We start from the raw sequence: 461,373 nt of genomic DNA on the forward strand, positions 1-461,373 counted from the left end.
AAATTATGGATCAGCAGATGGATGCAATGAGAAATGGGGATTTTACTGAGGATGAGATAAGTTCAACAAAGGAATTAATTGTGAATCAGTTACTGGAAACACTGGATCATCCTCAGGGTATTATTGAAATGTTGTATCAACAGGTTGTTGCAAACCATACATTAACACCTGATGAATTAATAGCGAATATTAAAAAGGTTAGTAAACAGGATATTTTAAATGTAACGAAACATATTGAAGAAGACACCACATATTTGCTTACAAATAAGGGAGAGGAGTAAACAAATTGACCAAAAAAAATTATGAAGCTATAAATGAAACATTAATAACAGAACAGCTTTCCAATGGTTTAAACGTTTTTTTGTTACCTAAACAAGAACTTTCCAAAACGTTTGCAATATTTTCGACGAATTATGGATCTATTGACCATTCCTTTGTTCCAAGAAATAAACAGAATGCTGTTACTGTTCCAGAAGGAGTTGCTCACTTCCTGGAGCACAAATTATTTGAAAAAGAAGATCATGATGTATTTGCAGAATTCAGTAAACAAGGTGCTTCCGCAAATGCTTTTACTTCCTTTACCAAAACAGCATATTTATTTACAGCAACTAATTTTATTGAGCAAAATGTGAAGACATTACTCGATTTTGTACAAGCACCTTATTTCTCTGATCAATCGGTTGAAAAGGAAAAGGGTATTATTGGACAAGAAATTACGATGTATGATGATCAACCGGATTGGCGTGTTTTTATGGGCACTATACAAAATTTGTTTCATCACCATCCGGTTAAAGTCGATATTGCGGGGACAATTGAATCAATTGCTTCTATTACAAAAGAGGATCTTTATGAATGCTACGAAACATTCTATCATCCTGATAACATGACGTTGTTTATAGCTGGTAATTTTGATGAGAAAAAGATGATGGAACTTGTAAAAGAAAATCAATCAGTAAAAGAATTTCCTCCTTCAGATGAAATAAAACGAATAATGCCAGATGAACCAAATGATGTATATAAAAAGGAAACCACGATTAACATGCCGGTTTCTATCCCAAAGTGTTCTGTTGGAATTAAAGGCCTGGTAAATGAAACTGACAGTGATGCTTTTTTATTGAACGATCTTGTTGAAAGCATGATTTTAGATTTTTATTTTTCAGAGGGTGGATCATTCTATCAGAAATTGTATAAGGAAGGTATAATTGATAATAGTTTCTATTTTGAAACGAACATTGAAAAAGGATTTGGTTATGCAATAATAGGAGGTAATACCTCGAAACCAGAAAAATTCAGTAACCTCATTCAAGAAATGTTACTGAGTATAAAAGATAAAACGATAAGTGAAGCTGAATTTGAACGGATGAGAAAAAAACAAATTGGACAATTGCTACGTGCGATGAACTCGATTGAGTTTATTGCAAAAAAGTACATTCATTATCATATAATGGGAATTGATTTCTTAGAGATAATTCCAAGGTTACAATCACTAACCTATGATGAAGTATCTTTATTTTTAAAGGACTGGATACAGGATGAGCAACTAACTACATTTATAATTAAAGCAGAATAGGGAGATACAATGGGGAAAAACGTATTAATTATTGGAGCAAGTGGGGATATTGGACTGGCCATTGCCAAACAATTGGCAAGTGATGGATTTCATCTGCTTCTCCATTTCAATAAACATAATAATGGGTTTAAAAGCTTAAGGGAAAATATAAATGATGAATGCATTTTGACTGAGATCAAGGCGGACCTTAGTCATGTGGATGGAATCAGGTTTTTACTAAGCCAATTGGTATTCCCGGTAGATGCAATTATTATTGCAAGTGGAAGAGCACACCATTCACTTTTTCAAGATAGTGTAGAAGACGAAATGGACGAAATGCTAACGTTGCATGTAAAAGCTCCTTGGATGATTGTCAATCATCTATTACCACCTATGATTCAAAAGAAAAAAGGGACAATTATTTTCATCACATCAATTTGGGGGGACGTTGGTGCGAGTAATGAAGTAATGTATTCATCAGTAAAAGGGGCACAAAATAGTTTTGTTAAAGCGTTAGCGAAGGAAGTAGCAATGAGTGATATATCCGTTAATGCAATAAGCCCTGGATTCATTGATACAAAAATGAATCATCATCTATCTGAGGAAGAAAAGCAGGCAATTGTGAGTCATATACCGATGAATAGAGCTGGTTCCCCCGATGAAATTGCACATACCGTTCGATTTCTAATGGATGAAAAATCAAAATATATTCAAGGTGAAATTATTAATATTAACGGGGCATGGTAAACAGTCCAGTCCATAGGCGCTAACCAGGCGCTTCTGCTTTTCTCTTAACTTACATGTATAAAGTATTTATATTTTCAAATACTATCTATGTAAAATAAGTTTAAAGGAGGATGTTTGATGTCTGTTTTAGATAATTTTGATACATGGAAAGCATTTTTGTCGAACCGTTTGCAACAAGCTCAGTCAGAAGGGATGAGCCAACAGGCGGTTAATAACGTAGCATATGAAGTTGGCGATTATTTGTCAAAGAGCGTGGATGCTAAAAATAATGAAGAGGCTGTTTTAAGAGAGTTATGGAACGCTGCTTCTAAAGAAGAAAAGCAAGCATTAGCAAGTACAATGGTTAAACTTGTTCAAAATCAAGGGAATACACAATAATATTCCATGCTATATTAGATGTAAGAAGCTGATGCGATGTTTCAGCTTCTTTTTTTATAGGGAATAATATACCATTTACAAATATTCTTCTTTTCACTGGACTGAAAATCATTTATTATATTGTATAGATAGATTGCATTTACATGATGAATTAGGTAACATTAAATCAGCATGTAGTAAAAGGAGCTTATTATGGAAAAAACAGAATGGTACCTTGAATATGAAATTCAATATAACCGTCCTGGTTTATTAGGTGATATATCTTCTTTATTAGGGATGCTTTCCATTAATATTATTTCAATTAATGGGGTGGAAAACTCAAGGAGAGGCATGCTTTTGTTATCTAAAAAGGATGAACAAATTACTCGGTTAAGATCGATTTTAGAAACAACGGATACGATCAAAATTACCAAGCTTCGTAAACCAAAATTACGAGATAAATTAGCTGTGAGACACGGTAGATATATTCACAGTGATGTAGATGATAAAAAAACATTTCGATTTGTACGTAATGAATTAGGACTATTAGTTGATTTTATGGCGGAGTTATATAAAAAGGAAGGTCACAAATTGATTGGGATTCGTGGAATGCCGCGAGTTGGAAAAACGGAATCGATTGTTGCTGCAAGCGTTTGTGCGAATAAGCGCTGGTTATTTGTGTCGAGTACATTATTAAAGCAAACGATTCGAAGCCAATTAATTAGAGATGAATACAATAGTGACAATATTTATATCATTGATGGAATTGTATCAACACGCCGTGCTAACGAAAAGCATTGGCAATTAATCAGAGAAATAATGGCACTACCGGCTATTAAGGTAGTGGAGCACCCAGATATGTTTGTGAAGTCAACAGAATATGAATTGGATGACTTTGATTACATTATTGAACTGCGAAGCAATGAGGATGAAGAGATTACATACGAACCTATAGAAAAAGAACATACATCAAATGAAAGTGGTTTTTCGATGTTTGATTTTTAAATTGGATGGTGTTACTTATGGAAATTGGAACTAAATTAAAGGAAGCACGTGTAGCACAAAATTTATCCCTTGAGAGCGTTCAAGAAACAACGAAAATTCAAAAACGATATCTAGTTGCTATTGAAGAGGGCAATTTTAATGTGTTACCCGGAAAATTCTACGCCCGTGCTTTTATTAAAGAATATGCTACAGCTGTTGGCCTGGATCCAAATGAACTTTTGATTGAATATAAAGAAGAAATCCCGGCAACGGAAGAAGAAAATACAGAACAATACACACGAATCCAGCGCTCAAGAAGGGATACAAATTCAGCAAGAAGTCCGATGCTGTTCTCCCTGTTTCCAACAATTATTGTTATTTTACTTATAGTAGGCATATTTTTTGCGGCTTGGTATTTTATATCAAATTCATCATCAGATAATCCTACTGACCCTGTAGAAAAAACCGATGATACTGAAATTATTTTTGATGATCCTGGAGATGCAAAGGACGATCAAACATCGGGCGAAGAAAATAAATCAACAGATGATACGACAACAAACGAAGAACAACAAGATGCAACTACCGAAGACACTACTGAATCAGAAAAAGTTGAACCTACTTTAGATTTAGTTGAAAAAGGTTCCGGTGCAAGTCCGTCAACTTTTGATCTAAACAATGCCAGTGAAGAAGTGATAATCGAGTTGGAATCTGACGGGAAATCCTACTTACAAATAGAAAATGATGATGATAAACAGTATTATGCTGGACCTTTTACCGCTGAAAATTCTCCACATGAAATAAATGTTTCAGGCGATAAACGGATCTATTTTAATGTGGGTTATGCACCAGATTTACAAATTACAATAGATGGGGTTAAATTAGAATACCCAGTTGAACCATCAGACAAAATGCATCAAAAAATTTGGATCAACATAAACCCTAGTGAAGAATAAAAATGCGTTTAAAACCCTTCCCTACATTATTAGGAAGGGTTTTAAGGCTTATAATCACAGCATTTTCAGGAGGAAAAAAGATGAATATACCAAATAAGATTACGCTATCCCGAATATTTTTGATTCCCGTTTTTATTGTATTATTATCTGTTCCCTTTGAATGGGGACAATTAGAAATTGGCGAAGCGGTACTGCCTGTATCACACTTAGTTGCTGCTTTATTATTTATCTTTGCCTCGGCAACAGATTGGGTAGATGGATATTATGCGAGAAAGTATAATCTCGTCACTAATTTAGGGAAATTTTTAGACCCCCTTGCGGATAAGCTACTAGTATCAGCCGCTCTGATATTGCTTGTTGAATTAGGTCTGGCACCTGCCTGGGTCGTTATATTAATTATCAGTAGAGAATTTGCTGTTACGGGTCTACGTCTAGTTGCTGCAGGAGAAGGTATTGTTCTGGCGGCTAGTCAAATGGGTAAATTAAAAACATGGATTCAAATTGTTGCTATCTCAGCGCTGCTTCTTCACAATTTTCCATTTTCATTTATAGGCTTTCGATTTGACATTGTTGCCTTGTATGCAGCATTAATTATTACCGTAGTATCTGGTTATGATTATTTTGCTAAAAACTGGAATGTTATGAAGGATTCGAAGTGATGAAACAAATTAATGCAGAAATCGTTGCTGTAGGAACGGAACTTTTACTTGGCCAAATTCCAAATACAAATGCACAATGGATCTCACAAAAACTCGCCTTATATGGAATAAATGTACATTTTCATAGTGTGGTAGGTGATAATTTAACACGTGTACACGATCAATTTTCCCAAGCTGCAAATCGCGCAAATGTCATCATTGTTACGGGTGGTTTAGGACCTACAGAAGATGATTTGACCAGGGAAGCTTTTCAACAATTATCAGGTTTAAATATAATGGAGCATAAACCTTCAATGGATAATATCTCTCAATATTTTGATAAACAACAAAAAACAATGACTCCAAATAATAAAAAACAGGCACGAGTCTTTGAAGGTGCAACCGTTCTTGAAAATAAAGTTGGTATGGCACCTGGCATGATTCTAACCCATGATAATAAAGTATGGGTTTTTCTACCGGGTGTCCCAAAAGAAATGAAGCAATTATTTTCAGATGATGTATTACCATATATCCAAGGTTTGTCTGGGGAAACCACAGTCATAGAATCTACCATGCTACAATTTATCGGTATAGGCGAAGCTCAACTAGAATATGAGTTAAAAGATATTATAGCGGCACAAACTAACCCGACGATAGCACCACTTGCTCAAATTGAGGGCGTTGCTATTCGTTTGACAGCAAAAGCCAATACGATAAATCAAGCACGTGAGTTAATAGCTGAAACACAACTCAAAATTGTTGATAAGGTTGGACCTTATTTATATGGGATTGATGACGAGACAATTGAACAAAAAATTTCCCAATTATTAAAAGAACAGGGTAAGACAGTAGCTGCTGCAGAAAGTTTAACTGGTGGATTGTTTACCGATAGGTTGATAGGTGTAGAAGGTGCATCACGTGTATGCCCCGGTGGGATCGTTTGTTATGATACTACCGTTAAAGAAAAACTTTTACATGTACCAGCGCATATTACGAAGAATAGTGGTGTAATTAGTGAGGAATGTGCAGATTCTTTAGCAACTAATATACGCTCGTTACTAGGAACCTCCATAGGAATCAGTTTTACCGGTGTTGCTGGGCCGGAAATAGTCGAAGGTCACCCGGTTGGGACTGTATATATTGGGATTGATGACGGGTCAGGCAATAAACAAATAGAGAAATTTCTTTTCCACGGTGATCGTCAATCAATCAGGAAAAAAGCAGTTTGGAAAGGCTATGAACTTTTATTTAATAACCTAAAATAAAAGTTTCATTATCAATTAATAGTGGAAAAACGTATTTTAGTATATCTTTCTATAGTCAAATATTAATTATATAAAATTTAACAACTTAAAAAAGGGAACATTTATTCGATTTTAGTCTTGGCAAATAAAATAAAAACATGTATGATAGATATAGTTAGTTAAAGGAGGTTGTTTCGTTGAGCGATAAAAAACAAGCATTAGATATGGCTTTAAAAAACATAGAAAAACAATTTGGTAAAGGTTCCATTATGAAGTTAGGTGAAACAGCTGAACAAAAAATTGCGACTATTCCAAGTGGATCATTAGCGTTAGATGTAGCATTAGGAATTGGTGGGTACCCACGTGGCCGTGTTGTGGAAATATATGGACCAGAATCATCTGGTAAGACAACTGTAGCCTTACATGCAATAGCAGAGGCCCAAAGTAAAGGTGGACAGGCAGCGTTTATAGATGCTGAGCATGCCCTTGACCCAAGTTATGCAAGAGCATTAGGGGTTGATATTGATGAATTACTTTTATCACAACCGGACACGGGAGAACAAGCACTAGAGATCGCGGAAGCGCTTGTTCGAAGTGGTGCAGTTGATATTATCGTTGTTGACTCTGTTGCAGCGCTAGTTCCAAAGGCAGAAATTGAAGGAGAAATGGGAGACGCACATGTTGGGTTACAAGCGCGTCTTATGTCACAAGCGCTAAGAAAGCTTTCAGGTGCTATCAATAAATCAAGAACTACTGCCGTTTTTATAAACCAAATCAGGGAAAAAGTCGGTATTATGTTTGGTAATCCAGAAACAACTCCTGGTGGACGTGCACTTAAATTCTATTCCTCAGTTAGACTAGAGGTTCGTCGTGCGGAAACTTTAAAGAAAGGCAACGATATATTTGGTAATAAAGCCCGAATTAAAGTGGTAAAAAATAAGGTTGCTCCACCATTTAAAGTCGCTGAAGTAGATATCATGTATGGCGAAGGGATCTCTAGAGAAGGAGAACTCGTAGATATAGGTTCAGACTTAGATATCATTAATAAGAGTGGCTCATGGTATTCCTATAATGAAGAGCGCATTGGCCAAGGACGAGAAAACGCTAAACAATTCTTAAAAGAAAATACAAATGTAATGGCAGATATTAAAGAAAAGATACGTAATCATTATAATTTAGATGCCACACCAGAGGAACCTGCTGAAGCAGGGCAGGAAAAATTGGATGTATAACAACCATTTCATTATGTAACATATCTAGTAAACCCTCATTCTACTTCCAAAGAATGCGGGTTTACTTTTTATCTATTATAAGGTCATTTTATCTGCTTTTGAAGAGGTAATCTTGATATTCTATGCATCTTTGATGAAACTATATTTTTTAATTTTTACGATTCCTTGACAATGGTAAATTTGACAATTAAAATTAAGATGTATAATTATTTTAATAGCGTTATACAAATATTGATATTTTTAGCGAAATTTGGTACATGCCGACAATAATGAATTGTACAACTTTATAGCAATAGGAGGTGAAACCGTGGACATTATTACATTAATCATCTCCATTTTGCTTACCCTAATCGTCGGTATTGTTGTTGGTTATCTGATTCGTAAATCTATAGCTGAAGCTAAAATTTCCAGTGCAGAAAAGTTAGCCAAGCAAATAGTTGATGAAGCACATCGAAATGCAGATGCTTCGAAAAAAGAAGCACTTCTTGAGGCGAAAGATGAAAATCACAAACTTCGCCAGGAAACAGAACAAGATTTGCGTGACAGACGAAATGAAGCGCAAAAACAAGAAACTCGTCTAATGCAAAAAGAAGAAAATCTGGACAGAAAAAGTGAAACGCTTGATAAGCGTGAGCTCTCGTTAGAGAAAAAAGAAAATTCACTAACAGAAAAACAACAACAAATTGAAGAAATGGAAAGCAAAGTGGAAGCTATGATACAAATGCAGCAAACGGAGCTTGAACGCATTTCAGGATATACAACTGACCAGGCTAAGCAGATTATATTAGAACGTATTGAACAAGAAGTAACACACGAATCGGCATTAATGATAAAAGAGGCTGAAAATCGTGCAAAAGAAGAAGCTGATAAGAAAGCAAAAAGCATTCTTTCTTTGGCGTTACAGCGTTGTGCAGCAGATCACGTAGCAGAAACTACTGTATCTGTGGTTAATCTTCCTAATGATGAAATGAAAGGGCGGATAATTGGACGTGAAGGTCGTAATATACGTACATTAGAAACCTTAACTGGTATTGACTTAATCATTGATGATACACCAGAAGCAGTTATTTTATCTGGTTTTGATCCAATTCGAAGAGAAACTGCTCGTATGGCATTAGAAAAACTTGTACAAGATGGTCGTATTCACCCTGCTCGAATCGAAGAAATGGTTGATAAGGCTCGTCGTGAAGTTGATGAATATATACGGGAAATTGGAGAAGAAACAACGTTCGAAATTGGAGTACATGGACTACATCCAGATCTTGTTAAAATACTCGGCCGTCTAAAATATCGTACTAGCTATGGACAGAATGTTTTGAAGCATTCTACAGAGGTTGCTTATCTATCTGGATTGCTAGCTGCAGAGTTAGGTGAAGATGAGAAATTAGCACGTAGAGCGGGTCTCCTTCATGACATCGGTAAGGCGATTGATCATGAAGTTGAGGGAAGCCACGTAGAAATCGGGAAAGAACTTGGCATAAAATACAAAGAGCATGAAGTTGTTATTAATGCAATAGCTTCCCATCACGGTGACGAAGAAGCTACTTCTGTCATTTCTGTATTAGTGGCAGCAGCAGATGCACTATCAGCTGCACGTCCAGGTGCAAGAAGTGAAACACTAGAAAATTACATCAAGCGATTAGAAAAACTAGAAGAAATTTCTGAGTCATTTACAGGTGTCGAAAAGTCATTTGCAATTCAAGCAGGTCGAGAGATTCGAATCATTGTTAAGCCAGATGAAATTAATGACATTGAATCAGTTCGGGTTGCTAGAGATATTCGGAAGCAGATTGAAAATGAGCTCGATTATCCTGGACATATTAAAGTAACTGTTATTAGAGAAACTCGAACAGTTGAGTATGCGAAGTAAAAGCGGACATAGAGCCGCTTTTATTTTTTTTACATAAGGGAAATATATAATTGTAAGGAATAAGAGTTAAAAAGAATGTTATAAAACACTAATCTTACTTTAAGAGATAGGATGATACATATAATGAAAATATTATTTATTGGTGATGTTGTAGGCTCTCCAGGTCGAGATATGGTAAAGGAGTATTTACCAAAATTAAAAGAGAAGTATCGGCCAAATATGACAATTATTAATGGGGAAAACGCTGCAGCAGGAAAAGGAATTACAGAAAAAATTTATAAAGAATTTCTAGAATGTGGAGCTCAGGTTGTGACAATGGGTAATCATACTTGGGATAAAAAAGAAATTTTTGAATTTATCGATAGTGCAAAGAACATGATTCGCCCAGCTAACTTTCCAGAGGGGACACCTGGTAATGGAATTGTTTATACAAATATAAACGGAAAAGAAATAGCTGTTATTAATATGCAAGGGCGTACTTTTCTCCCACCGCTTGATGATCCATTCCGTAAAGTGGATGAATTAATTGAAGAAGCGAAAAAGCGTACATCCATCATATTCCTGGATTTTCATGCAGAAGCAACCAGTGAAAAACAAGCAATGGGATGGTATGTAGATGGGCGAGTAAGTGTTGTTGTAGGTACGCATACGCATACACAAACTGCTGATGAACGTATTTTACCACAAGGAACCGGATATATAACTGATGTAGGAATGACAGGCCCCTATGATGGAATTTTAGGGGTAGAAAAGGATGCTGTAATAAAGCGCTTTTTAACAAACCTACCTGTACGTTTTGAAACGGATAAAAAGGGAAGAACTCAATTAAATGGATTTTTAGTGACAATAGATGAAAAAAGTGGAAAGGCTTCCCGTGTAGAACGTATTTTGATAAATGATGATCATCCTTTCTTTGGTTGACTATTTGAATGTTTAGAATCTTTAATGCATAATAGGGTAATAAGCTATCATCTCCAAGAATATAGTAGTAATAGAACTACATTAGCCAATAAGGGAGGTACTAGTAATGGATGTATTAAAAGTTTCAGCAAAATCAAGTCCAAATTCAGTAGCGGGGGCACTTGCAAATGTACTACGGGAACGTGGCTCAGCAGAAATGCAGGCAATTGGCGCTGGTGCGTTGAACCAGGCCGTTAAAGCTGTAGCAATTGCTCGAGGTTTTGTAGCACCTAGTGGGGTCGATTTGATATGTATCCCAGCATTCACAGATATTATGATTGATAATGAAGAAAGAACAGCAATAAAACTTATAGTAGAACCTCGATAAAATACAATTATCCTATCGTTATAGTGCTATACATGCAAATGTGTAGTGCTATTTTTTATGGCGAAAATAGGAACTTTTTTCATATAGAATGGATTTTATTTGCTCAGAGGCCCTGCTCTATTGTTTAATTTGTATATAGGCTTTATACTGTAATAATGAAAATCTATACACCTGTGTGTATGTTAAGCAGATAATAAAGTATAACTACTTTATTACTGCATAAGTGCAACTAAGGCTTTCGCCATTAAAGCTTGGCGATAAGTCAAGTTTTCTAATAATGAAAGGAGCTATATATATGAACGAGCAACAACGAAAAGAAATGTCCCAAATCAAGCAAAGTGATGCCGCGGACAGAAAATCCGGCCAGGACAAACCTTTGCATGAGAAAACAAGTGATGATTTTGCAAAATACTTTGAGACTACCTATGAACCTCCAAACCTGAATAAAGCTCGAAAGCGTGGACGTGATAAAGTAAATGTTCATTATGACTTTGGTATACCCGAAGACATTGAAAATATTGGAGTAGGAAAGAAATTTTTGATCCGTACATATGGCTGTCAAATGAATGAACATGATACAGAGGTTATGGCTGGTATTTTAACAGAATTAGGTTATGAATCAACCAATAATACTGAGGATGCCGATATTATCCTGTTAAACACATGTGCTATTCGAGAAAACGCTGAAAATAAAGTGTTTGGTGAGATAGGTCATTTAAAACCACTAAAATTAGAAAAACCAGACTTAATTTTAGGTGTATGTGGATGTATGTCTCAAGAGGAATCGGTAGTTAATCGTATTTTGAAAAAGCACCCACAAGTCGATCTCATTTTTGGTACACATAATATTCACCGCTTACCTCAATTAATTAAGGAATCATTCTTCGGTAAGGCAAAGGTTGTTGAAGTGTGGTCTAAAGAAGGAGATATTATTGAAAACCTTCCTAAAGTTCGTAAGGGTAAGATAAAAGCTTGGGTAAATATCATGTACGGTTGCGATAAGTTTTGCACGTACTGTATTGTACCAATGACTAGAGGTAAAGAACGAAGCCGTAGACCGGAAGATATCATACAAGAAGTACGCCATTTGGCTGCGCAGGGTTACCAGGAAATAACCTTATTAGGTCAAAATGTTAATGCATATGGGAAAGACTTTGAAGATATAGCGTACGGTTTCGGCGAATTGATGGATGATATACACAAAGTCGACATTCCTAGAGTTAGATTTACTACTTCACATCCAAGAGATTTTGATGATTATCTAATCGAGGTCATAGCCCAAGGTGGCAACCTTCTTGACCATATCCATTTACCTGTTCAATCAGGAAGTAGTGACGTATTAAAATTAATGAATCGTAAGTATACGAGAGAACAATATTTAGAGTTAGTAGGAAAAATCCGTAAAGCAATACCAAATGCCACGTTAACTACTGATATAATTGTTGGTTTCCCTAACGAAACAGAAGAACAATTTGAGGAAACGATGACTTTGATGGAAGAAGTAGGGTTTGAAGCTGCTTATACGTATATTTATTCACCGCGAGATGGCACTCCAGCTGCGAAAAAGAAAGATAATGTGCCGATGGATGTGAAAAAGCAACGGTTGTATCGTTTAAATGACTTAGTAAACAAGCAATCTGCCGAGTCAATGAAACGTTTAGAAAATCAGGTAGTAAAAGTCCTTGTAGAAGGTGAAAGCAAAAAAAACGCAGAAGTTTTAGCAGGATACACGGAAAAGAATAAACTTGTAAACTTTAAAGGACCAGATTCTTCAATTGGAAAAATTGTTGAAGTTAAAATAACAGAAGCAAAGACCTGGTCATTAAATGGTATTATGGTAGAAAATACAGTTGAGGTGAATTAAATGGCTGACTATACACGTAAACAAATATTAGATGAGGCAAAAAATTTAGCACAAATGCTTGCCAATACAGATGAAATTGATCGTTTTAAGGAAGTTGAAGCGAAAATTAATGAGAACCAAAAGGTACAAAAACTAATAACGAAAATAAAAGCATTACAGAAACAAGCTGTTAATTTCCAGGCATATGAAAAAAAGGAAGCTTTAAAACGAGTGGAAGAAGAAATCGATCGCTTGCAGGCAGAAATAGATGATATTCCTATCGTACAAGAATTTAAAGAAACGCAAATTATTGTAAATGATGTTCTGCAGCTTGTATCAGGAACAATTGCTCGCGAGGTAACAAATGATGTAATTCGTTCTACAGGTGGCGATTTATTATCGGGTGAAACTGGTTCAAAATCGAATAATGGCTCATCCTGCAGTCACTAATTAAGTGTCCAAGTAAGAAATAATTATTATTTCTTACTTGGATTTTTTGCCTTCATAAACCAGTCTAGGCAACCTTTCCAAGGGAATAATTTTCATCTCCTTTTGTTTTCATGGTTTTGCTATGCACTTTAGGTATTTGTCTTGCATAAAATGACTATGAAAAAAGAGGAGGTAAACGGAATTATGACATTTCTTGATCAAGAATATAGAGAAATCATTACCAAAGCCGTTTGTGGGAAGGGTCGTAGGTTTGTTGAAACAACACATTCAGTAGCAGCATCCCATAAACCATCCAGTATTTTAGGGTGTTGGGTAATTAACCATTTGTATAATGCTAAGAAGAAATCAAAAGATACTGTTGAGGTGAATGGTAGCTACGATATCAATATTTGGTATTCATATAATGATAATACCAAGACAGAAGTGGTTACAGAAAGAATTACGTACAGTGACAATATTAAACTATCTGTAAAAGATGATCATTGTATAAATGATGATTATGATGTCGTTGCAAAGGTCCTTCAACAACCGAATTGCCTTGAATGTAAAATTACAAATCAAGGTAATAAAATTGCAGTTGAGATTGAAAGAGAATTTTTAGTTCAAATAATAGGGGATACAAAAGTATACGTAAAAGTAAATCCAAGTGGCTTTCACCAAAATGACGATGATGACGATTGGGATTATGACGTTAGCGAGGAAGAACTTGATGGGATCAATCCTGATTTTTTAAACAGCAAAGATAAAGAATAAATAAATTACGAGGGAAATTTCTCTCGTAATTTTTTTTGGCCAAAATACGTCAGGTTGTTACAGCAACCATCACTAAACAAATGAATGTGCGTAAAGTTCCACGCACTTTCACATTCCTATCTATTTGTACGCCACTAAACAGTCGCCTTCGCCTTTCTTGATCCAGCTACGGCTCCTAGCGGCTAGCAAATAGATAGTCCTGATGAATGTGCGTAAAGTTCCACGCACTTTCACATTCCTATCTATTTGTACGCCACTAAACAGTCGCCTTCGCCTTTCTATATATGCTATAATCGGGGGAGAATATTTTGGTTTTTGGAGGAATAGGCATGTCGAAACATACACCAATGATGGAGCAATACTTAGGTATAAAAGCTGACTATAAGGATGCTTTTTTATTTTTTCGCCTTGGCGATTTTTATGAAATGTTTTTTGATGATGCAGTGGTGGCTGCCAGAGAACTTGAAATCACCTTAACGAAACGTGATGCAGCGAAGGATGAACCAATTCCTATGTGTGGGGTACCATACCACGCCGCCGCAAATTACATAAAGAATTTAATTGAAAAAGGTTATAAAGTCGCTATTTGTGAGCAGGTAGAAGATCCTAAACATGCAAAAGGTGTGGTGAAACGTGAGGTTGTTCAACTAATCACTCCAGGAACCGTAATGGAATCGACTATGTTAAGTGAAAGCGAAAATAACTATATTGCTAGTCTTTCTTATTTTAATGATGGATCATATGTGATTGTTTATAACGATTTATCAACAGGTGAAAATAGCATTGCACTTGTGTCAAATGGGTGGGATGCTGTTATCCATGAGCTTTACAATCAGCCAATAAAAGAAATTGTAGTATCGTCCAAACTTCCTGATGATCATAAACAACAGCTCAAGGAAAAACTAAACGTCACGTTGTCCTATCAAGATGAAATATCGTTTAATGGAGAATATAGAAGTTTATTTGACCATTTACATGATGAACGTTTAGTTAAGGCATTCAGCAGATTGTTAAATTATGTTCAACATACACAAAAGCGATCCCTTGATCATCTACAACCGGCACAAGTCATTGAGCTACAACAATTCTTAAAGCTTGATATGTACTCTAAAAGAAATTTAGAATTAACGGAAACTATAATAAAAAAAGGTAAACATGGTAGTTTACTTTGGGTTCTTGATCAAACAGTTACCTCGATGGGATCAAGGTTATTGAAAAAATGGATTGAACGTCCATTATTAAATAAAAAACAAATAGAAGAACGACTAGATGTAGTAGAAACATTTTATAATGGATTTATGGAACGCGATGCACTTAGGGAAGGTTTAAAATCAGTGTATGATCTTGAGCGTTTAGCGGGGCGTATTGCATTTGGAAATGTAAATGGCCGTGATTTAATTCAATTGAAGCAATCTTTAGCTAAAATTCCAGAGTTAGTAACGATTTTAAATCAATTTAGATCCAAACAGATTGATCAGATACTAAAGGAAATACATTCTCCAAATCAATTAGTAAACCTTCTGGAAAATAGTTTAGTTGAAAATCCTCCAGTTTCCATCAAGGATGGGTCATTAATCAGGGATGGTTATAACGAAAAATTGGACAAGTACCGTGATGCATCTAAGAATGGTAAACAATGGATTAAGGAACTTGAGCAGAAAGAAAAGCAGGAAACAAAAATAAAATCCTTAAAAATCGGTTACAATCGAGTTTTTGGCTATTATATAGAGGTCACAAAAGCAAATCTTCACCTCTTACCTGAGGGAAGATATGAACGGAAGCAAACATTAACAAATGCAGAAAGGTATGTAACACCAGAATTAAAGGAAAAAGAACAACTAATTCTAGAAGCTGAAGAAAAAAGCGTTGAATTAGAGTATGAACTATTTATTGCTATTCGTGATCAATTAAAAACGTATATACCTGAATTGCAAAAACTGGCCGAAGTAGTTAGTAAAGTAGATGTGTTGCAGTCATTTGCTACTGTAAGTGAAAGCAACAATTATAAACGTCCAAGTTTTGTCAAAAATAATCTTTCTATCACAAATGGTCGACATCCAGTGGTTGAAAAAGTGATGAAGAATGGTGAATTTGTTCCAAATGATGTTTTTATGGATCAAGATTCAGATGTTCTATTAATTACAGGGCCAAATATGTCCGGGAAAAGTACCTATATGCGCCAACTTGCGCTAACGGTACTAATGGGGCAAATCGGATGTTATGTACCATGTGAGCGGGCTGAGTTAACGATTTTCGATCAAATATTTACTCGTATCGGTGCAGCGGATGATTTAGTTTCTGGTCAAAGTACGTTTATGGTGGAAATGCTGGAGGCAAATCATGCAATCTCAAACGCTACCAAAAATAGTTTGATTCTTTTAGATGAAATTGGACGAGGAACCAGCACGTATGATGGGATGGCATTAGCCCAGGCTATCGTAGAGTATATTCATGACCATATTCATGCCAAAACGCTTTTTTCAACGCATTACCATGAGTTAACAACTCTAGAACAATCACTATCTAGGTTGAAAAATATTCATGTTCGGGCAGAAGAATATGAAGGAAACGTTGTCTTTCTGCACCAAATAAAAGAAGGTGCGGCAGATGAAAGCTATGGCATTCATGTTGCGAAACTGGCTGAACTTCCCGATCAATTGATTAATCGAGCAACATCTATCTTACATGACTTTGAAACTAAAGATGAAAAAGTGAGTAAAGTACAAGAGGACAGCGCCAGTCAGTTATCTTTTTTTGCTGCTGCGGAACCAGAAGTTAAAGCAAATAGATCACACGAGTCAATAATAGTCGATCTAAAAAAAATCAATCTTTTTGATATGACTCCACTTGATGCGATGAATGAGTTAAATCGGTTGCAGAAGAAGCTACGAAAATAGGGGTAGAAAGGTATTGTTTTGATGAAAATATTCCAAATGTCTGATGCGCTTGCAAATAAAATAGCAGCTGGTGAAGTTGTGGAACGACCAGCATCTGTCGTAAAGGAACTTGTGGAAAATAGTATAGATGCTAATAGTACATGGGTGAAAATTGAAATTGAAGAAGCAGGTCTAAAGAAAATTAAAGTAACAGATAATGGGAACGGTATGTCTGAACCTGATTGTGTTAAATCATTCTTACGTCATGCTACTAGTAAAATTAAAAATGAAGACGATTTGTTCCATGTTAAAACACTTGGATTCAGGGGTGAGGCACTTGCTAGTATTGCTGCGGTTAGTAAATTAAAGGTAAAAACCTCTGAAGGTGAACAATCAGGTACATGTATCGAACTTGAAGGCGGAAAAATCATTAATCAAACTAAAAGCGATGCGCGCAAGGGGACGGAAATTCTTGTTGAAGAATTATTTTTTAATACACCTGCAAGACTAAAATATATGAAAACAATCCATACCGAGCTAGGTCATATTACAGACTTAATGAATCGAATTTCATTATCACATCCAAGTGTTCGGTTTGAGTTAACGCATAATGGGAGACAATTATTTAAGACGACAGGAACAGGGGATTTGCTTCAGGTTATATCACAGGTATATGGAATGAATGTGGCAAAGAAAATGGTCCCCGTTGAAGAGAAAACATTGGACTTTCAAATTAATGGATTCATTGCCAAACCTGAAGTAACTAGAGCCGCTCGAAGTTATATTTCTACCATAATAAATGGAAGGTTCATTAAAAGTATTCCGTTATCTCAAGCAATCATAAGGGGATATCATACACTGCTTCCAATTGGAAGAATGCCTGTTGTAGTTTTGTCGATCACGATGGATCCAATTTTAGTGGATGTAAACGTACATCCTACGAAACTAGAAGTTAGGTTTAGTAAAGAAAAAGAGTTATTTCAGATGATTGAACAAATGATTCGGCAAACATTTCGCCAAACATCACTAATTCCTGAGATGGAACAACCTGAACCAAAAAGGCAACAATCTTTTCAGCCATCGATAGAATTTGATAAACCAAAACAAGTGAAATCTGAACCGAATTTCCAACCAACAGCAAATCAGGAACAACAACCTGATCCGGACCTTATTAGTGACGCACAGTCAGGTTTTCAAATTAACGAAAAAGAGCTTCCTCCTTTTGATAAAGAGGTAATAGAAACCAATAAACAAACACAACCCAAAGCGGATCGAGTACCAATTATGTACCCAATTGGACAATTGCATGGTACTTATTTATTGGCGCAAAATGAGAATGGTTTATTTATGATTGATCAACATGCAGCTCAAGAACGGGTGAAATATGAGTTTTTCAGGGATAAACTTGGGAAATCAGAAAATACCCTTCAGGAATTATTATTACCGATGACATTTGAATTTTCTAAGCAGGAATCCATCTTTATCGATCAATATGAAGAAGAGTTTCAAAAAGTTGGATTGTTTTTCGAGGAATTTGGTAACCAGACGTATATCATTCGATCACATCCTGTTTGGTTCCCGAATGGCTATGAGGAAGAGGTTATTCGCGAAATGGTTGATCAAATAATGGCTGATGAAAAAGTAAATATCGAATCAATTCGTGAAGAAGCGGCTATTATGATGTCTTGTAAGGGGTCAATCAAAGCTAATCATTATTTGAATGAGAAAGACATGTTTCACTTATTAGAGGATTTACGAAAAACTACCGATCCTTTTACATGTCCTCATGGTCGGCCAATAATTGTGCATTTTTCTTCCTATGAACTGGAGAAGATGTTTAAGAGGGTCATGTAATTAGGAGGATATTATGAAGCAGAAAGTTATAGCAATTGTGGGACCTACAGCTGTAGGGAAAACGAAATTAAGTATAGAAATAGCAAAACAATTTAACGGAGAAATCATTAGCGGAGACTCCATGCAAGTATATAGAGGGATGGATATTGGAACTGCTAAAATCACAGAGGAAGAAAAAGAAGCCATTCCTCATTATATGATTGACATAAAAGAACCAAGTGAAACTTTTTCTGTAGCCGATTTCCAACAAACTGTTAAAGGTCATATTGAAAAAATTTCAGCATCTGATCATTTACCGATCATCGTTGGAGGTAGCGGACTATATATTCAATCAGCATTATATAATTATAATTTTGCCAATGATGCTAGGGATCCTGAACGAACAACACAACTAGAAAAAGAATTGGAGGAATTAGGTTCCTCTCAATTACATAACCGTTTAAAAGAGATTGATCCAGAACAAGCTTCGAAAGTACATCCTAATAACCATAGACGTCTTATTCGTGCAATTGAAATTTATGAAACAACTGGCAAAACAATGTCAGCTTACCAGGCTGAACAAAAAGAGTCCGATTATGATCCAATTTTCATTGGGTTAGAAATGGATCGCGGGATGTTATATTCCCGGATAAACAATAGGATTGACAAAATGATGCAAGATGGATTACTTTACGAAGTACATCAGCTTTATTCTAAGGGATTTGGAAATCACCAATCTATGCGGGGAATCGGTTATAAAGAGTTTATCCCTTATTTTAAAGGGGAATATCCACTTGAAGAAGCCATCGAGTTATTAAAACGCAATTCACGACGCTTTGCTAAACGTCAGTACACGTGGTTTAAAAATAAGATGGATGTTACATGGTACACTGTAACACCCGAAACAATTGATGAAAAATTTCGAACTATTTTATCGGATTTAGCAGGAATGTTGAGATAAAAGTAGAAGTAAATATATATAGATAGAAAAGGAGGAAACGGGATGGCACAATCGGTAAACATACAAGAACAATATTTAAACCAATTACGTAAAGATCATATTTCTGTTACTGTATTTTTATTAAATGGATTTCAATTAAGAGGAGTCGTTAAAGCATTTGATAACTTTACTGTCTTATTAGAGTCAGATGGTAAGCAACAACTTATATTCAAACATGCGATTTCAACTTTTGCACCTATTAAAAATATATCGCTAGATAAAGAATAAAAGCGGAAAGGGACACTCGATTAATTTGAGCGTCCCTTTTTATATTGCAAGGAAAGTTTATACTAAAGTCTGTCTAGCTCCAGCGCCTAGCCCCTCGAGTTTTTAAGTCAAATCTCTTTGTGATAAAAATCATCACTAAGAGATTGGGTGTTTTTGCCCATCCCCTCGAAAGGGGGGAATAGTAAAAGCAGCAATCCATTTTGAATTGCTGCCAAACGGTTAAAGACTTGATTCGTATTCTTTTACTCTTCTATAAAATGTGTTGCTTTTCATACCTACTCTTTTCATGGCCTCTACAGCCGTTATTTTATTTTGTTTCCATTCAGGATAGACGGATTTAAATGTTTCATTTATCTCCATCTTTTTTCTACCAAATTTAACCCCATTCTGAATAGCAGTCCGAATCCCTTCTTCCTGCCTTTCCTTTATTCTTTTGCGTTCATCTTCTGCCATGTAACTTAGTAATTGTAGGATTAAATCAGAGATTAAGGATTCAATACCGTTTAAATCCTTATATTTCGTGGTATCAAGAAGGGGCATATCTAATACCGTAATATCAATTTTTCTTTCCTTAATCAATTCCTGCCATTCGTCCAATATCATTTGCTTATTTCGCCCTAGCCTATCTAGTGACTTAATATATAAAATGTCTCCGTCCCTAAACATTCGCTTCATCAATTGATATTCTGGCCTTTTAAAGTCCTTCCCACTAGCTTTTTCTATAAATATGTACTCTTCTGCAATACCAATTTCTTTGGCGGTAGAAATTTGCCGTTCTAAAGACTGATCCTTGCTACTAACTCTTGCATAGAAAAAATGTCTCATAGGTATCCCCTACACTTTCTGTAAATTGATGATTATTCTGTTTCGATGTATTCAGTCTATCTATTCCATAATATATCTATTATATTTCTCTTTCAAAACGTATACAAGGTTACTGCAATATTTCAAATCTAATTATGTTATACTTACGACATACAAAAGTCGCGGCAAACAGGCTATTTCAAAAGGTTTACTTTTTGAAAGGGCTTGTTAGACAACAAAATATCAATCTAGTTACATGAAAGGGCAGATATGGATATTGAAAAAAACAGAACCGAACAAAAACGTTTGAGAATTCTAGGTGAGGTAGAAATAAAAGCTATTTTTGGTAGACCGCGCTTCACATATGAAGATCGGTGTCATTATTTTTCTCTTTCACAGCCTGAGGAAGAATTGCTATATATGTTGCGTTCTCTCAAGTCAAAGGCTTATTTTGTTTTGCAACTTGGCTATTTTAAGGCCAAAAACCTGTTTTTTACATTTGATCTCCGTGAAGTCGAGGAGGACCTTCAGCATGTTCTGAGGTACTATTTCAATAACAATAAAATGGAGGATCTAAGTTCAATTGATAAGTTTACTAGATTAAAACAACAGCGTTTGATTCTTGAACTATTCAGTTATCGTAATTGTGATACAGAAGAACGACAACAGATGGAGAAAAAGGCTCGTAAGGCTGTCACGTTTTGTAGTAAACCGATCTTCATCTTTCGTGAAATCATGAATGATTTATCCGAGCAACGCATCGTTGCGCCAGGTTACAGCTTTATGCAAGAAACGGTAGGGAAGGCCATAACATCCGAACAAAACCGCCTAATCCAAATGATGCATCATCATTTAGAACAGCCTGATATCGAATCCTTGAAACAACTGTTAAAAGATTCTCAAGGGTTGTATGAAATTACACAGCTTAAACGGGAACCAAAAGATTTTAGTGTTAAAGAAATAAAACGTGAGATGGATCGAGGTAAACAAATTCAGCCTTTATATCGACTTGCCCATACATTGTTACCAAAGTTAGGTATTTCTAATGAAAGCATCAAATATTATGCCTCATTGGTTGGCTATTACTCCGTCTACAAGCTTAAAAGACTAGATGAATGGGTCGTTTACGTTTATTTATTATGTTTTGTCTACCACCGCTATCAACGAATGAACGACAATCTGATCAATACGTTCATTTACAATGTCAGGCACTACATAGATGAATCGAAATCTGTAGCTAAAGACCAGGTGTATGAGAGCTACACAGAAACCAACCAAAACATGAAAAGGGCTGGGCAGGTACTAAAAATATTTACCGACGATACCATTGCAACGAATACACCTTTTCAGGATATCCAGGATCGGGCATTTGCTATTCTGGAACGCCAAAAGCTTGAAGGTCTAGCTGATCAGATTGTCACAAATACGAAGTTGGATGATACAGCCCTCCAATGGGAACACATAGATAAGTTAGCTGGGCAATTCAAACGGCGTTTACGACCTTTGTTTCTTATGGTTGATTTCGCAGCACCTTCGATGAATGATCCGCTGATTGAAGCCATCCATTTTATGAAGCTGGCTTTTAGTAAGAATAAATCATTAGGACAATATCCCTCTGATGATTTACCCAATCAATTCATATCAGACAGTATAAAGCACTACATCTATAAACAGGAGTTATTGGTGGATCGCTATGAATTTTTAATCTATCGCCTTTTACGTAATCGCTTAGAGGCAGGTGATATTTTTTGTCGTGAGAGTATTCGATTTCGTAGCTTTGAGGATGACCTAATAGATGACCATCAATGGCAACAGAAAGAAAAATTGATGGCCGATGTCGGCCTATGCGACGTCAGTCTGCCTATCCGCGATCATTTGGCGGATCTTGTGCAGAGACTTGAAGCTCGCATTATAGAGGTTAACCAACGTATTGCATCAGGAGATAATGACCATTTACAAATCAAAAAACATGGTTCACACAGCCGTTGGACACTCCCGTATGCCCGGGAAACCGAGTCCGCCAACCATTCATTTTTCGATGTGTTAAAGCAAATTGATATTGGAAGTATTTTACATTACGCTAATCAACATTGTCAATTTATTGAGGCGTTTGAGCACATTTTGGGGCGTTATGCTAAACAGAACAAGGAAAGCAAAACCCTTGTCGCTTGCCTGATTGCCTGGGGAACCAACATGGGTCTAGGTAGGATGGGAGAAATATCCGATATCGACTATCCCTTGCTTTCAACCACATCAGATAACTTTATTCGTCTGGAGACCCTAAAGGAAGCCAATGATCGTGTCAGTAATGCAATAGCCAAGCTTCCCATTTTTCAACATTACGATATTGATGACGTCATACATTCCAGTAGCGATGGGCAGAAATTTGAAACGGGAATCAATACGATTAATTCGCGCCATTCACCCAAATACTTTGGACTTAAAAAAGGGATTGTTTCTTATACAATGGTAGCTAACCATATTCCTGTTAATGCCCGGATAATCGGCGCAAATGAGCATGAAAGTCATTACGTGTTCGATATTTTATACAACAATACAACCGATATTCAACCTAATGTGCATTCCACCGATACCCATGGGACCAATGAAGTTAATTTTTCCATCCTTCACCTTTTCGGTTACCAGTTTGCACCACGTTATCGGGATATATATGATAAAGTCAGCAAATCCCTATATGGATTCAAACACCCAAGCCAATACGGGGAAGAATTGATCAAGCCAGTCCGAAAAATCAACACCAATCTTATTGAGGAAGAGTGGGAAAATATTCAGCGTATTGTATTATCACTTGCTCTCAAAACAACAACACAGAGCATTATCATAGGAAAGCTCAGTGCTTATGCACGTAAAAACAAAACCAAACGTGCTTTGTGGGAGTATGATAACATCATAAAGAGTTTATATTTTCTGGATTATATTGATTCTCCACCACTGCGTCAAAATGTGCATCGAACACTAAATCGAGGCGAAAGTTATCATAAATTACGTAGGGCGGTATCCCACTCCAATTTTGGTAAACTACGTTTCAAAACTGAACAAGATCAACACATATGGGGTGAGTGTAGCCGTCTGCTTGCCAATTGCATTATTTATTACAATGCCAGCATTTTATCTAAGATGCTGATTCACAGAGAAAAAGAGGGGCAAGATTCAGATGTACTGAAACGGATTTCCCCCGTTGCATGGCAGCATATCAATCTCTACGGCCATTATGAATTTAATAAAAGCCAAGAGTCTATTAACATAGATGCCATCATTCGGGAACTAGCCCAATTAAAGTTATCCCCGGATGAATAAACGATGCGTAACCGGGCAATTTCAATACTCCAAAAGGAAGGGAAGAATACACATGTCACCGGAACCCAATTGGCAACCCATACGTCATTTACCGATGATTGCAAAGATGATCGATGGACAACTCGAGCATGCACAAGAACAATACCTCAATTTATTAGAAGCTCGGTCAACACCGCATGTGTTAGATGACGACACGGTACACAGTGTCATCCAATCCTATACAGAACAGCTTGAATCTGTACCCATCTATGAAAAGCAACTTGAAAGATGGCAAACGGAAGCGACACCCGATCAACAGCGTGAAATTCAACTTTTGCAAAAGCAAGTCAGAAAGTGGAAACAGGTTATAACCGATATTTTGGATTTGGCGGATGAACTAAAAGAGGGAACCAGTGAAAAGGTCATGTCAAAAAGTGACTTGGAACTCGGTATACAAAGCTTTAAAAAAACAGATCGTTGATAGAGGATACAATCAAATTAAACTCGCTTTGTAAAAAAAATATCGGAGCATGCTGCCGATATTCAAGAATCGATCCATTTTGTTGAAGATCACTATGAAATTTTGAGGAGGAAAACAAAATTTTGTATGTTGGAAAATATTCAAACCACCAAAACTAGTAGAATTATTGAAATCTAGTTTATTGTAAACTTAAATCGATAAGTGGTAATAAAAACGACACCTTCTAAACGAGAAAGTGTCGCTTTTTCACATACCTCTATAGAGTTTATTAAAGGTTAGTCATGCCATTCTACTTGGATTTTATCTACAACGGTAGAAGATTTCGTAAATTTTAAATACAATTCTTCATTACCAGCTTCAGTATTTACGCCAGACCATGGAACACAGACATCTCCTGAACCAATTGTTGTTTTATCAACAAAATCATTTTTAGAAAGGTTATCATGTTCCCAAAGCTCTATACCATAACTATAAGCTTGATCATAAAAACATACCATTACACCACCACCAGAAACAGATTGAGGTTCAGTAGTAGTGAGGTTATCTACGTACCAAATGTCTGTTGCAATGTGCTGCCAACCTGGAGCATCAGATAGTAATGGTATCTGATCATCTGATGTCATTTCTAGGTTCATTTCTGGTAGTACTATTTCTTTAACAACTTCAGTTCGTTGTGATGTTTCTTTTTCCGACGCCAGAGAAAGTGTAGGAAGTGCAAGCATAAATATTAATGTTAGCGCTATCAATGTCATGAATTTCTTCAACCCAACCGCCCCCTTGCTATGATTTGTTATTCGTTTCTATAAAGGTATGTCTGTATATATATTCGACGAAAATAATTAAACTCCTTTTTAAGAGTAATCAAATAAATCTATGAATTTATCTTAATAAATATGGTATCATTAGAATTAATACATTGCATTATTGAGTAATTTAATTCATAGTTATTAATGTGGAGGTGGAAAGGTTGGAAATTAATAAAGAGGTTTTAAAAGGGCATATTGATATGTTAATCCTTTCTCTTTTATTAAAAAAGGATATGTATGGATATGAGTTAGCTAAATTAGTTCGAAAAAAAAGCGATAATCAATTTGAATTAAAGGAGGGTACCCTCTATTTATCTTTAAAGCGTTTAGAAAAAAATAAATGGATTAAATCTTATTGGGGTGACGAACAAGGCCCTGGTGGAAGACGTAAATATTACAAATTAACTACATTGGGTGAGACCGGTTTTGATGAGAAACGTTTAGAATGGAAGTTTGTTAAAAAAATAATTGACTTGTTTATTGAAGGAGGCGAAAATAAGTGAATAAAATTGAATCATTTATAGAAAAGGCTTATCAAGGCGCAAATGGAAGTGATAAAAAGATAAGAGAGTTAAAATTAGAATTAAAAAATCATTTGTTAGAGACAGTTTTTGAATTGAAGTCAGAAGGTAAATCTGAAGATGAGGCAATAGACATTGCTATTGATCGTTTTGGTGGGGAGGAACAAATTCGATCAATTTTTCCTGAGTTATTTCGTGTAAAAAAAATGTTTGCGAAAAAAATACTTTATATTGGATTAGTGTTTCTTATGTTAGCGGTTATCACTTTAGGAGTAAGGTTTTTTAGTAATATAAATAACGCTAATTTAACAGAAGAACTTACAGTCGAGTTACATCATAAATTAGGAACAAAAAATATTGAAATAGCCGATACGAAAGAATATATTGAATCAATTGTTGAAGATAGTATGTACATTAATGGTATAGAATTAAAATATAAAGGTTCAACTCCTCCTACTACTTATGAATATAAACAGGATGTTTGGATACCCGATATTTTGCAAACAGATTTTCAAATTAATTTTGATAAATGGTATGTCGATATAGATACAATTCGAATGGATTCAATCGCTTACGGAATTTTCTTTTTAGCTTTTCTAAATTATTGGGTGTTATTTGCAATTTGGGCAATCGTTAACGCATATCATCAAAAAAGATTAAATTTCGGCTGGATTCTTATTTTTTCTGTGTTAAATGTTGTAGGCTATATGATATTTAGATTGGTTGGTGAAAGTAAAAATCGATTTGAATATATTTAAGTGCTTGTAGTGCTTATGTATGCGTTAGCTTATGAACTTGATTTGACTATATCACAATACGATCGGGCGCTTTTCTTGAATTGAAGGGAGCGCCCTTTTCTCATTCTGCATTGGGGAGAATATACCTTATTCCACCTTTCCGAGGGGATGGGCAAAAACACCCAGATTCGTCTTAAACTTGTCGGGGCTGACCAAGGCGCTTGCGCTTTTCTTAATTGTCTATCTCCATCTCATTCGCTTCTCTAATTGGGCGTTTGTCACAACTTTTTCAATTCGTGCGTATACTAAATTGACTAAGGGGTGATGATTTGGAATCGCAAAAGATGCAAAATAAAAATGGGCAAATTAATATTGTTTTATATGATAAAGAAGGCGTGAAGGTTGAACCTGACCAACGTCAACGTATATCCTATAATGAAAGTAGCCCGTTTTATCGTATTGACCAAGAATTCTCATCATTCGTAGGAATGGACTATCTAAAGCATTCTATAAAAGAAATATATGCCATGATTACTATTAATGAAAAACGTAAACAAGTGGGCCTTAATTCCTCTAATCAAGTGCTTCATATGTTATTTAAAGGTAATCCTGGTACTGGGAAAACAACAATTGCCAGGAAATTAGCTTCTGTTTATTATGATATGAATATACTTTCAAAAGGGCATTTTATCGAAGCAGAACGAGCAGATTTAGTTGGCGAGTATATTGGGCAAACAGCTCAAAAGACACGTGCTATCATACAAAAAGCGGCCGGAGGCATATTATTCATTGATGAAGCGTATTCCCTTGCACGTGGTGGGGAGAAGGATTTTGGTAAGGAAGCAATTGACACTTTAGTGAAACACATGGAGGATGACCATGATGATTTTGTGTTAATTTTGGCAGGTTATCCATATGAAATGGAGCGGTTTTTATTATTAAATCCAGGTTTAAAGTCCAGATTTCCTTTCATCCTTGATTTCCAGGATTATGCTGTTGATCAACTACTGCAAATCGCCAAAAAAATGTTGCAAGAGCGAGAATATCAATTAACAAATGAGGCCGAATGGAAGTTGAGGGAACAGATTATATTAGAAAAAAATCATTCTCCACATAATTTTTCCAATGCGCGTTTTGTCAGAAATGTTATTGAACAATCCATTCGAAAACAGGCTATGCGTATACTGAAACAGAATAAAATTTCTACGGATACATTGATAACCCTAACTAGGCAGGACCTGGTCTTTGATAAATTGTCTAGTTATTAGGTAAGCTAAGTAAACCTTATCATACAAATTGTGATAAGGTTTTCACTTTGCTATGATATATTTATGAATGAAGAAAGAGGTCTGATAATAATGCAGGAACAAATATTAGTTGTAGCAGTTAAGCATCAAGATCAAACAGATGAGCATTTCGAATCTTCTTTGGAAGAATTATCCTCATTATGCAATACAGCAGGGGGTATAGTTAAGAAAATTGTTACGCAAAACAGAAATCGTATACATCCTGCAACCTATATTGGTGAAGGAAAAATTGAAGAGATAACTCAGTTTATCGAAGAATTTGAAATTGACATTGTTATTTCAAATGATGAACTATCTGCGGGACAAACGAGAAATTTATCCGATCGTTTTGGTGTTCGTTTGCTTGATCGAAGTCAGTTAATACTTGATATTTTTGCTATGCGTGCGAAAACCAAAGAGGGTAAACTTCAAGTAGAGCTTGCGCAACTTCAATACTTATTACCTAGACTTCATGGACAAGGAACCCAATTATCACGCTTGGGTGCAGGAATCGGAACAAGGGGACCAGGAGAAACCAAATTAGAAACAGACCAGCGCCACATAAGACGCAGAATTTATGATATTAAACGTAGATTTAAAGTAGTAGAAAGCCAGCGCGCGCAATACCGCAAACGAAGAAAAACAAATCAAGCATTTCAAATCGCAATTGTTGGTTATACAAACGCTGGGAAATCAACATTGTTTAACAAAATTACAAAAGAACAATCTCTCGAAGAAGATCAATTGTTTGCGACACTTGACCCTTTGACGAGACACTTTCAGTTCCCTTCCGGATTTCAAGCATTGGTTACAGATACGGTTGGATTTTTACAGGATCTTCCTACATCACTTATCGCTGCATTCAAGTCGACATTAGAAGAAGTGACGGAAGCAGATTTTATTATACATGTAGTAGATGGTTCACATCCCGACAAGGAACAACACCAGGAAACCGTTCTTAAGCTACTCCGAGATTTAGATGCAACGTCCATACCAATTCTAACGGTATATAATAAAAAGGATAAAATGAACGAAGAATTTATCCCTAATAATCATCCATATATCGTAATAAGTGCATTCGATAAAGCAGACATTACTAGACTATTTACAAAAATTGAATCGCTATTAGAATTAGAATGGGATTGGTATTCAACAGTTTTGGAACCTGATGAAGGGAAAATGATCAACAGGCTAGAACATGAAACCATAATGAGAGGAAGAGAATTTGACGAGGAATTAGATAAATATAAAATAAATGGCTACATTAGGCAAAACCATCCAATACAAAACATATTAAAGGAGCAATAATCGATTCATGATAGAAAAATTAGCAAAAGAAGCCGAATCAGATTGTAAAGAACAACACGAAAAAGTATCTTCCATCGTAGAAAATAATCAGAAGCGTGTGCTGGATGCATTTAAAGGCAATCGTGTAAGTGATAGTCATTTTAACGCAACAACTGGTTATGGGTATGATGACTACGGGAGAGAAGTAATTGAAAAAGTTTATGCGGATATATTTGGTGGAGAGGATGCCCTGGTCCGCCCGCAGTTGGTTTCGGGGACACATGCCATTTCGACAACTTTATTTGGGATACTACGCCCATCTGATGAACTTATGTATATTACCGGTAAACCATATGACACATTAGAAGGTGTTATAGGAAAACACGAAAATGATAATGGATCGTTAAAAAATTATAAAATTACTTATAAACAAATTGACTTGTTAAATGGTGGTAAAATAGATTTTGACCAGGTAAAGAAGTCAATATCAAACCATACAAAAATTATTGGTATACAGCGTTCTAAGGGATATGCGGACAGGCCATCTTTTACAATTAAAGAAATTGAAGAGATGGTCCATTTCGTTAAAAACATTGATGAATCTATCATTGTATTTGTTGATAACTGTTATGGAGAATTTGTTGAAGAAATTGAGCCGCTTCACGTTGGGGCAGATATTATTGCGGGGTCTTTAATAAAAAATCCCGGGGGTGGAATTGTACGAGCAGGCGGATATATCGTTGGAAAAGAAGATCTTGTGGAAAAGTGCGCACATCGATTAACCGCTCCAGGACTTGGTAAAGAAACAGGAGCTACATTAAACATGTTACAAGAAATGTTCCAGGGATTGTTTTTAGCTCCACATGTTGTTGGCGAAGCATTGAAGGGTGCTATTTTTACAGCTAGACTACTCGAGCTTGCAGGGTTTTCATCAAATCCCCATTATCAAGCAAACCGAACTGACCTGATACAGTCCGTAACATTTCAGACCGCTGAGCAAATGATAGATTTTTGTCAAAAAATTCAACAAAACTCTCCTGTAAACTCGTTTGTTACGCCATATCCAAGTGAAATGCCTGGATATGATAGTGAGGTAATCATGGCAGCGGGGACGTTTATTCAAGGTGCAAGTTTGGAATTAACAGCTGACGGACCAATACGTGAACCCTACACCGCATTTGTTCAAGGCGGTTTGACGTATGAACATGTAAAGATTGCATTAAAGGAATCTATAAAAACTCTCATAAGTTAGGGTTAAAATTTGTCTAAATAGGGTAAAAGAAAAAGGGTTACGGTTGTGACTCTTTTTTTATTGTGAGGAAAGCTTACATTGATTTGACAAATAACCTTACATAGTATATAGTTAGATTATTAAGAAAGAAGGAGGGTGTCCTATGAATGATCAGGATCGCCGTTCGATGCCCTTATTTGCAATAGGGATTGTTATAAAGTTAACAGAATTAACTGCCAGACAAATTAGGAATTACGAGGATAATGACTTGATTCAACCGGAAAGAACAACTGGAAATCAACGATTATTTTCATTTAATGATGTAGACCGTCTCCTGGAAATAAAGAACCTTCTAGATAAAGGCGTAAATTTGGCAGGTGTTAAATTAATGCTGGATCCATCTACGAATGCTGAAATTACAGAAGATAAGCCAACTGAAATAACAGATCGCGAATTAAGAAAAATGCTTAAACATGAATTGCATGAAGCAGGGCGATTTGGTAAATCAAGTTTACGACAAGGTGAGTTATCCAGATTTTTTCATTAAAATACATGCATTTAATCCAAGGAGGATGAACGATGAGTTCAGAAATGACGAAGGAAAATATTTATAAGATTATTGAGGAAGAAAATGTAAGATTTATCCGTTTGCAATTTACGGATATGCTGGGAACAATTAAAAATGTCGAAATTCCATTAAGCCAACTAGAAAAAGCATTTGAAAATAAAATGATGTTTGATGGTTCTTCTATTGAAGGTTTCGTTCGAATTGAAGAATCGGATATGTACTTATATCCTGATTTAAGTACATTTGTTGTGTACCCATGGACATCAGATAAAGGGAAAGTTGCACGTTTTATTTGTGATATTTATAATCCAGATGGCACACCATTTGAAGGTTGTCCAAGATACAATTTAAAACGCAACCTAAAAAAGATGGAGAAGTTAGGTTTTACTGCATTTAATATCGGAACTGAACCTGAATTTTTCTTATTTAAACTAGATGAAAAAGGTGAACCTTCTTTAGAATTAAACGATAGAGGTGGTTATTTCGACCTTGCACCTACAGATTTAGGTGAAAATTGCCGACGTGATATCGTACTTGAGCTAGAAGAAATGGGATTTGAAATTGAAGCATCTCACCATGAAGTAGCCCCAGGACAACACGAAATAGACTTTAAATATTCAGATGCGGTTAAACACGCTGACGATATTCAAACATTTAAATTAGTTGTTAAAACTATCGCTAGAAAACATAATTTACATGCTACCTTTATGCCAAAACCATTATTTGGCGTCAATGGATCTGGAATGCATGTAAACATGTCCTTATTTAAAGGAAGCGAAAACATGTTCTATGATGAAAAGGGAGATATGGAGCTAAGTGATTTGACGTTCCAATTTACAGCAGGAATCATCAAGCATGCAACGAATTTCACCGCTATTACAAATCCAACGGTAAATTCATATAAACGTCTAGTCCCTGGTTATGAAGCACCATGTTATGTAGCGTGGTCAGGTCAAAACCGTAGTCCATTAGTACGTATTCCATACTCAAGGGGATTAAGTACACGAATAGAAGCTCGTAGTGTGGATCCTGCCGCAAACCCTTATATGGCAATGGCAGTTCTTCTTGCAGCTGGATTAGATGGAATTGAAAATAAACTAACTCCACCTAACCCAGTTGATCGTAATATCTATGCTATGGATAAAGCTGAGCGCATTAAAAATGGAGTGAAAGATCTTCCAGCAACGTTAATGGATGCTCTTAAAGAACTTGAAGAAGATGAAGTTATTAAAGAAGCGCTTGGAGATCATTTATATGAGCACTTTATAGAAGCGAAGGAAATTGAATGGGATATGTTCCGCACGACTGTTCACCCTTGGGAGAGAGAACAATATTTAACTAGCTATTAACGTTGATTTAAAAGGTTAATATCGTGGGTGAGATATAAAATGAGTATCGAAAAGTAATGTTCATCCACGAAATACCTACAGAAAATATATAAAATTAATTTACTTTAAAATATCGTCCATGTAAGATTTTGGGCGGTATTTTTTTGTTCCATTTTCTTTGATCGTGAGAGTATATACATCGGCAATATCGTATGCTGTAACGTAGAATACTGGGAAACTGTGTCAATTTAAATAAAGATGATTTTGCCCATCATATTAACCAGCTAATTGCAACAGATCCAAATGCTTCTTTTGTCTTCGTAATGTGATAGGTTATAGAAAGTTTGTCAGCCTGAAGGAAGAAGGTATGATGTAATGGATAGACATGTTGCACATAAAAGCAAGAAGCAAGGTCGCGAAGGTTGTCAGATAAATTCGGTAAAGATTTATATTGATGAATACAATTATTTTCAAACCATTTATGTTTATCTTCGTCAAAATAGAAATAAAAAAAATGATTCCGCCCAGGACATACGGTGATAAGCAGGGCCTTGCGTTTTGTTCCGGGAAAGGAAAGTATAAATGAAACTCTGTCCAGCTCCAGTGCCCAGCGCCTATTGGGCTTCCTTCACCTCCGTACGATAAGTCAACATCGGTTCGCTTTAGCTCACCGTGCTTCCTTTATCTCCTTCGGTTCAGTCCAGTCCATACGCCGCTTAACGGGCGCTTGCGCTTTTCGTACGATAGTTCGTTTTACTGCCGGCTTTAGGTAGTATATAATGGGTTGTCAAAGAAGAAGAAAAGATGTGAAGTGACTATGAATAAAAAAAAGAACAGCGTATATAAAGAATCGGGAAAAAAGCAACGCTATCGATCTGAAAAACAGTACGGGAAACAGCACTCAGCGAAGGGGAGTCGAACGGACGGCAAATCCAAAGGCAAGCATACGGCAAACGATGTGCGACAGCGTAGCCGGAAAACCATAACCGCAAAGGTGACCTGTTCAGGCCTGACCAATGACGGTAAGGGCATTGCCCAGTGGGAAGGGAAGCAGCTGGAAGTAGCGCATCTGATGCCTGGTGAAACGGCTGAGGTGAACGTATCAACAAGGGGACGATATGTTAACACGGAGCTGAAGCGGGTGATCAACCCGTCTAAAGACCGGGTCAAGCCATCATGCCCGTATTTCTACGAGTGCGGAGGATGTCAGCTGCAACATATGAACGAGCAGGCGCAAATGCGTTTCAAGCAGGAAACCATAGATACACTCATGAAGCCGTTCGGAAATCCGGAAGCCATTTTGATCATGGACCATCCGTATGATTACAGGAACAAGAGCCATACGACATTCGGTCTGAATAAGCAGCGGCAGGTCATTGGTGGGCTGTACGCCCAGAACACCCATCGGATCATACCGATGGAGCGGTGTCAAATTCATGATCCGAACGCGGACGAGATTGGGCAGACCATCAAGGGCATGATGAAGTCCTTTAAAATGCAGCCGTACAACGAAGACACCGGACGGGGCTTCCTGCGGCACGTGCTGATAAAGGTCGGCAAGGTCAGCGGTGAAATCATGGTGGTGCTGGTAGTAGCATCACCTGTGTTCAAGGGCAGTAATAATTTTGTGAAAGCACTAAGAAAGGCACACCCAGAAATTTCGACCATCCTGCTGAACGTGAATAACCGGGACACCAGCATGGTTCTGGGCAATCAGGAAAAAGTGCTGTTTGGTAAGGGGACTATAACAGATACCCTCTGCGGACTGAAGTTCGATATCTCTGCTAAATCCTTCTATCAGATTAATCCGGTCCAGACGGAAAAGTTGTATGCAAAGGCTATTGAAATGGCAGAGCTGACTGGAAATGAAACCGTGGTGGATGCGTACTGCGGGATTGGTACGATCGGTCTGATTGCCAGCCAGAAAGCCGGAAAGGTCATTGGTGTGGAGCTGAATAAAGATGCAGTTCGCGACGCTATCCACAATTCAAAGCGCAACGGCGTGAAAAATGCCCGATTCTATCAGGGGGACGCCGGGGAGTTCATGGTGAAGATGGCAGCACGTGGAGAGAAAGCCGATGTGGTGATTATGGATCCACCACGGAGCGGGAGTGACGAAGCTTTCTTGTCCAGTGTGGTAAAGCTGCAGCCGAAGCGGGTAGTGTATGTGTCCTGTAATCCGGTGACGCAGGCACGGGATTTGAAGTACTTGGTGAAGAATGGCTATGCGGTTGAAGGTATTCAGCCGGTGGATATGTTTCCGCAGACGGTTCATGTAGAAGCAGTCACAAAATTAGTGCTAAAAGTGTAGCCCAACATTAGAAACGTGCTATTAACAACATTAACTTGTGAAATCTCCCTTTTTTGATAATAAAAACGTGTGAAAAGGCGTGAGAAAAGGTGAGTCGTAAGTTATTAATTTTACTGAACAAAAAGTGTCTAACGAACAAAAGCGCAAGCGCCCGTTTAGCGACGTATGGATTGGACTGAACCGTATGAGATTAGATGAACTTGACTTATCGCCAGTAATGGCGAAAGTCAAAGTGAATCTTATGCTGTGATGAAGTGAAAAGGAAACACGGTAAGCGTAAGCGAACCGATGTTGACTTATCGTAAGGAGGTAAAGGTAATCCACTAGTCGCTGGGCGCTGGAGCTGGACGTGGCCCTACATGGTGACCAAAATAATCAATGTTAATATTTTATACATTCTTTACGTGTAAAAAATACCCTTGGTACTTAAAAGCAACTATGATCCACTTTTAGAGAAAAAGTGTAAGGGGTTCCGATTCAGGTTATGTTTGGAGGGGAATTTAAAATGAAAAAGTTTGGACTTTATATTTTCACTCCTATTATTTCTTTTTTTTCAGGCTATTACTTTTATGCTTTATCAATAAACTTTCTTTTAGGTGGGTCAATAGATGGCGATGTTGACGCTGTTCTGTTTTGGGGAGGCCAAGCCTACTTTTTGTGTGGGGTTCCTTTTTATTTTTTAATCATTTACTATATTGATAAGACATTCTCTCGTTATAAGATTCTTCTTTACCCACTCGGATGTGTGATAGGATTTTTAATCCCTGTATTGGCTATAATGATGACTTGGGGATACGAGGGATTATTTTCGCCAGATATAGTGTCTTTTTATTATTTTTTCATAGGAGCAGGATTGATTTTTGGATTATTTAACTGGGGGTTTAAAAGGGTACTCGACTAAGTAAGTTAACCTTAAGGTTCCAACACCACTTTTTTAGGGTCAAATAATCCCTCTAGAGATTGGGGAATCATAAACAGACATGAAAATACTTACTAAATTGTTGTGTAAGGGTTACTCCCAAATGTCGGCCATGTACTTTTTGTACTGGTCGATTTTTTTGCACACATTGAACAAATAAAAAACTAGAGTTATACAATTTAACCCTAGATAAAGAAGATAGTTGAAATTTAATTTAGCAGGTTAATCACAGATATTCCTAAAGGTGTCCTTTTATTTTTGTTTCTTCTTAATTAATGAAGCCAGCCAAATTGTTTGCAATAAAGAAGTAGTCATACCTACAGTCATCATAATCGTGTCAATTTGTTTCTTCTTCTTAAACATTATAATCATTCCTTTATTAGTTTATAGATAGTATTCCGACTTATTTCGTTACTATTCATAATGTCTGGGAATTAAAGGAACCTGCTAATATAAGAAAAACACCGTAATTCGCTCCGTTTTAATAGCGAATTACGGTGTTTTTCCAAACATCTTATTTAGTTGGGAGGAATGATTGTTCGCACGGTTAATTCGCAGTTAGTTCGTCAACCTTTCTTTTTAGCTCTTCTAGGATTCTATCTGCTTCAGCTTGGATTGCGTCAGCGTGCGCATTCATTCTATCTGTTTGCACCTGATCAAGCTTCTGTTTCATATATGCCTGAGCCTCATCTAGCACTCTTAGGCGTTCAGTTTCTACAAACATCACCATGTCGTGGTGTACCTGCGTTCCTATTTCTTCAATCCGTTCCTGGTACTCCTTTTCAATTTGAGCCTCCATCTGTCCTTGCTGGTTTTCAAGCATTTTTGCATAATAGTTCGTTGCTGCAAAAGTCATGCTACCCCCGATAAGAAATGCAATTACTGTTAACGCAATAACCTTTTTTTTCATTAGTTGTTAACCTCCTTCTATCGGTCTTCACTAATATATTTAGGGCAAATTTTTGGTATTAATATAATTTATTATATTAACTTTCCTATAATTTAGTACCAAAAAAACCTTGAGCAGTTAATTCTGCACCAAGGTTTTTTAAGTGATTAATGAATATTTCGATATAAACCTACTACTTTACCTAAAATGGTTACATTTTGATAGATTAAGGCTTCCATTGTTGCATTTTCGGGTTGTAAACGAATGTGATCTTTTTCTTTAAAGAATCGTTTCACAGTGGCTTCATTTTCATCCGTCATAGCAACGACTATTTCTCCATTTTGAGCGACATTTTGTTGTTTTACGATTACCATGTCTCCATCCAGTATGCCAGCCTCTATCATGCTTTCCCCCTGTATAATTAGTACAAAAATATTATCGTCAGGTGATGATGAAGAGCTAGGTAATGGAATAAATTCCTCGATATTTTCAACTGCGGTTATTGGTATACCAGCGGTTACTTTACCTATAACAGGTGCATATCGAACTGCCTCTCTTGGAACATTGCTTTCTAATGATAGATCCATTACTTCAATTGCCCTTGGTTTTGTTGGGTCTCTTCTAATATACCCTTTACTTTCTAATCTTGATAAGTGCCCGTGAACGGTTGAACTAGATGCAAGACCTACTGCTTCTGCTATTTCTCTTACGGATGGCGGATAACCTTTTTTGTTTACTTCATCTTTAATATATTCAAGAATTGTTTCTTGTCTTTTGGATAGTTTTGTCATCTATCTAACACCTCACGCATAGGATTTATTATTGATAGTTTACCACTATTATCTTAAAAAAGCAAACATCCGTTCGAAAAATAGTTGACAAGACCATATGTTCGATGTATGATTCTAATCAAAGGCGAACAAAGGTTCTTAAAATAGAAAGGGTTGATTTTCATGTTTGATAAAATAACTAAAACTGATGCATTTTATTTAGTAGCTTTTGCATTAACATTAGGATTTTTATACTTTTCTATGATTACGAGTGCTTAATTCAAAAATCAATAAAATTAATTCCTGGAGCGTATGAATAGTGAACACTATAATATATTGTCGAGTAAGTACCGATAAAAAAACACAAGAAACTTCTTTAGTAAGACAGGAAAAGGAAATGATACAGTTAGCCCAGATGCATGGAATGAACGTGGTAGATATAATAAAGGAGCAGGCTAGTGGCTATGAAATAGAACGGGATGGAGTCTTTCAAATGCTAGAACATTTCGCTAATCGAAAAGCGGAATGTTTAATAATACAAGATGAAACACGTCTGGGTCGGGGTAATACTAAGATTGCACTTTTCCATCAACTAAAAAAGCTGCATGTATCTGTCTATACAGCGATTCACAACGGAGAATTAGAGTTATCGGAATCTGACTCAATGGTTTTGCAAATAGTGGGCATTGTAGAAGAATACCAACGTAAAATCCATAACATTAAGATAAAAAGAGGGATGAATAAAGCGATTGAGGAAGGTTATAATCCCGTGGAAAATTTATCGAATCGTAATAAGGCTACTGGTAGACAACGCACGGATTTTCCTATCGAGGAAGTTGTCAGGCTACGTGAAAACAAATTAACATTTGAGGAGATCACAAGAACTTTAAATGGTTTAGGATATAATGTGTCAAAAGCAACCGTGAATCGAAGGTATCGAGAATTTCATAATGCTTGAATTAATGAACATGGAACGGTAATATAAAAAAGCAGGAACTAGTATAAGGTTCCTGCTTTTTTATATGTTAAGGAGGTAAGTAACATGATTTCTAAAGAAAAATTAGAACGGATTAATATACTTGCAAAAAAGGCTAAAGCCGATGGGTTAACTGAAGAAGAAAAGAAAGAACAAAAAACCTTGCGCAGGGAATATCTTGATAATGTTCGTTCATCTTTTAAAAATCAGTTTAAAACAATGACAGTAAAGGACCCAGAAGGAAATGATGTAACCCCGAAAAAAGTAAAAGATCTACAAAAGAAGGACAAGGACAACTAATTTTGGCAATAGTTGATAAAATGGTACTTGTTACAACTTGTTTTTCATTATAGAATTGAATAGGATTAATACTAGATTTGACATGGAAGGGGAATTTACTACATGACAACTAATGTAGAACAACTATCAATAAATACCATTCGTACCCTATCGATTGACGCTATTGAAAATGCAAATTCAGGTCATCCGGGTTTACCAATGGGTGCTGCTCCAATGGCATACACATTATGGACAGACTTTATGAACCAAAATCCTAAAAACTCAAAATGGTTTAATCGTGATCGTTTTGTCTTATCAGCAGGACACGGATCTATGCTGTTATACGGATTACTTCACCTAGCTGGATATGATGTAACAATGGATGACCTAAAAGACTTTAGACAATGGGATTCTAGAACTCCAGGTCACCCAGAGGTTCATCATACAGATGGAGTTGAAGCAACAACTGGGCCATTAGGACAGGGTCTTGCTATGTCAGTTGGTATGGCGATGGCAGAATCGCATCTTTCTGCTACTTTTAATAAAGATGATTTATCCATTATCGATCATCACACATTCGCACTAATTAGTGATGGTGACTTAATGGAAGGTATATCCCATGAAACAGCGTCACTTGCTGGCCACCTTGGTTTAGGTAAATTAATTGCATTATATGATTCAAATGACATTTCATTAGATGGTGACTTAGATCAGTCATTTTCTGATAATACAGAACAGCGCTTTAAAGCATATGGCTGGCAGGTAATTCGTGTCGAAGATGGAAATGATGTAAGCGCACTTCGAGATGCAATCAAAGAAGCAAAGGAAAATACGGATCAACCAACATTGATAGAAGTTAAAACAGTAATTGGTTTTGGTTCTCCTAACAAATCAGCTTCTTCTGCTTCACACGGGGCTCCACTTGGTTCTGATGAGGTTGTACTTACAAAAGAAGCTTATAAGTGGACACATGATGATTTCCATGTTCCTGAAGAGGTTTATGCTGATTTTAATGAAAAAATCGGTAAGAATGGGGAAGAAGCTGAAGATAACTGGAATCAATTGTTTGCAAGCTATAAGGAAAAGTACCCTGAAGATGCAAAAAAATTGGAACTAGCAATTAATGGCGAACTACCAGTTGATTGGGATAAGGAATTACCTATTTATGAACCTGAAAAAGATAAGTTAGCAACCCGTGCATCGTCGGGTGAAGTGCTTAATGCTATTTCTAACTCAGTTCCAAATTTATTTGGAGGTAGTGCTGATTTAGCTGGTTCAAATAAAACAACTGTAAACAATCAAACTGATTTTTCTCGTGAAAATTATGCTGGTAAAAATATCTGGTTTGGTGTAAGAGAATTTGCAATGGCTGCTGCACTAAATGGTATGGCACTTCATGGAGGACTTAAAGTTTATGCAGGTACATTCTTTGTCTTTAGTGACTATTTACGTCCAGCTGTACGTTTATCAGCAATCATGAATGTTCCAGTAACTTATGTGTTTACGCATGATTCTATTGCAGTAGGGGAAGACGGACCTACACACGAACCGATTGAACATTTACCTGCATTCCGTGCAATGCCTGGACTATCACTAATTCGTCCTGCTGATGGTAATGAAACACAAGCTGCATGGCGTTTGGCGTTAGAATCGACAAACAAACCAACTGCTCTAGTGTTAACTAGACAAGGATTGCCAACATTGGAAGGCACAAAGGAACATGCATACGAAGGTGTTAGAAAAGGTGCTTATGTAGTAAGCAAAGGAGAAAAAGAAACACCAGATGCATTATTACTTGCAACAGGTTCAGAAGTTCAATTAGCAGTATCAGCACAAAAAGAACTTAAAGAAAAAGATATCCATGTTAATGTTGTAAGCATGCCTTCATGGGATCGTTTTAACGAGCAGGATAAAGCTTACCAAAACGAAGTAATTCCACCACACGTGAAAAGTCGTCTTGCTATTGAAATGGCATCACCATTCGGCTGGGAACGTTATGTAGGGGATCAAGGAGCAGTGCTTGGGATTGATACCTTTGGAGCGTCAGCTAAGGGTGATAAGGTTATTGAGGAATTCGGATTTACAATTGATAACGTAATAAAACATGTAGAGAAATTAATAAAATAAAGAAATGAGAGCCTCAACATAATGTTGAGGTTTTTGTTTTTATTCGACAAAACTAGTGGTAATATGTAACTCGTTTTGACATTCTTTTGAAAATAGAATACGTATAATAATAATAATAAAGGGAGTGATATTGTTGAATACGTATTCTATTTATCCTATTAAAAAAGAATTTGCACGACGTTATTATTATAGAAGCGATATTCTCTATCGTTTTTTAAAACAATACCACGAAAATAATAAAAATCAGGTGATAAATGATCAATTTAAAGAAATTACCTGTTTTTTTTCTACAAAAGAGTTGAATACTAAAATTAAATCATTGTATAATAACAAGGCTATAGTGAAAGATGGTAATAATTCAGTAGAAATAGAACAAGATAACCACTATATCTCTTTACATATTAGTGAAAAACAGATTGACTTTCGTTGTGATATGCTTCAAGATGCAGAAGTGTTGTTATTTCCTATTTTAAAATTATTCCATCCTTCCTTATTTGTATTGGATAATAATTATAATAACTATGGTTGGATTTCTCCAGTAACAAAGTTGAAGGATCATTTGAGTGAGCAAGTATTGTATTCTACTCTTTGATTTACTATACTGTATGAGAGACAACACGAAGGGGGAAGACTTGAATGGATACGATTTGGGTCGTATTAATTGGTATATTGGCTCTTATTGTTGGAGTAGCTCTTGGTTTCTTCATTGCAAGAAAATATATGATGAATTACTTAAAGAAAAACCCACCAATTAATGAACAAATGCTGCGGACAATGATGATGCAGATGGGTCAAAAACCATCACAGAAAAAGATCAATCAAATGATGCGTTCAATGAACAACCAGCAGAATAAGTAATATGTTCTAACACCTTAATGCACGGTATTGCATCATACCCCTTAATACATGGTAGTATTAAGGGGTATTTAAAATAGTTGTTTTATTGTCAAATTCCGCATGATAATTACTGTTCTCTTTCTGTTAAACTATATGAAGCGAATGGTTTTTAGGAGGATTACTATGTCAGAAATTAATATATTCCTTGCATTTGGAGCGGGATTTTTATCGTTTATTTCACCATGTGTCTTGCCACTATACCCAGCATTCTTATCCTATATAACAGGTATGAGTGTTAACGAAGTAAAAGAAGATAATGTTATGTTAAATCGTAAGAGCTTGTTACATACTATATTTTTCTTGCTTGGGTTTTCCTGCGTTTTCATCATGTTTGGTTTTACCACTTCTTTTTTGTCTGAATTTTTAGCTGCAAACAAAGATATAATTCGACAAATTGGAGCCATTTTAATAGTGTTTTTCGGTTTAGTAATTGTGGGTGTATTTAATTTTGAATTCCTAATGAAGGATAGAAAAATAACGTTTAAAAATAGACCTACCGGGTTTTTTGGCTCTTTTATTATTGGAATGGCTTTCTCTTTAGGATGGACACCATGTATAGGACCAATTTTAACAATCGTATTTTCGTTAGCCGCAACAAACCCTGATCTTGGAATGGTCATGATGATAAGTTATATTCTTGGTTTTTCATTACCGTTTTTGATCCTATCCTTCTTTATAGGAAAATTATCTTGGATTAAACGTAACAGTGTAAAAATCACAAAAATCGGTGGGTATATTATGATTTTTATGGGTATTGCTTTATTTTTTGACTGGATGACCAAACTTACTTCCTTTCTAGCAGGAGTGTTTGGCTTTACTGGGTTTTAATGGATTTATTTCAACATTTGTATTACTATATAAATTAAAGGAGTATTTTGATGTATAAACCGAATGATCTCATACTTCGAACAACCACATCACTTATAGCTTTTATCCTATTTGGATTTGCGATTTACTTATTATTGGCGGGGCACAATGCACCAGGTGGCGGATTCGTAGGTGGATTAGTAACCTCAGGGGCAATTTTATTAATGTATATGTCATATGGAATAGAAGTGGTGGATAAAGTATTACCAATCAATTTCCGTACATTAATTCCAGTAGGTTTGCTTATAGCTTTGTCAACGGGAATTGGATCGTTTGTATTTGATGTTCCATTTTTATCACAAACATATGGTTATTTCACTATTCCTATTTTTGGTGAAATTGAACTTGCAACAGCTATGATATTTGATTTAGGGGTTTTTGTAACTGTTTTAGGTGTTACAGTGACGATCATTTTGTCTATTGCAAATGATCAATAACTATTATTGGGGGAAATAATAGATGACAAAGGTTCTAGTGGTTGATGATGCGAAATTTATGCGAGTTACACTTTCAACAATGCTAAAAAATGAGCATTATGAAATTGTTGGCGAAGCTGAAAATGGAGAAGAAGCTATTAATCTTTATAAAGAGTTAAAGCCAGAAATTGTTACAATGGATATTACTATGCCTGTAATGAACGGTATTGAAGCTATTAAAGCAATTAAAGAATTCGACCCTCAGGCGCTAATTGTTGTTTGTTCTGCGATGGGACAACAAAAAGTGGTGGTTGAGGCCATCGAAATTGGTGCAAGTGATTTTATTATTAAACCATTCGATGAAAGTCGTGTTATTGACACAATTGGGCGAGTTTTACATAAGCATGAATCGAAAATTAACATAAACAGCTGAAGATAGTGAAAGAGATGGTTATCATGTTTTGGATTATTTTAAGTACAATAGGTGCTGCCTGTATGGCGACTTTAATGATTATTTTACGTTTAAAGTCTGCCAAAAAACCAGCTTCTGTTAAGAAAATTATATTACCTCCATTATTTATGAGTACAGGAGCATTTATGTTTATTTTTCCAGTATTCCGAATTGAATGGAGTCAAGTTTTCGAAGCGCTGGTTGTTGGAGTGGTTTTTTCCATTATCTTAATCATCGGTTCAAAATTTGAAATTAAGCAAAATAATATTTACTTAATACCATCTAAGTCTTTTGGATTTATTTTGTTTGGACTATTGATACTACGAATTATTTTGAAATTAGTATTTAGTGGATCCATTTCGTTATATGAAACCAGTGGTATGTTCTTCTTATTAGCTTTTGGAATGATTATATCCTGGAGAATTGCAATGCTAATTAAGTATAAAAAGTTAGAAAAACATTTAAAGTATTCTGAAGCACGATAAAACGAGCTACTAGAAAAATCTAGACAGCTCGTTTTTTGATTTGGCTTATTTTATTCAAAAAAAGCTTCATAAGGTGTGACGTCGATTTCTTTTTCAGCAAGTTTTTTCCGTAAAAATTTATGATCTCGTTTTGGTGTTGCTACAATATAGCCTTCAATTAAAACATCTTCTGTTATTTTACTTCTTCTCTTTTTAAGTGCAACCTCACCAATCTTGCTTGCTATTTTGTGTCTAGCTATATCGCGGAATAACTCTGGAACAGGTGAAACCAATTCTTCTAGGAGTGCTTTTTCCTTCTTTCCCCACATATGACGCGTTTCATCCATGTAATATTCTTCCCAGTCCATATTAGACTTTCCATCCTCCTTTGGTAGTTTTTTTAAGAATTTACGGAACATAAAAAAGCCACCAATTCCCATCAGTCCAATTAATAAAAAGCCCCACAATATAATTAAAGATTCGACAAGAACTGACATATAATCACCTATTTCTATTTTTTCTTCGTTTAAATTACACAAAAGATTTATTTTTTACGTTAAGTATAGTAAAATAACTAATAATTACTAATTTTTTTTCAACAATTTTTTCCAATTACATATATACATATACTATCATTATAAAAGTACAAAGGGTTTCTTACAAGTGACATATTTTAAATAATAAAGTCATATAAGTAATTATATACAATATTTATGTTGGAATCTGTAACTAGGGGTGAAGCGATGAAATTTAATTCTTTTATGGAGCACACGGATGAGAATGATAGAGATAATTCTTGCTCTGATAAGACGAAGATTAAACAAGGAATCTATTCGGATATGAGTGAACTTCCACCGTATATAATTACCTGGATTGAAAATAACAGTAACGAGTTAATCACTATTTGGGATAAAGCCGGAAAGATTATGTTTATATCCAAATCTGTCGTACGCATTTTAGGGTATACAATTAGCGATTTAGAAGAAATATCCTGGTACGATTTAATCTCTCCAGAAGATGTGACACATATTATGAAATATTATACTGACGCTAATAAAGACCATAATAGTCACAAGTTTAATATAAACATTCGGAACAAACATGGAAAATATATTTGGACGGAATGTGCGGTATCTAAATTATTGGACAGTACAAATGACAATTACTTTTATATCGCCATGCTTAAAGATATCTCAGATAAAAAAGAGGCTGAGGAAATGATGATCCGTTCAGAGAAAATGTCTGTTGCTGGGCAATTGGCAGCTGGCATAGCACATGAAATTAGGAATCCACTAACTTCGTTAAAGGGATTCATGCAACTCTTACAAGCGGGTGTAAACCGAAAAGAAGAATATTATAAAATCATGATAGATGAAATCGAGAAAATGGAAACCATCACTTCAGAACTTCTATTTATTTCGAAACCTTTAACAAATAATAAAAGGGAAGAAACTGTGGAAGTAATGGTTCATGAAATTGTAGCATTATTATTACCACAAGCCCGTTTAAAAAATGTCGACATTAGATGGAGCAGGCAAGATAAACATCGTGTTTTCTGTGATCGATCCCAAATCAAACAGGTTTTAATTAATATAATGAAAAATGCAATTGAGGCAATGGACAATAAAGGTACGATTGAAATTATTATATCAGCAAAAGATTCAAAACTTGAAATTGCAATCATAGATGATGGTCCGGGAATTCCGGAAGAAATTATTCATAAATTAGGAGAACCTTTTTTCACAACAAAGAAGAGCGGAACAGGACTTGGTTTAATGATTACAAACCAAATTTTAGAAAAGCATGATGGAAAATTAGAAATAGAACAAAATGCAAACAAAGGAAGTACATTTAAAATCATTCTTCCTAAACCCAATGAATGAAAATGTCATTGGGTATAATTTACATATACATTATTATATTTAATGTATAACTATTAGTTATCACTTTACATAAAATTTTAATATACACGAAATGGCATATAAAATTTGTTTTATATGCTTTTTTCATTTAAGATAATAAAGTGAGTTTATTAGATTTGTCCTGGATTTGACTGTGAGAATAATATAAATCTTCGACAAAAAGAGTGAGAGGAGTAATACATAATGACACAAAATGCATTTCAAGCCAAAAAACAATTTGAGTTAAATGGTAAGACGTATAACTACTATCAATTAAAAGCTTTAGAAGAAGCCGGCATTGGTAATATTGCAAGACTACCATTTTCAATCCGAGTTCTATTAGAATCTATTGTCCGTCAACATGATGGTCATGTCATTAAAGATGAGCATGTAAAAGGATTAACTAAATGGGGAACGAAAGAAGGCGAAGGGGTAGATGTACCTTTTAAACCTTCACGTGTAATTTTACAAGACTTCACTGGAGTACCTGCTGTTGTAGACCTTGCTTCATTACGTAAAGCAATGGTAGACATGGGTGGGGAACCTGACAAGATTAACCCTGAGGTACCAGTAGATCTAGTAATTGACCATTCCGTACAAGTAGATCAATACGGTACACCTAATGCATTACAAGCTAATATGGAATTAGAATTTGAACGCAATGGTGAGCGTTATGAATTTTTAAACTGGGCACAAAAAGCATTTGACAATTATCGCGCTGTTCCACCAGCAACTGGAATTGTTCACCAAGTAAACCTTGAGTATATTGCAAATGTAGTTCATCAATTAGAAAATGAGGATGGAAGCTATAATGCATTTCCTGATACATTATTTGGAACAGACTCACACACCACCATGATTAATGGACTAGGTGTACTTGGTTGGGGTGTTGGAGGAATTGAAGCAGAGGCTGGAATGCTAGGTCAGGCTTCTATTTTACCAGTTCCAGAGGTAATTGGTGTTAAATTTACAGGTAGCTTCCCAAATGGTACTACTGCAACTGATTTAGCTTTGAAAGTAACCCAAGTTCTTCGCGAAAAAGCAGTAGTTGGAAAATTTGTAGAGTATTTCGGTCCTGGTCTTAAGGACATGCCACTTGCTGACCGTGCTACAATCTCTAACATGGCACCTGAATATGGTGCTACATGTGGATTTTTCCCAGTTGACGAGGAATCATTAAATTATTTACGATTGACTGGACGTAAAGAAGATCATATAGATTTGGTTGAAAAATATTGTAAAGAAAACAGCCTATGGTATTCATCAGATCAAGCTGATCCTGAATATACAGAGCTTGTAGAAATCAATTTATCTGAGCTTGAGCCAAACTTATCTGGTCCAAAGCGCCCACAAGATTTAATTGCACTTTCAGATATGAAAAAAGAATTTAATAAAGCTATTACAGCTCCGGCTGGAAACCAAGGATTTGGTTTAAATAAATCAGAGTTTGATAAAGAAGCTACAGTTGAGTATGCTGATGGATCAAAATCTGTTATGAAAACTGGTGCACTTGCTATTGCAGCAATTACATCTTGTACGAACACATCTAACCCATATGTAATGTTAGGTGCGGGACTAATTGCTAAAAAAGCCGTGGAAAAAGGACTTACTGTTCCAGATTATGTTAAAACATCTCTTGCACCAGGATCAAAAGTAGTTACACGCTACTTAGATGATTCCGGATTAACACCATATCTTGATCAATTAGGATTTAACCTCGTTGGCTATGGTTGTACAACTTGTATCGGTAACTCTGGTCCACTTAAAGAAGAAATTGAAACTGCAATTGCAGATAACGATCTAACTGTTTCTTCCGTGTTATCAGGTAACCGAAACTTTGAAGGACGAATTCATCCACTTGTAAAAGCTAACTATCTTGCATCACCACCATTGGTTGTTGCATACGCATTAGCTGGTACTGTTGATATTGATCTAGTAAAAGAACCATTAGGTAAAGATAGCGCGGGCAATGATATCTACATGAACGATATTTGGCCAACAATGGAAGAAATTAAAGAGCAAGTAGAACAAACTGTTAAACCAGAAATATTCCGTAAAGAATATGAAAATGTCTTTGCTTCAAACAAGAAGTGGAATGAAATTGAAACAACAGATGAACCATTGTATAAATGGAATGATGAATCAACATACATTCAAAATCCTCCATATTTTGAAGGATTGTCAAAAGATGCTGGTTCCGTTAAACCGTTAAACAAGCTTCGTGCTATTGGTTTATTCGGTGATTCAGTAACGACTGACCACATTTCTCCTGCAGGGGCAATAGCTAAAGATATGCCAGCAGGTAAATATCTACAAGATAAAAATGTGTCACCACGTAATTTTAACTCTTATGGGTCACGTCGTGGTAATCATGAAGTAATGATGCGTGGAACGTTTGCAAATATTCGTATTCGTAACTTACTTGCACCTGGAACTGAAGGCGGCTATACAACTTTCTGGCCGACAGAAGAAGTTATGCCTATCTATGATGCTGCAATGAAGTATCAAGAAGCTGGTACTGGCTTAATCGTTATGGGTGGTAAAGATTATGGTATGGGTAGCTCACGTGACTGGGCTGCTAAGGGTACTAACCTGCTTGGAATTAAAACTGTAATTGCTGAAAGCTATGAGCGTATCCATCGTTCAAACTTAGTAATGATGGGTGTATTACCATTACAATTCCAAAAAGGCGAAAGTGCTGATAAATTAGGATTAACTGGTAAAGAGTCATTTAATGTAGAAATTGACGAATCAGTTAAACCACATGATTTAGTGAAAGTAACTGCTGTGGATGAACAAGGCAAAACTACTGAATTTGAAGTAATGGCGCGCTTTGATAGTGATGTGGAAGTTGATTACTATCGTCACGGTGGAATTTTACAAATGGTTCTACGTAATAAAATGGAAGCTTAAATTATAGTAAATGAAAAATTCTACACCATAATAAATGGTGTAGAATTTTTTTGTTGAACGTTACATGAACTTTATTGCTATTTACTTTACATTTAAACTTTTCAACTCTACTATTAGTGTTGAGTATATATCTGTTTTTAGATAGAGGAGAGTATGCATGATTAAAAAGGTATTAGCAACTGCAGTATTAATGCTTTTAATAGGTCTTCTAATCATAAATGTCACGGATAAATCTAACGATGATGAAGGTGCAAATGTAGTTGATGTAACCGGAAACACAAATGTTGATGGTGTCGCAATCAGTTCACCAGGAAAGTCTGGATTAGAAGTAGGCAAGCAGGCTCCAGATTTTGAGTTAACAACGTTGTCGGGCAAAACTGTACGGTTATCTGATTTACGAGGGAAAAAGGTATTTATAAATTTTTGGGCCACTTGGTGTCCACCATGTAAAAAAGAAATGCCCGAAATGCAAGAATTCTATGAAAAATATTCTGATGAGGTTGAAATTCTTGCAATAAATGCAACTGGGCAGGAGAACAGTATGAAATCTGTACGAAATTTTATTAATGACTTTAATTATACCTATCCAATATTATTAGATAAAAAATTGAAAGTTGTTGAAAGTTATATGGCATATGGCCTTCCTACCACATACTTTATTGGTACTGATGGTGTTGTCCAACAACCAAGGAAAGTTGGACCGATGACATACGATTTTATGGAAGAAATGTTAAAAAAGTTACAATAGGTATATAAATTTTCAATTATTTGGGAATACTTCTTTAAAAAGGAGTGGATTTCTATTTCTTTAAAAAGAAGGCTTTCCTATAATGAGTTAGTAAATGAAAATCGAAAGGAAATTATGGAAGACGAGTCAGTTCTGGAAAAAATCGAGTCAAAGTTTGAACTGAAATACCAGCAATTACATGATAAAGAAGGTTGATTAAAAAGCATTTCCATCGGAAATGCTTTTTAAATTCATTTATTTTATGAAAATTAGATGGTTATGCTAAACTGTAAATGGTACAGATTGGTAGTAGGGGGAATAAATTTTGAGTATTGTAAAAACAGATATAGACGTAAGGTATCAGGAAACGGATCAAATGGGAGTTGTATACCATGCAAATTATTTAGTATGGTTTGAAATTGGTCGTACTAAATTTATCGAGTCTTTAGGATTTAACTATGCTGAGATGGAAAAGAGTAATGTTGTATCACCTGTTGTGGATGCACAGATTTCGTTTAAAAAACCAATTCGGTATGGTGAAATGGCAACAGTCGAAACATGGCTTGATCAATATGATGGCTTAAGAACGGTATATGGGTATCGAATATTAAATGGAGAAAACAACATCGCTATAACTGGAACTACAAAGCATGTCATTGTAAAAAAAGACAATTTCCGCCCATTATCACTGAAACGTGCATTTCCAGATTGGCACAATGCATATAAAAAGGTAATTGAAGGTGAATAGGAATGGCTTTTGGGCTTAAACGTGAAGAATTGAACCAATGGAAAAGCAATGTGAAAAGTGGAGAAATCTCTTTTTTAACCCATTACTGGCAGGATAAGCGATTCCCAGGTTGCTACACAGTTACAAAAGTAGGGTGTAGTGACTTAGATAAGTTAATTGAGTGGGGAAAAGTGTATCAATTACAATCAAATTGGATTCATTTAGATAAAGACTTCCCGCATTTTGATCTATTTGGAGAAAAACAAAAAGAAATATTATTCAAGGAAAATCAATTGGAGCAACTAGAAAAATTCAGCCTATGAAAAAGGCAGTTCACATTGAACTGCCTTTACTTTTTTTTTCTCTTTTTTCAGGAACTAAATCTACACCACCGGCATGGAAGGGGTGACACTTTAATATACGCTTAATTGTTAAGTAACCACCTTTAATTGCTCCAAATCGTTTAACAGACTCTAATCCATATTCGGAACAAGTAGGGTAAAATCTACATGTAGGTGGTTTAATGGGACTAATTACTTTTCGATAAAATTGAATGAGCGTAATAAAAATTAACTTCATAATGTTCGATCCCTCTACTGTGAGATATAATCCACCTTATCTATCGTAACAGATGCAACAGCATCATGCATGTGAATGGATTCTTCATTACGACATGCTACTTTAAACTTGGTTACAAAAGGCATTTCAAATAAATCAGCAGCCACAAGTCTTACCATATCCTCAACAAATCTAGGATTTTCATACGCTTGTTCAGTAATTATTTTTTCATCTGTTCGTTTTAATACTGGATGTAACCGTGCGCTTGCATTACTCTCTGCTGCCTCTAACAGCATCTCTTTCCAATCTATTAGATCTTCGTTAAAATCATCTACAATTGTAATATCCATGGAAACAGAACCACGCTGGTTATGTGCACTATATTCACTAATTTCTTTAGAACAAGGACATAATGTTGTGATTAATGCTGAAAGTGATGCACGAATAGAGAAGCCTTTATTGATATCATAGGTAACTGTTAGGCTTACATTTACATGATTCATTCCTGGTATATTTGACTGTGGACCAGTACGTTCATAAAACCAAGGGAATGCAAGTTGAACCTCCGCATCATCCTGTTTAAGGCGTGACGCAAGCTCTTTTGTAAATACTTTAAGTGTGGATAAATTAGCAACAAACCCGTTTTGATGATAGGCACTCAATTGTTCCATAAAACGACTCATGTTCGTTCCTTTACTAGTCTTTTTAATAGACGAGGTAAATGTAAAGGTTCCTATAGTCGATTGTGTTAAAGGTGTAATATTGCTCTCAACAGTTATCGGATGTTTTACATTAGCAATACCTACTTGATCTAAGTCAAATAAAAAATCCTTTTTTGTATTTTGTAAATCAACCATGTTCTCTTTTTCCACTGGTTTTGTTCTTGGACCCGGGGATACAGAACCAAATAGTTGATGTCGTTTATCTTTGTTTGGTAAGTTTACGTTAAGGGATGTTTGTGTATTATTCATGACAGTGTCCCCTTTCCTGCTAAGATTAGTAGTTAAAATTATACGCAATTATATATTTTTATTCAATATTTTGGTTCGTTAGATTACATTGATAAACGAAACGTCGCTTGTGCTTTTTGAGCTTACATCCAAGTAATTTTAGGTTCTGTACCATTTCGAATCCGCTTTATATTGTCTTTATGTCGATAGGATACGAAAATAGCTAATACACAGGATACGATAATTAATCCAATATCTTCTTGTAATAAAACTGCAGCAACCACTGTTACTATACCAGTTATGATTGATGATAAGGAAACATATTTAGAAATATATAAGGTCAGTAAAAAAGCAATTACTATACTTAAAAATAAAAATGGACTAACACCTAAAATAATTCCACCAGATGTTGCTACCGCTTTGCCTCCTTTAAATTTAGCGAAAAGTGGATATGTATGGCCAACAACAGCAAAGAGACCGATTACTAATCGATAAATATCTACATCAACCAGTAGTGGGATTAGCGTTGCGATTGTTCCTTTTAAAATATCTGTTAATGTTACAATTATACCTGCCTTTATACCTAGTACACGGAATGTATTTGTAGCACCTAAATTTCCACTTCCGTGTTCACGTATATCAATCTTAAATCCAACTTTACCAACGATAAGCGCAGATGGAATTGATCCTAATAGATATGCAATGATTGCAAATAAAACGTATTCCATGTACTGTCCTTCTTTCTATTATAATCTCATAATAATAAACTTATCTTTATTTTATCATGAAGTTATAGGCGAAAGAACCTAAAAAAACGATATATACCCTTTAATTTCTGGAAGGGATTTGAATTAACGTTTCTAAAATAGTGATTAGGGGTAAATACCTACGTGATTTTTATTATTCTACTTTACTTAGAAATAGATGTAGCCACCCGTGACTAAACGGGAATAAATTAACAAAAGGACGAGATACATGATCGAATTTAAGAATGTTCGAAAGGTATATCCTGACGGTACCGAAGCATTAAAGGACTTTTCTTTAAAAGTGGAAAACGGGGAACTTATGACTCTGATTGGACCTAGTGGTTGTGGGAAAACAACTACAATGAAAATGATTAATCGTTTAATAGAACCTACATCAGGATCTATATACATAAATGACAAAGAAATTAGCGATTACAATATTCATGAATTACGCTGGAATATTGGATATGTTTTACAAGACATAGCGCTCTTTCCGCATATGTCAATTGCAGAAAATATTGCAGTAGTACCTGAAATGAAAAAGTGGAGGAGGAAAAAAATCCGTGATCGAGGGATCGAATTATTGGAAATGGTCGGGCTCGATCCATCAACCTATCAACGAAGGATGCCAAGCGAACTGTCGGGGGGTCAACAACAACGTATTGGTGTAATACGAGCGCTCGCGGCTGATCCAGATATTATTCTGATGGATGAACCTTTTAGTGCGTTAGATCCGATTAGTCGAGAACAGCTGCAAAAAGACATTCGAGTACTCCAAAAGGAAATCAAAAAAACGATTGTTTTTGTAACACATGATATGGATGAGGCAATGGCAATAGGGGATAAAGTATGTTTAATGAAGGAAGGGCAGGTTGTTCAAGTCGACACGCCACAACAATTAATATTGAATCCAAAAACACAGTTTGTACGCGACTTTATTGGCGAAAGAAAATCTCCATGGCAAACTGCGGTTGATGTTATTGCGGATCAATCACAATCACATGTCATATTCCTGTCCGATTATGAACAAGGATTATACAATCAATCTGGAATGTATGCCATAAAAGACGAGCACAACATGTATGTGGGTGCCGTGAATGACGGAAATAAAGTTGACATAAAAACAATAGATAATGATATACCTTTATTTCAAGCAACAGAAGTCATTCAATCCGATGAACAAGTTATTCTACCAGTATTAAAAGAGCAGAAACTAGTAGGTATATTAACAAATAAGGACATAATTGCATTTTTAAGGAGTAAAACCAAAGTGGAAAACGGGGTGGTTCAGTAATGAATGAATTCATCGATGTTTTCCAGAAAAGACAGGACGTTTTGCTTGAAACGATATGGGAACATTTGCAGATTTCCTTAATCGCATTGATTATCGCGATTATTATTGCAGTTCCGTTGGGCTTATTATTGACACGATACACAAAAGTTGCTGAGCCAATTATTGGCGTTACAGCAGTCTTGCAAACCATACCGAGTCTTGCGGTATTGGCGTTTCTAATTCCGTTTTTCGGTATCGGAACTACTCCAGCAATTATTGCGTTAACGGCTTATGGCTTGCTACCTATTTTGCGAAACACATATACAGGAATTAAGGAAGTAAATCCTTCGTTAAAAGAAGCTGCTACTGGTATGGGAATGAATTCATTTAAACGTCTTACAAAAGTAGAACTTCCAATTGCAATGCCTGTTATTATGGCGGGTATCCGAACATCTATGGTTTTAATTGTTGGAACGACGACAATTGCCGCTTTAATTGGAGCTGGTGGATTAGGTGAATTGATATTACTTGGAATAGACAGAGGTGCTGATATTAATCTAATTTTATTAGGCGCTATTCCGGCTGCATTATTAGCAATTATGTTGGATATTATTCTTCGTGGCTTTGAATTTATATCAAAACGGTCAGGATTTAAATCCTTTGTTGCAATGTTGATTATCGCTGTTTTAGTTGTTGCAACCCCATTCATGTTCAATGACGGTAAAAAAGCTGATATAGTTATTGGTGCAAAACTGGGATCTGAACCAGCAATTTTAATTAACATGTACAAATTATTAATAGAAGACGCGACTGATCTAGATGTGGAATTAAAAGCAGGTTTAGGAAAGACTGCATTTGTATTCTCTGCACTTCAGGAAGGAAGTATTGATATATATCCTGAATTTACGGGAACTGCAATCGTAACGCATTTAGGTGAAAAAGCTCAGAGTAATGACCCTAAGAAAGTATATCAACAAGCAAAAAATGGCATGAATGAAAAATATGATATGGCATTTTTAGAACCAATGAAATTCAACAACACATATGCTGTAACAACAACAAAAGAATTAGCCGAAAAATATGATCTTGAATCGATTGGAGACTTGAATAAAGTCGAGGATCAATTCACAGCCGGATTTACATTAGAATTCAAAGATCGATATGATGGTTATGTTGGAATGCAGGAAGTGTACAATCTAAATTTTGCTAATGTCGTAACCATGGAGCCAGGTATTCGCCAAGAAGCGCTATCAAATGGAGAAGTGGATGTTATAGATGCTTATGCAACAGACAGTTATATGGTCAAATTTGACTTAGTAGTGTTGGATGATCCAAAAAATTTATTCCCGCCATATCAGGGTGCTCCACTTCTAAGACAGGAAACATTAATGAAGTATCCTGAGTTAGAAGAAATATTAAATCAACTTGGTGGCAAAATAACAGATAATCAGATGCGTCAGATGAACTATCAAGTTGATTATGAACGTAAGTCCCCAGAATCAATAGCAAGAAACTATTTGACTGAGCAGGGACTACTTGATTAAATAAAAGGAGTGTTCAAAATGGCAATCGAAAATCCGTCAAATGAAAAGGTTAAACAGGTGTTGCAAGAATCAAAAAACTTAGCCGTGGTGGGTTTATCAGACAATCCCAATAGAACTTCCTATCAAGTTTCAAAAATTATGCAGGATAAAGGATATCATATAATTCCTGTCAATCCGATGGTAGATGAGGTATTGGGTCAAAAATCATATGCATCATTGAAAGATGTTGATGAGCCTATTGATATTATTAATGTGTTTAGAAGGTCAGAATACTTACCTGCCATTGCTGAAGAAGCAGCCGGAACAAAGGCAAACGTATTTTGGGCACAATTAGGTATTGAAAATGAAGAAGCATATGCATATCTGAAAGACCGGGACTTTACAGTGATCATGGACACTTGTATCAAAGTAGCGCATTCGATGTTAATTAAATAGAGTTTCCAGCTTTATCTCTTATCATCGGAGATAAAGCTGTTTTTGTGTTTAAAATGTGTACGGTTTTCATTATAGTAGGATTAATGCTATTATTTATCTTCTATACAAGCAGAAATTAATTGTAGTATACTTATAAACAGAATCTGCACAGCAGGTATATACATTTACAATAACAAACATTTGTTCTATTCTTATAGAAGACACTGAAGTATGGAAATTGATTGAGAGCTAGAAAGGAGTAGATGGTAATTGGTTAAACAACCGTTAAGTTATACCGATGACTCTATTCAGGTACTTGAGGGGCTTGACGCAGTCCGGAAAAGACCTGGTATGTATATAGGGAGTACTGATAATCGTGGATTACACCATTTAGTGCATGAAATAGTCGATAATGCTGTTGATGAGGCACTAGCTGGCTATGGGAATACAATAAAAGTCAAAATACATAAGGATAATAGTATTTCGGTCGAGGACAGTGGTAGAGGAATACCAGCTGGAATGCATAAATCTGGTCGACCTACAATTGAAGTAATATTTACTGTTCTACACGCAGGAGGTAAATTTGGACAAGGCGGTTATAAGACTAGCGGTGGGCTACATGGAGTTGGTGCTTCTGTAGTTAATGCTTTATCTGAATGGTTAGAGGTTACAAGCTACCGTGATGGACAAGTATATTTCCAGCGATTCGAAAATGGTGGCAAACCTGCTGGAACCATGGAAAACAAAGGATCTACTAGAAAGAAAGGATCCATAATCCACTTCAAGCCCGATCCCACAATATTTTCTTCTACAGTCTATAATTTTGAAACATTATCCGAAAGGCTTAGAGAAGCGGCATTTTTGTTAAAAGGATTAAAGATTGAATTAGTTGACGAGCGGGATAACACAAGTGAAGTATATGAATATCCCGATGGACTGGAGTCGTTTGTAGCTTACTTAAACGAGGAAAAAGATACTTTACATCCAGTTGTTTCGTTTGAGGGAGAACAGCAAGATATAGAAGTAGACTTCGCCTTTCAATTTAATGATGGATACTCAGAAAGTATGCTTTCCTTTGTTAACCATGTTCGGACGAAAGACGGAGGAACTCACGAATCCGGTGCTAGAACAGCCGTAACGCGAACGTTTAATGAGTATGCTCGTAAATCTGGAGTGTTAAAAGATAAAGATAAAAATCTAGAGGGTACGGATATACGAGAAGGCTTTACCGCGATCGTATCTGTACGAATTCCAGAAGAAAAATTACAATTTGAAGGGCAAACGAAAGGGAAATTAGGAACTTCTGAGGCAAGATCTGTAGTTGATGCTGTTGTATCAGAAAAGTTGTCCTATTTTCTTGAAGAAAATCCTGATAGTGCAAGTCTGCTAACTAAGAAGGCAGTCAAAGCAAAAGAAGCTAGAGAAGCTGCCAGGAAAGCGCGTGAAGATGCTCGTACTGGAAAGAAAAAACGTCGTAAGGATTCTTTGTTAAGCGGAAAGCTAACTCCCGCACAATCAAAAAACCCTAAAAAAAATGAACTCTACTTAGTTGAGGGAGACTCTGCCGGGGGATCAGCAAAACAAGGCCGTGACCGCAAATTTCAAGCGGTTCTGCCACTGCGGGGAAAAGTAATCAATACGGAGAAAGCAAAATTAGAAGATGTCTTTAAAAATGAAGAGATTTCAACAATCATCCATACCATTGGTGCGGGTGTTGGCGGTGATTTTGATTTAGAAGATGTTCAATACGATAAAATTATTATCATGACTGATGCGGACACTGATGGTGCGCACATCCAGGTCCTATTGCTAACATTCTTTTATCGTTATATGAAATCTTTAATTAATGCTGGAAAAATTTATATTGCATTACCACCATTATACAAAGTTTCAAAAGGTAAAGGAAAAAACGAAAAAATTGTGTATGCATGGGAAGACCATGAACTAAAAGATATATTGAGTCAATTTAAAAACGGCTACACAATCCAACGTTATAAAGGTCTTGGTGAAATGAATGCCTCACAGTTATGGGAAACTACAATGGATCCTGAAACCAGAACCTTAATTCGCGTGACATTAGAAGATCTTGCGAGGGCTGAAAGACGTATTACCACGTTAATGGGCGATAAGGTAGCACCTAGAAGAGAATGGATCGAGGGACATGTTAAATTCGGCATGGATGATGATGAAAACATATTAGAAAACGATAAAATTCATACGTAATTAAGGGGGGGACTTTTTTGTCACAACCAGAAAAATATTTAGACCTTCCACTCGAAGAAGTTATTGGCGATCGTTTTGGGAGATACAGTAAATATATTATACAAGAGAGAGCATTGCCGGATGCACGTGATGGACTAAAGCCAGTACAACGTCGTATTTTGTATGCAATGTATGAAGATAAAAATACACATGATAATCATTTTCGTAAATCTGCTAAAACAGTCGGAACGGTAATAGGTAACTACCATCCACATGGAGATTCCTCCGTTTATGAAGCCATGGTTCGGTTAAGTCAAGATTGGAAGGTACGAAATGGATTGATCGAAATGCATGGTAACAATGGTAGTCTTGATGGGGATCCACCTGCAGCAATGCGTTACACGGAGGCAAGACTTTCTAGTATTTCTTCCGAATTGCTTCGTGACATTGATAAACATACAGTGGATTTCATACCAAACTTTGATGATACAAACGACGAACCATTAGTATTACCAGCAAAGTTTCCTAATCTTTTGGTTAATGGATCAACTGGAATATCAGCTGGATATGCTACGGATATTCCTCCACACAATTTAGCTGAAGTTATCGATGCAGTGGTCATGAGAATTGATAATCCTTCTGTAACTGTACAGGATTTGATGACAGTAATGAAGGGACCAGATTTCCCTACTGGCGGGATTATTCAAGGTGTAGATGGAATTGTAAAAGGATATGAAACTGGAAAAGGAAAAGTAATTGTACGCGGTAAAGCTAATGTAGAACAAATTCGTGGCAATCGCGAACAAATCGTTATTGATGAAATTCCATTTGAAGTAAACAAAGCAAACATGGTTAAAAAAATTGACGAGTTACGAATTGATCGGAAGGTAGAAGGTATTTCCGAAGTCCGTGATGAAACAGACCGCACTGGACTTAGAATAGTTATTGAGCTAAAAAAGGATGCAAACAGTGAAGGAGTACTTCATTACCTATATAAAAACACTGATTTACAGGTAACCTATCACTTCAATATGGTAGCTATTAAGGATAAAACACCGAAACTATTGTCATTACCACAAATGCTTGATGCTTATATTTTTCATCAGAAGGAAGTAGTGACAAGACAAACAACATATGAATTAAAAAAAGCAAATGAACGCTCTCATATTTTAGAGGGCTTAATAAAAGCGATATCTATTTTAGATGAATTAATCGCAACCATCAGGTCATCTAAAAATAAGGCGGATGCTAAAAAAAGAATCATAGAAGCATATGATTTTACTGAACCACAGGCAGAAGCAATTGTTATGTTGCAATTATACAGATTGACAAATACAGATATCACATCACTTGAAAAAGAAGCGGAGGAACTTAGGAAGAGAATTGCTGAGTTGGAATCCATTCTTGCTAGTGAAAAAAAGTTACTTCAAAACATTAAAAGCGACTTGAAAAAAATAAAAAAATCGTATGCAGATAAAAGAAGAACAACTATAGAGAACGATATTGAGGAACTAAAGATCAACATCGAGGTCATGGTTGCAAGTGAAGATGTATTGGTTTCTACTACTCGGGATGGTTATATTAAGCGTACAAGCCTACGATCTTATGCAGCCTCCAATGGGGAAGATTTAGCAATAAAGGACGAGGATCATCTTGTAGGTTTATTTGAATTAAACACAACAGATAAGATATTACTGTTTACAAATAAGGGTAAATATTTATACCTGCCAATTCATCAATTGCCAGATATAAGATGGAAAGATATCGGCCAACATATTTCAAACATGGTAACATTAGAAAAAGATGAAACCATTATAAATTGCATACCAGTTAGAGAGTTCAAAAAAGACCAATTTATCATTTTCTTTACAAAAAATGGGATGGTAAAACGCAGTGAATGGGCACTTTATGATGCTCAACGTCACTCAAAAGCACTAGTTGCCTTGAATCTGAAAAAAGATGATGAAGTTGTTCACGTTCATTTGACTAGTGGTCATTCAGATGTATTTGTTGCTACAAACACCGGATATGGCTTATGGTACCATGAATCCGAGATAACTCCAGTTGGTCAACGGGCATCCGGGGTAAAAGCAATACAATTAAAAGAAAAAGAACATGTTGTTAATGGTCAAGTTTTTGATGATTTAGCAGAGCCGTCATTAGTTGTCGTAACACAACGAGGGGCATGTAAACGTATGAGATTAAGTGAGTTCACGAAAACCAGTCGAGCTAAACGCGGACTAACAATGTTACGTGAGTTAAAGAAAAAGCCCCATAGAATACAAGGGTTCTTTGTGATTAACGAACAGGATACCATTGCATTTAAAACGGATAAAGGGGAATTGCAAAATGTTTTCCCATTAGATTTATCGTTAAGTGATCGTTCAAGTAATGGATCATTTGTAATTGATACAGATAATCAAGGTGAGGTAATCGAAGTTTGGAGAGAAGCTAATTACGTAAAACCGTTTGATGAGTAAATATAGTTAGTTAATTGGAGTAGAGACAGCTTTCGATGAAAGCTGTCTCTACTTCTCTTTTCAAGCGTATTAATTTATCCCTTTATATATTCTGAAAAATATGATAAGGTTAAATTGGTAATTATGTGAAGGAGGGTTTATAACGGAACTACGTCAAAAGATAGTTCAAGCATCCTTACTTTTGTTTGAGAAACAAGGCTTTCATGGTGTAACGGTTAATCAAATTGTCGAAGATGTTGGAACGTCAAAAGGTGGATTTTATCATCACTTTAAATCTAAGGATGAATTGCTATTTGTAATTCATGATACATTTATTACATATGTACTAGAAAAAGCTATAATTGCCAACAAAACGTATGACTCACCAACAAAAAAGTTACAAGCAATTATTAAAGATTTTGTTAAAGTTTTTGATCTTTATAAGCCACATATTTCTGTTTTTTATCAAGAAACGATATATTTGAAACCTCAATATGAAATTTTAATTAAGAAAAAACGTGATCAATTTAAACAAATTATTACAAGAGCAATTTCTGAAGGAAAAGATGTAAAAGAATTTCGTAGTAATCTACCAGTGGAAATTACTACCATGGCAATATTAGGTATGGTAAACTGGACATACAAATGGTATAAACAAGACGGAACCAAATCAATAGATGAGATTGGTGACATATATGTAGATCTTATTCTGCATTCCGTTTTACAGGTTGAAACTTTGCATAATGCATCGTATAACGATGTACTTATAGAAAAGTCTTTTTTTACAACATGAAAGTAATCGCTTTCATTTTTTAATTACCTACACAGACCAACCAGTCGGTCTCAGTGATAGATTACTAGGGGGAAAATAAATGAATTTCGAATTAACAAAAGAACAACTAATGATTAAAAAAATGGTTCGTGACTTTGCAGAAGATGTGATAAGACCAAGAGCTATCGACATTGATGTAAACGCTGAATTTCCTGAGGATATTTTTAAACAAATTGGGGAACTAGGGTTATTAGGTATCCCATTTCCAGAAGAGTACGGGGGATCTGGTGGAGATACCGTATCCTATGCAATAGCAGTTGAAGAGATTGGCCGCGTTTGCGGAAGCACAGGTTTAAGTTATGCTGCAGCGGTTTCCCTGGGTGCAAGTCCAATCTATTACTTTGGAACAGAAGAACAAAAGAAAAAATACTTGACTCCTTTGGCGGAAGGTAAATCATTAGGTTCATTTGGATTGACTGAGCCTAACGCTGGGTCTGATGCAGGCGGAACAAAGACAACAGCAGTATTGGATGGCGATGAATACGTAATTAATGGTGAAAAGTGCTTTATTACTAATGCAAGCTATGCGGCTACTATTATTGCAACTGCTGTTACCGGAAAAGATGATCGCGGTAAAAACATAATTAGTGCGATTATTGTCCCTACTGATTCAGATGGGGTAACCATTACAGATAATTATGAAAAAATGGGCGTGCGAGGATCAAATACAGCTGAAATTGTGTTCGACAATGTACGTGTACCTAAAGAAAACTTACTAGGGGATCCGGATAAAGGCTTTAAGCAATTTCTGCATACATTAGACGGTGGTCGTATTTCAATTGCAGCTTTATCATTAGGAATTGCACAAGGTTCGCTAGACAAATCATTATCGTATGCAAAAGAACGTAAACAATTTGGCAAATCTATTTCAGATTTCCAAGCCATTCAGTTTAAACTTGCTGATATGTCAATGGAAATAGAATTAGCACGTAATATCATTCATAAGTCTGCATGGTTAAAAGATCAAGGAAAAGCCTTTACCAGAGAATCAGCATACGCAAAACTTTTTGCAAGTGAAACTGCAACTAGAGCAGCTAACCATGCAATTCAGATTCATGGTGGTTATGGTTACATGCGTGAATACGAAGTAGAACGTTATCTGCGCGATGCGAAACTTATGGAAATTGGTGAAGGTACTTCTGAAATACAACGTTTAGTAATTGCGCGACAATTAGGTCTTTAATAAACAGTTGAAAGGGGTAAATTCGTGACTTTATTAGATCTAACCGTAGGAGAATTATTAGAGAAACAAGTTAAATTGTATCCACACCAAGAAGCTGTTGTATACCCAGAGTTAAATCTGCGCAAAACCTATAAAGAATTTGATGACATGGTTAATCAAGCTGCAAAAGGTTTTATGTCACTAGGTATTCAAAAGGGTGAAAATGTAGCTATTTGGGCTGATAACAAACCCGAATGGATTACATCGCAATTTGCTACAGGTAAAATGGGAGCAGTTTTAGTAACTGTTAACACAAGCTATCAAGCAAAGGAATTAGAATATTTATTGAAGCAGTCTGAGTCAACTACTCTTATAATGGCTGAATCATACAAAGGGACATCCTATCTGGATATTTTAAAGCAGATTTGTCCTGAACTTGACCATTCTGGGAAAGGTGAAGTTAATTCACCAGTACTTCCAAATTTAAAAAATGTCATCGTTCTAAGTGATGATACATTTGATTTTGGATATAACTGGAATGAAATTATACAAATGGGTGATCAGGTATCAGATGATGAATTGTTAAAAAGACATAAATCCTTACATCATCATGATGCTATAAACATGCAGTACACTTCCGGAACAACCGGATTTCCAAAGGGTGTTATGCTGACTCATCACAATATCGTAAACAATGGTAACCAAATTGCCGATTGCATGAGGTTAACAAATGAGGATCGTTTATGTATCCCAGTTCCATTTTTTCATTGTTTCGGATGTGTATTAGGTATTTTAGCCGCTGTATCAAAGGGTGCTACGATGGTTCTTTTGGAGCAATTCGAGGCTGAAAAAGTCATGAAAGCTGTCTCGGATGAAAAATGTACTGGATTACATGGGGTACCTACCATGTTTATTGCAGAGCTTAATCATCCTAAGTTTGATTCGTTTGACTTTACCCACCTGCGGACTGGAATTATGGCTGGTTCCACTTGCCCTATGGAAGTGATGACCAATGTTATGGAAAAGATGGGGGCAAAAGAAATTACAATTGCCTATGGGCAAACAGAATCTTCTCCAGTAATAACACAAACAAAAACAGATGATCCAATTGAACTGAAAGTTAGTACAGTAGGAAAACCCCACCCAAATGTTGAAGTTAAAGTGATTATTCCTGGTACTGATGAGGAACAAAAAATTGGCCTAACAGGTGAGTTGTGTACAAGAGGTTACCACGTAATGAAGGGTTATTATAATAACGAAGAGGCAACCCAATCAGCGATTGATCCAGATGGTTGGCTGCATACTGGAGATTTAGCTGTTATGCATGAAAATGGTTACCTTGAAATCACCGGTAGAATGAAGGATATGATAATCCGTGGTGGTGAAAATATTTACCCGCGTGAAATTGAAGAATTCCTTTATCAACACCCTGATGTACTAGATGTTCAAGTAATTGGGCTACCTGATAAAAAGTATGGGGAAGAGATTATGGCATGGGTTATTTTAAAAGATAATAGCAAGACATCTGTTGAGGACATCCGAACGTTTTGTAACGGAAACATATCTCATCATAAAATTCCTAAATATATCGAATTCGTTGATGAGTATCCAATGACCGCTAGTGGTAAAATTCAGAAATTCAAATTAAAAGAACTAGCTATACAACACCTGGAATAAGATGCAAATGCGTGTACAAATGTACAAATAGGGGGAGAGACGATGATTAAAAAAATTCTAATCGCTAATCGTGGAGAAATTGCTGATCGTATTATCCGAACGTGCAAAAAAATGGACATTCAAACTGTTGCAGTTTACTCAGAAGCAGATCAAAAGGCTCCATTTGTTGAAATGGCCGATGAAAGTTTCCTAATAGGTCCACCGCGGGTGAATGAAAGTTATCTAAATGTGGACAAAATTATTAGTATTGCTAAGAAATCAAAAGTAGACGCTATTCATCCAGGATATGGCTTTCTTAGTGAAAGTGGGCAATTTGTTGAGAAATGTGATGACGCAGGAATTACTTTCATTGGACCGAAAAGTGATGTAATGGAAATGATGGGAAGTAAAATCGAAGCTAGAAATGCAATGAAAGCCGCAGGAGTACCTGTAGTTCCTGGAACAGATGGTGTGGTAGCATCTGCGGACGATGCTCAAGTTATAGCTAAAGACATTGGATATCCAATTATGCTTAAGGCCTCTGCCGGTGGTGGCGGGATTGGCATGCAGGTTGTACAATCTGACGAGGAATTATCAAAGGCGTTTGAAAGTAATTCGAAGCGTGCACAAACATTTTTCGGTGACGGTTCCATGTTTATGGAAAAGAAGCTTGAAAATGCCCGGCATATTGAAATTCAATTATTAGCAGATCAGCATGGTAATGCGGTTCATTTATTTGAACGTGATTGCTCAATTCAGAGAAGAAACCAAAAGGTTGTAGAAGAAGCTCCTTCTCCTTTTATCTCAGATGAAACACGTGAAAAGATGGGAAAAGCCGCTACAGATGCTGTAAAATCAATCGGCTATACAAATGCAGGTACAATTGAATTTTTGGTTGATATGGATGAAAACTTTTATTTCCTTGAAATGAATACACGTATTCAAGTCGAGCATCCTGTTACAGAAGAAATTACTGGTTTAGACATTGTAAAAGAACAAATCAATGTAGCGAATGGAAAGGCGTTGACATTCAAGCAAGATGATTTATCTATCGATGGTCATGCTATTGAAGTTAGGATATATGCCGAAGACCCAGTAACATTTTTCCCATCACCAGGACACATTTCAACACTAAATGCCCCAACTGGGGAAGGTGTACGTAATGAACTAGCTGTTACAAGTAACTACGATGTTACACCATATTACGACCCAATGATTGGAAAGCTAATTGTAAAGGCTGATACAAGGGAACTAGCGATTTCAGCAATGAAACATGCTTTATCTGATTATCAGATTGATGGAATCAAGACAAACATTCCAATGCTAAAAGAAATTATGAATATGGAAGCATTTATCGAAGCAAAAACAACAACAGCTTTTGTTAATGATCATTATTTACCAATGATGAAAGCAAAGACAAACTAAGGAGGAATTAAAATGGAAGAAGTAAAAGCATCAATGGCAGGAAGCGTATGGAAGATAACGGTAGCAGAGGGTGACAAGGTAACAGATGGTCAAGACGTCGTTATTTTGGAATCAATGAAAATGGAAATACCAATTGCGAGTGAAAGCGATGGAACAGTAAAAGAAATTAAAGTTTCAGAAGGCGATTTTGTCAATGAAGGAGATACTATTGCAGTAATTGAATAGTAAGGTGCAAGCATTTTTAAAATAAATGTAAAAGTTAGGAGGGTTGTATTGAACTTTCCAAAAGGTGTATCCATAAATGAGGTTGGCCCGAGAGACGGCTTACAAAACGAATCGGAAATGGTACCAACTGATGCAAAAATCGAATGGATTAACATGCTATCAGATTCTGGAACATCCTATATCGAGATTTCGTCGTTTGTGCATCCAGACTGGATACCACAGTTGAAGGATGCAACAGAGGTAGCAAGAAAAATTAAACGTAAACCAGGTGTTACATATGCAGCATTAGTCCCGAATAATAAGGGACTAGAGCGTGCATTAGAAGTCAACATCGATGAAGTCTGTTTATTTTTATCAGCAAGTGATACGCATAACAAAAAGAATATAAATAAAACGATTGAAGAAACGTATCCAATTTTAGAAAGTGTTTCCACTGAATCCAAAAAAGCAAATAAAGCGATTAGAGGATATGTTTCAACGGTTTTTGGTTGCCCATATGAAGGCGATATTGATACAAATAAGGTTATAGCGGTTTGTGATAGGCTTTTCACAATGGGTGTTGATGAAATATCGATAGGTGACACAATTGGTGTAGCTGATCCAGCACAGGTTGCTAGAGTACTAGAACAATTATTACGCTATTTTCCAAAAGATAAATTGGCAATGCATTTTCACAATACAAGAGGAACTGCTCTAGCAAATGTCCTTGCAGCAATGGAATATGGAATTACTAAATTTGATAGTGCAGTTGGAGGACTTGGTGGTTGTCCATATGCCAAGGGTGCTTCAGGGAATCTAGCTACAGATGATCTTCTGTATATGCTTCATCGAATGGGGATAAAAACCGGAATTGATGAAAATAAAATCATCAATGCAGCGTTATATATAGAAAAGTATGTTAAAAATCTATCAAGTCACCAAATGAAAATTTTAAAAAGCGAGCGCTAAGGAAGGAGCTTACTTATGTCTGAACTTATAAATTTTAATAAATTAGATGATCATATCGCCCTTCTAACGCTTAATCGTTCAGATGCCGCTAATGCGATGTCAAAAGCATTACTAGATGAGTTAAATAAATATATTGTAGAAATAGAACAGGATTCTTCTATCCGTTGCACCATTATTACAGGGGATGGCGAAAAAGCATTTTGCGCCGGTGCCGACCTTAAGGAACGGAAAGGTATGACAGAGGATCAGGTAATTCAAGCAGTTCGTTATATTGGTGCATCAGTATCGAATGTAGCAAAAATGAAGATGCCGGTAATTGCTGCCATTAATGGTGTAGCTTTTGGTGGAGGTCTAGAACTGGCGCTTGCCTGTGATATACGAATTGCAGTAAATACTACGAAACTTGGACTAACAGAAACGTCACTTGCAATTATTCCTGGTGCTGGTGGTACACAACGACTAACGCGTTTAATCGGACTTGGGCAGGCAAAACGTCTGATTTTTACAGGTAAACCTGTTTCTACTGATGAGGCAATAAATATTGGCTTGGTTGAACAGTTAACTGATCAGGAAAATCTATTAAATGATGCGATTGAGGTTGCTAACCAAATAGCAAAAAACGGTCCAATCGCCCTAAAGCAGGCTAAGACTGCAATTGATAAAGGTATACAAGCAGATATAGAGACTGGATTATCAATTGAACATTTATGCTATAAAGAAACCATTCCAACTGATGATCGATTAGAAGGGTTAAAAGCGTTTAAAGAAAAAAGAAAGCCTATATATAAAGGTGAATAAGAGCAGGAGGTTGCACATGTCATTTGTAGATGATTTACAAAAACGAGTGGAAAAAATCGAAAAAGGTGGTCTGGAAAAGTATCATCAAAAAAATGAAGAAAAAGGCAAATTATTTGTTCGTAAACGCTTAGAACTTTTATTTGATGAAGATATGGATGTAGAGGACGCTTTTTTCGCTAATTGTATGGATGATTCTTTACCATCTGATGGGGTAGTAACAGGAATTGGTCGTATCAATGGTCAGGCAGTTTGTGTAATGGCCAACGATTCTACTGTTAAAGCAGGATCTTGGGGAAAAAGAACGGTAGAAAAAATTATTCGTATTCAAGAAACAGCTATGAAATTAGAATTACCTATGTTTTATTTAGTGGATTCGGCTGGCGCTAGAATTACCGATCAAATCGAGATGTTCCCTGGAAGAAGAGGAGCAGGAAAAATATTTCATAATCAGATCAAACTTTCTGGTCGCGTACCACAGGTTTGTCTATTATTTGGTCCATCAGCCGCAGGAGGGGCATACATACCCGCATTTTGCGATATCGTAGTAATGGTTGATGGAAATGCTTCGATGTACTTAGGATCACCTCGTATGGCTGAAAAAGTTATTGGTGAAAAGGTTACGCTAGAGGAAATGGGTGGAGCTAAAATGCACACATCTGTTTCTGGATGTGGAGATGTTTTAGCAAAGACTGAAGAAGAAGCAATCACATATGCTCGTAATTATATCGGATATTTCCCGGCGAGCTTTAAAGACAAACCAAAAGTAATGGATAAAAAAGAAGTAAAAGAATTTGAGAAATCAATTACAGAATTAATTCCAGAAAATCAAAATGCACCATTCAATATGCATGATTTTATTAATCGTATTATTGACGAAGATAGTTTTTGTGAAGTGAAGAAGAAATTTGCGCCAGAACTAATCACTGGTCTTGCACGAATTAATGGTAAATCTGTTGGAATAATTGCGAATCAGCCTCGAATGAAAGGTGGCGTATTATTCCCTGATTCTGCAGATAAAGCAGCAAAGTTTATTCAGCTTTGTGACGCGTTTAATATTTCATTATTGTTCCTAATGGATATCCCCGGGTTTATGATTGGAACAAAGGTTGAACGGGCAGGTATTATACGTCATGGTGCAAAAATGCTAGCATCCATGAGTGAAGCAACTGTTCCTAAAATTTCGGTTGTGGTTAGAAAAGCATATGGGGCGGGTCTATACGCAATGGCTGGACCAGCATTTGAACCTGATTGCTGTCTTGCATTACCAACTGCTCAGATTGCAGTAATGGGACCAGAAGCAGCGGTAAATGCAGTCTATGCAAATAAAATTGCTGAATTACCTGAAGAAGATAGACCAGCATTTATTAAAGAAAAACAAGATGAGTATAAAGACAACATTGATATTTATCGTTTAGCATCTGAATTAGTTGTGGATGCAGTAATCGAACCAGATAAACTGAGAGGTGAGCTGGTTACACGATTCGATATGTACGAATCAAAAAACGTTACTTTTACTGAAAGAAAACATGGAGTATATCCAGTATAATTAACGAAATGAACCTTGATAGCATATATATGTTATCAGGGTTTTCTTATGTTTTAATGTATAGAGTTAATTATAATTTTATTATGTAAACAAGTGATTTGAAACAACTTAATTCATATTTTATTACTTTAATGATATTCTGAATAAATGTTATAGAAAGGAAGTGGGCATACATATGGATACTCGTTTATTTCGTGATACGATGGGCAAATTCGCTACTGGCATCACGATTGTAAGCACTGATTATAAAGGCGAAATGATGGGAATGACTGTTAATGCATTTATGTCCGTATCATTGGATCCTAAACTTATTGCTATATCAATAGATGAAAATGCAAGAATGTATAATAAATTACAAGAAACAAAACAATTTGGTCTAAGCATTTTACGCGAAGAGCAAAAAGAACTATCCATGATTTTTGCAAAACAAATGGAAAAGGATCGCGATATTCCATTTGTAATTCAGGATGGTGTACCAGTAATAGATGGTTCAATAGCGACTTTATCCTGTCAGGTTATGGACACAGCTAAAGCAGGGGATCACATGATATTTATCGCAGAAGTAACAGATATAAACTCAAATGAGGGAGACCCCATTTTATTTTATGGTGGTAACTATCGAAATATAAAACCAGAGTAAAAAAGGAATTCAGCAATTTTATATCGAATTAATAAATATGTTCCTATTGTAAAAAGGATGTGATGACTTTATGAATATCAAGGATTTTATGATAGCTGATGCAATTACTGCGACTAAAACCATGTCGATAAAGGGATTATTGGAATTACTCGTTAAGAACAGAATCGGCGGCGTACCTGTAGTTGATAAAGACAATAATTTACAAGGAATGGTTAGTGATGGTGATGTCATCCGATATCTCCAACCAAAAGGAAGAACCGTTTATGACATGTATGCATTGGTTCTAGTAAGTGAAAAGGAAAATATAATGCATAAGCTGGATTACGCTATTCATCATGAAGTTGAAAAAGTAATGTCTAATAAAGATATTTTCACCGTTCATCCTGACGATAAACTTGAAAATGCACTGGCAATATTTTCTAAACACCACTTTAAAAAGATACCTGTTGTAGATGATGATTATAAAGTAGTTGGGGTTGTAAGTAGAGGAGATGTTATTCGCTATATCTCAACAACCTTAATTTCAAAATCTGACGGAGATTAAACGAAAAACTATTTGCCAATTTAAAGGTAAATAGTTTTTTGTCAGTTTTTCTAGAAAAAGCAGCACATAATCCGTATAATGGTTGTATAAAGAATTGTTTGTCTAGAAGGGAATTGTAAGACATTGCCATTATTAAAAGATCAACATAAACCTATTACAAGGGATCAGCTTGTATCCCTATATACATTGTTAGTTAAACATGGTGATAGCAAACAAGCTCAAAATTTGCTTGATCTATATGAAAAGTTGAATAAAACGGAATTAGTTATCAGCTTTGCTGGTCACTTTTCTGCTGGGAAATCATCCATCATTAACGAATTGTTAGGGAAATCACTTCTACCACAAAGTCCGATACCTACAAGTGCTAATTTAGTGAAAATATGTTCAGGTGAGGGATACGCAAGAGTTTATTTCCATCACGAAAAAGCGGTTGAATACAGTGAACCTTACGATATCGATTTAATTAAAGCCTATTGTCAGGATAAAGATACAATAAAGAAGATTGAAATAAGCTCGTCTGAAGCTATTTTACCTCCTAACTCGGCATTAATGGATACACCTGGGATAGACGCAGCAGATGATGCTGATCGACTTATGACAGAGGGATCACTACACCTTGTAGATGCTATGTTTTACGTGATGGATTATAATCATGTGCAATCCGAAGTGAACCTAGAATTCTTACAGGCCATACAAGAAAAAAATATCCCTTTCTTTTTAATTATCAATCAAGTTGATAAGCATAACGACAGTGAACTAGCGTTTTCGACATACAAGGACAAAATTAAACAAACGTTTGATCAATGGGATATATACCCGGAAGAAACCTTTTATACATCCCTATTAGATCAATCAATTAAACACAGTCAGCTTGATCTACTAAAAGAATTCCTCACTACCTTAGTGACAACAAAAAAAGATGATTATTATTCAATTGAACGGTCTATAACACAAATTAGTGAGGATCATAAGCGATTTGTGGAAGATCAGTACAATGAAGAAATAGAGATGATAAAAGCCGAAACTGATGATTATGAATCAAATACAGCACGAATAGAAGAAATAAATAGTATGGTTGCCCACCTGAAGGATAGGTCAACTCAATTTGATAAGGAATTTCATCAAAATATAAATACTACCTTGAATAATGCTTATATAATGCCTGCTACATTACGTGATCAAGCATTAGCTTACTTGGAATCACAGCAATCAGATTTCAAAGTGGGATTGTTCGGTTCTAAGAAAAAAACGGAAGAAGAAAAGGCAACACGGCTTCACAATTTTCTAAAACCATTACAAGAAAATATAGAAAAATCGATTCAATGGAAGCTCCGTGATAAAATTATTCAGCAAATGAAAAGTTATAACATTACAGATCCTGGTTTAATCCAAAAAGTTCAAGACCTTTCCATTGAATATACAAGTGTTGACCTGGAATCCTTGATTAAGACTGGTGCAAGAGTAAACGGAGAATCTGTTTTAAATTATACAAAAGATGTAAGTAGCAATATTAAGGAGAAGTTTAAAAAAGAAACGATTGACATAAAAGACGAAACTTTAGTCCATATAAACAAGCAAAGTTCAGAGAATATCTGTTCCTACCAGAATGAATTAACAAAATTGGAAAAAGCGGAAAACGCCACTAATCAAATCATGGACCTAGTAGACCAACGTGATCAAAAAGTAAATAGGTTATACGATACTTTGCTAAGCTCAGATCCTTCCGATGATGATTGGAAAATAATTAATCAAAGTCTTATAGAACGGAATGATATAAGTAGGGAAAATGCACCTCAGCTAAATGAAAACACAAATGAACAGGTAGATTATATTCAACGTAACGAACCGGATAAGGAAGAAACATCTTATACCGTTGATGACGTATTACAAGGAATTAATCAAACAATCGATGTAGTAGATACTGTTCCGGGATTTGATCAAATTATAATGGATTTGAAAAATAAGCAGGAAAAATTAGCCGAGCGTTCCTTTACCATAACCCTGTTTGGGGCATTTAGTGCTGGAAAATCTTCCTTTGCGAATGCATTAATTGGTGAATCTGTATTACCAGTTTCACCGAATCCTACTACTGCAGCAATTAACCGAATTGCACCTGTTACAAAGGATAATAAACACGGTACAGTAGTAGTTACAATGAAAGATGAAACAACAATTATTCAGGATACTCTCGCTCTATTAAAAAGCTTTTCGCCTAACAGTGATAGTATGGAAAGCTTGTATAAATGGCTAATAAATACAGATATTCGCTCATTAACCAAAACCCAACAACACTATTTACAAGCAATTATCAATGGTTTCGAAATAATGAAAGATTATATTGGTGGCCAAATTCTAACAAATGTTGATGACTTCCCCGTCTACGTCACGGATGAGACAAAAGCTTGTTTTGTAGAATCGATTGATTTGTATTATGAATGCTCTATAACGAAACAAGGTATAACACTAGTAGACACACCTGGAGCTGATTCAGTTAATGCTAGACATACAAATGTAGCATTTGACTATATCAAACATGCGGATGCGATATTATATGTAACATACTATAATCACGCACTGTCCCGTGCAGATAAAGATTTCCTTATGCAATTAGGCCGTGTAAAAGAATCCTTCGAGCTAGATAAGATGTTCTTCATCATTAATGCTGCCGACCTGGCAAAAGATGATAATGAACTTTCATTGGTGCAAAACTATGTGAACGAACAATTGTTGCAATTAGGAATACGGTTTCCTAAATTGTTTCCAATTTCAAGCCGGGCTACACTTGCAGATAAACTAGCGAAAAAGACGTTAAACGACAAAATGTATCATTTTGAGGAACAATTTTACCAGTTTATTAATCATGATTTAACAAAGCTTAGCGTTGAGTCCGCACTATGGGATATGAAACGTGCCTACAATGCTATTTCAGGTTATGTAGCATCTATTAAGATGTCAGAACAAGAAAAGATGCAACAAAGAGATAGCTTACATGACAAGAAGAAGGAAGCTTTTCGGGTGATTAACGAGTTAGATAAAGATTCGTACACGAAGGCAATCTCACAAAAAATAGATAAACAGCTGTTTTATGTATTAGAACGTTTATCAATTCGTTTTCACGATATGTTTAAAGAAATGTTTAATCCAACTACAATTCAGGACTCAGGAAAAGCAGGTAGAGACCAGATTGAAAAGAGTATGCAGGAACTGCTAGACTATGTTGGATATGAACTATTACAAGAACTACGTGCTGTATCATTACGAATTGAGGCTCAAATACGTGATCAAGTTAATGAAATCGGAAAAATACTAGGGGATAATGTAAATACAATCGATAACAATTTTGCCTTACCTAATGACATTGAATTTGACCTGCCCTCGCCAGATTTTAATCAAGCATTTGTAGAGCTGAATATTTCGATATTTTCCAAAGCATTATCTGCTTACAAAGGCACTAAATCCTTTTTTGAAAAAAATGAAAAGGAACAAATGAAAGAAGCAATTTATGCAATTCTTCACCCATATGCGGGAGAATATATTGAGTCCAACAAAATAATAATGGATGATGGATATGTCGAACAATGGAATCAGATAATGAGGCAAACAAAAAAAGTGTATATGCAAAGTATTGAATCGTATATCGATGGATTACTTCGTATATTATCAGATACGGACAATCAAGAAGAACTAGCTAATAAAGAAAATAAGCTTGCATCCATTATGAAAAATTATGATAATAGGTAACAAAAGGGAGGATTACGATGGGTAAACCAACAATTTTACTTGTAGACGGCATGGCTTTATTATTCAGAGGTTTTTTTGCGACCTCATTTCGTGGCAATTTTATGCGTAACAGTGAAGGTATTCCTACAAATGGCATGTATCAATATTTAAAGTATATGCTGAATGCAATTGAAACGTTTAATCCAACACATGTAGTATGCTGTTGGGATATGGGCAGTAAAACGTTCCGTACTGAAATGCTGCCTGCTTACAAAGCAAATCGGTCAGAACCGCCAGAGGAATTAATTCCACAATTTGACCGTATCAAAGAAATCATGGACATCTTTACTATTCCAAATGTAGGACTCGTTAATTATGAGGCAGATGATTGCATCGGTACGCTAGCAAGAGAATATTCCGAAGCAAATGAGGTCATGATTTTAACCGGGGATCACGATATGTTACAACTTGTAGATCCAGGAATTCAGGTTGCAATCATGAAAAAGGGACAAGGTAATTACGACGTATTTACACATGAGAATTTCTTAGAGAAAAAAGGCATTGTGCCCAAACAAGTAATTGACATGAAAGCATTAATGGGAGATTCTGCGGATAATTATCCTGGAGTAAAGGGAATTGGTGAAAAAACAGCACTTAAGCTTGTCCAGGAATATGAAACCATTGATAATATGCTTGAAAATATAGATCAATTACCAAAAGGTGTACAAGCCAAAATAAAAGCAAATATGGACATGTTACATCTATCAAGGGAATTAGCGGAGATAAAGTGTGATGTACCAGTCAGCTGCGCATTAGATGAAGCGCTTTGGGATTGTGATAAAGTTTTAATAGGAGATAGACTTAAAGAATTAAACTTTACAAATTTAGCTAAATTAGTATAGTTAGGAAGTTAAAAGATGGGGAATTAACCTCATCTTTTTCTTATGTGTAAGGAAAGTATAAAATGTGACATTGAATATTTTGGTCACTATGTAGGGCCACGTCCAGCTCCAGCGCCCAGCGACTATTGGATTTCCTTTACCTCCTTACGATAAGTCAACATCGGTTGTTAGAAGGAAGGAGGTTCGATTAAAACCGCCACTTTGCGTGGCAACATCGAACTACCCACGTTGCGTGGGCACAATCCATACGTCGCTAAACAGGCGCTTGCGCTTTTGTTCTGGATTCTTATCATTGGCTGCTAGGTTTTGATGAAATAAGCGTTTTATACATATAGGGGGTATGTATATTTTGGGTACCTAGAGGGGGTATAATGCATACCCCCTCTAAAATCATTTCATGAGTATGGGGGTATATTTAAATTTAAATTATTTGGATAAAAAACCCTTTGTTTCCTGCGATTTTTCACTATAATAAGGGTAGTGATAGTAATAAACGCGGGGTGGAATAATGCCGAAGTTATTTGTATATGGAACGTTATGCAACGGGGATCGAAATCATTTCTATTTAACTACAACAGACCGACGATGCTAGTTATGTTTATGGTGAGCTTTATGAAGTTACACAAGAACAATTGGAAAATATTGATCAATTAGAGGGATATGTTGAAAGTGACCCAGAAAATTTATACGATCGTGAATATGTCAGTGTTTTCAATGATAAAGGGCTGGAACTTGAAGCCTTAGCTTATTTTGGTGGGGAAAGTTTATTAGCTTCAGATGATTGGATTGAAACCGGTGATTGGAATGTCCATACCTACCTAAAACAAAAAATCATTCTTTATTTTGCTTATGGATCCTGTATGGATAATGAACGATTCATACTACGAGGTGTAGACCACCATTTTAATAATGCTGTAGGCTGTGGCTTACTAGATGAATATGAGTTACAATTCTCCAGAAGTTCTAATGATGGCGGAAAAGCGGATATAGTAGAAAACGGTCATGAAAAAGTCGAAGGAAAGGTTTATCAAGTACCACTAGAAGCTATTTCTTACTTATATAAACGTGAAGGGGTTTTCGTTAATGCTTATCGTCCTACTATCATTAATGTTTTCATAAATGGTGAGAACATGCGTGCAATAACATTTATTGGAACCCAAAAAGAAACAGAAACTGCACCAACTGTTAACTATGCAACAGAAATTATTCGTGGTAGTAAAGAATTTTTAAGTGATTCATATGTAGATAAACTTCGGAAAAAAATAAACTTGCTACTTAAACAATAGGATATAACATCATAAAATAACGCTCAGGGTCCCTGAGCGTTTTGCATTACTGGTTTACTGGCTGGTAAATTGAAGCTATTGTTTGAGTTGCATTTTGCGGTGCAGCCATTAGTGGATAATACCCTTTTTTAGTCATGTATTGCCACATTTCATATGCATGGCGACTGCTGTTCAGGAAAGCGTTCTCTAAGAATGTTCGTAAATCCGGATTGGCACACTCGGTAACTGCTGCTGCATAATTTTTTGCTGATCCTTTTTGATTCAGCAAATAAGCTGTTGCGATTTCACGATCACTTTGTTGACCTGTATTGGTTCTTGGTGTTACGGATGAAAATTCACTAACAGGTGCCTGTGTATAGGAATTTAATCCAGGTTTTAGTTCAGCAGGTTGAAACTTAGAGATATCGGGAGTGGTTTGGCTTTGTACAAATTCAACCTTTAAATTATAGTCTTGAACATGTAAAGGGAAATGTTTTTGAAGTAACTCCTTAAGTTCGGGATCTCGGGCTTTACTAATGGAATCTGTCATGCAAGTAACGGTGTTATAACAACCAGCTATTAGTTCACTCAATTCATTTAATTCATGTGCTGCTAATTGCATAGATATTAATCCTCCTCTGTTTTGAAAACATACGAACGTTCTTTTCGTTACATTCTTTTATCAAAGAGTTGTCGTTGCTCATTTTTGTCAACTAGATCTATCTCACTAATAAAATCTTTTCGTTCGCTTGCAAATTCCACATTATCCAGCTTTTCATTTTGATTGTTTTGCTTTCGCTTTTTTCGCTCCATTCTTTGCTTTCCCATATAAAAACACCTCTTTTTTGTTTTATTTTTTTCATCTATATAGCTATTTTGTCCTTTTTAATAAAAATATCCATAAAAATTTCCCTCGAAAAGTGAAAGAAAATTGAAACTTTTTGATACTTTAAGCGTATTACATAGTAGATCGGACTTTATATAGTGGAGGAGAGCTTAAATGACCATTCTAGGATGGATTTTTTGGGGTGTTATCTTATTTCTCATATTGCTGGCAGTGGTTCTACGTCGTTTTGGGGTAAAACGACCAGATGAAAAGAGTGAAACACAACTCCGAGCAGAAGAACATGCAAGAAGCTTATCAAACCTAAACCATTTTGACGGTGGCAATTCATAGTAAACAACACGTAAACCATAACATGGTGTGAATATGTTATGGTTTATTCGTGGTTAATAATAGCAAATAAGGAATACTAACGTTATGTATAATGAAAGGTAGTGAACAGCTTGGTATTTTCACAAGATGATCTAGATAAATGGCAACAAACCTATCCTTTATTAAATAAAATTATGAATTTAGACGCCGTTTTATGGCTAAATCCAAGTATGAAACTTATGAAGGATTTACCTGGAATCCCTATTGATAAAAATGATATAGAAGGTGCTGAACAGTTATGGCAGCGATTTGCTCCATTTTTAGCAAAGGAATTTCCTGAAACAAAAGAAACGAATGGTATCATCGAATCACCGCTAAGAAAGATAGATAAAATGAAAAAAGAATTAGAAAAGGATCATTTTTCATTTTCAGGTGGTGATTTATACTTGAAATGCGATAATGAGCTGCCGATTGCTGGATCGATAAAATCACGAGGTGGTATATATGAGGTTCTGCATTATGCTGAAAATCTTGCAATTGAAGCAGGATTAGTAACCATAAATGACAATTATGAGGTATTTTCAAGTGAAAAATTTAAACAATTTTTTAACCAATTTTCAATTGGCGTTGGTTCTACCGGGAATTTGGGATTAAGTATCGGTATTGTAAGTGCAAATCTTGGTTTTGATGTCTATGTTTATATGTCGGCTGATGCAAAACAATGGAAAAAAGACTTACTTCAAACAAAAGGTGCAAATGTACTTGAGTTCGCAGGTGATTTCAGCGAGGCGATAAAAGCTGGACGAGAAAAAACCATTGCAGATCCTAAAGGATATTTTGTTGATGATGAGGATTCTAAACACTTGTTTTTAGGATATAGTGTCGCAGCGCTCCGTCTGCAAAAACAGTTGGATGATCAGAAAATCCGCGTAGATTCTGAGCACCCTTTGTTTGTCTATTTACCATGTGGAGTAGGTGGATCACCAGGAGGGGTTACATTTGGTTTGAAACAAGTATTTGGCGATCATGTACATTGTTTTTTCGTAGAACCAACCCATTCGCCATCTGTATTAATTGGACTATTGACTGGCAAGATGGAAAAAGTAAGTGTTCAGGATTTTGGTTTGGATAATCGAACAGAAGCTGATGGTTTAGCGGTTGGACGACCATCGAAGTTCGCCACTTCAATTAGCAATCATTTAATAAGTGGGATTTATACAATAGAAGACGATTTATTATATAAATTACTTGCTACGCTTGCGGATAGTGAGAATATTTATCTAGAACCTTCAGCAACAGCTGGTCTGTGGGGTCCAAATAGGGTGTTACATTCCGATTATACAATACAAAAGAATTTAAAAGCTGAAAACGCAACACATATCGCTTGGGCAACTGGCGGAGCGCTTGTACCAGAAGAGGACATGAAGCAATTTTATGAAAAAGGAAAGAAATTAACCAGATAATATACAGAGCTAAATGATTTCAAGGATCATTTAGCTTTTTTCAATTTACCAATATTTTGTAAAATGATAGTATTAAAAGTAATAAAGTACTAAATAAATTAATGGGTGAAGATATGAAAACAATATACATTATAGTAAGCACATTACTTACTTGTGCTCTATTAGCTTTTATCGGACATAACTTTGAAGTAAATTACGTTATTAAAACCGGCTTTAAAATGGGCTTTTTTCTACTTAATATTTGGGTTTTCATTATGTTATTTAAAAGCTTTCATTTCAAAGACCCAATAAACATACATAAAATGGCAAAAAAAGAATGGATGCGATTACTTGTGCTAGGGATCGTATCAGCAAGTATTGTTTTGATTGCCTATATATTTTTACAGCCGTTCCTGGACATGAATAAAATTAAAGCGGACTTGGTAGATAGATTGGGGATTACACCAGTAGGATTCATATTTGTAGGACTCTATGTATCTTTCGGTAATTCATTTCTAGAAGAATATTTTTTTAGAGGCTATATCTTTTTCAATTTGCCAAGAAAATGGGGGTACATGTACAGCCCACTTATATTTTCTGCATATCATATTCCAATGATCATGTTATGGTTTAGTCCTATATTAATTTTTGTGTGCTTTATAGGTTTATGGGTTATTGGTCTAGTATTTCACAAGGTAAATGAAAAAAATAAAACAATCTGGGCATCTTGGATTATACATATATGTGCTGACATTATGATCATTTTAATTGGCTGCACGTTATTTTACTAAATTAAATCAAAAGGAGGCAAAGGAATTTGAATCTTGTAAAAAAATTAATTCATTTATTCGAAGCTGAACGAAATGAAGAACAAGCAATTCCAATGAAAAAATATATGAAGGGCCAGTTTCCTTTTTTGGGCATAAAAACACCTGCAAGAAGTCAGTTAATGAAGCGGTTTAATAAAGAAACTGGTATTTTAAAAGAGCCCTTGCAACAAGAATTTATAGTATCTCTATGGGAAAAAGAAGAACGTGAGTACCAATATGCCGCTCTTGACTACATAGGGAGATCGTTGAAAAAGTTTGAGAAAGACGATCTTGTCCTGATGGAAAAGTTGATAACATCCAAATCATGGTGGGATACAATCGATATGCTTGCGCAAAAACCAGTAGGAAATATAGCAGCAGAATTTCCAGAAGTAATCCCTGAAACAATAGACGGCTGGGCATTTGGAGATGAAATGTGGCTACAAAGATCTGCAATCCTTTTCCAATTAAAATATAAAGATCAAACTGATGAAAAATTACTATATACGTACATAAGTCAAAATGCAGACAGTAAAGAATTCTTTATACAAAAAGCAATCGGCTGGGCTTTAAGGGAATACTCTAAAACAAATCCAGAGTCAGTTAAACAGTTTATTGAGAAAAGCAAGCTTGCGAAATTAAGCGTTCGGGAAGGCAGCAAATATTTGAATAAGATTGCATCAAAATAATAGATAAGAAAAGCGCAAGCGCCTTGGTCAGCCCCGACAAGTTTAAGACGAATCTCTTAGTGATGATTTTTATCACAAAGAGATTTGACTTAAAACCTCAGGCGGGCTAGGGAGCTTGCGCTAGACAGATTAACGCCAAAGCTTTATACTTTCTTTCCTTGTGAAAAATACCCGTTTTTCTTTTAAAAAAGAGAGCGGGTATTTTTATAACAAGTGGCTATGATAGATAATAGTAGACTTTGAATGATTGGGGCTAGGAATAATAATGAATATTATGTATTTGGCTTGGGAATTAATTGCAGGTTTTATTCTACTATTTGTGCTTGTAAAGTTGCTTGGAAAGAAACTGATAAACCAAATTACACCTTTCACATTTATCGCAGCAATTGTATTAGGTGAATTGTTAGGAAATGCTTTATATGATGAAAAAATAGGTGTAAGGTATATCATTTTTTCGATGACTCTATGGGCACTGTTGCTGTTTGCTGTAGAGGTCTTAGGGCAAAAGTTTTTAAAGTTACGTAAAGCTTTTGAAGGGAAGCCATCCGTATTAATACGAAACGGTATAGTGAATAGAGATCAGTTAAAGAAAAATCGAATGAACATTAACCAACTGCAAAGCCTTCTGCGACAATCTGAAACTTTTTCGATACGCGATGTAGCGTATTGTTATTTAGAAGCAAATGGTTCTATTAGTTTACTGAAAAAATCCTCTAAACAAAAGTTGCAACAAGAGGACATAAATCTACCGGCACAATCTGTGTACGTTCCAGTTACACTCATAAGAGACGGAGAATTATTGCGCGATGAATTAGTTGATATCGATCAGAATGAAGAATGGTTAGTGAATCAGCTACAAATGCAAGGTGTTGATGACTATCGAAATGTCTTTCTCGCGGAATGGTTGGAAGGTGACGGGCTGTTTCTTCAGACTTTTGAACAAGTATCTCGGTGATAAGCAGGGCGCAAGTGTTTATGCTGCTTTTTTATCATCACCATTTCCTTCGTTCATTTCCTTTAAATTTTTATGTTTAACGTCCCAGTAATAAACTCGAGGAAATCCCCAATAAATCCAATAATCATGTGCTAAAGAAGCTCCCACAAACAAAATCATTTGCCAATCTAAATGCCTCATAACAAAAACCTCCAGTCGTTACTAGTTATATTGACTAGAAGACTTGTCTAAGAACTAAATATCTTTTTTTGTATGGAAAAGTTCAGATCAAATGGGTAATGGTTTATGGTTACTGGGAAACAATAAGATTAAGATAATTGCTTTTCCAGGGAGGACAGAAAATGCCAGAACTACCAGAAATGGAAACCTACAAAACACTACTTAATCAAAAGATCGGCGGGAATACAATAACAGACGTATTCATAAATCGAACAAAATCAATTAATGTAGAGCCAGAAGATTTTATTAGGATAGTTAAAAATCAAAAAATCGAAACTATCGAAAGAAGGGCAAAGTATTTACTCTTTCATCTTAAAAATGGCTATATTTTAGTACTGCATCTTATGTTAGGTAGCTGGATGTATTATGGAAAAGAGGAAGAAAAGCCAGATCGTACCATCCAGATACAGTTATCATTTGGTAAACTACACCTCTATTTTATTGGCCTAAGGTTAGGATATCTTCATCTTTATTCGCGTGATAAGGTGGAGCAAAAGTTAACCGAATTAGGCCCAGAGCCACTTGATGTAAATTTTTCACTCGATTCTTTTCTAGACCTTATCAACAGTAGAAGGGGTAGAATTAAAACAACCCTGGTGAATCAAAAATTCTTATCAGGGATCGGAAATCGTTATTCTGATGAAATCGCTTGGCATGCACAACTATTGCCGGAACGTAAGATGAATGAACTTAAGGGAAACGAGAAAGTTCAATTTTACAATTCCATACGGATCGTGCTTCAAGAAGCAATCAAATATGGTGGTTACATGGATCAACCCTTATTCAAAGGAGATACCAAAACTGGTGGCTATGATAACAGGACATATGTGTATGGACGTGAAGACGAAGCGTGTAAGAGTTGTGGTGGATCGATTATTAAAGAAAAAATCTCATCACGAAAAACGTTTTACTGCAAGCAATGCCAGACTTAACTTTTGAAGGTGAAGGTGATTTCATGAAACTCGGTAGTCATGTTTCCATAAGGAAAGGCTATTTAGGTGCTGCAAAACAAGCAGCATCCATGAACGCATCTGCATTCCAGTATTTCCCCAAGAACCCTAGAAGTTTATCTGTCAAAGAATTTAGTAAAGAAGATGCACACTTATGTAAGAAGTTTTCTGAGGAGCATGCCCTTGAGTCTATAACCCACACTCCATACCCTACAAATTTAACATCAACGAATGAGAATAAAAAGAATAAGGTTATCCAATCTTTATTAAATGATTTAGAGATTACCGAAGCGTGCGGCTCTATCGGTGCGGTAGTACATTTTGGAAAACTAATTAGCCACGATGAGCCCCTTGCCAGTTATCAACTCATGATTGAAATACTGAATGATGTTCTACGTCAGTGGAATGGAAATTCTAAAATATTACTTGAAAACAATGCGGGAATACCTGGTTCAATCGGAACCACATTGGAAGAGCTTGCCCAAGTCCGTAATTTATGTGAACAACCTGGAAAGATAGGTTTCTGTCTCGACACATGCCATGCTTTTGCTAGCGGACTATGGAATGGTGAAAATTGGAATGAAATCTTAGAAAAAGGAATGGAACTTGGATACTTTGATCATTTAGACGTAATCCATTTTAATAACTCAAAATATGAGACCGGATCAGGAAAGGATCGTCATGCTAATATTTTGGGACCGGGATACATAACAGAAGCACAATTTCACCAGCTAATAAAAACCCCACAATTAGAAGATATCCCATTTATCTTGGAAACACCAAAGGATGAGATATCACATAAAGAAGAAATAAAGTTATTGCTAGAAAAATGGGGTGGATAGATATGTTTTAAAAATGACGAATGACACAATTATACTGAATATCTAAGTCAATGACACAAAAATATTTAAGATGTTAGTGTTGAATTTTAATATATAACCTTTAACTATTGCTTTAGAGGCTAATATTCCATATCTTCATACCTGTTGTCTTGTTAACATCAAAACTATTTCTTTATAAGCTAACAAAAAACTAAGAGTACAACCAATGTGAATTGTGTTAGCAATGTCTGAACGAAGCAATCTGATTCTACATTTCAACTTGCATACACATAAAAATACTGAATGAATTGGAATAGTTGGAACGCCGTATGCGATGAAAGTCGCACGTACGGCGTGGGCAGAGGGAAAAGGGGACGATAATTTCAAATCCTTACCTATCTGCATAATAAGACATATGGAGCTAACGATGCAAGTTTGTTTCAAGGGAACTCCTGTTATTGAATTGTATGGACCAACACATAGGCTAGTCAACCTGGGCTTTATATTCTCTTGAAATAAGCTTGTTAGATTATCTTACATAAAAATAGTGTTGCATTGAAAAGTCTTGTATAATCATGGAAAGAGCAAACGTGAGGTGAAATATGACAGGTGAATCTTCCTATAAAGACAGAAAAGTAATAACAATAGGAATAGTCAGTGAATTAACTGGACTAACAATAAGACAAATTAGGTATTATGAGGAGAGAAAGCTAGTTTTTCCAGAAAGATCAGAACGGGGTAATCGGAAATTTTCCTTTAATGATGTAGAGCAACTAATCAATATTGCTGACAAACGAGAAGAAGGAGTGCAGACTTTTGAGATTCGTCAGGACATGTTGAAAGCGAAAAGAAAGAAAGGTGACACCCAATTAAGAGACGAAATGCTGCGTGGGCAAATTAATGCCCAGTTTGGAACAAAGAAAAGATAGATAGATCCTTCCTTCCCAAAATTTTTTCGACCCTTTCATCTTGTAGCCAAGAATTGTATAGGCTGCATATTTTTTCGTCTCATGTTCATTTCGAATCGCTTCGATTTCACCAATAGAACAACCACCCGATGATATTTATTTTATTCCATCAAAAAAATAAACTGTGAAGTAAGAGCCATATATTCTCTCACTTACACAGTTAGTTTATACTCCTTTTGTAGCAGTCATTTGCTTTTATCGAAATGTTTTCTGTTTAAATTTTCCAATCTGAACATTTACCCTAGAACATAAAATTTCTTAAGCACTGGATTTATCATGCGATTGAGGGATATTCTCTGGGTACCCGTAACCACCGTGTTCACTTAAATCAAGACCAACAATTTCTTCTTCTTTCGATACACGCAGGCCACCCATGACTTTATCCATCACTTTAAGGATGATAAACGCTACTACGAACGCATAAAGGCCGCTGGTGACGACACCCAATGTTTGAACGCCCAATTGTGTAAATCCGCCGCCATAAAATAAACCGGCCTGTCCAACGGTGGCTAATTGAGGTGTTGCAAATAGACCATTTGACAATGTTCCCCATACACCTACCACACCATGAACAGATAAGGCAAAGATAGGGTCATCAATTTTAGCTTTATCAAAGAATCTTATACTAAAGAAAACAATTAGTCCACCAACTAAACCAATTAAGATTGCTGCCCAGGGTTCTACAAAAGCACATGAAGCGGTAATGGCAACGAGCCCTGCTAGAGTACCATTTAACGTAGTAGGAACATCTACCTTTCCTGTTACAGTCCATACCACAAGTACCGCACCAATCGCACCCGCACCTGCAGCCAGTTGTGTATTAAGAGCAACATAGCCAAAAAATGCATCAGCAACCCCAAACGTACTTCCGGCATTAAATCCAAACCAGCCTATCCAAAGAATAAGCACACCTAAAGCACCGAATACCTGATTGTGACCTGTTACTTCATTGGAAGTACCATCTTTATTATATTTGCCAATACGCGGTTTTAATATTATCGTCGCAGCTAATGCAGCCATAGCCCCTGTAAGGTGTACAACGGTAGAACCTGCAAAGTCTTGTTTTCCGTGGTCAGCTAACCATCCGCCACCCCAGATCCAGTGGGCAACCACTGGATAAATCAGAATTGAAAATAACACTGCGAAAATAACATAAGCGGATAGCTTTGCCCTTTCAGCAAAACCACCGAATGCAATAGTCATAGCAATTGCAGCAAACGCTAATTGGAAAAAGAAGTCAGTAGATCCGGCTAAACCTTTTCCCATTGTTGTTGCATCACCATAAAAGAAATTTGACAAACCTATGAATGCATTTCCTTCACCATAAATCAGTCCGTAACCGAATGCCCAAAAGATTATAGAAACAATACCCACTGTAAATACGGTTTTACTTGCAATATGGCCGGCATTTTTCATTCGTACCGAGCCAGCCTCAAGTAAAATAAACCCGCCCTGCATCAGTAAAACTAAAATTGTACAAATGACAACCCACACATTATTCATTAGAAAAATTGTATCCATATAAACCAAGTCCCTCCGTGTAATGTTAAGTAAACCTTTTGCTAAATATAAAGTTACCAAACTTAAAATTTTCAGGCAACTACCTTGTGAGATAACCTAACACGGTATTTTGAAAAAGGAAATGGCAATTAATCCTGATAGAAACTTGGTATTGAAAATTTGCGTTCAACTTTTATAAAAGGGTTTATTCCTTCCCAATAAATATATCTATAAAAAAAGAACCGGAAAACATCTGGCTCTGTGAATAAAATAATTTGCCTAATATATAATTGGTGTAATATTGGTAGTGAGGTGATTAAAATGTATAAGGATAAGAAACAACGTAATTATGCAAAAGTGCAGGAAAAAGTAAAAGAACTTCCGTGGTACGTTGGTGAGTACATAGATAAAAAGCGACGAAAATTGTCATCCGCATCACTATTAAACTATTGCCACGATTTCAATATTTTCTTTGACTGGTTATTGGCCGAAGGTTACTCTAAAGGTTCACGTAAGGAAGTCCCACTTGACGTACTAGAAAAGCTAACCGTTCAACAACTGGAAGATTTCTTATCTTTTTTAGAGTTTAAACTTGAGAATTCACCAATAACCATCAATAGAAAATTGTCTGCTTTAAAATCGTTGTACTGCTATTAGGATCGGGACTTAGACTAGCTGAAATTACTGGTCTGGATTTGGATGATATCGACTGGAAAAAGAACACAGTTCGAGTTATAAGAAAAGGAAATAAAGAACAGTATGTTTATGTTAGTGATCAAGCCACATTTGATTTAAAAGAATATATCACTATTCGTAAAGAAAAGTACGAGGTTAATAAAAGCATCAAAGCCTTATTTATTGTCTCTATTAATAAAAGTAGCTTAATTCAGTATTTTTGTGTCACTCGTCAAAAAAAGAAGTTATAACGACTTTATTTTAATTTATTTCTTCTAGTTTACATAATCTTTCTTATAGGAAGTCATATAAAAATACAAATTTACTGTCTCATAACTAAGTATACTTGTGATATTGAGATAATCAAAAAAATCTCATGCTACAACTTATAACTCATAGCATGAGATTTTTCATCTAATTTCCAATATATTTCGCTGCTGGTCTGAAAATCGTATTGTTTTTTGTTTGTTCAATTACATGTGCAGACCATCCAACAACTCGGCTGGAGCTAAATATAGCTGTAAATAATTCTGGATCTATATTCAACGATTTCATAATTGCAGCTGCATAATATTCTACATTTGTGTATAACTTTTGATTTGGTTTGTATTCTTTCAAAATATTAATCGTTTGTATTTCCGTTTCTAATGCTAATTCGATCCATTCAGGTATATTCTTTAGCTTTAAAATTATTGCTTTTAAGGCTTCTGCACGCGGATCAACTGTTTTGTAAACACGATGCCCAAATCCCATTATCCTCTCTTTATTTTCAAGTTTCTTGTGAATTATTTCACATATATTTTCTTTTGTTCCAATTTCATAAAGTAAATCAATAACACCAGATGGTGCACCACCATATAATGGTCCTTTCATGGTACCGATTGCGCTTGTAATTGCTGATATAGGATCACTTTGAGTAGATATGGTGACTCGTGCTGCAAATGTTGATGCATTTAATCCATGTTCCATTGTCATGATTAGATATGCTTCAAGCATTTTCACATGTGTAGCATTTACATCACCTGTAAGCATATACATGAAATTTTCTACATGATTTAGATTATTATTAGGTTTCATGAAAACTAACTTTCGTGATTGTCTATAACGATACGCGATAATCGTAGGCATTACTGCGATTAGTTGAATAGCATTTTCAAGATTATTGCCTTGTTGTGGTGTAACGGAAGATATGGCTGTTCTCAATACATCCATCATTGTTTGCTCCGTGGGTAATTGATCTATGATATGTTGAACAGTAATTGGTAAATCACGATATTTTTTCAATTTAGCTCGAAATTCTTCTAACTCTTCGTGAGATGGAATTATACCATGCAATAAAAAGAATGCAGTTTCCTCAAAAGTATAATTTTGAACAACTGACTGAATCTCCATGCCACGATAAGTTAAGATGCCATTTTCTCCATCAATCTTACATAATTCAGTTTCAACAGCAACTACACCTTTTAAACCTGGTTGATACATAACAAACTCCCCTTCCCTATCTAATTCAAGTATAAATGACATAAATGATGATTAAAATTTAATTATATTTAGTATAATAATAAGTAAATTTTATTAATGGGGTGCGACAATGGATACGAACACGTTGCGAACATTTATATTAGCTGCGGAACATGAAAATTTCAGGGTAGTTGCAGAAAAAATGGATATCACCCAACCTGCAGTAACCTTTCAAATACGGCAACTTGAAAAAGAACTAGGAGATAAATTATTTATTAAAAATGGAAGGAATATAGCTTTATCTGAACTTGGTAGATTGTTTTATTTGGAAGCAAAGGAACTTGTTGCACAGTACGAAAAAAGTATAAAGAAAGTTATTCGGTATCAACAGGGCTATCATAAAACAATACGTATAGCAATTTCGCCTTTGCTGGCGGATACTATTCTTCCAAGCATTTTACGGGAATATACGAGAAATTATCCGTCCGTTGAAATGTCTATTCAAGTGCTGGAATCAAACCAAATATCTACAGTGATTGAAAAAGGAGAAGTTGATATAGGGCTCTCCTGTTTAAAGGGTTCTAGTATGATAAATTCAACCAAGTTCCATGAGGAATCAGTAAGTCTTGTTTGTAGTCATGATGGATATGATTCAGAATCAGGTCCAATTATTGACGCACAAGAGCTATTAGAGAATAAAATTATTTTTTCGGATAATCACCCAGTATACTGGAATGAATTTAAAGAACAGCTTAAGGTTAAGTTAACATCCTATAAATTCATGCGTGTAAATCAGTCTCATATAACCAAACGATTTGTATTAGAAGGTATTGGAGTAAGTTTCTTACCCAAATCAATTATTAATCGTGAATTAATAGAAGGCAGATTACTTGAAGTTCCAGTTCCTTTTTTGAAATTACCGCAAGCTAGTATGTATATCCTTTATAAATATGAACATCAAATTGAAAATGATTTTGTAAAGTTTGTATCGAATTACCATTTTGGGTGATCAACTAAAAGTTCACTTAAAAAGAATGCACCATGGATTTTCCATTAATCGGTGATTTACATAAATTACACTTTTTAGTAAATAATAAACCTATCTTGTACTGTCAAGGAGGTTATTTTATGAAGGAAGAAAAGAAAATTTATCTAACATCTGCCGAAATTGCTTCTCTTTGGACTGCGTATATGAATGATAGTATGTCTAAAACTGTTTTAAGTTTTATGCTAAAACATATTAAAGATCCAAACATAAAACCAATTATCCAAACCGCCCATGATATTTCATCCAATCATCTGGAACAATTACATGTTATTTTCGAAAATGAAGACTACGCTGTTCCAAATGGTTTTACCGAACAAGACGTAAACATGAACGCACCATGGCTTTTTTCTGATTCATTTTGTTTAACGTATGTAAATCACATGACAAAAGTGGGAATGTTAGGATACAGTGGGTTTGTCGCTATGAGTTCTAAAGAAGAAATACGAAATTATTTTATACAAGGTTTATCAGAAACAGTTAATCTTTTTAATCAATCGAGCGAAGTCGCCCTTTCAAAAGGAATAAATTCTAGACATCCTTATATTGAAGTACCTAAAGAAACCGATTATGTGGACAGCAAAAAATATATGGCTGGATTGAATCCATTTAGCGAAAAACGACCATTAAACGCTATTGAAATCTCTCATTTGTATATGAATGTACTTACAAACGAAATGGGAGCAAAATTGTGTCTATGTTTTGCTCAAACCTCTCCACTCAAAGAAGTACAGGAGCATATGATACGGGCAAAAGAAATCTCACAAAAACATATTAAAATTTTTGTTTCTACACTGATGAAGGACGATATTCAAACACCACATAGTCCTGATGTAAGTATAAGCGACTCAACGACGCAAACATTCTCAGATAAGTTATTAATGTTTCATATCTCGCTCATCAGTTCATCAGGAGTAGGAAACTATGCCACTTCCTCGTCGGCTAGTCAGCGAAACGATTTAGCGGTTAATTATGAACGGTTATCGTTAGAAGTTGCTAAACTTGCAAAAAGCGGGGCTGATATCATGATTAAACACAATTGGCTTGAACAACCACCAGGAACAAAAGATCGAGAAAAGTTAGCCAGAGAAAAAAGCTGATCGACTAAGGTCAGCTTTTTTCTATCCTTTATAATCCTATATAATGGCTTAAAAACGTTTATTCCGTATCAACTTTATTTAATGGCCTTTCAGCTGGCCCTTCTACAACTTGGCCAGTATCTACTGAATCACGCCAATATGGCTCAGGGAATTGAGGCATTTTTGTATGTTCTGTCATATCATTATTCTCCTTCATTCACACAAGTATATATAGGTTTAGCACTCTACTCTCCTATTATTCATCGCGTAAAGAAAGGAATCATTATTTTGAGCTATCATCATGGCACGGGATATCAAATGCGCTAGTAGCATTTCTAACAGCATTCATCACTGCATGTTCAACAACCTGACATGCTAACATACTTAAGACATTTAAGTCTGTTGTAACTTGATTTGTTGTCAAAGTAAAAAGCGTATCACCATCTACTAAGGTATGGGATGGTCTAATTGTTCTGGCATATCCATCGTGTGCAATCATTGCAATTTTATTTGCTTGGGATTTCGTTAATTTGGCGTTTGTCATAATAGAACCAATTGTCGTATTACCTGAAAAACGATTAGTGGAATTACATTCTAGCTGTGCAAGCAATTGCTCATCACTTTTCAGAAAAATTCCTTTAGATCGATTGTAAACTCCAGCGAGTATTTGGTTCTTTGTAGGATCAATAACATCACCAAAAGCATTTACAGCAACTGTGGCGCCTATCTGTAAATCGCCAATTTCCAAAGCATAACTTCCAATCCCTCCACGCATTACATAATCATAACCTAAACATTTCCCCACAATCGCCCCTGTTCCCGCCCCGACACTTCCTTGACGAAATGGTTCATTGGAATATGCATTAACACATGCCTCATATCCCATTTTGAGATCAGGTCGTATCGCAGGATCTCCTGGATATAAATCAAACAAAATTGCTCCAGATACGATAGGAACCTTTGTCACTTGGACGTCAAAGCCAATACTTTTCCCTTCTAAAAATTGCATCATACCAGTGCCGACATCAAGTCCAAACGCACTCCCGCCTGACAGAAAAATTCCATGTACTTCTTCCACAAGATTATCTGATTTTAGGGCATCAGTTTCACGTGTTCCAGGAGCTCCACCACGAACTTCAACACCACCAACTGCACCATTCTCACAAATAATAACGCTACAACCCGTTAACGCATGATCATTTTGTGCGTGCCCAAATCGAAATCCTTCTAGTTCTTGGATATGAATTTCTTTCATCTTTTAACATCCCTTCTGCGTTTTAATTAATAAATGACAGGTAATATGACATATACAGGCCTAAATCAAGGAGTGATCAAATGGTAAAAAGCATCATAGTAAGTGGGATTGTTCAAGGTGTGGGATTTCGCTACGCAACAAAACAGAGTGCCGATGTTCTAAACCTTAAGGGCTGGGTTAAAAATAATGCAGATGGCACGGTGCAAATACATGTTGATGGAGAAAGTGACCAAATTCAAAAGTTTATTATAGCGATCAAAAATAACCCCACGCAATTTGCCCAAGTTAACCATATTCATGTTACAGAACTTGATAATAAAGAAACTTATCAGGATTTTACAATAAAATAGTATATAAATATAGCCGCTATTATCAAATAGCGGCTTCATTATTATCGGTCTTCAAAAAATTTACGGTTCATTTCAATGTATTCATTTTCTTCTTCCGGAGTTTCATCCTCCATATATATAGCCTCAACAGGGCAAACAGCTTCACATGCTCCACAATCAATACAAATATCTGGATCTATGAAAAACATATCTTTTCCTTCTTCTATACAATCAACAGGGCAAACTTCGACACATTCGCCTGCTTTTTCATCTTTGCAAGGTGATGTAATAACAAAAGCCATCACTATTTCCTCCTCTATGGTAATAAATTCTTTTTTATAGGAATAAACATATCAATGCAACTAATAAAGGGTGCAATATAGTTGTGATGATTATGTACGTATGATAATTGCATTCCTCTTTATCATATAGTCATTATTTTACAGAACAACTTGTATTCTTTCAAGTTATATTCGTAATTGGAAGGAGAAAATACTGATGCAAATTATGATTCGTCAAAGCGACACACTATGGTATTATAGTCAATTATTCGATGTTCCACTTGTGTTAATAGAACAGTCAAATCGTGGATTAAATCCCCAGAATATGTCTATTGGTCAACAAATACAAATTCCTGGATTTATCTTAAATCAACACACGATAGAAGCAAATGATACGTTTTGGCAACTTTCTTCCCAATATAATGTTCCTATGGATGCCTTATTACTCGTAAATCAAACAATCAATCCAACAAAACTCGTAATAGGATCGACTGTTTCTATTCCTTATCGTGTGCGCGATCTTTTGGTACAAGATGTTACGAACTACACATATGAAAAAATGGTTAATGATATTGAAAGGTTATCTTCTGTATATCCGTTTCTTGTCGAGCAGAATATTGGAAACTCTGTAATGGGAAAAAATTTAATAGAATTGCGTGTAGGAATTGGACCAAAACGTGTTCATGCAAACGGTTCTTTCCATGCAAATGAGTGGATCACAACTCCAATTATTATGAAGTTTGCTAATGAATATCTATTGGCATTAACTAATAGCAACACCATTCGTGGAATGAATATGCTGCCGTTTTTTATGGAGACCTTTTTTTCCATCGTTCCTATGGTAAATCCGGATGGTGTGAACTTAGTATTAAACGGGGTCCCCGAAGAACCTTTTTTTGCGGAACAAGTGTTAGAAATAAATAACCAGAGTCGGGATTTTTCAGGATGGAAAGCAAATATAAACGGTGTTGATCTAAATAACCAATACCCTGCACTATGGGAAATCGAAGCGAATAGAAAACCCTCCAGTCCAGCACCTAGAGATTATCCAGGACCATATCCATTGTCAGAGCCAGAGTCTACTGCATTGGCTGAATTAACAAACGCACGCAATTTTGCACGGGTTAACGCGTTTCATACACAAGGGGAAGTAATTTATTGGGGTTTTGAAGGACTAGAACCTCCTATTTCTGAAGTGATTGTAAACGAATATGCACGTGTTAGTGGGTATGAGCCAATTCAATATGTAGATAGTTATGCAGGTTATAAGGACTGGTTTATCCAAGAATACCAGAGGCCTGGTTTCACCATTGAGCTAGGTAGTGGCACAAATCCACTACCAATCAGTCAGTTTGATGAAATATATGAGGAAAGTTTAGGAATCTTTCTAGCTAATTTATATCTATAAAACAATGGTATTAATCCCATAAACAAGTAATAGAATGCTTGTCTCCACTCGATTCTATTAAATATACGTCGGGATTATTTAAGTTTTTCCATTCATCAAATCCGATTGTCTGATCAAATCTTTTTAACATTAACGAGATTAGATTACCGTGGCTTACTAGGATTACATTATTCATGTTTTCATTTTGATTTACAGATTCAAAAACAGCATTACCTCTTGTAATAGCGTCATTAGCAGATTCGCCCCCGGGTAATTTAAAATCTAATTCGTTGAATGACTGTTCTAAAACTTCCATCCAATCATCAACTGGTTCATTGCTTAAAATCCGTTCTTGTAATCGATCATCAATTTCTACTTTTAGGCTATTTGATTCCGCAAAAGGTTTGATACTTTCAATCGCACGTAAATAAGGACTAGAAATTATGCCATCAATAGCTACATTTTGTCTATCAAAAAAACGTGAAAGCAATACTGCTTGTCGCATCCCTACAGTAGTCAATGGCGAATCTTTATGTTGTCCTTCCGCCAGACAATGGCGTACTAGAAAAATTTTTTTCAATGCGATTCAGCCCCTTAATAAAAATATTTTAGCTTTATAAACACAAATTATTGAAAATAGTAAGTAAATTATATCATTAATAGAATAAATATTATATAACTTTATCAAAATAATTGTCGATTATATTTGAAAAACTTCACTTATTCCAACGTTCTGATGAAGAAAACCTTAGTTTCCATATAATTTATACCTTTATGTGAAAATAACAGGGATATCCCCTGTTATTTTGTTTCGGTAAAATAATTTTTAAAAAAGCCACCAATACGATTGCTGTTATCGATAATAAAATAAAACTCATCTGTTTCGTTTTTTACATCGTAAACTTTTCCCGGTGTTAATTTATTATGAACGATGAACTTTTTTGCATCTGCATGAACACATTTAATTTGTTTAATAGTATTTCGATCTTCCCAGTTTTTGTGAATCATAACGTACCCCCAAAATTGTTTTGTTTACATAATATTTTACAGTTATTTTCTAGTTAAATAGATGTAAATAATTCTCGTAGCCTTCTTCATTCATTTTTGCTTTTGGAATAAAACGCATAGCAGCTGAATTCATGCAATATCGTAATCCACCTTTATCTTTTGGTCCATCATTAAACACATGACCGAGATGTGAATCAGAGGTTTTACTTCGAACTTCCGTACGTCGCATACCTAGAGTTGTGTCCGATTTCTCATCTAGTTGATAGTTGTCAACGGGCTTAGTAAAGCTTGGCCAACCACAGCCAGCATCAAATTGTTCTTTTGACGTGAATAAAACTTCACCAGAAATTATATCAACATATATGCCATCCGCTTCATTATCCCAATATTCATTTTGAAACGGTCTTTCTGTTCCATTCTCTTGTGTTACTTTATATTGAATTGGTGATAATTGCTCTTTTAATTTAGTTTTATCTTTCTTTGGCGCCCAATTGCTTTTAATAAAATCAGCTCTTCCTGATCCTTTTTTGTATAACCGATAATGAAATGAATTTTTCTTATAATAATCTTGATGATTTTCTTCTGCCCTATAAAATGGTTCAGCAGGTAAAATCTTAGTTACAATTGGTTTTGAAAATCTTCCACCAGATTCTAGCTTTTGTTTAGATTCTTCCGCAATAAGACGTTGGTTTTCGTTATGATAAAAAATAGCGGTTTGGTAGGACTCTCCACGGTCATTGAATTGACCACCTATATCAGTTGGATCAATCTGTTGCCAGAAAGTTTCTACAATGCGTTCATATGGCATTACCGAAGAATCGAATGTGATCTGAACCGCTTCCACATGTCCAGTAGAATTGGAGCATACTTCCTCATACGTAGGATTTTCCGTCCTACCTCCTGTATAACCAGAAACAACCTCTTTAATACCTGGACGTTCATCAAACGGTTCTACCATACACCAAAAGCACCCACCTGCAAATGTGGCTAGTTCATTTTTTGAAGTCATGACCTATTCCTCCAATCCTAATATAACTCTCTCTATTTTTTCCTTTTTTATAAAAAAAATCAAGTGTTCGGCTTATATTTTTAAATATATAATTTCGGTTTCGATTGATTAGCTCGATTAGCTCGATTTGATTTATTTTCATGCTTTGTTTCTTTAACAGATTCGTCAGATTGTACTGGTCGTCGTTCCTTTGTATTAGTATGTGTGTCATCTTCAGTTTCATCCGATTCATTTAATGCCTTCATCATTTTAATCATCGCTGGTAAGTTTTTCACCATTGGACCGTATTCTTTGATCATAGGAGCTGCTGATTCTACCATATTCATCACTTGCTGAACATTAGCGAGTGTTTTTGTTAATCCTCCATTGCTAGGATTTAAAAATGATGCAATAGATGCAGGGATGGATGAAGTTGATCTTGGAGCTGGATACATATTAGATGATCGATTAGGCCGCATGCTAAATGGATCATTCACTCGTCTTTGTGGTACTGGTGGACGATTATTTGTAGGAAACACTTTACATACCTCATTTCTATATGATTTGTCTAGATAGTTTACGTAAAATGCTTAAATTGGTGTAGGCTGTTCATGCATAACAAAAGCCTTTGTCTCATTATAAGACAAAGGCCCTTCTTAGTTGACTTATATTTAATTGAAATATAGAAATATTCCTATAAGTATTTCCCGGGAAAGCGCAGGATATAACATTTATTTTGGATATGGCTGCAGTTTTTGACGAATTTTATCATTTATTCTATTACCTTGTTGCAATTTATATTTGCCCGAATTGAAATCCGAATTTTGATCCACTGTGTGATGGTGATATTTGCAGCTTGGCATGAATTTCACTTTTTAGATGTGGTACATGTGAAATAATTCCCAGTAAACGATTGCTTTGTTGTAAATCTTTTAAACAGTCAATTGCCTGCTGCAGGGATTCCTCGTCTAATGTACCAAAACCTTCATCAATAAATAATGTGTCTAACTGTACACCGCCCGCATGCGTCTGTACAACATCGGCTAAACCTAATGCTAAGCTTAGGGCAGCCTTAAAGCCTTCTCCACCGGATAACGTCTTTACTGATCGTTGTTGTCCGGTATGGTGATCCAATACTTCCAAGTCTAATCCGCTCTGAGCCCCTCTTTTTGCAACTTGCCCACTTCTAATTAATTGGTAACGATGATTACTCATACGATCCAGTCTCAGGTTTGCCTGTAAAATAATTTCATCTAGGAATGAAGCTAATACATACCGTTCAAACGAGAGTCTTAATGAATTATTACCTTGAGCTAGATCAGCCAAATCACCGATTGTATAAAAATCATTTTCCAGTTTCTGTTGATCGCCAAGTTGGGTTGAAACAGCTTTATGAATTTGTTCATCATTATTTATTTTAATACGTAGTAGTTGGAGTTTTTCACTGATCTGATCCAATTCCTTTTGCTTAAGATGCAATTCGTTTTCTAGTTTTTCAATCTCTGGCCGGGTTTTATCTTGTATTTCATGCATAAGTGTCTTTAACGTATAGGCGATTTCCTCACATCTTTTTTCGTATCTTTGAACTGTTTCTTCTAAGTTGAGTATCTCCCCTTCTGTAAGACTTGCGAATTGATACTGTTCGATTGAAGTAAAACCACATGATTCGACCTGCCGTTTAAAAAGATTTTCTTGTTTAATGAAATTTTCATTTGCTCTTATTGCTGTTTTTTGTCTTTCTTCTAAAATGGTTTTCTCCTTTTGTATAGACTCACGAGTATCCTGATAATCTTTTTTCAATTTCTCCCATGCATTTACCCACTTATTGTATTCTTGCTCTTTTTTAGAAATTTCCATTTGGAACTTCGTTGGATCTGTTACATGATCGGGTATGTTATTTTTTAATTCTTCAATCTTTGATTCATATTTAAGTAGTTTATCATGTGTGTTTTGGTGGTCTTTAGAAAATTGATCAAACGTTTGTTTAACTTTTTCTCTCCTCACTTTAAGTGCTGATTTATTAGTCTTTATCGCCTGGAATTCTTCAATTTGTTTATATAATGCATCGCGTTTTTCATGGAATTGTTTATCCTTCTTCTTCCAATCGTTAAACGTTAAAGCAATATTATCTTTATCAAAATCAAATACTTTTTCTCTTATTTCTTCTTCTAGTTTATCAACTAAAAGTCGTTGACTCTGCCCTTCTGACTTGCTTTCTATATATGTTTTTTGAAAATCTTCTACTGCTCGTTCATGTTGATCGAGCTTCTGTTCAGTTGCTTTCATTAAAGTTGTATCTACCGAATGTTCATGAGTTGTAGCCTTGGATGGATGCTCATGCGACCCACATACTGGACATGGCTTATCATAATCTAATTGCCCTGCTAGAACGACTGCGTACTCTTTCTTTTGTGCTTCGTCTAATTTCCGATATTCTTCTTTAAGGCTACTCAATTCCTTCTGTTTCTGTTGAAAAGTAGTTTCTATCTGTTTATAGTTGGTACGCAATTTTAACAATTTCTTATTTTCATTATCAAATCTAGTAAGCTGTTTAATAATAAAAGTTGCTTTCTCGCATTTTTCTTTCACATCATAGTATTGCTTCGTTACTTCCTGTTCATTTTGAAGAATTGCATCAGTTTTTTCGATATCACGATCAATATTCTCTATATTCTTTTGTGTATTGGTCAACTGTTTGTTTAATTCATTTCGCTCTTTTGTTATTTCCATTGTTTCTTTGTGTAGTTTCACGTACAGATTAACATATTCTAGTTGCTGCTTTTCCTTACTGATTGTTTCTTTGAACTGATCGCGCACGTCTTCTTGTTGTAGCTGATGATTGTACGATTCAGAGATTGCCTCATACTTACTTTGTAATGCAGCTACGAGATCTTGTTGCTTTTGTAGCCCATTTTGTTCATCCGTCCATTCTTTTTTACGTGCCTTCATTTGTTCTTCAAATGGAGAAACTTTAGAAGCACTTGTTGCTGCTTTTAACTTTTCTTTCGTTTCTTTTATTGAAGCTTCACTTTGTTTCAATTCCTTTTGTTCCTGCTCCAGCTTTTCTTTTTGTACAAACTTTTCTTCCAACATTTTTGCATCCTGCAGTGCTTGTTGCATTTGTTGAACAACTTGTTGTTGCTTAACTCTTTTCTTATCTTCATTCGCATCTAATTTGTGGGTCTCAGCAATTTCATTTGTTAATTTTTCCAGAATAAATGGAATGGTATCTGCATCTTCAGGAACAGTATTCGTCCATTCAATTTTACTTAGTTCTTGTTGAATTGCTTGTTCAATAAAAGCTATCTTATCCTTTAATGTTCGAGCTTCTGTTTTCAACTGATCAGCCATTCGTTCATAAAAATACGTATGGAAAATTTTTTGTAGTACTGCTTCACGTTCTTTACTGTTTTCCGAAATTAATTTCCGAAATTCACCTTGTGGTATAAGAATCATTTTACGAAACTGTTCATAATCAAATCCTAATTTACTTTCTAATGTTTCGTTTACCTCTTTTATACGAGAATAAAGCAATGTTTTTTCCCCATCTTTTATTTCATATAAAATTGCCTTAGGAGGGTCATCTGTATATCCATCACCACGTTCTTTTTTCTTATACTGTTTTGGACTACGCGCAACGATATATTCTTTTTGATTCAGGGCAAAATGAAATTGTACTTCGGTTTGATCATCCATTGTTGCAAAATGACTCCGTAATGAATCCTGGTCGCGATCAGATCCGCTTGCACGTCCATATAAGGCATAACAAATAGCATCAAAAATAGTAGTCTTTCCAGATCCAGTTGGACCTGTGATGAGAAAAATAGATTCACCACCTAATTCATTAAAATCTATTGTTTGTTGATCCCAATATGGTCCGAACGCTTTTACACTTAATGAAATTGCACGCATTCTATTCACCCCTTTCGTCAGTAATGAGTTGATCTACGACTTTTTCAACATGCCGCATACTTGTATCAGAAATTGGTTCACCTTTTATCTCTTCGTAAAATTGAGCAAATAATTCTGTATGTGATTTCGTTTGTTGTTGTCTAATTTTTTGAAGGTCTATTAAACTCTTTGATGATGTTAGGGATGTACGCTCTAACCGTAGTATATTCGGATAAATTTTGCGCAGTTTATTCATTGGATCAATTATTTGCCCGTTATCTAGCAAGCTAATGTGTAAATAATCCTCATTATTTTCCAGTGGTTGATTGATTAGATCATCAAAATAACCTTCAACCACCTGCATATCATGTCTCGCTTTTAATGGAATGTAAGTCAAGTCACATTCTCCATCGTTCTTCATATCCACCATCGTTATCGATTTTTTATGGGTTGCTTCTGAAAAGGTATATTTAAGGATGGATCCACTGTACCGAATGACATCACTTTTTATACGTTGTGCCTGATGTAAATGCCCTAAAGCTACATAAGAAAATTCTTGAAATAAGCTGGCATCAACATATGGACTTCCACCGATCATAGATAAGCGTTCCTCCGATTCTGATTCCATTCCTCCTGCAATGAAGGCGTGTCCTATAAAAATATGTCGTTCATTCATGTCATATTTTGTTTTTATTTTATTGATGATTGCTGTCATCGCAGTATGGTGCGAATGAATCGAATCATCTTCAAATAATCCCCTTACCTCAGCGGGTTCTACATAAGGAATTAAGTGGAAATGAACAGGTCCATGTTCATCTTGAATTACTATTGATTCTAAATCTATATCAAGCTTTGATTTTATATAAAGCTGCTGGGAACGAAATAACTGTGTACCGAATTCTAAGCGGTCCGGGCTATCGTGATTACCGGCAATAGCCAAAACAGGAATTTTCAAATCTACAATTAATGTTGTCAATACTCTATTTAGTAATTCTACCGCTTCCTTTGGTGGTACGGCCCGATCATATAAATCACCTGCGATAATAATAACATCTGGCTGCTCATTACGTATCACTGCGATTAATTCGTTTAAGATATAATCCTGTTCATCTGTCATATGTACACTATTTACGATTTTCCCCAAATGCCAATCTGCTGTATGTAATATTTTCATGAATATTCCCCCTCGCTTCTTCTATTTTATCATAATTTGATCTATTTCTTGATTAAAGAACGTTTGTTCGATTATACTAGAGGTGAGGTGATTCTTACAATGTCAAATGATCGAGGTACAATTAAATGGACATCATTAATGCTTCCAGAGCATGTAGAACTATTAAAGCAAATGTGGCAGGAGGATAAAAGAGAACGTCAGCCAATTATGGATCCCCAAGAAATAGAATTAATTAATCAGCAAGTAGTTGAGTCGTACGAGAACCAAATCGTAATCCTACTCACCTATTATCAAAATGGCCGAAGACATGACGCTATTGGTCGTATCAGTAAATTACATCCTCAAACAAAAAAAATAAGTTTAAAAACTGCGGACTCATGTTTAGAGATTTCTTTTTCCTCCATTTTATCCATCAGCGTTCGTTAAAAAAAGCTCTGGTATGCGATATACCAGAGCAATCTTACTTTTCTTTTATCAAATATACATCCCAAAGTTCATCAAACACTTGTAATGCATTTGTGAAGGGACTGTTCCATTCTAAATAATTGCTAATTTCATCATAATCCGTTGAATGTTTCGGAAAACTACTATCGTAAAAAACGAAATCTGCTAAACGGCTTTGATCAGTGGGTTTCTTTTTCCCTCGATATGTCAAAATAAAATGATAAAATGAACGCATCCATGCACCTCACTTACTCAATTGTGTCTTTTTCCATAAACTCCTGATGTTTTTTCAACTTTTTTCTATAAACAGCTTTTGAACAATAAATACTAATTTCATACAAAAGAATTAGTGGAATAGCTACTATTGTTTGTAGTATAAAATCTGGTGGTGTCACAATGGTTCCAATAATAACTAAAACGAAATATGCGTATTTCCTTACCTTTCTCATATAATCCGGTGTAATTACACCCAAACTAGTTAAAAACATAGCTATGATTGGTATTTCGAATAGTATAGCAAATGGAAGAGTTACATGCAGCATAAATTTAAAGTACTTATCTACGGTGAAAAGCTCGTTAAACATTCCATCATTTAATGATAGAAGAAATGGTAAAATGAGCTCAACAAAAAGAAAGTAACCAAACGCTAAACCAATTAGAAACAAAATAAAAATGGCTGGTATGTATGCTAAAGATGCTTTTTGTTCATTAGGTGTTAATCCAGGTTTAATAAATAACCAAATTTGCAAGCATAGAATAGGTATGGTAACTATTAGAGCAACAAGACCTGCCATCGTAAAATAAATCCATATGATATCACCAGGACTAGTTACATTCAATGTAAAATCGAGATCATTAACAAAAAAGCCATAAATCTCTTTTACATAAATAAACCCTACGATAAAAAACCCCACAAAAAAAATTGCCGTAACAATTAATCTATTTCTAAGTTCAGATAAATGTCCTGTGACATTCATTTCTTTTTCAAGCTGATTTTCTTGTTCTTCTGACATTATTTCACTCTCCTAGAGCTTAAGCACAAAAGAAGATGTAAGGCAATTCCCCTACACCTTCCAACATTAGTTTGATGATTTGTCATTTTTGTCTTTTTTATCGGATTCATCGTCACTCATAATATCTTTTGTTGCATTTTTAAATTCTTTTAATGAACTACCAAATGATTTTCCTATCTCTGGTAATTTAGAAGGACCAAAAATGACTAAAGCGATTACGAGGATAATAATTAATCCAGGTACACCAATGTTACTTAACATATAAAATCACTCCGAAAGATATTATTTACTTTCTTCACCCTTAACAATAGCTTTTACCTCTTTTATATCATCTGCAGCATCACCTGTTAAATCACGTGCAGAATTTTTAAATTCACGTAATGTTTGACCGGCAGCTTTTCCAATTTCCGGCAATTTTTTCGGGCCAAAAACAACTAGCGCTACAATAAGAATTAAGATCAATCCTGGTACTCCAATACTTGATAACATGTATAACACCTTCTTTACTAGATAATCTCATTATACTTCAATAAAAAATTCATAGTTATAAATTTAAAAAATATCACACAAAGTTCAAAATCAACTATTCTACATTATTCGCTTATAGTTTAACATGGTTATCGTTCAGATAACAAGCTATAATCGTTTCGCCTCTTCATATTGTACGGGATTGTTCATGTTAAAAAAGTGCTTCTCTAGTTCCTTATAAGGAATGCCTGGGAACTCGTCTACATATTTTACATGAATATGTTCAAATAGCAATTTTACCTTGCGTTCCCCCGAATCTAATTGGCTTTGAAGTTTGTTTACTATATTTCTACAATAAACACCAGATAGAGGATGCATTTTCTCCTTATGGATTGGAATAACTGCATCAAACCCTTCCAATTGTTCAAGCAAATACAAATATACTTGTTGATTTACAAAAGGAGTATCACACGCACTAATGAGGAAGACATCTGAATCTACTTGGGAAAGGATCGCCTCAATGCCTGCAAGTGGACCTTGATCTTTATACCGATCTTCAACTATAGGTAATCCAAGGTAAGAAAATAAAGATGCGTCATTCGAATTGATAACAATCTCATCACTTATTGATTTCATTTCATCCGCAATATGCTCAATAACCGTTCTGTTATGTAATGGTAGCAGTGCCTTATTCGTACCCATTCTAGTGGAATGGCCACCTGCTAAAATCACACCACACCTATTCATATTATTGTTTCCGATCATATTGCAGGAAGTAATAATCATATGGATTCTTCTCGTTTTTCTCCCCTTTTTCCTTACTCGTTAAAGTCCATTCATCTTTAGAAAAAGCAGGAAAATACGTATCACCTTCAAAGGATTCATCGATCCACGTAATATACATACGATCTACAAAAGGTAATACTTGTTCAAAAATCGTTGCCCCACCAATAACCATAAACTCTTTTTCTGGATTTTTTTCGTTCCATTCTTTTATCGTATTAATGTCATGAATCACTTCAACTTCCTCGGGGTATGAAGGATTTTGACTTGTTAATACGACACTTTTTCGGTTTGGTAAAGGTCTACCAAGTGAATCATACGTTTTCCGCCCCATAATCATAGTATGTCCCGTAGTTTTCTCTTTAAAAAACTTTAGATCTTTTGGCAATTGCCATGGTAAATCATTATTTAAACCTATTACACGATTACGGTCCATTGCGACAACAAATGATAGCATAATGAATCCCTCCTAGGACAGTATTATACAGCTATTGGTGCTTTAATAGCCGGGTGTGGATTATAGTCCTTTAATTCAAAGTCGTTCATATCAAAATCAAATATACTTGTTTTACCTTTATTTAAGACTAGCTTTGGAAATGGTTTACTATCTCTCCCGAGTTGAATGTTTACCTGGTCAATATGATTCGCATAAATATGTGCATCTCCAAATGTGTGAATGAATTCTCCAACCTCTAGATCACATTCATGTGCTATTAAATGGGTTAGCAGAGCATAACTTGCGATGTTAAATGGTACTCCTAAGAAAATATCTGCACTTCTCTGATATAACTGACATGATAATTTGCCATCAGCAACATAAAATTGAAATATTGTATGGCATGGAGGTAATGCCATGTTAGGGACATCCTCAGGATTCCAAGCTGAAACAATATGCCTTCTCGAATCTGGTTTATTTCGGATAGAATCAATGACTTCTTTCAACTGGTCTATCGTTTCATTTTGGGAGGTTCTCCAGTTACGCCACTGCTTTCCATATACAGAACCTAAATCCCCAAATTTTGCTGCAAACGCATCATCTTGTAGAATGCTTTCTTTAAAAATTGTCATTTGTTCTTGGTATTGTTTATTAAATGCATCATCTGTTTGACATCGATTTCCAAAATCTGTCATATCTGGGCCGGCATATTCTGTGCTTTCTACCCAATTTTTAAATGCCCATTCATTCCAAATATTATTATTATTTTCCAACAAAAAGCGGATATTTGTATCCCCTTTAATAAACCACAATAATTCACTTGCAACTAGACGAAACGGAACCTTTTTAGTAGTTAATAGTGGAAACCCTTGACTTAAATCAAAGCGAATTTGGTGTCCGAAAACAGAATACGTACCTGTATTTGTTCGATCTTCTTTTTTATTTCCATTGTCAAGAACATGCTGACACATGTCTAAATATGCTTGTTCACCATTATACATTTTCTTGCCTCCGCACTTTAATAGGATATTCGTAACTTATTGTAACATAACCCGATACTCCATACGAACGAAATCTGGGTGTTTAAGTTACTATTCTTTCTTCCAGGTTTACTATTAAAATGCAGTTACAATAGCCAAGTTATTGTGACAGCCCCGTATCTTATATGTTAGCCTGCTGTAACCTAAACGTAACCTCGTTGGGTCATATAAACAATTATTTTGTCATAAATCTGTTAGAAGATTCTTATTTAGAAAGGGGATAGTTGTGTGTTAAATGCTACTGTAGAAAACGTAGTAAAACAATCGTTCCTGTACAGCTATGTGTTAAGTCAGCCGTTCGCTGTTTATGTAGATTCGTATCCCATGGTGCAGAGCAAAATACTGTTAGAAGCGGAATATTTGAAATACGGTGAACATGGAGAGTCCATTCGGGTACTACAGCAAAAACTAAATAAGTTATCCTATTTTGATGATGAAATTGATGGGGATTTCGACATATTAACTGAACATGCATTAAAAAGATTTCAAAAGGAACATGGAATTTTTGTCACTGGTCAGGCGGATATGCAAACCCTGCACATCATTATACAGGCAGAAAAAGAAAAATATCTTAATCAGTTAGTTGACCTATCAGATTCCATTTCACGTGGTATGGTAAGCGAAGATGTTAAGATTGTCCAAGAAGCACTACAATATTTTGGTTATTATAAAGGTGAAATTGATAGTAGTTACGGACCGCTAACGGCAAAAGCGATAAAAATAGCTGAGGAAAAACACGACGTTGATCTAACAAAAGAAGTAACCGAAACACACCTTCAGACCCTACATACTGCTGTTGATCAGAAACTCGATGAAAATAAAAAGGAAAAGATCGAAAAGGAGCCAAAACAAGAAATAGAATCGGATACAAAAGAAGTTGAAGTCATACAAAAGGAAGAAAAAGCAAAAAAAGTGAAAGTTCAAGCCTCTGCAAATAATGGAGCTGTAAGTATAGCACGTTCATTAATTGGTACTCCATACGTTTGGGGCGGTGAAACTGTTAATGGTTTCGATTGTAGCGGATTTATACAATATATCTTTGAAAAGCAAAACATTAACGTACCAAGAACAGTTAGTGACATGTGGAATTTTGCTACCCCTGTTGGAAACCCCTCTGTTGGAGATTTAGTCTTCTATGAAACGTATAAGCCAGGCCCATCCCATATGGGTATTTACATCGGAAATAATAAATTCATTCATGCAGGTTCAAATGGTGTAGAAATAACGGATATGAGCTACGCTTATTGGCAAAATAGATATCTTGGTGCTAAACGAGTGAAATAGATTAACAAAGGCCCCTTGGATCAACCATGGGGCTCAATATAATTACTTCATTTATACCTGTAATTACTAAATTTCACTAACTGAAAAAAGTAAACGGGAAAAACAACCAATAGTCATCAACATAGAGAACTAAAATAAGACCAACCATTAATCCTACAATCACAAATAATGTTAACTGCAGATTATTTTTAATTATGTTAAATGAATATCCAACAGCTAGAAATATGAAAACAAACGTTAACCCTACCGTTATTTGACCAATTGAAAAACCACCTATAAAACTAAAAATGTATGTAAAAAGCGCTGCAACCCAATAAAGCTGATGATTGCCTTTTATAGCTAGAATGGTAGTTATTACAGTAATGAACAAGGCTGCATAAAAGACGATAGTAAAGAACATTTTTATCTCCCCCATACTTCCGTGTTTTAATTCGCTAACTTAGCCTTTACCACAAAGCCTCTTCCTCATTTGTAATTTCATAATAGACGGGCATTATCAAAAAAAGTGCTAGGAATGCAATCACTACATAACTAATGATGAAAACTAAAGACACCTGAAAAAATACTAATAAAAACCATATAAACGTAAAAGGCATAGACATAAACGAGGATAGCTTTCTTGATTTGGCAGCAAGAAATTGTGTTTCCCCACAATATGGACATTTTAATCTCATTCGGAAAGTAAACATGGTGCGTATTGTGGCTTTCGAACTCCATGTACGTTGACACTTTTGACACGTTGGCAATGTAATCCCTCCTTCGCTATGGACTAGTCCTTCCACTCACGAAAAAACTGATCTAAATAAGCTTCCATAAATGCGTGACGCTCCTGTGCTATCTTTATAGCAGTTGGGGTATTCATTAGATTTTTCAACTTTAGTAATTTATCGTAAAAATGCTGGATAGATGTATTTTCTGGATTTTCATCATGATAAATGAGTTGCTCTTTGGTTCCACCGTATGCAAACACCCGTGAAATGCCTATTGCGCCAATTGCATCTAGTCTGTCCGCATCCTGAACGATTTCTCCTGCTAGTGTTGCCGGTGTTTTACCTTTACTGAAGGAAACATCTTTGATTGCTTCATAAATTAGTTCAATCGAATTCCTATCAATCTCTATTTTTGTTAATATATCATCCATTTCATTTCTGGCTTGTTCAGGGTTTGTAAATAATTTCTTATCTCCAATATCATGCAGCCATGCAGCCGTTTCACAAATAAATGAATCGGCTCCTTCTTTTTCTGCTATAGTTTTAGCCATTCGTGCAACACGTTCCATATGATAATAATCATGTCCTGTGGCATCATTATGAAATAGCTCGAAGACATAGTCGCGAATTGTTTGAAGCTGGTCTTTTTTTCTATCCATTAAAACAACCCTATTATTTTTCCGTCTTCTGTTACATCCATATTATATGCAGCAGGTTCCTTAGGTAATCCTGGCATTGTCATCATTTCACCTGTTAACACAACGATAAATCCAGCACCTATTGATGCATGTAATTCGCGAATCGACACAGTGAACCCTTCAGGTCGGCCAAGTAAAGTTGGATCATCACTTAAGGAGTATTGTGTTTTGGCCATGCAGATTGGTAACTTGCCCCATCCTTGTTTTTCATAAAAAACAAGTTGTTTTTTTGCTTTTTGGGAAAACTCTATATCGTCTGCACCATAAATTTTTTGGGCAATCATTCTAATTTTCGTTTCTAATGTTGCATTAACATCATACGTATATTGGAAATCACGCTCATTTGAAGCGGTTTTACCAATAACTTTATCTGCTAGCTCTATTCCACCTGCTCCACCTTTTGACCATACATCTGTTAGTGCAACTTCTGCACCATTGGATTCACACCATGTTTGTATAAAATCTGTTTCAGCTTCAGTATCTGTTGGAAATTTATTAATAGCGACGACATATGGCAAACCAAATTGTTCAATTGTTTCCATATGCTTTTTTAAATTAGCCATCCCATTTTTCAATGCCTTAACATTTTCTTCTTTAAGGTTATTTTTATCGACACCCCCATGCATTTTCAAAGCACGTACTGTTGCAACAATTACAACTGCAGAAGTATCAATATCTCCAGCTCGTGACTTAATATCAAGAAATTTTTCTGCACCTAAATCGGCACCGAAACCAGCTTCTGTTACGACGTAATCCCCGAGCTTAGCTGCTGTTTTTGTTGCCATAATACTGTTGCATCCATGAGCAATATTAGCAAATGGCCCTCCATGGATAATTGCAGGAGTGCTTTCGGTAGTTTGAACTAGATTTGGTTTTATAGCATCTTTTAAAAGTAATGTTAAAGCTCCCTCGATTTTTAAATCTCTAACAGTAACTGGCTCTTCATCGTATGTATAGCCGATTACAATTCGTGAAATGCGCTCCTTTAAATCTTCCAATCCAATTGATAAACATAATATAGCCATAATTTCAGATGCTACGGTAATTGTAAATCCATCTTCACGTGGAACTCCTCGAAGCGGTCCTCCCAGTCCAACAACAATTTGTCTTAGCACTCGATCATTCATATCCATTACACGCTTCCATTCCACTCTTCGTGGATCAATATTTAATTCATTACCACGATGAATATGATTATCAATGATGGCAGACAATGCATTATTTGCACTGGTTATGGCATGAAGATCCCCTGTGAAATGTAAATTTATGTCTTCCATCGGTAATACCTGTGAATATCCTCCACCAGCGGCCCCACCTTTCATACCCATTACAGGACCAAGTGAAGGTTCACGCAATGCGATAATTGCTTTTTTATTCAATTTATTTAACGCTTGTCCTAAACCAACTGTTACCGTAGATTTACCTTCCCCAGCTGGAGTAGGATTGATAGATGTTACAAGAACAACTTTACCATCAGGTTTATCATGTAATTTTTTCAAAAGATTATCTGATAGTTTTGCTTTAGTATGACCATATGGTTCAAAGTCCTCTTCAGTTAAATGAAGGTCCTTCGCAATATCTCCTATTGGTTTTAGTTCTGCTTCTTGCGCAATTTCAATATCTGTTTTCAATACTACATCCCCTTTCATTTATCAATATAACTAGTGTACATTAAATTGGAAAAGAGTTATATGAAAAATACAAAAATAAGGTAAAAGGTAATAAGAATATAGGTTTTTTTCCTTGACTGAATAGTCTAAATAAGCTATATTGGACACAAGCAAAGAAGATGTTTTGAATCATGAATAAGTAGTGATATCGATCTGCTTTGTATTAACACGTTTGACGTGAAAGTTTTTAGGAGGATTAATCACATGGAAAACGGTACAGTAAAATGGTTTAATGCGGAAAAAGGCTATGGTTTCATCCAAGTTGAAGATGGAGATGATGTATTTGTACATTATTCAGCTATCCAAGAAGAAGGATTTAAATCATTAGAAGAAGGTCAAGCAGTTTCATTTGAAATTATCGAAGGTGAACGCGGACCACAAGCTGCAAACGTCACGAAAAAATAATGGATAAATATATGAACCGGTAATCTAAAATGATTACCGGTTTTTTTGGTTTCTAGCTCCAGCGCCCATTGCCATATTCGTGCGCTTGTGCGTGTATACTCCCTTGCATTAGATATGAGGATTCCGTATAATGAATTTTGTTGATTTTTTACCGCGGTTCGCAAACTCCCGCGTTATCAAAACTAAGGAGGAAATTATGATGTCCAATGAAATAATATGGATTCTGTTTGCAATTTTTAATTTTTCTTTACTAATTATTTTTTACCGTATATTTGGTAAGATGGGGTTGTTCGTCTGGATTGGTATTGCTACGGTTATAGCAAATATACAGGTACTCAAAACTGTTGAACTATTTGGTTTAACTGCTACGTTAGGTAATATCATTTACGGTTCTGCCTACCTGGCAACGGATATATTAAACGAGAAATACAGTAAAGATGATGCTAAAAAGGCTGTTTGGTTAGGGTTTTCAACTTTAATTGCGATGACTGTTATGATGCAGATTGCATTAGTATTCGAGCCAGGCCAAAGTGATTTTGCCCAAGGTTCTCTAGAAACCTTATTTGGTTTAATTCCCCAAATTGCTCTAGGTAGCATGGCTGCATACATCATTAGTCAATATTTCGATGTTTGGATCTATGATAAGATTCGGAAGGTTCTACCACAAACTAAGTATTTGTGGATTCGGAATAATGTCGGAACAATGTTGAGTCAATTGCTTGATACTATCGTGTTTTGTAGTATAGCTTTTTATGGCCAATATCCATTCGATGTTTGGCTAGAAATCTTCATTACAACCTATGTAATAAAATTTGTAGTCGCATTAATTGATTCGCCGTTCATGTATATTGCAAAATTCATGCACAAAAAAGAGTAGTTAATCTATAATCATATTGCTAGAGGCTGGGACATAACTAGCCAAAATTAACTTAAAAATGGTTCCGATCATCGGTTTTTGATGATCGGAACCATTTTTCGTTGGATTATTTTCATTATCTTTTCGTTGATTTATCTTCATGGCGGTGTACTTCCTCAAGTTTACCGCCATGAATGCAAATCCTAATTCATTTTCTACCTTCTCTTCACCCCTCACAGACATACGAGTGAAGCACAAATTAGCCTTCAGGAATCCGAAGACTGGCTCCACATCGATTTTACGATTGCCGTAGATTTCACCAGTTTCCTCTTCCGAAAGCAGCTGCCTAATATATGCTTTTTGGCGTTCCCATTTTTCATTGTAATAAATTTTTCGATTATTTCCTTCCTTCGCTTTGGTGCATTGGGAACGCAATGGACAATCTGAACAGTCCTCACACTCATAGACTTTAAACGTTCGTGTCAGTCCGTATTTGTCTGTTCGATTGGACACGTGCCGGAACATCAATTGTTTTCCATTTGGACAGGTAAACGTATCGTCTTCCTTGTTATATTCCCAATTGGCTGTATGGAAAACGTTATTTTTATGTTTCTTTTTCTTCTCTTTTCGATACTGGTTATAGGTAATCAGCGGGGTGCGTTTTCGATTCTCCATGACATCTTCGTAGTTTTGTTCACTTCCGTACCCTGCGTCAGCGACAATATGCTTCGGCAACTTAAAGAAATTGTTCTCTATGTTATCCAGAAATGGAATGAAGGTGCGTGTATCTGTCGGGTTTGGGAATACATCATAAGCGAGCACATATTGTCCTTCCGTCGCAGCCTGCACATTGTAACCTGCTTTTAGTTGACCGTTCTTCATATAATCATCTTTCATTCGCATAAAAGTGGCATCATGATCCGTCTTCGAGTAACTGTTGCGTTCTCCAAAGACTTCCATGTCGTTTTGGTATTTTTGTTTACGCGCCACAAAATCTTTAAATTGTTTGCGGTATTGTTTGGGTGCTTTGCGCTCCGATCGAACTTGTTTTCGTTCGCTACCGACCTCGCTCGCTTCTATTTTTTTGTCGTAGGTCATTACCTCGTCATCAAGCTGTTTCACGACTTTTGTGAGTTCGTCAGTGGAAAGTTCGTCCGAACTTTCGCGTTCAATGCCTGGAATAATTTCTTTTTCCAATAATTCATCATACATTTGGTTGGACTTTTCCACCAAATTAACACTGTACCTTTCAATCGATTTACGCCATACAAACGTAAATTTATTAGCATTCGCCTCAACCTTGGTTCCATCAATAAAAATCGCTTCTTCATCAATCTGTTTTTCTTTCACCAACTGACAACGGAATTGCACGAAACACTGACGGAGTATTTCTTTAACCTCTGGATGCACACGAAAACGATTGATGGTACGATAACTTGGTTCATATCCTTGCGCTAACCACATCATACGCACACTGTCTTTGAGTAACCCTTCGATTTTTCTTCCAGAAAAAACCGACTGCGTGTAGGCACACAAGATAACTTTCATCATCATTTGCGGGTGATAGGCTGGACATCCAGTTTCACGAGAAAAGGTAGCGAATGCTTCATCCGGAATCTGTGTTACAACATCATTTACCGCATAGGCAATATCATTTTTGTCCAACTTTATTTCTAAATCTAGCGGCAAAACAACTTGATTTATGTTATAATTTTTAAACATAAGAATCCCTCCGATAGTTATTGTGTAGTTACTTTAATTCTATCAAAAGGGGTTCTTTTTGTTTAGTGAAAATATACGATTATATAATAAAAGCGCGGTATTTCACCTACACGGTGAGTACCACGCTTTTATTTATTTACTGAGTTTTGTCCCAGCCTCTTTATAAACTTACAATTTTAGGTATTTCAAAGTCAAAGTTCATTATCAAGGAATTTTTATATATCCTTTTTACAAAATCATATTCGTTTTCAGTATATGACTTAAAATCCCTTTTTCTACTCAATAAATAGAAAGCTTGATAGATTTCAACAGTTGTATTAATTGTCAGTGATGGATATTTTATAAGTTCGTATTTCACCCTATCATATTCCTCGAACTTAAACTCTTTGTTAAATATATAAGAATTTTCCTTATAATAATTAAATTCCAGCCTAAAGGCTTCCTCTAATTCTTGTAATAATGCTATGTTATATTTTATTTCATTCATTAAAAAAGTCTTAACAACCTTAACATTAAGTCTTTCAGCTTCTTTCTTTTCATCATTAATTCTATCGCTCTCCACTTGAATTTGTTTTTTTGCAGAATGTGAGGTTATTATCCCACCAATTAAAGCACCTATAAAACCGGATGAGGCTGTAATAATTGACATCCACAGTTCAATCAACATAATCCCTCCCTATACGAACTCTAAAAGCTTTTCGGATTTTATACTTATATGTGTACTTTAGCCATCCCTACAATCAGCTAAGGATACCTTTCTAATTGTCATCCTATTTCCACCTTTCAATATCTGTCATATATATTAAAATTTGTTTAGGAATATGAAAAGAGGCGAAATACTTATTGTATATTTCTACTGCGCTTCAACAAATAATACGGAATTTAACCTGGTTCTTATGTAAGGAGATATCATTAGTAAAATCCCAATTCTCTCATTGTCATAAATGAGAAATTGGGATTTATTTAAAATATAATCTGTATAATACGTTTATTTGATTTAAACTCAGTGTCAATCCGAGGCAAGACTAGAAAGTACCGTTGATCTCGGATTAATTCCGACCAGCTTTTTGTCACTCAATATCGCGAACGGTTAACTGGATTTTGTTGCTTTATCCTGCTTATACAAACAAACTCCGTCCATACTAAATACACAGTCGCTCCTAAAGAAAAAAAGAATACTGAACTTAATAGTCGACAACAAAACTAGTTAACATATTGTTATCCTTTTTCCATAGAACGAATGTCTGCTAGTGCTTTATCTTCAATTGGAAGTCGCCATTTAATGAGTAAAAAGATGTGTACTAAAGGAAAAGTTATTGCCGTAATCGGTGCACCGATAAGTAATGGAATCACAAATAATTCAATCCCGACTATTAAATAATTTGGATGTTTAATATAATTATACGGGCCAGTTGTACGCAAAGAAGCGCCTGGTAAAATAATAACTTTTGTATTCCAAAATTTACCTAAACTTGTAATACACCAAACCCTTGCTAACTGAGTGAGTATAAATATACTAAACAGAAAATAGTTTATCGATTCAATAGGATTATTTCTAAGTAAACATTCCACTATTATGCTGATAAAAAACAAGGCATGTACAGCAACAAACCACTTATAGTGTTCCGCGCCTCGTTCTACTCCACCTTGACGTAGCATCCATTCTTCATTTTTTCGTGCTATAACTAATTCAATCAAACGCTGACAAATTACAACTGCTAATAGAACCCAGATCCATGTTGTCAATTGCACCACTCCAAAAGTAATAATTCCGAACTAAATCCTGGCCCAAGTGAAGATAGTATACTTAACTCATTTTCGGCAACGTCTTCTTTCATCCATTCATTGAGTACAAAAATTACTGTGGCAGAAGACATATTTCCATGTTCTTTGAGCACATGATAGGAATGAAGTAATTTCTCACCTGATAGCTGTAGAACTTCCTCCATTGCCTCTATCACCTTTTTTCCGCCTGGATGAGCAATAAACGAATGAATAGTCTCTTTAGTTAGCTGATTTTCAGATAAAAAGTTCGTTATGTGGTCTTTCCATAAGGTGTTAACAAGGCTAGGAATACTTTTAGAAAAAATTACTCCAAGACCATTATTCGTTACGTCCCACCCCATAACAGACAAAGTATTCTTTTCTATGTGTGAGCTACTTTTTTTTACTTTAGGCATGGTTTTTTTATTATAACTACGGTATGGTGATTCCTCTCCTATTAATAGTGCTGCACCGACACCATCTCCAAAAAGTGCAGTTCCAATTAAATTACTTTTGGATGCATCATCTTTTTGGAACGTTAAACTACATAATTCGCAACATACTAATAAAGCTGTCTTTGTTGGGTGTGCTTTAATCCAATCAAATACTCTGGCTATTCCTATAGCACCACCGGCACAACCCAATCCCCATAATGGCAGACGCACAACATCCGGTCGAAACGGGCGCTTATTTATAAGATGTGCATCCATTGAGGGTGTAGCAATTCCTGTACTTGATACAAATGCTATCATATCAATCGCCTCATATGGAATTGTATCTTTTAAATGAAGCTCATTCGATAAGCATTGATCCATCGCCTCAAGTGAGTATTCTAATGCGTATTTTTGATATAAATCATTTTTTTCTTTAAATGTATGTGAATTCTTAAACCATTCTGCATCAACCACAAGTTGACGTTTACTAATCATGGCATGATCATAAACTGGCATTAATCTCTCTAATTGTTTTTCGTTATAGGGAAATATATGTTTTACAAGTTGTTTAACTTCATTTTGACGTAATTCATGTTTAGGAATACCAAGACCAACAGAACCAATATATGCCACTCTATCACCTCATTATCTTTCATATAGGATGCACGTTTATGAAAAAATAATACCTGTAAGAAAAGCGCAAGCGCCTTGGTCAGCCCCGACAAGTTTAAGGCGAATCTCTTAGTGATGATTTTTATCACAAAGAGATTCGCCTTAAAATCTCGAGGGGCTAGGCGCTGGAGCTAGACAGACTTTCGTTTATACTTTCCTTGCGTGAAAAAACAGGACTATGTAGGGTCCTGTTTTTGGTTTAAAGCTTATAAATGTCCGTATATTTTTCTGTTAAATAATTCACTAGATAGTCAGAGTTGAGTTTTTCATTTGTTACATCTTCAACAATCTCGAGTGGCTTCTTCATTTTCCCATACTGATGGATGTTTTTTGTTAACCATTCTCTTATTGGTGTGAAATTACCTGATGCAATTTGCCGATCTACATCCAATTCTTTTTGAAGCGTATGATTGAATTGTGCGGCATACATATACCCTAATGCATAAGAAGGAAAATAACCAAAGTCTCCCCCAGACCAATGAATATCCTGTAAAACTCCGACACGATCGTTTGGTGGAGTAACTCCTAAGTATTCTTGCATCTTTTCATTCCACAGACGTGGTAAATCTGCTACCTTTATGTCCCCATTAATCAAGCCTTTTTCAAGCTCATAACGAATCATGATATGGAGCGGATACGTTAATTCATCTGCTTCAATTCGAATAAACGATGGTTTTACTTCGTTTACAGCACGATAAAAATCATCTAATGGAACTTCCTGCAAATTCTTTGGTGCAAATGATTTAAATAAATCATAATGAGAATTCCAGAATGATTTAGTTCGACCAACAAAGTTTTCCCAGAATAAAGATTGAGACTCATGTATTCCCATTGACGTTCCATCAGAAAGTGGTGTATTCGCCAAGCTTTTACTGATATTTTGCTCATATAGAGCATGTCCGCCTTCATGTATCGTGCCAAAAACCGCTGTACGGAAATCAGTTTCATCATAATTTGTAGTCACACGTACATCATTTTGATTTAAAGCAATTGCGAACGGATGAATAGTTTCATCAAGACGTCCGGAAGAAAAGTCATATCCCATTTTTTCTAAAATAGCTAAACTAAATGCTTCTTGTTTTTCTTTTGGAAAATGCCCTTCTAAAACGGACGGATCTGGTTTAACAGAGCTAGCAGAAATTTGATCCAATAAGCCCGTTAAAGACTTTCTTAAATCTGGAAAAACCTGATCTAATGTTTTCACAGTAACACCAGGCTCATAGTTATCTAGTAATGCATCATAAATATGGTCCTTATATCCCCAATAATTCGCAAACTTTTTATTATATTCAACTAGTTGTTCTAAATATGGTTGAAACAAAGAAAAGTCGTCTTTTTCCTTAGCTTCTTGCCAAATGGATTCTGATTTGGATTGAAGCATGACATATTCTTTAAATTCAGCGGATGGAATTTTACGATTTCGTTCGTATATCTCTTCACATTCAGCCACTGTTTTCTTGATAAAATCGTCCTCTGAATGCTCCTTTAATACATCGATAAAGTTTTTCATTTTCTCTGATGTTTCAATCTGGTGTAATTTCTCTGACAAGAATCCAACCACTTCTGATCGCTGTTCCACGCCTTTTTTGGGGATTTTCGTTCTCATATCCCAATGTGTCAACATGATTGTCTCTCTGTAAGCATTTTGTTCTTTTAATAACTCTTTAAAATCTTTTTCTGCTTGTGCTACATTATCCAAAACTATTTCCCCTCGACTTTCTTTCCAAAGTACTGATAGTAATCTGTTCGAATGAATCCATTGAATAGTTTTCTTTTTTTGGTTGCCTTTTCCCCGTATTGCTTCTCGAAGTCTTCATAGGCCGTAATAATATACACACTCCAGCTCGGATGGTTCTTCATGATTGTCCCTAAGTCCTTATGCATTTTAGCGATTTCTTTCCGATCACCAATCCGCTCACCATAAGGAGGATTGCTAACAATATATCCATTTTCATTACGCAGGAACAAGTCTCTTACTTGCATCTGTTTCCAGGAAATTAAATCCCCTAAACCTGCTTCTCGTGCATTTTCCTTTGAAATTTTTATCATGTTATGATCAATATCAGAACCGATTATCTGTAGCTTTTGATCATAATTTGCTTTATCTTCAGCTTCTTCAAAGGCTTGGTCCCAATATTTATTTTTTACAAAATCCCAGTCCTGAGAGGCGAAATCTCTGTTAAATCCTGGTGCGATGCTTTGACCAATTAATGCTGCTTCAATTGCTACGGTACCTGATCCACAAAAAGGATCAATTAAAGGGTATTCTGGTTTCCAGTTTGTTAATTTAAGTAAAGCTGCAGCCATTGTTTCTTTTAAAGGCGCATCCCCCTGCCCTACCCTGTAGCCGCGCTTATGTAATCCGCTTCCAGATGTATCCATAGTCAGCGATACCTTATCTTTAAGAATGGCAACTTCTATTCGATATAAGGCTCCAGTTTCGGGCATTTTTGATGCTAAACCATACTTTAACTTCAATCTTTCTGCAACCGCTTTCTTTACAATGGCTTGACAATCAGGCACACTGTACAGTTTTGATTTAACGGATTTACCACTGACAGGGAATTGACCATCTTCTGTAATAAAAGACTCCCATGGTATTGATTTGGTTCCTTCAAATAGCTCATCAAACGATGTTGCCTCGAATTCACCTACAAGCACTTTTATTCGATCGCCTGTTCTAATCCATAAATTACATCTAGGTATTGCAGAGATTGGCGCATCAAAGATTACTTTTCCATTTTCTACGTTTACCTCGTAACCAAGTTCCTTAACTTCATTTGCAACAACTGATTCTAAACCCATAGCGGCCGTTGCGATAAGTGTGACATTCTGAGCCATTTTTTCGTTCCTTTCTGATTAAAACTAAATTATGTATAGTCTACCACATAATAGATAGAGATTTGAAATAGAAACAGGACATTAAAGAAAAAACCCTTTTAAAAGCTCTAGATACTTTTAAAAGGGTTTATTATGTAGACCATTAATACTCAGGTAAGCCATGTTCTGTACCGTTGTACTCAAGTGGTGGTCAGCCTTGTACGCAGGTTGTAATCATCTATCTACAAGTAAATAACTTGTCCTTTTTTCGGTTCATTTCCCTAATCAAAGATGCCCCTACCATTATTTGGGTTGCTCACTCGTGGGGTTTACCTCGTTCCACTTAGACCGTTTCCGATCTAACTCCGTCACTGTGGCACTTTCAAAGATCGTATCCCATATCGTCAGACTTAGGGAGTTCCCTTGCCGTTAACCAATTTGGTTACCTTGACTTATGATTTCGTCAAGCACGAACACTACAAACATCACAGTTTGTGCGAGCATGGACTTTCCTCTACATATTCAAAGATATGCAGCGATTACATGAGTATTTAATTTTTAACTACAATAGATTATAACATATTATACTTAATTTAGTAACAGGTGTTTATTCTGTTTCAGCAAACTTTTTACCGAATACAGCTTTTTCCAAGTTGGATAATCGTTTTAAAACATCATAATTAACCTGATGATTAGGAGTTGTCGAACGTGTTCTCGTTTGATCAGATTGCGTCTTCAGTCTTTCGTTTTCTTGTTTTAATCGATCAATTTCTTGTTGGAACGTATCATAGTCTTGTATTACTGAATCTAGAAACTCATCTACTTCTTCTTGATTATATCCACGCATCGCCGTTTTAAAATCTTTTTCAAGTATGTCTTTGCCACTCAAATTGATACGATTTAAACTCATTTTATAATCACCTCATATCTTCTACAAAGTCTTTTTCATTTTTTCAAACAATTACCGAAATGTCAATTTTAACTATATGTGTCTAGTAGTGGATTATGAGTTACATATTTATTATACCATTTTGTAAATCTAGGCTTCTGTTCAAGCTTTCCTAAGTAAAAAAGAAGCTGGAATCTCGGCTTCTTTTAGGATTTCGTTAGGTCATGTGGTTGAAATGAAAATGGTAGTAGTTCTTCCATTGTAACAGTTTTTAATTGATTATGTAAATTGGTCAAATGAATGGTAGTCTCTGGTTTAAAAAATTCACTCATAACCTGTCTACATGAACCACATGGTGGCACTGGACGATCCGTATCAGCTGCCACTGCTAATTCAGCGAACTCTGTCTCACCATCTGATACAGCTTTAAAAATAGCTACTCGTTCCGCACATAAACTCACAGGATATGCAGCATTTTCTATATTGCAACCCGTATAAACTTTACCAGATTTCGTGAGCAAAGCAGCTCCAACTGGAAATTTAGAGTACGGTACATATGCTTTACTACGTATTTCAATTGCTTTCTCCATTAACTGTTCTTTTTTCATGCATGTTCTCCTCTCACACATTGTGGAAAATTAGTATAAAAGATTCGCTACTAATTGTAAAGAAGGTTCTCGTTCTATTACAAATCACGTAGTAATTGATCAAAAATATAGAGAACGGAATGATTTAATTCCATGTAACGTTTACGTTTAGCATCAATATAAAAACTATGCATTAGTAACAATTCCATGTTTTCTCTGGTTGATGTGATCTGGTGGGGATGAACATCCACTTTTCTTTGTTTTACAATTTCCAGCGCATCCGTTTCCCACGTTTCTAGCATTGTATAAATAGGTTCTGTCTTATTTTTTACATATGTGAAGAACGTCATATCTTTTTTATTTTCTGGCGGATCATTTTCTTCATAATTATCCTTTAGCATTTGAAGTTGTTTTTTCAACTCTATCGTTTGTTCTTTGATATCCATTCTTGTATTACGCACCTTTCTTACCTATCACCTCCTACTTTATCATTAAATTAACAAGATTCCTATTAAGAAAAACACAAGCAGCCTGATAAATATGATTAAAACTTATCGGTCGTGAAGCGAACAAACCATGCGACTTTTTTCTTTCATTGCTTCATTTATCTGTTTATTATGACGTTGAAAAGTATCAAGGATAGCATGGTCAACTTGTAGATCTAGAACATGATCAATCATTTGTAGCTGATCATAAATATGCTGAAGTGAATCAATTGTCCCCTTTTGATTCAGACCGTCACCAACAATATTAATTTCCTTTCGTACTACACCCATATTATTTATCCTCCCTTTCCCATACTCTTATAACATATTGTTCGCCATCAAACATGCAGCACCTTTGTGTTCGACAAAACTAGTGGCATTTAGTACATTAAAGAAGTTATTAGACAAATTATTTAATGCAATAACGTTTCTTTTACAGATACATAGGTAAATAAAATTGTTCTTTTTCTATAGAAGGATTCACCTATATTTGTTTTTAAACTTGACTTAGTGTGATCAGTCCATTTCTTTTTGATACCCCTCCATTTATACCAGTCATTTCGAATAATGTCTTGATGTGTGATAGGTGGATAAATCTTTTGAAGTGCTGGACTTTCAGGAAAAGGGAAATTCAAATATTTTTCATAATCCCATCTAGAACCTGTGTGACTTTCACTAATTGTAAAGTCAACTAATTTTGAATAATACGTTGGACTATAAATAGTAGTTGCTAGATGCTTCCCTAATGCTATACGATTGGAGAGGTTCGTGAAGTTATGAACATAAGCCCCATACAGAGGCAATGTTTTAGAAGGTAATATCACAGCATTCATGTATAACAAATTTTGTAATCGATAAGGTAATTTATCAAATACATGAAAACGAAAAAAAGATTGTTTCAAAACTGGTTCATGGATGATATTTTGTTCATTAATAATTAAAGCAGTCATTAACCGTTCTTTATCATGGTATTTCCAAAAATATTTCCATTCTTCTTTCATATAGTTGGACACATGTAAATCAGAAAGTAAATGAAACATTGGCTTATTTAGTTTACAGGACAGCTTGTAGGTTAATAATTGAGGATATGCATCTGAAAAAATCAGCCAATTTGCACGCTCGTATGTCATAAATAATCGGGTTCGTTCAGTTTTACCTAGAAGTTTTCGATACGGTCCCAATTCAAGATCTGTCATATTCCAACCAGCGTTCCGTGAAACAATACTAGCTACAAATGCCCATTTTATTTCCGGGAAACGAAAGTAAAAGTTTTGATATGCATGTGTTCGGGTAATATTATCGATATTATGTGTTTTTGTTTGTTTTATAATATAATGTAGATAGTCTTCTTTTTTAAAAGTTATGTACATACTTGTACCTACTCTCACAATCATTTTTCTGTTATGATACTTAAATATGTTAGGGGGGAAAGCGATGAATTACCCTAATGGAAAAAAACATGCAAGTACAAGATCAAGTGCAGTGACTAACTCAGATAATGCATACAGTAATCGAGGAATGACATTAGAAGATGATATTAATATAACGAATTCCTTCTATTTAGATTCAAATATTGCTGTTATTCATAAAAAACCTACACCAGTACAAATTGTAAAAGTTAATTATCCAAGACGAAGTGCTGCAGTAATCACTGAAGGGTATTTCAAACAGGCATCAACAACCGATTACAATGGTGTATATCGGGGAAAACATATTGATTTTGAAGCAAAAGAAACCAAAAACAAAACACGATTTCCATTGGCAAACATACATGATCATCAGCTTAATCACATGCGTGCTGTGGAGAAGCATGGTGGGATTTCCTTTTTACTTATTCGATTTTCCCAATTTGATGAAACGTATCTTTTTCCGCTTGAGAAACTTTTTCCTTATTGGGACGACAAATTAAATGGTGAAAGAAAATCCATCCCTTATCAGGATATTAAAAACGACGGATATCTAATCCCTTTTCATTATCAAAAGAGAATTGACTATTTAGCAATTATTGATAAGCTTTATTTTTAGAACGGAGGCAGATGTAGAATGGCACAAGATAGCCAATCTCGAACAGCAAGACGCAAACAAAAGAAATCACAAAAGAAACCATTATGGAAACGCATATTATTAATAGCGAGTATTCTAATGCTAGCAATGATCATTGGTGTAGGTGCACTATTTACTTATTATATTGCCACCGCACCTGAAATTGATGCAGAAAAACTCTCCACCCCATTCTCATCTCAAATATATGATAAAGATGGAGAATTAATAGCGGAGTTAGGGAACAAGCAACGAACTAAAATCAGTTACAGCGATTTACCACCTGTTCTAATAGATGCTGTTATCGCAACAGAGGATTCCCGCTTTTTTGAACATCCAGGAATCGATATCTGGAGAATCGGTGGTGCAATAATTGCAAATATCACCGAAGGATTTGGTTCCGAGGGCGCAAGTACAATCACACAACAGGTTGTAGAAAAAGCCTTTTTATCACACGAGAAAAAAATTAGTATTAAAGTACAGGAACAATGGTTAGCGTTAAAGTTAGAACAAAAATACTCTAAAAAAGAAATCTTGGAAATGTATTTAAATAGAGTTTATTACGGAAGTGGTGCTTATGGCGTAGCAAAAGCTGCAGAGACATACTTTGGGATTACTGACCTAAGTAAACTTACATTGCCTCAAGCAGCAATTTTAGCAGGCTTACCACAACGACCATCTGCTTATAACCCTTTTGAAAGTCCTGAATTAATGAAGGGTAGAATGGAAACAGTATTGAATCTTATGGTTATGCATGGCAAAATTTCGGAAAAGGAAGCGGAGAAAGCGAAACAAGTAGACATCCCTTCCCTATTAAAGGAATCAGAACCTGATAAATCTTCCTATGCAGCATTCATGCAAAAAGTGAGAAAAGAAGTTGCAGCAAAAGTAGATGGCGCTGATATTTATACAGATGGACTTAAAGTTTATACAACTATTGATACGGATGCGCAAGAACATGTAGAACATTTAATGTCTAGTGATGAAAATAACCCTATTCCATACTATGATGAGGAAATGCAAGCTGGTATGGTAGTACTGGATACTCAAAGTGGAGCTATTCGCGCGATTGGTGGTAGTAGGTCCAGTCTGGAAAATGACGGTTACAACTATGCACTTGATATTAATCGTCAACCTGGTTCTACTATAAAACCAGTCACAGTATACGGACCGGCCATTGAACACTTGAAATGGTCCACTTATCATCAGATTAACGATGACAAACCATATGAAGTAAAGGGAACAAGCCCAATCAGAAACTGGAATAGAGAATATCAAGGGTGGATATCAATTCGCAAAGCGCTTGCGGAATCATTAAACGTTCCAGCTGCAAAAACGCTAGAGGAAGTTGGCTATGATAAAGCTAAGCCATTTGCCGAAAGTTTAGGCTATGAGATTGATAGCATGGGGATTCGGGATGCAATAGGTGGTTCAGATACAAGTACTTCTCCACTAGAACTAGCTGGAGCTTACCGCGCATTTGCAAACGAAGGTATCTACAATGAACCATATTCCGTAACAAAAGTTGTATTCCCTGATGGAAAAGAAGTGGATACTAAACCAGAACCTGAGGCAGTGATGTCCGATTATACGGCATATATGGTAACTGATATGTTAAAAACAGCTATTTCAGAAGGAACCGGTAAAAATGCCGACATTCCAGGCCTACCAGTTGCTGGTAAAACGGGAACAACAAATGTAGTAGGAAAAGATCGTGCTAATAATTCATGGTTTAGTGGATATACAACAAATTATACAATCTCGGTTTGGACTGGGTATAACAAAAACGAAAGAACATTAGAAAGTACACAGATTCCACATGCATTATTCAAATACACGATGATGGAATTATCGAAAGACAAAGAAACAGCCGATTTCCAAAAACCTGATTCAGTAGTAGAAGTGGCTGTCGAGGAAGGTTCAAGACCGGCTAAGTTACCAAGTGACTATACACCAGAGTCAGAAATTGTAACAGGACTTTTTGTTAAAGGTAATACGCCAACTAAAACGTCTGAAAGGTACGATGAACTTGATCCAGTTAGTGGTCTTAAAGCAAAATATGATAAAGATTCACAATCCATTCAAGTCAATTGGGGTTACGATTCAAATGATGTAGAATTCCAAGTAAGTGCTAGTGTTGACGGTGGATCGATGCAAGAGCTCTCCTCTACAGAAGAAAAGTCACTAGAAATTTCGAATGTTGAACCAGGATCAGAATATGAAATTCAAGTTATTGCAGTGAGCAAGGGTGATTCTGCAAACACTAGTGAAGCTAAAACTACCGGTGTTAAAGTGCCCGGTGATAAAAAAGAAGATGATGAAGAAGGCGAAGAAGAAAATGAAGGCGGAGAAGACGGCAACCAGGATGAAAAAGCGGCCGCAGAGCCTGTAAAAGGACTAAGAGCAAAATATGATAAAAGAGGAAATGTAATTAACGTTTCTTGGCAATATAACAAACCATTTTCCGCCTTTGAGGTAACGGTTACTCCTAGTGGTGGATCACCTCAGACACAACAAGTTCAATCAAATGGTCTTGTTATCGAGGGCGCTGGTGTTCAGCCAGGTCAATCGTACACGATATCAGTTGTAACAATTGATGAGGCTGGTAATAAAAGTGATCCTGCAACAACATCAGCACAAGTTCCACCTGGGGAACAAACGGAAGCTGACCCTGAAGGAGAAAATGAACCACAACCGTAAGAAGAATAACTAGAAAACTAAAATACAAAAAATAAGATCACTCAATTAAATGAGTGATCTTATTTTTTAACGTTTTTTCATTCTTTTTTGCCCTTCCCTACATATATCCAATAAAGGACATTCCGGACAATTTGGATTTTTAGCTTTGCAATGATATCTACCAAAGAAAATTAACCGGTGGTGGGTTGCAGTCCACTCTTCTTTTGGAACCTTTTTCATCAGCGTTTCTTCAACTTGCGTCACAGAATCCTTCCAGCGGCAAATTCCTAATCGTTTCGAAACACGTTCCACATGCGTGTCTACTGCTATTGCAGGTTCTCCGAATGCTACTGAAGCAACTACATTTGCAGTCTTGCGCCCTACACCCGCTAATTTTACTAATTCCGACTTCGTATTTGGAACTTCCCCACTGTACTCGTCTAGTAAAGATCTACACAACTTTTGAATGTTCTTAGCTTTATTCCGATATAATCCAATAGATCGGATATCCTGTTGCAGCTCATCTAATGGGACCGCCAAATAATCCTCAGGTGTTTTATATTTTTGAAAAAGGGATTTGGTGACTTTGTTGACAAGAACATCTGTGCATTGGGCCGAAAGCAAAACGGCAATTACTAACTCAAACGGGTTTTTATGAATAAGTTCACATTCCGCATCAGGAAACATTTTTGTTATTTCATCCAAGGAGTACCTTACCTGCGCTTTAGTTAACAAGGTTCTAGTCCTCCTCTTCTAACCAATTATAATAAAATGATGTATCTCTTTTTTCCGTGTTTTTGCTAGGTGTTGTTTGCTTTTTGTGGAAGTTCTTACTTGATTCCCTTGCTTGTTCAACTGTTAAAATGCCCTTCCTTTTCCACTCGCGAAGGATTCGATCTATATATTTAAAATTTAATTTACCCATCAATACAGACTCTCGTAATGCGGCTTTTATTAGTGATGGCTCCAGCTTATCTTCATCTAACCACACGTTAATTGTTTCTATTTCAAACGGAGAAATAGGTCGTCCAAACTCTTGTTCGAACAAAATAAACAATGTCCCATCTTCTAATTCAGACTTTTGCTTTTGTTCCGTTTGGTTGAAAATTTTATTCCAAAGTGGATCTAATGAATACACTTCAGATACCCTATCTTCATCGTTTTGTTTTTGTTGAATGGATAAGTAATCTTTTTGAATTAGCTTTCTTAATGCTTTGGCACAATCTTGTTCACTTAATGTTAATGTCAAAGCTAATTCATATGGTGTAGGAAACTCATTTTTCTCATATAAAAATCGATGTAATTGCAAAATCAGCATTGCATCCGTTTCATCCAAACCAAGAGATTTATACGTCGTTAGTAATTTTATCGGAATCGTTAATTGGTCAATTAACAGGTTTTGATATTGAACAGATTTAGTCATAATTAATTTACACCTCATTACTAGTATAGCACGAATACTTCTCTGAAAAGCTTTAGAAAAACCCGGTAGTCGCCTAGTCATTAATAGCTGATGTTATACTGGCGTCTCCTAAAATACTTTCCTTACGTGTAAAAAACCCCTTGTAAAAGAACTGACAAGGGATTTTTTCATACGTATTATGTGTCTGGCTCCAACATCTCCTCTCGAGATCTTTAAGTCAAACCATTGTGATAAAGAATTTGCATTAAATGTGTCGAGGCTGTTTAAAGCATTTGAGCTTTCGTTTATGGATATAGTCGGTTCAATAATCGTGGGAATGGAATTGTTTCCCTTACATGATCCACTCCGGATAACCATGCCACAGTTCGCTCTAGCCCCAAACCAAATCCTGAGTGTGGTACACTTCCATATTTACGTAATTCCAAATACCATTTATATGCTTCACTTGTTAGCCCATGCTCTTCATACCGTTTTGTCATTAATTCCAAATCATCGATTCGTTGTGATCCACCGATAATTTCCCCGTACCCTTCAGGTGCAATTAAATCTGCACATAATACAACTTCAGGTCGTCCTGGCACTGGTTTCATGTAAAACGCCTTTATCTCTGCAGGATAATTCGTGATAAATACTGGTTTATCAAAATGCTCAGCAATTGCGGTCTCATGTGGAGATCCGAAATCTTCACCCCATTCGATATCATCAAAGCCTTTATCTTTTAATAACGTAATGGCATCATCATACGAAATTCGAGGAAATGGAGCTTTAATCATTTCAAGTTTTGTTGTGTCACGTTCTAATATATCTAATTCAAGTTTACAATTTGATAGTACAGACTGTGCGACGAAGCTGACATATTGTTCCTGAATTTCTAGACTTTCTTCGTGATCTACGAAAGACATTTCAGGTTCAATCATCCAAAATTCGATTAAATGTCTTCTTGTTTTTGATTTTTCAGCCCTGAACGTTGGGCCAAATGAGAATACTTTACCAAAAGCCATTGCTGCAGCTTCCATATATAACTGTCCGCTTTGAGATAAATAGGCTTCCTCTTCAAAATACTTCGTGTGGAATAATTCCGTAGTACCCTCTGCTGAAGATCCAGTTAAGATAGGTGGATCTATTTTCACATACTCATTTTCATTGAAAAATTCATATGTTGCGCGAATTATTTCATTCCGAATTTTCATCACAGCATGTTGGCGTTTCGAACGAAGCCATAAATGACGATGATCCATTAAAAATTCCGTGCCGTGTTCTTTTGGCGTGATTGGATAATCAGTTGCTTCGTGAATTAATTCGATATCGCTTACCTGCATTTCATACCCAAATGGTGATCTTGTATCTTCAACGATTTTACCAGTTATGTACATCGAAGTCTCTTGTGTCATATTTTTTGCTAATTGAAATGTTTCTTCTGATACATCGCTCTTCGCAACTACTGCTTGCATAAATCCAGTTCCATCTCGTAGTTGTAGAAAAGCTATTTTACCGCTTGAGCGTTTATTAGCAAGCCATGCTCCTATAGTAACCGTTTGTTCTTCATTTTTTGGTGATTGTGATATCGTGATTTTCAATTAAATCCCTCCGTATTGCTATTATTGATGGTTGATAACAAATCGTTTGATTCGTTTTGCTGCTTCTGTAAGTAAATCGATTGAGGTTGCATAAGATAATCGTACATTACCTGGTGAACCAAATCCCGATCCTGGAACAAGTGCTACCTTCTCTTCTTCAAGTAAAGCAGTTACCCAAGCATCAGCAGATTCAAATCCATTACGCTTTACTGCTTCTTCAACATTTGGAAAAAGGTAAAAAGCACCTTTTGGCTTTTCACAAGTAATTCCAGGGATGTCAACAATTAAATCGTAAAATGTATCAAGACGTTCTTTGAATGCCTGCTTCATCTCTGTGATTGGATCCTCCAATGATTCATAAGCAGCAAGTGCTGCAAATTGTGCAATAGAGGTAGGATTAGACGTAGAATGTGAGGCGAGGTTTGTCATTGCCTTAATAATTGTTTTATCGCCTGCAGCATACCCTATACGCCATCCTGTCATAGCATGTGATTTTGATACTCCATTAATGATAATGGTTTGCTTTTGTAATTGCTCGGAAATTTGTGCAATAGAAACATGCTTATCCTCTGTATAAATCAATTTCTCGTAAATTTCATCTGAAATGATAAAAATATTATGTTTTACACAAATTTCACCTAAAGCTTTTAATTCATTTGCGTCATACATCATTCCTGTAGGATTACTTGGGGAATTAATGATGATTGCTTTTGTATTCTCTGTAATTTCAGCTTCCAATTGTTCAGGTGTTAATTTGAAGCTACTTTCCTCTGCTGCCTTGACAATAACCGGATTACCTCCAGCAAGTTTAATTTGTTCTGGATAACTCACCCAATATGGTGCAGGAACAATTACTTCATCACCAGGATTTATTAATACCTGGAACAACGTGTACAATGCATGTTTTGCACCTGTAGTGACAATAATCTCATCTGGTTGATAGCTTAGATTATTGTCATTATTAAATTTAGCGCAAATTGCTTCACGTAACTTCAATATACCACCAGATGGTGTATATTTAGTCATTCCATTTTCCATTGCCGCTTTAGTAGCTTCAATAATGTACTGTGGTGTATTAAAATCTGGTTCACCAGCACCTAACGCGATTACATCATGACCTTCTTCTTTCAAACTTTTTGCTTTTGCGGTTATTGCAAGTGTTGACGATGGTGTCAAAGTTTTTACCCTATTTGCTAATTCCATTTTATCACCTTTCTAATGAAAAATTGATTTAAGTCGGTATTTTTGTACACGTGTTCCATCATATATTGATAAATAATCAAAAATATAGCGGTCTGAATCATCTACATAGGTAACTTCCCATAACGGTTTATTGTTTTCCATCGCAGGGGTAATATCTATTAATTCACAGTTTTGACATTGCTGTTCCCATTGATCCTTAATTTGTTGCTTGGTAATAATTTTTGACCCATCAATAACGGTTGGTTTATTGCTTTTTTTATCCAGTGGGACAAAAATAATTTTATCATCACCACTTTTTGTTGTACCAAAAATAACATGAAATTGATGTTCTCCATTATATTTTGTAACATTTTCAATTTGTGACACATTTGTTTTGTCCAATACTTCTTTTTTTGTTTCTTGATAATTTGCTGTTCTACTTTGTTGAATATCACTATATAAGAAAAAAAGATAAATAAAACAAGAAATAAGCACAAAAATAAGACCAATTATTCCCCACCTTAACCAATTAGGCCTATTATTATGTACGGTATATCGTGAATTTTGCTTGCGCATTATTCTTTTCATCTAATGCTAATCCAAACATTAGATCATCTTCCTTTAAAGTTCTATTTAGTGTATCAACAATTTTGTATAAATCTGATGAATAGGCAATCTTTACGGTAGAAAGTGTTTCGTATTTTTTATCCATCAATTTCCCTCCGATTATAAATCCTTCTTGTTTTATCAATTTTTTCTACACATTTTACGCTTTGCTCCTGAGCATACTATAAATACCGCTTGAAAAACATTCACCATTTATTATAACAAGCATTTAGTTCCGTTTGTTGTATTTTTCAACAAAATAATTATCCTAACCCAATCTTTTTCACTGATGTACAAAATTGTACATCAGTCTTTTTTTTATTTTTAGGCTCTTTTCGTATGCATTGTTGCTTTTCATCTTCATAGTTGATATATATTGCGACGTAACTGCTGGTTGATTTCCGATGCGGACAGTTGCTTTCCGCGGGCACGGCTTCAGCCTCCTCGCGGAAGACCACAAGGCCACTGAAAAAGTGGTGGATTTTAAAAATTTAACTTTACAGCTTAACTTAGCATTTCGAATATACGGAGACTCCTGCGGGAAGCAAGAGGTCGGCGAGACCCCGCAGGACGGCAGTCCGAGGAGGCTTGACACTCGCCCTAAGGTGCGCGAAGTATATTCGAATATGCGATGGTGGATCCACATATTTAGTACTATACTTTAACTTTTTCAGTAGCCTCGAAGACCACCGCTGCGGGGTCTTCAGACTCGTTCTGTTCCCGCAGGAGTCAACTGTCCTCCGCTCCAATCAACTGCCATAGGTGAAAGAAGCCATATAGCACTGCTTCCAGTCACTATGTTAGCGTAGTGTATTTCCGGAGCGGTATGCTATGACACAGTTTATATCTATTCTCTTAAAAGCAACAATCTTTTGGAATACAGCCTATTTTTAAAACCATTCATTCGCTTTATCCATGAGCTCATGTGTCGAGGTATAACTTGTCGGTATATCTGGAATTGATTCTGTAAAATATTTGCTATATCGCGCTTTCATCATCCGTGCATCGCATACGAATACAATTCCTCTATCATTTGATGATCGAATCAGTCGGCCAAACCCTTGTTTGAAACGAATGACAGCATTGGGTAGTGACAATTCAAAAAAGGCATTTTTCCCGTGCTCTTTTAAATAGTTTGACTTGGCTTCATATACAGGGTGATTCGGTGGCTGAAAAGGAAGCCTGACAATCACTAAACAAGAAAGATCTTCTCCGGGAATATCCACGCCCTCCCAAAAAGAGCTCGTTCCCAATAAAATGGCTTTATCAAAGTTGATAAAATTTTTCTTTAACCTGGAACGACTACCACTGGAGATACCTTGAGCAATTAACATATATTGTGTATCTAGTATTTCTTTTAATAAATAATAAGAACGTTTTAACATGTCGTAAGATGTAAATAGGACTAACATGCGTCCTTTCGTAATCTCAGCTAATGACAAGATTGCTTCGCAGGTAGAATAAATAAAGTCATCAACATTATTACCCTTTACATCAGGAAAATCATTTGGAACCAAAAGTTGTACTTGATCATGATAAGAAAATGGTGATTTAATTTTATTTGTTAGTAGACGGTCTTCCGGTATTCCCAACCGTTTTTTAATAAATGAAAAGGATTGTTTCATTGTTAATGTTGCGCTCGTTAGAACAATGCTTTCTTTTTCACGAAATAGGTCTTTAGCTAATAAATTAGAAACTTCAATTGGTTCACTATACAAAAATGCAGCGTTTTTTGCACCATACGCTTCAATTTCAATCCACTTTACATGTTGTGCATGATCATCAATCAAAAATAAATGTTCGACTCGATCAATATACGATTGCAATGCCATAATGGTTACTAAAAAATCGTCTTGAGTTGATCTGTCTAATGCATCAATTTTTAATAGTTGCTGTTCCGTATAGGTAAGCAAGTGAATAAGATCACGAAGGTAAAAGGTCAACCTTGTCGCCATTTCTTTAATGGTTTGCCAATCCCTAGTAGTCTCTTTGTCTTTGTCAAAGCGATATTGAATTCGCCCAACATCACTCACCGCTCTTTGACTGCGATTCTGATCTGTCACAAATTGAAAAAGCATGCGAAATAAGTCGTCTATTTCATACTTAGTTAACGCGAATGTTTCATTCCATTCTGGTATATCGATATCATTATTACCTATAATTCGTGCTAGCCAATTCCCATCATCAGTTGCACCGATGTTGTTTAATGTGTATTGAAAATTAGTATAATCCAGTTTGAGTCCATAATGTTTTGACACTGTTTCTTCTAAGTGATGCGCCTCATCTACAATTGCTTTTTGATAAGAGGGAATAAATTGGAAATCATTAGACATATCCGTACAAAGCAATGCATGATTTGTAATAATAATATCGGCTTGCTGCGCATTTTTACGTGCTTTTTGATAAAAGGAATTTTTTGACCATGGTGATGTTTGATCATATACTCCTTCCGTTTCAGCGGAAATTCGTTTATTAAACATAAACCCCTTGGACGGTAATTGAATTTCCTCAAAATCTCCATTTACCGTTTCGGTTAACCAAACAAGAATCATTGCTTTTGTTAAGGTAATATCATAATTATCGTTCGTACCATCAACTAGTTCTTTTTCAAATTTCTCAAGGCTAATATAATGCTGCCTTCCCTTTAATAACGCTGTTTTAAAATCAAACGGAATGAGCTTTTTTACTAATGGAATCTCATTATCCAACAGCTGAGATTGTAGTTGTGTCGTATATGTACTTATCACAATTCGTTTTTTCGATGAAACTGATTCATATACCGCCGGGATTAAGTAGGCTAATGATTTTCCCGTTCCTGTTTCTGCCTCGATTAACGCATGCTTTTTCCCTTGAAAGGCATCATATATCTCCTCAGACATTTCCCTTTGCCCGATTCGTTTCTCATAATGATCCATCAAGTTATCCATTGATCCATTTAGTTCATAAATCGAATCCAAATACTCTCCAAACGAAGATTGAACTCGTAGTTTTTCGACTTGTTTTTCGTTTGCTTTTTTAAAGGCCAATCCTTTATAGGAGGTAATATCTGATTGTTCTTCCATTGAGAATGCTTGTGCCTCTCTCCTTGTGAAAAGAAGTTCATACAGATCTGATTTCAGCTTTTTTTCTAATCGTAGTAAATGGTCAATTGTCTCATATGGTAATGATGCAAGCTTTTGCTTTAAATTTAAAAATAATGAAGCAGTTACATATGCATCAGAAATTGCCCGATGAGGATCAGTATGTTGTATATCGGTATATTCAGCAAGCTGGCCAAGTTTATAGCTTGGTGCTTGAGGAAACAGAATCCGTGCGAGTTCAACCGTATCAATTACTGGGTTTTTTAATGGCTTTTTATTATTTTTAATAAGTTCAGCATTTAAGAAGCCTAGATCAAAGGGAACATTATGCGCAATTAGATAACTATCCTCAAAAAATGCCACGATTTCATCTGCCTTTTCTGAAAAGCTCGGTGCATCTTTAACATCTTCATCCGTAATTCCTGTTAAATTTGAAATGAATGCTGGAATAGATTTATCTGGATTTAGAAATGTACCATATTCCCCTATAATTTTATCATCTTCAATAATAACAATTCCTACTTCAATAATTTTATCATTATTTGTTGGTGAATGACCTGTCGTTTCAAGATCAATTACAACATACCTATTCATTACTCCACCTCAGTCACTTACACATTAAACAAAATTTATTAACTCGGGCGCTTCCACTTTTCATTATCTAGCTCCAGCGCCCATTGCCTAGTGCCCTTCCTTCTCCTCCTTACAATAAGTCAACATCGAATCGCTCCGCTCTTCGTGTTTCCTTTATTTCATACGGAGCCATCCAGGTCATACGGCAATTAACGGGCGCTTCCACTTTTCATTATATATGAAAAACTCTTATCATTCGAATATGATAAGAGTTTTTCTCCATTCACCGCAGTTTTAGGGGTATAAAACCCACCTTTAACCCGTGCAAGCTAATGTTAGTTCAACTAATATTCAGTGTGTAGAAAAAGAAAACCACACTAAATGAAGTTTCGCTTTATTCAAAACCTTTACATTTCCGTAAGTGGTGGTTCTTGTTCAATTACTTGTTCAATTTTATTATCTTCATTCATTAATGCAACTTTAGGTTTAAATGAGATTAACTCTTCATCAGATAGTAGTGCGTAGCTAACAATTATTACTGTATCACCTGTTTGAACTAGTCTTGCTGCCGCTCCATTCAAACAAACAACACCTGAACCACGCTCGCCTGGAATGACATAAGTCTCTAAACGAGCACCATTATTATTATTAACGATTTGTACTTTTTCGTGTGGCAAAATTCCCACTTTATCAATAATATCCTGGTCGATTGTCACACTACCAACATAATTTAAATTAGCCTCCGTTACTCGTGCACGATGAATTTTGGCTTTCATCATGGTGCGAAACATACGATTTCCCCCTACTTCAAACGTTTAGCTATTTCACCATTCTTATCAAACAACAGATTATCAATTAATCTTGCTCCCTCAAAATAAACAGCGGTTGCTAAGATTACTTGTTGTTCAATCACAGAAACTGGCTGTAAATCCGGATAACTTAATAATTCTACATAATCTATTTTACCACTTGTATAACAATTAATCGTATCCAGAACCTCTTTTACAACTATATCAGGATTTTTCTCACCGTCAACTACTAGTTGTCTTCCATTTTCCAAAGCTTTATAGATCCACGGGGCTTCCTCGCGTTCCTCCTGACGAAGATTAACATTTCGGCTGCTTTTTGCCAATCCATCTTGCTCCCGAATAGTTGGTAATGCAATGAGCTCCATAGGAAAATTTAAATCCTCAATAAGTGCATCAACAACAGCTACTTGTTGGGCATCTTTCCTGCCAAAATAGGTTTTAGTCGGCTGTATTATATGAAACAGTTTTGCTAATACAGTTACTACTCCTTGAAAATGTCCGGGACGTGACCTCCCACACATTACATTAACACGATCGGTTACATCCAAAGTTATTACCATTTTTCTTGGATACATGTCCTGTGTATCAGGGATAAACAGGACATCAGCACCTGTTTCTTCCGCGTGAATAATGTCTTTTTCTTCATCCCTGGGGTATTGTTCATAATCCTCACTTGGACCAAACTGTAATGGATTTACAAAAATACTGCTAACCACTATATCATTGTCTTTTTTAGCTTGTTCCATTAACGCTAGATGACCTTCGTGAAAAAAACCCATAGTAGGAACAAAACCAATTGTTTTATTATCAGTTAGCAATGATAATGCTGTTTCCTGCATTTCATGAACCGTACGAATAATCTTCATTTTTTCTACCTTCTTTTTTGTCTATATCTTTTTATAAAAACTCAGCATTCGCCTCGTCTTTATAAAACGTTTATACATCCCTTATCTGTGAAATAAAGCTATGCTTCTCAGTTGGAAATGTTTGACCAACAACCTCTTCACGATACGATTCAATTGCTTGTTTTATGGCAACATTTAAATCCACATATGGTTTAACAAATTTCGGCAAACGATCCACACCATATTTTAAAATATCATGATAAACCAATACTTGTCCATCACAATTTACCCCTGCACCAATGCCGATTGTTGGAATTGATAACGCGTCTGTGACTGTTTTTGCAAGCTCCATCGGTACACATTCCAACACTAATGCAATAGCACCGTTTGCTTCTAACTGCTTTGCGTCTTCAACTAATTTGTCGGCCGTTTTTTTGTCTTTTCCTTGTACTTTATATCCACCTAAAACATTTACGGACTGTGGAGTTAAACCTAAATGGGCTACCACCGGTATACCAGCTTCCGTTAAACGTTTGGTTAAGGTTAATAATTCTGTTGTAGCACCTTCAATTTTTAATGCCTGTGCATCTGTTTCTTGAAAGATATTACGTGCATGTAAAAGAGATTCTTCTAATGAAATATGATAGGACATGAATGGCATATCCACAACCATAAATGTATTAGGAGCACCACGTTTAACTGCTTTTGCATGATGAATCATATCATTTACAGTTACTTTAACAGTTGAATCATATCCCAAAACAACCATACCCAGAGAGTCCCCAACTAACAGCATGTCCATCCCAGCTTCTTCAGCTAACTTTGCTGCCGGATAATCATATGCGGTTAACATCGTCATTTTTTTCTTTTCCTGTTTCATAAGCTGAAGGTCAATTCTTGTTTTCATTTTTTTCTTCTCCTCCAAACCAATCAATTTCGGCAGAATACATTTTTTGGATCTGCCCGTCATCATTTTCTATTAATAATGCACCATCACTTGCAATCCCATTAAACCTAGCAATCCAAGACTTTTTCATGGTGTTTATTTTAATCTCTTGACCTATTTTAAAACCATAGCTTTCCCACTTTTTCTTAGCATCTGAAAACCCGTTCATTATATAGTGGTCATAAGCTGGTTCAATTGATTGCAGTATTTGTTGTATTAAATCCTTAATCGATCTTTCCTGGTTAGACGCTATATGTAGTGATGTTGCTTTTTCACTTAGTTCCTCTGGAATATCGTGGATTGAATGATTAACGTTAATCCCGATTCCAATCACAATATATTGAATTTGATCTTGTTCTGCCTGCATTTCAGTTAAAATACCCGCTGCCTTTTGTTGATTAATCAACAAATCGTTTGGCCATTTTATTTGGGGGGTAACCCCTAATTGCTTGTCAAAAACATCCGCGATTACAGTAGCTGTTAAAAGGGTTAATTGTGGTGCTAAGTAAGGAAGAATCTCTGGTCTTAGAATGATACTCATCCAAATGCCTTTATTTTTACTGGAATACCAAGAGCGATTCATTCTTCCCTTGCCTTCTGTTTGTTCATCAGCAATTACAACCGTTCCATGTGGTGCGTTTTCACTTGCTAATTTATGGGCTAAATGTTGTGTCGATGTTGCGGATGTCTTGTGAATAATTTTTTTTCCTAGCCAATTTGTTTGCAGTCCCCATTGAAGGGTATTCTCGCTAGTTTTAGCCGGATACTCAATAATTCTGTAGCCTTTTTTTGTTTTGCCTTCAATCTTATAACCGTCTTCTTCCAATTTTTTCATATGCTTCCAAATGGCCGCACGTGATATTTGCAGGTCATCAGACAGCTGCTGTCCGGAAATATAATTGGAATCATTTTCAGCTAATAATTTGATTAATTTGTTGCGGGTGGATTCCATTTTATCCAATCCTTTAATTCATTATTTTTATTGGGCACATGGTTTAGTACCACATGTTTTTCTATGTCATTTAAGATTTCTTGCATCCAGGGACCTCTACGTTTGTTTGGAAATAAAGAAATAAGGTCATGCCCGTTCACTTGCAATTCCTCCCTAGAATGGATGACAAGTGAATCATGAATGGAGATCACCTCATTTTTAGTGAGACGGTGGTTTGGGTATAGCACATTAATCAAACGTACGAATGCATCAAAGTATGATGCGCTTAAACAATAGACAAACCATTTATTAAGTCCATGCTCTAGATAATAATCTATTGAAGTTATTAACTGCTTAACATCCCGTTTTTCCTGGTTGGAACACTTCCATGCATCAAACCATTCCTTGATAGAAACGGATGGTTCTAAATAATGAAAAAAAACTACAACCTCTGAAAACCCTCCTAGTGGGCTGACCTTTATTGGAATTTCATACATTATATACGGATAGTTTATCATAACAGGAAGGTACTTATATATTTCTGTGCTTTTCAAATATTCAATTCCATTGTTAATATATGCCCCTCCAAAGAACTTAGTAATTTCAACACGCAGGCGTTCAACTGCAAGCTGTGTAATTTCAGGACTTATCGTTTGCATATCACTTAATGTATTGGGATTAATAACAAATCCTAGTTGACTTGAAAAACGAAGCGCACGTATAATTCTCAACGGATCTTCATGGAATCTCGCGCTACCTTTACCAACTGTTCGAATAACTTTTTGATCAAGATCTTTAATGCCATTAAACAAATCAATGATGGTACCTGAGTTATCCATCGCTAAGGCATTTATGGTAAAATCTCTGCGCTTTAGATCTTCATCGATTGTTTGAATAAATTCAACGTTGTCCGGGTGGCGGTTATCCGAATAATTTCCATCGATACGAAAAGTTGTTACTTCATAGGACTTATGTAAATGTCTAACAATGACTGTACCGTGCTCTAATCCGACAGGAATTACGTTTGAAAACATTCGCTGAACGTCTTCAGGTGGTGCAGAAGTAGCAATATCAATATCAGAAATTTTTCGTTTCAATAAAAAGTCACGCACACATCCACCTACAAAGTAGGCTTTAAACCCGTGTTCTTCTAGTTTATCTATGATATGTACTGCTTCTTGAAATGTTTGATCAAGCATTCCGTTCACCACTTTTTCTTTAGTTTCCTGTTAAAACACGATCGTATATATTTTGGTATTGTTTTACAATTTTTTCTGAATGAAAGTATTCCCTAGCACGTGTGTGTGCATTTTGTGAAAATCGTTTTAGCAATGCATCATTCTGTAATAATTGTAGCGCAAAATCAGCAGCTTTGTCAGTATCACCTACATCCACAAGATAGCCGGTTTCGTTATGTTCGATTACCTCTGGTATACCGCCAACAGCTGTTCCAATACATGGAACTTCACATGCCATTGCCTCGAGTAACACTAAACCGAAACTCTCTTTTTCCGATAAAAGTAATTTTAAATCAGATATGGATAAAAGATCACTAATGTTTTTTTGCTTTCCTAAAAATAATACGTCATCTTTAAGTCCTAATGAATCAACTAACTGGCATACGTTTGAGTATTCAGGTCCATCGCCAACAAGTAACAATTTGGATGCAACCTTTTGTTTAATCTTTTTAAATGTATGAATTACATCCTGGATCCGTTTTACTTTGCGGAAATTTGAAATATGTATAAGTACTTTGTCGTTCTCATTAATTCCATACTCTTTCTTTATGAAAGATATTTCTTTCTTTTTATATTCATTCTCATTTACGAAGTTATATACCACATCGATATTTTTGGTTACACCGAGCATATCTTTCGTTTGATTCACTAGACTTTTTGATACTGCCGTTACTGCATCGGATTGCTCGATTCCATGTTTTATCATCTTTTTAAATGTTTGATCTATACCTAATACTGTAATATCCGTTCCGTGTAAAGTAGTTACTATTTTAACGTCATGACTAGCAATATCTCTCGCTAGTATCGCACAAACGGCATGAGGCATCGCATAATGTACATGAAGAATATCGAGCTTTTCGCGATCGATTACATCCGCCATTTTATTTGCTAATGCAAAGTCAAAAGGAGGATATTGAAAGACTGGATAATGGTTTAGTTCCACTTCATGATAAAAGATTGATGGATTAACTTGATTTAAGCGAAATGGTAGGCTCGATGTAATAAAATGAATTTCATTCCCCTGTTCGGCAAGTAACATACCTAGCTCCGTTGCAATTACACCTGATCCACCTACAGTTGGATAACATGTTATACCTATTTTCATCATTTATCTATATCCTTTTGTTTATTTTGTTTTACAACTTCTCTCCACTGAAAATCCCCACGTTCCAAAGCACGGATTAATATTTCACCTGCAGCCAAATTAGTTGCTAATGGAATAAGATGGACATCACAAAGACGCATTAAAGCACTAACATCTGGTTCGTGTGGCTGTGCAGTCAATGGATCACGGAAAAAAATAACCATATCCATTTCATTATTTGCCACCATCGCCCCAATTTGTTGGTCCCCACCCTTTGGTCCAGATTGAAATCTATGGATTGAAAGATTTGTTGCTTCATTTATTAATAATCCTGTTGTACCCGTAGCAAATACGGAATGCTTCTTGAGTACATGACTATAAGCAATACTAAAACCGATTATTGCTTGTTTCTTCTCGTCATGTGCTATCAATGCAATATTCATGATTCTACACCTACTCTACAATAATTTATTATCATTTATTTATTTTTTAGTCCAACGATTTTTATCACGGGTCTCTATTTTATTAATCGATCGATTAAATGCATCGGATAAATCAATGTCTAGCGAATTGGCAAAACTAATGAGAACAAATAACATATCTCCTAACTCATCCTCAATGGCTTTCTCCTGTTCTGAATCTTTTTTTGGTTTCTCTCCATAATAATGGTTAACTTCCCGAGCCATTTCGCCGAGCTCCTCTGTTAATCTAGCCATCTGAGCTAAAGGGGAAAAGTAACCTGTTTTAAATTGTGAAATATAATCATCTACACGTTGCTGCATTTCAGTTGTTGTATATGTTTTTTTATTCGATGCCATCTATATTCCCCCTGAAAAATTATTAACTCCCTTCATGTTAGCTAATAGGCATTAATTTGACAAATTATTGACCTGTAAATACTACTGTATTGTTCATTTGGTTATAATTGGCTATAATAGGAAAAGTGCGCTTTTGTAAGATTATATCAACAGAAAAGGAGGCTTTCACAATGGTATTTGGGATAAAAATTAAAAACGTCATCTTTATTTTAATAGGTGCAGCAATCTTTTCTTTTGGCATTGTTCATTTTAATATGCAAAACAACCTAGGTGAAGGTGGGTTTACTGGTATTACATTATTAATGTATTTCTTATGGGGATGGGATCCGGCCATAACAAATATAATATTAAATGTTCCAGTGTTTTTTATCGGCTGGAAATTTTTAGGTAGGAATACATTTATTTATACAATCATCGGAACACTTTCGGTATCTTTATTTTTAGCAATTTTTCAAATCAACCCTATCCAAATGGATCTGCATTCTGATATGACCTTAGTAGCACTATTTGCTGGTGTATGTATTGGCGTAGGCCTAGGAATCATTTTCCGATATGGAGGAACTACTGGTGGAGTTGATATTATCGCTCGACTTGTCCACAAATATGTTGGTTGGAGTATGGGTAAAACTATGTTCATGTTTGATGCAGTAGTAATTACAACTTCTGTTATTACTTATTTGGAGTTAGTCGAAGGTATGTATACATTGGTTGCTGTTTACATAGGAGCACGTGTTATTGATTTCATCCAAGAAGGAGCTTATTCTGCGCGTGGAGCAACCATTATTTCAAGTAGAAGTGATGATATTGCAAAAGTAATCATCAAGGACATGGACCGTGGAGTAACAGTGTTAGCAGGAAAAGGAAGCTTTACAGGTGAAACTCGTGATGTATTATATTGTGTGGTTGGTAGGAACGAAATTGTACGATTGAAAAACGTAATTAATAGCATTGATCCTCATGCATTTGTAGCTGTAAGTTCTGTTCACGATGTTGTTGGAGAAGGATTTACTCTAGATGAAAATAAAAATCCAATTATTGATTAAGAAAAGCGCAAGCGCCTATGAACTGTGCCCACGCAATAATGTGGGTAGTTCGATGTTGCTCATGCTTTGTGCGGTTTTAATCGACATTCCTTCAACCAGAAGATTATATGAACATGACTATTATACTTTCCTTGCTATTAAAAAAGGATGGCCGCTTGGCCATCCTTTTTTTACTATTTTTCTTAGTCATTACTTACAAACATTAAGATGAATCGGATTAATTCTGCAAGTGCAACTAATGCCGCTGCAACATAAGTTAATGCTGCCGCATTTAGAACTTTTTTCGTTTCACGTTCTTCATTGTTATTAATAACACCTGTCGATACTAATTGTGTCATTGCCCGACTGGAGGCGTTAAACTCAACTGGTAATGTAACAAATTGGAAAAGCACTGCTGCTGCAAAGAAAATTATACCGAATAATACCAGATTCATCATTCCAAATATAAATCCACCAATAATTAAGAAGATTGACAAGTTAGAACCAAGACTAGCTACTGGTACTAAAGCAGTTCTAAATCTTAAGAAAGCATATGATTCAGCATCTTGTATTGCATGGCCAACTTCATGTGCTGCAATGGAAGATGAAGCCATTGACTTCCCATGGTAGTTACTACTAGACAAGCGGATGACTTTTTTTCTTGGATCATAATGATCGGATAAAAAACCACGTGTTTCTTCTACTTGTACATTATAAATACCATTATCATTTAATATTTTTCGAGCAACTTCTGCCCCTGTCATCTGAGAAGATGTTGCTTTCTTTGAATATTTCTTATATGTTCTCTTAACTCGAGATTGCGCCCAAAATGGGATGATTAATAACAAGGCAATATAAATGATATATCCACCAAGCGACATTTTCATTCCTCCAAATAATAGTATATCTATCTAAGGTCAATTTTAGTCAAAAACTTAAATTAAGTCAACTGTTTGAATTGTTTTTCTGGCGCTTTTTTTCTTCTTTATATTTAATCCAACTAACATAGGCCAGTGCAATAACGATAGTTCCACCTACTGCTGTGATAACCCAAAATAAGGAAGTCATGCTTTGAACGAGATTCACTATCGATGAATAAATTAAATTTTTCATATGTGATCAACCTCTCGCAAACATTTACTATATTAATTTATGTTAGCGAATGGGAGGTTATAACTACATCTGTTAAAGGCTTAGCTTGTTTTTATTTTGAATTGTTAACAGGTAGGCAATAAAAATTGATAAAATACTTAACCAAAAAGTAAAGTAGCCAATTTCATTCATATACTTATCTAGGGATGAGTAGACAGGCATCATACCGAATACATAATCAATTACATCATTATGTAATGTCCATATTGCAGCAAACACAATATGGCGTAACTTGATTCGATAATATGGTGCATACAGTAAACCCTGTATTGCCATAGCACCATGTGAAGCTATCAGCATATAGCCTTGCCAGCCAAGAAATCCTGTTTCAATTAAGGTGAGAAGGTTCATGACAACTGCCCAAACACCATATTTAAATAAGGTAATGATTGCAAGTGCTTCAATGTATGGGACATTTTTTTTGAATAGGAAAAAGAAGATTACAATCGTAAAGAACAGACTTGCGGTCGGGCTATCCGGAACAAATATCAGAAAAATATCTGGTGTAGTTGCAAGTTGGGATTCATACCAAATGTATCCATAAATCGTTCCGAATAAATTAATCAAAAACAATAAAAGTAAAAATAATTTATCACGCAGTATGTAATGGAACATATCAAAATTCCTTTCGTTGCAAGCGTCAAAACTTACTTTTTCATTTATATAATATGTAAAAAGACACCTTCACCAATTCAGTTGGCAAGGTGTCCTTTTATAACTATTCGTTATTTATTTTGCTTCTTCATTAACAGAAACAATAAAGTCTGCTAATGCTTCTAGCTCTTTGTCAGTCCCTTTGAAAATTCCGGCAGGCATACTTCCAGTACCTTCCTGTGCAATTTTCATAATTTCTTCTTTTGAACGATCAATCCCTATTAATGATGGTGCCGCTGGGCCACCTTGAAGCGAATCTCCATGGCATGTCATACAGTTACTTTCATAAACTGCATAGCCAGGATTTTCTTTATCAATTTCAGTTGTAGGGACTGGCTTATTAGCTTCCGCACGAGCTTCCCAATCTACATGAGAAGCGGATTCCCAAGTAAGTAACATAACAGATGCAAGACCTAAAATCATCATTGCAACAGCAATTGGTCTTTGGTGTGGTTTGCGTCCAGGTCCATTATCTAAAAATGGCGCTAGTAGTAAACCACCAAATGCTAGTCCCGGAAGAATAATGATACCAAATAAAGTATATGGTCCACTTGCAAAGTCATATTTTAAAAGTTCATATAGAAATAAGAAATACCAATCTGGCAGTGGTATATAAGTTGCATTTGTTGGGTCAGCTACACCTTCTAATGGCGAAGGATGCGCTAGCACTAAACATAAAAATCCAACTAAAAATACAGCACCAACTAACCACTCTTTTAACAAGAAGTTAGGCCAGAAAGCTTCCGTTCTACCGGGATATTCAGAATAATCTTTAGGTATATTCGGTTTACGGTCGGTAGATATACGTGAATCTCCGACAAACTTCATTCCTTTACCCTTATGCACGGCTTTCCCTCCTTTTTATAGTGGTCCAGAAATTCCTTGTTTACGAATTAGCATAAAGTGAGCTGCCATTAACCCGAACAATCCAGCTGGTAAAAAGAATACATGGATTGCAAAGAACCTTGTTAATGTTTGTGCTCCAACAATACTTGGATCACCTGCTAGTAACGTTTTTAACTGCTCGCCAATAAATGGTACTTGTTCAGCGATATTCAGTCCAACCTCTGTTGCGAAATACGCTTTGTTATCCCAAGGTAATAGATAACCAGTAAAACCTAGACCAAGCATTACAAAGAATAATAATACTCCAATCATCCAGTTAAGTTCACGTGGTTTTTTATATGCGCCTTGGAAAAATACGCGCAATGTATGTAACAAAAGCATTACGATAACAACACTAGCACCCCAATGGTGCATGCCTCGTACTATTTGACCATGTGCTACCTCTGTTTGTAGATAATAAACAGATTTCCAAGCGTTTTCTATATCCGGAACATAGTACATGGTTAAGAACATACCTGACAAAATTTGAATTACAGTAACAAAGAATGTCAATCCACCAAAACAATACACAAAAGCTGAAAAGTGATGTGCGGGATTAACATGTTCTGGTACCTCATGATCTGCAATATCACGCCACAAAGGCGTAATGTCTACACGTTCATCAATCCAATCATACATTTTCTGTAGCATTTGTTATTACGCCTCCCCTCTAGGATGTGCATTTCCTAAATACAACATACCATTTTCAACTTTTGATTCGTATACATCAAGTGGTGCTAATGGAGGTGTGTTCGGTACATTGATACCATCTTTGGTGTAACGTCCTCCATGACATGGACAATAGAATTGGTCTGGAAATTTTTCGCTACCTTCCCAAGATACTACACAGCCAAGGTGTTTACATATTGGGGAAAGTGCCACGATATCGCCTTTATCATTTTTATAGACCCAAGCCGATTTACTAACTTTCGACTCGTACCAAGCATCTATTTGTTCGACTTTCCAATCCACTCGTTGTGGTTTGTTTGTAATATCATCGGCGGCAATACCAGCATTCGCTAAATCTCCTGATGATGATTTGGTTAATATTGGATCAACAGCCATTCCTAACATTGGAACAAGCATACCTGCGGCCATAAAACCACCTACACCTGTAAGTGTATAGTTCAGGAATTGTCGACGGGATACTTGTTGCTTTTTTTCGCTCATGTTTTTCCCCCCTCTTTTCATTTAATCACGGACATTATTATTATAAATCAGATTACTAGGACATAACAATGATAGCGCAAACTGCTTGTTCGGTCAATATGTATTCAAAAATGTTAACAAAACAGATGCATTTAATGCTGGGAGATTTATTTGTTGTCTACTAGCAAATAGTTGGTCCTGTTGAACGTACGGAAAGTTCGCCGTACTTTTCACATTCCCATCTATCTGTACGTCGCTGACCAGTCACCTACGCTTTTCTTTACTGTCTAGCTACGGCTCCTAGCGACTAGCAGATAGTTGGTCCTGTTGAACGTACGGAAAGTTCGCCGTACTTTTCACATTCCCATCTATCTGTACGTCGCTGACCAGTCACCTACGCTTTTCCCTTTACTCCATTGTTTCCCAATAGGAACGTATTAATTCACTGATCTGTGTTACTTGATCTTGAATAACACTGTGCATTTCCTTCGAGTACAGATCACCGGATTGGATGCCTGGTAACCATAATAGAGTTCCATTTAATAAGGCTTCATGTTTTTTCCATGTCGAATCAAATGTAATAAAGAAAGTGTGGTTAAACGGCTGACTAGACATATCTTCTACCCATTCATTTAACCTTGTAACTTCTTGCTGCTTGTCCGATTTTTTTAAATACGTATAATTCGGTGTCAACATAACTCTGCCTGCTAAATCTTTTTCAATTTCATTTATGAATATGGATAGAGCTTCACCCTGAAACCCACTTTTAGCTAACTCCGTATCATGTGATAAATGAAATGGTATTAATGGAACGATAATAGTATCTACATATTCTTTTGCTTGTATGTATTGTTCTAGGTCTTTTTTTACCCATTGCATCTCCTAACGTCCTTTCTTTGCATGAATAATTAATAATCCTATTAAATATTATCTTATTTAGACAAAAAAAATCAACCTATTGATTTAACAATTTAGGTTGATTTTGATTATTGTTAGACTCTAGTATATGTAGTTTCTTCGTAAGTTTCATAAACATGTGCTGATCATTTATGTCAAGGCTATAATCTATAGCTTCTTGAATTTTTTTCTTTTCACGATCATATACTACTTTTTCTAACAACTGAGTGGCGGTTTCTTCATCACTTTTCGTTATATAATAATCTTCAGGTATAAAGGGATTATCCTCTACCACCGCAACATAGGATGCATTCTGTATGGAATTATGAAAATTCAACTGAACATAGAGCGCTTCTTCTCGATTCATCCGAATGTCATGAAAAGATTTTTCAGCATCTGTTGTGACTAAATGATTTTTGTAAAAACGAAATGGTGCATCATCAGAACATTGACTGGAGATTATAATACCCCTTGGACAGAATTTCGCTTCACGAATAAAATGTACATTATTTAAGAGGTTATCATGATTAACTAAATAATTTAATATCCAAACACTCTCACGTTTCTTTAGCTGATAATGATTTAAAAACCATTCAATAAATGTTTTTTTATCTTGAATGGAAATAGGAGCTTGCATATCATTTTCCTCCCTCATTACATCTATACTAAATCTCGGTAGATTGAATTAAGCGATCCAAATATTCTTCAACATCTGTATCTAACGGCTGAATTTCTATATATTTTTGAAAAATACTTATTGCAGTTTCCGTTCTCCCCTCCTCGGTTAAGAAATAACCATATTCTTTTAAGAAATCACTGTCGTCACTTAGTCTATTGTATGCTTCACCATACTGAATTAATGCATCTTTATATAATTCTATTTCATTTAGTGCACGGGCAAGTTCCCAATCATAAAGAGGGTCATCTGCACCAAGATTCTTTATCTCGACTATTAATTCATGTATTTCATCATATTTTTCCTGTGCTTTTAAAATTTCGATTAGGAAAAGAACTGCCTCTTTATAATCTGGATCAAGAGCAACCGCTTCTCTAATATATTTTTCACTTTCATCATTTTTATTGATTTGGTGCGCTAAATTAGCTGCGTAAAAATAAAGCTCTTTATTGAAATCATCAAGCTGTAATCCCTTATTGATGGTCTCATATGCCTCATTTGTACGCTCTTCTGTTTCGTATGCTTTCGCAAGTTCATAGTAAACGGAAAGGTAATGGGGATCAATCTCTATAACATGTTCCCATGCTTTTATAGCGATATCATTCCGATTAGCATGTGCTGCGGTAAATCCATACTTAAACAATGTATCAGGGTTTTCGCTTTCTATCTCCTGGAAATAGGTTAACGCAAGTTCATACTCTCCAGATGCAGCATATGCTTCAGCAAGTCGATCATTAATAGATACATTTGCTACTTCGTTTGTTTTTGGTAAAACTTTTTCATGATACGTTATCGCTTTTTGATATTCCCCTGTTGAGAAGGCTAGCTCACCTAAAGCAAAATCAATTAAAGCCTCCTCCGGCTCAAGCTGTTTCGCTGCTAATAACTTCTGTTCCGCAACTTCAAACAGACCTTGAGCTTGGTATAGATCTGCCAGTTGAATCAATGTTTGTATATAAGCTGGATCATCTGACTTAATTTCATTCAATAAATTAACCGCTCTTTCATCATCATCCAATTCGATATAAATATCTGCAAGCATGACACGTAGTTCACCTTCATCTGGGTACTGTTGTAATAAATCCTCTAGAATATAACTTGCCTCTGGATATATTCCCCATTGTATATATAGTTCTGCAATCGTGAACTTTTCATCCTCATCTGCTGTTGGTACATGGCTTTCTAAAAGTTCTATCGCTTCTTTTGTTTTATTATTTTCCATTAAATGGACTGCTTCCATAATTGTTTCCATACTGTTCACCCCTTCAACACGAACTTCTTCCTACTATGACTTCCTACTAGCTACGTAACTTTTCTAAATCCTGAAAGAATCCGGGATAGGAAATGTTTATGCTAGAATCGTCATCAAGTATAATTTCATCTTTGGTAATTAGGGAAGCAATTGAAGACATCATTGCTATACGGTGATCATCATAAGCCGAAACCGTTCCACCTGTTAGTGGCGTTTTGCCATGTATAATCATACCATCTTCTGTTCCTTCAATGGAGGCACCAAGTGTTGTTAAAACGTCAACAACTGCATGAATTCGATCAGTTTCCTTATACCGAAGTTCCTCTGAATCTTTTATTATAGTTGTCCCTTTAGCTTGTGTAGCTAATAGAGCAATGATTGGAATTTCATCAATTAAACGTGGAATGATATCACCTTCAATCAGTGTCCCTTCAAGTTCACTATAGGCAATGGTTAAATCTCCAACTAATTCTCCATTTACCTCATTGATATTAGTGACTGTAATAATAGCCCCCATCTTCTTTAATACATCGATTATTCCTGTCCTTGTCTCATTTAATCCAACACGCTTAATCGATAGTTTACTATCAGGAACTATAGCAGCACCTACAAGTAAAAAGGCTGCAGATGAAATATCCCCTGGAACTGTTACGTTTGTTGCGGTAAGAGACTTTTCATTTGTGATTGTGGTTGATAATCCATTTCTGACTATATCTGCCCCAAAAGCCGTTAACATATTTTCTGTGTGATCACGAGTAGGTGTTAGTTCGATAACTTCTGTTCTATTCTCAGCAAATAAACCAGCTAATAAGATAGCAGATTTAACTTGCGCACTTTTAACAGGTAATTTATATTGAATTCCAGATAAATGACCTTCTTCTATGGTTAAAGGCAATACACATTTATCATCTTTACATTCAATTTTAGCACCCATTTCACTTAAAGGTGAAGCAACTCGATTCATAGGTCTTTTGGATAATGATTCATCCCCAGTTACATTTGTTTGAAAGGGTAAACCAGCAAGAACTCCTAACATAAGTCTAGCTGTTGTACCGGAATTACCAAAATACAAATCATCGCTAGGCTTTTTTAAAGCTTTTACCCCTTTACCATGAATCCTGAGATTTGTTCCACTCTTTTCTATTGTTACACCCATTGATCCAAAAGCATCTATTGTACGCATACAATCTTCACCATCTAGAAAATTGGATACTTCAGTGATTCCGTTTGCTAATGATCCTATAATCACGGAACGATGTGAGACAGACTTATCTCCAGGTACCTCAATAACACCGGAAAGTATACTATTTTGCAGGGATAACGTTTTTTCAGCCATCATAATCACTTCCTATATTTTTGTCATTTTATTTATAAAGGTTTCCAGATAGTTCTGTAAATCTTCATCACTTAGTTCTAGAGTTACTGGATTGCCGATATCTTTTAATAACACTAATTGTATCTGATTATTTACAACCTTTTTATCTAATTTCATTTGATTGAATAGGCTGTCGATATTGATTTCTTTGATTAGTAATGGAAAACCATTATCCTTTAACCATTTATAAAGCAATTCTACAGGAAGGTTTTTGGAATAAATTGTGTTGCTTACTTCCATGGCAAACAGCATTCCAATTGCTACAGCTTCCCCATGTGCTAACTCACCATATCCGTATTTCGCTTCAAGAGCATGCCCCAGTGTATGGCCAAAATTAAGGTGAGCGCGGATCCCTTTTTCTTTTTCATCTGCTTGCACAAAGTGAGTTTTTATTTTAATTCCACGAAAAATATGGTCTTTCAAAGTATCGTTTGTTACCTGGCTTAGTTTTGTTTGCATAATATTATCAAAAAGACCTTTGTCAGCAATCAAAGCTTCTTTCACTATTTCTGCGTAGCCTGATCGAACTTCTTTTGCTGGTAACGTCTGTAATGTTTGGACATCATAAATAACAGCTTCCGGTGGATAGAAACTACCGATAAGGTTCTTTCCTAAAGCATGATTAATTGCAACTTTACCACCGACACTACTATCATGAGCTAAAATAGTTGTAGGAACTTGAATATAGTCAATGCCTCGCATATACGTTGCAGCAACAAAACCGGCTAAATCTCCTACAACACCTCCCCCAAGTGCAATAACAAGGGACTCGCGATCAAGTCCAAACTGTATTGATCTAGTGTGTAAGTATTCAAAATCGGCAACACACTTAGATTTCTCCCCTTCTTCAATAATTGAATGAAATACATGTGGATGACCTTCAAGGCTTTCCTTAAGATCATCTAAATAAAGATCAGCTACACGTTTATCGGTAACAATATGAATCACCGAATATTTTTTTGGTAAAAAGTGTTTTGTTTGATGGCGTATATTTTCATCCACGTATATAGGATAACTATTTACACTTGTTTTCACTTCCAGATTAACCATTAAAAAGACCTGATCTCTTCGCGGTAATCTATTATTGCTTGTTGTAATTTGGGAAATTGATCACAAGGGAATTGTTCTGTAATAGCCTTAGCCAATTCAAATGCTACGATATGTTCCATCACTACTGAAGCTGCAGGTACGGCACATGAGTCAGAACGCTCGATACTAGCATTGAAAGGCTCTTTTGTTTCTATATCAACACTTTGTAATGGTTTATACAGCGTTGGAATTGGTTTCATAACACCTTTTACTATTATCGGCATTCCTGTAGTCATTCCACCCTCAAATCCACCTAAGTTATTCGTTTTTCTGTAATACCCAACTTCTTTACTCCAAGCAATTTCATCATGTACCTGACTTCCATTTCTTCTTGCAGTTTCGAAGCCTAATCCAAATTCAACACCTTTAAATGCATTTATACTCGCTACACTCCCAGCGATGCGTCCGTCTAACTTACGGTCGTAATGAACATAGGAACCGATACCAGCTGGCATCCCTTCTACATATACTTCTACTACTCCACCAATTGAATCCCCTTCTTTTTTGGCTTCATCAATGGTATCCATCATTATTTTTTCAACATTTTTATCTAGCGTACGTACAGGAGATTCTTGTGAAATCGTTTGACGCTCTTTACTAGTCAACTGGTCATTTTCTTCAGCTTTAATTCCTGCTATTTCTTTTACATAACCAGTTACTTCGATACCCAAATGCTTTAACAATGTTTTTGCAACTGCCCCTGCAGCTACTCGTGCGGCCGTTTCTCGTGCAGAAGAACGCTCAAGAACATTCCGCATATCACGATGCCCATATTTTAATGCACCATTCAAATCAGCGTGACCAGGTCTTGGTCTTGAAATTGTACGTCTGATTTTGGTCTCATTTTCTAATGGGTCCTCCCCCATAATATCTGTCCAATGCTTAAAATCATCATTATGTATTACTAGAGAAATAGGTGATCCTAATGTATATCCGTGTCGAACTCCACTGGTTACCTCTACCAGGTCTTTCTCAATCTGCATACGTTTCCCTCTGCCATGACCTTTTTGTCGTCGTAATAGAGAATGATTAATATCATCCTTTGTTAAAGGCATATGTGATGGCAAACCTTCAATAATTGTTGTTAATTGCTTTCCGTGTGATTCTCCTGCAGTTAAATAGCGCATTAGGAGCCCTCCTTCATGATTTTAATTTCTATCTATCATAACAAATTTATTAAGTAAAAAGGAATAAAAATATAAAAAGATTAGAAAAACTCTTGCCAAATGACAAGAGTATTATTATTTCTTTTGATAAAAGAACGTGTCTATTAACGAGAGGTTGTGTGTTTGAGGAGTGAAGATTTGTTCTGTGCTCCCAACAAATAACACCCCATTCTCGACTAATGATTTACTAAAATTTGAATAGATGATTTCTTTTGCTGTATCGGTAAAATAGATTAATACATTTCGACAAACAATCAAGTTCACTTTATTAGGAAATCGATCTGCTAACAAATTGTGCTTTTTAAATAGGATCATCCTTTTAAGCTTTGGATCAATATGGTAAAGGTCGTGGTGAACCGTAAAATACTTATTCTTCAATTCAGTTGGCAAGTCCTTTAACGCCTGTTCCTGGTAAATACCTTGCTTTGCCTTAGCCAATGCTTGTTCATCTATATCTGTCGCAATAATCTTAAATGTATGGTTTGGAAAGTACTCCGTAAGTACCATCGCCAAACTATAAGGTTCTTCACCGGTAGAACATGCTGCGCTCCAAATCGTGATTTCCTCCGTCCCTTGAAAGAGTAAAGGAAGTATTTTACTTTGAAGAATATGCCATCTTTTAGGATTTCGGTAAAATTCTGAGACATTAATAGTAAGCCTATCCACAAATTCCTGTAGTAATAGATGGTCCTTATTCATTGCAACTCCATATGTATGAAAATTAGTATATCCTCGCCTATCTCGTAACGAAGTAATTCGTCGTTTCATTTGGGTCTCTTTATATAAAGAAAGATCGACACCAAGCTTACGTTTAATTTGTAAAATAAATTCGTTATATTCCTCAGACATCTCCATACTCCTATTCAAAACAGCATTTTAGAAAACCCAGGCTTGGTGATAGAACTAATTACGAAAGCCTTACATTGTAAAGAAAGCCCCCGTTAAGAACGGAGGCTAAATTTAATCAATTAGTAAATCCAAGCGCTATCTTGTTTTGAATAAGAAGTTACTTCTTTTCCAGCAAAGAATAGATTAAGTTCTCTTTCTGCACTTTCTGCAGAATCTGAACCATGAATTATATTTTTTCCAACTGTCATTCCAAAGTCACCACGAATTGTACCAGAAGCAGCCTCTAATGGATTTGTTGCCCCCATCATATCACGTGCTGATTTGATTACATTTTCGCCTTCCCAAGCCATTGCGAAAACTGGACCTGAAGTAATAAAGTCAACTAATTCGCCAAAGAAAGGACGTTCTTTGTGTTCACCATAATGAGTTTTAGCTAAATCATCTGAAATAACCATAAGTTTAGCTCCAACTAATTTAAATCCCTTACTTTCGAAGCGTTTAACGATTTCTCCTACAAGATTACGTTGTACTCCATCTGGTTTTACCATTAAAAATGTTTTTTCCATTTCTTACACCTCTTCTATTATGTATAGTGATTAGCATTCAATCAGCCGTTAAAATTCTATCAAACATTTGGAAAAATAACAATGTATTTATCGCAGTGACAGATAGCATAACCTCTCAAGCTCCAAAATAGAGCTAAACTGATGGTATTAGATAACTATTCGTACAAGCTAAGATTTGCCAACTATCATTCAGTCTGGAAAAAAGCACCACAGAATAAAGCTTTACTTTATGAGCGGCGTCTACCGATATAAGTAGCAATTCCATTCAACGATTGTTTTCCCCGATTGTCTGGAAGCATATCTAAGGTGTGCAGTGCTTTTTGTAAATACATGTCACTTAACTGATAGGAACGTTCTATTGCATCTGTTTGTTTCAGTAAACGGATTAATTGATGCATTTGTTCGTCGGCTACCGGTTCAGACCCCTTAAACGTATTTCTTACTAATGTATTAAAGGATGGATATTCCATAGCATAAAGCACTGGTAACGTAATATTTCCTTGTAACAAATCATTTCCAGCAGGTTTTCCCAATTCTTTCTCAGAAGAAGTGAAATCAAGTATGTCATCAATTATTTGATAGGACATACCGATATAATACCCATACTTGAATAATCGATTAGCATCCTTTTCATTAACTCCAGCAACAATTGCACCAAGTTTACAGCTTGTAGCTATCAAAAGTGCCGTTTTCCTTCTGATTCTCCGTAAGTATGTGCGTATAGATTGGTCCCATACATGTTTATCTTTAATTTGTTCTATTTCACCAATGCAAACTTCCACTATCGTTTTTGCTAAAGTCTGATGTGCCTGCTTTTCTTTTAAGGTAGTAATGATTTCTAATGAACGGGCAAGTAAATAATCACCTGTATACATGGCAACTCGATTATCATATTGTTCCTTTATTGTCGGTTCGCCTCTACGTATTTCTGCATCATCAATAACGTCATCGTGAACAAGTGAAGCCATATGAATTAATTCTATGGAAGTAGCAACAATATTCATCCGTTCAATATCATAATTACCAAATTGTCCCCCTAAAAGGACAAAAACCGGTCGAATTCTTTTCCCGCCAGCTTTAAGCAGATGGGTCGATGCTTCTCTTAAAACGGGATGATCAGCTTGTATTATTTCATCTACAGCTTTCTCTATGTAATCTAGATCTTTTTTTAAATAATTATACGTTTTTGCTATTTTCATGCCATTCACCTTTTAACATTCGCGGACTTTTATTCATTATTTTTTTCTTTAAATCCCATATGCATAGCTGCCACACCGCCTGTATAACTTTTCACTCGAACATGAGAAAAACCTGCTTGGAAGAACATTTTTTGAAGTTCTTTTTTGTCAGGGAAGTCCTTAGCAGATTCATGTAACCATGCGTATTCTTTATAGCTATTTGCAATTAATCTTCCAAATAAGGGCATTACAAATCGAAAATACAGATAGTAGAGCTGTCTAAACCCAATCAATGTAGGTTGTGATGTTTCTAAACAAACTACTTTTCCACCCGGCTTTACAACACGGTACATTTCTTTTAATACAGTCATGTAATCAGGAACGTTCCGTAATCCGAAACCAATGGTAACATAATCAAATGAATTATCCTCAAATGGCAGTTCCATTGCGTTACCTTGAATAAATTCAAGTTGTTGTAAATCTAGATCAGCTTGTTTCTCCTTTGCTACAGATAACATATTATGACTAAAATCAAGTCCATATACCTTACCATCTGTACCTGACTCGTTCGCAATTGCAATGGCCCAGTCTCCTGTTCCGCAGCATATATCCAGTGCTTTGGATTTTTTAGCCACCTGCATGCGAGTCATAACATCTTTTCGCCAAGCTATATGTCGTTGAAATGATATGATAGAATTCATAGAATCGTAATTCGAATAAATTTTCTCAAATACATGATGTACACGTTCTTCTTTTGATTGCTGTCGCATTGTTCACCCTTCTTTTGCGATTGAAGTGTTATTTTCAAGCATGTCCCCTAAAATTCTTGTTACATCATTTTTTAATGTCACATACTGAATTGGAATCCGAGTAATATATTCTTCAATAGACTTGATTTTTCCTTCAATGATTTGATCCAATTTATCACGTAAATCCCGCTCATTGCCACTGAATATCAATAGGTTCTCAAATACCGGTGAACTTTCATTACTTATAAACAAATGCTTCTCACGTAATAGGATATTTAAAATAATAATGTTCTCAATAAGTGCTGGATCTGTTATTACTTGAACTTGATTAAGCATACGCGAGATTAGTAATGACTCAATTTTCATCAATAAATCAATTGCTTCTTCAACCGAATTTAGCTGATTATAAAAAAAGCTCATTTTATATTCATTTATTTCCCTAATCGCAGCTGCAAGAATATGTATAACTTCAAAGTCTTCTGTATCGGAAAGCAGCGAATAAAACAAACCACTGTAGTAATCACCAGCCAAGACCTTAAGTTGACGCTTCCGTTGCTCTGAACTGCTTTCATTTTTATTATTTTTAATTGGGACTATTTCATGTGTGTCTAAGGCCATCTGTACAAATATAGTAGATAATATATATTGCTCTATCTTTGGCTGTGGCAAATTAGATTGCTTCATGATGGTATATAAAAGTGCTAATTTAATATCATCGATTGCAGGCTTTTGAATAGTTTTATCTACATAAACGTGTTGTATTTTTTCTTCAATCAATGATCGGAGCTTATTAATCTCCACACTAGAAGTTGGCAACATAATCACCTAAACCTTTTCATACATACTTTATTCACATTTGATATTATAGCACACTTTACATGACCAATCATAGCAAACACAATGTATTCCAGTCAGCTTATTCGTCATTACTAATTTCACCATGACTTGTTTGTATGATTGCTTTACCCCTTACTTTAACTGCAGAGGTATGTTCTGTAAACTGTGCAATCATGACCTCGTTACGATCAAGCTTTTCAGAATGATGAAATCGGGTGTCAGAACCACGAGTTAAACCAATTACATTCACACCATCTTCCAATGCTTTAATAACAAAAAAATCATTCTTATCTACTGCGTTACCCATAAGAACCCTCCTCATTTTATGTCTTTATACTATCACTTAATTCAGTTAGTGTGTTAACGATTAAAAGATAAATTAAAAAAAGGATGCGAATGTACGCACCCTTTTTACCCTATGTAAAAGTAGAAATATTACTTAACACTTTCTTTTAGGGCTTTACCTGGTTTGAAAGCAGGTACTTTACTTGCAGGAATTTCGATCTCTTCTCCAGTTTGTGGATTACGACCTTTACGAGCTGAACGCTCACGTACTTCAAAATTCCCAAATCCGATTAATTGAACTTTCTCACCACTTTTAAGTGAATCCATGACAGATTCAAAAACTGCGTCTACAGCTTTGGTAGCATCTTTCTTAGAAAGTTCGCTTTTTTCAGCAACCGCATTTACTAAGTCTGTTTTATTCATGACATTCACCTCCTCCCAAAAATGTTTCATTCGACATTGGATAAAATAATGTTTATCTCATTATTTGACCAATTTGCCAACAATTATACTTTGTGCCAACATTTTCTGTCTGACAAGGCTTATATTAACCGAGATTGCCTTAAAATTCAACAATAAGTACGCAATTTCTCGATATTTATTTGCTATTTAGCCCATATTTACCATTAAATACGAAAAAAAATTCCATTTAATGTAAATTTGCTCAAGCCGTTGTTAAACCTTGATCAACGCGCTTTTCAATAACAAAATTTTTTGCCTATAAGATATATACGACACAAACTACTCTTTTCCTGCTGTTCATAGTGATTTTTTTTTAATTACTAGGTTTTTTTAGGGTGATCATATACCACGATGTGTTAGATTCAGTGTTTTTAAAAACAAAAAAAATAGCAGCCAAATTGCGCTGCTACAGGATTATTGCTATAAGACCACCAGAACCCTCGTTTATGATCCGTTCTAATGTATCTTTTAATTTATATCGTGCATTTTCAGGCATCAATGCAATTTTTGCTTGTATCCCTTCTCTTACGATGGAACTAAGTGACCTTCCAAAAATATCCGACTCCCATATTGATAATGGATCTTCTTCAAAGTCCTGCATCAAGTATCTTACTAGTTCTTCACTTTGCTTCTCAGTTCCGATAATAGGAGCAAATTCAGATTCTACCTCAACCTTTATCATATGAATCGATGGAGCGACAGCCTTTAGTCTGACACCAAACCTGGACCCTTGCCGGATTATTTCTGGTTCATCAAGTTCCATATCTTCAAGTGTTGGGGCTGCTATACCGTAACCAGTTTGTTTCACCATTTTCAAAGCACCTGATACATGATCATATTCTCGTTTTGCGTGAGCAAAATCTTGCATTAATTCCAACAAATGATCTTTACCTCTAATCTCTTCCCCTACAATTTCTTTTAAAATTTGATCATACAAATATTCTGGAGCATGTAAATCAATTTCAGCAACACCATCTCCAAGTTCCATACCAGCTAAATTAGCTTTCTCGATATATTCATATCCATCAAAATTCCCAACAATATGATCTACATCTCGCAGTCGTTTAATACTTTTAACAGTATCTTGGATGGCTTCTTGATAATTCGCTCGCAGCCAGTGGTCCTCATTTAGCACCATTACCCAGCTTGGAAGATTTACATTTACCTCTAAAACTGGAAACTCGTATAATGCTTCACGTAGAACATTGTTTACATCATGCTCTGTCATTGTCTCGATGTTCATTGCTAACACTGGAATATCATGCTTGTCAATTAGATCTTGTCGTAAGAGTTCCGTTTCTTGACTAGTTGGTCTAAGTGAATTTACAACCATTATAAATGGTTTTCCAACTTCTTTTAACTCCTCTACTACCTGGGATTCAGCATCCACAAAGTCATTGCGTGCTATTTCACCAAATGTACCATCTGTTGTAACAACTACACCTATAGTAGAGTGTTCTTGTATCACCTTTCTCGTTCCGATCTCTGCAGCATCATGAAATGGTATTGGATCCTCATACCATGGAGTGTGGATCATTCTAGGGCCATCTTCATCCTCGTATCCTTTTGCGCTATTAACTGCATACCCTACACAGTCCACAAGCCTAACATTAACGTCTAGACCTTCATCCACTTCAATACTTACAGCTTGATTCGGGATAAATTTAGGCTCTGTGGTCATAATTGTCTTGCCGGCAGCACTCTGTGGCAGTTCATCCTGCGCTCTTGAACGGTCATTTTCTTCTTGGATACTCGGTAATACAACCAATTCCATAAATTTCTTTATGAAAGTTGATTTACCTGTCCTAACCGCTCCCACAACACCTAAATAAATATCTCCGTTTGTCCGTTTCGAAATATCTTTAAAGATATCAATTTTTTCCAAACGATCCCCTCCCAATTTCCTTAACCAATTAATCATGAACAACATACGTATAATTGACATTACAAGTCTATGATGTTGTCCTATCAAATTATGACTTAAATCATTAAAAAGTTATTATGTATGTTGTAATGTAAAAAAGCGTAAGTGCCCGTTTATTACCGTATGACCTGTGCCGACGCATCGTGGGTAGTTCGATGTAGACTTATCGTAAAGAGGTGCCATGTTTATTGCGCCGAGTTTACGAGAAGCAGGAAGGTCACTAGGCAATGGGCACTGAAGCTGGACGCAGCTGGTTGTGCCCGTCAGTTATTCACAGTGTTAAAGTTTATAACCTAACCTAATGTACAAAAAATTGACTCACGTAAAATAAAAATAACCCCTTTTAGCAATCTATGCTTCAAGGGGTTAATTATGAACATTTTATTCTTTTGGACTCATATAAACTGGTTCTCCATTTTTTACTGTGTATGGATAGGAATACACTGGTAGAAATGGCGTATTCTCCGCTAAAATATAGCGAATATCATCACCCGTTTTATATTGATGATCGTATTTTTTTAGCGCCTCATATAAATCAGCTCGATAATCTACATACAAATTTCCGTCTGTATCCATTATGATGGGCAGGTTTTTTTGTGAATAAGGACTAACAACGTATGGTTCATGTTCAAAGCCAAGCTTTTTATAATCTATCTTATATAAATTATTTGTAATAGGCTGACCAAATGGTGGATATAGATACTCATTCCTGTATATTTGTAATTTAACTCCCACTTCTCGAAGTGCATCTGATACTCTCAAATCAATCAACTTCACACGCGGGTTTTGTTCCGGTGTAAGTAATGCATATTGATAAATCCCACCATTTTCATAGGCTGTTCCTGGTATTTCGGCCAATATACCTTTTTGCTTCAGTGCACTGAAATCAATTAAGTATTTACGAAATATGGGTGTATCCTTTTCTGCCGTTTTAATCGGAACTAATCCTTGTGTTTTCTCGCTATATGTATCTACTGCTGATTGAACTGTTTTCAATTGAAGCTTATTTGGTACTTGATTTTTAGATAATTCACTTTCGGGATATAAACAACCGCTAAGTAAAAAAATCATGAACACAGCACCAATGGCACGTACATATGTATTATTCATGTTTAAATCCTCCTACACACTATTTACCCGGTTGGTCCACTTAAAACAATATAAAATATAATGATACTACCTAATATCAAGCTAATGTATGCGATTGTTGCTACAATACCAGAAAGCCATCCTTTTAATTTATATCTACTAAGTAAAATTAGGCCAATTGCTATAATTAAAAGACCCATACCAACAAAAGATATATACATTTTCAGCATGGAAGTCGACATATCGTTTCCTCCTACTATTACGGTTATTGATTGCCAATCGTATTATAACATACGGAAGTGGTGTTCAATAGTAAATTGGTCACGCATTTGTGACTAAAATTAAACAAATAAAAACCGAGATGAAGAGGGCTGGCCCCATCTCAGTTTGACTAAATAATATCCTCAGCAACTTTATCCATGAATGCTTGTGCGATTTATTTTATGCGAGCAAGCGATTTTTTGTATCATCACTTGCCTATAAAATCTACTTTTTAAAAAGTTTATTTAACGATTGCATATCCATCGGCATATTGTTTTTAGTTATAGATTGTACAATTTTATCCTCTTTTTCTTTAGATATTGGTTTATTTGCCATTCGTGCAAGCTGCCTAACAAGATTCCTTACTGTTTTTTCATCAGAAAAATTGGCATGCTTCACCGAATCAGCAACTTTATAAATATCATCCTGCTTGATATTAGATTTCTTTTGTATATTATTAAAAAGATTATCCTTAAAATTACTCACACGCTTTCCTCCTTGCAATGTTTAGTCAAAATAGTATATGCAAGGGAAATGACTCATGTGCTACTTAAGAATACTTCTTGCTTAGTAAAACAGCTAAATCATCCATTTCTTCTCGTTTTGATCGGTTCATCAGTTGGTCAACTACTGTTTTAGGCTTCTCACCTTCAAATAAGATCCTATAGATCCCATTTGTAATCGGCATCTCGATTTGTTGTTTTTTAGCAAATTGGTGAGCCGCATTAGTTGTTCTTACTCCTTCTACTACCATCCCCATTTGATCTAAAACTTCATCCAGTTTTCTTCCTTTTCCTAATAAATTACCAGCACGCCAATTTCGGCTATGAACGCTTGTACAAGTAACAATCAGGTCACCAACACCTGGTAAACCTAAGAATGTAAGCGGATTCGCCCCAAGAGAAGTGCCTAATCTGGCAATTTCTGCTAATCCTCGCGTTATTAATGCAGCTTTAGCATTATCACCATATCCTAGACCATCAGAAATACCAGCTCCAAGGGCAATAATATTCTTAAGTGCCCCACCTAATTCAACACCTAAAATATCTGGACTTGTATATACGCGAAATGCCTCATTGATAAATAAATCCTGAATTATTTCTGCCTTATTTTCATTCAAAGATGAAACAGTAACTGTAGTTGGTTGACGTTTTCCAACCTCCTCGGCATGACTAGGACCTGATAAAACAACAATGTCATCATAAGCATAGTTCGTCATTTCTTCACTCATCATTTCAGAAACCCTTTTTAATGACTCTGGTTCAACTCCCTTTGATGCGTGAACGATTGCTATATCTTGTGAAATATATTTATTTAGCTTAGCACATACATCACGGATAGCTTTCGAAGGTACAACAACTACAACTGCTGAAACACCTTCAACAGCCTTGGCTAAATCGTCATAAGCTTTAATTTGCTTTGGAATCATTATTTCAAGATATTTTTCATTTTTATGCGTGGAATTAATAATATCTGCTTGTTCCGTACGATGTGTCCATAAACGAACATCATGACCGTTATCAGCTAGTACGATACTTAACGCAGTACCCCAGCTTCCAGCTCCTAATACAGCTACTTTACTCAAAATTAGTCTCTCCTTTACTGTCTTCTTCTTGCAAAGATTTTAATCGGTGTTCCAACAAATCCAAATGCTTCTCTAATTTTATTTTCTAAGAATCGTTTATAAGAAAAATGCATTAATTCTGGGTCATTTACAAAAATTACAAAGCTTGGTGGTTTCACGGCAACCTGAGTACCATATAAAACCTTTAAACGCTTTCCTTTTAGTGTCGGTGTTGGATTCATTGCTATTGCATCCATAATTACATCGTTTAATACGTTAGTCGCTACTCGTTTTGAATGGTTTTCACTTGCCACTTTAATTGCAGGTATTAACGTGTGTATCCGTTTTTTAGTTTTGGCCGACAAGAAAACAATAGGTGCGTAATCCAAGAATAAGAAATGAGCGCGGACCTTTTCTTCAAACTCCCGCATTGCTTTTTCATCTGAAGCAACGGTATCCCATTTATTAACCACGATAATTATTGAACGACCAGCTTCATGCGCGTAGCCAGCAATCTTTTTATCCTGCTCGCGAATCCCGGTTTCTGCATCAATTAATACTAGAACAACATCAGAACGCTCAATTGCCTTTAAGGCACGTAATACACTATATTTTTCTGTTGTCTCATACACTTTTCCGCGCTTTCTCATCCCCGCTGTGTCAATGATAACAAAATCCTGATCGTCTTTATGCAAATGAGTATCAATTGCATCACGTGTGGTACCTTCGATTTCACTTACAATAACACGGTCTTCATTTAGTAATGCATTAACTAATGATGATTTACCTACATTTGGGCGACCTATTAGACTGAAATAAACTGTGTCTTCATCTACAACATCTGTCTCTAGCTCTGGAAAGTTTCTAACCACTTCATCTAATAAATCACCTAATCCGAGCCCATGAGCCCCCGATATTGGGTATGGTTCTCCAAATCCAAGTGAATAAAATTCATAGATTCTTTCCCGCATTTCTGGATTATCAATTTTGTTTATACCGAGTACAATCGGTTTGTTCGATTTATACAAAAGTTTTGCCACTTCTTCATCTGCAGCTGTTATTCCTTCCCTACCATTAACTAAGAAAATAATAACATCAGCCTCATCAATAGCCACTTCTGCTTGATAACGCATTTGAACTAATAAAGGCTCATCACCAATTTCAATACCGCCTGTATCAATTACATTAAAGGTTGATGTTAACCAATCCCCTTCTGCATAAATACGGTCTCTTGTTACACCTGGAATATCTTCAACGATTGATATACGCTCTCCAACTAATCTATTAAAAATGGTTGATTTACCAACGTTAGGTCTTCCTACAATTGCTACTACAGATTTCCTCATGAAAGGAACATCCTTTCTCTTTTACCAAAATTTTAAATCGTACTTTGTTATAACTTTTATATATTCTAGCAAAAGAACCTGATATAAACAATTGTTTTCATGTCGACTCAACTGTTTATCCAACATTATTCTTCTGTTAATATATGAAAAGATTTTTTATATACATGAAGGATAGATCTGATTTTTACCCTCAAGGTATTCGCAACTTCTATCCCTACGAATAAGAAAACAATAATCATCACACTATCAAAAAATACATACCCACCAATGGGTTCCCTTATCGCATAACTAGATAAAATAAAACTATACATTGTTTCCCCACTACTAATTCCTAACAAAGCAATGGAAACCCTGCTATAGAAACCTTTAGAAATAAGTACAATAATAAAAACAATTATCAAAGGAGAAATAAATATTTTAGAAACCATCATCCAAATTGGAAAATAATTTTCCCATAACATAATCGCCATATATAATATCATGATCGTTAATGATGAAAACAAGTGATAAATTAAACGCCTGCTGTTTGCAAGCATGACTAAAGAACCAATGGCCAAAAATAAGTAGGATATTGCAAATTTATAATCCAAAATGGTTATATAAATGGATGAACCATTTATAATAAGAAGTATCCAGAACGCAAATAACGTCCTTCCCTTCCCTTTTTTCATCACAAATGTAACATAAATCCACAATAACCAACTGAACCAATAAAATAGTAAACCACTTGTCATGTTCATCACCTATCTCTAAGTATGACAAATTACTGACAAATTTAAACGAAAAACAGCACTAAAAAAACGTAACCCCATCTTTGAAAGGGGTTACGTTCCATCAACTTTCAATTAATTTTTATATTTATCGAGCTTGTCCCCAATCATATCACCTAATTGGAAACTTGATTGTTCATCATCTTTTTCATATTTCTTATATTCGGCAGCAGCCTGTTCTTGTTCAATTTCTTTAATACTTAATGACATTCGTTGTTCTTTTTCATTAATGTCAAGTACCTTAACTTCTATTTTTTGACCTATTTCTAATACCTCTTGTGGAGTACCAATATGGCGATTAGCTATTTGTGAAATATGAACCAAACCTTCTACACCCGGCTGGACTTCGATAAATGCACCAAAATTAACAAGTCGCCTAACTGTTCCCTCCAAAATATCGCCACGGGACACTTTCTTTTCAATATCCGTCCATGGACCTGCCAACGTTTTCTTATGAGATAAGGAAATTCGTTCATTATCACGGTCTACGGATAGAACAACTACTTTTATTTCTTGTCCTTCTGAAACAACATCTGAAGCTTTCTCAACATGTTGATGAGATAGTTGTGATATGTGAACCAATCCATCTATGCCACCAATGTCTACAAAAACCCCAAAATTTGTCATTCGTTGAACAGTACCTTCTAGTACTTGTCCCTCTTCCAATGACTGTAAAATTTCTTGTTTTTGTGAAGCTGATTCTTCTTCTGTAACTGCGCGATGGGATAATATTACACGATTCTGCTCTCGGTCTAAGTCGACAATCTTCACACTTAACGTCTTATTTAGATAATCCGAAAAATCTTCTACATAATATGTTTCAACTAGTGAAGCAGGAATAAATCCTCTGAGTCCGACATCAACAACCAGCCCACCTTTTACTACTTCTTTTATTTCGGTATCAAATAGTACATCATTCTTATACTTTTCTTCAAGTTCTACCCATGCCTTATCTGAATCTACTGCTTTTTTTGAAAGTACAATTTCATCATCATCCATTTTTTTCACCATTAATGTAAGCTGATCTCCCACATTAACGATATCACCGGAAACCTCAATATGAAGGTTGGATAATTCACCGATTGGAACAATCCCCTCAGTTTTATAGCCAATATCAACAAGAACTTGTTTATCTTCAACTTTTACAACAGTTCCTGTGACTGTATCACCAACATTTACTTTCATCATTTCATTTCCTGATTCACTCATCCTAAAAAGCCTCCTTATAATACATAAAACAACATATGTAAAACATTCTTTTTTATAACTTCTAATATTTACAATTATTTGTCAAGTAAAGCAGTCTATTCCGTATGATTTTTTATTAGGTTTTCAACTTCTGACATTATTGCAACGGCAGTATCATTTGCTGAAATTTTATTTTCTCGATAATACGCCATATCAACTGGCTTCCCATAGATAACAGTCAGTCTTCTAAACGGTTTATACGGACCGATAATCGCACATGGAACAATTGTTGCTTGTGAACGTAATGCGAAAAACCCAGCACCAGCCAGGGGCTTACCTATCTTACCTGTTTTACTTCTAGTACCCTCTGGGAAAAGTCCTAATACATTTCCATTTTTTAAAATCTCTAATCCCTTTCGTAATGCATTTCGATCACTCAATCCTCGTTTCACAGGAAAGGCCTGTATTCCAGGTAGCAATGTTTTAAGAACTGGCTTTTCGAATAGTTCACCTTTCGCCATAAAATAAATATCCCGAGGTGAGGTGATTCCAACTACTGGGGGATCAAAATTAGAGATATGGTTTGAACATATAATAACCGGTCCATTTTCAGGGACATTTTCTTTCCCAATAACCCGTATTCGGTATAAAGGAAAAAATACTATAGCTACGACTGTTCTCGCAAATATATAAAGACTCATATTCTATCCCCTTCACCTTCCCAACACTTTTAACGCTTCACCTAATATTTGATCAGCTACATCATCAATGGATAAAGAAGTTGTGTCAATTTCAATTGCATCATCTGCTTTAATTAATGGTGCAGATTCCCGTTTAGTGTCTATTAAATCACGTTGTTCAATTTCTTTTTTTAATTCTTCAATGTTAGAGGCAAATCCTTTTTCGATATTTTCATCATGACGACGCTTTGCTCGCTCTTCGACTGTCGCATGCAAAAAGATCTTGACCTCTGCATCTGGTATTACATGAGTCCCTATATCTCTTCCATCCATCACTACTCCACGTCTTTCAGTTAAAGCCTGTTGGCGCTTTACCATATCCCTACGTACACTTGCATGCTTTGCAACATGAGATACATTATTTGTAACTTCCAGTGTTCGAATTTCAAATGATACATCACGTTCATCTAAATAAACCTTTTGTCCCTCATTTGATTGTTTAAGTTCGATTGTTGTCGAGTTAAGTAACGTAGCTAAATCAGCTTCATTTTCTAATGATACATGTTGCTTTAGTGCCTTTAATGTTAAAGCTCTATACATTGCACCAGTATCAATATAAATATATGAAAGCTTATTTGCGACTAATTTAGCCACTGTACTTTTTCCTGCAGCTGCAGGCCCATCAATTGCTATTGCTATTTTACTTTCCGTCATTAATTCCATTCATTCCTCTCATCAATTAAAACAAGATTAAGTCCTATTCTATTTTACTAAAAAAACTTGGCAAATGCCAAGTTAGAAAAAGTGAATTACCTATAACTAAATATAACATACACGAGAATTATGTGGTTTATCTTTTTCAATTAATTACTTGAGTTCCTTTGTTCGTAGTTCTCGTTGTTTTTCAAAACAATAACGGATTATAACTTGTTGATCTTGCTTAGAAATAGTCGCAAACTTAATAGAGGCTGTATGTATATTACCTTTATCTGTAATCACCCGTACTACCGTTGATTGTGTATATATATAGTTATATTGACCATTTTGCATTTGCAATACAATCCATACATCCAAGTTATCATTTTCATTTAATGTATGATCCACAGGTAGAATAATCGACATCCCTCCACCACTTATATCTGAAGTAACTGTCGCAAAAGACTCTGAAACGGGCTTAGCACGATGGATTGAAACATCAACAGCAGTTTCAATGCGTACAAATGAACGACGTTGAATTCGTTTGATGTCTGTTTCCCTTGGAATGCTTATTGCTAATGCAGGAATATTCACATTTACTTTCGCAATAACTTTTGTGTTAAACGAATATACCGATTGGTTACTTTCAATGTATGATGTTTGAATATATGTATTTTTTGGTAATATCGCTGTTCTTTTTGTTTTTACATTTACAGGATAATCTATAAACAAATAGTGTTCATTTTTCTCGATAACTTTACAGCGGTATTTCGTATCTATACCCGTTTGTGGGTCAGTCACAGAAAGTGTAAGTGACGTTCCGATATCCATAAAATCCCCTCACTATCCCATCAAATAGTCCATACTATATATATACCTATTATTACAGAAAACTCAAAAAAGGGAAAGAAAATTCTTTCCCTATAACACTAAATCTAAATTAACTTCGGTGCCATTTAACTTTTCTATCTTCTCTTCGGTACCATCCATCGCATTGATGAATATTCGAAATGTCTCATTATTTAAGACTCCCAAAAATTCATAAGTTAATACTTCCTCACCAATGTCATTATCAATGACAGCTAAGTGTTGTTCCTGTATTTTTACACTAGGATTCACTTGTTTTTTTGCTTCTTTTTCGGAAATACCTGGAGACGGGATATCACGTTTTTTATGATTCATGAAATAGTTTCTGGCATTAAATCCTAGAATGTCACCATTATCTAAAGCAACTTTTACTTCTATTGCATCAGAGTATACTCGCACTCCGTTATCTTTATACAGAAATGCATATACACCGATATTACTATACTCATCGCTTTGAAAAATAACCATATTCTCAAAACCTTGTTTCTTTAAATAAGCAGATGCATTTTCAAGACCTTTGTTTAAACTGATATTATTCTGTGTGATAGGTCTATTAACTAAAAGCGATATGGGATGTCCACCTTGTACCGACATATCCATATAAGCATTCTTGTCTTTTCCACGATAAGAAATACTGTACATTGGAATATCGGCGCCCTTACCTGTTTTGGTTACGTTAACAGTTGCATCATTATTAATATCAAACAGGTTTTTACTTTTCTTTGCTGCTTCGTTTTTACTAATTTTGGATCCAGATAAGAATTGATACGAATGCTCCTCAGATGAGGTACCAATAAGCGTAGAATCTACATTACTTTCGGTAAATCCCTCCACCTTTTTTTCAACAGTTTCAAAACCATCAATAATCGTGTTATCTGATTGTTCATCTGAAGAGGCTAGAGCTAGTTGTACATCCATCCATCGCAAATTATTTTCTAACACTAAATGCTGAACTTTACGTAATTCTTTTTTTATTTCACCTGATTGTGCGTATAACTCCTCTAACCTTTTTGTTTCCTCTTTTGACAACGGCTTTGAGTCTAAATCTCTTACAGCCGTCTTATAAGTAAAATCTCCAATTTCGGAAAGAAACTCTTCCGTTTTGTTAAACGAAATTAAAGCAAGTGGTAATTGACCTACATCAGACAATGCCTGCGATGTTATCCTCCAAATCTCAACAAATTGTGGTGACAATCTATTTGATGAATTCATCGCCAGAGAGGTTCCGATCTTGTTATGAAGTAAATCCATATGATAGGTTAATTCATGAAATGCTCGTTGATAGTTATTTTCTGCTTGAATCAAGACTGCATTTTTTTCTTGATGCTCTTGAAAACCCCAAACTCCAACCCCTACTACACCTATTGTAAGAATGGTTATCAAAATCCATCGAACCAATGTGATCACACCTTTCTATTTACAAAATATATGTTTTCCTATTTTTTTAATTTGTGGCCTTGACCAAATCCAATCTGAGGTTGCAGTAACCGGATTAAAATAATATATTGCATTTCCGGATGGATCCCATCCATTAATAGCGTCAATTACTGCTTGTTTAGCAGTTTCATTAGGTGTTAGCCATATTTGACCATCAGCAACGGCAGTAAACGCTCTTGGCTCGAAAATCACACCTGATACTGTATTAGGAAATGATGGACTTTCCACCCGGTTCAAAATTACAGAAGCCACTGCGACCTGTCCGACATAAGGTTCCCCTCGTGATTCTCCATAAACCGCATTTGCCATTAACTGAATATCGTTTTGCGAAAAACCCTCAGGTACATTAATTGCAGTTGGAGCAGATGCATTATTTGTTTTTTTAGAACCTTGTTTATTTGCTGGTTGTTTATTTGCTGATTGTTTCTTGTTAGCAGCATTACCGTAATCATATTCCGTTGTTTCTACTAATTTTTGTCTAGTTTTCAAACCGGCCAATCCATCAACTTTAAGTCCGAATTCATACTGAAAGTTTCGTAATGCCCAATAAGTTCCCCATCCAAATACTCCATCAATTTCACCATTATAGAAGCCTATATGTTTTAACCTAGACTGCAACTCGATAACATTGTCACCCACTGCTCCATGTTGAATCACCTGATCGGTGAATGCAGACACCGAATGATCTGGATTAGTCGATTGCGCTACAAATGTCATACAATATATAATCATAATTACGAGCCCTATTTTTCGCAGCATTAATTTTCCTCCTGACAACTTATGAACTTCATAACTCTATTTTTCGAATATGTAGCCTTTTTATGCATTAAATCTTAGAAAAACTCAGAGATAGTTACTGACTGTTGGTGAAAGCCTTTGTTATTCAAGTACAAAAGCGAAACTTTAAATAAAAGAACATTAAAAAAATCCTTCGTTTTAGTAAACAAAGGATTTTGTTATATATTTTTATTTGGCAGTGTTGCATTTAATTTCGACGCATTTGCTACTTTTACCCTTCTGAGAGCGATAATCCACAAAATAATCATAAATGGAATCAATAAAATTAGCCAGTCACTTGTAACTTTAATCAATATATAATTATAGATACCATGTAGTAGAAATGGAATAGTTAGAGCAAATGTTAGATTCATTTTTTTATGTGAAGGCTCCATCTTAGCTCGACCAAAATAAAAACCCATAATAACACCAAACAAGGCGTGAGATGAAACAGGAAACAACGCTCTAGAAAAAGCGTATTCAATACCATTCGATAATAAGTATAAGGAATTTTCTACAGTTGCAAATCCTAAACTTATTGCAACCGCATATACAATTCCATCATAATGTGCGTCAAATGCTGTATGATGATATATCGTATAAATGAAAATAAACCATTTAAAGAACTCTTCCATAAATGCAATCACAAAAAAAGATTGAACAAAATCACCATTGCCAATCCCTTCAGTCTGCAATGCATATTGCATAAACATAATTGGAAATACTAATATTGCACCATATATAAAATTACGTATTATTAAATGTAATGGTTCTGTAAAACGATCCTTCAAATAAAAAAAAGACATTAAAGCAAAAGCGGGTGCAACACCAGCTGATAATATGGCAAGCATAGTCTAACCTCATTCCAAATAAGTTAGTTTAATACTAACATTAACTTGTTATGTTGAAAATACAAAGTGAACCACTGGGAGCGCGGAAAGAAACAACTTAGTGGTAAGACGGATCATATATCCGTTCTATATTAGGATATTCACTGGCTAGCCCAACCATGAGTTTAATCCTTGCTTTTTTACTATCGTAATCTCTCCCTAAAATTACACCATTTTTATATAGATCATATGCACTACCTGAATAATCATATGTGGTGTATACTTCGCCTTCTTCTGCCGATGTCGTTATAACAACTTTAATTCCCTTTTCCACACACCGTTTTATTTCATCAACCATTTTAGGTGATACTTGACCCCTTCCAACTCCTTCAATAATTAAACCCTTGATATCCGATTCCCTTGCAGTTCGAATATATTTATCATCCGAATCCATGTAACATTTAATAATATCTACTTCCGGTAATCCTTTTTTTATTTGAAAATATTCATTCGTAATTGGTTTTTGATGTACATGGACATATCCATTATCAATAATACCTATATAACCAAAGCCAAATGAATTAAAGCCTTGTATGTTAGATGCATGTTCTTTTTTAACATATTTGGAATGAAAAATTCGTTCATTAAACACAACTACTACGCCAACATCGTATAAGTCCGGACTGCAAGCAGTAAGAATAGAATGTTTTATATTCACAAATGAATCTGTACCTATTTCATTCGGAGACCGTTGTGAACCAGTAACTACAATAGGTTTCGAATGATTCGTAACCAAGTTAAGGAAGTATGAGGTTTCTTCTAAGGTATCCGTTCCGTGCGTAATAACTACACCATCGATTTCCGGTTTATTTAAATGAAAATCAATCCTTTGTTTTAAAAGCAATAAATCGGGATATGTTATGTGCATACTTGCTTTCTGGAATACAGATTCAACTTCAATATCTATGCCTATATCACTTGGAACATCGCATAGTTCCAATAATTCATTTCCGTCAATAACACCCGATTCAAGTAAACCTGAATCGATATTTTTTTTGCTTGCAATTGTTCCACCAGTTGTTAAAACCACTACTTTTTTCACGTAAAATCCACCCTCTTTACTATACAAATGTATTCAATGTCTATTTATAATTGCATCTGCTATTAATTTACCATGGTGTCTGCCATTCTCTATAAAAATTTTATTATTATTGTAACCAGCCGCTATTACTCCTGCTACAAAAACTCCTGGTATATTTGTTTCAAGGGTATTTTCATTAAATTGCGGCCTTCCACTTAGTCCATCAAATTCTATTCCTATCTGTCTTAAAAAATCATGATCTGGTTTATATCCAGTCATAGCAAACACAAAATCATTGGCAATGGATTTCTTTACACCTTTTACTTCATAAAAAACTTGTGTATCCGTTATCTCTGACACTTCTGCATTAAATTCCATCTTGATTTTATCCTTACGTACTAGTGCGTCAAATTCAGGTAGAATCCAAGGTTTTACGCTTTTGGAATATGTTTCTCCTCGATATAGAACCGTAACATTTGCTCCTGCTTTATGGAGCTCCAATGTTGCATCAACAGCTGAATTTTTTCCACCAATCACTACAACATTTTTCATAAAATACGGATGTGCCTCATTGAAATAATGCATAACCTTATCAAGATTTTCCCCTGGAACCTCCATAAGATTTGGTTGATCGTAATATCCCGTAGCTATAATTACATTCTGAGCCTGATAATTCTGTTGCACACCTGTAGATGATTCCGTGTGTACATAAAAAACATTGTCCATTTTTTTAACATTAATCACTTTTTCAAATGGATTGACCCGTAATTTTTTACGTTCAGCTACTGATCTATAATAGGCTAAAGCTTGATTTCGCACCGGCTTTTGCCTTTCCGTAATAAACGCAACATCTCCTATTTCAAGCTTTTCACTTGAACTAAAGAACATTTGATGTGTCGGAAAATTATATATGGTATTTACGATATTTTCTTTTTCAATAATTAATGGTTTTATGTTTTGATCTTGTAATTCAATAGCACATGACATGCCACACGGACCACCGCCCACGATAATGGTATGTTCCTTTTGCACTGTAATACACTTCCTTTACTCTATAAGTACACATGAAAAAAACTCCTATCTAACTATACATGATAAGAGTTTTTTCGTCATTAAATTCGGTTTCTTATAGTCCAGTTCCATCCCCCTAGAAGCTGCCGGCATAAGCAATGAACACTACGAACTAAATTTACCCCGTTCTTCGGTTCCTTGCCTATGCGTACGCTTCTGAACAGTCGCTTACACTTTCTGCTTAAACCCAACCGCGGAAGCGAGAAGCTTCAGCCGTTTTTCTTACACCAATCATATAAGCAGCTAAACGCATATCAACACGCCTTGTTTCGGCTGTATTATAAATTGCATTAAATGACTTAACCATGATTTTGTTAAGTTTTTCTTCAATTTCTTCTTCTTCCCAATAATAACCTTGATTATTTTGCACCCATTCAAAATAAGATACCGTTACACCACCAGCTGATGCAAGCACATCAGGAACTAGCAAAATACCACGATCAGAAAGAATTTTTGTACCTTCCAGTGTAGTAGGTCCATTTGCCGCTTCTACTACAATACTCGCTTTAATCTTATGTGCATTTTCATCTGTAATTTGGTTCTCTACCGCAGCAGGAACTAAAATATCACAGTCTAATTCAAGTAACTCTTCATTTGAAATTGTGTTGTCAAACAATTTAGTAACTGTACCAAAACTATCACGTCGATCTAATAGATAGTCAATATCAAGTCCTTCTGGATCATGAAGCCCGCCATAAGCATCGGAAATTCCAACAACTTTTGCGCCAGCGTCATGCAAGAATTTCGATAGGAAGCTACCAGCATTCCCAAATCCTTGAACAACTACCCGTGCACCTTTCATATCGATTCCTTTTTTCTTAGCTGCTTCATTAATTACAATTGTAACACCTTTTGCAGTTGCAGATTCCCTACCATGTGAACCACCTAAAACAATTGGCTTTCCTGTAATAAACCCTGGACTATTAAATTCATCAATTCGACTATATTCATCCATCATCCATGCCATGATTTGTGAGTTGGTGAAAACGTCTGGTGCAGGAATATCTTTGTTCGGTCCAACTATTTGACTAATCGCCCGAACATATCCACGACTAAGACCTTCTAACTCACGGAATGACATCTCACGTGGATCACACACGATACCGCCTTTCCCTCCGCCATATGGAAGATCAACAATACCAGCTTTTAAAGTCATCCAAATAGATAATGCTTTTACCTCTGTTTCGGTTACATCTGGATGAAACCTGACACCACCTTTTGTTGGTCCAACGGCATCACTGTGCTGGGCACGATAACCAGTAAAAATTTTCATTGATCCATCATCCATACGGACAGGGATTCTGACAGTCATCATTCGTATAGGTTCTTTTAATAGTTCAAATACCTCATCAGGATAACCTAATTTTTCCAATGCGGTCTTTACAACAGTCCTTGTTGAAGTTAATACATTGTTTTTGTTATTTTGTTCTTTAGTAGAATCTGCTGCTTTATCGGCTACCATGAATTTACCTCCTAGTAAATCTACTCATTATAATATATATAGCTGTACTCAGAGATTAGTATACACTTTCATCATAAATATGCAATAAAAGTAAGCTTTTTTCTGCAATTAATTTATAGAATTGAAAACGATGCCATTTTTTTCGTATTAAATCGTGCTGCAAAGTGGTTTAGAATACTTCCATATTAATAAAATTTATCAATTATTTGGTCAACTGCATCATTTTTCATTATTACCTTTCCATATTCATTTAATCTTGCCGACGTCACGATACTAGGTGAAGAAAACTCAGACAAAATTGCAATGACATTTTCCTTGTAAGACATATTTAATTCATCATCCTGTAATAAAAAGTAATATCGTTCGTTCATATAATATACCTTTCCACCAGTAATCGAAACATTAGCAAGATAAGTTGCAACTTGAATTAAGTCCTCAAATTCCTGAAAAGAAAATATTAATTCATTACTTTCATCTAATGTAACTTTCATTTCAATAAAATCCTCATCCCAATTGGTGTGTTCTATTTTCTGTGTTACATATACATGCATCCCTTGTGCTTGCATTAAATGTACATGTACAAGGAGCATTCCCTCTAACTCAATGCCAAGTTCACTGCTAGCTTCATACATCATTTCGCTAAATAAATTTCCCGCATTTTTAACATCATTCCACAGCTCATGTGTTGTGAATCCTCGTTCAATTAAATCATCAAAGGTTAAAAATATGGTGAATTGATCATTTGATACACGTTCAATACGCATTGTAGAAACCCCCTTCACACACTAGTATGCTCTGCACTTTTAAAATCATATTTAGCTATTACTAATACTATATGCAACGAAAGTGTATATTGCACATACTCTTTACGCTTTTTGTTTAAATGTTATAACATGGCATTCAGATTTTGTTCCTAAACGAAACGGTAGTCTAGTGTAACCATAACCTTCACTAACTAAAATAGAAGTTTTTCCTTCTTTTTTAAAACTTCCACTTTCGTATAAACCAAATCCAAATATCCGTATTTGCCCACCGTGAGTATGACCTGCTAAAACTAGGTGAGTATCCTCTTGTTCACTTTCAGGCATATCATAAAATGCACTTGGAGCATGTGTGACCAATATCGTATATTTATCTTCAACGTCTTTCATGGCTAGGTCAAATCGTGCCTCTTTATATCTACAGCAGTCAAGCCCAACCAAATTAAAGCTTTCACCATTACCCGCGACAATACTTTTCGTTTCATTCGCTAATATAATTACGTTTTCCTTTATTAGTAACTGATATAATGCTTCAGGGTCTTCTTCATAGTCGTTATTGCCCCATATAAAATAGATTGGTTTGTTCCACTTCTTTAACATTTCCAAATTCGTTCTTACTCTTTCAAGTGGTACACCTTTTTCCTTCAAATCCCCACCAATTATAATGAGATCAATGTGTTGGTAAATCTTATTTAACGTAGTTTGTTTTAACCCTCTACGGTGTATATCCGATATGAAAAAAATCCGAAAAAGATCAAACCCAGATGGAATTTCCTCATCCATAACAGTTTGATAATCTATTGTATCATGATGGGCCAAATATACCATATATATAATCACAATTAATAAACAAATTCCCAAAATCAAAAGATATATCATATATCACTTATCCTTTCGTTTCCATTGATTTAATAACATCATTATTTGTTAGGGTTGCAGAATAGGACAAATTATCGGTTCATACACATGAATAGATATGAATAACACAACGAAAGGAGATTCGTATGTTTACACAATTTAAATATTGGGAGCCATACATTAGTCCATATGATCCGTGCCCACCGATTAGAGTAAAAAGCTATTCTACTCCCCCACAATTATATATTACCTTTCAACCACCAGGATTATCACAATTTGATCCTGAATCTGCATTATTTCATGGTACATTATGGCCAGATTTGTCTAGTCCATGGCCAGATCCGAATCCAGTAAAGAGAGGTGACTCCGATGGATAAAACAATGCCTCCAGAATATTATCAGTTACTTGAAGAAATTCAAGAAGTCGATTTTGTATTAGTAGAATTAAACCTGTATCTAGATACGCATAATGATGATTTTGATGCAATCGAACAATTTAATTTAAACGTTAAGAAAAGTAAGCAATTAAAGAATGCCTTTGAACAAAAATTTGGACCACTTATGAACTTTGGAAGAAGCTATTCCAATTATCCATGGGACTGGGATAACACGCCATGGCCATGGCAGGTTTAATTATTTCGGATAGCAATTTCCATAGAACAGGAGGGGATTTTCTGTGTGGTATTATGAAAAAAAATTACAGTACCCTGTAAAAGTAAGTGAATGTAACCCTCGTTTAGCTAAATATTTAATGGAACAATATGGTGGTGCTGATGGAGAGTTATCCGCTGCATTACGTTACTTGAACCAACGGTATACTATTCCAGATAAAGTTGTTGGATTATTAAACGATATTGGAACGGAAGAATTTGCACATCTTGAGATGATTGCTACCATGATTTATAAACTCATGAAAGATGCTACTACAGAACAGATTGAAGAAGCGGGACTTGCAGCACATTATGCTAATCACGAGAAAGCACTTTATTATCAAAATGCAGGAGGCGCTCCTTGGACAGCATCATACATTGCGGCAAAAGGTGACCCAATTGCTGATTTATATGAAGATGTGGCGGCTGAGGAGAAGGCTAGAGCAACTTACCAATGGATCATTAATTTAAGCGATGATCCAGACCTAAACGACAGCCTCAGTTATTTACGAGAACGAGAAGTTATTCATTCAATGCGTTTCAGAGAGGCAATAGAAATACTGAAAGAGGAACGTGATCGCAAAAAAATATTTTAGTTAAAAGCTGTATTCCCAAAGGTTGTTGCTTTTTAAGAGAACAGATATAAACTGCGTCATAGCGTACCGCTCCGGAAACATGGTGTCTGGAAGTATGCTATATAGCTCCTTTCACTATTATGGCAGTTGATTGGAGCGGAGGACCGTTGACTCCTGCGGGAACAGCACGAGTCCGAAGACCCCGCAGCGGTGGTCTTCCGCGAGGAGGCTGAGGCCGTGCCCGCGGAAAGCAACGGTCCGTAGTGGAAATCAACCAACAGTTACGTCGCAATTTATATCAACTATGAAGATGAAAAGCAACAATGCATACGAGAAAAGAGCCTAGTTAAAAGAGTGTCACTGGTAAAACAGTGACACTCTTACCTTTATTGGAATTTTATTGGCAATTGTATGAGTTCTTCACCCCACACATAATATATAGCCAGGATTATAGCGATAATAGCTATAATGACTACACTTAAACGGACAAAAGGTCGACTAACTTTTATCTGTGTCCGCTTCTTTTTGTTGCCATGAACTTCCCTTCTCGGCGGAAGATTCAATATATCAATATTTCGAGTTCCACTTATCGAAGCATTTTCAGAAACGTAATCATCATCTTCAATTTTCTCATCGGTATTTTCTACCGGTAAAATACTAGTTTCATTTCCTTGTACCTCATTAAATAACTTTCTGAGTTCATTAGCTTGATCTTCCCGTACAGTGTCTTTGTCACTCATAAATTGCACCTCTTTTTTGAAAACGAATTACTAAACCCAAAATAAAATCGACAATAAAATGTGCCGTTATTGTTACAAGTAAATTTTCAGTAAGCATAAAAATATATCCAATATAAAAGCTCACAAATAAAATTGATACGAGTAAAATAGGTTTTTTTAAATATCGAAAATGTATGAGAGCAAACAATATACTAGCAGTTAGATAACCAAATGTTGTTTGTATTACTCCCCTAAATAATAATTCCTCTGAAATAGCTACCATAAGTGCTAAAAAGAAAATTCCTCCAACAGATCGACTTCGAAAGATTCGTTGATTTATTCCACCGTCATCATAATACTTTTTAGGGAAGATATACATGCAAGCTAAATCTATTAACACAATTAGTAAACCAGGAATTACGCCGTAGTATAAGATATCGTAATAAGATAGTTTAATATAATCTAACCAATCAACAAAAGAATGAAATAAAAAGTAGCTTAAAATGATACTAAGTAATACAAGTAATAATTGAGTTACAATTAATTGAACCTTAAGATCACGATCTGATAATTGTTTGATGATATCACTTTGTTTACGCATTCTTGCCTCCAATTGTAAATAAAGCCTGTAACTTATCTTCCCAAGAATGATGACTAGGCTCGATAATCAATTCTTGTATGTTCCAGTCTGATAGATTAAATCCACAATTGCTGCAGCATGATGCCTGTGGAACCGTGTAATCTGATTGAAACCCCTTATACAATTGTTCACGCAAACATCTATCTGATTTAATCCAAGCTATCATCTCACGTAACTTTTGTTCTTTCATAATGAGACGCTCATTAATAAAATTGTGTATGGAGATGAAGCTATGTTTCCATTTTTCTTTTTGATACACAATCTGATTTCCTTTTATCATACCACGGTTTTCAAATTGATAGTGTAAAAATCTCCATTGAATTTCACTTATATGAAATAATTGTTCCAGCTGATCTATATTGTATGGTAGACGTTTATTTTGTTTATATAAACCATATAGTTGTTGAAAGACAAATTTAAGATCATTCTCTTGTGGAAGTTCTTTTTTCACTAAATTTACAGGTAAATAGTAATCATGTTCAGAATAAAGTAACAGGCTGACACTTTCTTCACCATCACGTCCTGCTCTCCCTACTTCCTGAATAAACGACTCTAACTGTAGTGGAAGGTGATAGTGAATTATTAATCGGATATCTTTTTTGTTAATACCCATACCAAATGCACTAGTACAGCATATTACATCTAATTGATTATTCATAAATTGTTGTTGCACGGAAATACGATCCATGGTGTCCATACCGCCATGATAAAAAGCTACTCTTAACGACGAGTGTTGATTCAATAAAAACGCTGTTACCTGTTCTGTCGCTATTCTACTTGAAAAGTAAATGATTGTTGGAACGCGAATACGAGTAAATAACTGTTTTATCTTTTCATTTTTTTCATTATCATTTGCGACCTTTTCAATCGAAAAAACTATATTCTCCCGATCCATTGGATAAATGTGATCAATCATTTCTGGACTTCTTAAAATTTTCTTGATATCATGTTGAATTCCCTGTGTAGCTGTTGCGCTTAATGCTAATATTGATGGATTATTCAACTCAAGTACTACTTCACTTAGTCTTAAATAATCCGGCCTGAAGTCATGACCCCATTGCGAGATGCAATGTGCTTCGTCAATAACTAATAAACTAACCTCTAATTGTTTTACATGGTCAAGCAGTTCATCCTGCTGCATTAATTCCGGAGATACATAAATCAACTTATAGTCTGCTAAATAATGGTATAGTGTTTTCCGTTCGGTTGGATCTATAAAACTATTTAAAGCAATAACCTCTTTAAAATTAGAAGCTTTTAGCTGTTTCACTTGATCAATCATAAGAGAAATCAATGGTGAAACTACTATCGTTGTCCCGTTAAAAAGTTTCGCTGGCAACTGATAACAAAGGGATTTTCCCATACCCGTTGGAAGGATTCCTAACACATCTTTCCCTTGCATTACATCATCAATTATTTCTTTTTGTCCGGTTCGAAATTTTACTAAACCAAAATGCTTCTTTAATTCATGCTCTAAAGTTAAGCTTGAATCTACCCTATTATTCATAGTGTTCACCTACATGTTGCATAGTTGCCAGGACTAGCCGAATTTGAAAATAACTAATGCTTAAATCAACCATTTGCTTTATAGCTTTTAATTTATATGTACATTCTTTTGATACTGCCAATAGAATTTGTTGTTGTTGGTCTTCTGATACATAATTTGAAACGGGAAAATCATGTGTGAAAAGCGCAACTTCCACGACGTGATCATAAACTGTATTTTCTTTTAATCGCCTCATTTGACCGATTTCACTAATCGAATAGTTTTCTTGTAATAACTGATATGTTTTACTTGCTGAATTTGTAATAAACTGTTTGTTTCGGAGATCCGTTATCAGAAATCCAATTGCGGGAAATCCATGAGGATCTGAATAAATCTTATTCAACATAGCGTGGTTCATACGCTCAATAATAAAAGATATATCCAATTTGTCTTTTTGATAATCAAGTGCCAATTGATCCTTACTTCTTCCGTAATGGTTAAAACCCGAAAGGCGATCAACATAGATTGATGCCTCTTCATCGGAAAAGTCTTTTAATAATTTATGTAGATCAAACTGCAATTGATTAGAAAAGGACTTTTTATTTAGTTTTAATTGTTTAAAAGCAACTTTCACCCACTGTAAAATTGGTGTTCTCTCAATAACTGGGATAAATGAATAATGATTATTACAACTGTTGGATAACGTTTGTATAAGCAATAACAATCGATCATAAAAAATCGGTGCTGCAGTGTGATACTGTAACCCGTCATAATCATTTAGTTTCAAGTAGTGGTATTGTTCTTTTAACCAATCCTTGCCACTTGAGGTAACAGAACAACTCATGGATTCGTCCAACTCCAACAAATGATTAGAAACCAAGGTGTTAATTCTCCTATCAAATTCACGCTTATGGAAAGATCGATTAATTCCGTATAGATTTTTCAATTGATAGATGTGTGCATCTTGTACAGTTTGGATAGACTTTTTCCCAGTAATCAAGTGAAAGATAGCTGAACAAGTACGATTTTGATCGAAATGCAAGCTGCTTTTTAAAATAATTCCATCTGTTAACATGTCATAACTCCTAAAAAGAAAAGTTTAACGATTGATCATCATTTGTTGAATTGTGCTTACTTCCGTTTTACAATAGATAATAATGGAGGCTTTTGCTTACATTGGGAGGATTTATATGGCTAAATATACAATTGTTGATAAAGAAACGTGCATTGCGTGTGGAGCATGTGGCGCAGCTGCACCTGATATATATGACTATGATGACGAAGGCCTTGCTTATGTAGTTGTTGATGAAAATGCAGGAACAGGTGAAATACCGGAAGTACTTGAAGAAGATATGATCGATGCATTTGAAGGTTGCCCAACAGATTCCATCAAAATTTCAGAAAATAAGTTTAATGGAGATCCCTTAAAATTTGAAGATGAATAACACATTCTGGTCCTACTCTAAACAGAGGGCCAGTTTTTTTATCAACTTTTTAAATCTAATGGGCAATTGTCTCAATACACTCAATCACATCTTCCCCAATTACATTTTGAATAATTTCACTGCTCCGAAACAGTGCACATAATGCTACAATTGTTGTCCAATTAGCCTTAATACGACTTTTTTCAATTTGAACCAGTGTTTTTTTAGAAATACCAAGTACAGCCGCCATTTGATCCTGCGTGTAATCATATTCAACCCGAACTAATTTTACTTTACTTGATAACTTATCAATTACATTTACCTGATCCACTTTTGCATCATTCCTATTATTTAAGCGTATTTTAATTATCTTTTAATACTAGATTGTGTCCAATAGAAAGTCAAATTGAAGCATTTAAAGAAAAACTTCGCCATTTGCTACAAAGACAAAGCAAACGACGAGTTTATCTAAAATTACCGAAATGATTTTATTGGATTAACAGCAATCGGTACCTGAATTGGATCCGTTAAATTATAAGGGCCGATTTGTTCTTTATTTGTGTTATTGAATTTAACAGCATTATATCCATAGCTTTTAGCCGTCATTAATATGGCTTCCAGCATATTTTTATACTGTTTATTATCTTCCAAGGAAATGTCGTTCCGTAATGTTAGGTGAATTATATTTTCTTTTTCATTTATAGAGAACGATACATTCCCCGGAATTGATGGAATTACATAGGATTCGGCCTCAACGTTTTGCATTTCAAGTAAAGCACCTTTAAAGTCTGTATTCTCCTTTAATGTAATCGGAATTAAAAACTTTTTATTGCTATTAGTGTTCGTATATATTTTATAACCTGCTTTTTCTATAGGCTCACCGTTTACCTTTTGCTCATCTTTAAAAACTTCATTTCGAAAATGGCTCGATGGAAACATTTTGGACAATGTATGTTTAACCATTTTTATCTGGTCATCATAAAATTCATTTGTTAGCTCACTTGGAAGTACATAGGAAACTGGGATTACATACTCCGATTTCTCGTCCGTAACTTCTCCATGAACAATTGTTTCCTGATCATTAATTTCTTGTATAACCAGACTTGAATCAATGTTTTCATCGGTACTTCTTAGTTGATTCCCCTGATCTTTACTAGTAGATTGTTGAAAAGTTGAATATTCATGACTCGCTTGATCTGCAACCTTTTCATTCTGGACCGAATTATGCCCTCTGTCTACTACCAAAACAATAACTAATAAGGCAATAAAAATAGTGCTGAACGCAGGTATTAAAACCAATCGCCTCGATTTCTTTTTTGGTTGATTATTCTGTTGGGTAGAGATGCGCTGATATAATTCTTCTTTTTTTGAAGAAGGAACAATGTCAGGCATTTTCTGTAACGTTTCTTTGATGTTATCTTCCTGGTGTGACGCCATTATGCATCTCCCCCTTTCTGTTCTTTGCTGTATATTATATCTTTTAATGTTTTTAATCCTCGATGTTGTGTTGTTTTCACTTTACTTTGGCTAAAACCTAATATTTCTGCAGTTTCTTTTATGGAAAATGATTGTATATATCTTAAAATAAGTACACTTTTTTGGTCAGGAGTGCAATTATCCATGTAACTGTATATATTCTTGATATCTTCATTCTGTACGGCTATTTCCTCAGGTAAAGGTTCCTTATCTGGAAGTGTGGAACCTTTTTCAGTCCAATCAAAAAATTCATAGATACGATTCCTTTTTCTTTTTTGCGCACGAAAGTAATCAATCGTTATATGTCTAGCAATAGAAAATAACCATGTCTTCTCACTACTTTCACCCCGGAAGTTTTCATAGGAGTTAAGTACTTTAATATATATTTCTTGTACAAGATCTTCTGTTTGTTGTTTATCTTTTACCATGTAAAAAACAAACTTATACAGATCCTGATGATATTTATCGTAAATATCTTCAAAAATATCTTTCATTACGATTCTCCGTTCAACTAATTAGTCGTATCTATATATAAAACGTTACATAATAGTATAACGATAAAAGTAAAAAAAAAATACCAACCTAATTTAGTTGGTATTTTGAAGATTAAATCGACCTTTCGCGTATTTTTTAAAAAAATACGAAATGATTGGATAAAGCAGAACCATAAACACACCGTTTCCGATTGCATGTGCTGTATCAAACGGAAGACTTAATAAATAATACGGTAGGAATTCGCCTGCAATTGTATAGGTGGTTAGCGATAGGATAAATCCATATAAATAACCGCAAAATACAGCATAAACAGTGAGTAAAATTATTGAATGCTTTTTTCTATATTTTCCAATTAACCCGCTAATCAACCCAATTAAAGCCCATGCAACAATTTGCCAAATTGTCCATATTCCCATTCCTAAAAACATATTTGTTAGGAAAGTAGTTAATACTGCTAGGATCATCGCTGCCAGTGGCCCTAGAAACAATCCACATATGATGATGATTGCTGTTACTGGTTGTACATTAGGTATAAATGCAAATGCATATCTACCTACTACAGCAAGTGCTGCAAGTAAGGCAAGCAACGTTAATTTATAGGTACTGATTCCTCTATTAGTTTTCATTTTTTATCATTCCCAAGATTGTAAATCAAAGTTAACGGAATCTCCTGGAGATAATTCCAGGTCCTTTGCTCCAACGCTTCCCATCTCGCCATTAACAAAAAACATCCATGCCATTTGTTCACTTTTCTTAGCTTCGATTCCTTCAATAGCTGTAATATATCCTGCATCATCTTCTATTTTAAAGTTTTCTTTCATAACATCGTAGAGAATTGCCCCGTCTTCAATCGGTATCTCCATCTCTTTAATAGACTCTTCACCTTTGTTCTTTGTAATGGAAATCGTTACAATTTCTTCTTGATTTTCCGAAGTAGCGTTTTCGCTTGTTTCTGATTGCTCTTTAGAAGGGTTTGATTGATCGTTACTGGTTTCGGAACACCCTGTCAAAACACCGATAATCATTACTAATGATACGAAAAACAACTTAAACTTACTCATATTCCTAACCTCCAAATTTTAATTTGTGAAGATTTAGGCGCTAGATACCCGTATAAACATAGATGTATTAAAATCGTAAAGATTGTTGCTTTTGATAGAATAGATATAAACTGCGACATAACTTTAGGTTTACTTCCAAAGACATGTGCTAATGCTGCAGTCCAGGGTCGCTCCGGGCGGATGCTTTCCGCGGGAGTCACCGCCCTCCACTCACCTGAACTGATAAAGCTATTTACGTAAGCATTCTTTGTCATTTCTTTCAACTAATGAATGCTGTTATTGGCAAATATTATACCAGCAGCCCGTATACACGTAGACTCCTGCGGGAGGACAGGCATCGGTGAGACTACGCAGTGCGTTAGCACAAGGAGGCTCACCAGCCGCCCGCGGAAAGCGAAGTGTATACGGGCTGCGGCTGCTTAAGTAACTTGTTTCCATTGTCAGTAAAACAGATCTAACATAGATAGAAGTTACGTCGTAGTTTATATTAACTATGAAGTTGAAAAAACAACAATGCGTACGAAAAGAGCCAAATTAAAAAAGCTAACCCTTCGTTGAGAGTTAGCTAAATAAGACAATCGAAATTATATACATCCATTCTACTTTTCGGTTATCTCAATCGCTTTTATCCTCGAAGCATTGAAACATCAGAAAAAGGCAGGTCTACTGACTTGTGATATCAGCCTACTCTAAGCCCTTCCCATATGGTTACATACAGTGGATTCGCTTATTTCGTACATCACTTACAGTTGCGAGGACAGTCCTAGTCTTTCACTAGGTTCCCTATTAAGCACAAGCACCAATTTCATTAATTGTATTCAATTATTGTACAATTCTCATCCTATCAAACTATCTCATAATAAGCAATTTATTTATTACTTTTGTTCTTAAGAGGTATATGGAAGGTGAATGTTGTTCCTTCGTCAATTTTACTTTTTACAGATATCGTTCCCTGATGTGCAACAATTATATTTTTTGCGATTGCAAGACCAAGTCCCGTTCCTTTCTTCTGCTTGTTTCTTGTTCTAGACTTGTCTGCCTTGTAAAATCTTTCAAAAACAAATGGTATATCTCCCTCAGGAATCCCACTACCAGTATCTTCAATGGAAACTTGTAGTTCTTCATTATTAATTTCTGCAAATACTTTTACAAATCCATTCTCATTTGTATGTCTGATAGCATTATCAATCAGATTAGTAAATACTTGTTCCATTCGATCCGGATCAATATAAATGAATGAATCTGTAATAGTTGTTTGTAAACTTAAATCAATTTTTCTATCCTGTGATACCCCGTTAAATTTCTTAATAATACGGTTTATATACGTGTTCGCTTCTACTTTTTCAACATTTAGTTGAATGTGTCCTGCTTCCATTCTTGCAAGGTCAAGTAATTCATTTACTAGACGGCCCATACGCAATGATTCTTCATGAATTATTTTTGCTAAATCATTTTTATCTTCTTTGGTTTCTGCTACATCATCGACTATTGCTTCACTATAACCCTGTAACATCGAAATTGGTGTACGTAATTCATGCGAAACATTGGCAATGAAATCTTTACGTAGCTTGTCCAACCGACGCTCTTCCGTCATATCTCGGATTACAGCAACTGCCCCTCGCACATATGATTGATCGTATAAAGGCGTCATTATCATAACCCAGTTTCTACCTTGAAGACTTATTTCATGAATAGCTGCTTTTTCACTTTTAACTACATCCTGTAGAATTTCATTTAATTCTTCCGGTAGTTGATTATTAGCCTCCGTCACTTGCGTACTATTTTCATAATACCAACTATCAATAAATTGTTTTGCAGGTGGATTAGTAACAATCATATCCCCATTACGATTCAATGTTATGACCCCATCAGCCATGGAGCTAACAATACTGGATAGCTGTTCCTTTTCTTGCCGTAATGCATTAATATGAAATTTCAATTGTCTCCCCATTCGGTTAAACGCCATTGCAAGTTCACCGATTTCATCGTGTGTTAAAATAGGAACCTTTGTATTAAATTCTCCCCTTGTTAAATCGAATGCTGCTTCACGCATTTTAATTAAAGGGGAAGTAATTCTTGTTGATAGGAAGAATGCAAAAATAGTAGTTAATATAATAGCAATACCAGCAGCCAGAAATATGATTTCAGTAGTTTCGGCTTTTGTTTTGTCCACTACTTCTAAGGATTGATAAACATATACAGCGCCATTCCCATTATCAATAGGAGTCCCAACTATCATAACTCTGCTTTCACTGTTAGGAATAGTCATTTGTTTTTGTACTTGTTGATTATTCGATATAACCTTTGCAAGCCTGTCATCGTTTTTAATCCATCCTGGTTGAAGCTCAGGCAAATTATCGTTACTACTTTTTGAAACCCACAGTTTCCCATTATCAAATATAATAGCAACACGACTGGAATCATCTTTCAACTGATCAGTTGTCACATGAATGAGGTCTTCACTCCTGTGTTGCTCAACCATTTCAGAAACCTTTGTTGCAGTTTGCAGCAAGTCTTCTTCCGCTTCACCAATATGAAAGTTCTCAAAAAACTCCAATAAGAAAATAGTTAATATAAATAGTACAAAAGAAACTAGCAATAAAATGGTAACTGCTAGTTTCCCTACTACACTACGCCAAAACATTATACATCATCTACTTCAAATTTATACCCAACGCCCCATACCGTTACAATCATCTTGGATGCCTCGCTAGATACATTATTTAATTTTTCCCGTAATCGCTTTACATGTGTATCTACTGTACGTAAATCACCAAAAAATTCATATTGCCACACTTCTTTTAATAAGTGTTCACGATTAAACACTTTATCTGGTGCCTTGGCAAGAAAACATAATAGTTCATATTCCTTTGGTGTCAGACTGACTTCCTCTCCATCTGCAAGCACACGATGTGCATCATGATTGATTGATAAATGAGGAAAGACTAGCATATCTTTTGGTGGTGTATCACTTTCTTTAAAACTAGACTGTGATGATCTTCTAAGAATAGCCTTGACACGTAATACGACTTCACGTGGACTAAAAGGTTTTACAATGTAATCATCTGTTCCCACTTCAAATCCCTGCACACGATTAGCTTCTTCCCCTTTTGCAGTCAACATGATTACTGGTGTTTGTTTTTCTTTTCTTAATTCCTGACAAACTTCTATTCCATCCATACCAGGCATCATAATATCTAACAATATGACGTCATATTCATTTTCTAAAGCCAGCTCCAACGCATCTGACCCGTTATCTGCTTCTTCCACAATAAAATCTTCACGCTCTAAATACATTTTAATTAAATGACGTATTCTATCCTCATCGTCTACTACCAATACTTTTGCATTTTCATCCATGTGATTCCCTCCTCAAGTCTCTATATGTAAAAAACAAGGCACTATTAATCCTGATGAATAACAATGCCCTGTTTTAATAAAAATTATGCGTAAGAATGCAGTCCTGCTAAAACAAGGTTCACTGCAATTAAATTAAACATGATAATCGCAAACCCTCCAACTGCAAGCCATGCTGACTTTTCACCGTGCCATCCTCTTGATAGTCGTAGATGCAGGAATGCTGCGTAGAAAAACCAAGTTACTAACGCCCAGACTTCTTTGGGATCCCATCCCCAGAATCTATCCCAGGCAATTTGTGCCCAAATGGAAGCAAATATGATACCGCCTAGCGTAAATACTGGGAATCCAATCGCAACCGCTCGGTAGGATATTTCATCTAAAAGATCTGGTTTTGCTTTCATTAACGCTGGTTGTATTGCTGCACCAATTCTTTTACGTAAAATTAAACGTAACAGGCCATACAATACTAATCCAGTAAATACAGACCAAATTAATGTATTAAACTTTCTTGCTGCATCTACACCATGCATCCAGGATGGTGCCTCAAACCAAGGCTCCATTACACCTTCCGTCATAAGTGTGCCTTCATACGGTCCAGCAATTGCAGGTAAGTGATATTCTGATTCCAATGTTGTATTAGTACTTGTTGTGTATTCAAATGTTGCTTCATATCCAGCAACATTAAAGATCACATTTATCAAGCTAAAACCTATGAAAACAATCAGCGAGAATAATACAAGCTCAAGCCATGTTGTTCGCTTAGTGCTTTTTGATTGGTCTATTGTACGAATTAAGTATATCAATCCAACAACAAAGCTGATAGACAATATTGCTTCGCCCAATGATACTGTCGTTACATGTATATACAGCCAATGGCTCTGTAACGATGGTACCAATGGTGATATCTCAGTTGGGAACATGCTTGCATAAGCAATTACAATTAATGCGATTGGTAAAGCAAACAGACCCAAAATACTTACTTTGTAAATAAAATACAAAATAATAAAGGCAAATACCATCGCCATCCCAAAGAACGTTACAAATTCAAATAAATTACTTACTGGTGCATGTCCACTTGCCATCCAGCGCGTAATAAAATATACAATCTGTGCTAGAAAACCCAAAATTGTTATGGTGATACCAATTGTACCACCTTTTCCCTTGCCGCTCTTACTGCGTTTATCTCGAATTGTTGCGCCAAAGAAAAAAGTAGCAAATAAATATAAGAAAAATGCTGTATACAGCATTGTACTACTTATATTAAGTAATGTATCCATGAAAATCCTCCTTAAAACGATCTGGTTAATCAGGTAACTCTTGTTGATCTTTAACCATTTTGACATTGGTATCAGAAATGGCTAGTTCGATATCCTTTTTAACTCCATGCCAATTTTTATTCGTATGTGCAGCTACTAAAAGATTACCTTTTTTAGGGTGTATCCAAATTCTTCTATGTTGCCAATACATTCCTTGGATGACACCTATCATAAAGATTATTGCACCCACGGCAAATAATGGCAATGTATAGTCTCTTCGAACGGTAATTCCACTAACATCCCGCATCTCAAAATCTTGCAACCCTAATTTATATTCATTTTCCCCAGTAGCATCAATATTTTTGCGAATACCTACAAAACTAATTTCAGGTTTATCACTATTTGGTGGATAGACAAAGAATACAAATGCTGGATTTCTAGAATACTTGGATTTTGACCTAGGCTCTCCGTTATCCAAATAATACTCCGGATAGTATTGATCGATTACTACTCGAAAACCGTTGTCTAATTTATACTCCGACTTTGGCGATGTTAAATCAATGGTAAATGAACCAAGAGCGGTTTCATCAGAATCATCTGTTTCATGTATCTTAAATGACATACTTGTAAATTCATTCTTTTGATACCCAGCTTGATATAACGTATAACCGCCAAATTTCATTGGGTGATTCATTCGAATGCTGCCTTCTTTAACTTTTTCCAACTTAGGTTCAGCACCTGCGACCGATTCAGCCTTTTCTTTATAAATAACTAGTTCTGTTTCAAAGTTTTTTGCAACTACACCTTCTTCTTTGATAGCTTCCTCGAAACGTTTATTATCTTTATCATAGGTTTCTAGTATAAAGTCCTTATTCTTTGCATAATATTCACCATGGGTTCCAGGGATAACCTGTTGTTCACCCTCACGTAGCCACATGTATTCATCTATGTACATTGGTGTTGTAATACGGAGAATTGCTGCAATCAAAACGATTATTAATCCTATATGGTTAACGTAAGGACCCCATCTGGAGAACCTTCCTTTTTCAGCTAGAATATGACCCTTTTCATCACGAACCTTATAGCGCTGTTTCTTTAATGCTTGCACAATTTGTTGTTTTTCTTCATCTGTAATGTTTTCTGATTCACTATATAACCGCTGACGATTTAAGAACGTCTCATGTCTTTTGGCTTTTTGTGTTTTTAAAGCTTTATATAATGGTACAAAACGATCAATACTACAAATCACTAATGAAATACCAATAAGTGCAATCAATAACATGTACCACCATGAACTATATAAATGATAGAACCCAAGCTGGTAATATATTTGTCCAAAAATTCCATATCTATCTTCATAGAAAATTGCAGGATCTCTAGATACCGCATTCGCTGGAATGTATTGTTCCTGTGGAAAGATTGTTCCAATTGCAGAAGCAACCAATGCTAGAACGATTAGCCAAACCCCTACTTTTACCGAGGAGAAAAAATTCCATGTTTTATCTATGATAGACTTTTTGTATGTTTGTGAACGACGTGCACTCCCGTCGTATCGCATGTTTAAAAGCTTTGTTTTATCGTTCCCATCAATGTGTTGGTTTCCCTCAATTGGTTTCCCACATGCCTCACAAAGGACTGTACCCTCTGGATTTACGTGTCCACATTCACATTTAATTTTATTCATTCGTATCCCTCACAATAGTAGTGTTCGAAATTTATTCGGGTTGGATTTGTTTTAAATATCCTTCTAGGTTTTCTAATGATAATGCACCTTCCACAATAGCCTCCACTTCACCTTGTGGATTGATAAAAAACGTACTAGGAATAGGACCTACTCCGTATGCATCCATAACTACTTCATTTGTATCGTGCGGTATTGGAAAAGTTAAATCATATTGATCTATGAATCGATTGATTACTAATTCTGTTGCATCAAGGCTTACCGCAACAATTTCAATCCCTTTATCTTTATACTCCGGATACAATTTTTGCATGTATGGCATTTCTGCTTCACAAGGTTTACAGTATGTAGCCCAAAAATTCAACATAACGCCTTTACCTTCTAGATCACTTAATTTGATTGTTTCCAGTTCGTTATTTTTATTGATTTGTTCTAATTCGAAATCAGGCGCTTGTGATCCTACGTCTATTTTCGTTTTATCTTTAGTAATATTTGAAACTAGTGCATAAGCAACCGCGGCAAGCAGAATAACTAGCACAACTGTACGAAAGATTAATCGGTTTCGTTTTTTCCTTTTTTTGTTTGCTTTAATTTGATCTACATTCATGCCTCTCACTCCCATGCCATTATATCATGCAAACACAAATTCAAATTTGACTATTATTTAACAATTTCGCTGGCAATATGGCGCATTTGTTTTACCTCGTGAGGTGTTAACGGTCTCGCATCTCCAGGTTGAAGGCCTTGCAGGTTTAATACTCCGTACTTTTCACGCTTTAGCTTTTTAACTGGAAAGCCAAGTTGCTCCATCATTCTTCTAATATGTCTGTTTTTCCCCTCATTAAGGGTTAATTCGATGATGGAAACATTTTTGCTTTTATCTGAAGATAATATTTTATAACTTACTGCTCGTAATAAATCATTATCTACTTTTATCCCTTTGCGGAGAATATTAAGCTCACTTTTCTCAGGTATTCCACTAACTTTCGCTACATATACTTTATCGACTTCATGTTTTGGGTGCATGAGTAAGTTTGCAAAGTCTCCATCATTCGTTAAAAGAAGTATACCTGATGTATTATAATCTAAACGTCCAATAGGAAAAACACGCTCCGGTACACCATCCAAGAAGTCTGTGACAATCTTTCTATTTTTATCATCTTTCAAACTAGAAATAACTCCTCTTGGTTTATAAAGCATGTAATATACTGGGATTTCCTTTTGTAATGGAACACCATCAACTTCAATTTCATCCGTTGGAGAAGCTTTTGATCCCAGTTCTGTTACAGTTTTTTTGTTCACTCTAACCTTTCCATCAAGGATCATTTGTTCAGCCTTTCTTCTAGAAGTTATACCACTCTGGGCAATAATTTTTTGTAATCGTTCTAATGAGTTTGTCATCAAATCACCAAGTTTCCTATATTTTTTCGAACAATCGTTAACATAACAATAGCGTTAACAGAATGCTAACGCCACATGGTCATATCTTATCCAAATACAATCGTTACAATTACGATTGACGCTATTATACCAATTAAATCGGCTAATAGTCCAACCTTTAGTGCATAACGCATTTTTTTAATTCCTACTGCACCAAAATAAACGGTTAATATATATAATGTCGTGTCCGTACTCCCTTGCATGGTGGATGCCAATTGCCCAATAAAAGAATCGGGGCCAAAATTTTCTATTAAATCTGTTGTCATCCCAAGAGCAGCTGTTCCTGATATCGGTCGAACCAAGGCTAATGGAATTATTTCAGGGGGTACACCGATAAATATCAATACTGGCTCAATTAGATGAATAAAAGCTGTCATTGCCCCTGATGCTTGCAAAATTGCAATCGACACAATCATTCCCACTAAAAAAGGAAGTAGAGAAAATGCCAGTTTGACACCTTCTTTACCTCCTTCAACAAAAGTCTCGTAAGTGGGAATTTGTTTGTATGTAGCAGTTAATAAAACAATTAAAATAAAACAGGGGATAAGCCAGGCGCTAACTGTAGTTATGTAACTCATTTATTATCTCTCCTCACACTCTTATAATAATAATATCGATCGATGATAAGTGCACTCAAGGTTGAAATAATTGTTGCAATAATTGTTGTCCCTACTATTTCGGTTGGTGATACAGAACCATACTGCATTCGGATGGCGATAACTGTTGTAGGGATTAAAGTAAGGCTAGAAGTATTGATTGCTAAGAAAGTAATCATCGATCTTGATGCAGTATCCGTACCGCTCAGCACTTTCATCTGCTCCATCGCCTTAATACCCATTGGTGTGGCAGCATTACCGAGACCAAATATATTTGCCACTATATTCGATAAAATATAACCCATAGCTGGATGATCTCTCGGAATATCTGGAAATAGCTTTTCAACTACTGGTCGAAAAAGCCTTATTAAAAATTTTAATATTCCCGCAGCTTCAGCCACTTTCATCATGCCTAGCCAAAAAACAAGTACACTGATTAATCCAATCGACAATGTAACTGCACTATTCGCACTTTCAAACAAGGCTTTATTTACTTCTTCCATTGTGCCATTGAACATGGCGTAAATAATTCCAATCATGGCCATACAAGCCCAAATAATATTAACCATTTACATCTATTCCTATAATTTTTCTATATATAATTTCAAATCTTTCTAAAAACCCGCTAGAAGTTGAAATGGTTTCAGTTGTAGCTAAGGTCGTTTCATCCGCTTTCTCAAAGCCCCATTCATACAAATTAATATGATCAATCCAATCATCAGGGTCTTGCAATGTTACCACGATTAAATCCACACCTTCTTTACTGGCAGTAGAAACTAAAGTTCTGCCAGCACTTTTTGTATAGCCCGTTTTACCACCTGTACAATATTCGTAATAGGTTGTAAGTAGTTTATTTTTGTTTTTCCAGGCATAGTCCCGTGTATCAGATTTATACATTTCCGTCTTTGTAATTCTTTCAAATATTTTATTATCCATTGCATAGCGCATTAGTAACGCCATATCGTAGGCAGTTGAGTAATGTTCTTCACCATCAAGTCCACTTGGATTTTCGAAGTGTGTATTCGTCATTCCAATCCAACGGGCTTTTTCATTCATTAAATAGACAAATCCTTCCATACTTCCCCCAACATGTTCACTAATTGCCATTGCAGCATCATTACCAGAACGTAACATTAGTCCGTAAACAAGATCTTTTAATAGCATTTTTTCCCCTTGTTCCAAATAGATTGATGAACCTTCAGTATAAACTGCTCGCTTGCTTGCTTTTACCATTTCATTCATTTTGCCTGATTCAATAGCGATAATAGCCGTCATAATTTTAGTAATACTAGCGATTTTTTGTTTTTCATGTGCCTTTTTTTCAAATAATACTTCGCCAGTACGCTCATTCATTAATACAGCATTTATTGCAGAAACACTTGGCTTAGCCAAGCCGTGTAAAGGCGATAGTAAAATCAATCCGATTAATAAACAAGAAAAAACTGCCATTCGCATAAAAGGGATCCTCCCAAGAACTTGTCTAGCTACAGCTTCTAGCGCCTAGCCGATAGTTGTTTATAATGAACGTACGGCAGTTCACCGTACTTTTCACATGTCCATCTATCTGAACGACATTGAACTGTTGCTTCCGCTTTTTTTTATTCTGTATAGTCTATGCTTGGCCAAATCTGATATGAATATTTTTATAGAAAAAACCGTTAACAGATCAAGGTGATCCGTTAACGGTTAATGTATATTATTCACTTTCTAATCCCTGGTTAAATTTCTCAAAAAATAAATCAGCCTCTTGTTCTACACTGCTGTCCTCTGTATTCTCAGGTAGAGGTGGTAACTCTTCTATTGACGAAAGGCCAAAATACGTTAGGAATTCTTTACTTGTGCTAAATAATACCGGGCGTCCAATACTTTCTCTTCTTCCAACTTCTTCTATTAGTGACCTAGCAAGCAATGTTTGAACAGAACGATCGCTTTTCACCCCGCGAATTTCCTCAATTTCTGTTCGTGTAATTGGTTGCTGATATGCAATAATTGCAAGTGTTTCAAGAGCGGCCTGTGACATCCTATTCATTTTTGGATTTTCAAATAACTTTTGAAAATATTCGCTGTGCTGCGGTTTCGTTGTAAGGTGGAACGTATCATGCGATTGCATAATCATGATACCGCGATCCGTATGTTCGTAATCAAACTTTAATTCTTCTATTAAATATTCAATCGTTGCCTGATTTAGTTCTATAATTTTGGCAAGCTGTTTTATTGTAATACCTGCATCTCCACTTGCAAATAACAAACCTTCTACAATGGCTTTATGTTCCACATTCTCCACTATTTTTCCCCCATATAAAAAACCTGTAACGATTCAAGGTGTTTCTTTTGCTCACAGTATACTTTTTTTGTTTTCATTAATTCTAATACTGCTATAAAAGTAACCACTATATGTGCACGAGATTGATAGATAAACAGATCATAAAAAGAAATTCCTTTATTCGATTTCTTAACTGTATCTAATACCTCGTCCATTCTTTGTTCAATCGGAATGTCCATTTTTTTTATCTTTGTATCTAGAGGTTCACTCCACTTTTTACGCTCAAACAATTTATTTAGCGCACCTATCATATCATAAATAGATGTATCATCATTCAGCATAGGCTGGTTCAATTCCAAATGATCAAAATGAGCGGGTTCACGCGTGTATATTTCGTTAGAATCAACTTCCTTCTCCTTCAATGTTTCTGCAGCTTCTTTGTATTTTCTATATTCAATCAGACGATTCATTAATTCCTCGCGTGGATCTTCCATATACTCCTCGTTTTCTTCATCTATTGGTTCATTTGGAAGCAGCATTTGACTTTTCAATGCGATTAATGTTGCAGCCATAACTAAATACTCACTAGCTATATTTAGTTCCAAACGTTGCAAGGTATGTATATATTGCACATATTGTTCCGTAATCGTGGCAACTGGAATATCATAAATATCAACTTCATATTGCTTTATCAAATGAAGTAATAAATCAAGCGGGCCTTCAAATGTATCTAATTTCACCTGGTATGCTTGATTCACGTTATTTTCTTCCTTTCTTAGAAAAACTCTTCATTCGTCACTTCTATTACAGCGATTGGAACGTCGATTTTTTCACTAAATCCCTTTGAAATTTTATAAATTTTTGCGTACAAATAAATTATTAAGCATTATTGTCATATTCGCCTATACACAGTGACTCATCTAAACATAAGTTATTAACGTAAGCTAAATGTTATTAGCAACATTTACAAAAAGGAGGAATTTTATTATGAGTGGTTCTTATGGCGGTGGCTTTGCGTTAATCGTTGTATTGTTCATTCTTCTCATTATTGTCGGAGCTGCTTGGATGTAGTTTCCATCAAGCTAGATAAACAATAATTACTTTTTATTATACCAAAAGCCAGCCCATTTTCGTACTGGGCTGGCTTTTGGCTTATTTTTCCTCGTTTATAACCTCATCACATTTATTATAAAACTGCTGTGTTAGGTCATCTGCACAAACGGCATATTTATCTTGATAAACCTTATTTACCTCGTTTACCATCTTTTTACCAATACCCATGTTCCGGTGTGAAGGACTTACAGAGATATGTTGGATTACTGCGTTAATTTCATCCTCAATCCGTACCCCTATTGCACCTATGACATCCTCATCTTTCCACAGGTAGAGATGCCAATTTGGATTGGTTTCATATTCTTTTATTGTTTGTTGCAATTTCTTTACTTCCTTTTCTTCTGGCATAAAGGAAAGTAAGCCCATTGCGATTTTTTCTAAATTTTTCTTAAACCGAATTAACATAGATACCCCTCATTATGAAAATAACTTACCTACTATGGAGAGCAAAAAGATACATCCTACTACTTACTTAATCAAAACATAATATTTTGTCTTGTTTTGTACCTTTAACTCGTTGCTAAATCATCCTCGCAGGAGTTGTATATATAGTTATGCCTCAATCTACACTTTTTGTCAACTTTCAGTGCTAGACTAAAAAACAAATATAAGCCAATATGCTATACCCCAAATGCTGCCTATTATAATTAAAAGTGAGAATAAGATCCAATTTTTTTTACGTTCACTCAAGAGTCTCCATCCTTTAACAGCATTAACTGATTTCATTTAAATCATACTACTATTTTACTTATTTGTCATGATGTCATGAACAACAATTGATCATTAATCGTTAAAAACTTTCATTTCTTTCATTACATCGCCATTTTTCATTGCTTTCGCATGTTCAATTCCAGATGTAACTTGTCCAAATACAGTGTGAACTCCATTGAGATGTGGTTGAGCTTCATGTACAACGAAGAATTGACTGCTCCCTGTATCTTTACCAGCATGAGCCATTGATAATGATCCTTCAACATGTTTATGTGGATTTCCTTCAGTTTCACACTTTATTGTGTAACCAGCAGAACCTGTACCATTACCTTCTGGGCAACCACCTTGACTAACGAATCCATCAATTACACGGTGAAACGTTAATCCATCATAAAAGTTTTCATTTGCTAACTTTTCAAAATTTGCTACGGTACCTGGTGCTTCATTTGGAAAAAGATCAAATTCTATTTTATTGCCATTTTCCATCAAAATATATCCTTTTTTAGCCATTATTCTATCCCCTTTTATTCATTTGAAATTTATACAACCCTTATCTTATCACTTTATCAAATATATTCAAATACATACGAATAGTGGAACGCCATGTCACCCTAACAAGCTAAAGTCGAAGGGGGAGGTGTTTCAGTTTAACAAATCAATTTCTGTCATTCATAAGATAAGTCATTTTTACTGACATCCTGATAAGTTTCCCGTTTCACTACTAATTTATCTATCCCATTTTCCACAAATACAACTCCAGGATTTGGAAAACGATTATAATGATTTGCCATTGAATACCCATAGGCGCCAGTCGAAAACACAGCTAAAATATCATTTGATTTAACCTCAGGTAGCGGAAGGTCCCACATCAACATATCTCCTGATTCACAGCACTTTCCTGCAATAGAGCCTTTCGTGACAATTTCCGCGTTCGCTTTATTGGCAATAACTCCTTCGTACTTGGCTTGGTACAATGCAGGTCGTAAATTATCCGTCATTCCCCCATCCACTGACATATACGTACGAATTCCTGGTATATGTTTCATTGAGCCAATAGTATATAATGTTATACCAGCGTTTCCTACAATGGAACGCCCCGGTTCAATCCATATCTCTGGCATTGGAATATCTAATCTTTCAGTATGCCCTTTTATGGCATTTGTAATGGCATGCACATAATCTCCAGCTTCAAGTGGTTTATCCTGTTTGGTATAGCGAATACCAAAACCACCGCCAACATTTAATACACTGGGGATATACTGGTAATTTTCTTTCCACTTTGTAATCGTATCAAATAGGAGATCAATTGTTTTCATAAACCGATCTGTTTCAAAAATCTGGGATCCAATGTGACAATGCAAACCTTTAACATGTATTTTATTATGTTCATGTAACAGAAGAAACGCTTGTTCAGCTTGTCCATTATGTAAATTAAACCCAAATTTCGAGTCTTCATTTCCTGTCATTATATATTGATGTGTATTCGATTCTATCCCTGGTGTTACGCGTAATAAAACGTTAATTTCATAATTATTGTTTTGTAGAATTCGCTCAATTAATTCGATTTCATAAAAATTATCAACAACGATACACCCTATATTGTTTTCAATTGCCATTAAAAGTTCTTCATAGCTTTTATTGTTTCCATGTAAATGGATTCTTTCAGTAGGAAATCCTGCTTCTAATGCGGTATGTAATTCTCCCTGTGAAACAACATCTAAGCTTAACTTTTCTTGTTTAATGACCTGAAGCATGCCAATCGATGAAAAAGCTTTACTTGCATAGGCCACTTGAGCTTGTACACCCAGATCCTTAAATGATTGCAGAAACGCTCTGCAATTTTCCCTAATTAGTGATACATCGTATACATATAATGGTGTTCCATATTTTTCTGCTAATAAAGTAGCATCTATTCCGCCAATTTCTAAATGCCCAAGCGGATTAACCTGAAAAGGATGGTTTTCTATGATCATGGAGAGCCTCCCCTGTAAATGATAGGAATACTTTATCATATCAATGAACAAAAGCGCAAACAGTTAGTTACTAAAAAACGAAAGCACTGGCTGGGGTGCTTTCGTTTTTATCTTAGTTTATTTTTCCGAGGAGGTTGTCGATAATTATTTTTCGGATGAACAATACTTGGACGGTCATTGGATAATGGAACTGGCACACGAAAAATCACTTGTACCATTGCTTTTGCATTAAACGGCAACAAAGGCCATAGATACGGGGTTCTAATTGACTTTAAGCTAGTTATAAATAAGACGTACAAGGTAAAACCAATTGTGAATCCGATCAAACCGAATGTTGCTGTTATTAAAATCAATACCATTCGTGCTAATTTATTGGCGGCGCTTAGTTCATAACTTGGAGTAACATAGGATCCGATTGCACTGAGCGAAATATAAAGGATAACCTCAGGGCTGAACATCCCTACATCAATTGCAATTTGTCCGATTAATACCGCTGCAATTAAACCCATAGCTGTTGATAATGGTGTTGGCGTGTGTATGGCTGCCATCCGTAAAAACTCGATCCCTAAATCACCCATAATGATTTGAATATAGACCGGTATATTCCCTTCTTCATTCAAGCCGATAAATGACAATTGTTTAGGCAAAAGTGATGGTTCCATTACAAACAAAAGCCATAGTGGCAAAAGAAATAAGGACATCAAAACGGCAATATATCTTGACCAACGAATAAATGTTCCTACCGCTGGAGCCTGCCTATACTCTTCTGCATGCTGCAAGTGATGAAAATAGGTTGTAGGAAGAATAATCAAACTTGGTGATGTATCCACCGTAATTAATACATGCCCTTCCAAAAGATGATTCGCAGCTATATCCGGCCTCTCTGTGTATCGAACTAAAGGATATGGACTCCATTTCCGTTTAATAATAAACTCCTCTATTGCTTTATCTGCCATGGTTATACCATCAACTTCAATTGCCTGGATCTTTTCTTTAATCACATTTACAAGACCATCATCAGCTACATCCTGTAAATAACTCACACATACATCTGTTTTTGAACGTTCACCGACCTTTAACATTTCATTTCTAAGTCTAGCATCACGGATTCTTCTTCTTGTCAGTGCGGTGTTTTCAACAATATTTTCCGTATATCCATCTCTTGATCCACGAACTACTTGTTCTGAATCAGGTTCCGATGGTGCTCGGCCTGGGTAATTACGTACATCTACTACATAGGCTTGCTTTTCTCCATCAATAAAAATTACCGTCAATCCCGATAAAAGCTCATCCACCGCTTCATCCATCGTTTTCACAGGATTCACTTGCTGATGAACTAAACGGTTTTTAATAATTTCAGGTATTTTTTTCGAATTAGTTTCTTTATCATTTATATCTACCAATTTCTTTATTATTTCTAATATAACTGACGTATCACAAAGTCCGGTTAAGTAATATAAATGAATTTTCTTTTTCATAATGATTAGTTCTCGGAAACCGAGATCGTATGATACGCCTATACCTATTTGCTCTTTCATGAACGCTTCAACATCTTTGATATCTGCTGAAACAGGCTTTTTGTTAGATTGTGTCTTAGCCAAATGCACTCCCCCCATTGATCATTTTACAAAGAAGGTCCACTGAAAAATCGAACCAAATATCTTTCCAAACACAATTGCCATTAATAACCAAAGCAATTGTCTATCTACACCAATTCGTTTTGATAAAATAGGAAATACGTTCAACACCTCTGTCAATGCCGCTGCCAGCATTCCTGTAAATATTCCATGAAACCCACCCCACATTGCTAATAAAATGAGTGGCTGATCCCATGTAGTTGCAGTAAAGGACATATAAACACCAAATAACGAGCCTGCAATAACACAGGGACCATAAAGGTTTATTAATTTCATTGAACGGCTTAGTTGAATTAACCTTGGTATAATTCCCAGCACCATTAAAAATGCTATAAATCCCGATCCGACTGCAAGACCACTAGCAAGCCCAATAATCACCTCAACAATTTTAATCAGGAACATGCTTATCGTTTAATTTATTTTCATGATAGCTTACATACTCATCGAGATCCTGCTGGTAATTATAAATTTCTACTTCTAATGGGCTAGGTTCTTCATTAAAACGTTTTTTAAACCAGTGGTTAAAATAGAGTAACATTCCCGCCCCTAATCCTACTGAATAGGGTATCTGGATCCATAATGGAAAGTCGTTATGTTCACCCGTCAATAGGTAGTGTAATTTTTGTTGAACTGCCTGCATACTAACGTCATAGTGGAAGTTCATAATTGTCATTGCTGTCCCAATGAATAAAAGTAACCATACGAATGCAACAACCAAAACAGAGGTTTCCTTTTTATGTTTCTCAATACGAATTATTGACTGCTCTGGTCCTAGTAGTTGAAACTCCAAATTTGACCATGAATTAGATAAATGATCAATAATTAAAAAGCTATCGATTATAACAATATTTTTATCTTTTTGCGTGATTCGATAAATAGGTGTTTCCTCCAGCTGTTTCTTTATTTCAGTCGGTGCAGAGATATAGGCAATATGTTTTAATTTTACGTACTGTAATTTTTCAACATTTATACGTTTTTTCATTCGTAAGTAGACAATTTCCATAATCTGTCACTCACCTCTTTTTCGTGTGTAGTTCATAGTGTTTGTCAAAATGTTGTTTTTATCACGAAAAAAAAACACCACATAAAGTGATGTAAGATTAGTCCATTATTTTTTTCATTTCATCTAAAATCTTTTTCTCTAATCGAGAGACCTGCACCTGTGATATTCCAAGCCTTTCCGCTACTTCTGATTGTGTTTTATCCTTATAATAACGTAAATATACAATTAGCCGTTCTCTTTCATTCAGTCCTCGAATAGCTTCTTGTAGTGTTATTTTGTCAAACCATCGTGTATCTTGATCCGCGATTTGGTCCAATAATGTAATCGGATCTCCATCATTTTCAAATACAGTTTCATGGATTGAGTGTAATGTTTTTGTAGCTTCCTCAGCCTGAACTACTTCTTCAGGTGTAATTTCCAGTATATAGGCAATCTCATTCACGGTTGGTGAACGTCCAAGCTCTTTGGTTAATTCATCTCTCTTTTTTCGAATTTTATTGCCTATTTCTTTAAGTGATCGACTAACTTTCACACTTCCATCATCCCGTATGAAGCGTTGAATTTCACCGATGATCATTGGTACGGCATAGGTGGAAAATCGCACATTATAGGACAAATCAAATTTATCAATTGACTTAATTAAGCCAATACTGCCGATTTGAAAAAGATCGTCTGGATCATACCCCCGATTTATGAACCGTTGTACAACCGACCATACCAATCTGACGTTTCTTTCAACCAAAATATCCCTAGCTAATTTATCCCCATTTTGGCTTTTATGAATGTATGCTTTCACTTCTTTATCCGTTAATTGTTCTTCCCGTTTATGATGCTTTACATTAACATTCATAGGCATATCCCTATTTGCAAACCGTTTTATTTTTTGTTAATTGCTTTTTCATCATAACTGTTGTACCCTCTTGTACAGTTGAAATCACATTAACGGAGTCCATAAAGTTTTCAATTATCGTGAAGCCCATTCCGGAACGTTCCAGTTCAGGTTTGGATGTAAATAAAGGCTGGCGTGCTTCATCTATATCAATAATACCAATTCCTTTATCTTTGATTGTAAGTTCAATTTCATCATCGTACAATTTACATTCAATGGCTATTTTATGATCTGCTTCATTATTGTAACCATGAATAATTGAATTTGTTACTGCCTCTGAGACAACTGTTTTTATTTCTGTAAGTTCGTCCATTGTTGGATCAAGTTGTGCGATAAACGACGCGACTAACACACGAGCAAATGATTCATTTTCACTAATGCTTGAGAACTCTACATACATTTCATTGTTCATGAAGCCACCCCCAACGTAAATAGTGCACTGCGTTCATCATCTTCCAACCTGATAATCTTAAATAACCCCGACATTTCAAATAATCGTTTAATCGGTAATGAAATAGAACAAACTACCATTTCCCCTCCAAGCTGTAATATTTCTTTATATCTACCTAAGACGACACCTAACCCTGAACTATCCATAAATGTGACGGATTGTAGATTTAAAATGACATGCTTCACAAGATTTTTTTCAATCATATTTTTCCACTGGTTTCTTAACGCCTCTGCTTCATGATGATCTAATTCCCCTTCTAAACGCACAATTAGAACATCCTCTATTACTTCGAATGTAGAATTCATCCCCACAAATTCTCCTCCTTACTAAAAGTTATATAGTCTACTTTCTGCACGCTGAAACTCAATTCCTGCAAAATGTCAAAAGAAGAAGATATTCGACAAAACTAGTTGTATTTAGCTATCTTTTGTAAAGTCCGATTAAATAGCGTAAATATACTAGCCGGTTCTGCCTTCTTTTCAACAACTAATGGTGTTTTTGATAAAATTTTATCCCCGTTTTTAACGAATATTGTTCCAACCTGTTCTCCTTTTTTTAATGGAAGAGAGATTGATTCATTTAATTCTATTGATGTTGTAAACTTTTCAGCTTTTTCGCCTTTTTTATGAACGGTGCTTATTGGTTGTGATGCAACAATTTTGATATCACTCTCTTTCGCTTTAAGTAGGTTCAATTTAGCAACCTGTGCGCCCTTTTTATAGAGATTAGTGGTTTCAAAGTGCTGAAAACTATAATCCAACATATTTGATACAATTGAATTACGTACTTTGGGAGAATCGGCACCCATGACAACAGCTATTACACGCATATCGTTCTTTTTCGCAGTGGCTGTTAAACAATATTTTGCCTCATTCGTATATCCAGTTTTTAATCCATCAACCCCTGGATAAAATTTAACCAATTTATTCGTATTTACTAACCAAAATTCGTTGTCTTGTCCTTTTCTCAAATAGTCTTCATATTTAGATGTATATTCTGTTATATTTTCATATTTTAATAAATGTTGTGCGATAATAGCCATATCATATGCCGTTGAATAATGATCATCCGCAGGTAGACCCGTAGGATTTTGGAATTTAGTATCCTTTAGACCTAATTCCTTCACTTTTTCATTCATTTTTTTAACAAATGCTTCTTCACTTCCAGCTATACGTTCAGCTAGTGCAACACTGGCATCATTGCCAGAAGCAATCGCAACACCCTTTAATAAATCGTTAACTGTCATTTCTTCCCCTGCTTCTAGAAAGATTTGAGAACCTCCCATAGATGCAGCATTTTCACTAATACGGATCTTTTCATCTAATTGAATTTTTCCATTATCTAATGCTTCCATAATTAACAATAGCGTCATGATTTTTGTCATACTTGCTGGCGGAAGCTTTTCATGTGCATTTTTATCGTAAAGAATCGTACCTGTATCTTGTTCAAGTAAAAAAGCAGATTTCGCTTTTGATGCTAGATTTAATGAATCAGTCTTCTTATCAGAATCATTACCTTCCTCAGCATAAACTGGTATCGACACTCCTACAAAAACTATAAAAACAGTACAAAGTACAATGATCCAATTTTTCATAACTGTTACCTCCAACATTCTATTTATTTCTAGGTTTTCCAATATATTCTCTTTTTATAACTAAAATAGAATAATAAAAAACACCCAAATTTCGTTTGTACCGAAATTTGGGCGTTTAGCGTTTTTAGTAAATTATTTTGTTGTAATCACATCATAGATTAAGGATGGGGCTTTAACAGAATCAGTTGCAATCGTGATACTCTGGTATAATTTTTCCTTAACAGAATCAAGGTCTGAATCATTTGCATGAATGGTTAGGAGAGACTCCCCTTCTTTTACAGAATCCCCTACTTTTTTGTGAAGGATAAGACCAACTGCCAAATCGATTTCCGATTCTTTTGTTGCTCTACCAGCTCCTAGCATCATTGCAGCAGTACCTATATCATTCGCTACAATTTCTGAAATGGTACCTGAAGTCTTAGCGGGTAATTCTAGTTTATATTCAGCTTGTGGTAATAAATCAGGATCGTCTGCTACACTTGCATCTCCACCCTGTGCTGCTAGGAAGGTTTTAAACTGCTCAAATGCTTTCCCATTAGCAATATTCTCTTCTAGCATCAATCGTGCTTCTTCAAGTGTTTCTGCCTTTTCCGCTAACAGTACCATTTGACTACCGAGCGTTAAACATAAATCCGTCAAATCTTTCGGTCCTTTACCTTTTAATGTTTCGATTGCTTCTTTTACTTCTAAAGCATTACCGATTGCATTTCCTAACGGTTGTGACATATCAGAAATGACTGCCATCGTATTTCGTCCAACCCGATTTCCAATTGAAACCATAGCTTCTGCTAAGTTTTTAGCATCGTCAAAGTCCTTCATAAATGCACCAGCACCCGTTTTAACATCCAGAACTATCGCATCAGCACCTGAAGCAATCTTTTTACTCATAATCGAGCTTGCAATTAAAGGGATAGAGTTTACGGTAGCTGTAACATCACGTAAACTGTATAATTTTTTATCAGCTGGAGTTAAATTACCAGTTTGGCCGATAACTGCAACCTTATTTTTATTAACTAAATCGATAAATTCATCAGAAGTTATCTCCACGTGAAAGCCTGGTACAGATTCCAATTTATCAATTGTTCCACCTGTGTGACCAAGTCCACGCCCACTCATTTTTGCAACCGGAACACCTAGTGATGCTACAAGAGGCGCAAGGATAAGTGTTGTTGTATCGCCAACCCCACCAGTTGAGTGCTTATCTACTTTAATTCCAGCTATGTTCGATAGGTCAATGGTATCGCCTGAATTCACCATAGAAGATGTTAGCATTGCACGTTCATCTTCTGACATATCTTGAAAATAAATGGCCATTAGTAATGCACTTACTTGATAATCAGGAATTTCATCGTTTGTATAACCATCAATAAAGTACTGAATTTCCTCTTTTGTTAAATCTTTTCCGTCACGTTTTTTTTCAATTAAATCGTACATTCTCATGATAAAAACACCTTTACAAAGAATTTTAGAAAACTTGCCTTATCGCCAAGCCTTAGTAGCACTTATGCAGTAAGAAAGGATTTATACTTTTTTAAATGCTCAGAAAAACTCGGCATTCGCCTCTTCTTTAGTGGCGAATGCCTTTAAAACATTTATGCTTTCCTTATGTTTAAGAAATTGTTTGAATGATCTTCTTTACGAATTGTAAAAAGTTTTCCTTTACTTTTTCTGTTGTTTCCATTACCTCATCATGGGTCAATGGTTGATCGAGAATTCCAGCAGCCATATTAGAAATACAAGAGATTCCTAGTACACGTATACCCGCATGTCCTGCTACAGTCACCTCTGGAACAGTTGACATTCCAACTGCATCACCACCAAGTGTTCGAAGCATATTAATTTCAGCAGGCGTTTCGTAAATTGGACCTGTATTCCCTACATAAACACCCTTCTGAACCGCTAAACCAAGATCATTTGCACACGATTCAGCATGTGAAATTAGCTCTCTACTATATACTTGTGACATATCTGGAAAACGCACACCTAAACGATCATCATTTGGTCCTATTAATGGATTATCGCCCATGTTATTAATATGATCGCTTATTAGCATTAAATCTCCAGGATTGAATCCTTTATTTATACCACCTGCAGCATTTGTTACGATAATAGATTCAATACCTAATTCTTTCATTACTCGTACCGGGAATGTAACCTGTTGCATCGTATAGCCCTCATAATAGTGAAAGCGACCTTGCATAGCAATTACTTGTTTTCCTTCAAGTGTTCCTATTACAAGCTGGCCTTTATGCCCTGTAACAGTAGACTCTGGAAAATGCGGAATGTCTTTATAAGGAATTGTAATTGGGTTTTCAATTTCATCCCCCAATACACCAAGTCCAGAACCTAGAATTAATCCTAGACCTGGCTTGGAAGTTATTTTACTTTCAATAAATGTACATGCTTCTTGTATCTCATTACTAAACATAATCCTTCTCCCCCTATCGAATTTCTTTTAAAAAGCTTGTCCCATATTCAGGCATAGTGATGTTAAAGTTTTCGGCAATTGTAGCACCAACATCTGCAAAAGTATCCCTTTCTTTTATATGCGATCCATTGTTAATGTTTTTGTGATAGGCTAATAATGGAACAAATTCACGTGTATGATCTGTCCCCGCATGAACTGGATCGTTGCCATGGTCTGCGGTAATCAATAATAGATCATCATCATTCATTTTGTTTAAAACCTCAGGAAGTCTTGCGTCATATGCTTCCAGAGCTTTTCCATACCCTTCAGGATCACGACGATGTCCGTATTTTGCATCAAAGTCAACTAGATTTAAAAAACTAATGCCATGAAAGTCTTTATCCATTGACTCTACTATTTTAGTCATTCCATCCTCATTATCTGTTGTTCGAATGGCTTCTGTTACACCTTCCCCATCATATATATCAGAAATTTTACCTAGTGCTATAACATCATGATTGGTATCCTTCAACTCATTCATAACCGTTCTGCCGAATGGTTTTAGTGCATAGTCATGTCTATTTGATGTACGTTGGAATGCTCCAGATGTTCCGACAAACGGACGTGCAATTACGCGACCAACCATATACTTTTCATCTAATGTTAACTCTCGTGCAATCTCACAAATACGGTATTGCTCCTCGAGCGGGACAATTTCCTCATGCGCAGCAATTTGTAGTACCGAATCTGCTGATGTATATACAATAATTGCCCCTGTATCCATGTGCTCTTCACCTAATTCCTCCAGTATTTCAGTACCAGAAGCAGGCTTATTACCAATAATCTTTCGACCAGATTTTGTTTCTAACTCTTGTATTAGATCTGCTGGAAAACCTTCCGGAAAGGTGCGGAATGGCTGTTCAATATGCAGACCCATTATTTCCCAATGACCAGTCATGGTATCCTTTCCATTCGATGCTTCCTGCATTTTAGTATAATGTGCCAGCGGATTTTCTTTCTTTTTAATCCCTTTAATTTCACGAATATTGCTAAGGCCCAGCTTCTCCATATTCGGCATGTAAAGCCCATTCATATGATCTGCAATATGTCCTAATGTATCTGCACCTTTATCATTAAACTTTTCTGCATCAGGCGCCTCACCGATACCAACTGAATCCATAACGATTAAAAAAACGCGTCTAAAATTATTCATGCTAATACCTCCCGTATTTATATTCCCAAGTTTTCATTAATATATGTCATTCCATTTATGTTGTAGGATGTCAGACAACTAAAAATAAAAACTAACTTATGCCCTAGGATGAAATGCTTTATATACATCTTTAAGTCGGGACTTGGACACATGCGTATAAATCTGTGTTGTCGATATATCTGCATGACCAAGCATTTCTTGTACAGCCCTTAAATCCGCTCCATTTTCCAACAAATGTGTAGCAAACGAATGTCTTAAAGTGTGTGGTGTTATATTCTTCTCAATTTGCTTCTCTTTTGCTACAGCCTTAAGAATTTTCCAAAACCCTTGTCTGGATAATGGTCTTCCGTGCTGATTCACAAAAAGAACGTCCTCTTTTTTCTTTTTCAGGATTATGCTACGTGCATGTTCCACATAATCCTCTATTGCGCTTTTGGCCACTCCACCTAATGGTACGATTCGTTCTTTAGAACCCTTCCCTAAGCACCGCACAAATCCCATCGTTAAGTGAAGGTCGTTAATTTTTAATGTAATAAGTTCAGATACTCGTAACCCTGTAGCATAAAGCAACTCAAGCATGGCTTTATTTCGAATTTCAAGGGGTGTACGTCCGTTAATTGTCAGTAGTTTTTCCACATCATTTGATGACAATACAGATGGTAATTTCATTTCTTTTTTGGGTGTTTCTATATGTATGCTCGGATCATGATCAACGAGTTGCTCACGCAATAAGTATTGATGGAACAAACGAAATGTTGAAAGTGAACGTGCAATTGTTGCAGATGATTTGTGTTCATCCTTTAATACATGTAAAAATCCTACTAAATCAGTACGAGAAATAGTGTTCCAATCCTTTTTATGAAGTTCACTTTCCAGATAATTAACATATCGCTTTAAGTCACGTCGATAAGAATTGATTGTATTGTCAGAAAGCCCACGTTCTACTTGTAAATAATGAAAGAAATCCTCAATCGCATATTTAAGCATACACGTTACTCCCCTAGTCGAAAAAATAGATTAAAGCGATCCATAAAATCGTTTCCATCATCATAAACCTTTACAGCAGGTCCTTCTGGTGGATCGTACCGATGAAATTCTTTATACTCCGCATGCATAATGCGTAATCCAAAATAAAATAAAAATGTGCATGCAGTGAATATCACAAAAACTTTTAACGTGTCCCATAACATCCGCTTCATCTAGCATTTCTCCTTTAATAGCTTCTACTATTAAAAGATATGCCAAAAAACAGGAACAATATACGTAAAACTGTAATACTATAATTAAAAATTATCCATTTTAAAAGTAACCTATTTTCTAACATTTGTAAAATCATTAGAACAAAAAAGCCCTTTTTCGTATGCTAGCAGAAAAAAGGCTCTTACTATGTGTTGTTATCCCTAGTACCATCGCCTGCCTTCTCGAAGTCTTAAGCTTCCCTGAGAGTTTTCACTAAATCTTCTAGCGAATAATCACCGCAGGAACAACTAAGATTATTTCGATGGCGCTTGCGCTTTTCTTGAGAGCAAGGAAAGTATAAGCGAAAGTCTGTCTAGCTCCAGCGCCCAGCGCCTAGTGGACAACACCCACCTCCGTACGATAAGTCAACATCGGTTATTAGAAGGAAGGCCGACTAAAAGCAGGCTTGCGCTTTTCTTATTATGTTGATTTTACAGCTACTTTTTGACATTGTTTACAAATACCATGGAATGTTAGCCGGTGGTCTTTCACTTGAAAACCCCAATCATTTTCCACTATTTTTTCTACATCTTCTAATAAGTCATCTACAATTTCTTCAACTGATCCACATTCAATACAAACTAAATGATGATGAAAGTGTTCTGCCCCTTCTTTACGAAGATCGTACCTTGAAACACCATCACCAAAATTAATTTTGTCTACAATCTTCAATTCCGATAATAACTCTAATGTACGATATACTGTTGCAAGGCCAATTTCCGGTGCTTTATCTTTTACTAATAAATAAATTTCCTCTGCACTTAAATGATCTTCTTCTCGTTCCAATAATACTCTAACCGTTGCCTCACGTTGTGGAGTCAGCTTATAGCTCTGTGCATGGAGTAGCTTTTTAATTCGATCAATTCGGTGTTCCATGGCAAGTCTCCTCCCTCACTATTCCCACTTATATTATATGCACAGTTGAAACGAGTGTCAAAGTATAATTATTATAAATAACTAACAGTAACTATTATTATATAATATTTATTATTGTTTATAAAACGATCTGATCAAAGCTTCCATTGCTTCATTCGAAACATATGCCTCCATTAATGCAGCGAGTAGTGCTCCCGCCAATAATAATGTAAACACAATCGTATATTGACTAAGCGGCTGCATAATTGGACGCGATAGTCGCCTGGAAAACAATTTATTTAATAAGGTTAGGGAGAAAATCATCGATAAACTACCTGCTATAAGATAAATCGGTATGACCACCAAATTTTGTGGTGCAATAGATAATGATGCAAGGAATAATCCCTTAAACCCTAGTTGATTAACAATAAAACCAACAGAAAATCCAACGACCAATCCTTTTAAAAATAATAATACCCATACAATCGGCAAGCCAATAACCGACAACCCGAGAATAAATAATAAAAGCAAATATTTAGCGTGATAAAAAAAGCTATTCTTAAATATTTCACCATTATCAATTTCCTGACTACCAGCAATCTTCTCGAAAAAACGTTCGAGATAAAAGAATAGGTCCTGCTTCTGTATAACGTTCATGCTATTCACAATAATTGCACCAAAAATAACTCCTGTTAAGAACAGAACTAACATAAATAAGTAGATAGTTGCGTATTTTTTTACATGATCAACGATTAGCGTTTTATTTTGAAACATCGGAGTCCTCCATTCTAAGGGAAAATCGGCATTCGCCTCGTCTTAAATAGCGAATGCCGAAGTACTTAAGTCCTTTAAATTTTTATAATCCTTAAGTTGTACAAACTATCGTATACTTAAAAACTATGAGGAATTCCGAATAAAAATACCATAATCTACTTTTTTTATATTAATATTTTAGAATTAAGAAGGATTAATACTACCATATTTTCCGCCACCGCCTGCTGTAATCATTAATTCTCCATTTCGCATTTGAATAATTGCTTTTGCCAATTTTTCTGGGACAACCTCTTTCAAATTATCTAACGGTACATGATGAATAATATTCATTTCTGTATCAAAATTTTCTAGTAGTTTTTTGAACGTTTTTGGACCAAGTGATGGCAAATATTCAAGTGGAACCTGGTACATATATGGAGGCCGATTTACTTTTTTTCCATCTGCATTAGCTAGCTCTTGAATTCGATCAAAAACTCCTTTAACGATTTTTGTTGAACCACACGTTGGACAGACTTGATCGCTTGTTGTCAGGGGCTCATAGCATTTACTGCAAACAGTGGTATGGTATTTTCCAAGCTTAGGGTTCATTCCAAAATTACGGCTTACCTTTCTATCCTTTACTTGATGTAATGCCCAGTTGAACTCTTTAAATGATGGCTCTTCCATTTCAATTTCCTGATACTCCCTTGCAATTTTGCCTAAGGAGTGGGCATCTGAGTTCGAAACAAATGTATAAGCATGCAGTTCTTCTATTTGATCAGCCATATTGGTGTCTGAGCTAAGGCCCAGCTCGATTGCGTCGATTAAATCTGGATCAAAAACCTCTTCAAGTGACTGCTTCACACCTTTTCCATATGTACTCTTAAATGGCGTAAATACATGGGCTGGAATAAACAAACCATCCATTTCCTTCACTTTATACTGTAACGCTTTTGCTGACCCATAATAACGCTGTGAGCTCAAGTTAATATTTGTCATTTTAGTAGCCAACCACTCGGTAAACTCTTCCATTTTTGCTAGTGTTGGAAGATAACATAGAACATGTATAGGACCCTGGCAATTCTCATCATACACTTCAATCTCCGAGCCGAGAATTAAGGTCACATCCTCAAATCGAACGCCGCCACCTTCAAGTTCCCTGGCCTGATTATTAGCTAATAATTGTTTTAATTCCTGTTGAACATGTGGTGCGTGACTATCTATTATTCCTATCAAGTGGATGCCTTTATTTCTAGTCGATTCTAGTAAAATGTTTGTTAGTGTTAGGCTTTTAGCTCCTGTAATTTTTACTGGTTTATCATACATATCGCGGCCGATGTGAATATGTAGATCAGCAAAGAATGGTTGTAGCATTTATTACATCATCTCCAATGTCTCTAAGTAAAGAATTGCGTAATTTGTTTTCGCATCATGTATGCGATTTTCTTTCACATATTGTTTTGCTTCTTCAAGTGTTAGCTCTAGTAACTCTAAAAATTCATCTTCATCGCCTTCTATTTTTTCATTCAAGGGTTCGAGTTTATCGCTTATATATATGTGCATAAGTTCATCTGCAAAGCCAGGTGATGTATAAAATGACGCCACAAATTTTAATTCGTTTGTTGTATAGCCTGTTTCCTCTTCTAATTCTCGAATTGCTGTTGTCTCCGGCCCTTCGCCATGTTCTAATTTACCGGCTGGTATTTCAACAAGTGACTTTTCTAATGGCTTTCGATATTGTTCAACAAAAATGATTTTATTATCCTTTGTAATCGGAATGATGGCAACCGCTCCAGGGTGTTTGATAATTTCACGCTTGGATGTCTTACCATTAGGTAGTGTCACATCATCAACTTGTAAATGTACAACCTTACCGTCATATATTTTTTCCGATTGTATTGTTTTTTCCTCAAATTTCTTCATGAACAGCTCACCCTCTACTTACTTTTCCCCATTTTAACATAATTTAATAGTGAATTTATGACGAAATAGTTGTATTTACACAAACTAGTTTTTACACTATTTATATAGAGTGCAAAAAATTGGAGGCTAAAGAATGAACAAAAATCGTTTAGGAAAATCGGATATATATTTATCAGATTTAACACTTGGCTGTATGTCACTTGGAGCGAGTCCCAATAAAGCAAGCGAAATTATTGATGAAGCTTTAGATGCTGGAATCAATCATCTCGATACGGCCGATTTATACGATTTTGGAATGAATGAAGAAATAGTTGGAGAGGCCATCAAAAGTAAACGTAAGGATATTATTTTAACAACAAAAGTTGGCAATCATTTTGACCGCGCGAAAAAAGATTGGTACTGGGATCCATCAAAATCACATATTAAACAGGGATTAAAAGACAGCCTGCGACGGTTGCAAACTGATTATCTGGATTTCTACATGCTTCACGGCGGAACAATAGATGATCCTATTGAAGAAACAATTTCTGCTTTTGATGAATTAAAACAAGAAGGTGTTATTCGCGCATACGGCATTTCTTCGATTAGACCAAATGTCATTCATGAATATGTACAGCGCTCATCCATAGATGGCGTGATGATGCAATACAACATGCTTGATCGCCGTCCAGAAGAGGAAATATTGGATTTGCTGGAGCGACATACTATTAGTGTTTTAGCACGGGGGCCATTAGCAAAAGGCACGCTTACGGAAAAAGGAAATCAACAAATCGAAAAGAAAGCACAGGATGGATTTCTCGATTATTCTCATGAAGAATTAATTCAAATTTATCGAGAATTATCAAATAAAGTGGATGATTCCCAGCTTAGCAGTATAGCGTTTAACTATGTTTTACATCACCCTGCTGTTGCGAGTGCTGTGTTTGGAGCAAGCTCTATCAATCAAGTAAAAAATAATGTAGCTTTTAATACTGGAAGGCCAATGACTGATGAACTTTATGCTTCACTTCAGGCTATAACGAAACCAATTAAATTTGATAAACATAGATAATGAAATCCGGGGCGTGTCTAGCTCCGGTTTTTATTTGTTATTAGGATTTCCTCAACAAGCTTTGAAGTGGCTGAATTCAATTGGCAGTTAAAGACTATTCAAGGACATACTAGCCTTCAAAACACCCATCCGCCCTTTCGTTCTGAATTATGGAATAAATCAATAGAATTAATTTCCATTGATAATTGACTTGCTAATACATATAATAAGAACAAATGTTCCTATTATTGATGAGGTGAGAACAATGGATTACTCCACATACCCACGAAATGATTTACTTTGTATAGATATGCGTTCATTTTATGCAAGTATTGAAGCCGTTAAATTAGGGTTCGATCCAATGACGGTTCAACTGGCTGTTGTTGGCGACACAAATCGAACAGGTAGTATTGTACTTGCAGCTTCACCCGCATTAAAAAAGAAACATGGTGTCAGCAATGTAAGTCGATTTTTTGAACTACCAGATGACCCTGACATTCACATAGTAAATGCCCACATGGCCGATTATTTAACAGTTTCTATGGAAATCACAAAACTAATTAACCAATATGTACCGAAAGAAGCTATCCATCAATATTCTGTTGACGAGGTTTGGGTTACTGTAAATGGGCTTCAAAAGTTGTTTGGCGATCGATGGCAAGTTGCTACGTTAATAAAGCGAGATATCTTAGAAAACATGGGTATAACTTGCTCTATCGGTATAGGTGATAATAAATTTCTTGCAAAGGTCGTTATGGATTTACACGCAAAAAAAGCAGGGATAGCTGAATGTAAGTATGAAGATGTGGAAGAAAAGCTGTGGCCATTTCCAGTTCAGGATATTTGGGGAATAGGCCGACGAATGCAGAATAATCTAAACAGAATGGGAATCGTTAACCTTGGGCAGCTAGCAGGTTTCCCATTAAAACAATTAAAAAAACGTTTTGGAATTATGGGTGAACAGCTTTACTGGCACGCCTGGGGTATTGACCTTAGTCCTGTTTTAGGTGATTTTACCAAGACTGAGCAAAAAGGATTTGGTCATGGAATCTCCTTATTACGTGATTATTCAAAAGAAGAAGTTGCCGCTTGTATTCTCGATCTTAGCGAAGAAGTATGCCGTAGAGCGAGAACCGCTGGTAAAGCCGGAAGAACAATCCATCTTGGTATATCCTATTCGAAAATAACAGGTGGAGGCTTTAGTCGATCAAGATCAATAACATTCCCAACAAATATTACGATGGAAGTCTACGGTGTATGTATGCAACTATTTGATCAATTTTATGATGGTATCAGTGATATCAGACATGTGTATGTGACGTTAGATAAGCTCTTTGACAATGGAGAAACGCAATTGGACTTATTCGATGATAAACCAAAGAAAAAAGATATCGGCTATGTAATGGATTCAATTCGCGATAAATATGGGGCAACTTCCATACTTCGAGCTACCAGCTATACGAATGCAGGGATCACCATTGGAAGAAGCAAAAAAATAGGTGGTCACCAAGCATAGAAAACCCTTGCGCTAATTAAACGAAAGTTAAACAACTTTTCATGTTTATCTTTTCAGAAATATGATAATATTGTTTTATCGCATAAAAAGACAAATTGCGCAGCAGCAGAAACACGGGGGTTAAAAATGAATAGAAATTTAATAAGACAGCTGTATTGGGTTATACCTGGGATCATTATTGTTTTTGGATTGGCTTTATTATTTTATCAAAATTTCTCCAAGGTTACGGAACAACCTGCATCAGATTGGAGTAGAGGTCTAACAATTGGTAAAACGGATGTGAATAGGCTACCACCTATAAAAGAGACAAAAAATGGAGAATATATCATAACAAGTTTTAAAGATGAAAAATTAGCTACAACAACGATTACTGATGAATTCATTGTACAAGACATAAAAACATATGACATTCCAGTAGACAAGTGGACACAGGTTTACCAACAGGATGATCATCTTATCTATTTTGACTATACAAATATATACGATAAAAAAAAGAATGAAATTATCTCTGATGTTGAGCGGTTCTATCCTTTGAAAAACACCATTCTTTATATAAAAGAAAATGTATTATATCGGCTTTCTCCAGAAAATAAGGAATCAACAAAGATTATGGATATTGATTTAAATAAGCAGGATGTCATTGCACAACAAAACACAGACGGGATAAATATATTAACGTATACATTGGAACTCCAAAAGGTCAATATAAAGCTATATAAATTGAAAAACGGCGACGCTAACAAGATATATCAGACTGTAGTTAATGTAGAACCTGGGAAAATTGTAACAAATATAGCATATGCACTTGATGGTCAAAAATTCGGGGTAGTGCTTCAGGAAGAATTAGAAACATCTCAAGGAAAACCAGTATTTTTTAACTATTTTATGCAAACAACGATTTCTGAACAAAGTCCGCAACCTTTGCATGAAATAACGTTACATGACCCCGCAGGAAATAGTAATTTGACCGAGATTTCAAATGTCATTCTGAAATACAAAGAGGGCAAACCCAATTTATTATTCCAAGCAAATGGTCAAACCGAAACACAATATAATGATAGTACCGCCTTCAATATTTACAAAGCAGAAATACATGAAAATGGTACGACAACAACCGAACGACGTAGTAATAGTCCTGCAATATCAAGCGAACCACAATGGATTAATGATGAAACAATCGCATGGTTGGATATGGATTCAGATGGTAATGAAATAAACATTTCATCGAGTAATATTGCTGCAATTAGTCAAGCGGCTGGATTTGATAAAGATGACTGGATACGAGCACTTGGTAAAACGCTTGGAATGTTATCTTCATCTATTTTTGCTATTGCGATATCTTCCGTATGGTTTATATGGCCGATAGCTTTCATTGCTCTACTGTATTTCTTTAGAACGAGAACGATTGATTACGATCCGAGTTGGTTTTTTTACACCGGAATTGGAATATATGCTGTTGCAGCACTAGTATTGAAAAATCAATTTTTTGTAAACAACATTTATATGAATGCGCCAGATTATTTAATCTTTAATGGAAGCTCTTATTTCTATATGTTTTTATTTGCTGCCATAGCTTTTGGTATCGTGCAAGTAACAAAACGAGCAAATGGATGGGATGGCGCCGTAAGAATTATGTACTTTGTAGGTGTACATATTCTCCTATTAACAACATTCTTTGGTCCCTATATACTTTAAATGTTGCTAAATTTGTATAACTAATTGCACCGTTTTTTGTATTAAAAATAAAGGATCTCGGTTCAGTTAATTGAACCGGGATCCTTTTATATTTTTCAAATGCTTCCTCAACTAACGCTGCCCGTTGAAGGACAGTTCTTCACCATCTTCAGTTATTGTTTCTTTGCAATGATAATGTATATACCACCTGTCGGATATAACTTCTCTGTTACTCTCAGTCCTGCATTCGTTATTTCTTGTTCCATAATTGATGAGGCAATTCTAGGATGGCTATGGGTAGGATTATCTTTCTTTTCAATTTCAATACAAACGAAATATCCATCCGGTTTAAGCACTTGTTTAATTTGCTGTAATGAGTTAGATAATTTCTTTACCTCATGTAGAACCAATGAAGCTAATGCAAAGTCAATTGAATTGTCGGATAGCGGAATATCATCAATACTACCTTTAAGTGCTTTGACATTTGTAATATTTTCTTTTTTTGCCTTGGAATTTATAACCTCTAACATATTAGAATCTATATCCAATCCAAAAACCATCCCCTCCACTATTTTAGCAGCTGGGATTGTGATGTACCCTGTTCCTGCACCTAAATCTAAGAAATTACCAGCTTTCTTTACAGGAAGCATATTCAGTAGTTTTTCTGGCAGTATATCTCCTCTTCTTTCAGGGTTATCAAGGAATTCAATTTTTTTTGCTAAACGTTTCATTTCTATAGAATTGTGATCTTTTTTTTCCATATAATTAATTCTCCTTTTTAATAATGAGTAGTTTATCGCTTTTGACCTTTTAAAAATCTTCATTAACTAAGTCACTTATTATTTTATCTTCTCCCTTCAATTAAATACTTTAAAGACTCCTAATATCTATAATTAGTATAAAAAATAAATTGTAACAATTGTTAATTACAATTCATTTTTTGATTTGATTTGTTTTGCAATATCAATAATATATTTTTTGTTTAGTTCATTTTTCATCTTTTCTTCTGCTTTAAACATTACATTCTCAATTAAGCAATCTTCATTTCTAGATAGTTGTTCGTGTTCCAATGAACAACTGAAAAAAGTTGTCTTACCTTCAATAGCGTAAATTACATCTAAAAAAGACATATCATGAGATTGTCGTACTATACTATATCCACCATTAACACCAGGATTTGATTCGATTAGTCCTGCTTTAACAAGTTTTGTTAAAATCTTAGAAAGGTATGTTGGTGAGAGATTTTGCATTTTAGCTAACTGTTCTACTCCAATAGATTTTCCCTTTGGTGTTAAAGTTAAATATACCATTGTGTGTAAAGCATAATTTGTGGCTTTTGAATATTTCATTATATCCCTCCTAAAAGATACATTAAGGACCTTTAATATCCTTAATTGACTTTAAATTAAAATCAAATAAATGTCAAGATGTTTACCTTATTTCTTTTATTCTATAAGTCCTATCAAACTGTTCCTCTTGTTCAACTGCTTCGTTAGCACAAAAAGCGACTGCCCCTCTTGCAATCGCATCCGTTTGATTGTTTCTGGTATTCTAAGAACTAAAAGAACAAAAGCGCATAAAAAAAACGCGAATTCCCAATGGAATTCACGTGTGAAACATCCTACAGGTACATATGAAAAACAACTCTGTACTCATATTCATATAAATATAGGTAATTATTGTTTTTATTTAATAACCCGAAAATTCTTCTATCCGGATGTTGTTTTCGTCTACCCCCGTATCAACGAGCATTTGATGCATATCTTTGACCATATCAGGAGGACCGCACAGATAGTAAATCGGCGTGCTAATATCCGATACATTTCTCTTGAGCATATCGGCGTCAATCAAACCGCTTTCTCCACTCCATTCATTGGGTTCAGTATCAGTCATCACGGGCACATACGTAAAATTGGAGTTCTTTTCGGCAAAGCCCTTTAAATCGTCCATGAACGCTGAATCTACGGGCGTTTCATTGGAATACAACAGGGTGAGCTTGTGAGTTAGTTGGTCATGTGTAGCCTGTGCAATGATGCTCCGCACCGGCGTGATGCCGATACCTCCGATTATAAATACGGCCGGCGTCGTTTCGGTTTCGTGCAAGGTAAATTCACCGCGGGGCTCATCAAATTTCACCTCTGTACCAACCGTGAAATCTTCCAGCATCTGTTTAAATGCCGAATCGGATATACGAGTGGCCGTCATAACCTCTTCTTCATATGGAGCGGATGCCATTGAAAAAGCACGCTCTTTAGCTTCCTCGTCAGTCATTTTCGGTTTAATCAGTGTCATATCACAATATTGTCCAGCTTTAAATGTAAACCCCTGAGGCTTTTCCCAGTAAAAGGCCATCGTGTCATTCGCTATCTCTTCTTTTCTTCGTAATTTTGCTTTGTATTTCGGCAGCATTTGCTCCTACTCCCTTCCTCCGGTACTTATCTAACACTTCTTTATTTATATTCTTTACAACCTTAACGTGTAATATGTATCCGGAACTCGCAATTAAAAAGGAGCACAATCTCTTATTACTGATCTGCGCGCGCGCCCGATTTGATGTAGATCAATTTTATAATTTTCATTTCTTCTTATAGCATGTTCAAGTAATGTCATCCAGGTGAGGAACAAAACCAAGAATCACATTCCTCCAGGTCCACGATACCTATCTTTTTCAATAGCCCTTTCAACTTCTTTTTCCTGTTCTGTTTTTTCGCGATAAGGGGTATGGAATTTCTTTTTTTGTTTTCGTTTATCAAAGTAAACCATTAAAGTAATAAATAGAATCAAAAACAATCCCCATAAGATGTTAGAAAGCAAATAAATCCCTCCTAATGTTTTGTTAACCAACCTGCCATTTTAGCACAACTACGGTAGCCACTTATTAGTTTTTAATGTCAAAACATACAACTAGCAATTCCCTGTCCATTTTCACTCTATTTATAGTATTGACGATGATTTTATCCTCCACAGGAATGGTAGGATATCAATATAACTAGTCAATGGCATAAAGGCCTCTAGTATATTCTATGCAAGAGATAGAGCGAATAGAACCTATTAATCTTAATTTATTTTATTTGTAATCCTTGTCACCCTCTTTTAAACAAGCTGTAACCACAAATAAAGAGATACCGTGGTACGATTAGTTTGTCAATAAATAAAGGGGGACTACATAATGAAAAAGTTAGTATCTTTATTTGTAGGTTTATTTTTTATAGGCATTTCTGCAATATCCGTATCTGCAGCTGAATATGAAGTGCAAAAGGGAGACACTCTTTGGAATATTGCAATCAATCATAATACAAACGTGGAAGAGTTAATGGATATAAATGGATTAGACTCTTCTTTGATTTATCCAAAACAAGTATTGAAAATTAATGAAAGTAAAATAGAGCATTACATGGTACAAAAGGGAGATACACTGAGCCAGATCAGCAAAGATTACGGTGATGGCGTAACGGTCGCAAATCTAAAAGCGTGGAATGATCTTCCTACTGATTTGATCATAACCGGACAACAGTTGATAGTAAATGGGCCGGAAACTACACAACAGGAAGCAACAAAACAAGTGAAACAAAAAACTAATACAGATGCTCATGTCTCAAAATCCGAATCAGTCGAAGTGAAAGCAAGTAGGGATGTAAGTAAACTGGAAGAGAAAAAAGAGTCCAAGAAACAACAAACAAAAGTAGAAGGCAGAACATTATCTGTTGAGGCAACTGCTTACACAGCATATTGCACAGGATGTTCAGGGATAACCGCAACAGGTGTGAACTTGAGGGAGAATGCGAATGCGAAAGTTATTGCCGTTGATCCGAGCGTTATTCCGCTTGGCACAAAAGTTTATGTGGAAGGCTATGGGTATGCCGTGGCAGCGGATACCGGTGGTGCTATCAATGGGAATAAAATAGATGTCCATTTTCCGACTAAAGATCAAGCGTACAACTGGGGCAGAAGAATAGTAGACGTTACCATCATCAACTAATTGTGACATGGAAAGGTCTTTAATAGAAATACTTTCCCGGATACATTCCTAACTTCCTAAGATGTTTTACGAAAGAATAGAAATACAACCAAAGAATATAGCGAAAATAAAACAATAATTCCCCGTTCTTTTCGAACTCTAGTGTCATCTATTTATAAAGGCTTTGGAGAAAATTGCTCCAAAGCTTGACTTAATAATCCATTTCAATTTTTTTAAAATTTAATGGCTTATCATCTAGTTGTCATAAAAATACATCCCTGTAGGACTACTTTTTGAATGATAACCCTTTTGTCTGCAAAGACGCCCTAAGTTTAGGTATAGAGCTTGGTCCCATACCATGAAATTGTAAAATCTCGCTTTCGCTAAAGTTTGATAGCTGTTGTAAAGTTGATATTCCATTGTTCTCTAGCGCCCGTCTGGCTGGTGCTCCAAGTAGTGAAAGAAATCCGTCATTAGGTTTCCGTTCTTGCTCGCAAATTGGGCAGGTTGGACAGTCACTACTTTTATAATATTTGTGTCCTTTGTTACAAGTCCTTACATTTTTCTTTGAAGTAGTCATTTAATGACCTCTTTTCTCAAGAATTTTTAGCTTCCTTTCATCTTTTTCTGTATAGAAAAGTTTTAGCCTTATTGAAATTGAAATTGTTACACCCTATTAGAATACTTATATATTTAATTTAGGCAATATTGTTTTTAACTCAATTAAGTCATCTATTACCATATCAGCCTGAGAAAGTTCATCTTCTCGTGCAAAATCAAAATTACATCCTATCGAAACTAAACCATTATCTTTAGCCGCGTTTATATCAGATAGACGATCTCCGACCACTGCCGTATTTTTAATACTATACTTCTCTATAATTGTCTTAACTAAATCTGCTTTATCCATCGTTTGTATTTGTTGAATACTAAATGTTTCAGTAACCCAATTATCCAAATTATAATAACTCACAATTGCTTTTAAATACTCCGTTAAACCATTACTTGCTATGTAAATTGAAAAATTATTCTCTTTTAAATAACTGAAAACTTCCTTCACATTAGGATATAGAGCACCTTTCCCACTTCTTATATTTTCAACTAATCTTTCCAGAAAATAAGCATTAGTTTGTTCTCTTACCTCATTGGAATGATTGGGTAACAAGACTTCCCATACTTTTGGTAAAGGTACACCCATAATTTCACGGTATTTATCAATAGGGGTTACTGTATCCCATTTACTTAATGATCGTAAATGGTCAAAAGTATCAACAAGTGATAATTCTAAAATTTTATCTGTTTGAAATAGTGTTCCATCCATATCAAATATTAGTGATTGAGACATTTACTTTTCTCTTCCTTTTAAAATGATTTTCACCGTAACTTCTCTATCTGCGAATTTTTAAAAAAAGAACCTTTAATCCAAAGATAGATCAAAGGTTCTGTGTTTTAAATTATTTATGAAAAACTTTTTCATTAAATATCTTTGATTCTAACCAAAGAATTAACTATAGACTAGCTCTCTTTGCTCTTCATGTTCTTCTTGCTCTTTTTCTCTTAGACCAAGCGTCTCTGTTGTTGAAGTATAAATTTCGTGCAGAAGCTCTGGATTCTCCATTAGTGACACGCCATAAGAAGGAATAATTTCTTTGATTTTTGGTTCCCACTCTTTCATGTGTTGCGGGAAGCATTTATTAATTACATCAAGCATAACGTGAACAGCAGTAGAAGCACCTGGAGAAGCACCCAATAATGCTGCAATCGAGCCATCATCGGCACTAACAACTTCCGTACCAAATTGTAGCGTCCCTTTGCCGCCTTCAGGAGTATCTTTAATAACCTGTACACGTTGTCCAGCTACTACTATATCCCAATCCTCGCTCTTAGCGTTCGGGATAAACTCACGTAATTCTTCCATGCGCTGTTCTTTCGATAACATAACCTGCTGGATCAGGTATTTTGTCAATGACATCTCTTTTGCGCCTGCCGCCAACATAGTTAAGACATTATTCGGTTTTACGGAATTTACTAAATCGAACATTGAACCTGTTTTTAGGAACTTCGGTGAGAAGCCGGCAAATGGTCCAAATAGCAACGACTTTTTATTGTCAATATATCGTGTATCAAGATGCGGAACAGACATTGGTGGAGCACCAACTTTAGCTTTCCCGTATACTTTAGCATGATGTTGCTCAATAACTTCCGGATTATTACACCCCATGAAAATTCCGCTAACTGGGAATCCGCCAATATGTTTTCCCTCAGGAATACCAGATTTTTGCAGTAAATGCAGGCTTCCGCCCCCACCTCCGATAAAGACGAATTTTGAAGTATGGTGTTCGATGTTTCCGCTATCGACATTACGCACCTTTAATTCCCATGAACCATCGCTAGTACGTTTAAGATTATCAACACTTTGTTTATATTTTATATCGACGTTTTTAGTCTTTAAGTGGTCAAACAACTTGCTCGTTAAAGTACCAAAGTTTACATCCGTTCCAGAGTCATTTTTTGTTGCCGCTATTGCTTCATTGGATGTGCGGTCTTGCATAATAAGCGGAATCCAATCCATCAGTTTTGCTGGGTCCTCAGAAAATTCCATCCCGTGGAACAAAGGATTGTTTGACAGCGCTTCAAAACGTTTCTTCAAGAACGTTACATTTTTATCCCCTTGAACCATACTCATATGAGGCAATGGCATGATAAAGTCCTGCGGGTTATTTATCAGCTTGCTGTTTACAAGATAAGACCAAAATTGCGTTGAAAGCTGAAACTGTTCATTAATTTTAATAGCTTTGCTAGTATCTATAGATCCGTCCGGTTTTTCAGTTGTGTAGTTAAGCTCACACAGTGCCGCATGCCCTGTTCCCGCATTATTCCACCCGTTAGAGCTTTCCTCCCCTGAATTTTCAAGCTTCTCAAACACTTTAATTTCCCATTCCGGTACTAACTCTTTCAGGAGTGTGCCCAAAGTCGCACTCATGATTCCGGCGCCAATTAAGATGACTTCTGTTTTAGATTCACTGTTGCTCATTTTAACCTTCCTTACTCCCTATATTTACAGAAAGGATGTAGGCTCTCCTGCTTAGGCCACCTAGTCACACACCTTATCTGTCTCGATTATAACCATATTCTAGTGTATTACAATTATTAATAGATTTAAATATCTACTAAAGTTTAAGTACATTTCTTCATAATCTCTGTATTTATTTTAACATAAATATTCAAAATCAGGGGAAGTCAAACATTTACAAATAAATTGGTAAATGTTTGTATGCCAATTTACATATGAAATTGTAGATATACACTAGCTTCTTTGTATCACATTACAATTTTAATGGTATTAAACCGAAAATGCTATTATAAACAGAAAAAATGGCCATCAAATTACACATAAAAGAATTGATGGTCATTTAGCTTTACATTTTAATGTTTGTGATAGTAGAGGACCCATTTTGTACTTATATAGCCTTAAAGACCTCTGTTATTTCAGATCAACGTAAAACTTGGGTTATTAACCATCATAATCATTTCCTGATTTACCCCAATAATAAAGAAACATAGCTGAAGAAATAATTCCCAATACTACAATGATGAAGCTAACAATAATCACTCCTTCAATTAATATTTAATTATATATAATATGTATTTTTATATCAACACAGGGGCAAATTTAAATGAGTACTGCCCTATGCATTCTCTATTACATGTCGCGTGCAATTATGTAGCTCCAGTTCCCACTCACTCGTTTTCTTTTGGAGAACAGTTAGGGAACAGTTTTTCAGCGACTTTTCGTTTAAATGGGGAAACAACTCTCTGAGCAGATGTTTAATGAAAGATCCATGACTAACAATTAATACGCTCTCTCCGTTATGGTTTTGTATTACCTCGTGAATTAATGATAGTCCTCTGTCTATAACGCTATCTGCACCTTCAATCCCTAAGTCTAATTCCTTCCAATTGCTACCCCACTTTTCAATTCTTTCTTCTTCCGTGGTCCCTTCAATCCGCCCGCCGCCTACTTCACGCAGCCTTGGTTCCGAATAAATTTTACTATGACCCAATCTATTACCAATAACTTCAGCAGTTTGCCTTGCTCTTAATAAATTACTAGAATAGATGATGTCCCATTCTTCTTCACTCAAACGTTCTGCAAGTTTAGTAGCCTCTGAATGTCCATCGATGTCGAGCGGAATATCCGAATTCCCCTGCGCCCTTCTTTCCTTATTCCAGGCTGTACTCCCGTGACGGATAATACCAATTCTAACCATATTCACACATCCAATCATTAAAAGTTTTTGAAGAAAGAATTACAATACTACCACCATAAACATTTTTGTTGTTCTAGTGGATTAAATCTAAAAGGGCTTCAGGTACAAGGTGTAACTGCCCTTTTTGAAATTCGGTCATAGGCTTCCACATTGCTTTATATGTTTTTCCATCATCCTCTTTTCCTACAATCGAATCTTTTTCATAAAGCGCAGTATCAACAAACTTTGCATCATAAACCTGAACTATTTCATGTCCTATATCCCCGTTAAACGTAAAAATATTTTCGATAGTTCCTATGTATTCAAGACTGTGAATAGCCTCCTCTATTTCTTCTTCAACCTCTCTAATTAACGCATTTGCGCTCGTTTCTCCGTATTCTATTCCACCACCGATTGGACGATAAAAATAATCATCTTTTACCGGATCATAGCCTTCAGCAACTAAGATGGAACAATCTTTTTGAAAGATACAAATTACCAACGGTCGTATTATTCCTTTTCTCACACAAAAATCCTCCAATTTAAAAAACCTTTTTTATTCTATCCCATTAACAAGGATAGATAATTTAAGAATATGAACCAGCCAAAAGATCCAATACTTATTGACAAAACAGTAATGGATAAGTATGGATGGTATCCCGTATCCTTTCTGGAACGAAAGAAGAATATGCTAGACACAAGAATACTAATAATGAAAAACACGCCGAGAAATACCGTCCATAAATTGTTGGATCTAAGGTCAAATCCAATAAAAAAATTCGCTATAAAACATGCGTTGATTACAAACATAATTATTAAAATAACCTTTCTCATGCTTTTCTCCTTTCTTACACACAATATTCAGACTTACAATTACAAGGCGTTTAATCTTTATTCATATAAATCGTCATATTCATAAGCTGCTGACCAGTGATACGGTTGGACTTCTGACAAAGTTTTAAAAACGATATCTTTTCCCGGTAAAGTAACCGCAACTTTAACATCTGGCCCCCAGTAAAACAGTCTTTCTTGGCATATACCACATGGGGATAGAACCTTAAATTCTGAGTTTTCATCATCACGAACCACACATATTGAATGTGTTACTTTTTTAGTCAATTTATGAGCTTCTAATATTGATCCAGTTTCCATGCAAAGTTCAGTAGATGCGTTTATTACCTCTGGTGCTATACTAGTAAGAATTGTACCGTCTTCCAACCCCATAGCTGCAGCACCACCCCAACCAGTTGGGTATTTTTTTTCAATTAATTCAATTACTGCTTTATATAATTTCTTTTCTAAATCCATATTATTTTCCTCCGTTTATGTTACTCATTACAGTACTAGCCCAGTAAAATTTGTGTACATTTATTTTAACACAAATATTCAGATTAGTTTCTAATGAAAAGACCATTGTATGTAAAAAGGCGCGAACCATTATTTCGGATACGCGCCTTTTTGTGGCATACACTCCTAACTCAATTACATAGTGTAAATCTAATCATTAAAAAGTTTATTGTTCATTTAAGTTGATTTTTACTGGTTTCAATTCAAGTGGCATATTCGCGCTTAAAATCCCTAAATTAACTCTTATCACATAATCATCAATATTAAAGTTATCACTAATATCAAAAGTACTTCTGAAGCGAAGATTGTCCTTATCTAGTACTTTTACAGAATGCTTAATTGGTTTCTGATAGACATTTTTCTCAGATTCTTTAACTAACATTACATCATTTCTGGCAAAGTTTTTAAAGCTCGTGAGGTGTCTATTATGATTATCCCCATGATTAAATTGAAAATCAATAACAAACCTTTCACCTTTTACGACCATATCTTCCACTGTTACCGATAGATTTTGCCTACTGGTTATTATATCCACGGGTGTTTGTTGATCTAATTTGACAAACTGGTCATCTAAAGATAGAGCTACTTTCGGGTGTATTTCTATAAATTCTGTTTTCCCTTTGAGCTCTTGTGGGATAATACTTCTTCCTTTTACAATCACTTGGTTATCCTTTTTTGTTTTTTCTAAATCGATACCGTCCATCGAAATATTAATCTCATTTCCCTGGTCATCATACGCTTCTATTCGCACTTGATCATGTTTGCCTTCAATTGGAAAGGCTGCTGTATAATTAATAGCTGTGGATGCTTTCCCTGCGATAATCGAATCAAAATGAACCTTCACATTTGCTTCATTATTGCTTCGTTCCTTATCTACTGTAATCATCTCGTAAGGTAACTGTTTAATCGGAACATCAAATTTCCATACTCCTTCTTCTTCCCCAATCCTCATAAATTCTAAAGGAAAAGTGGCAGTATCAGGTAAATTTGTTTTCGGGTAACTCACTTGTACATGCCCAGTGTAACCTTTATCCGTGGACTCCAAATGTACGATTTCTTTACTTTCAGTAATGCTTTCATGACCATTAAAGATTTCATAGAAAGCAGAAAGTCGACCCTCTTGATCCGTTTTCACATCTCCACTTACATCAAAAGTGACGCCAATAACCGCTCCATCATAATAAGCGCTCGTAATTGTTACATCTATCCCTTTATAACTAGCTGTTTTATCTAATTGAGTTATAAGTTGTTGTGACTCCAGATTTCTTCCTACTAAATCATTAAAATTAGAATATAATTGTCCCACTAATGGCACATCAGCCAACACATGGGATACAGAAGGAACTAAAAAGCTAGACGACAGTAAAGTAAAAGCTGCTGCAGTTGAAATTATAAATCTTCTAGTTCTTCCTATCTTTTTCTTGAACTCAGAACGTTCACTCGCTTTTTGTATTCCGCTCCGAATTGCTTTTTGAACATCTTCTTGCGGGACATGTATTTCATCATATTTATCTTGAAATAACTTTTCCTTCATTGTACCCCATCCCTTCTAAAATAGTTTTTAATCGCTTTTTTCCTCTTTGAAGGTAAGTTTTCACCGTATTTCCAGGTACGTTCATGATTGAAGCCACTTCTTTAATTGGTAGATCCTGATAATAAAATAAAATAATAGCATCACGGTAAGTATCCTGTAACTCATTAATCGCCTTAACTAAATCCATGTGTTCAATACTTCTTTCATCTTTCTTTGATGAAATTTCACCCACATTTTCAATTGGTATATCTTTTTTCTGCTTGTTCTTCAGATCATAAGCACTATAGATGAGAATTCTTGTTAGCCATGTTGAAAAGTATTTATCCTCTTTTAACGTCCCAATTGATGAAAATGCCTTATAAGAAGTTTCCTGTACAATATCCAGTGCATCTTCGCGATTACCTGTATAAAGAAAAGCAGTACGATACAACTGTTCACTATGTAGCGAAAGTAGATTTTCAAATGCTTTTTTGTTTCCATTTTTCGCTTTTCTAATAAGTTTTAAATGATTCATGTTTGCCCCCCTTTACCATTAGAGAAGAATATAAGTATAAAAGTTTCAACTTTTTTTGTAGATAAAAAATTTATTGCATTAAAAAACGTGTTAAACGGATAACAGTTTAACACGTTAATTCAATAGATAACTTGATACACATAAAGAAAGAAAAATACTTATATAGCCTTCCAGACCTTTTTTATCTTTTTTAAATTCAAATATCCCATAAATAAGCAAAGAAATTCCTATTAGCAACATCGTAAAACTTACTATTATATTCACCTACGCTTTCTTCTATGGACCCAAGTCCAATAAGCAAAAATAGCAATTATGGGTATCAATAGTGGTATTAGTTGAAAGTCATTTGGTAAGAAAAAAGACAATACTATGCTTAAAATCATGGCTGGAATCACCCATATAAACCAAACTCTTACTTGCTTATTAGTAAAGCTAAGTTCAAATTCCTTTCCCATTACCATTTCTCCTTTTTTTCATTGTCAGGCAGATAAATAGAGATATTAAAGACCTATTTTAAAGCTGTTCCTATCATTCACCCTGAAATTCTGTAGAATCATTTCTTATTAAATTGTTTTTTTAAAATGAGTTCCATTGCATTTGGAAAAAGTGTGTACAGCTTACTGCCAAATTCCATCCATCCAGGCATATTGATTTCGCGTTTCCTTTTAAATAATTGTTTTACAATCTTATTTGCAACCCGGTCTGGATCAAGCATATATGCTGCTACCTGAACTTGATAATTTCCAGTAGGATCTGCATCATTAAAGAAGTTCGTTCGCACTGGCCCAAGGTTAACAGCTGTTACAGCGATGTTTTTACCCGCAACTTCCATTCTTAATGCATTGGTAAAACCAAGAACTGCATGTTTGGTAGAAGCATAGATAGATGATTTAGGTGTCGCCATTTTCCCGGCCTGTGATGCAATATTTACAATATGCCCTTCTCCATTGACAAGAAAGTGTTTTAATACTTGCTGTGTACCCTGAACAAGTGCGAAGACATTTAGTTCAAACATCTTTTTGGCTTCATGCCAGTCCATCGATTCGACAGATTCGAATAACCCGGTACCGGCATTATTAATTAAACCATGCACATGTGGATGGTCAACAAGAATTTGGTCAAATACATCAACACGTTCTGCCTCATCCAGCAGATTAACTTGATAACAATAGGTCTGAATACCAAATGCTTCACTAATTTGTTGTTGAATTCTTTCTAGTTTATCAATGGATCTAGCAAGCATAATTGGTATACCACCATTTTTAGCAATATGCCACACAAGCCTTTCTCCAATTCCACTTGATGCACCTGTAACAATAATTTTTTTAGATGTTACCCGATTATTCATTTAATTCACCTTATAATAATACACGCCATCATGCATAGCTTTACTCACTTTTTCTTGATCTTCAAGAAAGTCGAGTTGCCCAGTTGTTTCTGACATGGTTAAATCTAATTGTTTATCAATTTGTTTAGGAAAAAGTTTTTGGCATAGCTGAAACGGTGTCTGTTCCCCATCTTGAAGCATTTGAAGAACTTTTGATGCCCGTTGTTCCTGTTTCTTTAATTGGGCGGGAACCAACCCATCCAAGTTCGTTATATTTTTTCCATGCCCTGGGTATACAGTGGAAATTCCGAGTGACAAACATTTCATTATGTTTCTGCGATATTGAACAAGCGGCTTTGCCCGCTCTTCTCCATTATATGGTGGTTCAATAATTGGATTTGGCGAAATGTGTTCGAGAATGTGATCCCCTCCGATAAAAGCACCATCTGCCTCTCGGAAAAATGAGAGGTGGCTTTGAGCGTGGCCTTTCGTATCAATCACTTGCCAATCCGAATGGCCCGGCAAGTGGCTATTTTCTTCTAATAATGTGGTTAGTTTTCCTTCACCAGCATATTGTAAAGGCTCTTCTAACTTTTTCAAAAAGCCACTAAAGGACTTTGGTACACCAGAGGCAACAAAAAAGTCACGATAAAATTGAACATATCGTTTGAAAAATTCTTCGTTTCTTGTTAACCATAAATCATTATTTTTGTGTCCTGCTAATGAATCCGCTTTTCGGAATTCCCCAACAAGACCGATATGGTCAGGATGATGGTGTGTTAAGATAATCTGCTCAATATCGTTCGGATGATATCCTAAATTCTTTAATTGAGCTTTTAATGCTTCCCAAGCTTCTTTCGTTTTTACGCCTGCATCGATTAATGACAACCGATCCCCTTTAAGTAAGTAAACATGTGTATCGCCTACCGCAAATGGTGTTGGTATAGTTATTTTTGTAATTGTGTCATGCACTACTTTCATACTTAAACCCCTTAATGAATGATCATTCAGTTTCCCCTATTTTATCGCTAATTCAATTAAATGTCACACATATTAACCTGTAGGGATTAATAAACGATGAATCGCCTTTGTTAAAATATGCGGTAAATACTCAAAGCTGTACACTAACTCTACACGTTCAGTCCATTGATGTGGTGCCTTTCCGAGCGGTCCAATATTTAAAATGGGCATAGTTAATTTTTCCATGATATCCTCTGGAAAAACAAATCCATTGTTTTGAAGAGGCATGTTTATGGTTAATTGATTTAGTTTACCTTTCGATGAAACAGGACCAAGGAAACTCAAGTCAGATAATCCAGTAAAAAATTCAGCAACCGTTAGATCCATTTCGTACGTAGATGACGTATAGGTTCTCACATGGTCCATCACGTCTTTAATATACGGATCATCATAAGATGAAACTGCTGGATAAAATGGGGGACTGTAAAATAAAATAATCATAGGTGCCAAGTCTTTGCACATATATGCTAGATCCTGAACGAGCAATGTTGAAAAATCACGATCACCCTTATCGCGTTGACTCACCAATAAATTTTGGCGTCTCACCACTTCATGCTCACCGTATCGTTTTACAGCTTCTGCATATAAGTCTTCGTACATCATGACGGAAATATTGATATTCGGCATCGTAAAATCAGTAGCAAATTTGGCATAATTGTCTGCTTTTTGCTTCACATAGCTTTCTATTTCCTGTGCAGCCATTTTTGTACTGGCAAGCAATTTTTTATTAATTTCATCAAAGGTTTGCTTTAGATACAACACATTGTACATAGAGATAGCTGCATTAGGTGTTTGAACCGAATATTCTTCTTTTAAATCGCGTTGCATTAAACTAACGGGAGGCGGCGTGACCTCATCATCAATTTTTTCAATAAAGGCCTCATTTAACTCAAGATGTTGCGACAAGAAGCTCACCATTAGATTAGGATTAATTCCGGCAAATGGTTCACCTACGTGGGATTCCTTACCATAACAATAAAAGCCTGGAAGTACCTTTCCAATCGACCCTGCATATACATAATAAGCTGAATCTCCTGGATATTTACTAAACATAGGTTCGCCATTTAAACATGCTTGATAAACTAGGTCTTCATCTTCTTTAAGCTGGTTTAAAACAGGTAAAGCTGTTAACATACCTTGTGAATTCACTTCTTCATCAGGTACTGTTACTAGTAAAATATTACCGTCAAATTCATCATCTATTGCCTGTTCTATTAATGACATATGTAATGTTAAACCTGCTTTCATGTCCATAGAACCACGACCGAATAGCCATTCGCCCGTTTCAATATCTTTACGAACCTCGTCTGGCAACTCATCTTTAAGCCGTTTCATTTCCTGTGTCAATTCTCTTGGGTGAAAAGCTAAATTCTGCAAAGACCCATAATCTTCTACTCCAACAACATCAAAATGGCTTAATAAAATAACGGTTTCTTTTTTGTTACCTTTTTTCACTAATGCAGTAAGTAACCTTCTACCATCGTCTAAAGGATGCAGTTTCAGATGATGGTCATTCCTTAGAAAATAGTTCTTTTGTGCGAGTAAATGATGTATGTATTCGGGAAGTGCAATCTCAGCCGTACTCCCTGTTATACTTTGATGGTTTATAAGTGAGCAAAGAAGATCAGTTAATTCCTCTTTCGTTTGCCAGTTTTTCATACTACATGCCCCCTAATAGATTGACTTTTCAGTGAAAATAAAACAGAATCATACATGAGGTGAAGCGATTGTCTACAAAAATAATAGCACATCGCGGTGCAAGCCAATTAGCACCGGAAAATACATTACCTGCGTTTCAACTCGCTTATGAGTTAGGTGCAGATGTTATCGAAACTGATGTCCAGTTAACAAAGGATCAAGTACCTATACTTATTCATGATGAAAGCTTAAAACGAACGACAGATGGATATGGTTACGTAAAAGATTACACGTACCAGGAACTAAAACAATTTGATGCAGGTTCATGGTTTTCACCATCCCTGAAGAATACTACTTTATTATCATTAGATGAATTTCTTAATTGGATAAAGGATAAGCCTTTATGCTTAAATATAGAACTAAAAAATAATAAGATAGACTACAAGGACTTAGAAAAAATTGTATATACCATGTTAAAGGATTATCGATTATTAAATCGTACCACATTGTCAACGTTTAATCCATGGAGTATTAAACGTATGAAAAAGATTGACAAACAGATTGATTCTGCCTTTCTTACATCTAGACGAAGAAAAGATTTAGTTGGTTATGCAAAATCACTAGGAGCCCATGCTATCCATGTGAAATACCGGTTACTTAGTCGTAAACTTGTAGACAGATGTCATCAAGAAGAGATGGCTATTCGCATCTATACAGTTAATAAAACGATAAACATAAAGCGCTGTATTAACTTGGAGTGCGATGGGATAATTACCGACGTTCCAGGCAAAGCACGAAATATTATAAAAAAAGCGTAGGCGACTGGTTAGAAGCAGACGCATAAGCAAGGGACCGCAGAGTGCAGCTCTTTTGCACTCGAAGTGTTCATTGCTTATGACGGCAGCTTCTAGGAGCCGTAGCTAGATAAAAAAAGCGTAGGCGACTGTTCAGCGGCGTACAGATAGATGGGCATGTGAAAAGTACGGTGACCTTACCGTACGTTCATCAGGACCAACTATCTGCTAGGCGCTAGAAGCCAAAGCTAGATAAGAAAAGCGTAGGCGCGAGGAGGATATATAAATGAATAAATTATTTACACCGATTCAATTTGGAAACGTAACACTGAAAAATAGAATTACCATGTCACCAATGTGTATGTACTCATGCTTTGATAAAGACGGCAAAATCACTCCATTCCATATGACACATTATGTTTCCCGTGCTGTGGGACAAGTAGGATTAGTTTTTACGGAAGCAACGGCAGTTCAACCGGAGGGGCGAATTTCATCACAAGATTTAGGAATTTGGGATGACGGGCAAGTTGAAGGATTAAAGGAACTGAATAAACAAATTCATGAATATGATGCAAAATCAGGAATTCAGTTGGGTCATGCAGGTAGAAAAGCGGATTTAGAATCAACTATTCATGCCCCTTCTGCTATTGCTTTTAATGAAAATTTTAAAGAGCCAAAAGAAATGTCAGTGGACGATATTCAAGCAACTGTTACAGCGTTTACAGAAGGAGCTAGGCGATCAAAAGAAGCTGGATTCGATATCATTGAATTGCATGGTGCGCATGGCTATTTAATTAGCCAATTCCTATCTCCATTAACAAATAAGCGCACAGATTCATATGGAGGATCACGCGAAAACCGTTACCGCTTCCTATCCGAAATTATTGATTCTGTAAAAACAGAATGGGACGGTCCTGTTTTTGTTCGTATTTCAACAGACGAATATAATGAAAACGGTAATACGCTTGAAGATTTTTTCTATTACGCGAAGGAAATGAAAAAACAAGGTATTGAATTAATCGACTGCAGTTCTGGTGGAGTAGTACCGGCACGAATCTCAGCATATCCGGGTTATCAAATTCCACGTTGTGAAGCAATTAGAAAAGAAGCTTCTATCCCAACAGGTGCAGTTGGCCTTATTACTAATGGTATTCAAGCGGAAGAAATTTTACAAAACGATCGGGCTGATTTAATCTTTGTTGCTCGCGCCCTGCTGAGTAATCCATACTGGGCAAAAGAAGTAGCAGACGAATTAGGTCAATCAATTGAGGCTCCAACACAATACAAGCGTGGTTGGAAATAGGAGGGATTTATATGGAATTGATTTTCCTTGGTACTGGTTCGGGAGTACCATCTAAAGAAAGAAACGTCTCCTCCCTGGCATTAACATTACTTCAGGAACAAAATAGCATATGGCTGTTCGATTGTGGTGAATCAACACAACATCAAATATTAAGAACATCGATACGTCCCAGAAAAATTAATAAAATTTTTATTACTCATTTACACGGAGACCATCTATTTGGACTTCCTGGTTTGTTGAGCAGTAGGTCGTTCCAAGGCGGCGATGACTTACTAACTATCTACGGACCAGAAGGTATAAAAGAATATGTTGAGACGAGTCTTCGGGTAAGTGGCACTCATCTAACTTACCCATTATCTATTATTGAGCTTTCGGAAGGAAAATTGTTTGAGGATGATACTTTTAAGGTATATTGTAAGAAGCTTCATCACGGAATTCCGAGCTATGGATTTCGGATAGAAGAAAAAGATAAACCAGGCGAATTGCTTGTTGAGAAATTGAAAGAAAAAGGTATTCATCCTGGTCCAATTTATCAGCAAATCAAAGAACAAGAAACAAGCGTTTTGCCAAATGGTGATTCTATTTCTAGAGCTGATTTTTTAGGACCTAACAAGAAAGGACGAACAATTTCTATTTTAGGAGATACACGTTTTACTGAAAATAATAGAGAGTTTGTGTCAGAGTCCGATGTATTAGTCCATGAAGCTACATTCAATCATGCAAGTGAGCAATTAGCTGAACAATATTTTCATTCAACAACAACACAAGCTGCAAACTTGGCTAAAAACGGATCTGTTCAAAAACTCGTATTAACACATATTTCATCACGTTATCAAAAGAAAGATTACCAGGACTTAGTCCAAGAAGCACGAGCCATTTTTCCGAACACAGAGCTCGCACATGATTTTTTTGTAATGAACATCCCTGCTAAAAAATAATATTAGTGAAGGAGTTGTTACGGATGAACCCGTTCCAAGTATTAATAGATGAGCAACGTACATTTTTTAAATCTGAAAAAACGTTTACCTACGCCTTTCGCAAAGAACAGCTGGAAAAGCTCAGAAACATGCTGAAAACCTATGAAAAAGATGTCTACCAAGCTCTTGAAGCAGATTTTGGCAAATCAAGATATGAAACCTTAACAACGGAACTTGGATTTCTATATAGCGAAATAGATGTCACGCTAAAAAATTTGAAAGAATGGATGAAACCAAAAAAGGTTGATACACCAGTAACACATAAAGGCTCTAAGAGTTATATTATAGCCGAACCATATGGCGTAACGCTTACTATTGCGCCATGGAACTATCCACTGCAATTAGCAATCGCTCCTGTGATTGGTGCACTAGCAGCTGGTAATACAGCAATAATTAAACCATCTGAATTTACACCAGCGACATCTTCCCTACTTGTACACATGATTGGGTCAACATTTGGTAGTAAATATGTTGCAGTAGTTGAAGGTGAAAAAGAGGTTAGTCAGCAATTACTTGAATTGAAATTTGACTACATCTTTTTTACAGGAAGCACTACCGTTGGGAAAATCATTATGAAACAAGCGAGTGAACATTTAACCCCCGTCACATTAGAACTTGGTGGAAAAAGTCCGGCAATTGTAGATCAGGATGCCAATATAGACTTAGCTGCAAAACGTATTGTCTGGGGTAAGTTTACGAATGCTGGACAGACTTGTGTCGCACCAGACTTTTTATATGTACATGAGAAAGTTAAGCAAAAATTAGTTAAATCTATGAAAAAGTATATTAAATCCTTTTACGGCAAGAATCCTATTAACAATAAAGAATATGGACGAATTGTCAATCAAGATCATTATTACCGGTTAAAGGATCTATTAACGGAAAGTAATATTGTGCATGGTGGAGGTATGAATCCGGACCTGTGTTCCATTGAACCGACGATAATAGAAGATATCACATGGGATGATGACATTATGCAAGAGGAGATATTCGGTCCATTATTACCAGTGATGACATTTGCTAATTTAGAGGAAGCAATTGCAACCTTAAAGGAAAAAGAAAAACCGTTAGCACTCTATTATTTTGGAGAAAACACTCAATCCCAGCAAAGAGTGTTAGATAGTCTATCATTTGGCGGTGGATGTATCAATGACACCCTTTACCATTTAGCAAATCCAAACCTGCCATTTGGTGGTGTTGGTAACAGTGGAATGGGCTCCTATCATGGCAAGGATAGCTTCGATACGTTTTCACACAAGAAAAGTGTTCTTAAACAAACAACGAAATTCGACATTCCATTACGCTATCCAGGGAGTAAAATAGCCCAAAGTATTACAAAACGAATTATGAAGTAAGTTCAAATAAAAACTCACACCTTTTTAAAAATCAGGTGTGAGTTTTTATTAGCAGTTGAGAAAGTATAAACTGTGTACCTTGAATTTCTTAGCCACCATGCAAGGCCACGTCCAGCTCCAGCGCCCAGCGACTATTGGATTTCCTTTACCTCCCACGTTGCGTGGGCGCAATCCATACGTCGCTTAACGGGCGCTTGCGCTTTTGTTTATTTCTCTACGTCAATCCATTTATAGTTATCTGCACCAACTTTATAGGTTACAAAGGTTTTTAAGTAGTCTTTTTGTAAGAATGCTGCACCGTTTTGATATAGTGGTATGATTACGGCACTTTCTTCAATCAACATTCGCTCCGCCTTTAGCATAGCGTTCCAGCGTTTTTGCGGTTCGTTTGCCATACTTCCTTTTGCACCTAATACAAGTCGATCATATTCTTTATTCGAATAACCTGTATGGTTCCCTGGACTATCAGTTATAAATAGGTTCAGGTATGTTAGCGGATCATGATAATCCCCGTTCCAGCCAGTCATAATCATCTCATAATTTTGGCCAACATTCGCTGCTATACTTGCTTTTGGCGTCAAATTTTTAATCGTAAGCGTTAGACCAGATAGATTTTTTTCCAATTGATATTTAATGTTTTCTGCTAATTGCTTAGATGTACCTGAGTCAGAACTAATTAATTTAATTTCCAGCTTCTCTTTCCCAAGTTCTTTTAATCCCTGCTCCCAATGTTCCTTTGCCTTCTCAGGATCATATTGTGTAAGATCACCATTTTCAGCACGGAAGTCTTCACCGGTTTTTGGATTTTCGGATAATCCTTTTGGTACATTACCATTTGCAACAATCGAACCATTATTTAGGATAGAATTGACAATTTTGTCTTTATCGATTGCCATGATCATTGCTTTTCGAATATTCAAGTTGGCTAAATTTGTTTTCTTTCCGTCTTTTCCTTGGTTCATTTTAATATAAGACGTTGCACCTGTTAAAAATGTATGATATTCATCATTACTTCTATACTTATCTACAAATTCACCAGTCAAGTTTACCCGATCAAGTTTGCCTTGTTGATATAAACTTACCGCAGTCGCAGTATCTTTTACGACATTCACGTGGATTTCGTCTACATTAACTGCTTCTTTATCCCAATACTTTTCGTTCTTTTTATATGTCCATGATTGATCCGTTCCATTCCAGTCTGCTAAAACAAATGGTCCATTAAATAATGTATGTTTACTATCAGAAGCATATTTACCATCTTGCTTTTCTATAAATTCCTGTGGTTGTGGAAAGAAAATAGCTGTCGTTAATAACTCTTTGAAAAAAGGAATTGGATTCTCCAGTGTCACTTTTAATGTGTGATCATCCAATGCTTCTACTCCTAAAGATTTGACTGGCTTCTCACCTTTTAAGATTTCCGATGCGTTGGCAACAATTTCTTCAAACTGTGGTCCATACGCCGCACCAGTTTCAGGGTTTACTGCTTTCTTCCAAGCATACTCAAAATCGTGTGCAGTTACAGGCGTTCCATTTGACCATTTCGCATCCTTACGTATCTTAAAAGTATAAACTTTATTATCCTTACTTACCTTTGGTTCTTCAGCTGCAAGAGCTAACTCTGGCTCCCCTTCTTTATTAAGTCGGTATAAGCCTTCAAACACTTGATTGATAATAGTAAAACTGAAATCATTATCTGCTACGGTTGGGCTCAAACTAGGAATTACCCCAGGTGCGGAAATATTAACTACTTTTTTCTCATTTTGAGAATCTGTAGTATTGGATGATTCTTCCTTTTCCTGATTGCTACATGCACCCAAAATTATTAATGTAACAATCATTAAAATTGGCAAACACTTTAATATGTACTTCAATAGTTACCCCTCCTATTTTAATAATCAACGTTTTTCATTATACGGGGCATTGATAGAAAAACACAACTAGGAAAGGTTAGGGAATAGAAGAACAAAAGAGGCCGTATAGCAAGGTATCGATTGTGCCCACGCAACGTGTGGTAGTTCGATGTTCCCACGTAAAGTGGCGGGTTTAATCGAACTCCCTTTGATATCCATCACAACAATTATACTTCTGCTTTAATAACGGAAAAGCTGCCACCGCAGTGACAGCTTTATTTACGTTAACAAGTATAATCGCCTTTCTCATAAATATTGGCAGCTATATTTCTATTTCTATTAATGGAATTCGAAAATGAATACGATAATAAAGTAGAAAAGATTTCATTTCGGAGCTCCGGATTATTCTCTACTAACTCCTGTTCCAACTGTCTAACAATTAGCACCACTTGATTAAGTGCCTCTTCAAGCGAGGTATCCGTCAACATTTGCTTTTGGGAAGTATCTCCTTCAGAATCACTACTTTTTCTAGTACGAAGCACGACCGATTCTGATGCATATAAATGAATAGCAAGATCAGATAATTTCATCAAAACTTCTTGCTGTGTTTCAAGTTGTTCACCAAATTTTCCTCTTGCCAATTCTACTAATACGAGATAGATAGCTCGAATATCCTGAATCAACCCTAGCCCTTTTTCTTTATTAGTAATGGATTGCTTTTGCTTCAATCGGTGAAAAGCGTTCTTTACAGCCTGCTCGTAAGGAAGATAACCTTTCACTGACTTTTTCAAAAACTGACCAGTCAAAAGAAGACGGTTTATTTCATTTGTTCCCTCAAAAATACGATTTATTCGTGAGTCCCGGTACATCTGTTCAATTCGGTATTCGCTTATAAACCCTGCTCCACCATGAAGTTGAAGCCCTTCATCAACAAGATAGTTCAATGTTTCTGAACCATATACTTTGCAAACAGCGCACTCCATTGCATATTCTGAGAGTCCTGCAATAATTTGGTGTTGATCTGCTCCCCCATCCAAGTCCCCCAATACACTTTCTAACAGCTGGGATGTTCTATATTGTAGTGATTCTGCGGCATATATACGTGCTGTCACTTTAGCAACTTTTTCCTTGGAAACACCGAATTCAGCCAACGCTTGGCCAAATTGTTTTCTTTCCTGAATATGAGCAACCGTCGTTTTTAATGCATATTTAGAGGCCCCAACACAGGCTGATCCAAGATTAAATCGACCAAGATTCAAAACGGTAAAAGCAATTATATGTCCTCTACCAACTTCTCCTAGAAGGTTCTCTACCGGAACCGCGCAATCTTCTAAGATAACAGACCTAGTAGATGAACCTTTAATACCCATCTTTTTTTCTTCAGGTCCAAGCTTTAGTCCGGGAAAGTCCTTTTCCACAATAAATGCTGTAAATTGTTTTCCATCAATTTTTGCATATACGATAAATGTATCGGAAAATGCTGCATTTGTAATATATATTTTCGTACCGTTTAATAGATAATGTGTCTTTGCTTCATTTAATTGTGCAGTTGTTCTAGCGGACATTGCATCAGACCCAGCTTCAGGTTCAGTCAAACAATACGCCCCAATGTATTCTCCACTTGCTAGTTTAGGCAAGTATTTTTGCTTTTGCTCATTTGTCCCGAAGTACGTTATTGGGAGTGTTGCGATACAAGTATGATTAGAATGGGCAACACCATAGCTTCCAGTACGTCCAATTTGTTCTCCAACGATACCTTTACTGACCTTATCCAGTCCTAAGCCACCATACTGCTCAGGGATACTATGTGCAAGTAATCCAAGGTTTCCCGCTTTTTTCATCAATCCCACAACAACCTCAAAATTCTGATTCTCTATTTCCTTATACTTTGCTTCAACCTCTTTGTTTGCGAATTGTTGCGCTGATTTTTGAATCATTTTGTGTTCATCCGTTAAATCTTCTGGAAAAAATGCCTCGTTTTCTTTTATTTGATTTACTAAGAAATAACCACCAGGAATTCCTGTCTGTAATTTGGACAACCTTTATACCTCCCTTTTTACATCGTAATTTATTTATGTTTAAAATTCGCCTTTCTTTTCCCAATGAATGCTTCTACACCTTCTTTTACATCTTCGGTTTGAAATACTTCGCTAAAAAGTGTAGCTTCTCTTTCAATACCATCTGCTAGATTTAAGTCTAAACCCTCATCGACCGCTTGTTTAATACGGGATAAAGCTTGCAGCGATTTAGTTGCAATTTGATCAGCTAGTACCATTGCCTTTTCCATACCCTGTCCAGTCGGAACAACCTGATTTACTAGTCCTATTTTTTCAGCAGTATCAGCACTAATAGCTTCGCCTGTATACATTAATTCCTTCGCTTTCGCTTCTCCAACTAGTCTTGGAAGTCTTTGAGTACCGCCACCACCTGGGAACAAACCTAACTTCACTTCTGGAAATCCGAGAGTTGCGTGTTCTTCTGCAATCCTAATATCAAATGTTAAGGCTAGTTCACAGCCACCGCCAAATGTTAGTCCATCCAGCACCGCAATTGTTGGTTTTGGTAGATGGTCCAATTCATTTAACATCTCATGTATTTCCATAACTTGTGTGCGCATAGTTGGGTTTCCAATCATAGCCGGGAATTCTTTTATGTCTGCTCCCGCGATGAATGCCTTCGTACCAGCAGTATAGAGTACAACACATACGACTTCATTATCATGCTTTATATCCCGAATAATAGCTTGAATTTCGTCCTGTACCTGCCTACTCATTACGTTTAATGGCGGATTATCAATCGTGATAACCGCAATACCGTTGTCTTTTTTATATGAAACTAGTTCCGTCAATCTACCTTCCCCCTTATGTGTAATCATACCAACCCTTACCAGTTTTACGTCCAAGGTTACCTGCCTTTACCTTATCTTCGACTGATTTAGCAGGTTTATCTTTTGGATCACCTGTTTCCTGGTAAAGCTGCATGTTTCCATAATAGCCAACATCTATTCCTGAGAGATCCATTAATTCAAATGGCCCAATTGGATGCTTTAGCGCTTTTTTAGTAATCAAATCAATATCCTTAAAATCTGCATAACCTTCCTCGTATAAATACAATGCTTCCTTTGAAATCGCAAACAGTAAACGATTCGCAATAAAACCGTAAATCTCTTTCTCTAAAAGAACCCCGGTTCGACCTATCCGGTCACAAAATTCCAGTGCGGTTTGCGCTGTTTCTTTTGACGTTTGTTCACTCATTACCACTTCAACACAATCCATAACGAGTGGAGGGTAAAAGAAATGCATATTTAGTACTCTATCAGGCCTTGTTGTAAATTCTGCGAGCTTTGAATTCACAATTGTTGAACTGTTAGTTGCCAAAATCGTATGCTCCGGTACAAGCCCATCTAACTTTGAAAACACTTCTCGTTTTACATCCAGTTTTTCAACCACTGCTTCAATGACTAAGTCAGCATTCCTGACTGCATCTTCCAGGCTTGTCGTCATATGCAACCTAGCAAAAGCTTCGTCTTTTTTAATTTCTGTAATTTTTTCTTTTTGAATCCATTTGTTCATATGCTTTTCCAATTGCTCTTTTGCCTGGTTTAGTGCGTCTTGTTCAAGATCCTGTATATGCGTTTCAAATCCACCAAGTGAGCAAAGCATTGCAATTTGGTGACCCATAGATCCCGATCCAATAACTGCTACCTTGTGTATCTCTTTTATTGCCATTTCATGTACTCTCCCTTAACGAAACGTATTTTACTGTACTTCTTCCCTAATCGCCCGTCTTAAAATTTTCCCAACATTTGTTTTAGGAAGCTCATCCCTAAATTCAATAATCCGAGGCACCTTATACGCTGCCATATTATTTTTACAGTACTCGGTTATCTCTTCTGCATCGCTTTCCATTCCATCCTTTAAAACCACCACAGCTTTAACTGTTTCCCCGCGATACTCATCAGGAATTCCAACAACGACCGCTTCCTGGACTGAAGGGTGTTCGTAAATGACCTCTTCCACGTCACGTGGATAAATATTGTACCCACTCGCAAAAATGAGATCCTTTTTACGATCAATTATAAAGACGTATCCATCCTCATCCATATGCGCAATATCACCGGTATAAAGCCAGCCATTACGCAGGGCAATTTCCGTTTCTTCTGGCATATTCCAATATCCTTTCATTACTTGAGGGCCTTTAATAACGATTTCTCCAATTTCACCGGTTGGCATCTCCTCTTTGCCCTGTTCTAAATCAACAATTTTATAATCCGTTGAAGGTATGCCTATCCCAATACTTCCGGGTATTCGAGTTGAAAACATCGGATTACAATGTGTAACTGGTGAACTTTCTGAAAGTCCATATCCTTCTAAAATCTTTGCACCAGTTTTTCTTTCAAAAGACTTGAGTAACTCCCCTGGCATTGGTGCACTTCCACTATTACAAAGCCGGATACTATCAATGCCATATTGTTCTGCTTTTGGATGATTTGTTAAAGCCACATACATCGTCGGCACACCTGGGAAAGAAGTAGGTTTCAAATCTTTTATTGTCTGCAGTACTTCTTCGAGATCAAATTTCGGTAACATGATGCTCATTGAACCTGTAAAGATAGAAAGATTCATACAAGACGTCATACCAAACACGTGAAAAAGTGGGATGACTGTAAGATAGCGGTCATTACCCAGTTGAATTTCATCTTTAAAATATTCGTAGGTCTGCATCACATTTGCTAGTACATTACGGTGAGTAAGCATTGCACCCTTCGATCTGCCTGTAGTTCCACCAGTATACTGCAGTACCGCTACATCTTCAGATGGATTAATTTCCACATGCACGGGAGGTTTGGTTGCTTGTTTAAGAAAATCTGAAAACCCTATTGCTATGCTATCTTCTGTATCACGGCCGGCCAAATTGACTTTTATGACTTGTTTTACTGAAGTACTATCGATAATTTTATTTAACACTGGTAGTAAAGGTTCATAAATTACAATCGTTTCTGCCCCAGAATCATTCAAAATGTGTTCAAGTTCCTTACCTATAAGCATTGGATTGACCTGCGTAACAATACCACCTGCTTGTAAAGTCCCATAATAACCAATTACATATTGAGGACAATTGGGAAGCATGAGTGCAACACGATCACCTTTAGTAAAACTGTTTTGCTGCAGTGACGAGACGAATGCAGCTGTTTGTACATCAAGCTCTTTATAAGTGATTTCGTGCCCATAAAAATGAAGCGCTTTATGTTCACCATAATTAGCAATTGTTCTTTTAAACATTTCGGGCAGTGATTCTTCCGGTATGTCAAAATCATGCTGAATATGCTCTGGGTAATGCTTTAACCATACTTTTTCCATTATTATTCCTCCTTGTTAAATCAACACCTTTAATGATAACGCTTTCATTATTGGAATATATTCATTAATTTATGAGGGTACAGATTCTATGGTATTAGCACAATCTTTCCTTTCGTTTTTCTTCCCTGCAACAAGGTGTGTACTTGAACAACTTCGGATAATGGATATGTTCCACCTACTGTTAGTTCTAACTCCCCTTTACTAACGTATAATAGAAGTTCCTTTAAACTAGTTTGGAATAAATCGGCTTTACGCATAATTTGCGGCAGAAAAAATCCAACCACAGATTGGTTGCGTTTCATTAAAGTCGATGGATAAAATGTCGCCTGCTCTCCACTTGCTGCACCATATATTACGAGACGACCAAAAGCGGCCAGGCACTTGATTGTTTTGTGAAAAACATCCCCACCTACCATTTCAAGAGCTACATCAACGCCTTTTCCATTAGTTAATTCACGAATTTCATTCTCCCAGCCTTCTTCTGTGTAATTAACAAGATGGTCAGCTCCCATTTTTTTAGCAAATGCTAGTTTCTCCGAAGTACTAGCGGTTGCTATAACTTTTCCAGCGCCAAATAATTTCGCAAGCTGGACCGCCAATGAACCAACACCACCCGCCGCAGCGTGGATAAGTACTGTCTCTCCTCTTTCCAAACGTCCCATCGTTTTTAATATGTGATAGGCACTTAATCCTTGTAATGGAAGTGCAACTGCTTTTTCATAAGTGACTCCATCAGGAATTGGAATTAATGCATCTGCTGCCACAGAAACATATTCTGCATACCCACCTGATTCAATTAACGTGACAATTCGCGCTCCTTTTTTCACACCTTGTACATCTGAACCCACCTCAGTGACCACTCCAGCAATTTCTGCTCCCGGTATAAATGGTAGATTAGTTGGTACTACATACTGACCTTCCCTTCTTGCTGTATCAGCATAATTTACGCCAACTGCTTTCACTTCAATTAATACATCACTTTCTCCAATTGATGGAACCTCTACATCGTTAACCTTTAGCACTTCTGGCCCACCGTGTTCTTTGATTTGTACTGCTTTCATTCTTTCATCCGCCTCCTGTCAATTGATTAACTGCTTACACACGCTTTGCAGTTTGCGATGCATGTTGTATGAGATTTGCTATAAATTTATCAAAATAAGCAAATCTCGTATCATTTGTTTGTCCTTTTTTGTACCGAAAATAAATCTGCTGACAAATAACGGCAAGTTTAAAGTAGGCAAATGTTAAATAAAAATGGATAGTTGATACATCTCGACCGCTCTTTTTTGCATAGTCTTCAAGAAATTCTTCCCGGGTAAAAAATCCTTCCCTAACAGTAACAGGTGGCTTACCAAGACCTTGTTTTAATAGTTCCGGATCTCCTGATTCAATCCAATAACTCAGTGCTGCACCAAGATCTGCTAACGGATCACCAACAGTTGTCATCTCCCAATCAAATAACCCCGTCATCTCACTAAAATCATCAGAAAACATTGCATTATTTAACTTATAATCATAATGAATAATGGTTGGGTCTAATGAAACAGGGATAGAAGATTCAAGCCACCTCATTAACTGATTCACACCTGGAATTTCATCCGTTTTTGAATGTTCATAACGCTTAATCCATCCAGTTACTTGACGCTCCATGAAACCATCTGGTTTTGCTATCTTTGCTAATTGTGTTTTCGTACAATCAATGTCATGCAACTCTACTAACCTATCAACCATTATTTCTGAAACTTTTCTACCTATGTTCCTATCGTAAGTGATGCCACTTGGAAAGTCCGTATCAAGTACGATCCCTTTTCTACGCTCCATAATAAAAAATGGGCTGCCTACAATGTTTTTGTTATCGGAAAATATAAACGGTCTTGGGGCTGTAGGGTAGATCCGGTTTAAACTGGACAGAATTTTATACTCCCGTTCCATATCATGGGCTTTCGGCGCAACTGGCCCAAGTGGCGGACGCCTCAGGACCGCTTCCCATGTACCGATTCGCAGTAGATAGGTCAGGTTTGAATGACCTGCACCAAATTGTTCCACTTCTAAAGTCCCACCGCCTGGTACGTCCTTGAGATTATTCTGAATAAAATCCAGTAATACGCTATTATTTAGTTCCTCACCTTTTCGAACTTGGATTGTATCACTAAACGAAGTTCCCATCAGTATTCCCTCCTATCTTGAAAATTGTTTATAAGGTGGCTAGTGAACTATTATTTCGCAATCCCAGTTAATATCATATCTGCATAGATTCTAGCCAGTTCGTCAGGCGACACCTCTCCATTTGTTTTATACCAATTATAACTCCAATTTGTGACGCCTAAGATTCCAAAAGCAAGCATATCAGCTCGCAATCCTTCACGGAATTCTTTTTGCTTACTTCCTCCCTCGATAACTTTTTCGATATTCAATCGAAATTGATTACGCTTTTGCTTGATGTTTTCAATATTTTCATTGGCTAAATGCCTAATCTCTCGAAAAAAAACACGTGCACTGGGACCTTTATCAGTAATATCATTGATTAGTAAGTGTATGATTTTCATAAGCTTTTCTTTCTGTGTTAGGTCTCCATCATCCACAATAGCCTGCTGTCTTTCTAACAGATTTGTAATATAATCATGGTGTATGTCCATCAACAATTGTTCTTTACTGGTAAAATAGTAATAAAAAGTACCTTTTGTCACATCTAATTCATTTACAATATCCTGGATGGACGTTTGGCTGAATCCTTTTTTTTCAAAAAGTAAAATGCTTTGTTTTGTTAGTTTATCTTTCATAGAAATACCTCTCTGGTTTGTCATTTTCTTTTACTTGATCATTTTTATAACGCATGTGCACCGCCATCTACTGTTAAAATATCTCCTGTTACATAATCAGACGCCTTAGAAGCCAAAAATAATGCTGCACCCATCAAATCTGTATCGCTCCCCAGTCGATTTAATGGTGTACCTTCAAGTATTTTATCTTTACCCTTGTGTAGTAATCCCTGCGACATTTTTGTAGGGAAAAACCCGGGAGCAATCGCATTCACATGAATGTTATACTGTCCCCATTTAACCGCTAAATCCTTCGTGAAAGTCATTACGGCTCCTTTACTCGTGTTATATCCAATCGCATCCATATAACCGGGGTCTGTACCACCAAAACCAGCTACTGAAGCTATATTGATAATTTTTCCACTTTTTTGTTCGATCATTACTTTGCCGACTTCCTGACTCATCAAAAATGTTCCAGTTACATTTACGTTTAAAACTTTTTGCCATGCTTCATAGGGCATATCCACAACAGGCGCTCCCCAAGTAGCTCCACTATTATTTACTAATATATCAATCGAACCAAAGTGTGCAGTTGTTTCTTCGACTACTTTTTTAATAGCTTCTTGATTGGTAATATCACAACTAAAGGCCAATGAATCTACCCCTAGACTTTTCAACTTATCACTCATTTCCTGACAAGCTTCTATTTTTCGCGAACAAACCACCACATTCGCACCCGCTTCGGCAAATCCTTGAGCAATTTGTGCACCAAGCCCACGTGCTCCTCCTGTTACGATTGCTGTTTTGCCCTCTAATTTAAACAAGTCAAATACGTGCATCCTACAACTCCCCTTTATAAAAATTTTTTGAGCTCTAGTTTTGCTAGTTGCTGAAGGTGTACCTCATCCGGACCATCTGCGAGACGTAGTGTCCGTGCATTTGCCCAATGTGCGGCAAGTGTAAAATCGTTACTAACGCCAGCTCCTCCAAATGCTTGTATGGCGCGGTCAATCACGCGGAGTGCCATGCGTGGCGCAACGACTTTTATCATAGCTATTTCAGCTTTAGCTGCCTTATTACCAACCGTATCCATCATATAAGCAGCTTTTAGTGTTAATAAACGTGCTTGTTCAATATCAATTCGAGATTCTGCAATCCATTGTTGAATTACACCCTGGTCTGCTAACTTTTTACCAAATGCACCTCGGCTTTGAACGCGCTTACATAATTCTTCAAGTGCTCGCTCAGCTGCACCAATTAATCGCATACAATGATGAATTCTTCCCGGTCCAAGCCGTCCTTGAGCAATCGCGAATCCTTTGCCCGCATCCCATATCATATTAGCTGCGGGAACGCGAACGTTATCATATGTAATTTCTGCGTGTCCATGTGGTGCATGATCATACCCAAACACCGTAAGCATCCGTTCAATCTTTACACCAGTTGTTTGTGATGGAACCAAAATCATCGACTGTTGCTCATGTCTTGATGCTGTAGCATCACTTTTCCCCATTACAATCGCAATTTCGCATCGTGGATCACCTGCACCGGATGACCACCACTTGTGACCATTGATAACATACTCATTTCCGTCTTTGATAATACTAGATTCAATGTTTGTTGCATCACTTGACGCAACCCCAGGTTCTGTCATCGAAAAGCAAGATCGAATTTCACCATCAAGAAGTGGTTTTAACCATTTCTGTTTCTGTTCATCCGTACCATAGCGATCCAATACTTCCATATTCCCGGTATCGGGTGCATTACAATTAAAAACCTCTGGTCCTATCATAGAACGACCCATTATTTCACAAAGTGGTGCATATTCCTGGTTCGTCAAACCTGCTCCATTTTCGCTTTTGGGTAAAAACAAATTCCATAGGCCTTCCGCTCTCGCTTTTTGTTTCATTTCTTCCATAATTGGCGGTACTGTATCCCATCGACTTGCTTGCTGATTCAATTGTTCCTCATATACCCTTTCATTTGGATAGACGTACTCTTCCATAAAGCTAGATAACCTTTTCTGCAAATTCACGACCTTTTGCGAGTAAGAAAAATCCATCCTTTCATCCCCCAACTTACACTATCTTATATACTAACTAACCGGATAGTATGTTCAGAATATTATATTTTATTATAAAAGAATAGAGCGATAAATGCAATATTTACCCCTCTAACGTTTATAATCATCTAAAAAGTCTTTCTGAAAGCTAGTTCTTGGCTGTTCTTGATCCTTTTCTTTATCTAGTTTTTTAAAGGGGTTTTTTCCATACTTTGTCGATAACTCATCTATCACGGAGTATAGTTTTTCCTTCTCTGCTTCTTTTTCATAGGTAAATAAATCCAATTGGTGCGCAATATGCTCTTTTTCTTCCGCATCCTGTACAGTAATTCCTAATAGTCGAATGGGCTCTAGATTCCAATGTTTTTGCAGTAAATCATTGGCAACATGTAATATATCTGCTTTCGTTTCGATATAAACCTGCAGCTTTTTACTGCGGGTAATTGTTTTTAAATCATGATACCGAATCGTCAATTGTACACTTCGCCCTGCTGCATTTTTCCGCTTTAATCGTCGTTCCACATTATCGGCAAGGGAATGCATCAAATTACGAATCTCTACTTCACTTGTCGTATCGTTTGGTAAAGTTTGTGAGCTTCCTATACTCTTAAATTCATGAACAGCATCTGGATCAACTGGTCTTGTATCTACACCATTTGCTCGATTCTTTAATCTTTCCCCATTTATTCCTAACTTCTGTTTTAATTGATAGACATCTGTATTGGCTAAATCACCAATTGTTTTAATTTCAATACCATTTAATTTGGTAGCGGTTTTTTTACCTATTCCATACATTTCTTCAACAGGTAATGGCCAAAGTTTATGAGGTAAATCCCGTTTTCGTAAAACTGTAATACCCATTGGTTTTTTCATGTCTGAAGCCATTTTTGCTAAGAATTTATTCGGGGCAATTCCTATGCTACAAGGTAAATCCAATTCTGTTTTAATTTTATTCTGTAGATTTTCTGCTATTTTAATTGGACTTCCTAAATCCTGACAGTCTGAGATATCCATATAGCCCTCATCAATAGAGACCGGTTGAACATGGGGGGTAATTTCCGCTAGCATCTTAAACATTTCCTTTGAGGCCATTCGATATCGATCAAAATTTGGACGCATTACAATAAGGTTGGGGCACAGCTTTCGTGCCTCCCATAATGGCATAGTGGTTTTGACACCCTTTGCCCTTGCTTCATAGCTGCTAGTTACAATAATCCCTCTACGTTCTTCTGGGTTACCTGCAATAGCCAATGGTTTCTCTTTAAGCTTTGGGTCATAAGCCATTTCTACCGAAGCATAAAAGCAATTCATATCGATATGAAAAATTACACGACCATTTTTCGGATACCACTGTGACATCTCAAACATCCTCTTCTCGAACTGTTGTTTCTATATTAATTGTATCACAAATAGAAAACCCCTTATAACAGGAAACTATTATAAGGGGCTAATATCATAATTATTTAGTTGTTTCTTGTACTATTGCAGTAATATATTCAGCTATCTTAACTAAGTCTTCAACAGCAATTCGTTCGTTTGTTGTATGAATATCCTCGTAACCAACAGCAAGATTAACAGTAGGAATTCCATGGCCAGCAATAACATTCGCATCACTACCACCACCACTGGTCAACAATTTACTTTCTCGACCAATAGCCTTTGCTGCATTTCGTGCTACTTCTACTACCTGATCACCAGCTTCTTGCTTAAAGCCAGGATACATAATTTGCACATCAATTTCAGCTGTACCACCGTATTCTTCTGCAGTAGATTCAAATGCTTGCTTCATTTTTTCAACTTGTTTTTCCATTTTTTCCGGAACAAGTGATCTTGCTTCTGCAAGAATTTCTACATAGTCACATACAATGTTTGTTTGTTTTCCGCCTTCAAATCGACCAATATTAGCTGTTGTCTCATCATCAAGACGTCCAAGTGGCATTTTGGATATAGCCTTGGCAGCTAACGTAATAGCGGATACTCCTTGTTCTGGAGCAACACCAGCATGTGCTGTTTTGCCAATCATTTTCGTAAAGATTTTTGCTTGTGTTGGTGCCGCAACGATAATATCACCAACTTCACCGTTACTATCAATAGCATAGCCATATTTTGCTTTTAATAAGGAAGCATCAAGTGCCTTGGCGCCTACGAGTCCTGACTCTTCCCCAGCAGTAATAATAAATTGAATATCACCATGGTCTATTTCATTTTCTATTACAGTACGAATCATTTCGAATATGGCTGCTAGACCAGCTTTGTCATCTGCACCCAAAATAGTTGATCCATCAGAAACAATATACCCATCTTTTATAGAAGGCTTAATTCCATTACCTGGCACAACTGTGTCCATATGAGATGTAAAGTAAATCGGATCAACATCTGCTTTTGTACCCTTTAATGTACAAATCAGGTTTCCTGCGCCATGTCCAGTTACTTCTTTACTTTCATCTTCAATGACCTCTAAACCTAGATCCGTAAATTTCTTTTTTAACACTTCTGCAATTTCAGCTTCATGCTTTGTTTCGGAATCAATTTGAACTAATTCTAAAAATTCATCAACTAAACGTTCGTTATTTACTTTAATCATTGGTACCTCCTGTTGTACATATATTTTTCCATATCCATATGCGTCCGCTTCTGACCAGTCGCCTTCGCTTTTCTCTTGTCTAGCTACGCGGGCTAGCGGTTCGTGACGTAAGCAATTGACTCTCCGAGCACCAAGTTCGTGTGCTCTACGGTCCCTTGCTTACGCATTCACCGCTGAGCAAGCCCGCTTCGCTTTTCTCTTTCTAGCTGCGGCTCCTAACGACTAGCAAATAGATTGTCCTGATGAATGTACGGAAAGTTCACCGTACTTTCACATGCCCTACAGGATGTAGGGTAGTTCGACGTTGCCACAGGACGTGGCGCTCTTAGTCGAACTTCACTTACGTTATTTGTACGTCGTTGACCAGTCGCCTTCGCTTTTCTCTTTACAGTGGGATATTTCCGTGTTTTTTCTTTGGACGATCTTCTTGTTTGTTGTATAACATTTCAAGTGCTTGAATTAATTTAACGCGCGTTTCTCTTGGATCAATTACATCATCAATCATGCCTAGTCCAGCTGCTACATATGGATTAGCAAACTTCTCGCGGTACGTATCAATTTTTTGCTGTCTTGTCGCTTCAGGATTTTCACTTTCAGCAATTTCTTTTGCAAAAATAATGTTCGCTGCACCTTCAGGACCCATAACCGCAATTTCCGCGTTTGGCCATGCAAAGACCAAGTCTGCCCCAATAGATTTACTATTTAAGGCCACATACGCTCCACCAAATGCTTTACGGGTGATAACCGTAATTTTAGGCACTGTTGCTTCTGAGTAGGCATATAAAATCTTCGCACCATGACGAATAATTCCACCGTGTTCTTGTTTAACTCCAGGGAAAAATCCAGTTACATCCTCAAATGTAATCAACGAGATATTAAATGAATCGCAGAAACGGATAAATCGGGCTGCTTTATCACTTGAATCAATATCAAGACCACCAGCTAAATATTTAGGTTGATTACAAACAAGGCCAACTGTTTGACCATTTATTTGCGCAAACCCAACAACTATATTTTTTGCAAAATCTTTATGAATTTCAAAAAAACTATCCGTGTCGACAACTTGTTCAATTACCCGTTTGACATCATATGGACGGGTTGAATCAAATGGTACAATATCTGTTAAATCCTGACACGCATTATCTTGATCATCAATTTGGTTAAGCGTTGGCTTTTCCTGATTGTTTGCAGGTAAATATGTCAATAAATCACGAACTGCATCTAATGCTTCCTCTTCACTTGAAGCTTTAATATGTGCATTCCCACTCTTTGAGTTATGTACATCTGCTCCGCCTAATCCTTCAGAAGAAATCTTTTCCCCTGTTACTGTTTCAATTACCTTAGGACCAGTTATGAACATTTGAGACGTTTTTTCCACCATGATGACAAAATCAGTAATTGCCGGTGAATATACAGCTCCCCCTGCACTTGGTCCAAGTATTACAGAAATTTGTGGTATCACCCCTGAATAGATTGAGTTACGGTAAAAAACTTGTCCATACCCATCAAGTGACGATACACCTCCCTGAATTCTTGCACCACCTGAATCATTCAAACCAATGAATGGCACACCATTTTTTGCGGCAAGATCCATCACCGCAGCAATTTTTTTACCATGCATTTCACCAAGCGCACCACCATACACGGTGAAGTCCTGTGCAAACAAATAAACTGGTTTCCCATTTACTTTACCGTAGCCAGTGACAACGCCTTCCCCTTTTGCATTTGAGGTGTCCATTCCAAAATCAGTTTCGCGATGTTCCATAAATGGGTTCAGTTCAACAAATGAACCACTATCCAAAAGATAATCGATTCGCTCGCGAGCTGTTTTTTTACCTTTTGCATGTTGTTTCTCTATCCGTTCGTCGCCACCACCAAGTTCAACCTGTCTTCTTTTATCATAAAGTTCATTAATTTTATCAAAAATATCCATTATTTTTCACTTCCCTCTGCTGGTTGACACAGTTCAAATAATACTCCATTTGTTGCTTTCGGGTGAATGAAGGCTATTTCGCTATTATGTGCACCAGGCTTTGCTTGCTCATGAATCAGTTTTACACCATCTGATTTATATTGCTCCAGTCTTGCATTTATATTATCCACTACTAATGCAATGTGATGAATTCCTTCACCTTTTTTATCAATAAATGTTTGTATTGCCGAAGTTGCCGATACAGCTTCTAACAGCTCAAAACGTGTTTCACCAATTTTTAGAAAAGCTACTTTTACACCTTCAGATTCAACTGTTTCTACTCCTTCAAGTTCTAGTCCCAAAATGTTGGAATAAAAAGGAATGGCTTGATCAATAGACTTTACAGCTATACCAATATGGGCAATTTTAGAAGGCTTACTAAAGGTCGATTGGTTAGGGTTAACTAACTGCTTAATGTAATTGGCTAATACATCGGTAGAAGAACCACTTGTGAAAATTTGGTTTACTCCTTCTTCAATTAAAAACGGAATATCCTCGCTTGGAATTACACCGCCTCCAACAACTGGAATATCGGTCGCATTGCGTTTTTTCAACTCTTCAATTACTTTAGGAAACAATGAACGATGCGCACCAGATAAGGAGGAAAGTCCAATTACATCAACATCTTCTTGTACTGCTGCTTGGGCAATTTGTACAGGGGTTTGACGTAACCCAGTATAAATAACTTCCATACCATGATCACGCAGTGCCTGTGCAATTACTAAAGCTCCCCGATCATGTCCGTCTAATCCCGGTTTTGCAATTAATACTCGAATTTTACTCATCTGTCTCTCTCCCCTTCTTACATGCCAGTATACTGCCCAAATTCATCCCGCAAAACATTGCAAATTTCGCCCACTGTGGCATACGCTTTAACAGCTTCGAGTATATGCGGAATCAAATTTGCATCTTGATTTTTTGCTCGGACTTTTAATGTGCTCAATAATTCGTCTACTTTTACTTGATCCCTATCCGTACGTGTTTTCTCAACGGATTTAATTTGAGCTTGCTCTAGTGCCTCATCTACTTTTAAAAGGTCAGGGTTTACTTCTTCATCTAGCTTATATTTATTTAACCCGACAATTACCTCTTCTTCTTTTTCAATTCGCTTTTGTATTTCATATGCATTATGATGGATTTCGCGTTGCATATAACCTTCTTCAACTGCTTGTACAGCTCCACCAATTTCTTTGATTTGTTCCAAATATTTATTTACTTCTTCTTCCATTTTGTCAGTTAGTTCTTCCACAAAATACGAACCACCAAATGGATCGACGGTGTCTGCCACACCACTCTCATTGGCAATTATCTGTTGAGTTCTGAGTGCAATTCGTGCTGATTCTTCCGTTGGCAATGAAAGTGCTTCATCACGTGAATTCGTATGCAAGCTTTGTGTTCCACCCATTACCGCTGCAAGCGCTTGTAAGGTTACACGAACTACATTATTATCTGGTTGCTGTGCTGTAAGTGTTGAACCACCTGTCTGCGTATGAAAACGTAACTTCCAGCTTTTTGGATCTTTTGCACCATAATGTTCTTTCATTATCTTTGCCCAAATACGTCGTGCAGCACGGAACTTTGCAACTTCCTCAAAAAAGTTATTGTGAGCATTAAAGAAAAAGGCTAAACGTGGTGCGAAGGCATCAATATCCAAACCTGACTGCAGGGCAGCATCTACATACGCCATACCATTTGCTATCGTGAAAGCAAGTTCTTGAACTGCAGTGGATCCTGCCTCCCGAATATGGTATCCAGAAATACTAATCGTGTTAAATTTCATTTTATTTTCTTGACAGTATTCAAATATATTAGTAATCAGACGCATGGATGGTTTAGGTGGAAAAATATATGTACCACGTGCGATATATTCTTTTAAAATATCATTTTGAATGGTTCCAGTTAGCTTTTCAATCGAAACACCTTGTTTTTCGCCAACCGCAATATACATACATAATAAAACCGATGCGGGTGCATTGATGGTCATTGACGTACTAACTTTATCAAGTGGGATTTGATCTAAAAGCTTTTCCATGTCATGAAGAGAATCAATAGCAACACCGACCTTGCCAACTTCTCCTTCAGACATTACATCATCTGAGTCATATCCGATTTGTGTAGGTAAATCAAAGGCAACAGATAAACCAGTTTGTCCTTGATCCAACAAATACCGGAACCGTTTATTTGTTTCTTCTGCAGAACCAAATCCTGCATACTGGCGCATTGTCCAAAACCTACTGCGATACATGGTAGGCTGGATTCCGCGTGTATATGGATATTCGCCTGGAAAACCAAGTTCATTTTCATATTTGTCATTAGTTTCCGGATAATATAATCCATCCACTTCTATATCTGAGGAGGTATGGAAAGTACTCTTCCGCTCAGGAAAGCGCTTTAATGTTTTGTCTACTGACTCTTTCCAATTAGCCTCTTTTGATGTAATTGATTCATTATTTTTCATACGTGAAGGCCTCCATTTTGATTGATATCATGAATTTTCAGTACTATTCTTTTAATTTCACTTGTCCAAATGCCAAATAAACGATAAAATACAATTAGTATTAGGTTTTAAGGAGGATAAGATTGTGGCTAATAATCATACAAACAATGCGCCTAGAAAAGCGTCCAAGCGAGACCGTAGACTAAAAATAGTTATCTACATTATGATACTTGCTATGGTATTAACAACAGTAACAACTGGACTAGCTCTTTTTGTGAATTAATAATAAAACCCAGAACCGGAATAACATCAATTCCGGTTCTTTTTCTTTTTGCTCACTATATCGCTAGCCTTAAATTTCCTTTTAATGAGTAAATAATCCTCTATTTCATGCAATAATCGAAACAGGTTTGCTCTTGTTTCAAACCCTTCCCGTGTTGTAGGAAGATCTTCTTGATCAAACTCATCTTGTAATTCACTTAATCTTTCCAGATAAATTGATGCAGTATTTCCAGGATGGACAGCTTCAGATAAGCTCTCAAAGAACTCCGCTATTGATTCAGATAGACGATCTGTTTTTGGCAATCTACTTACTAGTGGAAGCATCTTTTTCAGTAATTCAAACTGTTCTCTCCTCATCGTAAAATAATCATAATACGGATGATTACTCCGCAATAAGTGATTTTCACGATCAAGCGAGACTAGATTAGCTGCTTCATCCAATATTTCTTCTGCTCTCGTAATTTCTTTTCCATTCCAAACTTGATTATTATCACCTATGTATAATGAAATTTCCTGTAAAATCACCTGAAAATTATGTTCTAATTCCACTTGTTTCTTTTTCAATTTATTATCCAAACTAGGCATATATAAGTTCAATAAAAGTGCAGTACCAACACCAACGATGATTAGCAAAAATTCATCTACAATAAACGTAAATGTAATTTGTCCAAGACTGTATAAATTGAGAATAATAACAGAACTTGTTGCAATTCCTGGTGAAATTTTAAGGTAAACGGTGACCGGAATAAATAATGCAAAAGCGATCCCAACTACTATGGGATTGTAGCCCAAGGTTTCAAAAAATACGTATGAATACAAAATAGCAATTGAACATGCCAAGAACCGGTGCCATGCACTTAAGACTGACTCTTTTCTAGATGGTTTTATACATAGTAAAGTAAGTATGCCTGCTGAAATAAAATTGGTTAATCCAAGCATTTGAGCAATGGAAATCGCTAGTGGAGTACCAACAGCAGTCTTGATTGTTCGATAGCCAATTTTCACAGTTAAATCTCCTTCATCACCAAGTCAGATCCTGTGTTTGGTCCATTTACCGCAATGAAATGGGTAGTAAAACCTCAAATCCCCAAAATTAAGAGAAGACGGAAACTTCACAAGGGTGTAAATGCCCGGTCAAGCTACGATAAGTCCCAACGAATATCTAGTGTAAATAAAAATTTATAATGAATGAAAGTTCACTTTATTAAAATGAGGCTGACCCGCAAAAAATAGAGACAGCCTCATCGAAACTAGATAATCTGGTTTCTTTTATATTTCTTCACAGTTTTCATCAAAGACTTTTTGAAGCTTACCTACTACATCTACTGCTGTAAATCCTTCAATATCATGACGTTCTACCATTGTAACGATTTTGCCGTCTTTCAAAAATGCAAATGATGGTGAGGAAGGTGGATACCCTTCAAAATACCCTCGTGCTTTTTCTGTTGCATCTTTATCTTGACCAGCAAAAACTGTTACTAGATGATCTGGTCGCTTATCGTAATGAATTGCATTCGCTGCTGCTGGTCTAGCTACACCACCAGCACAACCGCATACAGAATTGACCATTACAAGTGTAGTACCCTCGCGTTTCATTGCAGCATCTACATCTTCTGTTGTAGTAAGCTCTTCATATCCAGCTTCTCTTATATCTAAACGTGCTACATCAACAACATCGTTCATAAATAGGTTAAAGTCCATTTGAACATCCATCCCCTTTTAAATTCATAGTGTTTAAACTATAACAAGCTTATCAATTTCATGCTTAGATTTCAATTCAAATTAACTGACCTAATAAACATTTGTTGTATCTTTATTCATATTTTCTAATATTTCCTTCACTCGTGCTAAGAAATTACCACATACAAGACCGTCTAATATACGATGATCGAGTGAAAGTGATAGGTTTACCATATCTCTTGCAGCAAACATATCATTGACAATCATTGGGCGTTTGACAATTGATTCGACCTGTAAAATTGCAGCCTGTGGGTGATTAATAACACCCATTGAGTGAATGGAGCCGAATGAACCAGTATTATTTACTGTAAATGTTCCGCCCTGCATATCAGCTGATGTTAATTTACCCGAACGAGCCTTTGAAGCTAAATCAGATATATCTTTCGCAATACCTTTTATGCTTTTCTCGTCAGCATGTTTGATCACTGGTACAAATAACTCCTGATCTTTAGCTACTGCGATTGATAAGTGAATATCCTTCTTCTGAATGATTTTATCGCCAGCCCACATACTGTTTAATTGTGGATATTCTTTTAATGCTTGCGCAACAGCCTTAACAAAAAACGCAAAGAATGTTAAGCCAAACCCTTCTTTTTGTTTAAATTCACCTTTTACTTTATTACGATACGTTACTAAATCTGTCACATCAACTTCCACTGTCATCCATGCATGAGGGATTTCAGTTGTAGAACGCACCATATTTTGTGCAATCGCCTTACGTACGCCTGTTACAGGAATTTCGATATCTCCAGCTTGAGATGTTGGAGCTGGTGTTGATGGTGCTTTTGATGGTGCCGGTTCCGACTGATTTGTTTGCTGTTTAGAATCGGAAGTAGCTTCACTTGCTTTTGGCATTTCACCTGAATCGATAATTTTCTCAATATCTTTTCTGGTAATTCTTCCACCTTTTCCTGTTCCGGATACCTGTGCTAAATCAATATCATTATCTTGCGCCATTCTTAACACAGCTGGAGAATAGCGCTTTTTCATAGACTGGTCTTTAGCGCCTTCATCGACAGGTTCGGTTTTTTCAGTTTCTTTAGGCTCTTCTTTTGCAGAACCTACACCAGATGTAGAGCCACCTTCTGTATCGATATAACACATTAATTCTCCTACTTCAATTGTTTCTCCCTCTTGCGCTACAAGTTCTTTAATCACACCTGTAAAAGAAGATGGAACTTCAGCGTTAACCTTGTCTGTCATTACTTCAGCTATTGGATCATATTTGTTGACCTTATCGCCAACTTGCACAAGCCAAGAGCTAATTGTTCCTTCTGTTACACTTTCACCTAGTTGTGGCATATTTATTTTTTCAGAAGCCATCTAATGTCCCTCCTTTAATTCAATTAAAATTCTGCTAGTTCGCGTATTGCTTTTTCAACTTTATCTGGGTTGATCATAAAGTATTTTTCCATTTTTGGTGAATATGGCATTGACGGAACATCTGGACCTGCTAGGCGTTGAACAGGTGCATCTAAATCAAACAAGCAATTTTCAGCGATAATGGCTGCTACTTCGCCGATAATACTTCCTTCTTTATTATCCTCAGTAATAAGTAATACTTTTCCTGTCTTTTTAGCCGCTTCAATAATTCCTTCTTTATCTAATGGGTAAATTGTACGCAAATCTAAGATGTGTGCATCAATACCTTCATCAGCTAATTTTTCCGCTGCTTGAAGTGCGAAGTGTACAGCTAAACCATAAGTGATAATCGTAACATCTGATCCATCTCGTTTAACATCGGCTTTTCCAATTGGAAGTACGTAATCGTCCTCTGGAACTTCCCCTTTAAGTAAACGATATGCCCGCTTATGCTCAAAGAAAAGTACAGGGTCGTTGTCACGGATGGATGCTTTTAATAAACCTTTTACATCGTAAGGAGTAGAAGGCATAACAATTTTCAATCCTGGTTGATTAGCAAATACAGCTTCAACAGATTGAGAATGATATAAAGCACCGTGAACGCCACCACCATATGGCGCACGAATTGTCATCGGAACATTCCAATCATTATTTGAACGGTAACGAATTTTAGCAGCTTCCGATATGATTTGGTTTACAGCTGGCATAATAAAATCCGCAAACTGCATTTCAGCTACTGGGCGCATTCCATACATTGCAGCACCTATACCAACACCCGCAATTGCTGACTCAGCAAGCGGTGTATCGAGTACACGTGCATCGCCGAATTCATCATACAATCCTTTAGTAGCACCGAATACGCCACCTTTTTTACCAACATCTTCCCCTAGAACAAAAACGTTCTCGTCGCGTTGCATTTCTTCTTTTAATGCTGTTGTTACAGCTTGAATATATGACATTACTGGCATTTTACTATTCCCTCCTTACTCTTCATATACAAATTGTAATGCACTCTCTGGTTCAGCGTATGGTGCATTCTCAGCGTAATCGGTAGCTTCATTAACGATCTCTCCGATTTCGTCGTTCAATTCTTTCTCTACTTCATCTGTTAAAATTCCTACCTCTTTTAGATAAGCAGCAAATGTAATAATCGAATCTTTTTTCTTTGCTTCTTCCACTTCTGTGCTTTCTCGATATTGACTATCATCGTCATCACTAGAATGGGCTGTTAATCGATAAGATACGGCCTCAATTAATGTTGGGCCTTCACCTTTAGATGCGCGTTCTCTTGCCTCTTTTACTGCTTCATAAACAGCTAAAGGGTCATTACCATCAATAGTAATCCCCGGCATTCCATAACCGATAGCACGATCAGAAACATTCTTGGCAGCAATTTGTCGTTCAATTGGTACTGAAATTGCGTATTTGTTATTCTCAACCATTGTGATTACCGGGAGCTTATGTACACCCGCAAAGTTTAGTCCTTCGTGAAAGTCTCCCTGATTGGACGACCCTTCACCAAGTGTCACTAATGAAACGATATCCTTTTTCTCCATTTTTGCAGCTAATCCAACACCAACTGCATGTGGTAGTTGTGTTGTAACAGGGGATGATCCAGTAAGAATTCTGTTTTCTTTTTGTCCAAAGTGACCCGGCATTTGGCGGCCGCCTGAGTTTGGATCCTCTTGTTTGGCAAATCCTGATAACATTAGATCCTTCGCTGTCATTCCAAAAGCAAGAACAACCCCCATATCACGATAATATGGTGCTACATAATCCACGTCTCGATTTAGCGCAAATGACGCTCCTACTTGTGCTGCTTCTTGTCCTTGACAAGAGATTACGAATGGAATTTTACCAGCTCGGTTTAAAAGCCACATTCTTTCATCAATCTTTCTAGCCAAAAGCATTGTTTTAAACATTTCTAACACTTCATCATTTGATAGACCTAATGCTTCATGACGATTTTTTGTCATTGATAGTCCCTCCTTTTTTTTATCTAGCTTAAACTCCTAATGGGTATTGGACTTTCGTACGCCATTTAGCAGTCATCTACGTTTTTAAAATTAACCATGAATTTGTTTTCCATCTACAGCTAATGCTGCTTCGCCCATTACTTCTGCAAGAGTAGGGTGTGGATGAATACTATCTGCGACTTCCCATGGAGTTGCATCCAATACTTTTGCGAGTCCAGCTTCTGATATCATATCTGTAACATGTGGCCCGATCATGTGACATCCTAAAAGATCATCTGTCTTTTTATCAGCGATAATTTTAACAAAACCATCTGATTCTCCATGTACCAGCGCTTTGCCAATTGCCTTAAAAGGAAACTTCCCAACTTTAATGTCGAAACCTTTTTCCTTTGCCTGTTTTTCAGTAAGTCCGACACTCGCAACCTCTGGGTTTGAATAAATACAAGTTGGTATGTTTTCGTATTCAATTGGTAGTGGATTTTGGTTAGCCATATGTTCTACAGCTACAATACCTTCATGTGAAGCAACATGTGCTAATTGCATTCCACCAATAACATCACCGATTGCGTAGATATGAGTTTCTTTCGTTTGGAAAAACTCATTTGTTTGAATAAATCCTTTTTCAACAATTATGTCTGTGTTTTCAAGACCAATGTTTGATGTATTTGCCTCGCGTCCAACAGAAACTAGCATTTTATCAGCCTGGAAGCTTTCGTTTTTACCATCAATTTCTGCATCAATGCTAACACCATTTTCAACAGATAATGTTTCTGGTAATACTTTCGCTCCTTTCACAAACGTGATGCCTTTCTTTTTCAGAAGTTTTTCAACTTCTTTAGCAATCGCATCATCTTCTGTAGGTAAAATTTGATCTAAGTATTCGACTACTGTCACTTCAACACCAAAATCTGCAAGCATAGAAGCCCACTCTATTCCAATTACTCCACCACCGACAATGATGATTGATTTTGGTAGTTCTTCCATTTGTAGCGCTTCATCAGATGTCATTACATTTGTCCCATCTATTTCAAGACCCGGAAGCGACTTCGGCTTCGACCCAGTTGCAATTAAGACATTTTTAGGAACAATCATGGTATTTTCGTCACCATTTGCATATTCAATCGATATCGTTCCTGGCATAGGAGAAAAAATACTTGGGCCTAAGATACGGCCAAACCCTTCAAAAACATCAATTTTGCCTTTTTTCATAAGACCTTGTACGCCTTGATGCAACGTACTAACAATACTATCTTTTCTTTCTTGTACTTTTGCAAAGTTCAATGTTGTGTCTTTCGTATCTACACCATATTGACTTGCTTCTTTAGTTTGCTTTAATACCTCTGCACTACGCAGCAATGCTTTTGAAGGTATACAACCACGATGTAAACAGGTACCCCCAAGGTCACCTTTTTCTACGATTGCAACCTGTAATCCGAGCTGTGAAGCTCTAATTGCAGCGACATATCCCCCCGTTCCTCCACCGAGAACGACAAGATCATATTCTTTTGTCATATATTACTCACTCCTTTTATTCCTGCGTATTAGGATAAATCTTTGGTGTTTCCTCTCCGCGAAGAACCCTCAGTGTACCTTCTGTAAGCGCCTGAAGCTCGTCCTCCCCTGGATAAACAATAGTATCTGCAATCCAGTTAATCCGTTTTGAAATCATTTCTACAAAAGCTTTACCATAGGCAAGACCGCCAGTCATAATGATTGCATCTACTCTTCCATTTAAGACAGCGCTCATCGATCCTATTTCTTTTGCAATTTGATATGCCATTGCTTCATAGGTATCTGAAGCTTCCTTATCACCATTTTCAATCCTGTTTTCTACCTCAACTGCATCGCTTGTTTGTAAATAGGCAACAAGCCCACCTTGTCCGACTAACTTTTTCATCATTTCATCTCGGTAATATTGACCAGAGTAACAAAGCGAAACCAAATCACCTGCTGGTACGGTTCCAGCCCGTTCCGGAGAAAATGGACCATCACCATGCAGGCCATTGTTGACATCAATTACCTTACCATTTTTATGGGCACCAACTGTAATTCCGCCACCCATATGTGTAATAATTAGGTTAGCTTCGTCGTATGCTTTCCCTATATCTTTCGCGACCTTTCTCGCAACTGCTTTTTGATTAAGGGCATGAAAAATACTCTTTCTAGGAATTTCAGGCACACCAGAAAATCGTGCTATTTCCTCAAATTCATCTACAACCACTGGATCTACAATGTAAGCTGGGATATTAAGTCCGTTGGCAATTTCATTTGCGATAATTCCACCTAAATTCGATGCATGTTCTCCATTAAATCCAATCCGCAAATCCTCAAGCATTGCCTCGTTTACTTCATATGTTCCACCCTCTATTGGTCGCAGTAAACCACCACGACCACAGACAGCACTTAGTTTAGAAATGTTGATACCTTCATGATCTAATTGATCCAAGATAACATTTTTCCTGAAATCATATTGATCAATTACACGATTAAATCCTGCGACCTCATCAGCTTCATGTCGGATTGTTTTTTCAAAGATACAGGTTTCATTATCAAAAACCCCGATTTTTGTTGAAGTAGATCCTGGATTTATCACTAAAATACGAAAAATTTGTTGTTGCAATGCTGTTAACCTCCGTTACGAACAATTTTTACATTATCTTCTGCTTAATGTGTGGTGTCCATTCAACAAAAATTGGCTACGGGAAGCTTTAACCGATGCAATTCGTTCTTCGGCCATACGGTCTGCTGCAACGTATGTTGGGATATTATCACGTTTAGAAATCTCAAATATTTTTAATAAAATATCATAAATAGATTCAACATTTTTCATTGCCCGCTTAGCATTATAGCCATTTAGTTCATCCGCTACGTTGATAACACCACCTGAATTAATTACATAGTCTGGTGCATAGACAATGCCTTTCTCATGAATAATATCACCATGTTCGGTCTTTTTAAGCTGATTGTTGGCTGAACCAGCAATAACTTTTGCTTTTAATTGTGGAATTGTTTCATCATTTATTGTTGCTCCAAGTGCACATGGAGCATAAATATCACAATCAACACCATAAATGTCATCAGGATCTACTGCTTTTGCACCAAAAGCATTAACAGCACGATCTACAGCTTCTTTGTTTATATCTGTAACAATTAAGTTCGCACCTTCTTGATGTAAATGTTCGCATAGCGTATATGCCACATTGCCAACACCCTGAACAGCTACTGTTTTACCTTCTAATGAGTCACTACCAAAAGCTTCCATAGCAGCAGCTTTCATACCTTTATAAATGCCATAAGCTGTTACTGGAGATGGATTTCCTGATGAACCAAATTCAGGTGAAATCCCTGTTACAAAATCTGTTTCCATGTGAATTAGATCCATATCCTGAACAGTTGTCCCCACATCTTCTGCTGTAATATATCGACCATTTAATCCTTGAATGTATCTACCAAATGCACGAAACATTTCAGGGTTTTTATCTTTTTTAGGGTCCCCGATAATAACTGTTTTTCCGCCACCTAATTCAAGTCCAGCCGCAGCATTTTTATATGTCATACCTTTTGCTAATCGTAACGCATCTTCAATAGCCTCTGCTTCAGATTTATATGTCCACATTCTGGTTCCACCAAGTGCTGGTCCTAATGTTGTGTCATGTATTGCAATAATTGCTTTCAACCCTGAGTTTTTATCCTGACAAAAAACTAATTGTTCGTAATCATATTTCTCCATATAAGTAAAAATTTCCATTGTTTGTTCCTCCTAGAATTTTTTTGATGAAACTAGCGCAAGAGATAGTGAATATAATTTACTTGCAGCAGAATCAGCTCGTGATGTTAATACAATAGGTGCGCTTGCACCACTTACAACTGCTGCTACTTTAGCATCAGCGAAATACATAAAAGATTTATATAACGCATTTCCAACTTCAATTGTCGGGACAGCGATAATATCGGTCATTCCTGCTACATCTGATTTAATGTTTTTATGCTCAGCGGCCTGTATTGACACTGCATTATCAAATGCGAGAGGACCGTCAATAACACAATTACGAATTTGATTTCGTTTTTGCATTTGAGTTAACATAGCTGCGTCGACAGTCGCCTGCATTGCAGGATTTACCACCTCTACCGCAGCAAGAGCCGCAACTTTCGGTTGTTCAATCCCAACACCCTGTGCAATTTTTACGGCATTATTAATAATCTCAACCTTCTCCATTAATGTAGGTGAAATATTCATTCCAGCATCCGTTAAAAATATCAGACGATCCTGGTTTGGTATTTCAAACAGGGCTACATGGGATAAAATTTTCCCAGACCGCAGTCCATACTCTTTGTTTAATACTGCTTTTAATAGAGCTTTTGTTGAAACATTTCCCTTCATCAGGATATCGGCTTCTTTTTTATGAACCGCCTTAACAGCTGTCCCGGCTGGATCTGTCTCTTCAGATACAACTGTTATTTTGTCTGATGACAAGTCCAAGCCAATCTTCGCAGAAAGTGTTTTTATGTTATTCTCATCACCGTAAAGAATAAAAGAGCATAGATCTTCATTTACGGCATCTTGAACAGCTTTAAGCACTTCCGCATCTGCCGCATTTGCAACAGATACAATTTGGCCGGTTTCTTCCTTTGCATTTTTTTTCAATTCATTTAAAGTTTTCATATCAACCATCCAATCGTCTTTGTAATGTCATGATGTAAGCGCTTAAGTTGATAATTATGTAACATGTCGTTACGTAAAATCTTGCATGTTCGTTTTTTCTATTCGATATTTATCCATCTTATAATATAAATTTCGAATAGATATATTTAGTTCTTTTGCTGTTTTTGTCTTATTGTAATGATTAGCTTGATAAACCTGTTTAATATAGGTTTCCTCAAACTTTTCGACTGCATCCTGTAGTGTACCCTGATTAATATCAAATCTTTCTATATCTTGTATCCGGATGGCGTTACCTGGGTTTAAAGTCGGAATATGCTTTAATTTTATGATTTCCTCATTGGTGTCCATATAGATCATGGCTCGTCCTAAGACATTTTCCAGTTCCCGCACATTTCCCGGCCAGTGGTAAGATTTGAGGAAATTCATAGCTTCTCGATCAATGCTACGAACATTTCGACTGTAATCCTGATTAATTTTATGAATCAGATGCGGAATTAACTCAGACAAATCTTCAATCCGTTCTTGTAAAGATGGAATAAAAATAGGTAATCGATTCAACCTATAATATAAATCTTCTCTAAATGTCTTTTTCATAATCGCTTTTTCTAAATTTGCATGGGTAGCTGTTATGATTCGAACATTTATCGCTATTGGGTCAGTGCCACCTACACGTACGATTTCATTTTCTTGCAGAACGCGTAGCAATTTTGCTTGCATATTTAAAGAAAGCTCACTTACTTCATCCAGAAAAATACTTCCCATGTTTGCTTCTTCAAATAACCCTTCTTTTCCACCACGCTTTGCACCTGAAAAAGCACCTTCCTCATAACCGAATAATTCGCTCTCAAGAGTAGATTCTGCAATTGCAGCACAATTTACACGGATAAATTTATTATGCTTTCGGTCACTTTCATTATGAATAGCGTGGGCAAAGATTTCTTTTCCAGTTCCTGACTCACCACGTAATAATACAGTAGCAGGGGTTTTTGCACCTACTTTTGCTTGTTCAAGGGCTAACTTCATTTCCGACGAGGATCCGATTATATCATCAAAGGTATATTTAGCTTCCAGGTTCCTGATGATTTGCCTTGCACGACGTAATTCACTAGTAAGCGCTTTAATTTCAGATACATCATGTAAAACACCAACACTACCTTTAATTTTACCATCCACGATAACCGGAGCAACATTTACTAGGACATCCTTCTTGGCTGAACCAACCTTCATCCGAACACCACGGACAGGACGACGGGTTTGCAGCACTTTCATATGCATACTTTCACCCTCAGATATATCGACTGTGGCAGGCTTGCCAATTATATCTGTTTTTGATAATCCCGTAATTCTGGTATATGCAGGATTAATCATCAATCCTATTCCATCTTCATCAACGACAGTTATCGCTTCATCGGAAGATTGAATAATCGCCTCTAGCATTATTTTAATTTCTTTTAAATCTGTATTTTCTTCAGCAAGATTCACTACTTCTGTAATATCCTTAAATACTGCGAAAGCACCAACCAACTGGTCATCTGAATTTATGATAGGAATTCGTGTTGTAATTATCTTTTTGTCATTTTCAAGGATCAGCTTTTGATTTACTTCTCTTCTTCGACTTTGCAATACTAATGGAAGCCTTGAGTTCTCAATCACATCTTGTACTCGCTGACTAATAAAATTTGTTTTAGCTACTCCTATTATTCGCTCAGCACTTTTATTGATAAACTGAACAATTCCATTTTCATTAACCACAATCATTCCATCACGAATATTATTAAGAATTAATTCCTGATTGGTTGTTTCCATCTTCAAGCGTTCTAACAATGACTCTTTTTCTTCCATTAATTCCGCAATTATATATGCAACAGAACCTGGTATAACAACTGTTTCCCTAGGACGAGCCTCTACTATTTCTTTCAATACAGCTTCGTCACCGGTAGCTTCAATAATGATATCCAAATCGTCGTTAATCCATTTTCTCCAATCATTACCTGTATGTATTCCATTTTTTTTTGCAAGATCTATACCACTAGCATGGTTCTTTACATCTATTACAGCGACAATTTGCATTCGGTCCGTTTCAGTTAAAATTTGTATTAATGCACTTCCACCTTTACCAGCACCAACAATGAGCACACGCTTCATTTGATCCCACCTTGCAATTTTTTGCACACATACATTGTACGTTAATCTGCAGGATTTGGCAAATAAAATTAGTTTCTATTTCAGAAAGGCTTTGCTATACTGAAAACATATGATAATTAAAGGAGTTTCTCATGATGCGAATTATTGCAGTCCTACTTCTTGTTATACCAGGAATTATTTCTGCTTATGGAATAAAATTAATGCGCGATTCATTATTTGATGAGCTTTATCCTATATTTTTGCATATAGGTGTTCAGTTCTTTATTGGACTGATACTTTTAATAGGTGGTATTGCGTTTATTGGGGGATTTATCGTACATCGGGATAGAAAACATCAATACAATGCTAAGGATAATAATATGAAAAGTTAACAAAGGTGGGGTTTCACCAAAAAGTCAGTTATTGGTGAAACCCACCTTTTTATTATCTTAATCAATCGACAAACGCCTGGAATATTCGCCCAACCAGTAAAAGTTTCCATAACATTTCTCCTCATAAATTTTTTTGTTCATTGAATATGATGATAAATTTATTATAGAACAAATGTTCGCGCTAGGCAATTCTGAATACGAGAAATATAGATATAATTTAATCACGCAAAAAAATCCTTCTTCTCACCATGATTAAAAGTCACAGCGAAAAAGAAGGACTGGTCATATTCCCAGGTAGGAAAATATCTTATTATCAACTTCTCATAATTCCTTACTTTAATGACACCTTAACTTGCTTTATAATCTAAACGCAATCGGTCAGCAACCATTGCGATGAATTCTGAATTTGTAGGTTTAGCCTTTGAAATGCTTATTGTATAACCAAATAACTCGGATATGGAATCAATGTTCCCTCTGCTCCATGCAACTTCAATAGCATGGCGGATAGCACGTTCTACCCTTGATGCAGTTGTATTAAACTTTTTAGCGATGTCTGGATAGAGAACTTTCGTTATAGAGCCAAGTAATTCGATATCATTGTACACCATTGTTATCGCTTCACGTAAATACATATATCCTTTAATATGAGCCGGAACGCCAATCTCATGAATAATATTCGTAATGTTTGCTTCTAGGTCTTTCTTTTGTTTACCTTTTTTATTATTTATATTCCTTGTTTGTGATGGTTGAATATTTCTACCCTGTACCTGACGAATCTGATCTGCTAAATTATCTAAATCAAAAGGTTTTAATATGAAATATGATGCCCCTAAATCAACCGCCTTTTTCATCACTTCTTCTTGACCAAATGCAGTCAGCATGATTACATTTGGATACTTATCACGTTCAGAACCCCGCAATGATTGAAGTACAGCCAATCCGTCAATATGAGGCATAATTATATCTAAAACCAAAACGTCTGGTTCCATTTCATTAAGCATCTCTAAGCAATCTCTTCCATTATGTGCTGTACCAATTACCTCTATCTCTTCCTGTCCATCAAAATATTCCTCCATAACTTGAACTAATTCTCGATTATCATCAACTAAGCAAACTGAAATTTTTTTATCCACTTTTTTTCCTCCCTTATGTAATTCATTCCCACGCTATACTTTCGACATCAATTTTGAATAACCTTCTTTAAATTAAAAAAACTTTACTTTTTTTAAAAATATCTTTATTTTGCTTTAGTATTCTTGTGAATTCACTCCCATTCGATAAAATCTGACAGGCGTTTTAAATATTTGTCGAAAAATAATTTCATCTAAAAAAACTTGCATTAGATAAATTATCTAATGCAAGTTTTAGTTGTTAACTCGCCTTTTTTTGCCCTTCATAAATATTGATACCAGCTTCTTGTAACATCCACTCGATATGAACGCCATAACCAGAAGTAGGATCATTAACAAAAACGTGTGTTACTGCTCCTATAATTTTACCATTTTGAAGAATGGGGCTTCCGCTCATCCCCTGTACAATACCACCTGTTTTCTTTAATAACTCGGGATCGGTTATTTGAATAACCATACCCTTTGTTGCTGGAAACTTTTGAGGAACGCTACTAACAATTTCAACATCAAATTCCTCTATTTTTTCACCTTCAATTACTGTTAAAATTTTTGCAGGACCTTCTTCTACTTCATGAGATAATGCTACTGGCATTGGTTTATTATATTTGCCATTGTCCATTTTTTCCTTTAATTTTCCAAATATACCAAATGGACTATTCTTAGTAATCGTACCTATCTCATCAGCATCAACTGAAAATTTAGCTTGTTTCTCCCCAGGTGTGCCATTTGAACCCTTATCGATTGAGGTAACAGTTGAGTTTACAATAGCACCATTATAAATTTCAATTGGTTTTTGGGTGTCCATATCCGATATAACATGACCTAAAGCTCCATATCTTTTTGATTTAGGGTCATAAAATGTCATTGTTCCTATACCAGCGGCGGAATCTCTTATATAAAGGCCAATACGGTACTCATTTTCTTTTGCGTCCATGATAGGGGTGAGTTTAGTTTGTATTTTTTCATTCCCTCGTTTTATGGTTACATCTAATGATTCGTTTGCCTTACCCGCTTTTTCTACAAATGGTTTCACGTCTTGCATTTCCTTTATTTGCTCCCCATTAATTTTTAGGATTATATCACCAACTTTAATATTCGCTTCTTCCCCAGGTGATAATTTTTTGCTTGTTCCAGTAATACGATGATGACCCACAACGAGCACACCAACTGTATGCAACTGTACTCCAATTGACTGACCACCTGGAATTACTTTAAGATCTTCCAGAACACTTACATCAACCTTTTTTATCGGGATACCTGCAATTGAGTAAAAGAGTTGGTCTTCCCCAGCTGAAACTGTTTCAAAGTCATTGGAACTAACTGCCTGTACTGCTTCTTTTGTTGGTTCAATTTCAACTGAATTCCCCAGACTCGGAACTGCCATAGGTGAATCAGTGTTGAAGGTCACAATATTGTTGGGTATAGAAAGGTACTTTTGTATTGGGGTGTAAAAAGGCATTACAACTAGTGCGGCAAGAAGGAAAATTCCTATCCAAATTCGAACTTCATTTCTAAACTTCAATCATTCCACTCTCCTCAAGTTCCTAACCCAAATCTTTTGTCTGTACTTCTAATTTGACCGAACCAACCTGTTTTTAAACTGGTTAATATTAAGTAAACTTGTGTATCATTTCCTATTAATAATACGTATAATGACAAAGTACAGTTGCTTCCTGCAACATCAAAAATATAAATACAAAAATTACCTAAATAAAAAAACCAGACAACTTATTTTCTGGTTTTTGATTAATCTTATCCATTATATTTTTTGTTTGATCGAATCCGCTAAAATTAGCATCTCTTTTGCATGCTGTCTTGCTGTCTCGGTTAACTTAGCACCTGTGATCATTCTACTTAATTCATCAATTGTTTCATCCTTTGAAAGTTCCTTAACATAAGTAATCGTTCGGTTATCTTTTTCAACTTTTTCAATTAAATTATGCGTATCTGCCATTGCTGCAACTTGAGGTAAATGTGTAATACATAAAACTTGCGATTTTTCCGAAACATGACCTATTTTTTCTGCGATGGCCTGAGCAACACGTCCACTTACTCCAGTATCCACTTCATCAAAAATAACACTTGTAACACCCTGATGTTTCGCAAATATCTTTTTAAGCGCCAACATTATTCTGGAAAGCTCTCCACCAGAAGCAACCTTATTTAATTCTTTAAGTGGTTCACCTGGGTTAGTGGATATCAAGAATGTAATGAAATCAAATCCATTTTTATGTAACTTTAAAGGAGGAGGATTAATACCATTATCGGATTCCACATCCTCTTTGCTTGCAAATGCTATTGAAAAAGTAGCCTTTTCCAGATATAAATCTTTTAATTCGTAATGTATCTCTTTAGTTAAATCTCCTGCAGCTTTTTTTCTAATATCATGTAACTGTTTTGCTTCTAAATATGCATCTTGTTTAGTTTCGTCAATTTGATTTTCCAATTTATATAAATGGGAATCCTTGTTTGTTATTTCTTCGATTTCTTCTTGTATCTTTCCCATATAATCGATAATTTCATTAACTGTAGAACCATATTTCTTTTTTAATCGATTAATTTCATTTAATCTTGATTCGATTTCATTTAATCGATCAGGGTCATGCTGCAAAGTATCGCTATAATTACGTAAATCATAGGATAATTCTTCGACCATGTAATAATGATTCGCAAGTTCTTCAGCCTTTTTTGCCATAAACGGATCATAGTTCTTATTATCCTCTAAAGCCCGTAGTGACATACTTAACCATTCAATTCCTTTTTGTTCTCCATATAATGCATTATACGCATCCTGAAGTCCCACATAGATACGATCATAATTAGCTAAATTACTTCGTTCTTCCTCTAATGTATCATCCTCATTTGGGATTAAGTTGGCTTGTTCCAATTCTTCCATTTGGAATGTTAAAAGATCTAATCGATGAGCCACTTCCTGTTCGTTCTCACTAAGTTCTTTATATCTTTTTCGAAGTGTTTGTAATCGCTCATAGATCTGATGGTATGCAAGTTTTGCTTGATTGATCACTTCTGGATCATATAAATCGAGAAGATCAATATGGTTTTCAGGTTCCATTAAAGCTTGCGTTTCATGTTGACTATGTATGTCGATGAGTGTTCTTCCGAATTCTTTTAAAATGGCCAGGGTAACTAATTTTCCATTTACACGACAAATGCTTTTTCCACCTGAAGTAATCGTACGCTGTAATACAACCATATTATCTGAAATTTCGATTCCATAATTTCTTCCCACTTTATATATAGGATGCTTCCGGCTATCGATTGAAAACAAACCTTCTATTTCAGCTTTTTTTGTACCATGCCTTACAAATTCAACCGATCCACGTCCACCAGCCAATAACTGAACTGCATCTATGATAATTGATTTTCCAGCCCCAGTTTCACCTGTTAAGACAGTTAGACCTTCATGAAATGTTAAGGAAAGCTCATCAATTATTGCGAAATCATGAATAGATAGTTCTGTTAACATATCATCCGTCACCTCTTATTAATTGCATTACAACATGTTTAGAAAACGTTCTTTTACTATTACCGAATCTGTTTCATTTTTGCATATAATCATACATGTATCATCACCACATATAGTACCCATTATCTCCTGCCAATCCAAATGGTCAATTAAAACTCCTACTGCATGTGCGTTTCCAGGAAGTGTTTTTAACACGATAAAGTGATTTGCATGATCTATCTTAACAAATGCATCACGTATTAATCTTTTTAATTTGTCGGAAGGATTAAACCGGTGATCAGAGGGAAGGCTGTATTTATATTTTCCGCTTGGAGTTGGTACTTTAACTAAATGTAAATCATTTATATCACGTGAAACTGTTTTCTGTGTGATGTTAAAACCTATTTTTTTCAGTTCATCTACAAGTTCATCCTGTGTTTCGATTACATATTCCGTAATAAGTTCACGAATTTTAATTTGTCGCTGTGTTTTGCTCATGTTCATCCCCCAAGCATTTCAATATACTGGTGATTTATTGGTGTTTTTGTGCTTTAAAGTTTGCATGTGCTTGATCAATGACATCCATTAACAAGGTTGAATCAATCTGAATCCCTTTATCCTGATTTCCCCAGCCAAGATGAGCAAGAAATTCTATATTACCATCACCACCTGTTATTGGGGAAAATGTAAGTGCATGTAATTGATATCCTTCATTTAAAGCAAATTGCAATATACTTTCCAACACTTGGAAATGGACAGATTTATCTCTTACAATTCCTTTTTTTCCAACTTGTTCTCGTCCCGCCTCAAATTGGGGCTTAATCAATGCAACAATATCACTGTTTTCTGTTAGTAATTGCTTCAATACTGGCAATATTAATTTTAATGAAATAAATGAGACGTCTATAGTAGCTATGTTTGGATTCCCTTTTTGAAGCATGTCAAGGGTGACGTACCTGAAATTGGTCCGTTCCATAACTATAACGCGTTCATCATTTCTTAATTTCCAGTCTAATTGATTATAACCAACATCTATTGCGTAGCATTTTTCTGCACCATTTTGCAGGGCACAATCCGTAAATCCACCTGTTGATGAACCAACATCAATCATAATTTTGTTAGACATTTCAATGGTAAACAAACGTAGGGCTTTCTCAAGCTTTAAACCGCCTCTACCAACATAAGGAATTAATTTCCCTTTAACCGTTATTGGAATGTCCTCGTCCACTTTTACACCAGGTTTGTCCAATCGATTTTGTTCAGAAAATACAAGTCCTGCCATAATTGATCGCTTAGCTTTTTCACGCGTTTCCATTAAATTCCGTTCCACTAATAATACATCTAATCGCTTTTTGCCCATATTCATTAAATCCTTTACTGATTTATTTGATTTTGTTAGTTTGTTTCTCGTTTTTTGGTAGGATTTTTATTTTTAACTTACGTTCAATTAACGATACAGTTTTGCCTGCAAAAAAAATGATATTAGTGGATGCATTAATAGCAGCATATTTACCAATAGCTTTTCCGCCAACAGTAATCGCAGCAACTATACTGGTTAAAACTACAGACAAGGTAATTTGGGCAGTTGATCCTTCACTTTGGCCAAATATATCTGCAATTTGCAGAACTACGATGGCTGTCGCTGTACCACTAACAATTCCTGATATGTCACCAATAACATCATTACAAAAGCTCGCAAATTTATCGGCGTTGCGAATGATGATAACGGCTTCTTTTGCACCATGAACTTTCTCTGCTGCCATTGCATGAAATGGTTGCTCACTAGCGGCAGTAGAAGCTATGCCAAGCATATCAAATAATACTCCAATAGAGACAATAACTAGTACAATTAAAAGTCCAACAAACCATATCACATCACTTAATATGGAAGATGAAACAATTGTAAAAATAGCCGCTAACACAAAAGTGATAACGGCAATAGTAAAACTAAATTTCATAGATCGTTTTATTTGTGATTTCATTCTATACCTCAAACCTCTTTTATGTAAGCATGGAATGGTCATTTAAAAGGTAAAAACTGTGGCTTAGGTCCAGTAGGTTTTCCCAAATAAGTACCCCATGTTGCCAAAAGGGCGGTTCCCCTTTAAACCTATCTTAGCTTTGTCACCAAAAGCTAGACTGGATTACCACTTAGTCCACACTATAATCCCTTTTAAACGTCAATGAGAACAGTCTAGGAGATTTCCTCAGCAGCCTTTTTGGCGTTCCCTAGCCTCTTTTGCAGTGACGATTTCATAGAGATAAAAATTACACCCCAGCGGCCTACTGGGTTGTAACCTGTGACTCTAATCCCCTCAATCACCACTCAAGGCAGGCTACGCTGCTAGTAAGGTTTCCCACTCTTACTATGCAGGTTCATACCCCATTCCATAATGGTCCCTAGGCTTAGTTACCACGACAGATATGGGCCTCCGCGGTAATAGGGTCAACGCCCACATGCCTTTGTGGATCGCCCTAAAACCTTAACTCCCAGCACTGACCCAAGGCTGGGCGCCTCAAGCCAACACAAGGAACTTCATCGATGTGCCCTTTGGCGGATTTTTAGGCCCGCCTTCAGGAACGGAAGACCGACTAGAATACTGCACCATTCCATTTATAAATTAATTATAACATATTTAACGGTTATTTTCTATATTTGTCTGCTAGATTGGGCTTATCCTTTCTTTGCTTGAACGTTTGCCCAAGGACAACCGACTACACATTCCTATTAATGATTTCGTGTACTAAAATAGTCTGTAAGCATCATTAAATAAGAGTCGGTTGCATTAGCATTATGCAATGCTTTTTTAGCAAGTTGAACATATTTTTCTTTCTGTTCAACAGCACCTTGATTTCCTAATAATTTGGGATATGTACTCTTATTATTATCTTCGTCACTTCCGACAGGTTTCCCAATCACTTCTTGATTACCTGTCACATCCAATATGTCATCCTGTACTTGAAAAATCAGACCCAGATAGTATGCAAATTGATCTAAATGTTCTAATTGTTTTTCTGTTGCATTTCCTATATATGCTCCTGATTTTATTGCAAATTTAATTAATTCTCCAGTTTTCAGTGCATGGATTCTTTCTAATTGTTCTAATGCTACTTTTTTATTTTCAGCTTCCATATCCAGCAATTGACCTGCAACCATTCCTCTTGGCCCACTCGCCTTAGATAACTCGCGTATAAGAAATACTTTTTGTTTATCTGTTAAATATGAATCTGTTGCTAACAACTCAAAACTATAAGTTAAAAGTGCATCTCCAGCCAAAATCGCTGTAGCTTCATCAAAAACAATATGATTCGTTGGTTTCCCTCTTCTTATATCATCATCATCCATTGCCGGTAAGTCATCATGTATAAGCGAATAGGTATGGATCATTTCCAGTGCAATTGCAGGTGCGATTATGTTGCGCTTATCGTCACCATACGTATCAAAGCTTGCAATCAACAATATTGGTCTAAGCTTTTTCCCACCAGCTTCAATCGAATAAAGCATTGACTCTTTCAAATTTTGAGGAATGTCTATTTGATTTAGAGCATTATATAATTCTTGTTGGATAAATCGTTTATTTTCATCTAAAAAAGAATTCAACGTTGCCTGCACGGTTACTCTTCCTCCTGTAAGTCAAAAGGTTTTAATTCTCCCTGTTCATTCATGATCTTTGTCATTTTTTCCTGAACATTTATTAACTTGTCATTACATACTTTAGATAGCTTCATACCATCTTGGTAATAATTTATAGCCTTTTCTAATGGGACATCCCCTTCTTCTAACTGTTCGACAATCTTTTCCAGTTCCACCATTGCTTCTTCAAAGGAAAGTTCATTCTCGTTCATTCGTCTCATCCTCCCTTATATCCTCTACTCGGCATGCTAATATTTCGTTTAATAGTTTGACTTGTATAAGATCATTTTTACTCGTTTGTGATCCTGACTTGATAATCTTCCCTTTTTGATCATAAGGAATCGCATATCCACGTTTCATAATTTCCAATGGATTTAACAAAGATAGTTTATCCATCATATTCACAATATGAGTTGATTTTTGCTCGGTAATTTGCACCATAAGATAGTGGATTTGTTTTTGTAACTGATGAATTTGTTTGTTCATGTTTTCGATCTGACGTCTCGGATGTTGGCTTACTAGCCGTTTATTTGCGTTCAGTAACGTCTCATCCTTTTTCTTAATCGTAAAATGAAGTGCTTTATTCAAACGCTCTACCAATTTGTCCAATTCTTGCTCTTTTTGGTTTACAAGCTGCTCTGGATACTTGAAAGCATAGGATTGGTTTAAACGTTTGACCTGCTGTGATGATGTACGATACATACTGGTAATCATACGTGTAAGGGTTCGATCAATGTTCATTAATTTTTCTTTTATTTCGATTTGGGATGGTACTGCTAACTCTGCAGCACTTGTAGGTGTGGGAGCACGCAAATCGGAAATAAAATCACTAATGGTTGTATCGGTTTCATGACCAACTGCTGAAATGATTGGGATTACTGATTGAAAAATAGCCTGTGCTACTTTTTCTTCGTTAAAGCTCCACAATTCCTCAATGGATCCCCCACCACGACCAACAATTAATATATCAATATCAGCGCGTTTATTAGCTTCCTGGATTCCATTGACGATTGAATCAGCTGCATTTACTCCTTGTACAAGTACCGGTATAACTGTTAGATCAACAATGGGATACCTACGTTTTATGGTTGTAATAATATCACGCACAGCTGCACCCGTTGGAGAAGTGATGACACCTATATGTCGTGGATATACAGGTATATTCTTTTTATGGTTTTGATCAAAATAGCCTTGTTTTGCTAATTTATCCTTTAATTGTTCGAACGCTAGATAAAGTGCCCCTATACCATCTGGTTCCATTTGCTGAATGTATAACTGGTATTGCCCATACGGTTCAAAAACACCCACATCACCTGAAATTAAAACCTTCATCCCATTTTCCGGAGTGAATTTTAATGACCGATTATTTCCTGCAAACATCACAGACTGTATTCTTGTCTGATCATCTTTAATTGTTAAGTACATATGACCACGACTATGAAGTTTAAAATTAGAAATTTCGCCTCTTACAAACACTCGGTTTAAATGTGGATCCGTATCAAATTTTCGTTTAATATACTTCGTGAGTGCTGTTACAGTAAGATATTGTTCGGTCACTGTAATTTCAGTCCTTTTGCGGCTTTAATTGTATTTTGAAGGAGCATCGTAATTGTCATAGGGCCGACTCCTTTAGGAACAGGAGTTATATATGACGCTACTTCTTTTGCTTCTTCAAATTCAACGTCACCAGTTAACGATCCATTATCTAATCGATTGACGCCAACATCAATAACAGCTGCACCTGGCTTTATGAAATCAGCACTAATCACATTTGCTTTTCCAATTGCTACAATTAATATGTCTGCCATTTTAGTGAATTTCTTTAAATCTTTTGTTTTTGAGTGGCAATATGTAACAGTGGCGCTTTCGTTTAATAAAAGCTGTCCAACTGGTTTACCAACAATGTTACTTCGTCCGATTATTACAACATGTTGGCCGGCAATAGGTATATTTTTCGATTTAAGCATGGTAACTATACCAAAAGGTGTACATGGTAGAAATGTATCTTTTCCAGCCATCATTCGTCCAATGTTTACTGGATGAAATCCATCAACATCCTTTTTAGGATCAATATGTTCAATTACTTTTTGTTCAGCTATATGCTCTGGCAAGGGTAGTTGTACTAAAATTCCATGGACTGCAGAACTATTGTTTAAAGTTGAAATAGTATCAAGTAGCTCTTTTTCACTGGTAGACTCAGGCAGTTCAATAATCTCAGAAGAAATACCTGTTGCTGCACTTGCCTTTTTCTTTCCATTAACATATGACCTAGATGCTGGGTCATTGCCAACTAGTACTACAGTTAAGTGTGGAACTAATCCTTTCTTACTTAATTCAGTTACTTCATTTTTCATATTATCTTTTATTTGTTGAGCTAAATCTTTACCGTTAATTATTTCAGCAACCAATTCATTTACCCCCGTTTAAGCTATGATTTTTGATAACACACCATTAACAAACTTTCCGGATTTTTCATCTCCGTATTTGTTAGCCAAATCAACTGCTTCATTAATAGAAACATTCGTTGGAATATCCTCAAGATATTTAATTTCATAAGTAGCTATACGTAAAATTGTTTTCTCTACAGATGCGATCCGCTGAATTGTCCAATTTTCTAAGTGAGTTGAAATAAAATCATCAACGTTTTCCTTCTGTTCAACTACACCGTGTACAAGACTCTCTAGAAATGAATCAGTTTCTTCTGTTTCTTTGTGATTAGCTAATGCTTGAATTGGATCCTGTTCATTCAAATCTATTTGAAAGAGGATCTGAAATGCCTTTTCTCTTGCTGTATGCCGTTTCATCATTCATTACTCCTTTAATCATATCTCTACAAATAATAACACGAACACCAGACCAATGCTAGACAGAAAAGCTCAGCCGACTGTTCAGAAGCGGACGCATAAGCAAGGGACCGTAAAACGCCTGGAATGAAGTTCAACTAAGGTCGCCACGTCCTGTGGCAACGTCGAACTACCCTACATCCTGTAGGGCAGTAGTGTCAATTGCTTATGACGGCAGCTTCTAGGAGGCGCAGCTAGACAGAAAAGTGAAGCCGACTGTTTAAAGAAATCAGACATAGAAAAACGGCCAAGAAGGTTTCTCTTAGCCGTTTTAAAGTTATTCACCTTTTTCGTCTGTGCTATCTTTACCATCCATCTGTATTCCAACCACATGAACATTAATTTCAGCAATTTCTAGCGCTGTCATACTTTTTAGAGTTTGCCGTATATTCGTTTGGAGTTCTTGTGCTACTTGAGGTATTGACACACCAAAGTCTAAAACAACAAATAAATCAATCAAGATGCCTGTTTCTGTTAGATCAACTTTGACACCTTTACTATGTGATTTTTTACCAAAACGTTCAACTACTCCAGAGGCAAAGTTGCCACGCATAGAGGATATACCATCAACCTCTGATGCTGAAATACCTGTTATTATTTCAATAACCTCTGGTGCTATTTCTACTGTTCCTAAACTAGTATCCTCACTTACATTTAACAAAGGCTGTTCACTCATCGTAACACTCCCTTATTCATCTTTTTCAAGAATAGGATTCTCTTCTAAAAACTTCGTGTTGAAATCTCCATTTTCAAACACCTCATGTTCCATAATTAAACGATGGAACGGGATTGTAGTATGAACACCTTCAACTACAAATTCATCTAATGCACGTTTCATACTATTGATTGCATCTTTTCTGGTTTTACCATACGTAATTAATTTCGCAATCATTGAATCATAATATGGCGGAATAGAATATCCAGGATATGCAGCTGAATCAATCCGTACTCCTAAACCACCTGGTGGTAGGTACATTTCAATTCTCCCAGGTGATGGCATGAAATTCTTAAATGGGTTTTCTGCATTTATACGACATTCAATTGCCCAACCTTCAAATTCAACATCCGTTTGGGTAAAAGTTAATTTTTCATTATTAGCTACTCTAATCTGCTCTTTAATTAAATCAATTCCTGTTACCATTTCAGTAACGGGATGCTCCACTTGTATACGTGTATTCATTTCCATAAAATAAAATGATTTACTTGTACGATCAAAAATATATTCAATCGTTCCAGCACCCACATAATCAACAGCTTTAGCTGCTTTTACAGATGCTTCTCCCATTTTCTTACGAATATCTTCAGTCAGTGCAGGTGATGGGGACTCCTCAATCAGCTTTTGTAGTCTACGCTGAATCGTACAATCGCGTTCCCCTAAATGAACAACATTCCCATGCTGATCAGCAAGGATTTGTATTTCGACATGGCGGAAATCTTCAATAAACTTCTCCATGTATACGCCTGGGTTACCAAAAGCTGTTTCCGCTTCTTTTTGTGTTACCCGAATACCTTTTAACAGCTCTTCCTGATCTCTAGCTACTCGGATACCTTTCCCGCCACCGCCAGCGGTAGCCTTTATAATTACAGGATATCCTATTTCATCTGCAATCTTTTTAGCTTCTTCTTCATTTTCAATAATGCCATCTGATCCAGGTACGATAGGAACATTGGCTGCTTTCATTGTTTCTCTAGCAACATCTTTAATACCCATTTTTTGGATAGATTGTGCAGATGGTCCTACAAATATGATATTGCAGGCTTTACAGATCTCTGCAAAGTCAGCATTTTCTGCCAAAAATCCGTACCCTGGGTGAATTGCATCTACCTCTGTTGAAGTTGCAAGACTTATGATATTCGTAAAGTTTAAGTAACTATCTTTACTCGCGGTTGGCCCGATACAATAAGCTTCATCTGCTAGTTGTACGTGTAACGAATCTTTATCCGCTTCTGAGTAAACTGCTACTGTTTCAATGTCCATTTCTTTACAAGCACGTATTATTCGTACTGCTATTTCTCCCCTGTTAGCAATTAACAGTTTTTTTATCACTTGTTCCATCCCCTTATTTAGCCTTTACTCTAAATAGTGGTTGACCATATTCAACTAATTCTCCATCTTCCACTAAAATCTCTACTATCTCTCCTGCTACTTCTGCTTCGATCTCATTAAATAATTTCATTGCTTCTACAATACAAACTACCGTATCGTTCTTCACTTTACTTCCGGTTTGTACGTAAGGGTCTCTTTCAGGTGATTCAGCACTATATAATGTTCCTACCATAGGTGACACAATTTCAAAATCATAATCTGTTGCTGTTTTCTCTGCTGTCGGAACAGAAACTTCTGTTTGTTCTACCTTAGCAACTTGTTCAGTTACTTCCTGCACCTGTTTCGGTTGTTCAGTATTTTCAACTTTATGCGTTGGTGCTTGAACAATTTCCCCATCAGCAGTTTTCTTCATAGAAACCTTTGCACCATCTAGTTCATAGGTGAATTCATTAATAGATGATTGATCAATTAGTTTAATTATTTCACGAATTTCTTGTACTTTTAACATGCTTGGCACTCCTTCTTCTCATTTAAAAATACGAACAGGTACTAATAACTCCTCTTAACATTTTACGCTAAACCATATAAAAACTTCAACCCATTACTGGAATCATTACATAAAACGTTTTCATAAGTGTTATTATATCAATTATAGTAATTGTTTGCGAATAGTTTACCATAAAATTAAAATGACTCCAGTTTTTAGACTGGAGTCATTTTAAAGGATTATTTCTTAGGTAGCTGATTTAAATTCAACTATAACCGGGATACTACCAAATTCATCTTTAACCTTTTGCATGATTTGCACGGTTTCTTGTTTTGATAATTCATCTGTTGATTTTACATGTACTTGTACTTGCTTACCATCAGATTTTACTAACACATCCTGGTATTCCGTAGCGCCCAGGATTGATTCCTCAAGTACAGATTCTTTCATTGCTAATTTATCCAATACATCCATTTCATTAAGAGCTTCGTTTTTCTCCTCTGTAGACGCCGAGCTTGAAGCTACTACATCCTGCAGTCTGTCTTTTATCTCACTACGTGTATTCTCTATCTCCATACGAATCGATGTGAATAATTGATCTTGTCCGTCATTTGAAATATCAACTTGTGCTTCATCCTTTGCACCCTCAGTAGTTACTACCTCGTCGTCTGATTCCGTATCATTAATAAATGCTTGATCCCCCATTTCTGGTGAAGTAATGTAGTAAACACTTAAAACAATCATCAAGCTGAGCATTGTCAATAACCATACAGTTTGTTTTTTTAACATAAATTAATCTCCCCTAACTTTTTGACATTACTGAAACTCTATGTGTTGGAACATCTAGCACTTTCGAAACAGCTTCTACAACCCATTTTTTAACCGTTGCATGGTCAACACCTTTTGCTATTACAAAGACCCCTCTAACCTCAGGCTTTTTTGTTTGTATTAAGAGAGGTACTTCTTTATCACCCTGTCGTACGAGCACTACTTGAGACTCTTTGGTATAGTCTTCAATTTCACGTGTACCACCATTCTTGTCAGTTTCATCTGTAGTTTGTTTACCTGTTATAAGGTTCTTCTCGTAAACTTTTATCTTAGTTGAATCAAGGTTTACCATGATTTCAACCTCTGAAACCCCTTTAATTTTATCCAATAGATCCTGTAACTCTTTTTCATAACTTGCTTCCAAATCTTTCACATTCGAAGTGGTGGATTTCTTTTCACTAAAAGTAGGCTTCGTTTCTTCTTGCTGCGTGACAACTGTGTTACCAATTGTTGGATTTTCATTAGATTCTGTTGATGAATTAGAAAAGACATTTCCGATGATGAGTAATAATAATCCGGTTATTCCAATTACAATTAAATATTTACTCTTTTTAACGGGAGCCTTTTTTGTTGATTCCCCTTCTGGATTTTGAAAATATTTTTTTATAAACTCTTTCAAGATGTCCCCCCTTTCCAGATGACAGTTACTTTTTTATTTTCAACTTCCCATATGTCTCGTAAAAGGTTTTCTACTTCTTTTAAATCTGGGCTATCCTTCGTACTTTCTGGAGTGTCTGAGTTGATAACCACTTCGTCGACAATGTCTACATCCTCCTCACTTTCTTCTGCGTGATTTATATAAACAATGACTTCCTCTAAATCTTCATACGTTGATCCTTTTTCTGATGCGAATGAAAGTTCCATGTCTGTTATAGCTACTTGATAGGATTCTAGTAAAGGGGTCTTAGCAAGATCTATTAGTGGGACAGCCATTTGTTCTTCAATATATGCAAGTTGTTTGTCTTGTATTTCATTTTTTTTAAATTCTATTAAACTTTCTATATCTTTATCATTTGTATTAAAGCTCTCAAGCCTTTCATACGTTGCAGTTAAAGCGCTTTTGACATCTATATGAAATAAATAAAAAATAGGCTTTAAAAAAATTAAGATTAAGATTAACGCTACTACTAATTTTATATATTTTTTCATGGATGTTGCAGGAATGAGTAATTCTACAACCGTTGCAAGTAGCATAAATACGATTATTTGTGTGATCCAATTTATGATGGCATCCATGTATAGCCCCCTTATCGCAGCATTAACGTGATATTTCCAGCCACCACCAGGATTACGATTGCAAGGAAGAACATTAGTGTAACGGCTATTAACGAAGCTAAAATATACATGATGTGTTTACTTATCACATTTAAGCTAGTAATGATTGGTCCATCTCCTAAAGGCTGTAATACGGCTGCAGCTATTTTATAGATAAAAGCAATTGCAAATATTTTTAGTGCTGGAAATAAAGCAATCAACACAATTACTATTAATCCAACGATCCCAACTGAATTTTTGAGTAATAAAGATGCACTTAGAATGGTATCTGCTGCATCCGTGAAGGTTCTACCTACAATAGGAATAAAGTTTCCAGTGATAAACTTCGCAGTCTTCATGGCAACCCCATCTTGTATTGCGCTGGCAGCCCCCTGAACAGATAAAACACCTAAGAATATTGTTAGAAAAACTCCCAACACACCCAAGCTAAGTGATTTGAGTAAACTCGCCAAGTGCGTGACCTTGTAGCTCTCAGTTAGGCTGCTGACAATCAGTAACAATGCTGATAAAAACAACAACGGTAAAACAAAATTAGAAACTAGCACCCCACTAGCAAAGATTAAAAAAACTATTATTGGATGAAAAAAAGATACGGTAATCAGACTTCCAAATGTTGCCATTAAACCTAGAATTAAAGGTAGTAGAGCAATTAAAAAACTACTCATGGCATCGATGGCATCCTTTGTGTAGGAAAAAACTAAATAAAAGCTATTGATCGCAATAAAAAGCAATACAAGATAAACCGTGAAATAGGCTATTTTACTGACCACACTTCGTTCAAAAGCTGTATGCATAGTCTGTAGTAAAACGGAAAAAAGTGTTAGCATCAATAACATGCCTAAGAGTTTTCCGTTTACTATAATTTCATGAAATAAATATTCCACTAAACCTAGAAGTGTGTTCTTCACAGAAAATGAGCCATTGTTTTTAACAAACTCATATAAACTTGATTTTTCTAAGGCTGGTAAATAACCACCATAATCCCCGATTAATTTATTCCAATGATGCTGTATCTCTTCAAGTGACACCTTGTCCAATACATCTCTTTCAATATCAGTAATAGAGGTGGTTTTGGATGCTGATACTGGACCTGCAAAGGATAAAACCATGATAACGGCTAAAGTAATTACTATAAATTTAGAACATCTCATCCATCTATTACTACTCCCTTCCTTGATCTCTATGTCACTGGTAAAAAATTCAATATTGCTTCTATGACAGCTGAAATGATTGGTACTGCTAATATCAAAATAAATACTTTCCCGGCAAGCTCAATCTTGGAGGCAATGGATGAAAGACCAGCATCTCTGGTAATATTTGCACCTATTTCAGCGATATATGCAATCCCGATGATTTTAAGTATTGTCTCCATATAAATACCGTCAATAGAAGCTTTTTCTCCAAGAGACTCAATTAATTTTAGTACGGAACCAATTTGTGTAATAACTACGGATAAAATAACGATTCCAGTAAGAATGAGTAAAAGGTAAGCAATGGATGCATGCTGATCTTTTAAAATAATAAACAGCAGGCTTGATATAATTCCTAACGTAACGATTTGTAATATGTCCATTTTATCTATCCTTGAAAGAGGAATACGGATTTAATTTGTTGAAATAGATCTGCTAAACCATTAACAACCATTATGAGAACAATAATGAAACCAACCAGTGTGGCAAACTGAGCAATTTCTTCTTTTCCCATTTGCTTTAAAATGGTGTGTATTAAGGCAACTATAATTCCGATTCCAGCTATTTGAAATAATATGGATGCATCCGTAAGCATTGATGTACCCCTTTCCTTTCTATATGAGAAGAAGGACAATAAATAAACCACATAACAGACCTAAACTTTTGGCCATTTTACTATATTTAAACTCGTTATCTCGCGCTTCTTCTAATTCCCGGTCTAAATGGTGTACGGCTAATTGGATATGCTTTTGTTGTTGATCAAAATCATGTTGACCAAGAGTTCTACCAAATTGTTTTAAAATTTCTTTTTCGTTTTTACCAATTGCAGTAGTTTGTTTAAGTTCATTTACATGATGACTCCAGACACTATACAAGTCGGTCTTATTTTCATCTAAGTTATGTGCTAGCTTCTGAAAAAAAGCCCCCGTCGGATTTGGCAATTGTTTCGCAATACTATCAAATGCATCTTTAAGCGGTAACTGACTATATAAGATTTCAGCTTCTAATATTTGTAAAGCATTCTTAAACTGGCGAATGAGCTTTGGGCGCTCACGTAACCTATTGCTTATTTCAAATCCTATCCAAGATGTGCTACCTATGAATAGAAGTGCTCCTATCCACGCCATGCGAAAAGCTCCTCTTTTTTTGTAAAATATTGATACCGTTTTGATCATAAATAGATTTAACAAATCCAGGTTGTTGTTGTTTTTCTAAAAGAACAAAACGCTTAAATACATCTTGTTGAAACAGTTGCTGAAGCGATGGTCGTTTCTTAATTTCTTGAAGTGTTTGTCCATGAACGGAACAAATCACAACCACTCCAGCTAGAATAGCTTCCATTAACGCTTGTACATCTTTATCACTACCAATTTCATCAACGACAAGTACATCTGGCGACATGGAGCGAATCATCATCATCATTCCTTCAGCTTTAGGACAAGCATCCATTAAATCTGTTCTTATCCCTACATTATGTTGAGGAACACCCTTAATAGAACCACCTATTTCCGAACGTTCATCAATTACGGCCACCTTTTTGGCAGGAATATCCTTCCACCCGGTAGCAATTAAACGAACAACGTCTCGTATTAATGTTGTTTTTCCTGTTTGAGGTGATCCAATGAAAAGTGTATTCATGTATTGTTCCTTATAAAGATAAGGGATTATAGGCGAGGCCACATTTAGCTTTTGTTTGGCGATTCTAATATTAAAGAATGTAATGTGTTGGATAGCTTTGACTGTTCCACCTAATGTGTTTACTTTTCCAGCAAGGCCAACTCGATGTCCTCCTTCAATCGTTATATAACCCTCCCGAAGCTCGTCCTCCATTCGGTATAAGGAAAAATGACTTAACTGATTCAGCACAAAAATACCATCCTGACTATCGGGAATATCATGATAGATCCACTCAATTTTTGTACCATAGATTAACTCGATTGGTTGGTTAAGACGAAAACGAATTTCTTGTAACTCACTCCATCGATTTTGCACCTTTCGTTGAATAGCTTCTTTAATACTGTCTGGGAATAATCGTAATATCTCGTCCATAAACTAATCACCTTACTATCGTTTATAGTATTTATATGTTCATGAATGATAGATATGACAATTTACATATGAAGAAAAAGATCAGATTTGTATTTATCAGAATTATGTTATATGTTAAACTTATATTTACACTTATATATACAAGCTTCTAGGAGGTACTATGAGAAATTTAAGAAATGTAATTGTAATTCTATTGCTAGCAATTTTAGTTATAGGGTGTAGCCCTAAAGCCGAAACTTCAGATTCTAAGGAGTCATCCGATACATCTAAAACATCTGAAGAATCCACTTCAGAAGATCCATTACAAAGTTTAATGAGTAAGAATGCTGAGGTAAAAGAAAAATGGAGAAATCTACCCCAAGAGTTTCAAAAGAGGGTAACCGTTCCACAAATGAATACGATTCCTTTTGTAGTCGATGCTGTTGATGTTTTTACATTAGCTACAGGGGTACTCCCACCTGGGGTTAAAACCAACTTCGATATTATATTGAAGTCAAAAAATAGTTTCCCAAGAATTCACATTACAGCTTTTGATGTAGATGGACAAAAACCATTATTTGGGGCAAATGCTGAGAAGGTAAAATTAGAAAGCGGTGTACAAGGTTATTATTCTACAGAAGAATCAGAAACAGAACTAAGCTGGGTGACGGTCGATGAGAAGATTCAATATACTGTGAGGTATAAACCTGAAAAAAGCGGGAAAGCCATTACAGAGGAAAAAATTAGTAAAATAGCAAATTCAATGATTAAACAAATAAAACAATAGTAAACAAACTAAAAGAGCAGCCCAAGTTGGACTGCTCTTTTAGTTTTACTTATTTGCTCTTGAAACATATTTCCCATCCGAAGTACTGATAACTAATACCTCACCATTATTGATGAAAAATGGCACTTGCACAGTAATGCCTGTTTCAAGGGTTGCAGATTTTGTACCGCCACTCGCTGTGTCACCTTTGATTCCAGGCTCTGTTTCTGTAACTTCTAATTCAACATTATTAGGAAGGGAAACACCAAGAATCTCTTCTCCATGGGCGATTATATTTACTTCCATGTTTTCTTTCATAAACTTTAATTCATTTTCAATTTGCTCTTGTTGTAATTCGATTTGTTCGTACGTATTTGAGTCCATAAATGCATGCATATCACCAGATGCATACAGGTACTGCATTTTTTTATTTTCAATATGTGCTTTCTCAACCTTTTCTCCACCACGAAATGTTTTTTCTTGAATATTTCCGTTACGTAAGTTTCGTAACTTTGAGCGGACAAATGCTGCACCTTTTCCTGGCTTAACATGTTGGAAATCCATAACTTGCCATAGACCATTATCAACTTCTATAGTCAGGCCTGTTTTAAAATCATTAACTGAAATCATTCCATAAATCCTCCTTTTTGCAAACCGTTACTTACAACTGTATTAGTTCTTTAGAAGCTTGAGTTAAACGCTCATGACCAGATTCTGTAACCAGCACGTCATCTTCAATTCTGCATCCACCTACATTTTGAATATAAATGCCTGGTTCAACAGTAACAACCATACCTGCTTCTAGTGTTGTTTCCGATTTAACCGATAATCCTGGCCCTTCATGTACTTCTAATCCAACACCATGTCCAGTTGAATGGCCGAAGTATTTACCATAGCCTTTTTCGGTAATATAATCTCGAGTTAGTGCATCAGCTTGTACTCCTGTAATACCGGGTTTAATTCCTTCAACACCTTTTAATTGTGCAGTAAGTACGGTGTTGTATATTGTTTTTAGTTCATCACTTATCTCGCCGACTGCAACCGTACGAGTTGTGTCAGAGCAATACCCTTGATAGAGGGCACCATAATCCAAAGTAACAAGTTCTCCACTTTCAATTTTTTTATCAGATGCTACACCATGTGGAAGTGCAGAACGATAGCCTGATGCAACGATAATATCAAAGCTTGAGGAAGTAGCGCCTTGTTTACGCATGAAAAATTCCAACTCATTTGAAACATCTATTTCTTTAACCCCTGGCTTTATAAAGCTTTGAATATGTTCAAAAGCATCATCAGCAATTTTCGCGGCAGCTTTTAAAATAGTTAGCTCTTCACTAGTTTTGATTAAACGAAGTTTCTCTACAATCCCACTAACAGGTATTAATTCCTTATCAATTGTTTTGTTATAGAGTTCATATGTAGCATATGTCATATGGGTCTTTTCAAAACCAACACGTGAAACGTTTAATTCGTTTAATTGATTGCTAATTTCCTCAATTATGCTTTTTTTATGTTCGACAACTGTAAATTCAGTTGCTTGTTCGTTAGCTTGTTCCGTGTATCTAAAATCAGTAATAAAACGAGTGTCTTTCAAACTGATAATTGCTACACCAGCTGTGCCGGTAAAACCAGTTATGTATCTTCTATTATAAGGATTTGTAATAATAATTGCATCTAAATTATTTGTAGATAATGATGCTCTTAATTTTTCTATTTTACTCATTTCATCCATTCCTTTCTATTCTTTTTCAATAAGTGCCATTGCAGCTAATTTATAGCCTTTTATTCCTAACCCCACTATTTGACCATAACAAACCGGAGCAAGCAATGATTTACTTCTGAATTCTTCACGGCGGTGAACATTTGAAATATGTACTTCAATAACCGGGGGTTCTATCGCCTTAATGGTATCACGAAGCGCTACACTTGTATGCGTATATGCAGCGGGGTTAAAAATAACACCCGTAAATTGACCGTTTGCATCTTGTAATTTGTCAATTAATTCCCCTTCATGATTCGATTGAAAACATTCTAATTCATAGCCACATTCTTTTGTTAGACGTTCTATGGATTCCTCAATATCCGCTAATGAGAAATCACCATATACATCATTTTCACGATTCCCCAACATATTTAAGTTTGGACCATTTAGCAACAATAGACGTTTCATAAGAATCATACCCCTTACATCATAAACATTGGACTTTTTTTAGTTTATCATAAACATAATATTTTATCATTTATGTTTTATACAAATATATACAAATGGCGCATTTAAGTACATTATTTATTACTAAAAAAAATATAATATTGTCCAATAAATCACAATTGGGGCTAAGAAACTTTCTCAAATTTATATAACTGGGAAACTATGGTGAAATAACATTGAATTAATTTACAAATAATATTAATATTAAAAAAACAATCAAATTATATAGAAATATTTGATTTATAATGGACGATAACAAAAAGAGTCAGGCTACAATGGGGGTTACGTTATGTTTATGCGAATAGTAAGGATGTTTTCTTTCTATTTAATTGGAATTGTAGGTATTTTAAGTATCTGTATTACGCCGTTAATTTTATACAGTGATATCTGGAACCCGATTAGAATAGTTGATCTAATCTATCGCTTTATCGAGAAACTATTTAATCCTGAAACTTGGCTATATTCTCTACCGTGGACAATAAATGTGGTTAAAGTGCCGTTGCTTGAGGTACTTTGGGGGCCTTATGTTTATTCCATGCAAATTCTAATAGCAGCGGTACTTATTGGGCTTTCAATGGCATTCATCTTAGCAATAACAGCTAACTTCTTCCCTAAGGTAATCCTTAATCCAGTTAAACGAGTTCTCGACTTCTTAGAATCTGTCCCCGATATTGTAATTGCAATTGGATTACAAATGCTCTCTGTTTATGTTTATAAAACATTTGCTGTTGATATCTTTCGTGTCGCGACATTAGGCGAAGAACGAGCATACCTGGCACCAATTATTACACTTTCGATTCTTCCGATGGTTTCAATGTTCAAAATTTTACTGCTTATGATAGAAGAAGAACTATTAAAGGATTATGTACATTTCCTGCGAAGCAAAGGAATTAAGAAACTTAGAATTATTACTAGGCATGTCCTGAAAAATATTATGCCAAGTTCTTTTCAACATATGAAAATCATTATTTGGGCAACCTTATCAAGCCAGTTTGTTATTGAACGTCTGTATAATATAAATGGGTTTACTTACTTTCTAGTGGAAAATTTAGTACCAATTAATAGTGCTATTTCACTGTTTATGATCTTTACGCCATTTTACTTTTTCTTTCAAATCATCGAACTTTGGATAAATCCAGATGAATTACATACATACTCTATTGAAAAAAAGAAACGATGGTGGAATAAGTGGCAACCTGTTGAAATTGACGGATGGATAAAACGAAAAGGGAGTAATATTTTATTTTGGTTTAAACAATTGAGTATACGAAAAATGCGATTTTGGCGCCCGGTCCTATCGTTTTTTATAACGTTTTTAAAACACCTGAAAAACCGGAAATTTGTTGTAGGTAGTTTATTTTTTATCATTCTCATTAGCTTTAGCTTGTACTATTCCATTACAGCAGATAATCATATTGAGCAAGTGAAGTTTTTATTTGCCGATGATGGTACGTTAATAAGTGCTCCACCGCACAAACCAACAGAGCCATTTCTGCTAGGTTCTGATCGTCATGGTTACAGTTTATTCGACCAAATAGTAGTCGGGGCAAAGTACACCTTGATTGTAGGGCTAATAATTGCGTTGCTAAGAGTTCTCTTCGGTCTAGTGTTTGGTGTTATCTATGCATTCGGATTAAAGTCAAGAACACAACAATGGATTAGTAAGATGGTTGATTCGATTCATTTTGTTCCACTAAGCGTAATCGCATATATATTATTAAGCATGATTGTTTTTGGAGCTAGAACTGAATTTGCAACTACAGTAACCCAGCGAATAGTGGTAGAGGTAATTATATTAACCATATTGGTTGTACCACTTACAACTGTATTAGCCGGTAAAGATATAATCCAGGTACTGGAAAATGAATTTACTTTAAGTGCAAAGGTGCTTGGTGGGAGCAAGTTCCATATATTCTGGCGTCACGTTGTACCACATATTGGACCACGGATGACTATTTTATTTGGGCAACAATTTATTCAGGTACTGCTTATTTTTATGCATCTAGGAGTTTATAACCTGTTTCTAGGAGGCACGATTGTTGAGACTGGTCCTATGGCAGCCCCGCCCCAATCGATAACATACGATTGGTCTAGCTTAATTGCGATGAATAGGTATGCATTTAAAGCTGGAGAATATCATTTACTTGGCTGGGTATTGTTAGCGTTTATGCTATCTATTTTTGCAATGCAGTTAATCATTCAGGGCGTAAAAGAGGTACAGCAAGTGAAGGTTGGTGTTATCTTTAAGCTTGGGAAATGGAAGCAGCGGAAGAACAGAGCAACTAGACAAGAAGAGCCTGTCTTAACACATGAGCAATTTCAGCTGATTGAATCAGAGCAAGAGCAAGAACATCGTAAAAAAGCATAAGTAAGGCACCTGTTTTGAGCATATTTAATTTCGGAAAATCCACCTCACATAATTTTATGATTTCCTAATGACAGAAAAAAACAGCCGTCTATACAGCTGTTTTATCCATTTTCTTTTTTCAGTTTGTTTCCACGTATAACCGTATCCTGATAATCATAAGAAATGGAATAGCCGATAAAAGTTCCATATATAATGAAAAGACATAAAGTGGAAATAATCGTATTTTTATCATAATCATTCAATGGTGGTATGTTTGGAAAAATTGGTTGGAGTAAGTAGAATACGATTCCCCATAAAACAATACCAAACGATGCGCCAATCCACATTGAATTCATTTTTTTTAATAAACCGTAATATATTAATGCAACTACAATGGATATAACCCCTATTAACCCAATTGAAATTACATCACCCAACCATTCACTCGTCCATTCTGCATTCAACCATGATCGTAGTAAAAATGATGTTGGTCCAACAGATGAGAAGTTAAAATAATACAGAATAATCCCAAATGTGCTCCAAATAAGCCCTCCAATAAAACCTGTTAACAATGATCTACTCAATAAGGAGTAAGACTTTTCTTGTTTATTTTGTTCTAGCTTCTCATTTTTTTCCATAAACATGCACCTCCATCCTTAGTATGACCAATTCCAATCAAACATATCATGTATATTATTAGGAATTTGTAAGAAAATTAATAAACATAGCTAGTGAATAAATAGGTTTTCTAGTAAAATGGAGTTGATAGGTCGACAAAGTTTTAGTACAGAGTTTAAAGAAATGTAATAGTATTGAATATTTTGAGCTAGAAAGGAAAGAATCTATTGTAGCAAGACGTTTCGAACGATTCTTTCTTCTAATGGGGTAGTAGCATCAGGATTTTAAAGTCATTCTTTACAAAAATATTTAGAAAATGATGCTATAAAACCAGTTAAAAGTGGTATAAAGAATAATAAGGTACTATAAATTGCCCGTTAATTTGAAAGGAGGACAAAAGATGTTTCGTAACAAATTTTCTGTATTTCTATATGTGATCCTAGGTCTTGCTGGAATTGGTTTACTTACACAGTTATTTACCAATACCGTTAATTTCCTAACGAACATAATGATTATGCTTGGGATTGGTCTAGCGATTTTCGCGGTTATCTATGTTTTCTTTTTCAGGAGAAGGGCATCATCGAATGATATGAAGAAATACAAAAACGCAGTTAAACAGTCGAAGTCAAAATATGCTTCCAATAATTATAATGCTATTTCAAGTAATACGAAGAAAAAGCAATCTCCACAAAATAAAAGAAAAACGAAACGTGCCACACATTTACGCGTAATTGATGGAAATAAACGAAAAAAACGAGCAACTTTTTAAAATGCTCGTTTTTTTGTTTATGAATTTATCTTTATGGCCAGCTTGCCAAAAAATCAGTAGCACTCTTTTCCCCTAATTCAATTAATCGCTTTTTCACATTATCATCAATATGAAAATTAGTTGTTTCCACATGTTTGATTGGGATAAAAATCGTATTTTTTTGATGTGAAGTCGAGACGTATCTTATATCATGTGCCTGTTTCATTGTCGTGAACATTGCATGAGACATGTCAACAACGTTTTTAATCTTCTTTGGCTCCGTATTTTCTACATCATCACTAAGCTTTATCCCTAAAACTGGACGAATATTCCGTTCATTCGGTTTATCAAAAATCCATAACGGATAATTGCTTAAAAGACCACCATCTACTACAATACTTTTTTTCGCTGTTTTACCAGCTATTCTCTTAGGCATAAAAAAATATGGATAACCCGCACTCATTCTAATAGCCTTTGCAATTGAGAAATGATCAGGATCTATACCATATACTCGTTCTAAGTCATCTGGGATTACAACTAGTTTACCAAGTGAGAGATCACTAACTACTATCCGTAAATAACCCGGCTTTATATCACGAAACGTATAAACCTTCTTTGCAGCAAGACGATTGTAAATCCATTCTTCCAGTCGGTCTCCTTTATTAAATCCCAACTTATAATACAGATAGTACCACTTACTTAGGGGTATCACCTTACTTAGTCGAGGAGGATCCATAAATTCATTTAATTTCACATTATAGATCGTATCGTTTAATTCATTTAATGAATAATTGGCTGCAAGTAATCCCGCTACTATTGCACCTGCAGATGTACCGGCAACTCGTTCTAGTTCGAGATTCTTGGCTTTCATACTTTGTAATGCGCCTAAAAATGCAAAAGACTTCACCCCACCACCCGAGAACACAACGTCAATTTTCATTGGTCAACTCCTTATGGTGTCTTTTTACATATTTAAGCGGAACAAAAGTGAAATAGAACCGTGGACAAATACAATTTTTTTATTTTTCTTGTTCCATTTTTCTTAAATCATCTACTCTTTTTTTATCTGCTTTAAAATACTGCACCAATTCTCCAATCCGATCAATCGAATTCCAGCTTAAGTGATGCTCAATTCCTTCTACATCTTCATATATTTTATCTGCGTCCACCCCAATTATTTCCAAGAACTGTTCCAATAACTCATGGCGAAATACAAGACGCTCCCCAATTTTTTTGCCCTTAGGAGTAAGGATAAACCCACGATATTTCTCGTAATTTAGATACTCATCTTTGTCCAACTTTTGCACCATTTTTGTGACAGAGGAAGGATGAACAGCTAATTGCTCAGCAATATCTGAAACTCGCGCATACCCTTTTGATTCCATTAAGATATAAATTTGCTCTATGTAGTCTTCCATACTAGGTGTAGGCATGTGATCTCCTCATTTCAGTGAATAAATTTTTAGCGTGTGCAACATTGTTTCTTATAAAAAGGATACATGAATATGTATTTGTAAACAAGTGTTACGAAAAGCAAAGAACTAGCCAGTAACCGGGCTAGTTCTTTGTTTCGTGTTTTATAAACCACATTTCAATTGTGCACCACAATTTGTACATGTATTACATCCACCCATATCTTCTACACTACCCTTACGACAGACAGGACATGTATCTCCAACCTCAGACCCGATTGTTACATTCGTTTTTTCCAACTCATGAACGGTATCTACCAATACTACTTTTGGTTTTGTTGGTGCTGAAACCTCTTCGGTGTTATCTTCAAAGGAATTTTCTTCTGCTTTAAGTGTTAGTACCTGTGAATCACGGCTACCATCAACATAAACAGTCCCACCTTTAGCTCCGCCATTATACAATCTGCGGTATACATTTTCTACTTGATCAACTGTATAACCTCGTGGAGCGTTAACTGTTTTTGAGATTGAACTATCTACCCAGCGTTGAATTACACATTGTGTATCAGCATGCGCTTCTGGTGCTAATTCCATTGCCGTGATGAACCACTCAGGCAAATTCTCTGGATCTTGTCCAGGGTTATTTTCTAAATATTTTTGTAGAATATCTGCTTTTACCTCAATAAACTTACCTAGTCTACCACTACGGTAATATGTGAATGAGAAGTAAGGTTCTAGACCTGTAGAAACTCCAACCATTGTACCAGTACTCATTTTTGTTACTCTCTATTTAGAATAGAGGGTGGGATTATCAGTACCCACTCCCCATGTCGCCATGAGGATCAGACTATATCATCAACCATGTTTCTTTCTATGGTTGCTCGGCGTGTAGTCGTTGAGGGGTCAGCCACGACTTCCCTGCGGATTGTCTCCACCTTTCGATTTTTACTCCTATTAGCGCTGGCAAGGCACGAGTACGAAAGGATACTGAGGGTTTCCCGCATATAGCCAAGTTTACGCTACATCTTTGCAGACGTAGGGGGCAATAACTTTACCCGTTGGTGCAACAGTTAAAAGATGTGAATTCCGTATACCATATTTCACTATATCTTCTCTAATATCTTCTGGCATTTGTTTCATATACCCTGTATTTATAAAGGCGTTTCTTAACGATTTTGTTTCCATCTCAGTTTCTCCAACAAGAAATGGAAAACTGCCTTTTTCTTTTGCTAATTCAATCGAGGTACGATAAGCAGTTGTTGCAATTGTTTCAAAAATTTGATCTACTAAATCGTTTCCTTTTACTGAGCCATATTCGGTTTCACAGTAAATCAACAAATCATGTAATCCCATTACACCAAGTCCAACTCGGCGCTCACCAAGGGCTTGTTTTTTATTTTCTTCTAAGAAATATGGTGTTGCATCAATTACATTATCTTGCATCCTTACACCAGTACGAACAGTTTCAGTAAGTTTTTCAAAGTTGATTGATCTGGTATCTCGATCAGCCATTTCTGCTAAATTTACAGCGGCTAAATTACAAACGGAATATGGTGCTAGCGGTTGTTCACCACACGGATTAGTTGCTACAACCTGATCTCCATATGCTTTTGCATTCGTTTTTTCATTAGCATTATCAATGAAGAAGATTCCTGGCTCAGCTGAATATGTCGCGCAAATATTGATTAAGTTCCATAGTTCCTTGGCTTTAATCCGACGGTATACGCGAACGCCATAACCCATTTCTTCCCATTTACGAACATCACCGACATCATGCCAGTTCTCATTGTATTCTTTCATTTGTTCCTTGCTGTAATTTTCAACATCAGGAAAACGCAGCTCGTACATATCGTCATTATCAATTGCTGCCATTAATTCTTTAGTTAAGCAAATGGAGATGTTTGCACCCGTAAGAAATTCTGCATTATGGACGGAATACGTTCCGCCAGTATTTAATTTTTCCTGTGCTTCCCTAATAGCCGCTTGTGTGAAACCACCAAGTCCAGGAATGCTTTGATAGTTTACAATTCCCTGGTATAAATCCTTTTCTGTTTCAGTTAACGGGGTGAATTTAAGCTTTTCTTGTGCAAGCTGTTTTATTTGTTCATCCTCAGTGTTTTCGATTAGATATCGGAGAATTCTTGGATTCTGCATTTTTGAAATAATAAATTCAATAATGTCAGGGTGTGAATCTACTAACATTATCATTTGGGCCAATTTGTTACACTGATTCGTAAAATCAGTTCTCTAAGTCACCCTAGAGTTCAGACCATATCTTACACCTATTAAGTGTCCTCGCACTTCGAAATCACTTGATTTCTACTCTACTCACTTCCGTCTAAAAGACGTGCTTTCGATGGTCGTTGAACCTTCTCCCATACGGAGCTTGGCTGCTGATTGTCTTTATCCACATATTGTTTTTAAGCATTCACGCTTACCGTTTCCAGTTACGTTGTAGCCAACATGTCATAAAAGAGTTTCCAGCAATTCACGAGGTTTGTTTATAGACGAGGCACTTATACTATTTACCACGTCTTGATCCACCTTGCTCTACCAAATGAGTCAATTTAGCAATATCATCTAACCATGATACAGAACCTGATGATTTTCCATTAACACCTCTTGCAAGTGTATTTCGTGGGCGTAAGGTCGATCCATTCGTTCCTACTCCCCCACCTCGTGACATAATTTCCATCACTTGTTTTCGGTGGTCTGAGATACCCTCACGAGAATCCTTTATATACGGCATTACGTAACAATTAAAATACGTTACGTCCGTTTCAGCACCGGCACCGTAGAGAACTCGTCCAGCAGGAATAAAGTTTAGATTTGCTAATTCTTGATTAAATTTGTGAAACCATTCCTGCTGTTTTTCTTCTGTTTGTTCTACACTTGATAACCCTGATGCATTTCGTTTTGCAATTTGTTCATAAAATACTTCGAGTGGTTTGTCAATCACATCAAGCGAACGTTGTACGACTCCTGTAGCCGCTTCTGTTTCATTATCCAGTACCGAAACAAACTCCTCGTTCACTTGAATGTCAGCAAGCTTTTCGTTCCAATTAATTGACTTTACAATACCGAGCCCACGTGCAGGGAACTTTGGATCTGCTTTTACCGTTAGTACGACAAAGTCCCCTTCTTTTAACGTTTTTTTCTCTGTGTCCTTAAAGGCATATCGATCTAACATTACTAATCGTGATACACCTTTATGGGTTAATTTCATGTCCTCTGTTATCTGATGTACTTGTGGAAATGATTCAATATCTTTGTTTAGCTGGACAATATCAATCGTCTTGCTTTCTGCAACAGCAATCGACAACATCATCACTCCTTCTATATAAAATTGTTTTTGTCTAAATCTACTTTATCATATTCCATTCAAAAATAACAATATATAGTGTAGATGTTTTTAATCAAATACCATATATTGTGATTGGAACGAATAATTCTTGAAATGTCAATACTTGAAAATCAACGAAAAAAGCGTAATTATCGCGAAAATAAAAGATAACCACTAAAAAAAATACGAATTTAATCTTTTTTCACTGTTGCAATATTGTAAACCATGATTATTACTGGCACAGTTAACTTTAAGTAATTTCCAGTTAATTATGGACATTAGAAAAACACGGCATTTACCTTAACCTTAATAGCGAATGAGAAGTTCTACTTATACCAGCGTTTCCTAAAACGTCTATACTTTCCTTACGTACAAAAAATTCTTAAAAGAAATACTTTGAAAAATAGAGCTAACGACAATATAATAGAAGAAGTAGCAAAAGAGAAAATTGGGGGACAAAAGATGGAATTACAAATGATATTACTAATTGCAATGATTGTGGCAGTTATTGTCTTTGCTTTATTGCGATTTTCAAAACAACGAAAGTATTTAAAAACGTTGACAGAGGATCAATTTAGAGAAGGATATCGCAAAGCACAGTTAATAGATGTAAGAGAACCGCAGGAATTTAAAAAAGGCCATATTCTTGGCGCTCGCAATATTCCTGTTACACAATTGAAGCAGCGACTAGTAGAAATCAGAAAAGATAAGCCTGTTTATCTTTATTGTCAAAGTGGTTCACGATCTGCTAGGGCAGCACTTCTTCTTAACAAAAAAGGCTACGAGGATTTAAACCAGCTAAAAGGCGGATTTAAACGTTGGACTGGAAAAGTTAAATATTAATAAGTAGAAGGAGCTGAAACATTTTGTTTCAGCTCCTTCTCTATCTTACTTATAATATCTTAAAATTGGTTTTCTTGCTGCTGTTGTTTCATCCATACGTTTTACGATTGTTGTATGTGGAGCATCCTGAACCTTTTCAGGGTCATTTTTAGCTTCCTCAGATATAGCAATCATTGTATCTATGAAACCATCTAACGTTTCTTTGGACTCTGTTTCTGTAGGTTCTACCATCAATCCCTCTTCCACATTCAATGGGAAATAGATTGTTGGTGGGTGGTAGCCATAATCCAATAAGCGCTTCGCAACATCTAATGTCCGAACACCTAATTTCTTTTGCCTTTTTCCAGATAAAACAAATTCATGCTTACAATGCTGTGGATATGGTAGATCAAACTCTTTCTCCAATTTACGCATCATATAATTAGCATTTAATACCGCATATTCACTAACTTTCTTCAAACCTTCCGCGCCCATTGTGCGAATGTACGTATAAGCTCGTAAATTAATACCAAAGTTACCGTAATAAGGTTTAACGCGTCCAATAGAATTCGGACGATCGTATTCAAATTTATAGCCATCTTCGCCTTTTACAAGTAATGGTTTTGGTAAATAAGGCTCAAGCTCTTTTGACACACCAACAGGACCTGACCCAGGGCCACCTCCACCGTGGGGACCAGTGAATGTTTTATGCAAGTTTAAATGGACAACATCAAAGCCCATATCTCCTGGGCGGGTATATCCCATGATCGCATTTAAGTTTGCACCATCGTAATATAATTTCCCACCGGCTTCATGGACAATTTTAGCCATTTCTAAAATTTCCGTTTCAAATAAACCAAGTGTATTTGGATTTGTAAGCATTAATGCTGCAGTGTCTTTGCCGACAACACGTTTCAGATCCTCTAAATCTACTATTCCTTTTTCATTTGATTTAACTGTAACAGCTTCAAAACCAGCGACAGTTGCAGAAGCAGGATTAGTTCCATGAGCTGAATCCGGAACAATTACTTTTGTTCTCTCAGTATCGCCATTTGCTTCATGAAGTGCACGGATCATCATTAATCCGGTCCATTCTCCTTGTGCACCAGCTGCAGGCTGCAGGGATACTTCATGCATGCCAGTAATTTCTTTAAGTGATGTTTGTAAATCGTACAACATTTCTAAAGCACCTTGAACAGTTTTCGGATCTTGATATGGATGAATATGACTAAATCCATCAAGACGTGCTACATCTTCATTAATTTTAGGATTGTATTTCATCGTACATGACCCCAGCGGATAGAAGCCTGAATCTACTCCATAATTCCGTCTTGATAATCCTGTATAATGACGCATTATTTCAAGCTCACTAACCTCAGGTAAGTCTGGTGCTTCCGTTCTTATATACGCATCATCCAATCCTTCGTTAATGTCTAATTCTGGGACATCTAAATCCGGTAAACTATAGCTAGTTCTGCCTTCTTTACTTCGTTCAAATATGATTGGAAAGTTTTCGTTAGCCATGAATATCCCCCAGTTCTTTAACAAAAGCATCAATTTCTGCTTTTGAACGTATTTCCGTTACCGCAATTAACATGTGACCTTTTAGCTCTGGATATGCTTGTTCTAAATCATATCCACCAATAATTCCTTTTTGGAAAAGTGTTTGATTGATGTCAGAAATTGAACCATTTAATTTAACAACAATTTCATTGAAGAATGGACCATCTGTAACAACAGAGATACCCGCTTCCTGTAGTTGTTGCTTTGCATAACGCGCTTTTTGCATATTAAGTTTTGCCATTTTTTTAATCCCGTGTTTACCAATAGAGCTCATTGCAACTGAACTTGCGAGTGCATTTAATGCTTGGTTTGAACAAATATTGGATGTTGCTTTATCACGTCTAATATGTTGTTCCCGGGCTTGTAGTGTTAGTACGAATCCGCGCTGACCATCTTCGTCTTTTGTTTGACCGATTAAACGTCCAGGCACTTTACGCATTAACTTTGCAGTTGTGGCAAAATATCCGCAATGTGGCCCACCGAATTGAGCTGGAATTCCAAATACCTGTGTATCGCCAACAACGATATCTGCACCGAATTCACCTGGAGGAGTCAGGTACCCTAAAGCAAGTGGATTACTTGATGTAATAAGCATTGCTTTCTTCTGATTACTTACTAATTCATTAATTTGTTGTAATGGTTCAATTTGACCAAAAAAGTTTGGATATTGAACAACAACACTAGCAGTATCTTCATCTAGTTCACTAGCCAATTGATCCAAATCCGTTAAGCCATTTTTATGTCCAATTTCAACGATTTCCAAATTTGGTCCTTTTGCGTAGGAGTCGATTACAGCTCTTGATTCAGGATGAACAGCTTTTGATACAAGAATTTTTTTCTTTTTTGTTGTTGCAGCACTTAAATTTACCGCTTCCGCTAGTGCTGTTCCACCATCATACATGGAGGAATTTGCTACTGGCATTCCAGTCAATTCGCTAATCATTGTTTGGAATTCAAATATCGCTTGAAGTTCCCCTTGTGATATTTCTGGCTGATAAGGTGTATATGCAGTATAAAATTCTGAACGTGAAATAACATGGTCAACAACTGATGGAATATAATGATCATAAACACCCGCACCAAGGAACGAGCTATATTCCGTTAAATTAGCATTTTTATTTGCCATTGCTGACAGTTCTCTTTTTAACTCGACTTCACTTGTCGGTGCCTTTAAATCTAAGTCTTTATCCAAACGAACTTGTTTTGGTATGTCGGAAAATAACTCCTCAGTGGAATCGACACCTATTGTAGCTAGCATTTCTTTCTTATCTGCTTCTGTCATCGGTAGATAACGAAATTCCATTACAATCCCTCCCTATTTTGCGCGACTATAAAATGGCGTTTTAACCACTTTTGCCATTAATTTTCGCTTACGAACCTGTACAATTACCTCAGTTCCTTCTTCGGCAAACTCACTTTTAATTAGTACTAACCCTACGTTTTTATTTAATGTTGGGGATTGGGTACCAGACGTAACAAACCCAACTTCCTCTTCTCCAACAAAAACTTCATAACCATGACGCGGAATTCCCTTATCAATCATTTCAATACCAACAAGCTTTCGTTCAGCGCCATTTTCCACTTGGTCTCTAAGCACACTTTTCCCAATAAAATCAGCTTGCTTTTTAACTTTTACTGCAAAACCAAGTCCTGCTTCAATTGGTGTGATAGATTTTGATAATTCTTGACCGTATAACGCTAAGTTCGCTTCGAAGCGTAATGTATCACGTGCACCAAGTCCAATAGGCTCTAGACCTTTTTCCTTGCCTGCTTCTAAAATCAACCTCCATAAATCAACACCGCTTGCTGCGTCAATATAAATTTCGAAACCATCTTCTCCGGTATAGCCTGTTCTGGAAACAATTGATCCAGCCTCTAAGCCTGCAAAATATACAGGATTTTCAAATCGGAAAAACCTTATTTCACTAAGATCCGTTTCTGTTAAAGTTTGTAAAATTTCTTCTGCTTTAGGACCCTGTAACGCAACCTGTACATAATCTTTCGAGACATTATCAATCGTTACATTTTCTTTATTTTGTTCTTTTATCCATTCAAAATCTTTTTCCGTATTTGCTGCATTTACGACTAATAAATATTTATTTTCTTCAAGCATGTAAACAATTAAATCATCAACTGTGCCACCATTTTCATAGCACATAATGTTATATTGCGCACGCTTCGGAGTTAACTTTGATATATCATTTGTCAGTAGACGCTGCAAAAAGTCTAAACAGTGCTCTCCCTGGACGATAATTTCCCCCATATGTGATACATCAAATAAACCAGCTTTTGTTCGTGTTACCTCATGTTCATGCTTAATGCCAGAAAACTGTACCGGTAAATCCCATCCACCAAAGTCAACGGTTTTTGCTCCGGATTCCTTATAAACAGGAAATAATGGTGTTTGTTTTATCTCACTCATCTGATCCACTCCCTTTTTAGCCATAAAAAAATAGAGATTTCACTGATACAATGAAATCTCTGTCCTTTAACCAGAAAGTTGCGCATTCCGCTGAATAATCATCCAGAAAAAATGCTTGCTTCGTTGGTGGCTCACTTTAAAGTAAACGCTCTCCAGAGGTGCGTCCTACAAGAGTTCTTTTTGCCTGAGAGATTCACATTAGTTTGCTCCTTCGGCGTTACTAATCGCTATTCGCTTTTAGTAAACTCTCCCCTTGTATTCATTCGCTTTATGAAAAAAGTATTAATTGGTTATACTATGTACCATTACTCGCGAAAAATCTATTTATTTTTCTTCATTATAGCATATAATAACGCTGTTTAAATACTAAAATTTTAAATGAAAATGACAACTTATGACAAAGGAAGATAAATCATGGAATCTATACATATCGAAAAAGATAATTCTTTTATAAAAGACTTACATAATACTGTTGAACAAAATGGCCCTTTTTCCACCTGGGAACTATTTCAAATGGCTTATCAGGCTGAATTAACAACGATGACACCAACATTCAACGAATTGCGCTCACTAGAATATGTACCACATGTAAAGTTTCTCCCACATCAACTTGACTGTGCAAAACAAGTGATTGAACACATGAATGGAAGAGCGATATTGGCTGATGAGGTTGGTTTAGGAAAAACAATTGAAGCAGGCCTAATACTCAAGGAATATATGGTACGTGGGTTAATTAAGAAAGTCCTTATTCTTGTTCCTGCGTCACTTGTCAATCAGTGGGTACAGGAATTAAACGATAAATTTTATATTCAGGCAGTATCCTTCCGAAAGAATTATGCGTGGGATCAATGTGATATCATTGTTTCCTCTATTGATACGGCAAAGCGAGATCAACATCGCGAGAAAATTTCTGAACTAAATTTTGACTTTATTTTGATTGATGAGGCACATAAATTAAAAAACCATAAAACACAAAACTATGAATTTGTTAGGTCCTTAAAGAAAAAATATTGTCTTTTACTAACTGCGACACCTGTACAAAATAAACTATCTGATATTTTTAATTTGGTTTCGATATTAAAACCAGGTTACTTAGGAAATTATGAAGAATTTTTACAACGTTATGGTACTGATCGAAAGAAAATTAAACAGGATAAGTATTTAAAACAGTTAGTACAACACGTAATGGTAAGAAATACGAGAACAAATACAGAATTAAATACGGTTAAACGTCATATTGATACAATTTGGGTTACTTTTTCAGATGAAGAGCGAGCGGTATACGATCAATTAGACAATTTAACTGCACAATTAGCAGGTTTTACGAAAATAACTTTACAGAGAGAACTTTGCTCGTCAAGGGAAGCTTGTTATTTATCCATGAAAAAAATGCAGGAAAAGTCCACTGAGATAACTGGTTTTGACCCGCTTCTCACAGAAATAGAGCAACTACCCAACCATAGTAAGGCACTAAAATTAGTAGAACTTGTTAAGGGGTTAGGTGACGAGAAGGTAATTATTTTTACAGAATATCGCTCGACTCAGCTCTTTTTGCAATGGACTCTACAACAACACGGTATAACATCCGTTCCATTTAGGGGTGGATTTAAACGCGGGAAAAAAGACTGGATGAAACAATTATTTCAGAATCATGCTCAAGTATTAATTGCAACTGAAGCTGGCGGTGAAGGAATAAACCTGCAGTTCTGCCATCATTTAATCAATTATGACTTGCCATGGAATCCCATGCGCCTAGAGCAACGTATTGGACGAATCCATCGTTATGGTCAGGAAAATGATGTTTTTATTTACAATTTAGCAATTAAAAACACCGTAGAAGAACATATTATGAGTTTGTTATATGAAAAGATTAATTTATTTGAACGTGTAATTGGGAATTTGGATGCTATTCTTGCTGAGTTAAATATTAAGGATATGGAAGATGAAATACAAACAATCTTTGCAGAATCATCCTCTGCGGGTGAAACAAGAATCAAACTAAATAACCTTTCTTCTATTATCGAAAGCTCATCAGAATACACGGAAAGTGAGGAACAACAATATGGCAATTGAGAACTTAAATAATTTCCTACATGACTATTTCCAAGCACACCATTGCCATATACAAAACAACAAAGATGGTGTATTACAAGTAAAATTAACAGAGGAAATAGATAAGGAATTGATGAATAGGCCCTTTTATTGGCACTATATAAACAAAATGGGAAGACAAGGTGACACGACTACTCTCAATCTAATTACAAACCCTGATAAGCGTGATGAAAAAGGAGACTGGATCCATTTTGGCAGTCCACGTTTACAGCAAATTTTAAGAAGTCTTGTTGTTAATGAACGGTATACAAGGCTTTTTCAATCAGAACAATCAACGACAAAGACTGCTTTATATCCGTGGTTGGTCGTCAATATTAAAATTAGTTATCAAGGTAAGCAAAATAAGGATGAGATTATATCGCTTGGTCTACATTTAATCAAGGGACTAATGTATAAAGATATGATGGATTTATTGGGAAATGTAACACTTAAACCTAGCATTGACGATTATTGTTATACCATTGCACCAATTATTAAAATGGAAAGCGGGTTTCATCGAATAGAAAATGTACTGAATGACTATATCAACAACCAGACGCACGACTGGGCAGATGAATCGTTACAAACTCTTAAGGATGAAATAACACTGATTGAGCATTTTTATACAAGTAGTGCAGATGACGAAACAAATCATGAACACATGCAAAGGGAAATAGATGACATGAAAGAACGTTATACTCCAAAGGTGACCTATAAAGTAATTAATGGAGGAATTTTTTATTTAACCGATAATTTTTAAAAGCTGTTTTCCCAAAGATTGCTGCTTTTAAAGAAAATAGATATATACTACGACGTAACTTCTAGATCTGTATTACTGATAATGAAAAAAAGTTACTAAGGCAACCGCAGCCCGTATACACTTCGCTTTCCGCGGGCGGCTGGTGAGCCTACTTGTGCTAGCGCACTGCGTAGTCTCACCGATGCCTGTCCTCCCGCAGGAGTCTACGTGTATACGGGCTGCTGGTATAATAGTTGCCAATAACAGCATTCATTAGTTGAAAGAAATGTCAAAGAATTCTTACGTAAATAGCTTTACCAGTCCAGCATCGTTCCGGGCGGTGACTCCTGCGGGAACAGCACGCGTCCGAAGACCCCGCAGAGTGATTTTCTCGAGGAGGCTAAGGCCGTGCCCGCGGAAAGCATCCGCCCGGAGCGATCCTGGACGGCAACAATAGCACATGTCTTTGGGAATAAACCTAAAGTTACTTCACAGTTTATATCAACTATGACGATGAAAAGCAACAATGCGTACGAAAAGAGCTTTTTTTAAAGACCATAAAAAAAGAATTAGTAGGCTGCATGTAAAACAGCTTACTAATTCGCTTTCTTCCATAACATTTTCATGGCAAAGGGTACCATCCCCAACCACCGATTTGAGAGAGCATCCCGCTCTTTATGTTTTTTTCGTCGTGATTTTTTCTCATCAGTGGATAAATCCATATAGGCGATGATTTGACCTGTCATATATTTTATATAATCATTTCCACTCATGTGGATCACCTCTTACGTCTAGTATGGCTCGTATGATGTCTTTTATTCACTCACTATGTAGCTTCTAACCTCAGCAACAATATCATCAAGTGATTTATCATCCGTTAACACAGTTATGTCTGCACAAGAGCGATATAAATCTAAACGTTCTTCAAATAGTTGTTTCTGTTTTTGCTTATTTTGATTCCATAATGGGCGTGATAAATCCGTTTTCAAGCGATTGTCAATTTTTTCAAAGGAGGTTGCTAAATATACGATAATACCTGTATCCTTCATTTGTTCAACATTGTTATGGTTCTTAATAATACCGCCACCAGTAGAAACAACACAATTATTATAAGGTATCTCACGTAATTCAACTGATTCATATGAACGAAATGCACTTTCCCCTTCTTCTGAAAAAATAGTAGCAATTGTTTTATTATATTTTGCCTCGACTGCTGCATCAGTATCTACATAATTACAGTTTAAAGTAACACTTAAACATCTACCTACAGAACTTTTTCCACTTCCCATAAAACCAATTAAATATATATTTTTCATTTATTTCACTCCCTTAGAAATTTTTTTACAAAAAAAGAAGGAATTCCCCAAACTATGTCGAATATAGTAATTTGTTGCGAAATAATAAGGAGGTGATACTTCATTGAACACCGCAGCTGACCTCTCTGAAAGACTGCTTCTATCTTCTTTTCAAGCATTTGCATCTGACATTCATTTCTACCCATTTCCAAATCACACAGATATTTATTTTCGAATTCACGGTAAACGAGTTTTCCATCGAAGCATTCATGCATCCCAATATCAGTTATTACTCACCTATTATAAATTTACATCCGGAATGGATATTGGAGAAATTCGTAAACCACAAAATGGAATTATTACGTATAGTGTTCAATCCCAACATTATGCACTTCGGTTATCTACACTTCCTGTTAACCACATGGAAAGCCTCGCAATTAGAATTTTACCACAAGATGAAATTTTAACCTTAGAACAACTTTTTCTTTTTCCTTATCAACTTAAAATGTTAAGAGAATGGATTAAAAACCGTTCAGGTATCATTTTGTTCACTGGCCCAACAGGAAGTGGCAAGACAACCACATTATACGCATTACTCCAAACTATCCTTGCAGAAGAATCGTATCAAACCATCACATTAGAAGATCCAGTTGAAAAAGAAATTTCGAATATTTTACAGGTACAGGTAAATGAAAAAGCCGGAATCACTTATCAGGCTGGATTAAAGGCCGCATTAAGACATGATCCAGATATCATTATGGTTGGAGAAATTCGCGATAAGGAAACTGCCAAATTTGCCTTTGACGCATCACTCACTGGACATTTAGTACTTAGTACCCTGCATGCCAAAAATGCAGAAGGAACAATCCACCGCTTGCTTGAGATGGGTCTAAAAATTACTGATCTACAACAGTCCCTTATCGCAGTAGCCGCGTTACAGCTCATACCAATTCAACTGAATCGAACCATTTCCAGGAGAGCTGCAATTCTGGAATTATTAGATGGTCACATACTTAAGAGTGCTTTACAAGGGCATGACGTGAAAAAGATATCCACGTTCCAATCCTTTGAGAATCTAAGGAGGAAGGCATATATGTATGGATTTATATCAAAAGAACTATTTAACACCATCTAAACGACACAAACTGAAAAACGAAATCCAATTACTGTACCTATCACGCCTCCTGCGACTTCTTAAAACTGGCTACAGTTTACTTGATGCGCTAGAAGTTATGAAATGGGATAAACAAATGATTGGACCAACATCAATCATCGTTCATTCTCTAAAGAATGGAAATACCCTGGACGAAGCATTCAAAGAAGCTACATTTAACCCAACAATAACAACTTATTTATATTTCGTCCGAGCGAATGGTGATATTCAAGCAAGTATAGAAAAGTGTATGGAAATGTTTCAACAACGAATTGAATTTACTTCCAAATTCCAACAAACGATTCGTTACCCTCTTATACTCCTTACCATATTTTCAATACTGCTTTATTTCATTAAACATTCCATCCTCCCTTCCTTTGCTGACCTATTTTCTGCTAACTCTGTTACATCATCAACCGTAACATTATCACTTGGAGCTATTAATGTATTTGGATCATTTATATGGATAAGCATAATTGTTATATGTGTTTCCTTAATTATCTGGAAAATTATTAGTCATAAAATCAGCGTACAGAGGCAGATCAGGTTATATCGACACATACCTATTTATCGAAGCTACAAGCGAATACAAACCTCTTTCTTGTTCGCAACACATTTCAGCTCCTTGTTAAAAACTGGCATATCGATTAAAGATATTCTTACAATCATGTCCAACCAAACACAGCTCCCTATTCTATCGTATTATTCCATGTTAATGACTAGCGAGTTAAATAAGGGAAACCACATTAATCATTTATTATCGCAAGCATTTTTATTAGAAGAACAAATCGCCCATATATTTCAAAAAAACGCGGATACACATGCATTAGAACAAGACTTAAAGGTTTATGCAGGTATTATCACAGAAGAACTTCATCGAAAATTAACAAAAGCAATTACGTTTATACAACCAGTGTTTTTTGTACTACTGGCTGGTTTCATTGTATTAATTTACACCACGCTAATGTGGCCAATGTTTCAATTAATCAAAACGATTTAATGGAGGTATTAACATGTTTAAAAGTCAAAAAGGATTCACTCTGATCGAGATGTTAATTGTTTTAATGATCATATCTGTATTGATCATATTGATAATACCAAATATAAGCAAAAAAAGTGAGGAAGTATACGATAAAGGATGCAAAGCATTAATCTCTGTTGTACAGACTCAGGCTGAGGCTTACTATCTTGATAATGGTTCACACCCTGCTACAACGGAAACTTTAGTTACAGCAGGCTATATAACAGAAGAACAAAAAACATGTAAAAATGGTGATGCGATCCCTTTGAAAACTAGTAGTAGTTGAGGTGAAACATCATGAAAATTAAAAATGGTTTTACATTGATTGAGGTGATTTTTGTTTTGGGTGTACTTTCAATTTTATTATTACTTAGTACACCCATAAAGGTTTCCATTTTGGATAATCAAAAAGAAAAACAATTCCTAACCACATTTGAAAACGACATTTTGTATATGCAGAGTTTATCATATCTATCGGAAGAATATTTTGGGTTGAAGATTAAGTCTGATAGCTATACCCTCGTATAAGGGAGGCATGAAAAAGAGGTTTTTCTCAGTAGAAGCATTCCAGCTAATTGGACATTTGATTTGAGAACTTTGAAAGAATCAATTTCCTTTAACCGTTATGGTACCATCAGACAGCCGGGTACAATTTTTTTAACTACCACCAATTCATCCTATAGAATCGTTTTTCCTTTAGGTAAAGGTAGGTGTTATATTGAAAAAATTTAACGGGTTTTCTTTAATTGAAGTATTAGTCGCTTTTGGAATTGTAACAATGCTAGTTGTCACTGTTTTCCCAATTTCAATCCAAATTAAAAAGGAACAACAAAAATTATCCGACCGAATAACTATTGCAACACAGCTTTATGATGAACTGCAATTAACCATTTGGAGTAATTCTGATTTACCTAAAACCTATAACAAGCAATTTGAATCTAAACCACTTACTTTTCATTTCAAAACTATAAATAATCTAACGCAAGGATGTGTAGAATGGACTAATGTTAAAAATGAGAAAGAAAAGACATGTTTGTTCGGATATCCTGGTTAAACAAAAGGGATTCACCTTATTATCAACACTTCTGACAATTGCCATCCTTTTCATTACCGTACCCTTCCTTGAATATATAACGAAATCATTAAGCTATACCACCAATTATACAGATTTATCGGCAAATCAACTTTTTCACTTTATGCGTGATGATTTAATTCGTTCGACAGATTATACCATTGGTAATCAAGTTGTTTCTTTAAAGGCTATTGACGGTACAACGGTAACGTACGAAAAATACGAAGACATCATTAGGCGTCAAGTAGATAGTACTGGTCATGAAGTTGTTATAAGAAATGTCAAAAGCCTTTCTTTTGAAGAAATATCCTATGGTATAAAAACCATAATAATTACAATGGATGGAGCAGTTTATGAGAAAAAATTCACCATTTATAACTGAGGAAAAAGGATTTATTCTTCCATTGGTACTACTGATAGCAGCGCTTTTGTTTCTTTTTGTAAGTACGAATGTTTCTATTTATCATAATGAATTAAGCATTACGAAGAACGAACTGTCACAATTAAAAATAGACTCACTGTTTCAAATGGGGAGATCAAAATTCAAAAATGAAATCTCATCACTAAAACAGGACAGCGGTACAGTTCAATACACGTTTCCTGATGGTTATGTAAAAATTGATTATACACGTAATCAAGAAGTTTATGAATTAATATTCTCCATCTCTACCCATGATGATAAAATCCTTGTGATTGCTCATCATATTACAATGGAAACTGAAATGAATAATGGAACCGATTCGGGTCAAACTAATTGATAGTATAGTGATTAACTTATAATTGTTTCATAAGATTTATTTACAATATATAAATTGTCGTATATAATAATTATGATAAGGTTATCAAAGGAGGGGAAGGCATGGATCGGATGTTTCGTGTGCTTGCCTTTTGGACAGGTATTTTCACAGTAATGTTTGTTATTGGAGATATGAACAAAACGGCATTATTATTCCTAGTTCAGACGGCATTTTTCCTTACAGTAAGTTACTTAAAATTATCTGAGCGCATGTATATGTACTTATTCGGAGCTTATTGTACTGTATTTATGATTGGTTTTACTTGGTATTCAAATTTCATACTAGTACCTGGATTCGGGCACTAAGAAAAAAACCCTGCTTACATACTTAATTATGCAGGGTTTTTTTAATTATTTAGGAAACTAATTTTGTAATTATGGATACTAATAGGTTACGCTTTTTTGTTCTCTCTACTCTTTAATAAATGGATTAACTTGTTTCTCATTACCTATTGTTGTTTCTGGCCCATGTCCTGGGTAAACAGTCATATGATTGTCTAATGTATACAATTTAGTACGTATACTTTCCATCAACTGCTCCATATTCCCCCCTGGTAAATCCGTTCGGCCAACACCTTGATTAAAAAGGACATCTCCCCCAATAATGATTCCAGATTCCTTAAACACAAAACAAACACTACCTGGAGAGTGTCCTGGAGTATGTAAAACTTCAAATGCAAAAGATTTTATTTGCATTCGCCCCTCCGTCAATTCATGCTCCGCACTATTTATCGAAATCGGTTCAGGAGTAAATAAAATAGAACCATTCAATTTTGGATCCTCTAACCAATCCTTTTCATTTCCATGTAAATAGACATCGATATTATATGTTCTCCTTAGATGGTCAACTGCACCGATATGATCAAAATGTGCATGTGTTAATAGTATCGCTATTGGCGTATAGGATTTATTGTTTAAGTAATCAATTATTACATCTGCATCTCCGCCCGGATCAATTATTATTGCATCTGAACCATTGTAAATTAGATAGCAATTTGTACCTAGTGGACCAAGTGACATACTTTTTATCTCCATTTGAACTATCCTTTCCCTACTTGTTTTGGCTAATATTACTATAAGACATCAAATACTCTCGACAAATACATTAATTTACTATAAAATAAATAAGAGTTAATGATTAGTTACATAATAATATAAACGCAATTCCAATAGCAATTATAAAACGCACGGAATTATGAAGGAGGATACAATAATATGGTATTAGGGATCTTATTATTTATTGTTACATTACTTAGTGTCGTTTCCACTGTAAAACAAATGAAAGCTAAAAACTTATTTGGTCTTGGATTCTCAGCGGTATCTGTTTTGGCATTTGGATTTTTCTCCGTCATGACAATCATTCATGAAATTACTGCATAACTAAGTGAAGCTAACTTTCGAAGTTAGCTTTTTTTATATCACAAAGCGTAAGTGCTGTTTTTGCAGGAGGATCACTAGGCTCCAACAAAGAGATTTGACTTAAAATCTCAGGCGGGCTAGGGCGCTTGCGCTAGACAGATAAACGCCAAAGTTTTCTTTCTTAACTGCCAAAAAAGAGCTGACTCAAATTGAATCAGCTCTTTTCATATTTTATTTTTTCTCATCAAAGTTTATAAACCGGAAAAGATCCCCGTAGATGATGTCATCTGAATATCCAAGTTCCTTTTCGACCTTATTTTGAATATCTGTACAAGGATTCTCTTTGTTAGAAGTAGAATTTAGTTCTTCTTCATTTTGATTTACTGGCTCCCCAGTTTCTCGGTTATAACAAATTCCACTTGTAGAAACATATTTCTCACTAATATAATCTCCATTTCTAAAAGCAACATATCCTTTTCGATCATCAATAAATAATCGATTTCCAAATTGAATATCGTTTTTAGCCTTAACTCCTAACAAGCTTAATAGTGTTGGCTTTACATCAATTTGCCCTGCTACCTTCGACATAACTTTACCATTTCCATTACCTGGAATATGAATGAAGAATGGCACACGTTGTAATTGAACGTGGTCATAAGGTGTAATTTCCTCTTTACCTAAATATTGACTCATTGCTTTATTATGATTTTCACTTATTCCATAATGGTCACCCATGATCACAATTATTGAATTCTCATACAGACCAGCATCTTTAAGTTGTTGGAAAAATTGTTCGATAGCTTCATCTGTATAACGAACCGTTGGAAAATAATTATTAAGTGTACGTGAATTTGAATTATACGGTTCAATTGATCTTTCTTCCTTACTTAATTCAAATGGAAAGTGATTTGTCAGTGTAATAAACTTTGTATAAAACGGTTGTTCAATTGTTTGTAAATACTTAATTGATTGCTCAAAGAATGGTTTATCCTTAAGTCCCCAACCAATAGAATTTTCTTTCGTTACTTCATATGCTTCTTCACCATAGAAATGGTCATATCCTATACTATCGTACATTTGGTCACGATTCCAAAAGCTCTTGTTATTCGCATGAAACACAGAAGTATAATATCCTTCTTGATTAACCAATTCTGGTAATGCATTGTATTCATTTTGACCGTGGGTGAAAAATACTGCACCACGTGGTAATGGATACAAGGAGTTTTCCATTACAAACTCAGAATCAGAAGTTTTCCCTTGCTTTGTTTGATGATAAAAGTTATTGAAGTAATAGGTATCCTCATCTTCAGTTAGGCTGTTTAAAAATGGAGTGATCTCTTCCCCATTTACTTTGTTGTTAATAACAAAGTTTTGGACAGATTCAGCTGAAATAACGATTAGATTCCTATCCTTCGCAACACCAATCATCTCTGACTTTTCTTCACTTTTAATTTCTGTATTTATATATTCTTTTATTTTAGGTATTTCATTACCATCCGCAAAAACACGTTGGGTTTTCACTTTTGAATGGACAGCTAAATCATAGATATGATAGTTAAACAGTCCAATATTCTTCACTAAATATTCACGATCAAATGCGCGTGTGAATAATTGTGGACGCTCCATTTCCGCTAGAAAAAAGTTCCCTGCCAATAACATTAATGACATGGCTAATGCGAAAACCTTGCCACTTTTTGGATAACTTACCGTCATCACATCCGATTGCTTTTTACTCAAATACCAAATGATAACTACATCTAGTAATAACAATAGATCAAAAGGTCTTACTAACGTTAAAACACTGCCCCCTAAATCCCCCATGTTACTTGCTTGGAATAATTGCGGGATTGTAATGAAGTCAGTAAACGAACGATAAAAGACAACATTAAAATAAATTATGATTGTCCCAATTAACGCTGTATAGCGCAAATATTTCATTTGACGCTTTTCTTTTTTAAACCACACACTTATCGCAAATACTAAAAATGCAGATACAAATGGATTGATAATTAAGATAAGCTCTTGCATGGAATTATCTAATTCAATACTAAAGAAAAACCGGTAGACAATATATGTCTTCAATCCAAATAACAGTGTCGCAATTATATATAATGGAATTTTGGCTCGTTTAAAATTCATTTTTTAAGTCCTCCTAAAAAAAACACATTCAGATTACATCAACCTTATTATGTTTTTTAATACCCCATTCTAAAATTTACAAACCATATAATTTTTACCCTACACTATATGACGGATTACTTACATTAAAAGTTTCATTAAAATTTACAATATCTTAATATATATTTACTAAATTTATATTTTAGTAGCATGATAGTAAAATCACTACATAATAACTATTTATTATTAACTAGATTGTCTTTTACTAAATACGCTGCACCATAAATACCCGCATCATTTCCTAATTGTGCTGTATCTATATCACAAACCTCTGTTAGTCTTTCTAGGGCGTAAATGGAAAAGGAGTGCTTAATAGCGTCTAATAATGGCTTTCCTGCTTTGGAAACTCCACCACCAATCACAATTTTAGACGGATTTACAATTGTTGCAATATTAGACAGAACTAATCCAAGGACGTCCCCTGTTTGACTAATGATTTGCTGACAATCCTGATCACCTGCACTCGCTAAATCAAACACATCTTTAGCAGTAATTCTTCCGTGCTCCGCAATATGTTGCCCCAGGTTACTTTGTGGATTGACATCAATTATCTCCTGCGCTTGTTTTACAATACCTGTTGCAGACGCTACTGTTTCTAAACAACCATTCTTCCCACAATTACATGGGTAACCATCTGGAACAACTGTTATATGGCCAATTTCACCTGCCGTACCATTCACACCACTAAGGAGTTGACCGTTGGCGATTATACCGCCACCAACACCGGTACCTAATGTAATTGCAACAAAATTACTGGCCTGATTACCAGATCCCATCCAATTTTCACCGAGAGCGGCTAAGTTTGCATCATTTCCAACAAAGACTGGTAATTGTAATATTTCCTTTAGTTCACTGCCAAGCTTTACAACTTTCCACCCAATATTGACACCTTCCTCAACAATACCCGAGTCGCCGACAATAAAGCCCGGAGCTCCTACCCCTATACCAATAATTGCTTCTTTTTTTAGGATTAAATCTTTTATTTTCCCAGTTATGGAATGCGCAATATCAGGTATGATTTGATTACCATTGTCATTTTTATTCGTCGGTATCTCATACTTGTCTAGAATCTTACCTTCTATTGAAAAAAATCCAACTTTTATTGTTGTACCACCAATATCTACACCAATTAAAATATTTCCCATTATTGATTAGCACCCTTTTCGTCACGTGTTTTTCTTGCATCTTGTTTAAGAACTAAAATTGCCATTTTATATTCTTGCGCATTAATGAACCCATTCTTGTATAATTCTTTGACTTCGTCTTCCATTAATTCGAGATCAGCTATTCGATCACCTACATAAATAAAGGTACCAAATTTCTTTAACAACTGTCGTACATCATAAACTGTTTTCATAACTATCACCAAACATTATATATTCATTTAATTGCTTCTTAATAACCTTTGTAAATTATACCACGAAACAAAAATACCTCAAGACCCAGACACATCACTTGTCTGGATCCTGAGGGTCTAAAAATGTCGGTCTTCGGTTTTTTAATGGAATTGGCGCACGTAGAACAATATCGCGAAATGCACGATAGGAAAATGGTATAAACGGCCAGAGATAAGCAATGTCATATGACTTTGTACGTATAAGATGTAAAAGCCAAACCGTAATTCCAATCACATATCCAGCTAAGCCAAAAGCAGCTGTAACTACTAATAAAAAGATACGCACTAACCGATTAGCCAAACTAAGTTCATAACTCGGTGTAGCATATGTTCCTATAGCGGCTATTGCCAGATATAAAACAACTTCATTTGAAAATACCCCTACTTCAACAGCAACTTGCCCCATTAGAACAGCTGCAACAAGACCAAGTGCGGTTGCAAGTGAAGAAGGAGTATGAATGGCGGCCATCCGAAGCATATCAATTCCTATTTCTGCTATTAAAAACTGCATGAATAATGGAATAGTACCCGATTCAGCTGGACCAATAAAATCCAGGGCTGCAGGCAACAGACTTTGGTCTGTCGAAAATAAATAATAAAGAGGTAAGATAAACATCGATGCTATGACTGCGATAAAGCGAACTATTCGCAGATATGCCCCTACTAACGGCTTTTGACGATATTCCTCTGCATGTTGCAGATGATGCCAGTAAGTTGCAGGTGTTATCATCACACTTGGTGAACCGTCTATAATAACTAATATATGTCCTTCAAATAAATGTGCAGCAGCAGTATCTGGACGTTCCGTGTATCGAACTGTTGGATATGGGTTCCAATGCCGGCCACTTATAAATTCCTCAATCGTTTTTTCTGCCATAGGTAATCCGTCGGTATCAATCATTTCAAGTGACTTCTTTAATTTTTTCACGCGCTCCGAGTCGGCTATTTCACTAATATAACATAAAGCAACGTCAGTTTTTGACCTTCTACCGATTTGTAGATATTCCATTCGTAGAGATTTATCACGAACCCTCCGGCGCGTTAAAGCAGTATTAAATACAATTGTTTCTACATACCCATCACGTGACCCTCGTACAACACGTTCTAAATCAGGTTCTGCCGGTGCTCTCACAGGATATGTACGAGCATCGATCATAATAATTTCGTCTATTCCTTCTACAACCAATGCAGTAGGTCCGCCTAGTACTAAATCGATCGTTTTATTTAAATCTTTATTATGACCAATCTCTATATATGGAATATATGTTTTTATTAATTTTTTTAAGGGATCTGGTTCTAAATCTTCTGGTTCAAGTTTTGCAAATAATTTCATTACATAATGTAATATTTTATCTTTTGCGAAGCCATCAATTAAGAATAGCGACATTTTTCGTCCAGCATATTCTAAATTCAAGTGAATGACATCAAAACTTTCATCGACTCCCAATTGTTCATGCAAATAATCTACGTTTTCCTGATATGTCGAAAATAAAGGTTGTTTTTTAGTTTCCATTCTAGTCACCCTGCACTTCTGTAAGAATTCATGAGCTTATTGTGTTCTTATATAGCTTTCCTATGCATATTTACTTGAACCACCTCATAAATCTTATAAGACAAACTTATTGGAAAAGCGAAGGCGACTGATCAGAAGCAGACGCATAAGAAAGGAACCTAAGAATGTTTACGCATTCTAAGTGTTCATTGCTTATGACGGCAGCTTCTAGGAGCCGCAGCTAGACAAGAAAAGCGGAGGCGACTGGTCAGAAGCTAATCAAATACTCAACAACACTTAAATTTATTTAAAAAGGATGACGTTATGAAAAAATATTTGGCACTTGCCATTTTCTTTATCTTAAGCATCTCTTTTGTTTTTTTATATCAGGTGAAAATCAATTCCATTCCAAGCATTAGTTTTTTTCCTTTAGATGAGGAGACAAGTTTTACAGAGGCGCAAACTAATCTGGAAATGAAGCAAACTAATCAAAAAGAGCATACAATTGCATGGAACTCATTATCCAAGAGTGAAAAAAGCATATATTTGCGACAGGATGTTTCGTTACTTTTTAATAACGGGAAACTACGTGGTGCACTTAGTGAGTGGCATGAAAATGAAGATACCATTGACTTAAGTGAGAGTATTCCTATTCAAGGGACAAGTTATTTCCAAACCATCTCGTATCATCACGGTGAAATTCATTATCCAAATGGATCCATTAAAAGTATTCAACAAATGACATATGACGAGTTATATGTCATTGAAAATGATTCTTCAGGTATCCATTCTTTTCAAAAACCGAAAACAAAAAGTGATGTAAAATGGGAGAAAAAATTAAGAGGTAAAACATCACAGACACTGTTATATCATTGGAACAAACTATTAAACCACTATCAGATAAATGAAGATGATTACCTAATTGTTCCCCTGACCGAATTAAACCGATTTAACACAAACCCTTTGCCTTCATTATCCCAGGCAAAAACTAATCAGGTAATCGGACTTTTATGGGAAGGCTTATATAAAAATTATATAGTTCCTATTACGTATGAAAAAAAACAAGTAACAAATTATGTACCCCTTATATTATTTGGTAACGACAATAAACATCTACTAGTTTTATTTGAAGTTAACGGAAAAAAGGAACGCCTTATACAACAATACCCTTAAAAAAGGAACATCCTATAACGAATGAGTCGCTATAGGATGTTCCTTTTAATTTACATTTTCTCCAGTTATTTGTTCATATAATCTTATATATGACTCATCATCTGGTTTTAATTCGTACGCCTTTTTAACGGTTTGAACTGCTTTCTTTTGTTCGCCTTGATTTGCATACAACATCGCTAAATTATAGTATGCTTCAGGCATTTCGCTATTCATTTCAACAATTTTTTCAAGATCATCTACTGCTAATGATGTTTTGCCCAATTCTATATATGCATATGATCGTTGAAACAATAATGCAGAAGCTAAATCATCAGGATCTTCCAATCCCTTTGTAGCACTCTTAACAACCGCCTCATATTTATCCTTTTCCAGTAATTCTTCTATTTTGGTTAACTGGTACATCGCAATATCGGAGTTATTTTGTATTCCGAATACAACTAACCCACCTACAATAGCTAAATAGCAAATAAAGGCAATCAGCTGATATCCGATTTTCTTTTTCTTTGGTAAAAAAACAATCACCGAAGCAATAAACCCGGTTATTAGCCCACCAATATGTGCACTATTATCAATTTGTGGCATTGAAAATCCAAAAATTAAATTAAAACCAATTAATACTATGATTCCTCTCCCCATTGTTTGGAAGAACAATTTTTTGTTCATTAAACCAAACAATAATAATGCTCCAAATAACCCAAACAATGCACCAGATGCGCCTGCTGATACATTGGAGGTAAACGCAAAACTAGCCAGCCCTCCCCCGATTCCGGCCAACATATAAATAAATAAAAATCGAACAGATCCATATATGCGTTCAACTGTAGTACCTAAATAGTATAAAGCCAGCATATTCATTAATAAGTGCAACAAACCTATGTGTAAAAACATGGAGGAGATAATTCTCCACCATTCCCCATCTACTATGGCGGGATTATATTTGGCTCCATAGTTAATAAGTGTCTCTGTATAGGTACTGTCTCCGTTAAGCTCAAGGTAAATATAGATGAGAATATTTATTCCAAGTAAAATATAAGTTAGGAAGGGTTTTCCATATGAAAATACTGTTTTAATTTCTTTTCTTTTTGTATGAAGTTTATTTGTCATTTTATTTATTAAATAGTTTAGTTCGGTTGATTTTTCTTCTTCTGAGATATCATTAGTCGGTAATTCTAACGAAACATTCAGATCCTGGTTTAATCGTTCCTTTTCCACGTATTTATCTTCTTCATCCAAGTAGTAAACCTTCATCTTAATCGGCTTACGTTCCTTCAGCTGCATTGGTTTCTTCAAGGATTCCCATTCTCCAACGGGGGCTTGTTTAGAAACGTATATATTTTTCACTTCAATATGTTTTCCGATTAACATTCGCCTTATCGATTTTGTTCGTTGAAAAGCTAATGCGATATCTTTTTTCAAATCATTCATCCAATAAAATTCTTTATGTACAAGTCGAATGACATACGAGGTTTTGTTTACATGTTTCTCTAACCAAATCTCTTCTCTTTGTTCATCCATATCTAATATCTCAAAATTTTCTTCGTCGATTAGCTGTTCGGCTAATTTATACATGATATGTTGTTCATTTACGTACATTTATTTTCCTCCCTAATGACCATCATATCAAAACTCTATCTTATTTTCTTGTTAGAAATATCTTTTTCATAAAAACAAGGTAGTTGCAATAAAGACAACTACCTTGAATAACATTCAACTTATTCAGCTCCAGCGCCCCTTCCTCTAACCGGGCGCTTGCACTTTTTTATCCATTTGATGTTTTTGTAAACATGTTTGATAAAATTTTATTTTTTATGTCTGGCATATTCATGGTTATCATTACCCCTAGCTTTCGTAACACACTTACAGCCAAGATCATATTCAATAATTTATAGCGCCATTTATAGATAGCTAACATCGCTGAAAGCACAACACTAAATATTAATATAATTCTCATATGAACACCCTATTTCTGTTTTATAGTGGTCTTAGTTTTTTCAGGAGTTCATGTATTTATTCATTAAGAACCAATATATCGGTCATACCAAGACCGTGCAATCACGATGTCTTCCGTTCCCTGAACAAGAACACGTCCGTCAGAAAATAGGACAAGCGTAATTCCTTGTTCAAATTCAGCTTTCAGCAAAAAAGGTGTTTGCTTTACTGAAGAAACAGGTAACAGCTTATCATTCCATTTAGTTAAGTTTAATGATGTCTTTTGATGAATTTGCACACTGTTTCTTCCACAAAGTACAGTTTCAATGTCTTCCATCCCTCTCTTAAGCGCAGGGTATTCCTTCTTTTGACATGTAGGGCAATCTGTTTTAGGTTTAGACAATTTGATATCATACTGATGATTAAACCATATATCAAAGGTACGAAGTGTATTTCGTAGAGCATTCTCATTACCCGTTAAATATTTAAACGTTTCCGTTACTTGTAATGATGAAACCATATCTACCGCAGGAGCAATGACGCCAACAGAATCACATGTCTGTCCATCATTTGATGACCCAGGAATTAAGCAACGCAAACACGGCGTTTTTTCTGGTAAGAAAAAAGCATTCATTCCTCTCGAACTTACCACACCACCATATGAAAAAGGAATCTGATGCTTAAAGCAACCATCATTCAGTATATATCTAGTTGAAAGATTATCCGTCCCATCAAGAACAACGTCAATCCCATTCATTAATTCCTCAACATTATCGGCAGTTACGTTCCCGACAATTGCTTCTATTTCTACTGTTCCATTTATCTTTTCTAATTTATTTTTAGCTGCAATCGCTTTTGGCGATGCTTTTTTCACATCTTCTTCATCAAATAACATTTGCCGTTGTAAATTAGATAGTTCCACATAATCTCTGTCGATTATTCGGATTTTCCCTATACCAGCACGAACTAAATGGTTACAAATAACGGTACCTAGTGCTCCCACTCCCACAACGAGTACACTACTGTTCTGTAATTTATCTTGTCCTGCTTGTTGGATAGGATGAAATAATAATTGTCTGGAATAGCGATTAGAATCCATAGTTTTCCTCCTACTAATATATTCCATTTTCAGTAACAATGTATTTAACTGGAAGATCAAATTTTTCCTTTGGTAATTCCTGGACTATTTGGTTATTACTTACTAGTGAAATAGTTGAATTAGGAAAGTCTGTTAAAAAACGGTCATAATAGCCACCACCAAACCCAACCCTGTATCCATTACTGTCAAATAGCAAACCTGGAACAATTAATAAATCTATCCGATCCTTATCTGTAGCTTGTGAGATATCAGGGTTTGGTTCTTTTAAATTATAATAGACAACTTCTAATTGATCATATGAATCTAATTGATAAAAGATAAGTTCTTTATTAACTGGATTGCATTTTGGGACCGATACCTGTTTATGTTCTTTCCACGCTGCATCGATAATAGCCTTCGTATTCCACTCAAATCCCTGAGAAATAGTAATCCCAATAGAAGATGCCTTTTTCCATATGTCTGAATGGATTAATTGGTAGGTAATTTTTTCCTCAATAGATTGTTTTTCATTATCAGATAATGATTTAAGATATGTAATTGCTTTATTTCGTAATTGAGGTTTGTCCATAAATATCCCCTTTTCTTTTGTCATAACTATAAATAAAACCCTTATCTATTCATGATAAGGGTTTATTTTCATACAAAATTATTTAGTTTCACGGTGAAGTGTATGTTTTTTAAGACGTGGACAATATTTCTTAAGCTCTATACGTTCAGGATTAGTACGCTTGTTTTTTGTAGTAATATAGTTACGTTCACCAGATTCAGTACAAGCTAATGTTATGTTTACTCTCATGGTTTTCCCTCCAAACTGTAAAAACTTGCTTTTTGTAGATTACAATTTTCTCTCATGTCAGACCTAATTATAATATCAGATATATAACAATCTATCAAGAAACATTTAAAATAAATTTTAGTTTTATCTTTTCTATTTCTATGTTATAAATAATAATGTATATGAAATGGAGGTACATAAATGATTTATGCAATTTCGACAATTTTAATAGTAGCGGTAATCTTATTTATCCTATCATTCTTAATGAATGATAAATTTAAGGACTTAGAAGATCAATTAGAACAGCATTCTATGTCAACCATGCAAGATACGTATCAAATGAAAAAGAAAATTAAAATTCTTGAAGAAGAGTTGCTTACGAATGATCTATCTAATGATTTATTTCAGAATGAAAGTGAATCCTCTGAAGCAGATCGAAAAATACTTCAATTACATGAAAAAGGCTATTCTGTTCAAGAAATTACGGAATTAACTAAATTAAGTACATATGACGTACAACTAATTCTACGTCAAAATTAAGCTAATGGTAAGGAGATAATTATGAAGCAACCTGTTCGCGCATTTTCAATCGGCCTGTTTGCAGCTGGTATCATTTTATTAGGTATAGTTCTTTTTTTTGATAAGCCACAAGATAAAACAATGGATTCTTCCCAGCAGGAGATGATCGCATCCCTAGAAGAGGATGGACTACACGTATTAAATGAAGAAGAATACATTTCTCTTTCTGTAAAAGATGAACCTGAAAGCAAAAAAGAAGAAAAAACGAAAACTGATACAAAAGATGAAGCACAACCAGATGAAGCAGAAGAAAAGAAAGAAAAGCAAGAAAATGAGGTAAAAACATTCACATTAAAAATTGAGCCCGGATTGGCATCTTCTTCCATAAGTACTATTTTGGAGGAAAATGGTATTATCGATAGTGCAAGTGAGTTTAATCAGTATTTAGAAGAAAATGATTATAGTCAATACGTTCAAATTGGAACATTTAAACTAACAACAGATATGACGGTTAACGAAGTGGCCGAAACAATTACAAATTAATGGAACTTTAAACAAGGTAAAAACAGTAGTGCAGGACATGTCCTGCACTACTGTTTTTTTAACTGTTTAAATCATACCTTTTACCCTTCACCAAATAAATAATCGCCTCTGAGATATTAGTTGTATGATCTGCTACACGTTCCAGGTAACGACAGACAAAGGATAATTGTATGATTTGAGCTATATATTCTGGATTCTTTGTCATCAGCCCCATTAACTCTTCAACGAGTCGACCATACATTTTATCAACTTCATCATCCATATTCGCAACATCTCTTGCTTTATAGATATCCTCTTCATTAAATGCAAAAAGGATATTATCAATCATTTTTTGTGTAATAGATGCCATATGAGGAATTTTATTGAGTGGTTCCACAAATTCCCGTTCCCCAATTCGAATAACAGACTTGGCAATGTTTACTGCAAGGTCACCAATTCGTTCAATGTCTGTTGTCACTTTCATAATCGCTATGATTTTCCTTAAATCTGAAGCTAACGGCTGCTCTTTTGCAATTAGCCATGTTGCATTTTCATTAATTTCTTCCTCTAGTGCGTTGATTTTAGCATCTTCATCAATAACCTGTAATGCCAAGTCAACATTCTGATTTTCAAGAGCGTTTATTGATCGGTCCAATGCCAGTTTAGCAAGATTTCCAAGTTCCATTAGTTCAGATTTTAATACAGCTAATTGTTCTTCAAAATTTTCTCTTGTCAATACTCACACCTCCATATACTATCCAAATCGGCCTGTAATATAGTCTTCTGTTCGTTTATCAGTAGGATTAGAAAATAGTCTATCTGTATCACTATATTCGACCACTTCACCATTCAGAAAGAAAGCCGTTCTATCAGAAATACGTGCAGCCTGTTGCATATTATGCGTTACAATAACAATGCTGTATTCCTTTTTCAGCTCTTGAACTAATTCCTCCACCTTTAAAGTGGAAATCGGATCTAACGCTGATGTTGGTTCATCCATTAAAATAACTTCTGGTTCAATTGCTAAACATCTTGCTATGCATAAGCGTTGTTGTTGTCCACCAGATAACCCAAACGCATTTTCACCTAATCGGTCTTTTACTTCATCCCAAAGAGCTGCGCCTTTTAAACTTTTTTCTACAATTTCATCTAGAACTTTTTTCTTTTTAACGCCATGAATTTTTGGACCGTAAGCAACGTTTTCATAAATTGATTTTGGAAAGGGATTAGGTTTTTGAAATACCATCCCAACATTCGTCCTAAGTTCCTCCACCTTATACCTAGGGTCAAAGATATTCTGATCTTTATAGATAATACTTCCAGCCATATTTACAGATGGAACCAATTCCACCATCCGGTTTAGCGCCTTAATAAATGTTGACTTACCACAACCTGATGGGCCTATTATAGCTGTTACCTGATTAGCTGGAATGTCAAATTGGAGCTCCTGTAGTGCTTGTTTTTCACCATACCAAAGATTGAAGTTTTGTACGGAATAAATAATTTTACTTTCTGAATCTACATCTGAATCCATCATTCCTATAATAGGAACCCGTCTCTCATCTTTTACCTTACTCATCATGCAGGCCTCCTTGTTTAGTACCTTTTAGAAAACTTATTTCTGATAAATACTGCTATCGAATTCATAATGATTAACATAATCAGCAGCACAATTATCCCTGCTGCTGCTGCATATTGAAACTCTTCTTGTGGTCTGCTAGTCCAATTAAAGATTTGAATAGGCATTACAGTGAACCCGGACCATACGTTCTCTGGTAAATATGCTATAAAAGTCAATGCACCAATCATCAACAATGGGGCCGTTTCACCTATTGCCCGGGATAATGCTAGAATACCTCCCGTTAAAATACCTGGAATCGCTGCGGGAAGCACAATTCTTCGTATGGTTTGCCATTTTGTAGCCCCCATTGCATATGATGCTTCGTATTGCTCATTCGGAATCGAACGTATGGCTTCTTGAGCTGCTACCACGATGATAGGTAGGATTAACAAACTCATTGTCAAACCACCTGCCATAATACTTCGCCCCATTTCAAGTAGTCTTACAAAAATGGTTAATCCCAGCAAACCAAAGACTATTGAAGGCACACCTGCAAGATTAGAAATATTTATTTGAATAAAGCGAGTCCACCTGTTTTTTTTAGCGTATTCCTCTAGATAAATTGCTGTACCAACACCCAAAATAAGTGAAACTGGGGCTGTTACTGCCATTAACCAAAGTGACCCAACTATAGCAGCCTTAATTCCAGCTTCCTCAGGAAATCTTGACGCAAAACTGGTAAGGAATCCCCAGTCTAAATAGCCAACTCCTTGTGTGAAAACGCGATATAAAAGAGTTGCTAAGACTACAATCCCAAATAGAGTAGCAAGAAAGAACAACCATTTAATAATATGATTTTTTGCTAATCGTTTTCCTGTTGTATTTCTAACAGCCTCTTTATTAATTAAACTCATTTTAATATTCCTCCCTAAAACGACGAGAAATGTATTGTGCTAATAAATTCATTAATAGTGTGAAAACAAATAGGGTCATACCAACTGCATAAATACTATAGTAAATGGTTGATCCATAGCCCGCATCGCCAAGACTAATCTGTACAATATATGCTGTCATCGTTTGAATGGATTCCGTTACATCTAATGTAAGCTTTGGTGTAGAACCAGCTGCAACGGCAACAATCATTGTTTCTCCAATCGCACGAGAAATTCCTAAAACAAATGAAGCGATTATACCTGAAAGTGCCGCTGGCAGTACTACTTTTAATGCTACTTCAAACCTTGTCGATCCCATAGCATATGCACCTTCACGCATTGAATTTGGAACTGAACTCATTGCATCCTCTGATAATGAAGCAATCATTGGAATAATCATAATCCCAACAACAATACCTGGACTTAGTGCGTTGAAAATAGGTAATTCCGGTATAAAGTTCTTCAATAAAGGTGTAACAAATGTTAATGCGAAGAAACCATAAACAATCGTAGGCACACCTGCCAAAACTTCTAATATTGGTTTAATTATTTTTCTGGTTTTTGCCGAAGCATACTCACTTAAATAAATAGCTGATGCTAAACCAATTGGAATGGAGACCGCCATTGCTATTACTGTAATTAGTAACGTACCTGATACTAATGACATAATGCCATAGGATGAATCCTCATCAGAAAATGGATACCACTCTGTACTAGTAATAAATTCCATAAACGGTACTCTATTAAAGAAGGTAATTGTTTCTACCAGTAATGTAAAAACTATGCCCACAGTTGTTAAAACAGAAATAATAGCACATAACAAAAAGATTAATGGTGCTACCTTCTCAGAAAATTGTAGTAGAGAACGATTAGATTTGTTTTCTTTAATCATATCTCGAACAGACTTTGACATAAATACGATCCTCCTTGAAAAAAACACAGGAATGTGAGGAAATGTTCTGTACGGAACCTTCCTCACACTCAAATCTAGCTATTCATTTTGTTACTTCCATCTATTTACCTGCTATTTCATCTAACTTTTTAAGTTGCTCTTTATAAACACTATCTGGTAGAGCCACATAACCAACAGCTTCTGCCATTTCCCCAGCGTTTTTAAGTGTATATTTTGCAAAATCATATACAGTTTCATCTTTTAACGCTTCATGTTTCACATAAATATACAACGGTCTTGATAATGGTTCATATTCACCAGATTGTATTGTTTCTTGACTTGGTGTTACTGCCTTACCATCTTGATTAACAATTGGAACAATTTTTAATTCATCCTTATTTTCTAGATAATAGGCGAATCCAAAGTATCCTATACCGTGCTTCGTTCCGGTTACCCCTTGAACTAGTACGTTATCATCCTCAGATAGAGCAGCATCTTTACGGATTTGTTCGCCTTCTAATACTACTTCATCAAAATAATCAAATGTACCAGAGTCAGCACCTGGACTAAAGAACTTGATTTCTTCTTCAGGCCATCCTTCTCGAACGTCGGCCCATGTTTTAACATCACTGCTTTCAGACCACATCTTATTTAATTCTTCAATTGTTAATTGATCTACCCAATCATTTTCTTTATTCACAACTACTGACAAACCGTCAAGAGCCACTTTAAATTCTGTAAATTCAATTCCCGCTTCTTCAAGTGCCTGTTTCTCTTCTTCTTTAATTGGTCTAGATGCATTTGAAATGTGTGTTTCTCCGGCAATAAACTTTTCAAATCCGCCTCCAGTTCCAGAAACACCGATTGTTGCCTTTACTTCTGGATTAGCAGCAGAATATTCTTCAGCAACTGCTTCCATTATTGGGAATACTGTAGATGACCCGTCTACCATTACTTTTTTGGAGCTTTCTCCAGCTGCACTACTACCGTCACCATTTCCGCATGCAGCAGTAAAAATAACTAGTAATGACATAAGCACTGCAATTACTATTTTCCTAGATTTCATCTTAATGCCCCCCAAATGATTGTTATTACCTTACAATTCATATTGTACAAGGGCATTGTTAAGCTAGTATTAATTCAAAGTAAAGGTTATGTAAATTTGATTTCAGTTCAACAAAAAAATCCTAAACTGCTGGATTAGCAATTTAGGATTTTTTTCTATTATTCTGTTTCGGTTCCTTCATTTTGTTCTTCATTACGTTTTTCTTTTAGATTGAAGTACGTATCTAATATCTTTTCACCGATAACATCATTTAAATGATAAGAATTATTTATACCAGTATTCGGTACAATAATCGCAAATGCTACCTCTGGATTATCATAAGGAGCGTAGCCAATTAAGTTTAAATTCAACGTATCAGCGGAGTCTACAATAACTCCATTTTCTCTTTTATAGTATTTATTTTGGGCAGTACCAGTTTTACCAGCTGAAGTATATTCTTTATCAGCAAAGTAACTATACGCTGTCCCGCCTGGTACTTGAAATGCTCTTCTGAAACCTTCTTGAACACGTTCGATTAAATTTTGGTCCATAGTTACTCGATTTAATACCTCGGTGTTCAAACTCTTATATACAGGTCCAAGCTTATCTTCGTACGGTGTTGGTTTACGAATCGTCTTCGCAAAGCTAGGCTGAACACGGTATCCATCATTGGCAATCGTTGATACGTATTGCGCTAACTGCATTGTGGTATACGTATCATACTGACCAATAGCAAAGTCTAATATTAGACCACCTATCTTACTGGATCCTTCATATCCGGAAGATTCGTACGGATAATCAACTCCTGTTGGAACACCTAAACCGAACTGGCTATAGTAGTTTCTCAAATTCGTAAATGAGGATGGATCATATTGAAGCTTTTGACCATGTTCATAGTTGAAATCACCAGCCATCCGCATCGCAATGTAAAACATGTATACGTTTGATGATTCTTGTAATGCAGAAAGATCATCCATCCAACCTAGTGCACCACCTGTGTACGAGCTTTTTTCAGGCGTTCCAGCAATTTTAATTGGAGCATCATAGAAGCTTTGACCAGGTTCTATGACCCCTGATTCATAACCAGCCAAAACAGTCGCGCCTTTAACGGTAGATCCGGCTCTATGTGCTGCATACATCGTGTTATATGCAACATTTGAAAAATCATTAGTATCACGATTGTACTTTTGTCCAGAAACGGCTAACAACTCGCCCGTTTGTGGGTCCATTACGACTGCGTATGCTTCACTTAAATAAGGATTTGGATGTTGATATATTGTTTTTTTTAATTCCTCACGCAGAATTTGATCAACCTTTTTTTGAAACTCCATATCAATGGATAAAATAAGGTCCTTACCTCGTTCACCTTCGACCACAACTTCTGAGTCAACTACTAATCCATCTTTATTCGTTGTATATTGAATCTGTTCTTTTCTACCTCTAAGAATGCTTTCATATTCTGCTTCCAACCCACTTGTACCTACTCGGTCATTACGACTATAGCCTCGTGTAATGTAGAAATCTTCTTTTTCCTTAGGAATCCCTTGTTCTCTTGATGTTATGGAACCGAAGATGCTCCTTAAAGTTTCATCATATGGATGTGTTCTCTTCCAGTCAGTTGTTGCATTTATCCCTGGAAGTTCGTCTAAATGTTCTGCAACTCTTGCATATTCCTTAGGTGTCACATCCTCATTTTTAACAATATGAGGAGTAAGCGAATAAGCCTTATCTAGTTCCTTTTTAATATTTATAACTTCTTTTTGTTCCTTGGTAAATCCACTTGCTTCCTTTTCAGTTATTCGATCGAGAATCGTTTGGTACTCTTCTCCAGTATCCAGCTTTTCAATTTCTTTTTTGGTAATACGACTTTTAGCTTCATCTTCATGTATTAAATACCAAAACTCTTTTTTATTTCGTAATGACAGTTCGTCTTTCTCTGGGACCATATTTATATAAGGTGCCAGTTTTTTGGCGACTTTCAAACGATCTTCTGCAGTTGTTCCTTTTGCAGGTGTATATGTAATCGCATATAATGGTTTATTACCTACAACTACATTATGATTACGATCTAAAACTCTTCCCCTTGGTACCGGAATCTTTGTTTTATCTTTTATTGTTCGGTTAACTTCTTCCTGATAATCTTCTCCATTTAAAATTTGAACTACCCCTAGTTGCAAAATTAATGTAGAAAACAATAAAAACACTACAAAGAATAATATATTTAAACGAAAGGGAAGTTGTGCTTTCTTCTTTTTCTTTTTAACCATACGTCTCTCCCTTTTTTACAAAAGCATGTTAAATTAATTACATTTTATTATAACATTTAACAAGCAACTTTCTAACCAATATCATCGATTTTTTTCATCAGGGAGCTCTTCTTTTTTCATAACTTCATCATTATCATTCGTAACTAAGTAGATATCTTTTATAAAAAAGTAAATAAATATGTGCCCCGCACCAAATGTAACTAATAAAATTGGAATAACTATTTCAGGTGCGAAAAATGTTACAGCCAGTAAAAAGATGGTAATGGATGCTACTCTACCTGCATTGACATATAATTCACGTACAACGATATATTCTATACGTAAATCCCTTGCTCTCCATGCCTTTCCAATTACATCATAAGTTAATGATGCGTAAGGAACGTTAATGATTGGGTACGCAATTCCAATCACTACTGCATAAACGATTAAAATTGTATAACTTACATTAAAGATAATAATATACACAGATAGATAAAGAATCAGCGCCCCAACTAAAATTGCCTTCTTTCGTAAATTGGGTTTGATGAACTTTGTTGCCAGAAAATAAAATATAAAGGAAAGGCCTGACAAAAATAAATTAAACATCCCTAGGGCAAGTTCGCTACCAGTAGCGATAAATACCCAAATCGCAATTACGAATAAAAATATTCCTTCTCTAAATCCTTGAAAAACATGTGCATATAATATCTTCTTCCAATTCTTATTGTGTTTTCTTTCATGTAAAATACGTCTGAAATGATAGGCTCCTTCTGCCTTTCTTTTACTAAGAAAAAAACTACAAATCACAGCTCCAATAAACATTAAAAAGGAAACTGTAAATATAGTTTTGTAACCAAAATTCTGATCCATATTTGCAATAATAATACCTGCAATTAATGGACCAATCATTCCACCGAATGATTGTAAAACGCCTAAGAATCCGTTAAATACATCACGTGTATCGGGTTCCGTGATCTCAAATGTCAACAAATTGAACGCTAGCCAGTAAAAGCCAAAACCAATACCTAATAGACCTCCTAGAAAAATATGAAAGGAAGCAGCTGAATCTCCTATAAATAAAACGCTCAAAAAAAATAGAGATAAGAAAGTTACCCCTAGTCGCAATACAATAATTCGATCAACTTTTTTTGCCATTTTTCCAGCAATCACAAATGTAATAGGCTGAAAAATATATATTCCTAAGTTATATAGGGCAATTGTTTCATAATCCCCAGATTGTTTCCATAAGTATATGTTTACAAAGGTGTTAGATAAAAATAATCCTAAGGAGTATAGACCACCTATTACTAACAAAAATGTTAAGTCTTTATTTTCTTTTATTTTATAAATTATATGTTCTTTATATGTTTGCATAGTCAATTGCTCCTCCTGCGTTCAACTATTAGTTTGAACAATTCATGCTTAGATATGCAAACAGTTTTAGTTATAGAGCATGAAAAAGCGCAGGGAAATCACCCTGCGCCTCACCAGTAAAGCATTTATTATTTAGCTTCGTTATAGTTTTTTGTAACTTCATCCCAGTTCACTACATTCCAGAATGCTGAAACATAATCAGGACGTTTGTTTTGATATTTAAGGTAATAAGCATGCTCCCAAACATCTAGCCCTAGGACTGGAGTTTTCCCATCCATTAATGGACTGTCTTGATTTGGCGTGCTTGTTACTTCAAGTTCACCTTTATTTACTACTAGCCAAGCCCAACCTGATCCGAAACGAGTCTTAGCCGCATTTTCAAATTCTCCCTTAAACTTCTCAAGGCTTCCGAATTTACTATTAATTTTATCCGCTAATTCACCAGAAGGTTCACCGCCGCCATTTGGTGAAAGAACTTTCCAGAACAAGCTGTGATTTACATGACCGCCACCATTGTTGCGGACAGCAGTACGAACATTTTCTGGTACAGCATCTAGATTTGATACTAAGTCATCCAAAGACTTGCTCTGTAGATCAGCATGTCCTTCTAAAGCACCATTTAATTTTGTTACATAAGTATTGTGATGCTTAGTATGATGAATATTCATCGTTTCTTTATCAATTGTTGGTTCTAAAGCATCGTACGCATAAGGTAATTCTGGTAATTCAAATTTAGCCATTACTAAATTCCTCCTTCAATAAGTATGTTAATAAAAAGGATTGAAAATTCAACCTTTTAAAGCAAGATTATCAGAGCTTTGTACGACATGCAAATTATATGCATATATTTACAATTATAAGTTCAAAGCACCTTAATTACTATTTCACAAAAATAAAATTTAAAACATCTTATTACTTTGGTGAGAAATAAAAAATCAGATTGCCGAGATAATCTCAACAACCTGATCTACAAAAGATGGCTCAGGACGGAATCGAACCGCCGACACAAGGATTTTCAGTCCTTTGCTCTACCGACTGAGCTACTGAGCCTTTTAAAATATGTATGGAGGAGGAAGAGGGATTCGAACCCCCGCGGGCTTTGACACCCCTGTCGGTTTTCAAGACCGATCCCTTCAGCCAGACTTGGGTATTCCTCCGTACTATATAAATGGTGGACCCTGCAGGACTCGAACCTGCGACCGATCGGTTATGAGCCGATAGCTCTAACCAGCTGAGCTAAGGGTCCTTTTATGGGGCGACCGGTGGGGATCGAACCCACGCGTGCCGGAACCACAATCCGGTGCGTTAACCACTTCGCCACGATCGCCATAAAGGAAAATTTCTTACAATATAAAATTGGTAGCGGCGGAGGGGATCGAACCCCCGACCTCACGGGTATGAACCGTACGCTCTCGCCAGCTGAGCTACACCGCCATATGGCTCCACAGGTAGGATTCGAACCTACGACCGATCGGTTAACAGCCGATAGCTCTACCACTGAGCTACTGTGGAATAATCTAAAATAGTGAATCATAATTGTACAATCTAACTTGTCCCGTTCACATTAATTTATTGCTCTGCGAATATGTAAAGAATTAACAAGCGACGAAATATAATTTATCATGTACAAGATAATCTGTCAATATATTTTGCAAAAAAATTTAAAAAAGCTTTATTACTGCCCTTTCGAACGACATTATTAACTATAGCACTTTTACTAATATATTTCAATTAAAATTCCTATTTTTTGTATAAAAAAGAGATTAACGGGTTCCGTTCCTACCACAAACATTAAAAATGTAATGAAAACGACCATAAAATTGCATGCTAATATGACACTTATTATTTTCGCGGACATCAGATACTTTATTTATAGAAAACAAACAATATTAAGGTGTTATACGGACACCAGGTTCCCTATTTGAAGGAATACCCCTATTCTACTTTGATATATGTTAAATAGGGGATTGTATGTCCGCATACTACTCAAAATCACTGTTTTAATTGAAATAGCGAATCCTATGTCCGCCAGTTCCAGATAATATGTAGCTAGCTATATCAGCAAATAAAATAATATGGAAACAGCCTAGTTCATAGTAAATTTTCGCTGCAATTAGATATACATTTCCACTATCATTTTTAGGTGGAACCCGTTGAGAAAAGCGCAAGCGCCTTGGTCAGCCCCGACAAGTTTAAGACGAATCTCTTAGTGATGATTTTTATCACAAAGAGATTTGACTTAAAACCTCGAGGGGCTAGGCGCTGGAGCTAGACAGATAAACGCTAAAGTTTTATACTTTCTTTCCTTGTAAAAAAGAGATTAGCTCCTCTATTAGAAACTAATCTCCTTATAATTTATTTCCCTAAAACTTCTTCTGCAATATTAACGGAATGGTCTCCGATACGCTCTAAATTACTAATCATGTCCACAAATACTATACCTGAGGACCCACTGCATAAGCCTTCATTCATACGGATAATATGCTTTTTACGGTAAGTTCGCTCCATCTTATCAATTTCGTCCTCTTTTTGGACTACTGCAAGAGCTTCTTCCCGATCTATATTATCCAACGCATTGATAGCCTGTTTAACTGTCAGAATTGTCAAATCAAACATATTGTTTAAGTCTTCTTGCGCCTGATCAGTTAAATTTACCTTATTGGAGATTTTATAATCAATCAATTCGATTATATTTTCGAAATGATCACCAATACGTTCAATATCCCGTACAGTATCTAATAATGCGCTGTGCCTATTACTATCTGCTTCAGATAAAGATCCTGCTGAAATCTCAACCAAATAATCCGTTATCTTACGGTCCAAGTTATTCAAGGCACCCTCAACCTGCATAGCTGTTTCTGAATGCTTCTGCTGGTGGGTAATGAGATATTGATTCGTCTCCTCAAGTCCTCGAGACGCATATTCACCCATCCGAATTATCTCTGCTTTTGCTTGGTCTAAAGCTAAACTTGGTGACTGCTGAAGAATATTTGGATCTAAATGTTTGGGTTTATATTCGATTGTTGTATCTTCACCAGGAATGATTTTTGTAACAAGCCATGCTAAAGCCCCAATAAACGGAAATTGTATTAGCGTATTGGCTATATTGAAGCTACCATGAGCAAATGCTATTGTCATTTTAGCGTCCAAATTGAATTGATCTTGTAAAAACATAACGTACTGTGTAAAAAAGCCTAATAATACCAGAAATATAGTTGTACCAATTAAGTTAAATATTACATGTGTATAAGCAGCTCTTTTTGCGGCAACGCTAGCCCCAATAGATGCTAAGACAGCAGTAATAGTGGTTCCAATATTATCACCAAATAAAACAGGTACTGCTGCTTTCAAATCGATAGCACCTTGAGAAAACAACCCTTGCAAAATACCTATTGTTGCACTGGAGCTTTGTACGATAACAGTAAATAATGTACCTATTACTACACCAAGTATTGGATTCGTACTCATGTTCATTGTTAACTCTTGAAACGCCTCTAAGGAACGAAGTGGTTCCATTCCGCTACTCATTAGATCAAGTCCAAAGAACAGTGCGCCAAAACCGAAAATAGTTTGTCCGATATTTGTTACTTTTTGATTTTTAAAGAAGAATATCAAGAAGCAACCAACTGCTATAATCGGAAGTGCATATTCACCTAAATCAACTCCGATAATAAACGCTGTAACGGTTGTACCAATGTTCGCACCCATAATGACCCCAATAGCTTGTCTTAATGTCATAAATCCTGCATTTACAAGTCCCACTGTTAATACGGTAGTACCTGAACTACTTTGGATCAGAATCGTTACAATAATACCAGCTAATACACCTAAGAATGGATTGCTCGTAAATTTATCTAATATATCTCTTAATCGATCACCCGCGGTTTTTTGTAATCCATCTCCCATATACTTAATACCTAGAAGAAATATACCCAATCCACCAACAAACTCAAAAATCAGCTCCTGAATATCAATATCCAATTACGTTACATCCCTTCACTTGTGTAGAATTTTGTCGCATGCTTCTACATTATTAAATAAAAGTAAGGACTTTGTAAAGTTTCTCACTTAAAACTTTACATTAAATTTACAAACTTTATATAGTAGTTATTTTTCCTTAGGTAAGACTTTCTACTCTTACTATTAGAAACAATTTTTATCCAGAACTAAAAGCATAAGCAATGTCGAACTGTTATCGCAAGGATGTTCCGGAAGAGGAACTAAGTAATGGGAGCTGGACAAGGCCGTTTATGTATATCAGTTACCCATAGTTCTCAAAGCTAAACACATAAACAATAAAAAAACCCATGTGCATCCACATGAGTTTTACTCGGATAAAATCTTTTCAACAAGTACCTTTGTCCCATCGACCTTTACAACTTCAATAGGAGTATCCTTAACAATCCATTGCCCGTTTGAAACAGCACTATAGTCTTTATTATTTATACGGATAGTCCCGACTGGGCGCAGATTATTTAAAGCTATTCCTTTTTCATGTAACAATTCCCCGTATTCCGTATTCAGGGTATTATACCCTGCTTCATTTGTTAATCGGTCTTTTAATGTAATTTTGGTCCATAAATCTCGATGCTTAAATACTTTTAGAAACAGTAGTGACGCGAATCCCCCAACCAATACTCCGATAACCGCATAGAGACCAGCTACAAGTGATGGAGCGCTTATTGCCACAGATGTAAGCATACAACCTAGCCCAAGTGTCGCTAGTGTACCGTCATTTATCAGTTTTCCATCAAGAATAATGAGTAATAATCCGACAAAATAAATAATAAGCATAATAATAAACGAGCCTGTTTCTAAATATACCGAGAAATATACGGTTATAAATCCTATACCCAATAATCCAAAAATGCCTTTCATATTAACCCAAACTTCACCGAGTATAAACATGGTCCCTAGAAATGTAATAACCAAACCTATCCACTCTAAAGAAAAGATATCCATATACACCCCTCCTACTTAGTTATTATACGGGATATATGAATGATTGGTTTCATAAAAGGAGTAAGTTATATGAACTTTTTCAAAAAATCACTTATCTTTATAACGATTATCTTGCTATTTGCTAGTATTTATCATGATATGACGTCTGGTTCTATTTCAACGGAAAAAGATAATAATGTAAAAACTCAGAGTGATTTAAACAACAACACTGTTCATGTTCAGGTATTACCTGGCCAAACTGTGTTATCTATTGTAGAAAAACACAACAATTCTAAAGCATTAGATGTTGCAGAGATTATTAAGGATTTTAAAAAATTAAATCCTAATACAGAACCTTATCATTTAGATGCGTATAAGTACTATTATTTCCCTGTATATAGCAAAAAAGGAGGATGACTTTGGTGTCAACCTCCTTTTTTTTATAAATATGGGAGTACAAAAAGTGTGATTATAATGGAAGCTGCACCAGCTATGATTGCAGTATTCCCAAGTGTGTCGGCGTCTCTACTTTTAGCAATAAATCCAACAATAATCCCAGCCCCACCAAGGATAATTGGCATGAAAAAGAAGGATGCAATTGAGACAATCAGTGCTACCCAACCTACTGCGCTATTTACTTGCGAACCAACATCTGAATCATCTTTTTCTGCCCGATTGTCAAAGTCATCTGCAGTTAATTCCTGTGCTGTTTCTTCGTCTCGTTTGTTATCGAGGTCTGTTGGAACAGGGGTATTTCCATATAAATTGGCAGTATTAATTTCATGATCTCCCGCTTCATTGTCAGGCTCGGTATTCTTACGCCCTCTTTGATCAAATTGATCCATTAACTTATTCCTCGCTTTCTTTAAATGAGGTGTGACTTAGTTTATGGATTTAGCCGTTTTATAATGATGTAAGTTATTGGTAATGATTATTCCACAAATCCATTCCTTTTAGTTCTTATTTTTTCTAAAAAGCATATTACTTCTCGAAAAGGAAAATAATTTTTAACCCTTTGCAAGCAATTACATATAATAAATCAGCATTTCATTTTAAAGGAGCCAAAACATGTCAAAGATTATGAAAGAGCTTATAACCAAAAAGATTGGGCATATATCATCTGAAGAATTAATTCACTATAGTAAACAATATGGCTTTTCACTTACACATAATGAGGCTAAACAAATAACGGATTATGTAAGAAGTCATCCATTTGATCCCTTCGAGGAATCAGAGCGCATTCGTTTTTTTAAAGAACTAACCCAAATAACCGACAGAAACACGACAAAAAAAGCCCAAAAATTATTTGCGGAAATGGTAAAGTCATACGGTCTTCAGTCGCTTTTTTAATCATACAAAAAGAACACAAAAGGAAGAGCGCTAATTCACGCTCTTCCTTTTGTACTTATCCCAATAAAATTTTATCTTTTAATTCCGAATCAAATGTTCCGTCTTTAACCATATTAATTTCAAATTTATAAGGAGGCTTTTTATTTTTCTTATCTTCTCCTACATACGGCGTTTCCAATATTTTAGGTAGTTCTTTTAGTTGAGGATGATGGATAACCTTGTGCATTGCTTCGAACCCAATATGTCCAAACCCAATATTTTCATGACGATCTTTATGTGCTGCTCGTTCATTTTTACTATCATTTACATGAACCACTTTTAGACGATCCAATCCAATTATTTTATCAAATTGGTCTAAGACCCCATCAAAATCGTTCACTACATCATACCCAGCATCATGAATGTGGCATGTATCTAGACAGACAGATAGTTTTTCATTTAAATGGACACCGTCAAAAATCTTAGCAAGCTCATCGAATGTACGGCCAATTTCTGTTCCTTTTCCAGCCATTGTCTCAAGTGCAATTTGAACTGTTTGATCCTTAACTAACACTTCGTTTAACCCTTCAATTATCTTGTTAATACCTTCATCAACACCCGCCCCAACATGTGCACCAGGATGTAGTACGATTTGTTTTGCCCCTAATGCTGCAGTCCGGTTAATTTCACTTCTTAAAAAGTCCACACCTAATTCAAATGTTTCCTTTTTAACAGTATTACCGATGTTAATAATATATGGGGCATGTACAACAATTTCTTCAATGCCATTTTCTTTCATATGTGCTGTACCTGCTTCTATATTCAGTTCTTCAATTGGTTTTCTTCTTGTATTTTGTGGCGCACCAGTATAAATCATAAATACATTTGATCCATATGAAACCGCTTCTTCACTGGATCCTAAAAGCATTTTCTTCCCACTCATTGAAACATGTGATCCTATTTTCACCATATAAAACACCCCGTTTATCTCTATTACTTTTTGAACTTTGTATTTTTATTTAGTCTTTTCTTAATTGACTCTTGCTGATATTTCATTTTCTTTTTATAGCCCGGTTTAACTTTTTTCGATTTTTTAACTCGTTTCCATGCTTCTTTATCCACATTAACATCAGTTTTTTGACGTAAGTTACGTTCATTCCATGATTTCATCTCAACCCAGTCACCATTTTTAATATCAAAAAATGTAAATGCTAAACCCTTCTGTTCTAATTTACTTATGATTTTAATGTCACTTTCATTGTAAAGGCTTATAGCAGTTCCTTCCATACCCGCACGAGCAGTTCTACCTACTCGATGAACGTAAAAATCTTCTTCTTTAGGAAGTTGTGCATTTATTACATGACTTACACCTTTAATATCAATTCCTCTTGATGCTAAATCAGTCGCTACAATGTATTGATAGCGTAAATTTTGTATATCCTTTAATGCACGTTTTCGCTCACGTGGAGCCAAACCACCATGAATTAAGCCTACTTCTAATCCTTTTTCTAACAAGGATTCCGACAGTTTATTTGCCAAGTCTTTACCATTTGTAAAAATAATTGCTAAATATGGATTTATTACTTTTGATAAATCAACTATGATATCGGCTTCATCACGATGCTTTGTATCAATTAAATGATGCTCCATTGTCTCAGGTGATAATTGATCATCAATTTTTACGTGTAAAGGATTTTCTAGATATTTCTTAAAAAAGTGTTCCAGGCGTTGTGGGATTGTCGCAGAAAACACAAGTAATTGTACATTCTTATTTGATCTGACAAGCAATTGATCCACATCATTAATAAACCCAAGATCTAACATTAAGTCTGCTTCATCGATTACAAATGAAGTAGCAGAATAGATAGAAAGGGCTTCTTCTTTAACTAAGTCTAATATTCTTCCCGGTGTCCCTACAACGATGTGAGGAGGCTCTTTTAATTTTTCCATCATTTTTTGTTTATCCGTGCCACCGACCAATAATTTCGAAATCCATTGCTGTTCTTTCCCAGCAAATTTAATAATCTTTTTAACCTCATCATTGATTTGCGTAGCTAATTCGCGTGTTGGTGCGGTAATAACAAATTGAACCGATCGCTTATCTACATCAATCTTGTTAAATAGAGGCAACAAATAGGCATGTGTTTTACCTGATCCAGTATGTGACTGTCCGATAACACTAGTTCCTTTACTAATTGCAGGCATTATCTTCCGTTGTATATCTGTTGGTTTCTTAAATTGCAATTTCTCGATTACATCAACCATAATCGGATGGAAAGCAAATTGTTCAAAGTTCTTTTCCATAATAAAAATACTCCTTTAGGTGCATGTTCAGCACACTTTATCAACCATAACTAATTCTCCTACTATTTATTATATCCTTTATCTATACGAATTGAAATGGTTCTGTATTTGATTTAGATGTGATAACTTCTAACTGCTTGTTCGTAAATATATTTTCTAAATAATGTTTAGTGGCTTGCATCATAACTTTTTCCACGTGATGGCCTGGATCGATAATAGAAAGGCCCATTTGCCATGCATCTTGTGCGTGGTGAAATGACATGTCACCTGTCAAATAAACGTCTGCTCCTTTTGCTTTTGCTACATGAATAAAATCTTCGCCACTTCCTCCAAGAACTGCAATCTTTTTAACCTGTTGATGTAAATCTCCCGTAACACGAAGAGAAGGTACATCCAATGTTTGCTTTATATGATTACAAAGCTCTTGTAAAGACATTTCCTGATCAAGTTCCCCTATTCGCCCAACACCAAACTTTTGACCCTCATTTGCTATAGGGAAAATATCGTAAGCTACTTCCTCATATGGATGTGCTTGTTTCATTTGACCTAAAACAGTTGGAAGACTTTTTTCTTGGACTATTGTTTCTAGTTTGGCCTCATTGACATGTTCCATATCCCCTTCTTGACCAATATAAGGGTTAGTTCCTGCTAATGGTTTAAATGTACCAGTGCCTTCTGTTTGAAATGTACAATGGCTATAATTACCAATATGACCTGCACCGCTGTCACCCAAAGCTTTTCGAACGTTTTCCAAATGCGTGATTGGTACATACACAACAAATTTAAACAAAGCTTCTTCCTTAGATTCCATTAATAAATCTGTATTCTTTAAACCAATTGTGTCACACAACATATCGTTAACACCACCATTTGCAGCATCTAAATTTGTGTGTGCAGCATAAACAGTTATATCATGTTTAAGTAGCTTTTGGATTATTCTGCCCTGTACATCGTCCGTGTTTATTTGTTTGGCAGATTTAAATAACAAAGGGTGATGAGCAATAATTAAGTCTACCTTTTCCTTAATTGCCTCATCCACTACATTTTCTAAAACATCTAATGTTACCATCACCTTTTTAACTTGCCTAGAAAAGGATCCTACCTGCAGACCTACATTATCCCAATCATATGCCAAATTACGTGGTGCCCACTTCTCCATCTCCCGAAACACATCATGATTCATTATCTCGCTCTTCATCATGTAATACCTCCTCAATCCAGGTTAATTCATTGGTAAACCTATCTAGCTTTTCAGTTTGAGGTACACTGGCCTGTTCCATCTGTTTCATAACATAGTAAAGTTTATCTTGCTCAGTTTTCCACTTTTCATAAAATGCGGTCGTTTTATTTAATAGCAATATTGGCCCAAACATAAACTCCTTTTCAGTTAACTTCTGGGGAATATCCATTTTATCAGCAACTACGATTTCATAAAAATGCCCGTTTTCCTCTATAATTTCCTCTTTAACTATTTCATAACCATGATTATGAAGCCATTTTCGAACAGCTTTTGCATCAACATTTGGCTGTGCTATAATCCGTTCCACATTTCCCAACTTGTCAATCCCATTTTCTAATATTGACTTAATAAGCGGACCACCCATACCAGCAATGACAACTTGTTTCACTTCATCATGATGTACCACTGCTAATCCGTCGCCAAGCCGAACATCAATTGCAGATTCTAGTTGATTCGCTTTCACAGTTGATTTTGCACTTAAAAAAGGTCCTTCAACCACTTCACCTGCAATTGCTTTTGCTTTATCATCAATTAGGCATACATAACATGGTAGATAGGCATGATCAGAACCAATATCAGCGAAATGGGGTTTTCTCGGTAAATAGGCAGCTATTCTTTGTAAGCGATTTGAAATGGATAATTGTTGATTCATATTTTTCTCCTCCCTAATTAATTGAAAAGAAAGCTTTCTGTATAGATCAGAAAGCTTTCCCATTTTTCTCTAACTTATCTATTTTTATTTCTTCTCTGCCAACCATTTAGCTAGAGCCTCAGCTTGAGGTTCAGGAACTAGACCACCTGGCATCATTGAACCTTTACCATTCATAATGATATCTTTTATCTCTTTTTTGCTATATCTGCTACCTACTTTAGTTAAATCCGGTCCAACTCCACCAGTCAAATCAGCACCGTGACATGAAGCACAATTGCTCTCGAAAATTTTAGCAGGATCGGTTGTTGCACCCTCTTGCTGTTCTTGTTTTTCCCCGCCGCCTTTTTCTTGTTCTTCAATTGCTTTTTGCTGATCCAAGCCAACAATTGATACAACAATCACCAATAATATTCCTATAACTGCAATAATAGCATATGGGATAACTGGATTTTTCTTCATTTTGGTTCCTCCTTATGTAGTCTCTTTAATGTAATTGAGCATAACTATAACTAGTTTACTTCAAAATTAGAATAGTTTAAAGGGATAATATGTGACTAATTATAGAACAAAAAACAGTCCCACTAATAATATACCAAAAATACTAGCAAACAATAGATATTTTAATTCCATTTTAGTACCCACTATAATCCAGCATACAAAATTCATGATCATAACTAACTCTGTAAACCAATTTATTACAATATATGTATTACTTAAAAATATCGTCGTTAAAAAAATTAATAATAAAAAAATAGCAAAAGATAAATGGTAGAAAGAATTTTGTCGTAATTTGAATCCTCTGAATTGCCAAAATGAATAAAGGATAAAAAGCATTAATACGCCAAGCTGTATGTAATCTTGAAAAAAGGTTGAGTAAATGACTAAAATTGCAATGGGCAACAATAAAATCAATAAGATAAATTGAGCTATTGTTAAAGTTGACCGTCTTTTTTTAGCATGTTTTACCTGTTCATCCTCTCCAGAACCATCCCCGTTGGTGTATAATGCTAACAGATAGTCACAGTAAACAGCAGGTAACATTTTATTTCTTTTCCAATAGTTTAACTCATTAATTATCGTGGTTATCCGGTCTTCTTCTGCCATACATGTTCACCTCAATATAGATAACAACATCTATATTTATTGCACGTAAAAATTAACCCAATATGAACAGTCATTGATCACACTTTGTGTCAATGACTGATACTATATTTATTCGAGGAAATCCTTCAATCGTTTACTTCTACTTGGGTGGCGAAGTTTACGGAGTGCTTTTGCTTCGATTTGGCGTATACGTTCTCTTGTAACACCAAATACTTTCCCAACCTCTTCCAATGTTCGCGTCCTGCCATCATCAAGACCAAACCGTAGTCGTAAAACGTTTTCTTCTCTATCAGTTAACGTATCGAGAACATCTTCAAGCTGTTCTTTCAGAAGTTCATAAGCGGCATGATCTGACGGTGACACAGCTTCCTGGTCCTCAATAAAATCTCCTAAATGGGAGTCATCCTCTTCACCAATTGGTGTTTCAAGCGAGACAGGTTCCTGAGCGATTTTCAGAATATCCCTAACTTTATCAGGAGTTAATTCCATTTCTTGTCCAATTTCTTCCGGTGTAGGCTCGCGCCCTAAATCTTGAAGTAATTGACGTTGAACTCTAATCAACTTATTAATCGTTTCAACCATGTGAACAGGGATTCTTATTGTTCTTGCCTGATCAGCAATTGCACGTGTTATTGCCTGGCGGATCCACCATGTAGCATACGTACTAAATTTAAACCCTTTGCGGTAATCGAACTTTTCTACCGCTTTAATTAGACCCATGTTACCCTCTTGAATAAGGTCCAAAAATAACATACCTCGTCCTACATACCGTTTAGCAATACTAACCACTAATCGCAAGTTTGCTTCCGCTAGACGTCGCTTAGCTTCTTCGTCACCTTTTTCAATACGAGTGGCAAGATCAATCTCATCTTTAGCTGATAATAAATCAACGCGTCCTATCTCTTTCAAATACATACGAACGGGATCATTTATTTTAATCCCAAGCGGGACACTTAAATCATTTAGATCAAATGTCTCTTCTTTTGAAATTTGTTGCATATTTGGATCATCTTCAGATTCACCGATTATTTCCACACCTTGTTCGCCTAGGTACTCATAAAATTCATCCATTTGTTCTGATTCTATCTCAAAATGAGACAAGCGATCAGCAACTTCTTCATATGCCAGTGTACCGCGTTTCTTACCCATTTCGAGTAATTGATCTTTTGTTTGTTCAAGAGTTAACTCATTTTCATTTTCCTTTGTTTGTGAAGGCATATTTTCGGCCATGAGTCCCCCTCCTTCCATACTTCATTTATATCAATGAGAATTATTTAGCTGCTTTTGAATTTCAATGATTTGCATCGCAATTTGTGCCGCTCTAATTGGATCTTGTTGTTGTTCAGCTAACCTTTGTTCTTGTTTTAATGCCTTAATGCTAGCTACATCGTTGTTTTCAGCCCGAATGATTCTAATATAGTCTTTAATTTCTTTATCACTAATGTTTTCATCAGTATGAATCATTGCTATTTCTATAACTAAATTTTTAATATCCTGGTCGGTTATTTTTTCAATGAAATAACTGACATCAGAAGAATGACCTTCTTCATAATATGCATAAAGGTGAATCGCAATAATTTTGTGCGCGTCCATATTGAACGCTGCACCTATTTCCTCCTGCACTTTATCAGTTATGGCTGCATCTTTCAACATATATGCAATAAGTTGTTTTTCAGCATTTTGAAATGCTGGTAGTAATTTTTTTGTTTGATAATTGTTCTTAGCCCTATTAGTATATCTGTTCTCTTCTCTCTTATCCTTATTCTGTCCCACTTCTTTACGATAAGTAGGCATTTCTTGCTTTAATGTTTCTATCGATACATTGAATTCATTACTTATTTCTTTTAAGTAATATTCCCTTTCGATAGAACTATCAATCATTGCCAATTCTTTAAGAATGGAATCAATATATTTAAAACGATCATCCTCAAGACTCAAGTTAAAGCTTCTTTTAATATATCGCATATAAAAAGATATATACGTTTCACTTGCTTTTATCACATCATTCTGAAATGACGTCTCGCCATACTCGTTGATGTAATCATCCGGGTCCATCCCATCCTTCAGCCTGGCAATCTTCACACGACAACCCGTTTCTTTAAGGATAGATGAAGCTTTATAAGTTGCTTCCACCCCAGCGTCGTCACCGTCATAACAAATGATTACTGTATCGACATAACGTTTTAACAGCTTTGCTTGGTTCGTTGTTAACGATGTACCAAGTGTAGCTATAGCGTTTTTTACACCAGCTTGATAGGCCGATATAACATCCATATAGCCTTCAAACAAAACTGCCTCACTTTCTTTACGTATATGTTTTTTAGCCAAATCAAAATTGTATAACAGCTTACCCTTTTGAAAAAGTTCACTTTCTGAACTATTTAGATACTTTGGTTCACCATTTGATATGGTTCTACCACCAAAAGCAATTGTTTTACCAAGATGATTACGTATAGGGAACATTACCCTACCACTAAACCTATCTGTAACTTTATTATCTTCTTGTAGTAAAATTAAACCTGCTTTTGCCAAAATTTGTTGATGAAAACCCTTTTTCTTTAGGAACTCAGCTGTAAAATCATTATCATTAGGTGCAAAACCAAGCTGAAATAAGTCAGCTGTTTCTTCACTTATGCCTCTTTGCTTAAAATAGTTATAACCTTCCTTACCATCTTTCGTAAATCGTAATAGATGGTGATACAGTTTTGTTAACCATTCATATGCGGATAGGACACTTTGATTTTCTTCCGAAAGAGAGCTTCTTTCATTCTTACTTGTTTCAGGTAAAGATATACCACTTTTTTCAGCTAAATGCTCCATTGCTTCAAAGAATGAAAACTTCTCCATCTCCATTAAAAATGTCACTACATTACCGCCTTTTCCACAACCAAAGCAATGAAAAATTTGTTTTTCCTGAGTGACTGAAAAGGATGGAGTTTTTTCTCCATGAAACGGACATAGCCCGAAATAATTTCTTCCTTGTTTTTTTAACTGTACATACTCACCAATCACATCAACGATGTCATTTGCTTTCCGTACTTCTTCAATTGTTTCTTCTGGAATTTGATTAGGCATATATACCACCATGTTTTATTATTCTAGATATAATGATAAAAACCCTGCAAGATTCGACAATATTTTTTTCTGACTCGAAAAAAAATTTCCTTCTATCATGTTTTTAAACTTAGAAGGAGCTTTCTATTTAATAATTATAATCGATGAAAGTGATCGTACATAAGTATTGATTATGTTCATCCACACGTCCACCGTTTTTTACTATTATTCCTCATGGAGTTAATACATAAACCTCCTTTAATTAAGAATAAACTTATACTATCAGTGTAAAAAAGATGTCATGTTCTATTTATTCTACATAAAAGAAAGAGAATCCTTCCTATTTGTAGATTATTTTAAAACATCACAAGGTGTTTAACATGTATGTAAAGTTGCCAATACGAAATATCATTTAAACACAAATATTAATTATATATCATATATTACTAAATTACTAGTATTATATTCTATTGATTTACGAACAGGAAAGCACCCTACTTTTGTTAATGTAGAATGCTTATACCTTCTATATTTATCTATATACGAATATTATCTCTTTATCATCTGTAATATACTATTCGCGGTTTCTTCGACTGCTTTGTTTGATACATCAATCGTTTTGCAGCCAATTTTATTTACTGTTTTTTCAAAGAAAGCAAGCTCTTGGTGAATCCTGTCCATGTTTGCATATGTAGCTTTGTCACCTAAACCTAGTGCTTTTAACCGCTCTTTCCTGATTTCATTTAATTTATCCGCTGTAATTTTCAACCCAATGCATTTTTCTGGGTCTACTTCAAACAATTCTTCGGGTGGATCTACCTCTGGCACCAATGGCACATTGGCAACTTTTAACCGCTTGTGTGCTAGATATTGTGATAACGGGGTCTTAGAGGTTCTGGACACGCCAATTAGAATAATATCTGCACGGGAAATCCCTCTCGGGTCACGTCCATCATCATATTTTACCGCAAATTCGATTGCTTCAACTCGTTTAAAATAATCTTCATCCAATTGATGGACCAAACCAGCCTCAAGACGTGGACTTGTTGAAAACACTCGTTCCATTGATTTCATCATCGGTCCCATGATATCAATTGCTTCTACTTTAACTTTACTTGCTTCTTCATTTAAATAGGCACGCAATTCAGGATCAACAAGCGTGAATCCAATGATTGCTTCTTTTTCCTTAGCAAGTTGTAATGTTTCATCAATAATTGTTTTATCTTCAACATATGGTATACGATGAATTTTATATTCTCCACCGTTAAATTGGCTTAATCCAGCCTTAATAACTAATTCAGCAGTTTCTCCAACAGAATCTGATAGAACATAAACTAATGGTTTCTTCCCCATAAATATGCTCCTCCCTTATAAATGATCATCCATAATCAGCTCTACAAAAGCTTTTGTAATCGTGGTTTTGGTTATTCGTCCTACAATTTCATTCCCGGCATCTGTGTCTTTTATTACGGGAATACCATCTATTTGCTTATTAATTAATTTGTTTGCAGCTTCTATTAATAAGTCATCTTTTCTGCAGAAAGTAATGTTAGGCATCCGCGTCATGATAATATGTACAGGTACATTCGTTAGATCCTGATTACCTATACTTGCACGTAATAAATCCTTTCGTGAGAGAACACCAGTTAAACATGTATTTTTATCGACTACAAATAATGTACCTACATCTTCTAGAAACATAGTTGAAATTGCGTCATATACTGACGCACTCTCATTCACTACGATTGGAATCGATTGAAATTCACGCACCTTAAATTTTTTGACTTTTTCCGTTAATAATTCCGATCCCGTTTTCCCAGTGAAAAAATAGCCTACACGTGGACGAGCATCGAGGAACCCTGCCATTGTTAGTATGGCTAAATCAGGTCTCAAGGTTGCTCTTGTTAAATCTAGTTTTTGCGCTATATTTTCACCAGTTATTGGTCCATTTTCCCTTACGATTTCAATTATTTTTTCTTGTCTATTAGATAATTCCACTTTTCCACCACCTACACACCTATTATGTCATACTATTTCTAAATATTATAGACTATTTCAGATGGAAAAGACAGAAGAGATTTTAAAATTGCTGTTTCCATTCTATCTTGGTTAGGTCTGCATAGAGATTGATTAAATCTGCCATACTTTTTAGCATTGATAAACGATTAGTACGAACTAGGTCATCGTCTGCCATTACCATGTTGTTTTCAAAAAAGTCGTGAATCGGATCTGCAAGTGTTGCTAAATAGTTAATTGCTTCAGTAGCTTCCCGATTTCTATTAGCTTCCATAAACTTAGGTGCTATTTCCTGATAATGATTAAACAACGATTCTTCAGACTTTGATTCAAAAAGTGATTTGTCTACGTCTTTTTCCTGTGTAGCTTTTTCCGATAAATTAAGGACCCGAATTAATGATTCATTCACTCTTTTAAATTCATCTAGATTTCGTTTCTCTGCTAGTACTTTTGCTTTATCAATCGCATAATAAAAAACACCTATTTGCTTTTGTGTGACCGCTTCAATGACATCTGTTTCGATATTATTCATTTTCATAACATGATTTGCACGCAGGCGGAAAAATTCTGTTATATCTTTTGTTATTGTTCCTTCATCATTTTGTTCTATTTCTAATTTTTGATATACCTCACGAGTTATCGATAATAAATCCTCTAGCGCTATATTCCATTTCTTTTCTTCTAAAATCCTTAAAACACCTACTGCTTGACGACGTAATCCGTGAGGATCCTGAGATCCTGTTGGAACTAAACCGATTGATATACAGCCGACTATGGTGTCTAGTTTATCTGCCACACTAACAATTGCTCCTTCTTCCGTCGTTGGAAGTGGGTCATCCGATTGCAACGGTAAGTAATGTTCACGTACTGCTGTTGCCACATTTTTCTCTTCTTGGTTGTGAAGTGCGTATTTTTCTCCAATCACTCCTTGAAGATTGGTAAATTCATTTACCATATTCGTTGCTAAATCGAATTTACAGATCTCTGCTGCTCTAATCGACCTTTTAGTAATATCTATATCCGTGTGAAGCAGATTAGCTAGTTGGGAAGATATCGTTTTTACTCGGTCAATCTTGTCTGTTATTGTACCAAGCTTCTCCTGGAACACAACTCGTTGTAGTTTTTCTTGATAAAAATCAATGTTGTGCTTTTTATCCTCTTCAAAGAAAAAAACCGCATCCGAAAGACGAGCATGTATAACTTTTTCATTTCCTTTAATCACTGTGTTCATATGCTCCTGATTACCATTTCTTACGCCAATAAACGAAGATAATAACTCACCGTCGGATGATTTAACAGGAAAATAACGTTGATGCTCTTTCATTGAAGTAATTAACACTTCACTCGGGAGTTGTAAAAATGAGTTCTCAAAGGTACCAACAAATACGGTTGGATATTCCACTAAATTTCGTACTTCTTCCAGCAAATCAGTATCAACTATCACATTGAAATGATGTTCATTTTCAACCGCTTTAATTTGAGATACGATCATTTCTTCGCGCTTTTCGGAATCAGCAATCACATAGCTCTTTTCAAGCTCATTCTGATATGTATTAGCTGTCTCAAGTGTGATTTGTGTACCTAAGAAACGGTGCCCATATGTTTGATTTCCAGTTTGTACTTGCGCTACTTCAAATGGTACTACTTTATCACCGTAAAGCGCTACAAGCCAACGAATTGGACGTGCATAACGCATTGATTGGGTTGACCAGCGCATATTTTTAGGAAACTGAATAGATTCAATTATCGTTTTAAAGGAAGTAAGTAAATCGAAAGTAGATTTGCCCTCAATTCGTTTTTGCACAAAAATATAAGATGTTCCTTTTATTTCTTTTGTATAAATATCCTCAATTGACTTCCCTTGGCCTTTCGTAAAGCCAATTGCTGCTTTTGTCCAATTCCCATCCTGGTCTTGTGCTATTTTCATTGCTGGTCCTTTTGCTTCTTCTTCAACGGTTGTTTGAGAATCAGCAATTCCTTTAATAAGAATAGCTAAGCGTCTAGGGGTTGAAAATGATTCTACCGACGTATAAGAAAGACGTAAGTCCTGTAACCACTTTTCAGTCTTATCCTTTAATTGACGTTCTGCATCATCAATAAACCGTGCTGGTAATTCTTCTAATCCTATTTCAAATAATGCATCATTCGCCATTTATATTTCCTCCTTTTCGAGCATTGGAAAACCAAGCTTCTCACGTTCTGCTACGTATGTTTTTGCGATGGTTCTTGCCAGGTTTCTAACTCTTGCTATGTAACCTGTACGTTCTGTTACCGAAATAACTCCTTTTGCATCCAATAAATTAAATGTATGGGAACATTTCAACACATAGTCATAGGCAGGAAAAACTAATCCTTTGTCCATAATCGTTTTTGCTTCTTGTTCATACTTCGTAAATAACTCAAATAACATGTCTGTATTTGATTCTTCAAATGTATAGGTGGAATGTTCAAACTCTGGCTGAAAGAAAATATCGTGTACAGTTACGCCATTCGTCCATTCCAATTCAAAGACATTATCTTTATCCTGAATGTATGATGCTAGACGTTCTAATCCATAGGTTAGCTCAACTGTTACTGGGTTTGCTTCTAATCCACCAATTTGTTGAAAATAGGTAAATTGTGTTATTTCCATTCCATCTAACCAAACCTCCCAACCTAATCCCGCTGCACCAAGTGTTGGGTTTTCCCAGTTATCCTCTACAAACCGTATATCATGTTTTAAGGGGTCTATCCCTAATGCCTTTAAAGATTCTAGATATAACTCCTGAATGTTGTCTGGTGAAGGCTTCATAATAACTTGAAATTGGTGATGCTGATACAACCGGTTTGGATTTTTGCCGTATCTTCCGTCAGCAGGCCTTCTAGATGGTTCTACATAAGCAACATTCCAAGGTTCAGGTCCCAAACTACGAAGCAGAGTCATAGGAGACATCGTTCCGGCTCCCTTTTCCACATCGTATGCCTGCATAAGAATGCAATTTTGATCTGACCAATAAGATTGTAAGGTTAAAATCATTTGTTGAATGTTCATTTAAAACTTCCTTTCGAATTAAGTGCAAAAAAAATCCGTCTCTATGCCTAAAAACTTAGACATAGGGACGGATTTGATTATCCGCGGTTCCACCCTACTTGCTCTATATTATATAGAGCCACTTTAAATTATATGCTTAGGAGTTCCTTTCCCAATCGCTCTATCACCTAGCTTTCACTGTCCTAGGGTCGCTTCTAATAGATAACAAAAGGTACTTTTCTCCCTCATAGCATGTCTTCATTTTAAATATGTACAAATCATAATCCATTATTCTGTGTTTTGTCAATAAGAGTACCTTATTTTAATTGATCAATTTGCCTTAGGAATTTTTTTGATTTTAAGAAATATCCACCATATTGATCATAATAAGCATCTAACAATTTTCTTAGTATCTGTTTATTCTGCTCTTTTATCGTAATCGTACCAACCTGTTCTAGTCCCACTTCCAAAAATATGCGAAGTAATTTAGCAACTGATTTCGGTAATGCTATTGCATGTTGATCAATAGATGCACATCGATTACATAATAAACCACCTTCAGCTATCGAAAAGCTGACTAAATCTTCCTTTCGACCACAATTTACACAGCTGTCCACTGTTGGAGCAAAGCCGCCTTTTTTATATAGCTTGAGTTCATACATCATAATTGGAATATCAGCATCATCATTCTCTACAATCCAAGCTATTGTTTTGGCTAATTGTTCATATATATAGTAGTCCGGTTCTTCTGCTTCCAATAGTTTATCTGTCAACTCGACAACAAATGCTGTAAATGCTGTCTTCATTATATCTTCTCGAATCGCCCGATTTGAGTTGATCACTTCACCTTGCTGTATCGTACTTAATCCTTTACCCAAATATATAAAAAATTCCCCATGAATGAATGGCTGTGTCACTGCAGCCATTCTACTTTTTGTTTTTTTGGCACCTCTAGCTAATGCAGAAAGTTTACCAACTTTTTTACTGAAAATCGTTACAATTTTATGAGTTTCTCCATAATCCTGTGATTTGATAACAATGCCCTCTATTTTTTCAAGCACACAGTCTCACCTTTACTTTCGTTAATACTGCCTGTACTACACCTATCTATTACATTTTTGTATTTATTTCTTCATTTACTTCATTTTCGTTTTGCGCGGAAGCCTTAATACTTGAATCATTTTCTAGCTCTTTCCATAATAAATAGGTTTCAATGTTTCCTGTATGACTAAATAATCTCCAGGTTAAGTCGACCACAAGAAACCCCACCTTTCTTTTAATATGTTTGATTAAGTACTTACTCTTATTTTGACCACACATTGATAAAGAATGAGATATAAATATTACCATGTTTAATATTCGTCACTACGGAATCCAAACTCTTTAAGCTGTGTTTGTTTATTGCGCCAATCCTTTTGCACCTTGATCCATAGCTCTAAATACACCTTCGTACCTAACAACGATTCGATGTCTTTTCTTGCGCTTTTGCCTATATTTTTCAACATACTTCCTTGTTTTCCAATTAAAATTCCTTTTTGTGTTTTCCGTTCAGTCACAATTGTTGCCTGAATAAATATTGCATTCGATTCTCGTTTCTCAATATTTTCAATAACAACTGCAATCGAATGGGGAATTTCTTCATGTGTTAGTTGTAACACTTTTTCACGAATCAATTCACCCATAATAAATCGTTCGGGATGATCTGTCACTTGGTCTTCTGGATAATACTGTGGTCCTTCAGGTAATTTATCTTTTAATACGTCCAATAAATGATTCACATTGTTACCTTCTAGTGCAGAAATTGGGATAACTTCTTCAAAATTATACTTATCTTTATAGTTTTCAATTAAAGGAAACAGATCATCTGGATGAATCAAGTCAATCTTGTTGATAATTAGGTACACAGGACGCTTAACTTCCTGCAGGCGGTCTAAAATATATTGATCCCCTTTACCATAACCTTCTTTTGCATTAATCATAAACAAAATTGCATCCACTTCATTAAGTGTATTCTCAGCTATTTTAACCATAAAATCACCAAGACGATGTTTAGGTTTATGAATTCCTGGTGTATCGATGAAAACAAGTTGCGCATCTGAATCTGTTAGTACACCTTGTATCTTATTTCTTGTAGTTTGTGGCTTATCACTCATAATGGCTATTTTCTGCCCAATAACCCGGTTCATAAAAGTTGATTTACCAACATTTGGTCGTCCAATTATAGCAACAAATCCTGATTTATAAGAATTATTCATGTCTGATCCCCCGAAGTTAATTTTCTAATGTACATTTATAATACTATAAAAACTATCTACTTTCACGTATTCGACAAAACAACTGAAAAGAAAATAGCATCATGCAATATTTGACATAACATGTTACTAATCACTATTAATGTTTAAAAAAACCCGCTCTATAATTCGAACAAGTTTTTATAAAAATAAACTATATAATTTTGGAACAAAAATTATACATCCAATAACGAATGCCATAATTGCAGCTATTAATACTGCACTTGCTGCTATATCCTTAATAACTTTTGCGGAAGGATGAATATCAGGCTTTAAATAATCAATAAGCTTTTCCACAGCAGTATTTGTTGTTTCTGCAACGAGAACAATTCCGATAACAAGAATGATAATCATCCACTCTAAATATGAGAGTGTTATTAAAACCCCCATTAAAACAACAATTACGGTTGCAAGTACATGAATACGAAAATTCCTCTCGTTTTTGATCATTTCTATTAACCCATTCCAAGCAAAGGAAAAACCAATCGATTTCTTTTTATCTTCTAAGTTCGAACGCATTTAAAATATCCTCTTGTTTTTGAAACATTTGCTTTTCTTCTTCATCGTTCATATGATCATAACCTAATAAATGAAGGAAACCATGTATTGTTAAAAAGCCCAATTCCCGTTCAAAGGTATGGTTATAATCTTCTGCCTGCTCAATCGCACGTTCAATAGAGATAACAATATCACCAAGCATTAAAGGCATATCTTCCCCTATTATGTTTAGTTCATCCTCCATCGTTTCCTGCAGAGCAAATGATATAACATCAGTTGGTTTATCCTGTCCGCGATAGTTACGATTAAGTTCTTGTATATCTTTATTCGTTACAAAGCTAACAGATAGCTCTGCCTCTTGTGTTATTCCTTCTTTGTCTGCTGCAAAGATCAATAAACGTTGCAACATATCAATATAATCACTATTAACCTTACTTGTTTTATCGTGAAAATCAATATACATTCCTATTTTGCCTCCTTCGTTGGATATTGGATTCGAGAATGAAAAATACCTTTTAATGCTTCACATACAGTTCGATGAATAACTTTTAATTCATTAAGCGTGAGTGGAGAGTCGTCTAATTGACCATCCATTAATCGGTCATCCATGATAGCAGAAACAATTTCTTCTATTTTTTTCTCAGTTGGTTCATTTAATGAACGGACAGCTGCTTCAACTGAATCACAGATACAAATGATAGCTGCTTCCTTAGTTTGTGGTTTTGGACCAGGGTATCGAAATGACTTTTCATTTACTGACTTATTATTTTCTTTCTCTTTGTAATAAAAAAATTTAAGTAACGTTGTTCCATGGTGCTCCTTTGCAATATCGATAATCTCTTTAGGAAATTTATTCTTTTTTAACGTTTCTGCACCATCATATGGATGATTTATGATAATTTCAGCACTGTGTTTTGGCCTCATCGAGTCATGTGGATTTTTTATCGTTAATTGATTTTCGATAAAAAGGTGTGGCTTTTTTAATTTCCCGATATCATGATAATAAGCACCTACTCTTGCTAAGAGACCGTTTGCTCCAATGGCCTCACAAGCTGTCTCACTTAGATTAGCTACCATTACAGAATGATGATAGGTCCCGGGCGATTCAGTTAATATCTTTCGTAATAACGGATGGTTTGGACTTGCTAGTGCTAATAGTCTGCTGTCTGATAAAATACCTAGTCCAGTTTCAAAAAATGGGAGTAACCCTATTGTAAATACAACAGAAAGGATTGCCGCCGCAAAACCTAATCCAGTCTGAAGAAATAAGTCACTTAAGGTATATTTTTCAAAGGACAGAAATAAAAATATTAGTACAGCTAAAATATTAACAATGCTCATTCCGATTCCCGCTTTTAAAATAGCTAAACGATCCTTAACATTCATTAAAAAAATAATTCCAGCGAGCTGAGAAAAGAAAAAATAGATACCAGCTTCAATGTTTAACGATCCAGGAATTTGACTATTAAATAGTATACTTCCTAGAATGGCATATAATCCAGCGAGTACGATAGCAAAACGCTCATTTATTAATTGTTTGATAAGAAGAACACCTGTGGCAACCGGGACAACAAAAAATAACTGATTGACTTGTGTTGTGTATAAACTTACAACTTTCATCATTGACACTACAATAAAACTGATTAACAGGATAGATGCAATTTTACCATTATCTAATTTGTTATGTTTCGTTAATTGATGCATTTCATATGTAATAACACCAATGATTAATAAAATTAATAAAGCTAGTCCTATAACAGGATAAACATTTCGATCATTATTAAGTAGTCCAACCAATTTTAATTCTTCAAATAACTCATCGGTAATGGTTTGACCTTCACGGACGATGATTTCCCCTGCCCGGATAACGACTGGATCTACATTATTTGCCGCTTCTTTTCTAGCATTTAATGTCTTTTCGACATCATAAAAAGAATTTTCGACAACAACAAAATCACTTATCGTGATCAAAGCCTGTCTAACATCAGTATCTAACTTTGAGTATGTCAATGCTTGTTTGACTTCATTTGTAGCACTTTGAACATTTTCCATACGAACACCGTTGTTTAATACCTCTTGAACAGCGTCTATAAATATTTTTTCACCCTTTTCTCGTTCTTTAGGTGATGCTTCAACTAAACGAAGTAATACACCATTATCAATAGTATCTACTATTTCAGATGATAAAATTTGTTGAAGAAGTTGAACCTTTTCCTGGCTACTTAAAATAATTGCACCGTCGTTCTTCTCTGATGCTTGAACATCCATCGGCTTTTTTTCCTCAACTTTAGCAATTGCATCAAAAATTTCGATTATGTAATTTATTTGTTCTTCATTTATTTCTTTTGATATATTATATCGATCGTTTACAGCTTGAAGCGTTTCACGAGTTTTACGTTTTGTTTCTTGTTCATTCTCAATTGTAATTGGTGACCGGATGGTCTCTTTTGCATTACTAAACCGTTCGATATCATATGTTTCTGTATGTACATTGTTTATGGTCATGAGGAAAATTAAAATCCCTAACACGAGCATAGGAAAAACGATTGAAATCCATTTTGTTTTAAGGGCTACTAAAGACTTCATTATGTTTCGCAGTTTCATCAGCAATTCACCTCAGATAGTAGAAATAAGCCCTCATCAATTTAAGTTGTTGGGGCTTATTTTCTAAAATCAACCATCTTTATTATTTGAATTATCGTATGCTTCAATGATGTGTTGAACCAATGGGTGTCTTACAACATCTGTCTGTGTTAAGTGTATGAATTCTATTCCTTTTACTTTGAATAATAATTGATCTGCTGTTCGCAAACCGGAATTAACTCCTCTTGGTAAATCGACCTGTGTCACATCACCGGTTACTACCATCTTCGAACCAAACCCTAGTCGCGTTAAGAACATTTTCATTTGTTCGGGTGTCGTATTCTGTGCCTCGTCTAGGATAACAAATGCATCATCAAGTGTACGGCCTCGCATGTAAGCAAGTGGTGCAATCTCTATTGTTTCTCTTTCAATTAATCGCAATGTTTGTTCAGCACCTAAAACATCGTGTAGGGCATCATATAATGGACGTAGATATGGATCCACTTTCTCTTTAAGGTCACCTGGTAAGAAACCCAGACTTTCACCAGCTTCTACTGCGGGACGGGTTAAGATAATCCGCTTCACCTTTCCTGTTTTTAATGCATGAACAGCCATTACTACTGCAAGATATGTCTTACCAGTACCTGCAGGACCTATTCCAAAAACAAGATCATTCGATTTTATAGCTGCAATGTATTTTTTTTGCCCCAACGTTTTTACACGAATCGGCTTACCTTTTACATTTTTAGTAATCTCATCTTCAAATAATGTTTCAAATTGATTAATTTTTCCCTCTTTGGCAAGCTCAATGGCATAAACTACATCACGTTCTGCAATGGTTAAACCTTTCCTGATAATGTTTAATAGGGAAAGTAGTATATCCTGAGCTAAAGCATTTGCTTCCTCTGTACCGGATACACTCACTTTCTCTCCTCTTGTCACAATTGATACGTCAAGTTTATCTTCAATTTGTTTTAAATATTTATCGTTTGCCCCGAATAAAGCTAGAGCTTCACTTTGATTAGTTAAATGTAAATCAATTGTATTTAGGTTTTTGGTCATAATCAATCTCCTTGATTTATAGGTACGGATTTAGCAATATTTTCTTCAACCGTCAAATATAAGATTAATTTTACTTTACCATTACCAGAACTTTCATGCAAAACTTTTTCAGAAATAACTTTTGCGTTTTTATCTAGACGTAATAACAATTCGTTTTTAGCCTGTTCTATTCCAACCTTTATAGCATCACCTTTAGAACGCTTCTCTTTTCTATACGTTTTTTCATGCTGGGTGGATTCAATTATATTAATTGGAAGTTCCCAATTAAAAAAATGTAATGGGGTTCGATTGATATCTGTTTGTACATGCTCAAATTCACTCGATCCAAATCCCCAAAAAGGAACTTGTAAATCACCTACTTCAAAATATAATTTTTTATCTTTTTCACCGGTCAGTTCCTGGTATTCCGCTTCTAGTGGTATCGTAACGGAAACTTCATACCAGGTTTTTGCAACAATTTCTCCTTCCGCTTCTACTAAGTTAGGTTTTTCTTTATCTTCACTAATATTCCCCGAAACCAATAAATCGCCAGGCTTAACAAAATCATTCACTTTTACTTTTGGCATGCCTTTTGATACATACACATAGCTGACCACACCTTTTTTGGTAGCGATCAAATTACTTGGACCTTGTACTTCTTTTTTCTTTACAATTGTTTTCTCTACAACCTCAATTTGAAAGGTTGTCCCCTTTTTTTCAACACCAACCCATAATAATTCAGGAATATCATGTAGTAGTTTCTGTTGTATATCACTTGGGGAATCAATGGAAAAGACTAAAGCGCCTGTATGGACTCCATATGTGTTTAATTGCTTGGTTATTTTTTTCTCTATGTCTTTAGGTACACCATTGATTTTTACGTCCCAAATAATATTGGATAAATACAAAATTAACAAAAAACAAATTCCTATACTTAAAAGAAATTCTTTTCTGCTAACCAGTTTTTTCACTATAAATGGCAATCCAAATTCACGTGTAACTGTGATAGTATATGATCCATCATTTTGGAATCCATTTAATTTACTTAAATCCTGTAACCTAATATTAGCCTGACATGATGTGTGTGATTCTTTCTTGACATTCCATACCAATATCTCTTGATTTACGCAATGCTGTAATAATTTCTCTGGGTTACTGCCTTCAATCAAAATGATTACATATCCTGTTATAAATGATCCTTGTACTTGTTTCATTGCTACCTCCTTTTAGTTAGTGATATATGTTACGTCATTAACTGTTCCTTCTAGTAATAGCTCCTGAGGTAGCATCATTTTAAGTACAAATCCAGAGCCTGTTATTCTAATCAATCCTGTATGTGTCTTTAAAGTTAATTCTGTATCAGAATAAACGACCAATCCCTTATGATTTTCAATGTATACATGAAGTTGACCTAGTATTGTAATTCTTGGTAAGTCAGAAACTATATCAGAAGGAAGCGCAAATTGGTTCATAATCCAAGGTAGGAATCGTTGATGTTTTTTTGTCAAAGGTGCAACCTCCTCTCCCCTTCATATTTATGAATAAAAGCATGAATTAAGAACATAAAAAAACCTTCCAATTGGTTGAGTTGAAAACTCTACCTTGGAAGGTTTTTAGACATTATCTCCTGCGATCAGTTAGAACACTTCTATACGGCTTTTTTGCTCTTGGTGGCCCTAATACTTCGGACATGATAATACCACTCACTAAGCCCTGTTTTGATAAATTGCCTTTAATTTGCTTCTTCATTTGATTATTATTCGAACTTTTTGAAGGTGTACCCAGGTTACTATTAGATAATGCATCATGTTCTCCATGCTCAATGGCACGATGTGTTGTTGAATCTAATTGCTCTCGCATAGATGTACTATACGTTTGTTCTGTTGATACCCCTTCATTATTAGCTTGATGTCCTCCACCTGATGGTGTACGAGTTGGTTTTGGGGTTGAGTAAGGTTTAGTTGATTTACTACCCTTATTTTTTTGATCCTTGATAAACCCAGCAATACCACCAACAATAGCTAAAATGATAAGTATATTGCCGAAAATGGTTTCAAAAATGGCATCCATTATACCCCTCCTGAATTCGGTTGACAGGTATTATTGATTACTATCGTCATTATTATCTTCTGATAGCTTACCAATTGTATCCCTCATATCTGTATCTGCATCAATATTTTTATAATTCATATAATCCATTACACCAAGGTTACCTGAGCGAAGTGCTTCAGCAAGCGCTTTTGGTACTTCAGCTTCAGCTTCCACAACAGATGCACGCATTTCCTGAACTCGTGCCAACATCTCTTGTTCTTGTGCAACTGCCATTGCACGTCTTTCTTCTGCTTTAGCCTGTGCGATACTTTTATCTGCTTGTGCTTGGTCAGTTTGTAAGATAGCTCCGATGTTTTTACCAATGTTAATATCTTCAATATCAATCGATAAAATTTCAAATGCAGTACCAGCGTCTAGTCCTCTATCTAACACAGTACGTGAAATGCTATCTGGATTTTCTAATACTTTAGCATGTGTTTTCGAACTACCAATCGTACTTACTATTCCTTCACCGACACGAGCAATAACAGTTTCTTCACCAGCACCACCAACAAGACGGTCAATATTCGCACGAACTGTAATACGCGCTTTAGCTTTTACCTCAATTCCATCCATCGCAATACCTGAAATAAATGGTGTGTCAATTACTTTTGGATTAACACTCATTTGAACCGCTTCTAATACGTCTCTTCCTGCAAGATCAATTGCAGCACCACGTTCAAATTGTAATTCAATATTGGCTCTGTGTGCAGCGATCAATGCGTCAACGACCCTATCCACATTACCACCAGCTAAGTAATGGCTTTCCAGCTGATTTGTATTTAGGTCCAAACCAGCCTTATACGCCTTAATAAGTGGGTTAATTACACGTGATGGAACTACTCGACGTAAGCGCATACCAACTAAAGTAAAAATACCAACCTTTACACCTGCTGCTAATGCACTAATCCAAAGCATAACAGGAATAAATGTAAACAAAACAACTACTGCAATTAAAATGATACCGATAATAATAAACGGCATAATTGCTTCTAAATCCATTTTCATTCCTCCAATTTTTATATTATATTTCTCTAACTACAATACGAGATCCCTCAACCTTAATAATTTTTATCGGTTGTTCTTCTTGAATGAAACGACCTTCCGAAACTACATCTAAACGTTCTTCATCAAACCTCGCAGTTCCCGACGGGCGTAGTTGTGTTAACGTTTTTCCTTCAAGACCAATTAACTCAAGGCGATTAACTGTTGAAACATAACCTAGTTCCGTAGAAGTCTTATCCTTCAGTATGATATGCCTGAAGACTCCTTTTTCCATACCTATTCTTTTAAATAAAATAACAGCTGTGATTATTGAGATAAGAAATGCTATTCCAATACTCATCGCCATCTGTCCGATATCCTGACCCGAGATAAACAATGAAGCTACTACACAACCAATTCCTAACACTCCGACAATCCCTCCCGGTACAAAAAACTCGGCTATTATTAAAATGATACCTAATATTATTAAGATAATAGCTTCCATTCCCGCTAGCCCAGCTACAATATGTCCATAGAAGAATAAAACTAATGACAATAATCCTATAATACCAGGTATACCAAATCCAGGTGAAAATATCTCTATAATTAAACCTAAGCTTGCAATCGTTAGCAAAATTGGGATAACAATCGGATTTGTTAAAAACCTTGCCAGTTTTTCCGATAAAGTGGGCTCGATTTCTATGATTGTAGCGTTTTGTATACCCATTTCATTTAAAAGTTCCGTCCGGTCCTCTACTATACCTGCCGCATAACCTACTTCTACCGCAGATTCAGGTCCAAGAGTTAAATACTCTCCTTTTGGAGCTCCGAGTTCTGGTAAATCAATTTCGGGATTGGCCATAGCCGCTGCATATTTGGGATCTCTTCCTTGGGATTCCGCTGCACTCTTCATAGCCGCCAGCCATGCCGATTGTGCTTTTTTATTAGCTGCAGTGCCATCCCGATTTATAACACCACTAGCTCCCATAGTCGCATGGGCTTTCATATAAATTGTATCCGTATTTAATGCAATATACGATCCTGCTGATAATGCTTTATTAACAATAAAAGCAATGGTAGGTGTTTCTAAATTTTGTATTAACTCCGCAATTTGACCTGCTGCATCAACACGTCCTCCTGGAGTATCAACTTCGAAAATGATATAATCAGCGCCCTTATCCTCTGCTACCTGTGTTGCTCTTGAAAGGAATGCCTTTAATCCTTGCTCTACTGTATCCTCAATCGGAATGATATATACTTGTTCCCCTTCACCAGAGGATTCAGCGGCTATTGCGCTATTGCCAAAAAACAATAATCCCATAAAAATGATAATTACTAAAACAAGATATGTAGTGAGTTTTTTGTACTTCATACGTAATCACCCCCTTTAGCTTAGTATGTTATACGGTTTTACAGTCTATTTGGTTTCATTTAAACCATATATAAATATATAGATACTATTTTGATAGTATCACAACAGTTACAGTTTTGTTAGCATATTTAAACTCGAGAAATTAAAAACCCTTGCCAGTATGTACCGACAAGGGTTGTCAAATTTCGTATTAGCGATGAATTAGTTACTTAAATGCTTTAATACAAGTTTATTAATACTTGAACCATCCGCCTTACCTTTTACTTTAGGCATGACTGCACTCATTACTTTACCCATCTCTTTTTTAGATGTTGCATTAACTTCTTGAATTGTGTTCTGAACAATTTCTTCAAGTTCTTGTTCAGATAACTGTTTAGGCATATATGCTTGTAACACTTTGATTTCTACATCAAGTTTCGATACAAGATCATCACGTCCAGCAGCTTTGAATTCTTGGAGGGAATCTTTTCTTTGCTTTAACTCTCTAGATAATACAGTTAATTCATCATCCTTTGAAAGCGCATCTTTCCCTTGCTTAATCGCTTCGTTCTGTAATGACGCCTTTACCATTCTGATGACCCCAAGCTTATCTTTATCTTTATCCTTCATAGCTTGTTTCATATCTGCATTTAACTGTTCTAGTAATGTCACGCTATTGCACCCTCTTTAGAATTTACGCTTTCTAGCAGCTTCTGATTTCTTTTTACGCTTAACGCTAGGTTTTTCATAGTGTTCACGCTTGCGATATTCTTGTAGTGTACCACTTTTTGACACACTACGTTTAAAGCGACGAAGAGCATCCTCTATAGACTCGTTTTTACGAACGCGAGTTGTATTTGACATACTAATTTCCCTCCCTCCGAAGCATAAAACAGGATTATACAGGCAAGTATTCATATCACATGCCTTAAATAATTATAATATATTGTCACAAACTGGTCAACTGATTTTCGAATGCTTTTTAAAAAGTTTTGGAACTATTAATTGAAACACCGTTAATAATTGCCATTTTATGAACGGGCGCTTTTGTTCTTAATAATCTGATGAACCTTGCTTACCAGCTAGAATTTCAATTCCAGCACTAGCTCCAATTCGTGTAGCGCCAGCATCAATCATTGCTTCTGTAGTTTCCAAATCACGAACACCACCAGATGCTTTAACTCCCAAATCAGGTCCTACCGTTTCTCGCATTAATTTGATATCCTCTACTGTAGCTCCGCCACCAGAGAAACCTGTTGATGTTTTTACAAAATCAGCTCCTGCAGTTTTAGCTAGTTTACAAGCACGAGTTTTTTCATCTTCTGTAAGAAGGGATGTTTCAATAATAACTTTTGTTAAAGCATGTCCTTTTGCTGCTGAAACAACTTCTCTGATATCCTGTTCCACAAATGAATCATTGTTTGATTTCAATGCTCCAACATTTATCACCATATCTACTTCTGTTGCACCGTTATTAATTGCATTCTTTGTTTCAAATACTTTCGTTTCTGTAGTTGTTGCGCCAAGTGGAAAACCAATTACAGTACAAACTTTTACACTTGTATCTTTTAATTCATTAAAACAATGGTTTACCCAATATGGATTCACACATACAGATGCAAATTCATATTCCTTTGCTTCCTGAATAATACTGTTTATTTTTTCTTCCGTTGTATCAGGTTTTAATTGTGTATGATCAATGTATTTTGCAAGATCCTTTGTCATGATTAACGCCCTCTCTTTATAAGTTGTTCGTACCTCTTTGATTATAATAGCATTATTGTGTATAAAAATCTATTGCCTAAGGTATTTAGTAAGTTTAGAAAAGCGCAAGCGCCTTGGTCAGCCCCGACAAGTTTAAGACGAATCTCTTAGTGATGATTTTTATCACAAAGAGATTTGACTTAAAACCTCGAGGGATTAGGCGCTGGAGCTAGACAGATTAACGCCAAAGTTTTATACTTTCTTTCCTTGTTAGAAAAACTCGGCATTCGCCTCATCCTTAATAGCGAATGCGAAAGTTTTACTTATACCGGCGTTTCCTCAATACGTTTATACTTTCCTTACGTGTAAAAAAATACCCAGTGTTAACCGGGTATTAAAAACTCACACAATTTTTGAAGTGAGATCAACATCCATAATGCGTACAAATGTAGCGTCATTATATGGATATCCTGCTTTTGTAATTTTAACGCGCACAATTTTACCGATTAAATCATCTGAACCAGGGAATCTAACTTTAAGATAATTGTCAGAATATCCTACTAACATATTTGGATTTTCAGCGTCTTTTGAACGTTCCTCTGGAATAACTTCCACTACTTCATTTTCATATTCTGATGCGTACTCTTTAGCTAATTGATTTGATAAATCAATTAATTGATGTACACGTTCATTTTTGACCTCATCATTTACTTGACCCTTCATTTTAGCTGCTGGTGTACCTGTACGTTGCGAATATGGAAAAACATGTAATTCAGAGTAACCCACTTTTTTAATAAAATTATAGGTTTCCATAAATTCTTCTTCCGTTTCACCAGGAAAACCAACAATAACATCTGATGTTATCGCTAAGCCAGGTAAAGCTTTTTTAATTTTTTCGACCTTTTGAAAATAAAAGTCACTCGTATATTTTCGGCGCATACGGTCTAGTACTGTGTCAGATCCCGCTTGTAAAGGTACATGTAAATGACGTACAATTTTTTCTGATCTATCGAGGACATCAATTACTTCATCTGTAATTTGACTAGCCTCAATGGAAGAAATGCGAATTCGTTTTAGGCCTTTCACTTCTGTCTCAAGTGTTTGCAGGAGTTTCGCAAAATTATAATCCTGCATATCTTCCCCATAACCAGCTGTATGAATTCCGGTTAATACAATTTCTTTGTATCCAGCGTCAACTAAGCGCTGTGCCTGTACCACAACATCTTTTGGGTTACGGGAACGTAATAATCCACGTGACCATGGAATAATACAAAACGTACAAAAATTGTTACAACCTTCTTGGATTTTTAATGAAGCGCGGGTTCTGTCCGTAAATTCAGGGACATCCATTTCTTCGAACACACGGTTTTTCATGATGTTTTCAACACCATTAACAGGTTCGCGAGTTTCTAAATGTTCCTCGATATATCCGATCATTTTTTTACGGTTTTGCGTTCCAACTACTACATCCACACCGGGAATTTCCATAATTTCACCCGGAGATGTTTGTGCATAACATCCCGTAACACAGACGACAGCTTCTGGATTTTTCCTAACAGCACGACGAATGGTTTGCCTACTTTTTTTGTCACCTGTATTTGTTACGGTGCAAGTATTAATCACATAAACATCTGCTTGACGGTCAAAGTCCACACGCTCATAATTTTGAGCCTTAAACATGTTCCATATTCCTTCTGTTTCATAATGATTCACTTTACAACCTAATGTATGAAAGGCTACTGTTGTCATCCCTAGCACCCCAATTCTTCAAATTGATAAGAAATACAGGCCAATACGTATATTGGCGCTGTTTCAGTTCGTAATATTCTTGGTCCGAGTCGAACAGATTTAAAGCCGTTTTCTTTTAACAAAGCAACTTCATTACCCGAAAATCCACCTTCAGGACCTATACAAACAACTATTCGTTGACTCGATTTCAGCCTTGTTAGGATAGAGGCAAATGTTACAAAATGATCTGTTTTTGCCTCTTCCTCGTAAGCAAAAATTTTCACGTCATATTCATCTGTCTCTGCAATTAAGCCTTCAATATTCATTACCCGCGTAACTTGTGGAATACGATTTCGATGACTTTGTTCACTTGCTTCTTTAACAATTTTAGCGAAACGGGACATTTTTTTCGAGGCTTTTTTTTCATCCCATTTAACTACCGATCGTTCTGCTGAAAAAGGAATAAAACAGGATGCACCTAGTTCTGTCCCTTTTTGTAAGACATATTCTAATTTGTCGCCTTTTGGTAAACCTTGTGCAATTGTTACTTGTACAGGCAATTCAACAGTTTCTTGCAATCTTTCTTTAATTGAAAGTGTTACGCATTGCTGATCTATGGAAATTATTTCACCAAGAACAGCATAGCCACTCGGATGATTGCATATCATTTTATCGCCTATATCTCCGCGCATCACTCTTATTACATGATGTGAATCATCACCTGTAATTATAAGTTCATCATCTTCCCAATTACCTTCCGGGACAAAATAACGTTGCAATTGCAGCACCTACTTTTTATTTCAATACTTTCTTAGCCACAATGGAAACCCAGTCTTCCATTTCATTTACCTCAATAATAGTAAAGCCATTTTGTTGTAACTGATCTTTCACGAGGTCTTTTTTAGCCTGAATAATTCCTGAAGTGATGAACAAACCTTCTTCTTTCAGGTTATCCCAGGCCTCTTTAATAAATCGGACAATTATCTCAGCTAAAATATTGGAGACAATCAAATCTGCTTGTTTACTGACATGATCCAATAAGTTGTTCTGCTTTGTAATAATTTTTTTATCAACTTTATTCAGTTTTGCATTAAGTTTTGTGCTTTTTACCGCAATTTCGTCTAGGTCATACGCGTATACTTCTTTTGCACCAAGTAATGTAGAAGCAATGCTTAAGACACCCGAACCACACCCAACATCAATTACTTCATCATTGTTTTTTATATACCTTTCGATTCCTTGAATACTGAGCACAGTAGTGGGATGAGTTCCTGTGCCAAAGGCCATACCCGGATCTAATTCGAGCACTATTTCATCAGGTGATTTTGGTGTGTAGTCTTCCCACGTGGGTGTAATCGTTATTTTTTTAGAAATTTTAACAGGCTTATAATATTTTTTCCATGCTGTAGCCCATTCTTCTTCATTAATTTCACTTAAAGTAATTGTATTTCTACCGATGTCAATATCGTACAACAATAGGTTATTTATAGCCTGTTTTATTTCATCTACTGTTTCACCGAGAAAGCTATTTATTGGTAAATAAGCTTTAATATATACACCCTCTTCTGGGTATTCATCCTTATTAAGCTCATAAATCTCACCGAAATTATCTTCTCGCTCTGTGATTAAATCTAAAGGATCCTCAATTACTACACCACTTGCGCCAGTTTCATGAAGTATATTCGAAATCGGTTCAATTGCTTCATTTGTTGTGTGTACACAAATTTCCGACCATTTCAATTAGACCCACTCATTTCTTAAGAAACTTTATATATCGCCAAAGGTAAAATGGCGAATGTAATCGTTTTGGTTAAACTAAATTATTCGTGATAGAAAATATGTATAGGGTGTTAGAAGCTAACACCCTTATTCACCTTTAAAAGCTTTTTTGAAACGTTGAAAAAATGATCCATCCTGCTCATCGATTGATTTATTACCTTCAATATCATTAAATTCTCTCAATAATTCTTTTTGACGATCAGATAGTTTTGTAGGAGTAATCACTCGAACTTTAATATGTTGATCACCTTGACCATAACCACGAACATTTGGAGCGCCTTTACCTTTTAGTCGGAAAGTCTTTCCTGCCTGTGTTCCAGCAGGTATCTTTAACATTACTTTACCATGGACTGTTGGTACTTCCATCTCATCACCTAATGCTGCCTGAGCAAAAGTAACTGGTAAATCACAGTAGATATGATCTCCTTCACGCTCGAAAAATTCATGCTGTCTAATTTGAATAACTACATATAAGTCTCCAGCTGGGCCACCATTAACGCCAGATTCTCCTTTTCCAGGAACACGTATTTGTTGACCTACATCAATTCCGGCTGGGATAGAAATATGAATTTTTTTGTTTTTTTGTACATTACCGGTTCCACCACATGTAGCGCATTTTTCAGAAATTTCTTTACCGGTTCCATTACAGTAATGGCACACTCTCTTATTGACAACACGGCCAAATGGTGTGTTTTGCTCTGTATTTAACTGCCCAGATCCATTACAATGAGAACAGGTATTCACCTTTGTACCAGGTTTTGCACCTGATCCTGAACAGGTATCACACGTTTCTTCTTTTGGAATTGTAATATCTGTCTCTTTCCCAAAAATTGCTTCTTCAAATTCTAATGTCATTGTATATTGTAAATCGGCCCCCTGTTGAGGTGCATTAGGGTCACGACGACGTCCGCCCCCACCGAAGAACATGTCAAAAATATCTCCAAAACCTGAGAAGTCTTGTGCTCCTCCTCCAAAACCTTGGCTTTGTGGCCCTGAATGGCCAAATTGATCATACTGACCACGTTTTTGTTCGTCGCTCAATACTTCATATGCTTCTTTTGCTTCCTTAAATTTATCAGCCGAATCTGCTTCTTTATTAACATCTGGATGATATTTTCTGGCTAACTTTCTGTAAGCCTTTTTTACTTCTTCTTTTGAAGCGTCTTTTCCAACGCCAAGTACATCATAATAGTCACGCTTGCTCACTTGTAATTCACTCTCCCGACACTATTGCATAAATTTTATCATATCATTCATAAGAACCTAAAAGCAAATTGAAAAGCGGAGGCTAGTACAAATAGATAGGAATGTAAAAGTAGGGTTGCTATTTCCCTACGTTCATCAGAAATAACTATTTGTAATCGCTAGGAGCCGCAGCTAGATCAATAAGAAAAGCGCAGGCGCCTTGGTCAGCCCCGACAAGTTTAAGACGAATCTCTTAGTGATGATTTTTATCACAAAGAGATTTGACTTAAAACCTCAGGCGGGCTAGGCGCTGGAGCTAGACAGATTAACGCCAAAGTTTTATACCTTCTTTCCTTATAAGAAAAAAGCCAAAGTCAAGGAATTCCTGACTTTGACTTTTTAGATTATGCTTATTCTTTTTTCTGTTTGTCGTCTTCATTTACTTCTTCATAATCCGCATCGACAACATCTTCTTCTTGAGAACCTTCTTGCCCTTCTTGTCCCTCTTGAGCTTCTGCATCTTGTTGCATTTGCTCATATAGCTTAACTGAAAGCTGTTGGACTTGTTCCTGAAGTGCTTCTTTCTTAGCTGTAATTTCTTCTAAGTCATCAGATTCAATAGCTGTTTTTAATTCTTCTTTTGCAGCTTCTGCTTTTTCTTTCTCTTCGTCAGAAACCTTTTCACCTAAATCTTTGATCGTTTTATCAGTTGTAAAGATAAGTTGATCAGCTTCGTTACGTAATTCAACTTCCTCGCGACGTTTTTTATCGCTTTCCGCATTTTCTTCTGCTTCTTGAACCATCTTTTCTACTTCTTCATCAGATAAACCTGAAGAAGATTTAATAGTTATAGATTGTTCTTTGTTTGTACCCATGTCTTTTGCACGAACATTTACAATACCGTTAGCATCAATATCAAAGGATACTTCAATTTGTGGAACACCACGTGGTGCTGGTGGAATATCCGTTAATTGGAAACGGCCTAAAGTTTTGTTATCTGCAGCCATTTCACGTTCACCTTGTAATACGTGAATATCTGTTGCAGTTTGGTTATCTGCTGCAGTTGAGAATACTTGTGAATGACTTGTTGGTATTGTTGTATTACGTTCAATTAGTTTTGTAAACACGCTTCCCATGGTTTCGATACCTAACGATAAAGGCGTAACATCCAATAACACAACATCCTTAACGTCACCTTGTAATACTCCACCTTGAATCGCAGCACCAAGTGCAACTACTTCATCAGGGTTAACACCTCTAGATGGTTCTTTACCAGTTTCACGTTTAATTGCTTCTTGAACTGCTGGAATTCTTGTTGAACCACCTACTAAAATTACTTTGTGAATTTCACTTGAAGATAATCCAGCATCCTTTAATGCTTTACGAGTAGGAACCATTGTACGTTCTACTAAGTCTGAAGACAATTCATCAAATTTAGCACGTGTAATGTTTATTTCTAAATGTAATGGACCTGCATCTCCTGCAGTAATAAATGGTAATGAAATTTGTGTTTGAGCAACCCCTGAAAGATCTTTCTTCGCTTTTTCAGCAGCATCCTTCAAACGTTGTGTTGCCATTTTATCTTTAGATAAGTCAATTCCATTTTCTTTCTTAAATTCCGCTACCATGTGATTAATGATAACTTCATCAAAGTCGTCACCACCAAGGCGATTATCACCAGCTGTTGAAACAACTTCAAATGTGCCGTCTCCAATATCTAGAATAGAAACGTCAAATGTACCGCCACCTAGGTCATAAACTAAGATTGTTTGGTCCTGGTCACTTTTATCGATACCATACGCTAGTGCTGCAGCAGTTGGTTCGTTGATAATGCGTTCTACTTCAAGTCCAGCAATTTTACCAGCATCTTTAGTTGCCTGACGTTCCGCATCGTTGAAATAAGCTGGAACTGTAATTACAGCCTTCTCTACTTTTTCACCTAAATAATCTTCAGCATATGATTTAATGTGCTGTAAAATGATTGCGGAAACTTCCTGTGGTGAATAATCTTTATCATCAATTTTAACGCTATAGTCAGTACCCATATGACGTTTGATTGATTGAATTGTATTTGGGTTTGTGATTGCCTGTCTTTTAGCAACCTCACCTACTTGACGTTCACCATTTTTAAATGCAACAACAGATGGTGTAGTACGGTTTCCTTCTGGGTTAGGGATAACTACCGCTTCTCCACCCTCCATTACAGATACACATGAGTTTGTTGTTCCTAAGTCAATACCAATTATTTTTCCCATTGTTTATTTCCTCCTTCACTACTTTACCAAATCTTTTATTTATTTACTTTGACCATTGCTGGTCGAATCACACGGTCATTAAGTATATAACCTTTTTGCATTTCTTCCACTACTATATTTGATTCCGTTTCGTCATCTTCTGTTTGCATAACAGCATGATGTAAATTAGGATCAAATTCTTTTCCTACTGTTTCAATTTCTTCTACATTTTGAGATTTAAGTGCATCCTTCAGCATGCGATATACCATCGATATTCCCTCTACAAAACCCTCTTGGGCCTCTGATACTTCTACCTGAAGGGCACGTTCAAAGTTATCTAAAGCAGGTAGTAATTCATTTACTAAATCCTGTGATTTGTATTTATTTGCTGTTTCTCTTTCACGCAAAGTACGTTTTTTATAATTATCAAATTCAGCTTGAATTCGAAGCATTTTCTGATAGCTTTCATCTTTTTCTTGCTTTAATTGTTCCACTTCTGCTTTTAGTGTTTCCATTTCGCTTTCATCTGAACCAAGCTTTTCTTCCGGATCATTAATGTCCATTTCCTCTGGTTCACTGTTTTCTTTTATATCCTTTGTTACTGTATCATTTTTGTTTTGTTCTTCCATCACTCAACACCTCCTATGAAAAATTCACCATTTTAGACTATATCATTAAAACCTAGTGAAATAAACTATTACCTATTACATAAAGAAGTGATGGGAAAAGTCCCATCAAGGTACCCATTATAGCGAGACAATAAACTATTCATTGTTTTTATACCACATATATAATGCTTCCGTCATTTCATTAGACAATGCATGTAATAGAGTAATGACCTTTCTATACTCCATTCTTGTTGGACCAAGTAAGGCAATTGTTCCAAGCTGATCCTGTCCTAGGTGATAGGTAGCCGTTATTAAGCTACAATCCTTAATAGCATCTACTTTATTTTCATGTCCAATCGACACATTAATACCTTCTGTTGATGTTTTTAGCATATTAGCTACTTCGTCTTCCTTTTCCATCATGGAGTAAAAAGAACGAATTTTATCAACATCCTTAAATTCTGGTTGCATTAACATGTTCGTTTTTCCACCAAAGTAAAGTTTTACTGGTTGTTCACTAAAGAACGCAGATTTTAAAAAGTCATATGATCGCTCAAAATCATTCACATACATCTTCATTAGTGAAACGATTTCTGTATTTAACGTTTCATGCAAATGTATGATTGGAACACCATATAATCGATCATTTAAAATATTGACCATTTTTTCGAGGTCTGATGCATTCATTTCACCAGGGATTGTAAATGAACGGTGTTCGACATGTCCAGTATTCGTAATCAATATTGCTACAGCCGTATGGTCTGATAAAGTAACAATTTGAAGCTGCTTTAATTTTGTCTCAAATACTTCTGGACCTAAAATAATAGATGTGTAGTTCGTTAAATCAGATAGCACCTGTGCGGATTTTTGAACAATTTGTTCAAATTCAAAAATCCCATCTTGGATCACATGCTTCATGACATTGACTTCGTCCGGTATCCCTTCAGCAGATACTAAATGATCTACATAAAAACGGTAACCTTTTTCAGATGGTATTCTTCCAGACGACGAGTGTGTCTTTTGTAGGTATCCCAAATCCTCAAGATCAGCCATCACATTTCGTATAGTGGCAGAACTAAAGGAGATGCTTTCCTTTTTTGATAAAACACGCGACCCGACTGGTTGTGCTGTCTGGATGAAATCATCAATAATGACTTGTAAGATCAATAATTGTCTTTCTGTTAACATGATGATCACCTCTGTTAGCACTCTTCTTTAGTGAGTGCTAATTCTATTAATAAATTATCAAATCCTTATTTTTTTGTCAACGTAGATGGCTCAAATTTTCATCTTCTAATAAAAATTGGGCAAAAACTTCATTTCCAAACAGGATTCCTTCTGGGGTTAATGTGATCATACCCCCTTTATCATTCAGCCAGCCTTTTTCCACTAATTGGGTTATTGGTTGGCTGTAAAGTTGTTTCACTGGAACTGAAAATTTTTGTTCGAACTTTAATTTACTAACTCCCTCACGTTTGCGTAAACCTAGGAACATCTCTTCTTCTATCATTTCTTTTAACCCTATTTCTTCTGTAGTTAAAATTGGATGTCCATCCTTCATCGCTTGCTTCACATACGCAGGAAGTGGTCTAATGTTTCCAGTTCGTTTGCCCGGTAAATAGCCGTGGGCTCCAGCACCAAACCCATAATAATAGTCATTATTCCAGTATGTTAAATTATGCTTACTTTCAAACCCTGGTTTTGCGAAATTGCTAATTTCATATTGCTGAATTCCGTTTTTTTTCATTGTATCTCTTAATATTTCATACATGCGAACTTCGTCGTCTTGTGGTGGTCGATGTAACTTTCCTTTTTTATGACGTTGATAGAAAACAGTTTTTGGTTCTATTTGCAGGGAATAGGTTGAGTAATGTGGTAAATCAAATTGAACCGCCTCTTGTAATGATTTTTCAAAACCTTCCACACTTTGATTTGGTAAAGCATAAATTAAATCAATACTTATATTATAAAGCCCATGCTTTTTTAATAGATTCACTGTCTCGTACACGTCTTTAATTTTATGAAGCCTACCAATATCCTCTAGCAATTGGTTATCAAATGCTTGCACACCTAATGATACACGGTTTACTCCATAGGTTTTTAATAGTTTCGCCTTGTCTTCATCAAAGTCACCTGGATTCGCTTCAATGGTATATTCCGCGCTGGCCTCAACATCAAACTTTTCATCAATCACTCGTAATAACAACTCTAATTGATTTAAGTTAAGTGCGGTTGGTGTACCGCCACCAATGAAAATGGTTTTAACGGAATTTTTCACACCATCGACATTGGTTCTTATTTCATTGGATAGTGCTTCCATGTAGTCATCTGCCAATTTTTCGTTATAAAAGAACTTTGTAAAATCACAGTAATGACATATCTGCTGACAAAACGGGATATGTATATAAACGGATTGTACCAAATGAGTTCACCCCTTAGAATCATTAAATATATTGAGACAAAAGAAAAGGGACAAACTTTTCGATGTGAATACAACGATAAAGTTCACCCTTTATTAAAAGACTATAATCAATCGTCACTTATTTTTAAAACTGCCATAAACGCTTCTTGTGGTACCTCTACTGATCCTACCATTTTCATACGCTTTTTACCTTCTTTTTGCTTCTCAAGCAACTTGCGTTTACGTGATATATCTCCACCATAACATTTAGAAAGAACATTTTTCCGCATCGCTTTAATGGTCGATCTCGCTACGATTTTATTTCCAATTGCAGCTTGTACTGGCACTTCAAATTGCTGTCGTGGTATCAAATCTTTTAATGTATCTACAATTTGTTTACCTCGTTCATATGCAAAATCCCGATGCACGATAATAGATAGTGCATCTATTGTTTCATTATTTAACAAAATATCCATCTTCACGAGATTTGATACCCTGTATCCGATTAATTCATAATCAAATGAAGCATATCCCTTTGTCTGTGATTTTAATTGGTCGAAGAAATCATACACAATCTCCGACAAAGGAATATGATAAATTACATTTACACGGATATCATCAATGTATTCCATATCTACAAATTGACCCCGTTTTTTCTGGGAAAGCTCCATTACTGTTCCAACGTAATCATTTGGAACCATGATGGTTGCTTTGACAAATGGTTCCCGGATTTCAGTGATTGATTGTTGATCCGGCAGCTCAGACGGGTTATCAATTTCAATAATTTCCTCATCAACCTTTTCCACTTCGTAGATAACACTTGGAGCGGTGGTGATTAACCCTATGTTAAATTCACGTTCTATTCTCTCTTGGATAATCTCCATGTGTAATAGCCCTAAAAACCCACAACGAAATCCAAACCCTAAAGCCTGTGATGTTTCTGCATCATATTGAAGGGAGGAATCATTTAGTTCTAAACGTTCCAATGCCTCACGAAGATCATTATACTGATTAGAATCTATTGGAAATAACCCACAGAATACCATTGGATTTAACTTACGATAACCCGGCAAAGCGGTCTCTGCTTGATTATGGCTATGTGTAATTGTATCACCAACACGTGTATCGCCAACATTTTTAATTGAAGCGGTTAGGTATCCTACATCTCCCACCGTTAATTCATCTTTTTTCAATGGTTTAGGGGAGAATACACCGACTTCATTGACCTCAAATTCTTTTCCGGTCGCCATCATTTTAACTTTATCGCCGATCTTAATAGAGCCTTCTTTTACACAAACATAAGCGATTACGCCACGATAGGCATCGTAAAGCGAGTCAAAGATAAGCGCTTGTAACGGGTTATCAACATTTCCCACTGGAGCAGGTATTGTTTCCACAATACTCTCAAGAATTTCATCAATCCCAATTCCATCCTTTGCTGATGCTAAAATTACATCGTCTGGATCGATACCAATTACATCTACTAATTCCTGCGTAACTCGGTCTGTGTCTGCATTAGGTAAATCGATTTTATTAATAACAGGGATGATTTCCAACTCATTATCTAATGCTAAATAAACATTTGCTAGTGTTTGTGCCTCTATACCTTGCGCCGCATCCACAACTAAGATAGCTCCCTCACATGCTGCAAGGCTTCGTGATACTTCGTATGTAAAATCGACATGTCCTGGTGTATCAATTAAGTGAAAAATAAATTCTTCACCAGCTTTACTTGTATAACTTAGTTGCACTGCATTTAATTTTATTGTAATTCCACGTTCTCGTTCTAAATCCATTGCATCAAGAAACTGCTCTTTCATTTCACGTTGTGTTATTGCTTTTGTATTTTCTAATATTCGATCCGCCAATGTTGACTTACCATGATCAATATGTGCGATGATCGAAAAATTACGAACGTTGCGTTGTTTTTTCACCATTAGTGATGTTCACTCCTACATTTTTTGCCACTCTCATAAATAAAGTGTTAATTTTAACGTCGTTTACTAGGATTGATTATAGCAATTGACAGTAAGACATTCAAGAACAAAAGCGGAAGCGCCTGAATAAAGGAAACACGAAGAGCGTAGCAATTAAATACGTTCGACTATGTTGAACTACTATCATAGGAAGGTGCCAAAAGGGCATTAGGCGATACATGCTTTCCGATAAAAGCGTTACGTCCTGTACGTCAAAGCTACCGTGGAAAAAATAAAACCCCTTCTCTTTTAGTAATAACTTTCATACTAAAAGAAAGGAGGATATTTAAAGATTTAGTAAAACAGCTGAACAACTTGATAAAGCAATTGGACAATTATTCCATAAAAACCTTTTACAATCCCTTCAATAAAGGATGCCATTTTTTGTGTAAAATGAACTGGAGCTTCTTTGTACTCACTACTATCAACAGTTACTTTTTCATTTACTGGAGAACCTTGAATGTCAGCTTCAGGTTGCACGTTAGGTTCTTCTTCATCAATTGTTTCTACATTAGGCAAGGTAAATTCAGTACGGTCATGCTCTACTCCAAATAGCATTCCTGATACGAAAAACAATACTAACAGTAATAATACAACAATAGATTTCATGACTATCCCTCCTTTGCCTCTGTCGAAACTTTTTCAGCATCAAAATAAAAATCACTAAATACTTCTGCTAGTGCATCTGCTGTTCGGTACAGCTCCTCTAAATTGTTGCCATACCCACCAAATTCGAATATTAATGCATTTTCGGATAAATCCTGATTATAAACACCATTGTTTCCAGGGCCTTCATTTATAATAATTCCCCTACTTAATCCAGGATATTTTTTATCTATCATAGAATTTAATTCCCTAGCAATTGTCATATTTTCCTCAAACCCAGCATTTTCTCCTCCAACTACTATTGCAATTCTAGCGAATGATTTTCCATTGATTTTTGTTGTGGTTATATCTCTTGGTTGAGCATCCCTGTGGATATCAAATACGTATTTTAAATTTTCATATGACGCAAATGCTTCTTTCACAGCATTTCTTGATACATCATAGAATTGCCAACGTTCCATATCTTTTTCATGTAATATTTTTGTAAAATCAGTGTGATCAACAACCGCTCCAATCCCATTATCTTCAAGTGATTCCGCAAACCTTTCACTTACTTTGGTTACATTAACCTCGCCATGGAAAGCTAAATCCGGGTCATCAACTTTCGGTAAATGTGGTAGGAATGACTCCCTATTATGTGTGTTATAAATAAATACCGCATTTTCTTCCAATTTGACTGGATTTTCTTCTTTATCAGTTGTTTCTTTTTCCGGTTTAGTAGGCTCTTTAACTTCTGCTTCTCTATCTTTTAATATATCATCTAGTGGTGGCGGGGATTCGATAGGCAGATTTGTATAGTTTGTTCCTTCACCTGCAACAACAATACGATTATTAAAGCCAGAAAAACCTGGCAATTCTCGTCCTAATAGACTTCTTACATCGTGTGGTTTAATGCTTGTCGTTAATTCAAATAGTGTATCTGATAGTTTTAAGAGTGTCTTCCCCTTTGGAAACGCTTCTTGAAATGCTCTATTTTCCATTCCTAGCAAATATAAGAATGTTGTACTTTCTACCTTACTCGTCCATTCTGTTAGCGTCTTTGACGAAAAACGATAGGCAGGTGCAATTGTTGTTAAAGCTCCAATAGAAACAAACAATAGCACGATACAAAGGATATACAATCCACCTTTTTTATAAAAAGGGAAGCGAGTAGGTTTATGATTGAGGTTCATTGTTCCATCCTTTCTGAAGACAGTGACATATATATAGTAAATCTATGACCTGTCTTCAGAAACTAGAACATAATCTTTCATTTATTTAGTGTTGACAGTTTTATCGTGTATAAGCAGAAAAATTTGTGACATCAACAGTTTCGTGGAGTGCCGCGTTAATTCCAGTAGCTACAACGGTTGCCATGTCCTTCATAAAACCATCTACTTCTTTCGGCGTTACCATTAAATTATGACCAATAGGTGTCAGAACCTCTCGAATCAATGATCGTTTTTCTTCTTCTGATAGATTTCCGACAATTCCTAAAAAAGTATTTCTTTTTTCTTCATCTGGTAAATCCTCTTCATTAAATTCTTTTTCACCAAATGTCATACTTGCTGGTGCTAAAGATTTTGATGGATTATCCTTTTCACGCCATTCTCTTCCAAAATGCTTTAGTAGGAAATCGATAGTGTCACTGGTAATCGTTGCTGCATCAACTACGGTGGGAACTCCAATGGCAAAAACTGGAATTCCCAATGTATCTTTACTAATTTCTTTCCGTTTATTTCCAACACCAGAACCGGGATTTATTCCTGCGTCCGAAAGCTGTATCGTCTCATTTACTCGTTCAATTGATCGTGAAGCCAGTGCATCTATTGCAATGACGAATTCCGGTTTAAATTTCTCCACAATCCCAAAAATAATATCGCTTGTTTCCATACCTGTTAATCCCATAACACCAGGTGTAACTGCAGCTACGGAACGATATCCATCTGCAACAGATTCGTGTTCAAGTTTAAATAAGTGGCTGGTTACCAACATTTTTTCTACTGCCATTGGTCCGAGAGCGTCTGGTGTTACATTCCAATTCCCTAAACCAACAATTAAACATTTTGCATTTGGTGATAGATTATTTTTTTCCAGTAATTGTTCTAATTCTTTTGCTAGTAGACCCGCAGCATTTTCTTGTCGTTTTGTATCTTGTCTTTTCACACCATCCGCATAAAGGGTAATGTATGTTCCAGGTCTTTTATCAATTATATTTGCTCCAGTTTCATCTATTTCTACATATGAGATCTTGATATCATTCTCTGTACGTTCTGTTATATTGATACCTCGCATTTGATCAGCTTGTGAATCTTCTTGTTCTACATACATATCCTTCGCTTCAATTGCTAAGTCTGTACGTACCTGAAATTCTTCATTTGATTTCGCCATGTACTCCATAACCTCCAAAATAAGTTATTTTCTTTTTCTTACTCATAGACTTCACATTTAAGGTCAAAATCATACAATTTCAGCGAATAGATAATAAAGCTATTGAAAACAGTGTCGTGCTCTGATAAAATATCATTGGTTCACATAGATATGAATCGGTGTTTTCAGGAGGTGAAATAATGGCTAATATTAAATCTGCAATTAAACGTGTTGAAGTTAATCAGAAAAAACATGACTTAAACCAGTCATATAAATCAGATATGCGCACACAAGTTAAGCGTGTTGAAAAATTAGTTAAAGCAAATGATGCTGATAACGCAAAAGCTGCTCTACAACAAGCGAACAAAAAAATTGATAAAGCAGTACAAAATGGGATTGTCCATCAAAATAATGGTAATCGCAAAAAATCACGCTTAGCGAAAATGGTTAACGAACTAAGCGCGTAAATAAATGACCAACACAAAACGATCCCACATCAGGATCGTTTTTTAGTTGGCTATTTTTTTCTGTTTAACTGTGCTTTCTAGCGCTCCTGTTTTTTGAATTCGTTAAATCATACAGTAACAAATCAAATGCCAGTTCCTTCTCCATCTTCCCTTGTTTCATATCTGCATCAGCATTTGTTAATTTATCAATAAATAATGATAATTGATCAATAGTAAATTTATTCTCCCTGGATAGAGCTATTTTAACGACGAAAGGATGAATTCCAAGTTGCTTTTGCATCTGGGCTTGACTGTAACCTTTTTGCTTTAAAAGTTTCACTCGTAACAGGGTACGAAACTGATATGCTAACAGCGCTACCATCGCAATTGGCTCTTCTTTCATTTTGAGAAGGTCTCGATAAATTGAAATCGCCTTACGTATATCCCCTTCTATTACAGCATCCACCAATCGTAAAGATGAATTTTTTAATGTGTGAGATATTAGCATTTCTGCATCATCTTTACTTACACTTCCGCCTTCTCCGACATACAGTGCGAACTTCATCATCTCGTTCTGTAATAAATGAAGATTAGCCTCAAGTTCTCCTTCAATAACATCATATGCATCAGGTTCAATTGTTATATGATATTGCTTGGCAATTGTTTTAATCCATTTGGAAAGCTCGTGTTCTTTAATTGGATCACACTTAGCAACGGAAGCATTTTTTTTAATTATTTTTGTTACTTTTTTACGTTCATCTATTTTTTCATATTCCGCTATAAATACAACTGTAGAATAATCAACAGGATTTTCGATATACATTTGTAGCCGATCTAGATCATGCTCAAATAGTATTTTATTTGGTTTTGCTTTTAAAAAAGAAGGGTTATTAGCAATTATTAATTTTCGTTCTCCAAATAATGGATAAGTTTCTGCGTCCGAAATTAACTCTTGAACAGGAGTTTCATCTAAATCATATGTAGACAAATTTTCGAAATCCCCATCAGGCAAAACTGCATTTGTAATCTGTTTTTTTATATCCTGTATAAAAAAAGATTCCGTTCCATATAACAAATAAATAGGTGCTAATTTATTTTCTTTGATTTTTTGTGCAATATCGAGGTAAGACATCTTATTCACTCCAATTATGTATATACATAATCCTAAATTGAAAAAGATGGAATAGCAAGGAATTTTAGAGGGAATCCTATCTAAAGATCCCCTCATTTATATAAACGTTTGCCAAATAGCCCCAGGAATCTATGTGCCAAACGATATTTGATTATTTTTAGATTAACCAGTAAAGTAAAAAGTATAGATGTTAACTCTTACTAAAAATGGTGTAAAGAATTTTATGGATTTTTTCACGCATTTATTTTATACTAAAGATGATATAGGAGGGATAGTTGTGAACGAATTTGAAAATGACGTCCAGTCAAAAAATAATGATGTAGTAGATTCTGGTTTGGGATTTGTCTTCTCATTTGTATTCTTTGCTTTAATTTTCTTTATTGGTGTACTAGTTAATTTCTTAGGACAATAATAAATAGCTACATATTACCAACTTATAAATTAGATGAAAAAGAGACTGAACGCTGATGACAGTCTCTTTTTTTATATTAATAAAACACGCCATTCGTCTCGTCTTTAATACGAATGGCCTAGCAGGATAAAAGGCGTTTGCGCTTTTCTTATAACTTATGGTAAATATTTTATAAATGTTCCTTTCTTCTTTTTAAATCGATATTGAACGGCACCGTCCTCATCAGTTCGAAAAATAACCATTTCTTCATCTTGAAGTACATCTAATACGTCTTCGGTAGGGTGACCATATGAATTATCTTCTCCGACTGAGATCAAGGCAACCTTGGGTTTATATTGTTCAACAAATGCTTTGTCCGTGGATGAATCGCTGCCATGATGAGCAACCTTAAGTACATCAAAAGTAAGTCCAGGATACCTTTTTATTATCTCCCCTTCTATATGTTTATCGATATCTCCAGTGAACAACCATCCAAGACCGCCCAGTTTCATATGAAGTACAAGTGAATTTGCATTGGTTTCCATTTTATCCGAGTGTGGAGATAATACTTGTATGGGAGAACCATGAAAGTCAATTTTAGTACCAGCTAATAGTCGCTGTACAGCGATATTTTTATCATTCCATTTGTTTATGGTGGCAACTGGGAGCTGATAAAAATCACTTAGGAACACTTCGTCAACTTTAAAATCATCTATTATAAATGGAACGCTCCCGACATGATCGACATCTTCATGTGTAACAAATATTGCGTCTATTTTAGCGATACCATTCGCATATAAATAAGGCTTAATAACCTGCTTATATTTCACGTCACTTGCTTGTTTATTCTCAAAAGACATTTTTGCTCCTGCATCGATAAAGAAAACAGCTTTACGGTATGGAAGTTCGATAAGGAAGCTGTCTCCTTGTCCAATATCTAACATGGTTATTGTGCCGTAAGGCGATAGATATGGTTTTATAGCAATGAAAGTTAAAAGTATGACCGTTAAACCACCTATCTGCATGGCACGTAAATTTTCTTCACGTTGTAGAGCATCCATTAGTAATAAAAAGAGTACATAGTAAAGGACGACTGCGATTAATGGTAGTGGTCCAATTATATAAGGAAAAAAGGCAACTTGATCAACCTTTTGTATCAAATCGATTACAGCTTGGTTTGTGATTTCAAAAATCGTGCTTAGTACACTTAATATCGTGTTTGAGAAAGGAGAAAGCAGTAGAATAATGAACATAATTGGTATTACAAAAAAGGAGAAATACGGTATTACGAAAACATTTAATAGCATTGATAAAGGCTGGAAGGTGTAAAAATAAGCTAATTGCAATGGGATAATCATCATTTGCGCCATAAAACTAATTTGTAGACTTATCATTAAGGATGACTTTGTTGATGATATCCACTTTCCTGAGAGTAACAATCCTAGCGTCACCAAAAAGGAAAGCTGAAAACCGATATGATAAACGATAAATTCATCAAACAAGATCATTAATATAAAAAGAATACTTAATACATCTGTGAGTGTAAAAATTGTATTCAATTTCCGTAAAATAATAAATACAAATACCATTAAACACGCTCTCCATACTGATGGTTCTCCCCCTGCGATTAGAGCGTATAAGGGTAGTATAAAGATCATCAGCCATTGTGCTTTTTCCCTAGTAAGCAAATTAAGTTTTATTAAAAGGAAATACGTTATAGCAATTATTATGCCAACATTTAATCCTGAAATAGCTAATAGATGAGATAAATTCCACTTTTGAAACAATTCTATTGTTTTTTCATCTAACTGAGAATCATCACCTAAAATAAGTGCTGATAACCATTTTGCTGTATACGGATCTGTTTTGGAGATTACAAAATTAATGAGGGATGTTCGTGTCTGAAAAATATAATGGAGGTAAGATGATCCTTCACATGTGATGTTTTCTAACGAGGGAATGGTGAGTTGATAAGAAATACCTTTTGTAAGCAAATAGGTACGATAATCAAATTGTCCGGGGTTTCTGCTACGATCTGGTAATTCTAATGAACCTTTTATAGAACAGATCGCGCCATGTTTTAATTGATTTAACTGATTCTGATTCCATACTTCCTTTTCTTGTTTAAATGCTAAAACAAACAATTTATTGTCTGATGTCTTTTCTCGAACCACGAATTCTAATTTCTTACTAGTTGTTGTAACAGGACTACTAATGGTTCCTTGTATTTCTCCACTAGTATCCTGTTCCATAGTTGATTTGTCGTTTTTTCCTGAATCAATCGAAGGTATATAGCTACAGAAACCAATATAAAACAACAAAGATAAAATGATTGATCCAAGGCCAAGTTTTCTTCGTTTATAAAGATAAAATAGCCATAGAAATAAAATAATTATAAAGGCTTTATTATTAAAAACTACCGTCAATATACTTAATAATACCGAGAGGGCAAAGAAGTGCCAATATCCCTTCATATTCGTTGTACCCTATCATTTCTGCACATTAAATAGTCGTTGTGCTTCATTTTTATATTCCTTTAGTTGCTTATCATCAATTGATGTTCCTTCAAGTTTGTTTAACAATAACTCCACATAGGATGCTTTCTCCCCAGGGTTTACATCAACTGCGGTAGATTCGAGCTCAACCTTTTGCGTATGTACTCCGGATTTTTCAAACAATTCAACAGCATATGAGTCATTTTTGTAGTCGGCAGCATAATATACCGTTCTCACACCACTTTGAATAATGGTTTTACAGCACTGTAAGCATGGAAAATGAGTAACGTACATTTCTGAGTCCTCTGTTGGAACACCGAATTTCGCACATTGCAGGAGTGCATTTGCCTCTGCGTGAACCGTTCGTACACAATGACCATCAACGACATAACAACCTTCATCGATGCAATGAGAATCTCCAGAAACACTACCATTATATCCGCCTGCTATAATTCGCTTATCCCGAACTATCGTCGCGCCTACTGTCAATCGTTCACAAGTACTTCTTAATGCTAACAAATGGCTCTGAGCCATAAAATATTGATCCCATGATATCCGTTCCATGCTAATTCCACCTTCATCTATAATGTATAAAAATAAGTGTACATGCAGGTAATTATTTTCGTCAATGGTTTAAGGAACTTGTATGTTTTCCTTCATATTTTCAAGCGTCTTTTCACCAATTCCCGGTACATTCAAAACATCTTCAACCTTGTGAAATAAACCATTCTCCTCCCGATATTGAATAATCGCTTGAGCCTTTGAAGGTCCAATACCATTTAATTGTTCAATTTCTTCTTGCGTGGCATAATTAAGTCTAATTTTTGTGGGATTTGTCTCCCCATCTTTTTCCATTACCAAGGATTCACCGACTTTTGGTACCAAAATAATCATCTCATCTTGAACCTTTTGCGCCAAGTTTATGACAGACTGATCCGCTTTGTTGGTAAATCCGCCGGCTAAATTAATCACATCTTCTACACGTGAGTTGATTGAAATTTCATAAACCCCAGGACTATCTACCTCGCCTTTTACGTCTACGTATGCAAGTGTAGTTTCTTGTAGAGTTTTGGAGTCGTTACTTGCTGCTTTTAGTGGTTTTACTTCTACTGCCTTTTCTTGGTCTGGCTTATCGTTAAACACAAATAAAAATAGTACTGCTGCTATTCCAATCACAATAAAAAACAGGTTTTTCTTGAAAAGATTGATCAATGAGGGGACACTTCCTTTTAATGAGGTGAAATGCTAAAAATTGTGTGGGATTAGAAAAATATCTTAACCTTATAATATAATTCGACGTTAACTGCCTATATCCTTCTAAAAAAATAAAGATCGACAAAATATTATTTCGTCGATCTTTTTTCTGCAACAAAGAAGATTCTTTCCGTATTATCATGAAGGCTTTCCTCTTTCAGAGAAAAATCACCGTATATATTTCGAATTTGCAGTCCATTTTGTTCTAAAAGTTTACGATATACCTCAATAGAAAATGTTTTTTGATGATGATATTCATCGAATCTCGAATAGGATTTGTCTTCGGATGAAACAAAAAAGGTAAGATCATGAAACATTTCACCCGCATCCTTCCCTGGTGAGCAAAACCAGATGGAGGACACATCATCTTCTACCGTAGCAAAAGTTTGATTTATTAAATCATGTTCTACATGATACAAGGAATGCACATCAAATATAAACATTCCATCATCTATTAACATGTTTGCAACATTGGCAAAAACCAAATTTAGTTCTTCCTCAGTTGTTATATAATTGACGACATCACAATAGCTTACTACGGCGTCCATTTCTGTAATACCATCAGTTTCGCGTATATCCTGGTTGATCCACTGAACGGAAAGCCTTTGTTCACTTGCTCGTTGTTCAGCGTAACTTAGCATATCTATCGAATAATCTATTCCGATCATTTGGTAACCATCTTTCGCAAGTCGTGTTGTTATTTGTCCAGTTCCACAACCTAAATCTACAATACGATTTGCTCGAATAGATGACTGTTTTAAAATTTTTTTTGTAATATCAGACCATTGATCATATGGTGCATCATCCATAAGCTTGTCATAGAGCTTTGCCATTTGTTGATAAGCCATTTGTTTACCCTTCTTGCCCTACACTTAATGATACCCGTGCAGCGTCCCCCCAGAGACGTTCTAAGTTATAATAAGAACGCTCATCCTTATGGAAAACATGACAAACAACATCGCCAATATCAACTAAAATCCATCTAGCTTGTTCGTAACCTTCTAAACGTTTTACAGAAATTCCTTTCTCTTCAGCAGCATCCTTGATCGAACGAGCAATTGCCTGAACCTGTCTTTCATTACTACCATGACAAATTAAAAAGTAATCCGCGATTAATGAAACTTCATTCATATCCAAAGCAACAATATCTTCCGCTCGCTTATCGTCACTAGCTTCTGCTACTAATTGCACAATTTCATTACTATTCATCTAATTAAAACCTCCATATAATTTTGTTTAGAAAAAAACGTGGCAAAACCTATTTATTCATTAATGTTAGAAAATAATTGTACGCGTGAAATGAATCAGGATAAATCGTTGCATTTTTAGATAGTAGAAATTGTATTGTATTCCGTGATACCATCCAACAAGCGTGATTTAAATCCTTACGTGCCATGTCCCGAACCTTTTCAATACCTGGGAAAGATCTTCCAGGTTCAATATAATCAGCAAGAAAAATAACCTTTTCAACTATTCCGAGACCTGCTTTACCTGTTGTGTGATAACGTATGGCATCTTTTATTTCCCTGTCGTTAATTCCAAATTGTTCTTCTACCACCACTGATGCAACAGGACCGTGCCAAACTTCATGATGATAATCCAATAGATCGTTTGGTAATTGACTGTTCAATATAAACTCTTTCATTTCTTTTAATGGTCGATACTTCGCATAATCATGAAAGATTGCTGCCAGTTCGACTTTTTCTTTTGATACTTGATACATGTCTGCTAACCCTACTGCAGTTTCTGCAACTCGTAAGGTATGTTTAAATCGTTCTTCTGTTAAAGCTGGCTGAACGATTTTAATTGCTTCGTCTTTCCTCATACAATCGCTTCTCCTTTATATAACGTATAACTGCTTCAGGTAGGTAATATTTTATGGAAGCATTTTTATATATCCGGTCTCGAATCATTGTAGAAGAAATTTCGATATTCGGAATATCCACTAGTTTAATTGGATAAGGAGTATCCAACTGCGAGCCAATTCTTTTCACCCCAACAAACGAAACCATTTCCATCAATTCATTGATTTTGTGCCATTTAGGTAGGTATTCCACCATATCGGCACCAATAATAAAATAAAAAGATACGTCAGGGTGTTCATTTGTTAATATCTTAAGTGTATCAAATGTAAATGACTTACCTAAACGATCTACTTCTATTGTATTCAATTTAAAGTAAGAATTACCCTCAATTGCTTTTCGAACCATTTCGACACGGTTCTCAGCATTTATGAATGCTTTATTCTTATGCGGAGGTTCCTGCGAAGGAATAAACCATATTCCTTCTAAACTTAACGAAAGACGGACCTCTTCAGCAATAATTAAATGGCCAAGATGTGGTGGGTCGAATGTTCCACCTAAAATGCCTACACGTCTCATGATATACTCCTTTAAGGCAACTGAATTTGCTTATTTTCCTGTGATTCCTTATACAATACAATGTTGTTACCAATAATTTGAACTACTTCTGCTTCTGCACCATCAGATAGCTTTGATGCAACACTATCTTTATCTTCCATGCAATTTTGTAGAATACTTACTTTTATCAGTTCTCTTTTTTCCAATGCCTCCGAAATTTGTTCCACCATGTTTTCATTTACACCTATTTTACCTACTTGAAATATAGGTTTTAATTGATTGGCTTTCGCTCGTAAAAGCCGTTTTTGTTTTCCAGTTAACATGTAATCATCCTTCCAGTTGTTCGAGTAATTCTGTTTCCATTTCATTTATTGCTACACGCATGTTAGTCCATAACTCAAAAGCATATTGTGCTTGATACAACAACATTGTATGGCCGTAGTGAATCCTAGCCCCTGCGTTTTTGGCGTTTCTTAATAAGTTTGTTTCTACCGGTTGGTAAATGATATCACTAACAATGTTTTTCTCAGATAGTCTATTAATACTAACAATAGTATTACCCTCTATAGATTTCATCCCAACTGATGTGGTTTGAATAATTAAATCGTACTTTTCCATTACATTTTCAGCTTCTTTTAGCGATAATAAGCTTGTATTGTCCAATTCATATAATTCCTTAAGCGCTCTAGCAGATTCTTCTGTTCGATTCGCAAGGTCGATATGTTGAAACCCGTTTATTGAAAGTGTGTAAAGTATCCCTCTCGCGGCCCCGCCAGCTCCAAGGATCAAGATTTTTAAATTTTTATCTTGTCCAACAGTTGGAAAAGCCTTTATCAACGACCTTAAATAACCATTTCCATCTGTATTATACCCAATCCACTTTCCATTTTTACAGATCACTGTATTTACTGCACCAATTGCTTCAGCTTCTTTATCGACCTCATCCAAAAAAGGAATAATGGTTTTTTTATACGGTACAGTTACGTTAAAGCCATTAAGGTTTTCATTCTTTAGTTCTTCTATTTTATCCGCAAATTTATCCGCAAAGGATTCGTTTGTGTTTATTTCATACAAGGAATAATTACCTTGTAGTCCAGCTTTTTGTAAAAACTTTTCATGAATCCAAGGTGATAAGGAATGTTTAATTGGGTAACCAATTAATCCAAAACGATACTCCATTACAAAACCTCCTTAAATCAACGATGGTCTAATCGAAACGGCAACAGTTTTAGGACTGTGCACAACAACAGTAGTGTTTACTTCCGGAATCATAACCCATCCCAAGCCAGGAAATACAATATCCATTTTTTCTTCTTTTATTCGAAATGTACTTTGTACTAGTTCAGGCAACTTTTCACGCGTAACTTCATCTGGTGGCGATAAGAGCTCACCTACATGATCATCATAAAGCTTATCAGCATTATCAAGTTTCGTACGATGGATTGATAAGTGATTCGAAAAATAACAAACAAAAGACTGTTTATCCCCTTTTAGAAAATCAATTCGCCCTAGACCACCAAAAAATAATGTTTGTTGGTTGTTTAATTGAAATACCCTTGGTTTAATTTCCTTTGAAGGCGTGATAATCTTCAGGTCGCTTTTTGAAACATAATGCACCATTTGTTGCTTGTTAACGATTCCTGGAGTGTCAATTAACACAGAATTGTCATCTAACGGAATTTCGATGAATCCGAGTGTAGTACCAGGGAAATAGGAAGTGGTAATAACATTCTTATCTCCAGAAGTTTGTTGAATAAGTCGATTGATGAAAGTTGATTTTCCGACATTTGTCGTTCCTACAACGTAAACATCCTGATTATTTCGAGTTGAATCTATTGCTTCTGTCAGTTCTTCTATACCATGACCTTTAATCGATGATATAAGAAATACATCCTTCACTTTAATTCCAGCATCCTTAGCGGATTTTTTTAGCCAATTAATTAATTTTTGTTTATTTGTTGATTTAGGTAATAGATCTACCTTATTTCCTACTAAAATAATTGGCTTGTCCCCAATGATGCGAGCCAGGCTTTGAATCATACTTCCATTGACATCAAATATATCAATTAGATGCACAACTAATCCTTCAACATCCCGGATTTGGCTTACCATTTTCAAGAAATCATCATCTGTAACTGATATATCCTGAATTTCATTATAATGTTTTAGTTTAAAACACCGTTGACATAATATCGTTTCTTTATTTAGAGCAGATTTAGGTGTAAATCCAACCTCATCTGGAGTTGTTGTCTGAATGGCTGTACCACAACCTTGACAATATAAATCTTCCATATTTATTCCTCCCAAGTTATTTTTCCTTTTCTCCTCATATAATTAAGTATTCGGCGTTCTATTTTACGATTAAACTGTGTTATTTTTCCATCTGTTTGGACGATTGGAACCACCAATATGGTATAAAAACCCGCAAAATTTCCGCCTAATACATCTGTTAGTAATTGATCACCAATTACAACAATATCTTCTTTTTTTAACCCCATTTGCTTGGCCGCAGTCTTAAAAGCCCGGCTCAATGGTTTTCGCGCACTAAAGACGAAAGGAGCATCTAGTGGTTCCGAAAAGATTTTAACGCGCTCTTGTTTATTATTAGAAATAATCATGACTTTAATATCATGATCTCTCATTTGTTTAAACCAGTTTATAATCTCCGGAGTTGCATTTTTAACATCCCAAGCCACCAGCGTATTATCAAGATCTGTAATTACCCCTTTAATTCCTTTTTGTTTAAGTATCGCAGGTTGAATATCAAAAACGCTTTTCACATGTTCATTTGGTAAAAAATTCTTTAACAACGTGTACACCTCATTATTATAGTCAAACCTATTTCTACTATCTCATTTTGCATTAAATAAAGCTAAGTTTGTTATTATACATTAATCCTATAATAACTTAACACATATATAAAGTGTTAGCGAAATTTGTCTAATGATAAAAACCCCTGCTACAAGCAGATTCAAAAGGCAATAGATAAAAACCGTTCGACAAATTACCCTATTTTTCTCGCTGTGGATAACTTTGTTAACATTAACAATGCTTTTAAATCAGGCAAAACGACATTTTTTTCTCGTTTATACACAAGTTATCTACAGGCGCTTGTAGATAACTAAGACCTTGTCCTACTAGGGTTTTCGTGGTAAATTAAACTTACATTAACATAGTAAAGTATAAAATAGTTTAGGAGGGCTATATTCATGAATCACTTATCTGATGAATTATTATTAGAATCGTACTATAAAGCACATGAATTGAAACTAAGCCCTGACTTTATTTATCTAATTGAAAAGGAAATCCACAAAAGAAGTCTAACTCATAAACTGGAATTCTCCGGTTAATTAACTTTATATACACTTTTATCCAATTACTCTTGTCGTTGACAAGGGTTTTTTATTTTTCCTTGATCGAACTTATGATAAGCTATCTGTTGAGCAATTCTAATGGAAATAACTTATCTACTATCATATAATTTAAATACCGTTTATACTTATTTAAGTACTATAAAATTACATATTTTTTCAAGGAGGAATCCAATTAGATGATTTTCGCAGTATTACTTCCACTTCTAATTGCCTGCTTAATACCATTCTTAAGCAAAATAAAACATAAAATACATACAGGAATATTTGTCTTTTTTGTTCCTTTGGCAATCTTTCTTTATTTTATTCAATTTATAGGTTCTGGCTTTTCACCTGTCAGGCAAACCTATTACTGGATACCTTCCTTATCCATAAATTTTGATTTTTATTTAGATGGTTTAAGTCTACTATTTGTTTTATTAATAAGTGGAATCGGTGCATTAGTTGTTCTTTACTCTATTTATTACCTAGATAAAACAGAACGGCTGGGGCATTTTTATGTCTACTTGATATTATTTATGGCGGGAATGCTTGGTGTTGTCCTGTCAGATAATGTATTTGTTATGTATACATTTTGGGAGTTAACTTCTATCTCCTCCTTTTTATTAATTGGTTATTGGCATTTTAACGAACGTTCCCGTTATGGAGCATTAAAATCTTTACTTATTACTATTATTGGTGGATTAAGTATGTTTGGTGGATTCATTTTGTTATCCATTATTACAGATACAACAAGTATTCAAGCAATGATAGATCAAAAAGACGTTATTCTGGAAAGTGCCTATCTTCCATTAATACTAGGATTTCTTTTAATGGGTGCATTTACTAAGTCTGCTCAATTCCCATTTCATATCTGGCTACCAGATGCAATGGAAGCACCAACTCCAGTGAGTGCTTACCTCCATTCAGCAACCATGGTAAAAGCAGGACTATTTTTAGTAGCACGCTTTTCACCTATTTTCGCAAGCTATGAATGGTTCTTTATTATCGTAAGTATCGCGGGTATCGTTACACTATGCTGGGGTTCTTATATGTCAGTAAAGCAGACCGATTTGAAAGCCATACTAGCATTTTCCACAATCAGTCAGCTAGGTATGATTATGGCAATGCTCGGATTTGGTACAAAAGTTGCTGTGTTTGCTGCAGTGTTCCATATCTTAAATCACGCAACATTCAAAGGTAGTTTATTTATGGTTGCTGGTATTGTGGATCATGAAACCGGAACACGTGATATCCGTAAATTGGGCGGGTTACTTACATTCATGCCAATTACGGCTACACTAGCATTATTTGGTACTTTTTCAATGGCCGGCGTCCCTCTACCATTTTTAAATGGATTCTATAGTAAAGAACTATTTTTTAAATCCAGCCTTAATCTAAATGAAAATGTTAGTGAATTTGCAAATATGTTAATTGACGTTATACCAATATTAGCCGTTATTGGTAGTATATTTACATTTGTATATTCCATGTACTTCTTTTTTGGAACATTTGCAGGTAGAAAAAAAGAGAAGAAACTACCTAAGAAGCCACATGAGGCACCAATCGGAATGCTGCTCTCACCTATCATATTAGTGACGCTAGTTATTATCATAGGACTGTTCCCTAACTTGGTAAATGGGTCATTTTTGGCACATGCAGCTGAAGCGATCAGTGGTGAAGCAATACATCAGCATGTTGTATATTGGCATGGATTCAAACCAGCGTTTAAAATGTCCCTAATCGTTGTAGGGGTTGGAACACTATTATTCCTTACACGTAAAAAATGGCAAAAGGTTTATAGCTTCTTACCTGGTAAGTTGAGCTTAAATAAAGCATACGATAGCATCGTAAATAAATTAGACGTGTACGCAAGTAACATAACGAATTATTATATGAATGGTTCACTGAGGCTTTATGTCGCCATAATCCTAAGTACTACTGTTATCGTTACATTTACGTTTATGGCTTTAACAGGCGGGTTAACATTAAAGTTTGATAACCTTGCAGACATCACTGCGATTGAAGTTTCCGTAGTTGTAGTAATGATTGCAGCAGCACTAGGTACCATTTTTGCAAAACATAATGTAGCCGCAATTCTTATTTTAGGAGTAGTTGGATACGGTGTTTCACTTTTATTTGTCATTTACCGAGCTCCAGATTTAGCATTAACACAACTGATTATTGAAACAGTAACCGTAGCATTATTCCTATTATGCTTTTTCCACTTGCCGAAATTGCAGGTTATCAAAGAATCCGGGAGATCAAAATTAATAAACGTAATCATTTCCTTAGGATTTGGTGCCATGATGACGTTAATTGGAATCTCTGCCCATAGTAGTAAATGGTTTGATTCTATCGCAGAATACTTTATTAAAACCTCACACTCACTTGGCGGTGGGGACAACGTTGTTAATGTAATTTTAGTAGATATGCGTGGACTTGATACGATGTTTGAAATAACAGTACTCGGAATCGCATCACTTGCCATTTATAGCCTTGTTAAAATTAAACGAAAAAAGGAGGCAGAATAAATGGAAATTATCATTTGTATCTTAGCAGGATTATTATTTGCGACAGGTATATATAACCTCCTTCAAAAGCAATTGTTACGAATCATTATTGGGACTGCTCTTCTATCCCATGGTGCCCATTTATTTATTTTAACGATGGGAAAATTAAAACGCGGAAAGCCCCCCATTATAGAAGAAGGGGTTACAGATTATACAGATCCATTGCCACAGGCATTAATTTTGACATCTATTGTTATTAGCTTCGGTATTACTAGCCTTCTTTTAGCATTGGCATACCGAGCAGCAAATGATAATGAAACAGATAACATGGATGAATTAAGGGGTAACGAAAATGAGTAATTTAGCAGTATTGCCTATCATCATTCCATTATTAGCTGGAATAATTCTTGCCTTTTTTCCGAAAAAGGTAAAATTACTTCGAGCTTTGACTAAGTTTTTTTCCATTTCTAGTTTGTTGGTAGTGGTATACATTACATGGCAAGTTATTAGTCACGGGACAATTATTTTGGAGACTGGAAACTGGCCTGCTCCATATGGAATTATTCTTGTAGCGGATCCGTTAGCAATTATACTTGTACTAACAACGAATATAATTACGACGGCATGTGCTTTTTATGCACCACATTCCATGAACCTGAAACAAGAACAACATTATTTTTACTCTTTTATGTTCTTTTTAATAACAGGTATTTCTGGAGCGTTTCTAACAGGAGACCTATTTAACCTGTTTGTATTTTTTGAGGTATTTTTAATGGCTTCCTATGCATTAATCGTATTAGGTGGAGGAAAGGTTCAACTACGTGAATCCATTAAATATGTGCTAATCAACCTATTCTCATCTATCTTATTTGTAACAGCAGTTGCATTTTTATATGGCGTTGTTGGAACAGTAAATATGGCTCACATTGCTGAGCGCGTTCAAGAAGTAGATCAAAAAGGAATTTTAACTACAATTGGTATATTATTCTTTTTCGTATTCGCCACGAAGGCTGCATTATTTCCATTGTACTACTGGATGCCAAAGTCTTACATAGTACCAAATCCTGTTATTTCCGCCCTGTTTGGTGCACTGCTTACAAAAGTAGGAATTTATTCCATCTTACGAGTCTTTTCATTAATATTTATTTACAAGCTCGATATTACGCATCAAATGTTTATATGGATAGCTGGCATATCAATGATATTTGGTATATTAGGTGCACTATCAACGAATAATATCAAACTTATTGTTGCCTATAACATCATACCTGCTATCGGTTTTATTATTATGGGGATAGGCGTATTTAATCAAGATGCTTTAAGCGGGGCTGTTTACTATCTCATGCATGATATGTTGATCAAAACCGCCCTATTTCTACTCGTTGGTGCGATAACTTATGTAGCGGGAACATCTGACTTACGGAAAATGGGTGGTCTTATCCATTATTATCCTGTACTTGGATGGCTATTATTTGTAGCTGCATTTATTCTTGCTGGAATCCCACCATTTAGTGGTTTCATAGGCAAGTTACTATTATTAAAAGGTGCATTGGCAGATGATGAAATCGCTATTGTTATCATTGCACTGTTATCTAGTTTATTGATTTTATATTCGATAATGAAAATCTTTATAAAAGGATTTTGGGGCGAGAAAAACCCGGCATATGATGTGGATAGAAAATCTACAAAAGGGTTAATCGGACCAATTATCTTTTTATTAACCTTTTCTGTTATTCTAGGAGTAGGAGCAGAATTCGTTTATCCTACAGTTGAAGATATTTCGACCTATTTACTAGATCCAGATGTATATATTGATGCGGTTTTAAAGGAGTAAATAACTTATGACATTTCAAATTGTAATCAATTTAATCATTGCAGTAATGTGGATGTTTTTACAAGAAACGTATACGTTCGCAAGTTTTATTGGCGGATATATACTTGGTATTATATTACTGCTGGTACTCAATCGATTCATTCCTGATTCATTTTATTTGAACCGAGTTTTCAAAACGATCCAGCTCGTTTTTCTGTTTATGAAAGAATTATATTCGGCTAATATGGACATTGTTAAATTAGTCTATAAGCCAAAGTTGGAATTTGAACCTGGTATATTTGCAATGCCAACAAGATTAAAAAGTAATTGGGAAATTACACTATTGGCCAACTTGATCACTCTAACACCCGGTACTTTGACAGTCGCTATTTCGGATGACAATACACATCTTTATATACATGCTATGGATATAGACGATATCGATGAATCAATTGCGGAGATCAAAAATACGTTTGAAAAAGCAATAATGGAGGTTACAAGATGAATGAACTTCTACTGTTATCTGAACAAATACTTAATATATCCACAAAGATTGCAATAGTTGGCATTTCAATTTCATTAGTTTTGCTTTTATATCGTATTATCGTTGGACCATCCAATGCGGATCGTGCTGTTGCACTTGATACGATTGGCATGGGCCTAATGGGAATGGCAGCATTGCTCGCCATAATTATTGGTTCCACTAACTTCAACGATGTAATCCTGTTAATAGGAATACTGCTGTTCCTTGGTACGTTAGCTATTGCGAAATTTATTGAAAAGGGTGTTATCATTGATCGAAACTTGGACTAGTATCATCCTAAACGTCATAATAAGTTTTCTTGTTTTATCTGGCACATTTTTTCTCTTATCCGGTGCAATAGGTGTTGTTCGATTTCCAGATATTTATACACGACTACACGCTGCAACAAAAGCTTCGACGATTGGCATTGCAGGAATTTTAATTGGCGCATTCATATTCTTATATGTAGACCATGCTATCGTAAGTGGCAAGTTGTTATTGGCGATTATCTTCACCTTTCTAACAGCTCCTGTATCCGCACATATGATTTCAAGAGCAGCACACAGAAATGAAGTAAAACCAGTTACATTTAACCAAAGAGACGAATATGAAGAAGCCGTTCAAAGGCAAATGAAGCAAAACACAGAAGAGAAATGACCTAGTTAGCTTACGTGTTTCACTGAACTATAAATATAGCTAAACTTTTATAACTAATTGCATCGTATTTGTAATTAAAAATAGGCGATTTTCGTAAAGATTGTTGCTTTCTAGAGAATAGATATATAATGCGACGTAAGTGCTATGTTGATTTTCGTTCCGGACACTCGCTTTCCGCGGGCAACGCTTCAGCCTCCTCGGAAGAAAACCACTTCCTGCGGGGTCTTCAGCTGTTGCTTTTCCCGCAGGAGTCGACTGTCCGTAACGAAAATCAACTGCCATAATAGTGGAAGTTCATGCTTAATCAATAAAGAAATTACTTTCATTCCATTATTAGACGCCACCCCAGCGAAGGAAAAACACGGAGACTCCTGCGGGAAAGCGAAGTGATGAGACCCCGCAGTAAACGTTCTTTGCGATCGAGGAGGCTCAGCGCAAGCCCGCGGAAAGCGTAGTGATTTTTCCGTAGCGGTCGCAGGACACAGAACATGATTTTTAGTTATGTCGCAGTATATATCAACTATGAAGATGAAATAGCAACAATGCGTACGAAAAGAGCCTTATAAATAAAAAATCTCAGTTCATTTTTAACTGAGATTTTTCTTATATCTACTTTCAAATGCTTGTTATAGTTCCAACAAAAAGGCTCCCCAAATTGGCTGATAAAACAAGATAACAACAAATAAAGTGTTTACCATATAGGTAAAATGAGGTATACTTCAAATAGAAAGTCATATATTATAAAAACCGCCCCATGCTAGACACATGGAACGGTACAATAGACTAACCCCATCAGAGGGGAAGGTGCAGTAAGGAAATAATCCCTCACATTGACCTGTTAAAATCACATGAGGGATTATTTTTTATGGTTTTTATCGGACATGATAAACGCTATTAACATGCCGAATGAAATCATCAGCGTTAATACTTTATCAATATCCATAAGCAACACCTCCTTTTCAGGAAGTTCCTAAAAAGAGAAAGTGCGCCTAACCCTCATGTGAAAATTAATCTATTGTTATTTCCATTATACCAAAAAATAACAGATTAATCTTAACCCAATTATTTGGTTAAGAAAAGACGTTTATGACGACCAAAGCTAAAACATATTAGGATATAATCTCACCATTGCTTCTGAGATGGTGTCTGCCATTTCCCTAGCTTGTTCTTCAACCTCATCATATATTTGAATATCTTTTTGATAATTCATGTTTATCATAGCTACTGCTTCCTGTTTTGTTAAATCCAAATGACGGTAAAACATCGCTCTAACCTCTTCTTCAGGTAAAAATCTGTTAATACTACTTAGAAATAAAGCAATCTCATCCGCATTGTCATACCATTTCTGTTCTGCAATCATTGCTGCTTCCTCATCGCCTGCTATAGCCGCTTTTACAAGGTCAGCGGCAAATAACAAGTGCTCCTTAATCAAAGCAGCATATGTGTCAGCTGCCGCATCCCCATACAATGGCCGTATCATATTTCCCATGTCTGTCGCATTTTGCAAAAGACGGGCGATTACAAATTCTACGTCTGGCAAGCTAAAAGTTAAGCTTATAATCGTCATTCTGGTCCATGCTACATGCTCCTCCCAAAGGCTACGCATATCACTCATTAAATCAACCGCTGCCTGACTTATACAATCATTTTGCCGTGCATGTTGTGTAACTGGTATGGAAATATGTTGTCCTACACGTAGATAATATGGATTCACTTCAGGATTAACCGCAAAAATCTCCTCAGTAGTTGTATGATAACGCTTTGCTAATAGCCAGTAATTATCACCTGGCTGAACAATGTAAGTAAATCCTCTATTTGAAAAATCGTTCATGTTTTTCCTCACTCCTTTATTTATTGCCCATCAAAAATTAGGGAATCTAAATGCGCCCATTACAATGTATTCATATTGGGTTAATTGAGTGAGGAAGTTTACAGGGACGAGAAGTTTGATATTAAAACGTTCATTTTTATATTTATTTCAGTAACCTTGTATAGGACATACACAAAATTACATCTTCATTCATATAGATGATATATAGGCCAATGCCTAGCGGAAACGTCAGGAGGTGTATAATTTGTCGAGTATTTTAAGCGTTCTTGCTTTATTAATAAAAGAAACGCTATTTTTTGTATCCTATGTAAAAAACCATGCTTTTCCACATCCTCTCCCCCCTGAAGATGAAGCCAAGTATATTAAAGATATGCAAACCGGCGACGAACATGCTAGGAATATGCTAATTGAACATAATCTTAGATTGGTTGCGCACATCGTTAAAAAATTCGAAAATACCGGTGAGGACATGGAAGATTTAATATCAATCGGAACAATCGGATTAATTAAAGGAATCGAGAGCTTTTCGCCGGATAAAGGAACAAAACTTGCTACCTACGCGGCACGATGTATAGAAAATGAAATATTAATGCATTTACGTGCCCTGAAAAAGGTTAAAAAGGATGTTTCCTTACACGATCCCATAGGGCAAGACAAAGAAGGAAATGAAATAAGCTTAATCGACATTCTGGAAGCGGAATCTGAGGATGTAATTGAATATATTCAATTACATATGGAACTCGATAAAATGAAGAAATATTTTTCAATCTTAGATGAAAGAGAGAGAGAAGTAATTATATATCGTTATGGATTAAATAATTATCAGGAAATGACACAACGTGAGATTGCAAAAAAATTAAATATATCAAGAAGTTATGTATCACGCATTGAAAAACGTGCCTTAATGAAGGTGTTTCATGAATACTTTAAACAAGAGAATCCAAATAGAAAAAGAGGATAATCAGATGATTATCCTCTTCTGTTTTTCACAGATCTTTAATTATTTTCATGATTAAGGTAGCTGCATTTTTTGCTGCCTTATCTATGAATGTATCAAATGAAATGGATGATTCTTTACCAGCTATATCAGATAGCGCACGGATAATAACAAATGGTTTATTATATTGAAAACACACTTGTGCTACTGCTGCTGCTTCCATTTCAGCTGCGATCATAGAAGGAAACTTTTCCTTAATACGCTTTACATGGTCAGGCTCTGCCATGAATGTGTCAGCTGTTGCAATGATTCCTTCTTGTGAAGTAACATCCAATGATTTAACAGCATTAGTAGCAAGTGAAACCAGATGTGAATCTGCTGCAAACATAGCAGGCATTCCTGGAACCTGTCCATATGCATAGTCAAACGCTGTTACATCTACATCATGATGAACGACTTGAGAAGAAACGACTATATCCCCAATTTCTAATTCTTCTGCGAATCCACCAGCAGATCCAGTGTTAATAACATAATCTGGGTTAAAACGCTCATGTAGTATAGTCGTTGCCATAGCAGCATTCACTTTTCCAATTCCTGATTTTAGTAATACGACTTCTTTACTTCCCATAATTCCTGTTACAAACAAACAATTTGCTACTGTTTGCTCTTTTTTCTCTGACATATTCTCTATTAACAGAGCAACTTCCTCATCCATTGCCCCAATTATTCCGATTGTCATTAATAAACCTCCACACAGCTAACTTCTGTTAGTCTTTATCATTTTCTTTTAAAACTTCCACTTTTGTTGGCTTCCAACCTTCATTATCAACCCATGTAAGATAAACACGATACGTATTATCTTGCGCTTTGTTGGAAACAGTAGCTATTACATCTTGTCCACCAACATTATCAAGCCACCATGTAATCATATCTCCTTGCTGTATACCTGTTGCCACTCGGGCTGCTTTCTCCATCTCGATTCGGTCTTGGGCTCCTTCATCAAAATTCTTGGTATGGGGACCTTGTTGCTCTGTTCCAATAGGCTGCCAATCCGCGGTATATGCCTCCTTCACGTTTGGATCATCTGAGACTTCCACATTTTCTTTTTCTACATCGCTATTATCCGAATTGTCATCGGTTGTACTTTGATCGTCATTTGCATTAGGATCCTCGGTTTCACCATTTGATGAATCATCTGAATTTGCACTATCATCAGTCGTTGACTCATCATTTTCATCAGAGGATGTACCATCTTTTGTATCTTCATCATTACTTTCTCCGGAGTTATCACTTGATGATTCAGTGGAAGGTTGTCCATTTTCTGCCTCATCATCTCCACCGAATAGAAACATACCAAGTAAAAAAATTATTAAAATACCACCTAAAACCAGAAAAAGAGAAATAGATTTAGTATTTTTTCTTCTCTTTTCAAATTTATCTACTCTTGAACTGTTATTAAAATCATTCATATTAATACCCTCCTCCATGCATAATATTATAATATCATATTTTTTAGTTTTACATGCCATATCAAAAATAGAGCATAATATCTAACTAATTTTAAATAAGAAAAAGACGGGATAGCTTCTCCCGCCTGTATACAATAGTATTTTTTATTAATCAACACTTACAATTTTGACCTGTATATCTCCACCTGGCGTTACCACTGTTACCTCTGTTCCTTTTTGGTGGCCTAAAAGGCTCTTTGCCATAGGAGAATCATTTGAAATCTTGCCTTCAAATGGATCAGCTTCTGCGCTTCCAACAATTGTGTATGTTTCATCCTCACCACTAGGTAATTCTTGAAAAGTTACCGATTTACCAAGTGATACAATATCAGGATTATCGTTATCATTTTCAATAATCACAGCATTGCGAATCATTTTTTCCACTTGGGAAATACGTGATTCTACAAATGCTTGGTCATCTTTGGCTGCATCATATTCCGAGTTCTCTGAAAGATCCCCGAAATCGCGTGCTACTTTAATACGCTCTACCACTTCTTGTCTACGTTCTGTTTTTAAATGATGTAATTCTTTCTCTAATTTTGATTTTCCCTCTTCAGTCATATAATAGCTTTTCTCTACAGCCATTAAAAACACTCCTTTTTTATCTACAATAAGAAATAACGAATAAAAATGAGCAGCACAATCATGTGCGCTCTGGAACGTAAAAATGTTCTAATCATAACTATGGCAGATTTTATTTAAATTTTCAATACTTTTCCATAAAGTATAACTCAATCCCCCATTGAATAATGACATTCAGGCGTCTCATTCGATAAGTAAAGTTCATTCCCATACGGGATTGCGTTTACGTTCCTTTATTGGTTAGCTTGGTTTTTTGCCAATATATTTTCAATTTTAGTAGCCATTATATCAATAGCAACATGATTTTGTCCACCTTCAGGGATGATAATATCAGCATATCGTTTTGTTGGCTCAACAAATTGTAAATGCATTGGACGTACATTATTTACATATTGATCAATAACTGAGTCGAGTGACCTTCCACGCTCCTGGATATCACGGGTCATTCTTCTGATGATTCGTATATCAGCATCTGTATCAACAAAAACTTTGATATCCATTAGATTGACTAATCGTGGATCCTCTAAAATTAAAATTCCCTCAAGAATAATTACTTCTTTTGGTTCAACCACTATAGAATCCTTAGAACGTGTGTGAATTTTATAATCGTATACTGGTTTTTCGATAGACTTTTGATTCATTAGCTCTTGTATGTGATCAATTAGCAAATCATTATCAAATGCTAAAGGATGATCATAATTTGTATTTAATCGTTCTTCAAAAGGTAAGTGACTTTGATCTTTATAATAATAATCTTGTTCGATTACAAGAATTGTCTTATCAGAGAATCGATTACATATTGACCGTGTAACTGTAGTTTTACCACTCCCACTACCTCCAGCCACTCCAATAACTACTGGCTTGTCTCGCATGTTCCTGTGCACTCCTTTAAGCCTTATTTTTTTATACTGATGGCTATCCCATCACCAATAGGAACAATCACTGTGTGAAAGTTCTCGTTGTTTATTAACCATTGGTTATAGTTATTAATTTTGTTTGCAATCTTTGTGAATTTCGGATTATCGTTGCTAGGATTCGCAACATACCCTTTGAATAATACATTATCAGATATAATTAATCCACCTTTTCGTATGGATGGACTGTATAGTTCAAAAAAACGTTTATATTGACCTTTAGCTGCATCAATAAACATAAAATCAAATTGGTCCTGATTTCTAATCTCTTCCACAACTTCAAGCGCATCCCCATGTATCACTTGGATTTGCTGTAGTTTATTTTGTGCTTTAATTACATCTAACGCATATTTAAACCGTTCTTCGTCACGCTCAATAGTCGTAATTGTAGCGTTTGGATTTGCTTGAAGCATTCGCAGTGCTGAATAACCAATAGCCGTTCCAATTTCCAAAATGCGCGCGGGTTGGTGAATTCGAATGAGTTGTTGCAAAAAATGCATACTTACAGCATCCATAATTGGTACATGGTTTTCTTTTGCATATGATTCCAATTTGTTAACCCATTCTTCATTTAATGGAATCGTTTCTTGTAAATACTGGTTCAACAGTTCGTCATTCATGGGAATAGCTCCTTCCTCAATTGAGTAAAGATTGGCATATCGCACGTACCATGCCAATCTTTACTTACAAAAAAACTGGAAATGTGGGTTCCACCCACACTTCCTTAAAAATTAATCTATATATTTTTCTTTTAACTGTAGATGCTTGTCATAGTTTTCCGAGTAATGGATATTTCCTTCAGCATCATGAAGGAAATAGATGAATTTGGATTCCTCTGGATTAATTGCTGCCTTTAAGGAATTCTCGGCAAAATTTGAAATTGGACCGATTGGTAATTCATTAACATGATAGGTGTTATATGGTGACTTTACTTTTAAATCTTTTAATAATACTTTTTCCTTATGACCACCTAAAGCGTATAATACTGTAGGGTCAGTCTGTAAGGGCATTTCTTTTTCTAAACGATTATAAAATACACCAGCAATCTTCTTACGTTGTTTAAATGTTTTCGCTTCGTTTTCAAGTAAAGATGCCATCGTTAATGCTTTATGAACGGTAAGATCTTGTGCTGAGATGTCATCTAGATATGGTGTTACTACTGCTTTTGTCTTACTTAACATTTTTCCGACAACAGCTTCCACACTAGGTTTTTTGTCATAAAATTTATAAGTAGCAGCAAATAAATATCCTTCAAGTGGTGTACGTATATCTGGATTCAATATTTCCTTTGTTAAAATCGATGGATGTTGCTCAATTAATAATTCAACATACTCTACATTATTCACTTTCTTTAAAAAGTCCTCTTTACTAAACGGTAATTTTTTCGCATAAATTTTTGCCATTTGTTTAATCGTTTTACCTTCTGGAATTGTAACGCTATATTTTGGCTCTTCTAAAACCTTCCCATTTTTTAGTGATTCTATTATTTCATCTAATTTTATGGAAGGAGTAAATGTATAACTACCGGCTTGGAAATTTGATTCATTTTTAAACTTTATGTAAAAACGAAATACACGCGCATCCTTAATAATACCTTCATCTTCAAGAATAGTCGCTATGTCAGATGTAGAAGACCCCATCGGGATTTCAACTTTAACTTCTTTCTCACTATCAGGATTTACTGGTTCAAGCGCTGATTTCACGTACATATATCCAGAAATTCCACCAACTAGGAGAATCAAAATTAATGATATTATTACGATCGTCACAATTTTACGAACGGTTTTTGCATCTTCACTACGTTTGATTAGATTGTCCGTATAACTGCCTTTATCTTTCTTCTTGAACATATACTAACTCCTCTCATCCGCTATATTATACTAAAAATTAAATAGAATATCTATGATAAACCAAGAATTACGTAGAATTGGATATCAAAAATCCTTAAAAAACCAGCTTTATCGACAAAAATAATGCGCATAAAAAAGCTGATGTCCAAAAGACACCAGCTTTCTTATACTATACTGAACTTATAATTACTGTCCTGATTCTTCATCAGCAAGTGTATTTAACATTTCTTCAACCATTTCCCATTCCTCATCAGATTCAATTGGGAATAGAGATAAATCATTGTCATCAGCTTCTTTTTCTTCATAACGAAAAGCGTAAACTTCTACTTCCTCGTCATCTTTTTGTTCCACTGGTACTACTGCAATATATGATTGTTCTGTTTCATCTGCATCAAATGTGAACAACACTTCAAAAAGATGTTCCTCTCCATTTTCATCAGGTATAACAATACGTTCTTTTTCGTCTAAAGCCATTCCGTCACTCCTTTTCTATTTTTTGTCCAAATAGCCCTGCAAGATCATTACAGCCGCCATTTTATCAATAATTTTCTTTCTTTTTTTTCTGCTCATGTCTGCTTCCAATAAAACTCGTTCAGCAGCTACCGTTGTAAGACGCTCATCCCATAGGTCTGTTGGTATCTTGTGTATCTTTTCCACATGTTTAGCGTATGCAATTGATGCTTCTCCGCGTTCACCTATATCCCCATTCATGTGTTTTGGTAAACCAATTACAACTTTTTCAGCTTCATACTTCTCTATAATTGTTTTCAATTCCGCGTCAGCTGATTTGCGGTCATTTTCATTCCACTTAATAGTTGTAACACCTTGAGCAGTCCAGCCTAGTGCATCACTCACAGCAACACCTATCGTTTTTGATCCAACGTCTAATCCGATTATCTTCATTTACTAATCCTCTTGGTGATCTAGATAAAATTTAACCAATTCTTCTATTAACTCGTCTCTTTCAAGCTTACGAATTAAATTACGCGCGTCATTATATCTTGGTATATACGCAGGGTCACCAGATAATAAATAACCCACAATTTGATTAATCGGATTATACCCTTTTTCTTTAAGTGCCGCGTGGACTGTAAACAGGATTTCTTTAATATCTTGATCAAATGGTTCTTCCGAAAAATTAAATTTCATTGTCTTATCAATAGAGCTCATAGTGACACCTCATTCCAAGTTTTGGCTTCTACGATTATTCTAACATGTTTGTAATTAATATTATATCTTTTTTTACTATCATAAATACGTAGAGGTTAGTTTTTCACAGTTTCTTGCACATAATTGCTAGCAAAGGTTAAGGCCTCGTTTATTTTGCTCGGATCTTTCCCGCCTGCTTGCGCCATGTCTGGACGGCCTCCACCGCCTCCTCCACAAAGCTGTGCTGCCCCTTTAATTAACTTGCCAGCATGTAAACCCTTTTCGATTAAATCTTTTGATACACCTGCTGCTAATTGGACTTTGCTGTCATTGTCTGTAGCTAATAGGATCATGCCAGTTCCAAGCTTTTGTTTTAAATCATCTACCATACCTCGCAGCTGATTCATATCTTTTACATCCACTTTCTCTGCTAATAACGGAACATTATTAACCATCTTCACTCGATCTAGAATTGAAGATGCTTCAAGATTAGAAAGCTTTGAGCTTAAAGATTCATTTTCTTTCTGTAATAATTTCATATCTTTAAATATACCTTCAATTTTTTCAGGTACATTTTCCTGATTTGATTTTAATAATTGTCCTGCAGCCTTTAATGTATTCATTTTTTCATTGATAAAATGATAAGCATGTTTACTAGAAACCGCTTCAATACGACGTGTTCCTGCACCTATTCCCGTTTCATTCATGATCTTAAATAGACCAATTTCAGCGGTATTTCCTACATGACATCCACCGCAAAGCTCTATACTATAATCACTAACCTGAACAACACGGACAACATCGCCATATTTCTCACCAAACAGTGCCATAGCACCCATCTCTTTTGCTTCAGCAATCTTTTTATCTTCAATTATAAGTGGTATGGATAACCAGATTTTCTCATTTACTTTTGTTTCAATTTGTTTTATCTCATCATCTGTTATCGAACCAAAATGAGAAAAGTCAAATCGTAATCTTTCAGGGGTCACAAGCGATCCTGCTTGGTTCACATGATTACCTAGTATGTCCTTTAAAGCCTGATGTAACAAGTGTGTAGCTGTATGATTTTTAATAACTGCATTGCGGAAATTACGATCTACAGATGCTGATACTTGCTGACTTATTTTGAAAATACCATCCTTCACAGTTACACGATGAATATTTTGTCCTTTTGGTGCTTTTTGAACATCTTCAACAAACATGGAAGCATTTTCTGTATAAATCCATCCATTATCCGCAACTTGTCCACCACTTTCAGCATAAAACGGGGTTTCTTGTAAAAATACAAATGCATCATCCCCTACCTGTAAAGTATCGACAAATTCTTTCCCTTTAATCATTTGTGTAATTGTTGTATGAGTCTCTAAATGATCATATCCAATAAACTCACTTGCATGATCCACTTTGCTTAATATCTCATCTTGAACATGCATGGAGTCAACTTTTTGCCTCGCATTACGTGCACGTTCCCGTTGGTTCTGCATTTCTTGTTCAAAACCTTCTTCATCAATGGTAAAGCCTTTTTCCTCTACATATTCTTCGGTTAGTTCCTTTGGAAATCCATACGTATCATATAGACGGAATACTTCTTTTCCAGGAAAAATTTTACTTCCTTTGTTTATTTCATTATTCATAATTGTATTAAGCATCTCTAAACCATCATGTAATGTTTCATGAAAACGATCTTCTTCCATTTTCACAATCTGTTCAATGTGTCCCTGTTGATTTAATACCTCGGGATAAAAATCCTTCATTATATTACCAACAGTTGGGATCAATTTATACATAAATGGCTTTTCAATACCAATTTGTTTTGCAAAACGAACTGCCCTACGTAATAGCCTACGTAATACATAGCCACGTCCTTCGTTTGATGGAATTGCACTATCGCCAATTGCAAACGTAACCGTTCGAATATGATCAGCAATTACCTTGAACGCTGTATCACTATTACTATTCTTGCCATAAGTTACATTTGCAAACTTTTCGACCTGTTTTATGATTGGCATAAATAAATCCGTTTCAAAGTTTGTAGGAGTATCCTGGATAACACAAACCATTCGTTCAAGCCCCATGCCAGTATCTATGTTTTTCTTAGGTAATGGTGTATATGTGTCATCGGGATTGTGATTAAACTGAGAGAATACTAAATTCCATATTTCTAGATAACGGTCATTTTCTCCACCCGGATACAATTCTGGATCATTTGGGTCGTTTCCGTATTTCTCACCTCGGTCATAAAAAATCTCCGTATTTGGTCCACTTGGTCCTTCCCCGATATCCCAAAAGTTTTCTTCTAAACGGATAATCCGTTCTTTTGGTATTTTTAAGTCATTTAACCAAATATCATACGCTTCATCATCTTCTGGATGAACGGTGACCGATAAAAGTTCTGGATCAAATCCTATCCACTTATCACTTGTTAGAAATTCCCATCCCCACTCAATTGCTTCCTTTTTAAAGTAATCTCCAATTGAAAAGTTTCCTAGCATCTCAAAAAATGTATGATGGCGTGCAGTAAAACCTACATTTTCAATATCATTTGTCCGAATTGACTTTTGTGCATTTACTATACGAGGATTTTTTGGTATTACACGTCCATCAAAATATTTTTTTAGCGTTGCAACACCACTATTAATCCACAACAATGTTGGATCTTCAATTGGTACTAGGGATGCACTTGGCTCTACATTGTGTCCCTTCTCTTTAAAAAAGTCGATATACATTTGTCTTACTTCAGCAGATGAAAGTTGTTTCATAATTTTTTTCCTCCTATTAATTTTCTGTTAAACCCACACCAGCCTCCTGGTTATGCGTGTCACACATACCAATAGCCTCCGCTTTTAAAATTAGGCTGTTTTCTAAAAAAATTATCGTTTTTGCCACTAAATCAATGAACTACTACATTGCGGCAACGTTGATTTCCGCTTCGGGCAGTCGGGACATGACCGTTTTTAGCCAATTACCCGCAGGAGTCGACTGCCCTACAAAACACCTTGCTAGCGAAGGAAATACACGGAGACTCCTGCGGGAAAAGCGAAGACGATGAGACCCCACAGTGAGCGTTCTTTGCGAGCGAGGAGGCTCAGCGCAAGCCCGCGGAAAGCGTAGTGTATTTCCGGAGCGGTATGTTATGACACAATTTTTCGCAAGGATTGAATGGCAACAAAACTTACGAAAAGAGCTTAAAATTAAAAAAATCCCGTCTCTGCATATTTGCAGGGACGAGATATTATCGCGGTACCACCCTAATTATGAACAAAACAATATAAATCAATTGTTCATCACTTGATCATGGTAACGGTTTGAAACCGACGGGTATTAACCATACTCCAGTTTAGCTTTCCATGACTCTTATAATAGGATTTCTCTCAGCCAAATGGAAATCCCTCTCTTAACTACAGAACATCATGTACTTAGAACCTTCAACATTTTTTCATATAACTAATTCATTAGCATTTTATAAGTTACTTTAGTGTAATTAATTTCCGTACATATGTCAATCAGTAGAATTTTTTGTAACAACTTGCTTAACAATTTCATTACAAATGGTTAATAATGGAACAGCTAATAACAATCCTATCACACCACCAATCTTCCCACCAACGAGAAGTGCGAAAATAATAGCCACTGGATGGATGTGTATGCTCTTTCCTACGATATACGGAGAAAGTAAATTACTTTCGATCAATTGAATAACAAATACCGTTAACAATACAAAAAGGACAAGCTTTGTTGACACGGTTAATGCTATGGCCAGGGCAGGAAGCGCTCCGATTATGGGGCCGAAATAAGGGATAAAGTTAGTGACACCCATTATGATAGCCAACACCAACGCATATTTTAAGTCAAGAAAATAAAAGCAAGTAAATGTAGTAATACTTACAAAAAGACTTACCAGCAATTGTCCACGTATATAGTTCCCAAGGCTTTTATCAATTGAATACAGTACTTCGTGTGCCCGTTGGTGGTACTTTGAGGGAATCCACTTTTTCAGCCAATCTTTAATCCGCTTGGTGTCTTTTAGAAAATAAAAAACCAGAACTGGAATCACTGTAATAACAATAATAATATCAAAAATCTTTGTAATAGAAGTTACAAGTTTTGAGACCATATTTTCCATGCCGGACTCAATCTTAAGAAATAAACCATCCATCTTATCATGAACCATCTCAGGCAAGAACGCTGTTGACTCATATAGTTGATAAATCCATTTTTTATAGGTTGTGATAAATTCCGGCAGCTGCTCGCTTAAATCAGTTAGTTGCATGACAAACAATGGATAAATACGGTTGACCGCAAATATGATGCCCCCGAAGAATAATACATAAATGATTAGAATTGCTAATCCTTTTGGAATGTTTAAGGAGTGAATCCTTTGCACAATTGGATAAAGTAAATATGCGATAAAAAGAGATAATAAGAATGGGAAAAAAATGCTCCACAAAAAGGAAAAAACAGCTCCATAAAAAGGGAACAGTTTTACAAATAGAAAAAATAATAGGAAAGACAAAATGCAGATTATTAGCCAATATAAAATATGTAAGGGGTTTTCTTCTTTAAACATAAATGGCGCTCCTTAGTTTTAAAAAGTAGGTACATATTAAAACTAATCCTCACCATTGTACTCTTCGCTCATCATCCGTAAACAAGTCATTTAATGAACTTAGAGATCCATCCGACTCAATTTGATGGATGATAACTTCCTCATCTACTACCGTTATTTCAATAAAACAATTCCAGCAATAAAATTGTTGAGAGCCTATTTTTCCTAAATCTTTCCGATTGCAATTTGGGCATTCCATAACCTACATTAACTCCTTTTATATGGCAATACATTATTACGTTATGCTAACCCAATTAAATCTAAATTATACATATTTTACATAAAATCATACGGAGAAATTTCCTCTTCAGTAATGCCTTCCTTTTCTTTTTCTATTTCATTCGGTAATCGGTCGTGTAATTGCCTTACTAGACTGGTGTATCGTTTGTTTGTATCCATTGTATTTACACCTTGTAAAAATGCTTGTACTTCCCCGCATATGATTAAAGATTGTTTGCTTCTCGTAATGGCTGTATATAATAAATTTTTACGTAGCATTCGACGGTATGTGGACACAACTGGCAACAAGACAATTGGAAACTCACTTCCTTGTGATTTATGGATGGAAATACAATAAGCATGCATGATGTTTGTATAATCCTTTTTCTCATACACAACATCTTTTCCCTCAAATGTTACAACAATTTGCTCAACATTTTCTTTATTTTCATCCTCAAAAAAGATTGCAACAATTTCTCCAATATCCCCATTTGAAACGCCATCTTCAGGCTGATTGACCAATTGGAGCACTTTATCTCCAACCCGGAAAATTGTATCGTATACTTTCACTTCCCGTCTGCCTTTGGTTTTTGGATTTACAATTGTTTGAAGTGTTTTATTAATAATCGTAATCCCGGCTTGCGAGCGATACATTGGCGCTAATACCTGAATATCCTTTAGATCAATACCTTTATTAGCTGCATGGGAAAATACTTTTGAAATTACATCAATCATATGGAATTCATTACATTTAAGAAAGCTAAAGTCCTTATCATTTTGGAGGGTCTCTGTCGTACATTCATTGTTTTTTATAATATGGGCTAGTTGAATTATCTTAGACCCTTCTTTTTGTCTATATACCTCACTTAGACTTACTAGTGGAATGGAGTGACTCGCTAATAAGTCAGAGAGAACCTGTCCTGGCCCAACGGAAGGCAACTGATCCTCATCACCAACTAGTAAGACTTGCATGTCATCTGGAATTGCTTTTAACAGACTATTAGCAAGCCAAATATCTACCATTGAAAATTCATCGACGATTATGAACTTTCCTGACAATGGCTCGTTTTGATCTTTATCAAATCCACTATTTCCATCCCAACCTAGTAATCGATGGATGGTAACTGCAGGAAGTCCAGTTGATTCATTTAAGCGTTTTGCCGCACGGCCGGTTGGTGCCGTTAAAACAAAGGGATACTCAGATTGATTATCATAATCTTTTGGATCAATAGAAACATCATGAATAGCTGCATAAGCATCAACAATACCTTTTATTACTGTAGTTTTCCCTGTTCCAGGTCCACCTGTGACAATCATTAATTTGGAATGTAATGCTTGATTAATAGCATTGAATTGTTCTTTCCCATAGCTTAATGTTTCCGCTTCTTCAATATCGCCAATAATTTTCATCATCTCTGCTAACGGAGTCTCGTGTTCGATAGGCTTCGTAATTAACCGCTTCACATGCGAAGCAAAGCCATCCTCTGCATAATACAAAGAAGGTAAATAGACGTTCCCATTTTGAATAATCATTGTTTTATCTGTATTTAATGATTCCAATCGATTTTTGACGGTATCCTCATCTAACGCAGTACTTGTTTTTCCTAATAACTGAATTACGCGTGTTATACATTCGGGGACAGGTAAATATACATGGCCATCCTGTACACTTTTTTGCATGACATATATGCACCCAGCACCTATCCGGTTGGGATGTGTTAGTGATAGTCCATTTATGCCGGCAATTTCATCGGCTTTTTGGAATCCGAAACCCTCTACATCAAATACATATTGATAAGGGTCTTTTTGAAGAACGTCTATCGATTCATCCTTATAAACCTGATATATCTTCTGAGCAAGCTTTAATCCAATCCCAAACTTAGATAAACGTACAACCACATGCTCAAATCCTTCATTTTCTTGTAATGTTTTTACTAAGTGCTCAGCTTTGTCTGGTTTCAATCCTTGAACATCGTTTAAAACATCTGGATTAATTAATATTTGTGAGATAGCATTTTCACCTAGATGTTCAATTATTTTACTAGCTGTTTTTTTGCCTATTCCGTAAAATAAATCGCTCGACAAATAAGCAATTAAACCGTCCTTAGTATCTGGTATATTCGATTCATAAGAAGTAACTTGATATTGGAGACCAAACTTATTATGTCGTTCCATTTGACCATAAAAGATATAATCCTTTGCTTCTTGAAGGTTGGAAAAGTAACCCTTCACAACAACTTCTTTATCCTGTAGCTCTTCATTCGTATCAATTACTTTTATTTTTGCAATCGAAAAATGCTCTGTAGCATTATGAAAAATTGTGTACAGAAGCTCCCCTTTAATATATTTTTGTATTTCAAGTTCCCTCGATTGCTCAACGTTTGTCATCAAAACAACCTCACTCTTACTCTTTGTTTTCGTCAATTAATTTTTGTGTTTGCTCTTTACCATTTGCTGCAAGCACATGATCGGGTTGAATCGACAATGCCGTATCAAAATGTGTCATAGCTTTATCCGTTTGATCATTATATAAAGCAATAACGCCTAAATTATAATGTGCATCACTATGCTCATCATTAAGTTTTAATACTTTTTCAAATACAGTTTTCGACTCGTTTAAATGATCACTTTGGGCCAGTGCCAGGCCATATTGGAAAGCAATTTCATCATCATTTGGCTCAAGTTCTGTCGCTCGCAGAAGATATGGCAGTGAAAGCTTCATTTGTTCCTGATTTTGCAATGTCATACCAAGCATGTAGTATACATCACCTTCTTCCAAACCTAGCTCAATTGCCTTTTGGAAGTTTTCCTGTGCTTTACCAAATACAGACTCTTCTAAAAAAACATTACCAAGACCATAATAAGCTGTTGCAGCATGTTCATCTAACTCAATTGCTTTTTCAAAAAAACGTTGTGCCCGTGGTAATTCATGAAGGTGCATCAATAAATTCCCAAAATTAATATAACCAACTGGATCTTCAGGTTGTTCCTCAATAATCTCCGTGAAAAGCTTCGCAGACTCTTCAAATTTCTTTTCTTGCATAAATTCAATTGCTTGTTGCATTTTATCCAATTCCAACACCACACATTTCTATAATTATTTATGTAAGTAAAAGGATCCAGCTCCATTTGTTTAATGGAACAGGGATCCTTTTGTAATAATACGAACTAACCGACATAGCTAATTCGTTGATCGTTTTTAATCACTTGGTCAATTGTACCTCCGCCAAGGCATTTCTCTCCATCGTAAAATACAACAGCTTGTCCTGGAGTAATCGAACGTTGTCTATCATGAAAGTTAACGTGAACGGTGCCATTGTCCAATATAGATACTGTCACTTCACTATCTTTTTGACGATAGCGGAACTTTGCAGTACAAGTAAACGATTTACCAAGATCTTTCGTTGTGATCCAATTCAGATCTGTTGCTATTAAACTATCCGAATATAAATGTTCATTTGTTGATCCTTGTTCCACATACAAAACATTATCCTTTAAATTTTTACCTACAACAAACCACGCATCACCGGAACCACCAATTCCTAGACCTTGACGTTGTCCAATAGTGTAATACATCAGACCTTCGTGGTTACCTTTTACTTCATTTTGTAATGTTTTCATTTTGCCTGGTTGAGCTGGCAGGTACTCACTCAAAAATTCTTTGAAATTACGTTCTCCAATAAAGCAAATGCCAGTGCTATCTTTCTTTGTAGCAGTTGCCAGACCATGTTCAGCTGCAATTTCCCTTACTTCTTTTTTGGGCAGATGACCTAAAGGAAACATAACCTTTTCTAAAACACCCTGTGTGAGTTGATTTAAAAAGTATGTTTGATCTTTATTATCATCGACACCACGAAGCATTTCATACTCACCATTATGCTGCCTTACTTGTGCATAATGTCCTGTTGCTAAATAATCAGCACCAAGAGATATTGCATGATCTAAAAATGCTTTAAATTTAATCTCTTTGTTACACATTACATCCGGATTCGGCGTTCGCCCGGCTTTATATTCGTCTAGGAAATAAGTAAATACTTTATCCCAATATTGTTTTTCAAAATTAACAGCATAATAAGGAATACCAATTTGATTACAGACCCGTACAACATCATCAAAATCTTCTGTTGCCGTACAGAAACCATTTTCGTCTGTGTCATCCCAGTTTTTCATGAAAATCCCTACAACATCGTACCCTTGTTCTTTAAGTAATAGGGCAGCTACAGAAGAGTCGACTCCCCCGCTCATTCCTACGACTACGCGTATATCTTTATTATTTTCCATTATGTTTCACCACCTGTTTATCTAGAGGTTAATCGCTTAACAATGGAAGCAACACGTTCTGCCGCATCCACAATATCCTCTTTTTTATTATGAAGGCCAAAGCTAAATCGAATTGAATTAGTTGTTCGTACACTTTCCGAACCGTACATCGCACTTAGTACATGTGAAGGCTCAACAGACCCGGCCGTACAAGCACTACCACTTGATGCCGCTATTCCGGACAAATCAAAGTTCGTTAATAACTGCTCAACATCTGTATCTGGAAAACTAATATTGATAATGGAAGGAACGGCATTTTCCCGATCCCCATTTAATTCAAAATTAACTTCAGCTTGTTCTAATGTTTCTAAAAATGTTTTTTTATAGTCTGTATATGTTTCTATTCGTTCATCCATTTGATCTGTCAACAGTTGAACTGCATGTTGAAAGCCAACTACACTAACCACATTTTCTGTACCTGGACGTTGTTTTCGTTCTTGTTCCCCACCAAATTGTAATGCATTAATTTGCACATTCTTCTTTATATATAAAAACCCAATGCCTTTAGGTCCATTAATTTTATGCGAACTTACGGTCAACAAATCAATATTATCTTTTTTTACATCGATTGTTAATTGACTATATGCTTGTACAGCATCGGTATGGAAATAAGCCTGATGATCTTTTATAAGCTCACCAATTTCATGAATCGGTTGAATTATTCCAGTTTCATTATTAACTGTCATAATCGATACAACAGTTGTTTGATCTGTTAATGCATTCTGCAAATCTTGTAAAGCTATTTTTCCATCTTCATACACAGGTAAATACGTAACCTCAAAGCCTGTTTCCTCTAAATGCTCTGCTGCATGGAGAATTGCATGATGCTCCTGCGCCGTTGTAATGATGTGATTACCTTTTTGTTTATTCGCTAGAGCAGTTCCGATAAGTGCCAGGTTATCGGCCTCAGTACCCCCACTTGTAATAAAAATTTCTTTTTCATCGGCATGAATACTTTTAGCAAATACAATTCTTGCCTGATCCATCATGTGCCTTGCTTTTCTGCCAAATGCATGCACGCTTGATGGATTTCCAAAAACCTCAGAATAAATTGGAATCATTGCTTCTATCACTTCTTGGGCCATCGGAGTTGTAGCAGCATGATCCAAATATATGTGATTCATGTTAAACATTTCCTTCCTATCAACTTTCTAAATATAGAACATGTATGATTCTTGATGCTGGTCATCATCATGTTGAACTAGATCTTCCAATGTAGTCGTATCTAATACATCTTTTACCGCATCTCGAATACGCAGCCACAATGCCTGTTTAGCAGCATCTTCCTCTTCGATACCTTCAACCGGCGTAATCGGGCCTTCGAGAACTCTAATAATATCCCCTGCTGTGATAGCTTTTGGCTCGTCGGCTAGCATATAACCACCGTAAGCTCCACGGACACTTTTAACTAAACGAGCGTTTCTTAGTGGAGATGCTAATTGTTCCAAATAATGCTCAGATAAATCTTTCTCACGTGCTATTGATTTAAGTGATACTGGTCCCTTTCCATAATGTTTAGCGAGTTCAATCATAATGGTAAGTCCGTATCGTCCTTTTGTAGAAATCTTCATACTTTACACCTCTGTTTATATTATAAGAAAAGCGTAAGCGCCTTGTCCACCCCCGACAAGCTTAAGACGAGCCTCTATGTGACGGTTTCTTGTCACAAAGAGGATTGATAAGGAAGTTCGATTAAAACCGGCACGTCCTGTGCCAACATCGAACTAACCCACGTCCGGTGGGCCAGAGGGGGTAGGCGCTGAAGCTAGACAACTAAATGATACTACTTTTATAGGTAGAAAATAAATTATTCTAGTTTGTCTTATTACAAGAAGTTATTGACTCATGATATTATAGCATGAATAGTGAATAAGTTGCATTCAACGTAAATTTCAGACAAGAGGATGGTAATTATGAAACAGAAACCATTAGCGTATCGCATGAGACCTACACACATAAACGAAATAATTGGGCAAGAACACATAGTAGGCGATGGGAAAATAGTAAATCGAATGATCCATGCAGAAAGATTAGCATCCATGATTTTATATGGCCCACCTGGGACTGGTAAAACCTCAATGGCTGTCGCATTAGGAAAAAGTCTAAATATACCTGTCAAAATGCTAAATGCAGTTGTAGATAAGAAAAAGGATATGGAAATTGTAGTAGAAGAAGCAAAAATGATTGGTCAAGTAGTCCTAGTCCTTGACGAGGTTCATCGTCTGGACAAAGCAAAACAAGATTTCTTATTGCCTTACTTAGAAAGTGATTTAATCACATTAATTGGATGTACGACAAGTAATCCTTATCATTCTATTAATCCGGCTATCAGAAGTAGATGTCATTTATTTGAGCTACATGCATTAACTCCCCCGGACATTAAGATTGCAATAGAAAGAGCGATAAAAGATGAGGACAAAGGTTTAGGAAAATACAATGTAAACCTAACTGATGATGCATTAGAACAGTTTTCACATGCTGCGAATGGGGACTTACGCTCAGCTTTAAATGGACTGGAACTGGCGGTATTTTCTACCCCAAAGGATAATCAAAACGAGGTCAACATCACGCTTAACGTTGCAGAAGAATGTATGCAAAAGAAAAGTTTTTCACATGACAAAAATGGTGATGCGCATTATGATGTATTGTCCGCATTCCAAAAATCTATTCGTGGAAGTGATGTCAATGCAGCATTACACTATTTAGGCAGATTAATCGAAGCCGGAGATCTGGATAGCATAGCAAGGCGAATGATAGTTTGTGCATATGAAGATATCGGAGTCGCCAATCCACAAGCTGGTCCTCGTGCATTAGCTGCAGTGCAAGCAGCTGAACGTCTTGGGTTTCCGGAGGCACGGATACCGTTATCTGTGGTTATTGTTGAACTTTGCCTATCGCCTAAATCAAATACGGCGTACAAGGCGCTTGATGCAGCATTAGCCGATATTAGAAGTGGAAAAAGTGGTGATATCCCCATTCACCTTAAAGACTCTCACTATAGTGGGGCCAAAAGCTTGGGTAGGGGTGTTGAATATAAATACCCTCACAATTACGAAAATAATTGGGTGAATCAAGAATACCTTCCTGAAACTATACGGAAAAGAGAATACTATAAACCTAAGAAAACAGGTAAATTTGAGCAAGCTATGAAACAAGTATATGAAAAAATTAAACAAGATAAAAATAATAGCAAGTGAGATAGGTATATTTCTTTTTACATACGGTAAAACTAGTTAACACATAACGATGTGCAATAAATAATACTAGTTGCCGTAGTAAAAGGAGCTGAACATAGTGGTTAAAGTTAGACAGGATGCTTGGTCTCATGAAGATGATTTACTTTTAGCAGAAACTGTTTTACGTCATATACGCGAAGGTAGCACTCAATTAAATGCATTTGAAGAAGTTGGTGATCACTTAAATCGAACTTCTGCAGCGTGTGGGTTTAGATGGAATGCTGAAGTAAGAAATAAATATGACCATGCTATTGATCTTGCAAAAAGACAGCGTAAAGAGAAAAAGAGAGCAGTGGCTGTAGCTGTTCAATCACAAAACCAACCGGTAAACCAAGTAGAACAAAAGGTTAAACAAACAAATGAAGTAAACACAGTCACACAACCAACAGAGTCCGTTATATCAATGGACATGGTTATCGGATATTTAAAGCAGGTAAAAAAGGAAAATCAAACTTCCAATCAATCAAAAGCTTCCCTTGAACGACTAGAAACAGAGAATCAAGGATTAAGAAATCATGTAAGTGAATTGGAAAAGAAATTAACTGTTACCGAAAAACAATTAAGCACCATTCAAGAAGACTATCAGGTTTTCGTACAAATTATGGAACGCGCACGAAAGATGACTGTATTAGACGACCAGGGTCCAATGAAAACACCCGCATTTCGAATGGACAAAAACGGGAACTTGCAGCAAGTCGCAGATGGTACAAATAATTAAAGAAAAGGCTGGCACAAAACGTATAGTACGTTTTGTGCCAGCCTTTTCTTCTATGTATACAATTAATCCCGATTGTGCCGTCTACTTCTTTTGTTTTGATCCCGCTCGCAGCAGGTGGGTGCCTTGTTCTATACATATTATGCTTCCTCTTGCTAAGTAAGTAAAAGGCTTGCACGCAACACAGAAACGATCGGGCTCCCAAGTATAAAAATGTTCGGTCAAAACGTTTTATAGACAAACACATCAGGATTAAATGCATCACTTATTTAATGTGTAAGATAATCATAACACAGTATAATTATTTTTTCAATATAGATAATTGTGAAAATTACATTACATTCATTTCAGACTTTTTACATTTACGCTTTTTTGTTATTTTTTTTATTTAATTGAATAGAAAGTTCGTCTAGTTGGTTAGTTGCTACTTCACTTGGTGCATCTGTTAATGGATCCGAAGCAGACGCTGTCTTTGGAAATAGGATTGTGTCACGAAGGTTAGACCTACCCGCTAACAACATAATAATTCTATCCAATCCAAGAGCAATTCCCCCGTGTGGTGGTGCTCCGTACTCTAATGCTTCTAACAGAAAGCCAAACTGTTCCTGAGCTTGTTCAGGAGTAAAGCCTAGTACTTCAAACATTTTATCTTGTTGTTCACGTTGATAAATTCGTAATGATCCACCACCGAGCTCATAACCATTTAAAACTAAGTCATATGCTTTTGCTCGAACATTTGCAGGATCTGTTGATAATTTACTAACATCTTCATCCATTGGCATCGTAAATGGATGATGTGCAGCATGATATCTGCCTGCATCCTCATCATATTCCAATAAAGGCCAGTCTGTTACCCATAAGAAGTTAAATTTGCTCTCATCGATAAGATTCATTTCTTTAGCCAGTTTTAGACGAAGTGCTCCAAGACTGTCGTATACAACGGATGATTTATCCGCAACAAAAAGAAGTAAATCCCCATCATTAACATCTGCCTTACTACTTATCGCAGATACTTCTTCCTCTGTTAAAAACTTTGAAATAGGCCCTTTCAGCTCGTCGCCTTCCACTTTTAACCAAGCAAGACCCTTAGCCCCATAAACCTTAACAAAATCCGTAAGCTTATCAATATCTTTTCGTGAATAATTGGATGCTTGATTTTTGGCGTTTATTAGCGCAACCTTACCTCCATTACTCACTGCACTTTGGAAAACTTTAAAGGAAGAATCTTTTACACTATCAGATATATGGATAAGTTCCATTTCAAAACGAGTATCCGGTTTATCTGAGCCATAGCGGTCCATTGCTTCCTGATATTTCATACGTGGCAATGGCAAGGCTAGCTCTATACCTTTTACCTCAGTCATTACATTTTGCATCATGTTTTCTGTCATCTTCATAATTTCATCACTGGACATGAATGAAGTTTCAATATCAATTTGTGTGAATTCTGGCTGACGGTCTGCACGCAAATCTTCATCTCGGAAGCATCGTGCAATTTGATAATACTTCTCAAAACCTGAAACCATGATCAATTGCTTAAACAATTGTGGTGATTGTGGTAATGCATAGAATTCTCCTGCATGCACGCGACTAGGTACTAAATAGTCCCGCGCTCCCTCTGGTGTGCTTTTTGTTAAAATAGGTGTTTCCATTTCCAGGAACTCATTGTCATTCAAGAAATTGCGGATTACCTGTGTTGTACGATGACGTAGTTTAAATGTTTCCTGCAATGGGCTTCTTCGTAAATCCATATACCGGTATTTTAATCGTAAATCCTCTGCAACATCAGTCTCATCTTGTATAAGAAACGGAGGGTTTTTTGACTTATTTAATATTTCAATAGAATTAACAAATACCTCAATTGCGCCTGTTTTCATTAATTCATTAATTGTACTAGAATCCCGTTTAACAACATGCCCTTTTACTTCAACTACATACTCGCTTCTCACAGACTCAGCTATTTCAAGCGCCTCTTTGGAAACGGTAGGATTGAACACGATTTGAACGATTCCTGATTTATCACGCAGGTCTATAAAAATCAATCCACCTAAATCACGTCTTTTTTGTACCCATCCTTTAAGTAATACTTCCTGATCAATATGGTCTGAACTTAATGTCCCCGCTAAAATCCGCGTTTCTTTTTCCATTATGAAATACCTCCCTCTTGTTTCGTTACAGTTTGCATGTAAGATACTATATCTGAAATAGCAACCTTGGTTTGGTTACCTGTTTTCATATCTTTTACATTGATTTCTTGGTTTTCTATTTCCTGATCACCTAACACAAGGACAACCCTTGCGTTTACACGATCTGCAGCTTTAAATTGACCTTTCATTTTACGACCTTGATAATCACGATCCACCTGAATTCCATTTTCACGTAATGTGTGTACAAGACGAACGGATTCTGATTCTGCATTATCACCGAATGCCACTAAAAAACAATCTAGTTGATCATCAACAGGTAATGTAACATTTTCAGCTTCCAGTGCCATTAACAATCTTTCTATTCCCATTCCAAATCCAATACCAGGTGTGTTTGGACCGCCTAAATCTTCTACAAGACCATTATATCGGCCACCACCAGCTAACGTAGTGATTGAACCAAACCCCTCGGCTTCACTCATAATTTCAAATGCCGTGTGATTATAATAATCTAATCCTCGAACTAAACTTTTATCTACTGTATATGGAATATTCATCAAATCTAAATAGGTCTTAACTTGTTCAAAATAGGAACTAGATTCCTCATTTAAATAATCTACCATGGATGGTGCTGTTTTCATTGCAGGATGTTCACTGTCTTTTTTGCAATCTAATATTCGTAAAGGATTTTGAGTCAAACGTGATTGACAATCGTTACACAATTCATCTTTATGCGGTGTAAAGTGCTGAACTAATGCCTCCCGATAATTATTTCGACTTTCATTATCACCTAAGCTGTTAATAACAAGCTTCAGTGATTTTAATCCAAGCTCTTTATAGCATGTCATCGCCAAATCAATTACTTCAGCATCTACAGCAGGGTCTGCGCTGCCCATTGCCTCTACACCAAATTGGTTTAATTGACGCATTCTACCTTTTTGAGGACGCTCATAACGGAACATCTGCCCAAAGTAATAAAGTTTCACTGGCTGAATTGGGGAACCAAATAACTTGTTTTCAACAAAAGCTCGAACAACTGAAGCAGTTCCTTCTGGCCGTAAAGTTAGGCTTCTACCACCACGATCTTCAAATGTATACATCTCTTTTTGAACAATATCTGTTGAATCCCCTACACCTCGTTGAAATAACTCCGTGTGCTCGAATAACGGGGTACGAATTTCGCTAAAATGAAATCTGTCACACACATTTTTTATAACGCTCTCCATATATTGCCATTTTTTAGCAGTTTCAGGTAAAATATCCACGGTACCTCGTGGGGCTTGAATGTTCATTGGTTTTTCCTCCTTTAGTATCAGTAAAAAAACATAAAAAAACTCCCATCCCAATATAAAAAAGGGACGAGAGTTTACCCGCGTTGCCACCCTAGTTGATGCAATATCTAGCATCCACTCTTCACAGTTAACGCCTGCAAAACGTCTTAACCTACATTGAATTCAATTAAGATCCTAAGGAATGTCTTTCATTAAGTTAGTATGTGAAAATGCTTGCAGCCGACGACATTTCCTCTCTATACATCTAATACTTAACTACTTTTTCCCTCAAACGGGTATTATGTATTTATTATTTGATAACTGTCGAATCATTATAGAATGATTATAATATTAATCCCAACCAGCTGCAATGTCAAGCACGACTTATCTTTTTCTTTAATTGTTTTACTTCCCCTAATGAAATCCCGAGTTCCATAGCTATTTCCATATGATTAGCATGATCATCTAGTTCCATAAACCGATGTAAATTAATATCAAGAATATCCTTACTATTTGAAGCCTTATGCTGCATGTCATTTATTCGCATTTTTATTACCTCCAGTACATCTATCTTTGCCTAAATTCATTATTTCTATTAAAATAAAAAAGATACATATGCGTTTTATTTTTTTACTAAAGAAAAGTAAAGTGCCTCTCGAGAAATCAATATGATAAACCACGAAATTATTTATTAAGGCTGTTTTCGTAAAGATTGTTGCTTTTGAGAGAATAGATATGACCGCGACTTACCTACTGGTTGATTTCCGCTATGGGGTCTTCAGACTCGTGCTGTTTCCGCAGGAGTCAACATGTCCGCAGCGAAAATCAACTGCCCTAATAGTGAAAGGGGCTATATAGTACTGCTTCCAGACACCATGTTAGCGGAGGAAATACACGGAGACTCCTGCGGAAACAGCGATGACGATGAGACCCCGCAGTGAGCGGTTTTTGCTCGCGAGGAGGCTCAGCGCGAGCCCTAAGGTGCGCGTAGTGTATTTCCGGAGCGGTATGCTATGAAACAGTTTATATCAACTATGATGATGAAAAGCAACAATGCGTACGAAAAGAGCCTTTATTAAAGATGGGGCGATTGCGAATTTATTTAAGGGGGAAATGGAAATTGCGCACGTTGAAAATATTCGGGATTTGTACAAGCTTATTGTTGGTATTAACCGCTATGACGAACCCTGTGAAAGCAGAAGAAGCGGTTATCAATACAGAAATCCTAAACGTTAGAAGTGGACCTGGACAGACTTATGATGAAATTACAGAGGTACATGTAAATGAAACGTATCCAATCCTGCAACGCCAAGATAATTGGGTTGAAATTCAGTTAGATTCAATGACAGGATGGATAACGACAGAGTACATAACAGTCCAAAAAGAAAAAACTTCGAACAACGAAGCAGACCAAGCTTCTAAACAATCGTCAATCGACGAAATAACCATCCCATATGAAAATACACATTTAAGAAGTGGTCCTTCAACAGAATATGAAATCGTTGGTTTTGCTAAAAAAGGTACATCTTTTGATGTTTTGGGTGAAACTGAAGATTGGTATGAAGTTAAACATGAGGATTTGAAAGGGTTTTTAAAGAAGCAATTCGTAAAAGATGCTGCAGATACAGTATCTAGAGGAATTGAAAACAAAACAATCGTGATTGATGCCGGGCATGGAGGCCGTGATGTTGGTGCGATTGGCGCAAGTGGTACTTATGAAAAAGACTATGCGTACAAAACTTCTTTGGAACTGAAACAAGAATTAACTGTTTTAGGTGCAAACGTTTTATTAACCCGACCAAAAGATGAATTTATTTCACTAGGAAGTCGGTCAAGCTATGCAAATATCGCTGCTGATGCATTTATTAGTATTCATTATAACAGCACACCTGCTTTACCAAATGTAACTGGAATTGGAACGTATTACTACCACGGTCAGAACAAAGATCTTGCATCATACGTACAAAAAGAATTGATTAAAGAAACCGGAGCAGATGATCGTGGAATTGCATATGGCGACTTTTATGTTATCAGACAAACGTTTAAACCAGCAATATTAGTGGAACTGGGCTTTATATCCAATCAGGAAATGGAACAACTCCTCCAAACAAATGCCTATCAAAAGAAATTAGTACAAGGCATGGTTAACGGTTTGCTCAAGTATTTTGGGAATAACTAAAAAAAACGATCCGTTCGTGTTTTTGATGCACGAATGGATCGTTTTTTTATTATTTTTCCTTGCTATCTAGTATAAATGTTGCTGGTCCTACATTAGTTAATTGAACATTCATCATTTCGCCAAATTTACCTGTTTCAACAGGTACGCCTTGTCCTCTGATCAACTGATTTGTGGCTTCATACAACTCAGTTGCATGATCTGGCTTTGCTGCATTGACAAAACTTGGACGTCTACCTTTTTGAACGTTACCATACAGTGTGAATTGGGAAATAGATAAAACTTCACCATTTACATCTTTAAGAGACAAATTCATTTTTTGATCTGCATCCTCAAAAATACGTAGATTTACTACCTTATTAACAATATAGGTAGCATCCTCTACCGTATCGTCATGCGTAACACCTAATAGCATAACTATTCCATTGTCAATCTGTCCTACCACATCGCCATCAATTGTTACACTAGCATTAATGGCGCGCTGGATGACTGCTTTCATAAACTTAACTCCTTTAACTGTCTAGCTATTTGTACCTTGCTGAACAGTCGCCTGCACTTTTCTTTTCTGTCCAGCTCCGGCTCCTAGCGACTAGCAAATAGGTAGTCCTGTTGAAAGGTACGTATAGTTCGACGTACTTTCACATTCCTACCTATTTGTACGTCGCTGAACAGTCGCCTGCACTTTTCTTTTTACTGTACTGTTCTTGTTACTGTATAAACTTCTTTAATTTGTTTAATCCGTTCAACTATTTTTCTTAAATGATTCGTATCATGAATGAGTATAGTTATATGAATTACGGCCATTTTGTTTCTATCTGAACGACCAGTAACTTGCGTAATATTTGTTTTTGTTTCATTTACAGCTTGTAAGACCTCATTTAGTAGTCCACGGCGGTCATATCCAGAGATTTCTAAGTCTACATGGTATTGTTTTTTATCTGTATGATTTGTTTCCCATTCAACATGTAAAAAGCGTTGTTTCGCATCCTCAGTTTGTACGTTAGGACAATCCGCTCTGTGCACAGAAACCCCGCGGCCTTTAGTAATATAACCAACGATGTCATCACCTGGGACAGGATTACAACATTTTGACAAGCGCACTAATAAATTGTCCACTCCCGCAACCTTTACACCTGAATCCCGTTTGTGTGTCTTTTTATCTTTTACTTCTGTTTTTACTTCTTCTAATGTTTGGGCCAAATCCTGTTCTTTTAATTTCGTTTGACGAATCTTATCTGTTAAACGAGTAGAAATCAATGCAGCGGTAATTCCCTGGTAACCAACAGCCGCATACATATCCTCTTCATTGGTAAAATTAAATTTTTCGTAAATACGTTGTAAATTCTCTTGTGTTAATGCTTCTTTGGGTTCGATTCCCAATGCACGGATTTCTTTATCAACAAGTTCTCTACCTTTTACAATGTTTTCTTCACGACGTTGCTTTTTAAAAAACTGTTTAATTTTATTTTTAGCTTGTGATGTTTGTGTAACCTTCAACCAATCCTGTGAAGGACCATAAGAATGCTTAGAAGTCATTACATCAATAATATCACCGTTTTTCAGCTTATAATCAAGTGGCTCCATCTTACCGTTAACTTTTGCCCCGATTGTTTTATTTCCAATTTCGGTATGAATTCGATAGGCAAAATCGAGTGGCACAGATCCAGAAGGTAACTCCATTACATCACCTTTTGGTGTAAACACATAAACCATATCTGAAAATAAATCTACCTTTAATGATTCCATAAATTCTTCAGCATCGTGTGTCTCATTTTGCCATTCTAAAATTTCACGGAACCATGTCAATTTTTCTTCAAAGGATTTTTTGTCTTTATTTAGTTGACGACCTTCTTTATAAGCCCAATGCGCAGCAATTCCATATTCAGAAATCTCATGCATTTCTTTGGTTCGTATTTGCACTTCAAGCGGATCGCCTTTAGGACCAATTACAGTAGTATGCAAGGATTGATAGAGATTTGGTTTCGGCATTGCGATGTAATCCTTAAATCTACCTGGCATTGGCTTCCAGCATGTATGAATAATACCTAATACGGCATAACAATCTTTAATACTATCTACAATGATTCTTACTGCAAGCAAATCATAAATTTCATTAAATTGCTTATTCTGCTTCATCATTTTTCGGTATATACTATATAAATGCTTTGGCCGACCAGAAATATCAGCATCAATATTTACTTCTTCTACTTGTTTATTCACTTGATCCATAACATCTTTAATATAAGTTTCTCGCTGATCCCGCTTTTGTTTCATAAGCTGAACAATACGATAATATTGTTGTGGGTTAAGATATCGTAACGCAATATCCTCTAGCTCCCATTTCATAGTAGAAATTCCCAGTCTATGGGCTAATGGCGCAAATATCTCCAATGTCTCATTGGCTTTTCTTCGTTGTTTTTCTGGTGGAAGATGCTTTAATGTTCGCATATTGTGTAATCGATCTGCTAGTTTTATTAAAATTACGCGAATATCTTTTGCCATCGCTACAAACATTTTACGATGGTTTTCAGCTTGAATTGCTTCTTTTGATTTATATTTAATTTTACCGAGCTTTGTTACGCCATCAACTAGCATCGCTACTTCATGATTAAAACTCGATTCTATGTCTTCTAAAGTTACATCCGTGTCCTCGACAACGTCGTGCAAAAATCCACCTGCAATTGTTTCAGGATCCATCTCTAGTTCAACTAGAATACCTGCAACTTGCACTGGATGTATGATATACGGCTCACCAGATTTTCGAAACTGTTCTGCATGAGCACGTTCCGCATATTCATATGCACGTTTAATAAAAGCTGCATCATCCTCTGAAAGATACGTGCGAGCTTTTTCAATAACATCTTCACTTGTTAAAATATCATCTTTAGCCATGAGATCACCTGAATTCAATTAGGGAATAATCATTCTTATAAAGTATAATTATATATCTTATTAGTATCGAAAATTTTTGTAAAAATGTAAAGTAATATACTTTAAATAGTGCCAGAACATTCACTATATACCTATAATCTACTAATATGCTCCAGATAGCAACTATATATATAAATAATAGGCCTGACGAATTATGGTTGTTTCGTCAGACCATTGCATCTTTACATAATTTTATTAGTAACGCATAAGTGTTAACACATCATAACCATCTAGCTTACTAAGACCATCTAAATAAGTAAGCTCTATTAGAAATGCACAACCTACTACAATACCACCCAGGTCTTCTACTAATTTAATTGTAGCTTCAATTGTTCCGCCAGTTGCAAGCAAATCATCTGTAATTAATACACGCTGTCCCGGTTTAATAGCGTCTTTATGGATTGTCAAAACATTTTTCCCATACTCTAAACCATAATCAACCTTTATCACTTCACGTGGTAGCTTTCCTTCTTTTCTTACAGGAGCAAATCCAATTTCCAATGCATAGGAAACAGGGCAGCCAATAATAAAACCTCTTGCTTCAGGTCCGACTACAATATCAATTTCCTTCTCTTTTGCAAACTCCACGATTTCATCTACAGCCGATTTAAAAGCAGTACCGTTATCCATTAATGGTGTAATGTCTTTAAATTGAACTCCATCTTTCGGCCAGTTTTCTACTATTTTAATATACTTCTTATAATCCATAGGTAAGCTCCTCCTTGGGAGTATCTACATCTTCTATTAAGCGCTGCAACCATTGTTTCAAATCATCATAATTGGAATAATAAAGTTTTTTTTCAATATCACTGCGTTTAATACGTTGTTGATACAACCTTGATTCCTGCAAATCTCTTTTCGTAGGACTTGGGTTAGGTTTAGCAAGTCCACTCTCTATAATAACAAATTCTAACTCAAAAAACACATTTAACATAAATCTGATTCTTTCCTCTGTCCAATCCTGACTTTTCATCAAAGCATAAAGGTCTTTCTTTATGTCAAAATATCCACGTTTTCTGATTAAAGCATAAAACTGTTTGAAGTCCGCTCTTGATGGGAAAGTTTTTAAGTACTGACTATCCTCTAAATAAAAACACACATGAATATTCACAGGGTTAATTTTTTGGATAATCGTACTTAGATCATCAAGATCATCCGGAAGATCAAATAAAAATAAAGTGTCAACTGAATCAAATAACGCCTTGTCCGTTTTGTAGGTCATTTGGTTAAGATTAATTGGCACTTGTTTCAGACGGTTTTCAACATTCTTGCCTAATGCGAGATACTTATTCGCATTGTCTAAAAATGGTTTAATCTCAATTTGCTTTTTTCCTCGATGGTCAAACAGCTGTTGATCATCAATTAGTAAATCTTGTATAACTATTTGCGCTTTTCTATTTCCATTCCATTCATTTATTCCGATTTCACCAACTACAGAAAGTGGGCTCTTATCGGAAATAAAAGGAAAGCTATCACCTAAACCAAATCCAATTCCATCAATTACTGAGGATTCCTGTTTAAACTGTATTTTCAAGTGATTTTGCATCGCACCTATTTGCCTTGCATTTGATGGTAATTGTTTTATCTGAAAAGTTGGTTTTGGGTTAGCCATCCCAAAAGGAGCTAGTTGATTAATTTCATTCACTAACTCTTCATTCACTTCTTGAATCGAAAGTGTTTTGCTAATTGTTAACTCTTGTTTAAAATCTTCTTCAGAAAGCTGATCATTTATCATTTCTGTTAATTTTTGTTGCAACATAGAGATGTTGTCTATCGGCAACGTCATTCCAGCAGCTTGAGAATGTCCACCGAAACGGGTGAAATAGTCTCTTACTTGCATACAATTTTGGAATAAATCAAACGCTGGTATACTTCTAGCAGACCCTTTTGCACTACCGTTTTCACTGTTTATCGCAAGAACGATCGCTGGACGATCATATTTTCGGACTAATTTTGATGCAACAATTCCGAGGACTCCTTCATTCCAGCCTTCTTTTGCAACAATGGTAACACCTTTTACATTGTTTTCATTTACTAATGTTTCAGCTTCCTTAACAATTTCATTTACTATTTGTTGTCGTTCTGTATTTAAGTCTTGTACTACTTCCGCAAGATGCTCTGCTTCTTCCTCATCTTGTGTCATTAACATTTCAACAGCTAATCCAGCATCCTGTAACCGACCAACTGCATTTATGCGCGGTCCTATTAGAAAACCTACATCTTCCTCTGAAACATTCCCTTCAATCTTGCATTGTTTCTTTAAAGCTTTAAGACCAGGTCTTTTTGTAACAGATAATTTTTGTAAACCAAAAAAGGCTAGAATTCTATTTTCATTTACTAGCGGAACTAAATCTGCAATTGTTCCTATTGCAACTAAATCTAATAAATGCTCTGGAAAATAGCCTAATAAACTTTGAGCAAATTTAAATGCTAACCCAACTCCCGCAAGCTCCTTAAATGTATATGCGGGTGAACACTTCGGATGTAGAATAGCCAATGCTTGTGGTAACTGCTCTTGTGGTTCATGGTGATCGGTAATGATTAAATCCAGTCCAATAGATTCAGCATACTTTGCCTCTTGCACAGAGGCTATACCACAATCTACTGTAATAACTAATTGAAATCCTTGATCCTTAGCATAGGAAAATGCCTGTTCATTTGGACCATAACCTTCCGTAAATCGATTCGGTATATAATAATCACAGTTAGCCCCAAGTTCCTGCAATGCAGACATTAGTAACGTTGTCGAGCTGACACCATCTGCATCATAGTCACCAAAGACGAGAATTTTTTCATTATGTTCAATTGCTTTATGTACACGTTCACTTGCTACATCCATGCCCAATAGATCTTCTGGCATAAGTAATTTTGTTATATTTGGAGATAAAAAATCAGTGGCAGCCTCTGACGTATTAATGCCACGTTGTACTAATAATTCTTTAATTACAGGGGATATACCTAGCGAATCGCCCATCCATTGTGCTGTATCCGTATCATTTTCCATAAAATTCCATTTTGCTTTACTTTTTAACATAAATTCACCCCTGACTTTTCTATTATACAAAAGAGAGCCAAGGGTCGCAATTAGAATTGATTATGATGTTAAAGTTATTTATCTTTGTCAGTGCCCTCTATTACTTCCTTTTCTTCAGCTGAAAAACTTTCTTGATTTTCCGGGATTGTATTTGTAGAATTTTTCAATTGTTCATTCTCTTTACGTAAAGCTTTGACTTCTCGTTGCAGGCGAAATACTTTAACAATACCAACAGCAGCCGTTATGATACCACCCATTAACACCGAAAATAAAATAACAAAAATCAGTGGTGCTTCACCTGTACCGAATAAATAATTGACTTCAACAGGATCTACATTTATTACAGCAAAAATAGCTACAATAATAACAAAAATAATAGCGAATATAACATATGTTTGACCTTTCATTAACTATCCCTCCTACTGCTTTATATGTGTAAAATACCCTTTATTGTAAATTATTAATCATAAAACCCTTGTTGCAATTAATACAACAAGGGCTGATGAACTTTAAACTTGTGGTCCTTCAGATCGTTTCTTTTTCTCAAATACTACAGGCTTCTTCTTAATCATCTTACCTCTCCAGACTAACCATAGTTGTGAAGCTAGGAAAAGTGAAGAATACGTTCCTGCAATTAGTCCTACAGCTAGCGCAATAGCAAATCCAACGATAGGCTCGGCACCTAGGATTAAGAATGATAGAACTGCAATCATCGTTGTAACTGTAGTATTAATACTACGTGTGAAGGTTTGCACCAAACTACGGTTCACAATGAGTGCCAATTCACTTGCGGATTTCACGCGTTTTCGTTTAATCAAATTTTCCCTAATTCGATCAAATGTCACGATTGTATCGTTAATAGAGTAACCTACAATAGTCAATATTGCCGCTACAATTGTAACGTCAAACTCAATGCCAAATATACTGAATATCGCTAATACGAAAAATGCATCATGAACGAGTGCAATAATCGCGGTGATTGCAAAAAAGAATTCAAATCGGAATGCAACATAGATAATCATCCCAATAATCGCTATCCCAACGGAATAAAGGGCATTTTTAACTAGTTCTTCACCAACGATTGGTGAAACAACACTTACGTTAGGTTCATTTCCATACTTTTCCATGAAATAACCTTTTATTTCCGCAATTTTATCTTGTTTTAATACAGTATCGTACCGAATGACGGCAATTTCGTTATTATCACCTGATGGCACTACAGACTCAGCTTCTACGTTTAACTCGGCCAGACCATCCTTTACTTCTTCAATATTTATACTGTCCTCTGCTAAAACCTGTACACGCGATCCGGCAGTAAAATCAATTCCAGGATTCAATTGGAATAAAAGTAATGAACCAGCACCAAGAATCACCATTATACTTGAAGCTATAAAGAATTTTTTACGGTGCTTTACAGTATTTACTTCTCGATTAAATATTTTCGGTTCATATTCCGTTTTATCTTTAATATCCTTAATATCTTTTTGTTTTACTCCAAACCAGCCTGGGCGGTTACGTAGAAATTTACTTTTCACCCATAAACCCAAGAGAATTCTTGATCCATAAACGGCTGTGATAAAGCTTACCAAAATACTAATAATTAACATTGTCGCAAACCCTTTAACCGAGCTTGTCCCAAAAATAAACAAAATAGATGCAGCTAATATGGTTGTAATATTAGCATCAAGGATTGTTGACAAAGAGTTTCGATTACCTGCTTTGAAAGCAGCTGAAACCGACTTACCTTCTCGTAATTCTTCTTTAATTCTTTCATTCGTTATGACATTGGCATCTACTGCCATACCAACCCCTAAAATTAATGCTGCAATCCCAGGTAAAGTTAATACTCCGTTCAATAACTCAAACACCACAAGTACTAAGTAGATATAGATACTCAGGTTAATTGTAGCAATAAGACCAGGAAAACGATAATAAGCTATCATAAATAGGAATATAATTCCAATTCCGATAATCCCTGCAAATACTGTTTTATTTAATGCTTGTTCACCAAATTGAGCCCCAACTGATGTTGAATATTTTTCTATCAAATTAACGGGCAATGAACCAGCATTAATAATATCAGCTAATCGTTGTGCGGATTCAACTGTAAAATCCCCGGAAATCATTACATCTGTGGTATTTAATGTTTTGGATACCTGAGGAGCGGATATGTATTTTGGTTCTTCTTTTTTTACTTCTTTAGCAAAAGAATCATTCTTTTGATAATCCATCCAAATAACTAAAAGATTATCCGCATAAGGTGTATCTGGATTACGCATTTGTTTAATTTTGCTCGTAACCTCACCAAATTTAGAAGCATCTTTTAATTGCAGTGTTACGATTGGTGCATTTGTTTTCGGATCAAAATCCTGTTGTGCACTTCCACCTTGTATATCAGATCCATTTAAGTATTCCTTATCATTTACATCACGAAATGACAATCTTGCTGATGTGGACAACAATTCACGTGCTTCTGTTTGATTCTCTACACCAGCTAGCTGAACACGTATCCGGTCGTCACCTTCAATGTTAATGTTTGCTTCGCTGATACCAAGCCTATTAACTCGCTCATTTAAAGTTTGAACAGTTGCTTCAAGTAGCTCTCGATCTACTTCTTCTCCCTCTTCAACAGGATCTACCTGGTACAATACTTCAAATCCACCTTGAAGGTCCAAACCTAAATTAATATCTTTCGTTATTCCGGTTACCGTTGTTCCAATCGTTGCAGCGAATAATATAACGATTAGAAAAAAGGCAACAATTTTACCTCGATGATTCTTCATTAAAAAATTGCCTCCCTTTTCTGTCTAGAGCCTAACATATGTATTCACTTAATACTCTTTTTTGCTATCATTCATGTTCGTTACGGCATGAATGGAGGCCATCAAATCATCATCTTCATATGCTTTAACTGTTAAATAGCTTAAATAGACATTTGATGCAAGATGAAAAATATCTTGTGCAACCTCATATACGCGTTTTGACGGATTACCCTTCCAAACCTTTTGTACCAAGCAATTCCATATTTCTTCGGTTGAAGCCTGGGAATATCCCATCAACTGAAATTCACTCTTTTTACTTTCTAAAGCGGGTTCCATCATTTGTTTCCACTCATTAACACCCCTTACAATTTCCAAGCGCATTTCCCTCCCCTGTTACGTACAGAAGCCAAATTCTATCTTTTGTCATGCTTGGACACATCCATTGCATATATATCATTGTATATGAAATTTTATTATTTGAGAAGGCAGGGTTTTCATAATGACCAAACAAACATTTTTACAGGGAACAATCATTTTAATTATAGCCGGTATGATAACGCGTTTGTTAGGTTTTATAAACCGGATAGTTGTAGCGCGATTAATGGGTACAGATGGTGTGGGTCTATACATGATGGCGCTTCCAACTTTATTTTTAGTTATTACCATAACACAACTTGGCCTACCTGTTGCAATCTCAAAACGTGTCGCTGAAGCAGATGCCGCTAATAATCAACAAAAGATTAAAGAGATACTGATAGTTTCATTAATTATTACTGGTTGTACAAGCGTACTTGTTTCCATACTACTGGTTTTTATTATACCATTTATTGCTACATCTTTATTAACAGATAGTCGCACAATCTATCCATTATTAGCAATATGTCCTATTATACCGATTGTGGCTATTTCAGCAGTAATACGTGGTTATTTTCAGGGACTGCAAGATATGAAACCACAAAGTTATTCACAAGTTATCGAACAAGTTGTTCGGATTAGCTGTGTAGCCCTTTTTGTTAAACTACTTCTTCCATATGGTATTGAATTTGCTGCTGCAGGTGCAATGATTAGTGTCATTCTTGGTGAAATAGTTTCCTTGAGTTTTATTATTTATATATTTAAACGGAGAAAAGTAATAAAGATTCGATATCGTTTCTTCAGCTATTTAAAATCAAGCAAGGATACATTAAATGAACTTTTTTCCATTGCGTTACCTACTACAGGAAGTAAAATGATTGGATCTATTTCCTATTTCCTTGAACCTATAATCGTCATGCAAAGCTTAGCAATTGCTGGAATTGCTAGTAAACTTGCAACAGAACAATATGGTGAGCTGACAGGATTTGTCTTACCACTTTTGTTTCTACCAACTTTTATCACACAATCATTATCAATCACATTAGTACCTTCCATCAGTGAAGCTGGTGCGAAAAAAAATAAAGAGTTAATTCATTACAGGATCCATCAGGCTATTCGAATATCCTTTGCATCTGGTGCATTGGCCACCATTGTCTTATCTCTGTTTGCAGCACCAATTTTAATGTATATGTATGGGACAGACCATGCAAGTAGTTTTCTTGTTCTAATGGCACCTTTCTTTCTTCTACTTTATATACAATCTCCTCTTCAAGCAGCTTTACAAGCATTGGATCTTGCGAAGCCGGCAATGTGGAATAGCCTTATTGGAGCGTTTATAAAGTTTGTCGCATTGTTTGTCTTAGCTTCAAGTCCCAAATTTGGAATTACCGGGGTTGCGCTTGCCATGGTAATTGGTGTTGTCTTAGTAACTTTATTACATTTAGCTACTTTACAAAAAACAATAAAGTTCTCTATCCCATTTTTGGATTTAGGTAAAATGATAAGTTTGTTACTAATAACATGGTGGATTGGTCGTATATTAAAAAGCATCTATATTTCAATGGATTCTAGCTTTATCATTCTAGTAGGTATATTCCTGATCTTAACACTTGTTTATCTAACACTTCTTTTTGCACTAAGATTTATTACGAAAGATGAATTAAAACAAATTCCTTTTTTAGCAAAATGGTTTACAGCTAAGTAAATATTGTTCGTCTATTTTTAAAAGTCATGAATAAAATGACAGTACAAGGACAAACAAGGGGGAAAATATATGAGAAAGCAACAATTTATTGCTTTAACGTATGGATGGACTGTTATTCTGGGACTTATTTTTATATCCAGTATAGTACTGGCACTTTTACTCAAATTTACACCTTTAAATGAACCTACTTTATCCTGGGTAACACTAGTGATTGGATTGATTACATTATTCATTGGGGGTATTGTAGCCGGAACTAAAGGTAAACATAAGGGTTGGTTAATCGGTGGAATCACCGGTCTAGGTTTCACCTTTTTCACATTTGCAGTTCAATATTTAGGCTATCAACAAACGTTTTCCATGGAACAATCCTTGAATCATTTAGGATTTATTCTAGTAGCGGTTGTAGGAGGAGTAATTGGTGTAAATGCAGTTGGAGGAAATGAAAATAATTAACCAAAAATGAAGTTGATGCTTTTTTGCATCAACTTCATTTTTGGTATGTACAGTTGTAGAAACAAGCAATGAACAAAATCATTCATTGCTTGTACTACGTTTCGTTTATCATATACTATGTGTCTATTATTCAGCTGAATTGCTAACTTCGCGAATAGCAGAACGATCATATGTAAACTTTACTCCGTCAGCTGCAATGATAACTGTAGACTCATCAATTGCATGGATCGTAGCATGAAATCCACCTATTGTAATGATTGAATCACCTTTTTTAAGATCTGATTGCATTTGTTTTACTTGTTTTTGACGTTTTTGTTGCGGACGTATTAACAGGAAGTAAAAAATGACAAACATTAATATTATTGGAAGTAGACTATATAATGTATCCAATTTGTTCCCCCCTCTCTAAAAATTCTTTGCATTCGGTTGATTGAAACCATATTGCTCAAAGAATGCTTCTTTAAAATCACCAAGTCGATCCTCGCTTATCGCTGCTCGTACTTGTTCCATTAATTTTAACAGAAAATGCAGGTTATGATAAGTAGTAAGCCTAAATCCGAATGTTTCATTACATTTAATTAAATGTCGGATATAAGCTCGCGTGTAATTTTTACAAACATGACAATCACAATTTTCATCGATAGGCGAAAAGTCTCTTGCATATTTTGCATTACGAACGACAAGTCTACCATTCGATGTCATGCATGTCCCATTGCGTGCTATACGTGTAGGAAGAACACAATCAAACATGTCTATTCCGCGGATTGCACCATCAATCAATGAATCTGGTGATCCTACCCCCATTAAATAACGCGGCTTATTGGAGGGCATAAGTGGAGTGGTAAATTCAAGCATCCGGTTCATTATATCCTTTGGTTCGCCGACTGATAATCCTCCAATCGCATATCCAGGAAAGTCTAATGATGCAAGATCTTTTGCACTCTGTTTTCTTAATTCTTCATATTCCCCGCCTTGAATAATACCAAATAGGCCTTGGGTAGTCGGATTTTGATGTGCTTCTAAACATCTTTCCGCCCATCTTGATGTACGCTCTACAGAAGATTTCATGTACTCAAAGGTAGCGGGAAATGGTGGACATTCATCGAATGCCATCATGATGTCTGAACCAAGTGCATTTTGGATATGCATCGCTTTTTCTGGTGAGAGAAATAATTTTTCACCACTTATGTGATTTCTAAAATGTACCCCTTCTTCTTTGATTTCACGAATTTTACTTAAACTAAATACCTGAAATCCTCCAGAATCGGTTAGAATTGGTCTGTCCCAATTCATAAACTTATGCAATCCACCAGCCTCTTGAATGATATCCTCCCCAGGCCTAAGCCATAAATGGTACGTATTAGAAAGAATTATTTTTGCTTCCATCTCTTTTAATTCTTCCGGGCTCATCGTCTTAACAGTAGCAAGCGTGCCAACAGGCATAAACATTGGCGTATCAAATGAACCATGTGGAGTGTGCACCTTACCTAATCGTGCACCTGTTTGTTTACATGTCTTTATTAATTCATACGTTATTGGCGTCATTTTATTCGTTCCTTTATCTATATAATTAACATGGCATCACCAAAGCTGAAAAAACGATATTCTTCATTCACAGCTTCATTGTATGCACGCAGTATACTTTCTCGATCTACAAGTGCACTCACCAACATAATTAAAGTAGATTTTGGCAAGTGAAAGTTTGTAATTAACCCATCAATCGCACGAAAGTCATAGGGTGGGTAAATGAAAATATCTGTCCATCCACTTGATGCCACAAACTCACCATCATTATCCCGTGCAATCGTTTCAAGTGTTCGCGTAGATGTTGTACCGACAGAAATAATTCTGCCTTTATTTTTTCTAATTGCTTTCAAAGTTTCGGCTGTTTCTTCTGTCATATGATAAAATTCTGAATGCATAGTATGATCGTCTATATTATCTACACTAACAGGTCGAAATGTTCCAAGTCCAACATGCAATGTTATAAATGCAATGGTAACACCCATATCCTTCAGTTCATCTAACAATTCATTCGTAAAATGTAAGCCTGCTGTTGGCGCTGCTGCTGAACCCTGTTCTTTTGCATATACAGTTTGGTAACGCTCTTTTTCAGGTAGCTGTTCCTTAATGTATGGAGGTAATGGCATTTCTCCAAGTTCATCTAATACTTCATAAAAAATACCTTCATAGCTAAACTGCAGAATCCGTCCGCCATGTTCTTTTGTTTCCAGGCAAGTAGCTTGAAGCTTGCCATCACCAAACACCAGCTCAGTACCTACTTTAATTTTCTTTGCAGGTTTAGCTAGTACTTCCCAGCAATCTTCTTGTTGTTGATGAAGGAGTAATACTTCCATTTTTGCACCTGTATCTTTTTTTATACCATACAATCGTGCAGGCAGGACTCGTGTATCATTTAGAACCAAACAGTCCCCTTCTTTAAGGTAACTTTTAATGTCGGAAAAGTGCTGATGTTCTATTTGTTTCGATTCACGATTCATTACTAATAGTCGTGAGGCTGTCCGATCCATTAATGGTGTTTGTGCAATTAGTTTTTCTGGTAAATCAAAATCAAAATCATTTATATCCATGGTGCTACTCCATACCCTTTCTTAGTCCAGGTCATATGGTAATAACCGGGCGCTTCCGCTTTTTTTACTTGAATTTTCCTATTAAAAATAAAATAATGGATAGTACTATACTTACTACAATGGATGTCATTATTGGAAAATGAAAGGAAAAGTTGCCTCGTTTAAAACTAATATCGCCTGGCAGTTTACCAAAAAATGTCCAAATAACTCCAATAACAATAAATACAATACCTAAAATAATAAATAATTTTCCCATACTCATGTTACTCAGGTCCTTTTATCCCAAAATGGTTATAGGCCTTTTGCGTAGCAACCCTTCCTCTAGGTGTACGCTGAATAAATCCTATTTGTAATAAGTATGGCTCATATACGTCTTCTATAGTCTGTGATTCTTCACCAATTGTGGCTGCAATTGTATCTAATCCAACTGGACCACCTTGAAAACCTTCAATAATGCTCTTTAAAAGCTTATGGTCAATATGATCTAGACCAACATCATCTACTTGAAGCATTTCTAATGCCAAGTCTGTTGTTGAAAGGCTAATTTCTTTTTCTCCCTTAACCTGAGATATATCCCGAATTCGTTTCAAAAGCCGATTCGCGATCCGTGGCGTTCCTCTTGACCTTCCAGCAACCTCTCTTGCTGCGTCTTTTGTTATAGTTGTTTGAAATATATCAGCTGTACGTTCAACAATGGAACACAAATCCTTTACTTCATAATATTCAAGTCTACTTAGTACACCAAAACGATCTCTTAATGGTGCTGATAACAATCCAGCTCTCGTCGTTGCACCCACTAATGTGAAAGGCGGTAGGTCAATTCTAACAGAACGTGCACTTGGACCGGTTCCGATGACAATATCAAGGAAAAAGTCTTCCATAGCGGGATATAAGACTTCCTCAACGGATCTTGGTAACCGATGCACCTCATCGATAAATAAGACATCTCCTGGCTCGAGTGATGAGAGTATCGCAGCTAAATCTCCTGCGCGTTCAATCGCAGGTCCAGAGGTAGAACGAAATTGCACGCCCATCTCGTTCGCTATGATAGCTGCTAGCGTTGTTTTCCCGAGGCCTGGTGGCCCATATAAGAGAACATGATCTAACGGTTCCTCACGCATCCTAGCAGCTTGAATAAAGATATGTAGGTTTTCTTTTACTTTATCTTGTCCGATGTATTGGTTAAGTGTTGTGGGGCGAAGACTGAGCTCAACAGTAGAATCTTCCTCCTGTAATTCACCTGTGACCATACGTTCCTCCATTAATATCCCCCCTTGTTAATTTTTCATTAATAATGACAAAGCCTTTCGAATGATTTCATCTGTATTTGATGTGCTTTCTTTCTGTAATTGTGGTATGACTGTTTTTATCTCTTTTTCAGAGTATCCTAATGCCCGTAAAGCCTCTTGTGCTTCAGATAGACCCTCAAATGTGTCATTCTCTATGGTATTGTCAGTAGTTGGTTGATCTGAAATAGAAAGCATTGTTGTTAGCTTTCCTTTCAAGTCTAAAATAACTTGTCGTGCTGTTTTTTTACCTACACCAGGAAAACTAGTCAGGAATTTATCATCTTCCCGTTCAACAGCTGCAACAAAATCACTGACATTAACGGATCCTAAAATGGCAAGCGCACCTTTTGGACCAATACCAGATACTTGTAAAAGTTTTGTGAAAAGTGACTTCTGGCCTTGGTTTTTAAAACCATACAATACCTGTGCATCTTCTCGTACATGATGGTGCGTATATATCAGCACCTCTTCATTCAGTGAAGTTTGAAAAACAAAAGGATTGGCACATAAAATCTCATACCCAACCCCTTGCACATCAACGATGACTGAATCATCTTGAATATATGTAACTTTCCCCTTTATGTATGCAATCATAAATTCTTCTCCTCTGATAGATCCTATTTCTATTTTAACATATTAAAATAATCCAGCGTACAGTTACACTTATACCATTAAGCAATATAAAAACTTCCATCCGCAAGATGGGATAGAAGTTTTATCGCAATTTGACGGGTAGTAATACCCCCATTGAATGAAGTTTCACTTTTGTTAACTCAATTCTAAATTATGATGAATATCCTGCACATCTTCATTATCTTCCAACATATCAATTAAATTTAACATTTTTTGTTCATCGTCTTCAGGTAATGAACTATACGTTTGTGGGATTAACGTGACTTCTGAGTCGGAAATAGTATAGTCTAATTCATTTAAATGATTACGAACCTCTTCAAAATCTTCAGGGGTAGTATAGATTTCATAGGAATCATCTTCAACAACAATGTCCTCAGCACCCGCTTCAATTGCTTGAAGCGTAATATCGTCTTCATTGATGTTTCCATCTTCATTTCCTATTACAATGTATCCTTTCCGATCAAACATAAAGGCTACACATCCACTTTCCCCAAGATTCCCGTTATTTTTCTTAAACGCATGACGAATCTCAGCTGCAGTACGGTTCTTATTATCGGTTAAAATATGAACAATGACAGCAACACCGCCTGGCCCATAGCCCTCATATGTAATTTCTTCAAAACTGGCACCATCAAGGGTTCCAGTAGCTTTTTTAATTGCACGCTCTACATTGTCACTCGGCATGTTATCAGCCTTCGCTTTATCAACCGCCAAACGTAGTGAAGCATTCGTTGCAATATCCCCTCCACCTTGCTTTGCCGCTGTATATATATCTTTGGCATGACGCATGAAAACTTTACCTTTTTTAGCATCCTGAGCGTTTTTTCTTTTTTGTATATTCTTCCATTTAGAATGACCAGCCATTGGACATTCTCCTCTCTAGAAAGTTTCTTCCTTTACTATATCAAATTTTCACCTTCATATAAACAAAGAATTATTCTAATGAAAAAACCTTTGCTTAATCACAAAGGTTTTTTCATTAACGATCAGGATTAAAGAATCGCTTCATGTCATCTTTTAAATCATCTGGAAAAGTCGATTGCTTATGTCTAGCCTTCAAATTACTCATCCGATCCCAATGATTATCATCCGTGTAGACTACAATGGTTTTATTTGGCTCAAATTTACGGACTTCCTTTTCAATATCATCGCTAATTTCATGGTTGTTATGCTCATCTAACATCACTGCTACTACTACTTTTTCATCAGTAACTGCTACTTGAGCAAGTTTAATATCACGTTGTTTCCTTAAATGGTCTGAGATAGCCTTCGATTGCTCATTTGTGAATATGTCCGTGTTGTCTCCTTCTTGTTTATCACCTCTGTTTATTTGTTTTTGTTCTGACTGTTCATAACCGCCTTTTTCACCTATGGTCTGGTCCCGTAGACCAAGTCGATCATTCTGTTCGTTTTTTGTTTCGTAATTTATGGTTTGTGACTGAATTTGTTCATCGTTCTTCGCTTCATTACTTTCGTCATTTGCACACCCAGTGGCTACAATTGCAACAAACAATAAGCCATATCTAAGTTTCATTCAAAAAACACCTCCTTCACATTTAGCATGTTTAAAAGAGGTGTTTTTTACCCTAGTTAATTATAGGAATATATTTTTAGTTTTGAAATCGAAATTGGTTTGCAGCTTTCCGTTTATGTTCAGTTCGTTGATGCATTTTTTCAATGACCTCTTGATCATGAGCAGGAATTTCCTCTCCTTTTAAAAATGCATCAATTTTGTCATAGGTTGTTCCCATTTCTGCTTCATCTGTTTGACCTTCCCATAAGTCTGCACTTGGCTTTTTATTGACAACTTCATCTGGTACTCCTAGCGCACGTGCCATTTCCCGTACCTCTTGTTTAGTGAATTCAACGATTGGTAAAATATCAACCCCACCATCACCATATTTAGTAAAATATCCGGTATACCATTCAGAAGCGTTATCAGTACCTACCACTAAATAATTGTAATTTGTTGCTAAAGCATAGGCTGTGCTCATACGTAAACGTGCACGAAGATTTGCATTAGATAATTGGTCGTTTATTTCTTGCCATTCGTTTTTTTGTTTTAATTTTTCCTGAATCTGGTTATACATGACTTTATGTGTTTCCGATAAATCAATTGTGATAGTATCAATACCACACTTTTCAATTACTTTTTCAGCATGCGTCACACTATCTGGACTACTATCAAGCGGCATAATAACCCCTAGCGAATGTTCAGGCACTGCAAGTTTAATTAAATTTGCAACAACCGCAGAGTCTAAACCACCACTCACACCCACTAATAATCCTTTTACATTTGCTTCTTTAACTTGATCTCGTAGCCACTGCACTACCTTTTCTATTTTTTCTTCCATTTATTATTAAGCTCCTTTATGTAAAACAATTTTACCTATTATCTTAACATTGTTTGATAATTTCTGAAAAAAATATGCAACAAAAAGAGAGACGATTGACTGTAATCTCGTCTCCCATTTTTCCTTATTCGTTATTATTTTCATCCTCATCGTCTCTGAATGAAGCGGTAGGGAATGGTTGAAACCCAGGAGGTGCAGGATACGGATTTCCTTGCTCTTGATTTGTATCCATTCGGGGATACGAATTATTGAATCCACCATAATGATGATTGTTCTTCATTTCATCATATTTATATTCCGGCTTTTTAGGCATTTCCATTTCTGGCTCTTCATCATACATACCCATTACATTATTCTGAAAAGGAGGCTTTTCTCCTGCACAACCACAAGGTTTATGTGGCACAGGCTTTTGTTGTGGCATATGCATTGGTGATACTTGCCCATGATGCATGGGATGGTGCATTGGATGATGCATGTGGTGATGCATTGGATGCATAGGATAACAGCACATCGGAATTGCCATTGGCATGTGTTGAGGCATAGGGTGCTTTTTCTCATGATGTTTAACTTCTTTTTTTGGTTGCGGCGGCTGTGGTGGCATTTGTGTGAAGTTTATATTGGTTGTATAGTGATACATGTCTTGGTCCATGATTGGCATATGATACATAGGTGGTTTTTGTTCCACCTTTGGCTTCGAAATTGGCTTTTGCTGTGGTGGCTGTGGCTTTGGCATTGGTTGTGCCTTTGGCTTTTCCTTTTCATCTTCCTTTATAACTGGTAAAGGCTTTGGAGAAATATCCTTATATGGAGTTTTCACCATCTCCTTTTCTTTTACTTGCATACCTTCCTTTTTAACCGGTTTTGCACTACTAGGTACTTTGATTTTCATTCCAGGCATAATCATATCAGGGCTAGATAATTGTGAGTTGAGTTCTTTTAATTGCTCAAAATTGACATTATAATTATTGGCAATTTCCCACAATGTATCCCCCTTTTTTACAATGTGTATTTTCAAACTAATTCAATCTCCTTTCCTAGCTGTTTAAAATCTGGGCTAACCATTCTTTAACAACATATGCAGGAACCTAGAAAAAGTTGAACTAATAAAAAAAATACTACCTCACTCCCACAATGGAATAGGTAGCATTTTATAAATTGAAACTTTATTCTATAAATTCAAATTCATAATCTAATAATCGGATCGTGTCGCCGTCTTTTGCACCGCGTTTTCTCAGTGCTTCATCGACACCCATACCACGCATCTGACGTGAAAAGCGTTGAACCGCATCATCATGATTAAAGTCCGTCATTTTGAAAAGTTTTTCTATTTTTATACCTTTTAATACATAGGCACCATCAGGGTCACGTGAAATTGAAAATGGTTCTTCTTCTTTTTGGTATCGATAAACAACTTTTTCATCTTTATCTTTAATCGTTGTACTCGTTTTTGGAATTTCTTCTAATTTATCTGCAATTGCAAATAAAATATCTTTTAATCCACCTTTCGTCAAAGCAGAAATTGAATATACTGGATAAGTATCATTGATTTGTTCCTTAAACAGCTTCAAATTTTCTTCAGCATTAGGCATGTCCATCTTATTAGCTGCAATTATTTGTGGTCGATCTGTAAGCTTAACATCATATTCCTTTAACTCTTCATTAATTTTTACGAAGTCTTCATATGGGTCTCGACCTTCTGTACCTGCCATATCAATCACATGTACAATTAACCTTGTACGCTCCACATGTCTTAAAAATTGATGACCTAAGCCTATACCTTCACTCGCTCCTTCAATCAATCCAGGTAAATCAGCCATAACAAAACTACGATGGTCACTTGTTTCAACAACTCCTAAGTTAGGTGCAAGTGTTGTAAAATGATAATCAGCAATTTTTGGCCGTGCAGCACTGACAACTGATAAAAGTGTAGATTTACCTACACTTGGAAAACCTACTAAACCAACATCAGCGATAAGCTTCAATTCAACCTTAATGTTACGCTCTTTTCCAGGCTCCCCGTTCTCAGCCATATCAGGCGCAGGATTACGAGGGGAAGCGAAACGAGAATTACCGCGTCCACCCCTACCGCCTTGTGCAATGATTGCTTGTTGGCCATGATGTATTAAGTCAGCAATGACCTCGTTTGTTTCTTCATCAAGAACCGTTGTACCGGGAGGAACAGGCACAATTAATGCTGCCGTATTTTTTCCATGCTGATTTTTACTCATTCCACCTTCTCCACGTTTAGCTTTGAAATGTTTATTATAACGAAAATCCATTAAAGTATTTAGGCCTTCATCAACTTCAAAAATAACGTCGCCACCGTTACCGCCGTCACCGCCTGCAGGGCCACCTTTTGGTACATACTTTTCTCTACGATAGGCTACAAGCCCGTTGCCACCATCACCAGCTTTTACAAAAACCTTTACCTGATCTACAAACATTATTCTTCACCTTTTCTGTTCCATTGGTTAGTTACCGTGCAAGTGATGTAATTCTCACTCTTTTGCAGTGTAATATTTTTCATTTCTGCCGGTATTTTTGCACTTATTAAATCTGAAAAAGATCCATGTAAGGTAAGAACTACTTGAATTTGTTTCCTTTGCTTAAGATATTCAAGTACTAATTCACCTTCATACAATTCTTGATCATGTGTTATTTCCTCTAAACACGTAATGCAATATTGACAATCCGTTGTAAGTTTTTCATCTATATCAGATATGTCTAACTTTTCATCACGAATAGCGTATGTAAATCGGAAATTTGGATGTATAGAATTAAATGGAATTAACCAAAGAGCAAGATTTGGTGCATTTAAATTCATGAGCTTTCGTTCTTCATCAAAATGAGCCATATATGTTGCTAGCTTTTCTTCAACCTTTTCCAATTTCCCCATACTTGTATAGGCATGAACAATTTGCAAATCATTCATAATATCGTGTCGGTAATAGCGTAGTAAATCCATAACCTCTTTTTCTTCCACTAATATCCCTCCATCAATATGAAAAGTATAGCAGATAATTAACAAAAGCGTAATAATCTCCTAGAAAAACTTGGTTTTCCACAAAATTTTATGAAGAAATCCTTAGACTACATAACTCTTTAATAAGGTATATAAAAAACTCCAATCAGCTAACCGATTGGAGTTTTACATGTGATTTATGCTTCTTGAGCAGTTGGATAAACACTAACCTTTTTACGATCACGACCATAGCGTTCGAATTTCACAACACCATCAGCCTTAGCGAAAAGTGTATCATCTCCACCACGACCTACGTTTTCACCAGGATAAATTTTAGTCCCGCGTTGGCGGTATAAAATGGATCCTCCAGTAACAAACTGGCCATCTGCACGTTTAGCACCTAGACGTTTGGACTCAGAGTCACGACCGTTTTTTGTGCTACCTGCACCTTTTTTCTGTGAGAAAAATTGTAAATCTAGACGTAGCATTTTGCTGCACCTCCTTATTTACTTTGTATCGTTATAAATTGACCATATTCCTGTTCAATTGTTTCAAGTGAAATAATCATACTTTCGAACAAGACCTGCATCTTTTCCAATTCATTTTTATGTAAATGACTTGGGAGCGATACATGAAGATATCCACTTTCATTTGCTTGTTCAATTTCCAAGTCTGTATCACACAACTTCATAACTGCATTTATTGCCCCAAATGATACTGCGGAAACACCAGCACATACTAAATCATAACCATATGGTCCACTATCAGCATGCCCTGAAATTCTAAATGCCTCAATTTGATTTGCCTTACGATAAACAGTGACCTGGATCATATACACGTACCTTTATAAGTTAATTTTATCAATAACTAATTTTGTATATGGTTGACGATGACCTTGCTTACGGTGATAATTTTTCTTTGGCTTATATTTGAAAACTGTGATCTTCTTTTGACGACCATGCTTTTCAACTTTAGCAGTTACAGTTGCGCCACTTACATATGGAGCGCCAACTTTAACATCATCTCCACCAACAAAAAGAACTTTTTCGAAAGTTATAGAATCATTATCTTCTCCAACAATTTTTTCTACAAAGATTTCTTCGCCTTCTGTTACTTTGATTTGTTTACCACCTGTTTCGATAATTGCGTACATATACTGCACCTCCCTAATTGACCAAGACTCGCCATACAGGTACTTTAAAATACTTTAAAAGTTTATAACCTGTTCTGTGCGGTTGTAGCATGTGGTGCTACGATGAATAACGTATTGATATTATCATGTTTTAGTAGAATATGTCAAGCTTTCACCCTATAATTTAACCCATTCGTTTTACTTCTCCAACCGTTATATTATAGTGTTTTTCCTGGAAATAACTATTGAGACAATCCTTCTCGCCGATGCTTGTCTCCCGATTATCAGGATAGGATATATAAATAATATGTTTTTTTTCACGAATAAACAATGAAAAGACATCAAACAAGGTATTCTTATCAGATACTTTTATAGGAGATAATCGTCTCGATTGATTCGTACCATAAAAACGCCTCGATAAAAAACGAAGGAATACATAATATCGTTGTTTCCATTCAGTCCTATTTTCCAAAAGAATAAATAAAATAATGAAGATTGAGCTTAGTGTGAATGGCAAAATAAACAATTGCGTTAACAAGATACAAACACATACCAAAATCGATACCAAAATCATAATTGTATGTGCTTTTTTATATGGGATAAAAGCTGATAACAAGGTAAAAAGACACTTCCCACCATCTAGTGGCCAGACTGGTAACAAATTAAAAAACAAGATAACATTATTGTAATACATAATAAGCTCTATAATTGAATTTGGAACCACATTCATTGGAGCAAGTATAATAATAAAAAGGTAAATAAATACATGTTGAAGTGGACCAGCAATACTTACTAATGCTTCTTCATATAGAGGTCTATTACCATGTTCATCGGTATCCATAACACCACCAAAAACCCATAATGTTATACTTTTTATTCTCCATTTGAATGAAATTGCCATTATGTAATGCCCAATCTCATGAAACAATACAATTCCCAGCATGATAACTATTTCCATGAATGTACCTGTAATGAATCCAATAAAAAGAAAAATAATTAATATAGGATGAATATGGATAGTTGGAATTATTTTAAGGAAGGTCATCAACTTCTATCACCTGTACAGGATCCACGAATTCATCGTTTTTTTCGATAGCGAAATAAACGTTTTTACTTTCTTTTGAAGGTACAAACTTACCGATTACTTGATTGCTTTCAACAGATTGATACAAATGAACATTTATATCACTTAGAAATCCATAAGTAGACTTACTTCCATCTGCATGCTGTACGATAATCGTTTTATTCGTTTCCGAGTCATTGCCAGCAAAGATTATTACGCCTTCACGCAACACAGAAATAGAAGACGCTTCATCAGGTGTTATCAATACTCCTTCCCCATTTGCTTGAAAGGACTCTGATATACTTCCTGAAACTGGAAGAGCTAATGAAGCATTATTAGTAGTCGTTTCATTTTTTTTAGGTGTCAATGCTACTGGTGTACCGAAAGTTTGCTGATACCACTGATTTACTTTCGCAAACGGGAACTCATTTGTTAATAGACTACTTGCCATCATTTTGGGCTTCTCCAACATGTCATTATTTGTTTGCAATAGTAATGCAGTTCCAAGGAATAGAATGCTTGATAATATACCCTTCAAAATAAAGCCAGATACCATTTTACTCTTATTTCTCATTGGTGTTGTACTATCGGTAAACATTGGAAAGTACCCATGCTTCTCTTCCTCTTGAAGTTGGAAATTTGGAAATTGACTTTTGTTTGAATCAGAACTTGTTACACCGCGAGTTTTTTTACGAGCGGAAATTGACTTACGAACTTTATTTACTCTTGGGTTCATTAAATTCACCGTCCTTTGTCATACTTCTTTTAAATTGTATGAAACAATTGGACAAGATATGTTAAAGGCTCCATTAAAGTAAAAAAAGATGCAAGAAACGGATTCGTTTCTTGCATCTGGTGAAATTTAGGAATGCATTCCCAAAAAACTTTTAATTCTCTTAAACATACTCTTATCATCCTCAAGCGATTGCAATGGTACTGTTTCACCGAGAATTCTTCTTGCTAGGTTACGATAAGATATGGATGCTTTTGAGTTTGGATGAAGTGCTATAGGTTCCCCTTGATTAGAAGCCTTAATAACTTCATCATCATCAATGACAATCCCAATTAGGTCGATAGAAAGGATTTGGAGGACTTCGTCTACCTCAAGCATATCTCCATTTTTCATCATATGGTTACGAATTCGATTGATTACAAGGCTAGGTCGGTCCATTTCCTCTTTTTCTAGTAAACCAACAATTCGATCAGCGTCCCGAACACTAGATTTCTCTGGTGTAGTGACAACGATTGCTTTATCGGCACCAGCTACTGCGTTTTGAAAGCCTTGCTCAATCCCTGCTGGGCAATCTACAATGATATAATCATAGTCTTGTTTAAGTTCTGCTATAATCTTTTTCATGCCCTCAGTTGTTAGGGCAGATTTATCACTAGTCTGTGCTGCTGGTAATAACACTAAATCATCGAATCGTTTATCCTTGATTAATGCTTGCTTTAATTTACATCTACCATTAATAACATCCACAATATCATAGATTATTCGATTTTCTAAACCCATTATCACATCAAGATTTCTAAGTCCGATGTCGGTATCAATTAAACATACCTTTTTTTCCATTAATGCGAGTGCAGTACCTACATTTGCGGTTGTAGTTGTCTTACCAACGCCACCCTTACCAGACGTGATTACAATTGCTTCACCCATTATTCATTCTCCTCTCGAACCCACTCAAATCAATTTGCTTATGTGAAAGAGCTTGAAGTCTATCAATAACAATTTTATCTTGCTTTTCATCAATTCGGCCACATTCCATGTATACACCTTCAGACTCATAATCTGGTGCCCGACTGATATAATCTGCAATTCGGAGCTGACTGGGTTTCATAAAGGAAGCTGCGATGATTGCATCACGATTACCATCTATCCCGGAATGAGCAGTTCCAAGTAAACTACCCATGATATAAATGTTTCCGGTTGATTCAACTTTTCCGCCCGGGTTTACATCACCTATCAATAATAAATCGCCCTTCACTTCTATTACTTGTCCCGATCTAACAATTCGATTAATCGTTTTAACTTCACTTTCTTCCATCCACTGAAGTGCATCCCCGCGGGCGACAACGTCAGATTTAATAGACTCCACGATAAAATGATTTCCATTACAAATTAATTTCTTTAATTCTTCTTCTTGTGCTTGATTCAAGTAGCGATTTCCTAATTTAACACTTACAGAAACTACGGGTTCATCTTGTTTTGGTCTATTATTTGTTAACTTTTCACGCAAGTCGTTATATGCTTCATCATAGGAGCAAGAATCATCTATAAATAGAGTGAGCCCATCTCTAGTACCCTTTATTGTAATTAGTTGTTTCTTGTTGAGCATGATAAGTTCACCTCATTAAATTCGTTAATTGCTTTTAGAAATTTGCTCATCTTGCCACTGTACCAAACGATTTTTGGTAATAGGATACAATACCAGTAAAAATAATAAATTAGCTAATATTGTAGGTATAAGACGATAAATCAAATAATCCACAAGGGCCATATCCGTAAGCCCAACTACAGTAAATATAAGGAAAATGGTAAAATCAGTTAACGATATACCAAATATACCTAATAAAATCGTCACATAAAAGTTGGCATGTAATAATTTCCTGATACCATGCATGACATAAATATTAAATGCATATGCAAACATATAAACACCTAAAACTCCTGTATACACAATATCAATTAACATACCGAAGATTGCACCATATAACACGGAAAAGTATGTTTGATCGGTATCATAAAATATTGCAATATACAATAAAAAGATAAACACCCAATGTGGAATGATTAATAAATCATTCATAACAAAGCTAGGTGGTAACAATTCTATTGCGACACCTTCTAGTATAACAAAGACAAAAAGAATGAGTGGGAGGTATAAACGTTTCATTATTCCTTTTCCTCCTGAACTGCATCTGTCTTATCATTCTCCTTTAATGTCCGATCAACTACTATCACATTATTTATTTCAAACATATCTGCTGCCGGCTCAACTAGAGCTGTTTGGGTTAACCCATATTGATCTGGCACAACCTCTTTAACTGTTCCAATAAATAGTCCTGCTGGGAAAACTCCACCCATCCCAGAAGAAAAGACTTTCTCTCCCTTTTTTAAATCTGCCTCCGATTCCTCTATGATTTTAAAATGCAGGGAATTCGTTTCTTTATCGTACTCTTCTATTAAACCGAAGATGTCATTTCCTTCTTTTCGAGAAATAGTAGCAGAAATGCGGTTAAACTGGTCAAAACCGGTTAACAGTTGCACAGTTGATGAGAATTGTGAAGCGGTCTGGATTTTACCTACCATCCCGTCAGCAGTAATTACTGCCATATTCGACCTAACACCATCTTGCAATCCTTTATTAATCGTAATTTGCTCTACCCAACGCTCTGGAGTTCGCGACATAACTGTAGCTTGTATTGGATTAAAATCTCGAATGGAGTTGGTTTTATCCAATGTCTTTCTCAATTCTTTATTATCTTCTTTTATTTCTTGAACCTCATAAATCAAACTTTTATATTGTGAAAGTTTTTCTTTAAGTATTTGGTTTTCTTTATACGTATCCTTCAAATCATCGATATTAGTGAATATATCCGTTATAAATTTAACCGGTGTATGTACAACACTTTGTGCCCATCCAACTGTGTCTTTGATAAACTGTTCGGGAGTAGTCAATTGATCTCTTTCCTTTAAAGAGAATCCAATCAATACAACCAAAATTATGATTCCAATTAAAATTATAAACAAGCGCTTTTTACGAAAAAACGGCATAACTACACCTACTTCTTAATCAACGGTTGGACGAGAAGATACATTCGGATGGGAACGAAAGTGTTGAATGTATTCTAAAGATTTACCTGTACCAATAGCAACGCTGTCTAATGGATCATCCGTTACAAAAACAGGCATTTTTGTCTCATCACTAATAACATTATCTAAATTTTTTAAAAGAGCACCACCGCCAGATAGTACAATTCCACGGTCCATTATGTCCGCTGCTAGCTCTGGTGGTGTTTTTTCCAGCGTATCCTTCACAGATTCAACAATAGCATCCACTATATCTTTTAACGAATCTGCAATTTCTTTGGTTGAAATCGTTATGGTTTTTGGTAATCCTGTTAATAAATCGCGACCACGGATATCCATTTCCACATCTTCGACAACTTCTCCCGCAGTGCCTAGATCCATTTTTATAGATTCAGCTGATCTTTCACCAATCATTAAGCTATAGCTCTTTTTTATATGGGAAATAATAGCTTCATCCATTTTGTCCCCCGCTATACGAATAGATTCGCTAGTAACAACCCCACCGAGTGATATTACTGCAACTTCGGTTGTTCCGCCACCAATATCTACAATCATACTACCCGTAGGTTCCCAGACCGGAAGTCCGGCACCTATTGCTGCAGCAAATGGTTCTGCAATTGGGAAAGCATCCTTCGCTCCCGCTTGTTTAGTTGCATCAATTACCGCTCGCTCTTCCACCATTGTAATACCAGAGGGAACACATATCATGACATTTGGTTTTTTAGCAAAAAATGATCGATTTTTCATAGCCTTTTTAATATAGTATTTCATCATTATAGCTGTTGTCTCATAATCAGCAATAACCCCGTCCTTCATTGGGCGAATAACAGATATATTACCTGGAGTTCTACCAATCATATTCCGAGCAGAACTACCCACAGCTTCTACCTGACCCGTTTCAATATCTTTAGCGACAACTGATGGCTCACGCACGACCACACCTTTACCTTTTACAAAAACAAGGCTATTAGCTGTCCCCAAATCTATCCCTAAATCTTGTGAAAAATTAAATATCCCCAAAAAAGATCTTCCTTTCCAACTCTCTCTATTCGTCTCTGTCTATTATATGTAGTTTTACTATATCGATTAAAATTAGTTTATGCAACGTGAAACCAGTATAAAACTATGTATTTCAGTTCATAAAATGAAACCTTATTCAGGGCCCCACTGAGAGTTAGTTGAACCACCTAGATTATACAGGCAGTAAAACTGCGATAAATGTAAATTCCACATCTTGATTCATAATCTTAATAAGCGCCAATTTCAATAGCAATTGAAAAATGGCGCTGTTTTGTTTGTCCTTATAATTATACGAAAAAATTATAAAAATAGATAGTGTTATAAGTAGCCTTTTTCTTTTAGTGAAACAAATTTTCGATCACCAATAATTAAATGGTCAAGAAGTTCGATTCCAATCATTTTACCTGATTCAACTAATCGGCGGGTTACATGTATATCTTCTTGGGAAGGGGTAGGATCCCCAGATGGATGGTTATGTGCACAAATAATAGATGCAGCGGAACGCTTAACAGCCTCACGATATACCTCTCTTGGGTGAACAATTGATGCATTCAGGCTTCCAATAAATATAGTTTGGTTATGAATAATTTGATTCTTGGTATTAAGAAATAAAACGACAAAGTGTTCCTGATGTAAATTACGCATTTCTTCCATGACATAATCCGCACCGTCTTCCGGAGAGCGAATCACGTATCTTTCATTCGGCTTATATTGGTTCATGCGTTTACCAATTTCAATTGCCGAAAGTATTAATACACCTTTCGCTTCACCAATTCCTTTTATCGCCATCAGCTCTTCAATAGTCGCATCTTTTAATAATTTCAGCCCTTCGAAATGCATTAGAATTCGCTGGGATAAAGTCATAACCGACTCTTCTTTTGTTCCCGTACCAAGTAGTATTGCTAATAGCTCTTGATTTGATAAATGACCAGATCCCAGTTTTAACAATCTTTCCCTTGGTCGATCCTCTTTCGGTACATCTTTGATCATTATGGATGGTATAGTCATTATTTTTCCTCCTTTGATAGATGAAAATATCATAGCGAGGAATGACTGTTTCAACAAATGAATAAAATTCCATTTTATAGTGATAATTTAACTTAAAAATTCACTTTTCACCATAGGGAAAAAGACAATTTACAAGGTAAATTAGGAAACAAAATGGAAAAGTACATCATTGACGTTAATCATGCAATCCATTATCTTTATTTCAATACAAAATTTTCATATTGATTCCAAAGGTTTAATAAAATAATTGGTGCTGAGCTTTCACTAGCTTTATCAATATTGGTCTTAAGGCTTTGTACATTCTCATAAAATTGTGTCGTATTTTTTCCATTGTCAGGATACGACTCTATCCATTTATTCCAATCTTTAGAGGAGAATGTCTGATTCTTTGATACATCCTTCAAGGAAGCATTCCAAAGTGTATGAAAGTCCTGAATCCAATTATACTCAGCTTCTGTTAACTCTATCTCTACTTCGTTAGTCGCCCACTTTTTCGCGAATGTATCCAGGTTCAATTCCTTAAACGTTGCTTTTTGGCTATCTGTTTGATCTTTTGTTTCAGCTAGATTAGCAAAAAGATAATATTGGGTATCACGTTTCCATACCATCGTCGGAAATCCAGCCTTCTTAAATTTGTCCTGCACAACTGTTACATTTGACTCATCATTAAAAAGACCAGCCTGAAGTACAAATGCCTGAATACTTTTTAATGTGTAAGTTGAAAGATCAGAGGCTGCAGCCCCACTATTACTGGTGTTTGACGTATCAGTTTGTAAATTCACTTTACCATTAACAGCATTTGCATCTATATTCGTGAACATATTTAACATAAAGATGCCCAAACCTACACCTAGTAAAATCGCTGAAATGGCTGCAACAAATATGTGTTTATATATTTTGGTGTTTTTTCTTTTGCTATTTTTTAAAGGTACTTCTTCATCAAACGTATTTTGTCTAATATATGTGGGGACTGGCTCAATCTCTTTATTATCTTCTCGAGCGGCTGCTTGTTCAGTGTTTATATGAGGATGTTGACTATTTTGATCAGAATTCTTGTTTTTGGAAATCCTTGTTTTTTTACCGTCCATCCAAACTATTATAGTTTTTCTATTCACTTTTTCCCCTCACTTTCCCAAGTTTTCTATACTCTATCATATGAAACTTGAAAAGTAAGACGAGTTTTGTCAGTGCCTATTAAAAACTATTCAACAAAAATCGCGAAAAAAATATATACAAGATTAGGTTATTTATGTACTAAAAAAACTTAGTTAGGTTGTAATTCCTGATAAATTGCTACTTTATTTCTACCACGTTGTTTTGCGCCAAGGTACATTGCCCGGTCAGCATGTCGAACCAGCTCATTTGGTGATTCACAATGATCTGGGTAAGCAGCAACACCAATGCTTGCTGTGATAGAAACATTCTCAACATCGTCATGAGGTAAAATATGTTTCTTAACAGGAAATGGGCTATCTGCAATCAAGGCGCGAATTGATTCTGCCATATCATGTGCTAACGCTAAGTCGACATGTGGAAGTGATACCACAAATTCCTCTCCACCATATCTTGCGACCAAGCCCTTTTCACCAATGAATTCCGTTAAACGATCTGCAAACTGACATAAAATTTCATTACCAGCTTCATGTCCATAGGAGTCATTTACCTGTTTAAAGTGATCTAAATCTAATAAAATTAACGAATACGCACTATTTCCCGATATAGTTGAACCATACTCTTCTACAACGTTGTTGAAATATCGATAATTATATAGTTTAGTAAGTCCATCTTTTTCACTATTCGCCTTTGTAATCTCATAGTTTTTAGCATTTTCAATCGCTACACCAAAATAGTTCGTTAATATATCTAGAATTCGATTATGAACTTTTCCAAACGCCTTCTTTTCTTTAGATATTATTGTTACAACACCAATAATTCCATTATTATATTCTACTGGAAGTGATATAACACTTTCCATATCGGCGGGAATCTTTGAGTTAGTTATTGTTTCCCATTCCTTAGAATTATTATATACAATTGGCTTCTTGTTAGCCCAAACCTTTCCACTAAATGCTTCATCTTTTGTTAATTGTTCATGCATTGGTATTATTTTGTTTTTTATATCATAAAATCTTACTAATTCAAGATGGTCGTCAGCAACCATATATATATACGCACAATCCAACGGGATAAGGCGACCTAGTTTATTAATGAAAACATCATATACTTGATTGACTTCCATTCGTTTCGTTAGCTGATGTCCTATTTCACCTGTTTGCCCCAAATATCGATTAATCTCCTGATAGGAATATAAAAGTTTAAGAATAATAGAAATCACTACAAATGGAATTCCCATATAAAAGATCGCAATTCTTCCAATTTCCGTATATAAAACAAATAATACAAAACCTACGGGCAGTACAATTAGCGAAGATTGTATATCCCATAGAAATCCTTTATCAAACAATTTAACCTTCTGTTGATAGAAAATCCGGTGGTTCATCTTTATAAACAATTGATTGACAACACAAATAGTTAGAGCATATCCAAATATGGCTATAATATCTTGTAGACTGGTAAAATCTATTGCTCCATGGTCTCCACCTAATAACCAAAAAACGAGAGCTCCAACTAAGGACACCGCGGAGAACATAATCAAATTCAACGGATATCGATAATATTCTTTTTTACCCACCCCTACTCTAGCTAAAACTAATAGAATAGCAAATTGCGTTAGAATCATTTCAACAAAAAGACCAAAAGATAGGAATACAGCTATACTTATACCATTCACGAAGAAAACAGGTGCATTATTGATGATTAAGGGAAAAGAAGCAACAACGCACATAAAAGCTCCAAATAATAGAATATCAATCACATGACCGTGGATATTTATATAGGTATAATTGTATGTAGCTAGAAGGCTAAGTGGCCAAAAAATCACCCAAGTAACCAATAATAAATTTATTCTATTTTCTGATATCATGTGCAATGCGCCCCTCCTTTCTACTGATAATCATTTAAATTAAAACTTTGTACCTATTTATTAGAAACTTTCAGATAATATCAACATACCATAAGCCCTATAATTTAGCTATATAATTTTTAACTTTTGATATAAAATCTAAAGAACCTGTTACGAAAAAATCAGTGTCCTGTTTTGACGAATATAAGGTTGTATCAATTACCTCTTTCCAATTTTCCGCCAAAACGGTATTTCTATGATTTACATATTTAGCTAGTTCCACCAGGGTCGCTGCCCGCGGATGGTCGAATGTTGTTAAAGTGATCGTTTCAAATTTTTCCTGGAGTAGTTTTAACATCACTGGTATATCCTTATCTTTAAAAGCAGCAAAGATAATATGTTTTTTCTGCGCATGATCTACAGTTTTTACAGCATCTATAAATGCCTGAATACCGGCTTCATTGTGCGCTCCATCTACGATAATTTGGGGTTTTCGATGAATAATTTCAAATCGACCCGGAACTTGTGTGTTCTCCACACCATTTACAGCTAAATCAAGGTCAATAGAAGTTCCTAATTCAGTCAATTTAACTATTGCCATAATAGCAAGTGCTGCGTTGATTTGTTGATGTTTTCCCAGCATTTGAAGAGAAACATCCAATTTATTATATAATCGGTTCTTCCAACAAAAATGTGTATCATGACATTCAAAAATTTGGAATTCTTGTCCAAATCGTGATAAATTTACTTTATTCGTTGCTGCTTCTTGCTCAATCACTTGCATCGCTTCATTTGACATTGGCCCAATAATGGCTGGTGTCTTATACTTCATAATTCCAGCCTTGTGGGAAGCAATTTTCTGAACCGAATCTCCTAAAAATGTCATATGGTCACGGCTGACATTTGTTATAATAGATAGCATGGGTACAAAACAATTTGTTGTATCCTCTCTACCACCCATACCAGTTTCGATTAACGCAAAATCGACAGAATCTGCAAAGTATAGAAAAGCAAGAACTGTTATAATCTCGAATTCAGTAGGATGTTCGTTTTTTTCATCCAGTTTAGCTATCACCGGATACATAACATTCAACAACCTTACAAAAGTTTCTTTTTGAATCGGCTGTTCATTGATAAATATGTGGCCCGTGAGACCGCTTGAACTAGGAGAAACAAATACACCTACCTTGTAGTTATTCTGGATTAGTGCGTTTTTTATGTATTGAATAGTGGAACCCTTTCCATTTGTCCCAGCTACATGAATGCCTTGGGTTTTCCTTTCGGGATTATCTAATAACTGGAGTAGCGTCTTAATTCGATCTAAACCAGGTTTTATTCCGAATGCCTTCCGTTCATTAAAATACGTTTCTACTTCCATAAAATTGTTAAACATAACTTCATCACATACTTTCAGAGAAATAATAACTAACGAATGTAAAATTAGTATAGCATTGACATACAAGAATGAGAAAGGAACGAATAAATTGGAAATAAACGGTTGGATCATATACAACGGGTACTTACAAGGAAATAAATTCTTAGATTTTGCCGAATGGTTAAAGACTGCAGCTAGTCAAAAAGGTATTACTACAACAATATGGAAAAATAACGAACTTTTACCATATTTAACTAGCCATCATACAGGATTAATTTTTAATGATGGTCATCAAATACCTGACTTTGTAATTTTCACAGACAAAGATATTTATCTTGCTACGCAGCTAGAACAAATGGGAATACGTGTTTATAACTGTTCTGACGCCATTCGAATTAGTGATGATAAAATTTTAACCTATCAAGCTTTATCAGCAGATAATCTACCAATACCGAAAACAATTATTGCCCCCAAAATTTTTACAAATGACATTGAAATAGATCATGATGTCTGTCAAGGGGCTATAAATACATTAGGTCTACCAATGATATTAAAAGAAGCATTCGGATCCTTTGGTGAACAGGTTTATTTAGTTCATACCATAGATGAATTAGAGCAAAAGGTCTCATCATTACAGGGAAAGGCCTTTATTTTTCAGGAATTCATCGATTCCAGCTATGGAAAGGATATGCGTTTACATGTTGTTGGGGATAAAGTAGTTGCTGCGATGATACGGACTGCTCCAGATGATTTTCGTGCAAATGTAACTGCAGGAGGAACTACACAAGCCTATCAACCATCTGAAAAAGAAATGGAAATGGCTGTTGCGGCAACAAAGGCTATTGGTGCTGACTTCGCTGGAGTCGATTTGCTCTTCGGAATAGATGGCAACCCTATTATTTGTGAAATAAATTCCAATGCACATATTCGAAATATGTATGATTGTACAGGCATAAATGTTGCTGATTATATCATTGATTATATCCTTAATATACAAAAAACATAAAAACAGGGTGATTCTATTGAAGTACACAGGCTGGTTGATTTATAACAAAGAAGATGCTGAGGAGAATTCTTCGTACATAAATTGGTTTATCGATGAGGCTGAGTTACAGGATGTTGAACTTCAGTTAATAAGTAGAGAACATATTACAATTGGTATTCTTGATAATAAACGAACCCTTCTGTTTAAAGACCAAAAAATAGTCCTACCGGATTTTGCTATTGTACGAACCATTGACCCATTATTAAGTTTACACCTTGAGAATATGAAGATTAGAGTATTTAATTCATCATCTATCTCTCAAATTTGTAATAACAAAGAGTTGACTCATCATCATGTACATAACTTAGACATACCGATGGTGGATACCATTTTTACGAAGCAAAATCAATTTAGCAGGATCAAGCACTTTGACTATCCTTTTGTAGCAAAAGAATCCACTGGACGTGGAGGGAACCAAGTTTTTCTGATAAAGAATGAGCAAGATTGGCAAAATTGCATACCAAAAATAAACTCAAAAACGATTGTCTTGCAAAGTAGTGATGTTATTCACGGAAAAGATCTGCGTGTTTTCGTGGTTGGTACTGAAATTGTCGGGGCCGTATTACGTGAGAATAAGGATGATTTTCGTGCAAATTATAAACTTGGTGGATCTGCGGCCTGGTATAAGGTAAATAATGAAGAGGTTGAATTGATAAATAAAATTATTGATCACTTTCAATTTGATATGGTTGGTATCGATTTTTTATTTAGTAAAGACGGCAAATTACTATTTAACGAAATAGAAGATGTAGTCGGATCAAGAACACTTAGTGCCGTAAGTGATGTAAATATTTTACAAAAGTACATTACCCACATTAGAACTCAACTATCATAATGGAAGCGGAAATTCATCGTTAAATGAATTTCCGCATCTCCTAATTGTTATGAAGTTAACTCCTGTAAGCGAGCTTTAACTTTTGCGTGCTTTTCCAGGTAGTCTTGTTCTTTTTGTTTTTCCTCGGCCACGACTGCCTCTGGTGCTTTTTTAACAAAGCCTTCATTAGCCAATTTCTTTTGTACCCTTTCAACTTCCTTGTTCCATTTTGACAATTCACTTTCTAATCTTTCGCGTTCCTTTTCTATATCAATTAAACCTTCAAGAGGTAAGAATAACTCTATCCCAGTCACTACAGCTGACATAGCTTTTTCTGGAACTTCAATATCAGATGCAATTACTAATTCGCTTGTGTTACAAAAGCGTTCGATATAGCTTCGATTTGATTCTAATTCAGTTATTGTTGTTTCATTCTCAATTTTAATGAGGAGCTTTATCTGCTTGGACATTGGTGTATTTACTTCAGCACGTATGTTACGTACCGATTTTATAATAGAAACTAGTCTCTCCATTTCATTCATAGCCTTTTCATCATGAAGATCATTGCGGACTTCTGGCCATTTAGCAACTGTAATAGATTCCCCATGATGCGGAAGCTGCTGCCAGATCTCTTCTGTAATAAATGGCATAAATGGATGCAACATACGCATCGTGTTATCTAGTACATATGCAAGCACAGATTGCGTTGTTTTCTTTTTATCAGCGTCTTCACCATATAATGGCAGTTTCGCCATTTCGATGTACCAATCACACAAATCATCCCAAATAAAGTTATACAAATGGCGTCCCGCTTCACCAAATTCATATTTTGCAGTGTTTTTCGAAACCTGTTCAATAGTTTCATTTAATCTAGTTAAAATCCATTTATCTGCAACGGATTTTTCTCCCGATAAATCAATATCTTCATAAGAGAAATTCTCCATGTTCATCAAACAAAATCGTGATGCATTCCAAATTTTATTTGCAAAGTTCCAAGTGGATTCTACCTTTTCCCAATAAAAACGTAAGTCCTGGCCTGGTGAGGAACCAGTTAATAGGAAGTAACGTAATGAATCAGCACCATATTTATCAATTACATCCATTGGGTCTACTCCATTACCCAAAGATTTACTCATTTTTCGGCCTTCCGCATCACGGATTAGCCCATGGATTAGAACGTCTTTAAATGGGCGTTCATCATTAAATTCGATAGATTGAAAAATCATACGCGCAACCCAGAAAAAGATAATATCATAACCAGTCACTAACACATCTGTTGGGAAATAACGCTTGAAATCTTCTGCATCTTTATCCGGCCAACCCATTGTAGAAAATGGCCATAACGCCGATGAAAACCATGTATCTAATACATCGTTATCCTGTTCCCAGTTTTCACTATCAGCTGGAGCCTCTTTACCAACATAAATCTCGTTCGTTTCTTTATGATACCAAGCCGGAATTCGATGTCCCCACCATAACTGTCTAGATATACACCAATCTCTAATGTTATCCATCCAATGCAGATAGGTATTTTCAAAGCGGTCAGGAACGAAATTAACCTTCTTATCATTATTCTGCATTTCAACGGAGGCATCTGCCAAAGGCTGCATATCAACAAACCATTGCGTAGACAAATATGGTTCAACAACTGCATCACTACGTTCAGAGTGACCAACCGTATGGTTATGATCTTCTATCTTGAAAAGTACGCCAAGCTCTTTTAAATCTTTTACAATTTGTTTACGGCAATCAAAGCGATCAAGCCCTTTATATTTACCTGCATTGTCGTTCATTGAACCGTCTTCATTCATTACTAATACGCGTTCTAAAGTGTGTCGATTTCCAATTTCAAAATCATTCGGATCATGAGCCGGTGTAATTTTAACAGCACCAGAACCAAATTCCTGGTCTACATAATCGTCAGCCACAATTTCAATTTCACGACCAACAATCGGAAGGATGACTTTTTTGCCCACTAAATGTTTATAACGATCATCTTTTGGGTGTACTGCGACAGCTGTGTCACCTAGCATTGTCTCGGGACGTGTAGTTGCAATTTCGATAAATTCATTACTATCCTTAATTGGATATTTCATGTGGTAAAAATGACCTTGTATTTCTTTGTGTATAACCTCAATATCAGAAAGTGCAGTTTTAGTCTTAGGATCCCAGTTGATGATATATTCGCCACGATAAATTAATCCTTTGTTATAAAGCGTTACAAATACTTCTCGGACCGCCTCAGATAGTCCCTCGTCCATTGTGAATCGCTCACGTGAATAATCAAGACCAAGCCCTAGCTTTTCCCATTGTTCACGGATAAAACTTGCATATTCTTCTTTCCAATCCCATACTTTATCAACAAATTTCTCTCTGCCTAAATCGTAACGGGATTGGCCTTGTTCTTTTAGCTTCGCTTCAACTTTAGCTTGTGTAGCAATCCCCGCATGATCCATTCCTGGCAGCCATAATACATCATATCCTTGCATCCTTTTCATTCTTGAAACGGTATCCTGCATCGCAGTATCCCAAGCATGACCTAAATGTAATTTTCCTGTTACATTTGGAGGAGGTATTACGATTGAAAAAGGTTCCTTTTCTGGATCTCCCGTAGCTTCAAAATATTTACCATCAAGCCAAAAATGATAACGATTTTTTTCAACAGCTTGTGGATCATATTTTGGGGGTAATGCGGTTTTTGGTTTTTCTGACATGTCTTTTTCCTCCCTTTAGCTAATTTTAAGCAATAAAAAAATCCCCTCATCCTATAAAGGACGAAAAGATTGCTTCCGTGGTACCACCTTTGTTTGCAAGCTTAAATAAACTTGCACACTCATCATACATAACGGATTTTATCCGACTTCTCCTACTGAACATTTCAGAAAAGCAGCATCATGGGCGACCTTCCAAGTTAATATACCTAGGAAATTCTCAGCTTTTATTTCCCTCTCTTAAGGTGTTACCTTGTACTCTTCCCACTCATTGCCATTTGTTTATAACTGTTTGTTTATTAATATTACCTATTTATTCCCACAAAATCAACTATTATTATCATATCTTGCACAAAAACAAGTTCTTTAATCATAGTATAATAAAAATGATTGTATATGTGAAGGATGTGATAAAAATGGCACGATATTATCGGTACAAAATTCCACCATGGGCAAGACACTGTATTTGTGTAATCGAAAAGGTCACATTACCAATTCTAATTTTCCAATTATTACGTACTTTGTTTTTCCCAACTACCTTTGATGTTTTCCTACTGGGGGTAATAATCGGTATTTTTATTGCTTTTTATTTAGAATGGATTTAATCCGTATCATCGTTTTCTAATATTAGATTTTTACTGGACCAACTCAACATTTGGAGTAGATAGCGATGATTTCGTTTAATTGTCAACACATGTTCTATCATTGTTCTGTTAGAAGCTTGCGTTGCATAATCCTCTACTGCCTGAATATATTCAGTAGGATCCAACAAGTATATCCCTAGCAAATACAATTCAACCTGTTCTAACTGATTTGCCTTTAAATATACACTGAAGTACTCTGTAAGTTCAGTATCCTGCCAGTCAAAAAGTTTTGTATGATACATGATCATTGCAGCGACATCCATTACAGCATTACCCTGAAAGAAATGTTCATGACTATTTTTATATAAATGTCTTTTTACCAGCAAATGTTTAATATTTTTATGTCCATAACATCGGCTGTATTTCCACATGTTAACCTGCGATACCTCTGAATTAAATTGCTCTATACGAGTAAATAGTTCATTAAATAAATAATCAATATCACGGTAATGCGTACACACCAATAATTCAACCGGTGACATGTACCTTTTTTGTTCAAATTCATCTATATATTGATCAAACCGCTCTCGGAATTGGACACATTTCTCATGATATTGCACGAAATCATCTTGTATTTTTTCTTTATCAATTGAAATGGTTTGCAATGTGCCACTATGCGCATATCCGATATTTCGAAATATATCAGATAGTGTCAACTGTTCTCCATATGTATTCTTATAATTATCCATAAGATTCCCCACATTCGAAACCACTCAAACCCCTTGTAACAATAAACACAAGGGGATAGGTGATTTTTTGTTTGGATTCAGATTCCGCTTTCCTGTCTGTCTAGCTTCAACGCCCTTTGCCTCAGGCGCCTCCTTACGATAAATCAACATCGAATCGCTTACGCTTTTCCTATTGCTTTACAGGTATATAAAGTAACTGTCCCTCACTAACTGTTTCATCGTCCAATTTATTTTGTTTGGTAATCTGAAGTGGATTAACATGATATCTTTCGGCAATTGTTTCGATCGTATCATTATCTTGTACAATACATAATTTCATTTTTGAGTAACGTTCTTCATCCTGCCTAAAAATATTAGATAGATAATCTATTTTATCTTCGCCATCATCCTCATACTTATTATCCTCCGTTGATTTAACAGAA

General features: G+C 35.8%; 474 protein-coding genes, 6 tRNA genes, 2 other RNA genes, 3 pseudogenes, 2 riboswitches and 4 other annotated features (2 of these 491 only partly in view). Of the genes and pseudogenes, 137 read left to right on the forward strand and 348 right to left on the reverse strand.

The genetic code is table 11. The features are described 5' to 3' along the window. The 19 genes from yfmF to hfq all read left to right on the forward strand — a co-directional run. Positions 1-281, forward strand: the final stretch of a protein-coding gene (yfmF, locus tag LG329_RS00855) for an EF-P 5-aminopentanol modification-associated protein YfmF (RefSeq protein ID WP_404452683.1). The gene continues 1,000 nt to the left of window position 1, outside the view; only the last 281 of its 1,281 coding nucleotides appear in the window; its start codon lies beyond the left edge, outside the window; its stop codon occupies positions 279-281. A gap of 5 nt (positions 282-286) precedes the next feature. After that, positions 287-1,570 (forward strand): EF-P 5-aminopentanol modification-associated protein YfmH, encoded by a 1,284-nt coding sequence (gene yfmH / locus LG329_RS00860; RefSeq protein WP_404452684.1) that lies wholly within the window; start codon positions 287-289, stop codon positions 1,568-1,570. A gap of 9 nt (positions 1,571-1,579) precedes the next feature. Continuing rightward, positions 1,580-2,296: an elongation factor P 5-aminopentanone reductase gene (ymfI, locus tag LG329_RS00865; RefSeq protein WP_404452685.1), complete on the forward strand. Its 717-nt coding sequence runs from the start codon at positions 1,580-1,582 to the stop codon at positions 2,294-2,296. A gap of 117 nt (positions 2,297-2,413) precedes the next feature. Continuing rightward, on the forward strand, positions 2,414-2,674 hold the full coding sequence (locus LG329_RS00870) for a DUF3243 domain-containing protein (protein ID WP_404452686.1): 261 nt from the start codon (positions 2,414-2,416) through the stop codon (positions 2,672-2,674). 192 nt (positions 2,675-2,866) lie between these two features. Beyond that, positions 2,867-3,658, forward strand: a complete 792-nt coding sequence (locus tag LG329_RS00875; protein WP_404452687.1) for a DUF3388 domain-containing protein — start codon at positions 2,867-2,869, stop codon at positions 3,656-3,658. Between the two features lie 17 nt (positions 3,659-3,675). Beyond that, complete coding sequence (locus LG329_RS00880) at positions 3,676-4,593, forward strand: helix-turn-helix domain-containing protein (protein WP_404452689.1); 918 nt, start codon at positions 3,676-3,678, stop codon at positions 4,591-4,593. 80 nt (positions 4,594-4,673) lie between these two features. After that, positions 4,674-5,252 carry a CDP-diacylglycerol--glycerol-3-phosphate 3-phosphatidyltransferase gene (gene pgsA, locus LG329_RS00885; protein ID WP_404452690.1) on the forward strand — a complete coding sequence of 193 codons (579 nt, stop codon included), beginning with the start codon at positions 4,674-4,676 and terminating at the stop codon, positions 5,250-5,252. Further along, positions 5,252-6,496, forward strand: a complete 1,245-nt coding sequence (locus tag LG329_RS00890; RefSeq protein WP_404452691.1) for a competence/damage-inducible protein A — start codon at positions 5,252-5,254, stop codon at positions 6,494-6,496. The genes pgsA and LG329_RS00890 overlap by 1 nt, the downstream gene beginning before the upstream one ends. Before the next feature lie 176 nt (positions 6,497-6,672). Further along, positions 6,673-7,707 carry a recombinase RecA gene (recA, locus tag LG329_RS00895; protein ID WP_404452692.1) on the forward strand — a complete coding sequence of 345 codons (1,035 nt, stop codon included), beginning with the start codon at positions 6,673-6,675 and terminating at the stop codon, positions 7,705-7,707. A gap of 307 nt (positions 7,708-8,014) precedes the next feature. Beyond that, complete coding sequence (gene rny / locus LG329_RS00900; protein WP_404452693.1) at positions 8,015-9,577, forward strand: ribonuclease Y; 1,563 nt, start codon at positions 8,015-8,017, stop codon at positions 9,575-9,577. Between the two features lie 123 nt (positions 9,578-9,700). Further along, positions 9,701-10,498, forward strand: a complete 798-nt coding sequence (locus LG329_RS00905) for a TIGR00282 family metallophosphoesterase (protein ID WP_404452694.1) — start codon at positions 9,701-9,703, stop codon at positions 10,496-10,498. Between the two features lie 106 nt (positions 10,499-10,604). After that, positions 10,605-10,865, forward strand: coding sequence for a stage V sporulation protein S (locus LG329_RS00910; protein ID WP_404452695.1), 261 nt, complete (start codon positions 10,605-10,607; stop codon positions 10,863-10,865). Between the two features lie 295 nt (positions 10,866-11,160). Continuing rightward, the gene (gene miaB / locus LG329_RS00915; RefSeq protein ID WP_404452696.1) at positions 11,161-12,729 is read left to right on the forward strand and encodes a tRNA (N6-isopentenyl adenosine(37)-C2)-methylthiotransferase MiaB; all 1,569 of its coding nucleotides are present in this window, start codon (positions 11,161-11,163) and stop codon (positions 12,727-12,729) included. After that, the gene (locus tag LG329_RS00920; protein WP_404452697.1) at positions 12,730-13,158 is read left to right on the forward strand and encodes a RicAFT regulatory complex protein RicA family protein; all 429 of its coding nucleotides are present in this window, start codon (positions 12,730-12,732) and stop codon (positions 13,156-13,158) included. 183 nt (positions 13,159-13,341) lie between these two features. Next, on the forward strand, positions 13,342-13,911 hold the full coding sequence (cotE, locus tag LG329_RS00925; RefSeq protein ID WP_404452698.1) for an outer spore coat protein CotE: 570 nt from the start codon (positions 13,342-13,344) through the stop codon (positions 13,909-13,911). A gap of 329 nt (positions 13,912-14,240) precedes the next feature. Continuing rightward, entirely contained in the window at positions 14,241-16,808 is a 2,568-nt protein-coding gene (mutS, locus tag LG329_RS00930; RefSeq protein WP_404452699.1) for a DNA mismatch repair protein MutS, read from the forward strand. Between the two features lie 21 nt (positions 16,809-16,829). Then, on the forward strand, positions 16,830-18,641 hold the full coding sequence (mutL, locus tag LG329_RS00935; protein WP_404452700.1) for a DNA mismatch repair endonuclease MutL: 1,812 nt from the start codon (positions 16,830-16,832) through the stop codon (positions 18,639-18,641). A 13-nt stretch (positions 18,642-18,654) separates the two neighbouring features. Next, entirely contained in the window at positions 18,655-19,581 is a 927-nt protein-coding gene (miaA, locus tag LG329_RS00940) for a tRNA (adenosine(37)-N6)-dimethylallyltransferase MiaA (protein WP_404452701.1), read from the forward strand. A 42-nt stretch (positions 19,582-19,623) separates the two neighbouring features. Further along, positions 19,624-19,848, forward strand: a complete 225-nt coding sequence (hfq, locus tag LG329_RS00945; protein WP_404452702.1) for an RNA chaperone Hfq — start codon at positions 19,624-19,626, stop codon at positions 19,846-19,848. Positions 19,849-20,067: 219 nt separating this feature from the next. Here hfq and LG329_RS00950 read toward each other — a convergent pair whose 3' ends face one another. Further along, on the reverse strand, positions 20,068-20,673 hold the full coding sequence (locus LG329_RS00950; RefSeq protein ID WP_404452703.1) for a recombinase family protein: 606 nt from the start codon (positions 20,671-20,673) through the stop codon (positions 20,068-20,070). A 249-nt stretch (positions 20,674-20,922) separates the two neighbouring features. Between LG329_RS00950 and LG329_RS00955 the strand changes: the two genes are divergently transcribed. Both LG329_RS00955 and LG329_RS00960 read left to right on the forward strand, forming a co-directional pair. Further along, complete coding sequence (locus LG329_RS00955) at positions 20,923-23,970, forward strand: Tn3 family transposase (protein ID WP_404452705.1); 3,048 nt, start codon at positions 20,923-20,925, stop codon at positions 23,968-23,970. Between the two features lie 52 nt (positions 23,971-24,022). After that, on the forward strand, positions 24,023-24,430 hold the full coding sequence (locus LG329_RS00960) for a hypothetical protein (RefSeq protein ID WP_404452706.1): 408 nt from the start codon (positions 24,023-24,025) through the stop codon (positions 24,428-24,430). A 275-nt stretch (positions 24,431-24,705) separates the two neighbouring features. Here LG329_RS00960 and LG329_RS00965 read toward each other — a convergent pair whose 3' ends face one another. After that, a complete protein-coding gene (locus LG329_RS00965) occupies positions 24,706-25,194 on the reverse strand; it encodes a hypothetical protein (protein WP_404452707.1) in 489 nt (162 codons plus the stop codon). Positions 25,195-25,397: 203 nt separating this feature from the next. Between LG329_RS00965 and LG329_RS00970 the strand changes: the two genes are divergently transcribed. The 9 genes from LG329_RS00970 to LG329_RS01010 all read left to right on the forward strand — a co-directional run bounded on the left by LG329_RS00970 (position 25,398) and on the right by LG329_RS01010 (position 35,406). Next, positions 25,398-25,739 (forward strand): PadR family transcriptional regulator, encoded by a 342-nt coding sequence (locus tag LG329_RS00970; RefSeq protein WP_404452708.1) that lies wholly within the window; start codon positions 25,398-25,400, stop codon positions 25,737-25,739. Then, positions 25,736-26,515: a permease prefix domain 1-containing protein gene (locus LG329_RS00975; protein WP_404452709.1), complete on the forward strand. Its 780-nt coding sequence runs from the start codon at positions 25,736-25,738 to the stop codon at positions 26,513-26,515. The genes LG329_RS00970 and LG329_RS00975 overlap by 4 nt, the downstream gene beginning before the upstream one ends. A 308-nt stretch (positions 26,516-26,823) precedes the next feature. Further along, on the forward strand, positions 26,824-27,762 hold the full coding sequence (spoVK, locus tag LG329_RS00980; protein ID WP_404452710.1) for a stage V sporulation protein K: 939 nt from the start codon (positions 26,824-26,826) through the stop codon (positions 27,760-27,762). Positions 27,763-27,852: 90 nt separating this feature from the next. Next, the gene (gene hflX, locus LG329_RS00985; RefSeq protein ID WP_404452711.1) at positions 27,853-29,088 is read left to right on the forward strand and encodes a GTPase HflX; all 1,236 of its coding nucleotides are present in this window, start codon (positions 27,853-27,855) and stop codon (positions 29,086-29,088) included. A gap of 7 nt (positions 29,089-29,095) precedes the next feature. Continuing rightward, positions 29,096-30,319 carry an aminotransferase class I/II-fold pyridoxal phosphate-dependent enzyme gene (locus LG329_RS00990; protein ID WP_404452712.1) on the forward strand — a complete coding sequence of 408 codons (1,224 nt, stop codon included), beginning with the start codon at positions 29,096-29,098 and terminating at the stop codon, positions 30,317-30,319. A 142-nt stretch (positions 30,320-30,461) separates the two neighbouring features. After that, positions 30,462-30,845 (forward strand): MerR family transcriptional regulator, encoded by a 384-nt coding sequence (locus LG329_RS00995; RefSeq protein ID WP_404452713.1) that lies wholly within the window; start codon positions 30,462-30,464, stop codon positions 30,843-30,845. Positions 30,846-30,877: 32 nt separating this feature from the next. Beyond that, positions 30,878-32,215 carry a type I glutamate--ammonia ligase gene (glnA, locus tag LG329_RS01000; RefSeq protein WP_404452714.1) on the forward strand — a complete coding sequence of 446 codons (1,338 nt, stop codon included), beginning with the start codon at positions 30,878-30,880 and terminating at the stop codon, positions 32,213-32,215. 796 nt (positions 32,216-33,011) lie between these two features. Then, positions 33,012-34,505, forward strand: a complete 1,494-nt coding sequence (gene rlmD, locus LG329_RS01005) for a 23S rRNA (uracil(1939)-C(5))-methyltransferase RlmD (protein WP_404452715.1) — start codon at positions 33,012-33,014, stop codon at positions 34,503-34,505. Between the two features lie 505 nt (positions 34,506-35,010). After that, positions 35,011-35,406, forward strand: coding sequence for a hypothetical protein (locus LG329_RS01010; RefSeq protein ID WP_404452716.1), 396 nt, complete (start codon positions 35,011-35,013; stop codon positions 35,404-35,406). A 565-nt stretch (positions 35,407-35,971) separates the two neighbouring features. Here LG329_RS01010 and LG329_RS01015 read toward each other — a convergent pair. Both LG329_RS01015 and lexA read right to left on the reverse strand, forming a co-directional pair. Next, positions 35,972-36,334, reverse strand: coding sequence for a hypothetical protein (locus tag LG329_RS01015; RefSeq protein WP_404452717.1), 363 nt, complete (start codon positions 36,332-36,334; stop codon positions 35,972-35,974). Between the two features lie 146 nt (positions 36,335-36,480). Next, positions 36,481-37,104, reverse strand: a complete 624-nt coding sequence (gene lexA, locus LG329_RS01020) for a transcriptional repressor LexA (RefSeq protein ID WP_404452718.1) — start codon at positions 37,102-37,104, stop codon at positions 36,481-36,483. 298 nt (positions 37,105-37,402) lie between these two features. Between lexA and LG329_RS01025 the strand changes: the two genes are divergently transcribed. The 9 genes from LG329_RS01025 to LG329_RS01065 all read left to right on the forward strand — a co-directional run bounded on the left by LG329_RS01025 (position 37,403) and on the right by LG329_RS01065 (position 43,581). Beyond that, positions 37,403-38,041, forward strand: coding sequence for a recombinase family protein (locus LG329_RS01025; RefSeq protein ID WP_404452719.1), 639 nt, complete (start codon positions 37,403-37,405; stop codon positions 38,039-38,041). 84 nt (positions 38,042-38,125) lie between these two features. Beyond that, positions 38,126-38,359, forward strand: coding sequence for a DUF896 domain-containing protein (locus tag LG329_RS01030; RefSeq protein ID WP_404452720.1), 234 nt, complete (start codon positions 38,126-38,128; stop codon positions 38,357-38,359). 102 nt (positions 38,360-38,461) lie between these two features. Next, positions 38,462-40,465 (forward strand): transketolase, encoded by a 2,004-nt coding sequence (gene tkt / locus LG329_RS01035; protein ID WP_404452721.1) that lies wholly within the window; start codon positions 38,462-38,464, stop codon positions 40,463-40,465. Between the two features lie 133 nt (positions 40,466-40,598). After that, entirely contained in the window at positions 40,599-41,057 is a 459-nt protein-coding gene (gene sirA, locus LG329_RS01040; protein WP_404452722.1) for a sporulation inhibitor of replication protein SirA, read from the forward strand. 44 nt (positions 41,058-41,101) lie between these two features. Further along, positions 41,102-41,323 (forward strand): YneF family protein, encoded by a 222-nt coding sequence (locus tag LG329_RS01045; protein WP_404452723.1) that lies wholly within the window; start codon positions 41,102-41,104, stop codon positions 41,321-41,323. A 162-nt stretch (positions 41,324-41,485) separates the two neighbouring features. Further along, positions 41,486-42,190, forward strand: coding sequence for a cytochrome c biogenesis CcdA family protein (locus LG329_RS01050; RefSeq protein WP_404452724.1), 705 nt, complete (start codon positions 41,486-41,488; stop codon positions 42,188-42,190). A gap of 50 nt (positions 42,191-42,240) precedes the next feature. Further along, on the forward strand, positions 42,241-42,666 hold the full coding sequence (locus tag LG329_RS01055; RefSeq protein ID WP_404452725.1) for a Na(+)/H(+) antiporter subunit B: 426 nt from the start codon (positions 42,241-42,243) through the stop codon (positions 42,664-42,666). A 22-nt stretch (positions 42,667-42,688) separates the two neighbouring features. Further along, entirely contained in the window at positions 42,689-43,078 is a 390-nt protein-coding gene (locus LG329_RS01060) for a response regulator (RefSeq protein WP_404452726.1), read from the forward strand. 23 nt (positions 43,079-43,101) lie between these two features. Continuing rightward, entirely contained in the window at positions 43,102-43,581 is a 480-nt protein-coding gene (locus LG329_RS01065; RefSeq protein WP_404452727.1) for a CcdC family protein, read from the forward strand. Positions 43,582-43,631: 50 nt separating this feature from the next. Here LG329_RS01065 and LG329_RS01070 read toward each other — a convergent pair whose 3' ends face one another. Continuing rightward, entirely contained in the window at positions 43,632-44,057 is a 426-nt protein-coding gene (locus tag LG329_RS01070) for a DUF2621 family protein (protein WP_404452728.1), read from the reverse strand. Positions 44,058-44,303: 246 nt separating this feature from the next. Between LG329_RS01070 and LG329_RS01075 the strand changes: the two genes are divergently transcribed. The 6 genes from LG329_RS01075 to LG329_RS01100 all read left to right on the forward strand — a co-directional run bounded on the left by LG329_RS01075 (position 44,304) and on the right by LG329_RS01100 (position 50,151). Then, complete coding sequence (locus tag LG329_RS01075) at positions 44,304-45,443, forward strand: ATP-binding protein (protein WP_404452729.1); 1,140 nt, start codon at positions 44,304-44,306, stop codon at positions 45,441-45,443. 222 nt (positions 45,444-45,665) lie between these two features. Continuing rightward, complete coding sequence (gene acnA / locus LG329_RS01080) at positions 45,666-48,374, forward strand: aconitate hydratase AcnA (protein WP_404452730.1); 2,709 nt, start codon at positions 45,666-45,668, stop codon at positions 48,372-48,374. A gap of 157 nt (positions 48,375-48,531) precedes the next feature. Continuing rightward, entirely contained in the window at positions 48,532-49,122 is a 591-nt protein-coding gene (locus LG329_RS01085; RefSeq protein ID WP_404452731.1) for a TlpA family protein disulfide reductase, read from the forward strand. Between the two features lie 114 nt (positions 49,123-49,236). Continuing rightward, positions 49,237-49,317 (forward strand): hypothetical protein, encoded by an 81-nt coding sequence (locus tag LG329_RS01090; RefSeq protein ID WP_404456354.1) that lies wholly within the window; start codon positions 49,237-49,239, stop codon positions 49,315-49,317. 109 nt (positions 49,318-49,426) lie between these two features. Next, a complete protein-coding gene (locus LG329_RS01095; protein WP_404452732.1) occupies positions 49,427-49,849 on the forward strand; it encodes an acyl-CoA thioesterase in 423 nt (140 codons plus the stop codon). Between the two features lie 2 nt (positions 49,850-49,851). Then, positions 49,852-50,151, forward strand: coding sequence for a hypothetical protein (locus LG329_RS01100; protein ID WP_404452733.1), 300 nt, complete (start codon positions 49,852-49,854; stop codon positions 50,149-50,151). 10 nt (positions 50,152-50,161) lie between these two features. Here the strand turns inward: LG329_RS01100 and yidD are convergent, their stop codons facing one another. The 3 genes from yidD to plsY form a co-directional block, all read right to left on the reverse strand. Further along, positions 50,162-50,407 (reverse strand): membrane protein insertion efficiency factor YidD, encoded by a 246-nt coding sequence (yidD, locus tag LG329_RS01105; protein ID WP_404452734.1) that lies wholly within the window; start codon positions 50,405-50,407, stop codon positions 50,162-50,164. Positions 50,408-50,421: 14 nt separating this feature from the next. Then, positions 50,422-51,357: a GTP cyclohydrolase FolE2 gene (folE2, locus tag LG329_RS01110; protein WP_404452735.1), complete on the reverse strand. Its 936-nt coding sequence runs from the start codon at positions 51,355-51,357 to the stop codon at positions 50,422-50,424. Positions 51,358-51,479: 122 nt separating this feature from the next. Further along, on the reverse strand, positions 51,480-52,064 hold the full coding sequence (gene plsY, locus LG329_RS01115) for a glycerol-3-phosphate 1-O-acyltransferase PlsY (protein WP_404452736.1): 585 nt from the start codon (positions 52,062-52,064) through the stop codon (positions 51,480-51,482). 247 nt (positions 52,065-52,311) lie between these two features. On the opposite strand from plsY, the gene LG329_RS01120 reads away from it, so the two are divergent. The 18 genes from LG329_RS01120 (at position 52,312) to LG329_RS01205 (ending at position 75,658) form a co-directional block, all read left to right on the forward strand. Continuing rightward, positions 52,312-53,376, forward strand: a complete 1,065-nt coding sequence (locus tag LG329_RS01120; protein ID WP_404452737.1) for an ABC transporter ATP-binding protein — start codon at positions 52,312-52,314, stop codon at positions 53,374-53,376. Then, positions 53,376-54,899, forward strand: a complete 1,524-nt coding sequence (locus tag LG329_RS01125; protein WP_404452738.1) for an ABC transporter permease/substrate-binding protein — start codon at positions 53,376-53,378, stop codon at positions 54,897-54,899. The genes LG329_RS01120 and LG329_RS01125 overlap by 1 nt, the downstream gene beginning before the upstream one ends. Positions 54,900-54,917: 18 nt before the next feature. After that, positions 54,918-55,334 (forward strand): CoA-binding protein, encoded by a 417-nt coding sequence (locus tag LG329_RS01130; RefSeq protein ID WP_404452739.1) that lies wholly within the window; start codon positions 54,918-54,920, stop codon positions 55,332-55,334. 249 nt (positions 55,335-55,583) lie between these two features. Next, positions 55,584-57,536: a DNA topoisomerase IV subunit B gene (parE, locus tag LG329_RS01135; RefSeq protein ID WP_404452740.1), complete on the forward strand. Its 1,953-nt coding sequence runs from the start codon at positions 55,584-55,586 to the stop codon at positions 57,534-57,536. A gap of 17 nt (positions 57,537-57,553) precedes the next feature. Then, positions 57,554-59,995 (forward strand): DNA topoisomerase IV subunit A, encoded by a 2,442-nt coding sequence (gene parC, locus LG329_RS01140; protein WP_404452741.1) that lies wholly within the window; start codon positions 57,554-57,556, stop codon positions 59,993-59,995. Between the two features lie 181 nt (positions 59,996-60,176). Continuing rightward, a complete protein-coding gene (locus LG329_RS01145) occupies positions 60,177-60,767 on the forward strand; it encodes a TetR/AcrR family transcriptional regulator (protein ID WP_404452742.1) in 591 nt (196 codons plus the stop codon). A 79-nt stretch (positions 60,768-60,846) separates the two neighbouring features. Then, the gene (locus LG329_RS01150) at positions 60,847-61,989 is read left to right on the forward strand and encodes an acyl-CoA dehydrogenase family protein (protein WP_404452743.1); all 1,143 of its coding nucleotides are present in this window, start codon (positions 60,847-60,849) and stop codon (positions 61,987-61,989) included. Between the two features lie 24 nt (positions 61,990-62,013). Further along, positions 62,014-63,645: an AMP-binding protein gene (locus LG329_RS01155; RefSeq protein ID WP_404452744.1), complete on the forward strand. Its 1,632-nt coding sequence runs from the start codon at positions 62,014-62,016 to the stop codon at positions 63,643-63,645. A 42-nt stretch (positions 63,646-63,687) separates the two neighbouring features. After that, positions 63,688-65,049: an acetyl-CoA carboxylase biotin carboxylase subunit gene (gene accC / locus LG329_RS01160; protein ID WP_404452745.1), complete on the forward strand. Its 1,362-nt coding sequence runs from the start codon at positions 63,688-63,690 to the stop codon at positions 65,047-65,049. Between the two features lie 12 nt (positions 65,050-65,061). Then, entirely contained in the window at positions 65,062-65,274 is a 213-nt protein-coding gene (locus LG329_RS01165) for an acetyl-CoA carboxylase biotin carboxyl carrier protein subunit (RefSeq protein WP_404452746.1), read from the forward strand. Between the two features lie 48 nt (positions 65,275-65,322). Next, entirely contained in the window at positions 65,323-66,222 is a 900-nt protein-coding gene (locus LG329_RS01170; RefSeq protein WP_404452747.1) for a hydroxymethylglutaryl-CoA lyase, read from the forward strand. A 15-nt stretch (positions 66,223-66,237) separates the two neighbouring features. Then, the gene (locus LG329_RS01175) at positions 66,238-67,020 is read left to right on the forward strand and encodes an enoyl-CoA hydratase (RefSeq protein WP_404452748.1); all 783 of its coding nucleotides are present in this window, start codon (positions 66,238-66,240) and stop codon (positions 67,018-67,020) included. 16 nt (positions 67,021-67,036) lie between these two features. Continuing rightward, positions 67,037-68,566, forward strand: coding sequence for an acyl-CoA carboxylase subunit beta (locus LG329_RS01180; protein ID WP_404452749.1), 1,530 nt, complete (start codon positions 67,037-67,039; stop codon positions 68,564-68,566). A gap of 175 nt (positions 68,567-68,741) precedes the next feature. Then, positions 68,742-69,206: a flavin reductase family protein gene (locus LG329_RS01185; RefSeq protein ID WP_404452750.1), complete on the forward strand. Its 465-nt coding sequence runs from the start codon at positions 68,742-68,744 to the stop codon at positions 69,204-69,206. 70 nt (positions 69,207-69,276) lie between these two features. Beyond that, positions 69,277-69,750, forward strand: a complete 474-nt coding sequence (locus LG329_RS01190) for a CBS domain-containing protein (protein ID WP_404452751.1) — start codon at positions 69,277-69,279, stop codon at positions 69,748-69,750. 123 nt (positions 69,751-69,873) lie between these two features. Beyond that, on the forward strand, positions 69,874-73,491 hold the full coding sequence (locus LG329_RS01195; RefSeq protein WP_404452752.1) for a dynamin family protein: 3,618 nt from the start codon (positions 69,874-69,876) through the stop codon (positions 73,489-73,491). A gap of 17 nt (positions 73,492-73,508) precedes the next feature. Beyond that, positions 73,509-74,372 (forward strand): 5'-3' exonuclease H3TH domain-containing protein, encoded by an 864-nt coding sequence (locus tag LG329_RS01200; protein WP_404452753.1) that lies wholly within the window; start codon positions 73,509-73,511, stop codon positions 74,370-74,372. A gap of 632 nt (positions 74,373-75,004) precedes the next feature. Next, on the forward strand, positions 75,005-75,658 hold the full coding sequence (locus LG329_RS01205) for a gamma-glutamylcyclotransferase (RefSeq protein WP_404452754.1): 654 nt from the start codon (positions 75,005-75,007) through the stop codon (positions 75,656-75,658). A gap of 46 nt (positions 75,659-75,704) precedes the next feature. Here LG329_RS01205 and LG329_RS01210 read toward each other — a convergent pair whose 3' ends face one another. Both LG329_RS01210 and LG329_RS01215 read right to left on the reverse strand, forming a co-directional pair. Next, the gene (locus LG329_RS01210) at positions 75,705-76,259 is read right to left on the reverse strand and encodes a spore coat protein (RefSeq protein ID WP_404452755.1); all 555 of its coding nucleotides are present in this window, start codon (positions 76,257-76,259) and stop codon (positions 75,705-75,707) included. A gap of 47 nt (positions 76,260-76,306) precedes the next feature. Next, a complete protein-coding gene (locus LG329_RS01215; protein WP_404452756.1) occupies positions 76,307-76,465 on the reverse strand; it encodes a hypothetical protein in 159 nt (52 codons plus the stop codon). A gap of 172 nt (positions 76,466-76,637) precedes the next feature. On the opposite strand from LG329_RS01215, the gene LG329_RS01220 reads away from it, so the two are divergent. The 5 genes from LG329_RS01220 (at position 76,638) to LG329_RS01240 (ending at position 80,688) form a co-directional block, all read left to right on the forward strand. Beyond that, a complete protein-coding gene (locus LG329_RS01220; protein WP_404452757.1) occupies positions 76,638-76,814 on the forward strand; it encodes a hypothetical protein in 177 nt (58 codons plus the stop codon). Positions 76,815-76,924: 110 nt separating this feature from the next. Next, a complete protein-coding gene (locus LG329_RS01225) occupies positions 76,925-78,256 on the forward strand; it encodes a D-serine ammonia-lyase (RefSeq protein ID WP_404452759.1) in 1,332 nt (443 codons plus the stop codon). Positions 78,257-78,369: 113 nt separating this feature from the next. After that, positions 78,370-79,026, forward strand: coding sequence for a CPBP family intramembrane glutamic endopeptidase (locus LG329_RS01230; protein WP_404452760.1), 657 nt, complete (start codon positions 78,370-78,372; stop codon positions 79,024-79,026). A 26-nt stretch (positions 79,027-79,052) separates the two neighbouring features. After that, positions 79,053-79,733 carry a DNA alkylation repair protein gene (locus tag LG329_RS01235; protein ID WP_404452762.1) on the forward strand — a complete coding sequence of 227 codons (681 nt, stop codon included), beginning with the start codon at positions 79,053-79,055 and terminating at the stop codon, positions 79,731-79,733. Between the two features lie 265 nt (positions 79,734-79,998). Next, complete coding sequence (locus tag LG329_RS01240; protein WP_404452764.1) at positions 79,999-80,688, forward strand: DUF421 domain-containing protein; 690 nt, start codon at positions 79,999-80,001, stop codon at positions 80,686-80,688. Positions 80,689-80,706: 18 nt separating this feature from the next. Here the strand turns inward: LG329_RS01240 and LG329_RS01245 are convergent, their stop codons facing one another. Beyond that, positions 80,707-80,868: a hypothetical protein gene (locus LG329_RS01245; protein ID WP_404452765.1), complete on the reverse strand. Its 162-nt coding sequence runs from the start codon at positions 80,866-80,868 to the stop codon at positions 80,707-80,709. 161 nt (positions 80,869-81,029) lie between these two features. Here LG329_RS01245 and mutM point away from each other — a divergent pair, with 161 nt between their 5' ends. From mutM to LG329_RS01260, 3 genes are all read left to right on the forward strand, one after another. Next, entirely contained in the window at positions 81,030-81,839 is an 810-nt protein-coding gene (gene mutM, locus LG329_RS01250; RefSeq protein WP_404452767.1) for a DNA-formamidopyrimidine glycosylase, read from the forward strand. A 23-nt stretch (positions 81,840-81,862) separates the two neighbouring features. Then, on the forward strand, positions 81,863-82,699 hold the full coding sequence (locus LG329_RS01255) for a deoxyribonuclease IV (RefSeq protein ID WP_404452769.1): 837 nt from the start codon (positions 81,863-81,865) through the stop codon (positions 82,697-82,699). Positions 82,700-83,280: 581 nt separating this feature from the next. Then, on the forward strand, positions 83,281-83,607 hold the full coding sequence (locus LG329_RS01260) for a MerR family transcriptional regulator (protein ID WP_404452770.1): 327 nt from the start codon (positions 83,281-83,283) through the stop codon (positions 83,605-83,607). A gap of 297 nt (positions 83,608-83,904) precedes the next feature. Here the strand turns inward: LG329_RS01260 and LG329_RS01265 are convergent, their stop codons facing one another. Next, positions 83,905-85,167, reverse strand: a complete 1,263-nt coding sequence (locus LG329_RS01265) for an ammonium transporter (protein WP_404452771.1) — start codon at positions 85,165-85,167, stop codon at positions 83,905-83,907. Between the two features lie 300 nt (positions 85,168-85,467). Here LG329_RS01265 and LG329_RS01270 point away from each other — a divergent pair, with 300 nt between their 5' ends. Both LG329_RS01270 and LG329_RS01275 read left to right on the forward strand, forming a co-directional pair. After that, positions 85,468-85,803 carry a hypothetical protein gene (locus LG329_RS01270; RefSeq protein ID WP_404452772.1) on the forward strand — a complete coding sequence of 112 codons (336 nt, stop codon included), beginning with the start codon at positions 85,468-85,470 and terminating at the stop codon, positions 85,801-85,803. A gap of 38 nt (positions 85,804-85,841) precedes the next feature. After that, positions 85,842-86,072, forward strand: coding sequence for a hypothetical protein (locus LG329_RS01275; protein ID WP_404452773.1), 231 nt, complete (start codon positions 85,842-85,844; stop codon positions 86,070-86,072). Between the two features lie 163 nt (positions 86,073-86,235). On the opposite strand, the gene LG329_RS01280 is transcribed toward LG329_RS01275, so the two are convergent. After that, positions 86,236-87,303: a citrate/2-methylcitrate synthase gene (locus LG329_RS01280; protein WP_404452774.1), complete on the reverse strand. Its 1,068-nt coding sequence runs from the start codon at positions 87,301-87,303 to the stop codon at positions 86,236-86,238. A 109-nt stretch (positions 87,304-87,412) separates the two neighbouring features. Between LG329_RS01280 and LG329_RS01285 the strand changes: the two genes are divergently transcribed. Both LG329_RS01285 and LG329_RS01290 read left to right on the forward strand, forming a co-directional pair. Then, positions 87,413-88,291: a LysR family transcriptional regulator gene (locus tag LG329_RS01285; RefSeq protein WP_404452775.1), complete on the forward strand. Its 879-nt coding sequence runs from the start codon at positions 87,413-87,415 to the stop codon at positions 88,289-88,291. A 119-nt stretch (positions 88,292-88,410) separates the two neighbouring features. Then, positions 88,411-89,427, forward strand: coding sequence for a DUF3231 family protein (locus tag LG329_RS01290; protein WP_404452776.1), 1,017 nt, complete (start codon positions 88,411-88,413; stop codon positions 89,425-89,427). A gap of 262 nt (positions 89,428-89,689) precedes the next feature. Here the strand turns inward: LG329_RS01290 and LG329_RS01295 are convergent, their stop codons facing one another. After that, a complete protein-coding gene (locus tag LG329_RS01295; RefSeq protein ID WP_404452777.1) occupies positions 89,690-90,661 on the reverse strand; it encodes a P1 family peptidase in 972 nt (323 codons plus the stop codon). Positions 90,662-90,741: 80 nt separating this feature from the next. Here LG329_RS01295 and LG329_RS01300 point away from each other — a divergent pair, with 80 nt between their 5' ends. Then, entirely contained in the window at positions 90,742-91,011 is a 270-nt protein-coding gene (locus tag LG329_RS01300) for an acylphosphatase (RefSeq protein ID WP_404452778.1), read from the forward strand. A 41-nt stretch (positions 91,012-91,052) separates the two neighbouring features. Here the strand turns inward: LG329_RS01300 and LG329_RS01305 are convergent, their stop codons facing one another. Further along, positions 91,053-91,292 carry a DUF362 domain-containing protein gene (locus LG329_RS01305; RefSeq protein WP_404452779.1) on the reverse strand — a complete coding sequence of 80 codons (240 nt, stop codon included), beginning with the start codon at positions 91,290-91,292 and terminating at the stop codon, positions 91,053-91,055. Between the two features lie 196 nt (positions 91,293-91,488). On the opposite strand from LG329_RS01305, the gene LG329_RS01310 reads away from it, so the two are divergent. Continuing rightward, positions 91,489-92,679, forward strand: coding sequence for a M14 family metallopeptidase (locus LG329_RS01310; protein ID WP_404452780.1), 1,191 nt, complete (start codon positions 91,489-91,491; stop codon positions 92,677-92,679). Positions 92,680-92,689: 10 nt separating this feature from the next. Here LG329_RS01310 and LG329_RS01315 read toward each other — a convergent pair whose 3' ends face one another. From LG329_RS01315 to LG329_RS01340, 6 genes are all read right to left on the reverse strand, one after another. Beyond that, complete coding sequence (locus LG329_RS01315) at positions 92,690-93,238, reverse strand: histidine phosphatase family protein (RefSeq protein ID WP_404452781.1); 549 nt, start codon at positions 93,236-93,238, stop codon at positions 92,690-92,692. Positions 93,239-93,459: 221 nt separating this feature from the next. Then, positions 93,460-93,666, reverse strand: coding sequence for a DUF6501 family protein (locus LG329_RS01320; RefSeq protein WP_404452782.1), 207 nt, complete (start codon positions 93,664-93,666; stop codon positions 93,460-93,462). Between the two features lie 49 nt (positions 93,667-93,715). Then, positions 93,716-94,675, reverse strand: coding sequence for a peptide-methionine (S)-S-oxide reductase MsrA (gene msrA / locus LG329_RS01325; protein ID WP_404452783.1), 960 nt, complete (start codon positions 94,673-94,675; stop codon positions 93,716-93,718). 80 nt (positions 94,676-94,755) lie between these two features. After that, positions 94,756-95,193: a VrrA/YqfQ family protein gene (gene vrrA, locus LG329_RS01330; protein ID WP_404452784.1), complete on the reverse strand. Its 438-nt coding sequence runs from the start codon at positions 95,191-95,193 to the stop codon at positions 94,756-94,758. A gap of 256 nt (positions 95,194-95,449) precedes the next feature. Then, positions 95,450-98,566: an AAA family ATPase gene (locus LG329_RS01335; RefSeq protein WP_404452785.1), complete on the reverse strand. Its 3,117-nt coding sequence runs from the start codon at positions 98,564-98,566 to the stop codon at positions 95,450-95,452. Between the two features lies 1 nt (position 98,567). After that, positions 98,568-99,719, reverse strand: a complete 1,152-nt coding sequence (locus tag LG329_RS01340) for an exonuclease SbcCD subunit D (protein ID WP_404452786.1) — start codon at positions 99,717-99,719, stop codon at positions 98,568-98,570. Between the two features lie 99 nt (positions 99,720-99,818). Here LG329_RS01340 and LG329_RS01345 point away from each other — a divergent pair, with 99 nt between their 5' ends. Then, positions 99,819-100,145 carry a YolD-like family protein gene (locus LG329_RS01345; protein ID WP_404452787.1) on the forward strand — a complete coding sequence of 109 codons (327 nt, stop codon included), beginning with the start codon at positions 99,819-99,821 and terminating at the stop codon, positions 100,143-100,145. Positions 100,146-100,179: 34 nt separating this feature from the next. Here the strand turns inward: LG329_RS01345 and LG329_RS01350 are convergent, their stop codons facing one another. From LG329_RS01350 to LG329_RS01380, 7 genes are all read right to left on the reverse strand, one after another. Further along, entirely contained in the window at positions 100,180-100,398 is a 219-nt protein-coding gene (locus LG329_RS01350; protein WP_404452788.1) for a YozE family protein, read from the reverse strand. 13 nt (positions 100,399-100,411) lie between these two features. Then, the gene (gene tatC, locus LG329_RS01355) at positions 100,412-101,176 is read right to left on the reverse strand and encodes a twin-arginine translocase subunit TatC (RefSeq protein WP_404452789.1); all 765 of its coding nucleotides are present in this window, start codon (positions 101,174-101,176) and stop codon (positions 100,412-100,414) included. Between the two features lie 66 nt (positions 101,177-101,242). Beyond that, positions 101,243-101,437 (reverse strand): twin-arginine translocase TatA/TatE family subunit, encoded by a 195-nt coding sequence (locus LG329_RS01360; protein ID WP_404452790.1) that lies wholly within the window; start codon positions 101,435-101,437, stop codon positions 101,243-101,245. Between the two features lie 21 nt (positions 101,438-101,458). Further along, positions 101,459-101,665 (reverse strand): twin-arginine translocase TatA/TatE family subunit, encoded by a 207-nt coding sequence (locus LG329_RS01365; RefSeq protein ID WP_404452791.1) that lies wholly within the window; start codon positions 101,663-101,665, stop codon positions 101,459-101,461. 147 nt (positions 101,666-101,812) lie between these two features. Then, entirely contained in the window at positions 101,813-102,391 is a 579-nt protein-coding gene (locus LG329_RS01370; protein WP_404452792.1) for a molybdenum cofactor guanylyltransferase, read from the reverse strand. 1 nt (position 102,392) lies between these two features. Beyond that, positions 102,393-102,884: a dihydrofolate reductase gene (locus LG329_RS01375; protein ID WP_404452793.1), complete on the reverse strand. Its 492-nt coding sequence runs from the start codon at positions 102,882-102,884 to the stop codon at positions 102,393-102,395. A gap of 23 nt (positions 102,885-102,907) precedes the next feature. After that, a complete protein-coding gene (locus tag LG329_RS01380) occupies positions 102,908-103,864 on the reverse strand; it encodes a thymidylate synthase (protein ID WP_404452795.1) in 957 nt (318 codons plus the stop codon). A 267-nt stretch (positions 103,865-104,131) separates the two neighbouring features. Between LG329_RS01380 and LG329_RS01385 the strand changes: the two genes are divergently transcribed. Continuing rightward, entirely contained in the window at positions 104,132-105,187 is a 1,056-nt protein-coding gene (locus LG329_RS01385) for an NlpC/P60 family protein (protein WP_404452796.1), read from the forward strand. A 76-nt stretch (positions 105,188-105,263) separates the two neighbouring features. Here LG329_RS01385 and LG329_RS01390 read toward each other — a convergent pair whose 3' ends face one another. The 4 genes from LG329_RS01390 to LG329_RS01405 are packed head-to-tail and all read right to left on the reverse strand — an operon-like array spanning position 105,264 to position 108,226. Continuing rightward, positions 105,264-105,587 carry a hypothetical protein gene (locus LG329_RS01390; RefSeq protein WP_404452798.1) on the reverse strand — a complete coding sequence of 108 codons (324 nt, stop codon included), beginning with the start codon at positions 105,585-105,587 and terminating at the stop codon, positions 105,264-105,266. 46 nt (positions 105,588-105,633) lie between these two features. Next, positions 105,634-105,933 carry a TIGR04104 family putative zinc finger protein gene (locus LG329_RS01395; protein WP_404452799.1) on the reverse strand — a complete coding sequence of 100 codons (300 nt, stop codon included), beginning with the start codon at positions 105,931-105,933 and terminating at the stop codon, positions 105,634-105,636. A 23-nt stretch (positions 105,934-105,956) separates the two neighbouring features. Further along, on the reverse strand, positions 105,957-106,556 hold the full coding sequence (locus tag LG329_RS01400; RefSeq protein ID WP_404452800.1) for an HD domain-containing protein: 600 nt from the start codon (positions 106,554-106,556) through the stop codon (positions 105,957-105,959). Then, on the reverse strand, positions 106,556-108,226 hold the full coding sequence (locus LG329_RS01405; protein WP_404452801.1) for a formate--tetrahydrofolate ligase: 1,671 nt from the start codon (positions 108,224-108,226) through the stop codon (positions 106,556-106,558). Before LG329_RS01405 ends, LG329_RS01400 begins: the two co-directional genes overlap by 1 nt. A gap of 243 nt (positions 108,227-108,469) precedes the next feature. Between LG329_RS01405 and LG329_RS01410 the strand changes: the two genes are divergently transcribed. Beyond that, positions 108,470-108,670: a cold-shock protein gene (locus LG329_RS01410; protein WP_404452802.1), complete on the forward strand. Its 201-nt coding sequence runs from the start codon at positions 108,470-108,472 to the stop codon at positions 108,668-108,670. 199 nt (positions 108,671-108,869) lie between these two features. Continuing rightward, positions 108,870-109,547 carry a queuosine precursor transporter gene (locus tag LG329_RS01415; RefSeq protein WP_404452803.1) on the forward strand — a complete coding sequence of 226 codons (678 nt, stop codon included), beginning with the start codon at positions 108,870-108,872 and terminating at the stop codon, positions 109,545-109,547. On the opposite strand, the gene LG329_RS01420 is transcribed toward LG329_RS01415, so the two are convergent. From LG329_RS01420 to LG329_RS01475, 12 genes are all read right to left on the reverse strand, one after another. Then, positions 109,548-111,248, reverse strand: coding sequence for an IS1182 family transposase (locus LG329_RS01420; protein WP_404452804.1), 1,701 nt, complete (start codon positions 111,246-111,248; stop codon positions 109,548-109,550). A gap of 160 nt (positions 111,249-111,408) precedes the next feature. After that, positions 111,409-111,912: a hypothetical protein gene (locus LG329_RS01425; RefSeq protein ID WP_404452805.1), complete on the reverse strand. Its 504-nt coding sequence runs from the start codon at positions 111,910-111,912 to the stop codon at positions 111,409-111,411. A gap of 554 nt (positions 111,913-112,466) precedes the next feature. Further along, positions 112,467-112,994, reverse strand: coding sequence for an isoprenylcysteine carboxyl methyltransferase family protein (locus LG329_RS01430; RefSeq protein ID WP_404452806.1), 528 nt, complete (start codon positions 112,992-112,994; stop codon positions 112,467-112,469). After that, positions 112,991-114,079, reverse strand: a complete 1,089-nt coding sequence (locus tag LG329_RS01435; RefSeq protein WP_404452807.1) for a type III polyketide synthase — start codon at positions 114,077-114,079, stop codon at positions 112,991-112,993. Before LG329_RS01435 ends, LG329_RS01430 begins: the two co-directional genes overlap by 4 nt. A gap of 238 nt (positions 114,080-114,317) precedes the next feature. Continuing rightward, complete coding sequence (locus LG329_RS01440; protein WP_404452809.1) at positions 114,318-115,817, reverse strand: carboxypeptidase M32; 1,500 nt, start codon at positions 115,815-115,817, stop codon at positions 114,318-114,320. 2 nt (positions 115,818-115,819) lie between these two features. Then, the gene (locus LG329_RS01445) at positions 115,820-116,959 is read right to left on the reverse strand and encodes a class I SAM-dependent RNA methyltransferase (protein WP_404452810.1); all 1,140 of its coding nucleotides are present in this window, start codon (positions 116,957-116,959) and stop codon (positions 115,820-115,822) included. Between the two features lie 148 nt (positions 116,960-117,107). Further along, positions 117,108-117,489: RNase P RNA component class B (gene rnpB / locus LG329_RS01450), an RNA gene on the reverse strand. Between the two features lie 56 nt (positions 117,490-117,545). Beyond that, positions 117,546-117,848 carry a cell division regulator GpsB gene (gene gpsB / locus LG329_RS01455; protein ID WP_404452811.1) on the reverse strand — a complete coding sequence of 101 codons (303 nt, stop codon included), beginning with the start codon at positions 117,846-117,848 and terminating at the stop codon, positions 117,546-117,548. A gap of 185 nt (positions 117,849-118,033) precedes the next feature. Then, positions 118,034-118,435, reverse strand: a complete 402-nt coding sequence (locus tag LG329_RS01460) for a cytidine deaminase (protein ID WP_404452812.1) — start codon at positions 118,433-118,435, stop codon at positions 118,034-118,036. A 77-nt stretch (positions 118,436-118,512) separates the two neighbouring features. Beyond that, positions 118,513-118,860, reverse strand: a complete 348-nt coding sequence (locus tag LG329_RS01465) for a DUF1798 family protein (protein ID WP_404452813.1) — start codon at positions 118,858-118,860, stop codon at positions 118,513-118,515. A 105-nt stretch (positions 118,861-118,965) separates the two neighbouring features. Further along, on the reverse strand, positions 118,966-119,190 hold the full coding sequence (locus LG329_RS01470) for a hypothetical protein (RefSeq protein WP_404452814.1): 225 nt from the start codon (positions 119,188-119,190) through the stop codon (positions 118,966-118,968). A 122-nt stretch (positions 119,191-119,312) separates the two neighbouring features. After that, the gene (locus LG329_RS01475) at positions 119,313-120,269 is read right to left on the reverse strand and encodes a DUF2515 family protein (RefSeq protein ID WP_404452815.1); all 957 of its coding nucleotides are present in this window, start codon (positions 120,267-120,269) and stop codon (positions 119,313-119,315) included. Between the two features lie 64 nt (positions 120,270-120,333). On the opposite strand from LG329_RS01475, the gene recU reads away from it, so the two are divergent. Together recU and LG329_RS01485 are read left to right on the forward strand one after the other, a co-directional pair. Next, the gene (recU, locus tag LG329_RS01480; protein WP_404452816.1) at positions 120,334-120,924 is read left to right on the forward strand and encodes a Holliday junction resolvase RecU; all 591 of its coding nucleotides are present in this window, start codon (positions 120,334-120,336) and stop codon (positions 120,922-120,924) included. 18 nt (positions 120,925-120,942) lie between these two features. Further along, positions 120,943-123,639, forward strand: coding sequence for a PBP1A family penicillin-binding protein (locus tag LG329_RS01485; protein ID WP_404452817.1), 2,697 nt, complete (start codon positions 120,943-120,945; stop codon positions 123,637-123,639). Positions 123,640-123,705: 66 nt separating this feature from the next. On the opposite strand, the gene nth is transcribed toward LG329_RS01485, so the two are convergent. The 15 genes from nth to LG329_RS01560 form a co-directional block, all read right to left on the reverse strand. After that, positions 123,706-124,353 carry an endonuclease III gene (gene nth / locus LG329_RS01490; RefSeq protein ID WP_404452818.1) on the reverse strand — a complete coding sequence of 216 codons (648 nt, stop codon included), beginning with the start codon at positions 124,351-124,353 and terminating at the stop codon, positions 123,706-123,708. A gap of 4 nt (positions 124,354-124,357) precedes the next feature. Beyond that, the gene (locus LG329_RS01495; RefSeq protein WP_404452819.1) at positions 124,358-125,041 is read right to left on the reverse strand and encodes a DnaD domain-containing protein; all 684 of its coding nucleotides are present in this window, start codon (positions 125,039-125,041) and stop codon (positions 124,358-124,360) included. Positions 125,042-125,325: 284 nt separating this feature from the next. Further along, a complete protein-coding gene (gene asnS, locus LG329_RS01500) occupies positions 125,326-126,618 on the reverse strand; it encodes an asparagine--tRNA ligase (RefSeq protein ID WP_404452820.1) in 1,293 nt (430 codons plus the stop codon). Positions 126,619-126,639: 21 nt separating this feature from the next. Next, positions 126,640-127,821: a pyridoxal phosphate-dependent aminotransferase gene (locus LG329_RS01505; RefSeq protein ID WP_404452821.1), complete on the reverse strand. Its 1,182-nt coding sequence runs from the start codon at positions 127,819-127,821 to the stop codon at positions 126,640-126,642. A gap of 12 nt (positions 127,822-127,833) precedes the next feature. Next, on the reverse strand, positions 127,834-128,376 hold the full coding sequence (locus LG329_RS01510; RefSeq protein WP_404452822.1) for a DUF5590 domain-containing protein: 543 nt from the start codon (positions 128,374-128,376) through the stop codon (positions 127,834-127,836). After that, positions 128,342-128,512, reverse strand: coding sequence for a YpmA family protein (locus LG329_RS01515; RefSeq protein ID WP_404452823.1), 171 nt, complete (start codon positions 128,510-128,512; stop codon positions 128,342-128,344). Before LG329_RS01515 ends, LG329_RS01510 begins: the two co-directional genes overlap by 35 nt. A gap of 784 nt (positions 128,513-129,296) precedes the next feature. Next, on the reverse strand, positions 129,297-132,080 hold the full coding sequence (gene dinG, locus LG329_RS01520; RefSeq protein WP_404452824.1) for an ATP-dependent DNA helicase DinG: 2,784 nt from the start codon (positions 132,078-132,080) through the stop codon (positions 129,297-129,299). Between the two features lie 386 nt (positions 132,081-132,466). Beyond that, positions 132,467-132,850, reverse strand: coding sequence for an aspartate 1-decarboxylase (panD, locus tag LG329_RS01525; RefSeq protein ID WP_404452825.1), 384 nt, complete (start codon positions 132,848-132,850; stop codon positions 132,467-132,469). A gap of 11 nt (positions 132,851-132,861) precedes the next feature. Then, a complete protein-coding gene (panC, locus tag LG329_RS01530) occupies positions 132,862-133,734 on the reverse strand; it encodes a pantoate--beta-alanine ligase (RefSeq protein ID WP_404452826.1) in 873 nt (290 codons plus the stop codon). A gap of 70 nt (positions 133,735-133,804) precedes the next feature. Next, entirely contained in the window at positions 133,805-134,620 is an 816-nt protein-coding gene (gene panB / locus LG329_RS01535) for a 3-methyl-2-oxobutanoate hydroxymethyltransferase (protein ID WP_404452827.1), read from the reverse strand. Beyond that, a complete protein-coding gene (locus LG329_RS01540) occupies positions 134,604-135,611 on the reverse strand; it encodes a biotin--[acetyl-CoA-carboxylase] ligase (RefSeq protein WP_404452828.1) in 1,008 nt (335 codons plus the stop codon). The genes panB and LG329_RS01540 overlap by 17 nt, the downstream gene beginning before the upstream one ends. Continuing rightward, on the reverse strand, positions 135,587-136,789 hold the full coding sequence (locus LG329_RS01545) for a CCA tRNA nucleotidyltransferase (RefSeq protein ID WP_404452829.1): 1,203 nt from the start codon (positions 136,787-136,789) through the stop codon (positions 135,587-135,589). The genes LG329_RS01540 and LG329_RS01545 overlap by 25 nt, the downstream gene beginning before the upstream one ends. A gap of 19 nt (positions 136,790-136,808) precedes the next feature. Next, entirely contained in the window at positions 136,809-137,936 is a 1,128-nt protein-coding gene (gene bshA, locus LG329_RS01550) for an N-acetyl-alpha-D-glucosaminyl L-malate synthase BshA (protein WP_404452830.1), read from the reverse strand. Beyond that, the gene (mgsA, locus tag LG329_RS01555; protein WP_404452831.1) at positions 137,933-138,355 is read right to left on the reverse strand and encodes a methylglyoxal synthase; all 423 of its coding nucleotides are present in this window, start codon (positions 138,353-138,355) and stop codon (positions 137,933-137,935) included. The genes bshA and mgsA overlap by 4 nt, the downstream gene beginning before the upstream one ends. A 39-nt stretch (positions 138,356-138,394) precedes the next feature. Next, positions 138,395-138,730 carry a nucleotide pyrophosphohydrolase gene (locus LG329_RS01560; protein WP_404452832.1) on the reverse strand — a complete coding sequence of 112 codons (336 nt, stop codon included), beginning with the start codon at positions 138,728-138,730 and terminating at the stop codon, positions 138,395-138,397. Between the two features lie 170 nt (positions 138,731-138,900). Here LG329_RS01560 and LG329_RS01565 point away from each other — a divergent pair, with 170 nt between their 5' ends. Continuing rightward, a complete protein-coding gene (locus LG329_RS01565; protein WP_404452833.1) occupies positions 138,901-139,773 on the forward strand; it encodes a YitT family protein in 873 nt (290 codons plus the stop codon). Between the two features lie 182 nt (positions 139,774-139,955). Here the strand turns inward: LG329_RS01565 and LG329_RS01570 are convergent, their stop codons facing one another. The 38 genes from LG329_RS01570 to LG329_RS01755 all read right to left on the reverse strand — a co-directional run bounded on the left by LG329_RS01570 (position 139,956) and on the right by LG329_RS01755 (position 173,656). Next, the gene (locus LG329_RS01570; RefSeq protein WP_404452834.1) at positions 139,956-140,633 is read right to left on the reverse strand and encodes a zinc metallopeptidase; all 678 of its coding nucleotides are present in this window, start codon (positions 140,631-140,633) and stop codon (positions 139,956-139,958) included. A 64-nt stretch (positions 140,634-140,697) separates the two neighbouring features. Beyond that, positions 140,698-140,865, reverse strand: a complete 168-nt coding sequence (locus LG329_RS01575; protein ID WP_404452835.1) for a sporulation protein YpjB — start codon at positions 140,863-140,865, stop codon at positions 140,698-140,700. 72 nt (positions 140,866-140,937) lie between these two features. Beyond that, complete coding sequence (locus LG329_RS01580) at positions 140,938-141,519, reverse strand: DUF1405 domain-containing protein (RefSeq protein ID WP_404452836.1); 582 nt, start codon at positions 141,517-141,519, stop codon at positions 140,938-140,940. A gap of 114 nt (positions 141,520-141,633) precedes the next feature. Beyond that, positions 141,634-142,404 (reverse strand): c-type cytochrome, encoded by a 771-nt coding sequence (locus LG329_RS01585; protein WP_404452837.1) that lies wholly within the window; start codon positions 142,402-142,404, stop codon positions 141,634-141,636. Between the two features lie 15 nt (positions 142,405-142,419). Next, the gene (qcrB, locus tag LG329_RS01590) at positions 142,420-143,094 is read right to left on the reverse strand and encodes a menaquinol-cytochrome c reductase cytochrome b subunit (protein WP_404452838.1); all 675 of its coding nucleotides are present in this window, start codon (positions 143,092-143,094) and stop codon (positions 142,420-142,422) included. Positions 143,095-143,100: 6 nt separating this feature from the next. After that, a complete protein-coding gene (locus LG329_RS01595; protein WP_404452840.1) occupies positions 143,101-143,613 on the reverse strand; it encodes a ubiquinol-cytochrome c reductase iron-sulfur subunit in 513 nt (170 codons plus the stop codon). A gap of 387 nt (positions 143,614-144,000) precedes the next feature. After that, positions 144,001-144,471 (reverse strand): YpiF family protein, encoded by a 471-nt coding sequence (locus tag LG329_RS01600; protein ID WP_404452841.1) that lies wholly within the window; start codon positions 144,469-144,471, stop codon positions 144,001-144,003. 76 nt (positions 144,472-144,547) lie between these two features. Next, a complete protein-coding gene (locus LG329_RS01605) occupies positions 144,548-145,126 on the reverse strand; it encodes a ReoY family proteolytic degradation factor (RefSeq protein ID WP_404452842.1) in 579 nt (192 codons plus the stop codon). A 28-nt stretch (positions 145,127-145,154) separates the two neighbouring features. Beyond that, positions 145,155-146,417 carry a tetratricopeptide repeat protein gene (locus tag LG329_RS01610; protein WP_404452843.1) on the reverse strand — a complete coding sequence of 421 codons (1,263 nt, stop codon included), beginning with the start codon at positions 146,415-146,417 and terminating at the stop codon, positions 145,155-145,157. A gap of 46 nt (positions 146,418-146,463) precedes the next feature. Next, positions 146,464-147,753 carry a 3-phosphoshikimate 1-carboxyvinyltransferase gene (aroA, locus tag LG329_RS01615; RefSeq protein ID WP_404452844.1) on the reverse strand — a complete coding sequence of 430 codons (1,290 nt, stop codon included), beginning with the start codon at positions 147,751-147,753 and terminating at the stop codon, positions 146,464-146,466. A gap of 12 nt (positions 147,754-147,765) precedes the next feature. Beyond that, positions 147,766-148,842: a 3-dehydroquinate synthase gene (gene aroB, locus LG329_RS01620; RefSeq protein WP_404452845.1), complete on the reverse strand. Its 1,077-nt coding sequence runs from the start codon at positions 148,840-148,842 to the stop codon at positions 147,766-147,768. Next, complete coding sequence (gene aroC / locus LG329_RS01625; protein WP_404452846.1) at positions 148,842-150,008, reverse strand: chorismate synthase; 1,167 nt, start codon at positions 150,006-150,008, stop codon at positions 148,842-148,844. The genes aroB and aroC overlap by 1 nt, the downstream gene beginning before the upstream one ends. Before the next feature lie 114 nt (positions 150,009-150,122). Beyond that, positions 150,123-150,896, reverse strand: a complete 774-nt coding sequence (locus LG329_RS01630) for a CheR family methyltransferase (protein ID WP_404452847.1) — start codon at positions 150,894-150,896, stop codon at positions 150,123-150,125. A gap of 119 nt (positions 150,897-151,015) precedes the next feature. Further along, positions 151,016-151,462, reverse strand: coding sequence for a nucleoside-diphosphate kinase (gene ndk / locus LG329_RS01635; RefSeq protein ID WP_404452848.1), 447 nt, complete (start codon positions 151,460-151,462; stop codon positions 151,016-151,018). A gap of 227 nt (positions 151,463-151,689) precedes the next feature. Next, on the reverse strand, positions 151,690-152,661 hold the full coding sequence (gene hepT, locus LG329_RS01640) for a heptaprenyl diphosphate synthase component II (RefSeq protein ID WP_404452849.1): 972 nt from the start codon (positions 152,659-152,661) through the stop codon (positions 151,690-151,692). Between the two features lie 29 nt (positions 152,662-152,690). Continuing rightward, complete coding sequence (locus tag LG329_RS01645) at positions 152,691-153,410, reverse strand: demethylmenaquinone methyltransferase (RefSeq protein WP_404452850.1); 720 nt, start codon at positions 153,408-153,410, stop codon at positions 152,691-152,693. 3 nt (positions 153,411-153,413) lie between these two features. Beyond that, positions 153,414-154,205, reverse strand: a complete 792-nt coding sequence (locus tag LG329_RS01650; RefSeq protein ID WP_404452851.1) for a heptaprenyl diphosphate synthase component 1 — start codon at positions 154,203-154,205, stop codon at positions 153,414-153,416. 100 nt (positions 154,206-154,305) lie between these two features. Next, the gene (gene mtrB, locus LG329_RS01655; protein WP_404452852.1) at positions 154,306-154,533 is read right to left on the reverse strand and encodes a trp RNA-binding attenuation protein MtrB; all 228 of its coding nucleotides are present in this window, start codon (positions 154,531-154,533) and stop codon (positions 154,306-154,308) included. Positions 154,534-154,661: 128 nt separating this feature from the next. Next, entirely contained in the window at positions 154,662-154,934 is a 273-nt protein-coding gene (locus LG329_RS01660; RefSeq protein ID WP_404452853.1) for an HU family DNA-binding protein, read from the reverse strand. A 445-nt stretch (positions 154,935-155,379) separates the two neighbouring features. Beyond that, a complete protein-coding gene (gene spoIVA, locus LG329_RS01665) occupies positions 155,380-156,858 on the reverse strand; it encodes a stage IV sporulation protein A (RefSeq protein ID WP_404452854.1) in 1,479 nt (492 codons plus the stop codon). A 420-nt stretch (positions 156,859-157,278) separates the two neighbouring features. Next, complete coding sequence (locus tag LG329_RS01670) at positions 157,279-158,007, reverse strand: hypothetical protein (protein ID WP_404452855.1); 729 nt, start codon at positions 158,005-158,007, stop codon at positions 157,279-157,281. A 23-nt stretch (positions 158,008-158,030) separates the two neighbouring features. Beyond that, positions 158,031-158,228: a DUF2768 domain-containing protein gene (locus LG329_RS01675; protein WP_404452856.1), complete on the reverse strand. Its 198-nt coding sequence runs from the start codon at positions 158,226-158,228 to the stop codon at positions 158,031-158,033. A 244-nt stretch (positions 158,229-158,472) separates the two neighbouring features. Further along, the gene (locus LG329_RS01680; RefSeq protein WP_404452857.1) at positions 158,473-158,733 is read right to left on the reverse strand and encodes a stage VI sporulation protein F; all 261 of its coding nucleotides are present in this window, start codon (positions 158,731-158,733) and stop codon (positions 158,473-158,475) included. A 64-nt stretch (positions 158,734-158,797) separates the two neighbouring features. Then, on the reverse strand, positions 158,798-159,832 hold the full coding sequence (locus tag LG329_RS01685; RefSeq protein WP_404452858.1) for an NAD(P)H-dependent glycerol-3-phosphate dehydrogenase: 1,035 nt from the start codon (positions 159,830-159,832) through the stop codon (positions 158,798-158,800). A gap of 14 nt (positions 159,833-159,846) precedes the next feature. Beyond that, positions 159,847-161,157 carry a ribosome biogenesis GTPase Der gene (gene der / locus LG329_RS01690; protein ID WP_404452859.1) on the reverse strand — a complete coding sequence of 437 codons (1,311 nt, stop codon included), beginning with the start codon at positions 161,155-161,157 and terminating at the stop codon, positions 159,847-159,849. A 125-nt stretch (positions 161,158-161,282) separates the two neighbouring features. Beyond that, positions 161,283-161,891 (reverse strand): hypothetical protein, encoded by a 609-nt coding sequence (locus tag LG329_RS01695; RefSeq protein WP_404452860.1) that lies wholly within the window; start codon positions 161,889-161,891, stop codon positions 161,283-161,285. 111 nt (positions 161,892-162,002) lie between these two features. Continuing rightward, a complete protein-coding gene (gene rpsA / locus LG329_RS01700; protein WP_404452861.1) occupies positions 162,003-163,136 on the reverse strand; it encodes a 30S ribosomal protein S1 in 1,134 nt (377 codons plus the stop codon). Between the two features lie 95 nt (positions 163,137-163,231). Next, entirely contained in the window at positions 163,232-163,816 is a 585-nt protein-coding gene (locus LG329_RS01705; RefSeq protein WP_404452862.1) for a lysophospholipid acyltransferase family protein, read from the reverse strand. Positions 163,817-163,828: 12 nt separating this feature from the next. Beyond that, positions 163,829-164,509: a (d)CMP kinase gene (gene cmk, locus LG329_RS01710; protein ID WP_404456356.1), complete on the reverse strand. Its 681-nt coding sequence runs from the start codon at positions 164,507-164,509 to the stop codon at positions 163,829-163,831. A 153-nt stretch (positions 164,510-164,662) separates the two neighbouring features. Next, on the reverse strand, positions 164,663-165,322 hold the full coding sequence (locus LG329_RS01715) for a flagellar brake protein (RefSeq protein WP_404452863.1): 660 nt from the start codon (positions 165,320-165,322) through the stop codon (positions 164,663-164,665). A gap of 90 nt (positions 165,323-165,412) precedes the next feature. Further along, on the reverse strand, positions 165,413-166,756 hold the full coding sequence (gene ypeB, locus LG329_RS01720) for a germination protein YpeB (protein WP_404452864.1): 1,344 nt from the start codon (positions 166,754-166,756) through the stop codon (positions 165,413-165,415). A gap of 15 nt (positions 166,757-166,771) precedes the next feature. Further along, positions 166,772-167,527, reverse strand: coding sequence for a spore cortex-lytic enzyme (gene sleB / locus LG329_RS01725; protein WP_404456359.1), 756 nt, complete (start codon positions 167,525-167,527; stop codon positions 166,772-166,774). A gap of 224 nt (positions 167,528-167,751) precedes the next feature. Further along, positions 167,752-168,423 (reverse strand): glutamic-type intramembrane protease PrsW, encoded by a 672-nt coding sequence (gene prsW / locus LG329_RS01730; RefSeq protein ID WP_404452865.1) that lies wholly within the window; start codon positions 168,421-168,423, stop codon positions 167,752-167,754. A 97-nt stretch (positions 168,424-168,520) separates the two neighbouring features. Next, the gene (locus LG329_RS01735; RefSeq protein WP_404452866.1) at positions 168,521-169,504 is read right to left on the reverse strand and encodes an asparaginase; all 984 of its coding nucleotides are present in this window, start codon (positions 169,502-169,504) and stop codon (positions 168,521-168,523) included. A gap of 33 nt (positions 169,505-169,537) precedes the next feature. Further along, positions 169,538-170,515, reverse strand: coding sequence for a YpdA family putative bacillithiol disulfide reductase (locus tag LG329_RS01740; RefSeq protein WP_404452867.1), 978 nt, complete (start codon positions 170,513-170,515; stop codon positions 169,538-169,540). Positions 170,516-170,735: 220 nt separating this feature from the next. Beyond that, a complete protein-coding gene (locus LG329_RS01745; RefSeq protein ID WP_404452868.1) occupies positions 170,736-172,016 on the reverse strand; it encodes a Glu/Leu/Phe/Val dehydrogenase in 1,281 nt (426 codons plus the stop codon). Positions 172,017-172,201: 185 nt separating this feature from the next. Continuing rightward, complete coding sequence (locus LG329_RS01750; RefSeq protein ID WP_404452869.1) at positions 172,202-172,780, reverse strand: genetic competence negative regulator; 579 nt, start codon at positions 172,778-172,780, stop codon at positions 172,202-172,204. A 102-nt stretch (positions 172,781-172,882) separates the two neighbouring features. After that, entirely contained in the window at positions 172,883-173,656 is a 774-nt protein-coding gene (locus tag LG329_RS01755) for a metallophosphoesterase (protein ID WP_404452871.1), read from the reverse strand. Between the two features lie 125 nt (positions 173,657-173,781). On the opposite strand from LG329_RS01755, the gene LG329_RS01760 reads away from it, so the two are divergent. Genes LG329_RS01760 through LG329_RS01770 form a run of 3 tightly spaced genes read left to right on the forward strand, consistent with a single transcriptional unit; the run spans position 173,782 to position 174,881 of the window. Next, positions 173,782-174,012 carry a spore coat associated protein CotJA gene (locus tag LG329_RS01760; protein ID WP_404452872.1) on the forward strand — a complete coding sequence of 77 codons (231 nt, stop codon included), beginning with the start codon at positions 173,782-173,784 and terminating at the stop codon, positions 174,010-174,012. Beyond that, positions 174,005-174,268 carry a spore coat protein CotJB gene (locus tag LG329_RS01765; RefSeq protein ID WP_404452873.1) on the forward strand — a complete coding sequence of 88 codons (264 nt, stop codon included), beginning with the start codon at positions 174,005-174,007 and terminating at the stop codon, positions 174,266-174,268. Before LG329_RS01760 ends, LG329_RS01765 begins: the two co-directional genes overlap by 8 nt. Before the next feature lie 43 nt (positions 174,269-174,311). Beyond that, positions 174,312-174,881 (forward strand): manganese catalase family protein, encoded by a 570-nt coding sequence (locus LG329_RS01770; RefSeq protein ID WP_404452874.1) that lies wholly within the window; start codon positions 174,312-174,314, stop codon positions 174,879-174,881. A 365-nt stretch (positions 174,882-175,246) separates the two neighbouring features. Here LG329_RS01770 and LG329_RS01775 read toward each other — a convergent pair whose 3' ends face one another. The 4 genes from LG329_RS01775 to LG329_RS01790 are packed head-to-tail and all read right to left on the reverse strand — an operon-like array spanning position 175,247 to position 178,780. Further along, positions 175,247-175,600 (reverse strand): hypothetical protein, encoded by a 354-nt coding sequence (locus LG329_RS01775; RefSeq protein WP_404452875.1) that lies wholly within the window; start codon positions 175,598-175,600, stop codon positions 175,247-175,249. Further along, positions 175,593-176,180, reverse strand: a complete 588-nt coding sequence (locus tag LG329_RS01780; protein WP_404452876.1) for a lysostaphin resistance A-like protein — start codon at positions 176,178-176,180, stop codon at positions 175,593-175,595. The genes LG329_RS01775 and LG329_RS01780 overlap by 8 nt, the downstream gene beginning before the upstream one ends. Then, on the reverse strand, positions 176,173-177,726 hold the full coding sequence (locus LG329_RS01785; protein WP_404452877.1) for a RecQ family ATP-dependent DNA helicase: 1,554 nt from the start codon (positions 177,724-177,726) through the stop codon (positions 176,173-176,175). Before LG329_RS01785 ends, LG329_RS01780 begins: the two co-directional genes overlap by 8 nt. After that, positions 177,719-178,780 carry a helix-turn-helix domain-containing protein gene (locus LG329_RS01790; RefSeq protein ID WP_404452878.1) on the reverse strand — a complete coding sequence of 354 codons (1,062 nt, stop codon included), beginning with the start codon at positions 178,778-178,780 and terminating at the stop codon, positions 177,719-177,721. Before LG329_RS01790 ends, LG329_RS01785 begins: the two co-directional genes overlap by 8 nt. 115 nt (positions 178,781-178,895) lie before the next feature. Between LG329_RS01790 and LG329_RS01795 the strand changes: the two genes are divergently transcribed. Continuing rightward, positions 178,896-179,150: a ferredoxin gene (locus LG329_RS01795; protein WP_404452879.1), complete on the forward strand. Its 255-nt coding sequence runs from the start codon at positions 178,896-178,898 to the stop codon at positions 179,148-179,150. Positions 179,151-179,205: 55 nt separating this feature from the next. Here LG329_RS01795 and LG329_RS01800 read toward each other — a convergent pair whose 3' ends face one another. The 16 genes from LG329_RS01800 to LG329_RS01875 all read right to left on the reverse strand — a co-directional run bounded on the left by LG329_RS01800 (position 179,206) and on the right by LG329_RS01875 (position 193,515). Beyond that, a complete protein-coding gene (locus tag LG329_RS01800) occupies positions 179,206-179,460 on the reverse strand; it encodes a helix-turn-helix transcriptional regulator (protein WP_404452880.1) in 255 nt (84 codons plus the stop codon). Positions 179,461-179,603: 143 nt separating this feature from the next. Further along, positions 179,604-180,566 carry a hypothetical protein gene (locus LG329_RS01805; protein WP_404452882.1) on the reverse strand — a complete coding sequence of 321 codons (963 nt, stop codon included), beginning with the start codon at positions 180,564-180,566 and terminating at the stop codon, positions 179,604-179,606. Continuing rightward, positions 180,566-181,099 carry an RNA polymerase sigma factor SigX gene (sigX, locus tag LG329_RS01810; RefSeq protein ID WP_404452883.1) on the reverse strand — a complete coding sequence of 178 codons (534 nt, stop codon included), beginning with the start codon at positions 181,097-181,099 and terminating at the stop codon, positions 180,566-180,568. Before sigX ends, LG329_RS01805 begins: the two co-directional genes overlap by 1 nt. Before the next feature lie 93 nt (positions 181,100-181,192). Continuing rightward, entirely contained in the window at positions 181,193-181,726 is a 534-nt protein-coding gene (locus LG329_RS01815) for an ECF transporter S component (RefSeq protein ID WP_404452884.1), read from the reverse strand. A gap of 6 nt (positions 181,727-181,732) precedes the next feature. After that, positions 181,733-182,161 carry a DUF4430 domain-containing protein gene (locus LG329_RS01820; protein ID WP_404452885.1) on the reverse strand — a complete coding sequence of 143 codons (429 nt, stop codon included), beginning with the start codon at positions 182,159-182,161 and terminating at the stop codon, positions 181,733-181,735. A 638-nt stretch (positions 182,162-182,799) separates the two neighbouring features. After that, positions 182,800-182,980, reverse strand: a riboswitch (cobalamin riboswitch). A gap of 49 nt (positions 182,981-183,029) precedes the next feature. Further along, on the reverse strand, positions 183,030-184,805 hold the full coding sequence (locus LG329_RS01825; RefSeq protein WP_404452886.1) for an ATP-binding protein: 1,776 nt from the start codon (positions 184,803-184,805) through the stop codon (positions 183,030-183,032). Next, positions 184,805-185,521 (reverse strand): response regulator transcription factor, encoded by a 717-nt coding sequence (locus tag LG329_RS01830; RefSeq protein ID WP_404452887.1) that lies wholly within the window; start codon positions 185,519-185,521, stop codon positions 184,805-184,807. The genes LG329_RS01825 and LG329_RS01830 overlap by 1 nt, the downstream gene beginning before the upstream one ends. 83 nt (positions 185,522-185,604) lie before the next feature. Continuing rightward, a complete protein-coding gene (gene ccsB, locus LG329_RS01835; protein WP_404452889.1) occupies positions 185,605-186,798 on the reverse strand; it encodes a c-type cytochrome biogenesis protein CcsB in 1,194 nt (397 codons plus the stop codon). Between the two features lie 25 nt (positions 186,799-186,823). After that, positions 186,824-188,461, reverse strand: a complete 1,638-nt coding sequence (locus LG329_RS01840; RefSeq protein WP_404452890.1) for a cytochrome c biogenesis protein ResB — start codon at positions 188,459-188,461, stop codon at positions 186,824-186,826. Between the two features lie 31 nt (positions 188,462-188,492). Beyond that, positions 188,493-189,065, reverse strand: a complete 573-nt coding sequence (gene resA, locus LG329_RS01845; protein WP_404452891.1) for a thiol-disulfide oxidoreductase ResA — start codon at positions 189,063-189,065, stop codon at positions 188,493-188,495. A gap of 53 nt (positions 189,066-189,118) precedes the next feature. Continuing rightward, positions 189,119-189,859 (reverse strand): pseudouridine synthase, encoded by a 741-nt coding sequence (locus LG329_RS01850; protein ID WP_404456362.1) that lies wholly within the window; start codon positions 189,857-189,859, stop codon positions 189,119-189,121. A gap of 86 nt (positions 189,860-189,945) precedes the next feature. After that, positions 189,946-190,476 carry a spore maturation protein gene (locus LG329_RS01855; protein WP_404452892.1) on the reverse strand — a complete coding sequence of 177 codons (531 nt, stop codon included), beginning with the start codon at positions 190,474-190,476 and terminating at the stop codon, positions 189,946-189,948. Then, the gene (locus LG329_RS01860; protein WP_404452893.1) at positions 190,473-191,063 is read right to left on the reverse strand and encodes a nucleoside recognition domain-containing protein; all 591 of its coding nucleotides are present in this window, start codon (positions 191,061-191,063) and stop codon (positions 190,473-190,475) included. Before LG329_RS01860 ends, LG329_RS01855 begins: the two co-directional genes overlap by 4 nt. Next, the gene (locus tag LG329_RS01865) at positions 191,056-191,949 is read right to left on the reverse strand and encodes a D-alanyl-D-alanine carboxypeptidase family protein (protein WP_404452894.1); all 894 of its coding nucleotides are present in this window, start codon (positions 191,947-191,949) and stop codon (positions 191,056-191,058) included. Before LG329_RS01865 ends, LG329_RS01860 begins: the two co-directional genes overlap by 8 nt. A gap of 241 nt (positions 191,950-192,190) precedes the next feature. Next, positions 192,191-192,778, reverse strand: a complete 588-nt coding sequence (scpB, locus tag LG329_RS01870; protein WP_404452895.1) for an SMC-Scp complex subunit ScpB — start codon at positions 192,776-192,778, stop codon at positions 192,191-192,193. After that, positions 192,778-193,515 carry a segregation/condensation protein A gene (locus tag LG329_RS01875; RefSeq protein ID WP_404452896.1) on the reverse strand — a complete coding sequence of 246 codons (738 nt, stop codon included), beginning with the start codon at positions 193,513-193,515 and terminating at the stop codon, positions 192,778-192,780. The genes scpB and LG329_RS01875 overlap by 1 nt, the downstream gene beginning before the upstream one ends. A 229-nt stretch (positions 193,516-193,744) precedes the next feature. Here LG329_RS01875 and LG329_RS01880 point away from each other — a divergent pair, with 229 nt between their 5' ends. Continuing rightward, positions 193,745-193,828 (forward strand): YjcZ family sporulation protein, encoded by an 84-nt coding sequence (locus LG329_RS01880; RefSeq protein WP_089062556.1) that lies wholly within the window; start codon positions 193,745-193,747, stop codon positions 193,826-193,828. 81 nt (positions 193,829-193,909) lie between these two features. On the opposite strand, the gene LG329_RS01885 is transcribed toward LG329_RS01880, so the two are convergent. The 19 genes from LG329_RS01885 to LG329_RS01975 all read right to left on the reverse strand — a co-directional run bounded on the left by LG329_RS01885 (position 193,910) and on the right by LG329_RS01975 (position 210,518). Beyond that, a complete protein-coding gene (locus LG329_RS01885; protein ID WP_404452897.1) occupies positions 193,910-194,275 on the reverse strand; it encodes a GNAT family N-acetyltransferase in 366 nt (121 codons plus the stop codon). A gap of 378 nt (positions 194,276-194,653) precedes the next feature. Beyond that, positions 194,654-195,091, reverse strand: coding sequence for a peptidylprolyl isomerase (locus LG329_RS01890; RefSeq protein ID WP_404452898.1), 438 nt, complete (start codon positions 195,089-195,091; stop codon positions 194,654-194,656). A 155-nt stretch (positions 195,092-195,246) separates the two neighbouring features. Beyond that, positions 195,247-196,554, reverse strand: a complete 1,308-nt coding sequence (lysA, locus tag LG329_RS01895; RefSeq protein ID WP_404452899.1) for a diaminopimelate decarboxylase — start codon at positions 196,552-196,554, stop codon at positions 195,247-195,249. 107 nt (positions 196,555-196,661) lie between these two features. After that, positions 196,662-198,170, reverse strand: a complete 1,509-nt coding sequence (locus LG329_RS01900) for a spore germination protein (RefSeq protein ID WP_404452900.1) — start codon at positions 198,168-198,170, stop codon at positions 196,662-196,664. 3 nt (positions 198,171-198,173) lie between these two features. Next, the gene (locus tag LG329_RS01905) at positions 198,174-198,593 is read right to left on the reverse strand and encodes a stage V sporulation protein AB (RefSeq protein ID WP_404452901.1); all 420 of its coding nucleotides are present in this window, start codon (positions 198,591-198,593) and stop codon (positions 198,174-198,176) included. Then, positions 198,580-199,194: a stage V sporulation protein AA gene (locus LG329_RS01910; RefSeq protein ID WP_404452902.1), complete on the reverse strand. Its 615-nt coding sequence runs from the start codon at positions 199,192-199,194 to the stop codon at positions 198,580-198,582. Before LG329_RS01910 ends, LG329_RS01905 begins: the two co-directional genes overlap by 14 nt. Positions 199,195-199,291: 97 nt before the next feature. Next, the gene (gene sigF, locus LG329_RS01915) at positions 199,292-200,044 is read right to left on the reverse strand and encodes an RNA polymerase sporulation sigma factor SigF (RefSeq protein WP_404452903.1); all 753 of its coding nucleotides are present in this window, start codon (positions 200,042-200,044) and stop codon (positions 199,292-199,294) included. A 10-nt stretch (positions 200,045-200,054) separates the two neighbouring features. Continuing rightward, the gene (spoIIAB, locus tag LG329_RS01920; protein ID WP_404452904.1) at positions 200,055-200,495 is read right to left on the reverse strand and encodes an anti-sigma F factor; all 441 of its coding nucleotides are present in this window, start codon (positions 200,493-200,495) and stop codon (positions 200,055-200,057) included. Then, on the reverse strand, positions 200,492-200,839 hold the full coding sequence (gene spoIIAA / locus LG329_RS01925; RefSeq protein ID WP_404456366.1) for an anti-sigma F factor antagonist: 348 nt from the start codon (positions 200,837-200,839) through the stop codon (positions 200,492-200,494). Before spoIIAA ends, spoIIAB begins: the two co-directional genes overlap by 4 nt. A gap of 101 nt (positions 200,840-200,940) precedes the next feature. Further along, on the reverse strand, positions 200,941-202,128 hold the full coding sequence (locus LG329_RS01930) for a D-alanyl-D-alanine carboxypeptidase family protein (RefSeq protein ID WP_404452905.1): 1,188 nt from the start codon (positions 202,126-202,128) through the stop codon (positions 200,941-200,943). Positions 202,129-202,260: 132 nt separating this feature from the next. Further along, positions 202,261-203,568, reverse strand: a complete 1,308-nt coding sequence (locus LG329_RS01935; protein ID WP_404452906.1) for a pyrimidine-nucleoside phosphorylase — start codon at positions 203,566-203,568, stop codon at positions 202,261-202,263. 169 nt (positions 203,569-203,737) lie between these two features. Beyond that, the gene (locus tag LG329_RS01940) at positions 203,738-204,556 is read right to left on the reverse strand and encodes a purine-nucleoside phosphorylase (protein WP_404452907.1); all 819 of its coding nucleotides are present in this window, start codon (positions 204,554-204,556) and stop codon (positions 203,738-203,740) included. Between the two features lie 13 nt (positions 204,557-204,569). After that, positions 204,570-205,748 carry a phosphopentomutase gene (deoB, locus tag LG329_RS01945; protein WP_404452908.1) on the reverse strand — a complete coding sequence of 393 codons (1,179 nt, stop codon included), beginning with the start codon at positions 205,746-205,748 and terminating at the stop codon, positions 204,570-204,572. Between the two features lie 96 nt (positions 205,749-205,844). Continuing rightward, positions 205,845-206,735: a site-specific tyrosine recombinase XerD gene (xerD, locus tag LG329_RS01950; protein WP_404452909.1), complete on the reverse strand. Its 891-nt coding sequence runs from the start codon at positions 206,733-206,735 to the stop codon at positions 205,845-205,847. Positions 206,736-206,740: 5 nt separating this feature from the next. Further along, positions 206,741-206,947: a DUF4227 family protein gene (locus LG329_RS01955; RefSeq protein WP_404452910.1), complete on the reverse strand. Its 207-nt coding sequence runs from the start codon at positions 206,945-206,947 to the stop codon at positions 206,741-206,743. 460 nt (positions 206,948-207,407) lie between these two features. After that, positions 207,408-207,863: a Fur family transcriptional regulator gene (locus LG329_RS01960; protein WP_404452911.1), complete on the reverse strand. Its 456-nt coding sequence runs from the start codon at positions 207,861-207,863 to the stop codon at positions 207,408-207,410. 111 nt (positions 207,864-207,974) lie between these two features. Continuing rightward, positions 207,975-208,616, reverse strand: a complete 642-nt coding sequence (spoIIM, locus tag LG329_RS01965; protein WP_404452912.1) for a stage II sporulation protein M — start codon at positions 208,614-208,616, stop codon at positions 207,975-207,977. Between the two features lie 183 nt (positions 208,617-208,799). Next, the gene (locus tag LG329_RS01970) at positions 208,800-209,969 is read right to left on the reverse strand and encodes an endonuclease Q family protein (RefSeq protein WP_404452913.1); all 1,170 of its coding nucleotides are present in this window, start codon (positions 209,967-209,969) and stop codon (positions 208,800-208,802) included. Positions 209,970-209,972: 3 nt separating this feature from the next. Continuing rightward, entirely contained in the window at positions 209,973-210,518 is a 546-nt protein-coding gene (locus LG329_RS01975) for an NUDIX hydrolase (protein WP_404452914.1), read from the reverse strand. A 133-nt stretch (positions 210,519-210,651) separates the two neighbouring features. On the opposite strand from LG329_RS01975, the gene LG329_RS01980 reads away from it, so the two are divergent. The 3 genes from LG329_RS01980 to LG329_RS01990 all read left to right on the forward strand — a co-directional run bounded on the left by LG329_RS01980 (position 210,652) and on the right by LG329_RS01990 (position 214,759). Then, entirely contained in the window at positions 210,652-211,569 is a 918-nt protein-coding gene (locus tag LG329_RS01980; protein ID WP_404452915.1) for an aldo/keto reductase, read from the forward strand. 244 nt (positions 211,570-211,813) lie between these two features. After that, positions 211,814-213,064 carry a DNA polymerase thumb domain-containing protein gene (locus LG329_RS01985; protein ID WP_404452916.1) on the forward strand — a complete coding sequence of 417 codons (1,251 nt, stop codon included), beginning with the start codon at positions 211,814-211,816 and terminating at the stop codon, positions 213,062-213,064. A gap of 126 nt (positions 213,065-213,190) precedes the next feature. Beyond that, positions 213,191-214,759 (forward strand): hypothetical protein, encoded by a 1,569-nt coding sequence (locus tag LG329_RS01990; protein WP_404452917.1) that lies wholly within the window; start codon positions 213,191-213,193, stop codon positions 214,757-214,759. Positions 214,760-214,911: 152 nt separating this feature from the next. Here LG329_RS01990 and LG329_RS01995 read toward each other — a convergent pair whose 3' ends face one another. From LG329_RS01995 to LG329_RS02010, 4 genes are all read right to left on the reverse strand, one after another. Further along, complete coding sequence (locus tag LG329_RS01995; RefSeq protein WP_404452918.1) at positions 214,912-215,499, reverse strand: class I SAM-dependent methyltransferase; 588 nt, start codon at positions 215,497-215,499, stop codon at positions 214,912-214,914. Between the two features lie 165 nt (positions 215,500-215,664). Continuing rightward, on the reverse strand, positions 215,665-216,087 hold the full coding sequence (locus LG329_RS02000) for an Rrf2 family transcriptional regulator (RefSeq protein ID WP_404452919.1): 423 nt from the start codon (positions 216,085-216,087) through the stop codon (positions 215,665-215,667). 340 nt (positions 216,088-216,427) lie between these two features. Then, a complete protein-coding gene (locus tag LG329_RS02005; protein ID WP_404452920.1) occupies positions 216,428-217,147 on the reverse strand; it encodes a ferredoxin--NADP reductase in 720 nt (239 codons plus the stop codon). A 225-nt stretch (positions 217,148-217,372) separates the two neighbouring features. Next, a complete protein-coding gene (locus LG329_RS02010; RefSeq protein ID WP_404452921.1) occupies positions 217,373-217,552 on the reverse strand; it encodes a hypothetical protein in 180 nt (59 codons plus the stop codon). Between the two features lie 355 nt (positions 217,553-217,907). Here LG329_RS02010 and LG329_RS02015 point away from each other — a divergent pair, with 355 nt between their 5' ends. Next, complete coding sequence (locus tag LG329_RS02015) at positions 217,908-218,717, forward strand: LysM peptidoglycan-binding domain-containing protein (protein WP_404452922.1); 810 nt, start codon at positions 217,908-217,910, stop codon at positions 218,715-218,717. Positions 218,718-218,982: 265 nt separating this feature from the next. On the opposite strand, the gene LG329_RS02020 is transcribed toward LG329_RS02015, so the two are convergent. The 11 genes from LG329_RS02020 to LG329_RS02070 form a co-directional block, all read right to left on the reverse strand. Beyond that, positions 218,983-219,276, reverse strand: a complete 294-nt coding sequence (locus tag LG329_RS02020; protein ID WP_404452923.1) for an RNA polymerase alpha subunit C-terminal domain-containing protein — start codon at positions 219,274-219,276, stop codon at positions 218,983-218,985. Between the two features lie 105 nt (positions 219,277-219,381). After that, entirely contained in the window at positions 219,382-220,041 is a 660-nt protein-coding gene (locus tag LG329_RS02025; RefSeq protein ID WP_404452924.1) for an HAD hydrolase-like protein, read from the reverse strand. A gap of 159 nt (positions 220,042-220,200) precedes the next feature. Further along, complete coding sequence (locus tag LG329_RS02030; protein WP_404452925.1) at positions 220,201-221,730, reverse strand: malate:quinone oxidoreductase; 1,530 nt, start codon at positions 221,728-221,730, stop codon at positions 220,201-220,203. A 655-nt stretch (positions 221,731-222,385) separates the two neighbouring features. Further along, positions 222,386-222,967 carry a histidine phosphatase family protein gene (locus LG329_RS02035; RefSeq protein WP_404452926.1) on the reverse strand — a complete coding sequence of 194 codons (582 nt, stop codon included), beginning with the start codon at positions 222,965-222,967 and terminating at the stop codon, positions 222,386-222,388. Between the two features lie 73 nt (positions 222,968-223,040). Continuing rightward, positions 223,041-223,472: an NUDIX hydrolase gene (locus LG329_RS02040; protein ID WP_404452927.1), complete on the reverse strand. Its 432-nt coding sequence runs from the start codon at positions 223,470-223,472 to the stop codon at positions 223,041-223,043. A 365-nt stretch (positions 223,473-223,837) separates the two neighbouring features. Then, entirely contained in the window at positions 223,838-224,254 is a 417-nt protein-coding gene (locus LG329_RS02045; protein ID WP_404452928.1) for a cytidine deaminase, read from the reverse strand. Between the two features lie 205 nt (positions 224,255-224,459). Continuing rightward, the gene (locus LG329_RS02050) at positions 224,460-225,827 is read right to left on the reverse strand and encodes a DUF4179 domain-containing protein (RefSeq protein ID WP_404452929.1); all 1,368 of its coding nucleotides are present in this window, start codon (positions 225,825-225,827) and stop codon (positions 224,460-224,462) included. Further along, complete coding sequence (locus LG329_RS02055; protein WP_404452930.1) at positions 225,802-226,341, reverse strand: sigma-70 family RNA polymerase sigma factor; 540 nt, start codon at positions 226,339-226,341, stop codon at positions 225,802-225,804. The genes LG329_RS02050 and LG329_RS02055 overlap by 26 nt, the downstream gene beginning before the upstream one ends. Positions 226,342-226,894: 553 nt before the next feature. Continuing rightward, positions 226,895-227,689, reverse strand: coding sequence for an SDR family NAD(P)-dependent oxidoreductase (locus tag LG329_RS02060; protein ID WP_404452931.1), 795 nt, complete (start codon positions 227,687-227,689; stop codon positions 226,895-226,897). Then, positions 227,690-228,649, reverse strand: a complete 960-nt coding sequence (locus LG329_RS02065; protein ID WP_404452932.1) for an MBL fold metallo-hydrolase — start codon at positions 228,647-228,649, stop codon at positions 227,690-227,692. Positions 228,650-228,721: 72 nt separating this feature from the next. Continuing rightward, complete coding sequence (locus tag LG329_RS02070) at positions 228,722-230,347, reverse strand: M20/M25/M40 family metallo-hydrolase (protein WP_404452933.1); 1,626 nt, start codon at positions 230,345-230,347, stop codon at positions 228,722-228,724. 68 nt (positions 230,348-230,415) lie between these two features. On the opposite strand from LG329_RS02070, the gene LG329_RS02075 reads away from it, so the two are divergent. The 4 genes from LG329_RS02075 to LG329_RS02090 all read left to right on the forward strand — a co-directional run bounded on the left by LG329_RS02075 (position 230,416) and on the right by LG329_RS02090 (position 234,755). Next, entirely contained in the window at positions 230,416-231,144 is a 729-nt protein-coding gene (locus LG329_RS02075) for a glycerophosphodiester phosphodiesterase (RefSeq protein WP_404452934.1), read from the forward strand. Positions 231,145-231,406: 262 nt separating this feature from the next. Next, entirely contained in the window at positions 231,407-232,423 is a 1,017-nt protein-coding gene (gene namA, locus LG329_RS02080; protein WP_404452935.1) for an NADPH dehydrogenase NamA, read from the forward strand. An 11-nt stretch (positions 232,424-232,434) separates the two neighbouring features. Next, entirely contained in the window at positions 232,435-233,361 is a 927-nt protein-coding gene (rnz, locus tag LG329_RS02085; protein WP_404452936.1) for a ribonuclease Z, read from the forward strand. A gap of 23 nt (positions 233,362-233,384) precedes the next feature. Further along, positions 233,385-234,755, forward strand: a complete 1,371-nt coding sequence (locus LG329_RS02090; RefSeq protein WP_404452937.1) for an aldehyde dehydrogenase — start codon at positions 233,385-233,387, stop codon at positions 234,753-234,755. Between the two features lie 206 nt (positions 234,756-234,961). On the opposite strand, the gene LG329_RS02095 is transcribed toward LG329_RS02090, so the two are convergent. The 15 genes from LG329_RS02095 to LG329_RS02165 all read right to left on the reverse strand — a co-directional run bounded on the left by LG329_RS02095 (position 234,962) and on the right by LG329_RS02165 (position 253,800). Beyond that, positions 234,962-236,593 carry a peptide ABC transporter substrate-binding protein gene (locus LG329_RS02095; RefSeq protein ID WP_404456369.1) on the reverse strand — a complete coding sequence of 544 codons (1,632 nt, stop codon included), beginning with the start codon at positions 236,591-236,593 and terminating at the stop codon, positions 234,962-234,964. A 296-nt stretch (positions 236,594-236,889) separates the two neighbouring features. After that, entirely contained in the window at positions 236,890-238,644 is a 1,755-nt protein-coding gene (locus LG329_RS02100) for an acyl-CoA dehydrogenase family protein (RefSeq protein WP_404452938.1), read from the reverse strand. Between the two features lie 29 nt (positions 238,645-238,673). After that, positions 238,674-239,453: an enoyl-CoA hydratase/isomerase family protein gene (locus LG329_RS02105; protein WP_404452939.1), complete on the reverse strand. Its 780-nt coding sequence runs from the start codon at positions 239,451-239,453 to the stop codon at positions 238,674-238,676. Between the two features lie 13 nt (positions 239,454-239,466). Next, positions 239,467-240,333, reverse strand: a complete 867-nt coding sequence (locus tag LG329_RS02110) for a 3-hydroxyacyl-CoA dehydrogenase family protein (protein ID WP_404452940.1) — start codon at positions 240,331-240,333, stop codon at positions 239,467-239,469. 30 nt (positions 240,334-240,363) lie between these two features. After that, complete coding sequence (locus tag LG329_RS02115) at positions 240,364-241,968, reverse strand: long-chain fatty acid--CoA ligase (RefSeq protein WP_404456372.1); 1,605 nt, start codon at positions 241,966-241,968, stop codon at positions 240,364-240,366. A gap of 83 nt (positions 241,969-242,051) precedes the next feature. Continuing rightward, on the reverse strand, positions 242,052-243,026 hold the full coding sequence (locus LG329_RS02120) for a zinc-binding alcohol dehydrogenase family protein (RefSeq protein WP_404452941.1): 975 nt from the start codon (positions 243,024-243,026) through the stop codon (positions 242,052-242,054). Positions 243,027-243,060: 34 nt separating this feature from the next. Next, the gene (locus tag LG329_RS02125; RefSeq protein ID WP_404452942.1) at positions 243,061-244,131 is read right to left on the reverse strand and encodes a phosphotransferase family protein; all 1,071 of its coding nucleotides are present in this window, start codon (positions 244,129-244,131) and stop codon (positions 243,061-243,063) included. A gap of 50 nt (positions 244,132-244,181) precedes the next feature. Further along, complete coding sequence (locus tag LG329_RS02130; RefSeq protein WP_404452943.1) at positions 244,182-244,745, reverse strand: TetR/AcrR family transcriptional regulator; 564 nt, start codon at positions 244,743-244,745, stop codon at positions 244,182-244,184. A 44-nt stretch (positions 244,746-244,789) separates the two neighbouring features. Further along, on the reverse strand, positions 244,790-245,563 hold the full coding sequence (locus LG329_RS02135; RefSeq protein ID WP_404452944.1) for an SDR family oxidoreductase: 774 nt from the start codon (positions 245,561-245,563) through the stop codon (positions 244,790-244,792). 14 nt (positions 245,564-245,577) lie between these two features. Further along, on the reverse strand, positions 245,578-246,786 hold the full coding sequence (locus LG329_RS02140) for an acyl-CoA dehydrogenase family protein (protein WP_404452945.1): 1,209 nt from the start codon (positions 246,784-246,786) through the stop codon (positions 245,578-245,580). A 111-nt stretch (positions 246,787-246,897) separates the two neighbouring features. Beyond that, a complete protein-coding gene (locus LG329_RS02145; RefSeq protein WP_404452946.1) occupies positions 246,898-248,145 on the reverse strand; it encodes a DNA polymerase IV in 1,248 nt (415 codons plus the stop codon). A gap of 100 nt (positions 248,146-248,245) precedes the next feature. After that, positions 248,246-249,370 (reverse strand): M20/M25/M40 family metallo-hydrolase, encoded by a 1,125-nt coding sequence (locus tag LG329_RS02150; protein WP_404452947.1) that lies wholly within the window; start codon positions 249,368-249,370, stop codon positions 248,246-248,248. A 385-nt stretch (positions 249,371-249,755) separates the two neighbouring features. After that, positions 249,756-251,303 carry an acyl-CoA carboxylase subunit beta gene (locus tag LG329_RS02155; protein WP_404452948.1) on the reverse strand — a complete coding sequence of 516 codons (1,548 nt, stop codon included), beginning with the start codon at positions 251,301-251,303 and terminating at the stop codon, positions 249,756-249,758. Beyond that, positions 251,303-252,127 (reverse strand): methylmalonyl-CoA epimerase, encoded by an 825-nt coding sequence (mce, locus tag LG329_RS02160; RefSeq protein WP_404452949.1) that lies wholly within the window; start codon positions 252,125-252,127, stop codon positions 251,303-251,305. Before mce ends, LG329_RS02155 begins: the two co-directional genes overlap by 1 nt. A 17-nt stretch (positions 252,128-252,144) precedes the next feature. Further along, positions 252,145-253,800 carry a methylmalonyl-CoA mutase gene (locus tag LG329_RS02165; protein ID WP_404452950.1) on the reverse strand — a complete coding sequence of 552 codons (1,656 nt, stop codon included), beginning with the start codon at positions 253,798-253,800 and terminating at the stop codon, positions 252,145-252,147. 124 nt (positions 253,801-253,924) lie between these two features. Between LG329_RS02165 and prli42 the strand changes: the two genes are divergently transcribed. Next, on the forward strand, positions 253,925-254,062 hold the full coding sequence (gene prli42, locus LG329_RS02170) for a stressosome-associated protein Prli42 (RefSeq protein WP_404452951.1): 138 nt from the start codon (positions 253,925-253,927) through the stop codon (positions 254,060-254,062). Positions 254,063-254,088: 26 nt separating this feature from the next. On the opposite strand, the gene LG329_RS02175 is transcribed toward prli42, so the two are convergent. The 10 genes from LG329_RS02175 to LG329_RS02220 all read right to left on the reverse strand — a co-directional run bounded on the left by LG329_RS02175 (position 254,089) and on the right by LG329_RS02220 (position 265,947). Further along, complete coding sequence (locus tag LG329_RS02175; protein WP_404452952.1) at positions 254,089-255,066, reverse strand: aromatic acid exporter family protein; 978 nt, start codon at positions 255,064-255,066, stop codon at positions 254,089-254,091. Positions 255,067-255,330: 264 nt separating this feature from the next. After that, positions 255,331-255,762 (reverse strand): BrxA/BrxB family bacilliredoxin, encoded by a 432-nt coding sequence (locus tag LG329_RS02180; RefSeq protein ID WP_404452953.1) that lies wholly within the window; start codon positions 255,760-255,762, stop codon positions 255,331-255,333. 90 nt (positions 255,763-255,852) lie between these two features. Continuing rightward, positions 255,853-257,124 carry a dihydrolipoamide acetyltransferase family protein gene (locus tag LG329_RS02185; RefSeq protein WP_404452954.1) on the reverse strand — a complete coding sequence of 424 codons (1,272 nt, stop codon included), beginning with the start codon at positions 257,122-257,124 and terminating at the stop codon, positions 255,853-255,855. Between the two features lie 23 nt (positions 257,125-257,147). Continuing rightward, a complete protein-coding gene (locus LG329_RS02190; protein ID WP_404452955.1) occupies positions 257,148-258,131 on the reverse strand; it encodes an alpha-ketoacid dehydrogenase subunit beta in 984 nt (327 codons plus the stop codon). 15 nt (positions 258,132-258,146) lie between these two features. Further along, positions 258,147-259,139: a thiamine pyrophosphate-dependent dehydrogenase E1 component subunit alpha gene (locus tag LG329_RS02195; protein ID WP_404452956.1), complete on the reverse strand. Its 993-nt coding sequence runs from the start codon at positions 259,137-259,139 to the stop codon at positions 258,147-258,149. Between the two features lie 90 nt (positions 259,140-259,229). Continuing rightward, on the reverse strand, positions 259,230-260,651 hold the full coding sequence (gene lpdA, locus LG329_RS02200; RefSeq protein WP_404452957.1) for a dihydrolipoyl dehydrogenase: 1,422 nt from the start codon (positions 260,649-260,651) through the stop codon (positions 259,230-259,232). Between the two features lie 16 nt (positions 260,652-260,667). Then, positions 260,668-261,759 carry a butyrate kinase gene (gene buk / locus LG329_RS02205; RefSeq protein WP_404452958.1) on the reverse strand — a complete coding sequence of 364 codons (1,092 nt, stop codon included), beginning with the start codon at positions 261,757-261,759 and terminating at the stop codon, positions 260,668-260,670. A 33-nt stretch (positions 261,760-261,792) separates the two neighbouring features. Next, a complete protein-coding gene (gene bcd / locus LG329_RS02210; protein ID WP_404452959.1) occupies positions 261,793-262,887 on the reverse strand; it encodes a branched-chain amino acid dehydrogenase in 1,095 nt (364 codons plus the stop codon). A 12-nt stretch (positions 262,888-262,899) separates the two neighbouring features. Next, positions 262,900-263,802, reverse strand: a complete 903-nt coding sequence (gene yqiS / locus LG329_RS02215; protein ID WP_404452960.1) for a phosphate butyryltransferase — start codon at positions 263,800-263,802, stop codon at positions 262,900-262,902. Between the two features lie 69 nt (positions 263,803-263,871). After that, the gene (locus tag LG329_RS02220; RefSeq protein WP_404452961.1) at positions 263,872-265,947 is read right to left on the reverse strand and encodes a sigma 54-interacting transcriptional regulator; all 2,076 of its coding nucleotides are present in this window, start codon (positions 265,945-265,947) and stop codon (positions 263,872-263,874) included. A gap of 131 nt (positions 265,948-266,078) precedes the next feature. Here LG329_RS02220 and LG329_RS02225 point away from each other — a divergent pair, with 131 nt between their 5' ends. Next, a complete protein-coding gene (locus tag LG329_RS02225; RefSeq protein WP_404452962.1) occupies positions 266,079-266,318 on the forward strand; it encodes a DUF2627 domain-containing protein in 240 nt (79 codons plus the stop codon). A gap of 347 nt (positions 266,319-266,665) precedes the next feature. Here LG329_RS02225 and spo0A read toward each other — a convergent pair whose 3' ends face one another. The 22 genes from spo0A to spoIIIAA all read right to left on the reverse strand — a co-directional run bounded on the left by spo0A (position 266,666) and on the right by spoIIIAA (position 285,267). Continuing rightward, a complete protein-coding gene (gene spo0A / locus LG329_RS02230) occupies positions 266,666-267,394 on the reverse strand; it encodes a sporulation transcription factor Spo0A (protein WP_404456375.1) in 729 nt (242 codons plus the stop codon). A 295-nt stretch (positions 267,395-267,689) separates the two neighbouring features. Beyond that, on the reverse strand, positions 267,690-268,907 hold the full coding sequence (gene spoIVB, locus LG329_RS02235) for a SpoIVB peptidase (protein ID WP_404456377.1): 1,218 nt from the start codon (positions 268,905-268,907) through the stop codon (positions 267,690-267,692). A 300-nt stretch (positions 268,908-269,207) separates the two neighbouring features. After that, the gene (gene recN / locus LG329_RS02240) at positions 269,208-270,935 is read right to left on the reverse strand and encodes a DNA repair protein RecN (RefSeq protein WP_404452963.1); all 1,728 of its coding nucleotides are present in this window, start codon (positions 270,933-270,935) and stop codon (positions 269,208-269,210) included. Between the two features lie 27 nt (positions 270,936-270,962). After that, positions 270,963-271,412 carry a transcriptional regulator AhrC/ArgR gene (ahrC, locus tag LG329_RS02245; RefSeq protein WP_404452964.1) on the reverse strand — a complete coding sequence of 150 codons (450 nt, stop codon included), beginning with the start codon at positions 271,410-271,412 and terminating at the stop codon, positions 270,963-270,965. A gap of 34 nt (positions 271,413-271,446) precedes the next feature. After that, positions 271,447-272,274, reverse strand: a complete 828-nt coding sequence (locus tag LG329_RS02250) for a TlyA family RNA methyltransferase (protein ID WP_404452965.1) — start codon at positions 272,272-272,274, stop codon at positions 271,447-271,449. A gap of 22 nt (positions 272,275-272,296) precedes the next feature. Next, positions 272,297-272,896, reverse strand: coding sequence for a hypothetical protein (locus LG329_RS02255; RefSeq protein WP_404452966.1), 600 nt, complete (start codon positions 272,894-272,896; stop codon positions 272,297-272,299). A 746-nt stretch (positions 272,897-273,642) separates the two neighbouring features. Then, the gene (locus LG329_RS02260) at positions 273,643-274,527 is read right to left on the reverse strand and encodes a polyprenyl synthetase family protein (RefSeq protein WP_404452967.1); all 885 of its coding nucleotides are present in this window, start codon (positions 274,525-274,527) and stop codon (positions 273,643-273,645) included. A 2-nt stretch (positions 274,528-274,529) separates the two neighbouring features. Next, positions 274,530-274,760: an exodeoxyribonuclease VII small subunit gene (locus tag LG329_RS02265; RefSeq protein WP_404452968.1), complete on the reverse strand. Its 231-nt coding sequence runs from the start codon at positions 274,758-274,760 to the stop codon at positions 274,530-274,532. Continuing rightward, a complete protein-coding gene (gene xseA, locus LG329_RS02270; RefSeq protein ID WP_404452969.1) occupies positions 274,747-276,105 on the reverse strand; it encodes an exodeoxyribonuclease VII large subunit in 1,359 nt (452 codons plus the stop codon). Before xseA ends, LG329_RS02265 begins: the two co-directional genes overlap by 14 nt. Further along, on the reverse strand, positions 276,102-276,956 hold the full coding sequence (gene folD, locus LG329_RS02275) for a bifunctional methylenetetrahydrofolate dehydrogenase/methenyltetrahydrofolate cyclohydrolase FolD (protein ID WP_404452970.1): 855 nt from the start codon (positions 276,954-276,956) through the stop codon (positions 276,102-276,104). The genes xseA and folD overlap by 4 nt, the downstream gene beginning before the upstream one ends. A 15-nt stretch (positions 276,957-276,971) precedes the next feature. Further along, the gene (nusB, locus tag LG329_RS02280; RefSeq protein ID WP_404452971.1) at positions 276,972-277,352 is read right to left on the reverse strand and encodes a transcription antitermination factor NusB; all 381 of its coding nucleotides are present in this window, start codon (positions 277,350-277,352) and stop codon (positions 276,972-276,974) included. Positions 277,353-277,668: 316 nt separating this feature from the next. Further along, positions 277,669-278,067: an Asp23/Gls24 family envelope stress response protein gene (locus LG329_RS02285; RefSeq protein ID WP_404452972.1), complete on the reverse strand. Its 399-nt coding sequence runs from the start codon at positions 278,065-278,067 to the stop codon at positions 277,669-277,671. 12 nt (positions 278,068-278,079) lie between these two features. After that, the gene (gene accC, locus LG329_RS02290) at positions 278,080-279,438 is read right to left on the reverse strand and encodes an acetyl-CoA carboxylase biotin carboxylase subunit (RefSeq protein WP_404452973.1); all 1,359 of its coding nucleotides are present in this window, start codon (positions 279,436-279,438) and stop codon (positions 278,080-278,082) included. A 13-nt stretch (positions 279,439-279,451) separates the two neighbouring features. Continuing rightward, the gene (accB, locus tag LG329_RS02295) at positions 279,452-279,946 is read right to left on the reverse strand and encodes an acetyl-CoA carboxylase biotin carboxyl carrier protein (protein ID WP_404452974.1); all 495 of its coding nucleotides are present in this window, start codon (positions 279,944-279,946) and stop codon (positions 279,452-279,454) included. A 225-nt stretch (positions 279,947-280,171) separates the two neighbouring features. Next, positions 280,172-280,714, reverse strand: coding sequence for a SpoIIIAH-like family protein (locus tag LG329_RS02300; protein ID WP_404452975.1), 543 nt, complete (start codon positions 280,712-280,714; stop codon positions 280,172-280,174). A 13-nt stretch (positions 280,715-280,727) separates the two neighbouring features. Beyond that, positions 280,728-281,372, reverse strand: a complete 645-nt coding sequence (spoIIIAG, locus tag LG329_RS02305; RefSeq protein WP_404452976.1) for a stage III sporulation protein AG — start codon at positions 281,370-281,372, stop codon at positions 280,728-280,730. Beyond that, a complete protein-coding gene (gene spoIIIAF / locus LG329_RS02310) occupies positions 281,369-281,989 on the reverse strand; it encodes a stage III sporulation protein AF (protein ID WP_404452977.1) in 621 nt (206 codons plus the stop codon). The genes spoIIIAG and spoIIIAF overlap by 4 nt, the downstream gene beginning before the upstream one ends. 11 nt (positions 281,990-282,000) lie before the next feature. After that, a complete protein-coding gene (spoIIIAE, locus tag LG329_RS02315; RefSeq protein ID WP_404452978.1) occupies positions 282,001-283,179 on the reverse strand; it encodes a stage III sporulation protein AE in 1,179 nt (392 codons plus the stop codon). Between the two features lie 29 nt (positions 283,180-283,208). Further along, positions 283,209-283,601, reverse strand: a complete 393-nt coding sequence (gene spoIIIAD / locus LG329_RS02320; RefSeq protein ID WP_404452979.1) for a stage III sporulation protein AD — start codon at positions 283,599-283,601, stop codon at positions 283,209-283,211. 5 nt (positions 283,602-283,606) lie between these two features. Continuing rightward, complete coding sequence (gene spoIIIAC, locus LG329_RS02325) at positions 283,607-283,813, reverse strand: stage III sporulation protein AC (RefSeq protein ID WP_404452980.1); 207 nt, start codon at positions 283,811-283,813, stop codon at positions 283,607-283,609. A 19-nt stretch (positions 283,814-283,832) separates the two neighbouring features. After that, positions 283,833-284,345: a stage III sporulation protein SpoIIIAB gene (gene spoIIIAB / locus LG329_RS02330; protein WP_404452981.1), complete on the reverse strand. Its 513-nt coding sequence runs from the start codon at positions 284,343-284,345 to the stop codon at positions 283,833-283,835. Then, positions 284,311-285,267 carry a stage III sporulation protein AA gene (gene spoIIIAA, locus LG329_RS02335; RefSeq protein WP_404452982.1) on the reverse strand — a complete coding sequence of 319 codons (957 nt, stop codon included), beginning with the start codon at positions 285,265-285,267 and terminating at the stop codon, positions 284,311-284,313. Before spoIIIAA ends, spoIIIAB begins: the two co-directional genes overlap by 35 nt. A gap of 160 nt (positions 285,268-285,427) precedes the next feature. Between spoIIIAA and LG329_RS02340 the strand changes: the two genes are divergently transcribed. Further along, the gene (locus LG329_RS02340) at positions 285,428-286,033 is read left to right on the forward strand and encodes a hypothetical protein (RefSeq protein ID WP_404452983.1); all 606 of its coding nucleotides are present in this window, start codon (positions 285,428-285,430) and stop codon (positions 286,031-286,033) included. Between the two features lie 45 nt (positions 286,034-286,078). Here LG329_RS02340 and efp read toward each other — a convergent pair whose 3' ends face one another. Genes efp through aroQ form a run of 3 tightly spaced genes read right to left on the reverse strand, consistent with a single transcriptional unit; the run spans position 286,079 to position 288,182 of the window. Then, positions 286,079-286,642, reverse strand: coding sequence for an elongation factor P (gene efp / locus LG329_RS02345; protein WP_404452984.1), 564 nt, complete (start codon positions 286,640-286,642; stop codon positions 286,079-286,081). Positions 286,643-286,673: 31 nt separating this feature from the next. Then, a complete protein-coding gene (locus LG329_RS02350; protein ID WP_404452985.1) occupies positions 286,674-287,735 on the reverse strand; it encodes a M24 family metallopeptidase in 1,062 nt (353 codons plus the stop codon). Positions 287,736-287,750: 15 nt separating this feature from the next. Further along, positions 287,751-288,182: a type II 3-dehydroquinate dehydratase gene (gene aroQ / locus LG329_RS02355; RefSeq protein ID WP_404452986.1), complete on the reverse strand. Its 432-nt coding sequence runs from the start codon at positions 288,180-288,182 to the stop codon at positions 287,751-287,753. A gap of 328 nt (positions 288,183-288,510) precedes the next feature. Here aroQ and LG329_RS02360 point away from each other — a divergent pair, with 328 nt between their 5' ends. Then, on the forward strand, positions 288,511-290,589 hold the full coding sequence (locus LG329_RS02360) for an ABC transporter permease subunit (protein ID WP_404452987.1): 2,079 nt from the start codon (positions 288,511-288,513) through the stop codon (positions 290,587-290,589). A 101-nt stretch (positions 290,590-290,690) separates the two neighbouring features. Here LG329_RS02360 and LG329_RS02365 read toward each other — a convergent pair whose 3' ends face one another. Continuing rightward, complete coding sequence (locus tag LG329_RS02365) at positions 290,691-291,206, reverse strand: YqhR family membrane protein (RefSeq protein ID WP_404452988.1); 516 nt, start codon at positions 291,204-291,206, stop codon at positions 290,691-290,693. Positions 291,207-291,586: 380 nt separating this feature from the next. Between LG329_RS02365 and LG329_RS02370 the strand changes: the two genes are divergently transcribed. Then, positions 291,587-291,955 (forward strand): SA1362 family protein, encoded by a 369-nt coding sequence (locus LG329_RS02370; protein ID WP_404452989.1) that lies wholly within the window; start codon positions 291,587-291,589, stop codon positions 291,953-291,955. A 31-nt stretch (positions 291,956-291,986) separates the two neighbouring features. Here the strand turns inward: LG329_RS02370 and LG329_RS02375 are convergent, their stop codons facing one another. From LG329_RS02375 to LG329_RS02395, 5 genes and pseudogenes are all read right to left on the reverse strand, one after another. Continuing rightward, positions 291,987-292,874, reverse strand: coding sequence for a patatin-like phospholipase family protein (locus LG329_RS02375; RefSeq protein ID WP_404452990.1), 888 nt, complete (start codon positions 292,872-292,874; stop codon positions 291,987-291,989). A gap of 79 nt (positions 292,875-292,953) precedes the next feature. Beyond that, positions 292,954-293,367, reverse strand: a complete 414-nt coding sequence (gene mntR, locus LG329_RS02380; RefSeq protein WP_404452991.1) for a transcriptional regulator MntR — start codon at positions 293,365-293,367, stop codon at positions 292,954-292,956. A 144-nt stretch (positions 293,368-293,511) separates the two neighbouring features. Then, positions 293,512-294,117, reverse strand: a pseudogene (locus LG329_RS02385) (ribonucleotide-diphosphate reductase subunit alpha); the annotation flags it as partial. Positions 294,118-294,399: 282 nt separating this feature from the next. Beyond that, positions 294,400-295,560: pseudogene (locus tag LG329_RS02390) on the reverse strand (ribonucleotide-diphosphate reductase subunit alpha); the annotation flags it as partial. Positions 295,561-295,873: 313 nt separating this feature from the next. Next, positions 295,874-296,671 (reverse strand): annotated as a pseudogene (locus tag LG329_RS02395) (ribonucleotide reductase N-terminal alpha domain-containing protein); the annotation flags it as partial. 492 nt (positions 296,672-297,163) lie between these two features. Between LG329_RS02395 and LG329_RS02400 the strand changes: the two are divergent. Then, on the forward strand, positions 297,164-297,532 hold the full coding sequence (locus LG329_RS02400; protein WP_404456380.1) for a rhodanese-like domain-containing protein: 369 nt from the start codon (positions 297,164-297,166) through the stop codon (positions 297,530-297,532). A gap of 45 nt (positions 297,533-297,577) precedes the next feature. Here the strand turns inward: LG329_RS02400 and gcvPB are convergent, their stop codons facing one another. From gcvPB to gcvT, 3 genes are read right to left on the reverse strand one after another with little or no spacing between them, the layout of a single operon-like run. After that, the gene (gene gcvPB, locus LG329_RS02405) at positions 297,578-299,035 is read right to left on the reverse strand and encodes an aminomethyl-transferring glycine dehydrogenase subunit GcvPB (protein WP_404452992.1); all 1,458 of its coding nucleotides are present in this window, start codon (positions 299,033-299,035) and stop codon (positions 297,578-297,580) included. Next, positions 299,028-300,377 carry an aminomethyl-transferring glycine dehydrogenase subunit GcvPA gene (gcvPA, locus tag LG329_RS02410; RefSeq protein WP_404452993.1) on the reverse strand — a complete coding sequence of 450 codons (1,350 nt, stop codon included), beginning with the start codon at positions 300,375-300,377 and terminating at the stop codon, positions 299,028-299,030. Before gcvPA ends, gcvPB begins: the two co-directional genes overlap by 8 nt. 12 nt (positions 300,378-300,389) lie before the next feature. Next, the gene (gene gcvT / locus LG329_RS02415; RefSeq protein WP_404452994.1) at positions 300,390-301,496 is read right to left on the reverse strand and encodes a glycine cleavage system aminomethyltransferase GcvT; all 1,107 of its coding nucleotides are present in this window, start codon (positions 301,494-301,496) and stop codon (positions 300,390-300,392) included. A gap of 161 nt (positions 301,497-301,657) precedes the next feature. Continuing rightward, positions 301,658-301,759: riboswitch (glycine riboswitch) on the reverse strand. A 151-nt stretch (positions 301,760-301,910) separates the two neighbouring features. On the opposite strand from gcvT, the gene LG329_RS02420 reads away from it, so the two are divergent. Then, on the forward strand, positions 301,911-303,569 hold the full coding sequence (locus tag LG329_RS02420; protein WP_404452995.1) for a DEAD/DEAH box helicase: 1,659 nt from the start codon (positions 301,911-301,913) through the stop codon (positions 303,567-303,569). After that, on the forward strand, positions 303,559-304,347 hold the full coding sequence (locus LG329_RS02425; RefSeq protein WP_404452996.1) for a YqhG family protein: 789 nt from the start codon (positions 303,559-303,561) through the stop codon (positions 304,345-304,347). The genes LG329_RS02420 and LG329_RS02425 overlap by 11 nt, the downstream gene beginning before the upstream one ends. A 575-nt stretch (positions 304,348-304,922) precedes the next feature. On the opposite strand, the gene LG329_RS02430 is transcribed toward LG329_RS02425, so the two are convergent. After that, positions 304,923-305,099, reverse strand: coding sequence for a YqzE family protein (locus tag LG329_RS02430; protein ID WP_404452997.1), 177 nt, complete (start codon positions 305,097-305,099; stop codon positions 304,923-304,925). 42 nt (positions 305,100-305,141) lie between these two features. Beyond that, a complete protein-coding gene (locus LG329_RS02435; protein WP_404452998.1) occupies positions 305,142-305,642 on the reverse strand; it encodes a shikimate kinase in 501 nt (166 codons plus the stop codon). Positions 305,643-305,745: 103 nt separating this feature from the next. Here LG329_RS02435 and comGA point away from each other — a divergent pair, with 103 nt between their 5' ends. The 8 genes from comGA to LG329_RS02475 all read left to right on the forward strand — a co-directional run bounded on the left by comGA (position 305,746) and on the right by LG329_RS02475 (position 309,969). Continuing rightward, positions 305,746-306,756, forward strand: coding sequence for a competence type IV pilus ATPase ComGA (comGA, locus tag LG329_RS02440; protein WP_404452999.1), 1,011 nt, complete (start codon positions 305,746-305,748; stop codon positions 306,754-306,756). Next, on the forward strand, positions 306,719-307,774 hold the full coding sequence (gene comGB, locus LG329_RS02445) for a competence type IV pilus assembly protein ComGB (RefSeq protein WP_404453000.1): 1,056 nt from the start codon (positions 306,719-306,721) through the stop codon (positions 307,772-307,774). The genes comGA and comGB overlap by 38 nt, the downstream gene beginning before the upstream one ends. Before the next feature lie 13 nt (positions 307,775-307,787). After that, the gene (gene comGC, locus LG329_RS02450; protein ID WP_404453001.1) at positions 307,788-308,081 is read left to right on the forward strand and encodes a competence type IV pilus major pilin ComGC; all 294 of its coding nucleotides are present in this window, start codon (positions 307,788-307,790) and stop codon (positions 308,079-308,081) included. An 11-nt stretch (positions 308,082-308,092) separates the two neighbouring features. Continuing rightward, positions 308,093-308,323 (forward strand): prepilin-type N-terminal cleavage/methylation domain-containing protein, encoded by a 231-nt coding sequence (locus tag LG329_RS02455; protein WP_404453002.1) that lies wholly within the window; start codon positions 308,093-308,095, stop codon positions 308,321-308,323. A gap of 190 nt (positions 308,324-308,513) precedes the next feature. Beyond that, positions 308,514-308,849, forward strand: coding sequence for a prepilin-type N-terminal cleavage/methylation domain-containing protein (locus tag LG329_RS02460; protein WP_404453003.1), 336 nt, complete (start codon positions 308,514-308,516; stop codon positions 308,847-308,849). Next, positions 308,809-309,249, forward strand: coding sequence for a competence type IV pilus minor pilin ComGF (locus tag LG329_RS02465; RefSeq protein ID WP_404453004.1), 441 nt, complete (start codon positions 308,809-308,811; stop codon positions 309,247-309,249). Before LG329_RS02460 ends, LG329_RS02465 begins: the two co-directional genes overlap by 41 nt. After that, positions 309,221-309,625 (forward strand): hypothetical protein, encoded by a 405-nt coding sequence (locus LG329_RS02470; RefSeq protein WP_404453005.1) that lies wholly within the window; start codon positions 309,221-309,223, stop codon positions 309,623-309,625. The genes LG329_RS02465 and LG329_RS02470 overlap by 29 nt, the downstream gene beginning before the upstream one ends. 101 nt (positions 309,626-309,726) lie before the next feature. Then, a complete protein-coding gene (locus LG329_RS02475) occupies positions 309,727-309,969 on the forward strand; it encodes a DUF2626 domain-containing protein (RefSeq protein ID WP_404453006.1) in 243 nt (80 codons plus the stop codon). Between the two features lie 105 nt (positions 309,970-310,074). Here LG329_RS02475 and LG329_RS02480 read toward each other — a convergent pair whose 3' ends face one another. Then, complete coding sequence (locus LG329_RS02480; RefSeq protein ID WP_404453007.1) at positions 310,075-310,698, reverse strand: MBL fold metallo-hydrolase; 624 nt, start codon at positions 310,696-310,698, stop codon at positions 310,075-310,077. 180 nt (positions 310,699-310,878) lie between these two features. On the opposite strand from LG329_RS02480, the gene LG329_RS02485 reads away from it, so the two are divergent. After that, the gene (locus LG329_RS02485) at positions 310,879-311,043 is read left to right on the forward strand and encodes a DUF2759 family protein (RefSeq protein ID WP_404453008.1); all 165 of its coding nucleotides are present in this window, start codon (positions 310,879-310,881) and stop codon (positions 311,041-311,043) included. Between the two features lie 210 nt (positions 311,044-311,253). Here LG329_RS02485 and LG329_RS02490 read toward each other — a convergent pair whose 3' ends face one another. The 4 genes from LG329_RS02490 to LG329_RS02505 form a co-directional block, all read right to left on the reverse strand. Next, positions 311,254-313,161, reverse strand: a complete 1,908-nt coding sequence (locus LG329_RS02490) for an LTA synthase family protein (protein WP_404453009.1) — start codon at positions 313,159-313,161, stop codon at positions 311,254-311,256. Between the two features lie 215 nt (positions 313,162-313,376). After that, positions 313,377-314,345: an ROK family glucokinase gene (locus LG329_RS02495; protein ID WP_404453010.1), complete on the reverse strand. Its 969-nt coding sequence runs from the start codon at positions 314,343-314,345 to the stop codon at positions 313,377-313,379. Continuing rightward, positions 314,345-314,557, reverse strand: a complete 213-nt coding sequence (locus tag LG329_RS02500) for a YqgQ family protein (protein WP_404453011.1) — start codon at positions 314,555-314,557, stop codon at positions 314,345-314,347. Before LG329_RS02500 ends, LG329_RS02495 begins: the two co-directional genes overlap by 1 nt. Positions 314,558-314,651: 94 nt before the next feature. Further along, positions 314,652-316,109, reverse strand: coding sequence for a spore germination protein (locus LG329_RS02505; RefSeq protein WP_404453012.1), 1,458 nt, complete (start codon positions 316,107-316,109; stop codon positions 314,652-314,654). A gap of 303 nt (positions 316,110-316,412) precedes the next feature. Between LG329_RS02505 and LG329_RS02510 the strand changes: the two genes are divergently transcribed. After that, positions 316,413-317,261 (forward strand): hypothetical protein, encoded by an 849-nt coding sequence (locus LG329_RS02510; protein ID WP_404453013.1) that lies wholly within the window; start codon positions 316,413-316,415, stop codon positions 317,259-317,261. Positions 317,262-317,306: 45 nt separating this feature from the next. On the opposite strand, the gene LG329_RS02515 is transcribed toward LG329_RS02510, so the two are convergent. The 5 genes from LG329_RS02515 to rpmG all read right to left on the reverse strand — a co-directional run bounded on the left by LG329_RS02515 (position 317,307) and on the right by rpmG (position 321,085). Then, on the reverse strand, positions 317,307-318,854 hold the full coding sequence (locus LG329_RS02515) for a rhomboid family intramembrane serine protease (protein WP_404453014.1): 1,548 nt from the start codon (positions 318,852-318,854) through the stop codon (positions 317,307-317,309). A gap of 166 nt (positions 318,855-319,020) precedes the next feature. Next, positions 319,021-319,212, reverse strand: coding sequence for a hypothetical protein (locus LG329_RS02520; protein ID WP_404453015.1), 192 nt, complete (start codon positions 319,210-319,212; stop codon positions 319,021-319,023). 63 nt (positions 319,213-319,275) lie between these two features. Next, complete coding sequence (locus LG329_RS02525; protein WP_404453016.1) at positions 319,276-320,289, reverse strand: ThiF family adenylyltransferase; 1,014 nt, start codon at positions 320,287-320,289, stop codon at positions 319,276-319,278. Between the two features lie 13 nt (positions 320,290-320,302). Further along, positions 320,303-320,857 carry a 5-formyltetrahydrofolate cyclo-ligase gene (locus LG329_RS02530; RefSeq protein WP_404453017.1) on the reverse strand — a complete coding sequence of 185 codons (555 nt, stop codon included), beginning with the start codon at positions 320,855-320,857 and terminating at the stop codon, positions 320,303-320,305. A gap of 78 nt (positions 320,858-320,935) precedes the next feature. Then, a complete protein-coding gene (gene rpmG / locus LG329_RS02535) occupies positions 320,936-321,085 on the reverse strand; it encodes a 50S ribosomal protein L33 (protein ID WP_404453018.1) in 150 nt (49 codons plus the stop codon). A 180-nt stretch (positions 321,086-321,265) separates the two neighbouring features. On the opposite strand from rpmG, the gene LG329_RS02540 reads away from it, so the two are divergent. After that, on the forward strand, positions 321,266-321,604 hold the full coding sequence (locus tag LG329_RS02540) for a hypothetical protein (RefSeq protein WP_404453019.1): 339 nt from the start codon (positions 321,266-321,268) through the stop codon (positions 321,602-321,604). Positions 321,605-321,625: 21 nt separating this feature from the next. Beyond that, positions 321,626-322,126 (forward strand): hypothetical protein, encoded by a 501-nt coding sequence (locus LG329_RS02545; protein ID WP_404453020.1) that lies wholly within the window; start codon positions 321,626-321,628, stop codon positions 322,124-322,126. A gap of 58 nt (positions 322,127-322,184) precedes the next feature. On the opposite strand, the gene phoU is transcribed toward LG329_RS02545, so the two are convergent. The 16 genes from phoU to LG329_RS02625 all read right to left on the reverse strand — a co-directional run bounded on the left by phoU (position 322,185) and on the right by LG329_RS02625 (position 335,117). Then, complete coding sequence (phoU, locus tag LG329_RS02550; protein ID WP_404456383.1) at positions 322,185-322,790, reverse strand: phosphate signaling complex protein PhoU; 606 nt, start codon at positions 322,788-322,790, stop codon at positions 322,185-322,187. A gap of 69 nt (positions 322,791-322,859) precedes the next feature. Beyond that, a complete protein-coding gene (pstB, locus tag LG329_RS02555) occupies positions 322,860-323,684 on the reverse strand; it encodes a phosphate ABC transporter ATP-binding protein PstB (RefSeq protein WP_404453021.1) in 825 nt (274 codons plus the stop codon). A gap of 17 nt (positions 323,685-323,701) precedes the next feature. Beyond that, positions 323,702-324,580, reverse strand: a complete 879-nt coding sequence (gene pstA, locus LG329_RS02560; protein ID WP_404453022.1) for a phosphate ABC transporter permease PstA — start codon at positions 324,578-324,580, stop codon at positions 323,702-323,704. Position 324,581: 1 nt separating this feature from the next. Further along, positions 324,582-325,511, reverse strand: a complete 930-nt coding sequence (gene pstC / locus LG329_RS02565) for a phosphate ABC transporter permease subunit PstC (RefSeq protein WP_404453023.1) — start codon at positions 325,509-325,511, stop codon at positions 324,582-324,584. Between the two features lie 100 nt (positions 325,512-325,611). Further along, positions 325,612-326,556, reverse strand: coding sequence for a PstS family phosphate ABC transporter substrate-binding protein (locus tag LG329_RS02570; RefSeq protein WP_404453024.1), 945 nt, complete (start codon positions 326,554-326,556; stop codon positions 325,612-325,614). A gap of 158 nt (positions 326,557-326,714) precedes the next feature. Then, positions 326,715-328,802 carry a peptidoglycan D,D-transpeptidase FtsI family protein gene (locus tag LG329_RS02575; protein ID WP_404453025.1) on the reverse strand — a complete coding sequence of 696 codons (2,088 nt, stop codon included), beginning with the start codon at positions 328,800-328,802 and terminating at the stop codon, positions 326,715-326,717. An 81-nt stretch (positions 328,803-328,883) separates the two neighbouring features. Next, a complete protein-coding gene (locus LG329_RS02580; protein ID WP_404453026.1) occupies positions 328,884-330,155 on the reverse strand; it encodes an MFS transporter in 1,272 nt (423 codons plus the stop codon). A gap of 128 nt (positions 330,156-330,283) precedes the next feature. Next, complete coding sequence (locus LG329_RS02585) at positions 330,284-330,895, reverse strand: superoxide dismutase (protein WP_404453027.1); 612 nt, start codon at positions 330,893-330,895, stop codon at positions 330,284-330,286. A 237-nt stretch (positions 330,896-331,132) separates the two neighbouring features. Continuing rightward, positions 331,133-331,205, reverse strand: a tRNA-Phe gene (locus LG329_RS02590). Between the two features lie 14 nt (positions 331,206-331,219). After that, positions 331,220-331,312 (reverse strand) — tRNA-Ser (locus LG329_RS02595). Positions 331,313-331,324: 12 nt separating this feature from the next. Beyond that, positions 331,325-331,401: transfer RNA gene (locus LG329_RS02600), tRNA-Ile, on the reverse strand. Between the two features lie 5 nt (positions 331,402-331,406). Beyond that, a tRNA-His gene (locus LG329_RS02605) sits at positions 331,407-331,482 on the reverse strand. 30 nt (positions 331,483-331,512) lie between these two features. Further along, positions 331,513-331,589: transfer RNA gene (locus tag LG329_RS02610), tRNA-Met, on the reverse strand. A gap of 3 nt (positions 331,590-331,592) precedes the next feature. Beyond that, a tRNA-Asn gene (locus LG329_RS02615) sits at positions 331,593-331,667 on the reverse strand. Between the two features lie 843 nt (positions 331,668-332,510). Further along, positions 332,511-334,136: a Na/Pi cotransporter family protein gene (locus tag LG329_RS02620; protein ID WP_404453028.1), complete on the reverse strand. Its 1,626-nt coding sequence runs from the start codon at positions 334,134-334,136 to the stop codon at positions 332,511-332,513. Positions 334,137-334,481: 345 nt separating this feature from the next. Beyond that, positions 334,482-335,117 (reverse strand): NfeD family protein, encoded by a 636-nt coding sequence (locus LG329_RS02625; RefSeq protein ID WP_404453029.1) that lies wholly within the window; start codon positions 335,115-335,117, stop codon positions 334,482-334,484. A gap of 69 nt (positions 335,118-335,186) precedes the next feature. Here LG329_RS02625 and LG329_RS02630 point away from each other — a divergent pair, with 69 nt between their 5' ends. Further along, complete coding sequence (locus tag LG329_RS02630; protein ID WP_404453030.1) at positions 335,187-335,513, forward strand: hypothetical protein; 327 nt, start codon at positions 335,187-335,189, stop codon at positions 335,511-335,513. A gap of 23 nt (positions 335,514-335,536) precedes the next feature. Here LG329_RS02630 and LG329_RS02635 read toward each other — a convergent pair whose 3' ends face one another. Beyond that, entirely contained in the window at positions 335,537-335,941 is a 405-nt protein-coding gene (locus LG329_RS02635; protein WP_404453031.1) for a hypothetical protein, read from the reverse strand. 223 nt (positions 335,942-336,164) lie between these two features. Here LG329_RS02635 and LG329_RS02640 point away from each other — a divergent pair, with 223 nt between their 5' ends. Beyond that, a complete protein-coding gene (locus LG329_RS02640) occupies positions 336,165-336,446 on the forward strand; it encodes a DUF2624 domain-containing protein (RefSeq protein ID WP_404453032.1) in 282 nt (93 codons plus the stop codon). A 55-nt stretch (positions 336,447-336,501) separates the two neighbouring features. Here the strand turns inward: LG329_RS02640 and LG329_RS02645 are convergent, their stop codons facing one another. The 39 genes from LG329_RS02645 to gpr form a co-directional block, all read right to left on the reverse strand. Next, positions 336,502-337,395, reverse strand: coding sequence for a deoxyribonuclease IV (locus tag LG329_RS02645; protein ID WP_404453033.1), 894 nt, complete (start codon positions 337,393-337,395; stop codon positions 336,502-336,504). Between the two features lie 23 nt (positions 337,396-337,418). Then, positions 337,419-338,729, reverse strand: a complete 1,311-nt coding sequence (locus LG329_RS02650; RefSeq protein ID WP_404453034.1) for a DEAD/DEAH box helicase — start codon at positions 338,727-338,729, stop codon at positions 337,419-337,421. Between the two features lie 82 nt (positions 338,730-338,811). Next, on the reverse strand, positions 338,812-339,930 hold the full coding sequence (locus LG329_RS02655) for a Nif3-like dinuclear metal center hexameric protein (RefSeq protein WP_404453035.1): 1,119 nt from the start codon (positions 339,928-339,930) through the stop codon (positions 338,812-338,814). After that, a complete protein-coding gene (locus tag LG329_RS02660) occupies positions 339,902-340,621 on the reverse strand; it encodes a tRNA (adenine(22)-N(1))-methyltransferase (RefSeq protein WP_404453036.1) in 720 nt (239 codons plus the stop codon). The genes LG329_RS02655 and LG329_RS02660 overlap by 29 nt, the downstream gene beginning before the upstream one ends. A gap of 84 nt (positions 340,622-340,705) precedes the next feature. Next, a complete protein-coding gene (gene cccA / locus LG329_RS02665; RefSeq protein WP_404453037.1) occupies positions 340,706-341,080 on the reverse strand; it encodes a cytochrome c550 in 375 nt (124 codons plus the stop codon). Between the two features lie 99 nt (positions 341,081-341,179). Beyond that, positions 341,180-341,725 carry a hypothetical protein gene (locus LG329_RS02670; RefSeq protein WP_404453038.1) on the reverse strand — a complete coding sequence of 182 codons (546 nt, stop codon included), beginning with the start codon at positions 341,723-341,725 and terminating at the stop codon, positions 341,180-341,182. Between the two features lie 108 nt (positions 341,726-341,833). After that, positions 341,834-342,955: an RNA polymerase sigma factor RpoD gene (gene rpoD / locus LG329_RS02675; RefSeq protein WP_404453039.1), complete on the reverse strand. Its 1,122-nt coding sequence runs from the start codon at positions 342,953-342,955 to the stop codon at positions 341,834-341,836. A gap of 30 nt (positions 342,956-342,985) precedes the next feature. Beyond that, positions 342,986-344,800 carry a DNA primase gene (dnaG, locus tag LG329_RS02680; protein ID WP_404453040.1) on the reverse strand — a complete coding sequence of 605 codons (1,815 nt, stop codon included), beginning with the start codon at positions 344,798-344,800 and terminating at the stop codon, positions 342,986-342,988. 528 nt (positions 344,801-345,328) lie between these two features. After that, a complete protein-coding gene (locus LG329_RS02685) occupies positions 345,329-346,132 on the reverse strand; it encodes a pyruvate, water dikinase regulatory protein (RefSeq protein WP_404453041.1) in 804 nt (267 codons plus the stop codon). 15 nt (positions 346,133-346,147) lie between these two features. After that, a complete protein-coding gene (locus tag LG329_RS02690) occupies positions 346,148-346,777 on the reverse strand; it encodes a helix-turn-helix transcriptional regulator (protein WP_404453042.1) in 630 nt (209 codons plus the stop codon). An 82-nt stretch (positions 346,778-346,859) separates the two neighbouring features. After that, positions 346,860-348,947: a glycine--tRNA ligase subunit beta gene (gene glyS, locus LG329_RS02695; RefSeq protein ID WP_404453043.1), complete on the reverse strand. Its 2,088-nt coding sequence runs from the start codon at positions 348,945-348,947 to the stop codon at positions 346,860-346,862. Further along, on the reverse strand, positions 348,948-349,826 hold the full coding sequence (glyQ, locus tag LG329_RS02700) for a glycine--tRNA ligase subunit alpha (RefSeq protein WP_404453044.1): 879 nt from the start codon (positions 349,824-349,826) through the stop codon (positions 348,948-348,950). A gap of 296 nt (positions 349,827-350,122) precedes the next feature. After that, positions 350,123-350,866, reverse strand: a complete 744-nt coding sequence (recO, locus tag LG329_RS02705) for a DNA repair protein RecO (protein WP_404453045.1) — start codon at positions 350,864-350,866, stop codon at positions 350,123-350,125. A 49-nt stretch (positions 350,867-350,915) separates the two neighbouring features. Further along, on the reverse strand, positions 350,916-351,062 hold the full coding sequence (locus LG329_RS02710; RefSeq protein WP_404453046.1) for a YqzL family protein: 147 nt from the start codon (positions 351,060-351,062) through the stop codon (positions 350,916-350,918). A gap of 95 nt (positions 351,063-351,157) precedes the next feature. Then, a complete protein-coding gene (gene era / locus LG329_RS02715) occupies positions 351,158-352,060 on the reverse strand; it encodes a GTPase Era (protein WP_404453047.1) in 903 nt (300 codons plus the stop codon). A gap of 177 nt (positions 352,061-352,237) precedes the next feature. Continuing rightward, entirely contained in the window at positions 352,238-352,615 is a 378-nt protein-coding gene (locus tag LG329_RS02720; RefSeq protein ID WP_404453048.1) for a diacylglycerol kinase family protein, read from the reverse strand. Continuing rightward, positions 352,593-353,057, reverse strand: a complete 465-nt coding sequence (ybeY, locus tag LG329_RS02725) for an rRNA maturation RNase YbeY (RefSeq protein WP_404453049.1) — start codon at positions 353,055-353,057, stop codon at positions 352,593-352,595. Before ybeY ends, LG329_RS02720 begins: the two co-directional genes overlap by 23 nt. 2 nt (positions 353,058-353,059) lie before the next feature. Further along, positions 353,060-355,198, reverse strand: a complete 2,139-nt coding sequence (locus LG329_RS02730; RefSeq protein WP_404453050.1) for an HD family phosphohydrolase — start codon at positions 355,196-355,198, stop codon at positions 353,060-353,062. Between the two features lie 69 nt (positions 355,199-355,267). Then, entirely contained in the window at positions 355,268-356,239 is a 972-nt protein-coding gene (locus LG329_RS02735; protein WP_404453051.1) for a PhoH family protein, read from the reverse strand. Positions 356,240-356,241: 2 nt separating this feature from the next. Continuing rightward, on the reverse strand, positions 356,242-357,432 hold the full coding sequence (gene yqfD, locus LG329_RS02740) for a sporulation protein YqfD (RefSeq protein ID WP_404453052.1): 1,191 nt from the start codon (positions 357,430-357,432) through the stop codon (positions 356,242-356,244). Positions 357,433-357,444: 12 nt separating this feature from the next. Then, complete coding sequence (gene yqfC, locus LG329_RS02745; protein WP_404453053.1) at positions 357,445-357,726, reverse strand: sporulation protein YqfC; 282 nt, start codon at positions 357,724-357,726, stop codon at positions 357,445-357,447. 112 nt (positions 357,727-357,838) lie between these two features. Beyond that, positions 357,839-358,288 carry a hypothetical protein gene (locus LG329_RS02750; RefSeq protein ID WP_404453054.1) on the reverse strand — a complete coding sequence of 150 codons (450 nt, stop codon included), beginning with the start codon at positions 358,286-358,288 and terminating at the stop codon, positions 357,839-357,841. Positions 358,289-358,318: 30 nt separating this feature from the next. Beyond that, on the reverse strand, positions 358,319-359,311 hold the full coding sequence (floA, locus tag LG329_RS02755) for a flotillin-like protein FloA (RefSeq protein ID WP_404453055.1): 993 nt from the start codon (positions 359,309-359,311) through the stop codon (positions 358,319-358,321). 22 nt (positions 359,312-359,333) lie between these two features. Further along, positions 359,334-360,665 carry a nodulation protein NfeD gene (locus tag LG329_RS02760; protein ID WP_404453056.1) on the reverse strand — a complete coding sequence of 444 codons (1,332 nt, stop codon included), beginning with the start codon at positions 360,663-360,665 and terminating at the stop codon, positions 359,334-359,336. 201 nt (positions 360,666-360,866) lie between these two features. Beyond that, on the reverse strand, positions 360,867-361,316 hold the full coding sequence (locus tag LG329_RS02765) for a GatB/YqeY domain-containing protein (RefSeq protein ID WP_404453057.1): 450 nt from the start codon (positions 361,314-361,316) through the stop codon (positions 360,867-360,869). Between the two features lie 15 nt (positions 361,317-361,331). Further along, the gene (gene rpsU, locus LG329_RS02770; RefSeq protein ID WP_089062410.1) at positions 361,332-361,508 is read right to left on the reverse strand and encodes a 30S ribosomal protein S21; all 177 of its coding nucleotides are present in this window, start codon (positions 361,506-361,508) and stop codon (positions 361,332-361,334) included. A 189-nt stretch (positions 361,509-361,697) separates the two neighbouring features. Next, on the reverse strand, positions 361,698-362,369 hold the full coding sequence (deoC, locus tag LG329_RS02775) for a deoxyribose-phosphate aldolase (RefSeq protein ID WP_404453058.1): 672 nt from the start codon (positions 362,367-362,369) through the stop codon (positions 361,698-361,700). Positions 362,370-362,750: 381 nt separating this feature from the next. Beyond that, a complete protein-coding gene (gene mtaB, locus LG329_RS02780; protein WP_404453059.1) occupies positions 362,751-364,097 on the reverse strand; it encodes a tRNA (N(6)-L-threonylcarbamoyladenosine(37)-C(2))-methylthiotransferase MtaB in 1,347 nt (448 codons plus the stop codon). 2 nt (positions 364,098-364,099) lie between these two features. Continuing rightward, positions 364,100-364,855 carry a 16S rRNA (uracil(1498)-N(3))-methyltransferase gene (locus LG329_RS02785; protein ID WP_404453060.1) on the reverse strand — a complete coding sequence of 252 codons (756 nt, stop codon included), beginning with the start codon at positions 364,853-364,855 and terminating at the stop codon, positions 364,100-364,102. A 16-nt stretch (positions 364,856-364,871) separates the two neighbouring features. After that, on the reverse strand, positions 364,872-365,816 hold the full coding sequence (gene prmA, locus LG329_RS02790; RefSeq protein ID WP_404453061.1) for a 50S ribosomal protein L11 methyltransferase: 945 nt from the start codon (positions 365,814-365,816) through the stop codon (positions 364,872-364,874). Between the two features lie 126 nt (positions 365,817-365,942). Continuing rightward, on the reverse strand, positions 365,943-367,061 hold the full coding sequence (gene dnaJ / locus LG329_RS02795) for a molecular chaperone DnaJ (RefSeq protein WP_404453062.1): 1,119 nt from the start codon (positions 367,059-367,061) through the stop codon (positions 365,943-365,945). Between the two features lie 389 nt (positions 367,062-367,450). Then, positions 367,451-369,295 (reverse strand): molecular chaperone DnaK, encoded by a 1,845-nt coding sequence (gene dnaK, locus LG329_RS02800; protein WP_404453063.1) that lies wholly within the window; start codon positions 369,293-369,295, stop codon positions 367,451-367,453. Positions 369,296-369,330: 35 nt separating this feature from the next. Next, complete coding sequence (grpE, locus tag LG329_RS02805; protein WP_404453064.1) at positions 369,331-369,903, reverse strand: nucleotide exchange factor GrpE; 573 nt, start codon at positions 369,901-369,903, stop codon at positions 369,331-369,333. 135 nt (positions 369,904-370,038) lie between these two features. Next, complete coding sequence (gene hrcA / locus LG329_RS02810; protein ID WP_404453065.1) at positions 370,039-371,070, reverse strand: heat-inducible transcriptional repressor HrcA; 1,032 nt, start codon at positions 371,068-371,070, stop codon at positions 370,039-370,041. A 76-nt stretch (positions 371,071-371,146) separates the two neighbouring features. Next, positions 371,147-372,304, reverse strand: a complete 1,158-nt coding sequence (hemW, locus tag LG329_RS02815; RefSeq protein WP_404453067.1) for a radical SAM family heme chaperone HemW — start codon at positions 372,302-372,304, stop codon at positions 371,147-371,149. A gap of 107 nt (positions 372,305-372,411) precedes the next feature. Then, on the reverse strand, positions 372,412-374,220 hold the full coding sequence (gene lepA / locus LG329_RS02820; RefSeq protein WP_404453069.1) for a translation elongation factor 4: 1,809 nt from the start codon (positions 374,218-374,220) through the stop codon (positions 372,412-372,414). 333 nt (positions 374,221-374,553) lie between these two features. Further along, positions 374,554-374,868, reverse strand: coding sequence for a hypothetical protein (locus LG329_RS02825; RefSeq protein WP_404453071.1), 315 nt, complete (start codon positions 374,866-374,868; stop codon positions 374,554-374,556). 2 nt (positions 374,869-374,870) lie between these two features. Continuing rightward, a complete protein-coding gene (gene spoIIP, locus LG329_RS02830) occupies positions 374,871-376,037 on the reverse strand; it encodes a stage II sporulation protein P (RefSeq protein WP_404453073.1) in 1,167 nt (388 codons plus the stop codon). Positions 376,038-376,137: 100 nt separating this feature from the next. After that, on the reverse strand, positions 376,138-377,235 hold the full coding sequence (gene gpr, locus LG329_RS02835) for a GPR endopeptidase (RefSeq protein ID WP_404453075.1): 1,098 nt from the start codon (positions 377,233-377,235) through the stop codon (positions 376,138-376,140). A gap of 179 nt (positions 377,236-377,414) precedes the next feature. Here gpr and rpsT point away from each other — a divergent pair, with 179 nt between their 5' ends. Next, positions 377,415-377,681, forward strand: a complete 267-nt coding sequence (rpsT, locus tag LG329_RS02840) for a 30S ribosomal protein S20 (RefSeq protein ID WP_404453077.1) — start codon at positions 377,415-377,417, stop codon at positions 377,679-377,681. Between the two features lie 64 nt (positions 377,682-377,745). Here the strand turns inward: rpsT and holA are convergent, their stop codons facing one another. Beyond that, complete coding sequence (gene holA / locus LG329_RS02845; RefSeq protein WP_404453079.1) at positions 377,746-378,792, reverse strand: DNA polymerase III subunit delta; 1,047 nt, start codon at positions 378,790-378,792, stop codon at positions 377,746-377,748. Positions 378,793-379,069: 277 nt separating this feature from the next. On the opposite strand from holA, the gene LG329_RS02850 reads away from it, so the two are divergent. After that, positions 379,070-379,204, forward strand: a complete 135-nt coding sequence (locus LG329_RS02850; protein WP_404453080.1) for a YqzM family protein — start codon at positions 379,070-379,072, stop codon at positions 379,202-379,204. Positions 379,205-379,359: 155 nt separating this feature from the next. On the opposite strand, the gene LG329_RS02855 is transcribed toward LG329_RS02850, so the two are convergent. The 11 genes from LG329_RS02855 to LG329_RS02905 form a co-directional block, all read right to left on the reverse strand. After that, complete coding sequence (locus tag LG329_RS02855; RefSeq protein ID WP_404453082.1) at positions 379,360-381,657, reverse strand: DNA internalization-related competence protein ComEC/Rec2; 2,298 nt, start codon at positions 381,655-381,657, stop codon at positions 379,360-379,362. A gap of 15 nt (positions 381,658-381,672) precedes the next feature. Next, positions 381,673-382,242: a ComE operon protein 2 gene (locus tag LG329_RS02860; protein WP_404453084.1), complete on the reverse strand. Its 570-nt coding sequence runs from the start codon at positions 382,240-382,242 to the stop codon at positions 381,673-381,675. 69 nt (positions 382,243-382,311) lie between these two features. Further along, positions 382,312-382,890, reverse strand: a complete 579-nt coding sequence (locus LG329_RS02865; RefSeq protein ID WP_404453086.1) for a helix-hairpin-helix domain-containing protein — start codon at positions 382,888-382,890, stop codon at positions 382,312-382,314. 131 nt (positions 382,891-383,021) lie between these two features. Continuing rightward, positions 383,022-383,780, reverse strand: a complete 759-nt coding sequence (locus tag LG329_RS02870) for a class I SAM-dependent DNA methyltransferase (RefSeq protein WP_404453088.1) — start codon at positions 383,778-383,780, stop codon at positions 383,022-383,024. Positions 383,781-383,784: 4 nt separating this feature from the next. Beyond that, positions 383,785-384,141 carry a ribosome silencing factor gene (gene rsfS / locus LG329_RS02875; protein WP_404453090.1) on the reverse strand — a complete coding sequence of 119 codons (357 nt, stop codon included), beginning with the start codon at positions 384,139-384,141 and terminating at the stop codon, positions 383,785-383,787. Positions 384,142-384,190: 49 nt separating this feature from the next. Continuing rightward, positions 384,191-384,757: a bis(5'-nucleosyl)-tetraphosphatase (symmetrical) YqeK gene (gene yqeK / locus LG329_RS02880; protein ID WP_404453092.1), complete on the reverse strand. Its 567-nt coding sequence runs from the start codon at positions 384,755-384,757 to the stop codon at positions 384,191-384,193. Next, positions 384,735-385,313: a nicotinate-nucleotide adenylyltransferase gene (locus tag LG329_RS02885; protein ID WP_404453094.1), complete on the reverse strand. Its 579-nt coding sequence runs from the start codon at positions 385,311-385,313 to the stop codon at positions 384,735-384,737. The genes yqeK and LG329_RS02885 overlap by 23 nt, the downstream gene beginning before the upstream one ends. An 11-nt stretch (positions 385,314-385,324) precedes the next feature. Beyond that, entirely contained in the window at positions 385,325-385,615 is a 291-nt protein-coding gene (yhbY, locus tag LG329_RS02890; protein WP_404453096.1) for a ribosome assembly RNA-binding protein YhbY, read from the reverse strand. Positions 385,616-385,619: 4 nt separating this feature from the next. Further along, a complete protein-coding gene (gene aroE, locus LG329_RS02895; RefSeq protein WP_404453098.1) occupies positions 385,620-386,471 on the reverse strand; it encodes a shikimate dehydrogenase in 852 nt (283 codons plus the stop codon). A gap of 12 nt (positions 386,472-386,483) precedes the next feature. Then, positions 386,484-387,584, reverse strand: a complete 1,101-nt coding sequence (yqeH, locus tag LG329_RS02900; RefSeq protein ID WP_404453100.1) for a ribosome biogenesis GTPase YqeH — start codon at positions 387,582-387,584, stop codon at positions 386,484-386,486. 2 nt (positions 387,585-387,586) lie between these two features. After that, positions 387,587-388,102 (reverse strand): YqeG family HAD IIIA-type phosphatase, encoded by a 516-nt coding sequence (locus LG329_RS02905; protein WP_404453102.1) that lies wholly within the window; start codon positions 388,100-388,102, stop codon positions 387,587-387,589. 399 nt (positions 388,103-388,501) lie between these two features. Here LG329_RS02905 and LG329_RS02910 point away from each other — a divergent pair, with 399 nt between their 5' ends. The 7 genes from LG329_RS02910 (at position 388,502) to mnhG (ending at position 394,148) form a co-directional block, all read left to right on the forward strand. Then, positions 388,502-388,642, forward strand: a complete 141-nt coding sequence (locus tag LG329_RS02910) for a sporulation histidine kinase inhibitor Sda (RefSeq protein WP_404453104.1) — start codon at positions 388,502-388,504, stop codon at positions 388,640-388,642. A 200-nt stretch (positions 388,643-388,842) separates the two neighbouring features. After that, complete coding sequence (locus LG329_RS02915) at positions 388,843-391,176, forward strand: Na+/H+ antiporter subunit A (protein WP_404453106.1); 2,334 nt, start codon at positions 388,843-388,845, stop codon at positions 391,174-391,176. Further along, positions 391,177-391,515: a Na(+)/H(+) antiporter subunit C gene (locus tag LG329_RS02920; RefSeq protein ID WP_404453108.1), complete on the forward strand. Its 339-nt coding sequence runs from the start codon at positions 391,177-391,179 to the stop codon at positions 391,513-391,515. Then, complete coding sequence (locus LG329_RS02925; RefSeq protein ID WP_404453110.1) at positions 391,508-392,989, forward strand: Na+/H+ antiporter subunit D; 1,482 nt, start codon at positions 391,508-391,510, stop codon at positions 392,987-392,989. The genes LG329_RS02920 and LG329_RS02925 overlap by 8 nt, the downstream gene beginning before the upstream one ends. Positions 392,990-392,996: 7 nt before the next feature. After that, positions 392,997-393,473 carry a Na+/H+ antiporter subunit E gene (locus LG329_RS02930; protein WP_404453112.1) on the forward strand — a complete coding sequence of 159 codons (477 nt, stop codon included), beginning with the start codon at positions 392,997-392,999 and terminating at the stop codon, positions 393,471-393,473. After that, positions 393,470-393,781, forward strand: a complete 312-nt coding sequence (locus tag LG329_RS02935; protein WP_404453114.1) for a Na(+)/H(+) antiporter subunit F1 — start codon at positions 393,470-393,472, stop codon at positions 393,779-393,781. Before LG329_RS02930 ends, LG329_RS02935 begins: the two co-directional genes overlap by 4 nt. Further along, a complete protein-coding gene (mnhG, locus tag LG329_RS02940; protein WP_404453116.1) occupies positions 393,762-394,148 on the forward strand; it encodes a monovalent cation/H(+) antiporter subunit G in 387 nt (128 codons plus the stop codon). The genes LG329_RS02935 and mnhG overlap by 20 nt, the downstream gene beginning before the upstream one ends. A 1,099-nt stretch (positions 394,149-395,247) precedes the next feature. Here the strand turns inward: mnhG and LG329_RS02945 are convergent. Further along, on the reverse strand, positions 395,248-395,979 hold the full coding sequence (locus LG329_RS02945) for a LysM peptidoglycan-binding domain-containing protein (protein ID WP_404453118.1): 732 nt from the start codon (positions 395,977-395,979) through the stop codon (positions 395,248-395,250). 244 nt (positions 395,980-396,223) lie between these two features. Between LG329_RS02945 and sigK the strand changes: the two genes are divergently transcribed. Then, complete coding sequence (sigK, locus tag LG329_RS02950; RefSeq protein WP_404453120.1) at positions 396,224-396,940, forward strand: RNA polymerase sporulation sigma factor SigK; 717 nt, start codon at positions 396,224-396,226, stop codon at positions 396,938-396,940. 25 nt (positions 396,941-396,965) lie between these two features. Here sigK and mtnN read toward each other — a convergent pair whose 3' ends face one another. The 17 genes from mtnN to cymR form a co-directional block, all read right to left on the reverse strand. Beyond that, entirely contained in the window at positions 396,966-397,655 is a 690-nt protein-coding gene (gene mtnN / locus LG329_RS02955) for a 5'-methylthioadenosine/S-adenosylhomocysteine nucleosidase (RefSeq protein WP_404453122.1), read from the reverse strand. Positions 397,656-397,683: 28 nt separating this feature from the next. Then, positions 397,684-398,385 carry a DUF1510 family protein gene (locus LG329_RS02960; RefSeq protein WP_404453124.1) on the reverse strand — a complete coding sequence of 234 codons (702 nt, stop codon included), beginning with the start codon at positions 398,383-398,385 and terminating at the stop codon, positions 397,684-397,686. 147 nt (positions 398,386-398,532) lie between these two features. Beyond that, on the reverse strand, positions 398,533-399,009 hold the full coding sequence (gene greA, locus LG329_RS02965) for a transcription elongation factor GreA (protein ID WP_404453127.1): 477 nt from the start codon (positions 399,007-399,009) through the stop codon (positions 398,533-398,535). A 230-nt stretch (positions 399,010-399,239) separates the two neighbouring features. Next, on the reverse strand, positions 399,240-399,878 hold the full coding sequence (udk, locus tag LG329_RS02970; protein ID WP_404453128.1) for a uridine kinase: 639 nt from the start codon (positions 399,876-399,878) through the stop codon (positions 399,240-399,242). 23 nt (positions 399,879-399,901) lie between these two features. Then, positions 399,902-400,540, reverse strand: a complete 639-nt coding sequence (locus tag LG329_RS02975; protein ID WP_404453131.1) for an O-methyltransferase — start codon at positions 400,538-400,540, stop codon at positions 399,902-399,904. Between the two features lie 111 nt (positions 400,541-400,651). After that, positions 400,652-401,770 (reverse strand): endolytic transglycosylase MltG, encoded by a 1,119-nt coding sequence (gene mltG / locus LG329_RS02980; RefSeq protein WP_404453134.1) that lies wholly within the window; start codon positions 401,768-401,770, stop codon positions 400,652-400,654. Positions 401,771-401,956: 186 nt separating this feature from the next. Continuing rightward, on the reverse strand, positions 401,957-402,244 hold the full coding sequence (locus LG329_RS02985) for a DUF1292 domain-containing protein (protein WP_404453137.1): 288 nt from the start codon (positions 402,242-402,244) through the stop codon (positions 401,957-401,959). 15 nt (positions 402,245-402,259) lie between these two features. Further along, positions 402,260-402,673: a Holliday junction resolvase RuvX gene (gene ruvX / locus LG329_RS02990; protein ID WP_404453140.1), complete on the reverse strand. Its 414-nt coding sequence runs from the start codon at positions 402,671-402,673 to the stop codon at positions 402,260-402,262. A 3-nt stretch (positions 402,674-402,676) separates the two neighbouring features. Further along, on the reverse strand, positions 402,677-402,940 hold the full coding sequence (locus LG329_RS02995) for an IreB family regulatory phosphoprotein (protein WP_404453143.1): 264 nt from the start codon (positions 402,938-402,940) through the stop codon (positions 402,677-402,679). A 95-nt stretch (positions 402,941-403,035) separates the two neighbouring features. Beyond that, positions 403,036-405,678, reverse strand: a complete 2,643-nt coding sequence (gene alaS, locus LG329_RS03000) for an alanine--tRNA ligase (RefSeq protein WP_404453146.1) — start codon at positions 405,676-405,678, stop codon at positions 403,036-403,038. 458 nt (positions 405,679-406,136) lie between these two features. Beyond that, positions 406,137-406,357 (reverse strand) — a binding site (T-box leader). 61 nt (positions 406,358-406,418) lie between these two features. Next, a complete protein-coding gene (locus LG329_RS03005; RefSeq protein WP_404453148.1) occupies positions 406,419-407,486 on the reverse strand; it encodes an AI-2E family transporter in 1,068 nt (355 codons plus the stop codon). Positions 407,487-407,535: 49 nt separating this feature from the next. Next, positions 407,536-407,724 (reverse strand): hypothetical protein, encoded by a 189-nt coding sequence (locus LG329_RS03010; protein WP_404453150.1) that lies wholly within the window; start codon positions 407,722-407,724, stop codon positions 407,536-407,538. 77 nt (positions 407,725-407,801) lie between these two features. After that, positions 407,802-410,132, reverse strand: a complete 2,331-nt coding sequence (locus LG329_RS03015) for an ATP-dependent RecD-like DNA helicase (protein WP_404453152.1) — start codon at positions 410,130-410,132, stop codon at positions 407,802-407,804. A gap of 16 nt (positions 410,133-410,148) precedes the next feature. Then, positions 410,149-410,808 (reverse strand): tetratricopeptide repeat protein, encoded by a 660-nt coding sequence (locus LG329_RS03020; RefSeq protein WP_404456385.1) that lies wholly within the window; start codon positions 410,806-410,808, stop codon positions 410,149-410,151. A gap of 104 nt (positions 410,809-410,912) precedes the next feature. Continuing rightward, positions 410,913-412,025 (reverse strand): tRNA 2-thiouridine(34) synthase MnmA, encoded by a 1,113-nt coding sequence (gene mnmA / locus LG329_RS03025; RefSeq protein ID WP_404453155.1) that lies wholly within the window; start codon positions 412,023-412,025, stop codon positions 410,913-410,915. Between the two features lie 17 nt (positions 412,026-412,042). Continuing rightward, positions 412,043-413,188, reverse strand: coding sequence for a cysteine desulfurase family protein (locus LG329_RS03030; protein WP_404453157.1), 1,146 nt, complete (start codon positions 413,186-413,188; stop codon positions 412,043-412,045). 27 nt (positions 413,189-413,215) lie between these two features. Next, positions 413,216-413,635 (reverse strand): cysteine metabolism transcriptional regulator CymR, encoded by a 420-nt coding sequence (gene cymR / locus LG329_RS03035; protein WP_404453160.1) that lies wholly within the window; start codon positions 413,633-413,635, stop codon positions 413,216-413,218. A 342-nt stretch (positions 413,636-413,977) separates the two neighbouring features. On the opposite strand from cymR, the gene LG329_RS03040 reads away from it, so the two are divergent. Beyond that, on the forward strand, positions 413,978-415,261 hold the full coding sequence (locus LG329_RS03040; RefSeq protein WP_404453163.1) for a replication-associated recombination protein A: 1,284 nt from the start codon (positions 413,978-413,980) through the stop codon (positions 415,259-415,261). Between the two features lie 97 nt (positions 415,262-415,358). Beyond that, entirely contained in the window at positions 415,359-416,018 is a 660-nt protein-coding gene (locus LG329_RS03045; protein ID WP_404453166.1) for an RsfA family transcriptional regulator, read from the forward strand. 61 nt (positions 416,019-416,079) lie between these two features. On the opposite strand, the gene ssrS is transcribed toward LG329_RS03045, so the two are convergent. From ssrS to LG329_RS03065, 4 genes are all read right to left on the reverse strand, one after another. After that, positions 416,080-416,271, reverse strand: a non-coding RNA gene (ssrS, locus tag LG329_RS03050) — 6S RNA. Positions 416,272-416,377: 106 nt separating this feature from the next. Further along, a complete protein-coding gene (gene aspS / locus LG329_RS03055) occupies positions 416,378-418,162 on the reverse strand; it encodes an aspartate--tRNA ligase (RefSeq protein WP_404453168.1) in 1,785 nt (594 codons plus the stop codon). Next, entirely contained in the window at positions 418,162-419,451 is a 1,290-nt protein-coding gene (hisS, locus tag LG329_RS03060) for a histidine--tRNA ligase (RefSeq protein WP_404453171.1), read from the reverse strand. Before hisS ends, aspS begins: the two co-directional genes overlap by 1 nt. Before the next feature lie 59 nt (positions 419,452-419,510). Next, positions 419,511-419,732 (reverse strand) — a binding site (T-box leader). Positions 419,733-419,803: 71 nt separating this feature from the next. After that, on the reverse strand, positions 419,804-419,977 hold the full coding sequence (locus LG329_RS03065) for a hypothetical protein (protein ID WP_404453174.1): 174 nt from the start codon (positions 419,975-419,977) through the stop codon (positions 419,804-419,806). Positions 419,978-420,550: 573 nt separating this feature from the next. On the opposite strand from LG329_RS03065, the gene LG329_RS03070 reads away from it, so the two are divergent. Beyond that, positions 420,551-421,609 (forward strand): N-acetylmuramoyl-L-alanine amidase, encoded by a 1,059-nt coding sequence (locus LG329_RS03070; RefSeq protein WP_404453176.1) that lies wholly within the window; start codon positions 420,551-420,553, stop codon positions 421,607-421,609. 49 nt (positions 421,610-421,658) lie between these two features. Here LG329_RS03070 and dtd read toward each other — a convergent pair whose 3' ends face one another. The 7 genes from dtd to LG329_RS03105 all read right to left on the reverse strand — a co-directional run bounded on the left by dtd (position 421,659) and on the right by LG329_RS03105 (position 430,714). Continuing rightward, a complete protein-coding gene (gene dtd, locus LG329_RS03075; protein WP_404453179.1) occupies positions 421,659-422,105 on the reverse strand; it encodes a D-aminoacyl-tRNA deacylase in 447 nt (148 codons plus the stop codon). Between the two features lie 191 nt (positions 422,106-422,296). Then, entirely contained in the window at positions 422,297-424,498 is a 2,202-nt protein-coding gene (locus LG329_RS03080; RefSeq protein WP_404453181.1) for a RelA/SpoT family protein, read from the reverse strand. 234 nt (positions 424,499-424,732) lie between these two features. Beyond that, positions 424,733-425,245 (reverse strand): adenine phosphoribosyltransferase, encoded by a 513-nt coding sequence (locus LG329_RS03085; protein WP_404453183.1) that lies wholly within the window; start codon positions 425,243-425,245, stop codon positions 424,733-424,735. Next, on the reverse strand, positions 425,235-427,571 hold the full coding sequence (recJ, locus tag LG329_RS03090) for a single-stranded-DNA-specific exonuclease RecJ (protein ID WP_404453185.1): 2,337 nt from the start codon (positions 427,569-427,571) through the stop codon (positions 425,235-425,237). The genes LG329_RS03085 and recJ overlap by 11 nt, the downstream gene beginning before the upstream one ends. Before the next feature lie 74 nt (positions 427,572-427,645). Next, the gene (locus LG329_RS03095; protein ID WP_404453188.1) at positions 427,646-427,978 is read right to left on the reverse strand and encodes a lipopolysaccharide assembly LapA domain-containing protein; all 333 of its coding nucleotides are present in this window, start codon (positions 427,976-427,978) and stop codon (positions 427,646-427,648) included. 102 nt (positions 427,979-428,080) lie between these two features. Beyond that, positions 428,081-430,354, reverse strand: coding sequence for a protein translocase subunit SecDF (gene secDF, locus LG329_RS03100; protein ID WP_404453191.1), 2,274 nt, complete (start codon positions 430,352-430,354; stop codon positions 428,081-428,083). 48 nt (positions 430,355-430,402) lie between these two features. After that, on the reverse strand, positions 430,403-430,714 hold the full coding sequence (locus LG329_RS03105) for a post-transcriptional regulator (protein WP_404453194.1): 312 nt from the start codon (positions 430,712-430,714) through the stop codon (positions 430,403-430,405). 118 nt (positions 430,715-430,832) lie between these two features. On the opposite strand from LG329_RS03105, the gene spoVB reads away from it, so the two are divergent. Together spoVB and LG329_RS03115 are read left to right on the forward strand one after the other, a co-directional pair. Continuing rightward, positions 430,833-432,392 (forward strand): stage V sporulation protein B, encoded by a 1,560-nt coding sequence (gene spoVB / locus LG329_RS03110; RefSeq protein WP_404453197.1) that lies wholly within the window; start codon positions 430,833-430,835, stop codon positions 432,390-432,392. A 69-nt stretch (positions 432,393-432,461) separates the two neighbouring features. After that, positions 432,462-432,845, forward strand: coding sequence for a TIGR04086 family membrane protein (locus LG329_RS03115; RefSeq protein ID WP_404453199.1), 384 nt, complete (start codon positions 432,462-432,464; stop codon positions 432,843-432,845). Between the two features lie 126 nt (positions 432,846-432,971). Here LG329_RS03115 and yajC read toward each other — a convergent pair whose 3' ends face one another. From yajC to LG329_RS03245, 26 genes are all read right to left on the reverse strand, one after another. Further along, positions 432,972-433,235, reverse strand: a complete 264-nt coding sequence (gene yajC, locus LG329_RS03120) for a preprotein translocase subunit YajC (protein ID WP_404453201.1) — start codon at positions 433,233-433,235, stop codon at positions 432,972-432,974. A 15-nt stretch (positions 433,236-433,250) separates the two neighbouring features. Then, the gene (gene tgt, locus LG329_RS03125; RefSeq protein ID WP_404453204.1) at positions 433,251-434,390 is read right to left on the reverse strand and encodes a tRNA guanosine(34) transglycosylase Tgt; all 1,140 of its coding nucleotides are present in this window, start codon (positions 434,388-434,390) and stop codon (positions 433,251-433,253) included. 17 nt (positions 434,391-434,407) lie between these two features. Next, on the reverse strand, positions 434,408-435,436 hold the full coding sequence (queA, locus tag LG329_RS03130) for a tRNA preQ1(34) S-adenosylmethionine ribosyltransferase-isomerase QueA (RefSeq protein WP_404453207.1): 1,029 nt from the start codon (positions 435,434-435,436) through the stop codon (positions 434,408-434,410). 64 nt (positions 435,437-435,500) lie between these two features. Next, positions 435,501-435,698 carry a DUF2905 domain-containing protein gene (locus LG329_RS03135; protein WP_404453210.1) on the reverse strand — a complete coding sequence of 66 codons (198 nt, stop codon included), beginning with the start codon at positions 435,696-435,698 and terminating at the stop codon, positions 435,501-435,503. Between the two features lies 1 nt (position 435,699). Continuing rightward, positions 435,700-436,698 (reverse strand): Holliday junction branch migration DNA helicase RuvB, encoded by a 999-nt coding sequence (ruvB, locus tag LG329_RS03140; protein WP_404453213.1) that lies wholly within the window; start codon positions 436,696-436,698, stop codon positions 435,700-435,702. A 15-nt stretch (positions 436,699-436,713) separates the two neighbouring features. Further along, entirely contained in the window at positions 436,714-437,319 is a 606-nt protein-coding gene (ruvA, locus tag LG329_RS03145) for a Holliday junction branch migration protein RuvA (RefSeq protein ID WP_404453216.1), read from the reverse strand. A 174-nt stretch (positions 437,320-437,493) separates the two neighbouring features. Then, the gene (locus LG329_RS03150) at positions 437,494-438,222 is read right to left on the reverse strand and encodes a YebC/PmpR family DNA-binding transcriptional regulator (protein WP_404453219.1); all 729 of its coding nucleotides are present in this window, start codon (positions 438,220-438,222) and stop codon (positions 437,494-437,496) included. Between the two features lie 115 nt (positions 438,223-438,337). Further along, complete coding sequence (locus LG329_RS03155; RefSeq protein ID WP_404453222.1) at positions 438,338-438,892, reverse strand: YhcN/YlaJ family sporulation lipoprotein; 555 nt, start codon at positions 438,890-438,892, stop codon at positions 438,338-438,340. A 76-nt stretch (positions 438,893-438,968) separates the two neighbouring features. Then, the gene (gene nadE, locus LG329_RS03160) at positions 438,969-439,712 is read right to left on the reverse strand and encodes an NAD(+) synthase (RefSeq protein WP_404453225.1); all 744 of its coding nucleotides are present in this window, start codon (positions 439,710-439,712) and stop codon (positions 438,969-438,971) included. A 124-nt stretch (positions 439,713-439,836) separates the two neighbouring features. Further along, the gene (locus tag LG329_RS03165) at positions 439,837-440,727 is read right to left on the reverse strand and encodes a LysM peptidoglycan-binding domain-containing protein (RefSeq protein WP_404453228.1); all 891 of its coding nucleotides are present in this window, start codon (positions 440,725-440,727) and stop codon (positions 439,837-439,839) included. 148 nt (positions 440,728-440,875) lie between these two features. Further along, positions 440,876-442,156 (reverse strand): GTPase ObgE, encoded by a 1,281-nt coding sequence (gene obgE / locus LG329_RS03170; RefSeq protein ID WP_404453231.1) that lies wholly within the window; start codon positions 442,154-442,156, stop codon positions 440,876-440,878. After that, positions 442,156-442,695 carry a Spo0B domain-containing protein gene (locus LG329_RS03175; protein ID WP_404453234.1) on the reverse strand — a complete coding sequence of 180 codons (540 nt, stop codon included), beginning with the start codon at positions 442,693-442,695 and terminating at the stop codon, positions 442,156-442,158. Before LG329_RS03175 ends, obgE begins: the two co-directional genes overlap by 1 nt. Positions 442,696-442,871: 176 nt before the next feature. After that, a complete protein-coding gene (gene rpmA, locus LG329_RS03180) occupies positions 442,872-443,162 on the reverse strand; it encodes a 50S ribosomal protein L27 (protein WP_404453236.1) in 291 nt (96 codons plus the stop codon). A gap of 14 nt (positions 443,163-443,176) precedes the next feature. Continuing rightward, positions 443,177-443,506 carry a ribosomal-processing cysteine protease Prp gene (locus LG329_RS03185; RefSeq protein ID WP_404453239.1) on the reverse strand — a complete coding sequence of 110 codons (330 nt, stop codon included), beginning with the start codon at positions 443,504-443,506 and terminating at the stop codon, positions 443,177-443,179. Positions 443,507-443,518: 12 nt separating this feature from the next. After that, entirely contained in the window at positions 443,519-443,827 is a 309-nt protein-coding gene (gene rplU, locus LG329_RS03190) for a 50S ribosomal protein L21 (protein ID WP_404453242.1), read from the reverse strand. 14 nt (positions 443,828-443,841) lie between these two features. Then, positions 443,842-443,921 (reverse strand) — a sequence feature (ribosomal protein L21 leader region). A 69-nt stretch (positions 443,922-443,990) separates the two neighbouring features. Next, a complete protein-coding gene (locus LG329_RS03195; RefSeq protein ID WP_404453245.1) occupies positions 443,991-444,851 on the reverse strand; it encodes a M50 family metallopeptidase in 861 nt (286 codons plus the stop codon). After that, positions 444,838-445,605: a peptidoglycan DD-metalloendopeptidase family protein gene (locus tag LG329_RS03200; protein ID WP_404453248.1), complete on the reverse strand. Its 768-nt coding sequence runs from the start codon at positions 445,603-445,605 to the stop codon at positions 444,838-444,840. Before LG329_RS03200 ends, LG329_RS03195 begins: the two co-directional genes overlap by 14 nt. 126 nt (positions 445,606-445,731) lie before the next feature. Continuing rightward, positions 445,732-446,529, reverse strand: a complete 798-nt coding sequence (gene minD / locus LG329_RS03205; protein WP_404453251.1) for a septum site-determining protein MinD — start codon at positions 446,527-446,529, stop codon at positions 445,732-445,734. Further along, entirely contained in the window at positions 446,522-447,208 is a 687-nt protein-coding gene (minC, locus tag LG329_RS03210) for a septum site-determining protein MinC (RefSeq protein WP_404453254.1), read from the reverse strand. Before minC ends, minD begins: the two co-directional genes overlap by 8 nt. Positions 447,209-447,232: 24 nt before the next feature. Continuing rightward, a complete protein-coding gene (gene mreD / locus LG329_RS03215) occupies positions 447,233-447,766 on the reverse strand; it encodes a rod shape-determining protein MreD (RefSeq protein WP_404453256.1) in 534 nt (177 codons plus the stop codon). Further along, positions 447,766-448,647 (reverse strand): rod shape-determining protein MreC, encoded by an 882-nt coding sequence (gene mreC / locus LG329_RS03220; RefSeq protein WP_404453259.1) that lies wholly within the window; start codon positions 448,645-448,647, stop codon positions 447,766-447,768. The genes mreD and mreC overlap by 1 nt, the downstream gene beginning before the upstream one ends. A gap of 15 nt (positions 448,648-448,662) precedes the next feature. Further along, entirely contained in the window at positions 448,663-449,703 is a 1,041-nt protein-coding gene (locus LG329_RS03225; protein WP_404453262.1) for a rod shape-determining protein, read from the reverse strand. Positions 449,704-450,021: 318 nt separating this feature from the next. Then, positions 450,022-450,711: a DNA repair protein RadC gene (gene radC / locus LG329_RS03230; RefSeq protein WP_404453263.1), complete on the reverse strand. Its 690-nt coding sequence runs from the start codon at positions 450,709-450,711 to the stop codon at positions 450,022-450,024. Between the two features lie 197 nt (positions 450,712-450,908). Beyond that, positions 450,909-451,826, reverse strand: coding sequence for a hypothetical protein (locus tag LG329_RS03235; RefSeq protein WP_404453265.1), 918 nt, complete (start codon positions 451,824-451,826; stop codon positions 450,909-450,911). Positions 451,827-451,975: 149 nt separating this feature from the next. Next, positions 451,976-453,694, reverse strand: a complete 1,719-nt coding sequence (locus LG329_RS03240; RefSeq protein ID WP_404453267.1) for a sensor domain-containing diguanylate cyclase — start codon at positions 453,692-453,694, stop codon at positions 451,976-451,978. Between the two features lie 97 nt (positions 453,695-453,791). Continuing rightward, positions 453,792-455,066 (reverse strand): bifunctional folylpolyglutamate synthase/dihydrofolate synthase, encoded by a 1,275-nt coding sequence (locus LG329_RS03245; protein ID WP_404453270.1) that lies wholly within the window; start codon positions 455,064-455,066, stop codon positions 453,792-453,794. A 91-nt stretch (positions 455,067-455,157) separates the two neighbouring features. Between LG329_RS03245 and LG329_RS03250 the strand changes: the two genes are divergently transcribed. Together LG329_RS03250 and LG329_RS03255 are read left to right on the forward strand one after the other, a co-directional pair. Beyond that, on the forward strand, positions 455,158-456,054 hold the full coding sequence (locus tag LG329_RS03250) for a RimK family alpha-L-glutamate ligase (RefSeq protein ID WP_404453272.1): 897 nt from the start codon (positions 455,158-455,160) through the stop codon (positions 456,052-456,054). Between the two features lie 16 nt (positions 456,055-456,070). Then, positions 456,071-456,928 carry a RimK family alpha-L-glutamate ligase gene (locus LG329_RS03255; protein ID WP_404453273.1) on the forward strand — a complete coding sequence of 286 codons (858 nt, stop codon included), beginning with the start codon at positions 456,071-456,073 and terminating at the stop codon, positions 456,926-456,928. A gap of 47 nt (positions 456,929-456,975) precedes the next feature. Here LG329_RS03255 and LG329_RS03260 read toward each other — a convergent pair whose 3' ends face one another. After that, entirely contained in the window at positions 456,976-459,621 is a 2,646-nt protein-coding gene (locus tag LG329_RS03260) for a valine--tRNA ligase (protein WP_404453276.1), read from the reverse strand. A gap of 53 nt (positions 459,622-459,674) precedes the next feature. Then, positions 459,675-459,899, reverse strand: a binding site (T-box leader). A gap of 135 nt (positions 459,900-460,034) precedes the next feature. Here LG329_RS03260 and LG329_RS03265 point away from each other — a divergent pair. Further along, the gene (locus LG329_RS03265) at positions 460,035-460,223 is read left to right on the forward strand and encodes a hypothetical protein (RefSeq protein ID WP_404453278.1); all 189 of its coding nucleotides are present in this window, start codon (positions 460,035-460,037) and stop codon (positions 460,221-460,223) included. On the opposite strand, the gene LG329_RS03270 is transcribed toward LG329_RS03265, so the two are convergent. Both LG329_RS03270 and LG329_RS03275 read right to left on the reverse strand, forming a co-directional pair. Beyond that, positions 460,220-460,951, reverse strand: coding sequence for a hypothetical protein (locus LG329_RS03270; RefSeq protein ID WP_404453281.1), 732 nt, complete (start codon positions 460,949-460,951; stop codon positions 460,220-460,222). The two genes, LG329_RS03265 and LG329_RS03270, sit on opposite strands and share 4 nt — an antisense overlap. Before the next feature lie 169 nt (positions 460,952-461,120). Beyond that, positions 461,121-461,373 carry the final stretch of a LysM peptidoglycan-binding domain-containing protein gene (locus tag LG329_RS03275; protein ID WP_404453283.1) on the reverse strand. The gene runs 683 nt beyond the window's last position, so only the last 253 of its 936 coding nucleotides appear in the window; its start codon lies beyond the right edge, outside the window; its stop codon occupies positions 461,121-461,123.

This window comes from Virgibacillus necropolis (assembly GCF_044793635.1).
In the GTDB taxonomy this organism is placed as follows: Bacteria; Bacillota; Bacilli; order Bacillales; family Amphibacillaceae; genus Virgibacillus_F; species Virgibacillus_F necropolis_A.

What these genes read in the sequence shown, in the direction of transcription:
- aroB (WP_404452845.1), bottom strand. Translation starts at nt 148,842, where the DNA reads ATGGTTAATCTGGAAGTGAAAACAAGTGTAAATAGTTATCCTATATAC.
- LG329_RS02060 (WP_404452931.1), bottom strand. Translation starts at nt 227,689, where the DNA reads ATGAATAATCGGGTAACATCTAAAAAAATTATTGTTACAGGTGCATCA.
- pstC (WP_404453023.1), bottom strand. Translation starts at nt 325,511, where the DNA reads ATGTCAAAGTCTGTTCGAGATATGATTAAAGAAAACAAATCTAATCGT.
- LG329_RS02495 (WP_404453010.1), bottom strand. Translation starts at nt 314,345, where the DNA reads ATGGGAAATATTTTAATTGGTGTAGATATTGGTGGTACAACAATAAAA.
- spoIIIAA (WP_404452982.1), bottom strand. Translation starts at nt 285,267, where the DNA reads ATGGACGAGATATTACGATTATTCCCAGACAGTATTAAAGAAGCTATT.
- xerD (WP_404452909.1), bottom strand. Translation starts at nt 206,735, where the DNA reads ATGCTTAAATATGCGATTGAGGATTTCTTTCATTATTTACAAGTAGAA.
- LG329_RS01210 (WP_404452755.1), bottom strand. Translation starts at nt 76,259, where the DNA reads ATGCAATTAGCAGCACATGAATTAAATGAATTGAGTGAACTAATAGCT.
- LG329_RS01855 (WP_404452892.1), bottom strand. Translation starts at nt 190,476, where the DNA reads ATGAGTTACATAACTACAGTTAGCGCCTGGCTTATCCCCTGTTTTATT.
- LG329_RS01015 (WP_404452717.1), bottom strand. Translation starts at nt 36,334, where the DNA reads ATGAAAAAAAAGGTTATTGCGTTAACAGTAATTGCATTTCTTATCGGG.
- LG329_RS01375 (WP_404452793.1), bottom strand. Translation starts at nt 102,884, where the DNA reads ATGCTATCATTTGTTGTCGCAATGGACCGTAATCGTGTAATAGGTTTA.
- LG329_RS01045 (WP_404452723.1), top strand. Translation starts at nt 41,102, where the DNA reads ATGGATACGATTTGGGTCGTATTAATTGGTATATTGGCTCTTATTGTT.
- gpsB (WP_404452811.1), bottom strand. Translation starts at nt 117,848, where the DNA reads ATGAGTTTAAATCGTATCAATTTGAGTGGCAAAGACATACTTGAAAAA.
- pstB (WP_404453021.1), bottom strand. Translation starts at nt 323,684, where the DNA reads ATGAGTAAGGTAAAAGATGAGAGACGGGTTCCTATTATAGGAATGATG.
- LG329_RS01255 (WP_404452769.1), top strand. Translation starts at nt 81,863, where the DNA reads ATGAAACTCGGTAGTCATGTTTCCATAAGGAAAGGCTATTTAGGTGCT.
- hrcA (WP_404453065.1), bottom strand. Translation starts at nt 371,070, where the DNA reads ATGTTAACAGAAAGACAATTATTGATCTTACAAGTCATTATTGATGAT.
- LG329_RS01940 (WP_404452907.1), bottom strand. Translation starts at nt 204,556, where the DNA reads ATGTTTAGTAATGAGATACAAGAAGCATGTACATTTATTGAAAGTAAA.
- dinG (WP_404452824.1), bottom strand. Translation starts at nt 132,080, where the DNA reads ATGAATAGGTATGTTGTAATTGATCTTGAAACGACAGGTCATTCACCA.
- era (WP_404453047.1), bottom strand. Translation starts at nt 352,060, where the DNA reads ATGAATAATTCTTATAAATCAGGATTTGTTGCTATAATTGGACGACCA.
- recJ (WP_404453185.1), bottom strand. Translation starts at nt 427,571, where the DNA reads ATGTTAAAAAGTAAAGCAAAATGGAATTTTATGGAAAATGATACGGAT.
- LG329_RS01265 (WP_404452771.1), bottom strand. Translation starts at nt 85,167, where the DNA reads ATGGATACAATTTTTCTAATGAATAATGTGTGGGTTGTCATTTGTACA.
- lexA (WP_404452718.1), bottom strand. Translation starts at nt 37,104, where the DNA reads ATGACAAAACTATCCAAAAGACAAGAAACAATTCTTGAATATATTAAA.
- LG329_RS02945 (WP_404453118.1), bottom strand. Translation starts at nt 395,979, where the DNA reads ATGAACGATTTTTCAAATAGAGGATTTACTTACATTGTTCAGCCAGGT.
- tatC (WP_404452789.1), bottom strand. Translation starts at nt 101,176, where the DNA reads ATGTCAGAAGAACAAGAAAATCAGCTTGAAAAAGAAATGAATGTCACA.
- LG329_RS02055 (WP_404452930.1), bottom strand. Translation starts at nt 226,341, where the DNA reads ATGAATCATTTAAAACTTATTAGAAAAGCGAAAAATGGAAACAAAAAA.
- spoIIIAD (WP_404452979.1), bottom strand. Translation starts at nt 283,601, where the DNA reads ATGGACATATTACAAATCGTTACGTTAGGAATTATATCAAGCCTGCTG.
- LG329_RS01420 (WP_404452804.1), bottom strand. Translation starts at nt 111,248, where the DNA reads ATGTTTAAAAATTATAACATAAATCAAGTTGTTTTGCCGCTAGATTTA.
- sigF (WP_404452903.1), bottom strand. Translation starts at nt 200,044, where the DNA reads ATGAATGTTAATGTAAAGCATCATAAACGGGAAGAACAATTAACGGAT.
- LG329_RS02135 (WP_404452944.1), bottom strand. Translation starts at nt 245,563, where the DNA reads ATGCACGTATTTGACTTGTTTAAATTAGAGGGCAAAACAGCAATCGTA.
- resA (WP_404452891.1), bottom strand. Translation starts at nt 189,065, where the DNA reads ATGAATGTAGATCAAATTAAAGCAAACAAAAAAAGGAAAAAACGAAAC.
- LG329_RS02090 (WP_404452937.1), top strand. Translation starts at nt 233,385, where the DNA reads ATGAACCCGTTCCAAGTATTAATAGATGAGCAACGTACATTTTTTAAA.
- folE2 (WP_404452735.1), bottom strand. Translation starts at nt 51,357, where the DNA reads ATGAATAATACACAAACATCCCTTAACGTAAACTTACCAAACAAAGAT.
- LG329_RS01470 (WP_404452814.1), bottom strand. Translation starts at nt 119,190, where the DNA reads ATGGGTGTAGTACGAAAGGAAATTAATATTGTTGGTGACGGTCTGAAT.
- ahrC (WP_404452964.1), bottom strand. Translation starts at nt 271,412, where the DNA reads ATGAGCAAAACACAGCGACAAATTAAAATTCGTGAACTTATTACGGAA.
- ruvB (WP_404453213.1), bottom strand. Translation starts at nt 436,698, where the DNA reads ATGGAGGAACGTATGGTCACAGGTGAATTACAGGAGGAAGATTCTACT.
- LG329_RS01390 (WP_404452798.1), bottom strand. Translation starts at nt 105,587, where the DNA reads ATGTTCTTTACTATCGTCTTTTATGCAGCCTTGTTCATTACTGTAATA.
- spoIIAB (WP_404452904.1), bottom strand. Translation starts at nt 200,495, where the DNA reads ATGAACAATGAAATGTATGTAGAGTTCTCAAGCATTAGTGAAAATGAA.
- LG329_RS01745 (WP_404452868.1), bottom strand. Translation starts at nt 172,016, where the DNA reads ATGGTAGCCGATAAAGCAGCAGATTCTACTAAAGAACAAAATAACAAA.
- rpsA (WP_404452861.1), bottom strand. Translation starts at nt 163,136, where the DNA reads ATGAGTGAATCAGGAAATGAAATGATGAAAGTAAATGTTGGTGATACA.
- LG329_RS02825 (WP_404453071.1), bottom strand. Translation starts at nt 374,868, where the DNA reads ATGAAATCTATTGTTGTATTATTACTGTTAGTATTGTTTTTCGTATCA.
- LG329_RS01075 (WP_404452729.1), top strand. Translation starts at nt 44,304, where the DNA reads ATGAAATTTAATTCTTTTATGGAGCACACGGATGAGAATGATAGAGAT.
- yhbY (WP_404453096.1), bottom strand. Translation starts at nt 385,615, where the DNA reads ATGTTAACTGGAAAACAAAAACGGCTTTTACGAGCGAAAGCCAATCAA.
- minD (WP_404453251.1), bottom strand. Translation starts at nt 446,529, where the DNA reads ATGGGTGAAGCAATTGTAATCACGTCTGGTAAGGGTGGCGTTGGTAAG.
- udk (WP_404453128.1), bottom strand. Translation starts at nt 399,878, where the DNA reads ATGCGAGACAAGCCAGTAGTTATTGGAGTGGCTGGAGGTAGTGGGAGT.
- LG329_RS01190 (WP_404452751.1), top strand. Translation starts at nt 69,277, where the DNA reads ATGAATATCAAGGATTTTATGATAGCTGATGCAATTACTGCGACTAAA.
- LG329_RS01820 (WP_404452885.1), bottom strand. Translation starts at nt 182,161, where the DNA reads ATGAGTAAGTTTAAGTTGTTTTTCGTATCATTAGTAATGATTATCGGT.
- LG329_RS02475 (WP_404453006.1), top strand. Translation starts at nt 309,727, where the DNA reads ATGGATCGGATGTTTCGTGTGCTTGCCTTTTGGACAGGTATTTTCACA.
- LG329_RS01010 (WP_404452716.1), top strand. Translation starts at nt 35,011, where the DNA reads ATGAAAAAGTTTGGACTTTATATTTTCACTCCTATTATTTCTTTTTTT.
- LG329_RS01630 (WP_404452847.1), bottom strand. Translation starts at nt 150,896, where the DNA reads ATGTCTGAGGAATATAACGAATTTATTTTACAAATTAAACGTAAGCTT.
- radC (WP_404453263.1), bottom strand. Translation starts at nt 450,711, where the DNA reads ATGACTATACCATCCATAATGATCAAAGATGTACCGAAAGAGGATCGA.
- LG329_RS01245 (WP_404452765.1), bottom strand. Translation starts at nt 80,868, where the DNA reads ATGAGGCATTTAGATTGGCAAATGATTTTGTTTGTGGGAGCTTCTTTA.
- LG329_RS01295 (WP_404452777.1), bottom strand. Translation starts at nt 90,661, where the DNA reads ATGAAAGAAATTCATATCCAAGAACTAGAAGGATTTCGATTTGGGCAC.
- LG329_RS02915 (WP_404453106.1), top strand. Translation starts at nt 388,843, where the DNA reads ATGATTTTCGCAGTATTACTTCCACTTCTAATTGCCTGCTTAATACCA.
- LG329_RS01510 (WP_404452822.1), bottom strand. Translation starts at nt 128,376, where the DNA reads ATGCGCAAGCAAAATTCACGATATACCGTACATAATAATAGGCCTAAT.
- LG329_RS01280 (WP_404452774.1), bottom strand. Translation starts at nt 87,303, where the DNA reads ATGTATCAACCAGGTTTAAAAGGTGTAGTTGCTGTTGAAACTGAATTA.
- panB (WP_404452827.1), bottom strand. Translation starts at nt 134,620, where the DNA reads ATGAAAACAAGAATTGACCTTCAGCTTATGAAACAGGAAAAGAAAAAA.
- LG329_RS01760 (WP_404452872.1), top strand. Translation starts at nt 173,782, where the DNA reads ATGTTTACACAATTTAAATATTGGGAGCCATACATTAGTCCATATGAT.
- LG329_RS02935 (WP_404453114.1), top strand. Translation starts at nt 393,470, where the DNA reads ATGAATGAACTTCTACTGTTATCTGAACAAATACTTAATATATCCACA.
- yqfD (WP_404453052.1), bottom strand. Translation starts at nt 357,432, where the DNA reads ATGAAACAAGTACAAGGATCATTTATAACAGGATATGTAATCATTTTG.
- panC (WP_404452826.1), bottom strand. Translation starts at nt 133,734, where the DNA reads ATGAAGATTATTCGTACGGTTCATGAAATGCAGGAAACAGCATTATCA.
- cmk (WP_404456356.1), bottom strand. Translation starts at nt 164,509, where the DNA reads ATGACGGAAAGTAAAATAGCAATAGCAATTGATGGGCCTGCAGCTGCA.
- LG329_RS01180 (WP_404452749.1), top strand. Translation starts at nt 67,037, where the DNA reads ATGTCATTTGTAGATGATTTACAAAAACGAGTGGAAAAAATCGAAAAA.
- LG329_RS02185 (WP_404452954.1), bottom strand. Translation starts at nt 257,124, where the DNA reads ATGGCTTCTGAAAAAATAAATATGCCACAACTAGGTGAAAGTGTAACA.
- LG329_RS03080 (WP_404453181.1), bottom strand. Translation starts at nt 424,498, where the DNA reads ATGGCTAAAGATGATATTTTAACAAGTGAAGATGTTATTGAAAAAGCT.
- cymR (WP_404453160.1), bottom strand. Translation starts at nt 413,635, where the DNA reads ATGAAGATTTCTACAAAAGGACGATACGGACTTACCATTATGATTGAA.
- LG329_RS03015 (WP_404453152.1), bottom strand. Translation starts at nt 410,132, where the DNA reads ATGACAAACGTTGAGCAATCGAGGGAACTTGAAATACAAAAATATATT.
- LG329_RS03095 (WP_404453188.1), bottom strand. Translation starts at nt 427,978, where the DNA reads ATGAAAGGTCAAACATATGTTATATTCGCTATTATTTTTGTTATTATT.
- LG329_RS02585 (WP_404453027.1), bottom strand. Translation starts at nt 330,895, where the DNA reads ATGGCTAAATTTGAATTACCAGAATTACCTTATGCGTACGATGCTTTA.
- spoIIIAF (WP_404452977.1), bottom strand. Translation starts at nt 281,989, where the DNA reads ATGGATGCCATCATAAATTGGATCACACAAATAATCGTATTTATGCTA.
- LG329_RS01200 (WP_404452753.1), top strand. Translation starts at nt 73,509, where the DNA reads ATGGGTAAACCAACAATTTTACTTGTAGACGGCATGGCTTTATTATTC.
- LG329_RS02155 (WP_404452948.1), bottom strand. Translation starts at nt 251,303, where the DNA reads ATGGATATTTTTGATAAAATTAATGAACTTTATGATAAAAGAAGACAG.
- mltG (WP_404453134.1), bottom strand. Translation starts at nt 401,770, where the DNA reads ATGTTCAAGAAGAAAGATAAAGGCAGTTATACGGACAATCTAATCAAA.
- gcvPB (WP_404452992.1), bottom strand. Translation starts at nt 299,035, where the DNA reads ATGGCTAACGAAAACTTTCCAATCATATTTGAACGAAGTAAAGAAGGC.
- LG329_RS02730 (WP_404453050.1), bottom strand. Translation starts at nt 355,198, where the DNA reads ATGAAACTGCGAAACATAATGAAGTCTTTAGTAGCCCTTAAAACAAAA.
- LG329_RS03085 (WP_404453183.1), bottom strand. Translation starts at nt 425,245, where the DNA reads ATGGATTATAAGAAGTATATTAAAATAGTAGAAAACTGGCCGAAAGAT.
- LG329_RS02110 (WP_404452940.1), bottom strand. Translation starts at nt 240,333, where the DNA reads ATGGCAATAAAAGAGATACACAAGGTAGCAGTTATTGGATCGGGATCT.
- LG329_RS01785 (WP_404452877.1), bottom strand. Translation starts at nt 177,726, where the DNA reads ATGAATAATAGGGTAGATTCAAGCTTAACTTTAGAGCATGAATTAAAG.
- ymfI (WP_404452685.1), top strand. Translation starts at nt 1,580, where the DNA reads ATGGGGAAAAACGTATTAATTATTGGAGCAAGTGGGGATATTGGACTG.
- LG329_RS03270 (WP_404453281.1), bottom strand. Translation starts at nt 460,951, where the DNA reads ATGGATAATTATAAGAATACATATGGAGAACAGTTGACACTATCTGAT.
- LG329_RS02285 (WP_404452972.1), bottom strand. Translation starts at nt 278,067, where the DNA reads ATGAGTGAACAGCCTTTGTTAAATGTAAGTGAGGATACTAGTTTAGGA.
- bcd (WP_404452959.1), bottom strand. Translation starts at nt 262,887, where the DNA reads ATGGAAATTTTTACTTATATGGAGAAATATGATTACGAACAATTAGTT.
- LG329_RS02150 (WP_404452947.1), bottom strand. Translation starts at nt 249,370, where the DNA reads ATGATTAAAGTAAATAACGAACGTTTAGTTGATGAATTTTTAGAATTA.
- LG329_RS01970 (WP_404452913.1), bottom strand. Translation starts at nt 209,969, where the DNA reads ATGCTACAACCATTCTTTGCTGATCTACATATTCACATCGGCCGCGAT.
- LG329_RS01130 (WP_404452739.1), top strand. Translation starts at nt 54,918, where the DNA reads ATGGCAATCGAAAATCCGTCAAATGAAAAGGTTAAACAGGTGTTGCAA.
- LG329_RS02575 (WP_404453025.1), bottom strand. Translation starts at nt 328,802, where the DNA reads ATGGTTAAAAAGAAAAAGAAGAAAGCACAACTTCCCTTTCGTTTAAAT.
- spoIIM (WP_404452912.1), bottom strand. Translation starts at nt 208,616, where the DNA reads ATGTTTCAAAATAAAACGCTAATCGTTGATCATGTAAAAAAATACGCA.
- LG329_RS00990 (WP_404452712.1), top strand. Translation starts at nt 29,096, where the DNA reads ATGATAGAAAAATTAGCAAAAGAAGCCGAATCAGATTGTAAAGAACAA.
- LG329_RS01600 (WP_404452841.1), bottom strand. Translation starts at nt 144,471, where the DNA reads ATGCAATGGGTAAAAAAAGACCTAGAACAATACATACAAGCAAAAGAA.
- LG329_RS01935 (WP_404452906.1), bottom strand. Translation starts at nt 203,568, where the DNA reads ATGAGAATGTACGATTTAATTGAAAAAAAACGTGACGGAAAAGATTTA.
- LG329_RS02525 (WP_404453016.1), bottom strand. Translation starts at nt 320,289, where the DNA reads ATGGATTCTAATCGCTATTCCAGACAATTATTATTTCATCCTATCCAA.
- LG329_RS01100 (WP_404452733.1), top strand. Translation starts at nt 49,852, where the DNA reads ATGGCTTTTGGGCTTAAACGTGAAGAATTGAACCAATGGAAAAGCAAT.
- spo0A (WP_404456375.1), bottom strand. Translation starts at nt 267,394, where the DNA reads ATGGAGGAATATTTTGATGGACAGGAAGAGATAGAGGTAATTGGTACA.
- mntR (WP_404452991.1), bottom strand. Translation starts at nt 293,367, where the DNA reads ATGCCTACACCTAGTATGGAAGACTACATAGAGCAAATTTATATCTTA.
- LG329_RS02360 (WP_404452987.1), top strand. Translation starts at nt 288,511, where the DNA reads ATGTTTATGCGAATAGTAAGGATGTTTTCTTTCTATTTAATTGGAATT.
- ruvA (WP_404453216.1), bottom strand. Translation starts at nt 437,319, where the DNA reads ATGATTGCATACATAAAGGGGAAAGTTACATATATTCAAGATGATTCA.
- glnA (WP_404452714.1), top strand. Translation starts at nt 30,878, where the DNA reads ATGAGTTCAGAAATGACGAAGGAAAATATTTATAAGATTATTGAGGAA.
- mtnN (WP_404453122.1), bottom strand. Translation starts at nt 397,655, where the DNA reads ATGACAATCGGAATAATTGGGGCAATGGATGAGGAAGTTGCTCTGTTA.
- LG329_RS02635 (WP_404453031.1), bottom strand. Translation starts at nt 335,941, where the DNA reads ATGGATCAATTTGATCAAAGAGGGCGTAAGAATACCGAGCCTGACAAT.
- LG329_RS02645 (WP_404453033.1), bottom strand. Translation starts at nt 337,395, where the DNA reads ATGGTGAAAATAGGATCACATGTTTCAATGAGTGGGAAGAAAATGCTT.
- LG329_RS01975 (WP_404452914.1), bottom strand. Translation starts at nt 210,518, where the DNA reads ATGAAGAAATTTGAGGAAAAAACAATACAATCGGAAAAAATATATGAC.
- hfq (WP_404452702.1), top strand. Translation starts at nt 19,624, where the DNA reads ATGGCACAATCGGTAAACATACAAGAACAATATTTAAACCAATTACGT.
- aroE (WP_404453098.1), bottom strand. Translation starts at nt 386,471, where the DNA reads ATGGAGTATCGTTTTGGATTAATTGGTTACCCAATTAAACATTCCTTA.
- spoIIIAE (WP_404452978.1), bottom strand. Translation starts at nt 283,179, where the DNA reads ATGAGATGTTCTAAATTTATAGTAATTACTTTAGCCGTTATCATGGTT.
- mutM (WP_404452767.1), top strand. Translation starts at nt 81,030, where the DNA reads ATGCCAGAACTACCAGAAATGGAAACCTACAAAACACTACTTAATCAA.
- prsW (WP_404452865.1), bottom strand. Translation starts at nt 168,423, where the DNA reads ATGCTTGCCATATTATCAGCTGGTGTTGCACCCGCTTTTGCTTTAATG.
- msrA (WP_404452783.1), bottom strand. Translation starts at nt 94,675, where the DNA reads ATGACTTCAAAAAATGAACTAGCCACATTTGCAGGTGGGTGCTTTTGG.
- LG329_RS01955 (WP_404452910.1), bottom strand. Translation starts at nt 206,947, where the DNA reads ATGAAGCGGATGTTATGGGACACGTTAAAAGTTTTTGTGATATTCACT.
- LG329_RS01230 (WP_404452760.1), top strand. Translation starts at nt 78,370, where the DNA reads ATGAAAACAATATACATTATAGTAAGCACATTACTTACTTGTGCTCTA.
- LG329_RS02655 (WP_404453035.1), bottom strand. Translation starts at nt 339,930, where the DNA reads ATGATGAAGAGCGAGATAATGAATCATGATGTGTTTCGGGAGATGGAG.
- rnz (WP_404452936.1), top strand. Translation starts at nt 232,435, where the DNA reads ATGGAATTGATTTTCCTTGGTACTGGTTCGGGAGTACCATCTAAAGAA.
- LG329_RS01985 (WP_404452916.1), top strand. Translation starts at nt 211,814, where the DNA reads ATGGATTACTCCACATACCCACGAAATGATTTACTTTGTATAGATATG.
- LG329_RS02015 (WP_404452922.1), top strand. Translation starts at nt 217,908, where the DNA reads ATGAAAAAGTTAGTATCTTTATTTGTAGGTTTATTTTTTATAGGCATT.
- LG329_RS02660 (WP_404453036.1), bottom strand. Translation starts at nt 340,621, where the DNA reads ATGAATCAACAATTATCCATTTCAAATCGCTTACAAAGAATAGCTGCC.
- LG329_RS02485 (WP_404453008.1), top strand. Translation starts at nt 310,879, where the DNA reads ATGGTATTAGGGATCTTATTATTTATTGTTACATTACTTAGTGTCGTT.
- LG329_RS02455 (WP_404453002.1), top strand. Translation starts at nt 308,093, where the DNA reads ATGAAAATTAAAAATGGTTTTACATTGATTGAGGTGATTTTTGTTTTG.
- LG329_RS01365 (WP_404452791.1), bottom strand. Translation starts at nt 101,665, where the DNA reads ATGTTATCAAGTATTGGAGTACCAGGATTGATCTTAATTCTTATTGTA.
- efp (WP_404452984.1), bottom strand. Translation starts at nt 286,642, where the DNA reads ATGATTTCAGTTAATGATTTTAAAACAGGCCTGACTATAGAAGTTGAT.
- LG329_RS01910 (WP_404452902.1), bottom strand. Translation starts at nt 199,194, where the DNA reads ATGGAAATTGTCTACTTACGAATGAAAAAACGTATAAATGTTGAAAAA.
- tkt (WP_404452721.1), top strand. Translation starts at nt 38,462, where the DNA reads ATGACAACTAATGTAGAACAACTATCAATAAATACCATTCGTACCCTA.
- LG329_RS02255 (WP_404452966.1), bottom strand. Translation starts at nt 272,896, where the DNA reads ATGAAATCACAAATAAAACGATCTATGAAATTTAGTTTTACTATTGCC.
- mtrB (WP_404452852.1), bottom strand. Translation starts at nt 154,533, where the DNA reads ATGGGTAACGCAGTAGATAAGAATGATTTTTTTGTTATTAAAGCATTG.
- LG329_RS02180 (WP_404452953.1), bottom strand. Translation starts at nt 255,762, where the DNA reads ATGGACTTTAACCTATTTATGAACGATGTTGTTGATGTAGCACGTTTA.
- LG329_RS02435 (WP_404452998.1), bottom strand. Translation starts at nt 305,642, where the DNA reads ATGAAAAATATATATTTAATTGGTTTTATGGGAAGTGGAAAAAGTTCT.
- LG329_RS03030 (WP_404453157.1), bottom strand. Translation starts at nt 413,188, where the DNA reads ATGAATCACATATATTTGGATCATGCTGCTACAACTCCGATGGCCCAA.
- LG329_RS01960 (WP_404452911.1), bottom strand. Translation starts at nt 207,863, where the DNA reads ATGGAACACCGAATTGATCGAATTAAAAAGCTACTCCATGCACAGAGC.
- LG329_RS02925 (WP_404453110.1), top strand. Translation starts at nt 391,508, where the DNA reads ATGAGTAATTTAGCAGTATTGCCTATCATCATTCCATTATTAGCTGGA.
- mutL (WP_404452700.1), top strand. Translation starts at nt 16,830, where the DNA reads ATGAAAATATTCCAAATGTCTGATGCGCTTGCAAATAAAATAGCAGCT.
- LG329_RS01065 (WP_404452727.1), top strand. Translation starts at nt 43,102, where the DNA reads ATGTTTTGGATTATTTTAAGTACAATAGGTGCTGCCTGTATGGCGACT.
- LG329_RS02065 (WP_404452932.1), bottom strand. Translation starts at nt 228,649, where the DNA reads ATGAAAGTAGTGCATGACACAATTACAAAAATAACTATACCAACACCA.
- LG329_RS02225 (WP_404452962.1), top strand. Translation starts at nt 266,079, where the DNA reads ATGATGCGAATTATTGCAGTCCTACTTCTTGTTATACCAGGAATTATT.
- mnmA (WP_404453155.1), bottom strand. Translation starts at nt 412,025, where the DNA reads ATGGAAAATAATAAAGATATACGCGTAGTCGTAGGAATGAGCGGGGGA.
- LG329_RS02165 (WP_404452950.1), bottom strand. Translation starts at nt 253,800, where the DNA reads ATGAAAAATAATGAATCAATTACATCAAAAGAGGCTAATTGGAAAGAG.
- LG329_RS02515 (WP_404453014.1), bottom strand. Translation starts at nt 318,854, where the DNA reads ATGTACGTAAATGAACAACATATCATGTATAAATTAGCCGAACAGCTA.
- LG329_RS02545 (WP_404453020.1), top strand. Translation starts at nt 321,626, where the DNA reads ATGAAGCAACCTGTTCGCGCATTTTCAATCGGCCTGTTTGCAGCTGGT.
- LG329_RS02650 (WP_404453034.1), bottom strand. Translation starts at nt 338,729, where the DNA reads ATGGAAAAGAACTTTGAACAATTTGCTTTCCATCCGATTATGGTTGAT.
- LG329_RS02735 (WP_404453051.1), bottom strand. Translation starts at nt 356,239, where the DNA reads ATGACCAAAAACCTAAATACAATTGATTTACATTTAACTAATCAAAGT.
- yidD (WP_404452734.1), bottom strand. Translation starts at nt 50,407, where the DNA reads ATGAAGTTAATTTTTATTACGCTCATTCAATTTTATCGAAAAGTAATT.
- LG329_RS01060 (WP_404452726.1), top strand. Translation starts at nt 42,689, where the DNA reads ATGACAAAGGTTCTAGTGGTTGATGATGCGAAATTTATGCGAGTTACA.
- rsfS (WP_404453090.1), bottom strand. Translation starts at nt 384,141, where the DNA reads ATGAATAGTAATGAAATTGTGCAATTAGTAGCAGAAGCTAGTGACGAT.
- tgt (WP_404453204.1), bottom strand. Translation starts at nt 434,390, where the DNA reads ATGACGCCAATAACGTATGAATTAATAAAGACATGTAAACAAACAGGT.
- LG329_RS01150 (WP_404452743.1), top strand. Translation starts at nt 60,847, where the DNA reads ATGAATTTCGAATTAACAAAAGAACAACTAATGATTAAAAAAATGGTT.
- panD (WP_404452825.1), bottom strand. Translation starts at nt 132,850, where the DNA reads ATGTTTCGCACCATGATGAAAGCCAAAATTCATCGTGCACGAGTAACG.
- LG329_RS02985 (WP_404453137.1), bottom strand. Translation starts at nt 402,244, where the DNA reads ATGGCTTTAGACGAAAAAGAACGTATTGTTATACCTGATGAAAATGGA.
- LG329_RS01320 (WP_404452782.1), bottom strand. Translation starts at nt 93,666, where the DNA reads ATGATTCACAAAAACTGGGAAGATCGAAATACTATTAAACAAATTAAA.
- rpmA (WP_404453236.1), bottom strand. Translation starts at nt 443,162, where the DNA reads ATGCTACGTCTAGATTTACAATTTTTCTCACAGAAAAAAGGTGCAGGT.
- LG329_RS01825 (WP_404452886.1), bottom strand. Translation starts at nt 184,805, where the DNA reads ATGTTTTGGCGTAGTGTAGTAGGGAAACTAGCAGTTACCATTTTATTG.
- LG329_RS01990 (WP_404452917.1), top strand. Translation starts at nt 213,191, where the DNA reads ATGAATAGAAATTTAATAAGACAGCTGTATTGGGTTATACCTGGGATC.
- LG329_RS01360 (WP_404452790.1), bottom strand. Translation starts at nt 101,437, where the DNA reads ATGTTAAGTAACATTGGTGTACCTGGATTAATTATTATCCTCGTAATC.
- LG329_RS02095 (WP_404456369.1), bottom strand. Translation starts at nt 236,593, where the DNA reads ATGATTGTTACATTAATAATTTTGGGTGCATGTAGCAATCAGGAAAAG.
- LG329_RS01885 (WP_404452897.1), bottom strand. Translation starts at nt 194,275, where the DNA reads ATGTTAATTCGGTTTAAGAAAAATTTAGAAAAAATCGCAATGGGCTTA.
- LG329_RS02750 (WP_404453054.1), bottom strand. Translation starts at nt 358,288, where the DNA reads ATGGATGCCATTTTTGAAACCATTTTCGGCAATATACTTATCATTTTA.
- LG329_RS01580 (WP_404452836.1), bottom strand. Translation starts at nt 141,519, where the DNA reads ATGTTCCATTACATACTGCGTGATAAATTATTTTTACTTTTATTGTTT.
- der (WP_404452859.1), bottom strand. Translation starts at nt 161,157, where the DNA reads ATGAGGAAATCTGTAGTAGCAATTGTAGGAAGACCTAACGTTGGTAAA.
- rlmD (WP_404452715.1), top strand. Translation starts at nt 33,012, where the DNA reads ATGAATAAAAAAAAGAACAGCGTATATAAAGAATCGGGAAAAAAGCAA.
- LG329_RS02020 (WP_404452923.1), bottom strand. Translation starts at nt 219,276, where the DNA reads ATGACTACTTCAAAGAAAAATGTAAGGACTTGTAACAAAGGACACAAA.
- LG329_RS02975 (WP_404453131.1), bottom strand. Translation starts at nt 400,540, where the DNA reads ATGAATGACGAACTGTTGAACCAGTATTTACAAGAAACGATTCCATTA.
- LG329_RS00995 (WP_404452713.1), top strand. Translation starts at nt 30,462, where the DNA reads ATGAATGATCAGGATCGCCGTTCGATGCCCTTATTTGCAATAGGGATT.
- LG329_RS00960 (WP_404452706.1), top strand. Translation starts at nt 24,023, where the DNA reads ATGTCACCGGAACCCAATTGGCAACCCATACGTCATTTACCGATGATT.
- LG329_RS01165 (WP_404452746.1), top strand. Translation starts at nt 65,062, where the DNA reads ATGGAAGAAGTAAAAGCATCAATGGCAGGAAGCGTATGGAAGATAACG.
- LG329_RS03200 (WP_404453248.1), bottom strand. Translation starts at nt 445,605, where the DNA reads ATGAACCCAAGAGTAAATAAAGTTCGTAAGTCAATTTCCGCTCGTAAA.
- acnA (WP_404452730.1), top strand. Translation starts at nt 45,666, where the DNA reads ATGACACAAAATGCATTTCAAGCCAAAAAACAATTTGAGTTAAATGGT.
- LG329_RS01285 (WP_404452775.1), top strand. Translation starts at nt 87,413, where the DNA reads ATGGATACGAACACGTTGCGAACATTTATATTAGCTGCGGAACATGAA.
- LG329_RS02130 (WP_404452943.1), bottom strand. Translation starts at nt 244,745, where the DNA reads ATGAAAGATAAACTAACAAAACAAAGCATTTTACTTTTTGAAAAAAAA.
- LG329_RS01900 (WP_404452900.1), bottom strand. Translation starts at nt 198,170, where the DNA reads ATGGGGGGAGTGCATTTGGCTAAGACACAATCTAACAAAAAGCCTGTT.
- LG329_RS02375 (WP_404452990.1), bottom strand. Translation starts at nt 292,874, where the DNA reads ATGAAAATTGACGTTGTGTTCTCGGGTGGTGGGGTGAAGTCTTTTGCA.
- rplU (WP_404453242.1), bottom strand. Translation starts at nt 443,827, where the DNA reads ATGTACGCAATTATCGAAACAGGTGGTAAACAAATCAAAGTAACAGAA.
- ccsB (WP_404452889.1), bottom strand. Translation starts at nt 186,798, where the DNA reads ATGGATACATTACTTAATATAAGTAGTACAATGCTGTATACAGCATTT.
- LG329_RS01780 (WP_404452876.1), bottom strand. Translation starts at nt 176,180, where the DNA reads ATGCGTAAACAAAGTGATATCATCAAACAATTATCAGATCGTGATCTT.
- LG329_RS03245 (WP_404453270.1), bottom strand. Translation starts at nt 455,066, where the DNA reads ATGTTTAACAATTTTATGGAAGTAGAAACGTATTTTAATGAACGGAAG.
- LG329_RS00910 (WP_404452695.1), top strand. Translation starts at nt 10,605, where the DNA reads ATGGATGTATTAAAAGTTTCAGCAAAATCAAGTCCAAATTCAGTAGCG.
- LG329_RS02860 (WP_404453084.1), bottom strand. Translation starts at nt 382,242, where the DNA reads ATGGAACGGATATCATGGGATCAATATTTTATGGCTCAGAGCCATTTG.
- LG329_RS01175 (WP_404452748.1), top strand. Translation starts at nt 66,238, where the DNA reads ATGTCTGAACTTATAAATTTTAATAAATTAGATGATCATATCGCCCTT.
- LG329_RS03150 (WP_404453219.1), bottom strand. Translation starts at nt 438,222, where the DNA reads ATGGCTGGTCATTCTAAATGGAAGAATATACAAAAAAGAAAAAACGCT.
- LG329_RS01815 (WP_404452884.1), bottom strand. Translation starts at nt 181,726, where the DNA reads ATGAAAACTAATAGAGGAATCAGTACCTATAAATTAACGTTGCTTGCC.
- LG329_RS02265 (WP_404452968.1), bottom strand. Translation starts at nt 274,760, where the DNA reads ATGAACGAGAATGAACTTTCCTTTGAAGAAGCAATGGTGGAACTGGAA.
- LG329_RS01070 (WP_404452728.1), bottom strand. Translation starts at nt 44,057, where the DNA reads ATGTCAGTTCTTGTCGAATCTTTAATTATATTGTGGGGCTTTTTATTA.
- queA (WP_404453207.1), bottom strand. Translation starts at nt 435,436, where the DNA reads ATGGATATAAATGATTTTGATTTTGATTTACCAGAAAAACTAATTGCA.
- LG329_RS01410 (WP_404452802.1), top strand. Translation starts at nt 108,470, where the DNA reads ATGGAAAACGGTACAGTAAAATGGTTTAATGCGGAAAAAGGCTATGGT.
- LG329_RS02350 (WP_404452985.1), bottom strand. Translation starts at nt 287,735, where the DNA reads ATGAGTAAAATAGAAAAATTAAGAGCATCATTATCTACAAATAATTTA.
- LG329_RS02520 (WP_404453015.1), bottom strand. Translation starts at nt 319,212, where the DNA reads ATGAGAATTATATTAATATTTAGTGTTGTGCTTTCAGCGATGTTAGCT.
- LG329_RS01675 (WP_404452856.1), bottom strand. Translation starts at nt 158,228, where the DNA reads ATGTCGACTTCCATGCTGAAAATGTATATATCTTTTGTTGGTATGGGT.
- LG329_RS02425 (WP_404452996.1), top strand. Translation starts at nt 303,559, where the DNA reads ATGGCAATTGAGAACTTAAATAATTTCCTACATGACTATTTCCAAGCA.
- sigX (WP_404452883.1), bottom strand. Translation starts at nt 181,099, where the DNA reads ATGAAAGATATTTTTGAAGATATTTACGATAAATATCATCAGGATCTG.
- hisS (WP_404453171.1), bottom strand. Translation starts at nt 419,451, where the DNA reads ATGAACATTCAAGCCCCACGAGGTACCGTGGATATTTTACCTGAAACT.
- rpsT (WP_404453077.1), top strand. Translation starts at nt 377,415, where the DNA reads ATGGCTAATATTAAATCTGCAATTAAACGTGTTGAAGTTAATCAGAAA.
- mtaB (WP_404453059.1), bottom strand. Translation starts at nt 364,097, where the DNA reads ATGACAACAGTAGCCTTTCATACATTAGGTTGTAAAGTGAATCATTAT.
- spoIIIAC (WP_404452980.1), bottom strand. Translation starts at nt 283,813, where the DNA reads ATGCTTACGGATGCATCCATATTATTTCAAATAGCTGGAATCGGAATT.
- LG329_RS03105 (WP_404453194.1), bottom strand. Translation starts at nt 430,714, where the DNA reads ATGCGCTTGGAAATTGTAAGGGGTGTTAATGAGTGGAAACAAATGATG.
- namA (WP_404452935.1), top strand. Translation starts at nt 231,407, where the DNA reads ATGAATAAATTATTTACACCGATTCAATTTGGAAACGTAACACTGAAA.
- LG329_RS02920 (WP_404453108.1), top strand. Translation starts at nt 391,177, where the DNA reads ATGGAAATTATCATTTGTATCTTAGCAGGATTATTATTTGCGACAGGT.
- bshA (WP_404452830.1), bottom strand. Translation starts at nt 137,936, where the DNA reads ATGATGAAAATAGGTATAACATGTTATCCAACTGTAGGTGGATCAGGT.
- LG329_RS01545 (WP_404452829.1), bottom strand. Translation starts at nt 136,789, where the DNA reads ATGCTTGATCAAACATTTCAAGAAGCAGTACATATCATAGATAAACTA.
- pgsA (WP_404452690.1), top strand. Translation starts at nt 4,674, where the DNA reads ATGAATATACCAAATAAGATTACGCTATCCCGAATATTTTTGATTCCC.
- LG329_RS02195 (WP_404452956.1), bottom strand. Translation starts at nt 259,139, where the DNA reads ATGACAAAAAATCGTCATGAAGCATTAGGTCTATCAAATGATGAAGTG.
- LG329_RS01905 (WP_404452901.1), bottom strand. Translation starts at nt 198,593, where the DNA reads ATGTTCCTGATTAAAATTGTTGAGGTGATTATTGGGCTTGCTAGTGGT.
- LG329_RS01400 (WP_404452800.1), bottom strand. Translation starts at nt 106,556, where the DNA reads ATGGATAGAAAAAAAGACCAGCTTCAAACAATTCGCGACTATGTCTTC.
- LG329_RS03020 (WP_404456385.1), bottom strand. Translation starts at nt 410,808, where the DNA reads ATGCAACAAGCAATTGAATTTATGCAAGAAAAGAAATTTGAAGAGTCT.
- LG329_RS02720 (WP_404453048.1), bottom strand. Translation starts at nt 352,615, where the DNA reads ATGCGTTCGAACTTAGAAGATAAAAAGAAATCGATTGGTTTTTCCTTT.
- aroC (WP_404452846.1), bottom strand. Translation starts at nt 150,008, where the DNA reads ATGCGCTATTTAACTGCAGGAGAATCACACGGAAAGCAATTAACAACA.
- sleB (WP_404456359.1), bottom strand. Translation starts at nt 167,527, where the DNA reads ATGATTATATATTGTATGACATTTGTAGCGCAATCGACTAATCCAGAT.
- phoU (WP_404456383.1), bottom strand. Translation starts at nt 322,790, where the DNA reads ATGGAACTTGGAAATCTTGCTAAACTGGCATTGGACCGATCAATAAAC.
- LG329_RS01335 (WP_404452785.1), bottom strand. Translation starts at nt 98,566, where the DNA reads ATGCGTGCAATTTCATTAAGTGTAAAAGCGTTCGGACCATATTGGGAT.
- spoIVB (WP_404456377.1), bottom strand. Translation starts at nt 268,907, where the DNA reads ATGCCTTTTTACACCCCAATACAAAAGTACCTTTCTATACCCAACAAT.
- LG329_RS01260 (WP_404452770.1), top strand. Translation starts at nt 83,281, where the DNA reads ATGACAGGTGAATCTTCCTATAAAGACAGAAAAGTAATAACAATAGGA.
- LG329_RS00955 (WP_404452705.1), top strand. Translation starts at nt 20,923, where the DNA reads ATGGATATTGAAAAAAACAGAACCGAACAAAAACGTTTGAGAATTCTA.
- LG329_RS02685 (WP_404453041.1), bottom strand. Translation starts at nt 346,132, where the DNA reads ATGGGGAAGAAACCATTAGTTTATGTTCTATCAGATTCTGTTGGAGAA.
- LG329_RS03005 (WP_404453148.1), bottom strand. Translation starts at nt 407,486, where the DNA reads ATGTTTAAAGAAGAAAACCCCTTACATATTTTATATTGGCTAATAATC.
- LG329_RS02250 (WP_404452965.1), bottom strand. Translation starts at nt 272,274, where the DNA reads ATGGGCAAAAAGCGATTAGATGTATTATTAGTGGAACGGAATTTAATG.
- LG329_RS02960 (WP_404453124.1), bottom strand. Translation starts at nt 398,385, where the DNA reads ATGAATGATTTTAATAACAGTTCAAGAGTAGATAAATTTGAAAAGAGA.
- plsY (WP_404452736.1), bottom strand. Translation starts at nt 52,064, where the DNA reads ATGGAATACGTTTTATTTGCAATCATTGCATATCTATTAGGATCAATT.
- mutS (WP_404452699.1), top strand. Translation starts at nt 14,241, where the DNA reads ATGTCGAAACATACACCAATGATGGAGCAATACTTAGGTATAAAAGCT.
- LG329_RS03240 (WP_404453267.1), bottom strand. Translation starts at nt 453,694, where the DNA reads ATGATATCAGAAAATAGAATAAATTTATTATTGGTTACTTGGGTGATT.
- gpr (WP_404453075.1), bottom strand. Translation starts at nt 377,235, where the DNA reads ATGGCGAAATCAAATGAAGAATTTCAGGTACGTACAGACTTAGCAATT.
- miaA (WP_404452701.1), top strand. Translation starts at nt 18,655, where the DNA reads ATGAAGCAGAAAGTTATAGCAATTGTGGGACCTACAGCTGTAGGGAAA.
- aroQ (WP_404452986.1), bottom strand. Translation starts at nt 288,182, where the DNA reads ATGAAACGTCTATTGTTGCTAAATGGTCCAAACTTAAATATGTTGGGG.
- mgsA (WP_404452831.1), bottom strand. Translation starts at nt 138,355, where the DNA reads ATGAATATTGCATTGATAGCACATGACGAGAAGAAACAAGCAATAATC.
- LG329_RS00890 (WP_404452691.1), top strand. Translation starts at nt 5,252, where the DNA reads ATGAAACAAATTAATGCAGAAATCGTTGCTGTAGGAACGGAACTTTTA.
- LG329_RS02300 (WP_404452975.1), bottom strand. Translation starts at nt 280,714, where the DNA reads ATGTTAAAAAAACAAACTGTATGGTTATTGACAATGCTCAGCTTGATG.
- LG329_RS01750 (WP_404452869.1), bottom strand. Translation starts at nt 172,780, where the DNA reads ATGCGTATTGAACGTGTATCAAATGATCAATTCACCATATTTTTAACC.
- LG329_RS03115 (WP_404453199.1), top strand. Translation starts at nt 432,462, where the DNA reads ATGAGAAAGCAACAATTTATTGCTTTAACGTATGGATGGACTGTTATT.
- LG329_RS01995 (WP_404452918.1), bottom strand. Translation starts at nt 215,499, where the DNA reads ATGGAAAAAAAAGATCACAATTCTATAGAAATGAAACGTTTAGCAAAA.
- LG329_RS00920 (WP_404452697.1), top strand. Translation starts at nt 12,730, where the DNA reads ATGGCTGACTATACACGTAAACAAATATTAGATGAGGCAAAAAATTTA.
- mce (WP_404452949.1), bottom strand. Translation starts at nt 252,127, where the DNA reads ATGAGTAAAATTCGAGTATTAATTGCAAAACCGGGATTAGACGGACAT.
- LG329_RS00905 (WP_404452694.1), top strand. Translation starts at nt 9,701, where the DNA reads ATGAAAATATTATTTATTGGTGATGTTGTAGGCTCTCCAGGTCGAGAT.
- LG329_RS01050 (WP_404452724.1), top strand. Translation starts at nt 41,486, where the DNA reads ATGTCAGAAATTAATATATTCCTTGCATTTGGAGCGGGATTTTTATCG.
- LG329_RS01930 (WP_404452905.1), bottom strand. Translation starts at nt 202,128, where the DNA reads ATGAAAAATTGGATCATTGTACTTTGTACTGTTTTTATAGTTTTTGTA.
- rpsU (WP_089062410.1), bottom strand. Translation starts at nt 361,508, where the DNA reads ATGTCAAATACAACTCGCGTTCGTAAAAACGAGTCTATAGAGGATGCT.
- LG329_RS03155 (WP_404453222.1), bottom strand. Translation starts at nt 438,892, where the DNA reads ATGAAACTTAGATATGGCTTATTGTTTGTTGCAATTGTAGCCACTGGG.
- LG329_RS02995 (WP_404453143.1), bottom strand. Translation starts at nt 402,940, where the DNA reads ATGAGCTCTATTGATAAGACAATGAAATTTAATTTTTCGGAAGAACCA.
- LG329_RS01755 (WP_404452871.1), bottom strand. Translation starts at nt 173,656, where the DNA reads ATGATATATCTTTTGATTTTGGGAATTTGTTTATTAATTGTGATTATA.
- cotE (WP_404452698.1), top strand. Translation starts at nt 13,342, where the DNA reads ATGACATTTCTTGATCAAGAATATAGAGAAATCATTACCAAAGCCGTT.
- LG329_RS01055 (WP_404452725.1), top strand. Translation starts at nt 42,241, where the DNA reads ATGTATAAACCGAATGATCTCATACTTCGAACAACCACATCACTTATA.
- LG329_RS01120 (WP_404452737.1), top strand. Translation starts at nt 52,312, where the DNA reads ATGATCGAATTTAAGAATGTTCGAAAGGTATATCCTGACGGTACCGAA.
- LG329_RS03185 (WP_404453239.1), bottom strand. Translation starts at nt 443,506, where the DNA reads ATGATCCAGGTCACTGTTTATCGTAAGGCAAATCAAATTGAGGCATTT.
- LG329_RS01865 (WP_404452894.1), bottom strand. Translation starts at nt 191,949, where the DNA reads ATGCGAATGGCAGTTTTTTCTTGTTTATTAATCGGATTGATTTTACTA.
- greA (WP_404453127.1), bottom strand. Translation starts at nt 399,009, where the DNA reads ATGGCTGTAGAGAAAAGCTATTATATGACTGAAGAGGGAAAATCAAAA.
- LG329_RS01830 (WP_404452887.1), bottom strand. Translation starts at nt 185,521, where the DNA reads ATGGATGAAAATGCAAAAGTATTGGTAGTAGACGATGAGGATAGAATA.
- LG329_RS02540 (WP_404453019.1), top strand. Translation starts at nt 321,266, where the DNA reads ATGATTTATGCAATTTCGACAATTTTAATAGTAGCGGTAATCTTATTT.
- comGB (WP_404453000.1), top strand. Translation starts at nt 306,719, where the DNA reads ATGGATTTATATCAAAAGAACTATTTAACACCATCTAAACGACACAAA.
- LG329_RS02870 (WP_404453088.1), bottom strand. Translation starts at nt 383,780, where the DNA reads ATGGCTTATCAACAAATGGCAAAGCTCTATGACAAGCTTATGGATGAT.
- accC (WP_404452745.1), top strand. Translation starts at nt 63,688, where the DNA reads ATGATTAAAAAAATTCTAATCGCTAATCGTGGAGAAATTGCTGATCGT.
- LG329_RS01715 (WP_404452863.1), bottom strand. Translation starts at nt 165,322, where the DNA reads ATGGATATCGGAACGTCACTTACACTTTCTGTGACTGACCCACAAACG.
- yqeK (WP_404453092.1), bottom strand. Translation starts at nt 384,757, where the DNA reads ATGAGGAAAGACGAAGCAATTAAAATCGTTCAGCCAGCTTTAACAGAA.
- LG329_RS02030 (WP_404452925.1), bottom strand. Translation starts at nt 221,730, where the DNA reads ATGAGCAACAGTGAATCTAAAACAGAAGTCATCTTAATTGGCGCCGGA.
- LG329_RS02470 (WP_404453005.1), top strand. Translation starts at nt 309,221, where the DNA reads ATGAGAAAAAATTCACCATTTATAACTGAGGAAAAAGGATTTATTCTT.
- LG329_RS01795 (WP_404452879.1), top strand. Translation starts at nt 178,896, where the DNA reads ATGGCTAAATATACAATTGTTGATAAAGAAACGTGCATTGCGTGTGGA.
- LG329_RS01290 (WP_404452776.1), top strand. Translation starts at nt 88,411, where the DNA reads ATGAAGGAAGAAAAGAAAATTTATCTAACATCTGCCGAAATTGCTTCT.
- LG329_RS01340 (WP_404452786.1), bottom strand. Translation starts at nt 99,719, where the DNA reads ATGAAAATATTACATACAGCAGATTGGCATTTGGGGAAAATCGTAAAT.
- LG329_RS01505 (WP_404452821.1), bottom strand. Translation starts at nt 127,821, where the DNA reads ATGGAATTAGCAAATAGGGTAAAAACTTTGACACCATCGTCAACACTT.
- LG329_RS03260 (WP_404453276.1), bottom strand. Translation starts at nt 459,621, where the DNA reads ATGTCAGAAAAACCAAAAACCGCATTACCCCCAAAATATGATCCACAA.
- deoB (WP_404452908.1), bottom strand. Translation starts at nt 205,748, where the DNA reads ATGAATAATTTTAGACGCGTTTTTTTAATCGTTATGGATTCAGTTGGT.
- hflX (WP_404452711.1), top strand. Translation starts at nt 27,853, where the DNA reads ATGCAGGAACAAATATTAGTTGTAGCAGTTAAGCATCAAGATCAAACA.
- LG329_RS02190 (WP_404452955.1), bottom strand. Translation starts at nt 258,131, where the DNA reads ATGCCAGTAATGTCATATATTCAAGCTGTAACAACAGCATTAAAAGAA.
- LG329_RS02570 (WP_404453024.1), bottom strand. Translation starts at nt 326,556, where the DNA reads ATGAAATCTAGGAAAATAGTAATTGCAGTGCTTATGTCATTACTAGTT.
- ybeY (WP_404453049.1), bottom strand. Translation starts at nt 353,057, where the DNA reads ATGTATATTGATTTTCACGATAAAACAAGTAAGGTTAATAGTGATTAT.
- LG329_RS02930 (WP_404453112.1), top strand. Translation starts at nt 392,997, where the DNA reads ATGACATTTCAAATTGTAATCAATTTAATCATTGCAGTAATGTGGATG.
- LG329_RS02025 (WP_404452924.1), bottom strand. Translation starts at nt 220,041, where the DNA reads ATGTCTCAATCACTAATATTTGATATGGATGGAACACTATTTCAAACA.
- LG329_RS01605 (WP_404452842.1), bottom strand. Translation starts at nt 145,126, where the DNA reads ATGCAAGCTCCTATTTCCATTCAAGATAAAAAAACATTTATTGAATGG.
- LG329_RS01270 (WP_404452772.1), top strand. Translation starts at nt 85,468, where the DNA reads ATGTATAAGGATAAGAAACAACGTAATTATGCAAAAGTGCAGGAAAAA.
- LG329_RS02420 (WP_404452995.1), top strand. Translation starts at nt 301,911, where the DNA reads ATGGAATCTATACATATCGAAAAAGATAATTCTTTTATAAAAGACTTA.
- alaS (WP_404453146.1), bottom strand. Translation starts at nt 405,678, where the DNA reads ATGAAACAACTTTCATCTGCTGAAGTAAGACAAATGTATATCGACTTT.
- LG329_RS00875 (WP_404452687.1), top strand. Translation starts at nt 2,867, where the DNA reads ATGGAAAAAACAGAATGGTACCTTGAATATGAAATTCAATATAACCGT.
- rpoD (WP_404453039.1), bottom strand. Translation starts at nt 342,955, where the DNA reads ATGGCCGAAAATATGCCTTCACAAACAAAGGAAAATGAAAATGAGTTA.
- LG329_RS01645 (WP_404452850.1), bottom strand. Translation starts at nt 153,410, where the DNA reads ATGCGACAGCAATCAAAAGAAGAACGTGTACATCATGTATTTGAGAAA.
- LG329_RS01765 (WP_404452873.1), top strand. Translation starts at nt 174,005, where the DNA reads ATGGATAAAACAATGCCTCCAGAATATTATCAGTTACTTGAAGAAATT.
- glyQ (WP_404453044.1), bottom strand. Translation starts at nt 349,826, where the DNA reads ATGAACATTCAACAAATGATTTTAACCTTACAATCTTATTGGTCAGAT.
- LG329_RS02370 (WP_404452989.1), top strand. Translation starts at nt 291,587, where the DNA reads ATGTTTCGTAACAAATTTTCTGTATTTCTATATGTGATCCTAGGTCTT.
- aroA (WP_404452844.1), bottom strand. Translation starts at nt 147,753, where the DNA reads ATGGCTGAAAAAACGTTATCCCTGCAAAATAGTATACTTTCCGGTGTT.
- LG329_RS01085 (WP_404452731.1), top strand. Translation starts at nt 48,532, where the DNA reads ATGATTAAAAAGGTATTAGCAACTGCAGTATTAATGCTTTTAATAGGT.
- nadE (WP_404453225.1), bottom strand. Translation starts at nt 439,712, where the DNA reads ATGGAAGAAAAAATAGAAAAGGTAGTGCAGTGGCTACGAGATCAAGTT.
- LG329_RS02670 (WP_404453038.1), bottom strand. Translation starts at nt 341,725, where the DNA reads ATGGCAGAAGAAGACCGGATAACCACGATAATTAATGAGTTAAACTAT.
- LG329_RS02510 (WP_404453013.1), top strand. Translation starts at nt 316,413, where the DNA reads ATGAAAAAATATTTGGCACTTGCCATTTTCTTTATCTTAAGCATCTCT.
- LG329_RS01460 (WP_404452812.1), bottom strand. Translation starts at nt 118,435, where the DNA reads ATGAAAAAAGAACAGTTAATGGAGAAAGCAATTGAAATACGTAGTAAA.
- LG329_RS02505 (WP_404453012.1), bottom strand. Translation starts at nt 316,109, where the DNA reads ATGGAAACTAAAAAACAACCTTTATTTTCGACATATCAGGAAAACGTA.
- LG329_RS01310 (WP_404452780.1), top strand. Translation starts at nt 91,489, where the DNA reads ATGCAAATTATGATTCGTCAAAGCGACACACTATGGTATTATAGTCAA.
- LG329_RS01125 (WP_404452738.1), top strand. Translation starts at nt 53,376, where the DNA reads ATGAATGAATTCATCGATGTTTTCCAGAAAAGACAGGACGTTTTGCTT.
- qcrB (WP_404452838.1), bottom strand. Translation starts at nt 143,094, where the DNA reads ATGCTACAGAAAATGTATGATTGGATTGATGAACGTGTAGACATTACG.
- spoIIP (WP_404453073.1), bottom strand. Translation starts at nt 376,037, where the DNA reads ATGAACCTCAATCATAAACCTACTCGCTTCCCTTTTTATAAAAAAGGT.
- LG329_RS01445 (WP_404452810.1), bottom strand. Translation starts at nt 116,959, where the DNA reads ATGGCTCAGAATGTCACACTTATCGCAACGGCCGCTATGGGTTTAGAA.
- LG329_RS01560 (WP_404452832.1), bottom strand. Translation starts at nt 138,730, where the DNA reads ATGGCATCGAATAAAAAAACATATACAACAACTGAAATGCAGCAACGT.
- LG329_RS01790 (WP_404452878.1), bottom strand. Translation starts at nt 178,780, where the DNA reads ATGTTAACAGATGGAATTATTTTAAAAAGCAGCTTGCATTTCGATCAA.
- LG329_RS02630 (WP_404453030.1), top strand. Translation starts at nt 335,187, where the DNA reads ATGAACTTTTTCAAAAAATCACTTATCTTTATAACGATTATCTTGCTA.
- mreD (WP_404453256.1), bottom strand. Translation starts at nt 447,766, where the DNA reads ATGAAACGTTTATACCTCCCACTCATTCTTTTTGTCTTTGTTATACTA.
- LG329_RS00870 (WP_404452686.1), top strand. Translation starts at nt 2,414, where the DNA reads ATGTCTGTTTTAGATAATTTTGATACATGGAAAGCATTTTTGTCGAAC.
- LG329_RS02855 (WP_404453082.1), bottom strand. Translation starts at nt 381,657, where the DNA reads ATGAAGGGATATTGGCACTTCTTTGCCCTCTCGGTATTATTAAGTATA.
- mreC (WP_404453259.1), bottom strand. Translation starts at nt 448,647, where the DNA reads ATGCCGTTTTTTCGTAAAAAGCGCTTGTTTATAATTTTAATTGGAATC.
- dnaK (WP_404453063.1), bottom strand. Translation starts at nt 369,295, where the DNA reads ATGGGAAAAATAATTGGTATTGACTTAGGAACAACAAACTCATGTGTA.
- pstA (WP_404453022.1), bottom strand. Translation starts at nt 324,580, where the DNA reads ATGAGTTTAATTAATAAAGAGGCTGTTAGAAATACAACAGGAAAACGA.
- LG329_RS01670 (WP_404452855.1), bottom strand. Translation starts at nt 158,007, where the DNA reads ATGAATAATACATATGTACGTGCCATTGGTGCTGTGTTCATGATTTTT.
- LG329_RS02640 (WP_404453032.1), top strand. Translation starts at nt 336,165, where the DNA reads ATGTCAAAGATTATGAAAGAGCTTATAACCAAAAAGATTGGGCATATA.
- spoVB (WP_404453197.1), top strand. Translation starts at nt 430,833, where the DNA reads ATGACCAAACAAACATTTTTACAGGGAACAATCATTTTAATTATAGCC.
- secDF (WP_404453191.1), bottom strand. Translation starts at nt 430,354, where the DNA reads ATGAAGAATCATCGAGGTAAAATTGTTGCCTTTTTTCTAATCGTTATA.
- LG329_RS03265 (WP_404453278.1), top strand. Translation starts at nt 460,035, where the DNA reads ATGGCACGATATTATCGGTACAAAATTCCACCATGGGCAAGACACTGT.
- LG329_RS02035 (WP_404452926.1), bottom strand. Translation starts at nt 222,967, where the DNA reads ATGGTTAGAATTGGTATTATCCGTCACGGGAGTACAGCCTGGAATAAG.
- glyS (WP_404453043.1), bottom strand. Translation starts at nt 348,947, where the DNA reads ATGGCGAATGATGCATTATTTGAAATAGGATTAGAAGAATTACCAGCA.
- recU (WP_404452816.1), top strand. Translation starts at nt 120,334, where the DNA reads ATGAATTACCCTAATGGAAAAAAACATGCAAGTACAAGATCAAGTGCA.
- deoC (WP_404453058.1), bottom strand. Translation starts at nt 362,369, where the DNA reads ATGACAAAGGATCTTGCAAAATACATTGATCATACACAATTAAAACCT.
- LG329_RS01775 (WP_404452875.1), bottom strand. Translation starts at nt 175,600, where the DNA reads ATGAGTGACAAAGACACTGTACGGGAAGATCAAGCTAATGAACTCAGA.
- LG329_RS02430 (WP_404452997.1), bottom strand. Translation starts at nt 305,099, where the DNA reads ATGAGTGGAAATGATTATATAAAATATATGACAGGTCAAATCATCGCC.
- LG329_RS02490 (WP_404453009.1), bottom strand. Translation starts at nt 313,161, where the DNA reads ATGAATTTTAAACGAGCCAAAATTCCATTATATATAATTGCGACACTG.
- LG329_RS01305 (WP_404452779.1), bottom strand. Translation starts at nt 91,292, where the DNA reads ATGGCTTTTGTTATTACATCACCTTGCAAAGATGAAAAAGCAGGCGAA.
- LG329_RS02140 (WP_404452945.1), bottom strand. Translation starts at nt 246,786, where the DNA reads ATGGATTTTTCTTACTCGCAAAAGGTCGTGAATTTGCAGAAAAGGTTA.
- LG329_RS01805 (WP_404452882.1), bottom strand. Translation starts at nt 180,566, where the DNA reads ATGGCGTCACACCAGGAAGATAACATCAAAGAAACGTTACAGAAAATG.
- yqiS (WP_404452960.1), bottom strand. Translation starts at nt 263,802, where the DNA reads ATGAAAACTTTAAATGAATTGAAAAAAAATGCAAAGGAAGAAACCGGC.
- LG329_RS01495 (WP_404452819.1), bottom strand. Translation starts at nt 125,041, where the DNA reads ATGACTAAATCTGTTCAATATCAAAACCTGTTAATTGACCAATTAACG.
- LG329_RS03065 (WP_404453174.1), bottom strand. Translation starts at nt 419,977, where the DNA reads ATGCGAATAAATGACATGCAGCATAAGGCTTCAAATAGTAAGGATATT.
- miaB (WP_404452696.1), top strand. Translation starts at nt 11,161, where the DNA reads ATGAACGAGCAACAACGAAAAGAAATGTCCCAAATCAAGCAAAGTGAT.
- LG329_RS02005 (WP_404452920.1), bottom strand. Translation starts at nt 217,147, where the DNA reads ATGCTGCCGAAATACAAAGCAAAATTACGAAGAAAAGAAGAGATAGCG.
- LG329_RS02050 (WP_404452929.1), bottom strand. Translation starts at nt 225,827, where the DNA reads ATGAAGGAAAAGTTATTTCAAGATAAATATGATGAAATACATGTCCCG.
- minC (WP_404453254.1), bottom strand. Translation starts at nt 447,208, where the DNA reads ATGCTCAACAAGAAACAACTAATTACAATAAAGGGTACTAGAGATGGG.
- grpE (WP_404453064.1), bottom strand. Translation starts at nt 369,903, where the DNA reads ATGGAAGAACAAAACAAAAATGATACAGTAACAAAGGATATAAAAGAA.
- accB (WP_404452974.1), bottom strand. Translation starts at nt 279,946, where the DNA reads ATGTTAAAAGTACAAGAAATTCGTGAAATAATTAAACTAATTGATCAA.
- yqeH (WP_404453100.1), bottom strand. Translation starts at nt 387,584, where the DNA reads ATGGAAGATTTATATTGTCAAGGTTGTGGTACAGCCATTCAGACAACA.
- dnaG (WP_404453040.1), bottom strand. Translation starts at nt 344,800, where the DNA reads ATGCCTAATCAAATTCCAGAAGAAACAATTGAAGAAGTACGGAAAGCA.
- LG329_RS01350 (WP_404452788.1), bottom strand. Translation starts at nt 100,398, where the DNA reads ATGCGTTCATTTTATCATTTTATTTTGACATATCGAGGGAAAAAGAAA.
- LG329_RS02530 (WP_404453017.1), bottom strand. Translation starts at nt 320,857, where the DNA reads ATGGACAAACCTCAATTACGAAATAAAGCAATTACATATCTTAAATCA.
- LG329_RS01220 (WP_404452757.1), top strand. Translation starts at nt 76,638, where the DNA reads ATGACCATTCTAGGATGGATTTTTTGGGGTGTTATCTTATTTCTCATA.
- LG329_RS01485 (WP_404452817.1), top strand. Translation starts at nt 120,943, where the DNA reads ATGGCACAAGATAGCCAATCTCGAACAGCAAGACGCAAACAAAAGAAA.
- aspS (WP_404453168.1), bottom strand. Translation starts at nt 418,162, where the DNA reads ATGGAAAAAGAAACGCGGATTTTAGCGGGGACATTAAGTTCAGACCAT.
- spoIIAA (WP_404456366.1), bottom strand. Translation starts at nt 200,839, where the DNA reads ATGAATTCTACATTCGAAGTAATAGAGGATGTTCTAATTGTGCGTTTA.
- ruvX (WP_404453140.1), bottom strand. Translation starts at nt 402,673, where the DNA reads ATGAAGATAATCGGATTAGACGTTGGATCAAAAACGATAGGTGTTGCT.
- LG329_RS02070 (WP_404452933.1), bottom strand. Translation starts at nt 230,347, where the DNA reads ATGAAAAACTGGCAAACGAAAGAGGAATTAACTGATCTTCTTTGCTCA.
- gcvT (WP_404452994.1), bottom strand. Translation starts at nt 301,496, where the DNA reads ATGAGTGAGATAAAACAAACACCATTATTTCCTGTTTATAAGGAATCC.
- LG329_RS02500 (WP_404453011.1), bottom strand. Translation starts at nt 314,557, where the DNA reads ATGAAAACAGTTTATGATGTACGACAGTTGTTAAAGAAATTTGGTACC.
- LG329_RS02045 (WP_404452928.1), bottom strand. Translation starts at nt 224,254, where the DNA reads ATGGATTTAGAAAAGAAATTATATAAAGCAGTAATTGAATTAATTGAA.
- LG329_RS01030 (WP_404452720.1), top strand. Translation starts at nt 38,126, where the DNA reads ATGATTTCTAAAGAAAAATTAGAACGGATTAATATACTTGCAAAAAAG.
- nusB (WP_404452971.1), bottom strand. Translation starts at nt 277,352, where the DNA reads ATGAAACGGCATACAGCAAGAGAAAAGGCATTTCAGATCCTCTTTCAA.
- LG329_RS02125 (WP_404452942.1), bottom strand. Translation starts at nt 244,131, where the DNA reads ATGGGAACTTCGTTTAGTGATACAATCCAAGTTCGAAAAGGTGAGGAA.
- LG329_RS00950 (WP_404452703.1), bottom strand. Translation starts at nt 20,673, where the DNA reads ATGAGACATTTTTTCTATGCAAGAGTTAGTAGCAAGGATCAGTCTTTA.
- dtd (WP_404453179.1), bottom strand. Translation starts at nt 422,105, where the DNA reads ATGAAAGCAGTCATCCAGCGCGCCATTAATGCTAGTGTAACAATTGAT.
- LG329_RS01090 (WP_404456354.1), top strand. Translation starts at nt 49,237, where the DNA reads ATGGAAGACGAGTCAGTTCTGGAAAAAATCGAGTCAAAGTTTGAACTG.
- LG329_RS01980 (WP_404452915.1), top strand. Translation starts at nt 210,652, where the DNA reads ATGAACAAAAATCGTTTAGGAAAATCGGATATATATTTATCAGATTTA.
- LG329_RS01300 (WP_404452778.1), top strand. Translation starts at nt 90,742, where the DNA reads ATGGTAAAAAGCATCATAGTAAGTGGGATTGTTCAAGGTGTGGGATTT.
- LG329_RS01515 (WP_404452823.1), bottom strand. Translation starts at nt 128,512, where the DNA reads ATGGATAAAAAATACGAAACACTTTCTACCGTAAAGATTGCCTATTCA.
- LG329_RS01475 (WP_404452815.1), bottom strand. Translation starts at nt 120,269, where the DNA reads ATGTACATAACTTTTAAAAAAGAAGACTATCTACATTATATTATAAAA.
- LG329_RS02480 (WP_404453007.1), bottom strand. Translation starts at nt 310,698, where the DNA reads ATGGAGATAAAAAGTATGTCACTTGGTCCACTAGGTACAAATTGCTAT.
- LG329_RS02340 (WP_404452983.1), top strand. Translation starts at nt 285,428, where the DNA reads ATGAGAAATTTAAGAAATGTAATTGTAATTCTATTGCTAGCAATTTTA.
- LG329_RS00880 (WP_404452689.1), top strand. Translation starts at nt 3,676, where the DNA reads ATGGAAATTGGAACTAAATTAAAGGAAGCACGTGTAGCACAAAATTTA.
- LG329_RS01705 (WP_404452862.1), bottom strand. Translation starts at nt 163,816, where the DNA reads ATGAGTCTTTATATATTTGCGAGAACAGTCGTAGCTATAGTATTTTTT.
- LG329_RS02400 (WP_404456380.1), top strand. Translation starts at nt 297,164, where the DNA reads ATGATATTACTAATTGCAATGATTGTGGCAGTTATTGTCTTTGCTTTA.
- LG329_RS01240 (WP_404452764.1), top strand. Translation starts at nt 79,999, where the DNA reads ATGAATATTATGTATTTGGCTTGGGAATTAATTGCAGGTTTTATTCTA.
- LG329_RS02365 (WP_404452988.1), bottom strand. Translation starts at nt 291,206, where the DNA reads ATGGAAAAAAATGAGAAGCTAGAACAAAATAAACAAGAAAAGTCTTAC.
- LG329_RS02000 (WP_404452919.1), bottom strand. Translation starts at nt 216,087, where the DNA reads ATGAAATATTCAAAAGCCACAAATTATGCTTTACACACAATGGTATAT.
- ndk (WP_404452848.1), bottom strand. Translation starts at nt 151,462, where the DNA reads ATGGAAAAAACATTTTTAATGGTAAAACCAGATGGAGTACAACGTAAT.
- LG329_RS01565 (WP_404452833.1), top strand. Translation starts at nt 138,901, where the DNA reads ATGGTATTTGGGATAAAAATTAAAAACGTCATCTTTATTTTAATAGGT.
- comGC (WP_404453001.1), top strand. Translation starts at nt 307,788, where the DNA reads ATGTTTAAAAGTCAAAAAGGATTCACTCTGATCGAGATGTTAATTGTT.
- LG329_RS01595 (WP_404452840.1), bottom strand. Translation starts at nt 143,613, where the DNA reads ATGAGCGAAAAAAAGCAACAAGTATCCCGTCGACAATTCCTGAACTAT.
- LG329_RS01570 (WP_404452834.1), bottom strand. Translation starts at nt 140,633, where the DNA reads ATGTCGCTTGGTGGATATATCATTTATATTGCCTTGTTATTAATCATC.
- lepA (WP_404453069.1), bottom strand. Translation starts at nt 374,220, where the DNA reads ATGGTGAAAAAACAACGCAACGTTCGTAATTTTTCGATCATCGCACAT.
- LG329_RS01370 (WP_404452792.1), bottom strand. Translation starts at nt 102,391, where the DNA reads ATGAATAGGTGTGGTGTGATTTTAGCAGGTGGCCATTCCACTAGAATG.
- LG329_RS01465 (WP_404452813.1), bottom strand. Translation starts at nt 118,860, where the DNA reads ATGGATATCAAAGAACAAACGATAGAGTTGAAAAAACAACTTCAAATG.
- LG329_RS01610 (WP_404452843.1), bottom strand. Translation starts at nt 146,417, where the DNA reads ATGGAAACAATTATGGAAGCAGTCCATTTAATGGAAAATAATAAAACA.
- spoIIIAB (WP_404452981.1), bottom strand. Translation starts at nt 284,345, where the DNA reads ATGGCGTGGATAGGAGCACTTCTATTCATAGGTAGCACATCTTGGATA.
- gcvPA (WP_404452993.1), bottom strand. Translation starts at nt 300,377, where the DNA reads ATGGAATTTCGTTATCTACCGATGACAGAAGCAGATAAGAAAGAAATG.
- LG329_RS03195 (WP_404453245.1), bottom strand. Translation starts at nt 444,851, where the DNA reads ATGACCTTCCTTAAAATAATTCCAACTATCCATATTCATCCTATATTA.
- rpmG (WP_404453018.1), bottom strand. Translation starts at nt 321,085, where the DNA reads ATGAGAGTAAACATAACATTAGCTTGTACTGAATCTGGTGAACGTAAC.
- LG329_RS01540 (WP_404452828.1), bottom strand. Translation starts at nt 135,611, where the DNA reads ATGGAATCCACCCGCAACAAATTAATCAAATTATTAGCTGAAAATGAT.
- LG329_RS01850 (WP_404456362.1), bottom strand. Translation starts at nt 189,859, where the DNA reads ATGACAAACTCATTAGAACGATTACAAAAAATTATTGCCCAGAGTGGT.
- LG329_RS03040 (WP_404453163.1), top strand. Translation starts at nt 413,978, where the DNA reads ATGAAACAGAAACCATTAGCGTATCGCATGAGACCTACACACATAAAC.
- floA (WP_404453055.1), bottom strand. Translation starts at nt 359,311, where the DNA reads ATGGATTTAGAAGCAATTATGCCGTTTATTATTATCGGTATCATTTTA.
- LG329_RS02145 (WP_404452946.1), bottom strand. Translation starts at nt 248,145, where the DNA reads ATGTCACAGTGGTATCCGAAAAATGGTCGTGTAATTTTTCATATCGAT.
- LG329_RS02625 (WP_404453029.1), bottom strand. Translation starts at nt 335,117, where the DNA reads ATGGATATCTTTTCTTTAGAGTGGATAGGTTTGGTTATTACATTTCTA.
- LG329_RS01860 (WP_404452893.1), bottom strand. Translation starts at nt 191,063, where the DNA reads ATGGTTAATATTATTTGGGCTTGTATGGCCATGATTGGAATTATTTAC.
- LG329_RS01215 (WP_404452756.1), bottom strand. Translation starts at nt 76,465, where the DNA reads ATGGGAAAGCAAAGAATGGAGCGAAAAAAGCGAAAGCAAAACAATCAA.
- LG329_RS03010 (WP_404453150.1), bottom strand. Translation starts at nt 407,724, where the DNA reads ATGGAATGCCCAAATTGCAATCGGAAAGATTTAGGAAAAATAGGCTCT.
- LG329_RS02760 (WP_404453056.1), bottom strand. Translation starts at nt 360,665, where the DNA reads ATGAAGTACAAAAAACTCACTACATATCTTGTTTTAGTAATTATCATT.
- LG329_RS02580 (WP_404453026.1), bottom strand. Translation starts at nt 330,155, where the DNA reads ATGCAAACATATAAAGAACATATAATTTATAAAATAAAAGAAAATAAA.
- lysA (WP_404452899.1), bottom strand. Translation starts at nt 196,554, where the DNA reads ATGATCATAGAAAACCATCCTTTTCAGGTTAATCCGCTTGGGCATTTA.
- LG329_RS01575 (WP_404452835.1), bottom strand. Translation starts at nt 140,865, where the DNA reads ATGAAAAATTTAATTTATTCATCGATAGTGAATCTCGTTCAAAGCATG.
- LG329_RS01890 (WP_404452898.1), bottom strand. Translation starts at nt 195,091, where the DNA reads ATGGCTAAAAAAGGATATATTTTGATGGAAAATGGCAATAAAATAGAA.
- obgE (WP_404453231.1), bottom strand. Translation starts at nt 442,156, where the DNA reads ATGTTTGTAGATCAGGTAAAGGTTTTTGTAAAAGCTGGTGATGGTGGC.
- LG329_RS02220 (WP_404452961.1), bottom strand. Translation starts at nt 265,947, where the DNA reads ATGAAGCGTGTGCTCATTGTTGGTGCTGGTAAAGGTGGAAGTGCATTA.
- LG329_RS01345 (WP_404452787.1), top strand. Translation starts at nt 99,819, where the DNA reads ATGTCAAATGATCGAGGTACAATTAAATGGACATCATTAATGCTTCCA.
- LG329_RS01380 (WP_404452795.1), bottom strand. Translation starts at nt 103,864, where the DNA reads ATGTATAATGGTGAACAAGCATATTTAGACATGTGTCAGCATGTTCTT.
- LG329_RS03135 (WP_404453210.1), bottom strand. Translation starts at nt 435,698, where the DNA reads ATGAGTATGGGAAAATTATTTATTATTTTAGGTATTGTATTTATTGTT.
- LG329_RS02885 (WP_404453094.1), bottom strand. Translation starts at nt 385,313, where the DNA reads ATGAGACGTGTAGGCATTTTAGGTGGAACATTCGACCCACCACATCTT.
- LG329_RS01660 (WP_404452853.1), bottom strand. Translation starts at nt 154,934, where the DNA reads ATGAATAAAACAGACTTAGTAAATGCGGTTGCTGAAAAAAGCGAACTT.
- holA (WP_404453079.1), bottom strand. Translation starts at nt 378,792, where the DNA reads ATGTCTTACCTCGATATTGCACAAAAAATCAAAGAAAATAAATTAGCA.
- LG329_RS01880 (WP_089062556.1), top strand. Translation starts at nt 193,745, where the DNA reads ATGAGTGGTTCTTATGGCGGTGGCTTTGCGTTAATCGTTGTATTGTTC.
- recN (WP_404452963.1), bottom strand. Translation starts at nt 270,935, where the DNA reads ATGTTAACAGAACTATCTATTCATGATTTCGCAATAATTGATGAGCTT.
- LG329_RS01185 (WP_404452750.1), top strand. Translation starts at nt 68,742, where the DNA reads ATGGATACTCGTTTATTTCGTGATACGATGGGCAAATTCGCTACTGGC.
- LG329_RS02910 (WP_404453104.1), top strand. Translation starts at nt 388,502, where the DNA reads ATGAATCACTTATCTGATGAATTATTATTAGAATCGTACTATAAAGCA.
- hepT (WP_404452849.1), bottom strand. Translation starts at nt 152,661, where the DNA reads ATGAAAATAGCAAAAACGTATAATTATTTAAAAAAAGATCTAGATTAC.
- LG329_RS02120 (WP_404452941.1), bottom strand. Translation starts at nt 243,026, where the DNA reads ATGAAAGCAGTACAAATCAAAGAACACGGTGGGCCAGAAGTGCTAAAG.
- LG329_RS01840 (WP_404452890.1), bottom strand. Translation starts at nt 188,461, where the DNA reads ATGAATAAAATTAAATGTGAATGTGGACACGTAAATCCAGAGGGTACA.
- LG329_RS01695 (WP_404452860.1), bottom strand. Translation starts at nt 161,891, where the DNA reads ATGACAAGTGGTTTACTATTTTATTGGTTCAGTTGGTTATTGTGGATT.
- LG329_RS02465 (WP_404453004.1), top strand. Translation starts at nt 308,809, where the DNA reads ATGAGAAAGAAAAGACATGTTTGTTCGGATATCCTGGTTAAACAAAAG.
- lpdA (WP_404452957.1), bottom strand. Translation starts at nt 260,651, where the DNA reads ATGACAAAAGAATATGATCTTGTCGTTCTCGGTGGAGGAACGGGGGGA.
- cccA (WP_404453037.1), bottom strand. Translation starts at nt 341,080, where the DNA reads ATGAAGAAAAATCCAGTTATCCCATATGCTATTATTGCAGTTATAGGA.
- LG329_RS01415 (WP_404452803.1), top strand. Translation starts at nt 108,870, where the DNA reads ATGTCCAATGAAATAATATGGATTCTGTTTGCAATTTTTAATTTTTCT.